This is a genomic window from Bauldia sp. (assembly GCA_037200845.1).
Taxonomy (GTDB): domain Bacteria; phylum Pseudomonadota; class Alphaproteobacteria; order Rhizobiales; family Kaistiaceae; genus DASZQY01.
Genome location: JBBCGQ010000001.1, coordinates 679,030 through 1,140,402, shown reverse-complemented (window position 1 = coordinate 1,140,402; position 461,373 = coordinate 679,030). Strand labels below are relative to the sequence as shown.

Sequence of the window (461,373 nt, the reverse complement as noted above, 5' to 3'; positions counted from 1 at the left end):
TCCAGGTCGTCTCGGGCGAAGTCGTGCTGGTCACCGATGCGGGCGAGGAAATCCTCCGGGCCGGCGACTGGGCGGGCTTCAAGGCCGGCGATCCGGACGGGCACTCGTTCCAGAACCGCTCGCAGGCGGACGTGGTGCTGCTCGAGATCGGCACGCGGACGGAGGATGACGAGACGTTCTACTCCGACATCGACATGCGGACGTATGCCGACAGGGATGGGTATCACCATAAGGACGGCACGCCGTATGGGGTGCAGCCGCGGCGGACGTAGGCCATTCTGTTTGACAGAATATATGCGGCGGAATAGGCTTCAGGCGGAATGATCCGCAGCTTCGCCGATCGCGACACCGAGATGCTGTTCCGCGACGAGTGGGTGCGGCGGTTTTCGGGTATCGAGCGGCTCGCGCGACGCAAGCTGCTGGTGCTCGATGCCGCTCGCACTGTCGCGGAATTACAGTCGCCGCCGGGGGCCTTGAAGGGAAACCGCAAAGGCCAGCAGAGCATCCGGATCAACAACCAATGGCGCATCTGCTTTCGCTGGCGCAAGGGCGACGCCTGGGACGTAGAGATCGTCGACTATCACTAGGTGGAAGGCAGATGGCAAAGAAACTCGATCCAATTCCCCCTGGCGAAATCCTCCTGGAAGAATTCCTCAAGCCGCTGGCGGTCAGCCAGAACCGGCTGGCGCGCGACATCGACATTCCGGTCAGCCGGGTTGCCGAGATAGTCAAAGGCAGGCGTGCGATCACGGCCGATACGGCGTTGCGCCTTGGGGAATATTTCGGGACAAGTGCGGAGTTCTGGCTGAACCTGCAGGCGGGCTACGACCTGCGGCGCATCCGAGCGGCGGGGTGGGGCGAAATTCGCCGACGCATTCGCGCGCGCGAGGCTGCCTGACACGTGCAGACCGGATGACCCACGCCCCTTCCCTTTATGCCGCGACCGCCGACGCTGCGCTTGCGTTCCCCGCGCTGACTGAATCGACCCGGGCCGATGTCGTCATCGTCGGCGGCGGATACACCGGGCTGTCGGCGGCGCTGCATCTGGCCGAAGCGGGCGTCGATGTCGCGCTGCTGGAGGCGGAGCGCGTCGGCTGGGGGGCGTCGGGGCGGAACGGCGGGCAGTTGCACACCGGCCAGCGGCGCGACCAGGACTGGCTGGAGGAGCAGGTCGGGCTCGACGAGGCGATGCGGCTCTGGCGCCTCGCCGAGGAGGCGAAGGCGCTGGTCCATGCGCTGATCGCGAAGCACGGCATCGATGCGGAGTGGCGGCCGGGGCTGATCGAGACGACGCACAAGGCGCGGCTGCTCGACGGTGAGCGCGCCTATATCGACAAGTTGCGCTCGCGCTACGGCTACGAGCCGGCGACCTGGCTCGATCGTGCGGCGCTCGCCGAGGCGATCGGGACCGACGTTTATTTCGGCGGGCGGCGGGACATGGGCGCCGGGCATCTCCATCCGCTGAAGTTTGCGCAGGGGCTGGCGCGGGCGGCGGCGAAGGCGGGGGCGCGGATTTTCGAGGGGGCGCGGGTGACCGCTGTTCGGGGTACGAGCGTTGAGGTTGCCGGCCCCTCACCCCCCGCCTCTAGCTCCCTTCGCTCGGCAAGAGGCGCGGCCCTCTCCCCTTCGGGGCGAGGGGACGATAATGGGCGGCGCGTCGTGGTCAACGCAGACACCGTTATCCTCGCCGGCAATGGCTACCTCGACGGCATCGACGAGGAGGTCGAGTCGCGCGTGATGCCGATCGACAATTACATCCTCGCGACCGCGCCGATCGGCGCGGGGATGAGCGGCGGCATCCTGCACGGCGGCGAGGCCGTCTCGGATACGCGGTTCGTCGTCTACTACTTCCGGCCGACGATGGACGGGCGGCTGGTGTTCGGCGGCGGCGAGACGTATGCGCGCCATGCGCGCGGCGACGTCGCGGCGCTGGTCGGCAAGCATCTTCGCGTCGTCTACCCGCAGCTTGGCGACGTCAAGGTCGAGTACGCGTGGGGCGGGACGCTGGCGATCACGCTGCACCGGCTGCCGTACATCCGGAAAGTGCGGAACGGCGTCTATGCGGCGGCGGGATACTCAGGACAGGGCGTGGCGCTGGCGCCGTTCGCCGGCAAGGTGATCGCCGACGCGATCCTGAACGCGCCGGGCAAACTCGACCAGTTCGCTGCGCTGGCGACGCCGCGGTTCCCCGGCGGCAAGATCATGCGCAAGCCCGCGCTGGTCGCCGCGATGCTGTGGTACGCGCTGCGCGACCGGATCTAGGAATGGCGGACGAACCCGAGATTGCCCTGAGCGGCGGGCGCATGACATCGGGTGTCGTCCGCGTCGGCGAGACGGTGCGCCGGCCGCAGACGCCGAATTCGGATTTTGTGCGGCGCCTGCTGCGGCACCTGGCGGCGAACGGTTTCGACGGCGCTCCGGCCTACCTCGGGAGCGACGAGCGTGGTCGCGACGTGTTGAGTTTTATCGACGGCGAGGTGCCCGGCGATCTCGGATTTCATGACGATGAGACGCTGCGCCGCGCGGCAATGCTGATCCGTCGCTTTCACGATCTCGGCCGCGGGCTGGTGGATGCCACCGATGCCGAGATCGTCTGCCACAACGATCTTTCGCCGTGCAACTTCGTCTTCCGAGGCGGTGCGCCCGTTGCGATCATTGATTTCGATGCGGCCGCGCCGGGGACACGCGTCCACGATCTTGGCTATGCGGCGTGGCTCTGGCTGGACATCGGTTCGCCGGAGATTTCCGCGCCGGAGCAGCGGCGGCGGCTGGCGGTGTTTCTAGACTCGTATGGAACGCGCGAACCCGATGCCGTGCTCACCGCGATACTCGAGCGTCAGCAGATGCTGGCCGCCGAGGGCCGCCGAACCGGCAACGCCGGCCTGGCGCAATGGGCCGCCGGTTGCCGCCGCTGGACGTGCGCGAACTTCGACGTCTTGCGGGTTTCGTAGCTCTCCCCCAGCGACAGCCTTGTCAGCATATCCGAAACCGGATATACGCGGCCGTATTAGCCAGATTCCGAGGAAATCAGCCATGTCCGAAGCCGCTCCGCCGTCCGCCATCGGTGCCGGGCTCACGCGCCGCGGGCGCACGATCGCGCTCTGGGTCGTGCTGCTCGCCTTCTTCATGGACCTGCTCGACACGACGATCGTCAACGTCGCCATCCCCTCGATCCAGACCGGGCTCGGCGCCAGCTACTCGTCGATCCAGTGGATCATTGCCGGCTACGCGCTGACCTTCGCGCTGTTCCTGATCACCGGCGGCCGGCTGGGCGACATCTTCGGCTATCGGCGGCTGTTCCTGGTCGGCATCGCCGGGTTCATCGTCGCCTCGCTGTGGTCGGGGCTGGCGCCTTCGACCGGCGCGCTGATCGAAGCACGGCTCTTACAGGGATTCTTCGCGGCGATGATGGTCCCGCAGATCCTGTCGCTCATCCAGATCATGTACACCAACAGCGAGGAGCGCGCGGGCGTCTCCGCCTTCTACGGTGCGCTTGCCGGCGTCGCCACCGTCGGCGGGCCGATCATCGGCGCGCTGCTCATCGCCGGCAACGTCTTCGGCTTCGGCTGGCGCACCATCTTCCTGGTCAACCTGCCCGTCGGCATCTTCGCGATCATCCTCGGCTGGCTCTACCTGCCTGACGCAAAATCGCCGCATCCGCTGAAGCTCGATCTCGCCGGCGTGGCGCTGGTGGTGCTGGCGATGCTGCTGCTCATGTATCCGCTGATCCAGGGGCGCGAGCTCGACTGGCCGGTGTGGACGTTCGTCTCGATGGCGGCGTCGGTGCCGGTGTTCGTGCTGTTCGCCTGGAGCCAGGTGTGGAAGCAGAAGCGTGACGGCTCGCCGCTGGTCGTGCCGGAATTCTTCACGCGGCGCTCGTTCGTCGCCGGCGTGGCGCTGTCGGGCTCGTTCTTCGCCATCGTCACCGGATACTTCCTGATCTTCACGCTCTTCCTGCAGATCGGGCTCGGCTACTCGGCGCTCAAAGCCGGCCTGACCGGCATCCCGTTCTCGCTGGGCGTCAGCGTGGCGGCCGGCATATCCGGGCCGGTCCTGGTGCCGCGCTTCGGGCGCAACATCATCACCGCCGGGCCGCTGACGATGGCGATCGGCTTCGTACTGTTCATCTGGACGATCAACCATTTCGGCGGCGCGGTGACGCCGTACGAGTTGATCCCGGCCCAGTTGATCTCGGGCCTCGGCATGGGCTTCGTCGTCGCCTCGGTCTATCCGTTCATCCTCGCCGAGGTGCCGATCAAGGACGCGGGCTCGGCGTCGGGCGTGATCAACGCGATCGGCCAGATCGGCGGCGCCATCGGCGTCGCGGTGATCGGCGTCATCTTCTTCGGGCTGATCGCCAGCCAGTCGACGACCAGCGTCGACTCGGTGCGGGCGGAGCTTACCGCCGACCTGACGGCGGCCGGCGTGCCGGCGTTCGCGCAGCCGACAATCGTGACGTCGTTCGAGACGTGCTTCCACGACCGCGCCAGCGCCAAGGATTTCGGCGACGTGCCGCAGAGCTGCAAAGATGCGCAAGCGGCGCAGGCGTCGTTCTCGGCATCCGCGCCAGCGATGGCTGAGGCGGCGGGCGCCGCGGTCGGCAAGCATGCGCTGGAGGCCAACCAGCGCAACTTCACGGCATCGATCACCGGCGCGCTGATGTGGGAGATCGGGGCACTGATCTTCGTGTTCTTCCTCTCGTTCCTGCTGCCGCGGCGGCCGCGTTCGGAGAAGGAACTGGCCGAGGCGGGAGTAGCGGTCGCATGAGCGAGCGGCCGGTTTCCAATCCGCTGGCGCTCGCCGTGCTCGCCTGCCTCGCCGAGCGGCCGATGCATCCGTACGAGATGGCGTCGACCATGCGCGAGCGGCGCAAGGACGAGGCGATCAAGCTGAACTACGGCTCGCTCTACTCGGTGATCGAGGCGCTGTGCCGCAACGGCTTCATCGTCGCCAAGGAGACGATCAAGGACGGCAAGCGGCCGGAGCGCACGGTGTTCGAGCTGACCGAGGCGGGGCGGCACGAGCTGATGGACTGGCTGAGCGAACTGCTGTCGGAGCCGGCGAAGGAATACACGCGCTTCGAGGCGGGGCTGTCGCTGATGCCGGTGCTGCCCCCGGAGGAGGCGCTGGCGCTGCTCAAGCTGCGCGTCGGTCTGCTTGAGGTGGAACTCGCCAAGGCGCGCTCGGTCGACACGTATGCGCGCGGCAAGCAGGTGGCGCGGCTGCACATGATCGAGCGGGAGTTCGAGGTTGCGCTGCGCGAGGCGGAGCTCGGGTTTGTCGAGCGGCTGATTGTCGATCTCGAGGGCGGGAAGCTCGAGGGGATCGAGGAATGGCGCGGGTGGCACGCCGAGGCGTAGTGCTTCCGCATCCCCTCCACTGTCATCCTTCGGCGCGGCGTAGCCGCGACCGGAGGACCGATCTCCCGCTCACGATGCTTCGACCTCGCTGAGGCTGGTCCTCCGGTCGGCGCTTCGCGCCGCCGAAGGATGACAGTTGGAGGAGATGAGGCGTCGCCTCCTCTCCGCTCTTCCCCGCGAAAGCGGGGATTCAGGTCGAATAACCAGCGCCGGCGCTAGGCTGATCCCTAGGTTCCGCTTTCGCGGGGATGAGCGGAGGGTGTAGGGACCGCCGCCCTCGACTTCAATCGATCGATTGACACATTCAATCGTTCGATTGTATTACGGTGCGAATGAAAACGATCCGGAAGGCAAAGGCGCCGGCAAAGGCGCGCGGAAAGCCCGTCCCGATGCCTAAGGCGCGCGGCGAGCGGGCCGGCGATACCCGCGCCAAGCTGATCGACGCCGGGCTCGATGCCTTCGGGCTGGTCGGGTTCGAAGGCGCCTCGACGCGCGAGATCGCCAAGGCGGCCGGCGCGAACCTCGCGGCCATCGTCTATCACTTCGGCGGCAAGGAGGGGCTGCATCTCGCGGTCGCCGAGCACATCGCCGAGCAGATCGGCAAGCGCGTCGCGCCGGTACTCGTGATGATCGCCGCGCCCGAGGCGACCGCCTCGCCCAGGGCGGCGCGGGCGGCGCTGCACGCGGTGGTCGAGACGCTCGCCGACGTGATGCTGGGCACCGCCGACGCGGCGCGCTGGGCGCGCTTCATCGTGCGCGAGCAGATGCAGCCGACGGCGGCGTTCGACGTGATCTACCGGTTTCTCGGCAACGCGGTGAACAATGCCGGGCGGCTGATCGGCGCGATCCTCGGCAAGCCGGCGGACGACGAGACGCTGCGCATCCGCGTCTTCACGATCTTCGGCCAGGTGCTGGTGTTCCGCGTCGCGCAGACTCTGGTGTTGCGCAAGATGGGGTGGAAGGCGATCGGCGACGGCGAGCGCGCGCTGATCAAGCGGATCATCCTCCAACAGATCGACGACATCCTCGACGCGGAGCAACGGTCATGACCATGCGCGTTCTCGCGGCAGTTCTCTCCCTCGCCTTCCTCGCCGGCTGCACGGGCAGCGATGCGCCGCTGCAGGGATATGTCGACGGCACGTACGTCTACGTCTCGGCCGAGGCCGGCGGGCGCGTGGTGGAGCGCGCGGCAACCGCGGGGACGCGCGTCAAGGCGGGCAATGTGCTGTTCGCGCTCGACGATGCCGACCAGAAGCAGCAGGTCGCAGGCGCCGATGCGCGGCTGGCGCAGGCGCAGGCGCAGCTTGCCAACCTGCAGACCGGGCAGCGGCCGGAGGAAGTCGCAGTGCTGGCCTCCAATCTTTCGGCGGCGCGGACGACGCTGACGCAGACGGACGACGACTACACGCGGCAGCTCACGCTCCTGCAAAGGGGCGTGGTGGCGCAATCGGTGGTCGATAACGCAAAGGCCAAGCGGGACTCGGCGCAGGCGCAGGCCGATGCCGCGGAGCGGCAGTTGCTGGTGGCCAAGCTCCCTGCCCGGCCGGAGGAAATCGACGCGGCGCAGAAGAATGTCGCGGCGATGCAGGCGGACCTGGCGCAAGCGAGGACGGCGCTTGACCGGCGGCAGATCAAGGCGCCGGCGGACGGGCTGATCGAGGAGACGTTCTACGAGCCGGGCGAGCTGGTGGCGGCCGGGCAGGCAGTGGTGTCGCTCTTGCCGGACGCGAACCGCAAGGTGCGCTTCTTCGTGCCGGAGCGGATGCTCGCCGCCGTCGCGCCGGGCAAGACGGTGACCGTCGGCTGCGACGGCTGCGCGGCGGGCATGACGGCGGAGGTGACATTCGTCGCGACAGAGGCGGAGTTCACGCCGCCGATCATCTATTCCAAGGAAAGCCGCGACAAGCTGGTCTTCCGCGTAGATGCGAAGCCGGTCGGCGACGCGGCGATGCTCAAGGTCGGCCAGCCGCTCGACATCCGGCTCGCGCCATGACCGGCGACATCATCATTGACATCGAAGGGCTGACGAAAAGATTCAGCGGCCGCACCGTCGTCGATCATGTCGATCTAGAGGTGAAGCGGGGCGAGATCGTCGGCTTCCTCGGGCCCAACGGGTCGGGCAAGACGACGACCATCCGCATGATCTGCGGGCTGCTCAAACCGGACGAAGGCAAGGGCACCTGCCTCGGCTACGATATCCCGACGCAATCCGACCGGATCAAGCTCGAGGTCGGCTACATGACGCAGCGGTTCTCGCTCTACGAGGACCTGACGATCGCGGAGAATCTCGATTTCGTTGCGCGGCTCTACGCGCTGAAGCCGCGGGCGAAGTATGTCGCCGATACGCTGGCGCGGCTGGGGCTGACCGACCGCCGGGATCAGTTCGCCGGCACCTTGTCGGGCGGATGGAAGCAGCGGCTGGCGCTCGCCGCCGCGGTGATGCACCAGCCGAAGCTGCTGCTGCTCGACGAGCCGACGGCCGGCGTCGATCCTAAGGCGCGACGCGACTTCTGGGATGAGATCCACCAGCTCGCCGCCGAAGGCCTGACCGTGCTGGTGTCTACGCACTACATGGACGAGGCGGAGCGCTGCCATCGCATCGTCTACATCGCCTACGGCAAGGTGGTGGCGCGCGGAACCGTGCCCGAGGTGATCGCGCAATCGGGCCTGAGCACCGTCATCGTGCGCGGCGGCGACGGGGCGGCGATCGCGCGGACGCTGCGCGGCGCGCCCGGCGTCGAGCAGATCGCGTCGTTCGGCACCGAGCTGCATGTCGTCGGCGAGGACCCTGCCCTGCTCCGCAAATCCGTCGATGCGGCGATTGCGGGAACGGGCGCGACGGCCGCGGCCGACGCCACCATCCTCGAGGACGTGTTCATCCGCCTGATGGGCGAGAGCACGGACAACTTCGCCGGAGACCCACGCCCGTGACCTTCGGTCTTTCCTGGTCGCGCATCTGGGCCGTGATGGTCAAGGAATTCATCCAGATGCGGCGCGACCGGCTGACGTTCGCGATGATCGTCGGCGTGCCGATCGTGCAGCTCGTGCTGTTCGGCTACGCCATCAATACCGACCCGAAGAAGATGCCGACGGCGGCGATCGTCGCCGACCACGGGCCGGTCGAGCGCGCGCTGATCGCGGCTATGCAGACGTCGAATTATTTCGACGTGCTGGAGGGCGCGCCGACGGAGGCCGAGGCGCGCGCGATGCTGGCGCGCGGCGATATCGCCTACATCGTGACGATCCCCGACGACTTCGAACGCAAGCTGGTGCGCGGCGAGCGGCCGCAATTGCTGGTCGAGGCGGACGCCACCGATCCGGCGGCCACGGCGGGCGGATTGTCGGCGCTGCAGATGATCGTGACCGACGCGCTGGCGGAGACTGCGACCGGGCCGCTGCACAATCTCAAGCCGGGAGAGCTGCCGGTCGATGTCGTCGTGCACCGGCTCTACAATCCGGAGGGCATCACGGCCTACAACATCGTGCCGGGGCTGCTCGGCGTAATCCTGACGCTGACGACGATCCTGATGACGGCGCTCGCCATCACGCGCGAGGTCGAGCGCGGGACGATCGAGAATCTCATGGCGATGCCGGCGAAGCCGGTGGAGATCATGATCGGCAAGATCGTGCCCTACATCGGCTTCGGCTTCGTGCAGATCGCGGTGATCCTGGTGGCGGCGAAGCTGCTGTTCCAGGTGCCGATGGAGGGGCCGATGACGGTGCTGCTCGCCGTGACGCTCCTGTTCATCGGCGCCAACGTGACGCTCGGCTACACCTTCTCGACCATCGCGCGAAACCAGATGCAGGCGATGCAGATGACGGTGTTCTTCTTCCTGCCGTCGATCCTGCTGTCCGGCTTCATGTTTCCGTTCCGCGGCATGCCGATATGGGCGCAGTGGATCGGAGAGGTCATCCCGCTCACGCATTACCTGCGCGTCGTGCGCGGCGTGATGCTCAAGGGCGGCGGGTTCGCCGAAGTCGCGCCGCAGGTGTGGCCGCTGGCGCTGTTCTGGCTGGCGGTCGCGACGCTGGCGCTGGTCAGGTATCGGCGGACGCTGGACTAAGGCTTCTTCCTCCCCCTTGCGGGGAGGGAGGGAGGACAAACAACGACGGCTGAGCGGAGGGGCTACGCTTCTTCCTTTGTCAGGGGAGCCGAGGCCGGCATCCAGTTTTTTGTCTGCGCTGCAGGCGCGGGATGACGGTCGAGCGGAAGCACGATCTCCGCCCGCAATCCGCCCTCGGCGCGGTTGGTCAACGTCACCTCGCCGCCGTGGGCGCGGGCTACCGTGCGGGCAATGGTGAGGCCGAGGCCGGTGCCGCCGGTTTCGCGGTTGCGCGACGATTCCAGACGGCGGAACGGGCGGAAGACCGTCTCGGTGTCGGCGGTGGCGATGCCGGGGCCGTCGTCGTCGACCACGATGTGGACGGCGTGCTTCGCCACGGCCAACGAGACGCGCGCCGCGTGGCCGTATTTCACGGCGTTGTCGATGATGTTGGTGACCGCGCGGCGGAGCGCCACCGGCTCGGCCTGGTAGGCGACGCGCGCGGGCGTGTCGGCGGCGAGGGCCAGCGTTGCGCCTGGCATGTCGTCGCAGAGCGAGCGCAGCATCGAGACGAGGTCGATGACGGCGCGCGGCTCGGGCTGGGCGTTGTTCGACGCGAAGGTCAGCACGGAGCGCGTCATCGTCTCGATCTCGTCGAGGTCGGCGAGCATGCGGGCGCGCTGCTCGGGATCGTCGATGAAGTCGGCGCGGAGGCGCAGCCGCGTCGTCGGCGTGCGCAGGTCGTGCGAGATGGCGGCGACCAGTTGCTCGCGGTCGGCGAAGGATCGCTGCAGCCGCTCCTGCATGATGTTGAAGGCGTGGGCGGCAGCGCGGACTTCGCGCGGGCCCTTCTCCGGCAAAGCGGAGGCGTTGAGGTCGCGGCCGAGGCGTTCGCTGGCGGCGGCGAGCACGGCATAGGGGGCGGTGAGCCCGCGCAGCGCCCAGATCGACGCGGCGAGCACCAGCGCGATGACCAGCGCGGTGAGCGCGACGGTGTTGAGCGACCACCAGTTCGGCGACGGCGCGACCGGAATCCCGAAGTTGACCCAGGTGCCGTCCTTCAACTGGACCGAGACGATGTAGCTGTCGTCGAGCGTGTAGTCCTCGCCGAACTCGGTCAGGAAGCGCTCCACCGGACCGGCGTCGCCGTTAACCTCCGGACTGGCCGCGTCGTCACCGGCGTCGGGGAAGTTGCGCTCGACGCGAACGTCAGTGACGCCGCTGTCGGCGAGGCGCTCCTGCATGATGTCTTCGAGCTCGGCGAGCTCCTCGTTGCCGCCGGCGGAGTCGCGCGCCACCGGCGTGCGGCCGATGCCGACGGACAGGGTGTCGGAGGAAAGCGCGGCGACCAGCGCGGCGCGGCCGTCGGTCGGCTCGGCGGCGATGGCGCGGCTCATCGAGGAGACGCGCTCGGAGAGATGGAAGAAGCCGGTCATGCGCGTGTTGACGGCGCGGTTCTGCAGGATGGTCGTCAGCGTCGCAACCTCGGCAATGGCGAGGCCGGCGATGAGAATGAGAAGCGCCCAGGCGGCGAGGCTGTCGGGCAGCAGGCGCCTCATGCGACCTGCACCTCGGGCGTGAACATGTAGCCGTCGCCGCGCACGGTGATGATCATCTCCGGCGCGCGCGGGTCGCTCTCGATCTTGCGGCGGATGCGGCTCACCTGCACGTCGATGCTGCGGTCGAACGGCGTCGCGTCGCGGCCGCGGGCGAGATCGAGAAGCTGGTTGCGGGTGAGCACGCGCTGCGGGCGCTCGGCGAAGGCGATCAGGAGCTCGTATTCGCCGGTGGTGAGGTCGACGATGACGCCGTCGGGCGCCTCCAGCCGGCGGCGGCCGAGATCGAGCTGCCAGCCGGCGAAGCTCAGCCGCTTGGCGGCAGGCTGCAATGGACCTGCGGCGGCCGGCGCGTGGACGCGGCGCAGGATGGCGCGAATGCGGGCGAGCAGTTCGCGCGGATTGAACGGCTTGGCGAGGTAGTCGTCGGCGCCCATCTCGAGCCCGACGATGCGGTCGGTCTCGTCACCCATCGCGGTCAGCATCAGGATCGGCACCGGCGAGCGCGCGCGGAGATCGCGGCAGATGTCGAGGCCGCTCTTGCCGGGCAGCATGACGTCGAGGATGACGAGATCGACGCGGGTGACCGCCAGGATCGCATCCATGGCGTTGGCGTCGCGGGCGGTCTCGACCTTGTAGTCGTGCTTCTGCAGCAGACGCGCGATGAGATCGCGAATCTCGCGATCGTCATCGACGATCAACAGATGCGGCCGGTCGTTCACGCGATGTTCGTCCGTCGGAGGCCCCTCCCCAGCGCGGCCAATCTAGGACGACGGGCCGGCGGCGAGGATTACAGATTGTTGCAAAAAGGCGTCCCGGAAACAGGCGGTTTCATGGCCGGCACCGCCAGACACGCGCGGGTTACAGGCCGGTGATGGGTTGGCGCGGTCCAGCCACCGGCGCCGCCGGCGGCTTTCGGCTCGCTTTTACCAAACCGGAGAATTCCATGACCCTTCGCACCATCGTCGGCGCCACCGCCCTCACCCTCGTCCTGTCGACGGCCGCGTTCGCCGCCCAGCCCGTCATGCATCCCATGATGAAGCACAAGATCGTCGCGGCGACCGACTGCTCGATCCTCGCGCATCAGTTCAGCAAGGCGCCGAAGCACAAGTCGATGTGGCTGGCGAAGGCGGAGAAACTCGATGTGCGCGGCGCGAAGCTGTGCTCGACCGGCTCGCCTGTCCGCGGCGCGTTCGATCTGCGCGCGGCGCTGCATCTGATCGGCGTCGCGCCGAAGGTTTAGTGGACGGCGAACAAATCAATCCGCCACCCGAAATCGCTGCGTGATTTCGGCCTCCCCGCAAGGGGGAGGCAAAGAAGAAAGAAGCAAGAAGCCCGGCCGCGAGGCCGGGCTTCTCGTTTCAGACGGAAAGACCGGGAGGATCAGGCCGTCTTGCAGGTCTTCGCCTTCACCAGCGAGGCGAGGTCGGCCTTGGCCGAGGCCAGGCTCTTGTAGCCCTTGGCGTTCGGCTCGATCACGTCGGGCGCGGTCAGCGTCGGGGCGGCGGTCACCGCGTCGGACACCTTGCAGACGCCGCCGACCAGCTCGACGTAGTAAAGCTTCGCCGGCTTCGGAGCGGGCTTCGGCGCCGTGGTCGTGGCGGCAAAGGCCGGCATGGCGAAGGCAGCGGCGAGCGCGGTGGCAAGGAGGATATTGCGAACCATTGGAATTTCTCCGTGTGGTGACTTGGATTTTCTGTCGGCCGCGCGTCATCGTTCGCGGCTGAGGGAAATCACCACGCGGCTGTAAGCCGAATGTTTCGGGAAGCGGCCCTCACTGTAACAGTGTGTTGCTAGTGGAGCGGCACCGGCACGACGTTCGCCGCGCTGGCGGTGAGGCCGAGTTTCTCGCGGCGCGCCCAGCGCGTCGTCATCAGCACGGCGACGACGGCGAGGCCGGTGGCGAGGCCGATCCAGATGCCCCTGCCCGCGAGCGGCGTCCAGAAACCCAGCACGACGCCGAGCGGCAGGCCGATGCACCAGTAGCCCAGCGCGGCATAGAGCATCGGCACGCGCGTATCGCCCAAGCCGCGCAGCATGCCGGAGGCTGCCGCCTGACCCGAATCGGCAAGCTGGAAGATGCCGGCGAAGACCAGGAACGAGACGGCGAGATCGATCACGGTCTGGTTCCCGGGCACGTCGAGCTTGAGGAAGACGCCGACGAGTTCGCGGCCGAAGACCAGCATGATCGCCGCAGTGCAGCAGGCGTAGCCGATGGCGAGCACGAACGCCGCCCAGCCGGCGCGCGCCATGCCTGCCCGGTTGGCGCCGCCGAAGGCGAGGCCGACGCGGACCGTGGCGGCGTTGCCGAGGCCGAGCGGCACCATGAAGGCGACCGAGGCGATCTGGATCGCGATCGAATGCGCGGCGAGCGACTCGGCGCTGATGAGGCCCATGAGGAATACGGCGGCGTTGAAGATGGTGACCTCGAAGCCGAGCGTCAGCGCGATCGGGATGCCGATCTTCCAGATCTCGCGGAAGCGCATCCAGTCCGCGCGCCAGAAGCGGCCGAACAGGCGGTAGCGGCGGAACTTGCGGTCGAGCATGACGATCGCGGCGAGCCCCAGGAACATCAGGATGTTGGTCACTGTCGTGGCGATGCCAGCGCCGGGGAGCCCGAGTCTCGGGAAGCCGAGGTTGCCAAAGAGCAGCAGCCAGACGAGGAACGCGTTGACGCCGACCGCGGCGCCGCTGATCCACAGCGCGGCCAGCGGGCGCTGCAGCGCCGAGACAAAATTGCGCAGGCCGAGGTAAGCGAGGAATGGGAGGATCGACCACATGAAGGTGTGGAGGTAGCTCGCCGCGTTGGCGGCAAGCGCCGGCTGCTGGCCGAGGCGAAGGAATATCCACTCGGCGTGCCAGAGGAGCAGCCACGCGGGAATCGCGTACGTGATCGCCGCCCAGATGCCCTGGCGGAAAGTGCGGCGCACGTCGCGGACGGCGTGGCTGCGGCGGCCGAGCTCGATCGCGATCAGCGGCGACGTCGCCGTGACCAGACCGATGCCGAAGATGAGAAACGCGAAGTTAAGGTTGGCGCCGAGCGCGCCGGCGGCCAGCGTCTCCGGTCCGAGCCAGCCCATCATGATGACGTCGGTGGTGGCGAGCGCGATCTGCGACAGGTTGGTGAGGATCAGCGGCCAGGCGAGCGCGATCGTGGCGCGAAGCTCGGTGCTCCACGCCCCCTGCGAGGCCGGCCCTTCCGCAACCATCGATGTCATGACGGCGGCCTTCTAGACCGGCACGCCGCTTCGCGCCACCCCGGGCCGGAACTATTCGGCGCCGTGTGTGATCGGGGACACCACGGATCCTCTCGCCCGTCCCCGCGAAAGCAGGGACGAGCGGAGGCGCCGGGACTAACCTCGCTGACAGGCGCGCGAGTTGCCGCCCTGGCGCGTCCAGAAGACCTGCTCGCCGAGGCCGACGAGTTGCGATAACCCGGCGATCCAGCGCGTGCCGCTTTGCGACGGCGCGCTGAACAGGACCACGGGCGGGGCACCGGGCTCGTAGACGACGGCGGTGTCCTGCTGGAAGGCGACGTTGATGGTCGAGCCGTCGTCGCAGAGGAAGCTCGATGCCGAGGCGACCGGACCGGCGATGGGCGGACCCGGCACCGGCGGCGGCAGGTCGGTCAGCCCCGGAGGCGGCGGCGACGGACTGCAGGCGGCGAGGAACTGCTTCGCCTGCACGGCGCTGCCCGACAGCGACAGGGCGTAAGCCGGGCTGGAGCCGATCCGGATCTGCAGCGCCTTCTCCTTGATCATCGCGGGCCACAGCGGGTCGGCGACGTTGAGGCGAAGAACCGGATGGGAGACGCCGTCGAGTTCGCTGACCGCGCTGCCGGTCGCGGCGTAGGTGCGCGCGAAGGCGCCGGCGGTGAAGGTGACCGGCACGGTACCGCCGGGACCCAGTTCATCCGCGGTGCGCGTCAGCGTCAGCGTGATCTGGCGCGAGCGCAGCGCGCAGACGGCGGTGAACTCGCTCGCCTCGGTGTTGGGGATGGCGTAGGCGAAGCTGGCGTTGGTGCCGGTCGCCGAGAACAGCCACTGCATGTTGGTGACGTATTCCGGCGCGGCGGCGACAGGCGGCGGGGCCGGGAGCTGCGCCCGCGGCAGCGGAGCGGTCGCCCGCGGCAGCGGCTGGATGACGGCGCGCGGGCGGAAGTTCGCCGGCGGCACCGGCGGGACGACGCCGCCGACCAGGGGGATGACCACGAGATAATTGGCGGCGCAGATATCGACCGGGCGGGCGATGCGGCGGCCATCGGACAGCGCGAGGCCAAGGTCGCGGCTGCAGTCGAACCCGGACGGGCCGCCGAGCACGTTGATCTGCACGTACGGATCCTGCCGGGCGACGATCGGCACCTCCTCGCCGCGCAGGAAGACGTTGGCGATCGTGATGCCCGGATCGTCCGTCGCGATCGCGACGGCCTGGCGCGTGCTGGCCGGCAGGTTGACCTGCGCCGGCGGCGGATTGCTCACGACCGGCGGCGTCGGGGTCGCGGCGCCGCCGCCGCTGACGGCCAGCGTCAGGTCCCAGTTGTTGGCGCAAAGATCGACCTGGCGGTCGATGGTCTGGCCGTTGGAGGCGACGAAGCGGATGCGGCTGGCGCACGGCACCGCGCCCTGCGGATTGTCGATGCGGAAGAAGGTGGCGCCGGCGTTGGTGCCGGCGACCGGCAGATCGGCGCCGTTTCGCGTCGCCTCGACGACGGTGACGCCTGGCAGGGTGGTGCGCACCGTGAACAGGCGCGTCTCAGCATGGGCGGCCCATGGGGCGGCCGAAGCCCAAACCGCCAGCGCCAGCGAGGCCCACAATACGCGCCACATCGACTTCACCCTCCGCGAGATGCTGCGCCGTCTTGCCAGCAACAGAGTGAACGCCACCTGAATGACGGAAATCAGGCGGCAGGCAGGGTGGTCGGCCCGGAGTTTGCAACGATTTTGTCACCTTGGCGGGAGCATGATCCCCCTGCCAAAAGACGCCGCGCCGGTGTAAACACCCGGCGCCGCAACTCCCGTGGCCGCCCTGGAGCGACTTTATCTCATGACCAGCCGGATTATTGCCGTCGAGCCGTTCGATATCATCGTCTTCGGCGGTTCTGGCGACCTCGCCTACCGGAAGCTCCTGCCCGCCCTCTATCACCGCCATCGCGACGGGCAGATCCCGACCGTGGCGCGGATCGTCGGCGTTTCGCGGCGCGCGATGAGCGATGCGGAATATCGCGACGCGACCAAGAAGGCGCTGGAGCAGTTCGTCAGCGCCGGCGATCGCGACGACCCGGCGGTGCTCGAGACGTTTCTGCACCGGCTGCACTTTGCGCCGGTCGATGCCCTGGCGGAAGCCGGGTGGGACGAGCTCAAGGCGCTGCTCAAGCCGGGCGAGGATCGCATCCGGGCCTTCTACCTGGCGGTCGCGCCGGAGCTGTTCGGGCCGATCTCGGAGAAGCTCGGCGCGCATGGCCTGGTGACGCCCAAGACACGCGTCATCATCGAGAAGCCCATCGGGCACGACCTCGCCTCGGCCAAGGAAGTGAACGACGCGGTCGGCAAGGTGTTCAGCGAAAGCCAGATCTACCGCATCGATCATTACCTCGGCAAAGAGACGGTGCAGAACCTGATGGCGCTGCGCTTCGCCAACGCGCTGTTCGAGCCGTTGTGGAACGCGGCGCACATCGACCACGTGCAGATCACGGTCGCCGAGTCGATCGGCGTCGAGGGGCGCGGCGGCTACTACGACCATTCCGGCGCGCTGCGCGACATGATGCAGAACCACCTGATGCAGCTTCTGTGTCTGGTCGCGATGGAAGCGCCGACGCACATGGACGCGGACGGCGTGCGCGACGAGAAGCTGAAGGTGTTGCGCGCGCTGAAGCCGATCGACGAGGCGACCATCAACCAGTCAATCGTGCGCGGGCAGTATCGCGCCGCCGGCAACATGGCGGCCTATACGACCGAGGTCGAGAATCCGAACTCGACGACCGAATCGTTCATCGCGCTCAAGGCCGAGATCAGCAACTGGCGCTGGGCGGGCGTGCCGTTCTACGTGCGCACCGGCAAGCGGCTGCCGATCCGGCAGTCGGAGATCGTCATTACCTTCCGCGCCATCCCGCATTCGATCTTCGATGCGGGCGCCGGCGGCATCGAGGCCAATCGCCTGGTCCTGCGCATCCAGCCCGACGAAGGCGTGAAGCTGTGGATCATGATCAAGGATCCGGGCCCGGGGGGGATGCGGCTCCGCTACGTTCCCCTCGACATCAGCTTCGCCGAAGCTTTCGGCGCGCGCTCGCCGGACGCGTACGAGCGGCTGATCCTCGACGTCATCCGCGGCAACCAGACGCTGTTCATGCGGCGCGACGAGGTGGAAGCCGCGTGGGCGTGGATCGACCCGATCGCCAACGCCTGGACAAGTCGCGCGAGGCGCCGAAGCCTTATCCGGCCGGCACCTGGGGACCGACCGCGTCGATCGCGCTGATCGAGCGCGATGGGCGGACCTGGCACGACGATACGGATTAGGCCGCGTTTGGGTTTGAGGCAGGCCGGCAGTCGCCTCCCCGCTTTCCCCGCGAAAGCGGGGATTCAGGTAGCGCGGCGAAGCTCGCCATCGGTGCACGTACGCGGCACCTGGCCCCCGCTTTCGCGGGGGGAAGCGGAGTTTGGAGTTGCTGCTCTCGAAGCGGGCGGATGAAGCCGTGAGCACGGTGCGCTTTAAGTTTGAGCGCCGACCGCGTCGCAAAGATGTCGCGTTGCCGGTAGAAATGGTCGAGTTCTATTCCAGTTTAAGACTCGGAAACGCGGCGCCCCTCCCGGCGTCGCAAGGAGAAGAATCATGAGCATCAACGCGCGCATCGGCGAGGTGACGGAGCGGCTGGCGCGGCGCAGCCAGGCAACGCGCGGCGCCTACCTCGAACGCATCCAGTCGGCGGCGGAGCATCGCGTGCGGCGTGGGCACCTCTCCTGCTCCAACCTGGCGCACGGCTTTGCCGGGTGCGGGCCGAGCGACAAGGCGGTGCTGCGGGCGGCGAACGCGCCCAACCTCGGCGTCATCACGGCCTACAACGACATGCTGTCGGCGCATCAGCCGTACGAACGCTTCCCCGAGATCATCCGTGAGGCGCGCGCAAGGCCGGCGGCACGGCGCAGGTCGCGGGCGGCGTGCCGGCGATGTGCGACGGCGTCACGCAGGGGCAGACCGGCATGGAGCTGTCGCTGTTCTCGCGCGACACGATCGCGATGGCGGCCGGCGTCGGCCTGTCGCACGACATGTTCGACTCGGCCGTCTATCTCGGCATCTGCGACAAGATCGTGCCCGGCCTGATGATCGCGGCGCTGACCTTCGGCCACATCCCGGCGGTGTTCATCCCGGCCGGACCGATGCCCTCCGGCCTGTCCAACCCGGAACGCTCCAAGGCGCGGCAGCTTTACGCCGAGAAGAAGATCACCCGCGAGCAGCTCCTCGACGTCGAGGCGAAGTCGTACCACGCGCCAGGCACGTGCACCTTCTACGGCACGGCCAACAGCAACCAGATGCTGATGGAGATCATGGGCCTGCACCTGCCCGGCGCCTCGTTCGTCAATCCGAACACGCCGCTCCGCGATGCGCTGACCAGGGCGGCGACCAAGCGGGCGCTGGCGATCACCGCGCTCGGCAACGAGTACACGCCGGTCGGCCAGGTGGTCGACGAGCGCACCATCGTCAACGGCGTCGTCGGGCTGAACGCGACCGGCGGATCGACCAACCACACCCTCCACCTCGTCGCGATCGCGCGCGCCGCCGGCATCAACCTGACGTGGGACGATTTCCACGACATCTCCGAGGCCGTGCCGCTGCTCGCACGCGTCTATCCGAACGGAACGGAGGACGTGAACGCGTTCCACCAGGCGGGCGGCATGCAGTTCCTGATGCGCGAACTGATCGGCGCCGGTCTGCTGCATGACGACGTGAAGACTGTGTGGGGCACGGGGGCTGCGCGGTTACCTGACCGAGCCGACGATGGGCGCCGGCGACGAGATCGTCTGGGTCGAAAGCGCGAAGAAGAGCAAGAACGAGAAGGTGCTGGCGCCGGTGAAGAAGGCGTTCCTGCCCGAGGGCGGCATCCGCCTGCTCTCCGGCAACATGGGCCCGCGCGGTCATCAAGATTTCGGCGGTCGCGACCGAACATCAGGTGGTCGAGGCGCCGGCCATGGTGTTCGATTCGCAGGAGGCGCTCCGCGAAGCCTTCCGCGCCGGGCGGCTCAACAAGGATTTCGTCGCGGTCATCCGCTTCCAGGGGCCGCGCGCCAACGGCATGCCGGAGCTGCACAAGCTGACGCCGACGCTGGGCGTGCTGCAGGACAAGGGCTTCAAGGTGGCGCTGGTCACCGACGGCCGCATGTCGGGCGCCTCCGGCAAGGTGCCGGCGGCGATCCACGTCACGCCGGAGGCGGCCGAAGGCGGCATGCTGGCGCGGCTGCGCGACGGCGACGTCGTGCGCGTCGATGCGCAGAAAGGCATCCTCGAGGTGCTCGCCAACCCTGCCGACCTCGCGGCGCGGGCGCCGACCGCGCCCAACCTCGCCGGCAACCAGTTCGGCATGGGGCGGGAGCTGTTCGCGATGTTCCGGGCGAATGCGAAGCCGGCGGAGCTGGGCGCCGGGGTGCTGTAGCGGCGCCTCCCACTCCGCGCGGAGGAGGCACACCCCTCCCCAAAACCGCGTTGCGGTTTTGGCCCTCCCACAAGGGGAGGGCTCAAGCGGAGTTTGGGGGGAGCTAGCTAGTCCAACAAGGATGAACCCTCCCCTTGTGGGAGGGTCAAAACGCCGAAGGCGTTTTGGGGAGGGGTGTCTGTCCTCCTCTACCGGGACGGCGCACTCCTACGCTGTCATCCTTCGGCGGCACGAAGCGTCGACCGGAGGACCAGTTTCAAGACGCTCTGATGCGCTTGCTGCGCGTGGTCCCCCGGTCAAGCCGGGGGATGACAGCTAGGGGATGAGGCGCCGGAACAAAGCGTAGTGGAGACTACGTCCGCTTCCTGATCCAAGGGCGCGTGCCGGCGGGAACCTCGCCGTCGCCGGACCAGGCCGGCTGGAGGTAGTGCGGCACCTCGGGCCAGAGGTGCTCGTCGAACGCCTTGATGACGTGCGGATCGGCGGTGAGATACGCGTCGATGCCGACACGGGCCATGTAGGGCACCTGGTCGATGATGTAGTTGCCGGCCGCGCGGATCTCCCCCTTGTAGCCGTCGCGCTCGCGCAGCAGCCGGGCGATCGAGAAGGCGCGGCCGTCGGCATATTTCGGGATCGTCACCACCACAACCGGGAAGCGCGGCAGATCGGGGACGATGTCGCTCCAGTCGTTACCGGGGTCGATCTGCAGGCCGATCGGCGCATTGCGCGTCTGCAGCGTGTCGCGGTTCTCGCGCCAGCGCTTCAGCGTCAGGATCGCGGGCACGTCGGCGGGCACGGGCTGATCGTCGGGGACGATCTGCCAAGGGTCGTCGACGAAGGCGCCGGATTTCCAGAGGGGCATTACCGTGCTCGCATTCCCATCATTGTCGTCCCCGCGCAGGCGGGGACCCAGTAAACGCCGCCCGTTCCGTGTGTACTGGGTCCCCGCCTTCGCGGGGACGACACGTGAGTATTTCATCGGGGAGCATGCGGCAAGCGACAGGCAGCGTGAAAATCAGATGCCGCTGCCGTCGATTTCGAGGTCGGTGTGGATGCCGCACTCGATCTTGCCGAGGCCGCGCCAGCGGCCGGCGCGCGGGTCCTCGCCCGGGGCGACCTTGGTCGTGCACGGGACGCAGCCGATCGACAGGAAGCCCTTGGCGACCAGCGGGTGCTCTGGGAGCGCGTGCTTCGCCGTGTACGCCTTGAGGTCGTCGCTCGACCAGTTGACCAGCGGGTTGACCTTGATGCGGTCGCCGTCGGCCTCGAAGACCGGCAGCTCGGCGCGGACGCGGTTCTGGAACCGCTTGCGACCGGTGAACCAGGCGTCAAAACCGGAGAGCGCGCGGTTGAGCGGCTCTGTCTTGCGATAGTGGCAGCAGAGATCGGGGTTGGTCATCCACAGCGCGCCGTGCGGATCGCCGGCGGCGAGGCGATCGGGATCCGGGATGATGGTCCGCACGTCGGTGAGGCCGAGATGGTCGGCGAGCGAATGGCGGTAGGCGATCGTCTCGGCGAACAGCTTGCCGGTGTCGAGGAAAACGACCGGCAGGCTGCGATCCACTTCGGCCACGAGGCTGAGCAGCACGGCCGACTCGGCACCGAAGCTCGAGACCAGCGCGATGCGGCCGGGGAACAGCTCGTGCGCGGCGAAGTCGATGATGCCCTCGGCGCCGCGGCTGCCGTGAAGCGCGTTCAGCGTGCCGACGTCGGGCGGCGCGAAGGCCTCCGGCTCGGCGACGCGAGCGAGTGCGTCAAGCGGCGCCATACAGCGCCTCCTTGAACGGCGCGATGCCGACGCGGCGGACGGCAGCGAGGAAATTCTCGTCGCGGCTCTCGCGCACCTTCAGGTACGTATCGACGACGGTCTCGACCGCGTCGATGACCTCGTCGGAGGAGAAGCCGGGGCCGACGATCTCGCCGACCGAGGCGGTCTCGTCGCCGGAGCCGCCGAGCGTGATCTGGTAGAACTCCTCGCCCTTCTTCTCGACGCCCAAGATGCCGATGTGGCCGACGTGGTGGTGGCCGCAGGCATTGATGCACCCGGAAATCTTGATCTTGAGGTCGCCGACTTCCTGCTGGCGGGCCTGATCGGCGAAGCGCTCGGAGATGCGCTGGGCGATCGGGATCGAGCGGGCGTTGGCCAGCGCGCAATAATCGAGGCCCGGGCAGGCGATGATGTCGGTGACCAGGCCGGCGTTGGCGGTCGCGAGATTGGCGGCGGCGAGCGCCTCGTGCAGCGCCGGCAGATCGTCGAGCGCGACGTGCGGCAGGATCAGGTTCTGCTCGTGGCTGACGCGGATTTCGCCCTGGCTGTAGCGCTCGGCGAGATCGGCGAGCAGGTCCATCTGGTCGGCGGTGGCGTCGCCCGGCGTGCCGCCGATCGGCTTCAGCGAGACGGTGACCAGCGCGTGGCCGGAGATGCGGTGCTTCGCCGTGTTCTGGTCGACCCAGGTGGCGAGCGCCGAGTTCGTCACGCGGGCGCGCTCGAGGACGATGCTCGTCGCCGGGCGCGGCGTCAGGCCGGCGGGCAGCGCGAAGTAGGACTCGATGCGGTGGACCTCGTCGTCGGGCAGCGCGAGAGCGCCGTGGCGAATGCGCTGCCATTCCTCCTCGACCATGCGCTTGATCTCGGCGGCGCCGGTCTCGTGGACGAGGATCTTGATGCGCGCCTTGTACTTGTTGTCGCGGCGGCCAAAGAGATTGTAAACGCGGAGCGCCGCTTCCGTGTAGGACAGCAAATCCTCGACCGGCAGGAAGTCGTTGATCAGGTGGCCGATCATCGGCGTGCGGCCAAGTCCGCCGCCGATGTAGTAGGCGAAGCCCAGCTCGCCCTTGTCGTTGCGCTTCGCGTGCAGGCCGATGTCGTGGACCTGGATCGCGGCGCGGTCGCGCTCCGAGCCGGTGACCGCGATCTTGAACTTGCGCGGCAGGAACAGGAACTCCGGGTGGAGCGACGACCACTGGCGGAGAATCTCCGCGTACGGGCGCGGGTCGACGACCTCGTCGGCGGCGGCGCCGGCGAAGTGATCGGCGGTGACGTTGCGGATGCAGTTGCCCGACGTCTGGATGGCGTGCATCTCGACGTTCGCCAGATGCTCGAGGATGTCGGGGATGTCCTTCAGCGCCGGCCAGTGGAACTGGAGATTCTGGCGCGTGGTGAAGTGGCCGTAGCCGCGGTCGTACTTGCGCGCGATGAAGGCCAGCATGCGCATCTGCTGCGGGTTCAGCGTGCCATATGGAATGGCGATGCGCAGCATGTAGGCGTGGAGCTGCAGGTAGACGCCGTTCTGCAGGCGGAGCGGCTTGAACTGGTCTTCGCTGATCTCGCCGGACAGGCGCCGCTCGACCTGGCCGCGGAACTGCGCGACGCGCTCGTGGACGAAGGCGGTGTCGAATTCGTCGTATCTATACATTTGCCGCCACTCCGAGGGCGCGCGCCCCCTCCACCATGCTTCGCATGGTCCCCCCTCCCCCGCCTTGCGGGGGAGAATCCGGATGAACCGGCGCAGCACGGTGCTCCCCCGTTTATGGCGGAGCTGTCGGCGTAGCCGACTGAGGGGGCAGCGGTCATTGCCGCGCTCCGCTGATCTTGGCGACCTCGGCCTCGCCATAGACGATGGTCGGGCCGCGGTCGGCGCGGATCTTTTCGCGCAACCGCGTCGGGACCGGGATGCCGGCCTTCACCTCAACGTCGATGGGGTATGGCTCGACGACGATGCGGGCGTCGTGCTGGGCCTTGGCGTAGGCGTTCGCGGAATCCAGATCGGGACCGTCCTCGACGACGCGGGCGAGCGCGATGTCGTGGGTCCAGCCGCCGTCGTGATCGAGGAACACGACCAGGCCGTCGCGGAGATCGTTCGCGGTGATGACTTTTGCCGGACCTTCTTTGGCGGCTTTGAACATTATTTCGTCCCGGTCGCGCCTTCGGCGCTCCTCGCCTCTTGGGTCATGCGGCCACCAGCTCGGCGAGTGGCGCGGGCGCCTCGGCGATGTTGCCTTGCGCGACGACGTCGCCGACGAGGATCAGCACGGGGCCGGTGAGTTCCGGCCGCTCGGCGATTTGCGCCAGCTCGGAGAGGATGCCGGCATAGGCGCGGCGATCCTTGCGGGATGCGTTTTCGATCACGGCGACCGGGGTCGATGGCTTCATGCCGGCTTCGATCAGGCGCGCGGCAACCGAGGCGGCAACCGTGCGGCCCATGTAGACGGCGACGGTGGCGCCGCCGAGCGCGAGGCCGGCCCAGTCGGGCAGTGTGTTGCCGTCGGCGTCGTGGCCGGTGGCGAAGACCAGCGAGGAAGACGAATCGCGCAGCGTCAGCGGGATCTCGGCTTCGGCGGCGGCGGCGAAGGCGGCGGTGATGCCGGGGACGATGTCGAACGAGATGCCGGCGGCGCGGAGCGCGGCCATCTCCTCCCCTGCCCGGCCGTAGATCAGCGGGTCGCCCGACTTGAGGCGGACGACGCGGTGGCCGGCGCGGGCCTCGTTGACGATCAGCGCGTTGATCTCTCCCTGAGTCACCGCGTGGGCGCCCTTGGCCTTGCCGACGTAGATGCGGCGGGCGTCGCGGCGGCCTTGCGCCACCACGGCGTCGGGCACGAGGCGGTCGTAGACGATGACGTCGGCTTCCTGCAGGGCGCGCTGGGCGCGGAGCGTCAGGAGATCCTCGGCGCCGGGGCCGGCGCCGACCAGCGAGACATGGCCGGAACGAACCGGGTCAATCTCCAGCGATCGCAGCGCCTCCTGCTCGGCGGCATCGACGTCACCGGCGAATACCTTCTCGGCAACGGCGCCGGAGAAGAAGCGCGCCCAGAAACGGCGGCGGTCGGAGGCCGTGCCCAGCGTGCGCGACACGCGCTCGCGCAGCCGATCGGCGAGGCCGGCGAGATCGCCGAAGGCGGGCGACAGCATCGTCTCGATCTTCGCGCGGACATGGCGGGTCAGGACCGGGGCGACGCCCTCGCTGCCGATGGCGACGGCGAGCGGGGCGCGGTTGACCAGCGCCGGCGCGTAGAAATCGCACATCTCGGGGCGGTCGACGACGTTGATCGGCACGCCGGCCTCGCGGGCGAGAGTCGCGATCTCGCGGTCGCCTTCCTCGCTGCCGGTGGCGGCGAAGACGAGCGCGGCTCCGGAGATATCGGCGCGGGTCGGATGGGCGCCGCGCCAGTCGCCGAGGGCGGCGATCAGGTCGGCGCCGGTTTCCTTGTCGAGCGAGGGGGCGAAGACGACGATCTCGGCCTTGGTCTCGGCGAGCAGGCGGATCTTGGCCGCGGCCTCGGGGCCACCGCCGACGACCACGACGCGGCGGCCGGCGACCTTGTGGAAGGCGGGGAAGACGGACAGCTTGCGCGAGGCGTCGGACATCGATCGTGCTTTCCGGTCGCAGGCTCGGACGGTTGGACCGGACGGGGTCGGCGGCGTTGATTCGGAGGGAAAGGCGGCGGTGCCTTTCTTGCGGCAAACATTTAAGAAGTCGTCGACTTCGAAGCTATAGCGGCCGTTTCATTCTGGTTCGATGACGAGGAAAAAGATTTCGGCGAATGCCCACGAAATGAAATAGACGCCGGAACCGGTCCGCGGAAAATCACGGCAAAGTTGGTAGGGATTTGCGTTTTGGAGTCACGCGACTCCCGTCATCGCGGAGAAATTTGCCGCGGGTGGCATGGGGTCGGCCACATCACTCGCTGTCATCCTTCGGCGAGGCCGAAGGCCTCGACCGGAGGACCAGCGGCAACGCGCTAACTCTGGATTGTCAGCGTGCGTTGATTCTGGTCCTCCGGTCGGCGCTTCGCGCCGCCGAAGGATGACAGTGAGAGGATGAACGAGGCGGGTGGGGGACGCCCTATCCCTTCCGGGGGAACGCGACGCCCTTGTCGTCGAACACATGCAGCGTCGAGATCGGGGCGGTGAGCGAGACTTCGTCGCCGCGCTTGACCATGGCGTTGCCGGGCAGCTTGGCCAGCACCGGCTCGTCCGGGTTGCCGCAATCGACATAGAGCAGCGTCAGCTCGCCGAGGTGCTCGACGATCTCGACGCGGCCCTTGAAGATCGCGTCAGTGCCCTGGGTCAGGGTCAGGTCCTCGGGACGAACGCCGAAGGTGCCCTTCTGGCCGGCGGCGCTCGCCGGGATCGCCTCGGCGACACGGACGGCGTTGTGGCCGACGGGCCGCACGCGGGCGTTGGCGCCGCCTTCCTCGATGATGCACGGCACGGTGTTCATCGCCGGCGAGCCGATGAAGCGGGCGACGAAAAGATTCGCCGGGCGCTCGTAGAGCTCCATCGGCGAGCCGACCTGCTCGATGCGGCCGGCGCTCAGCACGACGATCCGGTCGGCGAGCGTCATCGCCTCGACCTGATCGTGGGTGACATAGATCATGGTCGTCTTGGCCATGCGCTCGTGCAGCTTGTTGATCTCGATGCGCGTGGCGACACGCAGCGCAGCGTCGAGGTTGGACAGCGGCTCGTCGAACAGGAAGACTTTCGGGTTGCGCACGATGGCGCGTCCGATGGCGACGCGCTGGCGCTGGCCGCCGGACAACTGCTTGGGCAGGCGGTCGAGGTAGGGCGTGAGCTGCAGGGTGTCGGCGGCGGCGCCGACCTTCTTCTTGATCTCGTCCTTCGACAGCTTCTGCAGCTTGAGGGCGTAGGCCATGTTGTCGAAGACGCTCATGTGCGGGTAGAGCGCGTAGGACTGGAACACCATGGCGATGCCGCGGCGCGAGGGGGCGCGGAGATTGACCACCTCGCCGTCGATCGACAGCGTGCCGTCGCTGATCGTCTCCAGCCCGGCGATGCAGCGCAGCAGCGTCGACTTCCCGCAGCCCGACGGACCGACGAAGACCATGAACTCGCCCGACTTGATGTCGAGGTTAATGTTCTTGAGGATCTCTACGTTGCCGTAGCGCTTGTGGAGACCGTTGATCTGGACCGTTGACACGCCCCCTCCTCCCTACTTGACCGAGCCGGCCAAGAGGCCGCGAACGAAATACCGCTGGAGCGCGAAGAACACGGTCAGCGGAACGATGATCGAGACGAAGGCGCCGGCGGTGAGCAGCTCCCAGTGGTCGCCACGCGTGCCGAGCAGGTTGACCAGGCGGCCGGTCAGGACGACGCGGTCGTTCTGGGCGCCGAGGAAGACCAGCGCGACGAGCAGATCGTTCCAGATCCACAGGAACTGGAAGATCGCGAACGAGGCGAGCGCCGGGAAGCTCAGCGGCAGCACCATGGTCGTGAAAGTCTTGAAGTGCGAGGCGCCGTCGATGCGCGCCGACTCCATGATCTCGCGCGGCAGGCCGGCCATGTAGTTGCGCAGCAGATAGATCGCGAGCGGCAGGCCGAAGGCGGTGTGCGCCAGCCAGACGCCGACATACCCTTTGGCCTCACCTCCAAAGAGGTGGGCGATCTGGTTGTAGAGCGTGAGCAGCGGGATCAGCGACATCTGCAGCGGCACGACGAGCAGGCCGACGACGAGTGCCACGACGAAGCCGCGGCCGGGGAAGCGCATCCACGCCAGCGCGTAGGCGGCGAAGGCGGCGATCATGATCGGGATGACCGTCGATGGAATCGCGACGGTGAGCGAATTGATGAACGACTGGCCGATGCCCTCCGCCGCCAGCACGTCGCGATAATTTTCGAGCGTGAAGCGCGGCGGACTGCCGACGCCGAAATAAACGCGCGGCTGGCCGCTGTAGGACAACGGCGCCGGCGAGGACAGCGTGTACTCGCCGCTGGATTGGACCGTCAGGCTGCCGCCGTTGAAGTTGTCGATCGTGCTGCCGGCGGCGTGGGCGCGCACATCGGCGTTGGTTGCGCCGAAGCCTTCGATCGAGAGGCCGCGCGCGTCGGCGCCGAACAGGTTGCCCTTGACGACGTAGTTGCCGCCTTCCTGGGTCTGGGCGCTCGCCGGACCGACGCGGGCGGCGTTGAGGCGGATTGAGGGCGTCAGCGCCGTCCACCAGCCGGAGATGGCGAGCTGGTCGCGGTCGCGGATCGAGGAGACGAGCAGGCCGACGGTCGGGAACGTCCACAGCGCGACCAGGAAAAGCAGGGCGAGATGCGCCGCGATGCGGCCGAGCTTGATCCGCGGCTGGCGGGCCGGTGCCGCCTGCTGGCCGGCGACGGGGAGATCGGTCGCGATCGAGCTCATCAGGCGGTCCCCAGTTCGGAACGGACGCGGCGGATGTTCCACACCATGACCGGGAGCACGGCGAGCATGATGATGACGGCGATGGTAGAGCCGCGGCCGAAGTCGCCCGAGATGAACATCCAGCGGTACATGAGGTTGGCGAGCACCTGCGTCTGGAACTCGCCGTTGGTCATGGCGTAGACGATGTCGAACACCTTCAGCACCGTGATGGTGATGGTCGTCCACACGACGATGATCGTGCCCCAGATCTGGGGGATCATGATGTCGAAGAACATGCGGAACTCGTTGGCGCCGTCGATGCGCGCCGCCTCCAGCGTCTCCTCGGGAATGCCGCGTAGCGCCGCCGACAGGATGACCATGGCGAAGCCGGTCTGGATCCAGATCAGGATGATCATCAGGAGCAGCGAGTTGAGGTAGGGCACCGTGATCCACGCCTGCGGCGGGAAGCCGAGGCCGGTGACGACGGCGTTGAGGACGCCGATCTGCTCGATGCCCGGGCCCTTATAGGTGTAGATGAATTTCCAGATGATCGAGGCGCCGACGAAGGAGATGGCCATCGGCGCGAAGATCAGCGACTTGGCGATGTTGCCCCACCACAGGCGATCGGCGAGCGTCGCGATGATCAGGCCCATGGCGGTGGAGAAGGCCGGCACGATCAGCAGCCAGCCGGCGTTGTTCAGCGCCGAGCGCCAGAAGGTCTCGTCGGTGAGCGCCCAGACGTAGTTGCTGACGCCGACGAACTTGGTGCCGTACTTGTCGAAGAACGACAGGCGCAGCGTCTCGAACACCGGGTAGATCAGGTAGACCGTGAGGAAGAGCAGCGCCGGGCCGATGAACAGCCACGGGCGGATCTGCGAGCGCAGCGTGTCGCGGCGGGTGAGCGCGTCGTCGGACATGCCGGGGCGCGGCGTCAGCAGCTTGTCGAGCACCCAGTTGGTGCCCCAGAAGTAAGCGAAGCACACCGCCAGTGCGACCACCACCGCGATGACGGCGGCGAGTATCTGCTGGAACATCCGCTCCCACCCCTAAGCGCGATCCCCGTCGTTGAATTCGCAGGTTCCGGCTCGCGCCCTTGCCGGGAAGATGGGATCCGGCGCGAACGCCGGATCCCTGAGTCGTCAGCCTAAGCCGGCTTAGAGCTTATCCCAAGCCGATTGGATCTGGTCGGCGACGTCCTTCGAGGACTTGCCGTTCACGAAATCCGTCATGCCGGTCCAGAACGCGCCGGCGCCGATCGGGCCGGGCATGAGGTCGGAACCGTCAAAGCGGAACGTCGTGGCGTTCAGCAAGATTTCGCCCTGCTTGCGCAGCGCGTCGCTCGAGTAGGCCGCGGTGTTGACCGACTTCAGCGCGCTCAGGAACGAGCTGTTGGTCTGGGCCATCCAGATCTCGTTGGCGATCGGCGTCTTCAGGAAGTCGATGAAGGCGCGAGCGGCCGGCGAGTCCTTGGTGATGGTGGCGATGTTGCCGGCGCCGAGAACCGGGTTACCGAGTTCCGGATGCGAGGCGTACGGCGGCATGTAGAAGAAGTCGTAGTCCTGGCCGGAAACCGAACCTTCCGGGAAGAACGAGGCGATGAACGACGCCTGGCGGTGCAGGTAGCACTGCGGCGGCACCGTGAAGAGGCCCTTCGGGCTGTCGCCGAACGCGGTGGTGGCAACGGCCTTCGTGCCGCCGGCGACCTTCTTGTCGTCCTTGACGATCGACCCGAAGATGTCGAGCGCCGCGATGACGCGCGGATCGTTGAATTTGACCGTGTTCTTGACCCAGCCGTCGTAGACATCCGGCGGCTGCGTGCGCAGCATGATGTCTTCGATCCAGTCGGTGGCGGTCCAGCCGGTGGCACCGCCCGACTCGATGCCGATGCACCACGGTGTGCCGCCGTCGGCGACGATCTTGTCGGTCAAGGCGAGGAGTTCTTCCATGGTCTTGGGGACCGTGTAGCCCTTCTCCTTGAAGTTATCCGGCGAGTACCAGACGAGCGACTTGAACTCCTGCTTGTACGGGAAGCCGTACTGGTGCACGGCGCCGTCCTTGCCCTCGAACTGGCCGAGCGCGGCCCACGAGGCGCCGGCGGCGTAGTTGTCGCCGAGCCACTTGGTCGTGTCGGCGCCGAGGTCGGTCAGGTAGCCCTGCTTGGCGAAGTCGGCGAGCAGGCCGGGCTGCGGCAGTATGGTGATGTCAGACGGGCTGCCGGCCTGCAGATCGATGCGGGCCTGCTCTTCGTAGTTCTTGGACGAATTGTCCTGGGCGTCGATGCCGGTGGCATCCTTGAAGTAAGAAAGCACCGCCTCCCACTGCGACTTGTCGCCTTCGCTTGACCAGGCGTCCCAGATGGTCAGCTTCTGGCCGGCGAGGCCCGGATGGGCCGCCTTGAAATCTTCCAGCGACTTCCACGAAAACCTGGCGTCCTGACCGACCGGGAACAGGTCGGCGGCTGCGTAAGCGGAGCCGGCATACATGCCGGCGACCGCCGCCGTCGCCAGAAGCAAGTGACGAAGTTTCATGCGAAAACCTCCCTTAGGGGCGTTTGACGAAATCGCGGGAGGATCCGATGCAGCGGCCCTCTCCGGCGTCTTGACGCGCCGGTTCGGAACCCTGTGCCGTTAGTGTTTCCTCCCACAAAGCGCCCGGCGTACGGCATCTTCCAAAGCGCTTTGGGCATATCCTTTGCTGAAGGAGGTCGAGAGTCAATATGCGCGGCGCGTGTTTGCGCCGGGATCGCACGCGGCCTTGCGAAACGGCATTGAAAGCGCTTTGAATAGCGGCAAAGCAACAATTCGTTGGGTGGAATGAAGCTCAAGGACCTCGCCGATACGCTCGGGCTGTCGCAGACGACAGTGAGCCGTGCGCTGAACGGTTATCCCGAGGTGAACGAAAAAACGCGCTGGCGTGTGGTCGAGGCAGCGCGGCGGTTGCACTATCGCCCCAACGCCTCGGCACGGCGGCTGGCCACCGGCCGGGTCGGCGCCATCGGCGCGGTACTGCACACCCACCGCAGCCAGCTCATCGATCCGCACTACGTCGAGTTTCTCGCCGGCGTCGGCGAGCGGCTGGCGGAAGACGAGATCGACATCGTGCTCAGCCCGACGAAAGTCGAAGGCGAGGAGACGCCGAGCTATCGCCGCATCGCCACCGGCAAGCGCGTCGATGCGCTGATCCTTTCCTCGCCGCCGATCGAGGACGAGCGCGTCAAGCTGCTCACCGGCCTCGGCCTGCCGTTCATCCTGCACGGGCGCACGATCAACCAGCCGCCGCACGCCTGGCTCGACATCGACAACGAAAGCGCGTTCCGGCAGGCGACGAAATATCTGCTCGACCTCGGCCATACGCGGATCGCGCTGATCAACGGCTTCAAGACCTACACCTACGCGGCCGACCGCGAGCGCGGCTACCGCACCGAGCTCAGGGCGCGCGGCATCAAGCTCGACGAGCGGCTCGCCGCCGAGGCCGTAATGACCGACGACAACGGCTATCGCCTGATGGAGCGATTCCTGACCGAGCGGCCGCGGCCGACGGCGGTGCTGGTCTCCTCGATGATGATGGCGCTGGGCGCCTTCCGCGCTGTACGCGCCGCCGGCCTTGAGCTCGGGCGCGACGTCTCGATGATCGCGCACGACGACGTGTTCCCCTTCCTCAATGCCGATCGCATGTATCCGCCGATGTCGACGACGCGCTCGTCGATCCGGGCCGCTGGCACGCGCTCGGCGGAGCTGGTGCTCGAGCTGCTCAACGGGCGCGCCTGCGAGACGATCCACGAACTGTGGCCCGTCGATCTGATCATCCGCGGCTCCACCGGACCGGTGCCGGCTTGACCTGACCGTGCCGTCCGCCCGACAAGGCGGCATGGCCGATCTCTCTTCCGCAAAACTTATCGCCGTCGACTGGGGCACGACGCGGCTGCGCGCGCGGCTCGTCGATGCTGCCGGCGCGGTCCTGGCCGAAGCGGCGAGCGACGACGGCATCGGCGCGCTGAACGGCAGCGGGCACGAAGCGGCGTTCGAGGCGCTGGTCGCGGCTTGGCCCGCGGTGCCGGCGATCATGGCCGGCATGGTCGGCAGCCGGCAGGGGTGGCGCGAGGCGGCGTACGTCCCCTGCCCGGCCGACGCGGCGGCAATTGCCGCGGCGATGACGCGATTTGAAACTCAGCGCCGGCGGCCGGTTGCCATCGTGCCGGGCCTGCGCGCCGGCGAGCGCGACGTGATGCGCGGCGAGGAAACGCAGATTGTCGGGCTGATCGACGCCGAAACCGCGTTCGCCGGCAGCGTCGTGCTGCCGGGCACGCATTCCAAATGGGCGAAGGTCGAGCGCGGGACGATCGCCGATTTTGCGTCGTTCATTTCCGGCGAGCTGTTTGCGCTGCTGGCGCGGCAGTCGTTCCTGCGGCACTCGGTGGCCGACCCTAATGATACGGGCGATGTCTCGGCGTCCGCCGATTTTCGCGCAGGCGCAGAGCGGGCGCGCGATGTGCCGTTTGCGGCGACGCTGTTTTCGGTGCGCGTGCGGTATCTGCTCGCCGATGCCAAGCCGGCGGACAATCTTGCCTATCTCTCCGGGCTGGTGATCGGCGGCGAGATTGCCGCCGCGGTTTCGCTCGGTCTCGCACGGTCGCCGGTGCGGATCGTCGCGGCGCCGGCACTGGCGCGGGCATATCGCGCGGCGCTCGCGGTGTTCGGCATCGAGGCGGAGGTGCGCGACGGCGATGCGACGGCGCTGGCCGGGTTGATGCGGCTGGCGCGGGCGGCGGGGATGCTCTGACGGCGCATCCTTGCGGTGTCGTCCCCACGCAGGCGGGGATCCCGGTATTCACTGAACGGGCGGCGTTTACTCCGTCCCCGCCTGCGCGGGGAGTGCGCGGATGGTGACGCGGCAACGGCTACGGCGGCGCGCCGTTGATCTCGATGATGTTGCGATCGGGATCGGTCAGGTAGACCTGCGGGAAGCCGGCGCGGCCGCTCCGGTTTATCACCATGCGCTGCAGGTCGTCCTCGGCGGTGTCCTCGCGGAAGCCTTCCGCCGTCAGGTGCGCGACGAATCCCTCGAAGTCGTCGGTGCGGAAGGCGAAGTGCATGTCGTCGCGGTCGATGCCGCGGCGGCGGAAATTGCCCGGCGGATAGACGATGACGTGCACTTGCAGGTGGCCGCAGGCGAACCACGCGCCGGCGGTCTGGAAATCCGGCCGCGCGATCCGCTTCAGGCCGAAGACGCGTTCGTAAAACGAGACGGACCGTTCGAGGTTCGTCGAAAGCAGCGAAACGTGATGGAGCGCAACCAGCGGCACTATCGTCCCCTCCCCCTTTGTTGGGCGCGGACGATAGCGCGGAGAAAGATGCCTGTCGCGGGGGCGCCGGTCGGTACACCCCGAGCGCCGGCGTTTACCGGTTCCCGCCGGGTTTCACCCCTCGGGCCGGCCGTAGGCCAGACCCGGGCGGCGGCGCTATGACGGCGAGGCTAGACCGTCAGATGCCGGCGGACGCGCTCGGTGTCTTCAAGGTCGGCGCGGGTGCCGGCGAGCACGATCTCGCCGCGGTCCATCACCGCAAAATTGTCGGCGAGCTGCTTGACGAAATCGAAGTACTGCTCGACCAGCAGGATCGCCATGCCGCCCTTCTGGCGCAGCCACTCGATGGCGCGGCCGATGTCCTTGATGATCGAGGGCTGGATGCCTTCGGTCGGCTCGTCGAGCACCAGCAGCTTCGGCCGCGTGACCAGTGCGCGGGCGATGGCCAGCTGTTGCTGCTGGCCGCCGGAGAGATCGCCGCCGCGGCGGCGGAGCATGTCGTGCAGCACCGGGAAAAGATCGAAGACGTCGGAGGGGATCGACTTGTCGGCGCGCTTCAGTGGCGCGTAGCCGGTCTCGAGATTCTCCTTCACCGTCAGCAGCGGGAAGATATCGCGGCCCTGCGGCACGTAGGCGATGCCGAGGCGGGCGCGCTGGTGCGGCGCCATGGTGCCGAGCGGCTTGCCGTCGAAGCTGATGATGCCCTTGGCGATCGGCTGCTCGCCGACGACGGCGCGCAGGAAGCTGGTCTTGCCGACGCCGTTGCGGCCCATCAGGGCGGTGACCTTGCCGACCTCGGCGGAGATCGAGACGTGACGCAGCGCCTGCGCGGCGCCGTAGTAGAGGTCGACGTTTTCGGCGACTAGCATCTTCAGCGCCCCAGATAGACTTCGATGACGCGCGGATCGGCGGAGACGTGGTCGATCGTGCCCTCGGAGAGGACGCTGCCCTCGTGCAGCACGGTGACCTTGACGCCCAGCGCGCGAACGAAGGCCATGTCGTGCTCGACGACGACGACCGATTTTTCCTTGGCGATTTCCTTGAGCAGCTCGGCCGTCGCCTCGGTCTCGGCATCGGTCATGCCGGCGGCGGGCTCGTCGACCAGCAGCAGCTTGGGTTCCTGCGCCAGCAGCATACCGATCTCCAGCCACTGCTTCTGGCCGTGGCTGAGGTTCTTCGCCTGGACGTAGCGCTTGTCGGTGAGGCGGATGATGCCGAGTAGTTCGTCGATGCGGGCCTTGGCGGCCGGCGAGAGCGTCGAGAACAGCGCCTGGAACGGGCTGCGGCCGCCGGCGAGCGCCAGCTCGAGATTATCCTCGACGGTGTGGCTTTCGAAGACCGTCGGCTTCTGGAATTTGCGGCCGATGCCGAGCGTCGCGATCGCCGCCTCGTCGAGGCGGGTGAGGTCGACGGTGCCGTCGAAGTAGACGTCGCCGGTGTCGGCGCGCGTCTTGCCGGTGATGACGTCCATCATCGTCGTCTTGCCGGCGCCGTTCGGGCCGATGATGGCGCGCATCTCGCCCTTCTCGATGACCATCGAGAGATCGTTGAGCGCCTTGAAGCCGTCGAAGGAAACGCTGACGCCGTCGAGGTAGAGCAGCGAGTTTTTCGCTTTGTCGGGCATCGCCGCTACTCCGCCGCCTGGGGATTAACGGTCTCTTCCCGGGCGGCGACGCTGAGGCCGGGCGAATTGGGCGTCGGCTCCTCGGCAGCCGACGGTGGTGCGCGGCGCCTGGCGGTGAAGAACCCGCCAAGCGTGCCGACAATGCCCTTTGGCAAGAACAGCGTGACGGCGATGAACAGTCCGCCGAGTGCAAACAGCCAATATTGGGCAAGGGCGCCAGTAGTGAAGTAACTTTTGGCGTAGTTGACGAGCACCGCGCCGACGATCGGTCCGATCAGGGTCAGGCGCCCGCCCACCGCCGCCCAGATCACGACCTCGATGGAATTCGCCGGCTCGAATTCGGATGGGTTGATGATGCCGACCTGCGGGACATAGAGCGCGCCGGCGACGCCCGCGATGCACGCCGACAGAGTCCACACCACGAGCTTGTAGTTCTCGACACGGTACCCGATGAACCGCGTGCGGCTCTCGGCGTCGCGGACGGCGACAAGCACCTTGCCGAACTTCGAGGCGGTCAGCGCGCGGGCGAGCAGGAAGGCGGCGGCGAGCGCCAGCGTCGTCGTGAAGAAGAGGACGCCGCGGGTCGAGTCTGCCTGCACGTTGAAGCCGATGATGTCCTTGAAATCGGTGAGGCCGTTGTTGCCGCCGAACCCCATGTCGTTACGGAAGAACGCCAGCATGAGCGCGTAGGTCATCGCCTGGGTGATGATCGACAGATAAACGCCGGTGACGCGGCTGCGGAAGGCGAACCAGCCGAAGGCAAAGGCGAGCAGGCCGGGGACCAGGACGACCATGATGGCGGCGAACCAGAAGTGGTCGAAGCCGTGCCAGTACCAGGGCAGCGCCTTCCAGTTCAGGAACACCATGAAGTCGGGCAGGACAGGATCGGCGTAGACGCCGCGCGTGCCGATCTGGCGCATCAGGTACATGCCCATGGCGTAGCCGCCGAGGGCAAAGAAGGCGCCGTGGCCGAGCGACAGGATGCCGGCGAAGCCCCAGATGAGGCCCACCGACAATGCGAGAAGGGCGAAGGCGACGTATTTGCCGAGCAGCGGCACCAGGTAGCTCGGAATGTGCAGCGCGAAGGAGGGCGACGTATAGAGATTCAGCACCGGCACGATCACGCCGACGGCGAGTATGATCGCCACCACGACGAGCGTGTTGGCGTCGAGCCCGCGGCCGAAGAAACGCCCGATCATGCTTCCACCGCCCGGCCCTTGAGGGCGAAGAGGCCGCGCGGACGGCGCTGGATGAACAGGATGATGAAGACGAGAATGGCGATCTTGCCGAGCACGGCGCCCGCGACCGGCTCGAGAAACTTGTTGGCGATGCCCAGCGACAGCGCGCCGACAAGCGTGCCCCACAAGTTGCCGACGCCGCCGAAGACCACGACCATGAAACTATCGATGATGTAGCCCTGCCCGAGGTTGGGGCTGACGTTGTCGATCTGCGACAGTGCCACGCCGGCGATGCCGGCAATGCCGGAGCCGAGGCCGAACGTAAGCGCGTCGACCCACGGCGTGCGGATGCCCATGGCGCTCGCCATCGGGCGGTTCTGGGTGACGGCGCGCATCTGCAGGCCGAAGGAGGTGAAGCGCAGGACGACCTGCAGCAGCGCAAACACGCCGATGGCGAATACGATGATCCACATGCGGTTGAAGGTGATCGTCAGGCCGCCGAGGTCAAACGCGCCCGACATCCATGACGGGCTGCCGACCTGGCGGTTGTTGGCGCCGAAGATCGTGCGCACCGCCTGCTGAAGGATGAGCGACACGCCCCAGGTGGCGAGCAGCGTCTCGAGCGGCCGGCCGTAGAGGAAGCGGATGACACCGCGCTCGATGACGATGCCGACCAGGCCGGACACCAGGAAGGCAAGCGGCAGCGCGATGGCCAGCGACCAGTCGAACAGCCACGGCGCCTGATTGCGGATCAGATCCTGGACGACGAAGGTCGTGTAGGCGCCGAGCATGACCATCTCGCCGTGCGCCATGTTGATGACGCCCATCACGCCGAAGGTGATGGCAAGGCCGATGGCGGCGAGCAGCAGGACGGAGCCGAGCGACAGGCCGTACCAGAGGTTCTGGATCGTGGTCCAGACGGCGAGCTCGCCCTTGATGACGGAGATGGCGCTGTCTGCGGCGGCATGAACCGCCGGCGAGGCGCTCGCGGGCAGCGACGTCAGCAGCGCGAGAGCGTCGCCGTCGGCGCGATCGCGGATGACGGCGATGGCGTCGATGATGTCGGCCTCGCTGGCGCCCGGCTGGCTGAGGATGACCGCGGCGCGCGCCTGGGTGAGCGTGCGCTTGATGGCGGGATTCGTTTCCTTGGCGAGCGCCGTCTCGAGCGCCGGCAGCGCGGTCGCATCGTGCGACTTGAACACCGCCTGCGCGGCGCGCAGGCGGGCGGCAGGATCGGCCGCAAGCAGGGTCAGCGTGCCGATCGCTGCGTCAACGGCGCCGCGAATCTTGTTGTTGAGGCGAACCGGCTTCAGGCCGGCCGGCTCCGTCGCGACAGGCGCGCCGGTAGCGGCGTCGACCAGGCTGCCGGCGTCGGTCTTGATGTAGACGTGCTTGTCGGCGGGGTCGAAGAGAAGCTTGCCGCTCTTCATCGCCTGGATGACGGCGGAAGCCTGGGGATCGCCGCTGGCGGCGACCGCACTCAGGGCGGCTTCGGTCTTCGGGAAAGAATCTTCGGCAAAGGGCGCCAGCGCATCGGCGAAGGTCGCCGCGTGGGCACCGACGGTAAGGGTGGCGATAAGCAGGAACGCGAAGACCAGGGCCTGCGTCAGGTCACGAAAGGCGCGCATCATCACTCCGGTCCGCGAAAAGCGGGAGACGGCAACGTGCCGCCTCCCCTGTCTTCGATCAGCTACGCGCTAACTCGCGCCGCCACACGTCTTGGTGACGGTGTTGTAGTTGCCGCACTTGAGCGTGACCCAGTCGGCGTCGAGGTCCTTGGAGCCCGGCAGGTAGTCGGACCAGGCGTCGCCCGGCACGAGACCGTCGGACTTCCACACGACGTTGAACTGGCCGTCCTCGCGGATTTCGCCGATGTAGACGGGCTTGGTGATGTGGTGGTTCGGCAGCACCTTGGCAGTGCCTCCGGTCAGGTTCGGAACCTCGATGCCGGGGAGCGCGGCAATGACCGCGTCGGCGTCGGTGGTGCCGGCCTTCTCGACCGCCTTAACCCAGGCGTTGAAGCCGATGTAGTGGGCTTCCATCGGGTCGTTGGTGGTGCGCTTGTCGTTGCCGATGAACTTGTGCCAGCCATCGATGAACGCCTTGTTCTCGGGCGTATCGATCGACTCGAAGTAGTTCCAGGCAGCGAGATGGCCGACGAGCGGCTTGGCGTCGAGGCCGGCGAGCTCTTCCTCACCGACCGAGAACGCCACGACCGGGATGTCGGTCGCCTTCACGCCGGCGTTGCCGAGTTCCTTGTAGAAGGGAACGTTGGCGTCGCCGTTGATGGTCGACACGACGGCGGTCTTCTTGCCGGCCGAGCCGAACTCCTTGATGGCGGCGACTTCAGTCTGCCAATCGGAGAAGCCGAACGGCGTGTAGTTGATCTTGATGTCTTCCGGCGCGACGCCCTTGGCCAGGAGGTAGGCCTCGAGAATCTTGTTGGTGGTGCGCGGGTAGACGTAGTCGGTGCCTTCCAGCACCCAGCGCTTCACCGCGCCGCCTTCGTCGCTCATCAGGTAGTCGACGGCGGGAATGGCCTGCTGGTTCGGAGCGGCACCGGTGTAGAACACGTTGCGCTCGGACTCTTCGCCCTCGTACTGCACGGGATAGAAGAGGATCGAGTTCAGTTCCTTGAAGACCGGCAGGACGGACTTGCGGGACGACGACGTCCAGCAGCCGAACACCGCGACGACCTTGTCCTGGCTGATCAGCTCGCGCGCCTTTTCGGCGAAGAGCGGCCAGTCGGAGGCCGGGTCGACGACCACGCCCTCGAGTTTCTTGCCGAGCAGACCGCCCTTCTTGTTCTGCTCATCGATCAGGAAGAGCATCGTGTCCTTGAGGGTGGTCTCGGAGATCGCCATCGTGCCAGACAGCGAATGCAGAATGCCGACCTTGATCGTGTCGTCGGCGGCATATGCCGGAAGTGCCAGCGGGGCCGAAAGTACGGCCGCCACTGCGGCCGCACCGGCGACCTTGAGCAGTGTACGCATTGTATTCCCCCTGTTGAAACTGGACGTCATTGGGAGGACGCCGCGCCAGGGTTTCGCAAACGGTGTGCCAGATATGCGAAGACGGAATCCAGATTCCGCGCGGCCTCTTCGCGCTGCGATGCTGCTTCTTTCGGCAGCGCAGCAGAGCGCGATGCTCACGGATTGATCGCGCCCAGGGAATGAGCAGTGGCAGCCTGTATTAGCGGCGGCGGCCCGCAGGCGTGTGATCGGTGTCTCACACCGGTTGCGTGTCACCTTTACCGTGCAGCGGCCCTTTCATAATGTCAGCCACCGCCCATCGGCAGGGCGGCAGCCACGCAGAGGTCCCATGCGCGTCCTTCACGCCCTTCACCGGCATCTCCTGACTGTCGTTCTTCTCGCGGTGGCTGCGGTCGCCGCCGGCAACGCCACCGCCGCGGAGCGACGCGTGATCGTCACCAACGATGCCGACTACTCCGGCTTCGATACAAAGACGGTGAAGAATGTCGACTTGCCGGCCTGCCAGGCGGCCTGCCTCTCGGACAACACCTGCCGCGCCTTCACCTTCAACACCAAGGCGGGCTGGTGCTTCCTGAAGTCGGACTTCGGCGAACTCGCCGCCTCCTCCAGCGCCATTGCCGGCCGCGTCGTCGAGGTGGCCGACCTGACGCCCAGCATCGAGAAGCAGCGGCTCGGCGAACTCACCTTCCTCGAGCAGAGCATGATCGACGAGGCGCGCACCCAGGTCGGCGACCTCAAGACGCGCTACTCGGTGAGCGGCGACAGCTACGCCGACCAGCGCAAGGCGGGCGGCGTCGCGTTCCGCACGCAATCGTATGACGCCGCGGCGGCCGCCTTCGGCGAGGCGCTGGCGCTGGCGCCGGAAGATCCGGGCGCATGGCTCGACTATGCGGTCGCCTCGCTTGCCCGCAACCCGGACAGCTATTCCGACAAGGACCGCGCCAACATCGATGCATCCGCCGCGGCCACCAACGCGTACCTCCGCGCCGAGACCAAATCCGACCGCGCCGAGGCGCTGGGCCTGCTCGGCGACGCACTCGCCAAGCGCGAAATCTGGCTGCCCTCGATCCGCGCCTATCGCGCCAGCCTGGCGATCAACAAGGTCCAGCGGGTGCAGGACTCCTACGACAAGGTGGTCGCCGAGCACGGCTTCCGCGTCGTCGACAACACGGTCGAGGCGGACAGCGCCAGCCCGCAGATCTGCGTAAAGTTTTCCGATTCGCTGCCGGTCGACCGGCCCGATCTCGCCAATTTCGTCACCGTCGACGGCGGCGAGGGCCTCGCCGTCGAGCCGCAGGACCAGCAGATCTGCATCAACGGCGTGAAGCATGGTGGCCGCTACACGGTGCGGCTGCGCGGCGAGCTGCCGGCGAAGGACGGCGAGACGCTCGGCCATCCGGTCGAGCTGTCGGTCTACGTGCGCGACCGCGCGCCGTGGGTCGGCTTTGCCGGCAATGCCTACGTGCTGCCGGCGGGCCCGGGCGCCTCGATCCCGCTCACCTCGGTCAACACCGACAAGGCCAAGGCCACGATCTACCGCATCCCGGACCGCGGGCTGGTGGACGTCGTGCGCGGCGGCAATTTCCTGTCGCAGCTCAGCCAGTACAGCGCCGAGGACATCGCCAACAGCAGCGGCGAGCAGGTCTGGGAAGGCACCGTCGACATCAAGTCGGAGCTGAACCAGAACCAGGTCACCGGCATCCCGATCTCGGACGCCGTGCCGGCCATGCGGCCGGGGGTCTACGTCATCACCGCGGCGCCGGCGACCGGCAACGGCGACGACTACGGCCCGGTGGCGACGCAGTGGTTCATCGTTTCCGATCTCGGGCTGACGGCGCTCTCGGGCGACGACGGCATCCACGTCGTCGTGCGCTCGCTGTCGAACGCGCAGGCGGTTGCCGGCGTCGGCCTGCAGCTTCTGGCGGTGAACAACGAGATTCTGGGCACCGCGCAGACCGATGGCGACGGCTCGGCCGTCTTCGAGCCGGGGCTCGCCCGCGGCACCGGCGGCAACGCCCCGCAACTGGTGCTCGCCGGCACGCCGACAGGCACGGACTTCGCCTTCCTCGATCTCACCCGCGCCGCCTTCGATCTCACCGACCGCGGCGTCGACGGGCGCCCTGCCCCGCAGAAGCTCGATGCGTTCCTGACGCCCGAGCGCGGCATCTATCGCCCCGGCGAGACGATCCACCTGACCGGGCTGGTGCGCGACACGCACGCCAAGGCGGTCGACGATCTGGCGATGACGCTGATCGTCGAGCGGCCGGACGGCGTCGAGTACAAGCGCGACACCCTCAGCGACGCCGGCCTCGGCGGCTACAGCGACGACATCGTGCTGCAGGACAACACGATGCGCGGCTCGTGGCAGATCAGCCTCTATGCCGACCCGAAGGATTCGCCGATCGCCGAGACGACGGTGCTGGTCGAGGATTTCGAGCCGGAAAGGCTGGCGCTGACCGTCGACACCGACGCCAAGGTCTATGACCGCACCGGGGCGACCTCGATCAACCTCGAGGCGCGCTACCTCTACGGCGCCGCCGCGCCCGACCTCACCGTCGAGGGCGAGGCCGTACTGATGCCGACCGACACGATCGACGCCTTCCCCGGCTACAAGTTCGGCCTGGCGGAGGAAAGCATCGACCCGACCCGCGACACGCTGGACATCGACGCGACCACCGACGAGGACGGCAAGGCGACGTTCGACGTGACGCTGCCGACGCTGCCCTCCTCGACGCGGCCGTTCAGCGCCAACCTCATCCTGCGCGTCGCCGACACCAACGGCCGCGCGGTGGAGCGCACCCTCGCCCGCCCGGTTTCCGCGGCGGGTCCGATGATCGGCATCAAGACGGCCTTCGACGGCGACGTCGAGGAAGGCGCCTCCGCCGGGTTCGACACGATCCTGGTCGGCCCCGACGGCAACCGCATCGGCAAGGCCGGCGCCACGTGGAAGCTCGAGCGCATCGAGTCGGACTACCAGTGGTACCGCACCAACGGCACGTGGAACTACGAGCTGATCACGACCGCCTCCAAGGTCGATGGCGGCACCGTCGACTTCAAGGCGGACGGGCCGGCGCGCATCAATTCGTCGGTGAAATGGGGCGACTACCGCCTGACCGTCAGCGACGGCGACAGCACCGCGTCGAGCGTCGAGTTCTACGCCGGCTGGTACCGCGCCGTGGCGTCGTCCGACACCCCGGACACGCTGCAGGTAGCGCTCGACAAGCCGGCTTACCAGATCGGTGATACGGCGAAGCTTCGCCTCGACCCGCGCTTCGCGGGCACGGCGCTCATCCAGGTGATGGACGACCGGCTGATCGCGATGAAGACGGTGGACGTGCCGGAGGGCGGCACCACGGTCGATCTGCAGATCACCGAGGATTGGGGCCCGGGCGCCTACGTCACCGCGACGCTCTACCGTCCGATGGACGTGGAGGCGAAGCGCATGCCGGCGCGCGCCGTCGGCCTGACGTGGGCGAAGGTCTCGCCCGGAGACCGGCTACTCAACGTGTCGCTCGACGTGCCGGACGAATTGCGTCCGCGCGGGCCGATGACGATCCCGTTCACGATCACCAACCTCAAGCCGGGCGAGAATGCGTTCGTCACCATCGCCGCGGTCGACGTCGGCATCCTCAACCTCACCAACTTCAAGACGCCGGCGCCGGACGACTGGTACTTCGGCCAGCGCAAGCTCGGCATGGAGATCCGCGACCTCTACGGGCTGCTGATCGACCGCATGCAGGGCGTGCCGGGCGCGGTGCGCTCGGGCGGCGACAGCGAGGCGGTGCGGCTGAAATCGCCGCCGCCGACGCAGAAGCTCCTGGCGTTCTACTCCGGCATCCTCGCCGTCGACGATCAGGGTAAGGCGTCGGTGACCTTCGACGTGCCCGACTTCAACGGCAGCGTCCGCATCATGGCGATGGCGTGGTCGGCGGGCGGCGTCGGCCATGTTGCCAAGGACGTGCTGGTGCGCGACCCGGTCGTGGTGACCGCGAGCGTGCCGCGCTTCCTGGCCGTCGGCGACTCCTCACGTCTGCTGGTCGAGCTCAACAATCTTTCGGGACCGGCCGGCGACTACACGCTGGCGGTCGCGACCGGCGAAGGCATCGGCTTCAAGGACGAGGACGCCACGCGCAACGTGACGCTCGCCGAGAAGCAGCGCGTCGCCTTCAACATTCCGATAAGCGGCGACAGGGCCGGCGACTTCGACATCAACGTGACGCTGACCGCGCCCAACGGCGAGACCTTCCCGGCGAACCTGATGCTCGGAATCCGTCCGCCGGGAACGCCGGTGACGCGGCGTAACGTCGTCTCGGTGGCGGGCGGCGGTTCGCTCACCATCGACGGCGAGCTGCTCACCGATTTCGTGCCGGGCACGACGTCGGTGGCGGTGTCGCTCGGCGGCGCCGGGCCGCTCGACGTGTCGGGCATCCTCGATGCGCTCGACCGCTACCCGTACGGCTGTGTCGAGCAACTCACGTCGCGCGCGATGCCGCTCGTCTATCTCGACGACGTCGCGGCTTCCATCGGGCTTGCGGCCGACGCGGACGTGCGGGCGCGGGTGCAGAAGGCGATCCAGGGCGTGCTCGCCGACCAGGCGGCGTCCGGCAGCTTCGGCCTCTGGGGGCCGGAGGGCGCCGGCAACGACCTGTGGCTCGATGCGTACGTCACCGACTTCCTGACGCGCGCCTCGGAGAAGGGCTACCAGGTGCCCGACCTCGCCAAGACGCTGGCGCTCGACAACCTCGCCAACCGCATCGCCTATGCCAACGACTTCGAGTCGGGCGGCGAGGACATCGCCTATTCGCTCTACGTGCTCGCCCGCACGGGCCGGGCGGCGATCGGCGACCTGCGCTACTACACGGACTCGAAGCTGACCGCGTTCTCCACCCCGCTCGCCAAGGCCCAGATCGGCGCGGCGATGGCGCTCTATGGCGACCGGCAACGGGCCGGGCGCGCCTTCAACGCGGCGATGGCCGACGTCTACAAGCAGGAGGCGAAGCCCTTCTGGCGGCGCGACTACGGCACCATCCTGCGCGACCAGGCGGCAGTGCTGACGCTTGCGGCGGAGACCAACGAGGACAGCGTCGATATCCGCACCCTCGCTTCGCGCATCGCCGCGAACGAGATGAAGAAGACCTACACGAGCACGCAGGAGAATTCGTGGATGCTGCTCGCCGCGGCGGCCCTCATCAAGGATTCGGCGAAGACCGATTTCTCGATCGACGGGCAGCGCATCGCGGCGCCGCTTTTCCGCCGCTTCTCCGGCGACCGCGTCGAGCAGACGCCGGTCGAGATCGAAAATCTCGGCGCCGACAAGCTCGACGCGATCGTGGCGGCGACCGGCGTGCCGACGACGCCGGATCCCGCCGGCGGCAACGGCTTCAAGATCGAGCGGACGTACTACACGCCCGACGGCGAGGAAGCCGACATCGCCACGGTGAAGCAGAACGACCGCTTCGTGGTCGAGATCAACGTGACCTCCGACCACGACTACGGCGGCCACCTGATGATCACCGACCCGATCCCGGCCGGGTTCGAGATCGAGAATCCCGACATCTCGACGGGCGGCTCGGTGCAATCCTACGACTGGCTGTCGACCTCGACGGCGACCCATACCGAAGCACGCACCGACCGCTTCATCGCCGCGGTCGACCGCGATGACGGCTCGTCGACCGACATCACGGTCGCCTACTCGGTGCGCGCCGTCTCGCCGGGCGTCTTCGCCCAGCCGGCGGCGACGGTCGAGGACATGTACCGGCCGGAACTCTTCGCCCGCACAGGCACCGGCACGGTCGAGGTGGTCGGGCCGACGCGGTAGCTGGATGAGTGACGGTCCGCGGCCGGCAGTGATCCTCCCCCGCGGCGCGGGGGAGGTGGCGCGTAGCGACGGAGGGGGCGGCCCCCTCCACCGGCTTCGCCGGTCCCCCTCCCCCGCTTTGCGGGGGAGGATCAAGTTCGCGGTCGCCAGCGCGGCATTCCTTCTTGCGGCGGTCGGCGTCGTCGGGTTCGCCGCCTGGCAGACGGTCGGCGAAATCGAAGCGTCGCTGCCGGATTTTCCTGCGGCTTCCGCCGTGCCGACCTCGACCATCGTCGTCGACCGCGACGGCAAGCTTCTGCGGCCGTTCACCATCGTCGACGGGCGGTGGCGGCTGCCGGTGAAGCGGGCGGAGGTCGACAAGCGCTATCTCGACATGCTGGTCGCCTACGAGGACCGGCGCTTCTCGACCCATGACGGCGTCGATGCCTGGGCGCTGGTGCGGGCCGCCGGGCAGTTCGTGCTCGCCGGCGGGCACATCGTCTCGGGCGGCTCGACGCTGACCATGCAGGTGGCGCGGCTGATCGACGACAGCGGCACGCGCAGTGTCACCGGCAAGCTCAGACAGATAGCGATCGCGCGGAAGCTCGAGACGCAATTCTCCAAGGGCGAGATCCTCGACCTCTACCTGACGCTGGCGCCTTACGGCGGCAACATCGAGGGCATCCGCGCGGCCAGCCTCGCCTATTTCGGCAAGGAGCCGGGGCGGCTGACGACGGCCGAGGCGGCGCTGCTGGTCGCCCTGCCCCAGTCGCCCGAGGCGCGGCGGCCGGACCGGGATGCCGCGGCGGCGCAAGCGGCGCGCGACCGCGTGCTCGACCGGCTGGCGTCGGCCGGCGCCATCGACGCCGACACGGCCGATGCGGCCAAGACCGAGCGCGTGCCGGATGCGCGGCGGCCGTTCCCGATGCTGGCGCCGCATCTGGCGCAACAGGCGGTGGAGGCGCGGCCCGGACAGGCGGTCGACAAGCTGACCATCTCGCGCGACCTGCAGGCGTCGCTGCAGTCGCTGGCGTCCGACCGCATCAAGGCGATGGGGCCGAAGCTGTCGGTCGCCATCGTGGTTGCCGACGTCATGTCGGGCGCGATCCTCGCTTCCGTCGGCTCTGGCGGGCTGTTCGATGAGCAGCGCGACGGGCATGTCGACATGACGCGGGCGGTGCGCTCGCCGGGCTCGACGCTGAAGCCGCTGATCTACGGTCTCGCCTTCGAGGCGGGGCTGGCACATCCGGAATCCCTGATTGAGGACCGGCCGACCGGCTTCGGCGGCTACGCGCCCGAAAACTTCGACGGCTTCCACCGCGGCACCGTGACGGTGCGCGAGGCGCTGGAGCAGTCGCTCAATGTGCCGGCGGTGATCGCGCTGAACGCGGTGGGGCCGGCGCGGCTGATCGCGCGGCTGAAGCGGGCGACGGTCAACGCCGTGATGCCGGACGCCTCGGCGCCGGGCCTCGCGGTCGGCCTCGGCGGGCTAGGCGTGACGCTCCGCGACCTGGTCGCGCTCTACGCCGCGATCGCGCGCGGCGGCACGGCGGTGACGCTGCGCGACGGCATCTCCGACGCGGCGCCGATCGAGTCAGGGGCGCCGGTGCTGTCGCCGGCTGCGGCCTGGTACGTCACCGATATCCTCAAGGACGTGCCGCCGCCGATCAACGGATCGCCGGGGCGCGTCGCCTACAAGACCGGCACGTCGTACGGCTACCGCGACGCGTGGGCGATCGGCTTCGACGGCGCGCACGTCATCGGCGTGTGGATCGGGCGGCCGGACGGCACGCCGGTGGTCGGCCTGTCGGGCATCGTCTCGGCGGCGCCGATCCTGTTCGAGGCATTCGACCGGCTGGGCCCGAAGCGGGCGCCGCTCCCCGGCCGGCCGCCGGATACCATCGTCGCCGACACGACCTCGGCGCTGCCGGCGCCGCTCCGCCATTTCCGCATGCCGGGCGAGCCGACGATGATCGATCGCGACCTGCCCGAGATTTCGTATCCGCTCGACGGCGTGATGGTCGATCTCGGCATCAAGGAAGGCGACCCGACGCCGCTGGTGATCAAGGTGCGCAACGGGGCGCCGCCGTTCACCTTCTTCGTCAACGGCGCGCCGATCGCGCGGGTGCCGTTCGGCCGCGAGGAATCGTGGCAGCCGGACGGGCCGGGGTTCGTGACACTTTCCGTCGTCGACAAGGACGGGAAATCGGATCGGGTTACGGTGTTCGTCGAGTAGGCGAGACCGTTACCCCTCCCCAAAACGCCTTCGGCGTTTTGACCCTCCCGCAAGGGGAGGGTTCGTCGTGTTGAAACATCTCGCCCCAACAAACTCCGCTTGAGCCCTCCCCTTGCGGGAGGGCCAAAACCGCACTTGCGGTTTTGGGGAGGGGTCCGGCGCTCTGCGTCGTCCTGCGGCCTACCCCGCTGTCGACCAGGGCCCGTGAAAGCCCTTGGCAGTGGAGTCGGTGCGCTCGAAGCCGTGGGCGCCGAAGAAGTCGCGCTGGCCCTGGATCAGGTTCGCCGTCGTGCGGCCGGTGCGCGACAGGTCGAAATAGGCGAGCGCCGACGACAGCGCCGGGACCGGAATGCCGCGGAGCGCGGCGGTGGACACCACGCGGCGGAGGGCGCCTTCGCTACGCTTCAGGTTCGAGGTGAACGGCTCGATCATCATCAGGTTGGCGACGCTGCCGGCCGAGGTGTAGGCCTTGGCGATGTCGTCGAGGAAGACGGAGCGAATGATGCAGCCGGCGCGCCAGATCTTGGCGATGGTGGCGAGCGGCAGGCTCCAGCTCCACGCTTCCGAGGCGCGGGTCATGACGGCGAAACCCTGCGCGTAGGCGGCGATCTTGCCGGCGAGCAGCGCCTGCTCGAGCGCGGTCAACGCCGCCTTGCGGTCGCCCAGCGCGTCGCCGATCTTCATCGGCGCGGCGCCGAAGATTTTTTCGGCGGCGAGGCGGCCGGTGCGATCGGCGGAGAGGCCGCGCGCCGAGACGGCGGCCTCGATCACCGTCGCCGGAACGCCGAGATCCTGCGCTTCCATCGCCGACCAGCGGCCGGTGCCCTTCTGGCCGGCGGTGTCGAGGATGACCTCGACCAGCGGGCCGCCGGACTTCGCGTCCTTGGCGGCGAGCACCTTGGCGGTGATCTCGATGAGGTACGACTTCAGCGCACCCTCGTTCCACTTGTTGAAGACGTCGGCCATCTCGTCCGGCTTCATGCCGAGGCCGTCGCGCATCACGCCGTAGACTTCGGCGATCATCTGCATGTCGGCGTATTCGATGCCGTTGTGGATGGTCTTGACGAAGTGGCCGGCGCCTTCCGGGCCGACCAGCGCGGCGCACGGCTCGCCCTCGAACTTGGCCGAGATGTCGAGCAGGATTTTCTCGATGCGGCCCCAGGCCTTCGGCGTGCCGCCGGCCATGATCGAGGGACCGTGGCGCGCGCCCTCCTCGCCGCCGGACACGCCGACGCCGAGGAAGTCGAAGCCCTTGGCCATGTATTCGCCGACGCGGCGGCGGGTGTCGCGGAAGTTGGCATTGCCGGCGTCGATGATCATGTCGCCGGTGGCGAGTTCGGCGGCGAGCTCGCCCGCGACCTCGTCGACCGGCGCGCCGGCCTGCACGAGAATGATGACGGGGCGCGGCGGCGTGATCGCGGCGGCGAGTTCCTTCATCGTATAGCAGGCGGTGAGGCGCGGGCGGAGGTTGCCGGCTTCGGCGATATAGGCGTCGGTCTTGGCGGCGGTGCGGTTATAGACCGCGACGTTGTGGCCCTTCTCGGCCATGTTGAGCGCGAGGTTCGCGCCCATGACGCCAAGCCCCACCAACCCGATATCGGCCATCCCACTTCCTCCAGGCATTTCCTTGTGCGGCGGGGCGTTGACGGCGCCCTCGCCTTTCAAAACGCGGCAGACACTAGGGAAGATGCGCCCGACAAACAATTGGATTCGGGGACGCCCGTCAGGTCCGCTTCGCGCGGGCTACCGCCTTCTCCAAGGTCGCATTTATGCGAGTCTGCCAGCCCGGCCCTTTCGAGCGGAAGTGGGCCAATACATCCTGCGACAGACGAAGGCTCACCGCTTCCTTCGGGTGTTCAGACTTCGGCCGGCCGCGGCGCACGAGTTTATCGCCTTCATACACATCGGCCTTGCGGAAATGCTCCTCGGTAAGCGGCGGCGCATCATCCGGATCAACCCAGCTCCGCGCGCCAGAGCGCTTCCTCTTCAGCATGACAGTGCCTCATCGAAATGATGTGCCGCGCAGCAGCGCTCGGCGTCCAAACCACGACCACCATCCGGCCGTTCAAAAACCGGCCGAGATATTGCGCACCTCGCCATGGTCCTTCCGGTCATCGACGGCGACCGTATGGCGGCCAGCGAGGACTTCCGCGACATCGGCGAAATCAATACCGCGCTCGCGCAGCGTCCTATCGCGCCTGGCCGGATCGAAGTAATCTTCACGACCTTTTATGTATATACAATTATTCTTTTCACGTCAAGATTTATCGTAGTGCGCCCGCGCCGGGCTACAGGCCGAGTTCCTCCTCGCCGCGGTCGAGGATCAGCGGGATGACCAGATCTTCCTCGTCGTCGAGGTGGCGGGCGAGCAGGTTCATCAGCCAGTCGCCAGTCGCCGCGTACGCGTCGGCGCCGCGGCGCATGGCATCCTTGTCTCCCGCCTCGATCTGCATGAAGGCGTTGGCGGCGTCGGCCATGCGGTCCATGGCGGCGTGGATCACGCCGTGGTCCTTCTCCAGCGTGTCGAAGCCGGCCATCAGCCGCGGCTCGGCGGCGTTGAAGATCGGGAACATCTGGTAGTCCTCGATCTGGTGGTGGCCGGTGAGATGATTGAGGAAGGTTTCCAGGCGCGGCGCGTACCGCGAGCGAAACTTGTCCGGCGTCACCAGCCCCTCGCGGAAATCGTCGGTCGAACCGCGGAGCGCAGCGCCGGCGCGGCGGAAGCTGGCGTGGATGTCGAGCCAGAAGCGCGCCATGCCCTGGATGTTGATGTGATCGGGCCAGGTCTCGCGCGGATAGCGTTCAAGTATGAACCGCAGTTCCTGCGGCCAGCCGGTGCGGGTGGTGAGGGCAAGCGGATTTTCGTCGGCCATCGTGGGCTTTCATCTAGGGCGGCAGCGGCATGTGGGCTAGTTTGGCGCCCGCCTGCAACAAGAGGACAACACGCCCCATGAAGGGACTTGCCGGGATCGGCCACGTCGCGCTCTCCGTTAAGGAAATCGACCGTTCGCTCGCCTTCTACGTCGGCAAGCTCGGCTTCGAGGAGATGTTCCGACTGTATCATCCCGACGACGCCAGGCGCCTGTGGATCGTGTACCTGCGGATCACCGATACGCAGTTCGTCGAGCTCTTCCCGGGCGCTGCCGGCGACGGCGTGCCGGAGCGCTGGACCGTCGGCTACGATCACCTGTGCCTGGAATGCAGCGACATCGACGCGGCGATCGCGGACCTTGCCGCCCACGGCGTGCCGCTGACGCAGGCGCGCAAGGTCGGCGCGGACGACAATGTGCAAGCGTGGATCGCGGATCCCGACGGGCACCGGATCGAGCTGATGCAGCTTGGGCCGAACTCGATGCAGGTGGCGGCGATCAAGCGGCTGGCGGCGGCGCGGCGGTAGGCGGCGGCTGCCCCCTCACCTTCTTTCTCCAGGCTCGCTCCGCTCGCCAAGACAAAGGGCCCTCTCCCCTTGGAGAGAGGGGACGCCCGCAGCAAGCCATGTCCCCTCTCCCCAAGGGGGAGAGGGCTTCGCCTCTTGAGAGCGAAGCGAGCTAGAGGCGAAGGGTGAGGGTATTCATGCGACCGGCGTCAGCGTGCGGCGGACGGCATCGTGCCAGCCGGCGAGGCGCCGCCCCCGTTCCGCTGGTTTCATGCGCGGCAGGAAGCGGCGCTCGCGTTTCCATTTCTTCATCATCGCGGCCGGCGGCGGGCAGAGGCCGATGCTGAGGCCGGCCAGATACGCCGCCCCCAGCGCCGTCGTCTCCAGCACGGCCGGGCGGTCAACCGGCGCGTCGAGGATGTCGGCGAGAAACTGCATCGTCCAGTCGGAGGCGACCATGCCGCCGTCGACGCGGATGACCGGCTCGGCGGCCTCGCCGCTCCAGTCGCCGTGCATGGCGTCGAGCATGTCGCGCGTCTGGTAGCAGACGGCTTCCAGCGCGGCGCGGGCGATCTCGGCTGCGGTGGTGGCGCGGGTGATGCCGTAGAGCGCGCCGCGGGCGTCGGCGTCCCAGTGCGGCGCGCCGAGGCCGACGAAGGCGGGAACGAGATAGACCGACTGGGTCGGGTCGGCGGCCTTGGCCAGCGCCGCGGTGTCGGAGGCGCGGCGGATGATCTTGATGCCGTCGCGCAGCCACTGCACCGCGGCGCCGGCGATGAAGATGGAGCCCTCCAGTGCGTAGGTCCGCTTGCCGTCCAATTGATACGCGATCGTGGTCAGCAGCCGGTTGGTCGAGGGCACCGCCCGCGCGCCGGTGTTGAGCAGCGCGAAGCAGCCGGTGCCGTAGGTCGATTTCAGCATGCCGGGCGCGAAGCACCCCTGCCCCACCGTCGCCGCCTGCTGGTCGCCGGCGACGCCGGCGATGGGGATAGCCGCACCGAGGATCGCCTTGTCGGTGACGCCGTAGTCGGCGGCGCAATCCTTGACCTCGGGCAGCAGCGCGCGTGGCACGTTGAACAGCGCGAGCAGGCGATCGTCCCACGTGGCGTCGTGGATATTGAACAGCGCGGTGCGCGAGGCATTCGTCGCGTCGGTGGCGTGGACCTTGCCGCCGGTCAGCCGCCAGATCAGAAACGTGTCGATGGTGCCGAAGGCGAGCTCGCCGCGCTCGGCGCGCTTGCGGGCACCCTTCACGTGGCTGAGCAGCCAGTTGACCTTGGTCGCCGAGAAATACGGGTCGAGCAGCAGGCCGGTTAGCGCCGTCACCCCGGCCTCGTGGCCGGCGTCGCGGAGCGCGGCGCATTGCGGCGCGGTGCGGCGGTCCTGCCAGACGATCGCGCGATGGATCGGCTTGCCGGTCTTGCGATCCCAGATCACCACCGTCTCGCGCTGGTTGGTGATGCCGATGGCGGCGATGGCGGCGGGCTTGACGCCGGCCTTGCGGATCGCGACGCGGCAGGTCGCGACGACCGAGCGCCAGATCTCCTCCGGGTCGTGCTCGACCCAACCGGCCTGCGGAAAGTGCTGCGCGAATTCCTTCTGCGCGACGCCTTTGACGCTCAGCGCCTTGTCGAAGACGATGGCGCGCGACGACGTAGTGCCCTGGTCGATGGCGAGAATGTGCGGCGTCATGCGGCGCGCGGTTTCTCGACGTGGGCGGCGAGCGTCGCCGCCTGGTCGGGGCTGAGGCGGAGGCCGAGCTTGGTCCGCCGCCAGAGGATGTCGTCGGCGGTGGTCGCCCATTCGTTGGCGATGAGGTAGGCAACCTCGCGCTCCGTAAGCCCTGCGCCAAAATCGCGGCCGAGGTCGGCGGTGCTTTTGACGCCGTCGAGCAGCGCGTCGATGCGCGTGCCGTAGGCGCGGCAGAGGCGCGACACGAGTTGCGGATCGAGTATGTCGTAGCGCCTGGCCATGTCGGCGGACCACGCGTCGAAGGCGCCGGCGATCTCGCCGCCCGGTAGCGGCTTCGACGCCGTCCAGTCGCCGCGCATGTCGGGGAAGAAGCGCGCGAACTTGCCCATCGCCTGCTCGGAGAGGCGGCGGTACGTCGTGAGCTTGCCGCCGAAGACGTTGAGCAGCGGCGCGCCGGCGGTGTCGAGCTCCAGCGTGTAGTCGCGCGACGCCTTCTGCGCGGCGCCATTGCCATGATCGTCGAGCGGGCGAACGCCGGCGTAGGTCCAGCGGATCGTCGCCGGATCGATCGGCGTCTGCAGGTATTCGCCGACGGCGGCGAGCAGGTAGTCGCGCTCGGCGTCGCTGATCGACGCCGACGCCGGATCGCCGGTGTAGTCCTCGTCGGTGGTGCCGATCAGCGTGTAGTCCTGCTGGTAGGGAATGGCGAAGCAGACGCGGCCGTCGGCGTTCTGGAACAGATAGGCGCGGTCGTGGTCGAAGATGCGGTCGACCACGATGTGGCTGCCTTTGACCAGGCGGATCCTGGTCGGCGACTGCGTATGCGTGACGCCGTCGATGACGTCCGACACCCACGGGCCGCCGGCGTTGACGAGGGCACGCGCGGTCACCGTTTCGTAGTGGGCGGGATCGCGAGCGTCGTGCAGCGTCAGCCGCCAGAGGTCGCCGTCGCGCTTCGCCGTCAGGCAGCGGGTGCGGGTGCGGATTTCGGCGCCGCGGTCGGCGGCGTCGCGGGCGTTGAGCACGACGAGGCGGGCGTCATCGACGGCGCAGTCGGAGTACTCGAAGGCGCGGCGGTACGTCGGCTTCAGATTTTTTCCCGCCACGTCGGTGCGCAGGTCGATGGTGCGCGTGGCGGGCAGCGTGCGGCCGGGGGCGAGGTTGTCGTAGAGCAGCAGCCCGAGGCGGATGATCGGCCAGGGACGCAGGCCGCCGTGATGCGGCAGGACGAACCGCATCGGGCGGATGAGGTGCGGCGCGATTTTCAGCAGCCGCTCGCGCTCCACGAGCGATTCGTGCACCAGCCGGAAATCGTAGAACTCGAGGTAGCGCAGGCCGCCGTGAATCAGCTTGGTTGAGGCCGACGACGTCCCCGACGCCAGGTCGCGCTCCTCGCACAGGAACACCGACAGGCCGCGGCCGGCCGCATCGCGGGCGATGCCGCAGCCATTGACGCCACCGCCGATGATGGCGAGATCGAAAATCTGGCCCGGCATGCCCTTCCCCGTTCAGGCACCAGCGATAGCCCAATCGGGCGCGCGGCGGAAGATTGGCCGCCCGGCCCCCGCGCTGGCAATATGCCACGGCGATTGGTAGCGATTCTGGGGGAGACGTTACGCATGGCCATCGACACCAACCCGTTCGTCGTCCTGTCCTACGTCAGCGGGCCGGCGCTGCTGACCAACGCCACCTCGCTGCTCCTGCTTTCCACGACCAACCGGTTCGCGCGCGCCATCGACCGGTCGCGCCACCTGACCGACCTCATCGCCAAGCCGCCGCCCGGCCGCGACCTCAGCGTCGAACAGTACGAGGTGCCGATCGTCGGGCGGCGGATCAAGCTGATCGCCCAGTCGATCGCGGCCTTCTACCTCGCCGCGGCGATGTTCGCGCTGGCCACTGTCATGTCGATCCTCGGCGCCGTGCTCGCCGAATATCTCGGCGGGGCGACGCTGGAGGTGATCGTCGGGTTCGCGGTGTTCCTCGGCGGCATCGGCTTCGCCGCCTTCGTCATCGGCGCGTTCGCGCTGGTGATCGAGACACGGCTGGTGATGGGGGCGCTGGCGTTCGAATCGGAGGCGGCGCTCGCGGCGCTGAAAAGGAACAGGCAGGGATAGGGCAATGGTGCCCGGGGCCGGAATCGAACCAGCGACACGCGGATTTTCAATCCGCTGCTCTACCAACTGAGCTACCCGGGCCCGCCGGCCGATCCGGCCGGAAAACGTCGCGGGGTTATATTGAATGGGCTCCGGGGTGTCTAGCCGATCAGGCCGTCCATCCAGGCGACCAGGGTATCGGCCAGTTCGGCCATGACTTCGGGCTCCTTGCGGCCCGTCTTGGCCGGCACGCGGAACGAGTGGTTGCCGGCCTCGATCAGGTGGAGCGTGGCGGTCTTGCCGAGCTTCTTCACCACCGGCTTCAGCAGGTCGAGTTGGGCGAATTCGTCGTTCGTCCCCTGCAGGAACAGCATCGGCACGGTGACGTCGGCGAGGTGATCGGCACGGGTCGTCGCCGGTGCGCCGGGCGGGTGGAGCGGGAAGCCGAGGAAGGCGAGACCGAGGACGCCCATGGCGCTGTGGCCCTCCGCACCGGAGGTCATGCGGCCGCCGAAGGACTTGCCGCCGGCGAAGACCGGCAGCTTCCGCTTCCTTGCCTCCGCGACGGCCGCGCGGACCGTCGCCTCGGCGACCCTGGGAGAATCGGGGCGGCGGCTGCCCACCTCCATGTACGGAAACTGGTAGCGCAACGTGGCGATGCCGCGGTCGGCAAGCAGCGCCGCAAATTTGGCGAGGAACGGATGCGTCATGCCCGCGCCGGCGCCATGGGCAAGGACGTATATGGCGCGGGCGGCTTTGGGCGCGATCAGCAGGCCGGAGACCTTGGGCTCGTCGTCGATTTCGATGGTGACCGGCGTGGCGTCAGGTTTCGCCATCGTCGTTCTCGCTATCGGTTTCGGGCACCGGGTCGGCGGAGGGGATGGCGTAGCTGCCGGTCAGCCATTTGCTGAGGTCGAGGTCGGCGCAGCGCTTGGAGTCGAAAGGATGGAAGGCGCGCACGCTGGGCTTGCCGCAGATCGGGCATTTGCGCGGGCGATAGAGCGGGATGACCTTCGCCCCCGATTTATCCTTGGCGCGCGGCACGGGCCTAACCCGGACTCAGCCAGTTGAAGTGGACCGGGTAGCCGTCGCCGGTGAGCAGCGCCATCGTCTCGTAGAGCGGCAGGCCAACGATGTTGGAGTACGAGCCGCTGAGTTTCACCACGAAGCCGCCGGCGTAGCCCTGGATGGCGTAGCCGCCGGCCTTGCCGCGCCATTCGCCCGAGGCGAGGTACGATTCGATGTCCTCACGCGACAGGCGCTTGAAGCGGACGCGCGTCTCGACGAGACGGCGGCGGATGTGGCCCTTGGCGTTGGCGAAGGCGAGGCCGGTGTAGACGCGGTGCGAGCGGCCGGAGAGCTGGCGCAGGCACGCGGCGGCCTCCTCGATCAGCTCGGCCTTGGGCATGATGCGGCGGCCGACGGCGACCACCGTGTCGGCGGCGAGGAACAATGCATTGGCGAGGTCGGGATCGTCCTTCGCCAGATCCATCGCGGCGGCGAGCTTCTCCTGCGCCAGGCGGCGGGCAAGATTGCGCGGCACCTCGTTGCGGTTGGGCGTCTCGTCGATGGCGGCCGGCATGATGCGGTCGGGCTCGACGCCAAGCTGGTTAAGCAGCGCGAGGCGGCGCGGCGAGCCCGAAGCGAGTACGAACTTGAGGCGTCCGGCCATCTTTGAGTTTCTTCGCTACCTCAGGCCGGCGAGAACCGGCGGCCTCGCTACTTGAAGCGGTAGGTGACGCGACCCTTGGTCAGGTCGTAAGGCGTCATCTCGACCAGCACCTTGTCGCCGGCGAGCACCCGGATACGGTTCTTGCGCATGCGGCCGGCGGTGTGGGCGATGATCTCGTGGCCGTTTTCCAGCTTTACCCGGAAGGTCGCGTTGGGGAGAAGTTCGGATACGACTCCCGGCAGTTCAATGATTTCTTCCTTAGCCATTCTGGTCCTTGATTGGATCGCAGGGCGCCCCCGGCGAAAACGCGCGGGAACCTAGCGGATTATGCCCGGAAAGGGAACCGCGCCTCAGGAGCGGTTGAGGCGAATGGAAACCGAGCGGGCGTGAGCGTCCAGCCCCTCGGCCTCGGCCAGCGTTATTGCCGCCGGGGCGAGCGCGCGAAGCTGGTCGGGGCCGAGCTTCAGCAGCGTCGTCCGCTTGAGGAAATCGAGCACGCCGAGGCCCGACGAGAATCGCGCCGAACGGGCGGTCGGCAGGACGTGGTTGGGGCCGCCGACGTAGTCGCCGATGACCTCCGGGGTGTACTTGCCGAGGAAGACAGCACCGGCGTTGCGGACGCGGGGCAGCAGCATCTCGGGGTCGGCGACGGCGAGTTCCAGATGCTCGGGCGCGATGCGGTTTGCCAGTTCCATGGCGCCGCTCAGCGACTTCACCACGATGATGGCGCCGACATCGCGCCAGCTCAGGCTGGCGGTTTCGCCGCGCGGCAGCGTCTTCAACTGATGCTCGACGGCAGCGGCAACGCCATCGGCGAGTGCCGCCGAATCGGTGACGAGGATCGCCTGGCAGGCGGCGTCGTGCTCGGCCTGCGCCAGCAGGTCGGACGCGATCCAGTCCGGGTCGTTGTCGGCATCGGCGACGACACAGACTTCGGACGGGCCAGCGATAAGGTCGATGCCGACCGTGCCGAACACCTGGCGCTTGGCGGCGGCGACGTAGGCGTTGCCCGGGCCCATGATCTTGGCGACCGGCGCGATGCTCGCCGTGCCGTAAGCGAGCGCGGCGATCGCCTGGGCGCCGCCGACGCGGTAGATCTCGTCGACGCCGGCGAGCGAGGCGGCGTACAGCACCAGCGGATTGATCTTGCCGCCGGGCGTCGGCGTAACCATGACGATGCGCTCGACACCGGCAACGCGCGCCGGCACCGCATTCATCAGCACCGAACTCGGGTACGCCGCCGTGCCGCCGGGGACGTAGAGGCCGACGGCCTCGATCGCGGTCCAGCGCGTGCCGAGCTCGACGCCGATCGCGTCGGTGTAGCGGTCGTCGGCCGGCATCTGGCGCTGGTGGAACGAGGTGATGCGGTCGTGCGCCAGCTTCAGCGCATCGCGCTGCGCCGGCGTGACGCTTGCCGCGGCGGACTGGATATCGACGTCGCTGACGCGGATCTGGTCGGGCTCCAGCGCGAGGCGGTCGAATTTTTCCGTATGCTCGATCAGCGCGTCGTCGCCGCGCGTGCGCACGTCGGCGACGATCGTGCGCACGGTCTGGGCGACGTCTTCCGCAACCTCGCGCTTCATCGCCAGCAGCGCGGCGAAGCGCGTCTCGAAATCGGGATCGGACTGGTTGAGGCGGATAGCCAAGCGTGGTCCCCGGGTTGCCGGGCCCCCTATACCTCAGAAGCCGGCGTTCGTCTCGTGGTTCGGCTTGGCATGCGTCGCCCAAGCGGCGCCGAGATCGGCAAGGCGTGCCTCGATGACCTCGACGGACAGGCGGACAGCCCCGCCGCCGGCGAATATCAGCTCCACGATGCCGGCGGGATTGTCCGTGAAGGCGAAGCTGACGGCGAGCAGTTCCAGTACGGCGTCCGGCCGGTCGCGGTCGATGCCGGCGGTCTGCACCTTCAGCACGCGGTCGAAGGTCAGCGCGGCGCGGCGCCGCTCGTAGTCCGGCCGCTTGCCGTCGATGGCCTTCTCCCAGATGAAGCGATTCATCGCGACGGCGAAGCGGTGCTCGGCCGGCAGGTAGACCATGTCGCCGACCTTCAGTACCGAATCCTGCACATAGGCGGACATGACGGCGAGGTCTTCCTCGTCGATTGCCGCGACACGCAACTGGTCGGGATCGGCCATGGCTGTTTCGCTCCGGTTGTTGCCGCCAGAGGTAGTGTGGGCGGCGAGCGGGCGCAACCCTCTAGCGGGCGGCCATCAGGTCGACGCCGGCCTCCGCCAGGCGGACGCCGCGGGCGACGGCCTCCTCGCTCTCGCCGTCCTCGATCTGCCAGCAAATGGACAGTACCGTCTGGCCGACGAACCAGCCCAGCACGCGCTCGCGCTCGACGGCGAGCCGCTCGGCGAAGATCGCGACGCGGCGCGCCATGAAAACCGAGTCGAGCTGGAAGGGATAGAACTCGGCCGGATTGCGGATCGACGCCGCGGTCTCGTGGGCGCTCTCGCCGACCACGCCTTTCGGATCGACGACCAGCCAGCCCTCTGCGTTGTCGGCGAGGATATTGCCGTGGTGGAGGTCGCCATGGAGCAGAAACTGCTTCCCCTGCGAGCCGGCCAACTCGCGGAAGATGGCCTCGCCGCGCTCGAGCAGCCGCCGCGGCAAGCGACGATGGAGCGGCCGCGCGCGCTGGCGGGCAAAACCGTCCGCCCAGTCGAGCAGGGTCGGCCAGCCGGCCGGCGGCTTGCGGCCGTGGTGCAGCTTGAGCATCGTGTCGGCGAGGATGTGCGTCGCCTGTTCGTCGCGGCCGTCGGCGACCAGCTCGCTGAGCGGCGTGCCCGGCGTGGCGCGCCGGAGCAGGACCGCGCCGCGATCTTCGCGGATGACGCGGGCGGCGCCGCGGCCGGCGAAGTGGCGCAGCCAGCGGGGCGCGGTCGCCTCGTCGCTGGCGTCGGTGAGGATTTTCAGGACGGCGGGCTCGCGGCCGTGGCGCACGTAGTAGATGTGCGAAGTGCGCGAGGCGATCTCGTCGGCGCCCTCGCGCGTCAGTTGCCAGCGCTCGAGGTAGCCGGCGAGCGCGTCCACCTAGGCGGAGAGTCTTTCGATGGCGGCACCGCAGGCGCCGAGCTTCTCCTCGATGCGCTCGAAGCCGCGGTCGAGGTGATAGACGCGGTTGACGATGGTCTCCCCTTCCGCGGCGAGACCGGCGATGACCAGCGACACCGAGGCGCGGAGGTCGGTCGCCATCACCGGCGCGCCGGTCAGCTTGCCGACGCCGTGGACCGTGGCGACCTGGCCGTCGAGATGGATGTCGGCGCCGAGGCGGGCGAGTTCCTGCACGTGCATGAAGCGATTCTCGAAGATGGTCTCGCGGATGTGCGAGGTGCCCTCAGCGCGCGACACCAACGCCATCAGTTGCGCCTGCAGATCGGTGGCGAAGCCGGGGAACGGCTCGGTGGTCACGTCAACCGGGGCGAGGCCATGGCCGTTGCGGCTGATGCGCAGGCCATGGTTGGTGGCGGTGATCTCGGCGCCGACCTGGCGCAGGATCTCGATCGGCGTCTCCAGCGTGGCGGTGGTGGCGCCCTCGAGGAAGACATCGCCGCCGGTCGCGGCGACCGCCATGGCGTAGGTGCCGGCCTCGATGCGATCGGGCATCACGGCGTGGCGCGCGGCCGACAGCGCGGGCACGCCCTCGATGTGGATGGTCGCCGTGCCGGCGCCGGAAATTTTCGCGCCCATCTTGGTCAGGCAGGCGGCGAGATCGACGATCTCGGGCTCGCGCGCAGCGTTCTCGATGACGCTTTCGCCCTTGGCGAGCGAGGCGGCCATCATGGCGACGTGGGTGGCGCCAACGGTGACCTTGGGGAACACGACGCGGGCACCGCGGAGGCCGTTCTTCGCCTTGGCGTAGACGTAGCCGGCTTCGATCTCGATCTCGGCGCCGAGCGTGCGCATCGCGTCGATGAAGAAGTCCACGGGCCGCGTGCCGATGGCGCAGCCGCCGGGCAGCGACACCTTGGCCTCGCCCATGCGGGCGACGAGCGGACCGATGACCCAGAACGAGGCGCGCATGCGCGAGACGAGATCGTAGGGCGCGGTCGTGTCGACGATGTCGCCGGCGCGCAGCTCGATCGATTCGCCGGCCAGCCCGTTCTGGCCGCGCTGCTTGCCGAGCACCATGCAATCGACGCCGTGGTTGCCGAGAATGCGCTTCAGCAGCGCGACGTCGGCGAGGCGCGGAACGTTGTCGAGGGTGAGCGTATCGCGCGTCAGCAGCGATGCGATCATCAGCGGCAGGGCGGCGTTCTTGGCGCCGGAAATCGGGATCGTGCCGTTCAGACGATTGCCGCCGACGATGCGGATACGATCCATGATTGTCGCCCCTGCCCTCAAGGCCGGCCGCCGGGACGGCGGTCACCCACTGACGGGCGGTCTAACGCAGGATTGGGGCAACCTCAAGGATCGGGCGTGGCGGGATCATGGGCTGCCGGGTTTCGGCCTGGGCGCAGGCTGGGCGGCGGCCTTGCGCTTGCGCAGGTTCACCCGCAGCGCCGCGGCAAGGCGGGCCTCGCGGGCGGCCTTTGCCGCGGCTTTAGGGTCGGGGGTCTTCGGCACGCTCGGCTCGTCCTATCGCTGCGCCGCCAGCCGAACGTCATCGCCGGTCAATGGCGGAGGACTTTCCCGCCGCATAAGCGCCGCGGTGTATTCTGCGATGGGATAGGCCCGTGCCAGTCGCCGGAGAGCCTCCGCGGCCGCCGCGCCCTCCTTCTTGGCAGCGGCGAAGTGCCATAGTCTATCGGTATGCTGGTTGTCCCACGTGTTCCGCCCGTGCCGGACGTATAGGTAGAGATCCGGCAGGTCGAGGAGGACCACCTTCTGCCGGCCGAGCAACTGCTGCACCGCAATCTTGTCCTCGCCCCGCGGCAACGCCGGATAGCGAAATGCGGGGTCTCGCGCCATGATCAGGGTGTTCTCGTTCGCGCGCTGCAGTATGGCGACCCGGCTGGGTTCGACCGTCCACATGGTCTCGCTTATCAGCATGCAGGCGGCCGCCTTCGTCGCTGCAATCGCCGCCACGGAAATTTCGATGCGCGCGGGGTGGTGCAGGTCGTCGTCGTCCCACACGCAGACGAGGTCGCCGCGCGCCAGATCGATGGAGCGATTGCGGACGGCGCCCAAGGGCTCGGCGAGGCCGGGCATTGCCAAAACCCGGATCGTCGGATCATTCAACGTCGCCACCCAGGACGCGAGGCGATCGTCGGTGTTCTGGTCGAGGACCACTAGTTCGCGGTTCGGCCAGGTCTGGCGGCGGTAACATTCGACCGCAAGACGCGCCTGGTCGAACCGGTTCTTGGTCGGCATCAGACACGAGACCAGCGGAAGCGTGGTGCTGTGCTGCGACCGGCCGATCGCCAGGTTCACCGTCACCGGAGTCGTCGCGAGCGCGCCGTCCGGGTTTCGTCCGTGGCTGACCAGCGCGCGCGCGGAAACTACGACGTCGCCGCCGTCATAGGCGAGAAGAGAGTGAGCGGGCGCAGCGGTGGGGGCCGGAGCGCGCGCATTCAGTGCGGCGATATATTCGGAGAGGGGATAAGCGCGCGCCAATTGCGCCAATGTCGATTGTGTGGCCTCGCCCTCGCTCCGGTCCGTCGCGTTTTGCCATCGCCCGTCGAAATACCGTTCGCTGCACGTATTCTTGCCGTGCACGACGTAGAGGTAGAGTTCCGGCAGATCGAGCAGCACGGTCCGGTGCCGGGCCATCACCCTTTCGACGGCGGGGCGGTCCTCACCCACCGAAAGCGACGGATAGTTCAGCCCGGTCTCGCGCTTGGCGAGGAAGGTGTTGGCACAATAGCGCGGCTCGAGCAGCCCGATGCGTCGTGCTTCCGGCATCCAGATGGTCTCGCGGACGAGCACGCAGGCGTCGGCGCCGGCAGCGATCATCGCTAGGATCGCGATCTCGAGGCGCGCCGGATGCTGCAGATCATCGTCGTCCCAGACGCAGATGAGCTCGCCCGAGGAAAGCGCGATCGACCGGTTGCGGATGGTACCCAGCGGCTCTTGCAGCCCGGGCATGGAATGGACGTGGATCGTCGGGTCGTTCAGGCCCGCCACCCAGGAGGCGAGATTGCCGTCGAGGTTCTGGTCGATGACGATCAGTTCCCTATTCGGCCATGTCTGACGGCGGTAGGCCCCGATCGCGAGCTTGGCCTGCTCCAGCCGCCCCTTGGTCGGCATCAAGCACGAGACCTTGGGTATGCGAGCGGGGCGCTTGCCCGCCCCAATCGCCAGCCGCAGCTTGGCCCGCTGCAAATTGAGCGTGCCGGCGGCGTTGACCTCCCGCGGTGATGTAACCGGACCCGGCGATCTCCGTGTCGCCATCGCCGGCATAGTCCAGAAGGGCTTGGTTGAATGCCGGGATCATCGGTCTTTTCCGCGGAGTGGGCCCGATTCTATACGACGGGGCGCGGTCGCGAAACCGGGCGGCAGCGTCCGTGCACCGTGATCGGCGGAGGGTGACGCGCCTGAGCCGGAGCCCCGCGGCCGCGCGCCAGCCTGCGGCGAGGCCATCAGCGGCGGCTCCCAAGGGAGGCAGGCTTGTCGGCCACGCCACCACGGCGCCCCGCACGTGAGAGGTGCGCCGCCTCGAGCGCCGCAATGGTCGCGTGCGCGATTTCCGCGCTGCGCCAGCGCGCCATTTGCGTAGCTAGCCACTCGGGCTCGTGGTCGCCGCGGACCGCCGTGTAGAGGCTGTTCGCCAATTCGGTGCGTCCGTTCCGAACGCTGCTTACAAGAAGGCTGAAGAACGCCCGCGCAACGCGCGATGCTCCCGGAAGGGCGGTGATCATCGCGGCGATTGTGTCGTCGTCTTCGTAGCGAAGCAGGTTGTACATACCATGGAACCCGAATGTCGAACGGGCCGGCCCCTCGCTTTCGTGGGAAAAACGCTGGGCAAGCGCCGGCGGCGCGAACCGGACGTCGAAGTCCGTTTCGAGAGCGGGGCGCAGCAAGCCTGAGATGACCACGTCCTCGTTCTGATCGGGAACCAGCGGCAGCTCAAGAAGCGCCTGCAAAAGCCTTCGGCTTCGCCATGAAAACCCGCCGTTGCCTACGATGGGCGAGCCGGGCGGCCGGGGTAGCAGAGCGCCAATATAATCGTATCTGCGGAAGCGGTTGGTCCAAGCGGATCGATCGACGATGTAGCCATCCCACTGAACGACGAGGGCAAAGTCGGTGGCGATGTGGCCTGACATGCCGCGCAGGCAAAAGAGCGAGTAGTCGTGGATCGACGTAAAGTCCGGTATCGCGATATTGCGGAAGCGACCTTCAACGGGCGTATTCGAGAAGAGGATCGCGTCGCCGAAGTTGCATTGATCCATACATATCTCAAGGGCGCGCGCGGCCAATCCGGGCGTCCGCGTGTCCGCTGCACAGACGGTGACATCGAGCAAATCGAGGCGAGCCCCGCTATGCCAGCTTCGCGCCCGTCGTGGGCCAGTCAGCAGCTGGATCGGCATGGCCATAACGCTAGCGAGCCGCTTCGAGCGTGATGGACTTCAACGTCGCCGCGTATTCGGTGTTGCCGAGAGCGTCGGCCTGGCGCGCCAGATCCTCGGTGGTGATCCACCCGGCGGCGTGAGCGACTTCCTCCGGCGAACCGACGAGATAGCGCTGGCGGCGCTGCACTACGCGAATGAACTCGCCCGCGTCCAGCAGTGAAGCGTGGGTACCGGCGTCGAACCACGCGAAGCCGCGGCCAAGCCTGACCACATGCAATGCCGCATCGGCCAGGTAGCTTTTGTGGAGGTCGGTGATCTCGTACTCGCCGCGCGCCGACGGCTTCAGCGCTCGGGCGCGGTCGGGCGCGCTGCCGTCGTAGAAGTAAAGGCCGATGACGGCCCACGGGGACCGTGGTGCGAGCGGCTTCTCCTCGATCGCAAGCGGACGCCCGGCGCCGTCGAGATCGACAACGCCATAACGCGAGGGATCGTCAACGTGATACGCGAAGACAGTGGCGCCGTCGGTGCTATTGGCTCCCTGCAAAAGCTGCGACAGGCCGTTGCCGTAGATGAGGTTGTCGCCAAGTGCCAGGCAGGAAGGTTCGCCGCCGAGAAACGGAGCAGCGATGACGAGCGCCTGCGCGAGGCCTTCGGGCTTCGGCTGCACGGCGTAGGCGATGCTGATGCCCCAACGAGCGCCATCGCCGAGCAGGCGATGAAAATGCGGCGCGTCATCGGGCGTCGCGATGACCAGCACGTCGCGGATTCCGGCGAGCATCAACGCGGTCAGCGGATAATAGATCAGGGGCTTGTCGTAGACCGGCAGCAGTTGCTTGGAGACGACAAGCGTAAGCGGGTGCAGGCGCGTACCGGCGCCGCCCGCCAAGATGATGCCCTTGCGCGTCACCGTTCGGCAGCCGCGACACGGCGGTCCGGCTCGAGGCGCGGGCGAAGCCGCTCCCACCACGCGCGATTGGCGATGTACCAGTCGACGGTCTTGGCGAGGCCGGCCGCAAAGCTCTCGCGAGGTTCCCAGCCGAGATCGCGGCGCAGCTTGGCGGCATCGACGCTGTAGCGGAAATCGTGTCCAGGGCGATCCGCGACGAAGGCGATCAGCCTGTCGCGCCGCCCGATCGAGGAGTCCGGCGCCCTGCGATCGACGAGACCGCAGATCGCCTTGACGACATCGAGATTTGTTGTGCCGCCGGTACCACCAACGAGATACGTCTCGCCGACTTCACCCTGCTCCGCAATCGCGGTCAGCGCGCGGACGTGATCCTCGACGTAGAGCCAGTCGCGCACCTGCCTGCCGTCGCCGTAAACCGGCAACGGCCGCCCCTCAAGCGCGTTCAGGATACTGAGCGGGATCAGCTTCTCAGGGTGCTGGTACGGGCCGAACGTGTTGCTGCTGTTACTGACGACCACTGGCAGTCCGTGGGTGCGGTGCCAAGCGCGGACCAGATGATCGGACGCCGCCTTGGACGCGGAATAGGGCGAATTCGGCTGGTAAGGCGACGCTTCGTTGAAGCTGCCGTCAGTCCCAAGGGCTCCGAAGACTTCATCGGTCGAAACATGGTGGAAGCGGAACTCCGACCGCCGCGCCGGTGACAGCTTGCGCCAATAGGCGAGCGCGACCTCCAGCAAATGGAACGTGCCGACGATGTTGGTGGAAATGAATTTGCCCGCGTCACCGATGGAGCGATCGACATGGGTTTCGGCGGCGAGGTGGATGACCACGTCGGGCTCGACGGCGGCGAAGACCTGCTGCATGCGTGCGGCGTTGCCGATGTCGTCGTGGAAGAAACGGAAGCGCGAACTGACTGCCGCCTGCTCCAGCGACGAGCGGCTGCCGGCGTAGGTCAATATGTCGATCACCGCGACTTCGTGCGGGGTCTCCGCGATGAGGTGACGGACAAGCGCCGAGCCGATGAAGCCCGCGCCGCCGGTGACGAGGAAGCGCCGGGGCTTCACGCAGCAACCCCGAAGGTCGCCGCATCCGCGAACTTCGGCAGAGCGCGATCCTTGTCGGCGAGGATTGCCGCCTCCAGCGATACCGGCCAGGGAATGGCCAGTGCGGGATCGGCGAAGTGGACGCCGGCTTCAGCGCGCGGCGCGTAGAAGTCATCGCATCGGTAGGCGACCTCGGTGGCATCTTCGAGCGTGCAGTAGCCGTGGGCAAAACCCTTTGGCACGAACAACTGGTCGCCGGACTCGGCCGTCAGCGTAGCGCTTACCCATTTGCCGAAAGTCGGCGAACTGCGGCGCAGGTCAACCGCGACGTCGAAGATGGCGCCCCTCAAAACCCGGATAAGCTTGGCCTGGGCGTGTGGCTCTGTCTGGTAGTGCAGGCCGCGAATGGTCCCGCGGCGGTGCGAAAGGGCCTGATTATCCTGGACGAAGACCGGCAGGCCGAATTCCCGGAACGCGTTCAATTCGTAAACCACGACAAAGTGGCCTCTCGCGTCGGCGATCGGCCGTGTTGAGATGACAACCACGTCCGGAATCGTGAGCGGCATCACTGTGAACTGCATGGCCTGCAACGCTCACTCAATTACGGCGGAAGGAAATCCCGAATAGGCGCACGTCCTGGCGTCGCCGGGCGATCGGCACTTTACACGAACGCATGACAGAAGAGCTTTGCGAGTAACTGGTGCTGCCGGACAGGATTGAACTGTCGACCTCTCCCTTACCAAGGGAGTGCTCTACCACTGAGCTACGGCAGCCTTGCTTCGACCAAGCGGGCGTTACCTGCCACAGGGGCCGGCCCGGTTCAAGAAGATCAGGCGGCGCTGCGGTGGTTGCGGTGTACCTGCTGCTCGATCCAGCCGTAGGTTTTCTCCAGCCCGACGACGAGGGGCTGGCTCGGGCGCCAGCCCAGCTTCTCGTTGATCAGGCGATTGTCCGAGTTGCGCCCGCGCACGCCCTGCGGGCCGGGAACGTGGCGCTTGGCGAGGCGCTTGCCGGCGATGTCGGAGACCATGTCGACGAGCTGGTTGATCGACACCATCTCGTCCGAGCCGACGTTTACCGGCCCCTCGAAATCGGAGCGCGTCAGCCGCACGGTGCCTTCGAGGCATTCGTCGATATAAAGGAACGAGCGCGTCTGGTGGCCGTCGCCCCAGATCTCGATCTCGCCGCCGTTCTTGGCCATCGCCACCTTGCGGCAGATCGCGGCGGGCACCTTCTCCTTGCCGCCGGACCACGTGCCCTCGGGACCGAAGACGTTATGGTAGCGGGCGACGCGGTTGGCCATGCCGTGGTTGCGGTTGTAGGCGAGGAACAGGCGCTCGGAGAACAGCTTCTCCCAGCCGTATTCGCTGTCAGGGGCAGCAGGATAGACGTGCGCCTCCGAGCAATCCGGGTTGTCCGGGTCTTCCTGATTGTAGGCCGGGTAGATGCAGGCGGAGGAGGAATAGAAAATGCGCTTGATGTTGCGCTTCTGCGAGCGGTCCGCGACGTTGAGGTTGATGGTCGCCGAATTGTGCATGATGTCGGCGTCATGATCGCCGGTGAACAGGTAGCCGGCGCCGCCCATGTCGGCGGCGAGCTGGAAGACCTCGGTGAACGGGCGGTCGATGACGCGGTCGACGACCGACTGGTCGCGGAGGTCGCCGATGACGAAGTCGTCGGCCTCGGTTTCCGTGAATTCGGGAAACTTGAGGTCAACGCCGCGGACCCAGAAGCCCTCGCGTTTCAGACGCTTGACGAGATGGCTGCCGATGAACCCACCGGCGCCGCAGACGAGCGCTGACTTTGCCAAGATTCCGCCTCCTCGGGGACTCTGACGAATCCACCCTGCGAAGGCTCAGGTTAATGCCGTCGGCGCCACGACGCCATGCGATTGACGGGCCGGCAAGGGAAAGAACGGGGATATCCGCCGGGGCGATGCGCCGCACCGCTTAGCCATTATGCCAGGGCGCCTTTGCCGAGGGCTGGGGCTCGGTGCTAGAGCACTTTCAGGGCAGGAGGTGCCATGCGTATCGCAATGATCGGATCGGGCTATGTCGGGCTGGTCTCCGGCGCCTGTTTCGCCGATTTCGGCCACGAGGTCGTGTGCATCGACAAGGACAGCGCCAAGATCGAGGCACTGAAGGGCGGCGCCGTGCCGATCTTCGAGCCGGGGCTCGCCGACCTCGTCGGCGCGAACCGGAAGGCCCGGCGCCTGTCGTTCACTACCGACATGGGGCCGGCGGTGGCAGAGGCCGACGTCGTCTTCATCGCGGTCGGCACGCCGTCGCGGCGCGGCGACGGGCACGCCGACCTCGGCTACGTCTACGCGGCGGCGACCGAACTCGCCGGGTCGCTGCGCGGCTTCACGGTGGTCGCCACCAAATCGACGGTGCCGGTCGGGACCGGCGACGAGATCGAGCGGATCATCCGCGAGGCAAATCCCCACGCCGACATCGCGGTCGTCTCCAATCCCGAGTTCCTGCGCGAGGGCGCCGCGATCGAGGACTTCAAACGGCCGGACCGCATCGTCATCGGGCTCGACGACGAGCGGGCGCGCGACGTGATGACGGAAGTCTACCGCCCGCTCTACCTCAACCAGGCCCCTCTCCTGTTCACCACGCGGCGGACGGCGGAACTGGCGAAGTACGCGGCCAACGCGTTCCTGGCGATGAAGATCACCTTCATCAACGAGATCGCCGACCTCTGCGAGGCGGTCAACGCCGACGTGCAGGGCGTGGCGCACGCGATCGGCCTCGACAAGCGCATCGGCGCGAAGTTCCTGCACGCGGGTCCGGGCTACGGCGGCTCGTGCTTTCCGAAGGACACGGTGGCGCTGGTCAAGACCGGACACGACGCCGGCGCGCCGCTCCGGCTGGTCGAGACGACGGTCGCGATCAACGACCAGCGCAAACGCGGCATGGCGCGCAAGGTGATCGCGGCGTGCGGCGGCAGCGTGCGCGGTAAGACGATCGGGCTGCTCGGCCTCACCTTCAAGCCGAACACCGACGACATGCGCGACGCCTCGTCGCTGGCGATCATCCAGGCGTTGCAGGACGCCGGCGCCAACGTGCAGGCGTACGACCCGGAAGGGATGCCGGCGGCGCGGACGATGACGGCCGGGGTCGGGTTCGGCGATGATCCCTATGCCGTGGCGTCAGGCGCCGCGGCGGTCGTGCTGGTCACCGAGTGGAACGCGTTCCGCGCCCTCGATTTCGAGCGGCTGAAGACAGTCATGGCCGAGCCGGTGCTGGTCGATCTCCGCAATGTTTACGACCCGCGCGACGTGATGCGGCACGGCTTCCGCTATGTCGGGGTCGGCCGGCCGGCCGACGCCGGCCTCGGGGCCATCGCTGCGGCAGCGGAGTAACGCTCCTGCTTAATATTTCGCGGCGTTGCAAAAACGGGTCGCCAAAGCTGCTAAAGCTGCGATAGGATTAAGATAATTGATGCGGCACCGTGGAGACCTGCGCCCATGACGGCGTGGAAGATGTTTTGCGTTGGCGCCGCTGTAGTTCTGGCTGGGTGGGCGGGAAGCGCACTCGCCGCAACGCCCAGCGGCACGGTTCTCGGCGTCATCCAGTCGGCCAGCGCGGTCGGCGCGGAAGGCAGCGCGGTCCTCAATATCCAGTCGCCCATCTATGCCGGCGACCGGATCGAGACCGGGCCCGTAGGCGAAGCCCAGATCGAATTCCGCGACAAGACCAAGCTGGTCGTCGGGCCGAATTCCTCGATGGTCGTCGATGCCTTCGTCTTCAACGACAGCAACACCGCCCGCGCGATCACGCTCGACGCGACCAAGGGCGTGTTCCGCTTCTTCACCGGCATCAGCCGCAAGGACGCCTACCAGATCAACACGCCGACCGCGACGATCGGTGTCCGCGGCACCCAGTTCGATATCTCGATCGAGGGCCAGGGCACGACGCGCGTCGCGAATTTCGAAGGCATGACGCGCATCTGCCCGCGCGGCAGCGCCAACCGCGCGGACTGCACGGAATCCAAGGATCCGTGCACGTTGTCGGTCATCCGGCCGACCGATCGCGTGGTGACCTACGACAACAAGGACCTCGAGTTCCGCAACCGTCAGCTCAAGTATTACTTCAACTATGTCCGCGACCAGTCGAGCCTGCGCCGCGACTTTCAGGTCGACCTGACACAGTGCAAGCTGGCGGACGTGATCGTCCCGCTCGAGCAGCGTGTGGCCCCGCCGGGCACCATCGGCACGCCGCCGATTATCACCCCGCCGTCGCCGCCCGGCCTGCCGACGCCCTTGACGCCGTCGCTCCCGGGGTCGCCGACGCCGCCGAACAACAACACCACTTTCCCGGTGCAGGGCGACACCCGGCCGCTCATTCGCCCCTAGCGGGACGGAGCGGCCGCAGCCGCCTGCGTTGCCTGACTGCAACAGTGTTGTGCGAATCTTGCGCTGCGAAAACTATAGGCAGCGGGCCGAAATACTCCGAAAGCCATTGTTTCTGCGGTCTTTCGGCCCGTTTACCAGCGTAACCAGCGCCTTAACCAAATTGCTCCAACTAGACCGATCCCCCGGGGAACGCTACGAATTCAGCTACCACGCGTAGCGGATCTCGTGAGGCCCGAGGTTCGTTGAATGTGGAGTTGGCGCCGCCCGCGGCACGGTGTCGGAGCTCGATGTTTTCGAGCGAGCCGGGTGTTGTGCCATGCGTGCCTCGCAGAAAAGCGAATTTTCGGGTCGTCGTGCTGCCTCGCGGCTGGCGTTGGCGCTGATAATCGGAGCGTTCGCGTCGCTCTATAGCGGCGCGGCTTTCGCTTTGAATTGCCCGCCCGCCCCTGACAACTTCCTGCTGGGCACCGGCGGCACCAACAACGGCGAATCCGCCGCGATGGGCAGCGACGCCCTCAACTGCAAGGACAACACGTTCGGCGCCGGCGCCGGTATCGGTAACGGCGACACGGGGAATGGAGTCGCAGGGGCCACCATCCTCGGCAACTCCGCGACGGGCAACGGAGCTGCCTCCGGCAACGGGACGATCACCGGCGGCGGCACGGGCAACGCGACCGCGACGATCGACCATAACGACTTCCACGGCGACAATTCCGGCAAGAACAACGGCTCGACGTCGGGCAACGGTCCCGGCCAGCGGGCGACGGCGAACATTTTCTACAACGCGGTCTACGGCGAAGGCTCGGCGAGCGGCAACGGCGTCGGCGCCAACAGCAAGACCGGAAACGCGACGGTCAGCTACAACCAGATCAGCGGCAAAAACTCCGGCAGCAACAACGGCCTCGTCAGCAACGGCAACGGCAACGCCACCGTCACCTACAACGTGATCACCGGCGACGATTCCGGCAGCAACAACTCCAATACGTCGGGAACGACAATCGTCACGGGCAACTTCGTGTTCGGCGACTCGTCGGCGCGCGAGAACACCGGCGATGTCACCGACAACGTGATTTACGGCGACAAATCCGGCCGCGAAAACGTCGGCAATCTCACCGGCAACACGGTCTATGGCCATGACTCGGCGAAGCACAATGCCGGGACGGTGACCAACAACGTCATCTACGGCAACAACACCGGCGACGACAACGGCAACAACTTCAGCAGCAATTTCTTCTACGGCGACAATTCGGGCACCCACAACGCGGCTGACTTCACCAACAACTACGTCTGGGGCGACTTCTCGGGCACCGACAACAAGGGCCTCTACACCGGCAACAGCGTCAGCGGCGATCACTCGGGCAACAACAACGCCGCGAACTTCAAGGACAACGTCATAACCGGCGACAACTCCGGCGACGACAACAAGGGCGTCTACACCGGCAATAGCGTCATCGGCGACAAGTCCGGCAACAACAATGCCTCGGGCTTCGTCGACAACTCGATCTGGGGCGACAATTCCGGCAAGGACAACCTCGGCAGCTTCAGCGGCAACAACATCGCGGGCGACAATTCCGGCAAGAGCAACAAGGACGGCTTCGCCAACAATGCCATCTTCGGCGACGAGTCGGGCAACAACAATGCCGAGGGCTTTGCCAAAAATTCGATCTGGGGCAGCAACTCGGGCACCGACAACAAAGGCACCTACACCGGCAACACCATCACCGGCGACCATTCGGGCAACAACAACGCGCCGAACTTCAAGGACAACATCATCACCGGCGACAATTCCGGCAAAGACAACAAGGGCACCTACACCGGCAACAACGTGACCGGCGATAACTCCGGCAACAACAATGCCGCGGGCTTCGTCGATAACTCGATCTGGGGCGACAATTCCGGCAAGGACAACGACGGCGGCTACAGCGGCAACAACGTCGCGGGCGACAATTCCGGCAACAACAACGCCGACGGCTTCGTCGACAACGAGATCTTCGGCGACAACTCCGGCAAGGACAATGCCGCGGGCTTCGCCAAGAACTCGGTCTACGGCGAGCGGTCCGGCAACAACAACCTCGGCACCTTCGTCGACAACACGATCGTCGGCGACGACTCGGGCTACCAGAACGCCGGCGGGTTCAGCGACAACAGCATCGTAGGCGACGGCTCGGGCCGGCTTAACGGCGCGAACTTCTCCGACAACCGGATATTCGGCGAGGACTCCGGCAACAGCAACGTGGCCGGGTTCTCGAACAACACGGTCACCGGCAAGAGCTCGGGCAACAACAACCTCGGCACCTTCACCAACAACACGATCGTCGGCGATAACTCGGGCTACCAGAACGGCAGCGGGTTCGACAACAACACGGTCGTCGGCGACGGCTCCGGCAGGACCAACGGCAAGAATTTCGCCAAGAACCGGATATTCGGCGACGACTCGGGTGTCAGCAACGCGGACGGCTTCTCGAACAACACCATCACCGGCAAAAGCTCAGGCACCTACAACCTCGGCACCTTCACCAACAACACGATCGTCGGCGACGACTCGGGCTACCAAAACGGCAGCGGGTTCGACAGCAACACGATCGTCGGCGATTTTTCGGGCAGGACGAACGGCAAGAACTTCGCCAACAACAGCATATTCGGCGACGACTCGGGCAAGGGCAACGCGGACGGCTTCTCCAAGAATACGGTCACCGGCAAGAACTCGGGCAACGAGAACCTCGGCACCTTTACCGGCAATACGATCGTCGGTGACAACTCGGGCTATCACAACGCTACGGGCTTCGCGGACAATGCGATCTTCGGCGACACCTCCGGCCGCAACAACGGCATGAACTTCGCCACCAACTTTATCGTCGGCAACGGCTCGGGCAACGACGCGGGCAGCAATGTCCAGTTCAACCACGTTTTCGGCGACGGTTCCGGCGTCGGCTACCTGACCGGCGCGACGAACAACAACGTGGTCGGCAACGGTTCCGGCAACGCGGTCAACGGCGATCGCAACCTGGCGCTGGGCAACAATGTCGGCAACACCGTCACCGGCACGAACAACCAGGCGAGCGGCGACACCAGCGGCATCGGCGTGACCGGCTCCGACAACCAGGCGTCCGGCTATCTCGCCGGCAGCGATGTCTACGGCAAGAACAACCAGGCCTCCGGCCAGGACGTCGGCAACCATCTCGGCAACGCGGCTCTGGGAGATCCGGCGGGCCTCGCGCAGGACAACCAGGCTAGCGGTTTCCGTTCCGGCAACTACGTCCTCGGCAGGAACAACCAGGCGAGCGGCACCGACGCCGGCGATCACGTCACCGGCGACCACAATCAGGCGTCCGGCCTGGAGGTCGGCAACGCGGTGACTGGCGCCAACAACCTGGCGAGCGGCGCGCGATGCGGCGACACCGTCACGGGCGACAGCAACCAGGCGAGCGGCGTCGATTGCGGAAACGAAGTTACCGGCAGCAACAACATCGCCTCCGGCAACACCGTCGGCTACAAGGTCAAGGGCAACGGCAACCAGGCGAGTGGCGTTGACTCCGGCGGGCGAGTGACCGGCGACTACAACCAGGCGAGCGGATACCACAGCGGCAACGACATCTTCGGGATCGGCGTCGACAGCCACGGCAACCCGGTGACCGGCGGCGTCAACAACATCGCGACGGGCTTCAACACCGGCAACACCGTCTACGGCAGCAGCAACGTGGCGATGGGCGAGAATTCCGGAAATCGGGTCTACGGCATCAACAACCTCGCGTTCGGCACGGGAGCCGGCAACGACGTCGGCAGCCTGGCCACGCCGGTATTCGACACGATCGCGATCGGTACCGGCGCCAACGCCGGCAGCACCTACGGCATCGCCATCGGTCATGGCGCGACGGCGGACGGAATCGGCAGCGTCGCCATCGGCACCGATTCGTCGGGTATCGGAGCGCACGCCACGACCTTCGATCAGGTCGTCATCGGCACGGTGAAGCAGACCTACACAACGCCGGGCATCACCTCCGACCTCAGCCGCAGCCGCCAGAGCGGGCCGATCGAGCTCGTCACGTCGGACGCCAACGGCAACCTCGCGACCGACAACGGCTTCCTGACCAAGACGCTCGACGAGCACGCCTCGGGCATCGCGCTCGCGATGGCGACGCAGAACCCCGACCTGGCCGGCCCGGAACTCTTCGGCATCAGCGGCAACTTCGGCACCTTCAGCGGCGCCTATGCCTTCGCCGTCTCGGCGATGGGCGTCATCGGGCATGACGTATTGCAGCCGGGCGACCGGATCGCGGTCTCGGGCGGCGCCGGGCTCGGCTTCGCCAACGGGATCGGCGAAAACCAGTTCGGGGCGCATTTGGGACTGCAGTGGACGCGCTAGCGGCGCGCCAAAACCGGACAAGGGCGACCAATGCTGCGGTTGGTCCATGAGGCCGAACCAGACGAGGAAGACGAGGCGCCGCCGCCCCGCCGGCGGGCGCAGCACGAGGACGAGCGCGCGCGCCAGGAACGCGGCGCGGGATATTTCCACTGGCGGCGGCCGTCGGTGTTGCTGAGGGTGGCGCGCTCGCTGTGGCTCGGCGCCGGGTTCGCCGTCGTCGGCTCCATCGCCTACCTCGCGGGCGCTGCCGCGGTCCTCGATCCGCTATTTCGTTCGGAGCCGGTGGCGGCAGTAGCGACGCCGTCGCCTGCCCCTGCCCCGGCAGCGAAACCCAGGGCGCAGGTGGCGGAGACGGCGCCCGCCGCCACGCAGCCGCATGCGCCGATCCCGAACGTGCAGGGGCTGGTGCTGCTCATCCGCAACGCGATCGTGGCGCTGCACCAAGCCAACGTCACCGGCGACTACGCCGTGCTGCGCGCACTGGCGGCGCCGGAGTTCCAGGCGCGCAACGATGCGGCGGCGCTCAGCCAGGCCTTTACGGGCCTGCGCGCCGCCAACATCGATCTTGCCGCAGTCGCGGCCATCAACCCGCGCCTCTACACCGACCCGGTGATCGACGCGGACGGCTTCCTGCGGCTCTCCGGGTTCGTGCCGCTCGCCGAAGCCAAGGTCGATTTCGAGTTCGCGTTCGAGACGGTCAACGGGCGCTGGCGCCTGTTCGGCCTCGGCGTCCACCCGCCGCGCGACGGCTCGGCGGCACCGGCCGCGAAGCCGGCGACGGCGACGGCGCTGCCCGACAACCCGTCGCTGCTGGCGCTGATCCGCGGGGCGGTGCTGGGGCTCAACCAGGCGAACATCTCGGGCGACTACTCGGTGCTGCGCGATCTCTCGGCGATCGGCTTCCAGCAGGCGAACAGCCCGGCGAAGCTCAGCGACGCGTTCGCCAACATCCGGGCGCGCGGCCTCGACCTCGCGCCGGTCGCGGTGATCGACCCGCGCCTCTTCCGCCCGGCGGCGATCGACGCCAACGGCTACCTGCGGCTCGCCGGCTACTTTCCGAGCCAGCCGGAGACCGTGAACTTCGATCTCGCCTTCCGGTTCGAGGACGGGCAGTGGCGGATATTCGCGATCGGCGTCGACACGGCGCCGGCAGACCAGCCGGCGACGGCCCTGGCGCAGTAGCGTTCCGCATTTCGAGATTGAATTTCGGTCGGGCACACCCCTCCCCAAAACCGCTAAATGCGGTTTTGGCCCTCCCGCAAGGGAGGGCTTAAGCGGAGTTCGTTGGAACGCGATGTTCTAGCAGGGATGAACCCTCCCCTTGTGGGAGGGTCAAAACGCCGAAGGCGTTTTGGGGAGGGGTGCGGCACATCCCCTTCCGGCGCGGGTGCGAGCCACATAAGCTGCGGCACATGAGGCTGCTCGTCACCGGCACCGCCGGGTTCATCGGATTTCATCTCGCGCGACGGCTGATCGGCGACGGGCATGTCGTCATCGGCTTTGACGGCATGACGCCCTACTACGACGTGCGGCTGAAGGAGGCGCGGCACGCGATCCTTGCCGCCGCCAACGGCTTCACCGGCGTCACGGGAATGCTCGAGGACAAGGCGGCGCTCTCGCGGGCCGCCGATCTCGCCACGCCCGACGTCATCGTCCACCTCGCGGCGCAGGCGGGGGTGCGCTACGCGATGGAAAATCCGGACGCCTACGTCAGTGCCAATCTCGCCGGCTCGTGGAACGTGATCGACCTGGCGCGGACATTGGGCGTCAAGCATCTGCTGATCGCCTCGACCAGCTCGGTCTACGGCGCCAACGCCAAGGTGCCGTTCGGCGAGAGCGACCGGGCGGACGAGCCGCTGTCGCTCTATGCCGCCACCAAGAAGGGGATGGAGGCGATGGCACACAGCCAGTCGCACCTGCATCGCCTGCCGACGACGGCGCTGCGCTTCTTCACGGTCTACGGGCCGTGGGGGCGGCCGGACATGGCGCTATTCAAGTTCGTCGACGCCGTACTCGCCGGGCGGCCGATCGAGATATACGGCAACGGCGATATGACCCGCGACTTCACCTACGTCGACGACCTCGTCGAGGCGATCGTGCGGCTGATCCCGATCGCGCCCGACGAAGCCAACCGGGTCGCCGGGGATTCGCTGTCGCCGCAGGCGCCGTTCCGGGCGGTTAACATCGGCGGCGGGCGGCCAGTGGGCGTGCTCGATCTCGTGGCGGCGGTCGAGGCGGCGGTCGGCCGGCCGGCGATCCGCACCATGCTGCCGATGCAGCCGGGCGACGTGCCGCACACGCACGCGAGCTCGGCGCTGCTCAAGCTGCTGACGGGATACGAGACGGCGACACCGCTGGACGCCGGCGTGCGCGCGTTCGTCGATTGGTACCGTGGCTATCGCGTCGCGAGGTAGCCGGCGTAGCTCAAGGCGAGGCCCTGCTCGAGGCTTGTCTTCGCTTCCCAGCCGAAGCTTCGGGCGAGGCCCACGTCCATCAGCTTGCGCTTCATGCCGACCGGCTTGGTCAGGTCGTGGGTGAAGCTACCGGTGTAGCCGATCACCTTGGCGGCGACCTCGTAGTAGTCGTTGACGGCGTGGTCGATGCCGGGGCCGACGTTCATCACCGGCGGCAGGTCGTCGAAGCGGGCGATGGCGGCGAGGATCGCGTCGGCGAGATCGCCGGCGTAAAGGAATTCGCGCCGCGCGGTGCCATCGCCCCAGATCGACACCGACGTCGCGCCGCTCGCCTTCGCCTCGTGCAGCTTGTGAATCACGGCGGCGGCGAGGTGCGAGCGCTTCGGGTCGAAGCTGTCGTAGCGACCGTAGAGATTGCACGGCACCAGCGTCTTGTACCGGTAGAGCGGATCCTCGGTGCCGATGTAGGCGGCGAGGCGCTGCACCGCGCTCTTGGCGATGGCGTAGCCCTCGTTCGTCGGCTCGAGCGGACCGGACAGGATGTCGCCCTCGACGAGCGGGCGCGGCGAATCTTTCGGGTACATGCAGGAGGAGCCGAGATTGATCAGGCGGGTGACGCCGGCTTCCTTCGCCGCCATCACTACGTTGCGGCCCATCTCCCAATTGTCGGTGAGGAAGGCGACCGGCTCGCGCATGTTGGCTTCGATGCCGCCGACGCGGCCGGCGGTGTGGACCACGATCGAGGGCGCGTATTTGCGGACCGCCGCGAGCACCGCCCTGCCGTCGAGGAGATCGACTTCGCGATGCGCCGGGGCGACGATCTCGACGTTCCGCTCGGCGGCGAGGTCGCGGAGATTATGGCCGACCATGCCGGTGCCGCCGAACAGGAGGATCGGGCCGGCCATAGCTAGCGGCCGTTCTCGAGGTCGGGGCGGTAGATCTTGAGGCCGTGGCCGAGCGCGGCGTGCTCGCGCTTGGCCAGCATCAGATCGGCGGCGGCCATCTCGCCGACGAGATCGGCAAACGACGTGCGCGGCGCCCATTTCAGCTTCTCGCGCGCCTTGCGGGCGTCGCCGACCAGCGACTCGACTTCGGCCGGGCGGAAGTAAGCCGGGTTGACGCGGACGGCGACCTGACCGGGTTTCAAGTTCGCGGCCGCGCCTTCGGCACTAACGACCGTGGCGATCTCGTCGACGCCCTGCCCCGACCAGGCGAGCATGATGCCCAGCGCCTTCGCCGCGATGGTGACGAACTCGCGCACCGTGCGCTGCTCGCCGGTCGCGACGACAAAGTCGTCCGGCTGAGGCTGCTGGAGGATCAACCACATCGCCTCGACATAGTCACGGGCATGGCCCCAGTCGCGTTTGGCGTTGAGATTGCCGAGCACAAGCGCGTCGTCCATGCCGAGCGTCAGGCGCGCCAGGCCACGCGTCACCTTGCGGGTGACGAAGGTCTCGCCGCGGATCGGGCTCTCGTGGTTGAACAGGATGCCGTTGCAGGCGAAGAGGCCGTAGGCCTCGCGGTAGTTGACCGTGATCCAGTGGGCGTAAAGCTTGGCGACGCCGTAGGGCGAGCGCGGGTGGAACGGGGTCTGCTCGTTCTGTGGCGTATTGCCGAGGCCGCCGTAGAGTTCCGAGGTCGAGGCCTGGTAGAAGCGGGTCTTGTCCTCGCGCTTCAGGATGCGGATGGCTTCCAGTAGGCGCATGGTGCCGAGGGCATCGGCGTTGGCGGTGTACTCGGGCTCCTCGAACGACACCGCGACGTGGCTCTGGGCGGCGAGGTTGTAGATTTCGCTGGGCTCGGTCTCGGCGATGACGCGGACCAGGCTCGAGGCGTCGGTCATGTCGCCGTGGTGGAGGGTGAATGGCAGGCGGCCCTCATGGCCGGCGTCGAACAGATGATCGACGCGGTCGGTGTTGAACAGCGACGTCCGCCGCTTGATGCCATGGACGGCGTAGCCCTTCTTGAGCAGGAATTCGGCGAGATACGCCCCGTCCTGGCCCGTGATGCCGGTGATGAGCGCGACGCGCGGTTGTTCCGATGCCATGGCCGGGAAATGGGGCCATGAGGGCGACGAGGTCAAGTCAGGCGGAGCCGAGCCGGCTAGTTCAATCCGGCCTTCATCTGCGTGGCGAACCAGGCGATGGTCTTGCGGTAGACCTCGGCCTTGTTCCAGCCGGTGAGGACGCCGAAGTTGGCGGTGCCCTCGTCCCACGGCTTGCCGGCCTGCCAGCCGTAGCCCTTGAGGTAGTTGGCGGTCGAGGCGAGCGCGTCGGGCCAGGAGTGGATCAGGTCGCGGTGACCGTCGCCATCGCCGTCGACCGCGAACTTGACGTAGGACGACGGCAGGAACTGGGTCTGGCCGAGCTCGCCGGCCCAGCCGCCCTTCATCGACTGCGCGGTGAGGTCGCCGTGCTGGATGATCTTCAGGGCGCTGACCAGTTCGTTCTTGAAGAAGTCGGAGCGGCGGCAATCGTGGGCGAGCGTCGCCAGCGAGCGGATGGTGGCGACGTTGCCGCTGCCGGCGCCGAAGCCGGTCTCCAGACCCCATATGGCGACAAGGACCGGGCCGGGCACGCCGAACTTCTGTTCCAGGCGCTTGAAGAAGCCCTCGTTGGCGCGAAGCTTCTGGATGCCCGACTCGATCTTGCCGGGCGGGACACGCTTGGCGCGGTAGGTCTCGAAGCTCTGCTTGAAGTAGTGCTGGTTGCGGTCGAGCTTGATGATCGCGGGATCCGGCTTCAGCCCGTCGAGCGCGCCCAGTGCGGAACGGGACACGCCGGCGGCCTCCGCCTCGACCTTGAAGTCGGCGACCCACGTGTCGAAGTCGGTGTCGCAGGCGGCGGCGAGCGCCGGGGCGGCGGGTGCTGCCCAGATCGCAAGGCCGGCGAGGATTATGACAGTCAAACGCATGCCGGACGTTCTCCCACGCCTCGGTCATTTGACCGAGGCCGCAACCCATTCTCAACGCTTGGCTGGCAGCCTCACAAGGCCCGCGTGACCCGCGTCACAGGGAATTGACGGACCGCAAGGAGCGGCAACCCGGCGCGCGGCAATGTGTCGGTAGACTCGGGTTGGACCTCACCGTACTTTCGCGCCGTTCTAAGGAATAGACGAATCTCCATGGATTACCGGTCGATCTTCGCCGAGGCGATTGCCGCGCTCCACGCCGAGCGCCGGTATCGGGTTTTCGCCGATCTCGAGCGGGTCGCCGGGCGGTTTCCCAAGGCGATCTGGCATTCGGACGCCGGCGACCGGGAGATCACGGTGTGGTGCTCCAACGACTATCTCGGCATGGGGCAGAACGACGCCGTGATCGCGGCGATGACGGAGGCCGCCCGCACGATGGGCGCCGGGGCCGGCGGGACACGCAACATCTCGGGCACCAACCATCCGCTGGTGATGCTGGAAGACGAATTGGCCGATCTGCACGGCAAGGAAGCCGCGCTGGTCTTCACCTCGGGCTTCGTCTCGAACGAGGCGACGATCTCGACGGTCGCCAAGCTGCTGCCCGACTGCATTATCTTCTCCGACGAACTGAACCACGCCTCGATGATCGAGGGCGTGCGGCGCTCGGGCGCGCAGAAGGTGATCTTCCGTCACAACGACATGGCGCACCTCGAGGAGCTGTTGAGAGCGGCCTCGCCGTCGCGCGCCAAGCTGATCGTGTTCGAGTCGGTCTACTCGATGGACGGCGACATCGCGCCGATCGGAGAGATCGCCGACCTCGCCGAAAAGTACGGCGCGATGACGTATCTCGACGAGGTGCACGCGGTCGGCATGTACGGCCCGCGCGGCGGCGGCATCGCCGAGCGCGACGGCGTCATGCACCGCATCGACATCATCGAGGGGACGCTCGCCAAGGCTTTCGGCGCGCTCGGCGGATACATCGCCGCCTCGCGCGCCATCGTCGATACCGTGCGCTCGTATGCGCCGGGCTTCATCTTCACCACCGCGCTCCCCCCAGGGATCGCGGCCGCGGCGCTGACCTCGATCCGCCATCTCAAGGCGTCGTCGGCGGAGCGCGATGCGCAACAGCGCAACGCCGCGGCGACGAAGCAGGCGCTGACCGAAGCCGGGCTGCCGGTGATGGCGAGCGAGACGCACATCGTGCCGCTGTTCGTCGGCGACGCCGAGCTGTGCAAGAAGGCGAGCGATCTGCTGCTCGCCGAGCACGCGATCTACATCCAGCCGATCAACTATCCGACGGTGCCGCGCGGGCAGGAGCGCCTCAGGATCACGCCGACGCCGTTCCACGACGCGGCGCTGATCGCGACACTCGCCGCGGCGCTTGCCGATGTGTGGGACGAGATCGGCCTGCCGCGCTTTGCCGACGACGGCGAGCCGGAGGGCCAGCGGGTCGCGGCCCGCGGTAACGCCCGCGCCGGCTTCTTCCCGCCCGCCGGCGGCTAGGTCGGCATTCGCCGCGCCACGAACGGCGCAACCACCGCAATGCCGACGAAGCGCGCCAACTGGTGCGCCGCCACGAACGCCGAATCCATGTGGAGGGCGAGCGCCAGCGCCGTCATGGTGTCGAGGCCGCCGGGGGCGAAGGCGACGAGGATCTGGACCAGCGGCACATCGACCACCGCGGCAACGGCGAAGGCGCACAGCGCGGCGATCGCGGTGGCAACGAGGAAGGCGCCGATCGAGGCGGCGGCGATGCGGCGCAGGAACGCGAGGTCGGTGCCGACGAAACGGCCGCCGATCATGGCGCCGAGGGTGATGTAGGCGACGACGGTGAGCGCCGGCGGCAGCGTGCCGGAGACGATGCCGGCGGCGTGGGCGACGCCGCTGACGAGCAGCGCGCCGGTGAGGTAGGCGGCGGGAACGCGGAGCGCGGCGAAGACGAGCGCGCCTGCCGTGGAGGCGGCGAGCAGCAGCACCAGCGGGATCGGCGCCATCAGCGGCGGCGGTGTCGGCGGCACGATCGGCTCCAGCGAGGAGACCAGCGCGGGAATCGCCACGACCAGCAGGAACAGGCGGATACTCTGGCCGACGACGACGCGGCGGAGATCCGCGCCGGAGGCGGCGGCGAGCGCCACGACGTAGGACAGCGCGCCGGGGAGCGAAGCGTAGAACGCGGTGCTGCGATCCCAGCCGGCGACGCGCACGAGATAGACCTGCACGGCGACGACCATGGCGAGGACGCTGATCAGCAGGCTGGCGAGGCTCAGCGGCCAGGCGCCGATGCGCGACACGATCTCGGGCGTGATGCCGGCGCCGAGCAGCGCGCCCAGCACGATGAAGACGGCGTCGGCGACACGCGGCGGGACGTGCACCGGCAGGCGGCCGATGGCGCAGACGGTGACGGCGATCATCGAGCCGGACAGCCACCCGGCGGACAGGCCGACGAGGTTGGCGAGGAAGCCGCCGGCGAACGCGATGGCCAGCGTGCGCAGGATAAGAAAGACGGTGTCGCGCGGGATCATGGTGCGGCGCTCCGCGCGTGGCACCCGCTAACCGAGGGCGCGGGCGAGCGCCAGCAGCTTGCCCACCGTGTTCCAGTTGCGTGCCGTCGCGGGCACGCCGAGGGCGCGTTCCAGCGCCGCGTTGGTGACCTTCGACGTGCCCTGCCCGGTGGCATAGTGGATGTAGAGGTCGCGGCCGCGGAGATGGAGCCGTTCCTTGTTGACCTTGACCGCCGCCAGACGTTCGGCGGCGCCTTCCGTCGGATCGTCGGCGGCGAAGGCGACGATGAGATGACTGGGGTCGCTCTTTTCTTCCGGCTTGAACGGGTTGTGCTGCATGGTCGCGGCGATCTCGTCGGCGGTGCGCACCACGATCGCCGGGCGGAACTTGTGGCTCTTCTCGATGGCATCGGCGAGCTTCTTGGCCACGGCCTTGTCGGCGCCGGTGGCGCGGAAGGCGACGTTGCCGCTCTGGAGCAGCGTCGTGACGTCGCGGAAGCCGGCCTTCTCGCAGATGGATTTCAAATCCGCCATGCGGATGATGCCGGTGCCTCCGACGTTGACGGCGCGGAGCAGCGCGACGTAGCCGTTCATCGCTTGCCGATCCAGGCGACCAGGCGCTCGGTCGCGGTGCGGACCTGGCCGGCGTCGCGCGCGAAGCAGAGGCGGAAGTAGCCCTTGCCGGCGGCGCCGAAGGCGGAGCCCGGCGCGACGCCGACGTTCGCCTCATCGACCAGGCGGAAGGCGACCTTGCGGTCGTCCGGTTCGCCGTCGATGGCGGCGAACAGATAAAAGGCGCCCGGCGGATCGGCGAAGCGGACGCGGCCGGTGGAGCGGAGGCCATCGACGACGATGTCCCGGCCGGCGCGGGCGCGCTCGACCTGACGGTCGACGAAGCCGTCGCCGTCGTTCATCGCGACGATCGCGGCGCGCTGCAGGAAGGCGGCAACGCCGGAGGACGAGTACTGGACGAGATCCTCGATGGTGTCGCCGAGCGCCTTCGGCGCGGACAGCCAGCCGACGCGCCAGCCGGTCATCGCCCAGTTCTTGGAGAAGGTGTTGACGTAGAAGATGCGGTCGTCGTCATCGGCGATGTCGTAGAACGAAGGCGATCGGCGGCCGGCGTAGAAGAAGCGGTGGTAGACTTCGTCGGCGATGATCCAGATGCCGCGCTGGCGCGCAAATTCGAGGATGGCGCGGAGCTCGTCCAGTGTCGCGGTCCAGCCGGTCGGGTTCGACGGCGAGTTGACCACGATGGCTTTCGTGCGCGGCGTGGCGGCGGCGAACAGGCGGTCGAGATCGAGCGTCCAGCCGGCGTTGCCGAGGCTCATCGGCACCTCGACGGCGCGGGCGCCGCTGATGCCGATGGCGCCGTCGAAATTCGGCCAGCCGGGCGTCGGCACCAGCACCTCGTCACCGACGCCGGCGGCCATGCGGGTGGCGATCTGGATGGCGTGCATGCCGCCGATGGTGACGAAGAAACGCTCCGGGTCGAACGGGCGCCCATAAATGCGGCCGTGGTAGTGGGCGATGGCGGCGCGCAAGTCCGGCAGGCCGCGCTGGTAGGTGTAGAAGGTTTCGCCGGCGGCCAGCGATTTTGCCGCGGCATCGGCGATGAAGGCGGGCGTCGGCAGATCGCCCTCGCCCACCCACAGCGCGATCAGGCCCTCGCGCGTGCGGCCGTAGTTGAAGACTTCGACGATGCCGCTATGCGGCGCGTCGCGGGCTTCCGGGCGGAGGGCGGCGAGGAGATCGTTCGAGGGCATACGCTAACACTCGCGAGGCAAAACAAACTCCGCTCATCCCCGCGAAAGCGGGGACCCAGGTCGGGCGCACATAAGCACACCGGCAAGGCCAGCCCAACTCGCGCGGTATTGCAATTAGGTCCTGGGTCCCTGCTTTCGCTGAGACGAGCGGAGGAAGGGGCGGCGTACGGCCCGCTACGCGCGCTTGGCGAGCAGGTCGCGGATCTGGGTGAGCAGTTCCTCTTCCTTGGTCGGCGGCGGCGGGACGGCCGGGGCCGGCTGCGGCTGGCGCTTCATGCGGTTCATCGCCTTCACCACCATGAACAGCACCCAGGCGACGATGATAAAGTTGATCGCCAGCGTGATGAAGTGGCCGTAGGCGAGCGTGGCGCCGTTCTTCTGCGCCTCGGCGAGCGTCGCGGCCGGCGCGCCGGCGAGCTGGATGTACATGTTGGAGAAGTCGATGCCGCCCGTGATCAGGCCGACGATCGGCAGGATGATGTCCGCCACGATCGACTGCACGAGGCCGCCGAAGGCCGCGCCGATGATCACGCCGATGGCGAGATCGACCACGTTGCCCTTCAGCGCGAATTCGCGGAATTCCTTGAGCATGGTTTCCTCCAGTTGCATCCCCGCCCCCAGGGACCACTCCCGGTCCTAGCGCCCGGTTGACCCGGTGGCAAACCGACCGCATGGTTCGCCACGGTTTCCGCGGGAATCGCCAAGCGGCTGCCTCCTTCGCCGACGAAGAAAAGGCGGGCGGCGCCGGCGATTCGCGGGCGGCATAAGGGACGGACAGGGTGCGCGATTCCAGCGAGGCGGCGTGGTGGCGGCTGACGTGGCGGCTGGCGGCGGCCGTGACCGGCGGCGGCGCCGTGCTGGCGATCGTCGCGACGTCGCTTGAGGCGGATGCCGCCGGTCCGCAATTTTTCGGCCTGCCCCTCGCGGAATTCTTCGGGCTGATCGTCGTGCCGCTGATCCTGATGGCGGCGGCGTTCGTCTTCGCCGGCCGGCAGCGGGCGCTCGACCGGCGCTTCGACGTGGCGGAGGACTAGGCGCGCGTGGCGTCCCGCTCGTCCTACGGCCGGCCGGCGGCGCTTTTCGCCGCGGCGTTCGTGCTGCTGCTGGTGGTGCTGACGCTGCTCGATCATTTCGGGCTGCCGGCGGGCGTGCTGTCGACGACGCTGGCCGCCGCGGTGCTGATCGCGGTCGCCGCGCTCGGCGTCAACGGCAGCACGATGCAGGCATCGGAATTCTATCTCGCCGGCCGCGCGCTGACGCCCGGGCAGAACGGCATGGCGACCGCGGCCGCCGCGGTCTCGGCCTTCGTGTTCCTCGGATTTGGCGGCGCGTTCTATGCCAGCGGCGCCGACGCCGCGGCGCTGGTCATCGGCCTGGCGCTCGGCCTGCTCATCCTCACGATCGGGATCGCACCGTATTTCCGCAAGTCTTCCGCGTTCGGGGTTGCGGATTTTCTGGGACTCCGTTTCGGCGGGCGCGCAGTGCGCGCGGTTGCCGCCGCGGTCGTTGTGCCGGCGCTGTTCATCGGGCTGGTCTCAGCGCTTGCCGCGGCGGCGTTTCTGGCGGCGCTGATGCTGGGCGTCGGCGACGGCACGGCGCTCACGTTTGTCGTCGCGGTCGTGCTGGTGGCGACCGCGCTCGGCGGCCTGCGCGCCGTGACGCGGACGGCGATGGTGGAATACGTGGTGCTGGCTATCGGCATCGTCGCGCCAGTGGCGGTGGTCTCCCTGCGGGAATATTCGCTGCCGATCCCGCCGCTCGCCTTCGGCAATGCCGTCAGGGAGGCGGCGCTGCTGGTGACCGCCAGCGGGCACGACCTCGCGGCGGCGTTCGCCGGCGGCTTCGCGCCCTTAGGCGACAACGTGTTTGCCGAGATGGTGGTGCTGGCGACCGGCGTCGCCGCCCTGCCCCACCTGCTGATGCGGAGCGCGGCGGTGCGCGGGCCGGACCGGGCGCGGCGGTCGGGAGCGTGGGCGCTCGCGGGCGTGCTGCTGGTGGCGCTGATGGCGCCGGCGTACGCGGCGTTCTCGCGGCTGGTGATCCTGCGCGAGCTGGTCGATGGGCCGATCGAGACGTTGCCGGACTGGGTGTTCACGTTCGGCAATCTCGGGCTGGTGCGGCTTTGCGGCGTCGCGGCGACCACGGTCGACGTCGTGCTCGGCGCCTGCGCGGCGCGGCCGGGATTCACCGGCAACCTCAACGCCGGCGATCTGGCGCTGAGCACCGACGCGGTGGTGCTCGCGGGGCCGGCGATATTCGGACTGCCATATGTCGCCTCGGCGCTGGTCGGGGTCGGGGCGCTGGCGGCGAGCCTCGCGGCGGCGAAGGCGATGGCGTTCGCGCTTGCCTCCACCATCGGGCACGACCTCTACGCCGGCGCGCTCGACGCGCATGCCTCCGCCGGGCGGCAGTTGATCGTGACGCGGCTATCGGCGGCGGTCGGCGTCGGGCTCGCGGCGTGGTGCGCGGCGGGCGCCGGGAGCGCCGCCTTCGGCATCGCGCCGATCGCCATCGCGCTCTCCGCCGGTGGACTTTTCCCGGCACTGATCCTCGCCATCTGGTGGCGCCGGGCGAATGTCGCCGGCGCCATCGCCGGCATCGCGGCGGGCGGGCTGCTCACCGCGACGCTGATTGCCGAGCATCGCTTCCCCGGCTTCCTGCCGTTCGGCCGCCTCGGGTTCGACGATCTCACCGCCGGCGTCATCGGCATGCCGTTCGGATTTCTCGCGGCGGTTGCCGCCACTCTCGCCACCGATCCGCCATCGGAGGAGCGCCTGGTGTTCATCGACGCCATGCGCCGCCCGGGCGGCACCCCCTTCGTGCAGGAAACCGAAAGCCTATGAGCGACGCGCGCCGCACTCTCTTCCCCGCCATCGAGCCTTACGCCGAGCACCGGCTCAAGGTCTCCGACCTGCACGAGATATACGTCGCCGAGTACGGCAACCCGCGCGGCAAGCCGGCGGTGATGATCCACGGCGGGCCGGGCGCCGGCACCAACCCGACGATGCCGCGCTTTCACGATCCCGACGTCTACCGCATCATCCTTTTCGACCAGCGCGGCTGCGGGCGCTCGACGCCCTATGCGGAACTGCGCGAGAACACGACGTGGGACCTGGTCGCCGACATGGAGCGGATACGCGCGCATCTCGGCATCGACCGCTGGCAACTGCTCGGCGGCTCATGGGGATCGACGCTCGGCCTCGCCTATGCCGAGACGCATCCTCAGCGCGTCAGCGAATTGATCCTCCGCGGTATCTTCACCGTGCAGCGGAGCGAGCTGCTCTGGTTCTATCAGGAGGGCGCATCGCACCTGCAGCCGGAGGCCTTCGAGGTCTATCGCAACGTCATCCCGGAGTCCGAGCGCGGCGACCTTATCGCGGCGTTCCACAAACGGGTGACGAGCGACAATCCGAAGGTGCAGCTCGAAGCGGCGCAGGCGTGGAGCATCTGGGAGGGGACGGCGATCTCGCTGTTGCCCGACCCCGGGCGCGTCGCCGCCTTCGGCGATCCGCAGTACGCGATCGCGTTCGCGCGGATCGAGTGCCACTATTTCCAGAACCGCGGCTTCTTCGAGCGCGACGACCAGTTGCTGCATGACGCGACGCGGCTGAAGGGCATCCCGGGCACGATCGTGCATGGGCGCTACGATCTCTGCACGCCGATCTCGACGGCGTGGGACCTGCACAAGCGGTGGCCGGAGGCGGACTATCGGCCTGTCGCCGACGCCGGGCATGCGATGAGCGAGCCGGGCATCATCGATGAACTGGTCAGTGCGACGGAGAAATATAAAGGGCACTCCGCCCGAGACTAAGCGTCGCGTCCGTGCTTCAGCGTGCGGACGAGATCCAGGAAGCGGCCGAGGGCCTCGTGGACGAAGTTTGGTTTCGGTGGCTCGGTCGCCGCGACGGGAGTCGATGTCACCGGCGGCGTCTTGAGGCTCGCGCTCAGCGCGGCGACCTTCGCGGTCAGCGCCGCGACTTCCGTCGCCAGCGCGTCGAGGCGCGATGACTCGACCGGCAGCGTTTCGCAGCGCCAGATGCCCTTGGTCGGGCGGCAGTGGGAAACCGCGCCGGTGGCCGTGTCGAGGCGGACGACGCCGTCGCGGCTGGCGCTGAGGGCAAAACGGCCCTCGGCCTGAGCAGCAGCGGCGACGAAAACCAGGGCGGCGGCCAACGCGATACGCATGGCCGCAAGACTAGCAGCGGTGGAGCATTCCGCCAATTGCTTGCCGGGCGGGAGGGTCGCCGATAGGTTCGCCCGCGATGGCGACGATCTACAAGATTTGCCCGGCGGCGCTGTGGCGCGAGGCGGTCGCGGCGGACGTCTTCCGCGGCTCGCCGGTCGACCTCGCCGACGGCTTCATCCATTTTTCCACCGCTGCCCAGGTCGCGGAGACGGCGGCGAAGCATTTCGCCGGGCAGGACGATCTGATACTCGCGGCCTTCGACGACGGCGACATCGGCGACGTGCGCTACGAGCCGTCGCGCGGCGGGCAGTTGTTCCCGCATCTTTACGCGCCGCTCGATCCGAAACAGGCGCTGTGGGTGCGGCCGGTGACGATGCGGGCGGACGGCACGCATGTCCTGCCGATCACGCGCCATGATCTATGACCTGATCCGGCCGCTGCTGTTCGCGCTCGATGCCGAGGCGTCGCATCGCGCGGCGATCGCGGCGCTCGCGGCGGGAGTCTATCCCCGCGCGCCGGCGGCCGATGCGCGACTCAAGCGGACGGTGATGGGGATCGAGTTTCCCAATCCGGTCGGGCTGGCGGCGGGGTTCGACAAGCATGGCGAGGTGCCGGATGCGGCGCTGGGACTCGGCTTCGGCTTCGTCGAGGTCGGCAGCGTCACGCCGCGGCCGCAGCCGGGCAACCCGAGGCCGCGCGTGTTTCGCGTCGAGCACGATCGCGCGGTGATCAACCGGCTCGGCTTCAACAGCGAGGGGCATGACGCGGTCTACGCCCGGCTGGCGGCGCGCGAGCGGCGCGGGATTGTTGGCGTCAATCTCGGGACGAACAAGGACAGCACGGATCGCGTCGCGGACTATGTCGCGGGGGTGCGGCGGTTCGCCGACGTCGCCGGTTATCTCGCGATCAACATTTCGTCGCCGAACACGCCGGGCCTGCGCGACCTGCAGGAGAAGGATGCGCTGGCGCGGCTGCTCGACGGGGTTGCCGCGGCGCGGGCGGGATTGGCGAGGCGCGTGCCGATCGTGGTGAAGATCGCGCCGGACCTCGACGACGAGGCGCTCGGAACCATCGCGGAGACGGTGATCGTCGCAGGCATGGACGGGATGATCGTTTCCAACACGACGCTGTCGCGCCTCGGCGTCGGCGACCCGAAACTTGCCGCCGAGTCCGGCGGGCTGTCGGGGCGGCCGCTGTTTGCGCCGTCGAACAAGATGCTGACGCGGCTGCGCGGCATGGTTGGTGACCGGCTGGTGCTGATCGGCACCGGCGGCATCGATTCCACGACGGCGGCGCGGCAGAAGATCGCGGCCGGAGCCGATCTCGTGCAGCTATACACGGGCATGGTCTATGAAGGGCCGACGCTGCCGGCGCGGATCGTCGCCGGGCTTGCGGCGGCTATTCCCTGACGTAGGACGGATGCGCGGCGCTGATTTCGTCGATGTGGGAAAGCGTGCCCGACAGATGAACGCGGAGACTTTCCTGCGCGGCGGCCGGATCGGAGGCGGCGATGCCTTTCACGATCGCGGCGTGGCTCGCCAGGATCTGCTCGATCTTGCCGGGCGACGGCAGGTCGAGCCGGCGGAGGCGGTCGATATGGCCGCTGCGGTCGCGGATAAGCGTCCACAGGTCGGGGACGGCGGCGCTCTCGTAGAGCACGCGGTGGAAGGCGCGGTCGCTCGCTTCGAAGGCGACGAGGTCGGCGCCGTCGTACTGCGCGCGCTGGTCGGCGACGATGGCGTTGAGGCGCTGGACGAACGGCTTGTCGGCGGCGAGCGCGAGCTGGCGCACGATTTCGATCTCGAGCGAGCGGCGCATGAAGTGAGTCTGGATCGCCTGGCGGAGATCGATCGGCGACACGCGCGTCGTCGACTGCGGGAAGATGTCGACCAGCCCCTCGCCCGACAGGCGCATCAGCGCGTCGCGGATCGGCGTCTGGCTGAGGCCGAAGCGCTTGACCAGATCGGTGCGCGACAGCGTCGTGCCGGGCGCGTAGTCGAGCGTGATGATGCGGTCGCGCAACCACTCGTAGACCTGCGGCGCGGCGCGGCGCGAATTGTCGAGCGCGATTTCCCTCAGCGGGACAGTGGCGTCCATGTCTCTCTTTCGCAGAGACTCACAAGGGCCGGCAAGGCGGCACGGTGTCGTCCCGGCTTGAAAGCACAGCGGAAGGATACGGTCCGTTGCACCTGAAACACAAATGTATTAGTGTTTTACACCGAAGCGAAGGCCGGGACAAACGCGGCCGAGGGAGGACGTTGGTGGGATCGCGGGGCCGCGGCGCGGCCTTCTTTTTCATGGGCAGGCGGGCATGAGCGGCGCGCGCAAGACCGCGGCGGAGCTCAGGAGCGCGCGCTGGTTTGCGCCCGACGACCTGCGTTCCTTCGGCCATCGCTCGCGCCTGATGCAGATGGGCTACGACCCGGAAGACTGGGTCGGCAGGCCCGTCATCGGCATCATCAACACGTGGTCCGATCTCCAGCCCTGCCACGCGCATTTCAAGGACCGCGTCGCCGACGTGAAGCGCGGCGTGCTGCAGGCGGGCGGCTTCCCGGTCGAGATGCCGGCGCTGTCGCTGTCGGAAAGCTTCCAGAAGCCGACGACGATGCTCTACCGCAACATGCTCGCCATGGATGCGGAGGAATTGCTGCGCGGGCACCCGATCGACGGCGCGGTGCTGATGGGCGGCTGCGACAAGACCACCCCTGCCCTCCTGATGGGCGCGACCAGCGCCGGCTTCCCGGCGATTTTCCTGCCGGCCGGCCCGATGCTGCGCGGCAACTGGAAGGGCAAGACGCTCGGCTCCGGTTCCGACGCCTGGAAATATTGGGACGAGCGGCGCGCCGGCAACATCTCCGACACCGACTGGTTCGAGATGGAAGCCGGCATCGCGCGGAGCGCCGGCCACTGCATGACGCTCGGCACCGCCAGCACGATGACCGGCATGGCCGAGGCGCTCGGCATGACGCTGCCGGGCGCGTCGTCGATTCCCGCGGTCGATGCCTCGCACATCCGCATGGCGACGGAATGCGGACGGCGGGTCGTCGAGATGGTGTGGGAAGATCTCACGCCGGCGAAGATCCAGACGCGCGAGGCGTTCGAGAATGCGCTGGTCGTCGCCATGGCGATGGGCTGCTCAACCAACGCGATCATTCATCTCATCGCGCAGGCGCGGCGAGCGGGGGTCACGCTCTCGCTCGACGATTTCGAGCGTGTCAGCCGCAAGGTTCCGGTCGTTGCCAACATCCGGCCGAGCGGCGACAAGTACCTGATGGAGGATTTTTACTTCGCCGGTGGACTGCGCGCGCTGATGAAGGAGATCTCCGGTTTCCTGCATCTCGATACGCTCACGGTCAACGGCAGGACGCTCGGCGAGAACATCGCCGACGCGGAGGTGACCAACACCGACGTCATCCGTCCGCTATCCAACCCGGTCTATGCCGAGGGCTCGCTGGCCGTGCTCAAAGGCAACCTCGCGCCGGACGGCTGCGTGATGAAGCCTAGCGCCGCCAACCCGAAGTTCCTGAAGCACACCGGGCCGGCGCTGGTGTTCGACGATTACGGCGCGATGAAGAAGGCGACAGACGACGAGAATCTCGACGTCACCGAGGACACCGTGCTGGTGCTGCGCAACGCCGGGCCGCAGGGCGGGCCGGGCATGCCGGAATGGGGGATGCTGCCGATCCCCAAGAAACTGGTGAAGCAAGGCATCCGCGACATGGTGCGCATCTCGGACGCGCGCATGAGCGGCACCAGCTACGGCGCGTGCGTGCTGCATGTCGCGCCGGAGTCCTACGTCGGCGGCCCGCTGGCGCTGGTGAGGAACGGCGACCGCATCTCGATCGACGTTGCGGCGCGCTCGATCAGCCTCGATGTGCCCGAGGCGGAGCTCGCTGAGCGCCGCGCGGCGCTGGCCAAGCCCCCTGCCCGCTACGAGCGCGGCTACGGCTGGATGTTCACGCGGCATATCCGGCAGGCGAACCAAGGCTGCGACTTCGACTTCCTCGAAACCAGCTTCGGCGCGCCCGTCGGCGAGCCGGCGATCTATTGAGGGCCGGCGATGGCGCTGAAACCCGAAACGCTGGCCAAGCTCAAGACGGTGAGCACGGCGACGCTCACCACAGCGTTGCTCAAGCGCGGGCTGCGCAACCAGTTCATCCAGGACGTTCACCGCATCAATCCCAATGCCGGGCGGATGGCCGGCGAGGCGTTCACGCTCCGCTACATTCCGGCGCGCGAGGACCTCAACCAGCTTGCGGTGTTCCGCGATCCCGAGCATCCGCAGCGCAAGGCCGTCGAGACGTGCCCGCCCGGCGCGGTGTTCGTGATCGATTCGCGGAAGGACGCGCGCGCGGCATCGGCCGGATCGATCCTCGCGGCTCGCCTGATGGTGCGCGGCGCCGCCGGCATCGTCACCGATGGCGGATTGCGCGATTCTCCCGCCATCGAGCGGATGGCATTTCCCGCGTATCACCATCGCGCCTCCGCACCGACGAACCTGACGCTGCATCATGCCATCGACATCAACGTGCCGATCGGCTGCGGCGACGTCGCGGTATTTCCCGGCGATGCCGTGGTCGGCGACAACGAGGGCGTCGTCATCGTGCCGGCGCACCTTGCCGACGAGGTCGCCGACGAGGCGGTCGAGATGACCGTGTTCGAGGATTTCGTGACCGAGGAAGTGATGAAAGGTCGGTCGATCATCGGGCTCTACCCGGCGACGCACGACCAGACGCTCAAGGATTTCGCCACCTGGAGGAAAGCCAACGGGCGGTGAGGTGACGGTTCGTGCGCCGCTGGAGGGCGGCGCGCGATTTCAGGGAGGGCGGATTTTCCGCCAACCGGTGCCGGAACGGCGCCGGCCGTATAACGGGAGGAACGACACATGGATGGACACATTTCACGCCGGAGTCTGCTCGGCGGCGTGGCCTCGGCGGCGACGCTCGCCGCACTCGGCCGGCCGGCATTCGCCGCACTGACACTGCCGACCTCGCCGGTGACGCTCAACTTCGTCGACGTCGCCGGTAACCTCGCGCTGACGCAGAAGGCGATCGAGGCGTATCGCGACAAGAACCCGAAGCTGCTCTCGGCGGTGAACTTCTCGAAGGCGCCGGCGCCGGAACTGCCCGGCAAGATCAAGGCACAGCAGGACGCCAACCACCTCGACATCGACGGCGTGCTGACCGGCATCGACGTGCTCTCGGCCGGCGTCGATCAGGGGCTGTGGATCCCGACGGTGACCGACTACGCCGCCGACCTGCCGAAGCTCGACGACATCTACCTGCCGGGCGCGGTGAAGATGCAGGCGCTGGCGCAGAACCAGGGCATCTGCGTCACCTTCTGCCAGGCCGGGCCGCTGCTCGAATACATGCCGGACGCGGTGGCGACGCCGCCGACGACGCCGCAGGAACTGCTCGACTGGGCGAAGGCCAACCCGAACCGCTTCATCTACGCTCGCCCTGCCAACTCGGGTCCGGGCCGCGTGTTCATGATGGGCCTGCCCTACCTGCTCGGCGACAGCGACCCGAAGGACCCCGAGAAGGGCTGGGACAAGACCTGGGCCTACCTCAAGGAACTCGGCCAGTACGTCGAGTACTATCCGAGCGGCACCGGCGCGGTGTTCAAGGAAGTCGGCGAAGGCTCGCGCGACATGACGCCGACGCAGATGGGCTGGGACATCAACCCGCGCGTCCTCGGCACCGTGCCGAAGGAAGCGAAGACGCAGGCGCTGAAGGGATTCCACTGGATCCTCGACGCGCATTACCTGTGCGTGCCGAAGGGCATTGCGCCGGAGAAGGCGGCGGTCCTGATCGACCTCGCCAAGTACCTGCTGACCCCGGAAGCGCAGGCGACGACCTACGATCTCGGCTACTTCTATCCGGGCCCGGCGGTGAAGGACGTGCCGCTGTCGCTCGCGCCGAAGGAAAGCCAGGATGCGATCAACGAGTTCGGCCGTCCGGAATACGAGGCGCTGATCAACGACAACCCGCAGGAGACGCCGCTGCTGCCGACGCAGCTTGTCTATGCCTTCGGTCGCTGGGACAAGGAAGTCGGCGGCGACAAGGTCAAGAAGTAGCAGCAACGATGCTCACTGCGTCACACGACTTCAAGGTACTGAAACTTGACGGAGTGAGCCGGAACTTCGGCGTGCTCAACGCGCTGAAGGACGTTACGCTCGAGGTCAAGCGGGGCGAGTTCATCGCCCTGCTTGGCCCCTCGGGCTGCGGCAAGTCGACGGCGCTGAACTGCATCGCCGGCCTGCTGGCGCTGACCGGCGGCAGCATCTCGCTCGACGGGGTGCGCATCGACCAGCTCAAGCCGGAGTCGCGCGGCTTCGGCATGGTGTTCCAGAACTACGCGCTCTTCCCGCACATGACGGTGCGGAAAAACATCGGCTTCGGCCTCGCCATGCAGGGCCGGCCGCGGACGGAGATCGAGAAGAAAGTCGATGAGGCGCTGGCGCTGGTGCGCCTGCAGGACCAGGGCGCCAAGCTGCCCGGCGCGCTTTCCGGCGGCCAGCAGCAGCGCGTCGCCATCGCGCGCGCGATCATCATCGAGCCGCCGCTGGTGCTGATGGACGAGCCGCTGTCCAACCTCGATGCCAAGCTCAGGCTCGAAATGCGCGCCGAGATCCGGCGTATCCACAATCTCGTCGGCTCGACCACGATCTACGTCACGCACGACCAGGACGAGGCGCTGTCGCTCGCCGATCGCGTCGTGGTGATGCGCGCCGGTTCGATCCGGCAGGTCGGCACGCCGACCGAGCTCTACGAGGCGCCGGCACATCTCGACGTCGCGGAATTCATGGGCTTCCGCAACCGTCTGTCGGGCAAGCTCGTATCGCGCGACGGCGACCAGGCGACCATCGACGTCGGCGGCGCCAGGGTCAGCGGCATGGTGCGCGAGGCGATCGCGCCCGGTGGCACCGCCGCAATGGCGATCCGGCCCGATGATCTTATCGCCGGCGAAGCGCGGGCCGACGCCATCGCCGCCAAGGTCGAGACCATCGAATATCGCGGGCGGGAATTTGTCGGCACCGCGCGGGCGGGCGACCTCGAACTGGTGTTCCGGTCGGAGCGCCGCGTCGAGCCCGGCACGACCGTGCAGCTCAGCGCCGATCCCGGCCGCGTGCTGGTCTATCCGGCGGACGCATGAACACCACGATCAGCCTTCGCCAGCGGCTGGCGGCGCGCGGCATCGACGGCATCACGCTGCTGCTGGCGCCGGCGGTGGCGTTCGTGCTGGCGCTGTTCGTCTATCCATTCTTCTACGGGCTGATGCTTTCGTTCGCGCCGAAGACGGGAGGCTGGCTCGCCAATTACGCGACGTTTTTCTCCGACTCGTACCTCTACGACACGATCTGGACGACGCTGTGGGTGTCGGTGCCCGTGACGCTGTTCAATCTCGTCATCGCCGTGCCGATCGCGTTCCGCGTGCGGCTGATGAGCAATCCGCGGCTGCTGACCGGCATCCTCGTGCTGCCGATCACGCTGGGCACCGTGCTGGTCGCCGAGGGCCTGCTCAACTATCTCGGGCCGCAGGGCTGGTTCAACCGGACGCTGCTGCTGTTCCACATCATCGATAAGCCGGTGCGGCTGGTGCACAACTACTGGGGCGTGTTCGCCTCGCTGCTGATCACCGGCTTCCCGTTTACGTTCCTGCTGACGCTGTCGTATGTCACCGGCATCGATCCGGCGCTGGAGCAGGCGGCTGCGACGCTCGGCGCGCGGGCCTCGCAGCGCTTCCGCACGATCTTCCTGCCGCTCTTGGCTCCGGGGCTGGCGATCACGTTCTGCCTGTCGTTCGTGCAGGCCTTCTCGGTGTTCCCCTCGGCGGTCGTGCTCGGCGATCCGGCGGGATCGACGCGCGTCATCTCGATCGCGGCGTACCAGGCGGCGTTCGAGCAGTACGACTACCCGATGGCCTCGACCATCGCGATGATCATGGGCTTCACGCAGCTCGCCATCGTCGTGCTGGTGCTGGCGGCGCGCGGCTTCTTCTATCGCGGCGCGACCTCGGGCGGGAAGGGTTGACGCCATGATCCGCGACACGACGATCGGCGCGAAGCTCTGGGCGACGGCGGTGTGGGTCATCGTCGGTTTCTTCCTGCTCAATCTTTTCGCGATGGTCGCGACGGTGATCGTCTCGTCGTTCTCGACACGCTGGCTGCGGAGCTGGCTGCCGTCGGGCCTGACGACCAACTGGTACGCCTCGGCGTGGGCGGAGTTCCAGCTCAACCAGATCCTCGTCGTCACCTTCCAGGTCGCGTTCACCGTCGTGCTGATCTCGGCAATTCTCGGCGTCACCGCCGCCTACGCGCTGGCGCGGCGCGACTTCCCCGGCAAGCCGATCGTGATGCTGCTGTTCCTGCTGCCGCTGATGGTGCCGCCGATCACCTACGGCATTCCGCTGGCGACCGTGCTCTACCAGTCGGGACTCGGCGGGACGTTCTGGGGCGTGGTGCTCGCCAATCTCGTGCCGACGGTGCCGTTCGTCATCCTGATCATGATCCCGTTCATCGAGCAGATCGACCCCAAGATCGAGGCGGCGGCGCGCGTGTTCGGCGCCAATACGTGGAAGCTGTTCTTCTACGTGCTGCTGCCGCTGCTCATGCCCGGCATCCTCGCCTCGCTGCTGATCGTGCTGGTTCGGACGCTGGCGATGTTCGAGCTGACGTTCTTCGTCTCCGGGCCGAGCAGCCAGACGCTGGTCGTCGCGCTCTACTACGCGGTGTTCGCGGCCGGCGTGCGGGCGATCCAGTCGATCGACGCGATGGCCGTCATCTACATGGTGACGACGCTGATCTGGCTGCTGATCGCGCTCCGCTTCATTAACCCGACACAGCTCGTGACGCGGGTGAAGCGCGGCTAGGCCGGCTTCGGCGGCGTCATGTCCTCGGCGGCCGCGAACGCGCCGCCCTGATGCAGGTCGACCACCGGGTTGCCGGTGAGGCCATCGCCCTTCGCCATGATCTCGGCCGCGTAGTCCTCGGACCGATCCTGCGGCTTGTAGCCCAGGCGCTGCGCCGCGGAGGCGTCCCACCACCCGCGGGCGTTGTCGGACATGCCATAGACGATCTCGTAGTGCAGGTTCGGCGTGTCGAGGCCGATGGCGATGAGCTGCACGAAATCGCGCGGCGAGAGCCACACGGCAAGATCGCGCGGGTTCGCCGGCTTGTCGGCGATGTGGCCGATGCGGATGACCAGGCACTCGGCGCCGTACTTGTCGGCGTAGAGGCTGGCGAGGCCCTCGCCGAAGGCTTTGCTGACGCCGTAGCGCGAGTCGGGCCGGACGGTGGCCGTGACCGGGATCGTCTGGTCGCGCGGATAAAAGCCCATGACGTGGTTGCTCGAGGCGAATACGACGCGGCGCACGCCTTCCAGCCGCGCGGCCTCGAACAGATTGCGGGCGCCAACGATGTTGGCGGCGAGGATGGTTTGGAAATCGGACTCCAGCGAGAAGCCGCCGAGGTGGACGATGCCGTCGGTGCCGCGGACGGCCGCGCGCAGCGCGTCGAGGTCGCCGAGGTCGGCGGGCATGTGCTGCTCGGCCGGGTCGTGCGCTATCGGCACGCGATCCGAGACGCGCAGCGCATAGCGCGCGGCGAGCAGCGGACGAATCGTCCGCCCTACCCCGCCGCCGGCGCCCGTCAGGAGTATCCGCTTCATCCGGCCAGCATAGCCGATGAAGCGATGCGGGCTAGGCCGGGCGTTCGCCGATGATGGTGGCGCGGTGCATGACGCGGCGCTCGGGCAGGTAGTCGATGGTGGCGTAGTGCTGCGTCACGCGATTGTCCCACAGGGCGAGGTCGTTCTCGCGCCAGTGGTGGCGGATCTGGAACTCGGGCCGGGTGACGTGCTCGAAGAGATAGGCGAGCACGGCGTCGCTCTCGCCCTTGCCGAGCTCGTTGATGCGCGTGGTGAAGCCGGAGTTGACGAACAGCGCCTTCTTGCCGTTCGCCGGATGGGTGCGCACTACCGGGTGAACGACCGGCGGGTTCTTGGCGCGCGCCTCCTCCCACTTCTTCAGCGCCTCGCCGGTGGCGAAGCGATCGCGCGGGAAGGACTTTTCGAATTCGTGCACCGCGGTGAGGCCGTCGAGCAGCTTCTTGAACGGCGCCGACAGGGCGTCGTAGGCGGCGATGGTCGACAGCCACAGGGTGTCGCCGCCTGCCGGCGGGATCTTCTTGGCGTAGAGCGCGGCGCCCAGCGGCGGCGTCTCTATGAAGGTGACGTCGGTGTGCCAGTTGTCGTTGTCCGGCGCGTTCCTCACGCTGGTGTCCAGAATCAGAATCTCCGGAGTCTCGGGCACATTCGGATAGATCGGGTGGATATGCAGCGGCCCGAAATGCGCGGCGAACGTGCGGTGCGCGGCGGGCGTCAGGTGCTGGTCGGAGAAGAACAGCACGAGGCGGTCGTGGAGGGTTTCCTTCAGCGCCGCCACCGTCTCCTCCGACAGCGGATCGGCAAGGTCGAGGCCGGCGATCTTCGCGCCGATGGCGGGGGTCAGCGGCGTCACCTCGAAGGGCGTATTGCGCAGCGTCATGATCTTTCCTCCTAGAGCTTGCCCTTCCATGGCGTGAGCTTCCGCTCGAGCACGCGCATGGCGAATTCCATCGCGAAGGCGATCACCGCGATGGTGACGATGCCGACGATGACGACGTCGGTGACCAGGAAATTGGACGCGGTCTGGATCATGAAGCCGAGGCCGCGCGTCGCGGCGACCAGCTCCGCCGCGACCAGCGTCGACCAGCCGACGCTGAGGCCGATGCGGGCGCCGACAAGAATCTCGGGCAGCGCGTTGGGCAGGATGACGTCGCGGAGCACCTGCAGGCGATTGGCACCGACGCTGCGCGCCGCGTTGACGCGCTCCACGGGCACGCTGCGGACGCCGCTGGCAGTGGACAGCGCGATCGCCGGCAGGATCGCGAGGAAGATGAGCAGAATCTTGGGCCCCTCGCCGATGCCGAACCAGATGACGACCAGCGGCAGGTACGCGAGCGGCGGGATCGGCCGGTAGGCCTCGATGATCGGATCGAACAGGCCGCGGAGCAGCGGCGACAGGCCCATGCCGATGCCGACCGGGACGCCGACGACGATGGCGAAGGCGAGCGCGGAGAGGACGCGGACGAGACTCGCGGCCGTGTGCTGCAGCAGCGTCGCGTCGGCGAAGCCGCCGGTCAGCGTGGTGACAAAGCGGTGCGCGACGGCGAGCGGCGACGGCAGGAACAGCGCCGGCACGACCTCCAGCGCCGAGGCGAGCGACCAGGCGGCGAGCCAGAACACCGCCGAGCCGAGGAAAAACAGGAGCGCGCGCGGCGGCGCCTTGCGTTTCGCCGTACGGGGCGCCGGGGTCAACGAACTGTGGTCGCGGGCGCCGATGACGAGGACCTCGATCATGCGACCTGCTCGGGCTGCAGCTCGGCGGCGCGGCGGTGCATGAGGGCGCGGAGCTCGGCCTTGACGGCGGTGAAGGCCGGCTCGGCGCGGATGGCGGCGCCGTCTTCGCCGGCGGCGACGCGGGCGGAGAAATCGAGATCGAAGCGGCCGACGATGCGGCCCGGACGCTCGGACAGCACGACGAGATGCGTCGCCAGGAACACCGCCTCCTCGATGTCGTGTGTGATGAGCAGCGCGGTCTTGGCGGAGCCGGCCCAGAGATCGAGCAGCACGCGCTGCATGTCCTCGCGCGTGATCGCATCGAGCGCGCCGAGCGGCTCGTCGAGCAGCAGCACGGCCGGATCGGCGGCGAGCGCGCGGGCGAGGCCAACGCGCTGCTGCATGCCGCCGGACAACGTCCACACCGGATGATCGGCGAATTCGGCGAGGCCGACGCGGAGCAGCAGCGGGATGACCAGTTGGCGGCGGCGCTTGCGGTCGATGCCCTTCACCTTCAGCGGGAAGGCGACGTTGTCGGCGACGTCGAGCCAGGGGAGCAGCGCGTGGCGCTGGAAGACGACGGCGCGCTCGGCGGAGGGCGCGGCGATCGGGCGACCGCGGAAATTTGCCTCGCCGCCCGTCGGACGGATGAAGCCGGCGAAGACGTTGAGCAGCGTGGTCTTGCCGGAGCCGGAGGGACCGAGCACGGCGACAAAGGCGCCCGGCTCGACGCGCAGGTCGATGCCGCGGAGCGCCGGCAGCGCGCCGTTCGCCGCGTCGTACTCGACGCTCAGCGCACGGGCTTCCAGTTCGGCGACGTCGGCCATCCATGCACCTCGCAACAAAACGAGAAGGGGCCCGGTCCGGAAGGGGAGGAAAACCGGACCGAGCCCTTATCGGCGCGCCGCGCTAGTTGGTGGCGGCGGCCTGCTTGACGTAGGCCGGGTTCACGTACGGGCCGTAGTCGGCCAGCACGTCCGGGATCTTGCCCTGCTCCTTGAGGAACTCGGAGGTCGCGACGACCGCCTTGACCGTGTCGCCACCGAGAAGCTGCGGCGAGGCCTGGTCGGCGAGCGTCGGGAAGACGTAGCCGGCGAGCACGACCGGAACGTCCTCAGGCTTGGCGCCCGTGAGGTTCGCGACCTTGTCGATGTTCGACTTGTCGGCGAGCCAGGCGGTCTGGTCCTTGAGGAAGCCGGCGTAGGCGGCGCCGGTCACCTGCGCGAAGGCGGTGACGATCGCCGGGTTCTTGTCGGCGAAGTCCTTGCGGACGATCCAGGCGTCAAAGGTCGGCGCGCCCCAGGTGGCGACGTCCTTCGAGGAAGCCAGCACCTTGCCGGTCGCCTTGATGGCGCCCAGCGCCGGGTCCCAGACGTAGGCGGCATCGATGTCGCCACGCAACCAGGCGGCGGCGATTTCCGGCGGACGCGAATTGACGATCTTCACCTTCGACGGATCGATGTTCCAATGCTCCAGCGCCGCGAGCAGGCTGTAGTGCGTGGTCGAGACGAAGGGCACCGCCACGGTCTTGCCGATCAGGTCTTCCGGCTTCTCGATGCCGGAGCCGTTGCGCACGACCAATTCCTCGGCGTCGCCGATCTGGTCGGCGATGAAGAACGTCTCGATCGGCAGCTTGTTCGAGGCGGCGACCGCCAGCGGGCTGGAGCCGACGAAGCCGATGTCGATCGAGCCGCCGGCAATGGCGGCGATGACGTCGGCGCCGGAGTCGAACTTCTTCCATTCGGCGGCGCGGCCGAAGGCCTTCTCATAGAGGCCGTCGGCCTGGGCGACCTTGGCCGGGTCGATCGTCGTCTGGTAAGCGATGCGGATGGCGTCCTCGGCGTGGCCGGCGACGGCACCGCCGAGCAAGGTTGCGGCGCCGAGTGCGGCCGCGAGCAATGTCTTCTTCATCGTCGTCTCCACGGTTGATTAGTCGGATCAGCGATCCGTGACGCCAGCAAAGCGGGAGACGGAGGTAAACTCTACTAATGTTATAGTCTTTTATCGCGCGGGCGGAGAAAGCTCTTCTCCGGATCGGCGCGGCGCTAGAACGCGGAGCGGACGCGGATGCTCTGACGCCACAACAGCGTCAGGCCGCGGGTCAGCAGAAAGACCAGCAGCGCGATCCACCAGCCGACGATGCCCAGCCATAGCGCAAGCGTCGCGCCAATGACGAGGTAGATGACCACCGCAAACAGCATCGCGTTGCGCATATCGACCGACCAGGTGGCGCCAATGAAGACGCCGTCCATCTGATAGGCGAGCGTGCCGAAGAGCGGAAAGAGCGCGGCCCAGATGAGGACGCCGCGGGCGGCGGCGCGGACCGGCTCGCTGGTGGTCATGAGATCGATGACATGGCCGCCGGCCAGCAGCAGGACCAGCGTCAGCGTCGCCCCGACGACGTAGCCCCACAGAATCGCGAGGCGCACGGCACGATCGAAGGCCGGCCGATGGCGCGCTCCGATCGCCCGGCCTGTCAGTTGCTCCGCGGCCGCCGCGAGGCCGTCCAGGGAATAGGCGGCGAGGATGATGAGATTCATCAGGAGTTCGTTGGCGGCGAGGATCACGTCGCCGGCAGCGGCGCTGCGGGCCGTGAACACTGCGAAGGCGAAAAGCAGCGCAAACGACCGGATGAGGATGTCGCGGTTCAGCGCAATCAGGCGGACGAAGGCGGCGCGGCTCAGTATCGCGGCGCGATCGGGAAGCGCGGTGCGATCGACAAGGCGGTAGACCACGATGAAACCGACGAGCGCTGCCGACGTTTCCGCCGTGAAGCCGGCCCAGGCGGCGCCGGCAACGCCAAGACCGTAGAAATGGACCAGCAGAACGGCGAGCGCGATGTTGACGCCGTTCAGCACGAGCTGGAGGAACAGGCCGTAGCCGGCGCGGCCGAGGCCGATCAGCCAGCCGAGGATGACGTAGTTGGCGAGCATCATCGGCGCGCAGAGCACGCGGATGTCCCAGTAGGTGCGGGTGGCGGCCTGCACGGCGTCGCTGCCGCCGATCAGATGCTGCGCCAGTGCCAGGATCGGCGCGTGCAGGACAAGAATCACGATGCCGATGACCAGCGCCAGCAGCAGCGCGCGGGCAAGCGTTGCCGTCATCTCGCGCTTGTCGCCGGCGCCCAGCGCCTGCGCGACCAGCCCGGTGGTGCCGGCGCGCAGGAAGTTGAACGAGAGGAAGACGATGTCGAAGATCAGGCCGCCGATCGAGACGCCGCCAACCAGCGCCGGATCGCCAAGCTGGCCGATAACGCCGAGGCTGATGACGCCGACCAGCGGCGTCGTCAGATAGGCGAGCGTCATCGGCGCGGCGATGGCGAAGACGCCGCGGTGCGTGACCTCGAAGGCATTGGCAGGCTCGGCCACCGGACCGCCCTCCCCGGCGGGCCGCCGTTATAGGGCGGTTGGGGGTGGCACTCCATCCATCTTGACTTGCGGGCCGACCATCCGTTCAAGTGGCGGCCGATGCGGGTGTAGTTCAATGGTAGAACGGCAGCTTCCCAAGCTGCATACGAGGGTTCGATTCCCTTCACCCGCTCCACTATTTTGGGGGCAGGCATTACCGGACGCCGGAAGCGGGGGCAGGCATGATCCGGACGCTCAGCGACGATACGCTCATCGTCTTCCTCTCGGACTGCCATATCGGCGGCGACGAGGGGCGCTCGATCTTCGAGACGCCGGGCGAGCTGGTGCGGCTGATCGACGAGATCGACGCCGAGGCGCGGCCGGTCGAGCTGGTGCTCGCCGGCGACTTCTTCGACTTCCTCCGGATCAAGACCGCGCCGGCCGGCTTCAACCGCGCGTCGGCGACGATCGCGCGACCGGAGCTTGGTGCGCTGTTCGCGCGGCTCCGACAATTCGCAGCGAGCGAGCAGCGGCGCGTCATCTACCTGCCCGGCAACCACGACGCCGAGATGTGGTGGAACGACGCAATCCGCGGGACGCTGCAAAATGACGGGTTGATGCATGAATTCGCGCTGTCGTACGCGGCGGCGTTCGCTTCCGATCCGGGGCGCGTCATCTATTGCGAGCACGGCAACGAGTTCGACCCGGCAAACAAGATCACCGACTACAGCGACCGGCTCGACACGCCGCTCGGCGAGCACATCGTCACCGACATCATCCCGCGGCTGCCGCGCGGTCGGGCGGCGGCGGCGCTGCAGCTCAGCGACATCGACCGCGTGTTTCCGCTCTCGATCCTGCCCGAGTGGGTGGCCGGGCGGCTGTTCTATGCGCTGGTGCGGCAGGCGGTGCGCTGGCTGCTCCTGCCGCTCGCCATCGCCTACGTCGCGTTCGAGATGGTCGCGTTCCTGATCGGGACGGACCGGCGCTCGATCAACACGCTGTTCGTCGATGTGACCTACGACGTGCTGCTGCTGCTGGTCGCGTTCAGCTTCTTCTTCCTGCTGGCGCGGCGGATGACCAACCGGGCGCTCAGGACACCGCAAGTGCATCGCGACGAGCAGGGCGAGGCGAACGACGCGACGATCGCGATCGTGCGCGAATTCCTCGAGGCCGGGAAGCGGCCGCCGCTGGCGCCCGATCTCGACAAGGCGGTGGCGGTGTTCGTCTCCGGCCACACGCATGCGCCGTCGATGACGCATTTCAACGCGGGCGGCGGGGCGCGCGGCGTCATCGTCAATTCCGGGTGCTGGCTGCGGCAGCTTCAGGCGCTGCGCACCTATTTCCGCCTGCCGACGGTGTTCATCTCGCGGTTCGTGCTGACGCATGTGCGCGTCTATCGCGAGGGCGGCGCGACGCGCGTCGAGCTGTGGGAGCAGCCGCATCCGTCGAGGCAGGAGCTGCGGATTCCGGAGCGGCTGGCGGTGCTCGGCCGCCTGCCGCGCGAACCGGCGGCCGATGCGCCGCCGAGGGTGCGGGCCTCCGCCTCGGTCTAGAGCTTCGCGCTGCGGAGGCGAAGCGCGTTGCCGATGACCGAGACCGACGAGAGGCTCATCGCCAGCGCCGCGATCATCGGCGACAGCAGCCAGCCGAACACCGGATAGAGCACGCCGGCGGCGAGCGGGACGCCCAGCACGTTGTAGCCGAAAGCGAAGAACAGGTTCTGGCGGATGTTCTTCATCGTCGCCAGCGCCAGGCGGCGGGCGCGGACGAGACCCTGCAGGTCGCCGCCCATCAGCGTCATGCCGCCGCTTTCGATGGCGACGTCGGAGCCGGCGCCCATGGCGATGCCGACGTCGGCGGCGGCGAGCGCCGGCGCGTCGTTGACGCCGTCGCCCGCCATCGCGACGCGGCGACCCCGGGCGCGGAGGTCGGCGACGATCTTCGCCTTGTCGGCGGGCAGCACCTCGGCGTGGAGCTCGGCGATGTTGAGGCGGCCGGCGACGGCCTCGGCGGTGGCGCGGTTGTCGCCGGTCGCCATGACGACGGTGAGGCCGAGCTTCGCCAGCTCGGCGATCGCGGCCGGGGCGGAGGCGCGGACCGGATCGGCGACGGCGAGGAAGCCGGCGGGGTTGCGGTCGATGGCGATGAACATGACGGTCTCACCGTTCTTGCGGCGGGCCGCAACGGCCGCATCCAGCGCGGCGAAGGAGACGCCTTCGTCGGCCATCAGCGCAGCGTTGCCAAGCACGACGGCGCGCCCGGCGACGGTGCCGCGGACGCCTTTGCCGGGCACCGACGCGAAGCCATGCGCCTGTGGCAGCGTCAGTTTCTTTGACGCGGCGGCGCGGACGATCGCGGCCGACAGCGGATGCTCGCTCCCCTGCTCCACTGCCGCGGCGGCCATCAGCAGATCGTCCGCCGTGAAGCGCGCCAGCGGCTCGACGGCGGTGACCTCGGGGCGACCCTCGGTCAGCGTGCCGGTCTTGTCGATGACGATGGTGTCGACCTTTTCCATCCGCTCCAGCGCCTCGGCCGTGCGGATCAGCACGCCGGCCTCGGCGCCGCGGCCGGTGGCAACCATGATCGAGATGGGCGTGGCGAGACCCAGCGCACAGGGGCACGCGATGATGAGGACGGAGAGCGCGGCGACGAGGCCGTAGGCGACCGACGGCTCCGGGCCGGCGACGAACCAGACCACGAAGGCGACGGCGGCGATGGCGATGACCGCCGGCACGAACAGGCCGGAGACGCGGTCCGCGAGGCCCTGGATGGGCGCGCGCGTGCGCTGGGCTTCGGCGACCATGGCGACGATGCGCGACAGGGTCGTGGCGGCGCCGGTGCGCTCGACGCGGAGATCGAAGCTGCCGGTGCCGTTGACGGTGCCGCCGGTCGCCTTGTCGCCGACCTGCTTCTCGACCGGCAGGGATTCGCCGGTGAGCAGGGACTCGTCGACCGCGCTGGCGCCGGCGACGACGACGCCGTCGATGGGCACGAGGTCGCCGGGACGGACGCGCAGCGTGTCGCCGATGGCAACGGTCTCCAGCGCAACCTCGCTGGCGCTGCCGTCGGGGGCGACGCGATACGCAGTCTTCGGCGTGCGCTTCATCAGCGCGCGGATGGCGCCGCTGGTGTGGGCGCGGGCGCGGAGTTCCAGTATCTGGCCGAGAAGGACCAGTGCCGTGATGACCGCCGCCGACTCGAAGTATAGAGGCACGAGGCCGTGGTGATCCCGCATCGCAGGCGGGAAGATGCCGGGCGCGAAGACGGCGACGACGCTGTAGAGGAACGCCGCGCCGGTGCCCAGCGCGATGAGCGTGAACATGTTGAGGTGACCGGTGATCAGCGAGCGCCAGCCGCGCTCGAAGAACGGCCAGCCGCACCACAGCACCGCCGGCAGCGCGAGCACGAGCTGGAGGTACTGCTGATTTTGCGGCGACAGGAACGGCAGGATGTCGACGCCGAAAAGATGGTTCGCCATGTCGACGGCGAGAAAAAAGATCGCGAGCGGCACGGCGACAACGAAACGCGTCGTCATCGCACGGAGCTCATGGTTCGGGCCTTCGTCGGCGGCGGGCAGCATCGGCTCCAGCGCCATGCCGCAGATCGGGCAATTGCCTGGCGCGTCGCGCACGATCTCGGGGTGCATCGGGCAGGTGTAAAGCGTGCCGGACGCCGCCGGCTTCGCTACGGCGGCAGGCGCGTGGTCGTGGTGGTGATGGTCGTGGCCGTGATGGTCGTGCGCATGGGTGGCGGGTGCCGCCCGCTTCGCCAGGTAGCGCTCGGGATCGGCGGCGAATTTCTCGCGGCAGCCGTTCGAGCAGAAATGATACGTGACGCCCTCGTAGTCGTACGTCGGCTTGCCGGCGCCAAGCTGCACGGCCATGCCGCAGACCGGATCGATGGCGGTGCCGGCAGCGGCGGGAGCATTTTCGCGATGTTCGTGGGCGGTCATTTTTTCACTCGACAAGCGGCGGGCGTGGCCCGTACATATGTATACCCTACGGGGGTATCGTATAGGTAGTCAACATGCAGAAAGATACCAAGGCGGCGGTGCTCAAGCGGCTGAAGCGCGTCGCCGGGCAGGTCGGCGGCGTCGCGGCGATGGTCGAGAACGACCGCTATTGCATCGACGTGGTGACGCAGATCTCCGCTGTCCGCGCGGCGCTCCGGCGCATCGAGGAGGAGGTGCTGGAGGATCACGTCGGCCACTGCGTCGAGGCGGCGATCCGCAGCGGCAACCGCGGCGATCAGCGCAGGAAGGTCGCCGAGCTGATGGAGGTCTTCGCCCGCGCCGGCCGCTAGTGCGGTGTCTTCGCCCAGTAGTGCGGGCGGACGACCAGATCGAAGATCGCGCGGTAGCTGGCGAACGACATCAGCAGCCAGTAGAGCGGCAGCAGTAGCAGCCCCCTCGCCTCCCGGCCGCGACCGCGCAGCCGCAGCGCGCGGTCGGACAGCACCGCCATCGCGAGATACCCGGCGACAAGGTTGAACAGGTTGGCGCCGACTAGCATGGCGGTGACCGCGCCGCGGTCGCCCCACAAGTTCATGGGGTTGGTGAGCGCGACGAGGATGGTCATCAGGTGCAGCGGGTAGACCAGCGATGAGACGATCAGGCCCGTGCCGATCAGCGTGAAGCCGAGCGCGCCGCGCGGCCCGAGCTCGCGCCACAGCCGCACGGGATCGCGCGTATGCACCAGCCACGTCTGCATCCAGCCCTTGAACCAGCGGGTGCGCTGGCGCACCCAGGGCCACAGCCGCGTCGGCGCGTTCTCCAGCGTCGCCATGTCCAGCGTCGCGCAGCGATAGCCGAAGCGCGCCAGGCGCAGGCCGAGGTCGGCGTCCTCGGTGACGTTGTACGGGTCCCAGCCGCCGACCGATTCCAGCGCGGCGCGACGGAAATGATTGGATGTGCCGCCGAGCGGCAGCGGCATGTGGAGCGACGCCAGCGCGGGGAGCAGGCCGTCGAACAGCGCGGCGTATTCGATGGAGAAAAGCAGCGGCAGCCAGCCGCGATCGCCGTTGTCGATGACGAGGCCGGCCTGCAGGCTGGCGAGGTCCGGGCCGGCGTCGGCGAAGGCGGCGTACGCCTCGCGGAGCTGGCGCGGGTGCGGCCGGTCCTCGGCATCGTAGACCGACACGAACTCGCCGCGTGCCAGCGGCAGCGCGTAGTCTAGCGCCTTCGGCTTGGTCTGCGGCCCGCCCTTCGGCACAACCACGATCTCGAGGTGCGCGCGCGGCGCCAGACTACGGGCAGCGGCGACGGTGGCGACGTCGGACTCCTCGAGGATCAGTTTGATGTCGAGGCGGTCGTGAGGCCAGTCGATGGCGTCGAGCGCGGCGACGAGGCCCGGGACCATCTGCGCCTCGCCATGGAGCGGCACCAGCACCGAATAGACGGGCAGCGCATCGTCCTGCGGTAACTCGGGTCGCGCGTCGTCGATCGGCGCGCGACGGCGTATGCGGCCGGCGGCGATGAAGCGCAGTGCGGAGACGCCGAAGAAGAAGACGGCGCCGAGCAGGTTCGCCGTGGCGAGTATGGCGAACGGGGCGAAGACAGCGCAGGTGAGCACCGCGATGAAGACGGCGAGGCCGCCGATGAGCTGCGGCCGGGTCGTGACGTTGCGGGCGGAGAGATGCGGGTGGGCATCGGCCAGCGCGCCGATGGCGTTCCGCATCAGCGCCGGCATGGCCGCCTCGATCAGCGCCGCGCGGATCGCGCTCGGCGTTGCGACACAGAGGCGCCCGCGCATCGCGGGGAAGCGGCCGAGCCAGTGCAGCGTGTCGGCGATCGCGCTCTCGTCCGGCGCGATGTAGGTGTGGCCGGACGCGGCGCGGGCGATCCGCGCTTCGGCGATCGCGTCCAGGTCGGAGATAGCGTCGCCGCCAAGCTCAACGGTGGCGACGAACGGCAGGCCGAGGCCGCGGGCGCGCGCGGCGTAGACGGCGACCTCGCCGCCGGCCGCCGCTTCGGCGCCAATTTCGATACTCTCGAGCCGCTCGACTGCGAACAAACGCGCCCCGCCCGGGTGATACGCACCGGAATTCCGCTATAGTCCCCGGCGAATTGTCCCTGCGGCGGGCGTACAATCAACCGTTGAATTAGCCTGAGGCCATGATTTTTCTGGGAATCTCGCGCGCCGCTGCGTTGCTTCTTTGCGGGGCCCTATTTCTGGTTGTAGGACCGCTTCCGGCGCAACATGCCTTTGCGCAGCAGAGCGCGGCGACCGGCGTCGTCATCCCCGATTTCTGGGACCCGCGCCGGCGCATCGAGCGACCGCCGCCCGGCGCCGTGCCGGCGATCCGCTTCATCACAACGGACGATTTTCCGCCGTTCAATTTTCTCGACGCCGAGGGCCACCTCACCGGCTTCAATGTCGATCTCGCGCGCGCCATCTGCGCCGAGCTCGCCATCCAATGCACGATCCAGGCGCGGCAGTGGAACGAGCTCGCGCCGCGCCTCGCCGACAAGACGGCGGACGCGGCGATCGCCGGCGTCGGGATCACGGCCGAAGCGCGCGCGACGCTCGATTTTTCCGACGTGTATCTGCGCACGCCCGGCCGCTTCGTCGTGCGCAAGGATACGGCGCCCTTCGCGCTGACGCCGCAAGGTCTCGCCGGCAAGACGCTGGCCGTCGTCGAGAAGACGGCACACGAGGCATACCTCGCGGCGATGTTCCCGGAGGTGGCGCGGCGCCCCTACCCGACCGCGGACGCGGCGCGCGAGGCGGTGAAGCGTGGCGAGGCCGACGCGCATTTCGGCGACGGGATGCAACTATCGTTCTGGCTGCAGAGCCAGGCGGCGGAGGGTTGCTGCGCCTTCGCCGGCGGCCCTTATCTCGAGACGCGCTTCTTCGGCCAGGGCTATGCCATCGCGATGGCGAAGGGATCGACCGACCTCAAGAGCGCGATCAACGCGGCGCTGCAGTCGATCTACGAGAAGGGAACGTACGCGGAGCTGTATCTCCGGTATTTTCCGGTGGGATTCTTTTAGCGGCAATCGGCAGTAGGCAGTAGGCAGTCGGCAATCGGCAGTAGGCAATCGATCGTTGTTATCCGACTGCCTATTGCCGACTGCCGACTGCCTCACTTCACCCGATACCGCACGCGGGCGCTGCGCTCGACCGCGGCGGAGACCAGCGGATCGATGTCGAGGCCGTCGCGCAGCATCTCGAGGAACACCAGTTCCTCCTGGTCGACGTGCAGGTCGGCGGCGGCGACTTCGACGGCGCAGGCGTACAGCGTCTCGTAGAGGCGCGGCGGCAGGGCCGCCCGGATGATGCCGATCATGTTGTCGAGGCCGTCGTCGTCGCGGAGCAGCACGCCGCAGTCGGAGGCGATCTGGACCAGCGAGTCCGGCTCGAAATCGGCAAAGATCGGCATGGTCCGGATGATGTCGCCGATTTTCAGCAATTCGCGGTCGGTCATGGTGCGGTCGGCCGCCGAAAGCGTGACCATGGCGTAGATCAGCGCTTCGTGGTGGGAGATCGGCTTCGCCATCTGGTTCATTGCCTTCTGCCTCATGACCCTCGAATTTAGGGGGAACGTATGGTCTGCCGCCCCGCACCGCAAGTTGACGCCAGGGCGCGGGGTTCCTAGGTTCCCGCGCACTTCCCGCCCTTAAGGATTTCCACCGTGACCGCAGCCGTGCCGCCGCTCGACCTGTCGCCTGCCCTCGTCGAGGCTGCGGGCCGGTCGAAAGCGTGGCCGTTCGAGGAGGCGCAGAAGATCGTCGAGCGCATCAAGCGGCGCGGCGGCAGCAGCGGCGTGATCTTCGAGACCGGCTACGGACCGTCCGGCCTGCCGCACATCGGCACCTTCGGCGAAGTGGCCCGCACGACGATGGTCCGGACCGCCTTCCGCCTGCTTACCGAGGACCGCGTGCCGACGCGGCTCATCTGCTTCTCGGACGACATGGACGGCCTCCGCAAAGTGCCGACCAACATCCCGAACCAGGAGGCGATGCGGCCCTATCTCAACCAGCCGCTGACCAAGGTGCCGGACCCGTTCGGCGAATATGAATCGTTCGGCAGCGGCAACAATGCGCGCCTGCGGAAGTTTCTCGACCGCTTCGGCTTCGCCTACGAATTCATGAGCGCGACGGAGACGTACAAGTCCGGGCGCTTCGATGCGACGCTGCTCAAGATGCTGGCGGCCTACGACGACGTCATGGCGATCATGCTGCCGTCGCTCCGCGAAGAGCGGCAGCAGTCGTACTCGCCGTTCCTGCCGCTCTCGCCCGCGACCGGCGCGGTGCTGCAGGTGCCGATCCTCGACCGCAACGTCACGGCCGGCACGATCACGTTCCGCGATCCGACCGACGGCGACACGCTGACCGAAGTTCCGGTCACCGGCGGACGCGTCAAGTGCCAGTGGAAGGCGGACTGGGCGATGCGCTGGGTGGCGCTCGGCATCGACTACGAGATGGCGGGCAAGGACCTGATCGATTCGGTGAAGCTGTCGTCGCAGATCGCGCGGGCGCTCGGCGCCGAGCCGCCGGAGGGCTTCAACTACGAACTGTTCCTCGACGAGAACGGCCAGAAAATTTCGAAGTCGAAGGGCAACGGCCTGACGATCGACGAATGGCTGACCTACGCCTCGCCGGAGAGCCTGGCGCTCTACATGTACAACCGGCCGCGCTCGGCGAAGAAGCTCTACTTCGACGTCATCCCGAAGGCGGTCGACGAATATTTCACGTTCCTCGACGCGTACCCGGCGCAGGACGCGGACAAGCGGCTCGGCAATCCGGTGTGGCACATCCATTCCGGCAACCCGCCGACGATCGAGATGCCGATCACCTTCGGCATGCTGCTCAATCTCGCCAGCGCCTCGAACACGCACGACAAGAACGTGCTGTGGGGATTCATCCTGCGGCACGTGAAGGGCGTGACGCCGGCGACGCACCCGAAGCTCGACGAACTCGTCGGCTATGCGGTGCGCTACTACAACGACTTCGTGCTGCCGAAGAAGGTGTTCCGCGCGCCGGACACGACCGAGCGCGAGGCGCTCGCCGCGCTCGACAAGCGGCTGGCCTTGCTGCCCGCCGGCATCGACTCCGAGACCATCCAGACCGCGATCCTCGACGTCGCGCGCGCCATCCCGCGTTATCAGGACCACGAGAAGAAGAGTCCGAGCGGCGGGCCGGGCGTTTCGGGGGCGTGGTTCGAGACGCTCTACCAGACGCTGCTCGGGCAGGAGCGCGGGCCGCGGTTCGGGTCGTTCGTCGCGATCTATGGCGTGGTGGAGACGCGGGCGCTGATTGCGCGGGCGTTGGCGGGGGAGTTGGTTGCTTAGCTGCGACGGATGCACCGTTAGCGCTCGCTGAAGCACACCGCTCCCCAAAACCGCGATGCGGTTTTGCCCCTCCCACAAGGGGAGGGCTCAAGCGGAGCTTGTTGGAGCGCGGTGTTTCAACAAGGGTGAACCCTCCCCTTGTGGGAGGGTCAAAACGCCGAAGGCGTTTTGGGGAGGTCTCTTCCCCACCGCCTCAATCACCCCGCCGGACAAAACTCAGGCTTCGGCGTATCGCGCCACAAGCCGATGCCGGCGCAGTGCGCTTGCGCCGATGCTGCGCGGTACTCCGCCGTGGCAAGGTCGCTCGGCTTCGCCCAGCCCTGCTGGAGCAACCACAGCGCTAGGTCGGTTTTCACGATGCGGCACGGCGCCGTGACATCCGCGGCGCCCTCGATGTAGGGGAGCAGGCACTCGACCGCGCGGCCGTGCAGGAAGCGGCGGAACGAGAACAGCGCGACGCGGCCGCAGGGCCATGGGGTGCCGTCGGCGAGCGTACAGGTGGCTTCGGCGGCGGGCGGCGCGACGCCGGCAATGTGGATGACCAGCGTGTCGATGACGAAGGTCGCGGCGTCGGTGGTCGCCGGCAGGAAGTAGCGGCGCCAGCGCGGCGGATCGGGCGGACGCGGCGGCACGGCTTCGCGGATCAGCGGGCCATCGACCGTGGGACCCGGCGTCATGCCCGGCGGCGTCACGTTGCGTATCGCCGGAGCGACGACGTCTTCGGCCGCGGCGGGCGAGACAAGCAGCGCCAGCGCCAGGAGGGCGCGGGCGAGCCCAGTCACTGGCTTGCCCAGATGATCCGGCCCATCCACTCGATGTCGCCCAGCGCGAGGGTACGGTTCCTGTGGGCGGGATTGAGCGAGGCGAGGTCGACCGACTTGGTCGTCTTCCGGCTCAGCACCTTGGCCATCACCTCGCCCTCGTTGGTCTTGACCACGACGCGGTCGCCCTTGCGGCACTGCGCGTCACGCTGGACGATGATCGTGTCGCCGTCGCGGTAGAGCGGCAGCATCGAATCGCCGGAGACCTCGAGCGCGAAGACGTTGTCGGCGCCGCTCGCCGGGAAGGCGATCTCGTCCCACCCCTGCCCGGCCGGAAAGCCGCCATCGTCGAAGAAGCCGCCGGCGCCGGCCTGCGCCAGACCCAGCAGCGGGACGAGATGGAGCGGCCGGCGATTGTCGCGCCGTTCGGCAAGACCCAGGAAGGCGCCGATCTCGGTGCCGGTGGCGGAGAGAATCTTGGAGATCGACTCGGTCGAGGGCCAGCGCGGGCGGCCGTCCGGCGAGGTGCGCTTGGACTTGTTGAAGCTGGTCGGGTCGAGCCCGGCGCGGCGCGCGAGCGCGGAGGCGCTGAGCTTGTTGCGCTCCGCCAGACGGTCGATCGCCGACCATATGCGCGCGTGGGACAGCACCCGATATCCCTCCGTGCCGGCCCTGCCGCGCCGGCCCCGTCCCGCATCGAGACAGGAATAAATACCCACCCGACTTATCCCCGTTCGGCAGGGGTGTAAAGGGCTGGCGGCGCCTAGCCCGGGGCCTTTCCACCGGCCTGACTTGTCCCCGCGCAGACACCGGCCGAATCACTCGCGTCACGTTCGGCCTTGCCCCGGCGGATCGGCACATCGGGCAGGCTGTGCCGGTGGGGCCGCACACGCCTTAAGACTATGGCTGTGACCGAAATGCCGGGAGCCGCGGTTTTCCGCCGGTTTCAGGCGATCCGGCCGGTCCCGGCATTAAGCCACATTACCAAAGCTTTCCCACCGGAAGGCCCGGTTAACTCCTTGTTTACCATGTTGGACCGACTCTGCCCGCTATGACCCCGCGCGCGGGCGCCGATTGCGGCGGCGTCCCCGTGGCGGGCGGCGAGGGGTGCTGGCGATGAAATCGGGCTTGCCGTGGAATCTGAGCGGCGTCGACAAGGAAACGCGTGAGGCAGTTATCGAGGCGGCGCGGCTCTCCGGGCTGACGGTCGGCGAGTGGCTGAACCAAGTGCTCGGCGAGAATTTCGCCGAACCGGAGCTCGGCGCCTCGGCCGAACCGGAAAGCGAGGACGCCAGCGACATCGCGGGGGCGATCGAGCGGCTGACCAAGCGCCTCGGCGGCATGGACGACGCCTCGCGCGCCGGCATCAACGCGCTGCCCGACCGGCTCGACGAGATCGAGCACCACATCTCGCGGCTCGCCAAGCAGGTCGGCACTGAACGCAAGCGCTCGATGCACGCCATCTCGACGATGGTGCGCGAGCTGGCCCGCGACGCCGACAATGCCGACGAGAATGCCCGCACGATGGTCGAGGGCCTGCGCGCCCGCGCCACGGCCGCCTCGCAGAAGGCGGCGAGCTCGCGCACCAGCGACATGATCGCCGACCTCAACCGGCAGATCGCCGAGATGCGCTCCCGCATGGCGCCGCCGCCGGCGCAGGCCGATTCTCGTCCGCTGAAGCTCGACGAGATCCGCGAGCGGCTCTATTCGCTCATCGAAAATCAGCAGCCGAAGGCAGCACCGCAGCCGGACGTCGGCGCGCAGGCCTCGGCGATCTTCGACATGCTCGGCAAGCTCGAGCGGCGCGTCGACGACGCCAAGGCGCGGCTCGATGCCGCGAGCGCCATGCCGCTCTCTCCGCCGCCGGCAACGGCCGAGCAGATCGAGCGGATCGAGCGGCGGCTGGCCGACATCGCCGAGCAGTTCGCGGCGGCCGAGACCGAACGCAAGAAGCCGAAGAAGGAAGCGGAGCTCGCCTCCGCCATCCGCGAGATTTCGACCCACCAGCGGGCGATCGACGATCGCGCCGAGACGCTTGCGATGCGGCGCGACCAGAAGGCGCTGTCGGCGGCGATGGCGGCGCTCCGCGCCGACCTCGGCGGCCTCAGCGAGCAGGTGTCGGCGATCAGCCGTGTCGGCTCCGAGCAGCACGGCGCCTTCTTCGAGATGGCCCAGCGTATCGACACGATGGCGCAGGAGCGGCCGCTCGACCGCAGTTTGATCGCGGCGATCCGCGGCGACCTCGAAACCATGCGCGGCATGGTCGAGGGTACGGCGCGGCAGGCGCAGTTCGGCGCCATCGAGGCGCGGCACGACGGCCTCGCCTCGCAACTCGACACCATCATGCGGACGCTGCCCGACCGCGAGAAGCTCGACGAGCTCGGCGACCAGCTCGCGGCGCTGCGCGAATCCATCCAGGCCGACGACAGCCCGCGCGCGGTGGCGCGGCTGGAGATGCGCGTCTCCGAGCTCGGCCGCTCGATCGAGGCGGCGCTCGCCACGCGGAACGCGCCGCGCGAGCCGGACCCGGCCGTGGAACGGCTGGAAAACCAGCTCCAGGACATCAACGCGCGGCTCGAGGGCCTGCGCGATACCGGCGCCCACACCGCCGCGATCCACACCGTCGAGCAACGTCTCGACGGGCGCCTCAACGAGATCGCCGATCGCCTCGGCGGGCTGATGAACACGACGCCGCAGGCGCTGGAATCGACCGAGCAGCGGCTCGCCGGCCGGCTCGAGGAACTGGCCGAGCGCATCGGCGGCTTCATGAGCACGACGCCGCTGGCGCTGGAGACCACCGAGCAGCGGATATCGGGCCAGATCGAGCAGCTCACCACACGCTTCGGCGGCATGGTGAGCGAAGCGACGAAGCCGGCGCAGGAGGCGATCGAGAACGTCTCGCGCAATCTCGAGACGCGGCTGGAAGACATCTACTTCCGCCTCGGCGGCATGGCCGATACGGCGCCGCAGCGCGCCGCGATCGAGCACGTGCACGAGCGGCTGTCGGCGATCACCGACCGCATCGATACGCTGAACGCTTCGCAGCGCGAGCCCTCGGCGGCGCTCGACGCGATCAAGTCGGAGATCAGCGCGCTCCGCAAGGAAGTTTCGGAGAAGGAACTGCCGGCGGCGCCGAGCACCGATCACCTCGAGCGGCAGATCCGCGAGCTTGCGGCGCAACTCGAATCGGTCAGCGCCTCGAAGGACGAAGGCGCGGCGCTGGCGGCGCTCGAATCGCAGGTCTCGCAGCTTGCCACCGACCTCCAGCTGACCAAGCCGCGCGTCGCGGCGCTCGGACCAATCGAGGCGCGGCTCGACCGGCTGCAGGGACTGCTCGCCGATACGGCGCAGGAGTCGCTCGCCGGCGCCCGCGCCGAAGCGCGGAAGGCCGTCGACGAGCTCTCCGCCATGGTGGTCAACAACGCGGTCGACGCCGACATCGTGCGCGGCCTGATGCGCGATCTCGACAGCCTGCGCTCGTTCACCGGCGGCAGCACGGAAGAGACGCGCTCGCGCCTGGAGTCGGTCAGCCAGACCGTGTCGCAGGTCGTCGATCGCCTGGCGCGGCTGGAGAGCGAGGCGATCACCGTCAGCGCCAAGGCGACCGGCACGCATGGCGCCGAGGCGCCGACGGCGAAAGCGGCAACGAGCCGCGCCGCCGAGCCGACCAACCAGGCATGGACCGTCGCGTTCCGCGGCGACCGCACCGAGACGACACCGCCCGGCGGCGCGCCGCCAGTGGTGAAGATGGAGAAGGTCGCCGAGAAGCCGGCGCCGACCGCGTTCGACAAGAAGGCCGCCGACCGGCGCGCCGACTTCATCGCCGCGGCCCGGCGCGCGGCGCAGGCGGTCGCCGACGAGGCCGCCGCGATCGAGACGGCACCGGCCGTGGAGCCGGCGACGCCCGCGGAGTCGACCGCCATCGCGACGGCCGAACGCAAGCCGGGCGCCTTCCAGCGCATCAGCCAGGCGATCCGCAGCCGCAAGCGGCCGATGCTGCTCGCCGCCGCCGCGATCGTGCTGGCGATCGGCGCGATGCAGCTCTACGCCAAGCTGACGCCGATGCGCTCCGAGCCGATCGTCGCCTCGGCGACGAAGGTCGTCGTGCCGCCGGCGGCGCCCGCGCTATCGCAGCCGCGCGACGTCATCGCGGAAGCGGCGGCGTCGAACGCGGTCGTGCCGCCCGCCGCGATGGTGGCGCCGCCCGATACGCCCGACAGCGCGATGGCGTTTGCGCAGCCCGACGGCTTCGCCAACCGCTTCCAGCCGGCAGCACCGACACAGCTGCCGGCCGATGCCTTCGACGGCGCCGCGGCCGATGCAGTTGCCGCACCGTCTGCCCCGCCGCTGCCGGCCGCCACCGACGGTCCGGTGGTGCTGGCCTCCACGCCGGCCGACGCCGGCGTCGGCGCCGCTGCGCCCGCGGAGGTCAACACCAGCGGCCTCGACGCCCACCTCGGTTCGCCCAAGCTGCTCAACGCGGCGGCGGACGGCGACCCGGCGGCGGCCTTCGAAATCGCGACGCGCTATGCCGACGGCTCGCTGGTCAAGAAGGACCTCGCCAAGGCGGCGGAGTGGTACACCAAGGCGGCGCAGGGCGGTGTTGCCGTAGCGCAGTACCGCCTCGGCAGCCTCTACGAGCGCGGCCAAGGCGTCGCCAAGGACCTGACCAGCGCGGTCAACTGGTATCAGCGCGCGGCGGACCAGGGCAACGTCAACGCCATGCACAACCTCGCAGTCCTGATGAGCGAGGGCGCCGACGCCCAGCCCGACCACGACAAGGCGCTGCAGTGGTTCCTCGCGGCCGGCAACTACGGCGTCCGCGACAGCCAGTACAATCTCGGCGTCATCTACGCGCGCGGCCTTGGCGTAACGCAGGACCTGCCGGAATCGTACAAGTGGTTCGCGATTGCCGCCACGCAGGGCGACAGCGACGCCTCGGCGCGGCGCGATGAAGTCGCCAAGGCCATGTCGGCGGACGATCTCGCCAAGGCACGGGCGGCGGTGGCGGCCTGGCACGTCAAGTCGCCGATTGCGGAAGCCAACGGCGTCAGCGCACCGGGCGGCGGCTGGGACGGGCCGGGCGACGCGATCAGCGCCTCGGACCGGCAGGCGCTGGTGTCGAAGATCCAGACGCTGCTCGCCGAAGCCGGCTACGACCCGGGCCCGGCGGATGGCGTCATCGGGCAGAAGACGGTCGCGGCGGTGAAGGCCTATCAGCAGAAGGCCGGCGTGCCGGTGACCGGACAGATCGACAACACGCTGATGGCCTCGCTGGCTCAGTAGGCGGCTCAAGGAGGAGAGACACCCCTCCCCCAAACCCGTTTCGCGGTTTGGCCCTCCCATACGGGGAGGACTCACTGCGCTGCACGACCGAACTCCACTTGAACCCTCCCCTTGTGGGAGGGTCAAAACGCCGGAGGCTTTTGGGGAGGGGTATGGCACCTCCTCAAGGCAGATCCAGCGCTGAAAAGACGACGAAGAAAGTCGTCTTCTTTTGACGGCAAATGTCACCGTCCTGTCGTTGACTTGACGAGACGACCAGCGCTTTATCCCGCGCAATTCGGCGCGCCGGTTCGCCGTTCGCGCGCCGCCCGCTGCTCTCCTACGCGCGCATCCGGCCTCGTGCTCATCTACCTGCCCATAGCCGAAATCTCGGTGAACATGTTCATCATCTTCGGCATGGGCGGAGCCGTCGGCTTCCTGTCCGGGCTGTTCGGCGTCGGCGGCGGATTCCTGCTGACGCCGCTCTTGATCTTCTCCGGCATCCCGCCGGTGGTCGCGGTCGCCACCGTGTCGACGCAGATCGTGGCGTCGTCGACCTCGGGCGCGCTCTCCTATTTCCGGCGCGGGCTGATCGACATAAAGCTGGCGCTGTTCCTGCTCGTCGCCGGCATCGGCGGCACGTTCATCGGCATCTTCATCTTCGACGCGCTGCGCCGGCTCGGGCAGCTCGATCTGGTCGTGTCGCTTGCCTACGTCATCTTCCTCGGCGCGGTCGGCGGGCTGATGCTGTGGGAGTCGGTGAACGCGATCCTCAACGCGCGCGCCGGACGGCCGACGCCGCTGCGCAAACCCGGGCAGCACAACTGGGTACACGGTCTGCCGTTCAAGGTGCGGTTCAAGAAGTCGCGCCTCTACGTCTCGATCATCCCGATCATCCTGCTCGGCGCCGGCATCGGCATCCTCGGCGTACTGCTCGGCGTCGGCGGCGGCTTCCTGATCGTGCCGGCGCTGATCTATCTGCTGCGCGTGCCGACCAACGTCGTGATCGGCACGTCGCTGCTGCAGATCGTCGGCACCATGGCGGTGGCGACGGTGCTGCAGGCGGTGTCCAGCCAATCGGTCGACATCGTGCTGGCGCTGCTGCTGATGGTCGGCGGCGTCATCGGGGCGCAGTTCGGGGCGCGCATCGGGCAGAACATCCGCGGCGACCAGTTGCGGGCGCTGCTGGCGCTGCTGGTCATCGCGGTGGCGCTGCGCTTCTTCGGCGGACTGGTGATCACGCCGGAGGAGCGCTACGCGCTGATGCCGCTGTTCGGGGCGGGCACCTGATGCGGCGCGCGTTGCTTGCCATCGTAGTGCTGGCATGTGCGGCGCCGGCGAAGGCCGAGCGGCTGACGGTCGCCGTATCGACGCCGGAGATCGCGATCAATTCGAACTTCACCGGCGCGCCGGTGACCGTGTTCGGCGTGATCGAGCCTGACGCGGCACGGCCTATCGCGGCTGACGCGCACTACAGCATCGCCATCGTCGTCCTCGGTCCGAGCGAAACGGTGGTGGCGCGGCGCAAGGATCGCGTTGTCGGCATCTGGCTGAACACGGCATCGCGAACCATCGGCGGGGCGCCGTCCTTCTACGCGCTGTCGGCGAGCGGAGCCCCGGATACGCTAGCCAACCCGGCCGTCCTGCAGCGGCTGCAGATCGGCATCGACAATGTCGGTTTCGTCTATGTCGGGCAGAGCGTAGCGACCGATCCCGAGACACTCGAGTTCCGCGATGCGTTCCAGCGGCTGAAACGCGATGGCGGCCTCTATACCGAGACAACCGATGTGAATTTCATCGGCAACGCGATCTTCCGCTCAACGACGTTCCTGCCCGCCAACATTCCGGTCGGGCGCTACACGGTGCTGGCCTATGTCTTCGCCGGCGGGGAACTGATTGCACGCGCCGAGGACAAGATCGACGTGACCAAGACCGGATTCGAGGGATCGATGGCGAGCTTCGCGCGCAGCCAGTCGCTGCTCTACGGCATCATCTGCGCGGGGCTGGCGCTGTTCGTCGGCTGGGCCGGCGGCGTGGTCTTCCGCCGCGACTAGAAATCGTCGCCGGAAGCGCGAAGCGCGCGCGGTCCCACCGGATAGACCTGATCGTCACCGAGCATGAACGCGCGGAAGCTGTCCGCAGCGAACAAGCCTTCGAAGGCGCGGTCGAGCACGTCGAGGCCGCCGGTGTAGGCGCCGAAAGCGGGCAGGATGAGGCGGTAGCCGTCGCCGGCGAAGCAGCGGCGGCGGACCGATTTGCCCCTGCCGTAGACGCGGGCCGAGGGATGCAGGTGGCCGGCGACCTCGCCGTGAGTGTGGCCGGCGGCGGGCTCGTGGCGGAACGTCAGCTTGCCGACGGCGAACTGGTCCATCGCCTCGCCGCCGACGTCATACGGGCGGCTCGGGTCGTGGTTGCCCGACAGCCAAATCCACTCGCGGCCGATCTGCAGGCCCTTGAGCATGACGCGGTGGCTGACGGTGAGGCGCGAGGCGGCCTCGTCGTCGTGGAAGGAGTCGCCCAGCGCCAGCACGAGCTGCGGCTGCAGCCGCGCGATCAGGCGGGCGAGATTGGTGAGCGTCTCGTGGGTGTCGTAGGGCGGGATCAACTGGCCACGGCGGGCGAAGGAGGAACCCTTCTCGAGATGCAGGTCGGCGACGATGAGCATGCGGGTGTCGGCCCACCACAGCGCGCCCTCGGGGAAGGCTTCCATGACGACGCCCATGACGCCTAACAGCGCCCCGGTTGAACTCGCCGGGCGCGCTTCACTGACGCGGTCCCAGAGGGCTTCAGCCATTCCCCATAGCCTCTTTGATCAGGTCTTCCGCGGCTTCGCGCAGCACATGCTCGTCGGCATCGCCACCCGCTACCGATTCGCGCCCAATTTGTAGCATGGCGGGCAGCGCAAGAGGAGAAATGCGATCCAGCGGCTTATGCACAATATGTCCGCGGATGCGGGCCAGCATTTCCCCGACGCGGGCGATTTCCAGGAGGCCGGTGGCGGCGTCCTGCCAGGTGGCGCGCATCAGGATGTGGCCGGGCTCATGCTTGCGGAGCACGTCGTAGATCAAGTCAGTCGAGATGGTGACCTGGCGGCCGGTCTTCTCCTTGCCGGGGTGGCGCTTCTCGATCAGGCCAGAGATGAGGGCGGTGTTCCGGAACATGCGCTTCAGCAGGTAGCTGTCGGCCATCCAGTCCTCGAGGTCGTCGCCGAGCATGTCCTCGTCGAACAGGTCGGCGAGCGTCGGGCGGCCGTCCTTGAAGGCGAGCGCGAGATCGCCGAGGCCCCAGATAGCGAGGGAATAATCGGTGGCGACGAAGGCGATCGGCCGGAGGCGCGCGCGTTCCAGGCGGCGCGTCAGCAGCATGCCGAGCGTCTGGTGCGCGAGGCGGCCCTCGAACGGGTAGCAGACCATGTAGTAGCGGGCGCCGCGCGGGAAGGTTTCGACCAGCAGCTCGCCGCGCCTGGGGATGACGGAGCGTTCCTTCTGAATGCGCAGCCAGTCGGCGACCTGATCCGGCAGCTTCTGCCAGCGGGTGTCGTCGGCGAGCAAGGAGCGCACGCCATCGGCGAGGAACGACGTGATCGGGAACTTGCCGCCGGCGTAGATCGGAATCTTCGGCGTATCGTCAGCGGTGCGGGTGGCGATCACCTCGTTCTCGTGGATGCCCTCGAAGCGGAGGATGAGGCCGCCAAACAGGAACGTATCGCCCTGCGACAGCGCCTCGATGAAGCCTTCCTCGATCTTGCCGAGCACGCGCCCTGCCCGGCCGGCAAAGCCGGCACCACGGTTGCGGGCGACGCGGACGTTGAGCAGCGGCGCCTCGATGATGGTGCCGACGTTCAGGCGATACTGCTGGGCGACGCGCGGGTGCGTGATGCGCCAAAGATCGTCCGGGCCTTTGCGGATCTTGGCGAAGCGCTCGTACGTCTTCAGCGCGTAGCCGCCGGTCGCCACGAACTCGACCGCCTGATCGAAGATCTCGCGGGTGAGGTCGCGGTAGGGATAGGCCGACACCACCTCGCGGTAGAGCGCGTCGGCGTGGAACGGCATCGAGCACGCCATGCCGAGGATGTGTTGGGCGAGGACATCGAGGGAGCCGGGCATCATGCGCGGCGTGTCCTGCGCGCCGAGATAGTTGGCCTCCAGCGCGACGCGGCACTCGAGCACCTCGAAGCGATTGGCGGGCACGAGGACCGCCTTCGACGGCTCATCGAGGCGGTGGTTGGCGCGGCCGATGCGCTGCGCCAGCCGCGAGGCGCCCTTCGGCGCGCCGACGTTGATGACCAGATCGACGTCGCCCCAGTCGATGCCTAGATCCAGCGTCGAGGTACAGACGACGGCGCGCAGCTTGCCGGCGACCATGGCGCTCTCGACCTTGCGGCGCTGGCCGGCATCCAGCGATCCGTGATGGAGCGCGATCGGCAGGTCGTCCTTGTTGATCCGCCACAGCGCCTGGAACAACAGCTCGGCCTGGCTGCGCACGTTGACGAACAGCAGCGCCATCTTGTGGCGCTTGATCTGCTCGTACATGTCGGCGACGGCGTAGAGCGACGAGTGGCCGGCCCACGGCACCTCGGTCTCGGATTCGAGGATGGTGATGTCGGGCTTGGCGCCGCCGGTTACAGTGACGAGATCGGAGAGATGGAGAGGAGCCGTCACGGCACGCCCTTTTTTCCCCTCTCCCCTTGTGGGAGAGGGCTTCGTCTCTTGGGGAGCGGCACGCGAGCCTAGAGACGAAGGGTGAGGGGGAGCGGTGCCTAACTGAAGCGCCGTCGCCCCCTCACCCTTCGCCCACAAGGGGAGAGGGGAAACCGCGGCGCCCTGCCCGACCAGCCACGCCCGCAACGCATCGGGGTCCGCCACGGTGGCCGACAGGCCGATCGTCTTGAGGTTGGGCGCCAGCGTGCGTAGCCGCGCGAGGTCGAGCGCGAGGAGGTCGCCGCGCTTCGACGTCACCAGCGCGTGCAGCTCGTCGAGGATGACCGTGTCGAGGTCGGCGAAGAAACGAGCCGCGTCCGGGGCCGAGAGAAGTAGCGCCGCCTGCTCGGGCGTCGTCAGCAGAATATCCGGCGGTTTCAGTTTCTGGCGCTGGCGCTTGGAGACCGATGTATCGCCGGTGCGGGTTTCCATCCGCACCTTGAGGCCGATCTCGGCGACCGGCTGCTCGAGGTTGCGGGCGATGTCGACCGCCAGCGCCTTCAGCGGCGAGATGTAGAGGGTGTGGATGCCGCGGCCCTCGACCCGGGCCGTCGGCGGGCGCTCATAGAGGTCGACCAGGCTGGGCAGGAAGCCGGCCAGGGTCTTGCCGGCGCCGGTCGGGGCGATCAGCAGGGTCGAGCGGCCGGCGCGCGTCTTGGCGAGCAGATCGACCTGATGCGGACGCGGGGTCCAGCCCTTCTTCAGGAACCAGGCGGCAAACGGCTCGGGCAGCAGCTTTTTCGGCTGCTTTATGACAGCGCGCGAAGTCATCTCCAGATCGGTATCCCTCCCCTGCTGACGGAACAAGGCAGGGCCGAATTCGTTGTCGCCTGCAGTCCAGTCCCGATCCATCGCAAGCGGAGATGCGACACATGTTTACGGCGAAGGACTACGACAAGGCCCTGCTCAACCCGGCGGCGATTTTCAAGCAGCCGAAGGAAATTCTGGAGTCCGACTCCATGACGGCGCCGCAGAAGCTCGAGGTGCTGAAGCGTTGGGAAACCGACGCACTGCTCCTTTCGGTGGCGACCGAAGAAAACATGGGCGGTGGCGAACCGTCGCGGATCGAGGAGGTGCGCCATGCCATCGACATGCTCACCCGGCTCGAAGACGTGAAGGAAGCGGCCAACTAGCCGAATTTCGCGTTGCGTCAGCGTATGGCCGTCGCCTCCGGGCGGCGGCCTTTTCTTTTGCCGTGGAGGGAGTACTAGGGCGGCGCTTCTCGCTCCCTGGTCGCCCGCCCTTGCAACCCCGCCATATCGCACTCGCGGTCCTGCTCTCCGTGTTCTGGGGGCTGAATTTCGTCGTCATCTCGGTGGCGCTCACCGACTTTCCGCCGATTTTCCTGGGTGTGGTCCGCTTTGCCATCACGGCGCTGCCGGCGCTCTTCCTGGCGCGGCCGAAGACGCCGATGCGCATTCTCGTCCCGATATCGCTGACGCTGTTCGCCGGGCAGTTCGCGCTGTTCTTCCCGTCGATGGTGCTCGGCATGCCGGCGGGAATCGCCTCGATCCTCATCCAGGTGCAGGCGTTCTTCACCATCGCCATCGCCGCGGCGGTGCTCCGCGAGGTTCCGACGCGGCAGCAGATGGCGGGCGCAGCGGTGGCGCTTGCCGGGCTCGGCGTCGTCGCCTCGACGGCCGGGACCAACGGCATCACCCTCATCGGGTTCACGCTGGCAGTGGCATCCGCCGTCTCGTGGGCAACCGGGAACGTGCTGCTGCGGCAGGCGAGGGTCAACGACATCTTCAACACAATCCCGTGGCTGTCGCTGATCGCGGTCGGGCCGCTGCTGCTTCTGTCGCTGGCGATCGAAGGGCCGGCGCGGATCGCGACCGCCGTGACGCACGCGACCTGGCTGACCGTCGGCGCCGCGGGCTACATCGCGATCGTCTCCACGATCTTCGGCTATTGGGCGTGGGGGCGGCTGCTGCAGCTCTATCCGGCGGCAACGGTGGCGCCGTTCTCGCTGCTGGTGCCGGTTTCCGGCACGATCTCGGCGGCGCTCATCCTGCACGAGGCCTTCGGCCCGGCGCGGCTGGCGGGCATGGCGCTGATCCTCGCCGGCCTTGCGGTGCTGGTCATCCGCCGGCGGCGGCCTAAATTGGGCTGATGCGACCCGAGGAACTGCTGCTGCCTACGCCCGAGGGGCTCTACTGCCCGCCCGGCAAGTTTCATATCGATCCGACGGTGCCGGTCGATCGCGCGCTGATCACGCACGGCCATTCCGACCATGCGCGCGCCGGCCACGGCGCGGTGCTTGCCACGGCCGAGACGCTGAAAATCATGGCGGCGCGCTATGGCGAGGATTTCGCCGGCACGACGGAGGCGGTGAAGCTCGGGCATACCATGACAATCGGCGGTGCGCGGGTGACGTTCCATCCGGCCGGGCATGTCCTGGGCTCGGCGCAGATCGCGGTCGAGGCCAAAGGTCTGCGCATCGTGGCGTCCGGCGACTACAAGCGGCGCCCCGACCCGACCTGCCTGCCGTTCGTGCCGGTGCCGTGCGACATCTTCATCACCGAGGCGACGTTCGGGTTGCCGGTGTTCCGTCACCCGCCGGCCGAGGCGGAGATCGCGAAGCTCATCGCATCCGTCGGGCAATTTCCGGAGCGGGCGCATCTCGTCGGCGCCTATTCCCTCGGCAAGGCGCAGCGCGTCATCCGCATGCTGCGCGACGCCGGCTACGACAAGACGATCTACCTGCACGGCTCGATGGAGAAGCTTTGCCGGCTCTACGAGGCTGAGGGGATCGCGCTCGGTCCCCTCGCCCACGCCACGGTCTCGACCGGCGCCAAGGGCGACTTCGCCGGCGCGATCGTGATCTGCCCGCCGTCGGAAATTGCCGAGCGCTGGGCGCGGCGGTTCCCCGATCCGGTGGCGTGCTTCGCGTCCGGCTGGATGCGCATACGCCAGCGCGCCAAGGTCGCCGGCGTCGAGCTGCCGCTCATCATCTCCGACCACGCCGACTGGGACGAGTTGACCGCGACCATCGCCGAGATCGCGCCATCGGAAGTGTGGGTGACGCACGGGCGCGAGGAGGCGCTCGTGCGCTGGTGTTCGCTCACAGGAATCCCCGCCAGGCCCCTGCACCTCGTCGGCTACGAGGACGAGGAGGAGTAGTCAGTCAGGAACGCGGCGGCGGGCGCACGCCCGTCTCGACCGGGATATCCTGATCGATCATCGCGTTCTCGATCGCCTTTTCCAGCGGGTCGGCCGGCTTCTCTTTCTTCGGGTCCGGCGTGACCGGCTTCTTGCGCAGATTGTTTTCGCTGGTTTGCATGGCCTTGCTCCGCATTCGGTTGCCGAACTCAACCCGGCGCGGGGCGTAAAAGTTCCAGCGGCGGGCGTTGCGAACAAAGCGTGAATGATATCTGCTGCCCCTTGGCTAAGGGATTGATTCGCCTTGGGGTCTGCCGCCTATCTCGACCGCCTGAACCCGGACCAGCGCCGCGCCGTCGAGCATGGCGCCGGGCCGCTGCTGGTCATAGCCGGCGCCGGGTCGGGCAAGACCAACACGCTGGCGCATCGGGTCGCCCATCTCATAGTGCAGGGCGCCGATCCGCGGCGCATCCTGCTGATGACGTTTTCGCGCCGCGCGGCGAGCGAGATGGCGCGGCGGGTCGAGCGGATCGCCGGCCAGGCACTCGGCATCGATGCGGCCGCGGCGGCGCTCGACTGGTCGGGCACGTTCCATGGCATCGGGGCGCGGCTGCTCCGCGAATACGCGCCGCACGTCGGGCTCGATGCGGCGTTCACGATCCACGACCGCGAAGATTCCGGCGACCTCATGAATCTCGCGCGGCACGAGCTCGGCTTCTCGCACATGGAGAAGCGGTTTCCGACCAAGGGCACGTGCCTCGCCATCTACTCGCGCGCCGTCAACGAGCAGGCGGAGCTCCGCGCCGTGCTGATGCGTGCGTTCCCGTGGTGCATCGCGTGGGTCGAGGAATTGACGACGCTGTTCAAGGCGTACGTCGAGGCGAAGCAGACGCAGAGCGTGCTCGATTACGACGACCTGCTGCTCTACTGGGCGGCGATGCTGGAAGAGCGCGTCATCGCCGAGGACATCGCGGCGCGCTTCGACCACGTGCTGGTCGACGAATACCAGGACACCAATCGCCTGCAGGCGTCGATCCTGATGGCGCTGAAGCCGGACGGGCGAGGCCTGGCAGTGGTCGGCGACGACGCGCAGTCGATCTATTCGTTCCGCGCCGCGACGGTGCGCAACATTCTCGATTTTCCGAAGGCGTTCGCGCCGGAAGCTCAAATCGTGACGCTGGCGCAGAACTATCGCTCGTCGGGCGCGATCCTTGCCGCGTCCAACGCCGTTATCGGGCTCGCCGAGGAACGCTACACCAAGGACCTGTGGACCGATCGCGGTGCCGGCGAGAAGCCGGCGATCGTAGTGGTCGCCGACGAAGGCGCGCAGGCGCGCTACGTCGCCGACCGCGTGCTGGCGGAGCGCGAGGCCGGCAGCGCGCTGAAGGCGCAGGCGGTGCTCTTCCGCGCCTCGCACCACAGCGGGCCGCTGGAGATCGAGCTGACGCGGCGGAACATTCCGTTCGTCAAATACGGCGGCCTGAAATTTCTCGATGCGGCGCACGTCAAGGACGTGCTGGCCGTCCTGCGCTTTGCCGAAAACCCGCGCGACCGGGTGGCGGCGTTCCGCGTGCTGCAGTTACTGCCGGGCGTCGGTCCTGCGACGGCGGGCGATTTTCTGAACCGGCTTGGCGACACGACTTCGCCGGCTGAGGTCTTCGCTGCCTACCAGCCGCCGGCGCGGGCGGCGGACGACTGGCCGGCGTTCGCCGCTCTCGCGGCGGGTCTGCGCGGCCGGCAGGCGGACTGGCCGACCGATCTCCAGCGCGTGCGCATCTGGTACGAGCCGCACCTGGAGCGGATGCACGAAGATGCCGTGATCCGGCGCAACGATCTCCTGCAGCTCGAGCAGATCGCCGCCGGCTATCCGTCGCGCGAGCGGTTCCTGACCGAGCTGACGCTCGATCCGCCGGATGCGACCGGCACGCAGGCGGCGCCGCCGCTGGTCGATGAGGATTACCTGATCCTGTCGACCATCCATTCGGCCAAGGGGCAGGAGTGGAAGTCGGTGTATGTGCTGAACACGGTCGATGGCTGCATTCCGTCCGACCTCGCCGCCGAGACGACGGCGGAGCTGGAGGAGGAGCGGCGGCTGCTTTACGTGGCGATGACGCGGGCGAAAGATTCGCTGTCGCTGATCGTGCCGCACCGGTTCTACGTGACGCAGCAATCGCGCGGCGGCGACCGGCACATGTACGCGCAGCGGACGCGCTTCATCCCGGAACAGATCCTCGACCGGTTCGAGCCGCGGCTGTGGCCGCCGGCGGTGCCCGGCGAGGCGGCGCGACGTACGCTGCCGCCGGTCGATCTCGGCGCGCGGATGCGCAAGCGCTGGGGCTAGGCGCGCTTTTCCGGCGGCCTTTCCAGCGCTTGGGCGACGAAATACGCGGCGATCGCCAGCACGACGTAGATCGGGATCATCACCTGCGCGGCATGAAGCCCGGCGTGATCTGCAAACGTGCCGAGCAAGGGCGGGCTGAGCAGGATTGCGAGACCCGGCGCGACGATGGCGCGCGCCGAAGCGCGGTCGCTGGCCTCGCCCGCCGTGTTCATGGCGAAGCCGAGGATAAGCGCGAACAGGTTGGCCGTGCCGAGGCCGATGACGAACAGCCCGGCGATCGCCACCGCCGGCCACTCGGCGCCACCCCAATACGCGGCAAATCCAACCAGCACCGTTACCATCGCGCCGAAGAACAGCGTGCGCGTCGAATAGATGCGGAACAACCGGACGCCGACGGTACGGCCGATGAGCATCGCCGCAAAGAAAGCGCCCGCGCCGGCGGCCGCGGCCGGCGTCGACAGGCCAACGACCTTGGCGAGGTAGCTCGGCGCCCAGAGCAGGCCGGCGAATTCCAGTGCGACGGCAAACGCCAGCATCGTGAAGTAGGCCCAGTAGGCTGCCGGCAGCTTGCCGGAGATGGCCTCGCGGGTGCGCCGGGCCGGCGGCACCGGCACATTGATGAAGCCGAGAACGATCGCCACGCCGACGGCGGTGCCGAGCAGCATCGAGACCCGCCAGTCCCAGCCCAGCCATGTCGCCGAGGCGACGACGAGCGGGCCGACGATGGCGAAGACGTAGCAGAGCGCGTTGGACTCGGCGTAGGCGATGTCGCGACGCGGGCCGTGCAGATCGAACAGGATCGCCGAGACCATCGCCGGGATGAAGGCACTGAACAGACCGATGACGAGGCAGGCGCCGACGCTTTGCCAAGCGGCGCCTGCGAGGCAAAGCAACAGCGCACCGAGCGCGGCGCCGAGGACGCCGACGGCGAGGACATTGGTGCGGCCAAGGCGCCGCACGATGCGCTCGCCACCGAAGCCGGCGACGAAGGCTCCGACCGCGATCGCCGAGGAATGCAGGCTGACTTCGCCGTAGGTCAACCCGAGGTCGGCCTTAAGGAAAGGCAGAATGTTACCCTGCGAGGTCACCAGATAGGTCTGGTAGGCGAGCGACAGGTACGCGTACCAGGTGACGCGATCGCGCGTCAGACCGACGTTGGCCGCGGCAACCTCCGAAATTGCGTTCATTCGCCATGGTCCGCGTGGGGAACGTCGGCACGCTATACGGGTTTCCCCAGGGCCGCGCCACGCCTAAGTATGGGCCTCGATGCAAGCTTTTGCCGCCCTCCTCGACCGGCTGGTGCTAACCCCGCAGCGGAACGCCAAGCTCCGCCTGATGGTCGATTATTTCCGCGTGACGCCCGACCCCGATCGCGGCTATGCGCTGGCCGCGCTGACCTCGGAACTCGACATCCCGAGCGTCAAGCCGGCGATGCTGCGTGCGCTGGTCGAGGGCCGCGTCGACGGCGTGCTGTTCGCCTACTCCTACGACTACGTCGGCGACCTTGCCGAGACGATCTCGCTGATCTGGCCGGCGCGGCACGGCGCCAACCGCGCGCCGGAACTCCGCGAGGTGGTCGAGCGGCTGCAGGCGGCGTCGCGGAGCGAGGGGCCGAAGCTGGTCGAGCAGTGGCTCGATGCGCTCGATGCCACGGCGCGCTGGGCGCTGATCAAGCTGGTCGTCGGCGGTCTGCGCATCGGCGTGTCGGCGCGGCTGGCGAAGCAGGCGCTCGCCGATCTCGGCGGCAAGCAGATCAACGAGATCGAGGAAGTCTGGCACGGCGTGGCGCCGCCGTATGTGGAACTCTTCGCGTGGCTTGAGGGAAAAGGCGCGCGGCCGGAGTCGACGGTGAAGGCGCCGTTCCGTCCGGTGATGCTGTCGCACGCCATCTCGGACGACGAGCTTCTCAGGATCACGCCCGATACTTACGCGGCGGAATGGAAGTGGGATGGCATCCGCGTGCAGGCCGTCAACGACGCCGGCACCAAGCGGCTCTACACGCGCACCGGCGACGACATCTCGCACACGTTCCCGGATCTCGTCGATGGGCTGGATGTGGAGGGCGCGATTGACGGCGAGCTGCTGATCGGCGCGTATGGCGACGCCGGATTTGCCCTCGGCTCCTTTGCCGACCTGCAGCAACGGCTGAACCGGAAGACGACCTCGGCGAAGCTGATGGAGTCGCACCCGGCGTTCCTGCGCGCCTACGACTGCCTGATCGACGGGACGGAAGACGTGCGTCCCCTCGCCTTCCGTGAGCGGCGGGCGCGGCTGGAGAAACTGGTGGGGCGGTCGCTGGCCAAGCGCATCGACCTGTCTCCGCTGCTCGCCTACGCCAACGGCGAGGAGCTCGCGGCGCTGCGCGGCGCGCCGCCCGACGCCGTCATCGAAGGCGTGATGCTGAAGCGATGGGACTCGGTCTACGAGCCCGGGCGGCCGAAGGGCCCGTGGTTCAAGTGGAAGCGCGATCCGCACATCGTCGATGCGGTCCTGATGTACGCGCAGCGCGGGCACGGCAAGCGCTCGTCGTATTATTCCGACTACACCTTCGGCGTCTGGCATCCGGGCGAAGGCGGCAGCGACGAACTGGTGCCGGTCGGCAAGGCGTATTTCGGATTCACCGACGAAGAGCTGGTCGAGATCGACAAGTTCGTGCGCAACAACACGATCAACCGCTTCGGGCCGGTGCGCGAGGTCGTGCACGAGGCGACGAAGGGACTGGTGCTCGAGGTCGCGTTCGAGGGGCTGGCGCGATCCGGCCGGCATAGGTCGGGCATCGCGATGCGCTTCCCGCGGATCGCGCGGCTGAGGTGGGACAAGCCGCCGTCGGAGGCGGACCGGCTGGAGACGCTGGTGAAGCTGATCCGGGAATAGTGCTTGGGCGTCTCCTCCCCTCAATGTCATCCCCCGGCTTGACCGGGGGACCTCTCCCCCACGCTCAGGGGATGAAAGTGGTCCTCCGGTCGGCGCTGCGCGCCGCCGAAAGATGACAAAAAGAAAAAGGCGCCGAGGTCAACCGCCAGTGAAGCCCACGACGCTCTCTGGGCTGGCAGGACTGAACGCCCGAAAATGCTTCGACAGCTTCAGGCCCTGCGCCTGATAGTTCGAGCCGAGGTCGTCGCCGTAGAGTTTCTTCGGCCGCTCGGTGAGCCGCTCGTATACGAGGCGGCCGACGACTTGCCCGTCCTCGAGGATGAACGGCACCTCGTGGCTGCGCACTTCCAGCACTGCCTTGCTCCCTGCCCCGCCGGCGGCGGAGTGGCCGAAGCCCGGATCGAAGAAGCCAGCGTAGTGGACGCGAAACTCGCCGACCAGCGGATCGAACGGCACCATCTCGGCGGCGTAGTCGGGCGGCACGTGCACGGCCTCGCGCGACACCAGGATGTAGAACTGATCGGGATCGAGGATCAGTTCGCGGCTCCTGTGGCGCGCGATCGGCTCCCAGAACTCGGCGGGGTCGTTCACGGCGCGCTTGTCGACGTCGATCACCGCCGTGTGGCGCTTGGCGCGGTAGCCGACGATGCCGTCGGTGCCGCTCAAGTCGATCGTGACGGTGATGCCGTTCGATATGGTCGGGCCGCCGGCGACCAGCGTCTCCTTCTGGTGCAGGATCAGCAGCGCGGCATCGTCGAGGCGGGCCTCGCCGCGGCGGAAGCGCATCTGCGACAGGCGCGAGCCAGCGCGTACCAGCACCGGGAAGGTGCGCGGGCTGACCTCGAGATAGAGCGGACCGCGGTATCCGGCCGGGATGGTGTCGAACTCGCGCGCCTGGTCGGTGATGACACGGGTGAAGACATCCAGGCGGCCGGTGGAGGATTTCGGATTGGCGGCGGCGGCGATCTCCGCCGGCAGCGCCAGCGCCTCCATCAGCGGCACGATGTAGACGCAGCCGACCTCCAGCACCGCGCCTTCGGCGAGGCTGAATTCGTGCAGCTTCACGGTCTCCAGGCGATCGGCAACGGTCCGCCTCGGCCCGGGCAGGAAGCTGGCGCGAACGCGATAGGCCTTTTCTCCCAGGCGGAGATCGAGGCTCGCGGGCTGGACCTGGTCGGCGTCGGGCTCGCGCGGCGCGCGGATCGCGCCGGTTGCGAAAAGTGCACGGATCGCCTCGCCCGGAAGGATGCCTGTCGCCTCAGCCATGGCGGCAGCGTTAAACCATGGGGCGATTGACGCCAAGTTCGGATGTGCCTATGACCACAGCCATTCCGTGGTCATTTGAGCCGGCCGGCTTGCAGCCACGTTAAAGAAATCGCTAAAGAGGCCGGAAGGGATGACACCCGACCCGGCCGAAGGCCGGGTTTTTTGTTGGGAACCATCCGATGGCCAAGACGCCGAAGAAAAAGACTCTCCGCCCCGCGACGCAACTCGTCCACGGCGGCATCCTGCGCTCGCAGTTCGGCGAGAATTCCGAGGCGCTGTTCCTGACGCAGGGCTACGTCTACGACAGCGCCGAGCAGGCAGCGGCGCGCTTCAAGGGCGACGAGCCCGGCTTCATCTATTCGCGCTACAACAACCCGACGCTGGCGATGTTCGAGGAGCGCATGCGGCTGCTCGAGGGCGCCGGTGCGGCACGCGCCACGGCGAGCGGCATGGCGGCGGTCACCGCGGTGTTCCTGTCGTCGCTGAAATCGGGCGACCACGTCGTCGCGGCGCGGGCGCTGTTCGGCTCGTGTCTCTACGTCGTGCAGGATCTCCTGCCGCGCTACGGCATCACGTCGACGCTGGTCGACGGCTCGGACCTCGCGGCGTGGAAGAAGGCGGCGAATAAGAACACGAAGCTGTTCTTCCTCGAAAGCCCGACCAATCCGACGCTGGAGGTCTACGACATCGCGGCGATCGCCGAGATCGCGCACAAGGCCGGCGCCAGGCTGGTCGTCGACAACGTGTTCGCGACGCCGATCCTGCAGCAGCCGCTGCAACTCGGCGCCGACATCGTCGTCTATTCGGCGACCAAGCACATCGACGGCGGCGGCCGGGTGCTCGGCGGCATCATTCTCGCGGATGAGGCGTTCATCGCCGACAACGTGCACACGTTCCTCAGGCAGACCGGGCCGTCGCTGTCGCCGTTCAACGCGTGGGTGCTGCTCAAGGGGCTGGAGACGCTGGCCGTGCGGGTCGAGCGGCAGACGGCGACCGCCGCGAAACTTGCCGACGTGCTCGCCGCGCATCCGAAGGTGACGCGTGTGCTCTACCCCGGCCGCAAGGATCACCCGCACTACGCGCTGGCCAAGCGCCAGATGAAGGGCGGCTCGACGTTGATCGCGTTCGAGGTCAAGGGCGGGCAGAAGGGCGCGTTCAAGGTCGCCAATGCGCTGCAGGTGACGCGCATCTCGAACAACCTGGGCGATGCCAAAAGCCTGATCACGCATCCATCCACGACAACGCACCAGCGGCTCAGCGAGGAGGTGCGCCTCGGCCTCGGCATCACGCAGGGAATGTTGCGGCTTTCCGTCGGTCTCGAGGATGCCGACGACCTCGCCGAGGATCTGACGCAGGCGCTCGACCGGCTGAAATGATTGACGGGATTCGCGCCCGCCCATAAACAAACGTCATGTATCGCGAGACCACGCGTGCCATCCAGGTGACCGTCGAGCCGAGCTTCGTCGAGGGGGAATCCTCGCCGGAGGAAGGCCACTATTTCTGGGCCTACAAGATCGAGATTCAGAACCTCGGTCCGGAGGTGGTGCGGTTGCGCTCGCGGCACTGGCGGATCACCGACGCCAACGGCAAGATCGAGGAAGTGCGCGGGCCGGGCGTCGTCGGCAAGCAGCCGGTGCTGAAGCCCGGCGAGACGTTCGCCTACACCAGCGGCTGTCCGCTCACGACGCCGTCGGGGATCATGGTCGGCACCTACCAGATGCAGGCGGAGAACGGCGAGCTGTTCTCGATCGCGATTCCGGCGTTCTCGCTCGACCTGCCCGACGCGCCGCGGACGATGAACTGACCGGCGCGCGATGTCGCCGGAACACGCGCGCTTCCTCGCCGAATTCGGCATCGGTCCCGACGACCTGATCGGCGAAGGCGGGGAATCCTTCGTCTATGCGCTGGGCGCGGACGCGGTGCTGCGCCTGCCGAAGCATCCGAATTTCGACGGCCAGAGCCGCGAGCGGCTGCAGGTGTTCCTGGAGCACATCGCCGGACGCATGCCGTTCGCGACGCCGGAGATTCTGGAGATAGGGCACGACGAGGCGTGGACCGTGGAGCGGCGACTGCCCGGCCGCTCGATGCTGGAGATTCTGCGCACCATCGACGACGACCGGCGCGACCGCGCGTTCCGCAACTATGTCGCGGCGATGGATGGCTTTAGCGCCATCCGGCTCGATGCGTTTCCCTACGGACACCTGCTCGCCAAGGCGCCGGTGACGGCCGACGACTGGCGGACGTTCCTGTGGGAGTCGCTGATCGGGTTCCGCACGAAGAACCGTGTCGCCATCGCGCATGAGGCCGGCGATCCGTATGCGCTGTTCGAGGTCGCCGCGGAGATGATCGCGGCGCTGCCGACATGGCCAAGCAAGGTGCTGGTGCACGGCGACTACTTCCCCGGCAACGTGCTGCTCGACGATAATCTCAACGTCTCGGCGGTGCTCGACTTCGGCGCCTACACGACATGCGGCGACCCGACGCTCGATCTGGCGGTGTCGTACCTGACGCTGGAACTGATCGAGGAATGCACGGCGGACGACGCGCGCTTCGTCCGCGACCTGATCGTGGAGCGGCACGGGGAGGAGATCATGCCGGCGCTGCGTTTCTATCGCGCGTATCTCGCCTTCTCGATGGCCGACCCGGCGAACACGGCGCCGCCCTACCCCAAGCTTTATGGGTGGGCGACGGCGATGTTGAAGTTGTTGGCGGCGGACAAGTTGCCGACGTAACCCGGCCGAGAGACATCCCCTCCCGCAAGGGGAGGGCTCAGGTGGAGTTTGTTGGAGCGTGGTGTTTCCGCGCGACGAACCCTGCCCTTGCGGGAGGGTCAAAACGCCGGAGGCGTTTTGGGGAGGGGTGTCTCTCAGCCAAACTCGGCCGGATCGAACCCATACTTCGTGCCGCAGAATTCGCACGTCACCGAGATGGCGCCGTCTTCGGTGCTCTCGCTGATCTCGTCGGCGCTGAAGGTCGCGAGCACGCCGCTGATCTTTTCGCGCGAGCAGGAACATTCGTCGCGCACCTGCATCGGCGTGAAGACCCGGACGCCGCGTTCGTTGAACAGGCGGTAGAGCAGGCTCTCGACCGGCACGGCAGGGTCGGTCAGCTCGTCGTCCTGGATGGTTTCGGCGAGCGAGCGCGCCTCGACCCAGGCGTCGTCTTCGTCGGAGCTATCCACGCCGCGTCCCTCGGGCGCGTCGCCGCCGGGCAGGTCGCGCTGGCGCATGCGCTCGGGCGCGTCGGGCAGGAATTGCACGATCAGCCCGCCGGCGCGCCAGGAGTGGCGCATGACGCCGCCCTCGCGCGACTGCAACTCAGCCACGGCGAGGCGGACGCGCGTCGGGATCTGCTCCGACTGGCGGAAATAGGTGTGCGCGACTTCCTCGAGGCTTTCGCCTTCCAGCGGCACGACGCCCTGGTAGCGGCTGTCGGACGGGCCCTGGTCGATGGTCATCGCCAGCGTGCCGTTGCCGAGCAGCGCGCCCGGCGTTACGGCGCCCGAGGCTTCAGCGGCGGCGACGTCTTCCTTGTTGAAACGGGCATACGCGCGGATGGCGCCCGAGGTGCGGTAGTCGACGACCAGCATATCGACCGGGCCGGAGGTCTCGGTCTGCAGCGTGAAGCGGCCGTCGATCTTGAGCGAGGAGCCGAGCAGGACGGCGAGCACGATCGCCTCGGCCAGCAGGCGCGACACCGGCGCGGGATAGTCATGGCGCGCGATGATGGCGTCGAGTTCGGGGCCCATCTGGATGGCGCGGCCGCGCACGTCCAATGCCTCGACCACGAACGGGCGGACGGCGTCGTCGCCGGCGGGGCTCAGCAGGTCGTCTGACTCAAACGCAACGCTCATGCCTTGCCCTCCAGCGCCCAGAGCAGGATCGCCTTCTGCGCGTGCAGGCGGTTTTCGGCCTCGTCGAAGACGACCGACTGCGGGCCGTCGATGACGTCGGCGGTGACTTCCTCGCCGCGGTGGGCGGGCAGGCAGTGCATGAAGATCGCGTCCGGCTTGGCGCGGCCCATCAGCCGCGCGTTCACCTGATAGGGCATCAGCATGTTGTGGCGGCGCTCGGCCTCGGCGTCGCCCATCGAGACGAACGTGTCGGTGACGACGCAATCGGCACCGGACGCCGCGGTTTCGGCGTTGGTGCCGAGCGCGATGTCGCCGCCGTTGTCCTTCGCCCACGCGATCAGCCGCGTGGCGGGCGCCAATTCCGGCGGCGTCGCGATGCGCAGCGGGAAGCCGAGCTTGGCGGCGGCGTGGACCCACGAGGTCAGCACATTATTGCCGTCGCCGACCCAAGCGATCGTCTTGCCCGCGATCGGGCCCTTGTGCTCCTCGAAGGTCATGACGTCGGCCATGATCTGGCAGGGATGCGACAGACGGGTCAGGCCGTTGATCACCGGCACAGTCGCGTTGTCGGCGAGCTCGCGCACCATGCCGTGGTCGAGGGCGCGGATCATGATGGCGTCGACGTAGCGCGACAGAACCTTGGCGGTGTCGGACGGAGTCTCGCCGCGGCCGATCTGCATCTCGCTACCCGACAGCACGATGGTCTCGCCGCCGAGGTCGCGCATGGCGACGTCGAAGGAGACGCGCGTGCGGGTCGATTGCTTGTCGAAGATCATCGCCAGCGTCTTGCCGGCGAACGGCTTCGGGGCGGCGGCCGTGCGGCGCGTCGCCTTCAGCTTCACCGCGTCGGCGAGAATGCCGCGGAGCGTCGCCGCGTCGAAGTCGGCGATGTCGAGGAAGTGGCGAGGCATCGCGTCACCTACCCCGCCTTCGCGACGGGCTGGGCACGCGCGACGGCTGTCAGCGCAGTCTCGAGGCGGGCGATCGCCTCGTCGATCTCGGCATTGGTGACGATCAGCGGCGGCAGCAGGCGGACGACGTTCTCGCCGGCGGGCGCGCCGAGGATGCCGGCATCGCGCATCGCGGCGACGACATCGGCGACCGGCGCGACACAGCGCAGGCCGGACAGCAGGCCCTCGCCGCGAACCTCGGCGACGACGCCGGGGTGGGAGTCGACGAGGCCGGCAAGCCGCTGCTTCATGTAGATGCCAACGTCGCGGACGTGCTCGAGGAAGGCTTCGTCGGCGACGACGTCGATCAGCGCCTTGCCGACCGCCATCGCCAGCGGGTTGCCGCCGAAGGTCGAGTTGTGCATGCCAGGCGTCATGCCCTTGGCGGCCTCGGCCGTCGCGAGGCAGGCGCCCAGCGGGAAGCCGCCGCCGATGCCCTTGGCCACCGTCATGACGTCCGGCTCGATGCCCGACCATTGGTACGCGAACAGTTTTCCCGTGCGGCCGACGCCCGACTGCACCTCGTCGTAGACCAGCAGCAGGCCGTGCTTCTCGCACAGCTCGCGGAGCTCGCGCAGGAACGCCGTCGGGACGAGGCGGACACCGCCTTCGCCCTGGATCGGCTCGATCATGATCGCGGCCGTTGCCGGCGTGATCGCGGCGGCGACGGCCTTGATGTCGCCGAACGGAACCTGGTCGAAGCCATCCGGCATCGGCGCCATGCCTTCGGAATACTTAGCGCTGCCCGTGGCGCTGAGCGCGGCCAGCGTGCGACCGTGGAAGGCGCCGGCGAAGGTAATGATCCGGTTCTTCTCGGGATGGCCGCTCACGAAATGATAGCGGCGCACGGTCTTGATGGCGCACTCGACCGCCTCGGCGCCGGAGTTGCCGAAGAAGACCTTGTCGGCGAACGTCAGCGCCACGAGCCTGGCGGCGAGCGCCTCCTGCTCGGGGATCTGGTAGAGATTGGAAACGTGCCAGAGCTTGCCGGCCTGGTCGGTCAGCGCCTTGACCAGCACCGGATGGGCGTGGCCCAGCGCGTTGACCGCGATGCCGGAGGAGAAATCCAGCAAACGGCGGCCGTCGGTGGTCTCCAGCCAGGCGCCCTCACCGCGCGCGAAGGCAACCGGGGCGCGCGCGAAGACGCCGTAAAGCGGAGAGTTTTCCGGGGCTTTGTCGGTTGCTTTGTCGGTTACTGGGGCCATGACGTGCGGTTCCAAAAGGCAAAAGTGCCGCCCGCTTGTCAGCCACGGGCAGCACCTCTATCGCGCGTATATCGGCGTCCGGCCCTTGCCTGTCAACGGTTCCGGGCGGTTTCAGCCGCCCTTGTCGCGCTCGGCGACGGCCTTGGCAGCGGCGCCGTCCGCGTTGCCGGAAAGCCGGAGGCCGAATGCCTCGACCAGCGTCTTACCAACGACCAGCAGTGCCAGCGTGGCGATGCTGCCGCCGGTGAGCATGGCCAGCCAGCCGCCGAAGATGATCGCGACCTGCATCACGACGATGCGGGTGTAGAGGCCGGTGAGCACGTCGCGGTCGGCCTCCGGGTCGGGTTCACCCAATATCAGTGGGCGGAGCGTGTACCAGCCGCGTACGACGAAAAGGATGCCCAAGGGGAGCCAGAGGCCGGTGCCCAGCACGATCTGCGACACGAACTCGGCCGGTCCGTGGATGCTCGCCGCCCAGACGCCGGCGAAGAGCGACCAGAGGAAGAGGAAGTGCACCGTCATGAAGATGCCGGCGTGGACCGTGAGGAAGAGCGCCGCGCCAATGCCGCTGACCGGCTGGGTCGCGCCGACCTTGGCGGTGGCCGCATCGCGTTCAGGCCGCGGCATGATGAGGACGCGGACCATCGTCCAGAAGCAGATGACCGCCGTCTCCAGCCAGTAGAGTATGAGCAGGACGAAGACGTCCCAGCCCCAGAAGACGACGCCGGCGAGCGGCACCAGGTTGGCGACGATCAGGATCAGCGTCGACAGCGGCATCCGGCTTCAGCCTCCCTCCCCCCGACACATTCCGCGCCGCAGCGGGAAGTTTCACCCGTCTTCTCCCATCACGAACAGTGACAGTGCAATACCGCGCGCGAGGGTCACAGCAAGGCTCTGAACGATATCAATGCGTTGCGACTCGGTCGTTGCCGGCGCTGCCTGAAGTGCAGGCAGCACTTGGGGAAAACGGACTCATTTGCCGAGGTGTGTCCCACCGACTCTTGTCAGTGAGTCAAACGCCAGTGTAGCTTCCGCCGCATAGTTTTGGTGCGGCGGAATCCCTTAAGCGTCCCTGTATAGCGCGTAGCGTCGTCCTGAGGAGCGGACGGCGAGCGAGGATGGATTCGGATTCTGGCCGCGTGGCAACAGGGATGCGGCCCACATGAGCTGGACTGACGAACGGGTCGAGTTGCTCAAGAAACTCTGGAGCGAAGGTCTGAGCGCAAGCCAGATCGCCGGGCAGCTTGGCGGGGTTACCCGCAATGCCGTGATCGGCAAGGTGCATCGCCTGTCGCTGTCGGGCCGCGCCAAGCCGGTGTCGAGCAGCCCGCGCCCGCGGAAGGTCCGCAGCGCCTCGCCGCATCGGCCCGCGGCGCGACACTACATCTCCGGCAACACGGCGCTGAAGACGCACGCCTCGCCGGCGCCGCGCCGCCTGCCCGCGCCGGTGCCGATCGAGGACATCGTCGTCCCGATCCCGCTCAACATTTCGCTGCTGCAGCTCACCGACACGGTGTGCAAGTGGCCGAACGGCGACCCGGGCAACGAGAATTTCGGCTTCTGCGGCCACCCGAACTGGAACTCGCTGCCGTACTGCGAGTACCACAGCCGCGTGGCGTACCAGCCGGCCGACCGGCGGCGCGATCGGCGGGATTCGTACGGGACGTAGGTCGCGCGGGCAGCGTTCGCGGAGGCACGCGCGAACGGCGTTGTGGAGCATGCGCGGACGGAGCTTGCTGAGGCACACCCCTCCCCAAAACCGCTTTGCGGTTTTGGCCCTCCCGCAAGGGGAGGGCTCAAGCGGAGTTTGGTCGAACTCGGTGTTCCAGCGAGGATGAACCCTCCCCTTGCGGGAGGGTCAAACCGCCGAAGGCGGTTTGGGGAGGGGTGTCTTTCCTCCTCACCGCCCTCGTCCCCGCGAGGGCGGGGCCCAGTACACGCAGATATCCAGATTGGTCGCCTTCCGTGCCTCGCACGCGGCAACGATGGCTACTGGATCCCCGCCTTCGCGGGGATGACAACAGTGCGCGGTTAGCCGCTTACGCCGACTGCGCTGCGGCAAAATTTTCGTCGAAGGAGTAGCCCGAGCCCCGCACGGTGCGGATGGGGTCGCGGCCGCGGCCGAGCGCGCGGCGCAGGCGGCCGACGTGCACGTCGACCGTGCGCTCGTCGACGAAGACGTCCCTGCCCCACACGGCATCAAGAAGCTGGGCGCGGGAGAACACGCGGCCGGGGCTCTGCATGAAAAATTCGAGCAGGCGGAACTCGGTCGGGCCGAGGTGCAGCTCGCGGCCGGAGCGGCGGATGCGGTGGGTGTCGCGGTCCAATTCGATGTCGCCGGCCTTGAGGACCGTCGCGACCAGCTCGGGGCGAGACCGGCGCAGGATGGCGCGGACGCGGGCCATCAGCTCGGGCAGCGAGAATGGCTTGACGACATAGTCGTCGGCGCCGGTGGCGAGGCCGCGCACGCGCTCGGTCTCCTCGCCGCGAGCGGTCAGCATGATGATCGGCAACGCCTTGGTCGCCTCGCGCTGGCGCAGACGCCGGCAAAGCTCGATGCCCGAGATGCCGGGCAGCATCCAGTCGAGCAGCAGGAGGTCGGGGACGCTTTCGCGCAGCCGCGTCTCGGCGTCGTCGCCGCGCTCGACGCTGTCGACGACGTACCCCTCGGCCTCGAGATTGTAGCGGAGCATCAAGGAGAGCGCCTCCTCGTCCTCCACGATCATCACCTTTGGGGTCATAGGCACTCCGCCTAGTTCGCCTTGTACGGCACGGAGGTCAACGACGAGGTGTCCTGCTTCGGCCGGGCCTCGGTCAGCGTCTGTCCGGTGATCAGGTAGTGCAGGTTCTCGGCGATGTTGGTGGCGTGGTCGCCGATACGCTCGATGTTCTTGGCGCAGAAGAGAAGGTGGGTGCAGAACGTGATGTTGCGCGGATCTTCCATCATGTAAGTGAGCAGCTCGCGGAAGAGCGAGGTGTACATCGCGTCGATCTCGTTATCGCGCTCCCACACGTTGCGGGCAGCGGCGAGATCGCGGCTGGCGAAGGCGTCGAGGATTTCCTTGAGCTGGGTGAGGCTCAGCTCGGCCATGTGCTCGACGCCGGCGACCAGGCGCTGCGAGCCGAAGTTCGACTCGATGGCGATGACGCGCTTGGCGGTGTTCTTGGCGAGGTCGCCGACGCGCTCGAGGTCGTTGGCGATGTGGATCGCGGCCATGATCTCGCGGAGGTCGCGGGCCATCGGCTGGCGCCGCGCGATCAGCGATACCGCGCCTTCCTCGATCTCGCGCTGCAGCCGGTCGATGCGCTCGTCCGAGGCGATGACGCGCTGCGCCTTGTCGATGTCGCGCAGGACGAGGGCGCTGACGGCATCGGCAACGTTCTGCTCGGCCAGGCCGCCCATCTCGGCGATCTTCTGCGCCAGGCCGTTAAGCTCGTCGTCGAAGGAAGTGACGATATGTTCCGACATCGCTCTGGTGCTTTCCTAGCGGCTCAGCCGAAGCGGCCGGTGATGTAGTCCTGGGTACGACGGTCGCTCGGGGCGGTGAAGATCTTGTCCGTCTCGTCGAACTCGACCAGCTCGCCGAGGTACATGAACGCGGTCTTGTCGGAAACGCGGGCCGCCTGCTGCATGTTGTGGGTGACGATGACGATCGTGTAGTCGGTCTTCAGTTCGTCGATCAGCTCCTCGATCTTGGAGGTCGAGATCGGGTCGAGCGCCGAGCACGGCTCGTCGAGCAGCACGACGTCGGGCTTCGCCGCGATGGTGCGGGCGATGCACAGGCGCTGCTGCTGGCCGCCGGAGAGCGAAAGGCCGTTGGCGCCGAGCTTGTCCTTGACCTCGGTCCACAGGGCCGCCTTGCTCAGCGCCGCCTCGACGCGATCCTGCAGCTCAGCGCGCGAGACGCGCTCGTAGAGCTGGATGCCGAAGGCGATGTTGTCGAAAATCGTCATCGGGAACGGCGTCGGCTTCTGGAACACCATGCCGACCTTGGCGCGGAGCAGGTTCAGGTCCTGGCCCGGATTGAGGATGTTCTGGCCGTCGAGCAGCACCTCGCCCTCGGCGCGCTGGCGCGGGTAGAGGTCGTACATGCGGTTGAGGACGCGAAGCAGCGTGGACTTGCCGCAGCCGGACGGGCCGATGAACGCCGTCACCTTGCGATCGTCCAAAGCCAGGCTGACACCCTTCAGGGCGAGCGAGTCGCCGTAGAAGAAACGCAGGTCCTTGATCGTGATCTTGGGCATGCCGGCGGCGGCCATCGCGGCGGGCGCGGTGCCGGTGGCGCTCGTGTAGGCGGCGTTGGTCATTTCGACGCTCCAATGTTCGACAGGAGGCGCGCCACGATGTTGAGCGTGAGCACGGCAAAGGTGACAATCAGTGCGCCGGTCCAGGCGAGCTGCTGCCAGTCGGGGTAGGCCGAGAGGGCGAACCGGTAAATGGTCACCGGCAGGTTGGCGATCGGCTCGTTCGGGTTAAGGCTCCAGAACTGGTTCGACAGCACGGTGAAGAGCAGCGGGGCCGTCTCGCCGGTGATGCGGGCGATGGCGAGCAGGACGCCGGTGACGATGCCGGACAGAGCCGAGCGGTAGGCGATCGAGACGATCATCTTCCAGCGCGGGGCGCCGAGCGCGGCGGTCGCCTCGCGCAGCGTGTTCGGGACAAGCGCCAGCATGTCCTCGGTGGTGCGCACGACGACCGGGATCACCAGCATGGCGAGCGCGATGCCGCCGGCCCAGCCCGAGAAGTGGCCGGTCGGCACGACGACGATCTGATAGACGAACAGGCCGACGACGATCGACGGCGCCGAGAGCAGGATGTCGTTGATGAAGCGGACGACCGAGGTGATCGGCGAGTAGCGGCCGTATTCGGCCATGAAGGTGCCGGCGAGGATGCCGATCGGCGTGCCGATGACGACGCCCATCGCCGTCAGGATCAGGCTGCCGACGATGGCGTTGGCGAGGCCGCCGACGCTGCCCGGCGGCGGCGTGCTGAGCGTGAACACGTTGAGCGAAAGGCCGCCGACGCCATTCCAGATCAGCGTCGCCAGGATGAGCACCAGCCAGATCGCCCCAAAGGCCGTCGCCGCGGCCGACAGGATCATCGCGACCTGACCGCCGATCCGGCGACGGTTGTAGATGGCCATCGATCTCATGTGCCGGACTTCTTCTCGAGGCGCATCAGCATGATGCGCGAGATCGCCAGCACGACGAAGGTGATGACGAACAGGATGAGGCCGAGGGTGATCAGCGACGAGGTGTAAAGCGTGCCGGTCGCTTCGTTGAACTCGTTGGCGATGGTCGCCGAGATGGTCGTGCCGGGCGCCAGGATCGAGGCGGAGATGCGGTGGGCGTTGCCGATGACGAAGGTGATCGCCATCGTCTCGCCGAGCGCGCGGCCGAGGCCGAGCATGACGCCGCCGATGATGCCGGTGCGCGTATACGGGATGACGACCTTGCGGATGACTTCCCAGGTCGTGCAGCCGAGGCCGAAGGCGGCCTCCTTGACGACCGGCGGGACGGTGAGGAACACGTCGCGCGTGATCGCGGTGATGAAGGGCAGCACCATGATCGCGAGGATCAGGCCGGCGGTGAACACGCCGATACCGTAGGGCGGGCCGCCGAAGACCATGTTGAGGCCGGGCACGTTGCCGAAGACGTCGATCAGGAAAGGCTGCAGCGTCTTCTGCAGGAACGGGGCGAACACGAACAGGCCCCAGATGCCGTAGATGATCGACGGGATGCCGGCGAGGAGTTCGATGGCGGTGCCGATCGGGCGGCGCAGCGCATGCGGGCAGAGCTCGGTGAGGAAGATCGCGATGCCGAGGCTCACGGGCACGCCGATCAGCATGGCGATGAACGCCGTGACGAGCGTGCCGTAGATCGGCGCGATGGCGCCGAACTTCTCGGTGACCGGGTTCCACGATTGGGTGGTGAGGAAATCGAAACCGAAGGTGCTGATCGCAGGGATCGAGCCGACCACCAGGGAAATGATCACACCGCTGAGGAGCAGGAGGACCGTGAGGGCCGCGACGAAGGTCGCGGCGCGGAAGATGCTGTCGCCGAGGGCGAACCGGCGCAGGGCAGAACCGCGGTCCTGCGCAGCCATGCTCATTTCGGTGGAGCCTCTCAATGCCGCCTCAGTCATTCCGCGCTCCGAAACTTCCTAGCCGATGCGGCACACATAAGGGAGAAGCTGAAACGCCCCCTCCACAAGGGAGGGGGCGCAAACAGTACAGTTTCAGGGATTACGAGCCGGCGTAGACCGGCTTGCCATCCTTGTCGAGGATGTCGGACTTCCACATCGCCTTGATGTCGTTGACGATTGCATCCGGGATCGGGATGAAGATCAGATCCTCGGCGAGCTTGTCGCCCTTGTCGTAGCCCCAAGCGAAGAACTTGAGAGCCTCGGCAGTGGCAGCGGCATCGTCCGGCTTCTTGTAGACGAGGATGAAGGTCGCGGCAGTCATCGGCCAGGTCTCGGCGCCCGGCTGGTTGGTGATGACCACGCCGTAGCCCGGCTGGCTCTTCCAGTCAGCGCCGGCAGCGGCAGCGGCGAAGGCAGCGGCGGTCGGAGCGACCGTCTTGCCGTCCTTGTTGACCATCTTGGTGTAGGTCAGCGTGTTGGCCGTGGCGTAGGCGTATTCGACGTAGCCGATCGAGCCCGCGGTCTGCGAGACGTTGGCGGCAATGCCGTCGTTGCCCTTGGCGCCGATGCCGACCGGCCACTCAACGGCCGAGTTCGCACCAACACCCGACTTCCAATCAGCACTGACGTCCGACAGGTAGGTCGTGAAGTTGAACGAGGTGCCCGACCCATCCGAGCGGTGGACGACGGCGATCGCCGTCGACGGGAGCTTGACGCCCGCGTTGAGCGCGACAATCGCCGGATCGTCCCACTTGGTGATCTTGCCCTGGAAGATGTCGGCGAGCGTCTTGCCGTCGAGTACGAGGTCGCCCGGCTTGATGCCTTCGAGGTTGACGATCGGCACGATGCCGCCGATCACGGTCGGGAACTGGGCGAGGCCGAACTTGTCGAGCTCCGCGCCGCTCAGCGGCGTGTCGGTGGCGCCGAAGGTCACGGTCTTGGCTTCGATCTGCTTGATGCCGGCGCCCGAGCCGACAGACTGGTAGTTCACGCTGTTGCCGGTCTCGGCCTTGTAGGCTTCAGCCCACTTCGAATAGACCGGGTTCGGGAAGGTCGCACCGGCGCCCGAGATATCGGCGGCGCTGGCGGCAGAAACGGAAAGCACGGCGGCAAAGCCGGCAGCAATGGCGAGGTTTGTAAATTTCACCTGGCCTCTCCCTGTTTTGGGGGTTTCGGAAACGTTGTCGCGCCGAACTGCGTGCGGAACTTCGCCCGCGGTCGTCGAACGACGCGGGGCGGACCCTAGGTTCGATGGATGATTGTCCTATGACGCTCGTGCGACAGTTCTAAGACACCCTAAGTGTCTCATCTATCTCACTAATTTTCGCGACATTAGAAAAGCGGGCGGACGTGGGCTGAGGGAACGTGACGGCGAACGTCGCCCCCTCCCCGAGCCGGCTGACGACGGTCAGACGAGCTAAGTGCCGGGCTAGAATATGCTTTACGATCGCGAGGCCGAGGCCGGTGCCGCGGTGGCGGCGGCTGTCCTCGACGTCGACGCGATAGAAGCGTTCGGTCAGCCGCGGGATGTGCTCGGACGGGATGCCGGGACCGAAATCGCGGATCGCGACCGACGGTCCGGCCGTGCCGGAACCCGGCGCAATCGTCACCTGCACGCGCTTGCCGGACTGGCCGTACTTGGCGGCGTTCTCGATCAGGTTTTCGAAGACCTGGGTGAGTTCGTCGCGGTCGCCGGTGACCTCGACCGGGTCCGGCGGCGCCTCGGTCTCGATGGTGACGCCGAGATCGCGGGCGAGCGGCTCGAGCGAGTCGACGACGTGGTTGACCACCGTGACGATGTCGATGCGGCCGGAGGGGCGGACGTGCGCCTTCATCTCGATGCGCGACAGCGACAGGAGATCGTTGACCAGGCGGCTCATGCGCTCGGCCTGCTCGCGCATGATGCCGAGGAAGCGCTCGCGCGCGGCCGGGTCGTCACGCGCCGGTCCCTGCAGCGTCTCGACAAAGCCGGCGAGGGAGGCGAGCGGGGTGCGCAGCTCGTGGCTGGCGTTGGCGACGAAATCGACGCGGACGCGATCGGCGTTCTTGCGCTCGCTCATGTCGTCAACGAGCAGCACGATCAGGTCGCCGGCGCCGAGCGGGGCGAACCACGCCGCGAACCAGCGCTCGGTCGGCACGCGCTCGGAGAACTCGACGCGCTCGGGCGCTCCGCCCTTGGCGACACGATCGAAGGCGGCGACGAGATCGGGCACGCGCAGGCGGAAGGTCAGCGCCTCGCCGACATTGATCGCGAACGCGGCGGCGGCGCGCTCGTTGGCGTAGCGGACGATGCCGCGGCGATCGAGGACGAAACACGGATCGGGCAGCGAGTCGGCGAAGAAGCGCACGCCGCCATCGAGCGACACGACGGGAACCGGCGGCGCCGCGATCGCCTTGATATCGTCTACCGGCGTGCGCGGCACGAAGGCGATGGCCGCGGCGACCACCGCGACGATGGCGACGCCGACAAGAGCGGAAACCGAGCCGGCGAGCGCCAGCAATGCCACGGCGGCGGCTGTGACCGCGATCACCCAACGCCCCTCGACCAGTCGCGCACCAAAGCGGGCGGCTGTAGTCTCGGGATAGGTGCCGGTAGTGGCCATTTCCTGCGGCTTCCCTCGCGGCGAAACGTCGCCGAACCGTGCCTCCGATTTGCCGCCGTGCCGTCGGAAACACTTAGCCAGGATATAGAATCGCCGAAGCTACGGCGGCAATGGGCGGAACCATGGTTAAGCGCGGCAAGGTGAAAAAGAAAAGACACAGCGGAAAAGGCGGCAAGGACGCCCTCGCCATCCCCGCCGTGATCCTGCCCGAGGAAGACGCCCCGACGATCAAGACCAAGGCCGGCTCGTTCGACCTGGAAGACCCGGTGCTGCCGGAATGGGTGGAGCGGCGGGCGCTCCAGTCGGGCGGCTATCCCTACGACGACGAGATGAAGGAGAAGCACTACGCGGCCGAGCTCGAGGTGCTCCAGGTCGAGCTCGCCAAGCTGCAGCTCTCGGTCAACGCCTCCGGCCAGCGGATCATCGCCGTGCTCGAGGGGCGCGATGCCGCCGGCAAGGGCGGCACGATCATGGCAATCCGCGAAAACATGAATCCGCGCCTGGTGCGCGACGTGGCCCTGCCCAAGCCGACCGAGGTCGAGCGCGGCCAGTGGTACTTCCAGCGCTACATCGCCGAGTTTCCGACCAAGGGCGAAATCGTCCTGTTCGATCGTTCCTGGTATAACCGCGCCGGGGTTGAGCCGATCATGGGGTTTTGCACAGATTCCGAGTGCCGGACCTTCTTGAACCAAGCGCCGATGCTCGAAAAGATGCTAGTCGATGACGGCGTGCTGCTGTTCAAGTTTTACCTGAACATCGGTCGCGAGATGCAGCTCAAGCGCTTCCACGACCGGCGGCACAATCCGCTCAAGATCTGGAAGCTGTCGCCGGTCGACTATGCGGCGCTGACGAAGTGGGACGCGTATACGAGGGCGTTGGGGGCGATGATCGAGGCGACACACCGGCCCGAGACTCCATGGACGATCGTCGCGGCGAACGACAAGAAGCGGGCGCACCTCGCGGTGATCCGCGCGATCCTCGGCGCGGTCGATTATCGCGGCAAAGACAAGTCGATCGTCGGTACGCCGGACAAGGCGATCCTCGGCGGCCCCAAGCTTCTCGACGCCTAGCCCCAAGAGCGCGATGACGGATTTCTACGCCCTCCTCAAGCAATCGATCCTCGACCGGGGAATCCGCTCGGCGGGCGATCGCGAGGAGGTCTACGCGCAGGCGCGGCGGGCGGTGATCAAGCAGCTCTGGGACTTCCGGCCGCCGCTTGCCGCCGACGAGATCGACATGCGGGTCGGCGCCTACGACAAGGCGGTGGAGCGCATCGAGGCGGACCTGCGTGTCACCTTCGCCAGTTCCGCGCCGCCGCCCAAACCATCGCGGGCCGTGGTGCCTGCCAAGCCGGCGCGCAAGGTGGCGCTGGAGGCGGTGCGCATGGCGACGTATGCGCCGAGCGCCCGCGGCCAGTCATCGGCGGCGCTCGCCGAATGGGCGCGCGAGCAGCCGGAATATGCCCCGGGCGTCCAGCGCGCCGCGGCCTACCAGCCGCCCCCGCCGATGGAGGAAGCGGCCAACGACGACTACTTCGAGGATGTCGCGTACGAGGAAGAGACGCGGCCCGCACCGGCGCGGCGGCGCGGCGAGGCGGACCGCTGGTCGGAGCCGCGGCGGACCGAGCCGCGGCGCATCACGCCGGCCTTCCCGCCGCTCAACGCCGCCAGCTACCTGTCGTGGCTGGGCACGCCCGAGCAGATCGTGCCGCGCCTGCTCGCCATCGCCATCGGCGCGCTGTTCATCCTGCTCGTCGGCGTCGGCGCCTTCATGCTCGGTGCCCACAGCCGGCAGGGCGTCACCGTCGATATCGGCGTGCGCCGCGAGGTGAGCGACGCCGCGACGGCAGCGCGCATCCCGCAGGACAACGTCAAGGTCGCGCAAAGCTACGCGGTGTTCGACGGGCGCGATCCGACCGTGTTCTCGACGACGCCGGATAATCCCGTGCGCTTCGACAACACCGACAAGTTCGCCCGCGTCTCGTCATCGACCAGCGCCGCCGGCGTCAAGGTGATGATCGGGCCGGGGCTGGCCGCGCGCCTCGCCGGCCACAACGTACGGGTCGTGATCGACGCGCGCTCGTCCACCGACTTCGGCGCCGCCAACATGCGCTTCGCCTACCAGAGCGGGCTCGCCATCAGCCACTGGCAGACGGCCAACCTCGGCGCCGACTACCAGTCGCTCGGCCTGCTGTGGCGCGTGCCGACGATGCGGACGGCCTCCACCGGCGACTTCCTGCTGATCGAGCCGGGCATCCCCGGCGACGGCACCGGCGCGGACATCCAGTCGATCCGGATCGACGTTCTGGCGTCGTAGGGATCGACGGGCGACGTTCCGGGGCTGCGGATAGCGGCGGGCGGGATCGCCGGCCCGATCTGATCGATGAAGGCGGGCCCCACCCACCACCGCTTCGCGGCGGTCCCCCCTCCCCGGAACGGGGAGGGATGGAGTATGCCGAACGGAACTCCGCTTGTCCCTCCCCTTTACGGGGAGGGGGGACCATGCCGAAGGCATGGTGGGTGGGGTACGCCGTATGCACGGAACTCGGCGCTGTCGCTCCCTTGGCGGTCGTGCACGCGGAGGCATACCCCTCCCCAAAACCGCGATGCGGTTTTGGCCCTCCCGCAAGGGGAGGGCTCAACAAGTGGAGTTTGTTGGAGCGTGTCGCTTCCACACGACGAACCCTCCCCTTGCGGGATGGTCCAGACGCCGAAGGCGTTTTGGAAGGGGTTTCCCGCCTCCGCCAGGAGCCTGCCTAGCGTCCGCCCAGATACGTCGCGCCGCCCAACCACGCCACGACGCGATCCGCCAGTTCCTCCGGCTCCGCCGCGGTCGTGTCCAGCCGCAGTTCCGCATTCAGCGGCGGCTCGTAGGGCGAGTCGATGCCGGTGAAGTTGCGGATCTCGCCGGCGCGCGCCTTCTTGTAGAGGCCCTTCGGATCGCGCGCCTCGGCGACCTCGATCGGCGCATCGACGAACACCTCGACAAACTCGCCCGGCTCGAGCAGTTCGCGCGCCATGTCGCGTTCGGAGCGGAAGGGCGAGATGAACGAGACGAGCACGATCAGCCCGGCGTCTACGAACAGCCTCGCGGCCTCGGCGACGCGGCGGATGTTCTCGACGCGATCGGCGTCGGTGAAGCCGAGATCGCGGTTCAAGCCGTGGCGGACGTTGTCGCCGTCAAGCAGATACGTGTGGCGGCCGAGAAGATGGAGCTTCTTCTCGACCAGGTTGGCGACGGTCGACTTGCCGGCGCCCGACAGGCCGGTGAACCACACCACGCACGGCTTCTGGCCGAGCGCGCCGGCGCGGACGTTCTTGTCGACGTCAAGCGCCTGCCAATGGATGTTGGTGGCGCGGCGCAGGCCGAAGCGGATCATGCCCGCCGCTACCGTGGCATTGCTGAAGCGATCGATGAGGATGAACGAGCCGGTGGCGCGGTTGTCGTCGTAGGGGTCGAAGGCGATCGGCTCGGCGAGCGAAAGGTTGCAGAGGCCGATGTCGTTGAGGTTCAGCGTCTTGGCCGCCAGCGGCTTGAAGGTGTCGTCGATGTCGACCTGATGCTTCAGCTCGCTGATCGCGGCGCCGACCGTGCGGCCGCCCGACTTCAACAGATACGAGCGGCCGGGGAGCAGCGCCTCCTCCGACATCCAGATGATGTGCGCGGCGATCTGGTCGGAGACGTCCGGCCGGCCCTGCGGCGGCGACAGGATATCGCCGCGGCTGACGTCGATCTCGCGGTCGAGGGTCAGCGTGATGGCATCGCCGGTGGTGGCGGACGGGCGGTCGCCGTCCATGGTGACGATGCGCGCGACGTTGGCGGTCTGGCCGGTGCGCGAGACGATGACAGCGTCGCCGGCGCGCACCGTGCCGGCGGCGATGGTGCCGGCGTAGCCGCGGAAATCGGCGTCGGGGCGATTGACCCACTGCACCGGCAGCCGGAAGGCGCTGAGGCCGGCGCCGCCTTCGACGTCGACGTTTTCAAGATACGGCAGCAGCGCCGGGCCCTTGTACCAGGGCGTGCGCTCGCTGCGTTCCATGACGTTGTCGCCGTGGCGGGCGGACATCGGGATGGCGGCGACGGAGCGGAAGCCGAGCGGCGCGGCGAAGGCGTTGAAGGCATCGCGGATTTCGGCGAAGCGGGTTTCGCTGAAATCGACGAGGTCGATCTTGTTCACCGCCAGCACGACGTGGCGGATGCCGAGCAGCGAGGCGATGTAGGCGTGGCGGCGGGTCTGCGTCAGGATGCCGGCGCGGGCGTCGACCAGCAGGATGGCGAGGTCGGAATTGGACGCGCCGGTCGCCATGTTGCGCGTGTACTGCACATGGCCCGGCGTATCGGCGACGATGAAGCGGCGGCGGTCCGTGGCGAAGTAGCGGTAGGCGACGTCGATGGTGATGCCCTGCTCGCGCTCGGCCTGCAGGCCATCGACCAGCAGCGCGAAATCGATGTTGGCGCCGTCGGTGCCGTACTTGTCGGAATCGTTCTTCAGCGTCGCGAGCTGGTCCTCGAACAGGCGCTTGGAGTCGTAGAGCAGCCGGCCGATCAGCGTCGACTTACCGTCGTCTACGCTGCCGCACGTGAGGAAGCGCAGCTCGCTCTTGCCCTCGTTGGCGGCGATGAAGGACGCAAAACCGTCGGGTTGCCCGGCGTTGTGGGCCATCAGAAGTAGCCCTCGCGCTTCTTCAGTTCCATCGAGCCGGCCTCGTCGTGGTCGATGAGGCGGCCCTGACGCTCCGAGGTTCGCGCGACAAACATCTCGGCCACGATCTCCGGCAGCGTCGCGGCATCGGACTCGACTGCGGCGGTGAGCGGGTAGCAGCCCAGCGTGCGGAAGCGGACGCGCTTCATCTCCGGCACTTCGCCGGGATTGAGCGGGATGCGATCGTCGTCGACCATGATCAACTGCCCGCCGCGGCGCACGACCGGACGCTCGGCCGCAAAGTAGAGCGGCACGATGTCGATCTTCTCGGCGAGGATGTATTGCCAGATGTCCAACTCGGTCCAGTTCGACAGCGGGAAGACGCGGATCGACTCGCCCGGCTTGACGCGCGTGTTGTAGAGCGACCACAGCTCGGGCCGCTGGTTCTTCGGGTCCCAGCCGTGGCTCGCCGAGCGGAACGAGAAGACGCGCTCCTTGGCGCGGCTCTTCTCCTCGTCGCGCCGCGCGCCGCCGAAGGCCGCGTCGAACTTGCCCTGATCCAACGCCTGCTTCAGCGCCTCGGTCTTCATGATCTGGGTGTAGAGCGACGATCCGTGCGTGAACGGATTGACGCCGCGGGCGACGCCGTCCTGGTTGGTATGGACGCGGAGATCGAGGTGATACTTCTTCGCCGTCTCGTTGCGGAAGCGGATCATCTCGCGGAACTTCCACGTCGTGTCGACGTGCAGCAACGGGAACGGCGGCGGCGCGGGATAGAACGCTTTCAGCGCCAGATGCAGCATGACCGACGAATCCTTGCCGATCGAATAGAGCATCACCGGCCGCTCGAAGGTCGCCACCACCTCGCGCATGATGAAGATGGCTTCCGCCTCGAGGCGGCGAAGGTGGGGCAGCGATTCAGCGGACATCGGGCCTGACTTTGGATTCTGGGCTTTGCCGGGATTTGCGCGGACCCTAGCCACAGGCGGCGCGGCGGCTCAAGCATGATGTGATGCATTTGCGGGCCGGAAGCCGCGGCTTTTGGCGCACGGGAGGCATTTGAGGGAAAGCCATGCCCTTCCTCGTCATTCCCGCGAAAGCCGGAATCCAGCTCATGCCGATGGAGCGCACGGTGACGGGTCGCGCTGGACCCCGGCTTTCGCCGGGTGACGGAGAGTGGAGGTGAAGGCGGAAGGAAGATTGACGAGGCGGCCGGCCCAGGAAGCAGGTCAGCCTTGCAGCGGATCGATCCCGCCAGTCGCGATGAACCACGGATTGCGGAACAGCTCGCCCTCGCGATTGCGGCCGTAGAACAGCGGCGTGCCATCGGTGGTGACGACGCGGCCGCCGGCGGCGCGCAGGATCGCTTCGCCGGCCGCGGTGTCCCACTGCATCGTGGTGCCCATGCGCGGGTAGAGGTCGGCTTTGCCCTCGGCGATAACGCAGAACTTCAGCGACGAGCCGCGGTTGATCAGTTCGCCGACGTCGAAGCGGCGGATGAAAGTGTCGGTCTCGGGCGTGCGATGCGAGCGGCTGGCGACCACGACGATCGGACCATCCGGCGCGGCACGCACGCGCATGGGCCGGCGCTCGCCGGCGACGCCGCCGGAAACTTCCGTGCGCCAGGCGCCGAGACCGACGGCGCCGGCGAACAGTTTTTTCGTCGCCGGGACGTAGATGACGCCGACCTCGGGCTTGCCGTTGCGGATCAAGCCGATGTTGACGGTGAAGTCGTTGCCGCCCTTCACGAACTCGCGCGTGCCGTCGAGCGGGTCGACCAGGAAGAAGGCGTCGCCGATCTCGGGGATGCGGCCTTCCGACACCGCCTCCTCCGCGACCACCGCGATGTCCGGCGCGATGCTCGCGAGGCGTGTCGTGATCTCGCGCTCGGCGGCGCGGTCGGCTTCGGTAACCGGCGAAGCATCGGCCTTGCGTTCGACGGAGAGGCCGCCGTCACGCACGGTGAGAATGATCCCGCCTGCGGCAATGGCGGCGGCGACGAGGGCGTCGATGAGGTCGGCGTCGTTGGGGAGGGTCATGACAAGCGCCCTCATAGCCCATGACGGGCAAAAAGAAAGCCCGCTCGGCCGAGCGGGCTTTCGAGGCGCGCCGCGTTCTGGCGGTCTTATGCCGCCATCAGCTTGGCCGGATCGGCGAATTCGAGGTGGAGCGCGTCGGCGACGGCCTTGTAGGTGATCTTGCCGGCGTGGACGTTGAGGCCGTCGCGGAGGTGCGGATCGGCGGCGATGGCGGCCAGGCCTTTCTCGGCGAGCGCGAGACCGAACGGGAGTGTCGCATTGTTGAGCGCGGCGCTGGAGGTGAGCGGCACGGCGCCCGGCATGTTGGCGACGCAGTAGTGGACGATGCCGTCGACGACGTAGGTCGGCTCGAGGTGGGTGGTGGCGTGCGAGGTTTCGAAGCAGCCGCCCTGGTCGATGGCGATGTCGACCAGCACCGCGCCCGGCTTCATGGTGGCGAGCATGGCGCGGCTGACGAGTTTCGGCGCGGCGGCACCGGGCACCAGCACCGCGCCGATAACGGCGTCGGCGCCGGCGACTTCCTCGGCGATCGCGTCGCGCGTCGAGTAGCGCGTGACGACGCGGCCCTCGAACATGTCGTCGAGGTCGCGGAGCCGCGGCAGCGACTTGTCGAGGATGGTGACGGTTGCGCCGATGCCGGCTGCAACGACGGCGGCATGCATGCCCGAGACGCCGCCGCCGATGATGACGACCTTGCCCGGCGCAACGCCCGGCACGCCGCCGAGCAGAATGCCGCGGCCGCCGGTCGCCTTCTGCAATGCGGTCGCAGCGGCCTGAATGGAAAGACGGCCGGCGACTTCGCTCATCGGCGCCAGCAGAGGCAAGCGCCCGGCGGCGTCGGTCACGGTCTCATAGGCGACGGCGGTGACGCCGGAGGCCATCAGCCCCCGCGCCTGCGCCTCGTCGGCGGCGAGGTGGAGGTAGGTGAAAAGAATCTGGCCGGCGCGGAGTTGCTTCCACTCCCCCGGCTGCGGCTCCTTGACCTTCACGATCATGCCGGCCTTGGCGAAGACTTCCGCCGCGTTGGCGGCGATGGTTGCGCCGGCGGCCTTGTAGGCGGCGTCGCCCGCGCCGATGCCAGCGCCCGCGCCAGTCTCGACCAGCACCTGATGGCCGTGGGCGACGTACTCGCCGACCGCGCCGGGCGTCATGCCCACGCGGAATTCGCTCGGTTTGATTTCCTTCGGAACGCCGACCAGCATGGGGTGCCTCCTCCCTGAGCGCGACTTTCCGAAGGATATCGCGAAATTCGCGGCGTTTCCGTGCATTCCTGTGTTGATATGACGCGGTTTGCGCAGCAATATATGCGGATGGCCCGTGGTAGCAGTGATTTCGTGCAACTGGATGACTTCGACCGCAAGATCGTTGCCGTGCTGGCCAGGCATGGGCGGCTTTCGGCGGTCGATCTCGCGCAGCAGGTCGGCCTGTCGCCCTCGGCGGTGACGCGGCGGCTGCAGGCGCTGGAGGCGTCGGGCACGATCCGCGGCTATCGCGCGATGATCGATCCGGTGGCGGTCGGGCTAGGCATCAACATCTTCGTCGAGATCACGCTGGAGCGGCAGAACGACGATACGCTGCGCGCCTTCGAAAAGGGGCTGGCGAAGTGCCCGAACGTGCTGTCGTGCCACCTGATGTCGGGCTCCAGCGACTACCTGATCCACATCGTGGCGCGCGACCTGCCGGACTTCGAGAGGCTGCACGCCAACGTGCTGGGGCACCTGCCCGGCGTGGCGCGGATCGAGTCGAAATTCGCGCTGCGCGAGGCGATCGACCGGCCGCTGGTGCCGATCGGATAGGACGCATCGCCGCGTTGCCCGGGAGTCGTCAGGGGCTCGCCGCGCCCCTATGCTCCCTGCCCTAGCTCGTCCAACAGGCTTCGCACGTGCCCAGCAGTTCGTATGACGTGATCATTGTCGGCGGGGCCGCGCATGGCGCCTCGCTGGCCTACCACTTGGCCGCCGCCAATTCCGGTGCCCGGGTCCTGCTCATCGAAAAGGACCCGACCTTCCAGCGCGCGGCGACCGCGCTCTCGGCGAGTTCCATCCGGCAGCAGTTTTCGACGGCGGCGAACATCGCGATCTCCCTGTTCGGCATCGAGTTCCTGCGCAACGTCGGCGACCTGCTGGAGGTGGACGGCGACCGGCCGGCGATCAGCCTGCGCGAAGGCGGCTACCTTTTCCTGGCGACGCCCGAGGGTGCCGGCGTGCTGGCTGAGAACCACGCGCTGCAGGTCTCGATGGGCGCCGATATCGTCCATCTCGATCCGGCGGGACTGACGGCGAAGTTTCCGTGGCTGTCGACGGACGGCCTCGCTGCCGGGTGCTGGGGGCGCACCGGCGAAGGATGGTTCGATGGCTACGGTTTGATGCAGGCGCTACGGCGCAAGGCTGTTTCCCTCGGCGTCGAGACGATGGTCGGCGAGGTCGCAGAGGTCATCATCGATGGCCAGCGGGCGACGGGCGTGCGGCTTGCCGATGGCACCGTGATCGCGGCGGGCACGGTGGCGATTGCTGCGGGCACGGGCACGCCGAAACTCGCGGCGCAACTTGGCGTGCGCCTGCCAGTGGAGGCGCGGAAGCGGTTCGTGTTCACCTTCGAGTGCCGCGATGCCCTGCCCGCCTTTCCGCTGCTGATCGATCCGACCGGCGTCTACGCGCGGCCGGAGGGCGACCGCTACATCTGCGGCGCCTCGCCGCCCGAGGAGAACGATCCCGAGGCGCAGGATTTCGACGTCGACCACGCTTTCTTCGAGGAGGCGATCTGGCCGGTGCTGGCGAACCGCGTGCCGGCGTTCGAGCGGATCAGGGTCGGGCGCGCCTGGGCCGGCCACTACGACCTCAACACCTTCGACGCAAACGCCATCGTCGGGCGGCTGCCGCCCTACGACAATGTCGTCATCGCGTCGGGTTTCTCCGGCCACGGCTTGCAGCAATCGCCGGCCGTCGGGCGCGGGCTGGCCGAGCTGATCCTGCACGGGCGCTGGCTGACGCTGGACCTGTCGCCGCTGGGCTACGAGCGGGTGGCCGCGGGGCGGCCGATCGTCGAACGGAACGTCGTCTGAGACGAAAACGGGCGCCGCGAGGGCGCCCGTTCCGTAGCGAATAGTGCGTCGGCTTACTTCAGGCCGGCGGCAGTCGTGATGTCGTGCGTGAAGGCGCCCGTGGCGGGAGCCTTGATGATGCCCTGCGCGAGCGCGGCATCGGCCGTGCGCTGGTAGGCCGCCTCGTCAAGAACGCCGCTGCCGACGAGCTTGGCGATTTCGCCGACCATGTACTTCTGGTGGTCGAGATCCTGGCCACCGGCATCGACGACGAGCTGCGCCGCCTCGTCCGGGTTGGCGGCGGCGTACTGGAAGCCCTTCATCGAAGCGCGCACGAAACGGGCGAGCTTGTCCTTGAACGCCGGGTCGGCAAGCTTGTCCTCGGTGGTGTAGAGGCCGTCCTCGAGCAGGCCGTTGCCCATCTGCGAGTAGTTGAAGATCACCAGCTTGTCCGCCGTGTAGCCGGCCTGGATCGCCTGATGGAACTCGTTGTAGGTCATCGAGGCAATGCAATCGGCCTGATGCTGCTTCAGCGGCTCGACGTCGTAGCCCATCTTCAGGATGGTGACGCCGTCCGGGCCGCCGTCGGTCTTGATGCCGAGCTTGTTCATCCACGCGAAGAACGGGATCTCGTTGCCGAAGAACCAGACGCCGATAGTCTTGCCCTTGAAGTCGGCTTCCGTCTTCACGGGGCCGTCCTTCGGGCAGATCATCAGCAGGCCGCCGCCGGCGAACGGCTGGGCGATGTTGACCAGCTTGGTGCCGGCCTCGCGCGCCGCAAGCGCGTCACCCATCCAGTCGATGATGACGTCGGCGCCGCCGCCGGCGATCACCTGGGACGGGTTGCTGTCCGGACCGCCGGGCAGCAGCGTCACGTCGAGATTCTCGTCCTTGTAGAAACCCTTGGCCTTGGCGACGATGTAACCATCGAACTGGGCCTGGACCACCCACTTGAGCTGTAGCGACAGGGCGTCCGCGGCAAAGGCCTGCGGCACGGCAAAAGTCGCCGCCGCCAGGGCCAGTGCACCAAGCAATGCTTTTCTCATGTTGTTCCCCTTAGTTTACGATTTGACGAAACGATGGATGCCAGAAGGTCGCCGCACGTTCCACGATAGCGACGATGCCATAAAATGCGGAGCCGGCTAAGGCCGCCACCGCAATTTCCGCCCAAACCGCGTCGAGGTGCATCCGCCCGACTTCGATGGAGATGCGGAAACCCATGCCGACGATCGGCGTGCCGAAGAATTCGGCGACAATGGCACCGATGAGGGCGAGAGTCGTGTTGATCTTGAGTGCGGTGAAGATAAAGGGCAGCGCTGCCGGCAGGCGCAGCTTGAACATCGACTGCCAGTAGCCGGCTGCATAGGTGCGCATCAGGTCGCGCTCCATGGCGTCGGAGGCCGAAAGGCCGGCGAGCGTGCTGACCAGCATGGGGAAGAACGTCATCACCGTGACCACCGCCGCCTTCGACGTCCAGTCGAAGCCGAACCACATGACCATGATCGGCGCGACGCCGATGATCGGCAGCGCCGACACCAGGTTGGCGACCGGCAGCATGCCACGGCGCAGGAACGGCACGCGATCGGCGGCGATGGCGGCGAGGAAGCCGAGGATGGAGCCGAAGGCGTAGCCGGCGAGCACCGCCTTCAGGAACGTCTGGCGGAAATCGGCGAAGAGCACCGGGTAGCTCGCGACGATCTTGGACCAGATGACGCTCGGCGCTGGCAGCAGGATGAGCGGCACGGCGAAGCCGACGACCAGCGTCTGCCACCAGAGCAGCACCCAGGCGCCGAACAGCGCCACCACGACGATATCGCGCAGCCGCTGCAGCGCCGGCGACAGGAGCGGCAACGCGGACAGCCGCGAGACAGCGAGGATGGCAACCAGCCAGCAACCGACGAGCGCCAGCCACGTCGACGGCGAGACATGGCCCGCCTCCGACGCGACGCGGGCAACGAGCAGGGGGACGGCGATTTGCGACGCGACGATGCCGGCCCAGAGCGCCCTGCGGTCGGCTCGCCACGCAGTCGCCAGCACGAGCGCGCCGCCGACCAGGCAGAGCGCGACGACAACAAGCGCCGCCCCGGCGGCAGCGGTGGCGAGCGCCACGCCGCCGACGAGGAGAAAGGCGCCGGCAATGAAGGGACCGTCGGCACGCGCGCCGGCAACGCGATCGCCGGCGAAGATCGCGGCGGCGCTCATCCCGGCCTCGCGCCCATGCGGCCGACGACCACGCGCTCGACAACGCCGACGATGGCGACCAGAAGCGCCGCCATGACGGAACCGACGACCAGCGCCGACCACAACTGGATCGACTGGCTGTAGTAGGTGCCGAGCAGCAACTGGGCGCCGAGGCCGGCGACCGCGCCGGTCGGCAGCTCGGCGACGATGGCGCCGACCACGCTCGCCGCGATCGCCACCTTCATGGCGGCGAACAGGAACGGGATCGACGCCGGGACGCGCAGCTTCCACAGCGTCTGCTGCAGGCTGGCATTGTAGGTGCGCATCAGGTCGAGATGGATCGACGACGGCGAACGCAGGCCCTTCACCATGCCGACGGTGACCGGGAAGAAGGACAGGTACGTCGAGATCATCGCCTTAGGGATCAGCCCTTTGACGCCGATCGCGGCGAGAACGACGATGACCATCGGCGCCAGCGCGAGCACCGGCACGGTCTGGGAGGAGATGATCCAGGGCATCAGGCCCTTTTCCAGGCTGCGAACGTTCACGATACCGATTGCAAGAACAATGCCGAGAACGGTGCCCGCGCCGAAGCCGACGAGGGCGGAACTCAGCGTCACCCAGCCGTGGAACAGGAGGCTCGCCGACGTCGTGGGATTGGCGAGAAACACCGACTGGAACGTCTGGATCAGCACCTGATGCGGTGCCGGCACCGACGGCTTCGCCTGCATGAGGGCTGCGACTGCAAGCTCGCCGAGGGAATGGCTGACGCCGTTGAGGTGGTCCATGTTCGCCTGGACCCAGCCGTTCTTCCAGATCGCCGCCGCGTACCAGAGGATGAGGACGGCGAGGACGATGACGAAGATCGCGAAGGCGCGACTGGCCAGCAGGCGGGAGATGGCGCTCGGCTCCGCCGGCGCGGCGATCGCTGCGGCGGTCATGGCGTACTCCGCTTCCCCTCTCCCTCAGGGAGAGGTGACCAACTGGCAACGCGCGTGGCTGTCTCAATCCTCATAGCTGTGCCCCGCCCTGAGGCCCGCCCGCACGCGATGCGCGATCTTCAGGAACTCGGGCGTCTCGCGGATGTCGAGCGTGCGCTGGCGCGGCAGGTCGGAGTCGATGATGTCGTAGACCTTTCCCGGGCGCGGCGTCATCACCACGATCTTGGTCGACAGGAAGACGGCCTCGGGGATCGAGTGCGTGACGAAGACGACGGTCTTGTCGGTCTTCGCCCAGAGCTGCAGCAGTTGTTCGTTGAGGTGATCGCGGACGATTTCATCCAGCGCGCCGAAGGGTTCGTCCATCAAGAGAAGGTCGGGCTCGACGGCGAGAGCGCGCGCGATCGAGACGCGCTGCTGCATGCCGCCGGACAACTGCCACGGATATTTCCGCTCGAAGCCCTCGAGGTTGACCATCGCCAGATTGGCGGCGACGCGGCGCTCGCGCTCGGCCCTGTCGAGGCCCATGATTTCCAGCGGCAGCGCGACGTTCCTGGCGATCGTGCGCCACGGATACAGGGCGGCGGCCTGGAAAACGTAGCCGTAGGCGCGGGCCTCGCGCGCCTGTTCCGGCGTCACGCCGTTGACGCGGATCGCGCCGCCGGTCGGCTTCTCGAGGTCCGCGATGACGCGGAGCAGTGTGGTCTTGCCGCAGCCGGACGGGCCGATGAGCGAAACGAACTCGCCGCGACCGATGTTCAGGTTGATGTCGGAGAGAGCGACGACCGGGCCGTCGTTGGTGGTGAAGGTGAGGTCGAGCTTGTCGATGGCGATGACGGCGTTTGCCGTCGTTGAAGCACGTGACGTGGGGTTGGCGCTGGCGTCCACGCTACTCCCCGAACAATTTGTCGGCGGCGGCGTCAGTCTGACCGTCGCAGGCGTGAACGTCCCAGGGATTGTTGTTGCTGTCGGCTATGCGCAACGCGCCGTCGTCTTCGCCGGCGAGTATGGCAAACGTCGCGGGCCATGTATCGCCCTCGCCCGAGCAGATGGCATTAACGAACAACGATCCGTCGCGGCCGGGCAGCGTCTGCACGAACTCGCAAACCGATTCGTGCTGATGCAGAGACTTGCGCGTGACGACCGTCCAATCGTCCGTCGCCGGGTATTCGCCCGCGGCAACTGCGGCGCAGCCCTCGTCGGTGCCGTAGACGCTGCCCGGCTGCAGCGCCTCGGCTGCGACTGCCACATCCGCGCCGGCGACGGCGAGCAGCGCGAGAAGTGTGAGGCGGCGCAACATCACACGCCTGCCGGAATGCCGGCGCGCTCGACCTTGCGCGGCGCCGTAATTTCCTTCCACGTCGACAGCGCGCGGTTGACCGGGTTCTTCGCCTCGCGCGCCACGAACTGGCCGTGGCCCTGGTGGGCGTCGACCTTGTCCTCGGCGATGGCGACCTCGCCGCGCGTCAGCACGTAGCGCGGCAGGCCCTTCACCTTGAAGCCTTCGAAGACGTTGTAATCGATGATCGACTGCTGCTTGCCGGCGGAGATCGTCTTCTCGCGGTTCGGATCCCAGACGATAAGATCGGCGTCGGCGCCTTCCAGGATCGCACCCTTCTTCGGATATAGATTCAGAATCTTGGCGATGTTGGTCGAGGTGACCGCGACGAATTCGTTGGGCGTCAGGCGGCCGGTGCCGACGCCGTAGGTCCAGAGCAGCGGCAGGCGATCCTCGAGGCCGCCCGTGCCGTTCGGGATCTTGGCGAAGTTGCCGAGGCCGGCACGCTTCTGCTTGGTGGTGAAGGCGCAGTGGTCGGTCGCCACGACCTGCAGCGAGCCGGCCTGCAACCCGGCCCACAGCGAATCCTGGTGCTGCTTGCTGCGGAAGGGCGGGCTCATCACGCGGCGCGCGGCGTAATCCCAGTCCTTGTTCATGTATTCGGATTCATCCAGCAGCAGATGCTGGATCAGCGGCTCGCCATAGACGCGCATGCCCTTCTGGCGGGCGCGGCGGATGGCTTCGTGCGCCTGCTCGCACGAGGTGTGCACGACGTAGAGCGGGACGCCGGCCATGTCGGCGATCATGATGGCGCGGTTGGTCGCCTCGCCCTCGACCTCGGCGGGGCGCGAATAGGCGTGCGCCTCGGGGCCGTTGTTGCCGGCGGCGAGCAGCTTGTCCGTCATCGCGGCGACGACGTCGCCGTTCTCCGCGTGGACCAGCGGCAGGGCGCCCAACTCGGCGCAGCGCTGGAACGAGGCGAACATCTCGTCGTCGTTGACCATCAGCGAGCCCTTGTAGGCCATGAAATGCTTGAACGACGTGATGCCGCGATCGACGACCGTCGCCATCTCCTCCCACACCTGCTTGTCCCACCAGGTGATCGCCATGTGGAACGAGTAGTCGCACGACGCCTTGGAGGTCTTGTTGCTCCACATCTTGAGCGCATCGAGCAGCGACTGGTTCGGCGACGGCAGGCAGAAATCGACGACCATGGTCGTGCCGCCGGACAGCGCCGCGCGCGTGCCGGATTCGAAATCGTCGGTCGAGTACGTGCCCATGAAGGGCATCTCGAGATGGGTGTGCGGATCGATGCCGCCCGGCATGACGTAGCAACCGGTGGCGTCGAGCGTCTTGTCGCCCTTCAGGTTCTTGCCGATCTGCTTGATGACGCCGCCGTCGATCAGGATGTCGGCGGGGTAGGTCAGGTCGGCAGTGACGATGGTGCCGTTCTTGATGACGGTGGTCATGCTGTGATGCTCCCAGTCGCGTCCCCTCTCCCCGCAGGGGAGAGGGTGGCTGGCGAGAATCGCCAGCCGGGTGAGGGGCTTTGGCCCGCGATAACCGCGCGCAGCAGACCATCAACCCCCGTCAGATCGGCGAGGACTTCGTCATTCCAGAAACGAAGAACGGAATATCCCTCGGCATTGATAAAAGCCGTTCGGGCGTTGTCATTCGTCGAATGCGCGTGCTGACTTCCGTCGATCTCGACGACGAGCATCTGATCGCGGCACGCAAAATCGGCGATGAACGGGCCAATCGGATATTGCCGCACGAACTTCAGCCCCTCGAAGTTCCGGTTTCGCACCAGGTTCCAGAAGCGCCGCTCGGCATCGGTCATCGCTTCGCGCAATTGGCGCGCCCGCGGGATGGCATTGGGTGGGCCGACTGCCCTCACCCGGCGCTTCGCGCCACCCTCTCCCCCGCGGGGAGAGGGGACGCCGCGCTCGAGGTCGGCGGTTCCGCTCACGGCACGATCTCCGCGGTTTCCACCACGGCATGGAACAAGACATCGGCGCCTGCCGCCGCCCATTCCTTCGAGATGTTTTCCGCCTCGTTGTGGCTGAGGCCATCGACGCAGGGGCACATGATCATCGTCGAGGGGGCGACGCGGTTGGTCCAGCAGGCGTCGTGGCCGGCGCCCGAGATGATGTTCATGTGGCTGTAGCCGAGCTTCTCGGCCGCCGAACGGACGCGCGATACCAGCGTCGGGTCGAAGGTCACCGGATCGAAATGGCCGACCGGCTCGACGGCGCATTTGACGCCGAGCGCCGCGCAGATCTTCGGCGCCTCGGCCTCGATTTTCGCGCGCATGCGGTCGAGCTTGGCCTGCTCGGGCGAGCGGATGTCGACGGTGAAGACGACCGTGCCCGGCAGGACGTTGCGCGAATTGGGCGAGAAGCGCATCTGGCCGACGCCGCCGACGGCGCCCGGCTGCTCGCTCATCGCGACGCCCTGAACCATCTCGAGGATGCGCGCCATGGCGAGGCCGGCGTTGACGCGCATGGCCATCGGCGTCGAGCCGGTGTGGGCTTCCTTGCCGGTCAGCGTGAACTCCAGCCACCACAGGCCCTGCCCGTGGGTGACGACGCCGATCTGCTTCTTCTCGGCTTCGAGGATCGGGCCCTGCTCGATGTGATATTCGAAGTAGGCGTGCATCTTGCGCGCGCCGACCTTCTCGTCACCGACCCAGCCGATGCGCTTCAGCTCGTCGCCGAAAGTCTTTCCCTCGGGGTCCTTGCGGCCGTAGGCGTAGTCGAGCGTATGGATGCCGGCGAAGACTCCCGACGCCAGCATCGCAGGCGCGAAGCGGGCGCCCTCCTCGTTGGTCCAGTTGACGACGACGATCGGGCGCCGCGTCCTGATGCCGAGGTCGTTGAGCGTGCGGATCAGTTCGAGCCCCGACAGCACGCCGAGTACGCCGTCGTAGCGGCCGCCGGTTGGCTGGGTGTCGAGATGGCTGCCGACATAGACCGGATCGAGGTTCGGCTCGGTGCCCTCGCGGCGGGCGAACATGGTGCCCATCTGGTCGAGGCCCATCTTGAGCCCCGCGTCCTCGCACCACTTCTTGAACAGCGACCGCCCCTTGGCGTCGTCGTCGGTGAGCGTCTGGCGATTGGAGCCGCCGGCGATCCCCGGACCGATCTCGGCCAGCGCGTGGATCGAGTCCCACAGACGGTCGGGATTGATGCGCAGGTTTTCGCCGGGAGCGGCCATATCAGCCTCGCTCCCCCGCCATCGCACCAATTGTCGTCCCCGCGCAGGCGGGGACCCAGTACGCGCCGCCGGTGCGATGGCCGCCCTGCCGGCGACTACTGGATTCCCGCCTTCGCGGGAATGACAACAAGAGGGACGCGGACCGCACTCGTAGTGAACTCCTCAATTCATCGTCGGGAACGTGAACACCGCGCCCGATTTGATGCCTTCCGGCCAGCGCGAGGTGACCGTTTTCAGGCGCGTATAGAAGTGGACGCCTTCCGGCCCGTAGATGGCGTGGTCGCCGAACGAACTCCGCTTCCAGCCGCCGAAGGAATGGTAGGCGACCGGCACCGGGATCGGGACGTTGATGCCGACCATGCCGACTTCGATCTTGTCGGCAAACGAGCGGGCGGCGTCGCCGTCGCGGGTGAAGATCGCGGTGCCGTTGCCGTATTCGTGGGCATTGATCAGCTTCACTGCCTGCTCGTAGCTCGTGGCGCGGAGCACGGAGAGGACGGGGCCGAAGATTTCTTCCTTATAGATGCGCATTTCGGGAGTCACGCGATCAAAAAGCGTGCCACCGACGAAGTAGCCGTTCTCGTAGCCCTGCAGCTTGAAGCCGCGGCCGTCGACGACCAGCTCGGCGCCTTCCTTCACGCCGGTGTCGATGTAGCCGAGCACCTTCGCCATGTGCTCCTTCGTAACCAGCGGGCCCATCTCCGCTTCCTTGTCGGTAGCCGGGCCAACCTTGAGAGCACGCACACGCGGAGCGAGCGTCTCGATCAGCTTGTTGGCGGTTTCCTCCCCGACCGGGACCGCAACCGAGATCGCCATGCAGCGCTCGCCGGCCGAGCCGTAGCCGGCGCCCATCAGCGCGTCGGCGGCCTTGTCGATGTCGGCGTCGGGCATGACGACCATGTGGTTCTTGGCGCCGCCCAGAGCCTGGACGCGCTTACCGTGGGCCGTGCCCGTCCGGTACACGTACTCGGCGATCGGCGTCGAGCCGACGAAGCTGACGGCCTTGATGTCGGGATGGGTCAGGATCGCGTCGACGACTTCCTTGTCGCCATGCACGATGTTGAGGACGCCGTCCGGGAAGCCGGCCTGCTTGAACAGGTCGAACACCACCATCGAGGCGCCGGGATCGCGCTCCGACGGCTTCAGGATGAAGGTGTTACCGCAGGCGATCGCGACCGGATACATCCACATCGGGACCATCGCCGGGAAGTTGAACGGCGTGATGCCGGCGCAGACGCCGAGCGGCTGGCGGTCGGAATGCGTGTCGATCGCAGGGCCGACGTGGCGGGAGAATTCGCCCTTCAGCAGATGCGGGATGCCGCAGCAGAAATCGACGACCTCGATGCCGCGCTGGACCTCGCCGACGGCGTCGGCGTGGGTCTTGCCGTGCTCGGCGGAGATCGCCTCGGCGATCTTGTCGGTGTTCGCGTCGAGCAGTTGCTTGAAGCGGAACATGAACTTGGCGCGCCGCATCGGTGGCATGTCCGCCCACGCGGGCAGCGCCAGCTTTGCCGCCGCGACGGCGGCATCGAGCTCGGCGGCGGTCGACAGTTTCAGGATCGCCGACTGCTCGCCGGTGGCGGGATTATAGACTGGCTGGCTGCGCTGGGAGGACGAATGCGACAGCGTGCCGCCGATGGCGTTGGCAATCGTTAGCAAAACAATACTCCGGTTAGGCGAGCGACTTGAGGATGCCGCGCAGCGTGTCGAAGATCACGTCGATCTCGGACTTCTGGATGATGAGTGGCGGCGACAGCGCGATGATGTCGCCGGTGGTGCGGATCAGCACGCCCTTCTCGAACGCCTGCAAGTACGTCGAGAACGCGCGCTGCGTCGGCTTGCCGGCTACCGGATCGAGCTCGATCGCGCCGATCAGGCCGAGGTTGCGGATGTCGATGACGTGCGGCAGGCCCTTCAGCGAATGCAGCGCCTCTTCCCAGTACGGCGCGAGTTCGGCGCCACGGGTGAGCAGCCCTTCCTCCTCGTAGGTGTCGAGGGTGCCGAGCGCTGCGGCGGAGGCCACCGCATTACCGGAATAGGTGTAGCCGTGGAACAGCTCGATCGTGTTGTCGGGCGCATCCATCAGCGCGTCGTAGATTTTCTTCTGCACGAACACGGCGCCCATCGGGACGACGCCGTTGGTGAGGCCCTTGGCGGTGACCACCATGTCGGGGACGACGCCGAAGTAGTCGACGGCGAACGGCGTGCCGAGGCGACCGAAGCCGGTGATGACCTCGTCGAAAATCAGCAGGATGCCGTGCTTGTCGCAGATGGCGCGCAGCTTCTCGAGGTAGCCCTTGGGCGGCACCAGTACGCCGGCGGAACCGGCGACCGGCTCGACGATGACGGCCGCGACGGTCGAGGCATCGTTGACGATGAGCGTGCGCTCGAGATCGTCGGCAAACTCGATGCCGTGCACCGGCTGGCCCTTGGTGAAGGCGTTGCGCGCCGGATCGTGCGTGTGGCGAATGTGCGCGACGCCCGGCAGGAGCTGGCCGAACTGCTTGCGGTTGGTGCCGATGCCGCCGACCGACATGCCGCCGAAGTTGACGCCGTGGTAGCCGCGCTCGCGGCCGATGAAGCGATTGCGCGTCCCCTGCCCGATGGCGCGCTGGTAGGCGAGCGCGATCTTCAGCGCCGTCTCGACCGACTCGGAACCGGAGTTGGTGAAGAAGACGTGGTCGATGCCGTCCGGCATGTAGGTGACGAGGCGCGATGCGAGCTCGAAGATTTTCGGGTGCGCCATCTGGAAGGCGGGCGCGTAGTCGAGCTCCTTCACCTGCCTGGCGATCGCCTCGACGATCTTCGGCCGGGCGTGGCCGGCGTTGCAGCACCAGAGGCCGGCGGTGCCATCGAGCACCTTTCGCCCATCCGCCGTGCGATAGTACATGCCGTCGGCCGCGACCATGATGCGCGGCGCGCTCTTGAACTGCCGGTTCGCCGTGAACGGCATCCAATAGGCTTCGAGATTGTTCGTCTTTACGCGCGGCTGCTCGTTCATCGCCTGCCTCCACTGCGCCGCATCATCCGGGAGCTAACACCCCACGCGCCCGATTGCAGGGGGAAGCCTTTTCCTCTAGGAGAAACAGCGAGATTTCCTGACCATTTGGTCAAGAGAACGTTAGACAGTTTCCATATTGGCCTCAAGGGGCTTCGCCCTCGATTGGCAGCGTAGCGGAGGCGCCGACGTGACGCAGGCAGGCCACGCGGAAGGCGCCCGCGCCGCCAAGACGCGCAAGCGCACGCGTATCCAGGCGGCCAACGAGGAACGCATCCTCGATGCGGCCCTCGACGTGTTTTCCACACACGGATTCCGCGGCGCGACGGTCGATCAGGTCGCCGAGCGGGCCGGCATGACCAAGCCGAACCTGCTCTATTACTTCCGCCGCAAGCGCGACATCTACCTCGCCGTCCTCAACCGGACGCACGAGATGTGGCTGCAGCCGCTCGAGGAACTGGTCGCGGACGGCGATCCGGCGACCGAGATTTCCGACTACATCGACCGCAAGCTGGAGATGGCGCGCGACAACCCGAAGGCGTCGCGGCTGTTCGCCATGGAGATCATCCAGGGCGCGCCGGTGCTGGGCGACGTGCTCGCCGGGCGGCTGAAGACGCTGGTCGACGACAAGGCCGCGATCATCCGCCGCTGGGTGGCCGAGGGGAAGCTCGCGCCGGTCGATCCGTATCACCTGATCTTCATGGTATGGGCGACGACGCAGCACTACGCCGATTTCGAGGTGCAGATTCGCTCGATCCTCGGCGCGCGTGCCGAGCGGCCGGCGCATTTCGCGCTCGCCAAGGCGACGCTGGAGCAGGTGTTCCTCAAGGGCGTCGGCAATAAATGAGCGGCGAGCGTGTGCGCATCCTCTCGTCCGAGGTGCTCGCCGACGACTGGGCGAAGCTGACCAAATACACGATCGAATTCACGCGCCGCGACGGCGGGCGCGAGACGCAGATCCGGCAGGTCTACGACCGCGGCGACGGCGCCGGCATCCTGCCGATCGACCCCGCGCGCGGGACGGTGCTGCTGGTCCGCCAGTTCCGCATGCCCGTCTGGATGAACAAGCCGCCGCACGACGGCGGCATGCTGATCGAGGTGTGCGCCGGGCTGCTCGACAGGAACGATCCGGAAACCGCGATCCGCAAGGAGGCCGAGGAGGAACTGGGCTTCCGCCTCAAGTCGGTGCGGCGCGTCTACGATGCGTTCATGTCGCCGGGCAGTGTCAGCGAGCGGCTGTCGCTGTTCGTCGCGGAATATTCGCCGGCCGACCGGATTTCTGCGGGCGGCGGCGAGCGGAGCGAAGGCGAGGACATCGAGGTGCTGGAGCTGCCGCTCGGCGAGGCGCTGGCGATGGTGGCACAAGGCGTCATCATCGACGCCAAGACGATCATGCTGCTGCAATATGCGGCCTTGGAGAAACTCGCCGGATGAACACCGCCACCGATCCGCACCGCGGCCAGCCGGTGCTCACCGCCGGCGCGCCGATCGCCGAGGCCAAGGGCGCGGTGATCATGCTGCACGGGCGCGGCGCCGATGCGGCCGATATCATCGGCCTGTCGCGTGTCATCGACCGGCCGGACCTCGCGTATCTCGCGCCGGACGCCGCCGGCCACGCGTGGTATCCGCGGCCGTTCATGACGCCGGTCGCCGGCAACGAACCGTGGCTGTCGTCGGCCAAGGGCGTCGTCGCGCATCTCGTTGCCGAGGTCGGGCTCGCCGGCATTCCGCTGGAGCGCACGGCGCTCGTCGGCTTCTCGCAGGGCGCGTGCCTGGCGCTTGAATTCGCGGCGCGCAATCCGCGCCGCTACGGCGCGGTAATCGCGCTGTCGGGTGGGCTGATCGGCGAGGCGATTCCCGTTTCGGCCTATGCCGGTTCGCTTGCCGGGACGCCGGTGTTCGTCGGATGCAGCGACACCGATCCGTTTATCCCGCTGGCGCGGGTGCAGGAGTCGGCTGCGGTCATGGCGCATCTCGGCGGGGAGGTTACGGAACGCATCTATCCGCACGCGGCGCACACGATCGTGCCGGATGAAGTCGAGAGCGTGCGGCGGATACTCGACGGGATGGTCGTGGGATAGGCGTGCCCCACCCACCACGCTTCGCGTGGTCCCCCTCCCTGTAAAGGGGAGGGACAAGTGGAGTTCCGCTCGCGCAGCAGAGTCCGCTTTACTCCCCTTGCGGGGAGGTCGAAATCGCGTCAGCGATTTCGGGTGGGGGCGCGGCGCCCGACCCGAACTAAATCGGCTTCAGCCCAGCCTCGATCTCCGCGCGGCGTCCCTCGAGGAACGGCGGCAGCGACAGTTTCTGGCCCAAGGTCGCCAGCGGCTCGTCGCTGGCGAAGCCCGGGCCGTCGGTGGCGATCTCGAACAGAATGCCGTTCGGCTCGCGGAAATAGAGGCTCTGGAAATAGAAGCGGTCGACCTTGCCGGAATTCGGCACGCCCAGCGAACGCAGGCGTTCGACCCAGGCGTTGTAGCCGGCCTCGTCGGGCGTGCGGAAGGCGACGTGATGGGCGCCGCCGCGGCCGGAACGGGCGCGCTCGGCGTTCGGCTCGACGGTGACGTGGAGTTCGGCCGCGGCACCGCCCTCGCCCATCTCGTAGACATGGACGCGCGGGCCGCTGCCATCGGCAGCGGCGCCGTATTCGCGCACCGCCGTCATGCCCATGACGCGGGTCAGGATCGAGTCGGTCGGCTTGAGGTCGGGGACGCTCAGCGTGATCGGGCCAAGGCCGCGGATCTGGTGCCTTGCCGGCACCGAACTCGCCGCCCACGGGTGGGCGTCGCCGGCGCCGCCGTCGTCGATCAGCGCGAGACGCTGGCCTTCCGGGTCCTCGAACTGGATGGTGGCGCGGCTGTCGCGGAGCTTCGTGCCGGTGTTGGCGATGCCGGCGTCGGTCAGCCGCTTCGCCCACCATTCGAGGCTCGCCTCGCCGCCGACGCGGAGCGCAGTGCGCACGATCGCGTTGGTGCCGCGACGCTCAGGCGCGGCCGGCCAGTCGAAGAAGGTGAGGTCGCTGCCGGGCGAGCCGAGGCCGTCGGCGTAGAACAGATGATAGGCGGTGACGTCGTCCTGGTTGACCGTCTTCTTGACGAGACGCAGCCCGAGCTGCCCGGTGTAGAATTCGACGTTGCCCTTGGCGTTCGCCGAGATCGCCGTCAGATGATGAATGCCGCCAAGTTGCATGCGCTTGCCCCTTCGAACCACAGCGGCGCGCATATAAGACGGCCGCTCAGCCGGTGCGACTGCTGCCGACGCAGGGCTGGGTTGCGGGACGATTGTCGCCGAAGGCGGGCGGCGGCGGTGTGACGCGCGTCACCCGGCGGCGGCGCTCATCTTCGCACCGAGGTTCGTGTAGACGACGTTGAGGCTGGTGCCGAGCGCCAAAGCGCCGGCGATGATCGCAATGCTGATCAACGTGCCGATCAGCGCGTACTCGATCGAGGTCGCGCCCGAGTCGCTGATGAGAAACCGTGCCACGAGCTGTCTCATGCGGCGTAGCCTAGGGACCACGAGTTTCGAGAAAGTGACGAAGCGTGGTTAGCCGGCGGCTAACGTCAACGCTTTCTTGGCCATCCGGCGCGGGCCGTCCGGAAACGGCGGCGGGCGCGGGGATGAACCCCGCGCCCGCCGATAGCGTCGTCCAGACTTAGCTGACCGAGATCTTGGTCGAGATGTTGCTGAACACCTGGTTGAGGCTGGTGCCGAGAAGGCCGGCACCGACAATCAGGGCAACGGCGATGAGCGTGGCGATGAGGCCGTACTCGATGGCGGTCGCACCCGACTCCTCACGGAGGAAGCGAGACATAAGTTTGGTCATGGTCGTAAGGTCCCTGCGGTTTGAAACGCAGGCGTACGATGGCGCACATTTCTTGACAGAACGTGAGGAAGATTAGTTACCGGGCGTCCGCCTTAACCATTCAAAACGCCGGCGGCATTCCTCTAAAATTTTCTATTCGGCCGGTTCGACGACTCGCGACGGGTTGTTCGGATGCTGCGTCCAGTTGCGATATCCAGTCGTCGGGCCGCCGCCGTGAGGATCCGCACCGACGGTGATCTGCTCCATCGTGATGCAATCTTCGACCGGGCAGACGTTCACGCAAAGGTTACAACCGACGCACTCGCTGTCGATCACTTCGAAGTGACGACGGCCATCCTTCATCGACGTGATCGCCTGATGCGAGGTGTCCTCGCAGACGACGTGGCAGCGGCCGCACTCGATGCACAGGTCCTGATCGATGCGCGCCTTGGTGACGTAGTTGAGATTGAGATACTTCCAGTCCGACACGTTCGGCACGGCGCGGCCGACGAGATCGCCGAGCTTCATCTGGCGCTCGTCGAGATAGCGCGACAGGCCGGAGGCCATTTCCTCAACGATGCGGAAACCATAGGTCATCGCGGCGGTGCAGATCTGCACGTTGCCGGCGCCGAGCGCCATGAACTCGGCGGCGTCGCGCCAGTTGGTAATTCCACCAATGCCGGAAATTGGCATGCCGCGGGTGTCGTCGTCGCGCGCGATCTCCGAAACCATCGACAGCGCGATCGGCTTCACCGCCGGGCCGCAGTAGCCGCCGTGGCTGCCCTTGCCGTCGATGGTCGGCTCCGGCGCGAAGTCGTCGAGGTTGACCGAGGTAATGGAGTTGATCGTGTTGATCAGCGATACGGCATCGGCGCCGCCGGCCCTGGCAGCGCGCGCCGGGCGGCGGATGTCGGTGATGTTGGGCGTCAGCTTGACGATCACCGGCATGCGCGTCGCTTCCTTGCACCAGCGCACGACCATCTCGATGTATTCCGGCACCTGGCCGACGGCCGAGCCCATGCCGCGCTCGCTCATGCCGTGCGGGCAGCCGAAGTTGAGCTCGACGCCATCGGCGCCGGTCTCCTCGACCATCGGCAGGATCGTCTTCCAGCTTTTTTCCTCGCACGGCACCATCAGCGAGACGACGACGGCGCGATCCGGCCAGGCGCGCTTCACTTCCTTGATCTCGCGGAGGTTCACCTCGAGCGGGCGGTCGGTGATCAGCTCGATGTTGTTGAGGCCGATCAGGCGGCGGTCGCCGGAGTGGATGGCGCCGTAGCGCGGGCCGGAGACGTTGACCACCGGCGGATCCTCGCCGAGCGTCTTCCACACGACGCCGCCCCACCCGGCCTTGAAGGCGCGGACGACGTTGTATTCCTTGTCGGTCGGCGGCGCCGAGGCCAGCCAGAACGGGTTCGGCGATTTGATGCCGACGAAATCGGAACGAAGGTCAGCCATGGTCAGCCTCCTCGGGCTGCGTGTGCCGAATGGGTGGGCGCCCCCTCCACCATGCTTCGCATGGTCCCCCTCCCCCGCTTCGCAGGGGAGGACCGTCGGCGCAACCGGCGGTGCTCCCCCGTTTACAGGGGAGCTGTCGGCGCAGCCGACTGAGGGGGCGCGGGTTCATGCGGTGAGTGCGCGATGGATGGATTCAGCCGCGACTTTGCCGTCCTGCACGGCGGCCACGGTCAGATCCTCGCCGCCGAAGACGCAATCGCCGCCCGCCCAGACTCCGTTGGCCGACGTGCGGCGCTCGGCATCGACCTTGATACGGCCGCCCTGCAGCTCGATCGGCTCGGCGTTGCCGTTCAGGCCGGCCGGCGTCAGCGTCTGGCCGATCGCCTTGAAGACGACGTCGGCGTCCAGCGTGAACGTCTCGCCGGTGCCGACCAGCCTGCCGTCACGCTCGGCGGTGTATTCGAACTCGGCGGCGACGACGTTGCCGCCGTTGGTCACCAGCCGCTTCGGCATGGCGTTGAACTTGATCCTGACGCCGTCGGTCTGCGCCAATTCGCGCTCGTAGCTGCTGGCGCCCATCTTCTCCGGTCCGCGGCGGTAGACGATGGTCACGTCCTCGGCGCCGAGGCGCTTAGATTGCGAGGCGATGTCGATGGCGGTCATGCCGCCGCCGACGACGACGACGCGCCGGCCGACGGGGAGCGTCGCGAGGTCGGTCGCCTGGCGGATCCCGGCGATGTAGTCGACCGCGTCCTCCACGCCGGAGGCGTTTTCGTCGGCGATGTTGAGGGCGTTGACGCCGCCAAGGCCGATCGCGAGGAACACGGCATCGTACGAACGACGCAGTTCGCCAAGCGCGATGTCGCGGCCGAGCGCGCGGTCGTTTTCCACCGTGATGCCGCCGATCGACAGGACGAAATCGACCTCGGCCTGGGCGAAGTTGTTCGGCGATTTATACGCGGCGATGCCGTACTCGTTGAGGCCGCCGGCCTTGGGCCTGGCGTCATAGATGACAACGTCGTGGCCGTGCATGGCGAGGCGGTGCGCGCACGACAGGCCGGCAGGGCCGGCGCCGACGACGGCGACGCGCTTGCCCGTGGGCGCCGCACGCTCGAATGGCTGGCGGCCGTCTTCCTTCATCATCACGTCGGTGGCGTAGCGCTGCAGCTCGCCGATGCGCACCGGCTTGCCCTCGGCAGCTTCGCGGACGCAGGCCTCCTCGCACAATGTCTCGGTCGGGCAGACGCGGGCGCACATGCCGCCGAGGATGTTTTCCTCGAGGATGGTCTCGGCCGCGCTCTTCGGGTTGCCGTAGCGGATCTCGCGGATGAACATCGCGATGTCGATGCCCGTCGGGCACGCATTCATGCACGGCGCGTCGTAACAGAAGTAGCAGCGATCGGCCTCGACGACGGCCTGATGGGCGTCGAGCGGCGGGTTGAGGTCGCTGAAATTCGCGGCGTAGTCTTCCGCCAGAAGCCGCCCGGAGGCGATGTCAGGTACGCGTTCCACGGCCATCGGCCATCACTCCGCGCCTCATCCGGCGCATGACGCCGGTCCCCAAGATTTGTCCATTTGGACAAATTCCAGAGTTGAGGTCAAGCGCAAGAAGTGGGCGCGGCGCATGGGAATTGGGCGGACAGCTCGTGCATATCGTGGCGGACGACGTCGAGGAGGAGAGACACCCCTCCCCAAAACCGCGTCGCGGTTTTGGCCCTCCCACAGGGGAGAGCTCAAGCGGAGTTTGTTGGAGCGTGGCGTTTCAACAAGCCGAACCCTCCCCTTGCGGGAGGGTCAAACGGCCGAAGGCCGTTTGGGGAGGGGCCGCGCTCTACGTTCCCTCGCCTTCCCGCCGCCAGAGTTCGCCGACCTCGTCTGCTACGTCCCCTCCACCGCCTCCCGCAGCATCTCCACCCGCAGCCATTCCTCCTCGGCCTTGCCGAGGTCGGCCTTGGCCATGGCGAGCGCCATGGTCGTCTTGGTGAAGGTCGTCGGATCCTTGCGGTAGAGGTCGGCCGCCGACAGCGCCGCCTCGAGGCGCTTGATCTCGGCGGCCAGCTTCTCCATGCGGCCGGGCAGCGTCTTCAGCGCGTGCTGCTCGGCGAAGCTCAGCTTCCGTTTCGGCCTCGGCGGCGCCGTCGGCGCCATCGCGATGCCCGCCGGTCCCGGCCTCGTCTTTTCCTTCGCCGGCGCTGCTGCCGCCGTCGGCGCGCGCTGCGCCAGCATGTCGGTGTAGCCGCCGGCGTATTCCTGCCAGGTGCCGTCGCCTTCCGCCGCGATCACCGAGGTCACGACGCGATCGAGGAAGTCGCGGTCGTGGCTGACCAGGATCAGCGTGCCGGGATAGGCGGCGAGCATCTCCTGCAGCAGATCGAGCGTCTCGAGGTCGAGGTCGTTGGTCGGCTCGTCGAGCACCATCAGGTTCGACGGCTTGGCCAACGCGCGCGCCAGCATCAGGCGGCCGCGCTCGCCGCCCGAGAGTGCCTTGACCGGCGTGCGCGCCTGCTCGGGGCGGAAAAGAAAATCCTTGAGGTAGCCGATGACGTGGCGCACCTCGCCGCCGATGACGACGGCGTCGCCGCGGCCATCGGTCAGCACGTTGGCGACGGTGGTTTCCGGATCGAGCGACTCGCGCTTCTGGTCGAGGGTCGCGATCTCGAGGTTGGTGCCGACGCGGATGATGCCGCTATCCGGCGCCAGCATGCCGGTGAGCAGATTGATCAGCGTCGTCTTGCCGGCGCCGTTCGGCCCGACGATGCCGAGGCGATCGCCGCGATCGATGCGGGTCGAGAAATCGCGCACGATGGCGCGGTCGCCGTAGCTCTTGGCGATGGCGGTCGCCTCGACGACGAGCTTGCCGGAAACCTTGGCATCCTGCACGTTCAGCGACACGTCGCCCTGCGGCCGGGTGGCGCGGAGCTGCTTGCGCTCGGCGCGCAGGCCATGCAGGTCGCCGAGGCGCTTCTGGTTGCGCTTGCGCCGCGCGCTGACGCCGTAGCGCAGCCAATGTTCCTCGTTGACGATCTTGCGGTCGAGCTTGTGGGCGGCGAGCTCCTCCTCGGCCAGCACCTCGTCGCGCCACGCCTCGAAATCGGCGAAGCCCTTGTCGAGCCGGCGCGTCTCGCCGCGGTCGAGCCATACGGTGGCGTTCGACAGATTTTCGAGGAAGCGGCGGTCGTGGCTGACCATCACGATGGCGGAGCGCATATCTTTCAGCGCCGTCTCCAGCCCCTCGATCGCCGCTAGGTCGAGATGGTTAGTCGGCTCGTCGAGCAGCAGGATGTCGGGCTCCGGCGCCAGCACGCGCGCCAGCGCAGCGCGGCGCGCCTCGCCGCCGGAGAGGCGCGACGGCTCCTCGTCGCCGGTGAGGCCCAGCGTCTCGAGCAGGTAGCGCGCGCGGTGCGCCGGGTCGTCGCCGGTCATGCCGGCCTCGACGAACGCCAGCGTCGTGGCGAAGCCGGTGAGGTCGGGCACCTGCGGCAGGTAGCGCAGCGTCGTGCCGGGCTGCAGGAAGCGCGTGCCGGTATCGGATTTCACCTCGCCGGCGGCGATCTTCATCAGCGTCGATTTGCCCGAGCCGTTGCGGCCGACGAGGCACAGGCGCTCGCGCTCGCTGACCGACAGTTCGGCCTGCGTCAGCAGCGGCGTGCCGCCGAAGGTGAGGGCGATGTTCTGGAGGAGAAGAAGCGGGGGCATGGTTACGCTCGCCGCCTGTGGAGGAGGCGCGCGAGGCCTCCCCTCCCCGCTTCCCCCGCGAAAGCGGGGGCCCAGGTATCAACAATAGACGCGAGATCCCGTATGCGGCACCTGGATCGCCGCTTTCGCGGGGAAAGCGGAGAGTGGGCTAAGGCCATCATCACGCCGCCGCAGTGTGGCGCTGGTAGTCCTTGACGTCGGAGAACGTCAGCTTGGGCGCGCGCTGGATCTCGTAGTTCAAGAGAAACGCCGACGGCGCCATGAACACCGGCGCGCCGTCGAGGTCCTCGGCCATGTCGCCGCGGTGGGCCGCGATGAAGGCGTCGCGGTCGGCGGGATCGTCGGCGGCGATCCAGCGGCCGACGGTGAAGCGCGGCTGCTCGAATTCGATCTCGAGGTCGTATTCCTGCGCCAAACGCGCCTTCAGCACGTCGAGCTGCAGGGCGCCGACGACGCCGACGATCTGCGGCGAGCCGTCGAGCGGCATGAACACCTGCACGACGCCCTCCTCCGCCATCTGGCGGAGCGCCTCGCGCAGTTTCTTGGCGCGCATGGCGTCGGCGACGCGGACGCGGCGCAAAATTTCCGGCGCGAAGCTCGGCACGCCGCGGAAGTTGAGCGTCTCGCCCTCGGTCAGCGTGTCGCCGATGCGGAGCGTGCCATGGTTGGGGATGCCAACGATGTCGCCGGCCCAGGCTTCGTCGGCAACGGTGCGCTCGCGAGCGAAGAAGAATTGCGGCGCGTTGAGGCTCATCGGCTTGCCGGTGCGCATCAGCTTCGCCTTCATGCCACGTGTCAGCTTGCCGGAGCAGACGCGGACGAAGGCGATGCGGTCGCGGTGGTTGGGATCCATGTTCGCCTGGATCTTGAAGACGAGGCCGGTCATTGCCGGTTCGTCCGGCGTCACGGTGCGCTCTTCGGCGACGCGCGGCAGCGGCGACGGCGCGATCGCCGCGAGGCGGTCGATCAGGTCGCGGACGCCGAAGTTGCGGAGCGCCGAGCCGAACAGCACCGGCGTCAGGTGGCCCTCGCGGAACGAGGTCTCGTCGTAGGGGCGGCAGGCAGCCTTGGCGAGCGCGATCTCCTCGGCGACGGTCTCGGCCTCCGCCTCGGGCAGGAATTTCGCGAAGGCGGCCGCATCGAGGTTCCCCGCAGACGCGGGCTCGGCGCCGAGATCGTCAAGGCGGCGGACGACGTTCTTCTCCAGGTCGAAAACGCCGGCGAAGCTGCGGCCGGAACCCAGCGGCCACGACAGCGGCGCGGTGTCGAGCGCCAGGCGCTTCTCGATCTCCTCGAGCAGTTCGAAGGGATGGCGGCCGTCGCGGTCGAGCTTGTTGATGAAGGTGATGATCGGGATGTCGCGGAGCCTGCAGACCTCGAACAGCTTCAGCGTGCGCGCCTCGATGCCCTTGGCGGCGTCGATGACCATGACGGCGGAATCGACCGCGGACAGCGTCCGGTAGGTGTCCTCGCTGAAGTCTTCGTGGCCGGGCGTGTCGAGCAGATTGAAGATCAGGCCGTCGTGCTCGAAGGTCATGACGGATGTGACGATCGAAATGCCGCGCTCGCGCTCCATCGCCATCCAGTCGGAACGCGTCTGGGCGCCGCTCTTCTTGGCTCGCACCTCGCCCGCCAACTGGATCGCGCCGCCGAAAAGCAGGAGCTTCTCGGTCAGCGTCGTTTTGCCGGCGTCGGGATGCGAAATGATCGCAAACGTGCGGCGGAGGGAGGATGGGGTCGGAGCGGACATCGGGCGTGGGTTCTAGCGCATGGGGAGCGGAGGGCAAGGTGCCCTCCCCCATGTGGCGCTAGGTGCGGCGCTTCGCCAGCGCGATCCGGAGCGCGGTGAAGCAGCGCGGGTCGATCGCGCTGCCGACTTCGGCCGCCATGATCTCCAGCGCGGTGTCTTCCGGCAGGGCGTCGCGGTAGGGCCGCTTGGCGGTCAGCGCGTCGAAGATGTCGGCGGTCGTCAGAATGCGCGTTTCCATCGCGATCTCGTCGCCGGCGAGGCCGTGCGGGTAGCCCTTGCCGTCGAGGCGCTCGTGATGGGCGCCGGCGACGCGGGCGAGTTCGGCGAAGGCGGCGATGCGCGACAGGATCGTCTCGGTCAGGGCGGCGTGCTGGCGCATGGCGTCGCGCTCCGCGGTGGTCAACCGGGCGGGCTTGTCGAGGATGGCGCTGGAGACGCCGAGCTTGCCGATATCGTGGAGCAGCGCGCCGCGCTTCAGCCAGCGGCGGCGTTCCTCCGGGAAGCCCAGCTCGGCGGCGATCATGTCGGCAAAGGCGGCGACCCGCGAGGAATGGCCGCTGGTATACGGGCTTTTCGAGTCGACGACCTCGGCGAAGGCTTCGGCAATATCGTCGAGGAAATCGTCATCCAGAGTCTTGGCCTGGCGGCCCGGCTCAAGCTCGAGGATGGTGCTTTCGAGGTGCGGCGAGGCCAGCCCCTCCCAGAAGCCGAGCTTGCCCTGCGCGCGCGTGAAGGCTGCGACCAGCGCCGGGTCGAACCACGAGCCGGCGCGGCGGGCGACTTCCTTGCGCGTCTCGATGCGGCCGTAGGCAGTGTTGAACACATCGACGACCTGCGCCAGCAGCGCGATGCGGGCATAGACCGGGATCGCCTCGCCCTTCTTGCCGGCGGGGTTGCCGCTGCCGTCCCAATGTTCGTCGAGGTCGTGGATGCCGCTCGCGACGCGTTCCGAGAAGCGCAGGCGGCGGGCGATGTCGGCCCCGCGCTCGCAGCGCGTCTTGATAATCTCGTTAGCGACGCGCGGGGTCTGCGGCACGACCGACAGGATCGTCTGCACGCGGTCGGCGAGGCTCGCGGCGCCGGCGGTGTGCGAGACGACGAAGCCGAGCAGCGCCGGCAGGCTGGTGCCGACGATCTTGACGTCGTGCTTGAACAGCAGATCGTCGGTCTTGTAGAGCGCGGAGATGCGGGCGGCGTTGGACGAGCAGCCGACGTCCTTGAGGAGCAGCGTGTAGTAGAGTTCCCACAACTCGGTCTCGGCGAGGCCGAGCTCGCGGCCGATCGCGGTGCCGATCCAGCAGCAGCGGACGCAGTGCCCTTCCGGCTGGCCCTCGGTCAGGTCCAGCGCATGGCTCAGCGCGCTCAGAAGCTCGGAGAGGCGGAGCGCCTCTTCGTCGGCCGCCGGCGTGGGCGAGATAATTTTAAGCGTGGTGGCAGGCGGCACGCGCGGTTTCCCGGATTGGTCGGACACGGAAGCGCGCGACTCGTGAATAATACGTAGCCGTCGCCCACTGGAATGGAGTCAGATACGGCGGAATCGGCGGCGCGGTTTCGGCCGCTCTCGCGGGCTGGTTTACGGACGGTAAACGCGCCTAGGCGTCTTTGCGGCCGTAGTCGTCCTGCAGGCGGACGATGTCGTCCTCGCCGAGATAGTCGCCGATCTGCACCTCGATCAGCGTCATCGGCTCCCTGCCCGGGTTGGCCATGCGGTGGATGTGGCCGAGCGGGATGTGCACCGACTCGTTCGGGTTCACGCGGATCGTCTTCAGGTTATCCATGTCGGGGCCGATGGTGATGTCGGCGATGCCCGAGACCACGGTCCAGTGCTCGGCGCGGTGGAAATGCTTCTGCAGCGACAGGCGGGCGCCGGATGTCACTACGATGCGTTTCACCTGATGGCGCGGACCCTGATCGAGGGACTGGTAGTTGCCCCATGGCCGGAAGTGGCGGACGAAGTCGCCGAAGTTCGCCTCGGGCTTGGCCTGCACGGCGGCGACCAGTTCCTTGACCTCGGCGGCGCGCGAGCGCGTCGTCACCAGGATCGAGCCGTCGGCCGCGACGACCACCAGATCGCCGACGCCGACGACGCCGACGGTGTCGGTCTCGCTCGAGACGTAGTTGTCCTTGGCATCGACGAACGTGACGTTGCCGACCGCGACGTTGCCGTCCTCGTCCTTCTGGCTCTCGTCCCAGACCGACGACCAGGTGCCGAGATCGTTCCAGTCGAAGTCGGCAGGCACGACCACGGCGAGCTTCGTCTTCTCCATGACGGCGTAGTCGATGGATTTTTTCGGCGCGGCCTCGAAGGCGGCCTTGTCGATCGTCGTGACGTTGCCGTCGACCTGGCCGGCGGCGACTGCCTTCCGCGCGGCGGCGCCTATCTCGGCGGCGTAGGCGTCGAGCTCCGACAGCGCGACCGAGGCGCGCATGAGGAAGATGCCGGAGTTCCAGAGGTAGCCGTCCTTGACCAGTTCGGCGGCGCGCTTGGCGTCGGGCTTCTCGACGAACTGCTCGACCGCCTTGGCGGTGCCTTGGCCGGTCGCGGCGCCCGGCTTGATGTAGCCGAAGGCGGTCGAGGCGCCGCGCGGCTTCACCCCGAAGACGACGATGCGGCCGGCTTCGGCGGCGGGCAGCGCGGCGTCGACGACGCTCGCGAAGGCGTCGCCATCGTCGATGAGATGATCGGCCGCGAGCACGAGTATCACGGCGTTCTTGTCCTTAGACACGGCAAAGGCGGCCGCCGCGCCGACCGCGGCGGCGGTGTCGCGCGCCATCGGCTCAAGCAGCAGGGCGGCGCTCACACCGGCCTTCTCCAACGCAGTCTCGACCAAATAACGATGGTCGGCGCTGGTGACGATCAGCGGCTCGGCGTAGCGGCCGCGGTCGGCGATGCGGGTGAGCGTCAGCGCAAACGTCGATTGACCGTCGACGAGCGGCAGGAAAGGCTTCGGCGCGTCGAGCCGGGAGGCAGGCCACAGGCGCGTTCCGGCGCCGCCGGACATGATGACAGGAACGATCACGCGACCCTCATTCGAAACGAGAAGGAGGCTAGGTAGCGAAAAACCACGACGATGGGAACGGGGCGCCGTTAGCGCCGCCGTTGCTAGACGTCGGCGCGGCGGGGCTGGGCCTGGGTGTGCTTCAGCCAGTCGAGCATCTCGGTGACGCTGGCGGTAGCGAGCGCAATGCTCGAATCCGCGGCGCCGTAATAGATGCGAACCTCGCCGTCCTGCTCGACCCAGCCGCACGGGAACACGACCTTGTCCACGTCGCCGAAGCGCTCGTAGTCCTGCTCCGGCTGGAAGATCCATTCGTCGCCGCGCGAGATGACCTGCGTCGGATTTTCCAGATCGAGCAGCGCCAGGCCGAGGCGATAGATGGCGCCGGAGGCGTTGATGCGCACGCCGTGATACATCAGCAGCCAGCCTTCCGGGGTCCACAGCGGCGGCGGCGACAGGCCGATCTTGTTGGCGTCCCACCAGCCACCGCGGCGCGCCCACAAGAGGATGTGGTGATCGCCCCAATGCTTCAGGTCGGGCGACCACGACAGCCAGATATGCGCGCCGGAGGCCGACGTCGTCGGCACCGGACGATGCAGCATCGCCCAGCGGCCCTTGAACTTGACCGGGAAGAGCGCCGCGTCCTTGTCGTCGGGCGGCATCACGGGGCCCAGACGCTGGAAGGTCTGGAAGTCGGTGGTGGTGGCCATCGAGACCAGCGGACCGCCGACGGAGAAGGCGGTGTAGCAGATGACGTATTTCTTCTGGTCCTCGATGTAGGTGATGCGCGGATCCTCGACGCCCCAGATCTCCTCCGGGTATTTCTCCGGCGAGGGCAGGAACGTCGGCTCCTTGTCGAAGCGCCAGTTGGAGACGCCGTCCTTGGAGCGGGCGACAGTCAAGTGCGAGTGACCGCGAAAATCTTCGACGCGGATCATTAGCAGCGTTTCGCCCTCGAACAGCGTGGCGCCGGGATTGAACACGGTGCTCGCGCGGTATGGCAGATCCTTTGCCGTGATGATCGGGTTCGCCTTGTGGCGGGTGAACAGTTCGCGGAAAGGAGCCTGGGTCAGCATCTGTTCAACCTCGAATGTGGGGGGCGCCGACGGCGCGCTCGGGAACGGGCGCGCTGTTCGAAGGCACGGGCGACGCGCGACGCGCCGTGGTGATGTCGCGTACGGCGACGGACGCTGTGCCGGTGGCGATGTGCATCGCGAGCAGCGAGTGCAGCCAGGCGAGCGTCGATTCCGCGCCCTGGTTGTGGTTCAGCCCCTCGGGCTGCAGGCCGTCGCGGCAGCCGCCGGTGGCGTGGTCGCAGACCGGCTGGCCGAGATCGTTGCGGCCGAGGAACCATTCGAAGGCGCGGCGGGCGACATCCAGCCACTGGTGGTCGCCGGTGGCGCGGAAAGCTTCCAGCGCGGCGTCCGTCATGTGCTGGACCTCGATCGGCTGCTGGTCGAAACGCGCCTGCACACCGTCGCGGCTGAACCAGCCGCGATTGCCGATCGGGACGAAATGCCCCTTGGGATCGGTCTGCAGCTCGCTCAGCCACTGCAGCGTACGCAGGCCGGTGTCGATCATTTCCTGCCGGCCGAGGCGATTGCCGGCGCCGATCAAGGCATGCGGCAGAAGGCCGTTGGCGTAGGTAAGCGTCTCCTCCGGCCACGGCCAGTCGGCTTTCGCGTTGAGCGTGAACGCCTCCAGTATCCGCTCCGCCAGAACGAGATGAGCCCGGCGGACTTCGGTCGCTCCGCTGAAGCGCCGGAGGTACGCCTCGACGCCCAGCAGCGAGTAAGCGACGGCGCGCGGCGACTCGAGCTCGATGGCCCGGGGCAGCGCGCGTTCGAACAGCGCCATGGCGGCCGCCGCCATGCTTTGTGACGGAGAATCGAGCACGGTCTGGCCCAGCGCCCAGAGGGCGCGGCCATGCGAATCCTCGCTGCCTTCCTCCTCCTTCCAGCGGCGGTCGTAGCCCATGAAATTCCGGAAGCGGCCGTTCTGCTCGTTGTAGGCCTGCTGCAGGAACGACAGGTAGCGGTGCGCGAGCACGCCGCGATCGTCGTCCCTATCGGCAAGCACATGCTGCGTCTGCAGCGTGACGATCAGCGCACGCGCATTGTCGTCGGTGCAGTAGCCGTGGTCGCGGTCGGGAATGTCGAAGCGTGCGTGTTGCAGGATGCCGGTGTCGTCGGTCAGCACGCGCAGATGGTCGAGCCGCGGATACGGCAGGTCGAGCGCCGTCGATTCCAGCGTCTTCATCCGGTAGACGCGCGGCCGCACGCCGCGCTCGCGGCGCACGTCGCGGAACAGGCGCAGGTATTGCTGTGCGACTTCGCTCCATATCATCGGGCGGGCGCGGAGATAGGCGCGCTTGCGCATGGCGTTGCGCTCGATGTCGTTGGACAGAAGCTCGGTGATCGCCGCGCCGGTCGCCTTCGCGTCCTTGAAGGGAACAAGGACGCCGTGGTTATCGGCGAGCATCTCCTCGGCGTACCAGTACGGCGTCGACACGATGGCCTTGCCGGCGCCCAGCGCATACGACAGCACGCCGGAGACGATCTGCTCGCGGCCGAGATAGGGCGTGACGACGACGTCGGCCGCCGACAGGAAGGCCAGCAGTGTCGGCGTGTCGATAAACTGATTGTAGAAGACGACGTTGTCGCCCACGCCGAGGTCGAGCGCCTTGCGCTGGAGCATCTGGCGATACGCTTCGCCCTCGCGCCGTTTCACCTCGGGGTGGGTGGCGCCGAGGATCGCGAAGATCGCCTCAGGGTGAACCTTGACGATGTCGGGCAGCGCCTCGATGACGTATTCGAGGCCCTTGCCTTCCGAGAGAAGGCCGAAGGTGAGGATCACCTTCTTGCCGACCAGATCGAACTGGTCCTTGTTGTAGGACGTGTCGAGGAACGGCATGTCGGGCACGCCGTGCGGGATCACCGCGACGCGCTCCTTGGGGATGCCGTAGACCGAGGTGAGCACCTGCTCGGCCATCTCGCTCATCACGACGACGCGGTCGGAGAATTCGCCGATCGCCCGGATGATGTCCTTCTGCTCGGAGTTCGGTTCTTTGAGCACGGTATGCAGCGTCGTCACCACCGGCATGCGGAGATTTTCGAGCGGTCGGAGGATGTAGCTGCCGGCCGAGCCGCCGTAGATGCCGAACTCGTGCTGCAGGCTGACGGCCTCGACCTGATTCATGTTCAGGAAATCGACGGCCTTGCGGTAGTCGGCGAGACTCTTCTGCGCGATCTCGAAATGCACCTCGGGCGGGTAATCATAATTTTCCGCACCGTCGTTGAGCGCGACCGACCACCATTCGGTCGATGCTGCTTCCTTCGACAGCGCGGTCAGCAGATCGTTGGAAAACGTGGCAATGCCACAGCGACGAGGAACGTACGTCCCGATAAAAGACACCTTCTTCGGTCCGCTACGACGTTTGGTCGGCTGATCTGCAGGCATGGGCCCTCCTTCAACGAGTGAGGAGAACGCCCGGCCGGCGGAAAGGTTCGGTGCAGTGCAAAAGAATCTCTGCGCTGCGTGTGGCAGAAATGTGCGCCGCTCGTTTTCCCCACGAAAGCGGAGATAGTCACGCCTTGATGCGCGAGCCCGCCGGATCGTAGAGCGGACCCACATGCAACGCGGCGGGCACACGAACGGTCGCAACTTCCAGTTCGTAGGTGCCGGAATTCAGATATTCGTCCGAGACGCCGGCGGGATTGCGCACGTAGCCCATGCCGATGTTCGCGCCGACCGTGTAGCCCCAGCCGCCGGAGGTCAGGTAGCCCACGCGCTCGCCGTTGCGGAAGATGGTCTCGCGGCCGACCAGCGCGATTTTGGGATCAGCGACCGTGAAGGTCATCAGCCGCTTCACCAGCGGCGCGGTCGCTGATTTCTCCACCGCCTCGCGGCCGAGAAATGGCTGCGCGGATTTCAGCTTCACCGCCCAGCCGAGGCCGGCCTGCAGCGGAGTGTCGTTCGGCGTGATGTCCTGCCCCCAGGCGCGGTAGCCCTTCTCCAGCCGCAGCGACTCGATGGCGCGGTAGCCGGCGGGCGCGATGCCGTGCGGCGCGCCGGCGGCGATCAGGGCGTCGAAGACGACGCCGGTGTCGGCGATCGGCATGTGTAGCTCCCAGCCGAGCTCGCCGACGTAGGTGACGCGGAGGGCACGGACCTTGCGGCCGGCGAGCGTCAGCTCGCGCACCGCGCCGAAGGGGAACGCGGCGTTCGATATGTCGGCATCAGTGACGGCGGCCAGCACATCGCGGGCGCGCGGACCGAACAGCGACAGCGTGCCGTACTGCTCGGTGACGTCGGTGAGCGTCGCGTCCAATCCCAGCGGCGTGTTCTGCCTGATCCAGGCGAAGTCATGCGTGCGGAAGCCGGTGCCGGTGACGATATAGAAGTGATCCTCCGCCAGGCGGGCGACTGTGAGGTCGCACTCGATGCCGCCGCGGGAGTTGAGCAACTGCGTATATGTCAGCCGGCCAGGCGCCTTGGCGACGTCGTTGGCGGCGATCCACGACAGAGCCTTCGCCGCGTCCCTGCCCCGCATCTCGAATTTCGCGAATGACGACTGGTCGAAGATCGCGACGCGTTCGCGGCACGCCTCGTGCTCGCGGCCGACGTGATCGAACCAGTTGCCGCGGCCGAAGGTGTAAACGTCGCGCGGCTCAACGCTCTCGGGCGCGAACCAGTTGGCGCGCTCCCAGCCGAGCTTCGAGCCGAACACCGCGCGGCGAGTCTTCAGCCGCTCGTAGAGCGGCGAGACGATGCGCGGGCGGCCGCTCTCGTATTCCTCCAGCGGGTACGCGACCGTGTAGTGCTTGCCGTAGGCCTCCAGCGTGCGCTCGCGGGTCCACGCCTTGTCCTTGTGCAGCTCGGAGAAGCGGCGGATGTCGACGACCCAGAGGTCCATCGGCTGCTCGCCGCGCGCCACCCAATCGGCGAGCACCCACCCTGCCCCGCCGCCGGACGCGATGCCGAAGGCGTTGAAGCCGGCGCCGACGAAGAAGTTGCGCACCTCGGGCGCCTCGCCGAGGATGAAGTTGCCGTCCGGCGTGAACGACTCCGGCCCGTTGATCATCTGCTTGATGCCGGCGGTCTCCAGCGCCGGGATGCGCTGCAGCGCAGCGCTCATGTGCTGCTCGAAATGGCCCCAGTCGTCTTCCAACAACTGGAACTCGAAGTCGTCGGGCGCATCGCCGGTGACCCACGCCACCGGGTCGGGCTCGTAGCCGCCGAAGACGAGGCCGCCGACTTCCTCCTTGAAGTAGGTCCGCAGATCCGGATCGCGGATGGTTGCCATGCCCGGCTCGATGCCGGCGATCTTCTCGGTGATCACGTACTGATGCTTGACCGGCTGGAGCGGCACGCTGACGCCGGCGAGCGCCGCTACCTGGCGCGACCAGAGGCCGGCGCAGACGACGACCTTCTCGCACGCAATGGTCCCCTCGCTGGTGCGGACGCCGACGACGCGGCCGTCGCGGACGTCGAAGCCGGTGCAGGCGACGCCCTCGTGGAATTTCGCGCCGTGGGTGCGCGCGCCTCGTGCCAGCGACTGGGCAATGTCGGAGGGCGAAGCCTGCCCGTCGCTCGGCATGAAGGTCGCGCCGACGAGATCGTGCGTCTCAAGCAGCGGCCAGAGTTTCCTCGCCTCCGCCGGCGACAGCAGATGCATGTCGAGGCCGAAGGAGCCGGCGGTCGTCGCCTGGCGACGGAATTCGGTCCAGCGGTCGGCGTTGGTGGCGAGCCGCAGGCAGCCGGTCTGGCGCCAGCCGGTGGCGAGCCCGGTCTCGGCCTCGAGCTTCTTGTAGAGCTCGACCGAGCAACGCAGCACCTGCGTGATCGATGCCGACGAGCGGAGCTGGCCGACGAGTCCGGCGGCGTGCCAGGTCGAGCCGCCGGTCAGCTTGCCGCGCTCGATCAGCACGACATCGGCCTTGTGGTCACGGGCGAGATGGTAGGCGGTGGAGCAGCCGATGATCCCGCCGCCGATGACGACGACGCCCGCCCGATCGGGAATCATGTGGTTGCGCCTCCCCTTCCGGGGCGGTTATGGCACGGAAAACCGCAGTCCGGAACGGCAAGCGGCAGTGGCAGTGCTGCAACAGTGCAACGCTAACGGGCATGATAAAACTGAGATATTCGGGCGCTAGCGTCATTGCGGTCGGCGATTCGGTGAACGCGTCGAAGCGGCGAAACGGACGCGGGGGGAGCACATGAGAGGGTTGGGATGGCTGGCCGCGGCGGGGTTCGCCGCGCTTTCGGCGTCGGCGATGTCAGCGTCGGCCGCGCCGGTCGACAACAATCAGCTCATCGCCTGCGAGCCCAGCCGGGCCGACGTCGCCTCGGTCGATGTCGAGGACCTGCGCTTCGGGCTGAAGGCGACTTACGTGTGGGCGAGCGCCACCATCCACGTCACCCTGCGCGACGGGCGCACGCGCGAATATGCGCTGAGCGGCCGCGCCGATCCCATCGAGAAGACGCCGCGGCCGAACAGGGCCAGGGCCGGCTTCGCCTATTCGGACTTCACCTGCATCGTGCAGTACCGCGCGATCATGTCGGTCAGAAATTGCGCCGCGGCGCGGAAGCAGCGGTCGTGCGAGGTGGGCGTCACCGTGTTCGGCGTGCCGGTGGTCTATTCGGTGTCAATGACGGCCGAGCGCAACAAGATCGTCGAAGCTTCGACGGTGCCCTAGGCGCGCTGGCGGGCCTTGCGCGCGGCGTTGGCGGCGACGAAGCGGCCGAGATAATCCTCGGTGTAGGCGGCGTAGTCGAAATCGAGCTGCGATGTGATCTCCGACACCATGCTCCACATCGTTTCGCGCAGCAGCGAGGCGCATTTCATCGCGTTGTAGCTGGTCCACAGACGCTGGTCGGGCGTGCGGCCAAAGTAGGCGACCAGCAGGCGCTCCTCCTGCTCGGGCGAGAATTCGGCGTTGGAGGCGAGGTTCGACAGATCGAACAGCGGCGAGTTCCAGCCGGCGTAGTCCCAGTCGATCACCCAGATGCGCTTGCCGTCGTCGATGAAGTTCGATGGCAGCAGGTCGTTGTGGCCGAAGACGAAGTCGACTGGGCCGACCTCGAGCTCGAGACCCTCGGCGATATCGACCAGTTCCGGCAGACGCGGCGCGTGGCGGCTCTTCCGCTCCGTGAGCGTGTGGGCGTAGTCGCGGATGACGTGGAACACCCAGAAGGCGAGCAGCGGGCCGCGCAGATGGTGCGGCATGTCGCGGTGGACGCGCTTAAGCATCGGCACGATGCGCGTCAGCCGCGCCGGGTCGCGGACGTCGGCGGCGGTGAGCGTCGTGCCGGCGATGTAGCGGATGACGAGGATGCCGGCCTCGATGTGCACGACCTCGGGCGAGACGCCGGAGTCGAACGCGGCCTTGGAGGCGGCGTGTTCGTTGAAACGCAGGATCTGGTGGACGGGAATGTCGTCGCCGACGCGCACGACGTAGCGCTCGCCGGCGTCCTCGACCGTGAAATTCATGTTGGTGATGCCGCCGGGCAGCCGCACCGGCGTGACCTTGCCCTTCCAGATCGGCAGGCGGGCGGCGCGCTCTATGGCGTGCTTCTCCCGCGTGGCCGCCGTCGCGTCCGTCATCGTCACCCTCGCCGCCCGACACTTATCCGGCGAATAGATACCATTGGCCGGGATTTGGCCAAGTGGCGCCTGTCACGCGGGCGGAACGTCGAAGCTCTGCTCCAGCGTCACCTGATCGAAGTCGGTGACCAGGATGTCGATCTTCGCCGTCCACTTTCCAGGTGCCGGCAGTATCAGATCGTCGATCCGCCACAGGGCGCCGTCGAGGTGCTTGGCCTCCCGGCGGATGGCCTCGATGCCGGCCGCCGGGTTGGTCAGCGTCAGGGTCACGGACTTCGCGTCGAGCAGACCGAAGTCGCCCGACTGGATCGCCAGCGATACCGCGACGGGACCGGGGCCGCCGGGCGTCAGGCTGACATCGGCCATCGCCTTCTCGCCGTGGATATGGAAATGGAGCGGCGTCGCCTGGACCTCGACCTCCGCCAGCGTGCGCGGCGGCGGGGTGAAGCGCCAGGTCGCGACGAGCCCGAGGATCAGGATCGCGAGGATGACCTCGGCGACGATGGCGCGGCGCAGGCCGCGGATATCGGCGCGCGGCGTCAGGCGGTAGCGGTTCCATGCCGCGATGGCGAGGAGCAGGACCACGAGCGCGATCTTGGCTGCGAGGATGCGGCCGTAGGTGGTCTCCCACAGCGCGGAGATGGCGCCCAACTGCGCGACGGCCAGCGCTATGCCCGACGCTACGAGCGTCAGAATCGGCAGGGGCGCGATGCGCGAGAAGCGGGCGAGCGCGCCGGTGCGGACGGTCGCGGCAAGCGGGATCAGCGCGCCCAGCCAGAACGCGATGCTGATGCCGTGGACGAAGACGGCGACACGGGCGAAGGGAGGCGCGTCGGCGGAATGCCCGCTGGCGGCGAGCGCGGCGCCGACGAGCGCGAGCGCGACCGCGGTGGACCATCGTTGCGGGGCTGCCGCCAGCAACAGCGCGACGACCGCGATCGCGATCGTGTAGGCGTAGCTGGTCGCCAGCGCCGCCGCCCACGGCCCGCGCGTCGCGAGCGCGGCGAACGGCGCGTCGACGACGTCGAGGCCCTGAAGTGCGAACGAAGCGGCGGCGGCGACGATGCCAACGCCGATGCTCAGGCGAACGAAGCGCGCCGGGCCGGCCGGCAGCGGGCCATCCGCGATCCACGCCGCGAAGAACGCGCCGCCGACGCCGGCGAACAGGCCGAGGTAGAGCAGCAGCCGCGCTGCCCAGATGGCGACGGCGCGGCCGGCCGGCGATGCGGGCGGCGACGCCATGGTCATGGTCGAGATGCCGCCGACGGAGAAGACGACCGAGCCGCCGACGGGGTGGCCGTCGGCGGAGATGACGCGCCAGCTCAGCGCATGCGTGCCCTTCGCCAACGCCGGCGCCGCCGCCGATACCGTCGCGTTGCGCGCGACGACGCCGGCAAGATCGGTGCCGCTGCCGTCGGGTTCGATCAGACGGAGCGCGATCGGCGAGACCGGCTCGTCGAAGGTGAGCACGAATGCCGATGGCGCCTCCGCCACCACGCTGCCGTCGGCGGGATTGGCCGTCAGCAGCGTGGCGTGCGCAAAGGCGTTGCCGGCGCCCGCGAGCGCCAGCAACGATGCGAGGGCAAGCGCACGGAGCATCGGCGGCGCCTAGTCGCCGTCGCCCGCGGCGGGCGTCAGCGTCACGCTGGGCGCCGGGCGCTCGCTCTCCTGCGCCTTCTTGCCGAGCGCCGGTATCTCGATCCAGCGTTCGGTGCCCGAGGCGCATTCCTGTACGACCGGGAAGTAGAGCGCGTCGCCGGGCTTCAGGTCGGCGGTGACATAGGTGCTGACGACGAACTCGTCGTAGAATTCGTCGGGAAGGTTGCCGCCGGTGAAATCGACCTCGGTGACGCCTTCGGTCAGCGTGTCGCCGTAAAGCTTGTAGGGCTTGGCGTAGGCGGCCTTGACGGTGGCCACCTTCCAGCCGGGCTTCGGCTGCGGCTTCACCGAGATGACGCCGTCCGGAATCTTGATGCGGATGGCGACGGTCGGCGATCCGCCGCAGCCATGGGGCACGCGGAACACGGCCTTGTAGCTGCCACCGACGGCGGCCTGCTGTTTTTCCAGCGTGATATGGGCGGAAGCGGCGAGCGGGAATGCGAGGACGGCGCCGAACGCCGCGGCGAAATGGAATCTGGGCATGGTGTGACTCCGGGCGCGGCACGCGATGCGGCCGCCGGGGTTGAAGCAATGGTGGAGGTTCGGTTCAGGCCGCCGGAGGCGGGCCGCGCGGCGCCGCCGATTCGACGACGCGGGTCGGCAGGACCGAGACGGTCGCCGCGGCCGGCGGCGCGATTGCGATCGCCACCGGCGCCGGCAGGGATGCATCGGACGGCGGCGCCGCGGCGCAGGCACCGAGGCCGCAAAGCGCGCACGGCGTATGCTCGGCCGGCGCGTGGTCCGGCGAAGCCGGAGACGACGCGTGCGCGTCGATCGTGCAAACGACGAGCAGCGGGCCGGCTTGCGCACCCGCAGGCGCCGCCATGGCGCCCATGCCGAGCGCGTGCAGGAGCACGAGATAGGCCGCCAGCACTGCCACGAAGCGGCGGAGGGTGTTGCCCGTCATGGGCCGGAGATTGCCACAACGGCGGGCGCGGCGGAACTGGCCGCGCCCGGAAGGCGGGCTACGCCGCTTCGGCTTCCTGGTTGACCACGGTCTCGGCGATCTCGGTCAGCGCCTCGTCGGTCGCTTCCTCCTCGTCGAGGGTCGCCTGCAGCAGCTCGACCGCATCGTCGAGACCTAGCTCCTGCGCCCAGGTGCGCAGCGTGCCGTAGCGCGAGATTTCGTAGTGCTCAACCGCCTGCGCCGCCGCGAGCAGCCCTGCATCGAGCGCCGGCGAGCCCTTGTATTCCTTCATGATCTCGGCGCCCTCTTCGGTGATGCCCATGATCGCGTCGCAGGTCTTGGCCTGGGGCTTCTTGTCGATCATGCCGAAGACTTCCTCGAGGCGCTCGACGTGGCCCGCCGTCTCGCCGCGATGCTTGGCGAACGCCGCCTTCAGGTCGGCGCTCTGCGCCGCCTTTTCCATCTTGGGCAGCGTCGACAGGATCTTCTTCTCGGCGAAGTAGATGTCCTTCAACGTGTCGTGGAAAAGAACGTCGAGGGTTTTCGGCATCTTGGCCATGGGGTGCTCCGGCGGCAGGGGAAGTCTCCCTCTGCAACACCGGCCCGCCCGACTCGTTCCGAGGCTTCGCCTACGGTGCAGTATGGGACAATACGGTGCTGAGCGCGCGAGCGAGCTTGTCGCGGGTGTAGGGCTTGTCGAGGACCACGGCCGTCCCCCTGGCCACCGCCGGCGCAGCGCCGTAGCCGGTGGCGAACACGATCGGCACGCCGCGCCCGATCAGCGCCTCGGCGACCGGGTCGATGCGCTCCTCGCGCACGTTGACGTCGAGGATCGCGGCATCGAGCTCGCGGATGGTGCGGGCGAGCAGCATGCCGCGCGCGATCGTCGAGGCGGTGCCGACGACGAGCGCGCCGAGTTCGGCCAGCATGTCCTCGACCATCGCCGAGACGAGGCCCTCGTCTTCCACCACCAGAATGCGCTTGCCTTCGATCAGGCTCAAAGCTCACCGGAAAGGCGCGGCAGGTGGGCTTCCATCGAGCAGATCAGGCCGTCCTCGCGGAAGTCCATCGCGATCTCCCCGTCGAGGTCCTGCTCGACGGTGCGCTCGACCAGACGAGAGCCGAAGCCGCGGCGCGTCGGCGCCGTGACCGGCGGGCCGCCGCGCTCGCGCCAGACGACGCGGAGGCCGTTCGGCTCGTCCATCCACGCCCACTCGAGCGAGACATGGCCGCCGTCGTTGGAGAGGGCACCGTATTTGGTGGCGTTGGTGGACAGCTCGTGCAGCGCCATGGCGATGGCGAGGGCCTCCTTCGGCTGCAGCGACACGTCCGGTCCCATCAGCGTGACGCGCTCGCGGTTGACGTCGCGCACCTGCAGCACGTCGCCGGCGACGCGCTCGAGCGAGGCGCCCTTCCAGTTCGCCTCGGTGAGCAGATTGTGCGCCGTCGCCAGCGCCACCAGCCGCCCTTCGAAGGCGGCGCGCGCGTCGGGCGAGGTATCGTTGCCGCGGAAGGTCTGGTGCGCGATGCTCTGCACCACGGCCAGCGTGTTCTTGACGCGATGGTTGAGCTCGGCGAGCAGCAGGTCGCGCTGCGACTCGGCCTGCTTGCGGTAGCTGATGTCGACGACGGAGGCGAGCGTCATCGGCCCGCCGCTCATCTCGATCGGGCTAAGGCCGACCTCGACCGGCACCTCGCTGCCGTCCTTGCGGATGGCGCGGGTCTCGGCGCCCTCGCCCAGCGGCTTCGGCTCGGCGCGGGCGTGGCCGTCGGGGATCAGCGTGGCGATATCGCGCGCGGCGAGTTCCTCGCGGGTGAAGCCGAACAGGCGCTCGGCCTGCGCGTTGGCGAGCACGATGCGGCCTTCGGCGTCGGTCATCATCATGCTCGATGGCGCGGCCTCGACGGCGAGGCGGAAGCGCTCCTCGCTGGCGCGCAGCCGGCTTTCGCCTTCCTCGCGTTCGGTGACATCGACGTTGACGCCGATCATGCCGAGGAATTCGCCCTTGGCCGAGAAGTGCGGCTTGGCGTTGGTCTCCAGTATGCGGTAGGCGCCGTCGGCGTTGCGGAAGCGGCCCTTCACCGTCACCTCGGTCTGATGCATGGTCGCCTCCACCATGCGTCCGGTGATGCGGGCCTCGTCCTCGGGATGCATCGTATCGCGCCAGTCGAAGGTCGCGATCTGGTCCTCGCCGACACCCCAGAAGGTGCGCAGCATCGTGTTGAGGCGGACGCAGCGGCCGACCGGATCGCTGATCCAGATCATCACCGGCGCGTGCTCCGACATCAGGCGGAAGCGTTCCTCGGAGGTGCGCAATTCTTCTTCGGCGAGCTGGCGCGCATTCTCGGCGCGGATGCGCTCGATGCTGAAGCCGACCTGCCGCGCGATGGCGATGGCGAGGTCGGTCTCGTGCGGCGCGAAGATGTGCGGCGTGCGGTAGTAGGTCATGAACTTGCCGATGACGACGCCCTGCGCGACCAGCGGAATGAAGGCGAGGCCGCGGATGCCTTCGCGCTTTATCGCGGCCTTGATCGGCGCCGGCTCGTCGGCGAGGTCGGCATCCTCGACGAAGATCGGCAGCGGATCGCGCTCGGCTGTCGTCCACGGCGAGTGGCCTTCGACGGCCTTCACGTATTCGTCGGACAGCCCCCGCCAGGCGACGAAGCGCATGACGCCGGCCTTGTCGAACAGGAGGATGGAGGCGCGGCCGGTGCCGAGCGTGGTGAGGATCGCATCGAGCGCGGCCTCGTAAACGTCGCTGGAGCTGCGGGCGCGGTAGAGGGCGTCGGTCAGGCGGTAGAGGGCGGCGAGCTCATCGACCTGGGCAACGAGGGTGGTCGGAGCGGAACCCGATCGCACGGAAGACATTTTTACAGCCGGTTCCCTTGGATCCACGCTTCACCCCGAGGAGCGCATCGTGCGAGCAGAGCTAGTTCCTCTTTGTCGCCAAAGCCTTAACCTCGCCAAGGGCAATCACTAACCCTCCCCCGACAGGCATAAACGTCGCCCGCCGCCGCTTTGTTCCATGGCGTACGGAGGCCTCGCGGGTGCTGTCTGGCGTCTCGCGCTCAGGTTGCGGGGGCGCGGCGGCGGGCGAAAATCATGTCGCGGGCAGCGATCACGGCGCCGAGCGTGATGAGGACGCAGGCGAGCGCCACCGACCAGGTGAAGACGCCGAAGCCGGCGGCGAGCAGGACGATAGTGGACAGCAGCGGCGCCGCATAGGAGAGCGCGCCGAGCACCATGATGTCGCCGTGCTTGACGCCGTAGTCCCAGGCGTAGAACGCGGCGCCGAGCGGCAGCGCGCCGAGCAGCGCGACCGCGATCCATTGCGTCGGCGTCGCGGGCCACACCGTCGGTTCCAGCGCGATGTGCAGCGCCAGCGTGACGACGGCGGTGACGAGGCAGAAGCCGGCGACGACGTCGGTCGGGACGCTGCCGAAGCGGCGCGACAGCACCGAGTAGCCGGACCAGATGAAGGCGCAGGCGAGCGCCATGAGGTGGCCGGGCTTGATGCCATCGGCGAGGCCGACGCTGCCGCCTTTGGTTATCGCCACGACCGCGCCGGCCAGTCCCAGCGCGACGCCGATGACGTGGTGCAGCTTCAGCTTCTCGCCGGGCAGGAACGCCGCGAAGACGACGATGAGCAGCGGCCAGAGGTAGGCGATGAGGCTCGCCTCGACCGGCGGCGCCGACTGGATCGCGAAGAAATAGAAGCAGTGGTAGAGGGCGAGCCCGCCGATGCCGAGCGCCCACACTCGCCACGGCTGGCGAAGCGAGGCGATGGCCGCGGGGCGGAAGATCCAGCTCACCGCGCCGACGAGGCCGCCGATAGTGAAGGCCATCGCCGCCAACTGGAAGGGCGGGATCGCGCCGGACGCCGTCGTCAGCAGCGCGAGGAACGACCACGTGAGGATCGCCGCGCAGCCGATGAGAGTGGATGTGGTCTTGCTCAACGCCGTTCCCGAGCTGCCCGTGCCGCCGGTCTCTTAGAGCGGCCCGAACGGCGTAGCGTCAATCTCGTCCATCGGATCGTTCCGCGATCAAGCCGGCCGCGCGTCGCGGGCGTCGGCGACGCCGAAGCGCTGGCGGTAGGCGCTCGGCCCCATTCCGGTGATCCGCTGGAAGATTTTCCGGAACGCGGCGGGATCGGAGTATCCCACCTCCCAGGCAATCTGCTCCACCGGCTGATTGGTCGCTTCGAGCGATTCGCGTGCCTTGGCGATGCGCACCTGCTGTGCGTATTCGGTTGGCCGCATGCCGGTTGCCTTGCTGAAGCGGCGCAGGAACGTGCGCTCCTCCAGCCCCGCGATCGCGGTCAGCTCCGCCAGCTCGTGCGCCTGCGCGCCGGTCGCGTGCAGATGATGCTGGGCCCGCAGGATCGCGGCGTCGCCATGATCGAACCGCGGTATGAACTGGCTGTACGGTCGCTGCTCCCTGCCCGGCGGTTCGATGAGCAGGAAGCGCGCGGTGGCGAGCATCGTGCTCGGCCCCATGAATTTTTCCACCAGCGTGAGGCCGAGATCGACCCACGCCAGGATTCCTCCCGCCGTCATGATGTCGCCGTCGTCGATCACCATGCGCTCGACCGCGACGTCGATCTCGGGGAAGCGATCGGCCAGTGCATTGGCGAAGGCCCAGTGCGTCGTGGCGCGGCGTCCGTTGACCAGCCCGGACGCGGCGAGCACGAATGCGCCGGCGCATACCGAGCAGAGCGTCGTACCCTCGGCATGCCGCTCGACGAGCCATGCCGCCGGCACGTGCATCGGGCGCATCTTGTCGGGCATGACAAGGCTCGGCGGCGCGATCGCATGCGTCAACCGGTGCTTCGTGCCCGGATGACTGTCCCAGATGCACTGGATGTCGCCGTCGTCGGCGCCGGCCTGCCAATGACTGACGCGGACCGCGGCACGCACGCCGTCCTTGTCTGACGGCGCCCATTCGCCGGCGATACGGAACAGGTCGGTGAGGCCGTGGACCGCAGCCAGTTGCGCGTCGGGGTAGATCAGCAAGCCGATTTCCGCGACGATTTTCCGATTTCTGGCCATTGTCGGTTCCGCCTCGATAATTGTCGATTCCGCCACCGGCATTCTGCAGCCCGCTGCAGCATCTTGTCCACATCGGGGGGCGGCAAGGGGTTGCCCCAAACGGAACAAGGACGACGGCAATGAGCACGATCACCACCCGCGACGGCACGAAGATTTTCTACAAGGATTGGGGCCCCAAGAACGCGCAGCCCATCGTCTTCCATCACGGCTGGCCGCTGAGCTCCGACGACTGGGACAACCAGATGCTGTTCTTCCTGGCGAAGGGCTATCGCGTGATCGCGCACGACCGCCGCGGACACGGGCGCTCGGACCAGACCGACACCGGCAACGAAATGAACACCTACGCCGCCGACGTCATCGAACTCGCCCGCGCCCTCGATCTCAAGAACGCCGTGCACATCGGCCACTCGACCGGCGGCGGCGAAGTCGCCCGCTATGTCGCGCGCGCCGAGGCGGGCCGGGTCGCGAAGGCGGTGCTCATCGGCGCGGTGCCGCCGATCATGCTGCAGACCGCGGCCAATCCGGAAGGCCTGCCCATGGCGGTGTTCGACAGCTTCCGCGCTGCGCTGGTCGCCAACCGCGCCCAGTTCTTCATCGACGTTCCGGCCGGCCCGTTCTACGGCTTCAACCGCAAGGGCGCGGACGTGAAGCAGGGGCTGGTCGACAACTGGTGGCGGCAGGGCATGACCGGCGGCGCGAAGGCGCAATACGACTGCATCGCCGCGTTCTCCGAGACTGACTTCACCGAAGACCTGAAGGCGATCACGGTTCCGGTCCTGGTGCTGCACAGCACCGACGACCAGATCGTGCCGATCGCGGACTCGGCGCACAAGGCGATCAAGCTGCTCCGCAACGGCACGCTGAAGACCTACGAGGGCCTCTCGCACGGGGTGTTCGCCACCCACCCGGACCTCGTCAACGCCGATCTCCTGGCCTTCATCAAGGGCTGATGCTCGGTGCCGATGCGCTCCCGCCGCCACGCCGGCGGCGGGGCGCCATCGTGTAGACAGCCCCGGCCGGGTGTGGTTCCGGCGCGCGTGCCGTAGTAAGGGCGGGACATGACGCGCCTCGCAGGCTTCGGCATGTACGATTTTCGGGCCACTCACGATGCCCTCGATGCCTTGTGGGACTGGGTTGCGCTCGACCTTGTCGCGCGCGGCATGGCCGATGTGCCGGCGCACCTGGCGCACGACCGGTCGCTTGAGGCGATCTGGCGCGAACCCGACCTGCTGCTCGCGCAGACGTGCGGCTATCCGCTGCGCAAACATCTCGGCGATGCGGTGCGCTACATCGCAACGCCGAGCTACGATGCGCCCGGCTGCGTTGGTCCGATGCATCGCAGCTTCATCGTCGTTGCGGCCGACGCGCCGTACGCTTCACTTGCCGAGTTGCGTGGCGCTCGGGCGGCGGTGAACGGCTACGACAGCAACAGCGGCATGAATCTTTTCCGCGCCGCGCTCGCTCCGATCGCCGGCGGGCGGCCGATGTTCGCCAGCGTCCGCGTCACCGATGCCCATGCCAACAGCCTCGCGGCGATCGCGGAAGGTTCGGCGGACGTCGCCGCCATCGACTGCGTCTCTTTCTGGTTCGTGATGCGCGAACGGCCCCTGCTGGCGGACCGCGTCCGGATACTGGCGGAGACGCCGGTCAGTCCCGGATTGCCGCTCATCACGCGGCGCGGGACCTCCGACCGGGAACTCGCGATGCTGCGCGATGCGCTTGCCGCGGCCGTCGCATCGCCGGCCACCGCCGACGCGCGGAAGATACTGCGGCTGACGGGGTTCACCGTCCTGCCCGACGAAGCCTATGACGTCGTGCTCGCTTATGAAGCCGGGGCGGCCGCGGCCGGCTACCCGGAGCTGGCGTAGGCGCTCACCACTGTTTGCGATCCGGATGCACCGGGTCGTCGTGGGAGCGAAGCAGGAAATTGCGCGCCACGTCGCTGTAGCCCTTGTAGACGAGGCCGCCGTTCCGCGCCGTGATCTCGCTCTGCTCGCGGGCGTAGACGTCGGGCAGATCGTACCAGGGAACGGTCGGCCTGGCGTGATGCAGCGCGTGCAGATTGTTGTTGAGGAACAGCAGGCCGAACGGCCACGACGCCTCCACGACAGCGGTGCGATGCGAAACCTGCGCCGCCCAGCGATGCTCGGCGAACGAGCGCAGCCGCATGAGCGCGGCGCCCGGATAGACGAAAGCGACCAGATAGAGCCACACCGGCATGCCGCAGACGGCGACCAGCCAGATCAGGATCGCGGCGATGCCGACCGCGTGCCGCGCCCAGATGCCGAGATGCCGGCGATCGCCGCCGACGACGGCGCGGAGCTCCGACCCGAGGAATCCGAAAATCATGATCGCCGGGCCGATCAGCAGCCGGCCGACCAGCGTCGTGTTGAGCTTCAGAACGAAGCGCCCGACCGGTCCGATCCGGTTCCACACCGAGGACGTGACGTAGGCCGACTCGGGATCCTCGATCGGATCGGTCAGCCGCTCGTCGTGATGGTGGCGCAGGTGGCTTGCGCGATAGACCTGATACGGCAGCCAGAGCGACAGCGGCGGCCAGCCGACAGCGTCGTTGATCGCCCGCGACCGGGTCGGGTGGCCGTGGATGGTCTCGTGCTGCAGCGACGATTGCCAGGCGGTGAGCCATCCGCCGACCAGCACCAGCAGCGGCCACGGAATGAACCGCCAGGCGAGCGTCACTGCGATCCAGCCGCCATAGATCGTCACGGCGAGCGCGACCGTCGGCGCTTCGACGCGCACGCGGCTGCGGCTGGCGGCTTTGACTTTGACGGCGGTGCTCATGGCACCCTCTTCCTGACGCCTCTGAGGATAGAATATCTCTCTAACTCTACCAAATTGATAGAGATTATCTTCTACGGCAGCCGGGGCGTAGGTACGTTCCCCTCCAAAGCGAAACCCATTCGCTGCATTTCGTTTCAGGAGAGATCATGACCCAGTTCCGGAAGACTTTGCTCGCCGCAGCGTTTGGCCTCGTCGCTCTGGCGGGCACGGCGCATGCCGCCGACGGCATCGTCGTCGCCTCCAAGATCGACACCGAGGGCGCGCTGCTCGGCAACATCATCGTCGACGTGCTTGAGCACGCGAAGCTGCCGGTCGTGAACAAGGTGAGCCTCGGCCCGACCAAGATCGTGCGCGAGGCGCTGACCTCGGGCGCCATCGACATCTATCCGGAGTACACCGGCAACGCCGGCTTCTTCTACAGCGTCGATTCCGACCCGGCGTGGAAGAACCCGGACGCCGCCTACGCCAAGGCGAAGGAACTCGACGCGGCGAACAAGATCGTCTGGCTTGCCCCGGCGCCGGCCAACAACACCTGGGCGATCTCGGTCCGCAAGGATCTCGCCGACGCCAACAAGCTCGTGACGCTGGAAGATTTCGGCAAGTGGGTCGCCGGCGGCGGCAAGGTGAAGCTCGCCGGCTCGGCCGAGTTCGTCGAAAGCCCGGCGGCGCTGCCCGGCTTCCAGGATGCCTACGGGTTCAAGCTTACCGCCGACCAGTTGCTGGTCCTCTCGGGCGGTGACACCTCGGCGACCGAGAAGGCCGCGGCCGAGCAGACTTCCGGCGTCAACGCCGCGATGGCCTACGGCACCGACGGCCAGCTCGCCGCGCTCGGCCTCGTCGTCCTCACCGACACCAAGGGCGTGCAGGCGGTGTACGAGCCGGCGCCAACGGTCCGCGCCGACATCCTCGCCAAGTATCCGCAGATCAAGGATCTGCTCGAGCCGGTGTTCAAGTCGCTGACGCTGGAGACGCTGCAGACGCTCAACGCCAAGATCGCGGTCGACGGCGAGGACGCGAAGAAGGTGGCGACCGACTACCTGACGGAGAAGGGTTTCCTCAACTAGCCGATCGCTGGTAGCGATAGCGCATGACGGATCGGCCGGTCGGCGCAAACAACGGCGGGCAGGAGGAGACGACCGGACGCAAGGTCATCCTCCTGCTGCTTCTCGCGGGCGCGGCCGGTGCGGCCGCGTTCGGCTTTCTCGGCTTCTCGCCGAACCGCATCCTCTCCGCCAAGCCCATCTATCTCTGGCAGGTGACGCCCGGCGTGACCTCGGCGGGCGTTGCGCTCGGCGCGGCGCTCGTCGTCGCCGCGTTGGCGATCAGCTCCAATCGCTGGCGGCAAGTTGCAGTCCTCACCGGCGCGACGCTGGTGTTTGCGTCCGCCGTTGCAGGCGCCGGTGCCGGAGCGACCGCCGCGCTCGCGACGGTCACCAGCACCGCAGCGCGCGTTTCTCTCGGCGGCGCCTTCTGGACCGTCGCGCTGGTCTCGGCGCTGGCGATGACGGAGGCGCTGCGTCGTCTCAATGTGCACCTCGGCCTTCGGTTGGCTTTCGCCGCCATAGTGGCGGTTGCCGTCAGCGCGCTGGCATTCGGCGGCTGGTTCGACAATCTCTCGCTCGCGCGTGAATGGGCCAACCGCCGCGAGGCGTACGGTGCCGCCTTCGGCGAGCACCTGACGCTGGTCGGCACCTCGCTCGGCTTCGCCCTTATCATCGGCGCGCCGATAGGCATCGCCGCCGCCGGCCGGCCGCGCCTGTCACGCCCCATCTTCACCGTCCTCAATCTCGTGCAAACGATCCCGTCGATCGCGCTGTTCGGCCTGCTGATCGGTCCGCTCACGGCGCTCGGCGACGCCCTGCCCTGGCTGCATGACATCGGCCTCAGCGGCATCGGTTTCGTTCCCGCCGTGATCGCGCTCACTCTCTACGGCCTGCTGCCGATCGCGCGCAGCACCGAGGCCGGAATCCTGAGCGTCCCCGATGCGGCCATCGAGACCGCGCGCGGCATGGGCATGACGAAGCTCCAGATCCTGGCGTGGGTGTCCGTGCCGCTCGCCCTGCCCGTGCTGCTCGCCGGCCTGCGGATCGTCACGGTGCAGCTCATCGGCCTCGCCGTGGTCGCCGCGCTGATCGGCGCCGGCGGCTTCGGCGCGTTCGTCTTCCTCGGCCTCGGTCAGACGGCGACCGACCTCGTGCTCCTCGGTGCGCTGTCGGCGATCGCGATCGCCATCGTCGCCGATGGGCTCCTGCGCCTGCTGACCCAGATTTCGTTGCGGGCGACCGCGCCGTGATCGCCTTCGAGCACGTCACCAAGACGTACGGCGGCCGCGCCGCGATGGCGGATGTTTCCATCGACATCGGCGCCGGCGAGTTCTGCGCGCTGCTCGGGCCTTCCGGCGCCGGCAAGTCGACGGCGCTTCGCCTGGTCAACCGGATGATCGATCCGGACTCCGGCGTCGTCCGCGTCGAGGGCGCCGACGTCGCCAATCTCGAGCCGGTCGCGCTCCGCCGGCGGCTCGGCTACGTCATCCAGTCGATCGGACTGTTTCCGCATTGGACCGTCGGCGAGAACGTCGCGACCGTGCCGCGGCTGCTGCACTGGCCGCGCGAGCGCATCGCCGAGCGTGTCGACGAGCTCCTCGTGCTGGTCGGTCTCGATCCGACAATTTTCCGCAATCGGCATCCGAGCCAGTTGTCCGGCGGGCAGCAGCAGCGCGTCGGCGTCGCCCGCGCGCTCGCCGGCGATCCGGACGTGCTGCTGATGGACGAGCCGTTCGGCGCGCTCGATATCGTCACCCGGCAGACGCTGCAGGACGAGATGGCGCGCATCCAGACCGCGACCGGCAAGACGGTGCTCATGGTCACGCACGATGTCGACGAGGCGATCCGCCTGGCCTCGCGCATCGTGATCATGGAAGGCGGCAAGGTCGTGCAGGACGCCGCGCCGAAGGAGATTCTCGCCTCTCCCGCGAATGCGTTTGTCGAGCGCCTCACCGGCGGCGAGGCGGCGAGCTTCCGCCTGCTCCGCATCCGCACGGTGGCGGAGGTTACGGTCCCCGATACATCGCCCGCCGACGACACGATCGAGGCGACCGCGCCGCTCGACGCCGCGCTGGCGCGGATGCTTTCGCGCGGACGCGACGTACTCGCCGTGGTCGATAGCGCCGGAAGGCGGCAGGGCAGCATCAGGCTCGGCGATGTCATCCGTCGCGCACACTGAAGCCGAGGCCGTTGCGCCGGCCGCGTGGCGGCGGAGGCTGGGCACGTTCGTGCCGCTGGTGGTGCTCGTGCTGCTCGCAGTCGGCATGCCGGCGCTGGCGCCGATTTTTCACTGGCTGTTCCCGGCCCTTGAGCGGCCGGTCTACACGCGCGCCAGCTTCGTGACGCTGACGCTCGACCACATCGCCATCGTCGTCGCGGCGAGTATGCCGGTGATCGTCCTCGGCGTCGCGGCGGGGATCGGCGTCACGCGCCAGTCCGGCCGCGAGTTCGCCGGCATCCTCGATACGATCACCGCCATCGGCCAGACCTTTCCGCCGGCGGCGGTGCTCGCCATTGCCGTTCCGCTCGTCGGCTACGGACCGGCGCCAACGCTGATCGCGCTGATCGCGTACGGCATCCTGCCCGTCGTCGACAACACGATTGCCGGCCTGCGCTCCGTGGCGCCCGCGGCGCTCGACGCGGCGGCCGGCATGGGCTTCACCGCGCGCGGGCGCCTGTGGCGGATCGAGCTGCCGCTGGCGGCGCCGGTCATCCTCGCCGGCATCCGCACGTCGGTGATGATCGCCATCGGCACCGCCACCATCGGCTCGACCGTCGGCGCACTGACGCTCGGCTCGCCGATCATCGAGGGCCTCACGGGGTCCAACACCGCCTACGTGCTGCAGGGCGCGCTGCTGGTGGGCGCGCTGGCGATTGCGACCGATCGGGCCTTCGCGGGCCTCGATGTCCGCATGCGCCGGCGTCTGGGGCTCGCGGCGGACGCCTAGAAAAGTCTCGGTTTCCGCGCAGGCTTGCTAATCACGACCGAGTTGCTAGTCTTTTTGCCGGTAAGCGGAGGCGTGTTTCCATGGAAGCAACGTCCCACGATATCGCGATCGTCGGCGCCGGCCTTAGCGGGTCGGCCCTCGCCATCCAGCTTGCGCGCCGGATGCCGAAGGACGCGCGCATCGTGCTCATCGGGCGGCCCGACGAAACCGGCCGCGGCCTCGCCTATCGCGACGGCAACCCCGATCTCCTTCTCAACGTGCCCGCCGAGAGGCTGAGCATCGATCCGGACGATCCCGGCGCCTTCGTGCGCTGGCTGGCGGAGAATTCGGCGCGCCATCCCCCCGGCAGCTTTGCCTGCCGTGCCGACTACGGGCGCTATGTCCACGGCGCGCTCATGGCCGCGATCGCCGCGGCGGCGGGCCGCGTCGAGTTGGTCGAAGGGACGGTGGCGGCGATAACCCCGGCGACGGACGCTTTCGACATCCGGCTGGCGAGCGGCGGGCGCTTCCGCGCGGCCCGTGTCGCGCTCTGCCTCGGCAACCCTCCGCCGCAATTCCGGATCGCCGACCGCGCCATCGAGCCGGCGGCGCACGGCCGCATGATCGCCGACCCGTGGAACGATCCGCGCATGCAGCGGATCGCGGCTGACGATCGCGTGCTCCTCGTCGGCGCCGGGCTGACCATGGTCGACCAGATTCTGACGCTGCGCCGCAACGGCCACGCGGCCGCGATCGTGGCCGTTTCCCGGCACGGGCGCCTGCCGGCCACGCACGCGGCTTCGGCGAGCGCGCCGGTGCGCCTCGAACTCGCCGAGGCGAAGGGGCGACTGCTCGCCGTGTTCCGCATGGTCGCCAAGGCGGCGCGCGCCGCCGAAGCTGCCGGCGAGGATTGGCGCGCGATCATCGACGGACTGCGGCCGGCGACGCAGGAGATCTGGCAGGCATTCACCATCGCCGAGCAGCGGCGGTTCCTGCGTCATGTCGAGTCGTACTGGGCCGTGGTCCGCCACCGCATGGCGCCGGCGATCGCGGACCGGGTGGCGGAGGTCCGGTCCGGCGGCACCGTCGAGGTTGCCGCCGGCCGGGTGGTCGCCGTGCGCGCCGCCGGCGAATTCGTCACCGCCGCGATCCGCGACCGGCGTACGCGCCTTGTCCGCATTCGCCCATTCGAGTGGATCGTGAACTGCACCGGCCCCGGCCGCTTCCCGTCGCTTGCCGCCAACCCGGCCGTCGCCGGCCTGGTCGCGGCCGGCCTCGCCCGCCCCGATCCGCTCGCCGTCGGACTCGACGTGGACGCGGACTGCCGTGTCGTCTCGCGCACCGGCCAGACCTCCACGCGCCTGTTCGCGGTAGGGCCGATCACGGCGGGCCGCTTCTGGGAGTCGACGGCCGTCGCCGAGATCAGGCAACAGGCATCAGCCCTTGCCGCGCGGCTGGCGGGCGGTGCCGATCATCGGGAGATCGCGGCAGCGCCCGTCGCGATTCGGCCGCCCGGCGCCGTCCGCCGGCCCAGTTCGCCGCGCTGAGCCTGGATACCGGCCGAAATTCCAATCCAGTGAACAGAGCCTCCGTTCGGAGCGGAGGAAAGCACCGGATGCGCGCATAACCGCATTGTCCCGTGGATTCCGGCGGCGTACAGGTCCGCCCAACGACGACGCGGACGACCGTGTCGGATCCAAAGCGAGACGGAGCGGACGCGAAATGAACCCCCAGATGCAGATGCCGATGATGAACATGCCGATGGGCGGCATGATGCCCCAGATGATGAACATGCCCCAGATGATGCCGATGATGGGCGGGATGATGCCGCAAGGCATGATGAACGGCATGATGCCGATGAACGGCATGATGAACATGATGGGCGGCATGATGCCGATGCCCATGATGATGTGCAAAATGACCTGCAAGATGACCGCCACCGGCATGGTCTGCGAGATGATGCCGATGGACGACATGTCGAAGGACATGTTCATGGAATACTGCAAGCGCATGATGGCGATGATGCAGGGCGGCATGCCGATGATGATGGCGTGCGGCGGCATGATGATGATGGGAGCGATGGCCTAGGCCACGCTTCTTCGATCGCCGCGAAACGAAAGGCCCCTCTCCGGGGCCTTTTTGTTTTTGGATCAGCCGCCGACCGATTCGACGTAGGTCATGACGAGATAGAGCACCGCCTCGCGGTCGCCGAGGTTGCGGTAGGTGTGCGGCACATCGGCCTCGAAGAGGATCGCGTCGCCCTCGCCGAGCTTGCTCGGCTCTTCCTTGCCCGGCCTGATCTCGACCGAGCCGCTGACCACGATGATGTTCTCCATCGTTCCCGGCGCGTGCGCCTCGGCACTTTCGAGATGCTTCGGCGCGAGGCGCAATTCGTAGAACTCGACCTTGCGCTCGCCGTCGAAGGGGAACAGCGCGCGCGAGGTGAACTTGCCGTCGCTGGAGCCTAGGATCTTCGCCTTGTCGCGGCGGAGCACGACCGTGCCGCGCGTCTCCTGGCTGTCGAGCAGCGTCGCGAACGGCAGGCCGAGCGCGGTCGCGATCTTCCACAACAGGCCGATGGTCGGTGTGCTCTTGCCGTTCTCGATCTGGCCGAGCATGGCGCGGCTGACGCCCGACGCCTTGGCGAGCCGCTCCAGCGAATGACCCTGGCGGGTGCGCAGGCGGCGGAGATTGCGGCCGAGGATCGACGGAAGATCGGTAGCGCCGTCGGATGCCGGGAGACTGTCGGAGGGACCGGCGTCGCCCACGAGCGCCGCCATCAATGCTGGGCGTAGTTGGCGTAGGGCTGGACGAAGACGACCGGGGCGAACCAGACCACGACCCAGGCGACCGGCATTGGCGCCGCATAGGCCTGCGCCGCCTGCAGCGAGCGGCGGCGGTTGCGGTAAGTGTCGAGGTCTACGACGTTGACGGACGCGGTCTGCATTGGACTCACCAGCTCCCCAGCCCTTGCGCCGATAGTAGGAGGCGGCGGCGCGGGCGACAGAACGGCGTTTCTAATTTTCGCCGGTCACGTAGCATTCGCATACCAATCGGTAGGGATTTCGGTCAGCCGGCCAGCGCCTGGTCGAGATCGGCGATCAGGTCGCCGGCGTCCTCGATGCCGGCCGAGATGCGGATCAGCGACGGCGAGATGCCGATCGCCGCGCGCTGCGCTTCCGGGATGCTGCCGTGGGTCATGGTGGCGGGATGCTCGATGAGGCTTTCGACGCCGCCGAGGCTTTCGGCGAGCGCGAATATCTGCACCCGCTCCAGCATCCGCTTGGTGCCGGCGAGGTCGCGGTCGAGCTCGACGGTGACCATGCCGCCGTAGCCGTGCATCTGGCGGCGCGCCAGCGCGTGCTGCGGGTGGCTGGCGAGGCCGGGATAGATGACGCGGCGGACGTCGTTCCGCCGCTCCAGCCACTCGGCGATCGCCTGTCCGTTCTGCGAATGCCGCTCCATACGCAGCGCCAGCGTCTTCAGCCCGCGCAGCGCCAAGAAAGAATCGAACGGGCCAGAGATGCCGCCGATCGCGTTCTGCAGAAAGCGCAGGCGATCCTCGAGGTCGCGGTTTGGCCCCACCACGGCCGTGCCGCCGACCATGTCGGAATGGCCGTTGAGATATTTCGTCGTGGAGTGGACGACGATGTCGATGCCGAGTTCCAGCGGCCGCTGGATGTAGGGGCTGGCGAAGGTGTTGTCGGCGACGGAGATCAGACCGCGGAGGCGCGCCAGCGCGGCGACGGCTTCGAGATCGACGACGCGGAGCAGTGGGTTGGTCGGCGTCTCGACCCACAGCATCCGCGTCTCGGGGCGGATCGCGGCTTCCACCGACGCGAGATCGGTGAAGTCGGCGAAGCTCACCGCCAGGCCGGCCGAGCGTTTGCGCACGCGCTCGAGCAGCCGGAACGTGCCGCCGTAGATGTCGTCGGTGGCGACGATGTGGGCGCCGGTGTCGAGCAGCTCGAAGACGGTGGCGATTGCCGCGAGGCCCGAGGCGAAAGCGAAGCCGGCGCTGCCGCTTTCGAGGTCGGCGATGCAGCGCTCGAAGGCGAAGCGCGTCGGGTTCTGGCTGCGCGCGTACTCGAAGCCCTTGTGCACGCCCGGGCTCTGCTGGGCGTAGGTCGAGGTGGCGTAGATCGGCACCATGACGGCGCCGGTGGTCGGGTCGTGGCTCTGGCCGCCGTGGATGGTGCGGGTATCGAAGGCCAGGCGATTCTTCGACGGCGGCTTGTCGCTCACGGGCCGAGCCGCAGGTGGTTGATGAGATCGATGCGCGTGACCAGGCCGACGAACTCGTCGCCATCGACGACGATCGCCACCTCGTTCTGCTCGAACAGCGGCAGCAGCGCATCGATCCTGGCGCTCGCCTGCACGGTGTGCAGCTTCGTCGTCATGGCGGAGCTGACCGGCGCGGCGAAGCGCTGCTTGCGCTCGCCCTCCGCACCCTCGACGGCGGTGAGAATGTCGCTCTCGTCGAGGATGCCGACCAGGCGCTTGCCGTCGAGCACGGGAAGCTGCGACACGTCGGTGGTGCGCATCCGGCTGTAGGCGGTGAGCAGCGTATCGTCCGGCCCGACGACGACGGCGCCGCCGTCGCGGTAGCTGCGCGTGACGAGGTCGCCGAGGTTGCCCTTGGGCTTGCGCTCGGCGATGCCCTGCTCGATCAGCCAGAAGTCGTTGTAGAACTTGGACAGGTACTTGTTGCCGCTGTCGCAGACCAGCGTCACGACGCGCTTCGGCTTCGTCTGTTCGCGGCAATAGCGCAGCGCCGCGGCAAGCAGCGTGCCCGACGACGAGCCGGCGAGGATGCCCTCGCGGGCGAGCAGCGCGCGGGCGGTCATCAGGCTCTCGCGATCGGGGATCGAGTAGGCCCGCTTGACCAGCGACAGGTCGGCGTTGGGCGGGACGAAATCCTCGCCGATGCCTTCCACTGCCCAGCTTCCCGCCTCGATCAGCACCCCGGTCTCGACGAACGGCGTCAGCACCGAGCCGACCGGATCGGCGAGCACGATCTCGGTCTTCGGCGAGACGCTCCTGAAGAAGCGTCCGAGGCCGGTCAGCGTGCCGCCGGAGCCGACGCCGACGACGACGGCATCGACGTTGTGGCCGAGCTGCTCCCAAATCTCCGGGCCGGTCGTACGCTCGTGCGCCAGCGGGTTGGCGGGATTGGAAAACTGGTTGACGTAGAAGGCGCCCGGCGTCTCCGACGCGATGCGTTGCGCCATGTCCTGATAATACTCGGGGTGGCCCTTGCCGACGTCGGAACGCGTCATGCGCACGTCGGCGCCGAGCGCGCGCAGATGCTGCACCTTCTCGCGCGACATCTTGTCGGGCACGACGAGGACGAGGCGATAGCCGCGCGGCAGGCCGACCTGCGCCAGGCCGAGGCCGGTGTTGCCGGCGGTCGCCTCGACGATGGTGCCGTCGCGGCGCAGGCGTCCGTCCTTCTCGGCCGCCTCGATCATCGACAGCGCGATGCGATCCTTGATCGAGCCGGACGGGTTCTGGCTCTCCAGCTTGACAAACAGCCGGCACGGATCGGCGTTGAATTTCTTCAGCTCGACCATCGGCGTGTGGCCGATGAGATCGACGAGGGTGGACACGGATTCGCGCGGCGCGTCCGTGCCGATGACGCGAGGGACAGCGGTCATGCGCCCGGTTCTATCAAGTCGAGGGCGGCGAGCAAGCGTGCCTGATATGTCACGAAGGCGACGACGCGCGTCAGCGCCGTCACGTCGGCAATGCTGAGGCCGGCGGCCTCCAGCGCGCGGATGTCGGCGCAGCGGATGGCGCGGGCATCGCCGGCGAAACGCTCGACGTAGCGCAGGATCTCGGCCAGACGCCGCGACGGCTCGCCATCTCCGGCAGCCGGCGGACGGTAGGTGTCGGCCAGCGTCTGGTTGCCGTTCAGCATCGCGACGCGGAGCGCGGCGGCGCGGCGCTCGCCGGGCGTCAGGCCACTCGCCTCGTCGCTCACGAAGACTTGCGCCAGCGAAGCAGGATCGTCGCGCCAGCCGGGGATCGGCGGCACGCGCAGCGGCGCGGTCGGCGGGGCGGGATAGGTCGCGGTGCGGGCTTCGCGGCTCATGTGCGAAGCAGAAGGCCGCAGGCGGTCTTTCTCAAGCGAGCTTATTCTACTGTTCCAGTAGGAATTGGAAAAAAGCACGGACGATCCGCCGCCCTGCGCCGCGTTGACGCTTTGCCGCGCGAACCTATAGTGCCGGCCACATTCCGCGGGACTTCCATGCTCACCAAGAAGGGGAAATACGGCCTTAAGGCCCTGCTCCACCTTGCGCGTCTGGCGCCGGGCGAGACCGCGCCCGGCGGCGACATCGCGGCCGCCAACAATCTCCCCAAGAAGTTCATGGACGCGATTCTCGTCGAGCTTCGCAACGACGGCATCGATTGGCGCGCCCGGAGAGATTCGAACTCCCGGCCCTCAGATTCGTAGTCTGATGCTCTATCCAGCTGAGCTACGGGCGCGTGGGGGTGTTGCTACTCCATGGGGCCGGCGGATGGCAAGCGGCTAGCCGGTGCGGCCCCCGGCCGTCGGGCGGTCGGGGATTATGACCTCGAAGGTGGCGCCGGCGCCGCCGGTGTCGAGCAGCGCGATCGAGCCGCCGTGGGCGCGGACAAGCTCCGCGGCAATGGCTAGGCCAAGGCCGGTGCCGCCGGGCCTTGCGGTGCCCTGGAAGGCGCGGAAGAGGTTGGCGCGCACTGCCGGCGGGATGCCCGGGCCCGTGTCGGCGACTCGGATGGCGACCGAGCCGTTGGTGCGGCTGGCGCTCACGGTCAGGCGGCGAACCACCGCCGGGCCGAAGTCGCCCTCCAGCGCCTGGGCGGCGTTGCGGCAAAGATTGACCAGGACGCGGAAGAGCTGGTCGGGGTCGGCGTCGATCTCGAGGCCGGCGGGGACGCGGTTTTCGAACTGGATCGTCGGGTGGCCGGTGAGGCCGGTGGAGTCGGCGACGTCGTCGACGAGGCGGTCCAGCGCCAGCAGGCGGCGCGCGGGCGCGGCCTCGCGCGCCTTGCCGTAGGCGAGCGTCGTCTGGGCATAGGAGATGGCGCGGTCGAGGGCGGCGATCAGCTTGGGGGCGAAGCGCTGGACGTTCTCGTCGGGCAGGCTGCCGAGGCGATCGGAGAACAGTTGCGCGGCGGCCAGCATGTTGCGGAGGTCGTGGTTGATCTTCGATACCGCCAGGCCGAGGTCGGCAAGGTGGCGCTGCTCGCGGAGCGTCCCCTGCAGCGCCTCCTGCATGGCGGCGAGGTGCTCCTCGGCAACGCCGATCTCGTCGCTGCGGCCACTTGGCGTGATCACCCGGCCGACGTCTTCCGGCGCGGTCGAGAAGGCGACCATGTTGTCGGTCAGCCGGCGCATCGGGCGGACGAACAGGCGGTTGATCGAGAAATAGAGCAGGCCGGCGGTGATGACCGAGATAAGCAGCGACAGCCAGATGATGTTGACGGAATAGCGCAGCATCGCATCGCGGAGCGGGCGGTCGCTGATGACGAGTTCCAGCGTCGCGCCGGAGCGCGCGCCGCCGACGACGCGGATGATGCGCGGCGTCGGCGAGAACAGCGTGGCGAACGCCTCGCCGATGTCGCTCGTAGGATTCATGACGCGGAGGTCGATCATCGAGTCGACGTCGGGCGGCATTTCGACCGTGGCGATGAGGCGGCTTACCGTGCCCGTGCGCACCGCGATGGCGATGGCGCCGACGGCCTTGAGGAGATCGTTCTGGATTTCGCGCGGCACGGCCTGGGCATCCGAATCGGCGAGCACGACGCTCGCGGCATCGGCCATGGTCAGGTGGTCGGCCAACCAGTTGATGCGGAAGTTCGCGATCGAGGGGACGTAGATCAGGACTTCGCTGACCGTGACGAACAGAACCGTCAGCACGAACAGGCGCGACGACAGGCCGAAGCCACGACGGGTCGAAGGGCGAATCGGTTTCGCCATCGGGGGAGCGGGGATGGCCTCGCCCTCGCCGTTGACGATGCGGTCGTTCATCAGAGGATCAGCCGAGCTTCCTGAAGAGCGTAATGATGCGCCGCCGCCATGCCGGCGTCAAACCGGCGCTACCGCGGGTAGCAGGCTTATGGTCGGCGGCAACGCGCCGGGCGAGCGCGGCGCGCGCCGGATAGGGCGGCACGTATGCGGCCACGGCGGCGAGGCCGAGGCGATTGGCGACGGCGAGCGCCCACGGCGCGATCAGCTCAGGCGCGTCGCGGCCGACTATTGCCGCGCCGAGGATGCGGCCGCCGCCGGTGGTGGTGATGACCTTCAGCATTCCCGCCGGCTCGCGCTCGATGTGCGCGCGGTCGCTCTCCGCGAACGGCACGCGGATGATGCGGACATCGCGATGGAGAAGACGCGCCGCCGGCTCGTCGAGGCCGACGGAGGCGAGGCCCGGGTCGGTGAAGGCGACGGCCGGAACGTTCGCCGTCTCATCGGTGAAGGGCACGCGATAGAGGATCGAGCGGACGACGGCGGCTGCCTGCAGCTCGGCGCGGGCGGCGAGCGGGGCGCCAGCGATGACGTCGCCGATGGCGTAGACGCGGCGGTTGGTCGTGCGCAGGCCCTTGTCGACGACGATGCCGGCCTTGTCCCACTGGATCTGGCCCGCCGCCAGGCCGAGGCCCTCGACATCGGGCCAGCGGCCGGCGGCGATGATAATGTGCGACCCATCGACGGCGATCTCGCCCTCGGCCGGGTCGGTCAGCAGCATGCGGACGCCGCCGCGACGGCGCGCGATCTCCGAAATTTTCACGCCGGTGCGCACGCGGATGCCTTCCGCGCGCAGGCGGTCGAGCAGGATCGTCGCCATCTCCGGATCGACGTCGGGGATGGCGGCGCCTTCGTCGACGACGGTCGTATCGATGCCGAGGCGGGAATAGGCCTGCGCGAATTCCAGCGCGTAGCGATCGGCGCCGAGGACGATGAGATGGGCGGGGCGGCGGGCGAGGTCGAAGCCGTCGGCGAGCGACATGGCGTCGACCGTCTCGAGGCCGGGGATCTGCGGGACCGCGGGAACCGAGCCGGTCGCGATGATGATGCGGCGCGCCCTGATGGCGGTGTTGTCGACGACGACCAGATCGGGATTGGCGAAGCGGGCGTTGCCGGCAATGACCTTGACGCCGAGCGCGGTCAGCCGCTCCGGCGTGACGTTGCGGGCGATGGCCGCGGTCGCCTCCTCGATGTGCTCGCGGACGCGGCCGAGGTCGACCTGCAGCGGCGCGCCGGTGACGCCGAAGGCCGGACCTGTGCGCAGAGTCTCGTGGATGGCGGCGGCGGCGAGCAGGGCTTTGGCGGGCACCGTGCCGGAGGCGAGGTTATGGCCGCCGGTGCGGTTTTTCTCGATGAGGATGACCGGCACGCCCTCGGCGGCAGCGGCGGTCGCCGCGGCTATTCCGCCGGGGCCGGCACCGATCACGCATATGTCGGGGGTGAGTTCATCCGCCATCCCCCTCCACTTAGCGCCTCGCGCCAAGCTTTTCGCGGCGAAATCCCGGCTTTCCCCTGCGGTTTACTGTCCGCGCCCCGCGTTGACTCGATTCCGGTCCGTCCTTATAAGCCGCACCAATTCAAGACCCGCGGAGAGACGAGATGAAGCGGACCTACCAACCGAGCAAACTCGTGCGCAAGCGGCGTCACGGGTTTCGCGCCAGAATGGAAACTACCGGCGGCCGCAAGGTCATCAATGGCCGGCGTGCGCGCGGCCGCAAGAAGCTGACGGCCTGACCGACCGAGCCGGGCACCTGTCCGGCCACCCACGAACACGATGGAAAGCCTCAAACGCCGCGCCGCCTTCGTAGCCGTCGCCGGCGGGCGGCGGGTAGCCAAAACCGGCTTCCTGCTCCAGGCACTGAAGGCGGGCGCCGAGCCGGGCGCCACACTTGTTGACCGGCCGCCGCGTTTCGGGTTCACAGTCACCAAGAAGATCGGGAACGCGGTCGTGCGTAATCGCATCCGCCGACGCTTGCGAGAGGCCATTCGGCGGGCCGAGATGCATGCCGAAAAGGCCACCGATTATGTGCTTGTCGCGCGGCGTGCCGCTTTGACCCTTCAATTCGAGCGGCTGGTCACCGATCTATTGAGCGGCTTCGAGGTATTGTCGCGTTCCGGCGGCACTCCGGCCAAGCCCGCGAACGGAACCGACTGATGCCCGATAACCGCAACCTCTTCCTCGCCATCGCACTCTCGATCGCCGTGCTGATCGGCTGGCAATTCTTCGTCGCCGGGCCGCAGATGGAGCAGGCCCGCAAGGCGGCCGAGCTTGCCGCCCAGCAGACGACGACCGACACGACCAATCCGGGCGCGGTGACGACGACGGCGGACGGGACGACCACTACCGCGGCGGGCACGCCGCCGGCCGCCGCGGCCAATGCCCCTGCCCTCACGCGCGAGGCAGCGCTGGCGCTGACGCCGCGCATTGCCATCGAGACGGGCACGGTCGTGGGCTCGATCAATCTCGTCGGCGGGCGCATCGACGACCTTCACCTCAGCGACTTCCACGAGACGGTAGACAAGACCAGCCCGACGATCGTGCTGCTGTCGCCGGCGCGCACGCCGATCGTCGCTCCCGATCCGGCGCATTCCATCTCGGCCAAGGGCCCCTACTACGCCGAGCTCGGCTGGGTCGCGGCGGCCGGCGGACCGGCGGTGCCGGGACCAGACGCGACGTGGACGGCGGAGAGCGGCGCCAAGCTGACGCCGACGACGCCGGTGAAGCTCACCTACGACAACGGCGCCGGGCTGGTGTTCGTCCGCACCATCGCGGTCGACGACGAGTACATGTTCACGATCAAAGACACCGTCACCAACAACAGTGCCGCGGCGGCGAGCCTCTCGCCCTACGGACGGGTAGCGCGGTTCGGGGAACTCGAGCGCGGCAACGCGCTGGAGACGCTCGGCCTCATCGCCGCGCTGAAGGATCAGCGCCTGGTCGAGCACGACTACAAATCGCTGGAGGGCGCGCCGGTCACCCTCGACAAGGCGACGCAAGGGTGGGTCGGCATCAACGACAAATACTGGGCGTCCGTTCTGGTCCCGGAGACCGGCAAGCCGTTCGTCGCGCAGATGGAGCACCTCCCGACCGCGGCCGGATACCAGGCCGACTACGTCGCCGATCCGGTGACGATCGCGCAGGGCGCGAGCGCGGAGACGAGCGCGCGGCTGTTCGCCGGCCCGAAGCAGCTTTCCATCCTCGATGCCTATCGCGACGGCATGGGCATCGAGCGCCTCGACCTGCTGGTCCATATGGGCAAGTTCTATTTCCTCGACCTGTGGTTCATCGCGCAGCCGCTGTTCTACGTCATCGACTGGCTCTACCACCTGATCGGCAACTTCGGCCTCGCCATCCTCGCCGTGACCGTGCTGGTCAAGGCGGTCTTCGTTCCGCTCGCCAACAAATCGTACAAGTCGATGAGCGCGATGAAGAAAGTGCAACCGCAGATGGCCGCCATCCGCGAGCAGTACAAGGACGACAAGGTCAAGCAGCAACAGGCTCTGATGGAGCTGTACAAGAAGGAGAAGATCAATCCGCTCGCCGGCTGCTGGCCGGTGGCGATCCAGATCCCGGTCTTCTTCTCGCTCTACAGCGTGCTCTCGAGCACCATCGAGATGCGGCACGCGCCGTTCTTCGGGTGGATCCAGGACCTGTCGGCGCCGGATCCGACGACACTGTTCAACCTGTTCGGGCTGCTGCCCTTCGATCCGGGCTCGGTGCCGATCATCGGCCACTTCCTGCTGATCGGGCTGTGGCCGCTGATCATGGGCGTGACGATGTTCGTCCAGATGCGGCTCAACCCGCCGCCGCCCGATCCGACCCAGGCGATGATCTTCACCTGGCTGCCGCTGATCTTCACGTTCATGCTGGCCTCGTTCCCGGCCGGGCTGGTCATCTACTGGGCGTGGAACAACACGCTGTCGGTGAGCCAGCAGTATTTCATCATGCGGCGGCAGGGCGCCGACGTGGACCTGTGGGGCAATATCCTGCAGTCGCTGGGCCTGAGGCCCGCCAAGCCGGCGACGGCCGTGGCGGTTCCGGCCGCAGCCAACGATGCGGCCGCACCGGCGCCGCAGAAGAACAAGAAGATCAAGGCCGACAAGGCGAAGACTTGAAGCCGGCGGCGCCCGCAGGCGATCCCGAGGCTGCGGCGAAACTCGAAGCCGGGCGGCTCCTGTTTGCCCGGCCGTGGAAGCACTTCTGGGGCTCTTCCGACGTCAGCAACCTGCCGCCCATGGCGGGCATCGAGGTGGCGTTCGCCGGCCGCTCCAACGTCGGCAAGTCGTCGCTGATCAATGCGCTGGTCGGGCAGAAGGCGCTGGCCCGCACGTCGAACACGCCGGGGCGGACGCGGGAGCTCAATTTCTTCACCGCCGAGGGCGCATCGCTCACCATCGTCGACATGCCGGGCTACGGCTACGCGCGGGCGCCGAAGGCGCAGGTGGCCGCGTGGACCAGCCTCGTCTTCTCGTTCCTGCGCGGGCGGCAGACGCTGCGCCGCGTCTACGTGCTGATCGATTCACGCCATGGCCTCAAGGACAATGACATCGAGGCGGTGAAGCTGATCGACAAGGCGGCGGTGTCGTACCAGATCGTGCTCACCAAGACGGACAAGCTGAAGGTCGGCGAGATCGAGGCCGTGACGGCCAGCGTCGCGGCGACCATCGCCAAGCACGCGGCGGCGCATCCTTCGATCATCGCCACATCGGCAGATGCCGGCATCGGCATCGACGCGCTGCGGGCGGAGATCGCCGCGCTCTCCTAGTGTTACGCCGGCGCTGAGGATCGTGCTGGCCGGCCGCGGCGGATGATGCGCGCCAGGGACTGCGCGGCGGCATCGACTTTCGTGAATGGCACCGCGACGGCGAGTGTCAGGACGATACCGACGAGGATCGCGGCGAGGCTTGCTGCCAGCGGCGGAGCGCCGGCGGCGCTCGCGGCCAGATAGACGACGCAGCTCGGGCCGAAGACGATCGGCCAATGCACGAGGTAGACCGGGAACGAGATGCGGCCGAGGCGGGCGAGCGGCGGCCAGGCGAGCAGGTTGCGCGCGTCCTGCCATGTGACCAGCGACAGGAAGATGAGCAGCGCGCCGAGGCGTTTCTGGAAATGCAGCGCGAGTTCGCAGTTCAGCATCAACGGAAAATCGATATTGCAAACCGGCTGGATGCCGGGGACGGCGAATTCCTCGCCGGCGACGCACAGCAGCACGCCGAGGGCGACGCCGACGATGCAGAGCCACGCCGGCATGCGGCTGGGTCTCTCGGCGAGCGCCGCGACGCCGGCGACGTGACCGACGACGAAGCAGAGATACGGCGTACGCAGAAAGACGACAGCGGCGACGATCACGGCCGGCAGCCAGAGGCGCGGCAACTGGGCGCGGATCGCAGCCAGCGCGAGGACCACGATCGAGCCGGCGAACTCGACGCCGATCGTCCACAGCGGTGCGACGTAGGCATTTTCGATGCTCGGCAACCAGGGACGGAAACCGAACGACGCGACAGTCCCCTCCTGATAGCCGACAAAGAACGCGTTGAAGTAGTCGCGGACGAACGCCAAGAGGCCCGGCTCCGGCAGCCAGTTGAGGGCGAGCCAGCGCGAGTCTAACGCGGCGCCCGCGGCGACGTGGGCATCCGGCAACAGCGCCATCACCGCGGCCGAGAGGATGCATGCGGCGAGCGCCGGAATTGCCAGCCTCGCCAGGCGGGCGACGAGAACACGAACGGGCTCAGCGGCGTCGCGAAGGAAAGGCGCGGTGAGGACGTAGCCGCTCAGCACGAAGAAAATATAGACGGCCGAGTAGCCGTCATAGAAATAGAACAGCGCCGAGCGATGGATGATAAGCCCGAGAGCCGGGCCTCCCGGGCGATCGAAGACGATCGCCGGCAGGAAGGCCGAGAACATGTGCAGCAGCAGCACCTGGAACGCGGCGAGCGCGCGCAGCGATTCCAGGGGCAGCAGGCGGCGGTCGCTCAGCATCGGTGCGGTCATCGGATAGGTCGCCAGGATATCGACCCACACCGTACCGTTAGCCGGCTGCTTTCTTGTTAACGCCCAAAACGCGAAACGCCTCGCCCACTGAAGGGCGAGGCGTCTCGTTACTCGGGTACGCTACGACTACTGAGCCGGAGCGGCAGGCGCCGGGGCCGGAGTGGTCGGCGCAGGAGCCGGGGCCGTGGTGTCAGCCGGCGGCGCGGCTTCCAGGGTGGCCGGAGGCGCGGCCGGAGCCGTCGGCTCGGTCGCCGGGGCCAGCGGCGCGGGGGCCGGAGCCGTTGCGTCCGGCAGCGGCGTCGTGATGGTGGTGTCGCCGGCGGTCGGCGCCGGGCTGCGGTTGACGAAGTAGAACAGGCCGATGACGACGACGGCGGCGATGACGATCGCCGTCACGATCAGGCCGGTGTTCGACGTCTCGCGGTCCACGACGGTTTCGCGGTTCACGTACGTCGGGGGCATGCGGTCGCTCTGTGACATGTTGAGGCTCCTTTATGTCTCGCGGGTACCCGCCTCCCCGCTAACCGCCTTCCGCCGGCAAAGTTCCGCATTTTTCTTCCGCCCTAAACCGGCTATAGAGCGCGCGAACCTTAGGGATTGGCTCAAATGGACAGTATCCGCGAGGCGGAAACGACCGATGCCGAACTGACGGCGCGCCTGATTTCGGCGGCGCTGCCGTATATGCTCGCGTACGACCAGAAAATCATCGTGGTGAAGTACGGCGGGCACGCCATGGGCGAGGCGGCGCTGGCCAAGGCATTCGCGCGCGACATCACGCTGCTCGAGACGGCCGGGGCGCGGCCGGTGGTAGTGCACGGCGGCGGGCCGCAGATCGGCGACATGCTCAACCGGCTGGGGATCAAGTCGGAGTTTCGCGGCGGCCTGCGCGTCACCGACAAGCCGACCATCGAGGTGGTCGAGATGGTGCTCGCCGGCTCGATCAACAAAGAGATCGTGATGGCGATCAACGCCGAGGGCGGCAAGGCGGTCGGCCTCTCAGGCAAGGACGGCAACATGGTGTTTGCCGAGAAGGTGACGCGCACCGAGAAGGACCCGACCTCGAACATCGAGAAGGTCGTCGACCTCGGATTCGTCGGCGAGCCGAAGCGCATCAGCCGCGCGGTGATCGACATGATCATCGGCGCCGGGCTAATCCCGGTGATCGCGCCGGTGGCGCCGGGCGACGACGGCGAGACCTACAACATCAACGCCGACACGTTTGCCGGTGCGCTCGCCGGGCGGCTTGGCGCGGCGCGCCTGCTGTTCCTGACGGACGTTCCGGGCGTGCTCGACCGCAGCGGCAAGCTGATCAAGGAACTCACCGTGAAGAAGGCGCGCGAGCTGATCGCCGACGGCACGATCTCGGGGGGCATGATCCCCAAGGTCGAGACGTGCATCGACGCGATCAAGCAGGGCGTCGAGGGCGTCGTCATCCTCAACGGCAAGGTGCCGCACGCGGTGCTGCTCGAGCTGTTCACCGACCTCGGCGCCGGCACGCTGATCACGCCGTGAGCGAGGGCACGGACCTCGGCCGCTTCGCGGCGGTCGACGCGTGGGTGTTCGATCTCGACAACACGCTCTACCCGCGCCACCTCGACCTGTTCAGCCAGGTCGACAAGCGCATCCGCGCATACGTCGCCCGGCTGCTCAACCTTTCGCCGAAGGCGGCGCAGAAGGTGCAGAAGGACTACTACCAGCGCTACGGCACGACGCTGCGCGGCCTGATGGAGGAGCACGGCATCAAGGCGGACGATTTCCTCGAGTACGTGCACGACATCGACCATTCGCCGATACCGGCGGACCCACGGCTCGGTTCCGCCATCGAGCGGCTGCCGGGGCGGAAGTTCATCTTCACCAACGGCTCGACAGCGCATGCCGAGAAGGTGGCGGAGCGGCTCGGAATCACGCGGCATTTCGAATCGATCTTCGACATCGTGCGCTCGGAACTGCTGCCGAAGCCGAACGCGGCGACCTACGACCGCTTCGTCGCGGCGACCGGGATCGCGCCCGGCAAGGCGGCGATGTTCGAGGACCTCGCACGCAATCTCGAGGTGCCCCACAGGCTCGGCATGGCGACGGTGCTGATCGCCCCGCGCGGCGTCAGGGAGGTGCTGACCGAGGACTGGGAGACCGAAGGGCGCGATGCCCCGCACGTCGACTTCGTCACCGACGATCTGGCGCATTTCCTGGAAGATGTGCTTGATGTGACCGGCAAAGCGTGAGGGCGCGAGCGTGGGAAACTATTCCGAACTGAAGCAGACCATCGAAGAGGCGTGGGAGCAGCGCGACAAGATCGATGTCACGACGGATGTCATCGTCCACGATGCGGTGAGCGACGCGCTCACGCTGCTTGACCGCGGCGACGTCCGCGTTGCCGAGAAAATCGACGGCGTGTGGACTACGCACCAGTGGCTGAAGAAGGCGGTGCTGCTCTCGTTCCGCCTGAACCCGATGGAGACGATCTCGGGAGGGCCCGGCGGCGCCAACTGGTGGGACAAGGTACCGTCGAAGTTTCACCGGTGGGGCGACGTGGAGTTCACGCGCGCCGGCTTCCGCGCGGTACCCGGCGCGATCGTGCGACGCTCGGCCTACATTGCGCCGGGCGCGATCCTGATGCCGTCGTTCGTCAACCTCGGCGCCTACGTCGATAGCGGCACGATGGTCGATACGTGGGTGACGGTCGGGAGCTGCGCGCAGATCGGCAAGAACGTGCACCTCTCCGGCGGCGTCGGCATCGGCGGCGTGCTCGAGCCGCTGCAGGCGACGCCGACCATCATCGAGGACAACTGCTTCATCGGCGCGCGCTCCGAGATCGTCGAGGGCGTCGTGGTCGGCGAAGGATCGGTGATCTCGATGGGCGTGTTCATCGGCCAGTCGACCAAGGTCGTCGACCGGGCGACCGGAGAGATCCACATCGGCAAGGTGCCGCCCTACTCCGTCGTCGTGTCGGGATCGCTGCCGGGCAAGCCGTTCCCCAACGGCCAGCCGGGACCGTCACTCTATTGTGCGGTTATCGTCAAGAAAGTGGACGAACAGACGCGGTCGAAGACCAGCGTCAACGAACTGCTCCGCGACTGACGGGTTGACGGCAGGGCGGCAAGCGTCTCGGATCGAGTCATGGCCGCCCCGGCAACCACAGACCAGCTCCTGCATTTTTTCTTCCGCAGCAACGGGAGAATTGGCCGGCAGGAATATGCGCTCGGCATAGGCGTGATCTATTCGCTGAACCTGTCGATCCTGTTCTACCTTCTGGTGCGGGAAACGATGTCGCCGGTCATGCTCATCCTGCTTGTCCTGCTGGATGTCATCATCCTGATCGGGTTGGCTGTGCTGATGGCGAAGCGGTGCCACGACCTCGGGCTGCCGGGATTGTACTTTCTGTTCATATTCGTGCCGTTCGTCGGGCTGTTCTGGCCGTTCGTGCTGGCCTTCCTGCCCGGCAATCCGGCAGCCAACGCCTACGGCATGCCGCCGGTAATCGAGCCCGAGTGAGCGGCGCCGATTGACGCTTCCCTGCCCGGCTCGCTAAACCCCGGGCGCCCTTCCCTTTCCGGCCACCCGCACCTCATATGACACCTTCCACCGAAGCCGCCGCCGCCCACCTTCGGGCGCTGATCGCCTGCCGCTCGGTGACTCCGAACGATGCCGGCGCGCAGGACTATCTCGCCGGCGTGCTGGGCAAGGCCGGGTTCCGCGTCGAGCGGCTGCCGTTCAGCGAGCCCGGAATGGCGGAGATCGCCAACCTCTACGCCAGCATCGGCTCGGGCTCGCCGCATCTGGTCTTCGCCGGGCACACCGACGTCGTGCCGCCCGGCGACGAGGGGCGCTGGACGCACCGGCCGTTTGCCGCCGAGGTCGCCGACAACATGATCTTCGGCCGCGGCGCGGTCGACATGAAGGGGGGCATCGCGGCGTTCCTCGCCGCCGCCATCGCGCGGGCGGAGAGCGGCATCGGCCAGGGCACGCTGTCGCTGCTCATCACCGGCGACGAGGAAGGCCCGGCGATCAACGGCACCGCGAAGCTGGTCGAATGGGCGAAGGCCAGGGGCATCCGCTTCGACGCGGCGCTGGTCGGCGAGCCGACCTCGCAGAAGCGGCTGGGAGACACGATCAAGATCGGCCGGCGGGGGAGTCTCTCGGGCACGCTGATGGTCGGCGGCGTTCAGGGGCATGTCGCCTACCCGCATCTCGCCGACAACCCGGTGCCGAAGCTGGCACGGATGGTGGCGCGGCTGGCCGAGGTGCGGCTCGACGACGGCAACACGGACTTCCAGCCGTCGAACCTGGAGATCACCGGCATCCAGACTGACAGCACCGCATTCAACGTCATTCCGGGCGCGGCTTGGGCGCGGTTCAACGTGCGCTACAACGACTACTGGTCGCCGACGTCGCTGAACGCGCTGCTCCGCCGCGTCATCTCGGAGGAAGGCGACGCCGAGATCCAGTTCGAGAAGGGCGCCAGCGACTGGTTCCTGACCAAGCCCGGCCCGCTGGTCGATACGCTCGCCGGCGCGATCCGGGATGTTGCCGGAGTCATGCCGGAGAATTCGACGGGCGGCGGCACTTCCGACGCGCGCTTCTTCAAGGACATCTGCCCGGTCGTGGAGTTCGGGCTCGTCGGGCAGACGATGCACCAGATCGACGAGCGCGTGCCGCTCGCCGATCTCGAGATGCTGACCGCGATCTATCGGCGCTTCATCGACCGCACATTGGGACTGGCCCGTTGATCGGGCGCGACGAAATCCAGCGATCGCTGAGCGGGGCGTGGAACCTATTCCTCGGCCGGCCCGATGCGCTGCGCGCCTTCGACACCAGCCTCGAGGGATTCTGGCGTTCGTTCCAGGCCATCCTGGTGGTGGCGCCGCTCTATTTCATCACGGCGCTGACCGACCGGATGGGCGCGGCCGGCGATCCGGCGACGGTGGTGAGCCCCGACAAATTCTGGGCGACCGAGTTTCTCTCGCTGGTGCTCGACTGGATCGCGCTGCCGGCGCTGCTCGCCGTCATCGGCGGGCTGGTCGGGATCAAGCAGCGGTATCCCGCCTACATCGTGGTGCGCAACTGGGCGACGCCGGTGATGCTGGCGCCGTTCGCGGCGGTGTCGCTGCTCGGTGTGCTGGGCATCAGCGAGGAGATCCTGCTCATCCCGTGGGTGGCGGCGACGGCGTTCTCGCTGCGCTTCAGCTACCTGATCGCGCGCCGGACGCTCGGGGTCGAGATCGACGTCGCCATCGCGTTCGTGGCGCTCGACGTTTTCGTCAGCCTCGCGGTGCTGAAATTTGTCGGCAGGCTGACCGGCGTCGATCCGTTCAGCTAGTAGTCGACGGCGACCAGATAGAGGCCGTCGGGCGGCGCTACCGGGCCGGAGCGGGCGCGGTCCTTCGCTGCCAGCGCCTCGCCCACGGTGGCGACCGGCCACTTGCCCTCGCCGACCTTCTTCAGCGCGCCGACCATCGAGCGGACCTGATTGTGCAGGAACGAGCGGGCGGTGGCGCGGACGAGGATCTCGCCGCCCTCGCGGGTGACGTCGAGTTTGTCGAGCGTCTTCACGGGCGACTTCGCCTGGCAGTCGGCGGAGCGGAAGGTGGTGAAGTCGTGGTTGCCGACCAATGCCTGCGCGGCTTCGTGCATCGCGCTCTCGGACAGCGGCTGGTTGACCCACCAGACGCGGCCGCGGTCGATGACCGGCGGGGCACGGCGGTCGGTGAGCCGGTAGAGGTAGTGGCGGCGGCGGGCGGAGAAGCGGGCGTCGAAATCCGGCGCGACGTTCTCGGCCGACAGGATCGCGACCGGATGCGGGCGGAGGTGCGCATTCAGCGCGTCGCGGATCGTGTCGGTGGCGCGCTCGGTGGCGAGATCGAAATGGGCGACCTGGCCCAGCGCGTGGACGCCGGAGTCGGTGCGGCCGGCGCCCTTCACGACCACGGTTTCGCCGGTGAAGGCGCGCAGCGCCTCCTCGATCGCGCCCTGCACGGTGGGGCCGTTGTCCTGCCGCTGCCAGCCGACGAAGGGGCCGCCGTCGTACTCGATGGTGACCTTGTAGCGCGGCATGTCAGGCGAGGACCGTGCCGGCCGCGACCGGCGAGCCGCGCAGGAAATCGGCGGCGGGCAACGGGCCCTTGCCGGCACGCTGGAGATTGAGCAGACGCACGGCGCCGTCGCCGCAGGCGATGGTGAGATTCGCGTCGAGCAGAGTGCCGGGCGCGTCGCTGCCGGAAGCAAGCGTCGAGCGGAGCGCCTTGACGCGGTCGGCGCCCAGCTCGAACCACGCACCGGGATCGGGGGAGAGGCCGCGGATGTGATTGTGGACCTCAAGGGCCGGGCGCGACCAGTCGATGCGGGTTTCGTTCTTGTCGATCTTTTTGGCGTAGGTGGCGCCCTCCTCCGCCTGCGGCGTGAAATTGAGGACGCCGCGCGACAACGCGGCGAGTGCGCGGACCATGAGGTCGGCACCGAGGCGGGCGAGATGATCGGACAGTTCGCCGGCGGTGGTGTCGGCGCCGATCGATACGCGCTCGCTCATGGCCACCGGGCCGGTGTCGAGGCCGGCTTCCATGCGCATCACCATGACTCCGGTCTCGGCGTCGCCGGCCATGATGGCGCGGGCGACCGGCGCGGCACCACGCCAGCGTGGCAGGAGCGAACCGTGGAGGTTGAGGCACCCGTTGGTCGGCGCATCGAGGAAGGCGCGCGGCAGGATCTGCCCGTACGCAACCACCACGCCGACATCGGGGGCCAGCGCGGCGAAGCGGGCGGCTTCTTCCGGCGGCTTCAGGCTTGGCGGCGACAATACGGGGATGGCGAAGCGTTCGGCGATCTCGTGGACCGGCGACTTGCGCTCCGCCATGCCGCGGCCGGCAGCACGCGGCGGCTGCGTGTAGACCGCAGCGACCTCATGGCCCTGGCCGACGATTTCGGTGAGAGTCGGCACGGCGAACGCCGGCGTGCCGAAGAAGACGATGCGCATAGGGCGGCGGCTTAGCTGGCCGCCGCCCGCGCGGCAATACCGGAGTGGCTGCTGCTAGCAGCGTTCCTTGTAGAACTTGCCGTGATACTTATAGGTGCACCACTGGCCCTGATGGTTGACCAGGATGGCGCCGGCGAGGCCGCCGATCGCGGCACCGACGACGGCACCACCAATCGAGTTGGTCGCCACGCCGCCAACGGCAGCACCGGCGACAGCGCCGCCGAAGATGGCCTGATCAGACGTACAGCCGGCCAAGCCGACCGAAGAAGCAAGCGCCGCAGCGATGAGGAGCTTCTGCATGGGTAATCTCCCGGAATTGCGCGGACAGCCGAAAGGCCGCCCGGAAGGAACGCCAAGCCAACGCCCTTTCCAAGGATATGTTCCGTGATGGCGAAAATGCGGCCGGCTAAAGCGCGGTCTTGGGCGCCAGCTTCGACTGCTTCGTAAACTTCTTGATCACCATGTCGCGCTTGAGCTTCGACAGACGGTCGATGAACAGCTTGCCGTCGAGATGGTCGATCTCGTGCTGCAGGCAGACCGCCAGCACGCCGTCGGCGTCGAGCTCCTGCTTGTTGCCGTCGCGGTCGATGTAGGAAACCTTCACCGCCGCAGGGCGCTCGACCTCGGCGTAGTACTCCGGGATCGACAGACACCCTTCCTCGACGATGGCGCGCTCGTCAGACGACCGGAGGATTTCCGGGTTGATCAGGAACAGCGGCTCGGGCGCGGCGGTCTCGTCCTCGCGCTGGGCGACGTCGATGGTGACGATGCGGCGGGGGACGTTGACCTGAATCGCCGCAAGCCCGATGCCGGGGGCGGCGTACATGGTCTCCAGCATGGAATCCATGAAGGCGCGGACCTCGTCGTCGACACGTTCGACGGGGGCGCTTTTCATCCGCAGCTTGCGGTCGGGAAGGGTGATGATATCGAGTTTGGACACGGGCTTCAGATATGAGGCCGGCCCCTCCGGGTCAACGGCGAAAACGGCGGATGAGCAAGACTCCGAAGCGGCCGAAGGCGAAGAAAATCCGGCGCAACCCGCTGGCACGGGAACTGGCGACCGGCAAATTCCGTCCGCGCGTCGTGCCCAAGATCGGCGCCTACAAGCGGCGGCCAAAGCATCTCCCGCCGGAGGACGAGACGATTTAGCCGTTCCTGTTTTGTACTTGGCAACGAATCCGGGTTAGGATAGCGGCCATGACCCAGACCCTGCTGATTCTGGCTTTCCTCGCCTTTGCCGCGCTGGCCGCCGGCTTTGCCTATGCCTGGTGGCAGGCATCGCAGCGGCTGCTGGCCATGTCCGACGGCGGCAAGGCGGCGATCGAGCAGCACGTCGCAGCGTTGATGAAGGCGCAGGGCGAGATCACCGGGCACGTTCAGGGGCTCTCCAGCCGGCTCGACGGCTTTGGCCAGCGCATCGGCCAGTCGATGACCGACACGACGAAAAGCACGCACGAGTCGCTGGCCAAGCTCGGCGAGCGGCTGGCGATCATCGACAAAGCGCAGCAGACGATCACGACGCTGTCCGGCCAGGTGGTCGAGTTGCAGCACGTGCTCACCAACAAGCAGACGCGCGGCGCCTTCGGCCAGGGGCGGATGGAAGCCATCGTCCGCGACGGGCTGCCGAGCAATGCCTATGCCTTCCAGCACACGCTGCCGAATGGCACACGGCCGGACTGCGTGATCTTTTTCCCGTCGGGGCCGAGCCTCGTGATCGACGCGAAGTTTCCGCTGGAGGCGTGGAACGGCATCCGCGCCGCGGCGACGCCGGAGATGACCAAGATCGCCGAGACGCAATTCCGCCGCGACACGACCAAGCACATCCAGGATATCGCCGACCGCTACTTCGTGCCGGGCGAGACGCAGGACACGGCGTTCATGTTCGTGCCGTCGGAGTCGATCTTCGCCGACATCCACGAGCGCTTCGAGGACGTGGTGCAGAAGGCGCACCGGGCGCGGGTCGTCATCGTGTCGCCGTCGCTCCTGATGCTGTCGATCCAGGTGGTGACCTCGCTTCTCCGCGACCAGCGCATGCGCGAGCAGGCGCACGTCATCCAGCAGGAGGTGGCGCTGCTGATGGAAGACGTGGGCAGGCTCGACGAGCGGGTCAAGAAGCTGCAGTTGCATTTCGGGCAGGCGAACAAGGACGTCGAGGATATTCTGATCTCGACGAAGAAGATCGCCGGGCGCGGCGAGCGGATCGAGCAGGTCGAGGTGAACGGCGCGGTCGTCGAGGCGCCGAAGGTTGCCGCGCGGCCGGCGGTGCGGCAGACGCCGCGGATGCCGGCGGGGCCGGAGTTGCCGCTTTAGTTTTGAGATTCGCGAGGAGGAGAGATGCCCCTCCCCAAAACCGCGTTGCGGTTTTGGCCCTCCCGCAAGGGGAGGGCTCGTCTAGAACCCGCGGCCGTTTTTCAGGAACTCGATTTCTTCCGGCGTCGAGTCGCGGCCCATCATCACGTTGCGATGAGGGAAGCGGCCGAACTCGCGGACGATGTCCCAGTGCTTGTAGGCGAACTCCATGCCGATGCGGATTTGCGTGCGCGCTTCCGGCGGCGTCGCGTTCAACGCCTCGGCCATGTAGAGCATGCCGCGGTCCTGCTCGGCGATATTCTCGGCGTGCATGAAGGGCAGCGTCACGAAATTCCGCTCGACCGGATAGAAGACGCCGACGCCGTTCGCCAGCAGCGCCTTGGCGGTGGCCAGCGCCTTCTGGTCGTAGTCGTAGGCGTGGTGGGTCGTGCGGTAGATGTTGCGCGGGAACTGGTCGAGCAGAACGATCAGGCCGACCTGCTCGATGCGCGACAGGGTGCCGAGGTCCCATTCCTTCGCCTTCGCCGGCTCAAGATATTTCTCGAATTTCTCCTTCACCTCGGCGTCGAACTCAGGCTTGGCGCTGAACCAGCGCTCCATCGTTTCCTTCGGCGGCGGCTCGTTCGGCGATTTCAGTTCGCCGAACCAGAAGCGGTGGATCTCGGCGAGTACGTTCCGGTCGATCATCAGAGGTGCCTCACTTCCGGGGGCATGCCGTCCCACTTGTCGTGCAGGCCGTCATAGTAGCGCACCGGCGCCGCCATCAGCTCGTCGATGTCGACGCCGTCGAGGCAGGCGATACTGACGTTGAAATAGATGCGGCCGGTCATGTTCGGCGTCTCGATGCGATCAAAGGCGTGGATGCCGCAGCGCCGGCAATAGGGATGATGCGCGACCTCGTTGCCGCCGTGGTAGTCGACGAGGTCGCTCTCGCTGGCGGTGATGCGGAAGGTGTCCAGCGTCGCTTCCACCGACCAGAGGCGCACCTTGGTGCAGTAGGTGCAGTTGCACTTGTCGGTGCCCTTGCTGATGTCGACGTCGGCCTCGAAGCGGACGGCGCGGCAGTGGCAGCTTCCGGTGTAGGTGCGGAGCATGTCCCCTCCCCTAGAACGGCGTGCGCTGGCGGATCGCCGCCGACAGCGTGCCCTCGTCGAGGTAATCGAGCTCGCCGCCGACCGGCACGCCGTGCGCCAGGCGCGAGACTTTCGTTGCCGTGCCCGCCAGGCGATCCATGATGTAGTGCGCGGTGGTCTGGCCCTCGACGGTGGCGTTGACGGCGAGGATGACCTCGCTGATGGCGCCGTCGGTGACGCGCCGGACGAGGCGATCGATGCCGATGTCGTCGGGACCGATGCCATCCAGCGGCGACAGCGCGCCGCCCAGCACGTGGTAACGGGCGTTGAGTGCGCCGGCGCGCTCCAGCGCCCACAGGTCGGCGACGTCTTCCACCACGACGAGGGTGTGCTGGTCGCGGCGCGGATCGGCGCAGATGGTGCAGGGATCGGAGGTATCGATGTTGCCGCAGGTCGAGCAGACGACGACGGTCTCCACCGCGACGTCCATCGCCTTGGCCAGCGGGACCAGCAGGTCGTCCTTCTTCTTGACGAGATGGAGCGCGGCGCGGCGGGCGGAACGGGGCCCCAGGCCCGGCAGCTTGGCGAGAAGCTGGATCAGGCGCTCGATCTCGGGGCCGGCGACGGAGCGGGGCATCAGGCGGCGGAGACGATGTCGGGCCGGAAACGCGAGACGACCGACAGGAGCTCGTCGGCGCTGACGTTGGAGGCGCGGTCCACGGGGACGCCGATCCATTTGCGCGATGGCGTGCCATCCGCGGCGCGCGCGGTGACCAGGCCGAGGAACACGCGCCCGCGTGTCATCGTGATGCCGTCAAGATCGGCCCAGGCGAAACGGCTTGGCGCGAAGCGGGCCCGCACTTCTATGCCTTCGGCGTCCAGTGTCGCGAACGCGCCGGGCAACAGCAGGGGGACGGTCAGCACGAGGCCGCCGGCGATGAGCAGCACGGCCAGGACCAACACCGGGACGCGCACCATCGGCGGCACCGACTCCAGCAGCATGAGCGGGCCCGGCCCCTGCCAATCGGCAGACCGCATATCCCAGGCCAGCCACAGCGATGCGATGACGAGCAGGATGCCAACGCCGATGAGCAGCCCGACGCGGAAGCGCGATGGACGGACGGCCAGCAGCGTGCCGGCGGCTTGCGGGGTGCGGGTCTCCGTCATGGCTAGAACGGCAGCTTCATGCCGGGCGGGAGCTGGAGGCCGCCGGTCAGGTCGCGCATCTTGTCGGCGAGCGCGGCTTCGGCCTTGGCGCGGGCGTCGTTGGTGGCAGCGACGATCAGGTCTTCGAGGATCTCGGCCTCCTCCGGCTTGATGAGCGACGGGTCGATGGCGATACGTTTCATCTCGCTCTTGCCGGTCATGGTGACCGTGACGAGGCCGCCGCCGGCGCTGCCGGTCACTTCCATGGCGGCGACTTCCTGCTGGAGCTGCTCCATCTTCGTCTGCAGCTCGCGGGCCTGCTTCATCATGCCCATCATGTCGCCGAGCGCCATCGGTCAGTTGTCCTCGTTCGTGATGTCGTCGGCGGGCGGCAAGGCGTCGTCGGAGATCGGCGCGCCTTCCGATGTCGGCATGCGGACGTCGACGATCTCGGCGCCGGGGAAGCGGGCCATGACGGCGGCCACCACCGGGTCGGCGCGGGCGTCGTCCACGAGCTGGTCGCGGGCGGTCTTGCGGGCCTCGGCGATGGTCGGGGCGTTGCCTTCGCGCACGACCGTGATGACCCAGCGGCTGCCGGTCCATTGGTCGAGCTTCTTGGTCAGCTCGCCGGCGAGGCCGGCGGAGGCGTGCTCGGTGACGGCGATGTCGATCTGGCCGGGCTCGAAGCGGACGGGGCGGACCGCGGTTTCCAGCGCATGCTTGAGTTTCAGTTCGCGGCGCTGGCCGGCGAGCGCGACAAGGTCGGCGAAAGTTTCGAGGCGCGGGACATCGGCGGGCGCGGCTTGCGGCGACGGCGCCGAGGCAGCGGCCGGGCGTGCGCCGCCGGACATCGCCATGCGGGAACCGCCGCCGGATGGCGCGGGTGGCGACGGGGCGCGCGGGCGCGCGGGCGTGCCGCCTTCGGCCAGCGACTTCAGCGCCTCGTCGGGCGTCGGAAGGTCGGCGGCGTGGGCGATGCGGACGACGACCATGTCGGCGGCGGCCAGCGGACGCGAGGCTTCCTTGGTTTCGTCGATGCCCTTGAGCAGCATCTGCCAGGCGCGGGCGAGGACGCGGAGCGAAATCTTGGCCGCGAAATCCTTGCCGCGGGTCTTCTCCTCCTCGGTCAGCGCCGCGTCGTCCTCGGCGGTCGGCGCGAGCTTGAGGCGGGTGACCATGTGGGTGAAGGCGGCGAGATCTTCCAGCACGACGGCGGGATCGGCACCGACGTCATGCAGTTCCTTCAGGCGGGCGAGCGCGGACGCGACGTCGCCCTTCATGATCTCCTCGAACAGGTCGATGACCATGGCGCGATCGGCGAGGCCGAGCATCTGGCGGACTTCTTCCGCGCTCACCTGGCCGGTGCCGTGGGCGATCGCCTGATCGAGCAGCGAGAGGGCGTCGCGCGCGGAGCCTTCGGCGGCGCGAGCGACCATGGTGAGCGCGCCGTCGTCGATGGCGATGTTTTCCTTGGCGGCGATGTCCTTCATCAGGCCGATGAGGCGGCCGGCTTCGATGCGGCGAAGATCGAAACGCTGGCAGCGCGAGAGGACCGTGACCGGGACCTTGCGCACCTCGGTGGTGGCGAAGATGAACTTCACATGCTCGGGCGGCTCTTCCAGCGTCTTGAGCAGGCCGTTGAAGGCGGCCTTCGACAGCATGTGCACTTCGTCGATGATGTAGACCTTGTAGCGGGCGATCGCCGGCTTGTAGCGCACCGCCTCGATGATCTCGCGGATGTCGTCGATGCCGGTATGCGAGGCGGCGTCCATCTCGATGACGTCGACATGGCGGCCTTCCATGATCGCCTGGTCGTGCTCGCCGACCTCGGTCATGTCGATGGTCGGGGCGTCGATCTTGCCGGGCACGGAATAATTCAGCGCGCGCGCGAGGATGCGAGCGGTGGTCGTCTTGCCAACACCGCGCACGCCGGTGAGCATGTAGGCCTGCGCGATGCGCCCGGTGCGGAATGCATTGGTGAGGGTGCGCACCATCGGCTCCTGGCCGATCAGATCGGCGAAGCTCTGCGGGCGGTATTTGCGGGCGAGCACGCGGTAGGGGCTCGCCTTCGCGGGCGTCGCCTCGTCCATATCGGTGCCGCGCTTGGCCATGTCCGGCGGGAAACTCGCATCCATCGGTGGGGCTAGTGGGAGGCTGGCACGCGACCCGTGCCGAAACTCGTTAGGGCTGCTTCCTTCCGGACCTGACCCGGTTGGCGAGCGGACCGTCCGCAGCCAACCTCCCGAGGGGACCATATCATGTCAGGAGGGCGCGGAAGCAAGGGCGGCGGCCACGACAAGCGCGGCTAATTGGGGGTAAGGTTGTGGCCGAGTCCCTGCCCACAATCCCCGAGATCGACGCGAATGCCCGGTTTCTTCGACGGCATGCCGGAGACGGAACCGAGTGCGCTGGTCGGCTTCGCGCGCAACCGGATCGAGCGGCGGAGCGAGCACCGGACGGCGGATGCCGTGCCGCTGGCGCTCCGCGACGGGTCGGCGCGGGTTTATCTCTGGCGCGGCGACAAGGTGCTCACGCGCGGCGACGATCCGCTTTTCTCCGCCGGCGAGGCGGATGGGCTGGGGGCCGAGCGCGGCGAGATGGTGCTGCTCGGGTGGAGCGGCGCGGGCCCGAGGCTGGCGGCGACGCTGCCGGAAACGGCGGCTATCGACGAGGGGCGGATCGCGCTCGTCGATCTCCGGACGCTGGCCTCTGCCGCCGCGGTTTCGCCGGAGCATCTCGGCGCCCTGGCGCAGGGGCGAAGCCTGATCAACTGGCACGCGCGCCATCGCTTCTGCTCCAACTGCGGTGCCGCGACCGCTATCGCCAATGGTGGGTATCGCCGCGACTGTCCGCAATGCAAGGCGCAGCATTTTCCGCGCACCGATCCGGTGGTGATCATGCTCGCCGTTCGCGGTGAGATGGCGCTGCTCGGGCGGCAGCCGCAGTTCGCGCCCGGCATGTACTCGGCGCTGGCCGGATTCCTGGAGCCGGGCGAGACGATCGAGGATGCGGTCAGGCGCGAGATACTGGAGGAATCCGGCATCGCCATCGGGCGCGTCAGCTACCACGCCAGCCAGCCGTGGCCGTTTCCGATGTCGCTGATGATCGGGTGCCATGCCGAGGCCCTGACCGACGCGATCCGCCGCGACGAGGCGGAACTGGAAGACTGCCGCTGGTTCTCGCGCAGCGAAGCGAAGCAGATGCTCGACGGAACGCACCCGGCCGGCTTCAAGGCGCCCTCGCCTGTCGCGATCGCGCACCGGCTGGTGGCGGCGTGGGTCGATGGCGCCTAGGCGGCGCGGGCGTTGATGATGTCGTGGATGCGGCGGGTGACGGCCTTTACCGGGTAGGGCTTGGGGACGAAGCGGCCGTAGTCGCGGATGCGGCCGAGGTGGCCGAGCTCCGGCAGGTGGTTGCCGGAGGTGAGCAGCACGTCGACCTGCGGCCAGCGGCGCTCGACTTCCTCGGCAAGCGCGATGCCGTCGATCGCGCCGCCCAGGTTGATGTCGCTGAAGACGACGCTGATGTCGCCGTTGCGCATCAGCAGGGCGATCGCCTGCTCGCCGTTGTAGGCCTGCAGGGTTTCGAAGCCGTCGTCGCGCAGGGCGTCGGCGATGTCCCCGTTCACCAGAGCCTCGTCCTCGACGACCAGTACTTTGTTCTGGTTGTGTACGGTTTCCATGGGTGGGCAACGGGCGGGAGCCGGGATAGTTCCGGTATTGCCGCGGTTCGATCCAATTGTACTTAAATCTTCGGTAAATCTCGCCGGTTTGGCCTTTTTTTGGCGCGCCGCGGCGCCGGACGGGAACCGGTGTTGGTAACGGTCATCCGAGAAGGCAGTAGCGGACGTGTCAGCGCGGGAGCGGCGGCGACCAAGGCGTTCCCCCACCCGCCTCGCTTCGCTCGGCACCCTCCCCGCAAGGGGGGAGGGAAAGTTTCGCTGCGGCATCCCTACCGCTGTCATCCTTCGGCGAGGCCGCAGGCCTCGACCGGAGGACCACTTTCCTTCTGCACCGATCGCGTTTGTTGAAACTGGTCCTCCGGTCGGCGCTTCGCGCCACCGAAGGATGACAGTGGTGGGGAGGCGCGAAGGCTTCCCCCACCCGCCTCGCATTCGCTCGGCACCCTCCCCGCAAGGGGGAGGGAGGCATAACAATTTCGATCTCGGAGAGGTTTGCCGAGCGCGCATGCGTTCTCCTTCTCGCGACGCATCCGCGCCCGAGCTTTGATCCTTCCTGCATTCCCCCCCGGGAAAAATCCGAGGGGTGGCGGGCGCCCGGCTGGTGCCGAGCGGGTAGTCCGCGTTTCATGGGCCCCTTCCGGGCGCCCGCCGCGGCGATTTTTGGCTTCCCCTTTCCGTGCTCGGGCCATCTGTGGGAAGGCGGGGTCCATTCTCTTGCAACCCCATCCACGAACTTCCCCCGCCGGCGAGAACGAGCGTGGCTGCTCCCGGACATTGGCGTCCAGGCCCGCTGAGGGCTCGCCTCGTTTTACCCCGGCGGCTGTCCCACGGTCCGATTACCCGGCCTCTCGGCCTTAACGGGGACCGGTCATAGTGCCGGCCGACGGAACGAGGCGCCTCCCGACGACGATGGTGCGACCCATCGCCGGCGGGCGCCGCATCCCCACTCCGCACACGACGCCTCGAGTTGCGCCCTCGGGTGAGCAGGGATGGCGGGAAGATAAGGGTGGGGTGGGTGGCGGGGATTAGTTTTTAGTTATGCGCGGGGCGCCCTTGCCTGATACTCGTCCACCGACCGTCAGACCGCTTTAAGGATTTCTTTTGAGCGCGCCAAAGACGCCGCATCCTCGAAGTAGAACCTAGTCGTTGTCACAGAAATAGATTTTACAAGACTACTCGCGTGATGAAGACCGCGGTTTTCGCCATCTTTTCTTACTATTATATTTTCTAAGAAATGTTCGTCCGCGGCATCGTATTGCTTATATGAGCGATCCGAAACGACGTCCGGATAAAACACAAGACCTTCTGCCTTCATCGCCTTGATAAGGCGGCCAATCATTTCATTACGATTTCCGCCTCCTTCTAGTGGCGGTATTTCTAGACATTTAAAAAGGTCACGTCGTAGCAATCTCTGAGCAAGAATACTGGAACTCCCGTATTCACCTTCTGCCAAGTGATGAATAAACGACGTAATCGAAGAATCATCAAGGGACGAGTATATCTCCAAAGTTCGCGCTTTTTCGTCCAAAAAGAAACGCGCCAAGTTAACGCCACGCTCAATCAATTTTGGTCCATATTCCTTCAGAGCTTGGCGAACAGCGGACATAACCTGAAACTGGACTGCCCTCGTCGTTTTATGGAAGTAAACATTGTGGTACATCTTTACGTAAGCAATAACAAATTCTTCAACGACACTTATACCCTTGGGCAATACGACAAATGCATATCTCTTTAAATCATCTACGGGATCTATAGTAACTTCATCTATAATAAGACTATCGAACAGCCATTCGAAATCAACGACTTGAGATTTGATACCAGTATAGTATCTATCCCTCGCAAGAAAATCAAGGCGGTCGCAGTCCATCTGACTCGATATTATAGAGTCATAAGGTGTATATCCCGCCTCCACCTCAAAGAATGACAGAGTTTCTCTGTTTACCCCGTATTCCTCAAGAATTTTATTTATCTCCTTGGACTTTATTATATCTTTTGTGTATTCTTCGTGATCTTTTTCTATTTTGTATTCTTCAGAAAGCTCCTCGAACACGTGAGAATAGGGACCGTGACCAACATCGTGAAGAAGAGAGGCAGCTAAAGTAGCTTTTCGCATTAAAGCGTGCTGATCGTTGAGTTCGAAAAGCTGGTTACGCTCGAAAGCACCCAACATCCGACGCGCCATTTGCATCGCACCCAAGGAATGCGAAAATCTGGTATGCGTCGCGCCTGGGTAGACGAACTCAGAGAAACCAAGTTGCCTAATACGCCGAAGCCGTTGCAAAGGCGCAGTCTGTAAAAGATCCCAGAGCAGGCGGTCTTCTGGATTCTTGGTCGAGAAGGGAATTAGATTATGGACAGGGTCTCTGATGCGCTGGTCGCGATCCATGAAATTTGGCTAGAGACAGCCCAATACCTTTCGTGCGGCCGATAGTACTATTGGCTTTGCTTTTGTCGGTTTCATTCGTTTAGTCTGCTCTTCCGCCAACTCTGAGGTTGAGCCTTGCGCAATAAAATATTGGATAGTTGCAGCTATTTCTAATTCTATAGTACTAAAATTGTTGAAGCACCTAAGGCGTTCAATAGAATTTTCGTCGAGCATGGGCGCATCTATTTCTTCGCTCAATGTATATACAGAAACAATCCTGCGCGCTGGCCCGACTTCTTCAGACCGCTCTTGGATTTGTCCTGTCGCTGCAAGTAGAGACGCGCCGCGTGCAATTTCGGTGCTATATGGACCAAAGTCTTTCAGAACAAAATCTGCTGGACAAGGAGTTCCCGACTCCTTGAGCAGGTAGCTGAGTTTTTGAAGACGTTTCTTGCCTCGGACCTGTCTATGAGGAAGAGACCCTAGGAGGGCAACCACGAATCCATCTGCGTCCATAGCGGTCAATTTACGCAAGCTCCAGTTGATTCGCGAGATGTGTTCGTATGGAACATATAGTGAACGATGTAAAGGTCACGTTAAAATCCGTGTACTGCTGAGCGTCGCCACGCCGCCGCCGCCGGGTACACCCCCAAAATCCGCATCTCGGCCGAAAAGAACGCCAGCTCCTCCAGCGCGAGTTTCAGGTTGCGGTCGTTGGGGTGGCCTTCTACGTCGGCGTAGAATTGCGTGGCGGTGAAGGCGCCGTCGAGCTGATAGCTCTCCAGCTTCGTCATGTTGACGCCGTTGGTGGCGAAGCCGCCCATCGCCTTGTAGAGCGCGGCCGGCACGTTCCTGACGCGGAAGACGAAGGTGGTGATGACCGGGCCGTTGTTCGGCTTCGCGCGCTCGTCCTTCTTCGACAGGATGATGAAGCGCGTCGTGTTGTAGGCTTCGTCCTCGACGCCGTCCTTCAGGACATCGAGGCCGTAGATCTCGGCGGCGATGGCCGGGGCGAGCGCGGCGCGCGTCTTGTCGTTCCACTCGGCGACCTCGCGCGCGGCGCCGGCCGTGTCGCCGGCGACGATCGCCTTCCAGCCGTGCTTGCGGATGATTTTGCGGCACTGGCCGAGGGCGTGGATGTGGCTGTGGACGCTGACGATGTCCTTCAGCGTGCCGCCCTTCGGCACCATCAGGCTGAAATGGATGGGCAGGAAGTGCTCGCCGACGATGTGCAGGCCACTGGTGGGCAGCAGGTGGTGGATATCGGCGACGCGGCCGGCCAGCGAATTCTCGATCGGGATCATGGCGAGATCGGCCTCGCCCTTCGTCACCGCGGCGAAGCAATCCTCGAACGTCGGCGCAGGGATCGCGATCGCCTTCGGATAGACCTCCTGAATGGCGAGGTGGGAGTTGGCGCCGGGCTCGCCCTGGAACACGATTTTCTTGGGCATGGGGATGCTCGTTTGGGGTTTGTGGCGCGCGATTTAGCAGGGTCCGGGTGGATTGGCGATGTTTGGTGGGTATCCCGCTGCCTGTCCCAGTCACAGTTGTCATCCCGGCGAAGGCCGGGATCCAGTACTCGCAGACGGGGGCGTTGTGTACTGGGTCCCTGCCTTCGCAGGGACGACAGCGAGAGGTACCTTCCGGCACAGCGCCTAAAGAGCTTTGGTATGCCCGTCGAACTCCAATGCTACGTTTACATTCTGGCCAGCGGAGTTGGAGGCACGCTTTATATCGGCGTGACCAACGATCTTGCGCGCCGGGTTCATGAGCACCGCACAAAAGCGGTGAAGGGATTCACCAGCCGCTACGGGGTGGGGCGGCTGGTCTACTTCGAGATATTTGGCGACGTGGAACAGGCGATCCTGCGCGAGAAGCTACTCAAGACGTGGAAGCGCGACTGGAAGATTCGGCTGATCGAGGAGAGGAATCCGGATTGGGCTGATCTCTATCCGGAGATTGCGCGGTTGTAGCCTGCCTTTGATGTCATGCCTGCGTAGGCAGGCATCCAGTACATGCCGATGGGGCGTTGTGTACTGGGTCCCTGCCTTCGCAGGGACGACAGCGGCGGGGGGGTCAGCGCTGCGCGAGTAACTCGCGGGCGCGTTCCAGATCTTCGGGCGTGTCGACGCCCAGCGGGACTTCGTCGACTATCGCTGCGTCGATGCGCATGCCGTTTTCCAGCGCGCGGAGTTGTTCGAGCTTTTCGCGTTGCTCCAGCGGGGTCGGCGGGAATTTGACGTAGCGGTCCAGCGAGGTGCGGCGCCAGGCGTAGAGGCCGATGTGGTGGTAGAGCGGGCCGTCGCCCCACGGCGCGGTGGCGCGCGTGAAATAGAGGACGCGGAGGATGTTGGCGTCTTCTTCCGTAAGGTTCGCCGGGCTGCCGATCACCTTCACGACGTTGGGGTTCGTGCGCTCCTCGTCGCGGGTGATGACGGCGCAGATCGTCGCCATGTCGACTTCGGGCTCGGCGAGCGGGGCGAGCGCGGCCTGGACTGCCGAGGGCGAGACGGTCGGGATGTCGCCTTGCAGGTTGACCACCAGGTCGGCGTCGGAGCGCAGGTTGGCCAGCGCCTCGTGGATGCGGAGCGTGCCGTTCATGTGATCGGGGCGGGTCATCACCGCCTCGCCGCCGGCGAGGTCGATGGCGGCGGCGATGGCGAGGTCGTCGGTGGCGACGACGACGCGGCCGACTTTTGCCTCCACCGCGCGGCGCCAGACGTGGACGATCATCGGCAGGCCGGCGATCTCGGCCAGCGGCTTGCCGGGCAGGCGGGTGGCGGCCATGCGGGCCGGGATGATGACGATCGCCGACATTTCCGGCCCCTCGTGGCCCCCATGAGGGTGGCAAAAAGTCCCAATTCCCGCCGCTTATACGGGTTGCTTTAGAATGAGCAAAGCCTGTAGTTTTCGCGCCACGCGCGCCGACAAAGCGACGATTCATCAGGCCTGGCGCCGGAGCCGAAACATCCATGGACTCGTTCGAATTCAACAAGATCGCCGGCGCGGTGCTTGGAACTGCGCTGGGCGTGATGGCGCTTTCGATCGTGTCGGAGGCCCTGTTCTCGGCCGGTGAGCCGACAAAGCCCGGGTTCGAGATCGCGGTTGCCGAGACGGTGCCGGCAGGCGGCGGGGCGGCGGCGCCGGCCGCGATAGTGCCGATCGCGGTCAGGCTGCAGACGGCGGACGCGGCGGCCGGACAGACTTCGGCGAAGAAGTGCGAGGCGTGCCACACGCTGCTCAAGGGCCAGCCGGCGAAGGTCGGCCCGAACCTTTACGGCATCGTCGACAACCACGCGGCGCACATGGAAGGCTTCAAGTATTCGCAGGCGATGCTCGACGAGCAGGCGAAGGGCCTGACCTGGACCTTCGAGAATCTCGATCATTTCATCACGGCGCCGAAGGCCTTCGTGCCGGGAACGGCGATGGGCTTTGCCGGCATCAAGAACGATACCGAGCGGGCGAACGTGATCGCCTATCTGCGCACGCTGTCGGATAATCCCGTGCCGCTGCCCTCGCCCGATGCGGCGGCCCCTGCCCCGGCGGATGCGGCGGCTCCCGCTGCGCCTGCGGCCGAAGCTCCGGCTCCGGCGGGGACGCAGCCGACGCCGCCGGCCTCGACCGAGGCGCCGGCCGTGCAGACGCCGCCGGCTGGCGGTGCGGTTACGCCGCCGGCTGCCACGACGCCGTAGGTACTTCCCCTCCGCGGTGATCCTTCGGCGGCGCGCAGCGCCGAGCGGAGGACCGGCTTCAGCGCCTATGATGTTGGTTGTGCTTGCCGAGAGTGGTCCTCCGCTCGAGGCCTGCGGCCTCGCCGAAGGATGACAGTGGTGGGTGAGCGGCGACACGGCTGGCCTTGCGGGCGGCTGCCTCGCGCGCTGTCATCGCTTTCCCCGAAGGCGGGGATCCAGGTGTGTCATCCGCGATGCTCAGCGATCCGAGGTACCTGGGCCCCCGCTTCCGCGGGGGAAGCGGAGATCGATGCGGCGTCGCGTCGGGTGACGCTCGCGCTGGACCCCGGCTTTCGCGGGCGGGGGTGACGAGCGGGTGGCGCCCTTAAATTTTCGTCACAATTCCCACAACGGCACGGGAATGGCTTAGTCCTAGGCGGTGGCCCGGGCCGTGGCCGCCCTTATTATGCCTTGGGGCGCCCGGACGCTGGCGTTGGTTTGTTAGGAGTGAGGCCGATGATGCGATTGGTGACGCTTCTCGTGGGGCTGGTGGTTGGCGGGGCGGCGCTGGCGCAGGATGCCGCGAAGCCGGTGACGCCGCCCGGCGACTGGATGACCGGCAACAGCATCCTCGAGCAGCCGCGCTATCCGGCGGATTTTCCCAACTTCAAATATGTGAACCCGAATGCGCCGAAGGGCGGCACGGTGCGGCTCTCCGGGTCGTCGCCGACGTTCGATACGCTGAACCCGATTCTGCCCAAGGGCGTGCCGGCGGACGGCGCCGGGCTGATCTACGAGACGCTGTTCACCCCGGCGATGGACGAATACGACATCGGCGGGGCGTACCAGCAGATCGCGGACGCGGTGCGCTTCCCGGCGGATTTCTCGTACGTCATCTATCGCATCAACCCTGCCGCCAAATGGCATGACGGGGAGCCGATCACCGCCGACGACGTGGTGTGGAGCTTCAACAAGCTGGTCGAGCTCAACGACAGCCAGCGCAACTATTACCGCCACGTGGTGAAGGCGGAGAAGACGGCGCCCGACCAGGTGACCTTCACCTTCGACGAGGCCGGCAACCGCGAACTGCCGCACATCGTCGGCGAAATGATCGTGCTGCCGCAGCATTGGTGGGAAGGCAAGGACGCCAACGGCAAGCAGCGCGACATCGGCGCCTCGACTCTGGAGCCGCCGCTGGGCTCGGGCCCGTACAAGGTCGGCGAGGTGATCCCCGGCCGCTCGATCAGCTATACGCGCGTGCCGGACTTCTGGGGCGAGGACCTCAACACGTACGTCGGGCAGAACAACTTCGACACGGTGCGCTACGAATATTTCCGCGACCTCAACGTCGAGTTCGAGGGCTTCAAGGCCGACCAGTTCGACTACTGGGCGGAGAACGAGGCGAAGCGCTGGAACACCGCGTACGACTTCCCGGCGCTTGTTGCTGGCAAGGTGAAAAAGGAGACGGTGAACCTCGACCAGGTGTCGGGCGTCATGGTCGGCTTCGTGCCGAACTTGCGCCGGCCGTTCTTCCAGGATGCGCGGGTGCGCAAGGCTTTGAACCTGGTGTTCAACTTCGAGGATCTCAACCGGACGATCTTCTACGGCCAGTACCAGCGCATCAATTCGTTCTTCTTCGGCCTGCCGGAGTTCACGGCGGCGACGGCGCTGCCGAGCGGACGCGAGCTCGAGCTGCTCAACTCGGTGAAGGACAAGGTGCCGCCGGAGGTGTTCACGACGCTCTACACCAACCCGGACAACAGCGACGGCGGCAAGGTGCGCGCCAACCTGCAGCAGGCGATCGCGCTGTTCAAGGAAGCCGGCTACGAGATCAAGGGCAACGCGATGGTCGGCAAGGACGGCAAGCCGGTCTCGATCGAGGTGATGCTCAACGGCCCGACGATCGAGCGCGTGGCGGTGCCCTACCAGCAGTGGCTCGCCAAGATCGGCATCACGCTGACGGTGCGCACGGTCGACACCAGCCAGTTCGTCGAGCGGATACGCACGCGCGACTTCGACATGGTCTACACCGGCTGGGGGCAGTCGAACTCGCCGGGCAACGAGCAGCTCGACTTCTGGGGCAGCGAGGCTGCCGACCGGCAGGATTCGCGCAACTATGCGGGGATCAAGGACCCGGCGGTGGACGCGATCATCAACGCGATCATCTACAACAAGGGACGCGACGACCAGATAGCGGCGGTGAGGGCGCTCGACCGCGTGCTGATGGCGAACCAGTACGTCATCCCGAGCTACACCTACCTGCCCGACCGCATCGCCTACTGGGACCGGTTCGGGCATCCCGACCCCTACCCGCGCTTCACCATCGGCTTCCCGACGGTGTGGTGGTGGGACGCCGACAAGGCGGCGAAGGTCGCGGCCGGCGGGAGCGGCGGCTGATGGGCGGCCTGCCTTTCCTCACGCGGCGCAGCGCGCTGAAGCTTGGCGCGGCGGCCGCGTTTTCTTCCGCGGTGCCGTGGGCGTGGGCGGCGGGTAAGAGCGGGCTGCACGGGCTCTCGATCTTCGGCGATCTCAAGTACGCGCCGGACTTCAAGCAGTTCGACTATCTCGACGCCAAGGCACCGAAGGGCGGGCGGATCAACTATCAGCCGCCGAACTGGCAGCTCAACCAGTCGGTCCAGACGTTCAACACGCTGAACGGATTCGTGCTCAAGGGCGATGCGCCGCCGCGGATCGAATACATTTTCGATACGCTGATGACGCGAGCGTACGACGAACCGGATGCGATCTACGGGCTGGTCGCCGCGGCCGTCGATGTTTCCGACGATCTGTCGACGTACACGTTCCATCTGCGGCCCGAGGCGAAGTTCCGCGACGGCTCGCCGTTGACGGCGGAGGACGTCGCCTTCTCGATCGACCTGATCAAGGAGAAGGGACACCCGAGCATCGCCGAGCCGCTGAAGCCGGTGGTGAAGGCGGAGGCAAGCGACGCGCATACGGTGGTGGTGACGCTGTCGGCGGAGCGGAACCGGCAGACCATCCTCGGGCTCGCCGGCGACGTGCCGATCTTGTCCAAGGCGTATTACACGGCGCACGCGTTCGACTCGTCGTCGCTCGACGTGCCGCTCGGCTCGGGCGCCTACACGGTCGGCAATCTGGCGGCCGGGCGCTACATCGAATACGCGCGCGCGCCGGACTATTGGGGCAAGGACCTGGCGGTCAACGTCGGCACGGCCAACTTCGACGTCATCCGCATCGATTTTTTCACGGAGCGGCAGGCGGCGTTCGAGGCATTCAAGAAAGGCGACATCACCTTCCGCGAGGAATTCACCTCGATCACCTGGGCGCAGGATTACAATTTCCCGGCGCTCACCGCCGGCAAGGTGAAGAAGACGACGGAGTTCGCCAGCGAGAAGAAGCCGGCGCTGCAGGGATTCTACATCAACACGCGCAAGGGCAAGTTCAAAGACGCGCGGACGCGCGAGGCGATCGGCCTCTGCTTCGACTTCGAATGGTCGAACCCGAACCTGTTTTTCAATTCGTATGCGCGGCTGGCCTCGCTGTTCGGGACGTCGGATTTCGCCGCGAGCGCGCCGCCGGATGCGGCCGAGGTCGCGATCCTCGAGCCGTTCCGCGCCGACCTGCCGCCGGAGGTTTTCGCGGCGCCGTACGTGCCGCCGAAGACGGACGGCTCGGGGCGCGACCGCGCGATCCTCAAGCAGGCGTCGGACCTGCTCGCCGCGGCCGGCTGGAAGCAGATGGGCACCGATATCGTCGACGAGGAAGGTGCGCCGTTCGAGATCGAGGTGCTGATCGATGCGTCGGTCTACGAGCGCATCCTGACGCCGTTCGCCAATAACCTGAAGGCGCTCGGCATCTCGGCGATCGTGCGGCAGGTCGACCCGGCGCAGTACACGGCGCGGGAGAATAATTTCGACTACGACATCGTGCTCGAGGCGTTCAGCTTCTCGCCGACGCCGCTCGACGGGCTCGACCAGTTCTATTCGTCGAAGGCGGCCGATCAGGGCGGCAGCCGCAACTACTCCGGCGTCCGCGAGCCGGCGATCGACGCGGCGCTGGCGAAGCTGCCGACGGTCGACAGCCGCGAGGACCTGTTGACCATCACGCACGTGATCGACCGCGTCGTGCGGGCGAAGCACTACTGGATACCGGCGTGGTATCTCGCCAACCATCGCCTCGCCTATTGGGACGTGTTCGGGCATCCGGCGGCGAAGCCGGACTATGCGTTCTATCCGGAGGCGTGGTGGTGGTTCGATAAGGACCGGGCGCAGGCGATCGGGTACACAGGGTAGGAATGAATCGCGGCACCGCATCGTGGTCTGACCCCCTCCCGCCCTCCCCCTTTCAGGGGGAGGAGTTTGAGCGGCGGGTAGAGAGGAGACGTCCCCCTCCAAACAAGCCGAGTCGGGTTTGCGCGGCCACCCCACCCACCACGCTTCGCCTTCGGCTACGCGTGGTCCCCCCTCCCCGGAACGGGCAGGGATCGGCGTTTGCCGGTGCGGCTGGGCCTACCTACCCCTCGCGGGGAGGTCGAAATCGCGTAGCGATTTCGGGTGGGGGGCCGGGTGCACGCGGATGGAGCGCGATCCCTCCCCAAAACCGCTTTGCGGTTTTGACCCTCCCGCAAGGGGAGGGTTCGGTTCCAATTATTGGCGAAGTCGGTGCAAGCGTCTGCGGGGAGGCGTGTGTCTCCTCCTCACCAGACGAGTTAGCGGCGCCAGACCGCCTCCCACCCTCCCCCTTTCAGGGGGAGGAGTTCCAGCAGCGAGTGGCCTGATGGGCGCGTATATCATCCGGCGCATCCTGCTGATCATTCCGACGCTGATCGGGATCATGGCGATTTCGTTTGTCGTCGTGCAGTTCGCGCCCGGCGGACCGGTCGAGCGCGTGATAGCGCAGTTGCAGGGGACCGACGTCGATGCGACGGCGCGCATCACCGGCGGCGGCGATTTCAACGGCGTCGAGGCGAACAGCGGCAAGGAAGACGTCAACACCTCGACCTATCGCGGGGCGCAGGGGCTCGATCCGGAGTTCATCAAGAAACTCGAGAAGCAGTTCGGCTTCGACAAGCCGCCGCTGGAGCGCTTCGGCTTCATGCTTTGGAACTACATCCGCTTCGATTTCGGCGAGAGCTACTATCGCGACATCAGCGTCATCAAGCTGATCGGCGAGAAGATGCCGGTGTCGATCTCGCTCGGCCTGTGGATGACGCTTCTGTCCTACGCCATCTCGATCCCGCTCGGCATCCGCAAGGCGGTGAAGGACGGATCGCGGTTCGACACGTGGACGTCGGCGGTGATCATCGTCGGGTATGCCATTCCCGGGTTCCTGTTCGCGATCCTGCTCATCATTCTCTTCGCCGGCGGGTCGTTCTGGGATTTCTTCCCGCTACGAGGATTGTGGTCGGACCAATACGTCAACATGCCGTTCTGGCAGTGGGTGACCAACCCGGCGGCGCTCGCCGATTATTTCTGGCACCTTGTCCTGCCTCTCACCGCGATGGCGCTGTCGGCATTCGCGACGACGACGCTGCTGACCAAGAATTCGTTCCTCGACGAGATCCGCAAGCAGTACGTGGTGACGGCGCGGGCGAAGGGGCTGACCGAGCGGCAGGTGCTCTACGGGCACGTGTTCCGCAACGCGATGCTGATCGTGATCTCCGGATTTCCGGGTGCGTTCATCGGCGCGTTCTTTGCCGGCGCGCTGCTCATCGAGACGATCTTCTCGCTCGACGGGCTGGGGTTGCTGGGCTTCGAGTCGGTGCTCAACCGGGACTATCCGGTGGTGTTCGCGACGCTCTACATCTTCTCGCTGGTCGGGCTGCTGGTGAACCTGATCTCGGACCTGACCTACACATGGATCGATCCGCGCATCGATTTCGAGACGCGCGAGGTCTGATGGACGCGAAGCTCGACGAGAACCTCAGGCGCGCCGGCTACGACACGATCGAGCCGCAGGCGGGCGAGGCGCAGCCGCCGCCGCGCCGCACGCGCTTCGCGCTGTCGCCGATCAACCAGCGGCGGCTCGCCAACTTCCGCAAGAACCGGCGCGGGACGTGGTCGCTGGTCATCTTTCTCGTCATCTTCGTGCTGTCGCTGTTCGCCGAGTTCATCGCCAACGACCGGCCGATCCTGGTCTCGTACAAGGGCGAGATCCTGGTGCCGGCGCTGGTCGACTATCCGGAATCGAAATTCGGCGGCTTCCTCGCCACGACCGATTTCCGCGACCCGTATATCCAGGACGAGATCCTGGCCAACGGCTGGGAAATCTGGCCGCCGATCCGCTACTCGTATCGCACGGTGAACAACGAGATCGCGACGCCGGCGCCGGCAGCGCCGTGGTGGATGATGACGCTGGAGCAGCGCTGCTCGCGCTATCCGCAGGGCGTAGCGGACCGCAACTGCACGATCGGCAACTGGGACTGGCTGGGCACCGACGACCAGGGGCGCGACGTGGTGGCGCGGCTGATCTACGGCTTCCGCATCTCGGTGCTGTTCGGGCTGGCGCTGGCGATTTTTTCCTCGGTGGTCGGCGTGCTCGCCGGCGCGGTGCAGGGATATTTCGGCGGGTGGGTCGACCTGGTGCTGCAGCGCTTCATCGAGATATGGTCGTCGATGCCGACGCTCTACATTCTGCTCATCGTCTCGTCGGTGATCGCGCCGAGCTTCTGGTCGCTGCTCATCATCCTGCTGGTGTTCTCGTGGACGTCGCTGGTCGGGCTGGTGCGCGCGGAGTTCCTGCGCGGGCGGAACTTCGAGTACATCAACGCGGCGCGGGCGCTCGGCGTCTCCAACCGGACGATCATGTTCCGCCACCTGCTGCCGAACGCGATGGTGGCGACGCTGACCTTCCTGCCGTTCATCCTCAACGGCTCGATCACGGCGCTGACGTCGCTCGATTTTCTGGGCTTCGGCTTGCCGGTCGGCTCGCCGTCGCTCGGCGAACTCCTGGCGCAGGGCAAGGACAACATCCACGCGCCGTGGCTCGGGCTCACGGGATTCTTCTCGATCTCGATCATGCTGTCGCTGCTGATCTTCGTCGGCGAGGCGGTGCGCGATGCGTTCGACCCGAGGAAGACATTCACATGAACAATGATCGTGGCCGGCGGAGGGTGACCCGCTCCTATCCTCCCCCTTTCAGGGGGAGGGGGTCGCTGCCAGCGTTTCACCTGACACGAGAACCGCCCTCGCGCCCCCTCCCCCTGAAAGGGGGAGGTCGGGAGGGGGTCCTTTCGCGGCTCTTGGGCCCCCGCCTTCGCGGGGGAAGCGGCGTTGGGTTGCTTGCGCTGGCGCTTTTGCTTGGCACGGCGGCCTCACACGCCGAGGAGCGGGAGACTGCCGGCGATCCGCGGGCCGGTGTGTGGGGGCTCGATCCGGATTCCAGCTCGGCCGTGCTGGCGCGCGATGGGTGGAAGTTTCTGGCGATGTCGACGCTGTCGTGGCCGGACGGCCGGCAGGCGGTGGTGACGATGTGGAACTCCAAGCTCGGCGATTTCGCGCGCTGCTTCGACTATTTCGACGCGAAGATGAACCAGACCGGGGGCAAGTGCGAACGGTCGGGGACCGGGCTCTAGCGTGGCGCCTCCCCTCCTCCAGGTGCGCAATCTCGGCGTCGCCTTCCGGCAGAACGGGGCCGTGACCACGGCCGTGGAAGGCGCGACGTTCGACATCGACAAGGGCGAAACGCTGGCGCTCGTCGGCGAATCCGGCTCGGGAAAGTCGGTGACGGCGCTGTCGATCATGCAGCTACTGCCGGGCTCGGCGTTTCATCCGGCGGGCGAGATTCTGTTCAAGGGCAAGGACCTGCTCAAGGCCAGCGACCGCGAAATCCGCGCCGTGCGCGGCAACGACATTTCCATCGTGTTCCAGGAGCCGATGACGTCGCTCAACCCGCTGCACACGATCGAGCGGCAGGTGGGCGAGGTGCTGAAGGTGCACCAGGGGATGGGCGAGCGGGCGGCGAAGGCGCGCGTGCTCGAGCTGCTCGACCAGGTCGGCATCCACGATGCGGCGAGCCGGCTCAACGCATTTCCGCACCAGCTTTCCGGCGGGCAGCGGCAGCGCGTGATGATCGCCATGGCGCTCGCCAACAAGCCCGACCTGTTCATTGCCGACGAGCCGACGACGGCGCTCGACGTGACGGTGCAGGCGCAGATTTTGAAGCTGCTCGCCGACCTGCAGAAGCAGACCGGGATGGCGCTGCTGTTCATCACGCACGACCTCGGCATCGTGCGGAAATTCGCCAAGCGCGTGTGCGTGATGACCGACGGGCACATCGTCGAGCAGGGCGCGACCGAGGCGATCTTTACCAACCCGCAGCACGCCTACACGCGGCATCTCTTGGCGGCGGAGCCGAAAGGCGATCCGCCGAAGCCGAATCTCGACGCGCCGACGGTGATGGAGGCGACCGACCTCAAGGTGTGGTTCCCGATCCGGCGCGGGCTTTTTCGCAAGACGGTGGGGTACATCAAGGCCGTGGACGGCGTCGATGTGACCGTGCGCGAGGGGCAGACGGTCGGCGTCGTCGGCGAATCCGGGTCGGGCAAGACGACGCTGGGGCTCGCGCTGATGCGGCTGATCTCGTCGCAGGGACGGATCGTGTTCCTCGGCAATTCCATCGCCGGGCGCGATTTCAACGCGATGCGGCCGCTGCGCTCCGAGATGCAGATCGTGTTCCAGGATCCGTACGGGTCGCTCAGCCCACGCATGTCGGTTCTCGACATCGTCGGCGAAGGATTGAAGGTGCACGAGCCGAAGCTCACCGCGGCGCAACGCGAGGCGAAGGTGGCGCAGGCGCTCACCGAAGTCGGCCTCGATGCGGCGACCAGTCACCGCTATCCGCACGAATTTTCGGGCGGGCAGCGGCAGCGCATTGCGGTGGCGCGGGCGATGGTGCTGGAGCCGAAATTCGTGATGCTCGACGAGCCGACCTCGGCGCTCGACATGAGCGTGCAGGCGCAGGTGGTCGATCTCCTGCGCGACCTGCAGCGCAAACGGAACCTCGCCTATCTCTTCATCAGCCACGACCTCAAGGTGGTGCGCGCGCTCGCCAACGACATCATCGTGATGCGCGCCGGCAAGGTGGTGGAAAGCGGGCACGCGGCCGACGTCTTCGACCATCCGCAGAGCGCCTACACAAAGGCGCTGATGGCGGCGGCGTTCGACATCGCGACCGCGCCGGAGGGAGTCGTCGCGGAGTAAGTGGGGGATCGCTTGGCTGGAGGGACGGAGCCGATACCGACATGCCATGCGCTGTGGATCGGCGGCAATCTAGGGCCGGTCGCGGCAGCGTGCCTCGCCTCGTTTGTCCGCCGCGGCCAGCCTGTGACGCTTCACTGCTATGACTCGCCGAAGGATGCGCCAAGCGGGGTGACGCTCGCCGACGCGGCTGCCGTGATTGCGACCAGCCGCGTCTTCCGCCACAAGGCGACCGGCAGCTACGCGATCTTTGCCGACTATTTTCGATACGAGCTGCTCCGCCGCGGCTTCGGGCTGTGGATCGACTGCGACGTCTATTGCGTCAAGCCGATCGGCCTCGGCGACGGCCATGTCTATGGCTGGCAAGCACCGGATTCGATCAACAATGCCGTGCTCGGGTTGCCGGCGAACTCGCCGGCGCTCACGCCGCTGATCGCGACCTTCACCACACAGTCGCCCATCATGCCGTGGTATCCGCTGCAGGCACAGCAAAACCTCGCGGCCGCGAAACGGGCCGGGGCCGTGTTCGGCGCGGCCGATCTGCCGTGGGGAGCGACGGGACCGTTGGCGCTTACCCATGTGCTCACGACAGCGGGGCTGGCGCGACACGCGCGGCCGCATCGCGTCTTCTACCCGATCCCCTTCGAAGAGGCCGACCGCCTGCTCAGCCCGGAGTATGACGCGGCCGCAGCGATCGCGCCCGATACGCTGGCGGTGCATCTGTGGAACGAAAAGATCCGGCGAGGGCTTGCCAGCCTGTCGCGCGGCTCTCCTATCCACCGGCTGATATCGCGCGGCGAACTCTACGACGAAGCGAAGATCGGTGGCGCCATGACCAGTGACAGTCAGGCCCGTGGCATCCTCATCGCCGCCACGGGCTGGAACCAGGAAGAATGGGCGGCGCCGATACGCGCGGCGGCGCCCGAGCGGCGTATCGTGCTGTGGCCTGAGGTCGGAGACGCGGCGGCGGTTGGCTATGCGCTGGTGTGGCGGCCGCCGGCCGATTTGTTTCGGCGCCTGCCGAATTTGCGGGCGATATTTTCGCTCGGCGCCGGCGTCGATCATCTCGTGTTCCGCGACGATCTGCCGGATGTGCCGATCGTGCGCGTCGTCGATCCGGACCTGACGCAGCGGATGACCGAGTGGGTAACGCTGCAGGTGCTGATGCACCACCGGCGGCAGCGGACGTATGACGCGCAGCAGCGGCGGCGGGAATGGCGCGAGCTGGCGCAGCCGGCGGCGGGCGACGTGCGCGTCGGCATCATGGGCATGGGCGTGCTCGGGCGCGACGCGGCTGCAATGCTGGCGCGGCTGGGATTCGATGTTGCGGGCTGGAGCCGGCGGCCGGTGGCGATCGATGGCGTCGCGTCGTTTCACGGGCCGGAGCAGCTTGGCGCGTTTCTGGCGCGGACGGATATTCTGGTGGTGCTGCTGCCGCTGACGGCGGAGACGCGCGGCATTCTCGACATGGGGCTGTTCCGGCAACTGGCGCGCGACGGGGTGCTTGGCGGTCCGGTGCTGATCAATGCCGGGCGCGGCGGGTTGCAGGTGGAGGGCGATATCGTCGCGGCGCTGGATGCCGGCGAGTTGGCTGGCGCGAGCCTCGATGTGTTCGAGACGGAGCCGCTGCCCGCGGGCAGTCCGCTGTGGGGGCGGGAGAACGTGATCGTGACGCCGCATTGCGCGGCAGCGAGTGCGGCGGCGGCGCTGGTGCCGGGGATCGTCAGGCAGATCGAGGCGTTCGAGCGGGGCGAGCGGCTGGTGAATGTGATCGATCGGGCGGCGGGGTATTAGGCGCGCCGGCAGCGTGGTGCCCTCACCCTTCGCCTCTAGTTCGCTTCGCTCTCAAGAGGCGAAGTCCCCTCTCCCCTGCGAGGAGAGAGGACGAGCGCCGGAGGCGAGGCAGGGCTTCGGCGCGCTAGACCAGGCGGCGAACCGATGTCGGCTGGCCGGCGCGGGCGACGACTTCGGCAAGCGGCTCGATGACCACGGCCATGGCGTGGCCGGTGGCGTGGAGCAGGTTCTCGCCGTCGATCAGGATGCCGACGTGGCCTTTCCAGAAGACGAGATCGCCCCGGCGGGAGGCGCCCTCGATCGCGGCGCCAAGCGCCTGCTCCTGCATATCGGTGTCGCGCGGGGCGCTGACGCCGGCGGCGGCGAGCGATAGCTGGACCAGCGCCGAGCAATCGAGGCCGAGGCTGGTGCGGCCACCCCAGAGATAGGCGACGTTGAGGAAGCGTTCGGCGGCGGCGACGAAGTCGTTGTCGGGCGGCGTATCGAGCGGCGCCACCTGGCCGGCGACCACGGCGCCTTTCCCGTCGGCCAGCAGGCGGTAGACCGTGCCGCGCGTCGTCACCTCGCCGTAGAGCGCGACGCGGCTGGCGAAGGAGAGCACGCCGGCGACGGGCAGCTTCATGTCGGGATCGGGATAGAGGAAGGCGCGGAGCGCGGTGACGCGGTGCGTCGGCTCGGGCGCGATGGGGCCGAGGGCGCCGGTCGGGACGTAGCCGACGTAGCCGTCGGTCTGGAGCTGGCCCCAGGACCAGCCTCCCGGGGTCTCGTCGAAGACGGTGAAGATTTCGCCGCGGAGCGCTTCGCTGGCGAGCGACGCATCGGCGGCGGGTGTCGACTTGATCGGGGCGGCGTCGGCGACGACGCGGCGCGGCATGCCTTCGACGAAACGGGATGCGGTCACCTGGCCCTTGAGGCGGGCGTCGGCGATGTCGGGGCGGTAGGCGTTGGTGCGCGGGTCGAGGGTCATGGCGCGGACTTTGGGCGGCGTGGACTTTTCACCCGCCGGCGTTGACCCCCTCCCGCCCTCCCCCTTTCAGGGGGAGGAGTTTGACTATCGGTGGGCGCATGACGAGGAGGGGCCTCAGCATCCGCGCTCTCGCCCCTCCCCCTGAAAGGGGGAGGCCGGGAGGGGGTCTGCTTCCGCGAGCGCCGATCGAGGATAGTGGAACGTATGACTTCCATCACGCCGTCGAGATTTTCCGTTACATCCGAATTCCAAAAGCGGAGAGTCACGATACCACGGCTGAGTAACACCGCGTCTCGGCGCGCATCACTCGGCCCGCCGTGTTGACCGTCGTCAACTTCAACCGCGATTTTCAAAGACGGACAATAGAAGTCGAGGATGTACGGCCCGATCGGATGCTGGCGACGAAAGCTGACACCTTCGACCTGACCGGATCGCAGCCGCGACCAGACGATGCGTTCGCAGTCGGTTTGCCCGACGCGGAGAGAATGCGCCCTGGCCGTCTTGGCGAGTGTGCGATCAAATCCGATCACGGCGGCAGGTCGCGGTGGCGGGCGAGGATGGCGTCGCCCAGGTGTTCGACGGCGAGGGAGCCTTCGACCGTGCGGTAGACCAGCACGTTGCGGCGATCGGCTTCGTCGCGGCGGCGGGTCACCAGGCCGAGGCGGCCCATGGTGTCGAGGGCGCGGGTGATGACGGGCTTGGTGACGCCGAGTTTTTCGGCGAGGCCGCGGACGGTGTGCGGCGGCGGATCGAGATAGACGGCGAGCAGCACGGCCATCTGGCGGAGCGTGAGATCGCGCGCGTCGGCGCGCACGAGGTCGAAGGTGACGTCGTGCCAGAGGCGCAGTGCCTGGCTCGGGCGAAGCTCGATCGGCATAAAGGGCTTTGCCGCGGGATCGTTTCGGGTCCGAACCTTTCTAGGCCGGCGCGGTCGCTCGTTGCAAGGCGTCGAGGTTGAGCCGGGTGAGGCCGGCGGCGACGTCGGCGAACGGCGTCTCCCGCAGATAGTGCGCAATCGGCGCCTGGCCCTGGAAGCCGCCAATGATATTGGGCGGACGCCCGGGCGGAGCCTTGGCGTCGGCGTTGTAGAAGCGGCCCAGGAAATTGGGCCACGGCGAGGTCGGGAAGAAACGCTCCATCTCGGCTCTTGCCTTGTGGTCGCTGCCGAAGAGCGGACCCATCCACGGTTTGCGCCTGGAGACGAAATGCGTCAGCACCGGCGGGGCAACCAGCGGCAACGGTGTGCCCTCAGCGACGCCGAACATGTTGAAGGCGGGCGACAGCTCGGCGAAGTCGCCGTTGAAATGATGATTGAGCGAGGATTGGTCGCGGTGGCGAAAGGCGGAGGTTCCGGACGCGATGACCTGCAGCATTTTTTCCGAGGCGTGCCTGGCGACGTAGCCGGCGGTGTCGATGAGCAGCACGCCGGCGTTGAAGTACTTGAAATGCCGGCTGCCGAAGACCGCCTGAATCTCGGCCCAGTCCGGCGAACAGGCGATGACGTAGTCGCGGACCGCCGCGAGCGCATGGCCACGCAGATCTAGATCGAAGAGAGCGAACGGAGTTTCGTTTTCGACATAGGTGTCGACGTCGAGGTAGAGGAGCCGGCTGTACCGGCTCGCCAATTGCGGCGGGACGAATATCCGGAAATATGTCGGCGGCAGGTTGACGCCGTCCGGCTGCACCATCGGCACAACCTCGAACGGGTACGCGCGCGAAGGAGCAAGACGGAGCTCGTCGGCGGCGTCGGTGAAGACGATTATGTCGGTGTCGTTGCGATTGTTGAGTTCAGCGAGGCGCCCGGCGGCAAACGCCGCAGCCGGGAACAGCTTCTCGTCAGTAACCAGGAAAACCGCGTTACGCCCCGGCACGCCAGACTCCACCAACACGGAGGGCGACCGTCGCACATACAGTCGCTACGTGTATTTATTACACGCAATGATTGTCGGCTCCAAGACGGCGGCGGGCCTACGGGCCGTGGCGCTCCTTCAGCAGCCCGTAGAGGGCGCGGATGGCCTGGGCTTCGCCGCCTTCGGGGCGGCCCGGCCTGGTTGCCGGGTTCCAGGCGAAGATGTCGGCATGGAGCCAGCGTGCGGGATCGGGGACGAAGCGCTGGAGGAAGAGCGCGGCGGTGATCGAGCCGGCGTAGGGCGACTGGCCGGCGTTGTTGATGTCGGCGATCTTCGACTCGATCAGGCTGTTGTAGTTCGACCAGAGCGGCATCCGCCACACCGGATCGGCGACCGCGGTGCCGTGGCGGGTGAGGTCGGCGGCGAGGTTGTCGTCGGCGGTGTAGATCGGGATGACGTCGGGGCCGAGCGCGGTGCGGGCGGCGCCGGTCAGCGTCGCGAGGTCGACGATCAGCGCCGGGTTCTCCTCGCCGGCGAGCGTCAGCGCATCGGCGAGGATGAGGCGGCCCTCGGCGTCGGTGTTGCCGATCTCGACGGTGAGGCCCTTGCGGCTGCGGAATACGTCGCCGGGGCGGAAGGCGTTGCCGGCGATGGCGTTCTCGACGGCGGGGATGAGGATGCGTAGGCGCACGGCGAGGCCGGCGCCCATGATCATGTGGGCGAGCGCCAGCGCGTTGGCGGCGCCGCCCATGTCCTTCTTCATCAGCAGCATGCCGGACGACGGCTTGATGTCGAGGCCGCCGGTGTCGAAGACGACGCCCTTGCCGACGATGGTGATCTTCGGGTCGCTCTCGTCGCCCCAGCGGATGTCGATCAGGCGCGGCGCGCGCTCGGGCGAGGCAGCGGCGCCGACGGCGTGGATGAGCGGGAAGTTGTCGGCGATGAGCGCATCGCCGACGATCTGGCGGAAGGTGGCGTTGTGGCGCTTAGCCAGACTTTCGGCGGCGGCGGCGAGCTCGGCGGGTCCAAGGTCGTTGGGGCCGGTGTTGATGAGATCGCGGGCGAGGTTGACGGCGTCGGCGATGCGGGCGATTTCCTCGCCATCGACGCCGGACGGGATGACCAGGCGGCAGGCAGCGCCGCGGTCTTCGCGGTAGCGCGTGAAGCGATAGGCGCCGAGGGCAAAGGCGAGCGTGGCGAGCGCCGGATCGGCGAAGCCGTCGCGCAGGCGATACGTGCCGGCGGGGAGCGACGCGGCGAGCTTGCCCGGCAGCAGCGACGGCGTGTCGTCGCCGCGGCCGAGGCCGAACAGGATGGAGGCGATGGCGCCCTCGCCTGCCCCCGTTTCGGGCACCAGCGCGATCTCGCCGGCGGCGGCGCTGAAGCCGGTGGCGCCGAACCAGGCGGCGGCCTTGCGGTCGAGTTTGGCGAGGTGGGCGGGCAGGCGGTCGGCGGCGACCGCATCGACCGCAATCGCGGGGGCGTCGGAATCAATCAGTCTGTCGGGCAATGGGGCCTCCGGGGTGAGGTCGCCAAGATGGCGGAAAACTGCGCCGATTCAAGGGAATTAACCATCCATTAGGGTTAACAGAATATTGCTCGATGCGACGGTTCCCCTACGGAGTGGCCCTCGCCTCATGACCCCGCTGCCCCTCGTTTTGCTCCGCCGCCGGCTGCTTGCCGGCGCGGTTCTGGTGCCGGTCGCGCTCGCGCTCGGCGGGTGCGCCAAATCGACCTCCGGGCCCGACCCGATGATGACCTCGTCGATCGCGCAGCCGGTGACCCCGGACGATTTCGACAAGGCGGCGGCCTACTGGGGCCAGCGCTACGAGGCGCGGCCGAAGGATCGCGACACGGCGCTCAACTATGCCGTGGCGCTGCAGCGTACCGGCGAGGCGGACCAGGCGGTGGTGATCCTCAGCAAGGCGGCGCTCGATTTTCCGGACGACCGCACGGTGCTGGCGGCGCTCGGCAAGGCGCAGGCGGCGAGCGGCGATCTCGACAGCGCGCTGACGACGATCCGCCGCGCCGAGGATGCGGCGCAGCCGGACTGGAAGCTGATGTCGGCGGAAGGCGCCATCCTCGACCAGATGAACCGGACCGACGATGCGCGCGCGCTTTACGCCAAGGCGCTGGCGCTGGCGCCGGGCGATCCGTCGGTGCTCTCCAACTACGGCATGTCGTATGTGCTGACCGGTGACCTGAAGCAGGCGGAGAAGCTGCTGCGCCAGGCGATCGCCTCGCCTGCCGCCGACAGCCGCGTGCGGCAGAACCTCGCGCTGGTGGTGGGGCTCGAGGGGCGCTTCGACGAGGCGCAGAAGATCGCGTCGGCGGAACTGTCGCCCGACCAGGCGGCGGCCAACGTCGCGTATCTCAAGCAGATGCTGGCGCAGCAGAATAGCTGGCAGGCGCTTAAGGGCGCGAAGCCGACTACGTAAGCGTCGCGGCCATACGCGATCGGGCGCTCGCACTCCCCTCGCCTGTCATCGTTCGGCGAGGCCGGCGGCCTCGACCGGAGGTCCGTGCGCCGCCCGCTCGACGGATGATGCTTGTTGATGCTGGTCCTCCGGTCGGCGCTTCGCGCCGCCGAAGGATGACAACCGAGAGCGATTGGAGACACCCCTCCCTAAAACCGCGTTGCGGTTTTGGCCCTCCCACAAGGGGAGGGCTCAAGCGGAGTTGGTTGGGCGCCCCTGCCCTTCCTCCGAGTCGAGTGGAGGGGAGACACCCCTCCCCAAAACCGCGTTGCGGTTTTGGCCCTCCCGCAAGGGGAGGGCTCAAGCGGAGCTTGGGTTGGGCGCCCTGCCCTCGTCGGCGTTAGCCGCCGCTGCGAGCGTGGATTACCTCGATCGCGGCCGGGCCCAAAATTACCGCGAGGAGCACCGGCAGGAAGAAGAGGATCATCGGGACGGTGAGCTTCGGCGGCAGCGCGGCGGCCTTCTTTTCGGCGGCGGTCATGCGCTGGTCGCGATTTTCCTGGCTCAGGACGCGGAGCGAGTGGCCAAGCGGGGTGCCGTAACGCTCGGCCTGGATCAGGCTGGTCATGACGCCCTTGACGGCGTCGAGGCCGGTGCGGGCGCCGAGGTTCTCGTAGGCCTGGCGGCGTTCCTGCAGGTAGGACAGCTCGGCGGTGGTCAGCGTCAGCTCCTCGGCGAGCGGCACCGACTGGATGCCGATTTCTTCCGACACCTTGCGGAAGGAAGCTTCCGCCGACATGCCCGACTCGACGCAGATGAGCAGCAGGTCGAGGGCGTCCGGCCAGGCGCGGCGGATCGAGGTCTGGCGCTTGGTGACGATGTTGGAGACGTAGAAATTGGGGGCGTAGAAGCCGATGCCGGCGATGACCAGCGAGATGAGGAAGACGATGGGCAGCGGCTGGTCGATGTGGATGATCGCCAGCATGTAGAACAGCGCCGCGCTGAAGAAGGCGAGCGGGATGGCGACGCGCGCGAAGAGGAACATGACCAGCGGCGCCTGGCCGCGGAGGCCGGCCATGCGCAGGCGGGCGACGGTGTTCTCGTCGGCGAGCGCGTTACGCAGGTTCAGCCGATCGACGATCTGGCGCATGAACGCCTTGGGCTCGGAGCGGAGCTTGGCGCGCTTGGCCTCGTTGGCGAGACGGGCGCGCTCGCGGGCGCGGATCTCTTCGCGCTCGAGCGCCACCGCCTTGATGCGGGCGGCGAGCTTGTCGCCCTCGAAGTAGGGCTGGGCGACCGAGTAGACCGTCGCGGCGACCGCGATGGCGGCGAAGGCGCCGACCAGGAACGTGGCGCTGGTGAGACTGTCGAAGATGATTTCGAACATGCCGGCGCTCGTCAGAAGTCGAAGTTGATCATCTTGCGCATGACGAGGACACCCATCGTCATCCACAGAATCGAGCAAACGAGAATGAGATGGCCCGCCTGCTCGGTGAACAGAAGCTTGATGTAGTTGGGGCTCGTCAGCCAGACGAGGAGCATGACCACCGCGGGCAGCGAGCCGATGATGTAGGCGGAGGCTTTCGCCTCCATCGCCATGGCGGAGATCTTGCCCTTCATCTGCTTGCGCTCGCGCAGCACGCGCGAAAGATTGCCGAGCGCCTCGGCAAGATTGCCGCCGGCGCGCTGCTGGATCGAGATGACGATGGCGAAGAAGTTCGCCTCGGGCGTCGGCACGCGATCGGGGAGACGGGCGACGGCGTCGGCGAGCGTCAGGCCGAGCGCCTGGGTCTCGGAGATCTGGCGGAACTCGCTCTTGACCGGCTCCGCGGCCTCGTTGGCGATGATCTTGATGCAATCGTTGAGCGGCAGGCCGGCCTTGACGCCGCGCACGATGACGTCGACGGCGTTGGCGAATTCATCGACGAATTTGCGGATGCGGCGCTTGCGGCGGAAATTCACGTACCAGCGCGGGGCGCCGAAGAAGCCGACGACGCCCAGCGCGATGGCGAGGTAGATCGGCGCGCCGAGGAAGAAGGAGGCGACCAGCATGAGGAGGCCGACGACGACGCTGACCGTCCAGAAGGTGCGCTTGGTCCAGGTGAGGCCGGCCTGCGTCATGCGGACGGCGAGCGGCGGCGCCTTCGACTGCTTGGCCTTGGCGCGCTGGGCGTCCTCGACTTCCTTCAGGGTGTCCTGAACCGACTTGCGGCGGCGGGTGGGGTCCTGCGTGCGGCCGGCGGGCGCCGTCTTGTTCTTGCCCTGGATGAATTCCAGGCGCTTCTCGGCGTTGTTCTCGCTCTGGATGCGGCCGTAGAGCAGCGCATAGGCGAGGCCGCCGGCGCTCAGCGAGACCAGGCCGATGATTGCGAGGACGGTGGTGAGCGGACCGAACATTTAGCGTCCCTGCTCGACCTTGAGCTCGTCCGCGTTGGCGGCGTCGAGCGCCTCGGCGAGGCGATTCTCTTCGTTGTAGTAGCGGGCGCGATCCCAGAACTTCGGCCGGCCGATGCCGGTCGAGCGATGGCGGCCGCGGATCTTGCCGTTCTGGTCTTCGCCGAGGATCTCGTAGACGAAGATGTCCTGGGTGGTGATGACGTCGCCTTCGGTGCCGACCACCTCGGTGACGTAGGTGATGCGACGCGAGCCGTCGCGCAGGCGCTCGGTCTGGACGATGACGTCGATCGAGTTGGCGATCATCTCGCGGATGGTCTTGGCGGGCAGCGCGAAGCCGCCCATCGTGATCATCGATTCCAGGCGCGACATGGCTTCGCGCGGGCTGTTGGCGTGGAGCGTGCCCATCGAGCCGTCGTGGCCGGTGTTCATGGCCTGGAGCAGATCGAACGCCTCCGGGCCGCGCACCTCGCCGACGATGATGCGCTCGGGCCGCATACGAAGGCAGTTCTTGACCAGATCGCGCATCGTGATCTCGCCCTCGCCTTCGATATTCGGCGGGCGGGTTTCGAGGCGGACGACGTGCGGCTGCTGGAGCTGGAGCTCGGCGGCGTCTTCCGCCGTGATGATGCGCTCGTCGCTATCGATGTAGCGCGTCAGGCAGTTGAGCAGCGTCGTCTTGCCGGAGCCGGTGCCGCCGGAGACGAGCACGTTGCAGCGCGAGCGGGCGATGATCTGCAGGATGGTGGCGCCCTCGGGCGTGACCGAGCCGTACTTGACGAGCTGGTCGAGGGTCAGCTTGTCCTTCTTGAACTTACGAATGGTGAGGGTCGGGCCATCGATGGCGAGCGGCGGGGCGATGACGTTGACGCGCGAGCCGTCGGGGAGGCGCGCGTCGCAGATCGGCGAGGCTTCATCGACGCGGCGGCCGACCTGGCTGACGATGCGCTGGCAGATGTTCATCAACTGGCTGTTGTCGCGGAAGCGGACGTTGGTCTCTTCCACCTTGCCGCCGACCTCGATGTAGGTCTTGAAGGCGCCGTTGACCATGATGTCGGAGATGTCGTCGCGGGCGAGCAGCGGCTCGAGCGGGCCGAGGCCGAGGACGTCGTTGCAGATGTCCTCGAGCAGGTCCTCCTGCTCGGCAATCGACATCACGATGTTCTTGAGCGCGATGATGTCGTTGACGATGTCGCGGATTTCCTCGCGCGCCGACTCGACGTCGAGGCGGGCGAGCTGCGACAGGTCGATGGTGTCGATGAGGGCCGAGAAGACCGTCGACTTCACGTCGTAGAAATTTTCCGAACGGCGCGCATTCGGGTCGTTGTTGATCGTGCGGCGCGCCGGCGCGGGATCGGCGGCGGTGCGCTTGGCGGGCGCGGCTGCGGCGGACGGCGGCGGCGCGGCGGCGGCGGTGCGCGACGCGGAGGCGGCGGCAGCGGAAACCACGGCAGGCACGGCGGGAGCCGCCGCGACCGGCGCGGCAGCAGCGGGCTTCGCCGCAGGCGGCGTTGCCGCCGGCCGGGCTTCCGGTTGTTCCGTCGACGGAGCCGGTGGCTTATCCCCGGTACCGCCTGTGCCGCGCTTGCCGAACATCAACGTTCCCCGCTATGCGCTTTTCTTCTTCGTCGATACGAACCGTTCGAGCAGCGGCGCGAGCGTGAAGTTGCTGCGCTTGGCGCGCTTGACCTCGGCGCGGCCGGTGACGGTGCGTGCCACCAGATCGAACGATTCCGCGATCGGGCTCTTGGCGTCGGTCTCGGCGATCATCTGGCCGTTGTTGGCGGCGGTGCCGAACAGGGCGGCATCGAACGGGATGACGGCGATCGGCTGCAGATTGAGCGCGGTGGCGAAGTCGTCGACCTTGATCTCGGGCCGCTTGGACAGGTTGGCCTTGTTGATGATCAGGCGCGGCGGATGATCGTTGCTGCGGCCGGCCCTGAGCAGGTCCACCATGTTCTTGGCGTTGCGCAGGTTGGCGAGATCCGGCTCGGCCGTGATGACGATCTCGTCGGCGGCAAGCAGGGTCTTCTTCACCCAGGCGTTCCAGGCGTGCGGGATGTCGAGGATGACGGTCGGCACGCCGGATTGGGCAACGTCGATGACGTGCTCGAAGGCGCTCTCGCCGAAGTCGTAGGTCTTGTCGAGGGTGGCCGGCGCGGCGAGCAGGCTCAGGTGATCCGAGCAGCGGGCGAGCAGGCGGTCGAGGAAGTTGTCGTCGAGGCGATCGGGCGCATTCACCGCCTCGGCGATGCCCTGCGCGGGATCCTGGTTGAAGTCGAGGCCGGCGGTGCCGAAGGCGAGATCGAGGTCGGCGACGACGACGTCGTTCTCGAAGGAGCGCGCGATCGACCAGGCGACGTTGTGGGCGACCATCGAGGAACCGACGCCGCCCTTGGCGCCGATGAAGGCGATGGAGCGGCCGAGCGGCTGGGTCGAGCGCTCGACGTAGAGATCGGCGACGGCCTTGATGACGCCCATCAGGCTGACCGGGGCGACGAGGTACTCGCTGATGCCGCGCTGGGCGAGGCTGCGGTAGAGCTCGACGTCGTTGACGTGGCCGATGACGATGACCTTGGTGCCGGCGTCGCAGACTTCGGAGAGCCGGTCGAGCTCGGTCTCCAGCCGCTCGCGCGGCAGGCGGCTCTCGACGATGATCAGGTTGGGCGTGGCGGCGCCCTGGTAGAACTCGGCCGCGGCGAGGATGCCGCCGGTCTGTACCTTGACGTGGGCGCGGGCCATGCGGCGATCGCGCGCCGCCGCCTCGATGGCCGCGATCAGATCCGGCGATTCGCAGAACGCCTGGATCGAGATGCGCGGGACCGGACGGACTTCGGCCATGGTGTCCGGCATGCGCTCCGGAGGACGGCCGGTGTCCTTGTAGGCGAGGTCAGTCATCAGTTGCCCCCGATCGAGGTCGTGGAGTTGGTGGGCTCGCTGGTGTCGCCCGTGAACTTCGTGCCGCTGCGGTACTTCTGCAGCACGTCGGCGCGGCGGGAGGCGTCGGCCGGCGTCAGGCCGCGCGGATAGAGAAGATCGAGCGGGCTTTCGACCATGGCGGCGAGGTTCTGCTGCGAGGCGCAGCCGAAGGCGCCGTAGTGGATATTGGTCTCGGTCTTGGTGATGTCGTCCGTCCACGGCGCGCACGGCGCGGTGGTCGCGGCGATGCGGTTGAAGGCGAGGCGCACGGGCGCGACGCGCTCGTCGGCGCCGGCCTTGTAGACGCGGTAGGAAATCGCGCGCGGCCGGACGCCGTTCTGGCGCAGGGCGTCCTCGACCTCGACGGCGAGGCCGGCGGCGGCGACCTGATTCGGCGAACCGGACGGGGCGACGACGGCGACGATGGCGGTGCTGGAGCGCAGGAAAGACTGCGCGAAGAAGGCGATGTTGGCGCGGGTCGCCGCGGTCAGGTGCTGGCTATCGACGCTCACCGGGATGTCGAGGGTCTCGACCTGCTCGCCGATGGTGATCGGATGCTCGACGCGGTAGTCGTCGCGGTTCATCGCGGCGGTCTGCGCGAACGGATCGACGCCGCCCGAGGAGGTGCAGGCCGCGAGCGTCAGCGCGAGGCTACCCATCGCGAGGGCCGCCGACAGGCGGGCGCGCTTGGAGCGGTCGCGGGCTCTGGACGAAACGGTAGTCATGGTCTGAGGCTCCGTTGCTGCCGTCGTGGTCATTCGTAGATGTAGCCAACGCGGCCCTGGTACTGCTTGTCTGGCGTATTGCCGGCGTTGCCGCCGTAGACACGGTTGAGGCGGCCGAGCAGCGTCGACTGGGCGTCGCTCGGGATCGCCAGACCCTGATCGGGCGTGGCGAGCTGCGAACGCGACACCGGCTTGACGAGATACGGCGTGGCGATGATGACCAGCTCGGTTTCCTTGCGCTGGAAGTCGCGGCTGCGGAACAGCGGACCGAGGATGGGCAGATTGCCGAGGCCGGGCACGGCGTTGATGGTCTGGGTCACGCTATCCTGCAGGAGGCCGCCGAGGACCATGGAGCCGCCCGAGGGCAACTCCAGCGTGGTCTCGGCGCGGCGGACGTTGAGCGCCGGCGTGCTGGTGCCCGGCACGAGATCCGACACCTCGGTCTTCATGTGCAGGCTGATGCGGCCGTCGGAGAGGACGAGCGGCGTCATCGACAGCGACACGCCGAAGTCCTTGAAGGCGGTCGTGATGGAGAAGCTGCTGCTGCTGTCGCTGGTGTTGGTCGCCTGCTGCTGGGCGTAGGGGAACTGGCCGCCGGCGAGGAACGAGGCCGATTCGCCGGAGATCGCGGTCAGCGTCGGCTCGGCGAGCACGCGGACGAGGCCGGTCTTCTGGAGGGCGCTGAGCTTGGCGGTCAGGCTGCCGCCACTGCCGATGCCGCCATTGCCGGTGATGGAGCTCGAGGCGCCGGTGCCGATCAGCGCCGACGCGGCGTTGAGCAGGAGCGGGCCGATGCTGATGTTGCTGGCGGTCCAATCGACGCCGAGCTGCTTGGCCAGCGTGCGGTTGACCTCGGCGACGGTGATCTTGAGCTGGACCTGATCCTCGCCCTGGATGTTGAGCAGGTTGACCACCTGCGACTGCACCTGGGCGCCGCCGGAGCTGGCGGAGTCGGAGCCTTGCGCCTGCGAACCGCCGTTGGCGAAGATGGTCGCCACGTCCTGGGCGCGGCGGCTGTCGCCGGCGTTCTTGACGCTGCCGGAGAGGACGATGTTGTCGGTGACGATCTCGACGTCGATGTCGGAGTCGGGGATCAGGCGGCGGAGCATGGCGGAGAGATTGGAGGCGTCGCGCTCGACCTCGAGGTCGAGGGAGACGATCTGGGTGCCGGCGCGGTCGAAGACGATGACGTTTGACTGGCCGACGGCGACGCCGGTGACGTAGATGCGGCGGGGCGTGCGGATGACCGCGTCGGCGATCACCGGGTTGGAGACCAGGATGTCGCGGGCGTCGCGCGGCAGGTCGATGACCACCGACTTGTTGAGGCCGACCTTGACCGAGCGCGAGACGCTGGCGTCGATGGTTTTCGCGGCGGGATCGGCGGCGACCGCCTGGGCCAGGCTGAAGGTATCGACGGCGGCGAGCGCCAGGCCGGCGAAGAGAAGTCGGCGGAGCGTCGGCTGCAGCATCTTGGCAATCCCTTGTTCAGCGTTCCGTTGGCAGAGCGTCACGGCGATCACCGGATGCCGCTGACGTCGCGAGCGACGCCGTTCCTGACGACGGTGACGGCGCCGTTGCGCTTGGTGCCGCCGATGAGATGGACAGCGTCGGCGGCGGCATCGGCCGGGCCGGCGCGGGAGTCGGCGACCGAGCGCAGCGCCAGCGTGAGATGATCGCTGATCTGCTGCGCGACGGTCAGAATCTGAACCTGCTGCGGCGTGAGCTCGAGGGTGGCGGTCTGGCCGATCACCGTCTGGCCGGCGGCGCCCTCGCCCGCCTTGCTGTTGTCGGCGGTGTTCTCGATGGTTTGGTCGATGGCGAGGACGCGGACGTTGTTGAGGATGGTCTCGGTGAGATACGGCGAGCCGCCGTTGTCGCCGGCGTCGGGATTGGCGCGCGTCATGATGACGTCGACGCGGTCGTTGGGCAGGATGAAGCCGCCGGCGCTGGTGTCAGCCGCGATGCGGGTGGCGACGGCGCGCATTCCCTCGGGCAGGATCGCCGACATGAAGCCGTGGTCGGAATGGATGAGCTTGGACTCGGTGATCGGCTCGCCCTGGTAGATCGAGGCGCGGGCGATGGCGCCGACCAGCGGCTGGATCTGCGTGGCGCCGTCGCCGTCCTTCTGGATGAAGCGATCCTTGTTGACGCCGGAGAGCGGCCAATCCTGCCACTGCACCGAATCGGCGGCGAGCTTGCCGCCGATCGGGACGTCCTTGGTGGCGACGAGCACCTGAACCTGCGGCGCCTGCGTGGTGGAGGTGGCGGTGGTCGCCACGACCTCAGGCGGCGGCGCCGGCTGCAAGACGCGTATCGCGATGACGGCGGCAATCAGACCGGCGCCCGCGGCGACGCCGAGAACCATGACCTGTGCTAATTTCATGACCGCATGACCCTCAGCCGAAGTCGTCCAACGTGGCGCCAGTCTCGCTTGGCAATCGTGTACTTATGGTTAATCAACCGTGAGAAATCGTGATTAACGCAACGCTACCGGTGGCAACGCCCGCGATGCGGCGCGTCAGAAATTAAAGACGGCGCGCCGCGCTAGTTCGCGCCAGCGGCCGCGAGCCACAGGGAGTGCGGATAGACGTAGAGACCGGCAGCAGCGAGCGCGATCCCGTACGGGACACCGGCGGTACGCTCATGAAGCCGCTGCACCCAGGGCTGGCGAACGATGAAGGCGGGCAACACCGCCTGACGGAAGGAAAGAATGGCGAGGGTCAGCCCGCCGCCGAAGAGCGCGGCGACCACGAGAAACTCGGGCGCATTCTCGGCGCCCAGCCACAGCGTGGTGACGGCGGCGAACTTGGCGTCGCCTCCCCCGATCCAGCCGAAGGCGAAACAGGCGAAGGCGACGGCGAGCACGATGCCGCCGGCGGCGAAGTGCCAGCCGAAGGTCGACAGATCCATGCCGGTGAGCGGCGCCAGCACGACGAAGGCGGCAAGCAGCGCCAGCGTCAGCTTGTTGGAGATGGTCATGGTGAGAAGATCGGACGCGGCGGCGAAGGCCATGCCCAGCGGGAAAACCAGAAAGGCAATGAAGTGCGCGACCCCAATCATCGCTTCAGCTCCGGCGCAATCGACAACGCGAATGTCCTGCAGATTGTTAGCGGGCGATGATTAAGAGGGTCTTGCGGCGATGCGTAGAATGTTAACTACCGCACGATTCCGGCGATGAAAAAAATCAAGGCAGCGCGGCCGTGACCGACCGCGCTGCCTTTGGGTTCGAAAAGACCGCGTCGCGAAAATTACGAGACGGAGATCTTGGTCGAGATGTTGCTGAACACCTTGTTCAGGCTGGTGCCGAGCAGGCCGGCGCCGGTGATGAGGGCAACGGCGATGAGCGTGGCAATGAGGCCGTACTCGATGGCGGTCGCGCCGGACTCGTCCTTGGCGAAACGGTTGAACAGAGACTTCATGATCGGAACTCCTACACAGGTTGAACCAAACTGGTTCGGGTACTCGAAGGATTTTTCTTCGCGGCCGTAACCGACGCAGAAACTACCTAGAAAGTCCTGAAGGTTAGTTAATGCCGGAGAGGCAGATTCGGCCCCACGATTACTAATCGTTAACTATAACAACTATCTAATTTTCAGAATTGCTTGAGGAGCAATGATAATTCTTCTTTCGAGGTCAAATTTACACTCTATTCAGACCTGCATTTTGAACTTTTGCTTTACTATACTGGAGAATTGCCGTTTCGCGCATCGCCGGATGGGCGATGGTGCTCGCGACGCCCGAGCCGGCGCGCCGCGGCCCCCTTAAACGTTCGTTCACCATATCGCGGCTAGGCTCGCTTCGACTCACGGGTCGTCTCCTTAGGTTCTGCCGGAGGTTCCTTCATGCCGCGCACGTCTCTTATCTCGCGCCTGACGCTCGCCGCGCTCGCGGCCACCGCCGGGCTGCCGGCCAAGGCCGATCCGATCTCCGTCGTCGTCGACCAGGCCAAGGTGATGCGCATCTCGCGGCCGGCCGACATCGTCATCATCGGCAACCCGGCGATCGCCGACGCGACCATCCAGGACAGCCAGACGCTGATCATCACCGGCCACTCCTTCGGCATGACCAACCTAATCGTGCTCGACGCGCAGGGCCAGTCGATCGCCGACGAGCAGATCACGGTGGCGCCGCAGAACGACCAGGTGGTGACCGTGTATCGCCGCGCCTCGCGGCAGACCTTCTCGTGCTCGCCGGACTGCTCGCCGATGCTGGCGGTCGGCGATAACGCCGCCGCCTTCGACGCGGTCAACTCGCAGATCCAGACGCAGTCGGCGCTGTCGTCCGGCGCGGCCAGCAAGTAGCCGCCCCGCTGGTTAAGCAAAGGTTGCCGGACACGGCCGTCTTTCGGCGCCGGCGGCAACCGTTCCTCAACGCTTATCCTGCAAAAGTGGCGGAGGGCCGTGGGATTCACGCGCCCGTCGCACCATACCGTCGCGCCATGGCATCCGTTATCGGCAGGCTCAGGAATCTCGGCACAGCCGCACGCGACAGCGCGGCGCGCGCCGTCGTCGGCCGATTCGTCCGCAGCGCGCGCGGCGCGACCGCGGTCGAATTCAGTCTCGTCGCGCTGCCGTTTTTCGCGCTGATGTTCGCGATCCTCGAGACGGCGCTGACGTTCTTCGCGCAGAACTACTTCGAGGACACGCTGGCGCGCGTCGCCCGCCAGGTGCGCACCGGGCAGGCGCAGAAGGTCGAGATGACCTCCGACCAGTTCAAGGCGGCGATGTGCGTGTATCTCGCGCCGATGTTCAACTGCCCGGGCGGCCTCAGCATCGACCTCAAGAAGTTTTCCTCGTTCGGCTCGATCGATCTCGGCATTCCGACCGTCGCCAGCGGGGCCGACAAAGGCAATCTCGACACGACGAACCTGGGCTTCCTGGGCAACACGAAGGGCGGCGACATCATCCTGGTGCGCGCCTACTACTCGTGGCCGGTGTTCGTGAACCGGCTCGGCAACAACCTCGCCACCATGCCGAACGGCACGCACCTGCTGGTCGCCACGGCGGCATTCCGCAACGAGCCCTTCCCATGGTAGGCGGCGGCATCATCATGCGGCTCAAGCGGCCGCTCTGGCTTTTCCGGCGCAACGCGCAGGGCGTCTCGGCGGTCGAGTTCGCGCTCATCCTGCCGGTGATGCTGACGCTCTATCTCGGCTGCAACGAACTCGGCAACGGCCTGACGATCGCGCGCAAGGTGACGCACATCACCAGCACGCTGAGCGATCTGGTGACGCAGTCGAAGGATGCGATCTCGGCCGGCGACATGACTAACATCATGAACGCGGCGTCGTCGATCATGACGCCGTATTCGGCGAGCTCGCTGAAGATCAGGATCAGCGAGTATCACATCGACGGCGCCACGCCGCCCAAGGTGCACGTCGTGTGGAGCTCGGCCAATGCCAACGACACGCCGCTGCCGATCGATCCGCATGAAACCGACACGACCAAGGCGGCGAAGCCGAACACGTACATCACCAACCTGCCGCAGACGCTGCTGACGCCGAACACGTACCTGATCACGGCCGAGGTGCACTACGACTACACGCCGACGATCGGCTACGTCCTGACCGGCCACTTCGACCTGCACGATCAGTTCTACCTGCGCCCGCGCCTCAGCAACGGCATCAGCGGGCCACCGCCGGCGTCGTAGGCGGCGCGGCGGGCAAAGGCGCGACCAGCGCCGCCAGCGGCGCGTAATCTTCCGCGGTCGCCGCGACAAATCCACCGCCGCCATAGGCCGAGCGATCGACCGCGTCGAGTATATCGGGCGCCTCTGCCCCCATCGCGGTCAGCGCATCGCGGAGCGCGGTCTTTTCCTCGGCGGGCATGTCGGTCCTCACCGCATGCGGGCCGAACGGGATCAGCGGCGATTGCCAGAGGATGCGCACCTGATCCATCGACAGCGCGCCGGCGGCGACCATGGTGGCCAGCGGGCCGAACGAGTAGCCGGTGGCGGCGTCTCCGGCGAGGCTCGACCAGGCGAGCGCCAGATCGGCGCGGCCGTCGAGCAGCGCGCGGATGGCGTCGACCGGACCGGGCGATTCGTAGAGGGCGGCGAAGTGCGACGCCGGATCGATGCCGGCGGCGGCGAAGGCCTTCAGCGGCACGAGCCGGCCGGCGACCGAATCGGAGGCGCCGAGCGCCAGGCGGGCGCCATCGGTATCCTCGAGTTTCTGCATCGGGCTATCGGCGCGGGCGAGCAGGATGGCGTGGAAGCCGCGCGAGCCATCCATCGCGGCGGGCAGCGCCAGCGGCTCGACGCATTGGCAGATCTCGGAAGCCGCGGCATAGGCGCTGGCGGAGAAGATCGCGTACTGCACGCGGCCGCTGGTCTCGGCCTCGATCAGGGTAGCCATCGACGTGGCGGGGACGAGTTCCACCGGCAGCGCGATCCTGTCGGCGAGATAGGCGCGGAACGGCTCGAGGCGCGCGATGTCGGCGCCGGGGGTTTCCGCGGTGAGGATGCCGACGCGCAGGACCTTCACGTCCTCGCGCCAGTCGGCGTTGGCGGCGGTGGCCGCGATAGTCATTGCCAGAATCATTGCTGGGAGGAGGCGCCGCGGCATGGGGATATTACGCATCGGCGTGGTTTGGGGTGCAAGGGCGGCGGCAAACTCCGCTTGAGCCCTCCCCTTGCGGGAGGGCCAAAACCGCACTTCGCGGTTTTGGGGAGGGGTGTGTCTCGGCGGGCTCTGATGTCTCAGCGGTGTGCGGAGGAGGCAGACCCCTCCCCAAAACGCCTTTGGCGTTTTGACCCTCCCGCAAGGGGAGGGTTCAACAAGTGGAGTGTCGGTCGTGCAGCCCGGCTGAGCCCTCCCCTTGTGGGAGAGCCAAAACCGCACAGCGGTTTTGGGGAGGGGTGTGCTTCGGCGGCGTTAATGTCTCAGCGATGTGCGGGGGAGGCACACCCCTCCCCAAAACGCCTTCGGCGTTTTGACCCTCCCGCAAGGGGAGGGTTCAACAAAGTGGAGTCCGGGTCTTGCAGCCGCCTTCCCCCTGGGAGGGCCAAACCGCGCGGTGGTTTTGGGGAGGGGTGTGCTTCGGCGGGCTCTGAGGTCTCAGCGGTGCGCGGAGGAGGCACACCCCTCCCCAAAACGCCGAAGGCGTTTTGACCCTCCCACAAGGGGAGGGTTCAACAAAGTGGAGTGCGGGTCGTGCAGCCCGGCTGAGCCCTCCCCTTGCGGGAGGGTTCGGCTTGTTGAAGCGCCTCGCTCCGACAAGCTGCGCTAGCGCGCGAAGGTGAAGGTGGTGATCTGGCGGTAGGTTTCGCCCGGGCGGAGGATCGAGGTCGGGAAGCCGGGGTGGTTGGGGGCGTCGGGGAAGAGTTGCGGCTCGAGGCAGACGCCGCCGTTGACCTTATAGCGGCGGCCGCCGAGGCCGGGGACCGGGATGTTCATCGACATGCCGTCGTAGAACTGGAGGCCCGGTTCGGTCGAGGCGACCGACAAGGTGACGCCGCTCTTCGGCGACGAGAGGCGCGCCTGCTCGCGCGGCGTGGCAGAGCGCTGGCGGCCGACGACGTAGTTCTTGTCGAACGCGATGCGATCGGTGCCGCGCATGCGCCGGATCGTATGCGGGGCGCGGAAATCGAAATTGGAACCGGCAACGGCGAGAACCTCGCCGGTCGGGATCAGATCGGCGTCGGTCGGCGTGTAGGAGTCGGCGAGGATCTGGATCGTGTGATCGAGGATGTCCGGCGAATCGTCGAGGTTGAAGTACGAATGCTGGGCGAGGTTGACCAGCGTCGGCGCGTCGGTGGTGGCCGTCGCCTCCATGCGGAGGACGTTGCCGGCCTCGACCGAGTAGCGCACCGTCGCCTCGACACGTCCGGGGTAGCCCTCCTCGCCGTCCGGGCTGACGATGCGGAGCGTCACGCTCGCCGCGTCGCTCGCGACCAGCGTCCAGTTGCGCATGCCGAAGCCGACGAAGCCGCCGTGCAGGTGCTGCTTGCCCTTCTCGTTCAGCGACACCTGGTACGGGCGGCCGTCGATGGCGAAGCGGCCCTTGGCGATGCGGTTGGCGGAGCGGCCGGCGACGGCGCCGACGTGGGGCGAATGGAGGACGTAATCCTCGGCACGGTCGAAGCCCAGCACGAGGGGATGGCCGACGCCGGCGAGGCGGATATCGCGAATGACGGCGCCGACGGTCAAAACACTGACCGTCAGGTCGGCCGCGGCGATGGTGACTTCGCGGACTTCAGTGCCGTCCGGCAGCCGCCCGAATAGGCGCGACTCCATGCGAAGCCCCCTCCACTGGAATCAGTGGAATTTCAGTCTACCGTTCACGCGCGCGTGAACGATAGTCCGCATAAATGGCTAGAAACGCCCGGAATCCGTGTGTTCGCTAGACTGTCTGGTTGTAGGCGCCGACGGAGGGATGGCCCTCGCGGAGCGCCTTATCGACGGTCGCGAACATAGCACGCATGCGCGCCTCCGACACCGGACTCTCGACCACGACCACCAGCTCGGGCTTGTTGGACGAGGCGCGGACGAGGCCCCAGGTGCCGTCGTCGGTGACGACGCGGACGCCGTTGACGGTGATCAGATCGACGATGGCGTGGCCGTCGATCTTGTCGCCGGCGGATTTCATTTTCTCGAACTTCGCCTTCACCTCGTCGGCGACGCCGTACTTCTCCTCGTCCGGGCAGGTCGCCGACATGGTCGGCGAGCCCCACGTCTTGGACAGCGCGCCGGTGAGATCGGCGAGCGACTTGCCGGGGTTGCGGTCCATCATGTCGAGGATGGCGATCGCCGAGAGCAGGCCGTCGTCGTAGCCGCGGCCGATCGGAGTGGCGAAGAAATAGTGGCCGGACTTCTCGAAGCCGGCGAGCGCGTGCAGCTCGTTGACGCGGCGCTTGATGTAGGAATGGCCGGTCTTCCAGTAGTCGGTCCTGGCGCCGTTCTGCTTCAGCACCGGATCGGTGGCGTAGAGGCCGGTCGACTTCACGTCGACGACGAAGGTGGAATTCGGGTGCACGGCGGAGAGGTCGCGCGCCAGCATGACGCCGACCTTGTCGGCGAAGATCTCGTCGCCGTTGTTGTCGATGGCGCCGCAGCGATCGCCGTCGCCGTCGAAGCCGAGACCGAGATCGGCGCCGCTCTCCTTCACCGCCTTGCTGATGGCATGGAGCATCTCCATGTCTTCCGGGTTGGGATTGTAGCGCGGGAAGTTGTAGTCGAGCTCGACATCGAGGGGGACTACGTTGGCGCCGAGTGCGGCCAGCACCGTGGGGGCGAAGGCGCCGGCGGTGCCGTTGCCGCAGGCGACGACGACCTTCATCTTGCGCTTCCAGCGCGGCCTGTCGCCGAACGAGGCCATGTAGCGGGCGGCGAAATTGTCGATGAACTCGTAGGTGCCGCCGTCCTTCTGGTTGAACGTCGCGGAGAGCACGATGTCCTTCAGGCGCGTCATCTCGTCGGGGCCGAAGGTGAGCGGGCGCTCGGCGCCCATCTTGACGCCGGTCCAGCCGTTCTCGTTGTGCGAGGCGGTGACCATGGCGACGGCCGGCACGCCCAGCTCGAACTGGGCGAAATAGGCCATCGGCGTGACGGCGAGGCCGATGTCGCGGACGCGGCAGCCGGAGGCGACCAGGCCGGCGACGAGCGCCAGCTTTATCGACTGGGAATAGGCGCGGTAGTCGTGGCCGACGACGATGTCGCGGTGGACGCCCATTTCGCCGAGCAGCGTGCCCAGCCCCATGCCGATGGCGGTGGCACCCATCAGGTTGAGCTCCGGCGCCTTCGGCGAGCCGGGCACGCCGAACCACCAGCGCGCGTCGTATTCGCGGAAGCCGGTCGGCTTGACCAGCGGCGTCGTCTCGTAGGCGAAGGTGTTGGGGGTGAGTGCGGCGACGGGCTTCGGCAGCATGCGGTGCGCGGTCCTTGGTTCAACGCCGGCGGGCGCGCCACTCAAACCGGAGGGGCGCGTCGTGGCAAGAAATATTGGGCGAAACTATTGAACGAGGACGAGCTGCCCGTCGCCGGCCTCGAATTTCGTCAGTCGACTGAGGAAACTCATACCGAGCAGATTCAGTTCCAGCGCATCGCCTTTTACGACGACGGCCGCGACATCCTGGACGGCGACGTTGCCGACGCTGAGCACGCCGAGCGACACGGGCGCCGCGGGAATGATGCCGTTCGCCGTCTGGACGCGGGCGATGTAGTCGCCGGGGCGCGGCTCGATGCCGAGGTCGCGGGCGGCCTTCTCCGACAGCACCACCTTGGTGGCGCCGGTGTCGACCACCATCGCCAGCGTGCGGCCGTCGATGGCCGCCTCGGTGGCGAAGTGGCCCTTGTCGTCGGCGCCGATGGTGACGGTGCGCGGCTCTTCCGGGCCGTTGGCGACGAGATCGGCTTCCGCGGTCAGCGACGAGACGACGCCCGGCAGGACATAGGGGAGCGCGACGGCCGCAAACACGATTGCGGCGGAGATGGCGAGGAAACGCTGCTGCATGGGGTGTTTTCTGCCGCAAGGGTGCCTAACGGCGTGCTCCCGGAGGGCGGCGTTCTGGCGGGTTGGTTAGCGGGAGGTTGAGATGCCAGCGTGCGGATGAGAGATGCGTGCGCCGGAGGGGATGAGAGACACCCCCTCCCCGCCTTTGGCGGTCGCGGCGTTAGTGCGTGGCTGCTCGGTTTGATGCGGAGGAGAGACACCCCTCCCCAAACCGCCTTTGGCGGTTTGACCCTCCCGCAAGGGGAGGGTTCATCCTTGCCGGAACATCGTGCTTCTGCAAACTCCGGCTACACCCAGCCGCCGTCGAAGACGAAGTTCTGGTTGGTGGCGGCGGAGGATTCGTCGGAGGCGAAGAAGAGGACAGCGCGCGCGATCTCGGCCGGGTCGAGCGTGCGCTGGAGGGACTGGTCCTTCATCAGTTGTTCCAGCGCGTCGGGCGTCACCCACAATTCCTTCTGGCGCTTGGTCATGATCCAGCCGGGCGAGATCGCGTTGATGCGGATGTTCTGGCGGCCGAGATCGCGCGCGAGGCCGCGGACCAGGCCGTAGGAGGCGATCTTGGAGGCGACGTAGACCGGCATGTTCTGGCTGCCGACCATCCACGAGCCGGAGCTCATGTTGACGATCGCGCCGCCGCCGGCCTTCTGCATGTCGGGCACCACCTGCTGAATTGCAAACAACTGATGCTTGAGGTTCACGGCGATGCGGTTGTCGAAATATTCGGGCGTGACATCGGCGAGCGCGTGACGCTCGTCGTGGGCGGCGTTGTTGACCAGGATGGTGACGGGGCCGAGCGCCTTGCGCACGTTCGCGATCGCGACTTTCAGCGCGGCGATGTCAGTGAGGTCGCAGTGCTCGAAGTGGACCGTCCGGTGCTTCTTCTTCAGGCGCGCGGCCAAGGCCTGCGACGGCTTATCGGCAATGTCGAGGAAGCCGACCTTCGACCCCTGCGCGGCGAAATGCTCCACGACGGATTCGCCGATGCCGGAGCCGCCGCCGGTGACCAGCACCGTGCGGCCCTTCAGGCTTGGGTAGATGGCGCCGAATTTCGGTTTCATCGGTAGTTCCCCGTCTATTTTCTTGTTCTTACGGCGGGGTGCCGAGGTTGGGAAGGCACCCCTCCCCAAAACCGCCGGCGCGGTTTTGACCCTCCCGCAAGGGGAGGGTTCGACCCGTTGCGGCGGCGGCGCTCCTACTTCGTGCCGTAGAGGCGGTCGCCGGCGTCGCCGAGGCCGGGGACGATGTAGCCGTGGTCGTTGAGGCGCTGGTCGATGGCGGCGGTGTAGATCGGCACGTCTGGGTGCGCCTTCTGCAGGCGGGCGATGCCCTCCGGCGCGGCGAGCAGGCAGACGAAGCGGATGTCCTTGGCGCCGCGCTGCTTGAGCTTCTCGATGGCGGCCGATGCGGAGTTGGCGGTGGCCAGCATCGGGTCGACGACGATGACCAGGCGATCGGCGAGATCCTCGGGCGCCTTGAAGTAATACTCGACCGGCTCGAGCGTCTGCGGGTTGCGGTAGATGCCGATGTGGGCGACGCGGGCCGAAGGCACGAGGTCGAGCATGCCTTCCAGCAGGCCGTTGCCGGCGCGCAGGATCGAGGCATACACCGGCTTCTTGCCCTGCAGGATCGGCGCGTCCATCGCGGCGACCGGCGTCTCGATGCGCTTGGTGGTCAGCGGCAGGTCGCGCGTCACCTCGTAGGTGAGGAGGAGCGCGATCTCGCGCAGCAACTGGCGGAACTGCACCGTCGGCGTGCCCTTGTCGCGCATCAACGTGAGCTTGTGCTGAACGAGGGGGTGGTTGACGACGGTGACGCCCTGCATGGACACTCTCCTGCTTCGCGGCAATCGGCAGTCGGAGACGCCCGATTGCCTGCTGCCGATTGCCGGCTGCCTGTCCGAGAAACCCTAGCCGCCCTGCCGGCGCGGCGCCAATGGCGCACGTCACAGGCGTGGCGGTTGTCCCCGGGGAAGGCCATGCCTAGGGTGCGGCCATGGCGCGCGCGATCATCATGGTCATGGATTCCTTCGGCATCGGCGGGGCGGAGGATGCAGCCGCCTTCGGCGACGCGGGCTCCGATACGCTGGGCCATATCGCGGCGGCGTGCGCTGTCGGCGCCGGCGACAAGGCGGGGCTGCGGAGCGGGAAACTCAGCATGCCCAATCTGACGGGGCTGGGCTTAGGTCGCGCGGCGGAGGCCTCGACGGGCACGCTGCCGCCGGGGCTGGAGGCTCCGCCCTCGCCCGACGCGATCTGGGGCTATGCGCGCGAAACGTCGACCGGGAAGGATACGCCCTCCGGCCACTGGGAGATGGCGGGCGTGCCGGTGTCGTTTGCCTGGACGTATTTTCCGGACACGGTGCCGGCATTTCCGAAGGCGCTGACCGATGCATTGATCAGCGAGGCGAAGCTGCCGGGGATACTCGGCAACAGGCATGCGTCGGGGATGCCGATCATCCACGAACTCGGCCCGGAGTCGATCCGGACGGGGAAGCCGATCTGCTACACGAGCGCGGATTCGGTTTTCCAGATCGCGGCGCACGAAACGCATTTCGGGCTGGAGCGCCTGTACGAGGTCTGCGAGGTGGCGCGGCGGCTGTGCGACCCGCTCAATATCGGACGGGTGATCGCGCGGCCGTTCGTCGGCGAGACGATCGAGAGGTTCAAGCGGACCGCGAACCGGCGCGACTATGCGGTGCCGCCGCCGGAGCCGACGATCCTCGACCGGCTGGAGGCGGCGGGGCGGAAGGTTTTCTCGGTCGGCAAGATCGGCGACATCTTCGCGCATCGCGGGACCGGCACGATCCTCAAGGCGCCGAACGACATGGCGCTGTTCGACCGGGCGCTTGAGGCACTGGGCCAGGCGGGCGACGGGGATTTCGTCTTCGCGAATTTTGTCGATTTCGACACGCTGTATGGGCATGCGCGGAACGTGCCCGGGTATGCGGCGGCGCTCGAGATGTTCGACCGGCGCGTGCCGGAGATGCTCTCCGCGTTACGCGACGGCGATCTGGTGATCTTTACCGCGGATCACGGCAACGATCCGACGTGGCGCGGGACCGACCACACGCGGGAGCATGTTGCGATCTGCGCGACATTACGCGGGCGGCCGGGCAAGGCGATCGGCGGGCGCGCGACGCTTGCGGATATCGGCGAGAGCGTCGCGGCGCACCTTGGGATCGCGCCGGGCAGGCACGGCCGCAGCTTCCTCTAGCGTCGCTCTGGCCGCCGCGGTCGTGGCTTCGCGGCCACGCAGCATTGCGGCGAATTCGCTTGGCGGGCAGCCTACCCTGTGGCTGAACGCGGTGCTGAAGGCGCTCGCCGATTTATAGCCGACGGTCGCGGCTATCTCGTCCAACGTGCCGCGGCCGTGCAGCAGCGCGTCCTTGGCGAGCGCCATGCGCCAGCGCAGCAGATACTCCACCGGCGCGGCGCCGACAGCTTCGGAGAAACGGCGCGCGAAGACAGAGCGCGACATGCCGGCGTCGCGCGCCAGCTCGGCGAGCGTCCATCCACGGCCGACGTCGGCGTGGATGCTGGCCAACGCCTTGGCCAGTTGCGGATCGGCGAGGCCGCCGAGCACGCCGGTATTGGGTGACCACGCGGTGGCTTCGCCGCGCAGCGTCTCGATGAGCAGCACTTCGATAAGGCGCGAAAGAATCGCTTCGCGGCCGGGACTGGCGCCGTCGGCTTCCTGCTTGAGCAGGGAGAGAAGCGCGCGGAGGCGGGCGTTCGCGTCGCGCTCGGCACGCACCATCACGACGCGAGGCAGCAGCTCCAGCAGGAGATCCGCGTTCGCCGGATTGCACAGGATGAGGCCGCCGAGCTTGCGCGTCGTCGGAAGCCGCTCCGGGTCGCCCAAGCGCAGTTCACCGTCAACCTTGTGGGCACGCTTGTACGCCTCGGTCGTCAGCACGATCTCGGCGCCGGGCTCACTGACGAAGGTGTCGCTCGCCGGCCGCAGCGACAGCATGTAATCGCCCTCGATCAGCTCGGTCGGGGCGCCCTCGTCGGGCACATACCAGCAGCGGCCTTCAGTCACGAGGTAGAACACCGGTCCCGGCTGCGGCGGCATGCGCAAGCCCCAGCGTCCGGCCGCCGCCATCTCACCGAGCAGCACGGTCTCCGGCCTAAGCAGCCGCACGATCTCGCTCAAAGCATCCATTGGTACGATCCGTAACGTAAGGGGGACTTTACGTTATGGAACGGATCGCTGCCGTCGTCTATCTCCGCCTCATCGCAAATGGAGACGAAGCAGATGGCCAAGACCGTTCTCATTACCGGGTGCTCATCCGGCATCGGCCAATCGACCGCCCGCCACTTTGCCGGCGAGGGCTGGAACGTCGTGGCGACGATGCGCAATCCCGCGTCCGACGCGGCGCGCGATTATCCGGATCACGTGCTGGTCGAGCCGCTCGACGTCACCGACCCGACGAGCGCCGCAGCCGCGGTCGAGGCTGGCGTCCGGCGTTTCGGGGACCTCGACGCCATCGTCAACAACGCCGGTGTCAGCATCGTCTCGATTTTCGAGGCGACGGCGGCCGAGGCGATCCAGCGGGTTTTTTCCACCAACGTATTCGGCCCGATGAACGTCATCCGGGCGGCGCTGCCGCACCTGCGGGCGCGCAACGGCGCCATCGTCAACATCAGTTCCGGCGTGGGCTTTGTTGCGGTCCCGCTGCTGTCCTTCTACGTGGCCTCGAAATGGGCGCTGGAAGGTTTCTCCGAGTCGCTGGCCTACGAACTCGAGTCGCAGCACGTGCGGGTCAAGCTCGTTGAACCTGGCGCGGTGCGCACCACCAACTTTTCTGCGAGCACCGGCGCCGCGATGCAAACGACGGCGGTCCCGCCGGGCTACCGGAGCTATTTCGACCACGCGCTCGGAGCGATGATGAACTACCCGTTTGCGGCGACCGAGGAGCAATCGGTGGTCGAGACGATCTATCGCGCGGCGATCGACACCTCGCAGCGCCTTCGTTATCCGGTCGGACCGGACCTCGCGGAATACGCGCGGCTGCGGTGGTCGACGTCGGAAGACGAATACCGCGCCGAGATGAGCCGGCTGGTCGGGCAGACGGCATGGCGCGAAATGCGGAAATAGCGAGGCAAAGCACGGGCCGCCGAAGCTGAACGCCGGCCAACGGCGGCTTCAGCTTCGGCTCAGGGCAGCGGCGGTAAACCGGGATCATCGATCAACCGGGGGACACGCCCATGACAACGCTTTTCGCCCTGCTTGCCGCGCTGCAGCTCTTCATCTTCGGGCCGGAGACGGTGCCGCCGCAGATTGTCGACGCGGTCAACGATGTCGGGGTTACCGCGATGGTCTCCATCGCCGACCAGCGCATGTATGTCGTCGTGATCGACAAGATGGGGCTGAAGAAGACGTATGCCTGGCGGGTTTCGACCGGCAAGGACGGGTTCGAGACGCCGACCGGCGACTTCCGGCCGACGCGCACGGCGGCCGAGTATTATTCCAAGACTTACGACGACGCGCCGATGCCCTATGCCGTGTTCTTCACCGGCGGGTATGCGGTGCATGCGACCGAGGCGGTCGGGCGGCTGGGGTCGCCGGCGTCGCATGGCTGCGTGCGGCTGACGCTGGAGAATGCGCAGACGTTCTTCTCGCTAGTCGAGGCGTTTGGCGCGCGGAATACGACGATTGCGGTGAAGGCGTAGCGCGCAACAAACTCTGTTGTCATGCCCGCGCAGGCGGGCATCCAGTAGCCACAGACAGATCGGCGTGTACTGGGTCCCCGCCTTCGCGGGGACGACAGTTAGAGACTCGGCCTCACGTTCTGAATCAAGTTGAGGTCGCGGCGGAAATGCGAGTCGGTGGAATCGGTTAGGGGCCGATCCTCTCGTAGACGGTGCGCGACTCTGGAGCGCTGCCGCCGAGGCGGTAGGCGGCGCGGAGGGAGGCTTCGGCGCGGTCGGCGGAGGTTGCGTCTTTTGCGTGGACTTTGGCCAGCGGCGTCCTCGGATCGAGTTTTGCGCCGAGGCCGGCGAGCGACGTGAAGCCGACGGTGTGGTCGATGGCGTCGGCGGCGCGCATGCGGCCGCCGCCGAGCTCCACGACCGCGATGCCGATGGCGCGGGTGTCGATGGCGCTGACGGCGCCGGTGCCCGTCGCGAAGACGTCGCGGCTGACGGGGGCGGGGCGGAGATGTTTCGCCGGGTTTTCCATGATGTCGGCGGGGCCGCCTAGGGCTGCCGACATGCGCCCGAAGATTTCGGCGGCGCGGCCGGAGGTGAAGGCCTTTTCGATGCGGGTGCGGCCGTCGCCTTCGTCATTCGCGATGCCGCCCAGCGCCAGCAGCTCGCCGCCGAGCGCTACCGTCACGTCCCACAGGCGGCGGTCGACGTGGGCGCCGGTGAGGAAATCGATGGCGTTCCGCACCTCGACGGCGTTACCGGCGGCGGTGGCAAGGGGCTCGTTCATGTCGGTGATCAGCGCGCTGGTCTTCAGGCCGGCGCCGTTCGCGACCTCGACCAGACTTTTGGCGAGGCCGCGGGAGTCTTCGATCTTCTGCATGAAGGCGCCCGTGCCGGTCTTCACGTCGAGGACGAGGCCGCCCAGGCCCGCGGCGAGTTTCTTCGACAGGATCGAGGCGGTGATGAGCGGGATCGACTCTACCGTCGCGGTGACGTCGCGGATGGCGTAGACGCGCTTGTCGGCCGGCGCCAAGTCGGCGGTCTGGCCGATGATGGCGCATCCTACCTGCTGCACGACCTTGCGGAAGAGCGCGTTGTCGGGCTGCGTCGTGTAGCCGGGGATCGCGTCGAGCTTATCGAGCGTGCCGCCGGTGTGGCCGAGGCCGCGGCCGGAGATCATCGGCACGTAGGCGCCGCACGCGGCGAGCGCGGGCGCCAGCATCAGCGAGACGTTGTCGCCGACGCCGCCGGTCGAGTGCTTGTCGAGCACCGGGCCCGGGAGGCCCGACCAGTCGAGCACGGTGCCGGAGTCGCGCATCGCCTCGGTCAGCGCGACGGCCTCCTCGCGCGTCATGCCCTTGAAGAAGGTCGCCATGGTGAAGGCGGCGACCTGGCCTTCCGTCACCGCGCCCGAAGTCAGGCCCTCGACCATGAAGGCGATCTCGGCCTTGGTGAGCGGCTGGCCGTCGCGTTTCTTGCGGATGATTTCCTGGGGGAGCATTTTTGCTTTCCCTGTCGCGCCTTCGGCGCTCCTCGCCGCTTGTTGGTTGTCACCCGCGAAGGCGGGAATCCAGTAAACGCCGCGCCGTCAATCTGTACTGGGTCTCCGCCTTCGCGGGGACGACAGTCTGGGGAGGTCAGCTCCACACCCTGTCGCGCAGATACCGCTTGATGATGCGCGCCAGCTTTCCGGCACCCAGCGGGGCCAGTTCCTTCGTTTCCTCGTGGGTGATTTCGGCGCCGGTCATGCCGGCGGCGAAGTTTACGATTGCGGAGGCGGCGGCGCACTGGAGGCCGAAGAAGCGGCCGAGGATGATTTCGGGGACCGTCGACATGCCGACGGCATGGGCGCCGGCGAGGCGGGCCATGCGGATTTCGGCCGGCGTTTCGAACGAGGGACCGGAGAACCACATGTAGACGCCGGTGTTCATGTAGATGCCCTCGCGCTCGGCGGCGGCGAGGATCGAGGCGCGGAGGTCGGGATCGTAGGCGGAGGTGAGGCCGACGAAACGCTCGTCGCCGGGCTGGCCGATCAACGGATTGGCGCCGGCGAAATTGATATGGTCGGTGATCAGCATCACCTCGCCGGGACCGACCTCGGTGCGCAGCGACCCGGCGGCGTTGGTGCAGATCAGCGTGTCGGTGCCGAGCGCGGCGAGCGTGGCGACGGGCCCGCGCATCGCCGCGGCGTTGCCGTGCTCGAAATAATGCTCGCGCCCGGAGAAGGCGATGACGGCGGCGCCCTCGAGCCAGCCGGCAACGACCTCGCTGCGGTGCGCGGAGACGCCGGAGACGGGGAAACCTTCCAGCTCGCGGTAGGGAATACGGACCGAGTCCTGGATCTCGTCGCCGAGGCCGCCGAGGCCGGAGCCCAGCACGATGCCGACGGAGTACGGCAGATCGGCGCGGGCGCGGATCGCGGCGGCGGCCTTCTCGCCCTCGCCCTTCACTTGGTGTCCTCCATCTCGAAGGCCGACGGGAGCAGTTGCTCGATGCGGAAGGTCTGCCCCTCGCCGCCCGGATCGATGACGTGCACCGGCGTGCCTATCGCCGCGAACTCGGCGATGCGCTGCCGGCAGCCGCCGCACGGCGTCGTCAGGCGGCCCTCGATACGATCGGCGACGACGGTGATCTCGGCGATGCGGCGGCCGGGACCGGGCGGGTTGGCGGCGACCATCGCGGCGATGGCGGAGGTTTCGCCGCACCAGCCTTCCGGATAGGACGCGTTCTCGACGTTGGCGCCGACGTGCGTCGTGCCGGCGGCGGTGAGGATCGCGGCGCCGACGTGGAACCTGGAGTACGGGGCGTGGGCGCGGTCGCGCACCGCCTTCGCCTGGTCGAACAGCGCGCGATTCATCCTGCCTCCCCTGCCCCGGCCGCGCTTTCTGGCGCACGGCCTTGCGGGCATCTTCGGGCGCGCCGGCCACGGGTGCAACCGGCCTCGTCCGTGTGCACGATATTTTCCAACTGGTGAAAGAATCCACATGAAAATGACGGCGGTTCATGCAAATCTGGAACGATCGGGGCTTGCAGACAGGCGTTTGCAAGCCGCCCGGAAGGCCGCGGAAAGCGGCCCCGGAGCGATTGTTTCGGTTGCCAACGGGAGTGGGCGGCCACGAGGGTGGCGACGCCTGTTTCAATGCGGAGACCTGCCAAGAATTGCCTCAGGGCCGGCCAAGCCAGGCCGCCGGGGGTCCGTAAATCCTGAACATTCGGAGGGTAAGTTGAAATCACGCGTAATGACGAACACGATCGCCGCGGCCTTTGCCGTAGCGGTTCTCGGCGCGACGGCGCCTGCATTTGCCTACAAGGTCTGCCAGGTCACCGACACCGGCGGCGTCGACGACAAGGGCTTCAACCAGACGGCCTGGAAGGGCGTGCAGGACGCGCAGACGTCGGTCCCCGGCGTGGAAGGCAAGCTGCTCGAGTCGAAGGCCGAGACGGATTACGTCCCGAACATCAACTCGTTCGTCAGCGAGAAGTGCGACATGATCATCACTGTCGGCTTCCTGCTCGGCGACGCCACCAAGGCGGCGGCCGAAGCCAACACCGGCATCAAGTTCTCGATCGTCGACTTCGCCTACGACCCGACCATCCCGAACGTGCTCGGCCAAGTCTACAACACCGACGAAGCGGCGTTCCTCGCGGGCTACCTCGCGGCGGGCGTTTCGAAGTCGGGCGTCGTCGGCACCTTCGGCGGCCTCAACATTCCGCCGGTTACCATCTTCATGGATGGCGTGGCGCGCGGCGTCGACTACTACAACAAGCAGAAGGGCAAGACGGTGAAGGTGCTTGGCTGGGATCCGGTCAAGAAGGAAGGCCTGTTCACCAACAACTTCGACTCGCTCGACGACGGCAAGACCTTCGCCAAGAACCTGAACGACGAAGGCGCGGACATCGTCGTGCCGGTCGCCGGCCCGGTCGGGCAGGGGTCGGCGGCGCTCGCCACCGAACTCGGCGTCGACAAGCTGAAGATCATCGGCGTGGACGTCGACCAGTACAACACCGATCCGGAGCACAAGGGCGTGTTCCTGACCTCGATCCTGAAGAACATGGACGCGACCACCGTCGCGGCGATCAAGCAGGCGGTCGATGGCTCGTTCAAGGGCGGCGTCATCGTCGGCACGCTCGCCAACGGCGGCGTCGGGCTGGCTCCGTTCCACGATCTCGACTCGGCGGTCCCCGCCGACCTCAAGGCCGAGCTCGACAAGATCGCCGCCGGCATCAAGGACGGCTCGATCTCCGTGAAGGGCTAGTCAGCCCGCACGGACTACCGCAATATGGCCCGCCGCGTCCCACAAGGACGCGGCGGACTTGCATAAAGACAAAGGCTCGAGGGCGCGCGAGCCTGAAAAAGAAGATCGGCGGCGGGACGGGTCGACCTTGGAAATCGAGCTCAAGGGCATCACCAAGCGCTTCGGCAGCGTCGTCGCCAACTCCGACGTGAACCTGAAAATCCGGCCGGGCGAAATCCTCGGCCTGCTCGGCGAAAACGGCGCCGGCAAATCCACGCTGATGAACGTGCTCTCCGGCCTCTACCGGCCGGACGAAGGCGAGATCCTGATCGACGGCAAGCCGACGCGCTTCCGCGACGCCAAGGACGCCATCCACGCCGGCATCGGCATGGTGCACCAGCACTTCATGCTGGTGCCTGTCTTCACGGTGGCGGAGAACGTCGTGCTGGGCGTCGAGCCGACCGGCAAACTCGACTATCTCGATCTTGCCAAGGCGCGGCAGCAGGTGTCGGCGATCAGCGCCGAGCATGGGCTGGAGGTCGATCCCGACGCGATCATCGAGGAGATCCCGGTCGGCCTGCAGCAGCGCGTCGAGATCATCAAGGTGCTGTTCCGCTCGGCCGACGTCATCATCTTCGACGAGCCGACGGCGGTGCTGACACCGCAGGAAGTTATCGAATTTTTCGGCATCATCCGGTCGCTGCGCGACGCCGGCAAGGCGCTGGTTTTCATCACGCACAAGCTGCGCGAGGTGCTCGCCGTCGCGGATCGCATCTCGGTCCTGCGCGGCGGCAAGGTGGTCGGCGAAGGCGATCCCAAGACGGCGACCGATGCCGATCTCGCCGAGATGATGGTCGGGCGCTCGGTGCGCTTCTCGGTCGACCAGCGGGCCACCAGCGTCGGGGCGACGCTGCTCGAGGTGAAAGGCATCCGCGCGCTCAACGAGCGCGACGAAGTGGCGGTCGACGGCGTCGATTTTGTCGTGCGCGCCGGCGAGGTGGTCGGCGTCGCGGGGGTGCAGGGCAACGGGCAGACCGAGCTGGTCGAGGTAATCACGGGGCTGCGCTCGATGCTCGCCGGCAGCGTCTCGTTTCTCGGGCAGGACATCACGCGTGCCTCGACGCGAGAGCGGCATAGGCGCGGCATCGCGCATGTGCCGGAGGACCGGCAGCGCTCGGGCATGATCGCCGACTTCACGGTGGCGGAGAATGCGGTGCTCGATTCCTACTACGAGCGGCGCTTCTCGCGCGGCATCACGATGCGCTGGCCGGAGGTCTACAAGGAGAGCGCGCGCATCGTCGCCGATTTCGACGTGCGCACGCCCTCCATCTTCGCGCTCGCCGACCATCTGTCCGGCGGCAACCAGCAGAAGCTGGTGGTCGGGCGCGAGCTGTCGCGCGACATCAAGCTGATGATCGCGGCGCAGCCGACGCGCGGCGTCGACGTGGGATCGATCGAATACATCCACGACCGGCTGATCGCGGCGCGCGACCAGGGCGTCGGCGTGCTGATCGTTTCGACGGAGCTCGACGAGATCCTGTCGCTGTCGGACCGCATCCTGGTGATGTTCCGCGGGCGCATCGTCGCCGAATTCACGCACGACAAAGCGGACGTGAAGGAGATCGGCCTCGCCATGGCCGGCGCCACCGCCGACGGGGTCACGGCATGAGCACCAGCGACAAGCCGGCCTCGCCGATCGCGACCGAAGTATTGCGGCGCGTCGTGGTCACGCGTTTCGACGTCGAGCAGATCGTGCTGGTGCCGATCCTCGCGGTCATCATCGCGCTGGTGCTGGGCGGCATCATCATGCTCGCCACCGGCGTCAGCCTCTCCTCGATCGGCGTGGCGTTCGGGGCGCTGTTCACCGGCTCGGTCGGGTCGATCTCGGCGATCAGCGAGACGCTGACGGCGGCGGCGCCGCTGACGCTTGCCGGCCTCGGCCTGGCGCTCGGCTTCCGCGCCGGGCTGTTCAACATCGGCGCCGAGGGGCAACTGATCCTCGGCGGCATGGCGGCGGTGGCCGTCGGCTTCGCCTTCACCAACCTGCCCATGTTCATCCACCTGCCGCTGGCGCTCGCCGCCGGGATGATCGTCGGGGCGCTGTGGGCGGCGATCGCCGGCTGGCTGAAGGCGGCGACCGGGGCGCACGAAGTCATCACCACGATCATGCTGAACTTCATCGCGATGCGGCTGGCCGACTACATGCTGCGCAACCCGCCGATCCAGAAACCGGGTCGCTCCGACCCGATCTCGCAGTCGGTGCTGCCTTCGGCGCAACTGCCGAAGCTGCTCACCTGGCTCGACCCGACGCTGCGCGTTCACCTCGGCATCATCATCACGGTGATCGCGGTCGCCTTCGTCTACTGGCTGCTGTTCAAGACGACGACGGGCTTCGAGTTCCGTTCGTCGGGCTCCAATCCGGAGGCGTCGCGCTACGCCGGCATGCGCTCCAGCCTGATCATCGTGCTGGTGATGGCGTGCTCGGGCGCGCTCGCCGGGCTTGCCGGCGCCAACCAGGTGCTCGGCGTGCTCGGCCGCGCCTCGCCCGGCTTCTCCGGCGGCGCCGGGTTCGATGCGATCGCGGTGGCGCTGCTCGGGCGATCGCATCCGGTCGGCGTGCTGCTCGCCGGGCTGCTGTTCGGCGCGCTCGAGGCGGGAGGGCGACAGATGCAGGTCTCGGCCGGCGTGCGCATCGACCTCATCTCGATCATCCAGGCGCTGATCATCATCTTCGTCGCGGCGCCGATGCTGGTGCGCGCGATCTTCCCGTTCGCCTTCGCCAAGCGCGTGCCGGGGGAAGGCTAGGATGACGCTCCGCGACACCAGCAACGCGCCGTCGAGTCTCGACCAGGCGAAGCGGCGGCAGACGCTGATCACCGGGTGGCTGCTGCTGGCGCTCGCGGTATTCGTCGCCGGCATCTTCGGCATCGGGCTTTCCGGCGAGGCCGACTTCCGGCTGGCGCTGCCCGGCGACATGTTCGCGGTGCCCGACCTCGTCGTGCCGGCGGCGCCATACGTGTTCGTGGTGGCGGCGTTGCTGGCGTTCTTCGGCGCGCGGCAGTTCGCGCGCGGCGCGGCGCGGACGTCGGCGATCTTCCTCGGCATCGGTCTGTTCCTCGTCGTCACGGCATTCCTCGTCTGGGCGACGGCAGGGAAATCGTTCTCGCTGACCGGCATGCTGGAATCGACGATCGTGCGGGCGGTGCCGATAGCGCTCGGCGGGCTGGTCGGCGTGCTGTCGGAGCGCGTCGCGGTGGTTAACATCGGCATCGAAGGGATGCTGCTTTCCGGGGCATTCACCGGCGCCGTCGCGGGCTCGCTGCTCGGCGGTTGGGGCGGGCTGGTTGCCGCGATCATCGTCGGCGGGCTGATGGGCCTGATGCTCAGCGCGCTGGTCATCACCTACCGGGTCGACCAGATCATCGCCGGCGTCGCCATAAATCTTTTCGTGCTGGGGCTTACGTCATACGTGTCGAGCCAGGTGCTGACGCAATATCGCTGGCTCAACAATGCGCCGGTGTTCCGCGGTATCGAGATTCCGTTCCTCTCCGACCTGCCGGTGGTCGGGCGCGTGCTGTTCCAGCAGAACATCTTCGTCTACGGCGCGGCGATCATGATCGCGATCGCGACGTACTATCTGTTCCACACGCGCATGGGGCTGCGCGCCCGCGCCGTCGGCGAGCATCCGGAGGCGGCCGATACGCTGGGCATCAACGTCTATCGGCTGCGCTACATCAACGTCACCATCGGCGGCATGGTGGCGGGCTTTGGCGGGGCGTGGTTCACGCTCGGCTCGGTCGGGCGCTTCGACGACAACATGACCGGCGGGCGCGGCTTCATCGGGCTCGCCGCGATGATCTTCGGGCGCTGGCATCCGGTCGGCGCGCTGTTGGCGGCGCTGGTGTTCGGCTTCGCGGATTCGCTGCAGCAGAAGCTCGCCATCCTGCAGGTGCCGATCCCGTCGGAGTTCCTCGCCATGGCGCCGTATATCGCGACGATCGTGCTGGTTGCCGGCATTGTCGGCCGGGCGCGCGCGCCGGCGGCGGACGGCAAGCCGTACATCAAGGATTAGGATGCGCCGCGAGGGAGCGATCGCGCTCGTCGCGCACGACCAGATGAAGGCCGTGATGGTCGAGTTCGCGCGCGACCATCGGGCGACGCTCGCCGAATTCGCGCTCTATGCCACCGGCACGACGGGCACGCGCGTGCTGGAGGCCTGCCCCGAACTCGACGTCACGCGCCTGAAAAGCGGGCCGGTCGGCGGCGACCAGCAGATCGGCGCGCTGATCGCGGACGGCAAGATCTCGGCGCTGATCTTCTTTATCGACGCGCTGTCGCCGATGCCGCATGACGTCGATGTCAAGGCGCTGACCCGTCTTGCAGTGCACTACGATATTCCGATGGCGCTCAACCGGCGGACAGCGGACATTCTGCTGGCGCGGCCTGAGGCGCTTTTGTTTCCCGGAGCGACGCGGTGAACGGATACCTCGACCACCTCCCCTTCCCGATCCTGATCGGCGACATCGGCGGGACCAACGCGCGCTTCGCGGTGATCGAGGATGCCGAGGCGCCGGTGCGGCGCCTGCCCAACGTGCACACCGCCGACTTCCCCACCATCGACGATGCCATCGCCGACGCCGTCGTCGGCAAGGCGGGCGCAGAGCCGAAGGCGGCGGTGCTGGCGCTGGCCGGGCCGATCACCGGCGATAGCGTGCCGCTCACCAACTGCGACTGGGTGGTGACGCCGAAGACTCTGATCTCGCGTTTCGGGATGGCCGAGGTCGTACTGCTCAACGATTTCGAGGCGCAGTCGCTGGGGCTGCCGGAGCTCGGGCCGGACGACATCGATCCGGTCGGCGGCGGCACGATCGGCGAAGGCGCGCGCGTGGTGATCGGACCGGGCACCGGGCTTGGCGCCGGGGCGCTGGTCTTGAGCCGCGGCGTGTGGATTCCGATCCCCGGCGAAGGCGGGCACGTGGGCCTCGGGCCGGTGACGGCGCGCGACCTCGATGTGTGGCCGCACATCGAACGGCATGGGCCGCGGGTGTCGGCGGAGACGGTGCTCTGCGGCGCGGGGATGGTGCGGCTCTACAAGGCGATCTGCGCCAGCGACGGCGTCGCGCCGCGCTACGACACGCCGGCGGAGATCACCGCCAACGGACTTTCCGGCGACGACGGGCAGGCGAAGGAGACGCTGGCGATTTTCGCCGAGCACCTCGGCCGCGTCGCCGGCGACACGGCGCTGGTGTTCATGGCGCGCGGCGGCGTCTACCTCGCCGGCGGTATCACGGCGCGCATAGCGCCGGTGCTGAAGGCGGGCGGATTTCGCGCCGCGTTCGTCGACAAGTGGCCGCACGGGAAGCTGATGGAGGGGATGTCCACGGCGATCATCACGAAGGAAGACGCGGCGCTGGCGGGGATCGCGGCGTTTGCGCGGACGCCGACGATGTTTGGGGTGGAGGTTGGTGGAAGGCGGTGGCGGGGGTAGTCGGGGCGGTAGGGAAAACGCGGCGACGTCGGATGGACGCCGTAGCTCTGCGGCGATTGTCACGGGCAGCGCTTGCTGAGGCACACCCCTCCCCAAAACCGCGTTGCGGTTTTGGCCCTCCCGCAAGGGGAGGGCTCGACTCGTTGAGCGACCTGGACTCCGCTTGAACCCTCCCCTTGCGGGAGGGTCAAATCGCCGTAGGCGATTTGGGGAGGGGTGCAGTGGCTGCCTCCCAGATCGCCATGTAGACGCCGTCGAGATTCGACATCACATCAGAATTTGAGAAGCGCAGTACGCGATGGCCCTGTGTTTCCAGCCACGTCGTTCGTGCCGCATCGGCAACGACAACGGCGTCGTGGCCGTGGTGATCGCCGTCGATCTCGACGATCAGATGCCGCTCCGGGCAGAAGAAATCGACAATGTAGTTGCCGAGTGTCGCTTGGCGGCGGAAGCGGAGGCCGTCGAGCTGGCGGCGATTCAGCCGTAGCCAGAGCCGCACTTCGGCCGGCGTCATTTCGCGGCGCATGGCGCGGGCGTTGCGCTTATTCGGCGCGGGCACGGATCGGTGCGGCACCGCTACCCCTCCCCAAAACCGCTTTGCGGTTTTGGCCCTCCCGCAAGGGGAGGGCTCGGCTTGTTGCGGCGGCGGCGTTCAGCTCACGTCGCGTGGTCGGCTTCTTCGTTGGCGGGTTCGGCGTTGAGCTGGCTGTAGTTCTCGGCGCCGATGTCGGCGTAGAGCTTGAGCTGGGTCTCGAGGAAGTTGATGTGGCCCTCCTCGTCGGCGAGCAGCACCTCGAACAGCTTCATCGAGACGAAATCGGCGGCGCCGTCGCAGACTTCGCGCGCTTCCGAATAGAGGGCGCGGGCTTCGTATTCGCCTTCCAGGTCCGACTCCAGGATCTCCTTCACGCTCTGTCCGATCTTCAGCGGATTGAGCTGCTGCATGTTGGGGAAGCCGTCGAGGAAGATGATGCGGTCGACGAGCTTGTCGGCGTGCTGCATCTCCTCGATCGATTCGGCGCGTTCCTTCTTGGCGAGCTTGGCAAGGCCCCAATCTTCGAGCAGCCGGTAGTGCAGCCAGTACTGGTTGACCGCCGTCAGCTCGTGGCGGAGCGCCTGGTTCAGGTAGTCGATGACCTTGGGATCGCCCTTCATTGCCGCTTCTCCGCTTATTCTTGGAATAATTCTAAGTTAGTGGATGCTGTTGGCGGGGTCAAACGTCGATGACGATGAGGATCTCCTGCTCGCGCTCATCCTCGGCGGCTTCCGCGACGCTCGCCAGCAGCTCCGGGCAGGTGAAGGTCAGGCCGCCGTCGGCGATGACCTTGCGGATGGTGGCGAAGCAGGTGCCGCAATTGGGGCGGGCGCCCAGGGCCTTGAACAGGCGGCCGGGGGTGATCGGGCGGAAGGCATCCTCGGCGGCCAGCATCTGGGCGGCGGCGAGGATGCGCGAGTGGGTGAGGACGTTGCAGGAGCAGACGATCATTGCGTGGGATGAGATGGCACTCGGGCGCGTTGGAGGCAACCCCACCCAGCGCGCTTCGCCTTTGGCTATAGGCGCGGTCGCCGTGCCCGGAACGGGAAGTATGAGCGGAGTGCAATCGTGGGGTCATGGAGGGTGAGAGGTCCCACTGCGAGGTCGAACGGAGGAGAGACACCCCTCCCCGAAACCGCTTTGCGGTTTCGGCCCTCCCGCAAGGGGAGGGCTCAAGCGGAGTTTTTTGGGGCTCGATGTTTCAACAAGGGTGAACCCTCCCCTTGCGGGAGGGTCAAAACGCCGAAGGCGTTTTGGGGAGGAGTGTCTATCCCGCTCTCGAGAGGGCGCGCTTGGCCATGACCTTCACGAGGTTGGCGCGGTAGGCGGGGGTGGCGTGGATATCGCCCAGCATTGTCGTCTCGTCGATCGTGACGGCGTCGATGGCGGCGGGCGACCAGTTTTCCGTCAGTGCCTTTTCGATTGCGGTGGCGCGGTAGGCGCCGTTGTTGCCGGCGCCAGTGATGGCTACTCGGACCGTGCGGTCCTTCGCCATCGCGACGAAAGCGGCGGCGATGGCGTAGCGCGAGGCGGGGTTGCGGAATTTTTCGTAGGCGGCTTTGGCCGGAGGGCGGAAGGCGACCTTGACGATGATCTCGCCGTCCTGCAGCGCGGTGGTGAACAGGCCGCGCAGGAAATCGGCGGCGGAAATCGCGCGGCGGTCGGTGTGGATCGTCGCGTCCAGCGCCAGCACCGCGGCGGCGTAGTCGGCGGCCGGGTCGTTGTTGGCGAGCGAGCCGCCGATGGTTCCGAGGTGGCGGACGGCCGGGTCGCCGATGAGCGCCGCCAGCGCGGCAAGCGCCGGGATGGCTTGGCGCACGACGTCGGAGGCCGCGACCTCGGCATGGGTCGTGGCGGCGCCGACGGTGAGGGTGTCGCCGGCGACGGCGATGCCGCGCAGCTCCGGCAGGCGGGCGATGTCGATGAGGTCGGTCGGGGCGGCGACGCGCTGCTTCATCACCGGCAGCAATGTCTGGCCGCCGGCGATGTATCTGGCGTCAGGCGTGAACAGGGCGCGGGCCTCCGCCAGCGTCGCTGGGCGATGGTAGCGCGTCTCGTACATGTCAGCGCATCGCGGCGGCGCCGGCGGCGATCGCCTTGACGATGTTCTGGTAGCCCGTGCAGCGGCAGATGTTGCCTTCGAGCTCGTGGCGGACGGTCGCGTCGTCGAGGTCGTTGCCCAGGCGGCGGACCATGTCGACGGCGCTGATGATCATGCCCGGCGTGCAGAAGCCGCACTGCAGGCCGTGGTGCTCGTGGAAGGCTTGCTGCATGGGGTGAAGCTGGGCACCGGTCGCGAGGCCCTCGATGGTGACGACGCGCGTGCCCTCGGCGCGGCGGGCCAGCACGGTGCACGACTTGACAGCGACGCCGTCCATCAGCACGAGGCAGGCGCCGCATTGCGACGTGTCGCAGCCGATGTGCGTGCCGGTGAGGCCGAGTTTTTTCGCGGAGTAGCTCAACCAGCAGCGTTCGGTCCTCGACCTCGGCCGAGGCCGCCTTGCCGTTTACGGTGAGGGCTACTGCCGTCACCAGGTCGCCACCAATACGACGATGACACCGGCGAGGATGATCAGCATTCCCCACATCATCGGCCCGCCGAGGAAGCCGCGGACGGCGGCCTTCTCGACTTCCTCCTCGCCTTCCTTGGCGACTTCGGCAACGGCGTGGGCGGCGTCCTCGACCGCATGCTCGACGGCGTGCTCGGCGCGCAGCAGCGGACCTTCGGTGACGCGCTCAGCGAAATTGGCGAAGAACTGGTCGGCCATCTGCTTGGCCGTGGCGTCGATCAGGCGGGCACCGATCTGGGCAAGCTTGCCGCCGACCTGGCCGCGCGCGGTGTAGCGCAGGATGGTCTGGTCGCCGTCCTCGATAAGCTTGACGTCGGCGCCGCCGTTGGCAAAGCCGGCGACGCCGCCCTTGCCCTCGCCGGTGATCGTGTAGGACAGCGGCGCGTTGACGTTGGACAGCGTCACCTTGCCGTTGAAGGTGGCGCGTACCATGCCGACCTTGGTGTCGACGGTCGCGGTCATCTCCGTGTCGCTGACCTTGGTCAGCGCCGTGCAGCCGGGGATGGTGTCCTTGAGGACGGCGGGATCGTTGAGCGCCGCCCAGACCTGCGTCCGCGGCGCGTCGATCTTCACCTCGCCCGACATTTCCATTTTGATGTTTCCGAGAAGGATGGCCTCAGCCAATGGTCGCATGGGGGGCGCGGGCGCGGCAAGGGTTGGTGCGATCCTCCCCCGTGCAACGGGGGAGCTGTCGGCGCAGCCGACGGAGGGGGGGCCGCCCCCTCCACCGCCTTCGGCGGTCCCCCTCCCCCGCTTTGCGGGGGAGGATCAACGGCTGGCGCTCCATTGCACCGGCGAGATAAAAGGAAGGGTGACAGCCACCGAATCCATCGCACGCCGGACGCTCCAGCGGAAAACCCCCGTGATCCTCGAGACACGCGGGTGGAGCGACTACGCGCTGATCGATTCGGGCAACGGCGAGAAGCTGGAGCGATACGGCCGGTTTCGCATCGTGCGGCCCGAGGCGCAGGCCCTGTGGACGCCGCGCCGGCCGGCCGCCGAGTGGGAGGCGGCGGACGCCAAGTTCGTCGGCATCGGCGACGAGGAGAAGGAAGGCGGCGATACCGGCGGGCGCTGGCGCTACAAGAAGCCGCTCGGCGAGACGTGGCCGATCCAATACGACGGCGTGCCTTTTCTCGGGCGTTTCACCTCGTTCCGCCATGTCGGGGTGTTCCCGGAGCAGGCGACGCACTGGGACTGGATGCGCGACCTGATCGCCGGTGCGGCGCGGCCGGTGAAGGTGCTCAACCTGTTCGCCTATACCGGCGTCGCTTCGCTCATCGCGGCGAAGGCCGGCGCCGAGGTTACGCACATCGATGCGTCGAAGAAGGCGATCGGCTGGGCGCGGGAGAACCAGGCGCTCGGGCATCTGGAGGCCTTGAAGATCCGCTGGATCTGCGAGGACGCGACGAAATTCGTCGAGCGCGAGACGCGGCGCGGTTCGCGCTACGACGGCATCATTCTCGACCCGCCGAAATTCGGGCGCGGGCCGAACGGCGAGGTGTGGGATATTTTCACGTCGCTGCGGCCGCTGCTGGCGGCGTGCGTCGGGCTGTTGTCGGAGCGGGCGCTGTTCCTGATCCTCACGGCGTACTCGATCCGGGCTTCGTTCTATTCGATCGATGAGCTGGCGGCGGAGTCGCTCGCCGGGCGCGGCGGGCTGCTCGAGTCGGGCGAGCTGGTGCTGCAGGAGGAAGGCGGCGGGCGGAAGCTTTCGACGTCGCTGTTTTCGCGGTGGTCGGCGTGAGCACGCGACGCGGTTCCCCACCCACCATGCTCCGCATGGTCCCCCCTCCCCGTTCCGGGGAGGGATTGGAGTTTGCCACGGCGAGCTCCGCTTATCCCTCCCCGTTCCGGGGAGGGGGGACCGCGCGTAGCGCGGTGGGTGGGGTACTGCGGCATGCGTGGATCGAGCGCGGCCCCTCCCCAAAACCGCTTCGCGGTTTTGACCCTCCCGCAAGGGGAGGGTTGGGACCGAGGGTGGGTTGCCATGATGCGTGACGGACCGCCCTCGCCTGGCATGGTCAAGTCGATCACGTCGCTGGCCAACCCGATCGTCAAGGACATCCGCGCGCTGGCGCTGCCCAAGAATCGCAAGGCGAGCGGGCTGTTCGTGGCCGAGGGATTGAAGCTTGTCGCCGACGCCGTCGAAGCCGGGTGGACGGTCAAGACTTTGATGTATGCGGCGAACGCCGGCGCGCAGCCGCTGGTGGCGCGGCTGGCATCGTCGACGCATGCCAAGGGCGGTGCGGTGCTGTCGGTGAGCGAGGCGGTGCTGGCGAAGATTTCGCGCCGCGATAATCCGCAGACCGTGATCGGCGTGTTCGAGCAGAAGCTGATGCCGGCGGCGGCAATCCGGCCGAAGGCGGGCGATGTGTGGGTGGCGCTCGAAGCGGTGCGCGATCCCGGCAATCTCGGGACGATCATCCGGACGGCGGATGCCGTCGGCGCGGCGGGCGTCATCCTGGTCGGCGATACGGTCGATCCGTTTTCGGTCGAGGCGGTGCGGGCGACCATGGGCTCGGTGTTCGCGGTGCCGCTGGCGCGGGCGACGAAGGCGGAGTTCGCGAAGCTGGCGGCGGCGTGGTCGGGGACCGTGGTCGGGACGCATCTCGCGGCGACGGCGGACTATCGCGCCGTCGAGTACCGGACGCCGGTGCTGCTCGTGATGGGCGGCGAGCAGGCGGGGCTGACGGCGGAGACCTCGGCGGCGCTGAAGACACTGGTCAAGATTCCGATGGCCGGCAAGGCGGACTCGCTCAATCTCGCGGTGGCGACCGCGGTGATGCTGTTCGAGATACGGCGCGGGGCGCTGAAGCTCGATGGCTGATTGGCGCCGCGGGCGGCCGGCGGGTCCCCTCTCCTTCCTCGGCGTCGCGATCATCGTGGTGACGGTGGTGCTCGACCAGATCGCCAAGCTGATCGCGGTGGCCGAGTTGCCGATGGGCTCGGCGATCGACCTGCTGCCGATCCTGACGCTCTACCGCGTCGAGAACACCGGCATCGCGTTTTCGTTTCTGTCGGGCTCGGGCATGCCGCTGATCGTCATGACGCTGGTCATCATCGTCGTCGTCGGCGGCTTCTGGGTGCGCTCGACCGACGGCGGCAGACTCGCTGCCGCGGGCTTCGCGCTGATTGTCGGCGGGGCGTTCGGCAACCTTATCGACCGCGTGCGGCTCGGCTCGGTGGTCGACTTCCTGCTGCTCCATTTCGGCGAGCGGACGCTGTTCGTCTTCAACGTCGCCGACGTCGCGCTGACGCTCGGGCCGGCGCTGCTCATTGTCACTTTTCTCTTCCCGGCAAGGGAGTAGCGGCGCGGCTGTGGCGTGCTAGCCTCGCCCCGGGCTGAGAGAGTCGGGGGGAATGCAGCAGCACGCACCGGTCAGTTTCGTCACCGTCAGCATCGAAGGCGATTTCTGGCGCGAGCGGCTGGAAACGGTGCTGACGCGTACGATTCCGTACCAGCACGCGGCGATGGAAGCGGCCGGGATGTTCGAGCAGCTCGCCGTCGCCAAGCCGCCGCCCGATATCCGCCTTCCGGCCGACGAGCACGGCTTCACGCCGCAGGTGCTGTGGGACGCCGAGATCGGCAAGTGGCTGGAGGCGGCGAGCTATGCGCTGGCCTTCCGCCGCCAGCCGACGATGGAAGGCCAGATCGAGACCATCGCCGGGCTCTATGCCAAGGCGCAGTTGGAGGACGGCTACCTCGACACGTGGTTCATCGCGCGCGCGCCGGAGAAGCGCTGGACGAACCTTCGCGACGACCACGAGCTGCACGTCGCCGGCCATCTGATCGAGGCGGCGGTGGCGCATTTCCAGGCGACCGGCGAGCAGACGCTGATCGAGCCGATCCTGAAGCTCGCGGCGCACATCGGCGCGACCTTCGGGCCGGGCGAGGAGCAGAAGCATGGCTATGACGGGCATCAGGGGATCGAGCTGGCGCTGATCCGGCTGCACGGCGTCACCAAGGACGAGAAGCATCTCGACTTCGCGTCGTATTTCATCGACGCGCGCGGGCAGTTGCCGAATTATTTCGCGATCGAGGCGCTGGCGCGCGGCGACGAAGACAAGCCGTTCGCGCGCGGCAGCTACAGCTTCAACCAGTCGCACCGGCCGGTGCGCAACGAAGACACCGCCGTCGGCCACGTAACGCGCGCCTTCACCATGTACGCGGCGATGGCGTGCCTTGCCGGCGAGCGGCGCGACGGATCGCTGCAGCGCGCGGTCGAGGCGCTGTGGGCCGACGTCACCGGCAACCAGATGTATGTCACCGGCGGCGTCGGGCAGAACGCCGACGGCACCTTCGGCCCGGCGCGCGTGCTCCCCAACGAGACGGCGCGGGCGGAGACTTCCGCCGCGGTGGCGCTGGTCCACTGGGCGAAGCGGATGCTGACGCTGGAGCTCGACGGCAAGTACGCCGACGTGCTGGAGCTGGCGCTCTACAACGGGGCCCTCGCCGGATTGTCGCGCGACGGCGAGCATTATTTCGACACCAATCCGCTGGCCGCCGACGCCACGCGGCAGCGCTGGGCGTGGAGCAGCGATCCCGGCGCGGCGACCAACATCGCGCGGCTCGTCGCCTCGGTCGGCGGGCTGTTCTACTCGGTCGCCGAGGACGGCATCGCGATCCACCTCTACGGCGGCGCTTCGGCGACGGTCTCAGTCGGCGGACGGGCGGTTTCGATCAAGGAGATCAGCGACTATCCGTGGTCGGGCAAGATCAACATCACGATCGACCCGGTGGAGGCCGGCGAATTCACGCTGCGCCTGCGCATCCCGGCCTATGCGCGCGACGCCAGGGCGCGGATCAACGGCGCCGGCATCGACCTTTCCGGCAATCTGGTGCGCGGCTACCTCGAAATCCGCCGCACCTGGAACCCGGGCGACACGGTCGACCTCGACCTGCCGATGGCGGCGGAGCGGATCTACGCCCACCCGGCGGTGGCGGCCGACAGCGGCCGCGTCGCGCTGCGGCGCGGGCCGCTCGTCTATTGCTTCGAGGCGGTCGATAATCCGGCGCCGCTCTCGGTGCTCCGCGTGCCGCGGCAGGCGGCGCTGGCGACGCGCGAGCGGCCCGATCTTTTCGGCGGCATCGTCACCATCGTCGTCGAAGGCGCGGTCAGCGACGCCGGCGCGTGGGGCGGTGAGCTCTATCGTTCCGACCGCCCGGCGGGGAAGCCCACGACGTGGACGGCGGTGCCTTACTATCTCAACACGAACCGCGAGCCTGGCGACATGCGCGTGTGGGTCGCCGAGGATTGATCGGACCGTTGCCAGCCGATATGCAATGATAAAACCTGGGCCGATGGCCTGCGACCGTGAGGGACCCTTGCCATGGCCAACGTCGAGCTCCGCGGAGTGAACAAGCGCTACGGCAACGTCGAGGCGATCCAGCACCTCGACCTGACCGTCGGCGAAGGCGAGTTCTGCGCGCTGCTCGGGCCGTCGGGCTGCGGCAAGTCCACGCTGCTCCGCATGATCGCCGGGCTGGAAGTCGTTACCGAAGGCTCGATCCTGATCGACGGCGTCGACGTCACCAACATGCCGCCGGCCAAGCGGCGCATCGCGATGGTGTTCCAGTCGTACGCGCTCTACCCGCACATGACGGTGCGGCAGAACATCGGCTTCTCGCTGCGCGTCGCCAAGACGCCGAAGGACGTGATGGCCAAGCGCGTCAACGAGGTGGCGCGGATGCTGCAGCTCGAGGCGCTGCTCGACCGGCGGCCGGCGCAACTTTCCGGCGGCCAGCGCCAGCGCGTCGCCATCGGCCGTGCGCTGGTGCGCGAGCCGCAGGTGTTCCTGTTCGACGAGCCGCTGTCGAACCTCGACGCGATGCTGCGCGTGCAGATGCGCGTCGAGATCGCCAAGCTGCACCAGGACCTCAAGACGACGATGATCTACGTCACCCACGACCAGGTCGAGGCGATGACGCTCGCCGACAAGATCGTGGTGCTCGACCACGGCATCATCTCGCAGGTCGGCACGCCGATGGACCTCTACAACAAGCCGGCGAACAAGTTCGTCGCCTCGTTCATCGGCTCGCCGACGATGAATTTCGTCAACGCCGAAGCGAAATCGGCGGCGGGCAAGGATGCGGTGGTCAACCTGCCGGGCGGGCACGAGATAAAGCTGACGACGCAGGGCGGGCTGGCGAAGCCGGGCAGCGTCGAGGTCGGCATCCGGCCGGAGCACGTGCGGCTCAGCGGGCCGAACGATCCGCAGGCGGCGCTCGGCGGCACGGTGCAACTGCTCGAGCGGCTGGGCAACGCGACGATCATGTACGTCAGCACCGACGCCGGGCAGATCGTGGTGCAGGACGACGGCGACACGGCGACCAAGACCGGCGACAACGTCTCGGTGATCTTCGATCCGTCGCGGGTGCACCTCTTCTCGCAGAACGCGACGGTCTAGCTCGGCTCACCCGGCTCTCGCCGGCGGCGGCCGAGTTGAAGGCTGACCTGGGCGTGTCCGGCGCCGGCCGGGAGTCCGACCGGGCTGCGGCCGATGCCTGCGCCCTCGCGCTGACCCGCAACTGACCGCGACGCCCGAGATTGATCGCGCCCGCCGAGGCCGGTAAGGATTGGGAAACAGCCACCGGCGAGACGGGGGAAACTGGCAATGCGCAACGACTGGCACGGCGTTTACGCCGCGATCACGACCAAGCTCGATCCGCGGCAGGAGGTCGATCTTGCCGCGGTGAAGGCGGACGCCTCCTTCCAGATCGAGGCCGGCGTTGATGGCGTCGTGGTGTGCGGCTCGCTCGGCGAGGCATCGACGCTCGATGCCGACGAGAAGATCGCCATCGCCAAGGCGGTGAAGGAAGAATCGGCGGGGCGCGCGCCGGTCGTGCTCACGGTGGCGGAAGATTCGACGCGCGCGGCGGTGAACATCGTGGAGCGGGCCGCGGCGCTCGGCATCGACGGCCTGATGGTGCTGCCGGCGATGCGCTATCCGGCGGCGCCGCGCGAGACCATCGCGCATTTCCGCGCCGTCGCCGACGCCAGCGACCTCGACATCATGATCTACAACAACCCGATCGCCTACGGCATCGACATCACGCCTGAGATGCTGGGCGAGATGTCGGACGAGCCGAAATTCGTGGCGGTGAAGGAATCGTCCGGCGACGTGCGGCGCATCACCGACATCCACAACCTGATCGGCGACCGCTACCAGATCTTCACCGGCGTCGACGACCTGGCGCTGGAGAGCATCATGCTCGGCGCCGTCGGCTGGGTGGCGGGCCTGGTCTGCGCCTTCCCGCGCGAGACGGTGGCGATCCACGATCTGGTCAAGGCCGGGCGCATCGCCGAGGCGCGCGAGATCTATCGCTGGTTCATGCCGCTCTTGCACCTCGACGTGTCGCACCGCTTCGTCCAGAACATCAAACTGGCCGAGCACGTGGTGCGCGGCACGGCGACCACGGTGCGGGCGCCGCGGCTGGAACTGGAAGGTGCGGAGAAGGCGCGGGTCGAGGCGCTGGTGACGGCGGCGGTGCAGACACGGCCGGACCTCGGGCGCTACGGCCTTTAACACAGGCCAGCCATGACCTCTGCGCGGCCGGACGCGATCCAAATCAACGCGATCGGGCCGTCAGCGTACCTATATGAGGGGCGAGAGGCGAACACAGGAGCCTACGCCCATGCTTACGCTGGATCCCAAGGACCCGCTGCACAAGCAGCAGATAAAGGCGTCGATCGTCGATGCCATCGCCAAGGATTTCGTCGCCATCGAGCGCGGCGAGATCGTTGAGGCGGTCGATGGCGAATACGAGCGGCTGCTCGCCAAGGCGGCGATTTTCGGCCATGTCCCCTCGCTCGCCAACGGCGCCGCGCGGCGTCTCCTGCACAGCCACCATCCGCACCAGGACGTCACGGTCCACTAGGGCCGGCCGCGGTTCCTAACAATTCGGAATCTTTCCGGGCCGGCTTCAGGACCGGAACGGCGCATTTCGCGATCCTCCAAATCACGGTCCGCTGATGGACCGGGCCAAACGGAGGATCACCCCCATGACTACCCGCACCAAGCTCTCGCTCGCCGCCGCCGCTGTCGCCGTCGTCGGCGTTGCCGCCGCTCCCGCCCTCGCGACCGCGATGGCCGATCAGTTCGCTTCCGCCAAGATTTTCGTGATGGCGCCGTCCTCGGCCAATGGGCTTGGCACGATCTGGTTCGACGTGACGGACACCAAGGCTCCCGGCGTCTCGTTCGGCGGCCCGCGCTAACCGGCAAGCACGGGAGCGGGTTCCCCTGCCCGCTCCCGCCGCTCTATGGCGGCAGCCCGACCTTCAGGTAGCCGTCGACATAGTGTTTGCGGTCGGCCTCGCTGGTGAAGGGCTGCGCCTTCGCCCACTGGCTGATGGTGAAGTGCGGATTGGCGGCCATGAACGCCGCCGCCTCGGCCCGCGCCTCATCCATCCGGCCGAGCTCCGCGAGGCTCGCGGCGAGAATGCGTTGCGCGGCCGTGCGGCGCACCGGTTCGTTGCGCAGCGTCTGCACCGCATCCTCGTAGCGGCGCGCGCCGTATTCGGCCCAGCCGCGCGACCAGTAGTAGGCGCTGCCCGGAAACGGATTGAGGCGGAGCGCGCGGTCCAGGCACGCGATGGCCTCGAGGGCATCGCCCTCATGGACCTTCAGCTCGCCGAGCATCGTCCAGGCGTCGGCATTGTTGGGATTGTCGCGCAGCGTCGTCGCGAACTCGGCAATGCCGCCGGCGAGATCGCCGCCGTAGGCCAGGACATAGCCGAGCACCCAGCGGGCATCGGTACCGTCGGGATCGAGCGCAATGGCGCGCTCGGCATCCTTGCGGGCGAGCACGGCCTGCGCCTTCATGTCCTCGCCCCAGAAGGCCCAACCCCAGACATGGCTGAGCGCCAGCCAGGCATACGGCTCCGCGAATTCCGGATCGAGCTCGATAGCGCGCTGGAGCAGCAGGCGGCCGGTGCGATTGCCCTCCGGCGTCTGTGTGACCAGTTGGCGGCCGCGAACGGTGAGGTCGTAAGCCTCGAGATTCGTCGCGCGGCGGCTGGCGACGGGATCGCCGCCGCCGGGCAGCACGTCGGCGAGCGCATTGACGATGCGGCCGACGATCTCGTCCTGCAGGGCGAAGACATCGGCGAGGTCGCGATCGAAGCGATCGACCCACATGTGGCGGTTGTCGGCGGTGTCGATCAACTGCGCGCTGATGCGGACGCGGGTGGCAGCGCGGCGGACGCTGCCCTCGACGATGTAGCGGACGCCGAGTTCCTCGGCGGCGGTGCGCAGGTTCACCGGCTTGCCCTTGTAGGTGAACGACGAATTGCGCGCGATGACCAGCAGGCCCGGCACGCGCGACAGGTCGCTGATCAGATCCTCGGCGAGGCCGTCGGCGAAGAATTCCTGCTCGGGGTCGCTGCTCATGTTGGTGAACGGCAGCACGGCGATGGCGGGCTTCTCTTCCGCCGCCTCCGCTTCCGCCGCGGGGGCGTGCACCAGGCGGTAGCCGACGCGGGGCACGGTGGCGATCCAGTCCTCGTTGCTGGACGAGGCGCCGAGCGCCTTGCGCAGCGCAGCGATCTGGACGGTGAGGTTGCTCTCCTCGACGTTGGCGCCCGGCCAGGCGGCGTCCATCAGCGCGGCCTTGCTCACCGGCGTGCCGTTCGCGGCCAGCAGCGCACGGAGCAGCGCGATGGCGCGGCTGCTCAGCGAAACGGGCGAGCCGCTCCGCGACAGGGTGCCGTGTTCGTCGAGCACGAACGAGCCGAAGGCGAAGCGCGGAGCAGGCATGGAAGCGTGATACCCCGTCTTTCTTACAGGACGGAGAAGCCTTTCACGAAGGGATCGCGGTCGTCGAGGAAGATGGTGTTGTGGCCGGTGATCCAGGCCTGGCCGGCGATCGACGGGACGACGGCGTCGTAGCCGCCGACCTTGGTAGCGGACTCGACGCGGCCGTAGAACAGACTGCCGATGATCGATTCGTGGACGAAGTCGTCGCCGACTTTGAGGTCGCCGCGCGCCGCCAATTGCGCGATGCGGGCGGAGGTGCCGGTGCCGCAGGGCGAACGGTCGATGGCCTTTTCGCCGTAGAAGACGGCGTTGCGGGCGTCCGCCCGCGGGTCCCTCGCCTTGCCCGCCCACAGCACGTGGCGGAGGCCGGTGATGGTCGGGTTCTCCGGGTGGACGAATTTGTATTTCTCGTTGATCAGGCGGCGGACAACCGGCGACAGCTTCTGGATGTCGAAGGCGGTGAAGTCGTCGAGGCCGCGATACGACTCCTGCGGCTCGATGATGGCGTAGAAGTTGCCGCCGTAAGCGACGTCGAATTTGATCGTGCCGAAATCAGGCACGTCGACGGTGAGATCGGTCATGTAGAGGAACGACGGCACGTTCTTTATGCGCACGTCGACGACGTTGCCGTGGTTGTCGCGCGTGTATTCGGCATCGACGATGCCGGCGGGAACCTCGAGGCGGAGCTTGCCCTCGACCCTCGGCTTCACCAGCCCCTCCTCCAGCATCACCGTGACGGTGCCGATAGTGCCGTGGCCGCACATCGGCAGGCAGCCGCTGGTCTCGATGAAGATGAGGGCGGCGTCGCTGTCCTCGCGGATCGGCTCGTAGAGAATAGAGCCGGACATGACGTCGTGGCCGCGCGGCTCGAACATCAGGCCGGTGCGGATGTAATCGTAGTCGCGGACGAAATGCTGGCGCTTCTCGCTCATGTCGGCGCCCCTGAGCGGCGGGCCGCCGCCGGCGACGACGCGGACCGGATTGCCCGCCGTGTGGGCGTCGATGCAGAAAAATGTCTGGCGGCTCATTGGAAGCGCTCGATGCCGAAGGGTTCGAGATTCTTTTCACGCCGGCCGGTGGTGAGCAAGCCGGCGACGTGACGCGCCGTGGCGGCCGACAGGGTCAGGCCGAGGTGGCCGTGGCCGAAGGCGAAGACGACGCGCGGATCCTTCGGATAGGGGCCGATGACCGCCATCGAGTCGGGCGTGGCAGGGCGGGCGCCCATCCATTCGCGGCCGCCCTCCTCCGGCAGGTCGGGGAAATAGCGCCGGGCCTTCTTCCGCATGGCGGCGGCGCGGGCGAAATTGGGCGGCGCATCGACGGCGGCGAGCTCGACGGCGCCGCCGACGCGCAGGCCATCGTTCAGCGGCGAGACGACGAAGCCGTGGCTGGACAGGAACACCGGCACCGTGATGCTGAAGCCGGGATCGGGGTAGGTCGTGTTGTAGCCGCGCTCGGCCTCGAGCAGGACGCGCAAGCCCAGCTTGCGGACGAGATCGCGCGACCAGACGCCGCCAGAGAGAAGGACGCGATCGAATTTGGCCGCGCCGTCTTTCGTGACGACGGCGACGCCGTCGCCTTCCGGGCGGATGTCGGTGACCGTGCCGGTCAGAAATTTGCCGCGGGCGCGGACGGCATCGCGGAGGCCGAGCAGCACCTCGAGCGGGCTGGTCACCGACCACTGGTCGGGCGTGAAGACGACGCGCTCGAAGCCGCCGCCGAGGGCGGGCACCATCGCTTTCGCGTCCTCGATCGACATCTCCTCGTACTCGGCGCCGTGGCGGCCGCGGTCCTGCCACTCGGCCTGCGCGGAGCGGTACGCGGCCTCGGTGTCGTAGAGGTAGATGGCGCCGTTGCGGCGCATGTACATCGGCAGGTTGGCGCGGCGGGCGAGCTCCTGATGGTCGATCAGCGCGGTCTTCATGATGAAGGCGAGCGCCTCGGTGGCGCGCTCGACCTGAGCCGGGCGCGCGGACCAGACGAAACGCGCCAGGAACGGCGTCAGCGACGGGAGATCGCGGGCGCGCAGCGTCAACGGCCCCAGCGGATCGAGCAGCCAGCCGGGCACGGACGCCAGAATGGCGGGCCGGGCGAGCGGCGAGATTTCCGGCAGGTTGAGCAGGCCGGCATTGCCGGTGGAAGCCGGGCGGCCTTCGGGGTCGCGCTCGAAGACGGTGACATCGACGCCGTCGGCGAGCAGCCAGGCTGCCGCGGCCGAGCCGACGATGCCGCCACCGACGATCCCGACTCTCACAGCGCGATCCTTGTAACTTCGGCGGCGATCGCCTTGCCCAGCGCGGCGTGGGCGTCGGGGTCGAGATGGAAGCCGTCGACCTTGCTCGACCTGATGACGCTGCCGGCGTCGAAGAAGCGGAGGCCGGCGGTGGCGGCGACCTTGCGGAACTCGGCGGCGAGATGCGGCGACTTCTCGACGGCGCCGGCGAACATCTCGGCGTGGGCCTCGGTGAGCGGCAGGAAGGGCGGCGGCGACACGACCAGAATCTCGGCCGGCTTGCCGGCGCGGCCGAACTGCGGCTGCTTCGCCAGCTCGACCAGCTTCGCCATGCCGGCGGCGACCTCCCACGGCGACTTGTTGAAGCGCGCTTTGAGGTCGTTGGTGCCGAGCATGATGACGATGACGTCGAGCGGCTTGTGGCTCAGCAGGCAGGGCAGCAGGTAGGCTAGGCCGTTCTTCTCGGCGCCCTCGACCGGATCGTCGCTGACGGTGGTGCGGCCGCCGAGCCCCTCCTCCGTCACCAGCCAGGCGGGACCAAGCGCGGCGCGCACAATGCCTGGCCAGCGCTCGGCCGGACCGTAGCGGCCGTCGGGGCGGGTAACGGTGGCGGAGCCCCAGGTGTTGGAGTCGCCGTAGCAGAGGAGGCTTGGCATGGAAGCTGGTCTCGCCCGATCGTGTGCCGCTGCATCCTAGCGGGCGGAACGGGGCGAGCCTAGATCGCGGCCTTTACGGGCGCAGCGAAGCCGCAACCGCCATCGGCGCGGACCACCAGCATGGCGCCGGCACGATAAAGGCGGGCGACGAAGCCGGCGTCGTCGGCAATCGCGATGACGGTGTCGCCGCGGACCTGGAGGATGGCGCCGTTGGCGCCGGCCACTGCCGCCAGCGCCGGGGCAAGGCCGCCGCGGGCCACGACCGCGACCGGGACGCCGGCCGAGGTGACCAGCGTCAGGCCCATCGCCGAGGCCAGCGTTGCGCCGAGCACAAGGGGGACGCCGATGAGGATCAGGCGGATGGCGCGGAGCATTTGATTCGGTCTCCTCCGCGCACAGTAGGGCGGATTGGTTTTTGATTCATGTTGCGATGCACTGGCGCGGCCGTGGGCATGGCTGTGGCCAGTGCCTGTCGGCGGCGTTTGTTGAGGCACACCCCTCCCCAAAACCGCTTCGCGGTTTTGGCCCTCCCGCAAGAGGAGGGCTCAACAAGCGGAGGTCAAAACGCCGAAGGCGTTTTGGGGAGGGGTGTCTGTCCTCCTCCGAAGTTTCGCGCTCTCGCGGCGCCGTGCTTAGGATGCCGCCGCAGCGAGGGAGGGCGACTTGGAACAGACGTGGCGGTGGTTCGGGCCGAAGGATCCGATTGCGCTGAAGCATGTTGCCGAGGCGGGGGCGACGGGGATCGTCACGGCGTTGCATCAGATCCCCGGCGGGACGGCGTGGACCGTTGACGCTGTCGCCGAGCGGCAGGCGATGATCGCGGCGGCGGGACTGACGTGGTCGGTGGTGGAAAGCATTCCGGTCACCAACGCGATCAAGGCGCGGACGGCGAACTGGCGGAGCGACGTCGAGGCGTGGAAGGCGTCGCTCCGGGCGCTCGGCGCGGCCGGGATCGGGACCGTCTGCTACAACTTCATGCCGATCGTCGACTGGACGCGGACCGAACTGGCCTACCCGCTGAAGTCGGGACTGGCGCTGCGATTCGATGTCGTCGACTTCGTTGCCTACGACGCATTCGTGCTCGGGCGGCAGGGTGCGGACAGCGACTATGACGCCGACGTCGTGCGGCAGGCGGAGGCGCGGTTCGCGGCGATGGGCGAGGCGCGGAAAGCGGAGCTGGAGAAGATCATCCTCGCCGGCCTGCCCGGCTCGGACTTCGGCTACGACCGCGCGGCGTTTCTTGCGCTGCTCCGGGACTATGCCGGGATGACGCCGGCGGATCTCCGCGCCAGCCTTGCGGATTTTCACCGCGAGGTGGTGCCGGTGGCGGAGGAGATGGGGATTCGCCTCGCCATCCATCCCGACGATCCACCGATGCCGCTGTTCGGGTTGCCGCGGGTGGTGTCGACCGAGGACGATGCGGCGGCGCTGCTCGGTGCGGTCGACAGCATCGCCAACGGGCTGACGTTCTGCGTCGGGTCGTATGGATCGCGCGGCGACAACGATCTGGTGCGCATGGTGACGCGGTTCGCGCCGCGCATTCATTTTCTCCACATGCGCAACGTGACGCGGCAGGCGGCGGGGTCGTTCTATGAGGACGAGCATCTCGAGGGCGACGCCGACATGGTTGCGATCGTCGCGGCCGTGCTGGATGAGGAGGCGCGGCGCGGGGCGGCGATTCCCTTCCGGCCGGACCACGGGCATCTGCTTGCGGCTGATCCGGTGAAGAATGCCAATCCGGGGTATTCGTATCTCGGGCGGCTCAAGGGGATTGCGGAGATACGCGGGGTGGAGCGGGCGGTGCGCGCTTTGAGGGCGTGACCACCCTCACCCTGCGCCTCTAGTTCGCTTCGCTCTCAAGAGGCGCAGCCCTCTCCCCCTTGGGGAGAGGGGACAACTGACGGCGAGCACATTTCCTCTACCTGCGGAGCGGCATGCAAACTGCCGGCGAAGCATCGTCCCCTCTCCGCAACGGGTAGAGGTCTTCGGCTCTTGCGAGCGCAGCGAGTTAGAGGCGAGGGGTGAGGGTCTCTCGCCCCTATCCGGCGCCCTTGCGCGGGATCAGCGGCGCGCCCAGGCCGTCGTCGAAATTTTCGGGGATACCGTCGGCGTCCATGCCCATCAGCGAGGTGCGCGGGCGCTGGTTGGTGGTGGTTGCCTCGCGCCAGCGGTCGACGACCGCATGGATGAAATCGGCGTCGACCTCGCCGCTTGCGTCGAGTTGCACCTGGTTGCCGGACTGGCTGCGCGGGCGGCGATCAGCGGGCACGTCCTTGAAGCGAAAGCGGGTGGGCAGCGGCACGCCTTCGCCGAAGGCGATGCCCTCGCGATTTCCCAGCGACGGGAGGAAGGCGACGAGGCTTGAGCCGGCGTCGGGCACGGCCGAACGTATGATCGCCTGGTCGCGGTCGTTGGAAAGGCGCATCGCGAAGACCGTCGAGCATTGGGACAGGATGGTCGCGTCGAGATCGGCCGGGCGCTGCGTGATGCAGCCGAGGAAGACGCCGTACTTGCGGCCTTCCTTGGCGATGCGCGACAGCGCCTTCAAGGTCGGGCCGAAGCCCTGCTTCTTGTCGGCCGGGGCGTAACGGTGGGCCTCTTCGCAGGCAACGAGCAGCGGCGCGGCGCCGTCGCTCCACACGCCGAACTCGAAGGCCATGCGGCACATCACCGACACGACCGAATCCAGCACCTCGGCCGGGAAGCCGGCCAACTGGATGACGGTGATCGGCTTGCCATTGAGCGGCAGGCGGAACAGGTCGCCGAGGACCTGCACCATCAGGTCCTCGATGAAAAGATTGTTGAACATGAAGTTGTAGCGCGAGTCGTGGCCGAGCGTTTCGATGCGCGCGATGAGGCGGTGATACTTGGTCCAGATCGAGCGGTTCTCGAGCTTGCCCATGCGCTCGTCGATCAGCTTGACCAGATCGGAGATGCGGTACGGCACCGGCGTGTCGGCGGTGTAGCCGGCGCCCTGGCGGCGAAGCAGCAGGCGGTCGCCCTTGGAGCCGGCGGCGAACTGCGCCTTGGCGAGCGGGATGAGCTCCTGGAGGATTTCCATTTCCTCCTCGACGCCCGGACGGCCGCGGAAGAAGACGTCGACGATCTCCTCGAAGTTGAACAGCCAGAACGGCAGCATCAGGTTCTTCGGGCTGACCACATGGGCGAGGTCGCCGAAGCACTGGCCGTATTCGTTGTGCGGGTCGATCAGGAAGATGCGGAGGTTCGCCTTCTTCGCCAGAATCTCCTGCAGGATGAGCGCGACCGAGGTCGACTTGCCGACGCCGGTTGTGCCGACGACGGCGAAGTGCTTGCGCAGCAGCTCGTCGAAATTGATGTAGGCGGGAACGGTCGGGTCGAGGCGCAGGCGGCCGACCTCGATGGTCTCGCCGCCGCTGACGTGATGGATGGTGGCGACGTCGCCGGAGGCAAGGCGCTGGATCATGTTGCCGATGGTCGGATAGGTCGACACGCCGCGCTGGAAAGAAGCCTGCTCGGTGCCGTAATTCTTGATCTCGCCCATGAAGTCGATGTCGGTGACGAGGCTGCCCGATTCGTGGTCGTCGGCGGCCGGCGGCGACACCGACATGCGGACGACCGCGCCGATGATCAGCGACGTATCGGCAGCAATGCCGATGAGGCGGCCGATGGTGACGGCGGAATCGGCATCGGCGGTGTTGGCCTTGAACAGGCGGGCGACGGCGCCCGAGCCGCTGATACCGGTGATGCGGCCAAGCGGGGGCGGCGCGGCGACCGCTACTGCGGACGACTTCGGAGAAACGGCATCCATGCGATGCTTACTTCCTTGGTTACACACACACGTTTTCGGCCCGTCCCATGGCTGTCATCCTGCACTGCAAACAGTAAACAGCCGGTCATCATGACGCCCTCGTTTCCTAGGCAATTTCCCGGGTAGTCTCGGTAGAATCGCCCGTACCGGAGTCGCCGCACGCCATGGCCATCGTCACCCTCTCGCTGAACCCGGCGATCGACGTTTCGAGCGAGACGGACCGCGTGCTGCCGACCCACAAGATCCGCACGTCGAACGAGGAATATGAGCCGGGTGGCGGCGGGGTTAATGTCGCGCGGGTGGTGGTCGAACTGGGCGGTCAGGCGACCGTGATCTGCCCGGCGGGCGGCTTTCCGGGCCGGATGCTGGACGAGCTTCTGGGCGCCATTCCGATCCCGCGCAGGATCGTGCCGATCGCGGGCGATACACGCATTTCGTTTACCGTGTTCGAACGGAAAACCGGCAACGAGTTCCGCTTTACCCCGAACGGGCCAAAGCTTTCCGAGGCGGAGATCGCAGCCTGCCTCGACGCCATCCGCGCCGCCGACTTCGACTATTTCGTCGCGTCGGGCAGCGTGCCGATGGGGGCGCCGACCGACATCCTGGCGCAGGTCGGCGACATCGTGGCAAAGAAGGGCGCGCGGTTCGTGCTCGATTCCTCCGGCGCGGGGCTGAGCGTCACGCTGGAGAGGAGCCACGCGTATCTCGTGAAGCCGAGCATGACGGAGCTCGAGGCGCTGGTCGGGCGGCGGCTCGACAACGCCACCGCCGAAGAAGCGGCGAAGGATCTGGTCAGGCGCGGGCGGGCGGAGATCGTCGCGGTCACCATGGGCGCGGCGGGGGCGCTGGTCGTGACCGAGGATCAGGTGCTGCGCGTCGAGGCGCCGAAGGTCGAGACGCGCTCGGCGGTCGGCGCCGGCGACGCATTCGTCGGCGCGATGACGCTGGCGCTGTCGCGCGGCGAGACGCTGGACGATGCATTGATCCTCGGCACGGCGGCGGGCGCGGCGACGGCGCTGACGCCGCAGTCGAAGGTGTGCGCGCTGGGCGACGTGCAGCGGCTGCACGAAGAAATGCGGCGCACGCGCGTGAGTGCCATCGCATGAGCGCCGAACGCGAGGTGATGGAATTCGACGTCGTCATCGTCGGCGCGGGGCCGGCGGGGCTGGGCGCGGCGATACGGCTGAAGCAGCGCCTGCCCGACTGCACCGTCGCGATCGTGGAAAAGGGATCGGAGGTGGGAGCGCACATCCTGTCGGGCGCCGTGATCGATCCGATCGGGCTCGACACGCTGCTGCCCGGGTGGCGGCGGGAGGGCGGCCATCCGCTGACCGTGCCGGTGAAGCGCGACCGGTTCCTGTGGCTTGGCGAAGCGGGCGCGATCCGCATTCCGAATTTCGTCATGCCGCCGCTGATGTCGAACCACGGCAACTTCATCGCCTCGCTCGGCAACGTCTGCCGGTGGCTGGCGAAGAAGGCGGAGGAACTCGGCGTCGAGATCTTCCCCGGCTTCGCGGCGAGCGAGGTGCTCTACGACAAGCACGGCGCGGTGATCGGCATCGCCACCGGCGACATGGGCGTGGCGCGCGACGGATCGCACAAGGCGACCTACCAGCGGGGCATTGCGCTGCATGCGCGCTACACGCTGATCGCGGAGGGCGCACGCGGATCGCTGACCAAGCGGCTGACGCGGCGCTTCGGGCTCGACCTCGGACGCGAGCCGCAGAAGTACGGCATCGGGATCAAGGAGCTGTGGCAGGTCGATCCGTCGCGCCACCGGCAGGGAACGGTGCAGCACACCTTCGGCTGGCCGCTCGACAACCGCACCGGCGGCGGCTCGTTTCTCTATCACCTCGACGACAACCAGGTGGCGGTCGGGTTCGTTGTGCATCTCAACTACAAGAACCCGCACCTGTCGCCGTTCGAGGAGTTCCAGAAGTTCAAGTCGCATCCGGCGATCGCGCCGCTCTTCGCCGGCGGCAAGCGGCTGGCGTGCGGCGCGCGGGCGATCAGCGAGGGCGGCTTCCAGTCGGTGCCGAAGCTGACGTTCCCGGGCGGGGCGCTGATCGGCTGCGCGGCGGGCTTCGTCAACGTGCCGCGCATCAAGGGCAGCCACAACGCGATCCTCTCGGGCATCCAGGCGGCCGACCACGTCGCGGTGGCTCTCGCCGACGACCGCTCGCATGACGAAATCTCGGGCTACGACGAGAACTGGCGCACCAGCGCGATCGGCCGCGACCTTGCGCCGGTGCGCAACGTCAAGCCGCTGTGGTCGAAGCACGGGACGATCCGCGGCATCGCGCTCGGTGGGCTCGACATGTGGACCAATACTTTCGGCTTCTCGCTGTTCGGCACGCTGCCGCACGGCGGCGAGGACCATGCGGCGACCGAGGCCGGCGTCGCCGCGCCCCCTGCCCCATACACCAAGGCCGACGGCGTAGTGCGCTTCGACCGGCTGTCGTCGGTGTTCCTGTCGAACACGCTGCACGAGGAGGACCAGCCGGTGCACCTCAAGGTGCGCGACATGGAGTTGCAGAAGGAATCGGAGCTCCGCGTCTACGACGGGCCCTCGGCGCTCTATTGCCCCGCCGCCGTCTACGAGTGGGTCGAGGGCGCGGACGGGCCGAAGTACGTGATCAACGCGGCGAACTGCGTCCACTGCAAGACGTGCGACATCAAGGATCCCAACCAGAACATCGACTGGGTGCCGCCGGAGGGCGGCGGGGGACCGAACTATCCGAATATGTGAGGCACTGCGGCCTCGGCCGTCTTCCTAGGCAGGCGGTTGCCAGAGTTCGACCGGGTTGCCATCGGGATCGGCAATGCGGGCGAAACGGCCGGTGTCGGGCGTGTCCCATTCGGCACGCGTCTCTACCGCGATACCGGCTGCCTTGAGGCGTGCAACGACCGCGTCGATGTCGTCGACGCGGAGGTTGATCATCCATTGCTTGGCCGCGGGGAAATAGTCGGTCTTCTCGTTGAAGGGCGCAAAGACCGTGGGGCCGGCGTCCTGATTCCACGGAAAGGTGATGTCGAAGTGGGTCAGATACCAGGCCGCCAGCGCTTCGGGTGCGCGGGCTCGGAAGAAGATACCGCCGATGCCGGTGACGCGCGCCATTTCAAGCTGCCGGGCTGACCGGCGCGTGGTCCGTGCCCCTCGCCTTGCGGATCAGGCGGCGCAAGAAGACCGCCGTTGACGGCAGGATCAGCAGATCGCCGGCGAGTGCGGCGATAAGGGTGAACGATCCGAGCCAGCCGAAAAGACGCAGCGACGGCAGGTCGGAGAAGATCGTCACGCCGAGGCCGAAGGCGAGCACCAGCGACGTGAGGATGAGTGCCGGGCCGACAAGCGCGGTGGCGCGGCGGACGCCGGTTTCCGGGTCTTCGCCGGGGCGGTACTCGAGGCGCAGGCGGTTCAGGTAGTGGATGGTGGCGCTGAGGCCCAGGCCGAAGGCGACCGTCAGCGCGACGATCGAGGCGAACTGCAGGCCTTGGCCGAAATACCAGAGCACGCCGCCGGCGATGACGATCGGGAAGATGCCGGGGAGGACCGCGACCGCGGCGACGAACACCGAGCGGAAGGCGAGGCCGAGCAGCACCGCGACGAAGGCCATCTCGATGGTGAGGCCCTTCGACAACTCGCCGATCATGGTGGCGCTGTTGCGCGCGGCGATCGCCGAGAGGCCGGTGACCGATAGCGTATAGCCGGGATGGGCGTCGTGGATCTTCTGCAGCGCCGCGTCGAGCTCGGTGATCACCGGGAGCAGCGCGCTGGCGTCCTTGTCGGGGATGCGGCCGGAGACGACGACCGAATCGCCCTCGGCGGAGACGAAGCGGCGGACGAGATCGATCGGCAGGTAGCTGACGTATTCCTTCAAGGTCTCGACGTCATGCTTGCCGGCCTGTTCGGCGAGCCAGCGGCGCAGGCTTTCGAGCGACCAGACGTTGCCGACGCCGGCCTGCTTCTCGACGACGGCGTGGGCCTCGGCGATCACGGCGAGCGTCTCGTCATCGTAAAGCTGCGCGCCGGCGGGGAAGCGGATCAGCACGTCGATCGGGTTGGCGCCGGCGAGCTTCTCATCCAGCGACTGCGAGGCGGCGACGGCCTGCTGCTTGTCGGGCACCTGATCGGCGAGGCGATAGCGCGGGTCGAGGCTGGAATAGAGGAAGGCGAGGCCAAGCACCGCGACGATCGAGATGATGCTGTAGGGCACGGGATGGCGGGCCATCCTGCCGGCGATCCAGTAGCAGAACGAGCGCAGCGCGTTGACGCCGACGTCGCTGGCCGCGACCTTGCTGGCGAAGCTCGCCTCGTTGCGCACGAGCAGGACGCCGAGCAACGGCACCAGCAGGATGACGCACAGGAAGGCGACGCCGGCGGAGATGGCGCCGGCCATGCCGAAGATGCGGATGAGGCTCGAATTCGAAAAAAGCATGAGCGCGACGAAGGAGAGCGCGGCGGCGAGCGAGGTCAGCACCACGGCCGGCCCGACAACGAGGAGCGCGCCGCGCATCGCCTCGTATTTCGGCTGGCCGGCAAGCAGGCGGTCGCGGTAGGCGAACGTCAACTGCATCGAGTCGGAGAAGCCCATCACCATGATCAGCGGCGTCATGATGTTGAGGAACATGTTGAGGCGGAAATCGAGCCAGCCGAGCGCGCCCAGCGCCCACAGCATGGCGAGCAGCGGTGGCGCCGCGGCGATGAGCATGAACGAGACGCGGCGGAAGAAGATGACCGCGATGACGCAGCCGGCGATGAAGCCGAGCAGGTTGTAGACGACGCGATCCTTTTCGACCGCGTTGCGGATCTCGAGCTGCATGACCGGGACGCCGGCTAGGCGGCCGCGGACGGCGGTGCCGGCGAGGTCGTCGTCGACGGTCTTGCGGATTTCGCCGACGACGTCGCCGAGCGCCTTGCCATCGACAACGGTTGGGTCGAGTGCCAGCACGATCAGCGCCAGCGAGCCATCCTCGGAGAGCAGCTTGCCGCGGATGATGTCGTTGTTGAGGGCGCGATCGGTGAGCGCCTTGTAGGCGGCGGGATCGGCGGGCAGGTCTTCCGGGAAAAGCGGCTCGGGGACGCCGCCGGCATCGGGCGGCTGGCGCGCCGAGAAGAGCGAGATGATGCTCTTGGTGCCGTCGATGAGCTGCAGATCGGTGGTCATTTCGCGAAGCGCGGAGAGCGCGTCGCGATCGAGGATGTCGCCCTCGACCACGACCAGCACGTCGAACTCGGCGGAGGGGAAGCGGCGCGTCACCTCCTCGTACTGCTTGAACTCGGCGGAGTCGGAGCGGAACAACTGGCTGAGCGAATCGTCGACCTTGATGCGCGCAAGGCCGAAGACGGCGGCAACGGAGATGAGGATCGCAACGACGGCGGCGACGATCGGGCTCTTCAGCGACAGCAGGCCGATCTTCTCGACACCCAGCGCAATGCCGACGCCCGAGTGCTCATCATCCGAACCGGATGCCATTGCCCCAACCCCCCAAGCGAATCGCCGCGGCTGACTTTGGCGAACTCGCGCGCGACGTTCAAATGAACGTCGTGGTGCGCTGCGGCGTGGCGACCGCCCGGTAAGGAGGCAGCGGCCCCCTCACCCTTCGCCTCTAGTTCGCTTCGCTCTCAAGAGGCGGAGCCCTCTCCCACAAGGCGAGAGGGGACACATGGACAGCGCAGCATGTTCCCTCTCCCCTGGTGGGAGAGGGCTCTTTCTCTTAGCGAGCGCAGCGAGACTAGAGAAAGAGGGTGACGGGGCGCTATCGGCTACCGCTTCACCGACACCGAAACCTGGCGGATGTCCTGGTTCTCGGCGGCGATGCTTACCGTCTGCTCGTCGCCCTTGGTGTCGACGAGAACCGTGGCCTCGAAGCCGGGGCCGTGCAGGTTGCCGGTGATCTTGCCGGCCGACGTTACGTCGCCTGAGATCGAGCCGGAGATCTGGAGGGTGAGTTCCTCCCAGTGGCCGTTCAGCTTGCCGTCGGCGTTGCGATAGAAGGCGTTGATCTGGAACTTGTAGCTGTCGCTGGCGCAGCGGAGCGTCTGGAGGATGGTGTCCGACGCGTTCTGGTCGTAGCGCACGCGGCAGGTCAGGCGCTCCTTGGTGCCGCTGGCGTAGGTGACCGTGCCCTTGCCGTTCCACTGACCGACGAGCTGGGAGAAGGGATTGTCGGCGCGCGCCGGCGCGGCCGCGAGGCCGAGGGACATGGCAACGACGACGGCGCTGACGCCGCCCGAAACTATACGATGAATGGTCATGGTGATCCGCTGAACAGTCCGCACGCCCCGGGAATATTGGGAAGACAATTCAGGCGAATTTAATGCGTACGGGGCGCGGACGCCATTGGCCGGCGTCTTTGTTCGGCCGGTGGGACATGGCTGCAACACTGCCGGAATGGCAGTCTCAAATCGGCGGGATTTGGCCGTTTCCTAGGCGGGAAACGGTGTGTCGGACACATGGGCGAACATCTCGCGGTCCGGCGGAGTGAAGGCCATCACACCGGTCATCTGCACCGTGGCCTCCAGGCGGATGTCGGCGGACGAGGCGCCGAGCTTGATCCGGACCTCGCCCGGCTCGACGACGCGGCGGAGATCCTCGCCGGTGAAGGACATGAGGTCGGCGTGCAGATCGAAGGTGACGCGGCGGGATTCGCCGGGCTTCAGCGACACACGGCGGAAGCCTTTCAGCTCGATGATCGGGCGCACGATGCTCGCCACCGGATCGCTGACGTAAAGCTGCACGATCTCATCGCCGGCGACCTTGCCGGTGTTGGTGACGGTGCAGGAGACCGACAGGCGGGAGCCGACCGGCCAGTCGCGCTTGTCGAGCTTGAGGTCGGCGTAGGCGAAGGTCGTGTAGCTGGCGCCGAAGCCGAAGGGATAGACCGCGTTGTAGTACTCGGCGCGCGGCAGGCCGGCGGAGAGGATCTTGCGGTTGTAGAACATCGGCTGCGAGCCGGCGGTCGCCGGGAAGGTGACGGTGAGCTTGCCGCTCGGGTTGACCTTGCCGGACAGCACGCGAGCGATGGCGCCTGCGCCTTCCTCGCCGGGGAAGCCGGCGAAGATCACGGCGTTGGCGCGGTTGGCGATGTCGGTCAGGTCGTACGGGCGGCCGGCGAGCAGCACGACGACGGTCGGCGTTCCGGTCGCGAGGATCGCCTCGACGAGATCGGCCTGGACGCCGGGGAGGCGCAGGTCGTCGACGTCGCAGCCCTCGCCGACGGTGCCGGTCGCCCACAGGCCGGCGCGGTCGCCGACCGCGACGATGGCGATGTCGCTCTCTCTCGCCAGCGCGACGGCGGCGGGGATGCCGGCCGTGGAGAGATCGAGCAGCGGCTTCGAAGGATCGGCCATCGGCTCGCCGTTCTCGAAATAGACGGTGCGCTGATTGGTGTCGGGCAGGACGTTGCAGCCTTGCGCGTAGGCGATGTTGGCGGCGCCGAACTCGGCTTCCATCTCCGCCTTCAGCGTCTTGGCGACGACGGGGACGGTGCGGCCGGCACCGCCCCAACGCTGCGTGACCGGGAAATGATAGTTGCCGAACAGGGCGAGCTGGTCATCGGCGCCGGGGCCGATCAGCGCGATCTTCTTCCGCCCCGCAAGCGGCAGGATGGCGTCATTCTTGAGCAGCACGATGGAATGTTCGGCGGCCTCGCGATTGACGTCGCGGTCGCCCTGCAGGACGTATTGCGTCCGCTCCTCGACGTAGGGCTGCTCGAACAGTCCCAGCGCAAATTTCTGGGCGAGGATGCGCTCGCACGACAGGTCGATCTCGGCTTGGGTGATCTTGCCGCGCCTCAAGGCTTCCGGGAGGCCCTCGGTGTAGCAATCCGACCACGGCAGCTCGACGTCCATGCCGGCGTGGAGGGCGCGGCCGGCGGCATCGGCCGTGTCGGCGACGATGCGGTGGCGCGTCTCGAGGAAGCGGACGGCGAAATAATCGGAGACGACGGTGCCTTCGAAGCCCCACCGGTCGCGCAGCACCTCGGTCAGGAGGAAGCGCGAGGCGGTGCCCGGCACGCCGTCGATGTCGTGGTAGCAGGACATGATCGACTGGGCGTTGGCCTTCTTCACCGCCATCTCGAAGGGGGTGAGGAAAATATCGGTCAGCTCGCGGACGCCGACGTGGACCGGCGCGTGGTTGCGGCCGCCTTCGCCGTAGCTGTGGCCGGCGAAATGCTTTGGCGTCGAGACGACGCCGTCGGCGAGCGACTCGCCCTGCAGGCCGCGCACGGTGCTGGTGACCATGGCGCCGACCAGATACGGGTCCTCGCCGATGGTTTCCTCGACGCGGCCCCAGCGCGCGTCGCGCACCACGTCGCAGACGGGGCCGAGCGACTGATGCGTGCCGACGCTGCGCATCAGGCGGCGGATGGTGTCGGCGATGCGGAAGGCGAGATCGGGGTCCCACGTCTGGCCGAGATTGAGCGCGGCGGGAAACTGCGTGCCCTCCAGCGCCATCAGGCCGGCAAGCGACTCCTCGTGCGCGATGGCGGGGATGCCGAGGCGGGTCTCCTCGACCAGAAATTTTTGCGTGGCGTTCAGCGCGCGGACGCCGTCCTTGAAGGTGACCTGGCTGGTGCCGTAGGGGCGCGTGAAGTGGCCGATGCCGTCCTTCAGGGCGGTCTTGAGGTCACTGCCTTGCGGGAATGACGGATCGAGGATGAAGTCGCCGGCCTTGTGATCGTAGGCCAGCCAGACGGAGCGGAGCTGCGCGACCTTTTCGGTCTGCGTCATGCGCGCCAGCAATTCGCGGGCGCGGCCGAGGTGATCGGCGTTCTTTCCGTGACTGGCCATGCGGCGCCCCTCCCCAGCGGCGTGAAAAAGCCGCGGAGGCTAGCCTTGCGGTTGCGGTGCTGGCAAGGCGCGGTGCGGCAGGCTCAACGCATTGGGAGGAGAGACACCCCTCCCCAAAACCGCTTTGCGGTTTTGGCCTTCCCGCAAGGGGGGGCTCAAGTGGAGTTTGTTGGAGCGTGATGTTTCAACAAGGATGAACCCTCCCCTTGTGGGAGGGTCAAAACGCCGAAGGCGTTTTGGGGAGGGGTGTCTCTCCCCCACGCGCCTTCGCGGGGATGACATCACCGTATGCTGGGGTAACTCCACACGCGGCATTCCTTATGCATGGTGCTAAGCTGCAACCGAGTATCCGTCAGGTCCCCGCCATGAACGCACCCACCACGAACATCGAGCCGCTGCCCCGCAAGGTCGATGCGGAGACGCTGAAGGCTGAAATCATCGACAAGCTCGCCTATTCGGTCGGCAAGGATCCGATCGTGGCCAAGTCGCACGACTGGCTGGCGGCGGCGATCCTGGTGGTGCGCGACCGGGCGATCGACCGGTGGATGGAATCGACGCGGGCGGCGTACACGACCGGCGCGAAGCGCGTCTATTATTTCAGCCTCGAGTTCCTGATCGGCCGCTTGCTCCGCGACGCGATGTCGAACCTCGACCTGATGGAGCCGATGGAGCAGGCGCTGGTCGGGCTGGGCGTCGACCTCGACGAGATCGAGACGCTGGAGCCGGATGCGGCGCTCGGCAACGGCGGCCTCGGGCGGCTCGCCGCCTGCTTCATGGAGTCGATGGCGACGCTGGCCATACCCGCCTACGGCTACGGCATCCGCTACGTCCACGGCCTTTTCCGGCAGGAGATCCGGGACGGCAACCAGATCGAGATGCCCGAAGACTGGCTCAGCCACGGCAACCTGTGGGAATTCGAGCGGCGCGAGGCGGCGTACGAAATCAACTTCGGCGGCATGGTGACGGCCGAGCCCGGCAAGGACGGCGCGCCGGCGCGGCAGACGTGGAAGGCGCAGGAGAAGGTGATGGCGGTGGCGTACGACACGCCGATCGTAGGCTGGCGCGGGCACCGGGTGAATACGCTCCGCCTGTGGAGCGCGCAGGCGATCGACCCGATCCGGCTCGATGCCTTCAACCGCGGCGACCATGTCGGCGCGCTTGCCGACCGCACACGGGCGGAGACGATAACGCGCGTGCTCTACCCGGCCGACTCGACGCCGGCGGGACAGGAATTGCGGCTGCGCCAGGAATATTTCTTCGTGTCGGCCTCGATGCAGGACCTGACACGGCGGCATGTCCAGCAGTTCGGCACCTTCGCCAACCTGTCGGAGAAGGTCGCGATCCAGATGAACGATACGCACCCGGCGGTAGCGGTGGCCGAGCTGATGCGTATCCTCGTCGATCTCAACGGCCTCGAATGGGACGCGGCGTTCAAACTCACCCGCGAGACGCTTTCCTATACCAACCACACGCTGCTGCCGGAGGCGCTGGAGTCGTGGCCGGTGTCGCTGTTCGAGCGGATGCTGCCGCGGCACATGCAGATCATCTACGAGATCAACGCGCAGCTTCTCGAGGAAGCGAACGAGAAGTTCCACGAGGACGCCGACCTCTCCGGGCTGTCGCTGATCGACGAGCACAACGGGCGGCGGGTGCGCATGGGGCAGCTCGCCTTCGTCGGCTCGCACTCGGTCAACGGCGTCTCGGCGCTGCACACCGAATTGATGAAGAAGACGGTGTTCCGCGATCTCAACCGGCTGTTCCCCGGCCGCATCAACAACAAGACCAACGGCGTGACGCCGCGGCGCTGGCTGATGCAGGCGAATGCGGGCCTCACGCATCTCGTGCGCGAGACGATCGGCGACGGCTTCCTCGACAAGCTCGACCTGATCGCCGACCTTAACAAATTCGCCGACGACAGCGCCTTCCAGGAAAAATTCGCGGAGGTGAAGCGCGGCAATAAAGTGCGGCTGGCGAGCGCGATCCGCGAGACCATGGGCATCAGCGTAGATCCCGGCGCGCTGTTCGACGTGCAGGTCAAGCGCATCCACGAATACAAGCGCCAGCTTCTCAACATCCTCGAGGCGATCGCGCTCTACGACCAGATCCGCGCGCACCCGGAGAAGAACTGGACGCCGCGGGTGAAAATCTTCGGCGGCAAGGCGGCGCCGAGCTACTGGCAGGCGAAGCTGATCATCCACCTGATCAACGACGTGGCGCGGATCGTGAACAGCGACCCGGCGGTGCACGGGCTGCTCAAGATCGTGTTCATGCCGAACTACAACGTCAGCCTGGCCGAGGTGATCATCCCGGCGGCCGACCTCTCCGAGCAGATTTCTACCGCCGGGCTGGAGGCTTCCGGCACCGGCAACATGAAGTTCATGATGAACGGGGCGCTGACCATCGGCACGCTCGACGGCGCCAACGTCGAGATTCTGGAGCATGTCGGGGCGGACAACATCGTCATCTTCGGCCTGACGGCGGAGGAGGTGGACGAGCGCCGGCGCACGGGCCACAACCCGCGCTCGATCATCGGCGCCAACCCGCAGCTTGCCGAGGCGCTCGACACCATCGGCGCCGGCGTGTTCTCGCCGGAGGAGCCGGGGCGCTACAAGGGGCTGGTCGATAACCTGATGACGACCGACTGGTTCCTGGTTACGGCCGACTACGCCGCCTATGTCGCGGCGCAGCGCTCGATCGACGCGATGTGGCAGGACAAGCGCGCCTGGTACGGCAAGACCATCCGCAACACCGCCAACTCGGCGTGGTTCTCCGCCGATCGCACGATCAGCGAATATGCTCGCGACATCTGGGGCGTCCCTGTAGCATAGGGGCGATGAAGGGAGCTCAGCGTAGGGAGGCTTGGCGTCTCGATGCAGCCGCGATAGCGGCGATCGTTTCCGGGACGCATGCCGATCCTTTTGCCGTGCTCGGGCCCCATAAAACCGGCGACGAGTGGGTGGTGCGGGCGTTCGTGCCCGGCGCCGATACGCTCGCGGTGGCCGATCTCGGCGGCGCGGTGCTCGGCACGCTGGAACGGCGCGATCCGGCCGGATTCTTCGAGGGCACGGCGAAACTTGCCGGCCAGCAGCCGGTGCGGCTCAACGCTGCCAATGGCGGCGGGACGTGGTCGCTGATCGACCCGTATTCGTTCGGGCCGATCCTCGGGCCGATGGACGATTATTACTCGGCCGAGGGGACGCATCTCCGGCTGTTCGACAAGCTCGGCGCGCATGTGCTGGAGCATGAAGGCGCGACCGGCGTTAACTTCGCAGTATGGGCGCCGAGTGCGCGGCGCGTCTCGGTCGTCGGCGACTTCAACCAGTGGGACGGGCGGCGGCACATCATGCGCCGGCGGACCTCCGGCGTGTGGGAGATTTTCCTGCCCGATATCGGCCCGGGCACGGTCTATAAATTCGAGATCGTCGGCGTCGACGGGAAGCTGCTGGCGCTCAAGGCCGATCCATTCGCCTTTGCCTCGGAGATGCGGCCGAAGACGGCGTCGGTGGTCGCCGACCCCCGCCCCTATCCGTGGGACGACGCCATCCACATGCGGGCGCGGCAGATCGATCATCGTCGCGCGCCGGTGTCGATCTACGAGGTGCACCTCGGCTCGTGGCGGCGGAACGGGGAAGCCTTCCTGTCGTATGACGAGATCGCCGACCAGTTGATCCCGTACGTCGCCGACCTCGGCTTCACGCATATCGAATTTTTGCCGATCACCGAGCATCCGTTCGATGCGTCGTGGGGCTACCAGCCGACCGGGCTGTTTGCGGCGACGGCGCGCTTCGGATCGCCGGACGGATTTGCGCGGCTGGTCGATCGGGCGCATCGGGCGGGCATCGGCGTGATCCTCGACTGGGTGCCGGCGCATTTTCCGACCGACCCGCACGGGCTGTCGCGTTTCGACGGCACCGCGCTTTACGAGCACGAGGATCCGCGGCGCGGGTTTCACCCGGACTGGAACACCGCGATCTACAATTTCGGGCGGAAGGAAGTGGCGGAGTTCCTGGTCAACTCGGCGCTGTTCTGGCTGGAAAGATTTCACGTCGACGGGCTGCGCGTCGATGCGGTCGCCTCGATGCTCTACCTCGATTATTCGCGGAAGAAGGGCGAGTGGCTGCCCAACAAGGAGGGCGGCAACGAGAATCTCGAGGCGGTCGCGTTCCTGCGCCGCACCAACGCCGCCACCTACGGCCAGCATCCCGGCACGATGACGATCGCGGAGGAATCCACCGCCTGGCCGGGCGTGTCGCAGCCGACGTATGCCGGCGGGCTCGGCTTCGGCTTCAAGTGGAACATGGGATTCATGCACGACACGCTGCGCTATCTGTCGCGCGAGGCGGTGCACCGGAAGTTTCATCACAACGATCTGACGTTCGGCCTGCTCTACGCGTTCTCGGAAAATTTCGTGCTGCCGCTGTCGCACGACGAAGTCGTGCACGGCAAAGGCACGCTGCTCAGGAAGATGGCCGGGGACGACTGGCAGAAATTCGCGACGCTCAGGGCCTACTACGCCTTCATGTGGGGGTATCCCGGCAAGAAGCTCCTGTTCATGGGGCAGGAATTCGCGCCGTGGGAGGAATGGAACGAGGCGAAGGGGCTGGATTGGCACCTGCTCGACAGCGCACCGCACCGGGGCGTGCGCGACCTCTTGCGCGACGTCAACCGCGCCTATCGCGACCTGCCGGCGCTCCACGCGCGCGATTGCGAGGGGCACGGTTTCGAGTGGCTGGTGGTCGATGACTCGGCCAACTCCGTCTTCGCGTGGCTCAGGCTTTCCGGCGGCAACGAGCCGCCGGTCGCGGTTATTTCCAACTTCACGCCGGTGGTGCGCGAGCGCTACGTTCTGCCCTTGCCGCGGGCGGGGCGCTGGCGCGAGGTGATCAACACCGACGCCGCCGTCTATGGCGGCAGCGGCAGGGGGAACCTCGGCGCGATCACGGCCAACAACAATCCGTCGCACGGAAAACCGGCGAGCGCGGAAATCACGTTGCCGCCGCTGGCAACGCTGATGTTCGTACTGGAGGGCTAGGGGAGGACTGGGAGATGGTCGATTCGGAACCGGGCAAGCACGCGCCGCTGGCGCGCGATGCGATGGCCTACGTGCTGGCGGGCGGACGCGGCTCGCGCCTGATGGAGCTGACCGACAAGCGCGCCAAGCCGGCGGTGTTCTTCGGCGGCAAGACGCGCATCATCGACTTCGCGCTGTCGAACGCGCTGAACTCCGGCATCCGCCGCATCGGCGTCGCGACGCAGTACAAGGCGCACAGCCTGATCCGCCATCTCGGCCGCGGCTGGAATTTTCTGCGGCCGGAGCGCAACGAGAGTTTCGACGTGCTGCCCGCCTCGCAGCGCCTGTCGGAGTCGGCGTGGTACTCGGGCACGGCCGACGCGATCTATCAAAACATCGACATCATCGGCAGCTATCGTCCGTCGTACATCGTGGTGCTTGCCGGCGACCACATCTACAAGATGGACTACGAACTGATGCTGCAGCAGCACGTCGATGCCAGGGCCGACGTGACCATCGGCTGCCTCGAGGTGCCGCGCATGGAGGCGGTGGGCTTCGGCGTGATGCACGTCGACGACAAGGATGGGATCGTCTCGTTTCTGGAGAAGCCGAAGGACCCGCCGGGCATTCCCGGCAACCCGGAACTCGCGCTCGCCTCGATGGGCATCTACGTCTTCGAGACCAAGCTGCTGTTCGAGCTGCTGCGCCAGGACGCGGAAGATCCGAACTCCAGCCATGACTTCGGCAAGGACATCATCCCCAAGATCGTGACGACCGGCAAAGCCGTGGCGCATCGCTTCACGCAGTCGTGCGTGCGCTCCAGGAACGAGACGCAGGCCTACTGGCGCGACGTCGGCACGGTCGATGCGTACTGGCAGGCGAACATCGATCTCACCGACGTGGTCCCTGCCCTCGACCTTTACGACCGCAACTGGCCGATCTGGACGTATGCCGAGCTGACCGCGCCGGCAAAATTCGTGCACGACGTCGACGGGCGGCGCGGCTCGGCGGTGTCGTCGCTGATCGCGGGCGACTGCATCGTGTCGGGCGCCTCGGTGCACCGCTCGCTGCTGTCGACGGGCGTGCGCGCCAATTCGTATTCGACGATCGATGAGGCGGTGGTGCTGCCGTATGTGCAGATCGGGCGCTCGGCGCGGCTGACTAAGGTCGTGATCGACCGCGGCGTGCGGATTCCGGAAGGCATGGTGGTCGGCGAGGATCCGGTTGCCGACGCCAAGCGCTTCCGGCGCACGGAAACCGGCGTCTGCCTGATTACGCAGAAGATGATCAACGGGCTCGCCGAGGCGGAATGACGTCGGTACTCGCGGTCGCCTCGGAGGTCTTCCCGCTGGTCAAGACGGGCGGGCTTGCCGATGTCGTCGGCGCGCTGCCGGCGGCGGTGCGCTCGCACGGCGTGACGATGCGCGTAATGATGCCGGGCTATCCGGCGGCGCTTGCGGCGCTCAAGGCCGGCGAGCCGGTGTGGCAGCAGAAGAATCTGCACGGCGGACCGGCGCGGCTCATCGCCGGCAAGGCCGCGGGGATGGATCTTCTCGTGCTCGACGCGCCGCATCTTTTCGGCCGGCCGGGCAATCCGTACCTCGGGCCGGACGGGGCCGACTGGCCCGACAACTGGCGGCGGTTTGCGGCGCTGTCGTATGTCGCGGCGGAGGTCGGGCGTGGCGCGCTGCCGGCGTTCGTGCCGGACGTGGTCCACGTGCACGACTGGCAGGCGGCGCTGGCGGCGGTCTATCTCAGGACCGGAGCGCAGCCGGCGCCGAAGACGGTACTGACCATCCACAACCTCGCCTTCCAGGGGAATTTTCCGGCGGCGATTTTCGCCGAGCTCGGGCTGCCGCAATCGGCGTTCGCCATCGACGGCGTCGAGTATTACGGCGGCGTCGGATACCTCAAGGGCGGCCTGCAGTTCGCCGATGCAATCACGACCGTGTCGCCGACCTACGCCGACGAAATCTGCACGCCGGCCGGCGGCATGGGGCTCGACGGGCTGCTGCGGCAGCGGCGCGGCGTGCTCTCCGGCATCGTCAACGGCATCGACGTCGAGATCTGGAACCCGGCGGCGGATGCGACGCTGGCCGCGCCCTATGACGCCAAGACGATCAACGCGCGCGCGGCCAACAAGCGGGCGCTGGAGGAGCGCTTCGGGCTGACGCCCGGCAACGGCATGATCCTCTCCGTCGTGTCGCGGCTGGCGTGGCAGAAGGGCATGGACATTCTTGGCGCCTGTATCGACGGTCTGGTGTCCGCCGGTGCGCGGCTGGCGGTGCTGGGCTCCGGCGAGGCGGCGCTGGAGGGTCTGTTCCGCGCGGCATCTTCACGGCATCGCGGCGCGGTCGGCATCGTCACCGGCTACGACGAGAATCTCGCGCACCTGATGCAGGGCGGCGCCGACGCGATCCTGATCCCGTCGCGCTTCGAGCCGTGCGGGCTGACGCAGTTCCACGGCCTGCGCTACGGCAACGTGCCGGTGGTGGCGCGCGTCGGCGGCCTCGCCGACACGATCATCGATGCGAACGACGCGGCACTGGCGGCGGGCGTTGCGACCGGCATCCAGTTCGCGCCGGTCGAGGTCGCCGCGCTCAGCCGCGCGATCGGCCGCGCCGGCGCGCTCTACGGCGACCGCAAGACGTGGCGGACGCTGCAGAAGCGCGGCATGAAGGCCGACGTGTCGTGGGCGAAAAGTGCGGCGCGCTATGCTAGCCTCTACGCGGGCCTGACGAGGGCGGTATGATCCTCACGATCGAGACGAAACCCATCGACGGGCAGAAACCTGGCACGTCGGGGCTGCGCAAGAAGGTCGGCGTCTTCCAGGCGCCGCACTACCTCGCGAATTTCGTCCAGTCGATCTTCGATTCGCTCGACGGATACGCCGGCAAGACGCTGGTGATCGGCGGCGACGGCCGCTATTTCAACCGCGAAGCGGTCCAGATCTGCATCAAGATGGCGGCGGCTGCCGGCTTCGGCCGCGTCATGGTCGGCAAGGGCGGGCTGATGTCGACGCCGGCGACCTCGAACCTCATCCGCAAGTACGCGACCTTCGGCGGCATCATTCTCTCGGCCAGCCACAACCCGGGCGGACCGGACGGCGACTTCGGCATCAAGTACAACACCGGCAACGGCGGGCCGGCGCCGGAGAAAATCACTGACGCGATCTTCGCGCAGACGAAAACGATCAGCCGCTACCGCATCTCGGACGCGGCCGACGTCGACCTCGACAAGATCGGCACGACCACCGTCGAGGCGATGACGGTATCGGTCATCGATCCGGTCGCCGACTACCAGACGCTGATGGCGGACCTGTTCGACTTCGCGGCGCTGAAGGCGCTGTTCGCCTCGGGCTTCCGGATGCAGTTCGACGCGATGCACGCGATCACCGGGCCCTATGCGCACGCCATCCTCGAAGGCGCGCTCGGCGCTCCGGCAGGCACCGTCGTCAACGGCGTGCCGCTGCCGGATTTCGGCGGGCATCATCCGGACCCCAATCTCGTCCATGCCAAGGCGCTGTACGATCTGATGATGTCGGGCGATGCGCCGGATTTCGGCGCCGCGTCGGACGGCGACGGCGACCGCAACCTGATCATCGGGCGCGGGCAGTTCGTGACGCCGTCGGATTCGCTGGCGGTGCTCGCCGCCAACGCGCAGCTTGCGCCGGCCTATGCCGGCGGGCTCGCCGGCGTGGCGCGCTCAATGCCGACCAGCGCGGCGGCCGACCGGGTCGCGGCGAAGCTCGGCATCCGGCATTTCGAAACGCCGACGGGGTGGAAATTTTTCGGCAACCTGCTCGATGCGGGGCTGGCGACGCTGTGCGGCGAGGAGAGCGCCGGCACCGGGTCCAACCACGTGCGCGAGAAGGACGGATTGTGGGCCGTGTTGCTGTGGCTGTCGATCGTGGCCAAGCGGAAGCAGAGCGTGCGCGAGATCATGCGCGCGCACTGGCGCGAATTCGGCCGCAACTATTACACGCGCCATGATTACGAGGACGTCGATGCCGAGCGCGCCAACGGCGTCATGGCGCATCTCAAGGCGCAGTTGCCGACGCTCGACGGACGCGTGCTCGACGGGCTGCACGTCGATGCGGCCGACGATTTTAAATACGACGATCCGGTCGATGGATCGAAGACCACCGGCCAGGGCATCCGCGTCATCTTCACCGGCGGCTCGCGGATCGTCTATCGCCTGTCGGGCACCGGCACGGTCGGCGCGACGCTGCGCATCTATATCGAGCATTACGAGGCCGATCCGGCGCGGCACGACATCGACACGCAGAAGGCGCTGGCGCCGCTGATCGCGATCGCCGGCGAACTCGCCGAGATCAGGACGCGGACCAGGCGCGAGGCGCCTTCGGTCATCACGTGACGGCATGACGGCGCGGCTCACCATCGCGTCCGGCTCGCCGGAGCCGCTCGGCGTGACGGTGTGGGACGACGGCATCAACATCGCCGTCGTCTCGCGCAACGCCGACGCGATCTGGTTCTGCCTGTTCGACGACCGCGACCGGGAAATCGCGCGGCTTCCCCTGCCCTCGCGCACCGGCGACGTATGGAGCGGCTTTGTCGCGGGCGTGAAGCCCGGCGCACGCTATGGCCTGCGCGCCGACGGCCCCTATGGACCCGAGACGGCGCACCGGTTCGATCCGGCGAAGCTGCTGCTCGACCCTCATGCGGTGGCGATCGACCGGCCGTTCGCCCTGCACCAGGCGCTGTCGGCGCCGCGCTCCACCGAGATCGACACGGCGGAGCTGATGCCGAAGGCGATCGTCGCCGCGAGCGCCGCGCCGGAGATCGCGCCACGGAAGCCGGGCTTCATTTACGAGATCGGCGTCCGGGCGTTCACCAAGCTGCATCCCGGCGTGCCGGAGAAGCTGCGCGGCACCGTCGCGGCTCTTGCCGAGCCGAAGGTGATCGATCATCTCGTGAAACTCGGCGTCGATACCGTCGAGCTGATGCCGATCGCGGCGTGGATCGACGAGCGCCATCTGCCGCCGCTCGGGCTGACCAACGCGTGGGGCTACAACCCGGTCGGCTTCATGGCCGGCGATCCGCGCCTGATGCCGGGCGGCGCCGACGAGATCCGCCGCGCGGCGACGGCGCTGCGCGCGGCGGGCATCGGCGTCATCCTCGACGTGGTGTTCAACCACACCGGCGAGAGCGACGTGCAGGGGCCGACGCTGTCGCTGCGCGGCCTCGACAACGCGCTCTACTATCGCCACCACGACGACGGCACGCTGGCGAACGACGCGGGCACGGGCAACACGCTCGCCGCCGAGCGGCCGGAGGTCGTGCGGCTGATGGTGGACGCCATGCGTCACTGGGCCGGCACCGGCGTCGCCGGCTTCCGGCTCGATCTCGCCTCGGTGCTTGGCCGGCGCGACGGCGGCTTCACGCGCGATGCGCCGCTGTTTTCCGCCGTCGAAGCGGACCCGGTGCTGTCGCAGCTCACGATGATCGCCGAGCCGTGGGACGTCGGGCTCGGCGGCTACCAGCTCGGGAATTTTCCGGCGCGGTGGAGCGAGTGGAACGATCGCTTCCGCGACGACGTGCGCCGCTTCTGGCGCGGCGATGCGGGCGCGTTGGGGACGCTGGCGACGCGGCTTGCCGGATCGGCAGACGTATTCGGCGCACGCCGGCCTTCGGCCAGCGTCAATTTCATCGCGGCACACGACGGCTTCGCGCTGGCCGATCTTGTCGCCTACGCGGAGAAGCATAACGTCGCCAACGGCGAGAACAACCGCGACGGGGGCAACGCGGATTTCTCGTGGAACAACGGTGTCGAGGGCGTGACCGCGCAGACCGCGATCATCGCGGCGCGGGGGCGCGACGTGCGCGCGCTGCTGGCGACGCTGTTCGTCTCGCGCGGGCTGCCGATGCTGACGGCCGGCGACGAATTCGGGCGGACGCAGGGCGGCAACAACAACGCCTACGCGCAGGACAACGCGACGACATGGCTCGACTGGGCCGGCGCGGACATGGATCTGGCAGCATTCGCGGCGCGGCTGGTGGCACTGCGCAAGGCGCATCCGTCGCTGGCGGCCGACGCGTTCCTCAGCGGTCAGGGCGAGCCGCTGCCGGACGCGATGTGGCTCGCGGGCGACGGCGGCGCGATGACGCCGGAGAAGTGGAACGATGGACGGCGCTCGGTCGGGCTGGCGCTGTTTGCCGGCGGCGACCGGACCGCGATATGGATCAACGGCGGCGACGCGGCGCCGGGCTGGTTGCCGGACGCGCGGGTGGGGCGGCAGTGGCAACTCGCGCTCGATACGTCCGAGCCGAAGGCGAGCGCGCGGACGGCGGAGATGCGGTTCACGTTGCCGGAGCGGTCGGTGCTCGTGTTTGCCGAGACTTAGGGCCGCGGTGTTGCGGCAGATCAAGCGACGCGCGGCCGCGAGGCAGTAGACAGCGGCGATGCTCGGTCGCGCCGCGATGTACCTCCGCAACTGCTTCTGGCTGATCGTGCCGGTGCTGGCGTTCGATCTGCTGTTCACCGGGCGGCTGCCGGCGCAGTTCCAGATGGAGAATTTCTGGCGCGACATTCCGGCGTTCGTCGGCGTGCCGGAGAATATATTCCGCACCGTCGTGCTGGTGCTGCCCGTGCTGATGCCGCTCGATGTCGTCTCGGCGCGGCAGCGCGCCGGGCTGGCGCTCTACCTCGCCGGCATCGCGGTCTATCTCGCGGCATGGGTGGCGCTGATCGCTTGCCCGGACAGCGGCTGGAGCCTGAGCGCGGCAGGGCAGCTTGCGCCGGCCTATACGCCGGCGCTGTGGCTTGGCGGGATCGGGCTGGTCGGCGGGCGGCTGTTCGTTGCGAGGATTCCCTATCGGTACTGGATGTATCTGGCGCTTTCGGCGGTGTTCCTCGTCTTTCATGTGACGCATACGGCGATTGTGTTCGCCCGCGGCTAGCTTCCCTCGGTCACCGGGCTATGGCCGAAGTGACGAGGGAGTGCGGGTAGATGGCGCGCAATTTGCTCGGGGTTGTCGGAACGGAGAATCTCGCGTGACCGAATCCCTGCCCGTCATCGACCTGTCGGCCAAGCCCGCCGATCTTGCCGCCGCGATCGGCGCGGCGGCGAGAGGGGTCGGGTTCTTCTATGTCACCGGGCATGGCGTCAGCGCGGGGCTGATCGCGGAGGTGTTTGCCGGGTCGCGACAGTTTTTTGCGCTGCCGGCGGCGACCAAGGACGAGGTCTCGATCCGCACCTCGCCGCACAATCGCGGCTATGTCGGCATGAAGGGCGAGAGTCTCGATCCGACCAAGGCGCCCGACCTGAAGGAGGCCTACAACGTAGGGCTGGAGCTGCCGGCGGACGATCCGCGCGTCGTGCGCGGCGAGCCGTTCCGCGGCGTCAACCTGTGGCCCGCCCTGCCCGGCTGGCGCGGGACGATGCTGTCGTATTTCGATGCGGTGTGGGGCGTAGGGCGGCGCCTGCACGAGGGCATCGCGCGCGACCTGAAGCTCAAGCCGGATTATTTCGAGGACAAGCTCGACCAGCCGATGGCGACGCTGCGGCTGCTGCACTATCCACCGCAGCCGGCAGGTGCCGCTGCCGGTCAGATCGGCGCCGGCGAGCACACTGACTATGGCGACATCACGCTGCTGCTGACCGACGAAGTCGGCGGGCTCGAGGTGAAGCGGCGCGACGGCGGATGGATTGCGGCGCCGTACATGCCCGGCGCGTTCATCTGCAACATCGGCGATTGCCTGATGCGGTGGACCAACGACGTCTATGTCTCGACGCCGCACCGCGTGGTCAATCGCGGCGGCCGCGAGCGCTATTCGGTGGCCTTTTTCCTCGATCCCAACCCGGATGCCGTCGTTGCCTGCCTGCCGACCTGCGTTTCGGCCGAGCGGCCGGCGCGCTACCAGCCGGTGACCGGCGCGGACTACCTGCGCGGGCGGCTGGACGCCACCTATGGTAAGATGGGCTGATGGCAAAGCTCACCAAGGCCAAGCTGATCCACCAGGCGATCGCCGACGACATCGTGCACGGCCGCCTGGCGCCGGGCGCGGCGCTCGACGAGACGGTGATCGCGGCGACGTTCGGCGTGTCGCGGACGCCGATCCGCGAGGCGATCCGGCAACTGGAAGCCATCGGCCTGGTCGAGGCGCGGGCGCCGAAGGGCGCGGTGGTGGCGGCGCTGTCGGAGCGGCAGCTCGACGAGATGTTCGCCGTGATGGCCGAGATCGAGGCGCTGTGCGCGCGGTGGTCGGCAGTCGCCATGACGGCGAACGAGCGGCGCAATCTGCTGCTGCTGCAGGCTGAGAGCGAGCGGCTGGTTTCGGCCGGCAGCCGCGAGGACTACGTCGCCTTCAACAATCGCTTCCACGAGGCGATCTACGGCGGGGCGCATAACGCTTTCCTCGCCGAGCTTGCCGTGACGGTGCGCAAGCGCTGCGCGCCCTTCCGCCGCGCACAGTTCGAGACGCTGGGGCGGCTGGCGAAATCGCACGCCGAGCATGGGGCGGTGGTCACCGCGATCCAGCGCGGCGATGCCGAGGGCGCGGCCCGGGCGATGCGGGCGCACATCGCCGTGGTGCGCGATGCCGTCGATGCGGTGGCCGGCGGCGTGATCCGCCGGACCGAGCCGACGGGCGCCGAGCCTGTCCTGCCTGGCGGCACCGCCCAATAGTTCGGCACATTTTACATCGTTGCATACAATACCGCCAGTTGGCGAAAGCGTTGCCGGCCATGGCTTTGGCTTGAGTCCGCCGTCCCGTGGGCCGTTTGCGCAGCGCTGAAATCGCGCCTGCCGCTTTGTGAATCAACGCCTTACCGACCGAGCCTCCGACATCGCTCGCTGCAGCGCAGCGCGATTGGCACGGCGGTTGCGAGAGACACGAGAAGAAGGAGTCGGGTATCCGCCTCCCCGCGTCGTTTCTCTCAGGGGGTTTTCAAAGATGTCTCAGTTCATTGTCTCCCGCCGCAAGCTTCTGCAAGGCGGCGCTGCGCTCGGCGCGATGGGCATCGCCGGGTCGCTTCCGTTCCGCTCGGCGCTCGCCGCCGAGGGCCTCACCATCGGCATCGTCTACGTCGGCCCGCGCGACGACTTCGGCTGGAACCAGGCGCATGCCGTCGCCGCCGAGGCGCTGAAGTCGATCCCCGGCGTCAAGGTCGTCGAGGAAGAAAACGTGCCGGAGACCGACGCCGTCTCCAAGACCATGGAGTCGATGATCCAGCTCGACGGCGCCGGCCTGATCTTCGCGACGTCGTTCGGCTACTACTCGCCGTTCATGGTGGACCTCGCCAAGAAATATCCGGACGTGCAGTTCCGTCATGCCGCGCCGCTGTGGAACAAGGACAAGGACCCGATCAACGCCGGCAGCTACTTCGGCTACCTCGACCAGGGCCACTACATCAACGGCGTCGCCGGCGGCCTGTCGACCAAGTCGAACAAGATCGGCTTCGTCGCCGCCAAGCCGATCTCGTCGGTGCTCTCCAATATCAACTCGCTGGTGCTCGGCGCCAAGAAGACCAACCCGAACGTCACCGTGCAGGTGATCTTCACCGGCGACTGGTCGCTGCCGGTGCGCGAGGCGGAAGCCACCAACGCCCTGGTCGATGCCGGTTGCGACATCATCACCTGCCACGTCGACAGCCCGAAGGTCGTCATCCAGACGGCCGAGAGCCGCGGCGTGAAGACGCTCGGCCACAACGCTTCGCAGGCGCCGCTCGCGCCGAAGGGCTTCATCACCGGCGCCGAGTACAAGTGGATCACGATCTACGAGCAGTACGCCAAGACACTGGCCGGCGGCGGCACGCTGCCCAACTTCGTGACCGGCGGCTACGATCTCGACTTCGTGCAGAACACGCCGTACGGCGCCGGCGCGACACCGGAAGCGATCGCCGCGGCGGACGCTGCCAAGGCCGATCTCAAGGCGAAGAAGGCCTATTACGTCGGCCCGCTCAAGGACAACACCGGCAAGGAAGTCATCGCCGCCGGCACCGAGCACCCGCCGTACGATCCGTGGATCGACCAGATCAACTTCCTGGCGGAAGGCGTGGTCGGCTCGATCACCTGAGACGAATTCGCGGCGGCCGGGCAACAGCGCGGCCGCCGCTTCTGTTTCTCGCGGATTTACGGTGTTCCACTAGCCGAGGCTCGGATCAAACGTGGCAGTGTCCACCGACACCAAGGTAGCAATGGCGCCGTCGGCCGATGTCGGCGGCGACTGGACGCGGCGGCTCGGGCGCTCGCTTGAGGCGGTGGTCATCCCGGTGATCGCGATCCTCATTGCAGCGGCGCTGTTCTCCATCTTCCTGTTCATCCTCGGCAAGTCACCGCTGCAGTTTTTCGCGCTTCTCTGGCAGGGCGGATTCGGCACGGCGTTCTCGTGGCAGAACACGCTGGTACGCGCGGCGCCGCTGATCTTCACGGCGCTCTGCGTCGCGGTCCCGGCGCGGCTCGGCATGGTCATCATCGGCGGGGAAGGCGCGCTGGTGCTCGGCGGCTTCGTCGCGGCGGCGGTCGCGATCCCGTTCATCGGATGGGGGACGTCATCTTTCATCGTGATGCCGGCGATGTTCCTTTCGGCGGCGCTCGCGGGCGCGATCTGGATCGGCTTCGTCGGCGTGCTGCGCTACTACCGCGGCGTCAACGAAACCATCGCGTCGCTGTTGCTCTACTACATCGCCGTGGCGATCATGAATTTCTTCGTCGAGGGCGCGCTGCGCGACCCGGCGAACCCGAACAAGCCGTCGACCAAGGCGATCGGCGAGGCCAACATGGTCGGCGACATCCCGGGCCTCGGCGTGCACTGGGGCCTCGCGTTCGGCATCGTGCTCGCCGTTGCCCTGTGGGTGCTCATGAACAGAACCAAATTCGGATTTGCCGCGCGCATCACCGGCGGCAACGTGCGCGCGGCGCGGGCACAGGGCCTGCCGGTCGGGCGGCTGATCGTCACGTCGTGCGCGATCGCCGGCGCCTCGGCCGGCCTCGCCGGCTATTTCGAGGTCGCGGCCATCCAGGGCAAGGCCAACGCCTCGATCGCGGCAGGCTACGGCTTCACCGGCATCCTGGTCGCCTTCCTCGCCAAGCAGAATCCGCTGGCGATCGTTCCGGTCTCGATCTTCCTCGGCGGCATCGCCGCTGCCGGCGGCCTGATCCAGCGCCGCATGGGCATGCCTGACGCCACCGTCGCGGTGCTGCAGGGCCTGATGTTCGTGGTGCTGCTGGTTTCCGACACGCTGCAGGGCCGGCTTGGCCTCACCGGCAAGGCAGGGGGACGATGAGCGACAACAGCCTGTCCATCGTTCTGCTGGCGATGTTCGCCGGCGCCATCCGCGTGTCGACGCCGTTCCTGTTCGTCAGCCTCGGCGAATGCCTGACGGAGAAATCCGGGCGCATCAACCTCGGGCTGGAAGGCACGCTCGTCTTCGGGGCGATGACCGGCTACGCCATCTCCTACATGAGCGGGTCGCCGTGGCTGGGCGTGCTCGCCGCCGGCGTCGCCGGATCGGCGTTCGGCGCGATCCACGGCTATATCTGCAAGCTGCCGAAGGTGAACGACATCGCCATCGGCATCGCGATGATGCTGTTCGGCACGGGCCTGGCATTCTTCCTCGGCAAGTCGTTCATCCAGCCGCACGCGCCGCAGTTGCCGTCGCTGACGCTCGGCGCCTGGTCGGACAACCCCGCCGTCCGCTCGGCGCTGCAGATCAACCCGCTGTTCTTCGTCGGCGTGGCGCTGGCGTTCCTGCTGTGGTGGGCGTTTCGCAACACGAAGTGGGGCCTGATCGTGCGCATGACCGGCGACTCCGCGCCGGCGGCGCTGGCGATGGGCTACTCGGTCAACCTCGTGCGCTTCGTTGCGACGACCATCGGCGGCTTCTCGGCGGGTGTCGGCGGCGCGTTCCTGTCGCTCTATTATCCCGGCGCCTGGAACGAGGGCCTGTCGTCGGGCCAGGGCCTGATGGCGGTGGCGCTGGTCATCTTCGCGCGCTGGAACCCGCTTGCCTGCTGCGGCGCGGCGCTGCTTTTCGGCGCGGCCGGCGCCATCGGGCCGGCACTGCAGTCGGTCGGCATCACGCAGGGGTACTACTTCTTCAACGCGGCACCTTACGTGCTGACGCTGCTCATCATGATCGCGTCGTCCTCGCCCAAGCGCTCGCTGAAAGGCGCGCCGGCGGAACTGTCGATCACCAAGTGAGGCGCGCGTGACAGCCAGCAGCGCCACCCTGCCGACACTGGACGAACGGGTCGCCGCGGCGATGGTGCCGGGCGGGCGCACCATCGCGGCAGACCCCTACCCGTGGCCGTTCGACGGCGACCTCCGCGTCGGCAACACGGCGCTGATCGTGATCGACATGCAGGTCGATTTCTGCGCGCCCGGCGGCTACGTCGACTCGATGGGCTACGACATCTCGCTGACGCGCCGGCCGATCGAGCCGATCCAGCGCGTGCTCTCCGCGATGCGCGCCAAGGGCTACAAGATTATCCACACGCGCGAGGGCCACAAGCCGGACCTCTCCGACCTGCCCGCCAACAAGCGCTGGCGCTCGCAGCGCATCGGCGCGGGCATCGGCGATCAGGGGCCGTGCGGCCGCATCCTCGTGCGCGGCGAGCCGGGCTGGGAGATCATCCCGGAGCTCAAGCCGCTGCCCGGCGAAAACATCATCGACAAGCCGGGCAAGGGCTCGTTCGTCGCCACCGACCTCGAGCTGGTGCTGAAGAATGCCGGCATCCGCAACATCATCCTGACCGGCGTGACCACCGACGTCTGTGTGCACACGACGATGCGCGACGCCAACGATCTCGGCTACGAGTGCCTGCTGCTGGAGGATTGCTGCGCGGCGACCGACGTCGGCAACCACCTTGCCGCGATCAAGATGATCAAGATGCAGGGCGGCGTGTTCGGCGCCGTGTCGGCGTCACAACAATTGATCGAGGCGTTGCCATGACGGGGGTCCCCACCCACCATGCCTTCGGCATGGTCCCCCCTCCCCGTGCCGGGGAGGGATTGGAGTACGCGGCGTCCCCTCCGGAATCCCTCCCCGGCACGGGGAGGGGGGACCGCCCGAAGGGCGGTGGGTGGGGTGCGCCGGAGATCGAAACATGAGCGCTGCATACGACGCTGCCCACGTGACGCGCCGCGCGATCGGTCTCGAAACCGTCGGCATGACCAAGGTTTTCGCCTCGCTCACGGCGCTCGACGACGTCTCGATCAAGGTCAATTCGGGCACGCTGCACGCGCTGCTCGGCGAGAACGGCGCCGGCAAGTCGACGCTGGTCAAGTGCATCATGGGCTTCTACCAGCCGACGCGCGGCACCGTGCTGGTCGACGGCAAGGAAGCCGAGATCCGCAATCCGCGCGACGCGCATGCGCACGGCATCGGCATGGTCTACCAGCACTTCACGCTGGTGCCGTCGCTGACCGCGGCGGAGAATCTCGTGATCAGCCGCGCCGATCCGCCGGCGATCATCGACTGGCGGAAGGAGAAGCGCGACCTCGGCGAGTTCCTCGAGCGTATGCCGTTCAAGGTGCCGCTCGACGTTCCGGTGTCGGGGCTGGCGGCGGGCGAGAAGCAGAAGCTCGAAATTCTCAAGCAGCTTTATCTCGACCAGCATTTCCTCATCCTCGACGAGCCGACGTCGGTGCTGACGCCCGGCGAGGCGGACGAGGTGCTGGGACTCCTGCGCGGCATGACGCAGGCGGGCGACCTGACGATCCTGATGATCAGCCACAAGTTCCGCGAGGTGAAGGCATTCGCCGACGATTTCAGCGTGCTCCGCCACGGCAAGTACACCGGCGGCGGCAAGGTCGCCGACACGACCGTCGATGAGATGAGCCGCATGATGATCGGCGAGACCAAGATCCGCGAACGCGCGGCGCGCAAAGTCATGCCGACGCCGCAGCCGCTGACGCTGGAGCTCGCCGCGATCTTTGCCAACGACGACCAGGGCCTGCCGGCGGTCGAGGAAGTGAACCTCAAGGTGCACGAGGGCGAGATCGTCGGCATCGCCGGCGTCTCGGGCAATGGGCAATCCCAGCTGATCGAGGTGCTGTCCGGGCAGCGCGAACCGACCAGCGGCCGCATCTTTGTGGACGGGCAGCCGTTCGAGCCGATCCGCGATCACATGGACAAATTCAAGGTGTTCTCGCTGCAGGAGGAGCCGCTCCGGAACGCTGCGGTGCCTCGCATGACGGTGGCGGAGAACATCTCGTTCCGCACGTTCGACAAGCCGCCGATCACGACGCTCGGCTGGTGGCTGTCGCCCGGGCCGATGCGGCAGCGGGCGCGCGAACTGATCACGGCCTATCGCGTCAAGACGCCGTCGACGGAAGAATTCATGGAGAATCTTTCGGGCGGCAACGTGCAGCGCGCGGTGCTGGCGCGCGAGCTGTCGTCGCCGGTGGAGGTGCTGGTGGTCGCCAACCCCTGCTTCGGACTCGATTTCGCGTCGGTCGCCGAGATCCGGTCGCAGATCATGGAGCAGCGCAACCGTGGCGCCGCAGTGCTGCTGGTCTCCGAGGACCTCGACGAGATTCTGGAGCTTGCCGACCGCATCGCGGTGATGTCGGGCGGGCGCATCGACTATATCGTGCCGGCGGCGGATGCCGACCGCACGTCCATCGGCCGCGCGATGGCGGGGCATTGATGCGGCGCGCGACCCCCTCCACCGCGCTTCGCGCGGTCCCCCTCCCCCGTAAACGGGGGAGGATCACGGCTGGTTCGGTCCTCCCCCGTTTACGGGGGAGGTGGCGGCGCGCAGCGCCGACGGAGGGGGCCGCCCCCTCCACCATGCTCCGCATGGTCCCCCTCCCCCGTTTCACGGGGGAGGACCGCGGCAACTACGGTCACGGCAGGGCCGAGAGAGCGACGTCATGATTTCGGTCGCGGCGAAGCCGTTCGCGTATTCCTTTCCGCCGGATGGCGTGGCGCTGATCGTCATCGACATGCAGCGCGATTTCGTCGAGCCGGGCGGCTTCGGCGCGACGCTCGGCAACGACGTGATGCGGCTGCAGGCGATCGTGCCGACCGTCGGGCGTCTCATCCGCCTGTTCCGCAAGGCGGGCTGGCCGGTGATCCATACGCGCGAGGGGCACAAGGCCGATCTTTCCGACTGCCCGCCGGCCAAGCGGCTGCGCGGCAACCCGACGCTGCGCATCGGCGACAAGGGTCCGATGGGGCGTATCCTGATCCACGGCGAGCCGGGACACGGCATCGTTGCCGAATTGGCGCCGCTGCCCAGCGAACTGGTTATCGACAAGCCGGGCAAAGGATCGTTTTATGCGACTCCGCTCGGCGACACGTTGAAGGCGCGCAAGATTACGCACCTGGTCGTCGCCGGGGTGACGACGGAGGTGTGCGTGCAGACGACGATGCGCGAGGCGAACGATCGCGGGTACGAGTGCCTGCTGATCGAGGATGCGACGGAGTCCTACTTCCCCGAATTCAAGGCGGCGACGCTGGCGATGATCACCGCGCAGGGCGGCATCGTCGGCAGCACTGCGCCGCTGTCGGCGCTGGAGGCGGCGGTCGCCGGGGCCGTAGCCGCGTGACCCAACAATTCGACCCGGAAGCGCACGCCGACCTGATGGCGCGGGCGCTGGACCTGACCATTCCGCCGCAGTGGAAGCCGACGGTGGTCGCCAACCTCAAGGCGACGGCCGCCGCGGCCGAGCTGCTGCTGGCGTATCCGCTGGAAGATCACGTCGAACCCGCGCCGGTGTTTATCCCGTGACCGACGCGTTGCTCCTGCAGCCCGCCCATGTCATCGCGGCGGCGGTGAAGGCACGGCGCGTCTCGGCGCGCGAGGTGACGCTCGCGGCCATCGCCCACATCGAGGCGAAGAACGCGCGCCTGCACGCCTTCACCGACATGACCTTCGCCCGCGCCTTGGCCGAAGCCGACGCCGTCGACACTGCGGTCGACGAGGACGACGCGCCGACGCTCGCCGGCGTACCCTACGGCGTCAAGAATCTGTTCGACGTCGCCGACGTGACGACGCGAGCCGGCTCGAAGATCAACCGCGACAACCGGGCGGCGACCGACGACGCGACGCTCATCCTGCGCATGGCGGCGCGCGGCGCGGTGCTGCTCGGCGCGCTCAACATGGGCGAATACGCCTACGACTTCACCGGCGAGAATGCGCACGACGGCAACTCGCTCAACCCGCACGACCCGACGCGGATGTCGGGCGGATCGTCGGGCGGCTCGGGCACCGCGGTCGCCGCGGGCATGGTCGCGGCCTCTCTCGGCTCCGACACCAACGGCTCGATCCGCGTACCTGCCTCGTTCTGCGGCCTGTTCGGGCTGAAGCCGACCTTCGGCCGCCTGTCGCGCGCCGGCACGTTCCCGTTCTGCGCCAGCCTCGATCATCTGGGTCCCATCGCACGCTCGGTGACCGACCTCGCGCTCATCCTCGACGCGCTGCAGGGCGACGATGAGAACGACCCGGCGCAGGTGTCGCGGCCGGCGATCGCGGCAATGAAGGATGTCGATAAGGGCATCACCGGCATCCGCATCGCGGTCGCCGACGATTATTTCCGCAAGTCGGGCATGCCCGAGGCCTACGCCGCGGTCGATCACGTCGCGGCGGCGCTGAGCGTCAGCCGCACGGTCACGATCCCCGAGGCGGCACGGGCGCGGGCGGCGGCGTACATCATCACGACGGCGGAGTCCTCGACGCTGCATCTCACGCGCCTCAGGACGCGCGCGGCCGATTTCGATCCCGACACGCGCGACCGCCTGCTCTCCGGCGCGATGGTGCCGGCAGCGTGGGTGATCCAGGCGCAGCGCTTCCGCTCGTGGTTCCGCGCCGCGATGCGCGACGTGTTCCGCGACGTTGACGTCGTCCTCGCGCCGGCGACGCCGTTCCACGCGCTGCCCTCGGGCACCAAGACCGTGACGCTCGACGGCGTGACGCTGCCGGCGCGGCCGAACATCGGCCTCTACGCGCAGCCGATCAGTTTCATCGGACTGCCGGTGGTGGCGGTGCCGGTGTGGCTGCCGGGCGCCAAGCTGCCGATCGGCGTGCAGGTGATCGCGCCGGCGTGGCGCGAGGACCTGGCGCTGCGGGTGGCGCGTTATCTCGAACGGGAGGGCGCGGTCGCCGCGCCGGTGGCGGCATGAGCGAACACGCGCGCTGGGAAGGCCGTAACGAAGACAAGGACGCGCTGCGCAACGATGTGTGGTCACGGCTGGAGACCAACGCGGTCAACGTCGGTCCGGTATGGAGCCGCATCCCGAATTTCGCCGGCGCCGATCTCGCGGCCTGGCATCTCGCGCGCGTGCCGGCGTGGAAGGCGGCGCGCGTGGTCAAGTGCAACCCCGACCCGCCGCAGATACCGGTGCGGCTCCGCGCCCTCTACGACGGCAAGATCGTCTACGCGCCGGTGCCGGAACTGACGCGCGGATTTCCGTTCGTGCGACTCGATCCGGCCGAGCTCAAGGCGAAGGGCGTCGAATTCGAAACCGCCGCCGCGGCGCAGGGATTTCTGGCACACGGCCAGCCGGTCGAGTTCGAGGAGATGGAGACGCTGGACTTCGTCGTCGTCGGCTGCGTGGCGGTGACGCGCGCCGGCGGGCGGACCGGCAAGGGCGGCGGCTTCGCCGACCTGGAACTCGGCATCTTCCGCGAGCTCGGCAAGGTCGGGCCGACGACGCCGATCGCGACCACCGTGCATTCGAGCCAGGTGGTCGACGACCGCCGGCTGCCGATGATGCCGCACGACTCGGCGCTGAACTACATCGCGACCGAGACCGAGCTGATCACCACGCGCACGCCCTACCCGCAGCCTTCCGGCGTCGATTGGGAGCGCGTGCAGGCGGACCAGTACGAGAACATTCCGTTCCTCAAGTCGCTGCGCCAGCGCCTGGCGCGATGAGCCTCGACATCAACATCCCGACGGTGAAGGCCGAGGTCGAGGCGGCGTTCGCGGCCTATGAGCAGGCGCTGGTCGGCAACGACGTCGCGGCGCTCGACCGGTTCTTCCTCGATCATCCCTCGACCATCCGCTACGGCATGGCGGAGAATCTCTACGGGCCGGAGGAGATCGCGGCGTTCCGCAAGGCGCGCTCCGCGGTTGGCCTGGCGCGGACGCTGGAGCGCACGGTCATCACGACGTATGGGCGCGAGTTCGCGGTGGCGGCGACGCTGTTCCGCCGGGCGAATGCGCCGGGCAAGATCGGGCGCCAGATGCAGACGTGGGTGAAGACTGCCGCGGGTTGGCGGGTCGCCGCGGCGCATGTTTCGACTATCGACGAGACGTAGCGGCCGTGGACCTAGGTTCGTGAGGAGGGAGACACCCCTCCCCAAAACGCCTTCGGCGTTTTGACCCTCCCGCAAGGGGAGGGTTCAAAAAGCGGAGTTTGTTGAAGCGCGGTGCTGCAACAAGGATGAGCCCTCCCCTTGCGGGAGGGCCAAAACCGCTTCGCGGTTTTGGGGAGGGGTGTCTCTCCTCCTCCCTCCTCAGCGCTAGAGGCTCGCGACATAATTGCGCCAGCCGCCGAAGCCGGTGATGTCGCGCGCGCCTTCGGTCGCGACCGCTTCGCAGAGGAAGCCTTTCGCCGTCGTGCCGTCGGCAAGGCGGACCGTGCCGATGCCGAGCGGCAATGGGATGCCGGCGACGAACTCGCCGAAGCCGGCGGTGGGCAGCGACCACACCTCGGTCTCAATCGCGGCGCCGCTGCCGGCGACGCGCACGAGTCCGGGGCGCTGCGGCGGGCCGCCGGGCAAGGCGTAGAGGCGGTAGACCGGCTCGGTGGTCACGGCCTTGACGAAGGTCGCGCCGCGCGCCGTCAACTCGTGGTTCAGCGCCATGCCCGAGAGATGCGCGCCGATGACGACGACCGGGATCTGCTCGGCCGACTGCACGCGCGGCAGCGGCGCCTTGGGCAGCGGGCGGCCGGTGGCGCCGACGGGCACGCCGGCGGCGGCGTGGATCTCGGCGGCGAGCGCCGCAAGCAGGCCGTCGCGGCCGGCGGGCGCGATCAGAGTGACGCCGGCGGGGCGGCGGTCGCTGCGGAATGGGCCGGGCACAGCGATCGCGCAAAGGTCGAGCAGATTGACGAAGTTGGTATAGGTGCCGAGGCGGCGGTTCGGCACCAGCGGATCGGCGGCAACCTCATCGACGGTGCAGACGTCGGGCATCGACGGCACGACCAGGACGTCGATGTCGTTCCACACGGCGGATGTCTTGCGCGCGAGATCGGCGAGGCGGTACTGGTCGGCGAAGGCATCGGCGGCGGAGAGGCGGCGCGCGCTTTCGATGATCGTGCGCGTCACCGGGAACAGCGCCCCGGGCTGCTTCTCGATGAATTCGCGGATCGCGGCGTAGCGCTCGGCGACCCACGAGCCTTCGTAGAGGCGGACCGCCGCGGCGTAGAACGGCGCGAGATCGACCGGCTTCGGCTTGCCGCCGAAATTCGGGAACGCGGCGAGCGCGGCGGCGAAGGCGTCCCTCGCGGTATCGCTGCCGAAGACGATGCTGGCGTCGTCCGGCACGCCGAGGCGGACGACCGGCGGGCGCGTCGCGGCGCCGAGCGGAATGCGCCGGGCGTAGCCGTCCTCGGCGTCGTAGACGGCGGCGATGTTGGCGATGCGCCAGGCGTCGTCGACCGTGGTGGCGAAGACCGACACGCAATCGAGCGTGCGGCAGGCGGGCACGACGCCGCGCGTCGATAGCGCGCCGCGGCTGGGCTTGAGGCCGACGATATTGTTCAGCGCCGCGGGGATGCGGCCCGAGCCGGCCGTGTCGGTGCCGAGCGCGAACGAGACGATGCCGCGCGCCACCGCGACGGCGGAACCGGACGACGAGCCGCCCGGCACGATGCTCGGGTCGATGGCATTCCGCGGCACAGGGTACGGCGTGCGGACGCCGACGAGGCCGGCGGCGAACTGGTCGAGGTTGGTCTTGCCGATGAGGATGGCGCCGGCGGCGAGCAGGCGGTCGACGACCGGTGCGCTGGCCGTTGGCGTGTAGGCGAACTCGCGGCAGCCGGCGGTAGTCGGGATGCCGGCAACGTCGATGTTGTCCTTCACGGCGAAGGGCACGCCCCACAGCGGGTAGCGGGCGGGGTCGAATTTCGGCAGCGCGCTCGCCGCGGCGCGGGCGGCGCTTTCGTCCACCAGCGCGATGAAGATGCCGGGGTCGGCAGCGGCGGCGAGACGGCGGTAGACCGTGTCGATGGCCATGGCCGGGTCCGCACCCGCCGCATAGGCCGCGTGCAACCGGCCGATGTCCAGTTCGAAGTCCGCCATGCCAACTGTTCCTCGACCGTCGAAACCTGCGGCCGGCGATGCAATTCACCGGCCAACCGGGCTCGCGAAACTAGCCGAAGGGGAAGCGCGCCACTATCCGAAATCGGTCGATTTCTTCACGGAAAAGAACGAGCTGGTCGATAGCCACTGAAGGCGGGCAGCGGGCGGCGAACTCGGCCTTGAGGGAAGCGACCACGGGCGGGATCAGGGCCTCCGGCAGGCGGCTCGACAGCGTCATGTGGAAACGGAACTCGTCGTGGACGTAGGGGTAGCCGTAGCGATCGAGGTAGCCGCGCTGGCGCGGCGTGAGCGGCGCGCGCAGGCGCTTCGCCATCTCGGCCTCGTCGAGTGGCGCGCGGAAGCTGTCGAAGCCGGCCACGACGGCGTTCTCCACCGCCGTCAACGCCGGCGGAACAAACGTCGGCATGACGGCGGTGAAGCCATCGAGCGGCGTCAGGTGCAGCGGCAGATCGAAAGGCGCAACCGCCGCGGCGAATTTCGCCGCGGCATCCGACAGCGCCGTTTCGCTCAGACCGTCGGCGAGGCGGAACGGCGCCTTCAGCGTGGCGTGGAAGCCGTAGCGGCGCGGCTCCGCGGTGAGCCGGCGCCATTCACCAGGCGCCACACCCGCCGGCACGAACTGCGCCATCTCGTGCCCGGTCGCGGCGTCGTAGCCGAGGACGGCGGAGCCGAAGCGCCAGAGGTCGCTGGCGGCGGCCGGCGCGAAATACAGCGCGTAACGCATCAGGTGGTGAGCGGGCGGGCGGCGGCGCCGGGGCGCGGCGGCTCCGCCACCGACGCGGCGATCTCGCTGCGGATGCGCTCGAGGCACAGCACGAACTTGCGGCCGCCCTCCTCGCGCGTGCTGTCGTTGGAGACGACGCGATCGGCGGAGATCGCCTTGCTGACGCGCGATTCGCGGTCGAGGCGGCGCGCCGCCTCCTCCTCGCTCTCGCGGCCGCGGGCGGCGAGCCGCGCGGCGATGACGGCGTTCGGCGCGGTGACCAGCAGCGTGACGACGCGCGGGAATCTCCGGCGCGCGTCGGAGAGCGCGCCGCGCGAGAGGTTGCACACCGCGATGACGCCGCCCTCGACGGCGCCCAGCACGGCGAGCGGCACGCCGTAGGAGAGGCCGTGCGCACGCCACGAGAGGGCGAAGTCGCCATTCGCCTCGCGGCGGGTGAATTCGGCCTCGGTCGTCGTATCGTGATCCTCGAAGGGACCGGCGGGGCGCGTGACGACGCGGCGGACGAACAGATAGCGCGCGTCGCCGAGAAGCGTGTCGCGCGCGTGCGAGATCAACGTGTCCTTGCCGGCACCGCTCGGCCCGACCACCGCTACCAGCGCGCCACGGATCATGACACGGGGCGCCCTTCCCGCCAGACGCGGCGCACGATCGGCGCTTCGCTCACGCGCGAGACGCGGACGAGATCGGCGCGGAAACCCGGCGCGATCGTGCCGCGGTCGGTGAGGCCGGTGGCCTCGGCCGGCGCACGCGTAACGGTGGCGATGGCGGCCGGGAGGTCGATGTTGGAGGCGCGCTTCGGCAACTCGAACGCCGCCATCATCAGGCTCGCCGGCACGTAGTCGGACGACAGGATGTCGAGCGCGCCGGCCTTGGCGAGGTCCTCCGCCGCGACGTTGCCGGAATGAGAACCGCCGCGCACGACGTTCGGCCCGCCCATCATCACGCGGATGCCGGCGTCGCGCGAGGCGAGCGCGGCCTCGACCGTGGTCGGGAACTCGGCGATGGCGACGTTTTCGGCGACGGCTTCGGCGACATGCGCGGCGGTGGCATCGTCGTGGCTCGCGAGCACGGCGCCCTTCTCACGCGCGATCTCGACCAGGCGGCGGCGATGGGCGGCGGCGTTCTTCTCGTGCAACTCAAGCCGCCGGCGCACGAACTCGTCGACCTCGACGTCGGACAGCGGCGTGCGGCGCATGTAGAAGCGGCGCCATGTCTCGATGTTGCGGAACTGGCGCTGGCCGGGGGTGTGGTCCATCAGCGACATCATGTTGATCGGGTATTGCGCGGCGTAGCCCTCGGCCTGCTCGATGACGTCGAGCGAGGCGATCTCGCAACGCAGGTGCGTGCGGTGCTCGGCGCGGAGGAAGCCGGTGCCGCGCGCGGTCTCGATGGCAGCGGCGAGCTCGGTCAGGTCCTTGCCGACGGAGGTCGCGTCCGCATCGGAGCCGACGCGGAGCGAGTCGAACACGGTGGTGATGCCGGCGGCCGCGATCTGGGCGTCGTAGGCCATCACGGCGGCCAGCGCATTCCAGCGTACGTGCGGCCGCGGGGCGTAATGGCTTTCCAGATGATCGGTGTGGAGCTCCACGAGGCCGGGGATCAGCGTGTCGCCGGCGAAATCGATGCCGGCTTCCGGCGCCTTGCCTTCGCCGATCTCCGCGATGCGGCCGTCTTCGACCGCGACCCAGCCGCGGTCGATGACGCGATCGGCGAGGACGACGACGGCATTGGTGGCGATAAAACTGGCGGGCTCGGTCATCACACGGACTCTGGCACAGGCGCGGATTCGGCAAAGAAACGGACATCGACGATGCGGTCGGCGACGCGCTCGCGCACGTCCTCGTCGTGGAATACGCCGACGACAGCCGCGCCGGTGCGCTTTTTCTCGTTGATCAGATCGACGACGACGGCGCGATTCTCGCGGTCCAGCGACGCGGTCGGCTCGTCGAGCAGCAGGATCGGGTGACCGGCGGCGAGGCCGCGGGCGATGTTGATGCGCTGCTGCTCGCCGCCGGAGAAGGTCGCGGGCGGAAGCTGCCACAGCCGCTCCGGCACGTTGAGTATGGCGAGGAGGCGCGCGGCGCGCGCCTCGGCATCATCGCGCGTGGCGCCGCCGTCTATCGCCGCATCGCGGACGATGTCGAAGGCGCCGACGCGCGGGATGACGCGCAGAAACTGGCTGACGTAGCCCATGACGCGGCGGCGGAGCGCGATGATGCGGCGCGGCTCGGCGGTGGCGACGTCCACCGTGGTTGCGCCGTCGCGGACGCGGATTGCGCCGGCATCGACGCGGTAGTTGCCGTAGATCATCTTGAGCATCGACGATTTGCCGGCGCCGGAGGGGCCGCCGAGCACGACGCATTCGCCGGGGTTGACGTCGAAGCTGACATCGCGGACGACGCCGATCGAGCGGCCATCGCGGAGATGCAGCGTGAACGACTTCGAGACGTGTTCAAGCGCGACGGCGGCGGTCATGCGGCAAGCACCGAGGAAACGAGCAACTGCGTATAGGCCTCGTGCGGATCGTCGAGCACCTGATCGGTGAGCCCGGTCTCGATGATGCGGCCCTGATGCATGACGACGATGCGATGCGACAGGAGGCGCGCGACAGCGAGATCGTGCGTCACCACGATCGCGGCGAGGCCGAGGTTGGCGACGAGCCCGCGGATCAGGTCGAGCAGGCGCGCCTGCACCGACACGTCGAGGCCGGAGGTCGGCTCGTCCATGAAGACGAGGCGCGGATGGGTGACGAGATTGCGCGCGATCTGCAGGCGCTGCCGCATGCCGCCGGAGAATGCGTCCGGCATCTCGTCGATGCGCTCGGGATCGATCTCGACGCGCGCCAGCCAGTCGGTCGCCGCGGCGCGGATGTTGCCGTAGTGGCGGGCGCCGACGGCCATCAGCCGCTCGCCGACGTTGCCGCCGGCCGAGACGCCCATGCGCAGGCCGTCGCGCGCATCCTGGCGCACGAACCCCCAGTCGGTGCGAAAGAGGAAGCGGCGCGATGCTTCGCTGAGCGTGAACAGGTCGCGCGTCTCGCCGTCGCGCATGCGGTAATGCACGGCACCGGCGGTCGGCGCCACCTCGGTCGCCAGCAGGCCCAGCAGCGTCGACTTGCCGGAGCCGGATTCGCCAACCACGGCAAGGACTTCGCCCTCGTACAGGTCGAACGAAACGTCCTGGCAGCCGATGCGGCGGCCGTAATGTTTCGTCAATCCGCGGGCGGAGAGCAGCGGCGCGTCGTCGCTCATGCCGCGCCTCCCGCGATTGCCTTCGGGGCCGCGGCAAGCAGCGCGCCGCGGTGGCCGTCGGCGCGGCGGCCTTCGCAGTAGTCGGTGTCGGAGCAGACGAACATGCGGCCGCCCTTGTCATCCAGCACGACCTCGTCGAGGTAGACGCCTTCGGCGGCGCAGAGGCCGCAGGGCTGGCTGAACGTCTGCACGCGGAAAGGATGATCCTCGAAATCGAGGCTGCGCACTTTCGTGTGCGGCGGCACCGCATAGATGCGCTTCTCGCGGCCGGCGCCGAACAACTGCAGCGCCTCGCAGTCGTCCATCTTGGGATTGTCGAACTTCGGCGTCGGCGACGGGTCCATGACGTAGCGGCCGGCGACCTCGACCGGATAGGCGTAGGTCGTGGCGATGTGGCCGTGGCGCGAGATGTCCTCGTACAGCTTCACGTGCATCAGGCCGTAGTCGGCGAGCGCGTGCAGCTTGCGCGTCTCGGTCTCGCGCGGCTCGAGGAAGCGCAGCGGCTCCGGGATCGGCACCTGGAACACGATGATCTGGTCCGGCCCCAGCTTCGCTTCCGGGATACGATGGCGCGTCTGGATGATGGTTGCGTCGGCGGTCGCCGTGGTCGTCGCGACGCCGGCGGTCTTGGCGAAGAATTTGCGGATCGAGACGGCGTTGGTGGTGTCGTCGCTGCCCTGGTCGATGACCTTCAGCACATCGTCGGGGCCGATGATCGACGCTGTCACCTGGACGCCGCCGGTGCCCCAGCCGTAGGGCATCGGCATCTCGCGGCTGGCGAACGGCACCTGGTAGCCGGGGATGGCGATCGCCTTGAGGATGGCGCGGCGGATCATCCGCTTGGTCTGCTCGTCGAGGTAGGCGAAGTTGTAGCCGTTGGCCTGGGTGGCGGGCGCGTTCATTCGGCGGCCTCCGCCAGCTCGGTGCGCCCGGCATGCTCGGCGCGCATGGCGCGCACGAGGCCGAGCTCGGCCTGGAAATCGACGTAGTGCGGCAACTTCAGGTGCTCGACGAAGCCGGTGGCGGCGACGTTGTCGCAATGGGACAGCACGAATTCCTCGTCCTGCGCCGGGTTGCCGATCTCCTCGCCGAGCTCGCGGGCGCGCAAGCTGCGGTCGACCAGCGCGACCGACATCGCCTTGCGCTCGCTCTGGCCGAAGACGAGGCCGTAGCCGCGGGTGAACTGCGGCGGCACTTCGGCCGAGCCGTGGAACTGCGTCACCATCTGGCATTCGGTGACCGCGATCGTGCCGAGCGGCACGGCGAAGCCCAGCTCCTCCGGCACGAACTCAACCTCGATGGTGCCGAAGCGGATTTCGCCGACGAAGGGATGCGTACGGCCGAAACCGCGCTGCGTCGAGTAGCCGAGCGCCAGCAGGAAGCCTTCGTCGCCGCGCGCCAGCGCCTGCAGCCGGAGATCGCGCTCGGCGGGAAAATCGAGCGGCTCGCGCGTCAGGTCGTTGACCGGCGCGTCGGGCTCGCCGGCGGGTTCGCGCTCGATCAGACCTTCGTCGCCCAGCAGATCGGTGACGCGCGGCATCGGCGCACCGGGCTCGGCCGGCGTCTCGCGCGGCGCCGGCGGCTCGGCGCCGGCGGCGAGCATGAAGTCGATCAGGCGGTGGGTGTAGTCGAAGGTCGGCCCGAGCACCTGTCCGCCGGGCAGATCCTTGAAGGTGGCGGAGACGCGGCGGCTGATCGCCATCTCGGCCGTATCCATGGGCTCGGAGGCGCCGAAGCGCGGCAGCGTCGTGCGGAAGGCGCGGACGAGGAAGATCGCCTCGATGAGATCGCCGCGCGCCTGTTTGATGGCGAGCGCAGCGAGCTCCGGATCGTAGAGCGAGCCCTCGGCCATGACGCGATCGACGGCGAGCGCCAACTGCGTGCCGATCTGCTCCGGCGTGAGGTCGGCGACCCCGGCCGGGCCGCGGCGCGCGTGCGCCAGCAACACATGCGCGTTGTCGATCGCCTGCTCGCCGCCCTTGACCGCGACATACATGACTCAGGCCCCCCGCACGGTGGTGGTGCGCGGCAGCGCGGAGACGAAACCCGGTGCGACGAAGACGCAATCGACGCCGCGCGGGAACAGCGCGTGATTTTCTGCGCGCTCGGCGGCGAAATTTGCCGGCAGGCGCGAGAGCGCGAGGCGCGCGGCGCCCTTGATGCCGGGGCCTTCCAGCGTGAGCGGCCCGTTGGCGGCGATGGCGGCGACCGAGATCACCAGCGTCGTCGAGCGGTCGGGATACTCGTCGGTGCCTTGAGCGAACTCCGCCATCGCCGGCATCGTGCGCGGATCGCTGATCAGCGCGAAGCCGGCGGCGGTCGGGTCGGTCACCTGGCGGGCGCCGGTGTGGAACTTGAGGAACTCCGTCACTTCGGCGGAGGCGGCGAGCGGTCCGTCGAGCCAGAGCGCGGCCTCATGATCGGCGAGCGCCAGCGCGACGGCAGCAAGCTCCGCCGTCAGCGGCTTCGGCGGCGACAGCGTCAGCGCCAGCGGCTGCAGCGAGCCCGGGCGGGCGAGCGCCATCATCACGGCGTGGAACACCGACTGCGATTCGCGGACGGAATCGGCGAAGCCGGAATGGGGCGGCGCTGCGGTCATCAATCCTCCCCGCGCACCATGGTGAAGAAGTCGACGCGCGTGGCGGCGACGCGGCGCGCCTGCAGGGCGGCGTCGGCGGCGATGCGGGCACGGATCGGCTGCAGCGCGGCCTCGACCGAATCGCGCTCGGCGCCCTGCCACAGCGCATCGAGCAGCGCGGCGGAGCGGGCGCGGTCCTTGTCGCGGCCGAGCTGGTAGGCGAAGCCGGTGCGGCCATCGTCGAGGCGGACGGCGGCGCGCGTCACGCTCGCCTCGCCGACGTTGAAGGCGCGGCCGTCGCCGCCCATGCGGCCGCGCAGCATGACCAGACCCGATTCGCCGGGGCGCAGGTCGGTCGCCGAGGGCAATTTGCGCATGCCGGCGAGCGCCGCGTCGAGCTCCTTGCGGGTCGCGCCGGCGCAGATTGCCATCACCTGGCGGCGGGCGGCGTGATCGGCAGCGGGCATCATAGGGCGAATCCGTTTTGTTGTTGTCTATTCGTATAGACAACTATATCATCGAAATCCAGCGACAATTGAATGACAGAAGCAGAATCCTCCACTCTCAAGGCGACAGCGGCGTGACAGACATCTTGCGGGGCGATGGCGTGGCGGCGTGGCGGCAGATTGCCGACCGGCTCTCCGCCGACATCGCGCACGGACGCTTCCAGCCCGGCGAGCAGTTGCCGGTGGAGGCGACGCTCGCCGCCGACTTCGCCGTCAACCGGCACACGGTGCGCCGGGCGCTGGCGGCGCTCGCCGCCGGCGGCCTGGTGCGCGCGACGCAGGGACGCGGCACCTTCGTCGAGGCGAAGCCCCTGCCCTACCCGATCGGCACGCGGACGCGCTTCTCCGAACTCGTGCAGCGCGCCGGGCGCGAGGCGGGCGGCAAGCTGATCACGTCGGGCAAAGTCAGCGCCGATGCCGAGACAGCGACGGCGCTCGACCTCGCCAAGGGGACGGCAGTGCTGCGGCTGGAGACGGTGCGTTCCGCCGACGGCACGCCGATCTCGATGGGCACGGCCTATTTTCCGCTGCCGCGTTTCGCCAAGCTCGCCGCGGCGCATCGCAAGACCGGCTCCACGACCAAGGCGCTGAAGCTGTGTGGGGTGGCCGACTACACGCGGGCGGAGACGCGCGTCTCGGCGCGGCCGCCGAGGGCGGAGGAGGCGCGGCTGCTCGATCTCGCGGCCGGCCGGCCCGTGCTGACGGTGACCTCGATCAACGTCGATCCGGCGGGCGTGCCGATCCAGTTCACGCACGCGGTGTTCGTGGCGGACCGGACGGAACTGCTGATCGAGTCTTAGGCCAGGCAGAGCCCCCGACCCGCCATCGCTTCATCGCGCGGCGAGGCGGGTAGGGTCGCTCGTCGATAACGCGTTACATCTCGATCCGCTGGCGGCCGATGATCGACATGCGCAGCCGGGTGGAGACGAAGTCGATGATCGACACCACCACCAGGATCATCAGGATGGTGAAGAGCAGCTCCTGCAGCTCGAGCACGCGGATCGCCTCGGAAAGATAGACGCCGATGCCGCCGGCGCCGACGATGCCGATGATGGTCGCCGAGCGCGTGTTCGATTCGAAGAAGTAGAGGATCTGGCTGGCGATCACCGGCAGCACCTGCGGCAGCAGGCCGAAGCGCACCTGGTGCAGGCGGGAGCCGCCCGATGCGGCGACGCCTTCGGCGGCCTTGCGGTCGGTCGCCTCGATCGCCTCGGAAAACAGCTTGCCGAACGAGCCGAAATCCGACGTCGCGACCGCGAGCACGCCGGCGAAAGGACCGAGGCCGACGACGCTGATCCACATCAGCGCCCAGATGAGGACGTCGATCGAGCGGATGACGTCGAAGACGCGGCGCACGCCAAAATGGACGAAGATGTTGGGGATGACGTTCTTGGCGGCGAGCAGCGCGAAGGGAAACGCGAGGACCGCGGCGGTGAGCGTGCCGAGGAACGCGATCGCCAGCGTCTCGCCCATCGCCTCGAACAGCGGCCACAGGCGCGGGCCGGGATCGGGCGGGAACATCGGGACGATCAGCGTGCCAAGACGGCCGAGGCCGCGCCAGAACCGCTCGGGCGACACGTCGAGCGTGACGAAGGCGTAGCCGGCGAGCGCGACGAGCAGCAGCGGGATGACGATCCGCGGAAGGCGGCGCGCCCAGCCGATGCTGAACTGCTCGGGATAGCGGGCGCGCAGGTCGCTCATGCCGGCGAGCGCTTCCTGGCGAAGCTGGGTGGCGCTCATTGCAGCTTCTCCACCGAGACCAGGCGATGGCGCAGCCGCTCGGTCAGCATGTCGATCGCGATGACGGTGATGGCGATCATCACCAGGATGGCGCTGACGTCGCTGTAGTAGAAGCTGCGGATGGCGACCAGGAACTCCTGGCCGATGCCGCCGGCGCCGACGAAGCCCATGACACCGGCGCCGCGCACGTTGATCTCGAAGCGTAGCAGCGCGTAGCTGGCGAAGCCGGGCAGCACCTGCGGCAGCGCGGCGAAGCGCACGATCTCAAGCCAGTTGCCGCCGGTGGCGCGGATGCCGTCGACCGGCTTCATGTCGATGTTCTCGATCACCTCGGCGAACAGCTTGCCGAGGGCGCCCATGGTGTGGATGGCAAGCGCCAGCACACCGGCCATCGGGCCGAGGCCGAACGCGATGACGAAGATCAGCGCGAAGACGATGTCGGGAACGGTGCGGCAGAATTCGAGGAAGCGGCGCGCCACGAAGCGGGCGGCGCTATGCTGCGTCAAGTTGGCGGAGGCGATGAAGCAGAGACAGAAGGCGCCGAGAAACCCGAGCAGCGTGCCGAGATAGGCGATGAGCAGCGTCTGCAGGAGCAGCACCGTCCACTTGCGGAAATCCCAGTACCAGTCGCGGATGTCGCCGAAGAAATTCTCGATGGTGATGTGCGGGGTGATGCGGAGGATGTAGTTGCCGAAGTTGCCGATCTTGGCGAAGAACGTCGCCGGGCGAATGTCGGCGGCGTTGGCCGAGAGGAACAGCAGGACGATGGTGATGAGTATGATGCCGACGGTGCGCAGCCGGCGTGCGCGCGCGCCGGCGAGGTAGGCCGATACCAGCGGCTTGAGCTGCCGCTCCGGCAGAGTTGATATGGCAGTAGCCAACGGAACGCCCCCGGAAGCGGAGAACGGGGCGGGAGATGTCTCCCGCCCCGAACCCAGATCGATTTACGAGCCCGACTTGTGCTGGGCGTCGTTGAACTTCACCATGCCGACGATGGCATCGTAGTCGGACGCCTGGGTGGCGACGAACTCGATGTCATGGCCGTCGGACAGGTTGTCGAACGCGACCTTGTCCTTCTTCGGCATCTCGAGGAACGCGGTCTTGATCGCGTCCTTCAGGTCCTGCGGCAGCGAGGAGAGAACGGCGAACGGGCCCTCGAAGAGCAGCGGCGACTTAAAGATGATGCGGAAGTCCTGGTAGGTCAGCTCCTTGCCGCTGGCGTCCTTCAGCAGGTGCTTGGTGACCATGCGGGTGACGTTGGAGTCGGTGTCCGAGTTCCACGAGTTCGCGGCGGCATCGACGGTGCCCTGCGCGAGCGCGAGAGCGGCGTTGTCGTGGCTGCCGGCGAAGATGGTCTGGCCGAAGAAGGTGTCAACGTCGACACCGGCTTCATGCAGGAAGAAGCGCGGCGCCTGGTTGCCCGAGGTCGAATTCGGATCGACGAGGGCGAGCTTCTTGCCCTTCAGGTCTTCGATCTTCTGGTAGGGGCTGTCCTTGGCGACGTAGATGACCGAGTAGTAGCCCGTGAGGCCGGTCTCGTGACGCTGCACGATCACCGGCTCGGTAGCGACGCCGGTGATGACGGCGCGGGCGTAGGAGGCCGGGCCGTAGAAGGCGATCTGCGCGTTACCGGCGCGCTGGGCCTCGATCACGGCGGCGTAGTCGTTGGCGACCTGCACCTTGACCGGCACGCCGAGTTCCTTGCCGAGGTAGTCGGCAAGCGGGGTGTAGCGATCGAGGGTCGTCGATGCGTTCTCGTTCGGGATGACGGCGAAGGTCAGTTCCGGATACTGCGTCTTCCAATCAGCGGCGACGGCGGCCTGGAGGCCACCGGCGAGTGCGACGGCCGCGAAAGCAGCGGCGCCCAGCACGGTGCGGCGGTTAAACATTGACGTCTCCTAAGTTTCAGCGGCGCCCCAATAGCGCCAGGGGGAATAGCCCGGGGAAGCGGGCTTACAACGCCATGGCGACTGCGGCGCCATTGGCGATTTCGGGAGCGGGTTCAGGCGGTGTGTCGAGCACCTCGCCGGCCTCAAGGCCGTAGAGGTCGCGCGCCACATCCTCGGTGAGAGCGGAAGGCAGCCCGTCGAACACGACGCGGCCGGCCGACATGCCGACCAGGCGGTCGCAATACTGACGGGCGATATCGAGGGCGTGCAGATTGCACAGCACGGTGATGCCGTAGTGCTTGTTGATGCGCAGCAGCGCGTCCATGACGACGCGCGTGTTGCGCGGATCGAGCGAGGCGATCGGCTCGTCGGCGAGGATGATGTCCGGCTCCTGGACCAGGGCGCGGGCGATGGCGACGCGCTGCTGCTGGCCGCCGGACAGGCTGTCGGCGCGCTGCGCGGCGATGCCGGCGATGTCGAACTGGTCGAGGGCGGAAAGGGCGATGGCGCGGTCTTCCTCGCGCCAGGCGCGGAGCAGCGCGCGGGCGGTGCCGACCGTGTTGAGGCGGCCCATCAGGACGTTGGTCATGACGTCGAGCCGGCCGACGAGATTGAACTGCTGGAAGATCATGGCGCACCGGGCGCGCCAGCGGCGCAGGTCCTTGCCGCGCAGTCTGGCGACGTCGATGCCGTCGTAGTGGATGCCGCCCTCGCTCGGATCGAGCAGGCGGTTGATCATGCGCAACAGCGTCGACTTGCCCGCGCCGGAACGGCCGATGACGCCGACGAAGCTGCCCGGCTCAATCTTGAGATTGACGTTCGACACTGCAATCTTGTTGTCGAACCGCCGGGTGACGGCGTCGAGTACGAGCATGCCTATGGCGTCCCCTGTTGACGGGGGGATGCTCCGTCATCTGTGCAAAATCTGTGTGACGCGGCGATCCACAGGGCGCGGCGCGCCGATGCATCTATTTTCACTCGGCAAAATCAGTTTGCCGGCTTCGTCATGCGGGTGTCGCATGACATTGCCATTCCCTCGCGCGGCCGGACGTTGAGGGGACCATGCACGTGAAGAAGCGGCTGGGTGAGGCGCCGGTGATCCACGACACCGCGCGCGTGCTGCGCTCGACGCTCGGGCGCTACACGGAAGTTGGCGAGCGCACGCATGTCGCCGAGACGACGCTCGGCGACTACTCGTACGTGGTGAACGATTCCGACATCATCTATTCGATCATCGGCAAATTCTGCTCGATCGCCGCGCACACGCGCATCAATCCCGGCAACCATCCCTACTGGCGCGCCTCGCAAGCGCATTTCGTCTACCGCGCATCGGAATATTTCGACGATGAAGCTGACGAGGAATCGTTCTTCGACTGGCGGCGCGCCGATGCGGTGAAGCTCGGGCACGATGTCTGGGTCGGACACGGCGCCGTGATCCTGCCCGGTGTCAGCATCGGTACCGGTGCGATCGTCGCGGCGGGCGCGGTGGTGACCAAGGATGTCGGCGCCTACGAGATCGTCGGCGGCGTGCCGGCGAAGGTCATCCGGCGACGTTTTCCGGAGCCGACCGCCGAGGCGCTGATGGCGCTCGCGTGGTGGGACTGGGACCACGCGCGGCTGCAGGCGGCGCTGCCCGATTTCCGCGCGCTCACCGTCGAGGCGTTCGTCGCCAAGTACGGCTGAAACAGAAATGGCCGGGCGGTGAGCCCAGCCATTTCCGTCAGACGAAGCGGCGGCGAAACTAGCCCGCCGGATGGCTCTTCTTGTACCAGTCGGCGTAGCTCTTGCACCAGAACGACGTGTCGGCGTCGTAGTTCGCCGTGTTGGTGTTGATGATGTCGCAGCGGCTGTTGAGTTCGAGCTTCTGCGCATCGGTGAGCGCCGCGAGGTCGGCGTCGGCCGGCTGCTTGGTCTTGTCGATGACGATGTCGCCGAAGGGCTTGTCCTTGGTGACGTCGTTGACGGTCAGCGTGGTCGAGCTGTTGGCCGCGACACTGGCATTGGCGTCGGCTGCCGGGGTGGTGACGGTGCCGTTGACGGTCGCGCCGGTGGTGGCGGTCGTGCTCGCCGCGAAAGCCGGCAGCGCGAGCGAGCCGACCAGGGCGAGAGCGGAAATCGAAAGTACGAGTTGCTTCTTCATGGGATTCTCTCCAACGGGTTCTTGCCCCCCGTTGCCGTTTGCCTCCGTCGTCCCGCGGCGGCACCGAAGCAACCGGACGCGCCATCTAAAGTTCCTCGCAAAGTTGATGGGTTCGCGCTGAAAAATTGATGCCTCGCGACGGAACTTTGCGACCGTCATTCTGCGGTACGCTTTCGTGCAAATTTTGCGCGGCGGCTGGCAACCGCTCCCGTGCTGGCGGCGGCCCGCACCAGCCGCCGGCCGCCTGACCTGCCCATTCGGCAGGCACCGAGCGGCTCGCGCCCCTGCACATGACCATCGCCCGCCTCATATGCAACGATGGCACGATCCTTGGTTGATCCAGGCTGGAGCCGACTGCGGGAGGGGGCAAAATGGACAAGGCTGTCGAGCATCGCGGGCCGATCGAGCAATATCTCGCCGGCCTCTACGGCCGCGTCGCGGACAACGCCGGCGGCGAGGTCGCGACCTACATCCCCGAGCTCGCCAAGGCCGACCCGGGCCTGTTCGGCCTCGCGATCGCGACCGTCGACGGGCAGATCTACAGCGCCGGCGACGAGGAGGAACTGTTCACGATCCAGTCGATCTCGAAGGCCTTCGTCTACGCCTACGCGCTCGCCGAATACGGCCGCGAGGCGGTGCTGAAGCATGTCGGCGTCGAACCGACCGGCGAGGCGTTCAACTCGATCGTGCTCGACAACGAGCACAACCGTCCGTTCAACCCGATGGTCAACGCCGGCGCGATGGCGGCGGCCGAGCTGATCAAGGGCGACACGATGGAGGCGCGCATCGCCACCATGCTCGACATCCTGTCGCGCTTTGCCGGACGCAGCCTGGTCATCGACGAGGACGTCTTCCGCTCCGAGCAGGCAACCGGCCACCGCAACCGCGCCATCGCCTACATGATGCTCAACTCGGGCATGATCCACACTTCACCGGAAGCGATCCTCGACATCTACTTCCGCCAGTGCGCGGTGCGCGTCACGGCGCGCGACCTCGCCGTCATGGCGGCGACGCTCGCCAACGACGGCGTCAACCCGCTCACCGGCAAGGTCGCGGTGCCGCGCGAATTCATCAAGGACGTGCTGACGGTGATGAACTCGTGCGGCATGTACAACTATGCCGGCCAGTGGTCGTACGAGGTCGGCATGGCGGCGAAGAGCGGCGTCGCCGGCGGCATCATCGCCGTCATCCCCGGCCAGATCGGCATCGGCGTTTTCTCACCGAAGCTCGACCCGCACGGCCACAGCGTGCGCGGCGTCGCCATCTGCAAGGAAATCTCCGAGACTTTCGGCCTCCACATCTTCCGCAACCACACCAACAGCGGCGCGGTCATCCGGCGCGAGCTGCACGGGGACGTCATCCGCTCCAAGCGGCTTCGCACGCCGGAGGAGCGGCAGATGCTCGACGCCTGCGAGCGGCGCATCGTGCTGGTCGAGGTGCAGGGCGCGCTGTTCTTCGGCTCGACCGAGCGGCTGCTGCGCCGGCTCGACATGCTGGCGGAAACCTCCGACTACCTGATCCTCGATCTCCGCCGCGTGCACGACGCCGACCAGGCGGCCGGGCGGCTGCTGATGGAGGCGTTCCAGTGGCTGGCGAAGCGCGGCAGCCATCTCTACTTCACGCACCTCACCGACACCGGTCGGCTCGCCGATCTGCACACGCTGGTCGCCACGCACGCGACCAGCGCGGCGATCTTCGCGCATCGCGACGAGGCGCTGGAGCATTGCGAGAATCAGTTGATCGCAAGCCTCGCCGCCGACCGCGACCGCACGAAATTCGCGCTCGGCGCCCTCGACGTGTTCAAGGGACTGGAGCCCGCCGATCTCAAGATCCTGGAGAGCCTCGTGCATCCGCTTGTATTCGAAGCCGGCGAGGCAATCGTGAAGGAAGGCGACGCGGCGCATCTCTTCTTCATCATCGCGCGCGGCACGGCGACGGTGCAGCTTCACGTCGGCGAAGGCGACAATGCGCGCGTCGTCCGCGTCGCGGCGCTCGGTCCGGGGCTGTCGTTCGGCGAGATGGCGCTCATCGACGGCGGCCACCGCTCGGCCGACGTCGTCGCCGAAGAACGCGTCGTCTGCTACGGCTTCTCGGTCAACGCGCTGCGCGATCTCGGCCTGACACACCCGCGCCTCTACGGCACGATCCTCGGCAACATGATGCGCGAATTTTCGGAGCGGCTGCGGCGCGCCAACGATGAAATTCGCGCGCTGGAGCAGTAAGCAGCACTACCGGCGGCCTTGCGTTACCTTGTCGCCGACGAGGCCGCCAAGATCGACGACCTCGGATACCGGGCGGGCGATGATCGGGACATATGTCGCGAGCGCCGGATCGGTCGCCGCTGCGTCAAGCATTAAGCGAAGATCGTGCAGGCCGTGCAGCAGCGCCTGCTCGGCGCCAGGCGCGGCTTCAGCCTGCCTGCGGGTAGCGGGCTACCACATCGCGCCACGGTCTGGCTGCAAAACGGCCGATCGGGTCAGACGACGCCGAGTTTATCGGCCAGCGCGGCGCCCAGCCGGGCCACGAAATCCGGCGGCAGCGTGCGGCCGTTCGCGGCCCGCTTCGGCGCCGCCCAGATCGCGTCCGGATAGTGCGTGTCGTCGCGGAATCGCGGGATGACGTGCCAGTGCAGGTGCGGCACCTGCGTGCCCATTGCGGCGAGGTTGATCTTGTCGGGCTGGAGCAGATCGCGGAGCGCCCGCTCCACGACAGCGACGACGTCCATGACGTGGGCGCGATCGGCGTCGCCGAGGTCGGTCATCTCCTTGACGTGGTCGTTCCACACCACGCGGCAGAAACCGGCGAACGCAGTGTCCTCGATGAGCACGACGCGGCAGCGCCGGTCCATCCACAGCGCCCGACCGCCCGGAGCGTCGCAGTAGGGGCACCCGGCAACGCGCATCTGTCGTCTTCCTTCTCCACCGGCGAGGCGGCGATAGTTGCGGATCGCGCGGCGGCAGACAAGGAAGGCGTCTCAGCTCCGCGCGAGAAGCGCCGCGACAAACTCACGGACAGGCATGCCGCGCCTGGCACCCTCGGCGCGAGCCAGCTCGTTGACGTGGGAGAAGACGCCGTCGTTGTAGATGCTGCGCGCGTCGCCGATGCGGGCGCTCATCGCGGCAGCGGCACCGGCCGGGATGCCCTTCTCGTCGAGGTTGGGCAGGCGGCTGACGCCGGCATTGTCCATGCCGACGCCGCCGTCGGAGAAGAACACGGCGCGGAGCGGGATCGCGATGACGTTGTCGGGGCGGCCGCGGAACAGCGCGGCATGCGAGCCGGTGATCGCGATGGCGCCGGCGTCGTCCGGCGCCAGCATCGGCGCGGCGTCGAGCGCGATGACCTTCGGCTTGCCCGGCGTTTCGATCAGCGTGTAACGCTTGCCGCCGGCGATCGGCGACAGCTCGCCGCTGGCGATCGGCGCCTCGCGCATTTTCTCGGCGGCGGCGCGGACGGTGTCGCCGCGCTTGCAGCCAAGACCGATGGCGTAGCGGTTGACGAAGCTGATGACGCCGTGCTCGAGCATGTGTTCGCCGTCGGCGATGTGGCACGAGTTCACGTCGGCGGTGGCGGCCGCCAATCCGATCTGTTCGAGATACTCGATGCCGTGGATGCCGGCCTTGTCCTTGCCGACGCCGGCGTCGTTCAGCACGACACCGCGCAGGCCCCACTTGCCGGCATGGAAGGCGTTGTAGTCGCCGCCGTAGGAGCCGGAAATTATCACCTGGCCGCGGTGCGTCTCGTTGACGTACGAGCTCGCCGGGACGCAGAAGATCTGGCCGACGTCGGCCATCACTTGACCTTCCGCTTGGGCGGCTCGGTAAGCAGCGTCGCGGTGCGCTGGTAGTGGGCGTTGAGCAGCGTCACCGCCTTCTCGACGTCGCGATCGAGCGCAGCGTCGGCGAGCTCCTGATGCTCGCGCGGGACGTCGCGCTTCGGGTAAGCGCGGGCAATCGACAGGGCACGGTAGCGGACGGCGCGGTCGTAGAACTGGTCGCAGAGGTCGGTGACGATGCGGTTGGCGCAGCCCGAGATGAGCGCCATGTGGAAGCGCTTGTGCAGGCGCTCCCATTCCGGGTTGCTCTGGAATTCCTTGCCGGTGCCGATCGAGCGCGGCGCGCGGGTCAGCTCGTAGATCGCGATGACCACCGCGTGCTGCCACTCGGGCCGGGCGTGCTCCATCGACTCGCGCAGCGCCTGAGACTCTATCCAGCAGCGGGCCTGCACCAGCTCGTCGAGGTCGTCGTTGTTGGCCCGCGCGACGCGGAAGCCGCGCTTCTCGACGCGGGTGACGAGGCCGTCGGCGGTGAGCTGCGACAGGGCCTCGCGGAGCGGGCTGGCGCCGGTGCCGTATCGCAGTCTAAGTGCATGAATTTTAAGCTTTTCTTCCGGCTTCAGCTCGCCCTGCAGGATGTCGCCGCGGATCTTCCGATACGCGAGCTGGGCAAGGCTCGTGGTCGCGGCGGGCTCGGCATTCGACATGCCGCCAATCTATCCAGCCCTCTTCACATTGTCGAGAAACAAGACCGTTTCCATAAATCATCGATAAAAATGTTGGCGGACGGATTTTATCGGTATAAGACGATCGCCGGGAGGAATGCCGTAGCATCATGCGTATCGTCTCGTTCCGGACTGCCGGAAGCGGCGCGGCCTTCGGGGTTCGCACGCCGGCCGGCGTCGTCGAGCTTTCCGGCTCCCTCACCGATCTTCTGCAATCGAGCCCGGCGCAGATTTCCGCCCGCGCGGATGCGCGCGTGCGTGAGGGGCAACGGCCCATTCCGTTCGAGTCGCTCGACCTGCTGCCGGTCGTTCCGCGCCCGGGAAAATTCATCTGCCTCGGACTGAACTACGTCGACCACGCCAAGGAAGGCGGGCATCACGACCTGCCGGCGTATCCCACTCTATTCATGCGCGGGCCGACGTCGCTGCAGGCGGCCGGCAAGCCGATCCCGCGGCCGGCGATCTCGGAGACGCTGGACTACGAGGCGGAACTGGCCGTCGTCATCGGCAAGGGCGGCAAGAATATCGCTGAGGACAAGGCGCTCGACCACGTCGGCGGCTATGCCCTCTTCAACGACGCGACCATCCGCGAGTACCAGCGCATCACGGCGCAGTGGACGCCGGGCAAGAATTTCGACCGCACCGGCGCGTTCGGTCCGGAGCTGGTGACGCCGGACGAGCTGCCGAAGGGCGCGATGGGGCTGCGCATCCAGTCGCGCCTCAACGGCAAGGTCACGCAGGACGGCAACACCAGCGACATGATGTTCGGCGTGGCGAAGACGATATCGCTGCTCTCCGAGATCATGACGTGGGAGCCGGGCGACGTGATCGCGATGGGCACGCCGGCCGGCGTCGGCCATGCGCGGAAGCCGCCGCTGTGGATGCGCGACGGCGACACCTGCGAGATCGAGATCGAGGGGATCGGTGTCCTCTCCAATCCGATCCGCGATGCGGAACCGGCGCGCGTTCTGGGGAAGGCTTCCTAGATGCCCGCCGCCGCCGCCCAGATCCGCCCCGAGACGCAGGCGCCGATTCTTTTGGCGACCGGGCTCAACAAGCATTTCGGCGGCACGCAGGCGCTCCGCGCGGTCGACTTCACGGTGCTGCGCGGCGAGGTGCACGCGCTGCTCGGCGCGAACGGCGCCGGCAAATCGACGCTGATCAAGATTCTCTCCGGCCTCTATTCCGCCGACTCCGGCGACATTCGGCTGAACGGCGAGACGCTGAGGCCGGGCGATCCGCGCATCGCCTTCGTGCATCAGGATCTCGGCCTGATCGAGTCGATGAGCGTCGGCGAGAACATGGCGATGGGCTACGGCTACCCGCGCCATTGGGGCCGGCTGATCGACTGGAAGAAAGTCGATGCGGAAGCCGAGAAGGCGCTCGATTTCCTCGGCTCGCCGCTGCCGCTCGACCGGCCGATCTCGGACCTGTCGCGGGCGGAAAAATCCATCGTCGCGATCGCGCGCGCCCTCTCGCGCAAGGCGGAGCTGCTGGTGCTCGACGAGCCGACGGCGTCGCTGCCCGAAGCGGACGTCGGGCGGCTGTTCCGCATCATCGCGCGGCTCAAGGCCAACGACGTCAGCGTCATCTACGTCAGCCACCGGCTCGACGAAGTCTTCCGCATCGGCGATGCGGTGACGGTGCTGCGCGACGGGCGCACCATCGCGGTGCACCGGCCGCTCGATATTTCGCCGGAGCAACTGGTCAAGGAGATCGTCGGCGGCACGCCGGTGACCCGCACGCGGGCGCGCGCCGCGGCGGCCGGAGCCCCTGCCCTCATGGTGAAAGATTTCCGCGTCGGCCTGTTCGGGCCGGTGTCGTTCGAGGTCGGCGCCGGCGAGATCGTCGGGCTTGCCGGACTGCGCGGCCAGGGCCACGAGGCGACCGGCCGCGGCATCGCCGGAATATTGCCGCGCACCAGCGGCACGCTGACCGTCGGCGGCCGGACGCGCGATTTCCGCAAGCCGGCCGACGCCATCGCGGCCGGCATCGGGTTCGCCACCGGCAAGCGCGCCGAAGAGGCGCTGGCGCCGACGATGACGATAAAAGAGAATCTCTACCTCAACCCGCTGAACTTCGGCGCGACCAGCTTCGGCTTCCGCAGCCGCGCTGCCGAGCGCGAGTCCTGCGGCGAGATTCTGCGCCGCTTCGACGTGCGTCCGCCGGAGCCGGAGCGCGACATCAACACGCTGTCGGGCGGCAACCAGCAGAAGGTCGTGCTCGCGCGCTGGGCGGGGCAGAACTACAAGGTGCTGGTGCTGGAGGACCCGACGATCGGCGTCGATGTCGGCGCCAAGGCGCAGATCTACAAGATGCTGACCGACGACGCCGCCGCCAACGGCACGGCGATCGTGGTCGTCTCTTCCGACATGGAAGAGATGGTGCAGATCTGCGACCGCGTGCTGGCCTTCAGCCGCGGGCGCATCGTTGCGGAGCTCAGCCGCGGCGAGATCAGCGTCGAGTCGCTGACGCGCGCGGTCGGCGGCATCGCGGAAGCACCGCGGAGGAGCGCATGACCGCCACGCCGGAACTGGAAGTGAAGACGGGCGACGTGCCGCCGCCGGAGCCGCCCAGGCAACGCACGCTCGGCGGCATCGCGCTGCACATCCTGTCGATCCACGGCCTGCTGGTGTTCGGCATCGCGCTGGTGCTGGTGTTCGCGCTGCTGCTGCCCTCAACCTTCACCGGCGGCTCGAACATTCGCGCCATCCTCGGCAACAACACCACCGTCGCCATGCTGGCGATGGCCGAGATGGTGGTCATCGCCACCGGCAACTACGACCTCTCCATCGCGTACGGCATCGGCCTCATGCACATCGTGGCGATGGGCCTGCTCACCGACGCCAATGTGCCGTGGCCGCTGGTCGTGCTGCTGACCGTCGCCGCCGGCGGCGTCATCGGCTGGATCAACGGCGCGCTGGTCGAATACGCCAAGATCGACTCGTTCATCGCGACGCTCGGCGTCGGCACGATCCTCTACGGCATCGGCAGCTGGTACACGAACGGCACGCAGCTCGTCGGCAACGTGCCGCAGGCGTTCGCCGACCTCAACGACGCCAAATTATTCACGCTGCCGCTGCCGACGTACATGGTCGCGGCGGTGGCGATCATCGCGTGGATCTGCCTCGAGCACATACCGATAGGACGAAGGCTCTACGCCATCGGCTCCAACCGACGAGCGGCGGAACTGACCGGCGTGCCGGCGCGGCGCCTCGTCATGGGATCGTTCGTGGCGTCGGGCCTCATCGTTGGCCTTGCCGGCGTGCTGCTCGCGGCGCGGCTGCAGGTGGCGCAGAGCTCGGTCGGGCCGGAGTTCCTGCTGCCGGCGTTCGTCGGCGCGCTGCTCGGCGCCACCACCATCCGCCCCGGCCGTGTCAACGCGTGGGGCACGATCGTCGCGGTGCTGGTGCTCGCGGTCGGCATCGCCGGCCTGCAGCAGCTCGGCAACTCGTTCTTCACCGAGCCGATATTCCAGGGCGCGGCGCTGATCATTTCCGTCGGGCTTGCGGGCTTCGCGGCGCGGCGACGGAAACGCTGAACTTAGAGGGAATGAGGCGGGGTCCGCCTCGAAGTGCCAGGGAAATGAACGAAGAAAGTAATGGGAGGAAGTAACATGACAGGACTACGCAAACATCTGTTGAGCGGGCTCGGCGCGGTGGTTGCCGCGGGCGTGCTCGTCTCGGCGGCGCATGCCGACGCGGTGCTCGACCGCATGAAGGCGGACATCGCCCGCTCGGTCGGCCCGCAGACGACGTGGGACGGCCCGACGACCGGACCGAAGGCGGCCAAGGACAAGTCGATCGTCTACGTCTCGCTCACCCAGAATTCGAGCGGCAACGCCGACTCGGCCAAGGGCGCGGAAGAGGCGGCCAAGGTGCTGGGCTGGAAGTTCACGCTGTTCGACGGCAAGGGCACGGCCACCGGCGGCGCCGACGCGCTCAACCAGGCGATCGCGCTCAAGCCGGACGCGATCATCCTCGGCTCGGTCTCGATCGAGAACAACAAGGCGCTGATCAAGCAGGCCAACGACGCCGGCATCGTCGTCATCGGCTGGCACGCCACCGACAAGCCGGGCCCGGTTGCGGACCCGAAGGTGTTCACCAACGTCGGAACCGACCCGTACGACATCGCTTATACCGCCGGCGAATACGCCGTCGTCGATTCGAACGGCACGGCGCAGGCGGAAGTGATCAGCGACCGGCAGTACCCGATCGTCGTCACCAAGTCGGACGGCATCGAGAAGGCGATCGCCGAGTGCACCGGCTGCAAGTTGCTGTCGGAGGATAACGCGCCGTTCGGCGAAGTGCCGCAGCGCACGCCTGGCCTGATCAACTCGCTGCTCCAGCGTTTCGGCTCGAACCTCGGCTACATCCTCACCTTCAACGAGGTGTACTTCGACTTCGCCGTGCCGACGCTCAAGGCGGCGGGCATCGACCCGTCGGCCCCGCCGCATCTCGTCGCCGCCGGCGACGGCTCGGAGTCGGCCTACCAGCGCATCCGCAACGGCCAGTACCAGGTCGCGACGGTGCCGGAGCCGGCCTACATGCACGGCTGGCAGCTCGTCGACGAACTGAACCGCGCGTTCAACGGCGAAGGCCCGTCGGGCTTCGTCACCAAGGTGCATCTGGTGACCAAGGCCAACGTCGACGCCGATGGCGGCGACAAGAACCGCTTCGATCCGTCCAACAACTATCGCGATCACTACAAGGCGATCTGGGGCGTGCAATAGTAACCTGAGCGAGACGGGCGGCCGGTTTCACGATGGCCGGCCGCCCTCTTTCCCAGGGAGTGAGTTTCGATGAGCGAGCAGGTCGTCTTCCGGGCTGGCGAGGGCCCGTTTCACCAGATCAGGCCGGACCTCGAAGGCGTGCTGATGGGCGGCGACAAGGTGACGCTGGTGCGCTGGGAATTTCCGGTCGGCCGGCCGGCGACGCCGGTGCACTCGCATCCCGACCACGAACAATTCTGCGTCATGCTTTCCGGAACGGTGCGCACCAGGCTCGGCGACGAGGTGGTGACGCTTTCGGCCGGCGACGTGATGCGCATCCACAAGAACGTGCCGCATGGCGCGACGGTGGCGGTCGGCGACCAGCCGGCGGTGATGCTCGACGTGTATTCGCCGCGGCGCGAGGAATATGTCGCGGCGGGCGCCAAGCCGGCGGTGCGGTAGTTTTCGGAGTTTCAGGATGGCGACGAACGTGAAGCCGGAAAGCGCGAAGAACATCAAGTTCGTCGGCTACTCGGACCAGGGCGGCCGGCCGGACGGCGTCCAGGTCATGGTCAACAAGGGCTACGCGTTCGTCTCGCAAGCCTTCAGCGGCGGCTGGAGTCTGATCGACGTGCGCAATCCGCGCGAGCCGAAGGCGGCGGGATTTTTCCCCTGCCATCCAGCCTCGTGGGCGCTGCACCTGCAGGCATTCGGCGACCTGCTGCTGGTGGTCGAGGAGTTCAACTTCTACTCCGTCTTCAACAGCGAGAAGTCGTACTACGGCAAGTCGGCCGACGACATCACCAGCTCCGACTACGGCAAGCGCGGCGAGGATTATTCCGCCGGGCTTCGCGTCTACGACATCTCCAACCCGGCCGAGCCGCGCGCCATCGGCTTCATGGAGGTCGAGGGGCTCGGGCTGCATCGCGTGTGGTGGGTCGGCGACCGCTACGCCTACGCCTCGGCGTTTCTCGACGGATACACCGACCACATCCTCATCGTCATCGACATGAAGGATCCGACCAGGCCGGTGGAAGCCGGGCGCTGGTGGATGCCCGGCATGTGGAAGGCGGGCGGCGAAAAGCCGACGTGGAAAGGACGCACGGCGCTGCACCACGCGCTGGTTTCGGGCGACACGGCGTACAGCTCATGGCGCGATGGCGGCGTCGTGCTGCTCGACATCAAGAACCGCGCCAAGCCGGAGATGATTTCGCACACCAACTGGAGCCCGCCGTTCGCGGGCGGGACGCACAGCGCCCTGCCCCTGGTCGATCGCGGCCTGCTGGTCGTCGCCGACGAGGCGGTGCAGGACATCGACGTCGAGCCGATGAAGCACACGTGGATCCTCGACATTCGCGAGCCCAAGAATCCGGTGACCATTGCCACCGTGCCGATCCCATCGGATCAGGACTACGTCGCCAAGGGCGGGCATTTCGGGCCGCACAATCTCTGGGAAAACCGGCCCGACGCCTATCAGAGTTCCGAGATCATTTTCGCGACCTACCAGAACGCCGGCGTGCGGGTGTTCGACATTCGCAACCAGTTCCGGCCGGAGGAGATCGCGTATTTCGTGCCGCCGCCGCCGGCCCGCTCGATGGACCCACGGCCGGGAACGTCGAAGGCGATCCTGCACACGTGCGACGTCTACGTGCAGCCGAACGGGCTGATGTACATCACCGACTTCAACGCCGGGCTCTACATTCTGGAATGGGACGGCGGGGCGTGAACGCCGACCTGCAGCAGACGTTGCGCGAGGGCGTGCTCGCGTTTCCGGCGACGCCGTTCACCGCCGACCTTGCGCTGGATGTCGCGACGCTGGAGCGGCATGTCGCCGATCTTGCCGCGGCGAGGCCGGTGGCGCTGGTGCCTGCCGGCGGCGCCGGGGAATTATTCTCGCTGTCGGTGGTCGAGCATGCGGCCGTTGTGCAGGCGACGGTGCGGAACGCCGGCAACGTGCCGGTGATCGCCGGCGTCGGATACAACGCGGCCATCGCGATCGAGCAGGCGCGCGCGGCGGAGAAAGCCGGCGCCGCGGCGGTGCTGCTGCTGCCGCCGTATCTCATCACGCCGGATCAGGCGGGGCTGGCGGCTTATGTCGAGGCGGTGTGCAAGGCGGTCGGCATCGGCGTCATCGTCTACAGCCGCGACAACGGAATCTTCGCCGTCGAAACGGTGCTGCGGCTGGCGGAAAAATGCCCGAAGCTGATCGGGCTCAAGGATGGCACCGGCGATTTCGAGACGCTGTTCGCGCTGAAGCGCGATGCCGGCGAGCGGCTGGTGCTGATCAACGGCGTGCCGACGGCCGAGATCCTGGCGCGGCAGTGCTTCGCCATCGGCATCCGGGCGTATTCCTCGGCGGTGTTCGCGTTTCTACCGGAGCTGGCGCTCCGCTTCTTCCGCGCGGTGCGCGACGGCGACGATGCGGCGGCGGACAATCTGATGAATCGATTCTATCTTCCGCTGGTGAAGCTCCGCGCCCGTCGGCGTGGTTACGCCGTGTCGATCATCAAGGCGGGGCTGCGCGCCGTCGGCAAATCGGCGGGGCCGGTGCGGCCGCCGCTGGTCGATCTCACCGGCGGCGAAGAAGAGGAACTGCGTCGGCTGATCGCATCGGTGGCGCACGAAACCAGGGAGGTGCCGGCATGAAACCCGTCGTCGCAATCATGGCGCAAGGCGGCATGGGCGCCGCGACCGCGCTCCGCCTGACGCAGCGCGGGGTCGAGGTGCTGACCGTGACCGCGGGGCGCAGCGCCGCGAGCATCGAGCGCGCCACCAAGGCCGGCATGAAATCCGTCAGCGAGGATGCCTTCGTCCAGGCCGATTTTATTCTCTCGATCGTGCCGCCGGGCGAGGCGATACCGCTCGCCAAGCGGCTGGCGCCCTTCCTGATGCGGTCGGCGAAGAAGCCGATCTACATCGACCTCAACGCGATCAGCCCCGACACGGCGATGATGGTCGAGATGGTGGTGGCGCCGTCGAAGTGCGGCTTCCTCGATGGCGGGATCATCGGCGGGCCGCCGCGCGAGGCGGATGGCTACAGCCCGGTCTACTACGTCTCCGGGCCGGACGCGGCGCGGGCGAAGGTGCTGGAGGAATACGGCCTCAGGATCGGCGTGCTCGACCTGCCGGTCGGCGCCGCGTCGGCGCTGAAGATGTCGTACGCGGGCATCACCAAGGGCATGATCGCCATGGGCTCGTCGATGATCCTTGCCGCGCACCGCGCCGGCATCGCCGACGCGCTCTACGCGGAACTCGCGGCGAGCCAGGCGAACGTGCTCGCCGCATTCTCCAGGAGCATCCCCGACATGTTCGGCAAGGCGTACCGCTGGGTCGCCGAGATGGAGGAGATCGCAAACTTCGCCGGCAAGGACCGGGCGGAGCACGAGATCTACGATGCGCTCGCGAAGCTCTACGATCGGCTGGGGAAGGATTTTGCGGGCGGCAAAGATGAGGTCGCGGCGCTGAAGGCGTTTTTTTCCGCCGGCGCCGGGCAAGGGCTAGGACACACAATTGTCGTCCCCGCGCAGGCGGGGACCCAGTACACACGGGACCGGCGGCGTTTGCTGGGTGCCCGCCTGCGCGGGCATGACAGCGGGTGGTGGCTGCGCTGTCGGGTCTCTCCGCCCTCGTCATTCGGGAGCGGGGTGTGCGGCGGTGCGTAACCGCTGCTAGGCTCCCGCATCTCTTCCGTTCCAAGGGCAAGAAAAGATGACACAGGAAGATGTGCGCTGGGGGATTCTCGGGCCGGGCACGATTGCCCGGGCGTTTGCGGCAGCGCTGCCCCAGTCCAAGGGCGCGAGGCTGGTTGCCATCGCTTCGCGCGATGCGAAGAAGCCGGGGCTGGCGGAGGCGTTTCCGGGCGTGCGCATCCATCATGGATATCAGGCGCTGCTCGACGATCCCGAGGTGGAGGCGATCTACATCGCGACCCCGCATCCCGGCCACGCCGAGTGGGCGATAAAGGCGGCCGAGGCTGGCAAGGGCGTGCTCTGCGAGAAGCCGATCGCGGTCTCCGCCCATGAGGCCGAGGCGATGATCCATGCGGCGCGGAAGGCCGGGACGTTTCTCGGCGAAGCGTTCATGTACCGGCTGCATCCGCAGACGGCGAAGATCGTCGAACTCGTGACGAGCGGCGCGGTCGGCGAGGTGCGCACGATCAAGACCAGTTTCGGCTTCCGCATGGGGAACCCGGACCCGGCGCACCGGCTGCTCGCGAACGACACGGCCGGCGGCGGCATCATGGATATCTGCTGCTATCCGGTCTCGATGGCGCGGCTGATCGCCGGCGCGGCGACGGGGAAGCCGTTTGCCGATCCGGTGAAGGTGCACGGCGTCGGCCATCTCGGCGCCACCGGCGTCGACGAGTGGGCGTCGGCTGTGCTGCAGTTTCCCGGCGACATCCTCGCCGAGGTTTCGGGCGCGGTGGCGCTGGCGCACGACAACGTCGTCCGCGTCTTCGGCACCGAGGGATGGTTCGAGGTGCAGTCGCCGTGGTTCGCGACCGGTCGGCAGGGCGGCACGGCCGACATCGTCATCCATCGGCCGGACGGCAAGAGCGAGACGATCATCGTCAACGAGCCGCGCTGGCTCTACACCTTCGAGATCGAGGCGGCGGGCCGGGCGGTGCGCACCGGCCGGCAGGAGTTCGATCCGCCGGGCATGACGTGGGGCGATACGCTCGGCAACATGCGCGTGCTCGACAAGTGGCGCGCCGACGTCGGGCTGCAGTTCGGCATCGAGAAGGCCGAGCGGCGGACAACGACGATCGCCGGGCGGGCGCTGAAGAAGCCGGCGAAGCCGATGGCGCGCATGAAATTTCCGGGCATCGACAAGGCGACCTCGGTGCTGGCGCTCGGCGCCGTCGGGCTGGAGACGCCGGCGCACGCGGCGATCCTGCTCGACGCGTTCTACGAGCGCGGCGGCACCGTCGTCGACACGGCGTGGAATTATTGGGCGGGGCGCGCCGACCGCGTGGTCGGCGGCTGGATGGAGACGCGCGGCGTGCGCGAGGACATGGTGGTGCTCGCCAAGGGCCTGCACACGCCGCTCAACTATCCCGACGTGGTGGCGCGGCAGTTGGCCGAGTCGCTCGAGCGGCTCAGGACCGGCTACACCGATCTCTACGTCATGCATCGAGACAACCCCGATGTGCCGGTCGGCGAGTTCGTCGATGCGATCGACCGCGAGGTGAAGGCCGGGCGCATCCGCGTGTGGGGCGGGTCGAACTGGACCCGCGAGCGCATGGACGCGGCCATCGACTACGCGAAGAAGACCGGCAAGACACCGCCCGGGACGATCTCGAACAATTTCTCGCTGGCCGAGATGGTCGAGGCGCCGTGGGCGGGATGCATCGCGTCGTCCGACGATGCGTGGAAGGCGTGGCTGAGGCAACGCAGGCTGCCGCTGCTGGCGTGGTCGAGCCAGGCGCAAGGCTTCTTCACCGAGCGCGCCGGGCGCGACAGGCGTGGCGAGCCGGAGCTGGTGCGCTGCTGGTACAGCGAGAAGAATTTCGCTCGGCGCGACCGGGCGGCGGAATTGGCCAGGCGCCTCGGCAAGAAGCCGATCCACGTGGCGCTCGCCTATTGCCTGGCGCAGGATTTTCCGGTGCTGCCGCTGATCGGGCCGCTGACCTTGCAGGAACTGGAGGATTCGCTGGAGGCGCTGGATATCGCTTTGTCGCCGGCGGATGTCGCGTGGCTGGAGGGTTAGGCCGGCTTCGCTTCGAACGGAAAAACGCTCCGCGCCCTCCCTCTAGTCAGGGGGACGACGACGCGGCGGGCGCCGCGACTCAATCTGCGATGCGGATGGGGACGGACACGAGCTCGCGGCGCACCGACTTCTGGCCGTAGGGAACGAAGCGGACAAACACGAGGCTGGCTGAGGCGCCGACCGTGCCGAAATTCCGGTCGGGACTCGTCTCATCGATGATCGACGGATAGCCGGCGTAGCCTTCGCGCGGCGCGGCGTCCGCCTGCAGGTCGGTGGCGAGAAGCAGACTCGGCTCCGACCAGCGGATGAGGTCGGGCGAGGTCGCGTAGTAGAAGCCGTGCTCTTCGCCCGACGTGCCTGTCCGGTACTGGAAGACGGCGATGAAGGTCCGATCCTTCTCGTTCAGCACCAGGCCGCGAATCACGGGCTGCGTCTTCGGGCCGATGGCGGCGCAGTCGGCGGTTGCGATCTGCCACGCGTTGCTGGCGAACGCCGTCGCGGGGACGAAGCCGGTGCCCGACCAGACTTGCCAGCGCAGCGGGTCGCCGCCTTCCGCGCGCGCGAGGCAGTTGTGCGATTTGCCATCCTCGCCCCGCCGCCAGAGGATCGTGTAGAGCGCGCCCTGCCACGCGACGATGTTGGTGGCGGTGATGAAGCCGGCGGGATCGGCCACCCCGGAGTCATAGGGTGCCGGCGGGGGAAACGCGATCTGCTGTGGCGGCGCGCCGAGGTAGCCGAAGGTGGCACCGCCATCAGTGGAGCTCAGCGCGGCGATGCCGTTGTACCAGCAGTCGGTGCGCGCCGGGCCGGCGGAGCAGAGCATGCCGTGGCGATACGGGATGAAGCTGGCGCTGGCGAAGGCGAAGACGTCGCGGCCGTTGTCGGTGTGGAACGCCTGCAGCCAGGTGCGGTCGTCGAGTTGCGCGGGAACCGCACTGCCCGCGGCGGCGAAACGGACGGTGCAATCGCGCGTCAGGTGTTCGAGATCGGGGCCGACCAGTGCGCGGTTGATATAGTTGGGCGCGAACAGCACCATCTCGCCGGCGGCATTGCGGAAGGCGCGCGCGGGAGCGTCGGGCAGATCGTGCGCATCGCAGCCGTCGCGCACGGAATCGAACAGCACGCGCTCCGGTCCCGCGACGGCGAGCTCCAGCGCGCGAGACGTAACGCTGGCGGCGACCAGGAAGGCCGCCGCCAGCGCAAGCCGGGTCAACAACGAGGGGGCGCGCGGTCGACGGCGGCTATTCTGCGGCAACCAGCGCCTCCGCCCTGCCATCGTTGAGGCGATGCGGCATGCCGTTCTCCTCGAGGAAGGCGACGAGATCGCGGAAGCGGGCGGCATAGGTCCGCTCGAATTTCGCGAAGTCGGCCTTCTCCCATTCCTTGCGGAACGAGAACTTGTCCATCAGGCGCGACTCGACGAACGGGATGCCGAGCGTCTCGACGAACTCCCGCGTGCGGCTGTCGTAGGTGACGTAGAGGGCCGGATGCTGTTGGCGAGCGCCATCAGGTTACCGTGCAGACGGAACCCGGTGACGGCGCTCATCTTGCGCATCTCGTTCTCGAAGTCGGTCACCGTCTCGAAGACGGCGAGCGAAGAACGATAGAGGGCGAGCAGCGGATCGTCGGGGCCGAACACCCAGTCCTGATCGGTGAGCGCCTGGACGGCGTTGGTCATGACAGCGGCGCGGTCGTCCAGCTCGCCCTTGCCGGCGTAGTAGATCGCCTTCTCCTCCAGCTCGCCGGCACAGAAGATGGTCGTGTGATACTGCTCCGACAGCGTGCGGATGAGATAGCGCTGCAAGGTCTGGCGGCCGTGCGTATTGCGGCGAAGCGTGAAGCCGAGCCGGTCGATCGAGGCCGGATCGACCTGGCGGAGATGGATCTCCGGCTGGCCGGCGCGGAACATCGTCGGGCAACCGAAGATGCGCGTATTCTTTATCCCGATCGTGGCCAGCGCCTTTTGCGACAGCTCGCCGCGAACGCCCAGCGATACGGAGCGATCCGAGATCAGTTGCAGGAAACGCCGCGTCGATTCGTTGACGAATTCCGTGGCGCTGTCCGGCGCCTGCAGACCGATGCCGAAGGCGATAATCGGCACCGTGGTCTTCTCGAGGAGCGCGGTAACACCGTCCCACTTGCCGTTGGTGTTGATGTAGTTCGAGCCGCGCAGGAACAGGTAGTCGAGCTGGTTGATCTGCTCGATGTGCGCGTCGCGGTCCTTCTCGGTCTCCGAAACATAGATCGGCACCAGCTCCGAGAAATCGAGAATCTTCAGCGACGAATCGTAGACGAAGCCGTCGCCGATGTTCATGAACTGGCGGATCGACTTCTCCGGCTCGCCGTGCGCATAGGTGACGACCTCGTCGTGGTTGACCACCTTGCCGGCAGGGCTGATCACGCCGATGCGCGCCGGCCGGTCGGGGGCGCGGCGGGGAACGAACTTCAGCTTGGCAGGCCGGGCGGGAATCGTGGCCACCTTGGCCTTCGCCGGCTCGCGGCGACGGTTGGCTTTCTTCACGCTACGCACTCCTCTGATTACAGGTTTGGTCGGCCTTCCCGCGCTTCTCTCGGTCACGCGATCTTCCGCAACGGCTCGCTCGGGCGGGCCATCACGTCGACCATCTTGTTGTCGATGCCGTTCTCGTTCAGGAACGCGTGCATCTCGCGATAGGTCTGGAAACGGGCGCGGTTGAACCTGTCGAACAGCGCCTGATCCCAATAATCGTCGAGGACGAAGTCCTTGCCCGAGAAGACGTCGAAGCTCGGGATCTGGAAGGTCTCGGCGAACTCGGCGGTGCGGCTGTCGTAGGTGAAGTAGACGGACGGAACGCCGTTCGCCAACGCCATCAGGTTGCCGTGCAGGCGATAGCCGAGCACGAGGTCCTGGCGGCGGACGAGATCCTCGTAGTCCTTGACCACGTCGGAATAGAACAGGCGCTCGCGGTAAAGCCGCTCGACCTCGTCGTCGAGATAATGCGCGGCGACCGGAGGGTTGCCCTTCAGCGCCGCCCACGCCTCGGCCTTCTGCTCGTCGGTGCCCATCACCAGCTTCTTTTCCTCGATCTCGCCCTGCGCCATCAGCGTGGTGTTGAAGCGCGCCGACATGTCCTTGATCAGCGTGCGGTGGACGCTGAGATAGCGGTCGATGTCCTGGGCGTAATCGGACGAGACCTCGCGGCGCAGCGTCACGCCGACGTTCCTCACGTCCTCGAGCTTCGGCAGCGTGATCTGAAGATACGGGTCGTTGCCGCGGAAGGCGGTCGGGCAGCCGACAATGCGCACGTTGCGCACGCCGATGTCCCACAGCACCTGCGCCGAATAGGCGCCGCGGACGCCGAGCGACGTCGTCGAGTCGGCCATGATGCGGAACGCCGTCTGCGATTCCTTCGACAGCGTCAGCTTGCCCTTGACCGGCGCCTGCGCGCCGATGCCGAAGGCGATGACCGGCAGCTTGAGGCGGCGCAGCACCGCGACGCTCTGCCGCCAGTTCATGGTCTCGTTGATGTAGTTCGAGCCGCGCATGAAGACGTAGTCGTATTCTTCGCGCATGCGGTCGATGTCGGCCATGTTGGGCTCGGCGATCGGCAGCACGGCGAGCTTGTCGAAGTTCAGCAGCTTCAGCGACGAGTCGTAGACGAAGGCGTCGCCGATGTTGTGGTAGCCGTTGATGTTCCGCTGGACCTCCTGGTAGCTGTACCAACGCACGCAGTCGTGGTCGTACACCTCGCCTGAGGGAATCATCACTAGAGCGCGGGCCATGCGACCCTCCTTTCGCGTGAGCCAAGGTCGATCGTGGCGGCGTCGTCGTAGTGGCCGCGCGCGGCGGGGCGCGAGCGCGTTCGCAAAACGTCGCGGTAGAGATCGAGATGCGCCTCGGCGCATTCGACGTGATTCATCGGGCGGCGGATGCCGCCGCGCAGCCGCTCCCACAGCCCGGGCTCGGTCAGCGCCTGGATCAGGCGGTCGGCGAGATCCTCGGCGCTCCTGGCGCGGAAGTGCATGCCGTCGATGCCGTCGGTGATCTTCTCGGCCATGCCGCCGAGGTTCGAGGCGATCACCGGGCGGCCGTGGAAGAACGCCTCCTGGATCACGACCGGCGAATTTTCCCACCACGTCGAGGGCACGACGACCCAGTCGCACGACTGCATCAGGCGCGGCATGTCGTCGTTGCGGTAGGCGCCGTAGAGCTGGGCGCGGCCGGCGGCGGCAAGCTCGAGTTTCGCGATGCGCTCGCGATATTCGGGCGGGGCGCGCTCGATGTGGCCGCCGAAAATCATGGCGCGGGCATCGCTGCCCCAGATTTCGGCGGGCACGCGCGCGACGGCGTCGAGCAGCACGTCGGCGCCCTTGAACTCGATCATCTGGCCGAAGAAGGCGAAGCGCGACCGGCGCGGCTCAGGGCCGCTCAACGCGCGCGCCGGCGCCGGCGCGGCGATGTCGAGGCCGTTCTCGATGACCGAGATGCGCTCGGCCGGCAGGCCCCAGGCGACATAGCGATCGGCGAGGAAATGGCTCGGCGAGACGAAATGATCGCAGAGCTCCAGCATGCCGCGGATGAATTTTTCCCGGCGCAGGAATTTCGCCGGCGCGATGTCGGGGAAGCACTGGCTGCAGTCGATCGGCGTCGAGCGCGTGCAGAGCGCGCCGCCCTTCTTCACCATCTGGCCGTGGTGGTGGCAGAGCGCGAGATACTCGTGGAACGTCATCAGCAGCGCGGCATCGGGCGCCGCCTCGCGGACGGCGTAGAGCGACTCGAGGCCGAGGCCGATGACGTGGTGGAAATGGATGACGTGCGGGCGTGTCGCCTCGACGTAGCGCACGAGATCGCGGCCGATGTCGTCGGTATCGGCGCTCGACAGCATGAAGTGATCGTAGCGGTCGGTGTGGAACAGGATCTCGTTGTCGGCGAGGCCGTGGCTCATCAATGCCGAGTCGGCGTGGCGCGGGAACGGCGTGCCGACACGCGCCAGGAAAGCGGAGCTGACGCCGGCGACGGCGTTCAGGCCCTTGTGCAGGTTGTGTGAGGCGACCTCGGCGCCGCCCAGCGAAATCTTCGGGTGGCCGTGCGAGACGACGAGGATGCGCAGCGGTTCCACCGTGGCTATCTCCGCATGTTGGCGAGGGCGAGCGCCCAGCGATGATCGAAGGCCCACTGATCGACGCGGCGGGCGAGCGCGGGCTCGGACGCAAGCGTGCGTTCCTCGGCCGCGACGACCTCGGCCTGCGGCTGCCACAGCGCTGGCGTGCCGGCGAGGCGTATGCGGAGCGCCATGTCGAGATTGCGCGCCGCCGGCCCGAGGTAGCCGCGGGCGAAGCCGCCCGCCGCTTCGAAGCCGGCGCGTGAGACGACGCAGCACTCCAGCGTGCCGGCGGAGACTTCCTCCAGCTCGGCGCCGGCCAGCACCGCGCGCGGGAAGCCGCGGTGCGCGAAGCGAAGCTCGCGCCTGCCGTCGCGCTCGGAAAAATGCGTGCCCGCCCAGCGGACCGAATTGTCGTCGAACAGGACGGTCGGGCAGACGAGGTGGCGGCTGCCGTTCTGGCGGTAAGTCTCGATCAGGCGCTGCAGCCAGCCCGGCGACGCGGGCAGCATGTTGGCGGCGAGCAGGACCAGGGTCCCGGCCCGCGTGGCGGCGGCGCCGGCCTCCAGCCCGTCGAGCATGTCGTCGCCGGACGCGGTCGGAACCAGGCGGAGTGCGAGGCGGTAGAACGACGCCAGGCGGCGGACCTCGCCGGCGACCGCGAACAATGTCTCGCCCGGCGCCGCGAAAACGATGGGCAGGCGGCGCGCGAACGGATCGATGGCGAGCAGCGGCAGAAGGGCGAGCGCGTCGCCGGCACGATCGTCGGCGCCGATGACAATGGCGATGGAGGCCGGATCGTCGAAGGCGCCGGGCACGCCGACGTCGGCCGCTTCACCCGCCGGCGGCGCGTCGCGGCCGGCGGCCCGCAGCATGGGGCCGAGCTGCCGATCGACGATCGCGTCGGCGGCAGCCGAGCGCACGTCGATCGAATTGAGCAGCTTGCCGATGACCTCGCGTGGCGGCGCCTCGGCGAACGTCAGCGGGAAGAACGACGGCGGATTGCCGTCGCCGAGATCGAGCTCGAGGTGGGCCGAACCTGCGTTGGCCTCGGCGACCGGCGCGAAGGCAAGGAAGCCGGATTGCCTGCCGGCGCCGGCGAGATCGCGGAACAGTGGATCGCTGGCATAGGCGCCGGCAACATCGGCGCGCGGCAACCGCGTCCAGTCGCTGCTGATGACGACGGTCTCGGGGCCGGCGTGGAGGCGGACGGCGCTGACGCGCTTTTTCGGGTCGAGCAGCCACCCGGCGACCAGAATGCCGGCGCCGGGCACCGCGACGGCCACGTCGATGCCGAGGCGCACCGGCTCCTGAAGCTGCGATACCGTCTCGCGGCCGTCGAAGCGGTGCGCGGTGCGGCGCAGGCGGATCAGCACGTCTTCCGGCGCGGTGGCGCGCGGCAGCAAACTGCGCAGGTGGCCGGGGATTTCGCGGGCGGCGATGAGCTTGCGCTGGTTATAGACATCGACGGCGCGCCAGCCTTCGTCGCCGCGATAGAAGATCTGCGTCAGCAGCGAGGGATCGCCGAGCGGCGCCGGCGCGATGATGCCGGCGAAGCCGCGGCCGCGACCGCCGAGGTCGTCGCGCTCGTAGCTGGCCGACACGAACTCGGCGATGGCCGGCGGCTCGCCGGCGGTGACGATGCGCGTGCGGCCGGCGGGGAGATCGGAAGCCCAGCCCTGCAGGAAGATTTCGTCGCCTTCCGAGACGCCGCAGACTTCGATGAAGCCGGTGCGGCGCGCGGCGAGGCGGATCAAAGTTGCGGCGGCCCGGACGCGCGAGGGCGACGGCGATTCGCCGAGCAGGCCCTCGACTAGTCCATCGACAACCGCGCCGAAGGCGGAGCCGGACTCGGCGGCGATGACGCGAAAGATTGCGTCGAGGCTCGCGGGCCGCTGCAATGCCAGCGCGATCTTGCGGCCGCGCACCACGAGCGAGACCGAGCGCAGGGCGCTACGTTCGCGCGCCGGCAACGGGAAGACCGCGGCAAACGCGGACGGATGCCCGGCCGACGGTTGCGCAAGCGGCCAGCTTACCGCTGCGGCCTGCCACTTGAGTCGCGCGTCGTCGTTGGGGAAGACATCGACGGTCGCGGGTACGCCATCGCCCAGCGCCGCCATGATTACGGCGCCGTCCTCGGTCATCGCCCAGAGCCCGGTGTCGGGCGAGAGACGCGGAATGTCGGGCAGCTCGGCCACGTCAGAGCCTCATCGCCGCGGTGACGGCGACGCCGATCACCAGGCCGACGGCGGCGGCGAGCCACATGAGGTGGCCCTTCACCGGATGGACGTGCTGCTTGGCAAGCGCCTCCAGCCGGTTGTGGAAGGTGTGGGTCACGCCGTCGAAGCGGACGAGCAAAACTTCGAGCTCGGAAATACGGTCGGCCATCGACTGCTGCCGATCGCCAAGACCCTTGACCGAGTCGACGAGGCCGCCATCGGCGGTCGCGACCTCGGCGAGACGCTGCGCGGCGGCGTTCAGCTCGCCGAGCGATCCGGACTGGCGGGCCTGGATGCGGCGCTGCGCCACGATCGCCGCCTCGAGGCGGTCGAGGATGGGGCCAAAGGATGCGGCGATGGCCGACTCGGCCGTCGGTTCGGACGACACCGGCACGTCGAGTTCGAGGTCGGGCCCACCGCTCGGATGCATGGCGACGACGCGGAGCACGCGCGAGACCGGGCGCTGCAACTCGATGTCGAAGGCGTGAGCGCCGTCGCCGACGCCGTTCCGCCTGAGGTCGATGCGCGGCTTGTCGGCAACGGCCACGGCGAGCTGCTCGTCGCCGTCGAAGATGCGGACGCTGATGCGTTCGCGCGGCGCGGCCGGATACCAGGCCCAACCGTAGACGCGCGTGCCGTCGATGGCATCGATACGGCCGCGCAGCGGCGCGACCTGCGGCAGCGGCGGCGGGGTGGGAACGGAGAGACTGTTGGCGGCGGCGGTCATGGCTGGGCTCCCTAGGCCGCCACCAGCGCGCCGACGCGCACGCGCCGGTGGCCGAAGGCCGCCATGTGGCGCGCCGCGATTTCGTCGGTCGTCGGCGGCCGCGTCGATGCTGCCGCCAGCCGCCGCCACAGGGCGGGATCCTCGGCGCAGCGGCGCATGACGCGGGCGAGATCGCGCGCATCGCCGGGGCGGACGTGGAGGCCGTCGCGCTCGTCGTCGACCAGCTCGGCCATGCCGCCGATGCCCGACGCGATCACCGGGCGGCCGTGGAAGCGGGCCTCGCCGATGGTGAGCGGCGCATTCTCCCACCACACCGACGGCACGACGACCCAATCGACTTCCGCCATCAGCGACGGCACGTCGGCGCGGCCGTACTGGCCGAGGCGGCTGACGCTGTCGCCGGCCCGCGCGAATTTCGATTCGAGATCGGCGGTGAAGGCGTCGCTCTGGAACAGCGCGGCGCCGTGGACGCGCAGCTCGAACTCGACGCCGGATTCGGCGAGCTCGCGGCAGGCGTCGAGGAGGACATTGACGCCCTTCCACGGATTGAGATTGCCGAAATAACCGAAGACGTTGCGCGTCACGTACGGCGGACCGCGATGCGGCACCGGATCCTCCGCCGGGTGGCCGTTCTCGATCACCTCGATGCGCTCGGCCGGGATGCCCCAGTCGATGTAGCGATCCTTGAGGAACTGGCTGGGGCTGATGAAGGTGTCGACCGCGACGAGGTGCGATTTGAGGTTCAGCTCGCGCAGCCGGAACGTCGCCGCCGATATCTCCGTGAAGCAGGCGTGGCAGCGATCCGGCGACGCATCGAGGCAGCGCGCGTGGTCCTTGGTGCGGACCATCAGGCCCTCGTTGGCGCAGATCGGGTAGTAGTCGTGCAGCATGAAGACGATGCGCGCGTTGGGCAGCACGCGGCGGACGAGCGCCGGAAACTCCGCGCCGACGAGCAGCAGATGATGGATCTCGACGACGTCGGGACGGAACTGCTCGAGCAGGTTGATCAGATCGGGCACGACGCCGTGCAGGTCGATCTGGCTGATGGCGAAACGGTCGAAGTGGCCGGCCCACAGGATGATCTCGTCGGCGGCGTCGCCGACGGCCTGAAAGCTGGTGCCGGGGCGCGGCTCGCGGTGGATCTGGTTGGTCGCGGCGAGGAACAGCGCGTCCCAGCCGGCGCGCTTGTAGGCCTGGAACAGATCGTGCGCGACGATCTCGGTCCCGCCGGGATGAAACGCCGGGTGATTGTGTGCGACGACGAGAATGCGCGGGTTGGTCATTTCGCCTGCTTGTGGCCGATGATGAAGATGTCCTGGAAATGCGCCGACGGACGTCCGCGCCAGCGGCCGAGCGACTTCCGCCGCACCTCGAGACCGGCGGCGTCCACGACCTCCTCGATGAGACCGTCGTCGAAGGCGACGGCGCCCAGCGGATTGACCTTGTCGACGTGCCACTCCGGCCCGCCCTCGACGCGCTTGAAGTCGAGACGCGGGTCGCGCGTGCGCGACGGCGCGTCGGAATTCAGCGTCATCACGAACGCGGTCAGCATGACGGTGCCGCCCGGCGCCAGGACGCGCGCGGTCTCGACGGCGTAGCGGCGGAGTTCCGCCGCCGGCAGGTGCGTCGCGACCGAGATCAGCGCGACGAAATCGAAGGCGGCAGCGGCGAAAGGCAGCGTCACCTCGGCGCCGGCGACGGTGCCCGTCGGGTTGTAGATGGCGTGCCGGATGTCGAGGTGCTGGAAGCGGAAGTTAGGATAGGCCGGCGTCACGATGCCGTCGCACCAGTCGATGCCGGCCTTGACCGGATCGACGCCGTCGTAGGTGCCGCGCTCGGGATCGAGGTACTGGGTCATGGGCACCGCGAGCCGGCCGATGCCGCAGCCGATGTCGAGCACGTGCGCATCGGGACGCAGGCCGCCGAGCTCCACCGCGTGGCCGAGAAACTCGGCGCCGATGGCGCGATAGTCGCCGTCGCCTACGAACAGGCGATCCTGCGGCGGGAACGGCATGAAGCGATTGCGCCGGACGGCGTCGATGAGCCAGCGGATCGGCGGCGGGGATTCTTCCGGCGTCGTTACGACTTGCAGCGCGGCGCTCATGCGGCACTCCTCAATGGCGCGCCGCCGGCCGCCGCCATCAGTCGGCGCATGTCGTCCGCCCAGCGGGAGGCATGCAGCCAACTGTTGTAGCGATCGGCCGAGCCGCGCATGTAATCCTCGTTCTGGCGGATGGACTGGCGCTCGAGGTGGTAGAGCTCGGCGCTCGCGACGTAGGCGATCTCGTAGCCGGCGCGCCGCACCTTCAGGCACAGGTCGCTGTCCTCATAGTCGCCGATGACGTAGTCCTCCGTGAAGCCGCCGACCGACTCAAAGACATCGCGACGGACGAACAGGCAGGCGCCGGTCACCGCCGGCACGAGGCGATCCACCGTCGCCGGCGCATAGGCGCGCGGCAGGCCCTTGTAGAAATGATTGTTGATCCAGCGGCCGAACTGATTCAGCGAGAAGTACATGCCGGCGTGCTGGATCGAGTTGTCCTCGTACAGCAGCTTCGGGCCGCAGATGCCGATCCTCGGCGACAGGCGCGCGGCGAGCAGATCGAGCCAGCCGGACGAGGCCGGGATGACGTCGGAGTTGAGCATCGCCAGCGTTGGGGCGCGCGCGACGCGGGCGCCGGCGTTGCAGGCGGCGGCGTAGCCGCCGTTCCGCGCCATCACGACCAGCGCCATCGGCAGCGCGTAGACCAGATGCAGCCCCTGCATCAGGTGGAGCACATCGGCCGCCTGCTCCGGCGAGTCGAGGACATAGATAAGCTCGGCGCCGGCGAAAGACGGATCGGCGGCGAAGGCCGCTATCTGCGCGCGAAGGAACGACAGGTTGCGATAGAGCGGGACGACGACGCTGACCGCCGGCCGCTCGACCGGCGCGCCGATCTGCTCGATGCGCGGTTCGGGGAGCGAGGTGCGGATCGTCTTCTGCAGCTCACCCAGGATCGGCGCCAGGTATTTGGCGAGCAGCGCTTCGCTGAGGTGCTGCTGCGGCAGGGCGCGGAGCAGCAGCGCGCGGCGCGGGACCGGATCCGCGGCCTGCGGACGCGGCACGATGCGGTGGCGCGTGCCCGACGTCAGCTTCAAGGAGAGGCGCGGCTGCAGGATCGGCGTTGCCGACCTGTAGGTCGCCGCGAGACCGACGAAGCCGGTCGGCGGAACGGGGTTGGCGGCGGTCGGCGCAAGCTGGAACCGGTGCCAGTCGATCGCGTGGCGCGTGCCGGATTCGTCCTCGGCCTCCAGCGCCTCGACAAAGTTGCCGGGATCGCGCATCCAGCCGGCCACTAGCAGCCCGGAGGATTCGGCCAGCGCCAGTTCGACGGCGAAGGACGGCGAGCCGTTGCGGCCGGCGAGCTGGCGCGGCCGGAGCGGCGTCTTCATCTGGAACTCGAGCGACGCGGCGCGGCCGGACGGCGATGTCTCGGCGAGCGCGCGGGCGATGAATTCGCGCAAGCGGTCGCTGGCGGTCGTCACCTCGGACTGCCACCACTGCGGCAACGCGCGGACGGTGGCAGCACGGCGCGGTCGGCGGACGGCGATGCCGCCCTCGCCGACCACGATCAGCCGATCGGCGGCGGCGAGATCCGCCGGCGCGATGAGGCGCAGCAGGCGCTTGCCCTGCCGGGCATCGGCGAGATGCCAGGACTGCGGCAGATGATCGATGCCCTTCGCCGATACGGCGTAGACGGCGCGGACGTCGCCCAACGCGGCCGGAAGAAGGGTGCGGTGCAGGCCGCGGCCGTCGCCGATGTCGGCCTCGATGCCGATCGTCGCCGGGGTCGGCGACAGCGTATCGGTGAGGCGGCGTATGGCACGCAGGAATGCCGGATCGCGGCGAAGATGAAAGACGCTCGACCAGACGCCGAACAGCGCCGAGACAAGCGAGATTCTGGCGGCGGGCTCGAGGCCGGCGGCGAGCGCAGCGAGGTCGGCGGCGCGATAGCGCGTGCCGGGTTGGAGGTCGATCAGCCGGCCGGCGGCAAGCACGCCGGTAAAGGCGCGGAGCACCAGCGGCCGCTCCGATGCCGGCGGACGAAACGCCCAAAGTACTCTGGTGCCACCATTTGCGAGCGGCAGGCGCAGCGTCGTCAGCGGCGCCGGAGCGGCGCCGGATAGAGTTTCGAGGCGAGCGGCGGAATGCAGCCGCACGCCCATGTCGCACGCGACCACCAGAACGCCGCCGCCGAGAGCGCGAACTTCCACAACGCCATCGGCCGGTGTCTCTACGGTCGCGGTACTCATGAACCTGCCCCCAGGTGAGAGAAAGGACGGGTGGCGCCCGAAAGCGCCACCCGGAATGGCTAGTGGACGTTGAAGTAGAGGCTCGGGTCGGCGTGCACGTCGTCGGCGTTGACGTTGTGCAGGGTGATCGTGTCGCCGTTGCCGAGGTCGACGACGGTGTCGCCGCCAACCTGGGTCGCCCGCGCCGCGACATCGTCGGCACTCGTGATGCTCGTGCCGTTGATGTTCTTGGCGATCTGCATGATGTCGTCGCCGGCCGTGAAGTCGACGATGACATCCTGGCCGCCGCCGCCGGTGAAGACGAACGTGTCGTCACCCGCGCCGCCGGTGAGCGTGTCGGCATGGGCGCCGCCATCCAGCGTGTCGTTGCCCGACCCGCCGTTGAGGACGTCGTGGCCGGTGCCGCCGAGGAGCGTGTCGTCGCCGGTGCCGCCATCGAGGTTGTCGTTGCCGGTGCCGCCAACGAGCGTGTCGTCGCCGGAGCCGCCGGTGATGGTGTCGTTGCCCGTGCCGCCGTCGAGGTAGTCGTTGCCGCTACCGCCGTCGATGGTGTCGGAATGGTCGCCGCCGAAGATCTGGTCGTCGCCATTGCCGCCGGACAGGATGTCCTGGCCGGTGCCGCCGGTGATGACGTCGTCGCCGTCGCCGCCGGTAATGGTGTCGTTGCCGGTGCCGCCGGTGAGCGTATCGTCGCCGGTGCCGCCGTCGATGGTGTCATCGCCGGTGCCGCCGTCGATGGTGTCGGCGCCGGAACCGCCGGACAGCGTATCGTTGTGGTCGCCGCCGAAGATGAGGTCGTCGCCACCGCCGCCGTCGATCACGTCCTGGCCGGTGGCGCCGATGAGCGTGTCATCGCCGTCGCCGCCCGCGATCGTGTCGTTGCCGGTGCTGCCTTCGACATAGTCGGCGCCGCTGCCGGCGTCGATCACGTCTTCGCCGCTGCCGGCATAGATCTGATCGTCGCCTGAGCCGCCGAAGATGTGATCGTTGTGCTCGTCGCCGAACAGAACGTCGTCGCCGGAACCGCCGTAGATCTGGTCTTCGCCGGTGCCGCCGTGGACGGTATCGTCGCCGCTGCCGCCGTTGATCGTGTCGTTGCCGGCGTTGCCGTTGAGGATGTCGTCACCGGAGCCGCCGTTAATGACGTCGGCCTTGCTGGTTCCGTTCAGGGTGTCGTCGTAGGCACTGCCTTCTAGAGTCGCCATCGCCCAGTCTCCGTTGTGTGAGGCCTTCGGCTTGCTGCCCGGGCCACAACCGCCGTTGGATCCCCCTGCGATTGCTATTACGGACAGTATAGCGATGGTGCGATGCGCGAAACTACCAATTGCCCTTGGAGATCGTCTATCTAACTCCGGAGTTAAGCCGCGCTAAACAGTTATAAGCCGAGTTATTATTTGATGTTGTCAGTATACTGGCAAACCGGTTCGAGATTAGAACTTGTTAGCCCGCAACCGCGAAGCGACCGCCCTACTCCTCGCGGAAAGCCCGGTAGAAGGTCGCGGTGATCGGGCTCAGGATGTAGTCGATCGCCTTGCGCGGAGCGCGCTTGACCACGAGGTCGGCCGGCATGCCGGGGTGCAGGCGCATCTCCGGATGAGCGGCAAGCGCGGCGGCGTCGATCTCGGCGCGCACCGTGTAGTAGATGAGGCCGCGGTCGCGATCCTCGGTCTGGTCGGCGGCGACGTACAGCAGCTTGCCGTCAAGCACGGGATAGGTACGCGGGTCGTAGGCGGTCAGCCGCACCTCGGTCGGCTCGCCGACCTTGACCGAGTCGATGTCGAGCGGGCTGAGACGGGCCTCGACGATGAGCGGCTCGTCGCCGGGCTCGATGTCGAGCAGCGCCTGCCCTGCCGAAATCGCACTGCCCTGCGTGCGCACCTGGACGTTGAGCACGGTGCCGTCCTCGGGTGCGCGCACGGTTAACCGATCCAGCGTGTCGGCCGCGACCTTCATAAGTTGCGTCGCGGCGTTGAGCTTGAGCTGCGTGTCCTGGATGTCGTTGGCGACGTCGCCCTGCCATGTCATGCGCAGCGACAGCAGCGCCAGCTCGGCAGCGGCTTTCTCCTGGATGGAGCGGGCGTGTTGCGCGGTGAACTGGCCGACGTTGCCGCTCACCTGACTCAATTGCCCCTGCAGGTCGGTGGCCTGCCGCTTGGGCACGACGCCCTTGTCGACGAGGTCCTGGATGTTATCGAGCTGCTCCTTGAGTATCGCCTCCTGCTGGGTGGCGGCGGTGAGCTGGGCGTCATAGGCGTCCGCCTCGGTCTGGAACTGGTCGATCTGCTTCTGCTGGACGGCGAGGTTGCCCTGATAGATGTCGCGTCGATTTTCGAAGACGTGGGTCTCGTCGCTCATCACCGACTGCGCCATGTCGCTCTGGTCCGCGAGCAGCTCAGCGGGGAAGGTGATCGTGGCGGCGCTGGCCTGCTCGGCGCGCAGGCGCGCGAGGCGCGCGAGCAGGCCGATGCGGGTGCCGCTGGCGGACGCGAGATCGGAGCGCGCGCGGGTGTCGTCGAGCTTCAACAGCGGCTGGCCGGCCTTGACCTTGTCGCCCTCGGCGACCAGCAGCTCGGAGAGGATGCCGTCCTCGAGGTGGCTCACCGTCTTTTTCTTGGAATCCGCGATGACCGAACCCGAGGCGACCGAGGCGCTATCGAGATTGGCGGTGAAGGCCCAGACGAGGAAGCCGCCGAAGCCGATGAGAATCGCGGCGATGCCGGCGATGGCCGGGCGGCGCAGCGACGTCATCGGCTCGAAGGCCTCGACCTCCATCGGCGCCTCCCAGACGACGGCCTCGGCGCGATGCGGGACCATTGCCGTCGCGGCGACGACGCGCGCCGCGGCCGTCCGCCGCCACTCGACGAAATCGATCATGATTCGGCTCCTGCGGCAGTGCGCTTGACGACGACGTCGGATGAAGCGCGGCGGATCGGCTGGACGGCGTTGGCAGTCGGCGTGCGCTCGCCGAACTGGGCGATGCGCCCGTCCTGGAGGACCAGCAGCTTGTCGACGCAATCCATGATCGACTGGCGGTGGGCGATGACGATGACGATGGCGCCGTTGCGCTTGGCCGCCGTAATGGCGGCAATCAGCGCCTGTTCGCCCTCGGCATCGAGGTTGGAGTTGGGCTCGTCGAGCACCAGCAGCAGCGGCTCGCCGAACAATGCGCGGGCAAGCGCGATGCGCTGGCGCTGACCGCCGGACAGCGTCAGCCGCCCGTCGCCGATCGGCGTGTCGTAGCCCAGCGGCAGGCGCCCGATGGTCTCGTGCACGCCGGCGGCGCGGGCGGCCTCGATGACCTGCCGCGGGTCGGCGTCGCGCATGCGCGCGATGTTTTCGCGCACCGTTCCCTCGAGCACGGAAACCGACTGCGGCAGGTAGCCGGCAATGTCGCCGAACGAACTGCGCTGCCAGAGGTAGACGTTGTGCCCGTTGAAATAGACGCCGCCCGCCGTCGGCCTGGTGACCCCGACCAGCAGTCGCGCCAGCGTCGACTTGCCGGCGGCCGAGGGGCCGGCGATGCCCAGCACGGTGCCGGGCGACAGGCTGAACGAGATGCCGCGCAGGATCGGCACGTCCATGCCGGGAACGGCGTAGACGAGGCGATCGACGACGAGGTCGCCGGGAATCTTGGGGATCGGGAAACTCTCGCGCACCGAGCCGCGCACCTCGACGACGTCGCGGATGCGCTTCCACGCGGCGCGCGCGAGGATCCACTGGCGCCAGTCGGCCGCGAGGCTGTCGAAAGGCATCAGCAGGCGGCTCATGATCATCGTGCCGCCGATCATCGAGCCCGCCGAGGCGAGGTTGTTGATCGCCAGCCACGCGCCGATCGCCAGCACCACGATCTGCATGGAGTAGCGCACGGCGCGCGTCAGTGCGTGCATGCCGCGGCTGCGGCGATTGCCGGTATTGGTGAGATCGATGGAATGGAAATGAAGCTGGCGCCAGCGCGCGGCGAGCGCGGGCAGCATGCCCATCGCCTCGATGACCTCGGCGTGACGCATGGTGCCGCCGATGCTGGTGATGCTCTCGATGGTCGCCTCGTTCGCCTCCTTCAGCGTCGGCCGGCAGAGGACGTCGGAAAGGATGTTGAGGCTGACCAGAACTACCACCGCGATCAGCCCGGCCAGCCCGAACAGCGGGTGGAGCGCGAACATCACGGCAAGGAAGATCGGCGCCCACAGCGCTTCGAACGGGGCGGAGAAGGCGGTGCCCGTGATGAAGCTGCGCAGGTCGGAGAGATCGCGCAGGACTTCGGTGGCGCGGGTCGAGCCTTTCTCCAGCGCGGTCTGCATCGCGGACTCGATCGCCGGCAGGTTGAGCCGGCTGAGCAACTGCCCGGCGAGCGCCTGGAAGGCGAGCGAGCGGATGAACTCGAGCAGCCCGTAAAGGATGAGGGCGCCCAGCGCGAGGATGACCAGCATCTTCAGCGTATCGACGCTGCGGCTCAGGATCACGCGGTCGTGCACCTGCAGCATGAACAGCGGCACGGTGAGCTGCAGCGTGTTGATGAAGGCGCTGAGAATGCCGGCGAGGACGAAGCCGTGCATGAGCACGCGCCGGCACTCGCGGATGAGCGCGATGCCGTCCGTCGTCTTTTTCGGTGAGGGTTTTGCCGCACTTCGCGCGGCGAAAGTGCGGGGTTGGTCGCTGCTGTTCAGGTCGACGGCACTGGTCATAACGCCCCCGGTCGATGCAGATTTCTACAATGTATCGTGAGGGCTAAAGGTTTTGTTCGGCGTTGCAACAAGTGTTCGCGAACTGGCTGAACAAACAAGTATATAGTGGTCGAGCTAAAAGTTTCGTAAGTATTTCGATTTTTGAAGCAACTACGAAACTCAACGGGGAGCGGCGATGACTATTCAGGCTGATAAACTTGTACTCGAAAGAGATATTTCTTATCCTCAAGAATTATCAACTCCGAAACCGGGATCGCCCCCCAGCGTCCGCCACCTCGACCTCGCCCGCGAGGTCGAGCGCGTGCACCGGCGCTACCTCGATCTTCTGCGCGCCGAGCTGATGCGGCTCGGCATCGACGACGTCAGTCCGGCGCAGGTACTGATGCTGTTCACCATCGGCGACGATCAGCTTTCGGTGCGCGACCTTTTGGAGCGCGGCAATTATCTCGGCTCCAACGCCTCGTACAATCTCAAGCGCCTGCTCGAGGCTGCCTACATCGAGCGCGAGGCATCGTCGCGCGACCGGCGGTCGGCGCACATACGCCTGGCGCCGCGCGGGCACGAACTCTGCGCCAAGATTCGCGAGATCGACCAGAGCTACCAGCAACTGATGGTGCGCGACGCCGAGCAATTGCGCGACTTCGAGACGACGGTGAAGACGCTCCGCCGCATCGAGATGATGATCCTGACCACGGTGAAATACGGCGACGGACTGAAGGGCTGGGGCAGCGAGTGAAGATCGTCTTCGTCCATCGCCGCGGCGCCGGACAGTTCCGCCATCTCGCCGCGCATCTCGCCGAGCGCGGCGCGGACGTGACGGTCGTCTGCGAGAAGCCCGACGAGCCGGTGCGCGGCGTCCGCTTCGTGAAGCACGCTGCCATCACGGAACGCGTGCCCGGCCATCTATCGGTCGCCGATGAGTATGCCCAGCACGCCAACCGCGTCGCCGAGACTCTGGAGCGGATGCGGCGCGCCGAGGGCGCACCGGATCTCGTCGTCGGCCATATCGGCTGGGGCGGCATGCTTTTCGTCAAGGACGTGCTCAACACCACGCCGGCGCTGGGCTACTGCGAGTATTATTTCCAGCCGAAGGGCGGCGATATCGGCTTCGATCCGCGCGAGCCGGTGACCATCGCCGAGCTCGGCCGCGCGCGCCTGCGCAACATGGTGCAGCGGGCGAGCCTCGACGCGATCGACGCGGGGCTCAGCCCGACCGCGTGGCAGCGCAGCCGCTACCCGGCGCCGCTGCGGCCGCGCATCGCGGTCTGCCACGAGGGCGTCGATGTCGATCTCTGCCGGCCGGATACTGCGGCGCGGTTCCGCCTGCCCGACGGTCGCGTGCTTTCGCCGGGCGATCCGGTGGTGACGTATGTCGCGCGGAGCCTGGAGCCCTATCGCGGCTTCCCGCAATTCATGCAGGCGGCGGCGCTGATCGCGAAGCAGCGGAAGGACGCGGTGTTCGTGGTCGCTGGCGACGATGGCGTCAGCTACGGCCGGCCGCACCCGAGCGGGCGAAGCTGGCGCGCGGTGATGATGGAGGAGACCGGGCTCGATCCCGCCCGCATCTTCTTTCTCGGCGCCATCGATCATGCCGCGCTGGTCCGCCTGTTTCAGGTCTCGGCGGCGCACGTCTACCTCACGGTGCCGTTCGTGCTGTCGTGGTCGCTGCTCGAAGCGATGGCGTGCGGTTGCAACATCGTCGCTTCCAGTACCGCGCCGGTGACGGAGGCGATCCACGACGGGCGGAACGGGACGCTCGCGGATTTCTGGGACGCCGATGCCATCGCCGCGCCGGTCGTCGAGGCGCTGGCGCAACCTGAGTCCACCCGCGCACGCCGTCGCGCGGCGCGGGCGACGATCGAGCAGCGTTACCGGCGGAGCGATTGCCTCGCGCGGCAGGTCGATATCCTCGGGCGGGTCGCCACGGGCGAGATGAGCGCCGGTGCGGGAGGCCAGTCCTGACATGGCCGACGCGGCGAAGCGGTTTCTGGTCACCGGTGGCGCCGGTTTCATCGGCTCGGCGCTGGTGCGGCATCTCATCGAGGATACGCCGCACCACGTCGCGGTGGTCGACAAGCTGACCTACGCCGGCAACCTCGCGTCGCTCGTGCCGGTGGCTGTCAGCCCGCGCTATCGCTTCTGGCGCGCCGATATCGGCGACGGACGCGCGATGCGCGAAATCATCGGGATGGTTCAGCCCGATGCGATCATGCACCTCGCGGCGGAGAGTCACGTCGACCGTTCGATCGACGGGGCCGCAGCGTTCGTTGCCACCAACGTCGTCGGGACGTTCGAGCTGCTGCAGGCGGCGCTGGACTATTGGCGGACGCTGCCAGCGGGGCGCGGCGCGGCCTTCCGCTTCCATCATGTTTCGACGGACGAAGTTTTCGGCGCGCTCGGTCCGACCGGCGCATTCGCGGAGTCCTCGGCCTACAAGCCGAGCTCGCCCTACTCCGCATCCAAGGCGGCGTCGGATCATCTCGTGCGCGCGTGGCACCGGACGTACACGCTGCCCGTTGTCATCAGCAACTGCAGCAACAATTTCGGCCCGCGGCAGTTTCCCGAGAAGCTGGTGCCGCTGATGATCCTTAATGCGTTGGCGGGCCGGCCACTGCCGCTTTACGGCGACGGGCGGCAGGTGCGCGACTGGCTTTATGTCGATGATCATGTCGCGGCGCTGATGCTGGTGGCGGAGCGCGGGCGGGTCGGCGAGACGTACCTCGTCGGCGGCGAAAGCCGCTTCACCAACCGCGATATCGTCGCGATGATCTGTTCGCTGCTCGACCACCGGCGGCCGGACGCGGCGATCGGGCCGCGCAGCCGGCTTATCCGGTTCGTCGCGGACCGGCCGGGCCACGATGCGCGTTACGCCGTCGACTCTACGAAGATTCGCCGCGAGCTGGGATGGGCGCCGCGCGCGACGCTGCGTATGGGGCTGGAAAAGACCATTGACTGGTATCTCGACAACGAAGCCTGGTGGCGGCCGCTACTGGCCGGCGAAGCATCGCGCGCGCCGGCGCAGGCCAAGGCGTCATGAGCCGCAAGGGCATCATCCTGGCGGGCGGCGCCGGCACGCGGCTCTATCCGGCGACGCTATCCGTCAGCAAGCAGCTCCTCCCGGTCTACGACAAGCCGATGATCTACTATCCGCTGGCGACCCTGATGCAGGGCGACATCCGCAATATCCTGATCATCTCGACGCCGGACGATACGCCGCGCTTCCACAGCCTGCTTGGCAACGGCGCAAAGTGGGGACTGTCGATCAGCTACGCCGTCCAGCCGCATCCCGGCGGGCTGGCGCAGGCCTTCACGATCGGCGCGGATTTCATCGGCGACGATGCCAGCGTGCTGATCCTCGGCGACAATATCTTCTACGGCGACTCGATCGCGCAGTTGCTATGCCGCGCCGATGCACGGCGGAGCGGCGCGACGATCTTCGCCTATCACGTGCGCGATCCGCAGCGCTACGGCATTGCGGAGTTCGACGGCAGCGGCGCGGTCATCGGCATCGAGGAGAAGCCGGCGCGGCCGAAATCCAGCTATGCGGTCACCGGCCTCTACTACTATGACAGCAGCGTCGTGGAGCGCGTGCGGCAGTTGCGGCCGTCGGCGCGCGGCGAGCTGGAGATCACCGACCTCAACCGGCTCTATCTCGACGAAGGCGCGATGACGGTGGAGATCATGGGCCGCGGCTTCGCCTGGCTCGACACCGGCACGCACGACTCGCTGCTCGAGGCGAGCGAATTCATCGCGGCGCTGGAGCGGCGGCAGGGGCTCAAGGTTGCGTGCCCTGAGGAGATCGCGTGGCGCAAGGGCTGGATCGACGAGCGCCAGTTGATCGCGCTGGCGAAGCCCCTCGCCAGCAGCGGGTATGGCGAGTACCTGCGAAATCTCACCGGCGAGCGCGGATTCCGCGCCGACGCGAAAGTCGCCTAGTCGCCGTTCGTAGACGTAAAGACGTGGGCGACGCCGACTGCCGAGATTTGCACGCGGTCGCCGACGTTCGGCAGGTCGGCGCCGGCACTCTTCACCATGATCAGCGGCAGGTCCGCGCGGTCCATCGCGACATGGACGCGGCAGAGCGCGCCGCCGAATTCGACGTGGGTCACCTGCCCTGCCGCCCGCCCGGACTCGTTGGTCCGCGCCAGGCGCAGTTGCTCGGGGCGGAGGATGATCTCGCCGCTGCCGCTCCGCATCGGTGCGTCGGTCGCAACGCGGCCCAGCGCACATTCGGCCCAGCCGTCGCGCAATATTGCGGGCAGGATGATCGCATCGCCGAGGAAGCGCGCGGTGTGCGGATCGCGCGGGCGCATGTAGAGGTCGCGCGGGTCGCCTACCTGCTTCAGGCGTCCGGCATCGAAGACGGCGACCCGGTCGGCGAAGGACAGCGCCTCGGCCTGGTCGTGAGTCACCAGCAACGCGGTGATGCCGGTGGCGGCGAGCACGCCGGCGACGGCATTCCGCATCGCCTCGCGCAGATCCATGTCGAGGGCGGAGAACGGCTCGTCGAACAGCATCAGCTTCGGCTTCCGCGCCAGCGCGCGGGCGAGCGCGACGCGCTGCTGCTGGCCGCCCGACAATTCGTGCGGGCGGCGGGTGACCATCGCCGCGTCGAGCTCGACCATGTCGATCAGCTCGGCGATGCGCGCCTCGCGGCCGGGCATGCGGCGTTCCAGCCCGAAGCCGATGTTGTCGGCGACGCTCAGGTGCGGGAACAGCGCTCCGTCCTGCGGGACGAAGCCGATACCGCGCTTGTGGGCGGGGACGGAGGCCGGCGCATCGGCGAGCGTCTCGCCGTCGAGGACGATGCTGCCGGTGTCAGGCACGTCGAAGCCGGCGATGAGGCGGAGGAGCGTCGTCTTGCCGGAGCCGGAGGGACCGAAGATGGCGGTGCGGCTGGCGCGCTCGACGTCGAGGTCGATGCCGTCGAGGGCAACGACGGCGCCGAAGCGCTTCGTCAAACGCGAGATGCGGAGGAACGTCATCGGCCGGCCGTGCGCCGCGAGCGGGCATAGAGCAGCAGCGTCAGCGGCAGCGAGAAGACGACCATCATCGCGGCGTAGGGCGCGGCGCCGGCGTAGTCGAGCTCGCTGGTGAGCGCCCAGAACTGCGTCGACAGCGTCGTGGTGCCGTTCGGCGACAGCATCAGCGTGGCGGTCAGCTCGGTCGTGATGCCGAGGCCGGCGAGCGCCATCGCGGCGGCGATGCCGGGCGCGGCGAGGCGGAACGTGATCTGCCGGATCGCCTGGAACGGCGTGCGGCCGAGCGCCATCGCGGCGCGCTCGAGATCGACCGGCACCTGTGCGACGCTGGCGCGCAGACTGACCAGCGCGCGCGGCAGGAACAGCAGCGCGTAGGCGAGCAGCAGCGTCGCGATAGTCTGATAGAGCGGCAGCAGAACGCGGACGGTGATGGTGACCAGCGCCAGCGCCACGACGACGCCGGGCAAGGCGCCGAGGTAGTAGTGGCAGGCTTCCAGTATCCGCTGCAGGCGGCCCGGCGCGCGCACCGACAGCCAGGCGAGCGGCATCGCGGCGATGGTGGTGACGACGGCGCCGCCGACGGCGAGCACGATGGTCTGGCCAAGTGCCGGGCCGATCTCTCCGAGATTCCAGATGCCGGCGCCGCCATCGACGAGCCAGCGCACCAGCGTGACCAGCGGCACGCCGAGCGACAGCGCGGCGAGGCCGGCGTTGAGCAGCAGGCATGGCACCATCCACGGGCCGAGGCGGCGGCGGACGGGGAGACGTGCGGCGCCGGAGCCGACGCGGGCGTAGCGCTCGTCGCCGCGCACGAACCATTCGAGCTCAAGCAGCAGGAAGCAGCAGACGATGAGCACGACGGCCAGCATGTTGGCGGCCGGCCCGTTGTAGACGGCCTGGAACTGATCGACGATCGCGGTGGTGAACGTATCGAAGCGGATCATCGCGAAGAGGCCGAACTCGCCGAGCAGATGCAGGCCGATGAGCAGCGCGCCGCCGCAGATGGCGAGACGCAACTGGGGCAGCACGGCGCGGAAGAAGACGCGCCACGGCCCGTTGTCGAGCGAGGCGGCGACGTCCTCCATCGCCGGATCGAGGCGGCGAAGCTGCGCGGCGACCGGCAGGTAGAGGAAAGGGAAGTAGGCCAGCACCGAGATGAGGATGCCGGCGCCTAACCCGTGGAAGCTCGGCGCAATGCTGATCCACGCGTAGCTGTGCACGAACGCGGGCACGGCGAGCGGGGCGACCGCCAGCCAGGCCCAGATGCGGGCGCCGGGCAGGTCGCTGCGCTCGGTGAGCCAGGCGAGCGTCACCGCGATCGCGATGGCTAGCGGGATGGCGCCGGCCTCGAGCAGCACCGTGTTGACCAGCAACTCGCCGACGCGGGGGCGGAAGATCATCGCCGAGGCGGCCTGCCAGCCGGTCTCGACCGTCACCCACGCGATGAATGCGAGCGGCAGCAGCGCCACCAGCGAGACGGCGGCGGCGGCGATGCCGATGACCGAGACATGCGAAAGCCGCCGGCGGCGCGCCAGCGGCGATACGCCCGAAGCCGCGCCGGAGACCGGGGCGGATGGCGGCGAGACCTGAACCAGAGCCGTGGCTGTCTCACTGGCAAAAAAGCGGCCGGGAGGCCGCGGTGACCGGCGGATCGCATCAGGCGACCCGCCGGCCCCGTGTACTATTGAGGCGCGGGCCTTACAGCAACCCCGCCGCGGTCATCAGCTTGGTGACGGCGGCGCTGTCGAGGCTCGCGGGATCGATCTTGGGCGCCTGCAACTTGGCGATCGGCTCGAGCTTGGCGTTCGATTCGGCGCCGATGCCGATGGCGTACTCGTAGGAGTCGCCGTCGCGCAGCACCGTCTGGCCGCCCTTGCCGGCGATCCACTTGACGAAGGCCTGCGCCTCCTTCGGGTGCTTGCTGGAGGCGAGCACGCCGGCGCCGGAGACGCTGACGAAGGCGCCCGGATCCTCGTTGCGGAAATAGTAGAGCGAGACGTTGTTGCTGTTCTCGCCGGTCTTCGCCTGATCGCCAAAGTAGTAGTAGTGGTAGATGACGGCGCCCGGGACCTCGTTGGCGTTGACGCCCTTCATGGCGGCGCTGTTGCCGCGATAGGCGACCGAATTTGCCTTCATGGCATTCAGCCAATCGAAGGTGACGTCCGGCCCCTTGAGCTTGAGCAGCGCGCCGACGATCGCCTGGAAATCGGCGCCCGACGGCGAAGCGGCCCAGCGGCCCTTCCAGCTCGGATCGGCGAGGTCGAGCAGCGACTTCGGAAGCTGGTCGGCGGGCAGCGTGTTCTTGTTGTAGGCAAAGACCGTGGTGCGGGCCGCGACGCCGGTCCAATGACCGTTGCCCGGCTTGTAGCCGTCCGGGATGAGCGCCAGCGTGTCGGGATCGATCGGGGCGAACAGGCCGGCGTTGTCGACGACGACCATCGCCGGCGAATTCTCGGTGACGAACACGTCGGCCGGGGAGTTCGCTCCCTCCTGCACGAGCTGGTTCGCCATGTCGGTGTCGCCGCCCTGGCGGATGGTGACGTTGATGCCGGTTTCCGCCGTGAAGGCGTCCGCCCAGGCCTTGGTCAGGTTGGCGTGCTGGGCGTTGTAGACCGTGATGGTCTCGGCGGCAGAAGCGGCGACGGGGGCCGCCAGCAGCATGGCGCCAAATGCCAGGGAATGGAAAACGGGCGTCAAAGAATGTCTCATGGATAACCTCGATAACCTCTGTCCGATGTCCGCTACGCCAGTCGAAGCGTGGGCGCTCGGTATCTTTTCTTGAATGCCATAAGTCAAACGCTATGTTCTTTGTTTAGAGTAATCCGAATTCTCTTATTTTATCAGTTCTAAACTGGATATATTCTAGGGTATACTGGAAGGGGCAGAGATCGTCTCGCCGGTTGCAGAACAACCGCGATGCGCGCCGGTCCGAAGCCCAATGCCACACAGGCAAATTCGCGGGTGCCACGAGCTTTGCAGCATTGCGTTCGGCGGTGTTTGGAAAGGCTCCGCAGTGCGTTTCGCAGCGCGGCCCGGCAGGCCCAGCCGCCCTCACGTTTTCGTGCGCACTTTGCCGCGCCTTCAGCGGTCGCGTTCGAGCAGCCGGTATCCGATGCCCGGCTCGTTGACGATGATGCTCGGCGCGCCGGGGGCGGCGTCGATCTTCTGGCGAAGCTGCGCCACGAAGACGCGCAGGTATTGCGTGTCCTCGGTGTGGGCAGGGCCCCACACGGCCGTCAGCAACTGGCGGTGCGTGACAACGCGGCCGGCGTTGCGGACCAGCATGGTGAGCAGGTCGTATTCCTTCGGCGTCAGCTTCAGCGGCTGACCGTTGCGGCTGACCATGCGGCGGACGGTATCGACAAGAAGGCCGCCGCTTTCGAAGGCGCCGGATTCGCCGGCGTCGGCAATCGCGTGGCGGAGCGCGGCGCGCAGGCGCGCCATCAGTTCGCCGATGTCGAAAGGCTTCTCGACGTAGTCGTCGGCGCCGAGATCGAGCGCGGCGATCTTCTCCGACTCGCGGTCGCGCACCGACAGCACGATGATCGGCACCTTGGAGAAGGCGCGGGCACGGGCGATGACCTCCTTGCCGTCCATGTCGGGCAGGCCGAGATCGAGCAGCACGATGTCCGGCGCCTCGTTGGCGATGGCGCGCAGCGCCTCGGCGGCGGTGGCGGCGCTGACGACGGCGTAGCCGCTGGCCTCCAGCGCCGGTTTCAGGAACCGCTGGATCTGCGGCTCGTCGTCGACCACGAGGACACGCGTCGCGCTCACGCGGCGTGGCTCCCCTGCTCTGCCGGCAGCGTCTCGGCGGAAAGCCGGAGCGTGACGCGCGTGCCGTGACCGGCCTCGACCGGGCTTTCGATCGCGACGGCGCCGCCCATCGCCTCGACGAGGCCGCGGACGATGGCGAGGCCGAGGCCGGTACCGGCGGCCTGCGCATCGCCGCGGCGGGCGCGATAAAATTTGTCGAAGACGTGCGGGAGATCGATGGCGGCGATGCCGGGCCCGCGGTCGGTGACGGTCACCGTCGGACGGCCGTCGGCCAGCGCCACGGCGATGTCGATGCCTGGTTCGCCGGCGGCGTATTTCGCGGCGTTGTCGAGGATGTTGACCAGCGCCTGCTCGAACAGCACCGGGTCGGCGTGGGCGAGCGGCATGCCGGACGGCACGTGGATCGCGAAGCGGTGGCCGGCGTGGATGCGCTCGGCGCGGCGGACCGCGGCGCGCGCGGCCTCGCCGAGATCGATCCAGTCGTGCCGCACGTCGAGCACGCCGGCCTCGAGGCGCGTCATCTCCAGAAGATTGGCGACGAAGCGATCGAGTCGCTCGGTCTCCTCCTGTATCGACGCGAGCAGATCGGCGCGGGCCACGTCGGTGAGCTTCGGGCCGAGGGAGCGCAGGCTGGTGACCGCGCCGAGGATCGCGGCCAGCGGCGTGCGGAGATCGTGCGAGATCGAAGACAGCAACGCCGAGCGGAGCTTTTCTCCCTCCGCAAGCGCGCGTGTCGCGGCGATTTCCTCGACGAGATGGGCGCGCTCGATGGCGACGCCCGCCTGATCGAACAGCGAGGCGAGCGTCCGCTCCTCGTCCGAGGTGAGCGGCGCGGCGAGATCGCGCGGCGCGAAGGCGACGACGCCGACGATGCCGCCGGCGCCACGCAGCGGACGGAACTGCATCTCGGCCGCGGGCAGCGTGTTGGTCGACCAGCCGGCCGGCTCGCGATGCTGGAAGGCCCAGCGCGCGGCGGCGCGGTCGGTCGGCGACAGCGTGTCGTCCGGCGGATAGGCGGCGCGCACCGTCACCTCGCCGCCGACGGGGAGCAGGATCAGCGCGCGGCTACCGGCGACGGCGACGACCTGCGCCGCGGTCGCCCACGCGACGTCGTCGGTCTTGGCGGTGCCCGAAAGCTTGCGCGAGAAGTCATAGAGGGCCTCGGTCGCCTTGGCGCGCCGGCGCACGCTCTCCGACTGGTCGCGCAGGCGGCCGGCGAGCACGCCGGTGAACACCGCGACGAACAGGAAGACGAGCAGCGCGAACACCTCGTAGGGCGCGGCGACGCGGAAGGTGTAGAGCGGCTCGACGAACAGGAAATTGAACGCGGCGAACGACAGGAATGCCGCGGCGATCGCGGCGGTCAGCCCGTAGGTCAGCGCCGAGACCATCACCGCCGCGATGAACACCAGCGACAGATTGGGGAGGTCGGCGGCGAAGGTAAGCGCCTTGCCGATCAGCACCGCCATCGCGACGGAGCCCGCGGCAACGGCGATGCTTGCGGCGATGCGGGCGACAGGCGGAAACGCAACGCTGCGCGCCGGCGCCGGTTGCGGTTCGCCGCTGCCAGTCACGATGTGGACGCCGATGTCGCTGGCGCGCGCCACGATCTCATCGGTAAGCGAGCGGCCGAACAGACGACCGACCAAGCCGCGGTGCGAGCGGCCGATGACGATCTGGGTCGCATTCTCGCGGCGCGCCAGCCGCAGGATCTCGGTCGGCAGATCACGCGCCGACAGGCGGCGCGTCTCGGCGCCCAGCCGCTCGGCGAGCGCCACGGTATGATCGAGGCGGCGAAGCGTGTCGGGGCCGAGCGGCGCGCTGCCCGAGCGATCGAGATGGACCGCGATCCAGCTCGCGTTGAGGCCGCTCGCCAGGCGGCTCGCCGTCCGCACCACGACCTCGGACAGCGGGTCCGAACCGATGCAGACGAGGATGCGCTCGGCAGCCGGCGGCTGGTCCTCGACGCCGTGCTCCTTACGGTAGGCGACGACCTGATCGTCGACGCGGTCGGCGGTGCGCCGCAGCGCCAGCTCGCGCAGCGCCGTGAGGTTGCCGAGCCTGAAGAAATTGTCGGCGGCCTGCCGCGCATTGTCGGGCAGGTAGACCTTGCCGTCGCGGAGGCGCTGGATCAGCTCGTCAGGCGTGATGTCGACCACCACCATCTCGTCCGCACGATCGAGCAGCGTGTCGGGCACGGTCTCGCGGACGGCGACGCCGGTGATGCGCGCGACCAGATCGGACAGCGACTCGAGGTGCTGGATGTTGACCGTGGTCCACACGTCGATGCCGGCGGCGAGCAGCTCCTCGACGTCGAGGTAGCGCTTGGGGTGGCGGCTCGCCGGCGCGTTGGTGTGCGCGAGTTCGTCGACGAGGATCAGTTGTGGCCGGCGGGCGAGCGCGGCGTCGATGTCGAATTCGGCCACGGTCTGGCCGCGGTAGGCGATCTCCTTGCGCGGCAGGATTTCGAGGCCGGCGAGCAGCGCGGCGGTTTCGGAGCGGCCGTGCGTTTCGATCAGGCCGACGACGACGTCCAGCCCCTCCTGCCCGAGGCGGCGGGCCGAGGAGAGCATCGCGTAGGTCTTGCCGACGCCGGGCGCGGCGCCGAGGAATACCTTCAGCTTGCCGCGCCGCTCGCGGTCGGCAGCGGCAAGCAACGCATCCGGCGACGGGCGGCCCTCGGCAGTTTCGGTTTCGGCCATGCGCATTTCTCTCAGCGCGAAGGTACTCCATCCAGCGCCAGGTTGAGCAGCAGAACGTTGACGCGTGGTTCACCGAGTATGCCGAGCGTCGGGCCAGTAGTGTTGCGGTCGACCAGCGCCCGCACATTCGCATCGGGCAGGTTCCGGGCGGCAGCGACGCGCTTCACCTGCAGCAGGGCGTAGGCGGGCGAGATGTCGGGATCGAGGCCGGAGGCCGACGTTGTGACCGCGTCGGCGGGGATCGGGCCAGTGACGCCGGTGGAGCGGAGCGCCGCGATGTCGGTGGTGACGCGGTCGACCAGCTTCTTCGACGTCGGGCCAAGGTTGGAGCCCGACGACGCGCCGCCATCGTAGCCGGCGCCGGCCGCGGACGGCCGCGGGTGGAAGTAGCGGTCGGCGGCAAACGGCTGGCCGACCAGGCTCGAGCCGATGACGACGCCGTTTTTCTCGATCAGGCTGCCCGAGGCTTGGCCCGGAAAGATAACCGAGGCGACGCCGGTGATCGCCAGCGGATAGGCGATCCCGGTGAGCAGCGTGAACAGCAGCAGTAGGACGAAAGCCGGGCGGATGTGTTCGGACATGGCGGTGCTCCTCACGCCAGCCCGAGGGCGGTGACGGCGAGATCGATGATCTTGATACCGATGAACGGCGCGACGATGCCGCCGAGCCCGTAGATCAGCAGGTTGCGGCGCAGAAGCGCTGCCGCTCCCGTTGCGCGGTAGGCGACACCGCGCAGCGCCAGCGGGATGAGCGCGATGATGATCAGCGCGTTGAAGATGACCGCCGACAGGATCGCGCTTTGTGGTGTGGCGAGGTGCATGACGTTGAGCGCGCCGAGCTGCGGATAGGTGACGACAAACAGCGCCGGGATGATCGCGAAATACTTGGCGACGTCGTTGGCGATGGAGAACGTCGTCAGCGAGCCGCGCGTCATCAGCAGTTGCTTGCCGATCTCGACCACCTCGATCAGCTTGGTCGGATCGGAATCGAGGTCGACCATGTTGCCGGCCTCGCGCGCGGCCTGGGTGCCGGTCTGCATCGCGACGCCGACGTCGGCCTGGGCGAGCGCCGGCGCGTCGTTGGTGCCGTCGCCGCACATCGCGATCAGGCGGCCGCCCTCCTGCTCCTTGCGGATGTAGGTCAGCTTGTCCTGCGGCGTCGCCTCGGCGATGAAGTCGTCGACGCCGGCTTCCGACGCGATGGCGGCCGCGGTCGCCGGATTGTCGCCGGTCACCATCACCGTCTTGATGCCCATCGAGCGGAGCGCGGCGAAGCGCGACTTGATGTCGGGCTTCACCACGTCCTTGAGGTGGATGACGCCGAGGAGCGCGCCGTCCTCGGACACCGCCAGCGGAGTGCCGCCGGTGCGTGCGATCTCGTCGACCGCGGCGCGGAAGGCGGCGGGCGTCAGGTGCAGCTTGGTGCCGAGATGGTTGAGTACGGCGTCAACGGCGCCCTTGCGGACGCTGCGTCCCGGCAGCTCGACGCCGGAGATGCGGGTATGGGCGGAGAATTCGATGGCCTTCATCCTCGCCGGGTCGATCTCGGGCTCGGTGAAAGCGAAATTCTTGGCGTAGGCAACGATGGAGCGGCCTTCTGGCGTCTCGTCGGCGAGGCTCGCCAGCCAGGCCGCTTCCGCCAGCGTCTTGTTCTGGACGCCGGGTGCGGCGAGGAACGCGGTCGCCATGCGGTTGCCGAAGGTGATGGTGCCGGTCTTGTCGAGCAGCAGCGTGTCGACGTCGCCGGCGGCCTCCACCGCGCGGCCGGAGGTGGCGACGACGTTGAAGCGGATGAGGCGGTCCATGCCGGCGATGCCGATGGCCGACAGCAGGCCGCCGATGGTCGTCGGGATCAGCGTCACCAGCAGCGCGACCAGCACCGTGACCGACAGCACGGTGCCGGAGTAGCCGGCGAGGCCCCACAGCGTGACGACCGTGATCAGGAAGATCAGCGTCAGGCCCGACAACAGGATCGACAGCGCCAGCTCGTTCGGCGTTTTCTGCCGCGCCGCGCCTTCGACCAGCGCGATCATGCGATCGAGGAAGGTCGAGCCGGCGGCCTTGGTGATCCTTACCTTGATCCAGTCGGACAGCACGGTCGTGCCGCCGGTGACGGCGGAGCGGTCGCCGCCGGACTCGCGGATCACCGGCGCGGACTCGCCGGTGATGGCGGACTCGTTGACCGAGGCGATGCCCTGCACGACCTCGCCGTCGCCGGGGATGATTTCATTGGCCGCGACGAGCACGATGTCGCCGACCTCCAGCTCCGCGGCCAGCACCTTCTCGTAGACGCCCTCGGGACCATCGAGGCCCGGCAGTCGCTTGGCGACGACGTCGGAGCGCATACGTCGCAGCGCGGCGGCCTGCGCCTTCCCCCTGCCCTCGGCCACCGCTTCGGCGAAATTCGCGAACAGCACGGTAAACCAGAGCCAGGCAGCGATCTGGCCGGAGAAGACGGCGTCGCCGCCGGTGGCGAGGTGGCGGACCCACAACACCGTGACCAGCGCGGCGACGACTTCGGTGACGAAGATCACCGGGTTCCGTGCCAGGTCGCGCGGGTCGAGCTTGCGGAACGCGTCGAGCGCGGCGCGGCCGAGGATGGCGGGATCGAGAAGCGCGGTGGCGCTGGCTTTGGCGGGCATAATGGTTGCCTCCGATCAGAAGGTCTGGCCGGCGAGCATCAGGAAATGCTCGACGATGGGGCCCAGCGCGAGCGCCGGAAAATATTGCAGCCCGCCGAGGATGAGGATGACGCCGATGAGCAGTCCGACGAACAGCGGGCCGTGCGTCGGAAAGGTGCCGGCGGAGGGCGCGCCCTTGGTCTTGGCGGCGAGCGACCCGGCGATGCCCATGACCGGCACGATGATGGCGAAGCGGCCGAGGAACATCGCGATGCCGAGCGTCGTGTTGTACCAGGGCGTGTTGGCATTCAGCCCGGCGAAGGCGGAGCCGTTGTTTCCGACTGCGGACGAGTAGGCGTAGAGGATTTCGCTCAAGCCGTGCGGGCCGGCATTGTTGAGGCTCGACAGGCCGACGGGGATCATCGCGGCGACCGCGGCGAAGCCCAGCAGCGCGGCCGGCAATAGAAGGATGGCGAGGACGGCGAGCTTCATCTCGCGCGCCTCGATCTTCTTGCCAAGATATTCCGGCGTGCGGCCGACCATGAGGCCGGCGACGAACACGGCGATGACCGCGAAGACAACGATGCCGTAGAGGCCGGAGCCGACGCCGCCGGGCAGGATCTCGCCAAGCTTGATGAGGAACAGCGGCATCAAGCCGCCAAGCGGCGTGAACGAGTCATGCATCGCGTTGACCGAGCCGTTCGAGGCGCCGGTCGTCAGCGTCGACCACAACGACGAATTCGCGATGCCGAAGCGGACCTCCTTGCCCTCCATGTTGCCACCGGCGGGGTCGAGGCCGAGCGCGGCGAGGATCGGGTTGCCGGCGCCCTCGGCCCAATAGGCGACGACGGTGGCGGCGACGAGCAGCAGGCCCATGACGGCGAGCAGCGCCCAGCCCTGGCGCGTATCTTTCACCATCTTGCCGAAGGTGAGGGTGAGCGCCGCCGAGATGGCGACGATCGTCCACATCTCGAGCAGGTTGGTCAGCGGCGTCGGGTTCTCGAAGGGATGCGCGGAGTTGGCGTTGAAGAAGCCGCCGCCGTTGGTGCCCAGCATCTTGATCGCCTCCTGCGAGGCGACCGGGCCGAGCGCGATGTTCTGCTGCGCGCCTTCCAGGGTCGTCGCCTGGACCGAGGCGAGCAGCGTCTGCGGCTCGCCGAGGAAGGCGAAAACCAGCGCGAAGACGATGGAGAGGGGCAGCAGGATGTAGAGGGTCGAGCGCACCATATCGACCCAGAAGTTGCCTATCTCGCTGGCGCCGGAGCGCGCGAAGGCGCGGGTCAGCGCGATGGCGAGCGCGATGCCGGTCGCGGCCGACAGGAAATTCTGCACAGCGAGCCCGGCCATCTGCGTGAAATGGCTCATCGTCGTTTCGCCGCCGTATGACTGCCAGTTGGTGTTGGTGACGAAGCTGATCGCGGTGTTGAACGCGAGTCCCGGCTCGACGCCGCCGAAGCCCTGCGGGTTGAGCGGCAGCAGGCCCTGCAGGCGCATGATCAGGTAGACCAGTACGAAGCCGGCGGCGTTGAAGGCGAGCATCGCGAGCGTGTAGCCGCGCCAGCCCTGCTCCTTCGTCTCGTCGACGCCGGCGAGGCGGTAGAAGCCGCGCTCGACCGGCACCAGCACCGGCGAGAGGAACGTGCGCCCGCCGTCGAAGACCTGCGCCATGAAGCCGCCGAGCGGCTTCACCGCTACCAGCACCAGCAGATAGAGCAGAACGATCTGCAGCCAGCCGAGCGCGGTCATGGTCAGAACCGCTCCGGCCGGACGAGGGTCACGACGAGATAAGCGGCAAGCGCGACCGCGACGATGGCGCCGAGGGTGACTTCGAACATGGCGCCGCCCTCACAGCCGATCGACGAGGAGGACGTAGCCGCCCGCGATGGCGAACAGCGCGAGGCCGAGGGCGATGAAAAGAATGTCGAGCATGACGTGACGCTCCGCCGGTTAGGACGGGCGGAATGTCGTGCCGGGATGCGTCAGGGCGCCATACGGAAGGTGGGGTCGCGGAATAAGGAAAGTGTAAGGACGGCCGAGGAGAGAAGCGTCAGACGATGCCTCCCGACGAGCCGCCGACCGCGGGCCGCTCCTTCCCGACCCTGGCGCGATATTTCGAGGCGCGGTAGGCGGCGACCGGATCGATGGCGCCGCCGGTGTCGGCGCGCGCCTTGGCCAGAATCGGCGCGACGTCGGTGGTGAACGCCTGCTTCAGCGCCTGCGTCGCCATCAGCGCGTCGTTCCGGTCCTGTAACTCGGCGAGCGCGGCACGGTCGACGAGCAGGGCCTGCGCGTAGGCGCGGCGGATCTCGCCGGCGCTGACGATCAGGCTTTCGATCGGGTCGGTGACGTTGTGCGACTGGTCGATCATGTACGCCGGCCGGAAGCCTTTCGCCTTGCGCTCGGCGGCATCGACCAGTTCGTTGAAGACGAGGAACAACTGGTACGGGTTGATCGACCCGGCATCGAGATCGTCGTCGCCGTATTTCGAATCGTTGAAGTGGAAGCCGGCGAGCTTCTTGAACTGGATCAGCCGCGCGACGATCATCTCGATGTTGACCGTCGGCGCATGGTGGCCGAGGTCGACAAGGCAGAATGCCTTCGGGCCCAACTCGCTCGCGGCGAGGTAGCTGGTGCCCCAGTCTTGGATGACGGTCGAGTAGAACGCCGGCTCGTAGAGCTTGTGCTCGATGAAGACGCGCCAGTCGGCCGGCAGCCTGGCGTATACCTGCTTCATCGCGTCGAGGTAGCGCTCGAAGGATTTGGTGAAATTCGACTGCCCCGGAAAATTCGAGCCGTCGCCGATCCACACCGTCAGCGCCTTGGAGCCGAGTTTCTCGCCGATCTCGATGCACTCGACGTTGTGCGCCACCGCCTGCTCGCGCACCGCGGCGTCGGCGTGCGACAGGCTGCCGAACTTGTAGCTGCGCTTCTGGCCGGGCGCGTCGGAGAAGGTGTTGGAGTTCATCGCGTCGAACGCGAGCCCCAGCTTCTCGCCCTTCTCGCGCAGGCCCTTCCAGTCCTTCACCTTGTCCCACGGGATGTGCAGCGACACCGTCGGCGTCGCGCGGCCAAGCTGGTTGATCACGGCGCAATCGTCGATCTTGTCGAAGATGTTGCGCGGCTCGCCCGGACCGGGAAAGCGCGCGAAGCGCGTGCCGCCGGTGCCGACGCCCCATGACGGGATGGCGACCGCGAACGCGGCGACGGTCTTGGTGATGCGATCGATGTCGATCTTGCGGCGCGCGAGCTGCTCGCCCAGCGCGGCGTAGTCCGCGGTCAGCGCCTTCTCGCGCTTGCGGTTGTCCTCGGCGATCAGGTTCTGGTCGATCGGGCCGGTCGCCATCGCATTCCCCCCAAGGCAGAAAAAGCTAGCGCGTGAAGCTCTGCGCGTTGCCGGCGTCGACGTTGATCATGTTGCCGGTCGACTTCGCGCTCATGTCCGAAGCCAGGAAGAAAATCGCCTCGGCGACGTCCTCGGGCAGCACGTTGCGCTTCAACAGGCTGCGCTGGCGGTAGTGCTCCTCGAGGTCGTCCGGCTTCATCTTGTACGCCGCGGCGCGCTGCTCGCGCCACTCGCCGGTCCAGATCTTGGAGCCGCGCAGCACCGCGTCCGGGTTGACGACGTTGACGCGGATGCCGTCCGCCGCGCCTTCCAGCGCCAAGCCGCGGGCAAGATGGATCTCCGCCGCCTTGGCCGTCGAGTACGCGGCGGCGTTGGGCGAAGCGGCGAGGCCGTTCTTGGAGGCGACGAAGACGATGGCGCCGCCGAGCTTCTGGCGCTTGAGCAGGCGGAAGGCTTCGCGCGACACGAGGAAATATCCCTTCACCAGGATATCCATGTTGCGGTTCCACATATCGAGGCCGGTGTCCTCGATCGGCGCCGACGACGAGATGCCGGCGTTCGACACGACGATGTCGATGCCGCCGTACTCGACGACAGAATCGACGAAGGCGCGGATGACGGCGTCCTCGCCGGTGACGTCCATATGCACGCCGCGAATGTTGTCCTTGCCGCTCGCCTTGGCGAAGCCGGCCTGCGTCTCTTCCAGCATCGCCTTGTCGACGTCGGCGATGACGACGCATGCGCCCTCGCTGAGCAGCCGCGCCGCGGCCGCGCGGCCGATGCCCGACGCGCCGCCGGTGATGAAGGCGATGCGGCCGGACAGCGACTTCGGCTTCGGCATGCGCTGCAGCTTCGCTTCCTCGAGCAGCCAGTACTCGATGTCGAAGGCTTCCTGCTCGGGCAGGCCGACGTAGGTGTCGACCGACGAGGCGCCGCGCATGACGTTGATGGCGTTGCGGTAGAACTCGCCGGCGATGCGCGCCGTCGCCTTGTCGTTGGCGAACGTGATCATGCCGACGCCGGGCACGAGATACACGACCGCGTTCGGGTCGCGCATCGCGGGACTGTCGGCGTGCTTGCAGCGTTCGTAATAGGCGGCGTAGTCGGCGCGATACGCGCTGACCGCGGCTTCCAGTCCGGCGATGGTCTTGTCGATGTCGCCGGCATAGTCGATCACCAGCGGACGGATCTTGGTGCGCAGGAAATGGTCCGGGCACGAGGTGCCAAGCGCCGCCAACTCCTTGAGCTGCTTGGAGTTTACGAATTCCAGCGCGGCCGGCGCGTCGTCGAAATTGCCGACCTTGTACTGCGGCTTGCCGATCAGGCCGCGGATCGCCGGCATCAGCTTCGCCGCCGCGGCGCGGCGCTTCTCCGGCGTCTCGGCAGTCACCGCGGCGCCGCCGAATGCGGGCTTCGCGCCCGCCTTGCCGGCGAGCCAGGTGATCGCCTTGTTGATAGTCGCGATGGTCGTCTCGTAGCAGGTGCGCGGATCGTTATCCCAGGTGAAGAGGCCGTGGCTTTCGAGCACGACACCGATCGCCTTCGGATTCTCGCGCGCGAATTTTTCGAGCATCAGGCCGAGTTCGAATCCCGGACGGCGCCACGGCAGCCAGCCGATCGAGTCGCCGTACACTTCCTTGGTCAGCGCGCGCGAGTTGGTCGTCGCCGCGATCGCGATCACCGCGTCGGGATGCATGTGGTCGACGTGCTTGTAGGGCAGGAAGCCGTGCAGCGGCGTGTCGATCGATGCGGCGCGCGGATTGAGATTGAAGGTGCAGTGCGGCAGGAGGCCGACCATCTCGTCCTCGTGCGCCGGCCCGCGGTAGAGCTTCTTCAGCCCCTCCAGCTTGCCCTGATAGAGCGTCGAAAATCCGTCGAGCTTCATCGAGCCGAGATCGCCGCCCGATCCCTTTACCCACAGCACCTCGACCGGCTGGCCCGAAAGCGGATCGCGCTCCATCAGCTTCGCCGACGTATTGCCGCCGCCGAAATTGGTGATGCGGAGATCGGAGCCGAGCAGGTTGGAGCGATAGAGCAGAAGCTCCGGCGGCGTCAGAGTCGATGCGTGGCGCTCGTCCCAGCGGCTCGAAAGAAGCGGACTGTCGACTGGTGCGGTCATGATGCCGAAAGGTTGTAGCGGAGGCGGCGGCCGGGCGCCCGGCGGCTTCTGCGGGCATTGATCCCGCAAAGCACCGCTGCTTGTCAATCAAAAGCGATCGCGTCTGAGCGTATATGCGACGCAATATGAAGTATTGCGATGCAATATAATCGGAAATGATTGTTTTTGATTGACTCAACCAAGGATACTTGGTGATCTCGGCATCGGGAGAATTCATGCACGAGATCGAACGCCAGCGGATCATCCTCGGCGAAGTGGCCGAGCGGCCGGTCGTCACGGTGACGCAACTCGTCGAGCTGACGGGCGCGTCCGAGGCGACCATCCGCCGCGACATCGGCGCGCTGCATGTCGCCGGCCGCCTGCGCCGCGTGCGCGGCGGCGCCGAGGCGCTGCACCCGCCGCAGACGGTCGGCCTCGCCGGTCGCCCCTTCTCGGTCAACGAAGGCGTCAACGTCGAGAAGAAGCGCGCCATCGCCGCCGCGGCCGTGGCGCTCTGCGAGGACGGCGAGTCGATCATCATCAACGGCGGCACGACGACGTTCCAGATGGTGCATCATCTCGCGCGCCGGCGGATGCAGATCCTCACCAACTCGTTCCCGATTGCCGAGCACCTGCTGCACAATTCTAAGAACACGATCACGCTGCCCGGCGGCTCGATCTACCGCGAGCAGAACATCGTGCTGTCGCCGTTCGAGAACGACGTGACGCGCAACTTCTATGCGCGCCGCATGTTCATGAGCGCGCAGGGCGTCAGCCCGATCGGCGTCATGGAAGCCGACCCGCTGCTCATCCAGGCCGAGCAGAAGCTGATCAACCAGGCCGAGGAGCTCGTGCTGCTGCTCGACTCGTCGAAGTTCGCCGGCCGCTCCAGTTTGATCCTCTGCCCGCTCGAACGCGTCCACACCATCATCACCGACGACGGCGTCTCGCCGCGCGATGCCAAGATGGTCGAGCAATCCGGAATCCGTCTCATCGTCGCCGCCGAAGAAGCGGCCGCCGGGGAGGCGTCGACATCGGCTGCGTGAGGCACGCCGAACCACACGACAGGTACTCGCGTAACCCAATGGGAGGAATGAAGAAAATGAAGTTTCTGAAGTCTCTGGCGATCGGCAGCGCTCTGGCGCTCGCCTTCGCCGTAAGCCCGGCCTCGGCCGCCAACGTCAAGATCGCGCTGCTCGTCAAGAATCTCGGCAACGGCTTCTTCGACGCCGCTGCCAAGGGCGCCAACGAAGCCGCCAAGGAACTCGGCAACGTCGACATCATCTACACCGGTCCGGCGAAGCCCACTCCGGAAGGCCAGATCGACATCATCAACCAGCTCGTGGCGCAGGGCGTCAACGCGATCGCGGTTTCGGCGAACGACGCCGACGCGCTCGTGCCGGCCCTGAAGAAGGCGATGGAACGCGGCGTCACCGTCATCTCCTTCGACTCCGGCGTCTCCAAGGACGGCCGCCAGATGAACCTGCTCGCCTCGGCGACGCAGCTCATCGGCGACCAGAACCTCAAGATGGCGTCCGACCTGCTCAACGGCCAGAAGGGCGACGTCGCCATTCTCTCCGCCTCGTCGACCGCCACCAACCAGAACGCCTGGATCGAAGTGATGAAGAAGGACGCCGGGATGTTCCCGAACGTCAATCTCGTCGACACCGTCTACGGCGACGACAACGACGACAAGAGCCTCGCGGAAGCGAAGGGCCTGATCCAGAAGTATCCGAACCTCAAGGTCATCATCGCCCCGACCACCGTCGGCATCCGCCAGGCGTCGGTCGTGGTCGAAGACCAGAAGCTGGTCGGCAAGGTGTTCGTCACCGGCCTCGGCCTGCCGTCGGAAATGATCACCCACGTCAAGTCGGGCGCCTCGCCGTCCTTCGCGCTGTGGAACCCGATCGACCTCGGCTATGCCGCGACGACGATCGCCTACAACCTCGCCACCAAGAAGGAAACGGCGACGGCCGGCGGCGAGCTGTCGATGGGCAAGCTCGGCAAGGTGAAGCTGGACGACGACCTGTCGGGCCCGATGGCCCCGCCGTTCGTGTTCAACGCGTCGAACATCGACGAGTTCTCGAAGGTCTACTAGGCCTCCTCCCAGGGCCTCCGGGGGAGGCGGTCTCGGCCGCCTCCCTTTTTCTTTCCGACGACGTATCATTGTCGTTCCGGGTCCCGTGGCGGATGTCCCACGGCGTGGCTGGCGAACGACTTCGGAGCCTCCGTTGACCTCTGCTGTTCCCGCTCTCGAAGCCGTCGGCATCTCCAAATCCTTTCCCGGCGTGAAAGCGCTGGAGGGCGTTGAGCTGCGGCTCTATCCGGGCACCGTCACGGCGCTGATCGGCGAGAACGGCGCCGGCAAGTCGACGCTGGTCAAGATTCTGACCGGCGTCTACACGCCGGACGCGGGCACCATTGCCCTCGACGGCAGGCCGATCCTCATCCCCGACGCCGAAAGCGCGTTCCGCCAGGGCATCACCGCGACGCACCAGGAGACGGTGCTGTTCGACGAGCTGACGGTGACCGAAAACATCTTCCTCGGCCATCCGATCGCCGGCCGCTTCGGCCTGCTCGACTGGAAGGCGATGCGCACGCGCACGCGCGAGATTCTCGCGGAGCTAGAGGTCGAGCTCGATCCCGACATGCGGCTCCGCGATCTCGCGATCGCGCGCAAGCACCTCGTCGCCATCGCCCGCGCGCTGTCGATCGACGCGCGCATCGTCATCATGGACGAGCCGACCGCCTCGCTGTCGCACAAGGAAGTCGAGGAGCTCTACGCCATCGTCGGCAAGCTGAAGCGCGAAGGAAAGGCGATCCTTTTCATCAGCCACAAGTTCGAGGAAATCTTCCGCATCGCCGACGAATACGCCGTCTTCCGCGACGGCCGCTCGGTCGGCTCCGGCGTCGTCTCCGAAGCCACGCCCTCGCGCCTCATCTCGCTGATGGTCGGCCGCACGGTCGATCATGTCTTCCCGAAGGTGACGGTGCCTCTCGGCGAGACGGTGTTCTCGGTCGCCGGCCTGTCGCACCCGACCGAGTTTGCGGACATCAGCTTCGATCTCCGCCGCGGCGAGATCCTCGGCTTCTACGGCCTCGTCGGCTCCGGCCGCAGCGAGATCATGCAGGCCCTGTTCGGCGTGACGCGCCCCTCGGCCGGCCGGATATCGCTGGGCGGCAAGGAAATCAGCATCCGCAAGCCCGCCGATGCGGTCGATGCCGGCATCGTCTACGTGCCGGAGGAGCGCCAGCGGCAGGGCGCCATCCTCGCGCTGCCGGTGTTCGAGAACATCACCCTGCCCTCGCTCCACCGCGTCACCAAGCGCGGCTTCCTCGATCTCGCGCGCGAGTTCGATCTCGCCCGCAAATATTCCGCGCGCCTCGATCTCCGCGCCTCGAGCCTCAGCCAGGAGGTCGGTACGCTGTCGGGCGGCAACCAGCAGAAGGTCGTGATCGGCAAGTGGCTGGCGACCGAGCCGCGCGTCATCATTCTCGACGAGCCGACCAAGGGCATCGACGTCGGCTCCAAGGCCGCCGTGCACGCCTTCATGGGCGAGTTGGTGGCGCAGGGCCTTGCCGTCATCATGGTTTCTTCCGAGCTGCCGGAAATCCTCGGCATGTCGGACCGCGTCATCGTCATGCGCGAGGGCCGCGTCGCCGGCGTGTTCGACCGCGCCGGGCTGACGGCGGAGACGCTGGTCGCCGCGGCGACCGGCAACGTCGCGGCAGAGGCTGCCTGATGCGCCCCAACCGCGATATCCTGTTCGGCGCCGTCGTCTTCGTTCTCATCGCGGTGGTCGGTTTCATCCGGCCGAGCTTCGTCTGGCCGCAGAATCTCGCCGGCCTGTTCAACGACACGTCGGTTCTGATCATGCTGGCGCTGGCGCAGATGACCGTGATCCTCACCAAGTGCATCGACCTGTCGGTCGCCGCCAACATCGCGCTCACCGGCGTGCTGGTCGCGCTGGTCAACGCGGCTTTCCCCGGCGTCCCCGTCCCGCTGATCATGCTGCTCGCCGCTGGCATCGGGCTCGTGCTCGGCGCCTTCAACGGCGCCATGGTCTGGCTGGTCGGCATCCCGTCGATCGTCGTCACGCTCGGCACGCTGTCGATCTATCGCGGCCTCGCCTTCGTCGCCTCGGGCGGCACGTCGATCGTCGGCCACCAGATGAGCCCGGAGTTCCTCGCATTGCCGCGTGCCGAATTCCTCGGTCTGCCGATGATGTCGTGGTTCGCCATCGTCGTCATCGCGATCTTCGCGGTCGCTATCCGCGGGACGCGCACCGGCCGTGCCTTCTACGCCGCCGGCGGCAACCCGACCGCGGCGGTCTACACCGGCATCGACGTCGGGCGCACGCAGTTCATCGCGTTCTGCGTCTCGGGTACGGTCGCCGGCTTCTGCGGCTACCTGTGGGCGACGCGCTTCTCGATCGCCAACGTCGACATGGCGAACGGCTTCGAGCTCGACGTGATCGCGTCGTGCGTCATCGGCGGCGTCTCGATTTCCGGCGGCATCGGCACCGTTGCCGGCGCGGTGCTCGGCGCCATCTTCTTCGGCGTCGTGCGCAACGCGCTGCCGGTCGTCTACATCTCGCCGTTCTGGCAGCTCGCCGTCTCGGGCGCCGCAATCCTTGCCGCGGTCATCGTCAACTCCGGCCGCGAGAAGCGCGCCGGCCGCCTCATCCTGAAAGAGGCGGCGTCGGCATGAGCGACAGCGCGCCCGCCATTCGCAACATCCCGGATCGCATCGCCACCGGCGGCTGGTGGAGGCGCTGGGAGGTCATCCTGTTCGCGGTGGCAGTAGCGATCTTCGCCTACAATTCGCTCGCCTCGCCGTACTTCCTCAACGCCTTCAACCTCTCCGACGCGACCTTCAATTTCACCGAGAAGGCGCCGATCGCCTTCGCCATGGCGTTCCTGATCATCGCGGGCGAGATCGACCTGTCGGTCGCCTCGATCATCGCGATTTCCTCCACGGCAATGGGCGCTGCCGCCACCGCGGGCGCCGGGCCGGCGGTGCTGGTCGTCATCGGCCTTGCCGTCGGCGTCATCGCCGGCGCGTTCAACGGCTTCATCGTCACCTGGTTCCGAATCCCGTCGATCGTCGTCACCATCGGCACGATGAGCCTGTTCCGCGGCATCTCGTACGTCGTGCTCGGCGATCAGGTGTACCGGAAATATCCGGCGGGCTTTGACTTTTTCGGCCAGGGCTACGTCTACTGGGTGTTCTCGTTCGAGTTCGTGCTGTTCCTGGTTCTGGCGGCGATCTTCGCCGTGGTGCTCCACCTCACCACCTTCGGCCGCCGGGTCTACGCCATCGGCAACAATCCCGTCGCCGCACAATTCTCCGGCGTGCGCGTCAACCGAATCCGATTCTTCCTGTTCATGCTCACCGGCCTGATGAGCGGCGTCGCTTCGGTGCTGCTCACCTCGCGGATCGCCTCAACACGGCCCACCATCGCCACCGGCTTCGAGCTCGAGGTGGTCACCATGGTCGTGCTCGGCGGCGTCAATATCCTCGGCGGCTCGGGCACCATCGTCGGCGTCGTCATCGCCGCGTTCGTCATGGGGCTGCTGACGTTCGGCTTCGGGCTGTTCAACGTGCCCGGCATCGTCCAGTCGATCTTCATCGGCGGCCTGCTTATCGGCGTCATCGCGCTGCCCATCGTCGCGGGCAAGATTTCGCGGCGCTGGAGGGCGGCGTGATGCAGAAGTATGCCTTCCGCATGCAGCTCAACCCCGGCATGGAGGCCGAGTACAAGCGCCGCCACGACGCGATCTGGCCGGAGCTGTCCGCGCTGCTGAAGGATGCCGGCGTGTCGGACTACTCGATCCATCTCGATCGCGAGAGCAACGCGCTGTTCGCGGTGCTGTGGCGCACCGACGACCACACGATGGACGACCTGCCCAGCCATCCGGTCATGCAGCGCTGGTGGGCGCACATGGCCGACATCATGGCGGTGAAGCCGGACAACGAGCCGATCGCCGTGCCGCTCGTCACCGTCTTTCACATGGAGTGAGGGCGTGGCGACCGCCGTCATCGACATCGGCAAGTCCAACGCCAAGCTGGCGCTGGTCGCCGACAACGGCGCGACGCTGCGCATCCTCACCACCGCCAACGCCGTCCTCCACGATGGCCCGTATCCGCACTACGACGTCGACGGCCTGTGGCGCTGGATACTCGCCGGGCTGCGCGACTTCACCGCCCTGGCGGACGTCGCGACCGTCTCGATCACGACGCACGGCGCCTGCTTCGCACTGCTCGCCGGCGACGCACTGGCGCTGCCGGTGCTCGATTACGAACACGACGGGCCGGAGAGTCTGCGCGCGGACTACACCAGGGCGCGCGGCGAATTTTCCGAGACGCTGTCGCCGGACCTGCCCAACGGGCTGAACGCGGGCCGCCAGATTTACTGGCAGAGCCGCACGTTCCCGACCGAGTTCGCCAAGGTCGATGCGATCCTGCCCTACCCGCAATACTGGGCGTGGCGATTGACCGGCGCCAAGGCTGCGGAGGTGACGTCGCTCGGCTGCCACACCGACCTGTGGAATCCGGGCGCCCGCGCGTATTCGCGGCTGGCAGAGCGCGAGGGCTGGAGCGAACTGTTCCCGCCGCTCGCCAACGCGTGGGATGTCGTCGGCACGATCCTGCCCGCGGTCGCTACGGCGACCGGGCTCGCGCTAGCCACGCGCGTCGTCGCCGGCATCCACGATTCCAACGCCAGTTTATGGCCGCATCTTCTCGCGCGGCCGCAGCCGTTTGCCGTCCTCTCCACCGGCACGTGGATGGTGGTGTTCGCGCCGGGCGGCAGCCTCGCCGGCCTCGACCCCGAGCGCGACTGCCTCGCCAACGTCGATCCGCTCGGCCGCGCCGTGCCGTCGGCGCGGTTCATGGCGGGGCGCGAGTTCGAGATCGTCGCCGGGCACGACGGCAAGGCCGCCTCCCCGTCGTCCGACGACGTCGCCCGGGTCGTGCGCGACGGCATCATGGCGCTGCCTACCTTCGTGCCGGGCACCGGACCGTTTCCGGATGGCGACGGCCGCTGGTCGCACGACGCCGCGCATCTGTCGCCCGGCGAGCGCGCCGCGGTCGCCAGCCTCTACGCCGCGCTGATGGCCGAGACCTGCCTGGCGCTTGCCGGCGCGGAGGGCCCGGTGATTGTCGAGGGGCCGTTCGCGCGCAACACGCTCTTCCTCGCGGCACTGGCGCAGCGAACCGGCCGCCCGGCGATCGGCCACGAAGATTCGACCGGCACGATCCACGGCGCCGCGATCCTCGCGGAAGGCGCGCGGCCGGCGCACGCGCCGATCAAGGACCCGCCGGCGACGCCTGCGCTGGCGATTGACCTCGATGCCTACGCGCGCCTGTGGGGCTCGCAGCTCCGTTAGATGGAATCACGATCCGCGCGCACGCCGATGCGCCGGAATGACGCCGATCTCGCGCCGTGGCTCGCGGATCAGACGCCGACGTAGCGGGCGAGGATGTCCGGTGAAGCCTTGAGGTCGGCGCTGGTGCCGTCGACGGCGACGTGGCCGTTGTTGAGGATATAGGCGCGGGACGCGATCGACAGCGCAGCGGCGAGGTTCTGCTCGACGATGATGATGATGGTCCGGCCTTCCGCCGCCAGCCGCTCGCAGACGGCGAGCAGGTCGCGGACGATGATCGCGCCAGCCCCTCGGACTGAGCCCGGCTATATCGGCGGCGACATCGCGTTGGCGAGGCGGACCAGATCCACCTGTCGGCTGCAGCCGGTCTTGTTGAACAGGCTGAGCACGTGGCTCTTGACCGTGCTGCCGGCGACGCCGAGCGTGTTGCTCATTTCGCGCTGTGTCTGGCCGGCGACGATCAGCTCGAAAATCCGCGCCTCGGCGGGCGTCAGATCGTAGAGCAGGGCAAGGGCATCCTTCGGCAGCGGCGCCGCGCCCAGCGCCGGGGCGACGAAGACCGCGGCCACCGCGCGCTGCGCCAGCCCGCGCCGCATCGCGCCGCGATTGAGCGGCAGCACGTGCAGGACGCGCGCGCTGCCGTCCGACCGGCGCGCCGGAATGCCGATGCCGCCCTGCCCGATGGAAACATCGTTGCTTGCCGCCTGCGCCACGGCGCGGCGGAGGGCGGCGTTCGACGCGTTCTGCCCCACCGAGAGAGTGCCCCTGGTCGATTGCACAGGGTCGCGTTCGGTAAGCATGCGCCCGGCGACGGCGTTGGCGTGCACGATCGCGAGGTTCGCATCGACGAGGAACACGCCGAAGGTCGAGGCGTCGAGCACCGAGGCGAAGGTCGCCGCCTCGATCGCCTTCATATCGAACAGGTTGCTGATCGCGAGGGCGCGGCCGATGTGCGGCGCCAGCGTGCGCAAGCCGTCCACGATCCAGGCCTCGGTGAGAAAGCCGGCGGACCGGTGCCGGTTCATGCCGAGGTTGGCGATCATGGATCCGTCGTTCGCCAGGTTGATCGCGACCGCGTCGAGGTACCCCTGGGGCTCCCCCCATTCGCGGAGGTAGCGGTTATCCAGCACCGATGCGCGAACGATGGCCTGGGAGTGGACTATCGGCTCGTCGAGCGGAAATTGCTTGATCCGTTCCAGCCCGCCCCAGAGCTGGGTGATCTCAGGAGCCATCGTCATGGCCATCGCCACCATCTCGGGAGCGATGCCCGTATAGGCAAGGCACGCGACCTCCAAACCGGGCAGCCGCACGACCGCCAGAATGGCGCTGGCGAAGCCGAAATCCGTGCAGATCTCGGCCAAAACCGATGGCCACATTCCCGGATCGAGAATGCAGTCATAAATGTTGCCGATGAGTTCGGAGAGGCTCTTGACGGGGCCCGGGGCGTCCATCTTCTCGCTACTCGCTCAAGGCCTCCCCCGGAACCTTATCAACTGGCGTTTGCATATCCAATGCCAGCCGCACGAGGCGGCGGCCGGCAGGCGGGAGCCCATGACCCGCCTTCCACCAAACGGTGGATGACAGACTTCCCCATGCCGTTTCTTTACTGGCGGCTAACCATCCGGCCTGACGCGGTCGGCGATGGGCAACCGGCAGGTGTGTTTGGTGTCCTTGTCAGCCAGGTTAGCGGCAGCGTTGCTTGCCGGCGCGCTCGCCACCCCGGTGGCAATCGCCCACGCGGCGCCGCAATGCGGAGCCGGCAAGACGGCGAACGCATCGGTAGGCGGCGCCTACTGCGCGGCGCATCCGGGCAGCGGCTTTTGCGCGAGCTGCGTGATCGATATCGCCAACTACAGCTCGTCGTCGGACAATTCGCCGCCACCGCCGCCGCCGTGCGACCCGCAGCAGCCCGGCGCGGCCTGCGCACCGGGCTCGTCCGGGCAGCCTTCCTCCGGAGGAGCGGCCAGTAGCAGCGGCGGCGCAAGCAGCAGCGGCGACAACGGCGCAAGCAGTGGCACTAATCCGACTGCGAGCAGCAGCGGGCAGAACGGCGCCAGCAGCAGTGGCGCCAGCAGCAGCGGCGGTGTGGCGAGCAGCGCCGGCCAGGCTTCCTCGAGCGGCGGCGCATCAAGCAGCGGGGCAGGCAACGGCGACGACAACGGCGCCAGCAGCAGTGGCGGAGCCAGCAGCAGCGGCGACAACGGCGCAAGCAGCAGTGGCGGAGCCAGCAGCAGCGGCGACAACGGCGCAAGCAGTGGCACTAATCCGACTGCGAGCAGCAGCGGGCAGAACGGCGCCAGCAGCAGTGGCGCGAGCAGCAGCGGCGGTGTGGCGAGCAGCGCCGGCCAGGCTTCCTCGAGCGGCGGCGCATCAAGCAGCGGGGCAGGCAACGGCGACGACAACGGCGCCAGCAGCAGTGGCGGAGCCAGCAGCAGCGGCGACAACGGCGCAAGCAGTGGCACTAATCCGACTGCGAGCAGCAGCGGGCAGAACGGCGCCAGCAGCAGTGGCGCGAGCAGCAGCGGCGGTGTGGCGAGCAGCGCCGGTCAGGCCTCCTCCAGCGGCGGCGCATCAAGCAGCGGGGCAGGCAACGGCGACGACAACGGCGCCAGCAGCGGCAGCAATCCGACCGCCAGCAGCAGCGGCGCGAGCAGCAGCGGCGGCGGGGCGAGCAGCGCCGGCCAGGCTTCCTCCAGTGGCGGCGCATCAAGCAGCGGGGCAGGCAGCGGCGACGACGACGGCGCCGGCAGCGGCGGTGGGGCGAGCAGCGCCGGTCAGGCTTCCTCGAGCGGCGGCGCCTCGGGCCAGACGTCTTCGAGCAGCGGCAGCGAGTCCAGTAGCGGCAGCAATCCGGCCACCAGCAGCAGTGGCGCGAGCAGCAGCGGCGGTGTGGCGAGCAGCGCCGGCCAGGCTTCCTCGAGCGGCGGCGCATCCGGCCAGACGTCTTCGAGCAGCGGCAGCGAGTCCAGCAGCGGCAGCAATCCCGACGCCAGCGGCGGCACCACCAGCAGCAGCGGCGCGAGCAGCAGCGGCGGTGGGGCGAGTAGCGCCGGTCAGGCATCCTCGAGCGGCGGTGCCTCGGGCCAGACGTCTTCGAGCAGCGGCAGCGAGTCCAGCAGCGGCAGCAATCCCGACACCAGCGGCGGCACCACCAGCAGCAGCGGCGCGAGTAGCAGCGGCGGTGCCTCGGGGCAGACGTCTTCGAGCAGCGGCAGCGAGTCCAGTAGCGGCAGCAATCCCGACACCAGCGGCGGCACCACCAGCAGCAGCGGCGCGAGCAGCAGCGGCGGCGCCTCGGGCCAGACGTCTTCGAGCAGCGGCAGCAACGGTCAGAGCAGCGGCTCCAGCGGCCAGACCAGCAGCAGCAGCGGTGCCGGTGCGAGTTCGTCCGGGGCCGCGAGCGGCGGAGACGACCAAGGCAGCAGTGGCGGCGAGCCAACCGACAACCCCGGCTCCAGCGGCAGCAACGGCCAGAGCAGCGGTTCCAGCGGCCAGACCAGCAGCAGCAGCGGCGCCGGTGCGAGTTCCTCCGGGGCCGCGAGCGGCGGGGACGACCAAGGCAGCAGCGGCGGCGAGCCAACCGACAACCCCGGCTCCAGCGGCACCAACGGCCAGAGCAGTGGCTCCAGCGGCCAGACCAGCAGCAGCAGCGGTGCCGGTGCGAGTTCGTCCGGGGCCGCGAGCGGCGGGGACGACCAAGGCAGCAGCGGCGGCGAGCCAACCGACAACCCGGGCTCAAGCGGCAGCAGCGGCAGCAACGGTCAGAGCAGCGGCTCCAGCGGCCAGACCAGCAGCAGCAGCGGCGCGGGTTCCTCCGGGGCCGCGAGCGGCGGGGACGATCAAGGCAGCAGCGGCGGCGAGCCAACCGACAACCCGGGCTCGAGCGGCAGCAGCGGCACCAACGGCCAGAGCAGCGGCTCCAGCGGCCAGACCAGCAGCAGCAGCGGTGCGAGTTCCTCCGGGGCCGCGAGCGGCGGGGACGACCAAGGCAGCAGCGGCGGCGAGCCAACCGACAACCCGGGCTCGAGCGGCAGCAGCGGCAGCAGCGGCCAGAGCAGCGGCTCCAGCGGCCAGACCAGCAGCAGCAGCAGCGGCGCGGGTGACGGCGGCTTCACGGCCAACGCCCGCACGTCGTCGTCCAGCGGTGCCTCGGGCGGATCGAGCAGCAGCGGGACAGGTTCGCGCGGCGGATCGGGCCAGAAATCCGACGGTGGCAACAGCACGCACAGCTTCGGGAATTCGAGTTCGGGCGGCGGCCGGCCGGCATCGAGCGGGAGCAGCGGATCTTCGCCGGGTTCAAGCGGCGGACCTTCAGGGCCCGGTTCGAGCGGCGGATTCTCCTCGCCGCCAAGCCACCACGGCTTTCGCCCATGACGATTGACGTGCGCGGAAGCCTCGGCGCGGCACGGCGGCAAGCGGCCCGGATCGAGGTCGTGCAAGCCGCCGATGGTTACGTGGCGCCGGAATTGGCGCCGGCGAATGCCACGCGGCCGGTGTCGGCGACCCGGATGGCGACCGCGCTGACGGGCTTTGCCGCCTCGGCGATCGCCATCGTCGCGCTGAAGCGGCCGGGCCTGCCGCTCCACGAGAAGACGCTGCTCGTCGTCTTCATCACGGCGGCGGCGATGATCCTCGTCGATCTCGCCCTATTCCGTACCTCGGCGAACCCGTCGGCCGGCATGGCGCTGCGTCCCGCCAATGCGTGGAACGTCGAGCGCATCGTCTCCAAGCTGATCGGCTTCTGGGCGACGCTCGGCGCGGTCGCCGCGGCCTATCTGGTCTTTCCGGAATACCACGGCAACTTCTATGCCGAGGCTTCGGCGGCGGTCCGGCTCATGCTGCCGTGGCTGGCGCTGATCTCGCCCGTCTACGTCGCCTATGTCGATCGCCGGCAGATGGAGCCCGACGACATCTACGCCGAACTGGGACGGTTCCTGACGTTGCGCGGACCGCTGCCGCAGCGCGATCTGCTCGGACAGCATGTCCGCGGCTGGCTGGTCAAGGGATTCTTCCTGCCGCTGATGTTCGTCTATCTGGCCGGCGCGCTCCACGATATCTGGGCCGTCGACGTCGCGAAGCTCTCGACCAGCTTCAGCGCCTTTTTCGAAGCGTCCTACAGCGGGTTCTTCCTGTTCGATCTGCTGTTCGCGGTCGTCGGCTACACCTTCACGTTCCGCCTGCTCGACACGCACATCCGCTCCGCCGAGCCGACGGCCGTCGGCTGGGTCGTCTGCCTCGTCTGCTACCAGCCGTTCTGGAGCATCGTCGGCCAGAACTACCTGCGCTACGAGCAGGACAACTTCTACTGGGGCGGGCTGACGTCAGGGCACGAGGCGATCTACCTCGTCTGGGGAAGCCTGATCCTCATCGCGGCGGCCATCTACGCGTGGGCCACCGTCTCCTTCGGGCTGCGCTTCTCCAACCTCACGCATCGCGGCATCATCACCAGCGGTCCCTACCGGTGGACCAAGCATCCGGCGTACGTCTTCAAATGCATTTCCTTCTGGCTGGTCTCGATACCCTTCCTGTCGAACGAGGGGCTGGGCGCGGCACTGTCGCAGTCCGTGCTGCTGATCCTCGCCAACGCGATCTACGTCGCGCGCGCCTACACCGAGGAAAAGCACCTCAGCCGCGACCCGGTCTATCGCGAGTACCAGCAGTTCATCCGGCAGCACGGCGCCGTCGCCCGCTTCATCAAACTGATGACGCCGCAGCGGCAGTGACCGCGACGAAAACGGGATCGCGGCGTCGCGCTCAGAGCGCGTAGGTCATGGCCTCGCGCGCTTCGCTCTCCATCTGGCGGAGCATCCGGTGGACGCTGCGCTTGCGGGAGTGGAAGTCGGCGACATCGGCAGGCGTTGGCGCGGTGGCTATGCCGTCGCTCGACATCGCCGCCATCGCTGCCTCGAACGTGGCGTAGCGGCGGGCGGCCAGAGCGCCCAGCATCGCGGCGCCGAGCAGCACCGGCTCCGCCGTCTCGGGAAGCACGACGACCTGGCCGGTCGCGTCGGCGAGAATCTGGCGCACCAGCCGGCTGTGGCTGGCGCCGCCGCTGGCGACGATGCGGTGCGAGGCGATGCCGTTGGCGCCGAGCGCATCGACGACCTCGGCGAGGCCGTAGGCGATGCCGCAGAGGCCCGCCACGAAATGGATCTCGAGGTCTTCGACGGTATCGTCCATCGACAGGCCGACGATGGCGGCGCGCGTATCGGGATCGGCGTAGGGCGAACGATTGCCGAGAAAATCGGGAAGGACGTGCCGCTCGCCGGCGAGCCGCGCCGCGTCGGACAGCCGGTTCATGCGGCGCACGATGCGGGCTTCCAGATAATCGAGCGGCTCGCGGCCGGCCGCCTTGGCTTCGGCGGCGACGCGCGGATAGGCGACGTGGGAGCGGACGAGGTGATCGAGCGCGGCGCCGGCGGTCGACTGGCCGCCTTCGTTCAGCCACAGGCCGGGGACGACGGCCGAGTAGTACGGCCCCCAGACGCCCGGAACGAAAGTCGGCGCCGCGGTGCTCGCCATGATGCAGGACGAGGTGCCCATGATGTAGCCGAGGCGCTGCGTCGGGTCGCCCGGTGCGCCGTCGGTGGCGCGTCCACCAAGCGTGCCGAGCGCGCCGGCGTGAGCATCGATCAGCCCGGCGGCGACCGGTGTTCCCGGATCGAGGCCGAGATCGCGCGCCGCGGCGGCGGTGAGGCCCGATGCCAACGGTGTCCCGGGAGGCACGATCGTCTGGCCGATGCGGCGGTGCGAATCTTCGCTGAGCTCATTGAGGCCGATCGCGGCGAGGAACGTATCGCTCCAGCGGCTCTCGTGGGCGAGATACGTCCACTTGCAGGTGACGGTGCAGCTCGACCGCGCCAGGCTTCCGGTCGCGCGCCACGAGAGATAGTCGGCGAGGTCGAGGAAATGCCCTGCCCCGGCGAAAGTCTTCGGCCGGTGCCGCTTCAGCCAGAGCAGCTTCGGCATCTCCATCTCGGGCGAGATGGTGCCGCCGACATAGCGCAGCACGTCGTCGTTCGTTTCGTCGATGGCGCGCGCCTCGGCGACGGCGCGATGGTCCATCCAGACGACGACGTTGCGGCGCGGATCGTCCGACGGGCTGACCGACAGCGGCGCGCCCGCGGCGTCAAGAACGACCAGCGAGCAGGTGGCGTCGAAGCCGATGCCGCCGACGTCGCTTGCCTTGACCGCGGCCTCGGCGAGCGCGGCGCGCAGCGCGCCGGCGCATGCCTCCCAGATATCGTCCGACGATTGCTCGACGATGTCGCCGGCTTCGCGCCAGATCTCGATCGCCCGCTTGGCGGAGCCCAGCAGCACGCCCTGCGCATTGAACAGCCCGGCGCGGGCGCTGCCCGTACCGACGTCAATTCCGGCGAAAATTTCTGCCATGCCTCACCAGGACGGCGGGCCGGACCGGCGCTACCAGACCGTATATCCGCCGTCGACGACGACCACGCTCCCCGTCATCAGACTGGCAGCGTCGCCGGCCAAGAACAAGACGACCGACGCGATCTCCGAGACCTCGCCCATGCGGGCCATTGGGGTCGAGTCGATCCAGCGGTCGTACATCTTGGGGTTCTGCTTGGCGAAGGCGTTGAGCGGCGTGTTGATGTAGGTCGGCGCGACGGCGTTGACGCGCACGCCGCGGTTCGCCCATTCGCCGGCGAGCGACTTGGTCAGGTGATGCACGCCGGCCTTGGAGGCGTTGTAGAAGGCCTGCTCCTGCGGGCGGTTGACGATGAAGCCCGACATCGAGCCCATGTTGACGATCGAACCCGACTTCGCCGCCAGCATGTGGCGGCCGAAGGCGCGGCAGCACCAGAAGACGCCGTTGAGATTGACGTCGATGACGTTCAGCCAATGCTCGTCGGTGACGGTCTCGGCCGGCGTTTCGCTGCGCGCGATGCCGGCGTTGTTGACCAGGATGTCGATCTTGCCGAGGCGGCGGACGATGTCGTCGGCGACCTCGTTCACCTGCTGCGGCTGGGTGACGTCCATCTTGACGACGTCGACGTCGTAGCCCTTGGCCTTGAGGCTGGCGCGGCCTTCCTCGGCGATCGCCGCGTCGTGATCGGCGATCACGACCCTGGCGCCGGCCTCGGCCAGCGCCTCGACGCACGCCAGGCCGATGGCGCGGCCGCCGCCGGTGACCAGCGCCGTGCGCCCGCCCAACTTGAACATCTCGAGATACATCGTCACCACTCCTGTCGAACCCGAATATCGGCGAAAGTAACTGCTACGTGTGTATTGCCTGGCCGGCCTTGTCGAAACGGTGAATGCGGTCGGGCTTCGGCGTCAGCCAGACCTGCTCGCCGGCGGCGAGGCCGAACTCGCCGGGCGTGCGCACGGTAACGCGGCCGATGTCCTTGGTGTCGATATAGAAGAAGGTGTCGGAGCCGAGGTGCTCGGCGATGTGCACCGTGCCCGCCCACTGGCCCTTGTCGCGCGACACCGCGACGTCCTCCGGCCGCACACCGATGGTCGCCGCCGCCTCGCCGGTGCCGGCCGGCGGCTTGATCAGGTTCATGCGCGGCGAGCCGATGAAACCGGCGACGAAAAGATTGGCCGGGTGATTGTAAAGCTCGAGCGGCGTGCCGACCTGCTCGATGCGGCCCGCGTTCAGCACCACGATCTTGTCGGCCATGGTCATCGCCTCGACCTGGTCGTGGGTGACGTAGATCATCGTCGTCTCCAGCGACTGGTGAAGCTGGGTGATCTCCAGCCGCATCTGGCCGCGCAGCGCCGCGTCGAGATTGGACAGCGGCTCGTCGAACAGGAACGCCTTGGGTTCCCGCACGATGGCGCGGCCGATGGCAACGCGCTGGCGCTGGCCGCCGGAAAGCTGGCCGGGCCGGCGGTCGAGGTAGCTGGTGAGGTTGAGCGTCGCCGCCGCTTTCTCCACCTTCTGCGCGATCACATGCTTCGGCTCGCCGGCCATCTTCAGGCCGAAGGCGATGTTGTTGCGCACGCTCATGTGCGGATAGAGGGCGTACGACTGAAACACCATCGACAGGCCGCGCTTGGCCGGCGGCGCGTCGGCAACGTCGACGCCGTCGATCTCGATGGCGCCGCTGGTGACGTCCTCCAGCCCGGCGATCAGGCGGAGCAGCGTGGACTTGCCGCAGCCGGACGGGCCGACGAAGACGACGAATTCGCCGTCCTCGACCTCGAGATTGACCGAGGGGATGACCTCGATCTCGCCGAAGGCCTTGCGGACGTTGCGCAGAACAATGCGGCCCATCAGGCAGCCCTCCTGTTGCGTGTCGCGGTCATTTCACGGCGCCGAAGGTAAGCCCGCGGACGAGTTGCTTCTGGCTGAACCAGCCGAGCAGCAGGATCGGCGCGATGGCGAGCGTCGAGGCGGCGGAAAGCTTCGCCCAGAACAGCCCCTCGGGGCTGGAGTAGGACGCGATGAACGCGGTCAGCGGCGCCGCGTTGGCCGCCGTAAGGTTCAGCGTCCAGAACGCCTCGTTCCAGGCGAGGATGACGTTGAGCAGCATGGTCGAGGCAATGCCGGGCACCGCCATCGGCAGGAGGACGTAGACGATCTCCTTCCACAGCGTGGCGCCGTCCATGCGGCTCGCTTCGAGGATGTCGACCGGGATTTCCTTGAAGTAGGTGTAGAGCATCCACACCACGATCGGCAGGTTGATCAGCATGAGGATGACGGTCAGCCCGAAGAGATTGTCGAGCAGGCCGAGGTTCTTGAAGATCAGGTAGATCGGCACCAGCACGCCGACCGCCGGCATCATCTTGGTCGAGAGCATCCACATCAGGATGTCCTTGGTGCGCTTCGACGGCGAGAAGGCCATCGACCAGGCCGCCGGCACGGCGATAATCAATGCCAGGACGGTCGAGCCGCCGGCAATGACCACCGAATTGAAGAAGTGCTTGAAGTAGTCCGAGCGCGACTGGACCTCGAAGAAATTTTCCAGCGTCCAGTGCGGCGGGAAGAACGCCGGCGGAAAAAGGATGGCGTCGCCCTCGGTCTTGAAGGCGGTGAGGAAGGTCCACAGGATCGGGAAGAAAATCAGGAACGCCACCAGCCAGGCGAGGATGGTGAAGGTCCATTTTCTTTGCGGGGTGACGGCGCGGGCCATCTAGCGCGGCTCCTTTGCCGGAGTAGTGACGGGCCGTGGACGCGGCGCGTGCCTTGCGGTTCCCCACCCACCACGCTTCGCGTGGTCACCCCTCCCCGTTCCGGGGAGGGATAAGTGGAGTTCCGGTCGCGCGGCATACTCCAATCCCTCCCCAGCATGGGGAGGGGGGACCGCGCGTAGCCGAAGGCGAAGCGTGGTGGGCGGGGCCGCGGTGTGTGAAGTGTCGCTCATCTCACGCGTCCAAATTCTTGCCGACGATGCGGACGAGGAAGAAGGCGACGATGTTGGCGAGGATGACCGCTACGACGCCGCCGGCCGAGGCGCCGCCGACGTCGTAGTCGAGCAGCGCCTGATGGTAGACGAGGTAGGCGATGTTGGTGGAGGCGTAGCCGGGGCCGCCGTTGGTGGTGACCAGAATCTCGGCAAACACCGAGAGCAGGAAGATCGTCTCGATCAGGATGACGACGGTGATGGCGCGCGCGAGGTGCGGCAGCACGATGTGGACGAACAGGTTGACGAAGTTGGCGCCGTCCATGCCGGCCGCCTCCTTCTGCTCTTCGTCGAGCGACTGCAGCGCGGTCAGCAGAATGAGCGTCGCGAACGGCAGCCACTGCCAGGCGACGATGATGATGACCGAGAACAGCGGATAGTTTTCCAGCCACGGCACCGGCGCGAAGCCGAAGCGCGTCGCGATCCAGGCGAAGATGCCGTAGTTCGGATTGAGCATCATGTTCTTCCACACCAGCGCCGAGACCGTCGGCATGATGAAGAAGGGCGAGATGACGAGGATGCGGACGATCCCCTGCCCGTAGATCGCCTGGTCGAGCAGCAGAGCGAGCAGGATGCCGCCGACGACCGTGATCACCAGCACCGAGAGGGTGAGGATCAGGGTGTTGGCGAAGGCCTGATAGAACGAAGGATCGGTGAGGAAGTAGACGTAGTTGGAGAAGCCGGCGAAGCCGCTGTTGGCCGGGTTCAGCAGATTGTAGGTCTGGAACGAATACCAGAGCGTCAGGACGAGCGGCACGATCATCCAGACGAAGAGGATCACGACCGACGGCACCAGCATGGCGCGGGCGAGCCCGCGGGTATTCTTGGTCGCCATTTTCTTGTTCCTCCGACCACCTCCCGAGAGGCAGAGGTTCATTTTCGCCGTGACCGGCGCGCGGGCTTCCCTTCGGCGGCCACCGGAGCGGAACTGTCCGGGGCGGCGGCTTGCCGCTCCGGACAGCGCAGTCGAGGCTCCGGGAGGAAGCCTACTTGATGTAGCCGCCCTTGGTCATGGTGCGGGTGGCGGCGTCCTGGGCCTGCTTCAGCGCATCGTCGACGCTGGTCTGCCCGGCGAGCGCGGCCGAGAAGATCTGGCCGACCGTATCGCCGAGACCCTGGAACTCGGGGATCGCGACGAACTGCACGCCGGTGTAGGGCACTGGCTTCACGGTCGGCTTGGTCGGGTCGGCCGCGTTGATCGAGGCCAGCGTCATCGCCGCAAACGGCGCCGACTTGGTGTACTCGGCGTTGTTGTAGAGCGATGTGCGCGTACCCGGAGGCACGTTAGCCCAGCCTTCCTTGCTGGCGACGAGGTCGAGGTAGTGCGGGCCGGTCGCCCACGAGATGAACTTCTCGGCGGCGTCGACCTTCTGCGAGCCGGCGGGAATGGCGAGCGACCACGCCCACAGCCAGTTGCCGCGCTTGCCGAGGCCGTTGTCGGGGGCGAGCGCGAAGCCGACCTTGTCGGCTACCGTCGAGGCCTTCGGGTCGGTGACGAACGAGCCGGCGACCGTGGCGTCGATCCACATGCCGCACTTGCCCTGCTGGAACAGCGTCAGGTTTTCGTTGAAGCCGTTCGACGAGGCGCCGGCGGGACCGTCGGCCTTCATCAGGTCGACGTAGAACTGCAGCGTGTTCTTCCATTCCGGCTGGTCGAACTGCGGCTTCCAGTTCTCATCGAACCAGCGGGCGCCGAAGGAGTTCGACGTCGCCGTCAGGAACGCCATGTTCTCGCCCCAGCCGGCCTTGCCGCGCAGGCACACGCCGTTGATGCCGTTGGCGCGGTCGGTCATCTTGTCGGCCGCCTGGCGGATGAAGTCCCAGGTCGGCGCGTCGGGCATCTTCAGCCCGGCCTTGTCCATCAGGTCCTTACGATACATGACGTAGCTCGACTCGCCGTAGAACGGCGCGGCGTAGAGCTTGCCGTCCTGCGACAGGCCGCCACGGATGGCGGGCAGCAGATCGTCGATGTTGTAATCCGCGCCGAGGTTGTCGAGCGCGACCAGCCAGCCCTGCTTCGCCCAGATCGGCACTTCGTACGTGCCGATGGTCAGCACGTCGTACTGGCCGCCCTTGGTGGCGATGTCGGTCGTCACCTTCTGGCGCAGCGCGTTTTCCTCGAGCGTCACCCACTGCAAGGTGATGTCCGGATTGGCCTTGGTGAAATCGTCGGTGAGCTTCTGCATCCGGATCATGTCGCCGTTGTTGACCGTGGCGATGGTCAACTGCGTGGCCGCGTTGGCCTGACCGAGTGCAAACAGGGATGCCGCGCCCAGAAGGGCGCCCAGAATACGCTTCATGAATTCCTCCCAAGTTTGCCGTGAGCATTTGCTCCGGCATTAATCATAAGTTCACACGCATGCGTCATTCTGTCAACGGCCGATGCACGGTATCGACGCATCTTTTGCGCCCGCGGCACCCTTTTCAGGCGGCCGGCGCTTGCTCTCTCCAGCAGACGTATTTGGCTAGCGGCCCGCCAGAAGCGCGGTCGCGGTCGCCTCGTCGGTGATGAGGCCCGAGACGATGCGGCCGGTGAGCGCGGCGCGGATCGCCTTTATCTTCGCCGGGCCAAGCGCCACGCCGACCACCAGCCGGCCATCGGCCGGGCGCAGCGGCACCGAGGTCAGGCGCGCGTTGGTGTCGGTCTTCAGCGGACGCCCGTCGCTGCCGAACGACCAGCCGACGACTTCGCCCGCCGCACCGGCGCGCATGATCTCGAACAGTTCCTCGCGCGAGATGAAGCCGTCGATGAACTGCTGCGCATCGGCGTCCATCTGGCCGATGCCGACGATGGTGAGGTCGGCGCGCGCCGCCAGCGAGTGGACGCGGCGCACCGGCTCGATCGACAGCAGCAGGTCCTTCTCCGCTTCGCTTGCCGCGACCAGCGGCAGCGGGATCGGGTAGTGGCGCGCCTGCGTCAGGTCGGCGAGCCGCGTCAGCGTATCGAAGAAGCTCGCCGAGCCGTCGGGAGCGATGTTGCCGACCAGCGACACCAATTGATGGTGCGGGCAATTCATCGGGCGGATCTGATCGACCGCGGCGCGTAGCGTTCGTCCGGTGCCGAGCGCGATGATCATCGGCGTCGTGGCGGCGAGCTGCCGCTCGAGGAAGCCGGCGGCGCTGCTGGCGACGCCGGCGACGTTGTTGGCGTTGCTCGGATCGGTCGGCACGACATCGCAATGCTGGAGCTTGAACTTCTCGCCGAGGCGGCGTGCGAGCTCCATGCAGGCGGCGATCGGATGGTCCAAACGGAAGGTTATCAGCCGTTCCGACAAAGCCAGCGACACCAGCCGCTGGGCGGTCGGGCGCGAGACGTTGAGCTCGCGCGCGATCTCGTCCTGCGTGATGCCGGCGATGTAGTAGAGCCAGCCGGCGCGCGCGGCGTCGTCGAGGCGGGACTTCTCGGCCTTGTCGACTTTCTGGTCCATCGCTCGATCCGCTATGCCGGCAACAGGTCGCGCATCGAGTCGAACACGCGGTCGGCGCCGGCGTCGGCCAGCAGCCGCGCGCCGTCGCGCTCGGCGTGATGGCTGCCGCCGACGAAACCCCACACCGTCATGCCCGCGGCCTTGCCGGCGAGCACTCCGTTGACGCTGTCCTCGATGACCAGAGTCGTCGCCGCGTCGGCGCCCATGCGCTCAGCCGCGAGAAGAAAAAGATCGGGCGCCGGCTTGCCGTTGGCAACCATCGCCGCCGTGTAGATCCGATCGCCGAAATATCGGTCCAGTTCGGTCACTCCCAAAGTCATCTGAACGCGCGCCGGGTCACTCGACGAGGCGAGGCAGTAAGGCGTATCGACGGACTCCAGCACGGAACGCACATGCGGTATCAGGCGCAGGGACCGTTCGTAGGCAGCCGACAGATCTTCATACAGCGCGGCACCGAACGAGACGGGAAGCGGCGCGCCGGTGACAGCCAGGAAATATTCCTCCACGGCACTGGAGCTGCGCCCGAGAAAACGGTCGAACACTTCGTCCAGGCCGATCTTCACGCCGTACCGGGCGAGGGTATCGACCAGGCACCGGCAACTCACGACCTCACTATCGACGAGGACGCCGTCGCAATCGAAGATTACCAGACTGAAGCCGTTCATCCATCGCCCGCCCGGGAATTCACGCTTACGCAAAGCCACTTCACGAGATTGAGCAAAAGTTGCTGCTGCTTTCAAATGCTCTTATCACGGCTAACCGGCCGGGTGAAGGAACGTGGCCTGCCGGCTATCCGCCTACCGCGCGGAAAGCAGCCTGACCATCGCCGGCGTCACGCTCCGGCAAATACGCGAGCGATGCCGGCGGCGGCGGCACCGACATCTACGTCGGCGCCGAGCGAGGCCAGCACGCTGCCCAGCGCGACGACATTGGCGAGCACAGCCTCGAAGCGGGCGCGCGGTCCGGTGTGGCCGAGGCGGAGCAGCCGGTCGGTGCCCTGCCCTATCGCCGCACTGATGTCGACGCCGAACGGCACCAGCGTCCGGAGCACCGCCGCGCGATCGACTCCGGCCGGAATCTCGGCGGCGGTCACAAGATTGGAAGCGGCGCGCTCCCCGACCCAGGCCGGCAAGCCCAGCGCCGCCAATCCGGCGCGGCTGGCGGCGGCGGCGACGGCGTGGCGCGCGACGACGGCGGCGATGCCTTCCGCCTCGATGCGGTCGAGCGCCGCCTCGAGCGCGTAGAACTCGACGGCCGACGGCATGCCGGGCAGCGCGCGCCGGCCGGTGGCCAGCCAGTTGGCCCTGAGGTCGGCGAGGGAGAGCGTCGACAACGTCGGGCCGCCGGGCGCCGCGATCTGCTGCCACGCGCGGGGGCTGACGGACAGCGCGGAGACGCCCGAGGGCCCGCCCAGCGATTTCTGCGGCCCGACCACGACGATATCGGCACCGAGCGCATCGACATCGAGGGGATGACCGGCGAACGACGCGACGGCATCGACGACGAGCAGCGCGCCGGCCTCGCGGGCGAGCGCGGCGATCTCCTCCAGCGGATTGAGGATGCCGCTGGCGGATTCGGCGTGGACCACCGCGATTAGGCCGATGTCCTTGCCGGCGAGCGCGGCAGCCACCGCGGCCGTCTCGATCGGCTTCCCGGGCGTCGCCGCCAGTTGGGTCACCGCCGCGCCGCCGCGGCCGAGCCAGGTGCCGAACCAGACGCCGTAGGGGCTGGTGACGATGTTGAGGGCGCGGAGACCGGGACGGGCGAGGCCGAGCGCCGCCGCCTCGAGTGCGACGATGGCCTCCGCCTGGACGAGCAGGACGTCGTTCTTCGTGCTCAGCAGCCGCGCCAGCCGGTCGGCCAGCCTGGCGTAGCCGTCCGCCGGATAGTTCGGCGCGTCGAGCAGCGGGTTCCAGTTGGTCACGTTCAGCCCGGCCGCGATGGCGATGCGCCAGCGCCGCGCCGGCGCACGACGCGATAGAGCAGCCCGGCGATGGCGAGGAGGACGATGGTGAATCCGAATACGATCGTGGCCGCGGCGTAGACCGCCGGCGACGGGCCGTACTGCAGGCTGCCGTAGAGATAGACCGGCAAGGTGTTCACCGTGGGCGTGGTCAGGAACGCCGAGACGACGAGATTGTCGAAGGAGAAGACATAGGCCATGAGCGCGCCGGCGGCGACGGCCGGCGCGAGGTGCGGCAATACGACAAAGCGGAGCGTCTGCAGGCGGCTGCCGCCGAGATCGGCTGAAGCCTCCTCGAGCCGCCGGTCGAGCGTCAGCACGCCGGCGCGCACGATGAGCGCGGTCACCGAGATGGCGAGCGGCGTGATGCCGGCGACCAGCGTCCACAGGCTGAGGCGGATGCCGGTCACGGCGTAGAACAGCAGCAGCGACACGCCGGTCACCGTCTCGGGCACGATGAGCAGGAAGTACGTCAGCCCCGAGAGCGCGCCGCGCACCCGCGCGTTCGGGTGGCGGACCAGGGCGAAGCCCAGCGCGGTGCCGATGACGACCGAGATGAGCGCTGCCCAGAACGAGACGACGACGCTGGTCTGAACAGTGCGGCGGAGCGACTGGTTGTTCCAGGCGTTGGCGTACCACTCGGTCGTCCAGCCGGTGAACAGCGCCGTCTGCTTGCCGAGCGTGCCGAGGTTGAACGAATAGACGATCGACACGGCGATCGGCGCGAACAGGAACACGACGACCAGCGCGTACCAGACGCCCAGCGCCGCGGCGCCGGCGTTCGGCATCCTCCCGGCGGAAACGCGAACCGTGCTCATGCCGAGACCTCGGCGAAGCTGCGCGTCAGCCGCGCCAGCGCGCCGACGATGACGGCGACCGCGATCAGCACGAGCACCGCCATCGCCGAGCCCAGCGCATAGTTCTCCGACTGGATGTATTGCGAGGCGATGGCGCGGCCGATGAGCACCCCCTTGTCGCCGCCGAGCAGCGTCGGCACCACGAGTTCGCCCAGCATCGGCACGGCGGTGAGCAGCACGGCGGTGGCGATGCCGGGCCGCGCCAGCGGCAGCACGAGATGGACGAGGGTGCGCCAGCGCGAAGCGCCGAGGTCGCGGCTCGCCTCGATCAGCGCCGGCGGAATGCGCGCCAGCACGACGTAAAGCGGCACGATGGCGATCGGCAGGTAGGCATAGACGATGCCGATGAAGACCGCGGTCTGCGTGTCGAGTAGATCGAGCGGGCCGGAATAAATGTGCGTGAAGTTGAGGATGCCTTCCAGCGGGCCGCGCCGCTGCAGCAGGATCTGCCACGACATGACGCGGATCAGGAAGCTGGTGAAATACGGGATGAGCACGACGACCAGCAGGACGCCGCGCCAGCGGCCGGCGTGGCGGGCGATGAAGTACGCCGCCGGGAAGGCGACCAGGATGCACAGCGCGGAGCCGGTGACGGCGAACTGGATCGTGCGCAGGAACGAGGTCAGGTAGAAGCCGGACAGCGCCTGCCTGTAGTTGTCGAACGTGAAGCCCAGCGCGATGCCGCCGAAGGTCGAGTGGCCGAACGAGAAGACGACGGTGAAGGCGAGCGGCGTGATGAAAAAAACAAACAGCCACAGCGCCGGTATCCCGGCGAAGAGATTGTCGCCGAGGCGGGCCTGCGCCGCGCGGCCGATAAAAGCGCGGCCGGCGATCCTCGGATCGCCGGCCGGATCGTTGATGAGAACTGCGGACAATGGTGCTCCGCTTTAGCCGCCCGCCGCGGCCTGGACCTGATTCTGGACGTCCTGATAGGCGGCGATGGTATCCGGGTTGACGATGAACGTCGTCAGCTTGCTGAAGTCGAGACCGGCTCCGCCGAAGATCAGGTCGGCGTTCTTGACGTCGGCCGGCAGCTTGCCCTGCAGCCCGGCGATCGCGGCCGGGTAGCCGATGTACTGCGTCTCCTTCACCTGGATGTCGGGCGACAGGAAGAAGTTGAGGAAGTCGTAGGCCTGATCGAGATTCGGGGCGCCGGCAGCGATGGCGTAGCTGTCGACCCAGATCTCGCTCCACGGGCCGGGCACGACCCACTTGAGCTTCGGGTTCTGCGCGATGGCGCCGCGCGCCGCCGACTGGTTGGCTTGCGCCAAGACGATGGCGCCGCTCGCCAGCGCCGCCGGATCGAAGCTCGAGAAGGTCTTAACGTGCTTGGCGAAGCCCTTGAGGAAATCGGCGGTGCCCTTGATGTCGTCGACGGTCGCCGTGTTCCAGTCCTTGCCGGCCAGCCACAGCGCCGGGCCGACGGTCTCCGACGCCGACTTGGTCAGGCGGATCTTGCCCGAGACGTTCGGCTTGGCGCCGGCGTCGAAGAAATCCTGCCAGGTCTTGATCTCGCCGCCGACGGCATCCGGATCGTAGACGACGCCGAGCACGCCCCAATCCTTCGGGATCGAGTACTTGTTGCCGGGGTCGTCGTTGCGGTTGAGCAGCGAGGGATCGAGCGCGCTGAAGTCGATCTTGGAATGATCGAGCGGCTGCAGCAGGTTCTTGTCGGCGAGCTGCTTGATCCAGCCCGAGCTCGGAATGACGATGTCGAAGCCGGAGCCGGCCGGGCTGCTCAGCTTGGCGAACATGTCTTCGTTCGAGTTGTAGGTCGCGATGTTGGGCGTGACGCCGCTCTTCGCAGCGTAGGCGGCGAGGTCGTCGGCCGAGAAGTAGTCCGGCCAGCTATAGATGTTGAGCGCGCCGGTGGTGGCGGCGTTGGCGCGGCGGATGCCGGGGAAGGCCGTCGCGAACGCGGCGGTCGCGGACACGCCGCCGAGCAGGCCGAGAATGGTACGCCGGCTCAGGCGCGAGCCGGTAAGCGGGGAATGGTCAGTCATGTTGGTTGTCCTTACACGGGGGGAGGAAGTTCAGACGAGGTCCTCGTCGCGATAGGCGCGCGCCGCAGCCGCGTCGAAGGTGACGAAGACCCGGTCTCCGGGCTTGGGAGTCGCGGAGGGGGAAATTTCGGATGCACGAGGGGCGATGGATTCGAAGGTGATGCCGCCGGGCGTCACGGCGCGCAGGCGCAGCGACGGGCCGATCGCGACGCTGTCGACAAGCTCGGCGGCGATGCGGTTGGCGGCATCGGCCTCGGCGAACAGCGGGCGCGGCTCGAATACCGTCCGCTCCGGCCTGACGACCACGATGACGCGGTCGCCGGCGGCGAGGCCGTCGGCGACATGGCCGGCGGAGATGCGGCCAATGTCGCTATCGACGGCAGCCGGCGTCGCCGCCCGTTCCAGCCGGCCGCGGATGGTGTTCGCATTGCCGACGAATAGCGCGACCCATGCATTGGCAGGGCGATCGTAGATTTCGGCCGGCGTGCCGATCTGCTCGAAGCGGCCGGCGCGCATGACGACCAGCCGGTCGGCCATGCCGAACGCTTCCTCCTGGTCGTGCGTCACGTAGATGAACGTCGTGCGGAGCTCGGCCTGGATGCGGCGGAGTTCGCGCTGCAGTTCGTCGCGCAGCTTGCGGTCGAGCGCGCCGAGCGGCTCGTCGAGCAGCAGCACGGCCGGATTGTTGGCGAGCGCCCGCGCCAGCGCGACGCGCTGCTGCATGCCACCGGATAGTTCGTTCGGCTTGCGCTCGGCCGCGTCGGACAGGCGCACCAGATCGAGCAGTTGGCGCGCGCGCGCATAACGCTCCGTCCGCGCCACGCCGTGCATGCGCGGCCCGTAGGCGACGTTGTCGAGCACCGACAGGTGCGGGAAAAGCGCGTAGCTCTGGAAGACGGTGTTGACGTTGCGGCGCTCGGCCGGAAGCGAGGTCACATCCTCGCCGCCGATCGATATCGCGCCGGCGTCCGGCGCCTCGAAGCCGCCGATGAGACGCATGATGGTCGTCTTGCCGCTGCCGCTCGGCCCGAGGATCGCGAGGAACTCGCCGTCGGCGACGTCCAGCGAAACATCCGAAACGACAACGCGGCCGGCGTAGCTCTTGGTGATGCCGCGCAACGCCACCGCGTTCGGCCGGGAGGAGGAAGGAGATGATTCGCTGCGTGCAGACATAGCCATGCCACCGTCGTCGCCGGTCCGCTGGCCAAGTTCGATCACGCTCAAGGTGCTTTTGAACACGGGCGAAGCATAGGAGCGCTGACCGTCGGATCGAGGCAGCGTTTTCTTCCGATATTGAAAATAGAGCAAATCGGTTGCCGCTGCGCGCGGCGCGGCAGACGATATTGAGTGGCCGGATCAATCGGCCCCGGCGGGGTGCCGTTGCCGCCGGCGGGCAGGCGCGCCGTCAGGTAGCGGCAATCGGCGCGCGGAATGCCGCAGTGCCGGCCGCCGGCAATTGCCGGCTCAGGATGCGGCCCGCATCGCCGGGTTTGCCCCACCCTGCGCCACGACGGCCGCCTTGAGCAGCCGCGTGAACTGGTGCGCGGTGACCGGTGGGCTGAAATAGTAGCCCTGCGCCTCGTTGCAGTGGTGCGCGCGCAGGAAGTTCAGTTCCTCCAGCGACTCGACGCCTTCCGCGATGACGCGCAGCTTCAGGCTCTGCGCCATGGCGATCACCGCCGTCACGATCGCGGTGTCCTCGCCGGCGGTGCTGATCTGGCGGATGAAGGACTGGTCGATCTTCAGCGCATCGACCGGGAATTTGCGCAGGTAGCTGAGGCTGGAGTAGCCCGTGCCGAAATCGTCGAGCGCGATCTGCACGCCGCGAGCACGGACGTGGCGCAGGATCGACGCAGCCGAGTCCGCCCGCTTCATCAGCACGCTTTCCGTCAGCTCCAGCTCGAGGCAATGCGGATCGAGGCCGGTCTCGTCGAGGATCGTGAACAGGTTGCGCAGGAACTCGTCGTCGCGGAATTCCATCGCCGAGACGTTGACCGCCACCTTGGTCGGCGGCAGCCCTGCCGAATTCCACGACTGCGCCTGCCGGCAGGCCTCGCGCATGACCCACGCGCCGATCGGCAGGATCAGCCCGCATTCCTCGGCGATCGGGATGAACTGCGCCGGCGGCATGGTGCCGCGCGTCGGGTGGATCCAGCGGATCAGCGCCTCGCCGCCCGAGACCGCGCCGGTCGCGAGGTCGATCTTCGGCTGGTAGAGCAGCGTGAACTCCTGCCGCTCGAGCGCGCGCCGCAGCCCCTCCTCGATCGACTGGCGCTCGACGGCGCGGATGTTCATCGCCGGCTTGAAGAACTGGTAGCCCTGCTTGCCCTTGTCCTTGGCCTGGTACATCGCGGTGTCGGCGTTCTTGATCAGCGTCTCGGCGTCGTGCCCGTCGTCGGGGTAGACGCTGACCCCGACGCTGGCGGTGACGTGCAGGTCGTGGACGCCGATCCGGTGCGCCTCGGCGACCGCCGCCAGCATGCGGCGCGCGGTGATCGCCGCGTCTTCCAGTTGCTGCACCTCGGAAAGCAGCACGACGAACTCGTCGCCGCCCTGGCGGCTCACGGTATCGGAGCCGCGCACGCACTCGACCAGCCGCTTGGCGACCGACTGCAGCAGCTTGTCGCCGATCGGGTGGCCGAGCGAATCGTTGATGTGCTTGAAGCCGTCGAGGTCGAGAAACAGCACCGCCACCTTGTTGCGGTGGCGCGCGGCGAAGGCGATCGACTGCCCGACGCGGTCGTTGAGCAGCATCCGGTTGGGCAGCCCGGTAAGGAAATCGTGCTGCGCCGAATGCGCCATCTGCTGGGCCATGGCGCGCGCCGCGCTGACGTCGCGGAAGACGATGACGGCGCCGGTTGCCCGGCCGGCGCGGTCGTGGATGGGGGCCACCGAATCCTCGATCGGCAACTCCGACCCGTTGCGGCGGACTAGAATGCTGTTCTCGGGCAGGTGGACGACCTCGTCCTTGCGCACCGCCCGCGCCATCGGGTTGCCGATCGGCTCGTGCGTCGCGGCGTCGAGGATGACGACCACGTCGCGCATCGGCCGCCCGTTGGCGTCCTGCCACGCCCAGCCGGTGATGCGCTCGGCGACGATGTTGAGAAACGTGATGTTGCCGGCGATGTCGGTGCAGATGACGCCATCGCCGATGCTGTTGAGGGTGACCTGCGCCCGCTCCTTCTCCTCGAACAGCGCGTCTTCCATGATCTTGCGCTCGATGGCGTAGCGCAGCGCGCGCAGCAGACCGCGGGCGTCGATCTGGCCCTTGACCAGATAGTCCTGCGCCCCCTGCTGCAGCGCCTGCAGCGCCAGCGTCTCGTCGTCCATGCCGGTGAGCACCACCAGCGCAACATGCGGCGCAGCAGCGTGCGCGCGCTTGACGGCGTCCAGCCCCTGCGCGTCGGGCAGCCCGAGGTCGAGCAGGATGATGTCGACCGCGTTTCCGTGGAGGTGCGTTTCGAGGTCGCCCATCGTCTCGACGTGCGTCATCTCGGTGGCATGCGATCCGTGCTCGGCGAACATTTCGCGCATCAGCATGGCGTCGCCGGGATTGTCCTCGACCAGCAGGACGACCTTGAGGGATGTGTCGCTCATTGATTTATCTTCGGCTGCGGCGGCAGCTTGGCGACGTTGAGCCAGAAGTCGTTGATGCCCTGCACCAGCTTCTCGAAGGCGTCGAGCTGGACCGGCTTCGCCAGGTAGGAGTTCGCCTGCAACTGGTAGCTCCGGGCGATATCGGCCTCCGCGTCGGACGTGGTGAGAATGACGGTCGGGATCAGCTTCAGGCCGTCGTCGCTCTTGATCTGCGCCAGCAGCTCGCTGCCGTCCATGCGCGGCAGGTTCAGGTCGAGCAGGATCAGGTCCGGCCGCGGGGCATGCGCGTTGGCGCCCTCGTGCCGGAGATAGGCCATCGCCTCGACCCCGTCGCCGGCGACCACGATGTCGACCAGAGGATTGGCCTCGGCGAAGACCTCGCACGTCAGGCGGACGTCGCCCGGGCTGTCCTCGACCAGCAGCACCGTCTTGCGGCCGGCTGCTTCTGCGATGTCCCTCAACGTTTCCCCCTTGCGCCGTCGAGTGTGAAGCGGAACGTCGCGCCGTCACCGTCACGCGACTCGACCGAGATCGTGCCGCCGTGTCGCTCGACGATCTTCTTGCAGATGGCGAGCCCGATGCCGGTGCCGGCGAATTCGTTGCGCCGGTGCAGGCGCTGGAACATGCCGAAGATCCGGTCGAAGTAGCGCGGATCGATGCCGATGCCGTTGTCGCGCACCGAGAACACCCAGCGGCCCTCGGTGTTGCGCTGCGCCGATATCTGCACGCGCGCGACGCTGCCCGGCCGCTGATACTTGATCGCGTTGCCGACGAGATTCTGGAAAAGCTGGATCAACTGGCGCTCGTCGGCGCTGACCAGCGGCAGGGGGCCGTTGGTGACCAGCGCGTGGCTTTCGGCGATGACGCCGCGCAGATTGAGCAGCGCCTGGTCGAGCGCGTAGGCGCTGGGCGTGTCGATCAGCTCGTTGCCGCGCGTGCCGACGCGCGAATAGGTGAGCAGGTCGCGGATCAGCCGCTGCATGCGGTCGGCGCCGTCGACCGCGAAGGCGATGTACTCGTCGGCGCTGGCGTCGAGCTTGCCCTTGTACTTCTTGCTGAGCAGCGCCGTGTAGCTCGCCACCATGCGCAGCGGCTCCTGCAAATCGTGGGAGGCGATGTACGCGAACTGACCGAGTTCCTCATTCGAGCGGTTGAGTTCCTCGACCTTGCGCAGGAGCTGCAACTCCGCCGCCTTGCGCACGCTGATGTCGCGGATCGCGGCCGTCACCAGGATGCCCTCGCTGCTTTCCAGCGGGCTTAGCATCAGCTCGATCGGAAATTCGCTGCCGTCCTTGCGCCGCGCCGTGAGCTCGATGCCGGTGCCGATCTGCTGCGCCAGCGCCTCCTCGGCCGAGCGCAGGCCGTCGGCGACCAGCCGCTCGGCAAAGCCGGCGGGGATGAGGTTGGTGACTTGCTGCCCGAGCAGTTCGTCGCGGCGGTAGCCGAACCGCTTCTCGGCCTGCAGATTGAGCAGCACGATCTCGCCGCCCTGGTTGACCACCACCATGGCGTCCGGCGCCGCCTCGAGCAGGCCGCGATAGCGGCTTTCCATCTGCGCCAGATGCTTCTCGGCCGCCTTGCGCACGCTGATGTCGCGGATCGCCGAGGTGATCAGCACGCCTTCGGCGCTGTCCAGCGGACTGAGCATGAGCTCGATCGGGAATTCGCTGCCGTCCTTGCGCCGCGCGATCAGTTCGATGCCGGGGCCGATCTGCTGCGCCAGCGCGTCCTCGGCCGAGCGCAGGCCGTCGGCCAGCAGCCGCTCGGCAAAACCCATGGGGATGATGGCGGTGACCTTCTGCCCGAGCAGCTCGTCACGCCGGTAGCCGAACTGCTTCTCGGCCTGCAGGTTGAGCAGCACGATCTCTCCGTCGTGGCTGACCACGACCATGGCGTCGGGCGCCGCTTCGAGCAGCCCGCGATAGCGGCCTTCCATCTGTGCCAGATGCCGCTCGGCGGCGTCAGGCACAGGCTGGGTGCGCGCGGAATGAGACCCAACCAAAGTCATGGCACCGCGGCTCCTCGGTCGTCCGCGTTGCCTTGCCTCTCAAGGAATGGGCCGCGCGCGCGATGCCCCGGCCGGCGAACCGGCCGGGGTCTTCGCCGGGCACCAAGGGAGGGGCAGAGGGCGCCCGGCATACGCCCGAGGTAGACGGCCAGCCGATTCGCGTCTGACCAATATTGAACACTCTAGGCGTGCAAGCGGCGGACGTGGTGAAGCCGCGGTAAACGTCACAAAGCGGCCAACGGCAGCGCTTATTCGTGGACGATGACGTTGAGCAGCGAGGTGTGCACCTTCACTTCGCCGTTGTATTCGATCAGTCCCAGCCGGCGGAACTTGTTCATGAAATAATTGATGCGCGAGCGCGTCGTGCCGACGCGCGCCGCCAGCATCTCCTGGCTGATCTTCGGCACGATCAGCTTCAGCTCGCCGTCGTTGTTGAAATTGGCGAGCAGCAGCAGCAAACGCGCCAGCCGCTTTTCGCTCGAGTTGAATAGCTGGTCGACGAGGTCGGCCTCGACCTGGATGTTGCGCGACACCAGGAAGGCCATGAAGCTCTGGGCGAATTCCGGCGTGTCGTGCAACAGGCGCACCATCGTCGCCTTCTCGATGCGCGCGATGCTGGCGGCCGTGGTTGCCAACGCCGTCGCCATGCGCATCGGCTGGCCGGCGAGGCAGCCTTCGCCGAAAAAATCGCCGGGAGCAAAAAGCGCGATGACGCCTTCCTTGCCCTGATCGGAAACAACGGTGAGCTGAATTCGGCCGGAGCGCACGTAGAAGACGGCGTCGGCGGTGTCGCCCTGGCGAAAGATGACGTCGCCCTTCTTGGACTTCAGGTCAGAGCGCACGCCCTCGGTGGCCGCGAGCACCGCCTGCGGATCCAGAACTGCCGGCAGCTTTGCCTTGGCTTTCGGGCGCTTGCCGGACGGTTTTGTCGCGTTCGGACGTTTCTTGTCTTTCATTCTCCTGAAATGTCTCGGGTTGCCGAAAGGCCCTGGTTCGGAGCAAAGGCGCAAACATCGAACCATCGCGCAGCGCGCAGCATCGGGTTTCGCCGCAGGCGAAACTCGCAAGCTTATTCACTATCCGGAAAGATGGCCGGGTTCTGTTCAGTATTGCACGTATTGGCCTTGCCCCACAGAACACTTTCCATCAGGCGGCCAAGACAAGGTGTCGGGGTTCGGGACAAAAGTCCGAATTCACGAACGATTTGATTACCACGAAGCCCGATCGCGCCCGCCGTTGTGCAGTATTGCACAGATGCAATCCCTCCCCGTCGCCAAGCTTGCACGGTGATTCGGAGTCGCGCGGGCGGCTAGTTGCCCCAACGCTCCGACCAGATGCGGTCATCACATAACGCTGCGTTCAACTGCGTTGGCTTGAGGTTCCGGTCGCATCGCCGGAGCGGGGGTACGACCATGAGGCGTCTTCGCGCAGCTTTCGCCGCGGCAGCAGCGGTTCCCGTCATCATCATCGCCGCCATGACCAGCGCCGGCGCGGTCGATCTCAACACCTACGCCATCATCGCGGCGAGCACGACGACGAACGTCGGCGCCAGCACCATCAACGGCAACATCGCGGTTGCTCCCGGCCTCGCCACCACCGGCTACGAGTCAGCCACCGTGCACGGGGTCACGTATCTCGGCGACACGGCGCAGGGCCAGCAGGCGCAAGCGGATCTGCTTACCCAATACACTTCTCTCAACATCCGCCCGGCGGACCGGACCCTCGACGCCGAGCTCGGCGGCACGACGCTGGTCAGCGGCGTCTACAACCTCACTTCTTCGGCCTCCATCACCGGCATTCTCACCCTCGACGGCGGCAACGATCCCAATTCGCTGTTCATCTTCAAGATCGGCAGCAGTCTGACCACCGCGACCTCCTCGCAGGTCGTTCTGGCAAACGGTGCCAACGGCGACAACGTGTATTTCCTCGTCGGCAGCTCGGCGACGCTGGGCTCAAGCTCGGTCTTTAACGGCAAGCTCATCGCGTATGCGTCGATCACGATCGGCACTACGGCGACAATCGAGTGCGGCGCGGCGTGGGCACGGACCGGCCAGGTCAGCCTCGCCGGCGCGGCCACCATCACCGCCGTCGACTACACCGACGACGACAACGCGACGTGCGGTATCGTCACCGCCGCCGCGGGCGACAGCATCGACGACGACGCGCCCCCCGCCGCCGGCGAAGTCGCCGGCGCGCTGGACGGCACGGGCGCCCCGCTGCCGCCGGCGTTCCAGGATCTCATCGACAACCTGACGCCGGAACAGCTCGCCGCCGCGCTGGAGCAGCTCGCCGGCCAGGCGGGCACCGGCGCTGCCGCGGCCGGCAGCCAGTCGATGGACTCGTTCCTCTCCAATCTTTTCGATTCGACTTTCGCGGACGACAGCGGCGGACCCGGAAGCGCTGGACCCGGCAACACCGGGCCCAGCCCCGCCACCGTGAAGGCGCTGGGCTACGTCTCCGAGGACCAGGTCGCCACCGGCCCCGCCGCGGCGCTCGCGCCCTATGCGCCGGTGCGCCAGCCGGCGGGCTGGGGCGTGTGGGCTTCGGCTTACGGCGGCCACAGCAACACCAACAGCGACGCGACAGCCGGAACGCACGGCCTCACCACCGACAACTACGGCTTTGCCGCCGGCTTCGGCCGCGATGTTTCGGCAAGGAGCAAGGTCGGCTTCGCCTTCGGCGGCGGCAGCACGCGCTTCGGTCTCGCCGACGGCTTCGGCGGCGGCAGCAGCAGCTTCGCCCAGGCCGCCATGTATGGGCGCACCGACGTCGGCGCGGCCTACGTCGCGACCGCGCTCGCCTACGCCTATCACTCCGTCGCCACCTCGCGGCACGTCATCCTCGGCGCGCCGGTGCCCGCCAACGACACCTACACCGCGTCCTATGCCGCCCATGATGTCGCCGCCCAGATCGAGGCCGGCTACCACGTCGGCATGGTCACGCCGTACGCCGCCGTGCGCGTCGGCGCATTCTTCACGCCGGCCTACGCGGAGAGCGGCGTCGGCGCCTTCGGTCTCGCCTACGCGGCCCGCACCGCGATGTCGGTGCGCAGCGAACTCGGTGCGCGCATCGCACGCACCTTCCTGCTCCGCGACCGCGCCACGTCGTTCACCCTCAACGCGCGCGCCGCGTGGGCGCACGACTACATCGCCAACTCCGCCGTCTCGACCGGCTTCCAGGAGATCCCGGACGCGACCTTCGACGTGAACGGCGCCCAGCCGGCGCGCGACTGGCTGCTGCTGTCGGCCGGCGCCGAGGTCGGCTTCCGCAACGGCTTCGCCGTCGGCGGCACCTTCGACAGCGCGTTCGCGGAGAACTCGCAAAACTGGACCGGCAAAGGGCGCATCAGCTACCGCTGGTAAGGCGCCTCGCCGGTCCGGACAATCTTAGGCAACTTTCGGCCAGATCCGACATTCGCGGTGCGTAAACTGGCGCATGAAAATTTCCGCGCTCGCCCTCACCGGCACGATCCTTCTCGCCGCGCTCCACCCTGCGGCGGCGGCCGGCACCAACGTCGCCTTCGGCGGCGAGGCCACCTCCGGCACGATCGTGATCATGACCACCGAGCGCCGCCTCTATCTCGTGCTGGGTGACGGACGGGCGCTGCGCTACGTCGTCGGCGTCGGCCGCGCCGGCCGCCAGTGGCAGGGCAATTCGACCATCGACGGAAAATATCTCCGCCCCAACTGGGCCCCGCCCGACGCTGTCCGCGACGCCCAGCCCGAACTCCCCGCCATGATCCCAAGCGGCGCGCCCGGCAACCCGATGGGCGCCGCGGCGATGACCCTGTCGGGCGGCGAATACGCCATCCACGGCACCAACAGCCCGAACTCGATCGGCGGCTTCGTCTCCTACGGCTGCATCCGCATGTTCAACGCCGACATCACCGACCTCTACGCCCGCGTCAACATCGGCACGCCCGTCGTGGTGCTGCGCTAGCGCGCGGGCGCGAAGTCAGCGCACCTTCATACCGGAACGACGTCGACCGACTGGCTGGTGCGTTGCCGGCCGGACGTTCGCAGGACGCCGGCAATCGGCGCGACGTCCTGGTAGTCGCGACCGATGGCGACGGCGATATGGTCTTCGCTGGAGAAGACGCCGTTGGTCGGGTCGTAGCCGATCCAGCCGGTGTCCTTGCCGCACCAGGCGCGGACCCAGGCATGCATGGCGTCGGCGCCGGCGAGCCGCTCCTTGCCGGGCGGCGGCGTGGTGCGCAGAAATCCGCTGACGTAGCCCGCCGGAACGCCGACGCCGCGCAGGCCGGCGATCATGACGTGGGTGAAGTCCTGGCAGACGCCGCCGCGGAGCGCGAACGCCTCCTGCGGCGTCGTCTCGACCTCGGTCGATTCGCTGTCGTAGTCGAATTCGCGGTGAATGCGTTCGCCGAAACGGCGGACGATGTCGCGCGCCGTTGCCGCGCCGGCGAAACTTTCGCGGGCGTACGCGGTGATTTCCTCATCGAGCCCGACACGCGGGCTCGTCGTCGTGAAATGATGCGGAGACTGCGGCGCCAGCGACAGCACGCCGTTCAGCTCGCGGCGCAGCGTCGGCAGGTCCGGCGACACGTCGAGCATCGGCCCCGCCGCTTCGACCAGCACGCGCGCGGTCATGCCGACCTTGAGCGCGTCGTGCGGCGCGCGGTAGACCACGGACGCCACGGCGTTGCCAAAAAAGTCGAAGCGATCCGAGCGTTCCGTCGGCGCCGGCTCGAAGATCGTCGAGGAGACCACGACACGCTGCACCCCGGCAACGGCCATCGGCATCACGCGCACCAGATGATGCCCGGTCGCGACCGGCGGGGCGTACTCGTATTCCAGTTCGAGGTGGACGTCGTATTTCATGGCGGCGGCCTAGCGGAAATACGTGGCGTCGATAAGGTCGGAGAGCCCGGCGATGGCCTCGACCATGCCCGACAGGAAATCCGGCAGGACGTCCTTCGGTTCCGCGATCGCGAGCTGGGTATAGAGGCGCAGCGTCTCGCGCGCCGCCGGGTTCGACGTGCCGCGTGCGTCGCGGCCGGGGATGAGGGCGACCTGCGTCTTCAATTCGGCCAACTGGAACAGGATCGAGCGCGGGTTGGCCTCGTCGAGCGCGAGGAGCTCGATCGTCGCCAGCCGTCCCGAGTTCACCTTGTAGCGGCTGCGCCGGGTCATCACGCTGTCGCCGACCTCGACCAGCAGGTCGAGCATCTCGGCGCTCGCGTCGGGCGCGGCGAACGATGCCGTCAGCCGGCACATCTCCAGCGATCGCTCCAGGTGGCGCCCGATTTCCAGAAAGCGCCAGCCGGCGGCCTGATACATGTTTTCGTGCGCCAGCCCGGCAAAGCCGGCAACCTTGCGCAGCAGCACCGTCATCGCCGCCGCCGCGTCGTCGCCGGCGCTTACCTGCCCGGCAAAGCGATGCGCCGTCTTGGAAAGGTCGGCCAGCGCCAGCCAGCCGTCGACGGAGAAACGATCGCGGATACGACCGGCGCTGTTGAAGGCGGCATCGATGCTCCACAGCAGGGCGGCCGGTATCGGCTGGCTCTCATCGACGCCGACCTCGTGCAGCGCGACGCCGATGTCGGGCAGCACCGGATTTGCCGGGTTTTCCGCCAGACGCCCGTGATAGGCGCGCAGGATGCGCGTAATGCCCTCGGCCCGCTCGATGTAGCGTCCGATCCAGAAGAGGTTGTCGGCGGCCCGGCTCGGCAGCGCCGTCACCAGCTTGGCATCGCGCACGTCGTCGTCGGCCGGCAGCAGCGTCACCTGCTCGACCGGCACGCCGTCGCCCACGATCCAGACGTCGGCGGCGCGGCCGCCGGCCTGCATCCCTATGGCCGAGGTGTCGGACGTGGCGCCGACGCGGGCAAAGCCGCCCGGCATGATTTTCCAGCCGGAGCCCGTGCGCATCGCAAAGGCGCGCAAGGTCACCGGCCGCGGCTCCAGACGACCGTCGACGTAGAACGGCATCGTGGAAAGCGTGACCGATTCCTGGGCGGCGTATTGCCCGCCCACGGCGCTGAGCTGCGCCAGCAGGCGCTCCCTGCCCGCCGCATCGAGCTCGGCCGGCAGCACCGAGGTCCGGTTGTCGTCGAACGGCGGCGCGGTCGCGTACGCCGGGCCGAGGATCATCCGGTCCAGCCGCTTCACGACAAAATCGCGCGCCGCCTCCTGCCCGCACCACCACGTCGCGGTATGGGGCAACGCCAGCGGCGCGCCCGTCAGGCGGGCGCAGATGCCCGGCAGGAAGGCGAGCAGCGCCCGCGTTTCCAGAATGCCGGAGCCGATGGCGTTGACGATGGCGGCCGCGTTGCGGCGCACCGCGTCGGCGAGCCCCGGCGTGCCGATCCGCGATTCCGGATTGAGCTCCAGCGGGTCGAGAAAAGCCGCGTCGAGGCGCCGCCACAGCACGCTGATGGGACGCGGCCCGCCGACGGTGCGAACCATGACGCGGCCATCGACGATGGTGAGGTCGGCGCCCTCGAGCAGCGTCAGGCCGAGGTAGCGGGCGATGTAGGCGTGCTCGAAATAGGTTTCGTTGCGCTGCCCGGGCGTGAGCAGCGCGACGCCGCCGCCGTTGGCCCGGTCGGCCAGTTCGAAAAGGGCGTTGCGCAGGTCGCGGAAGAAGCCGGCCAGCCGGTGCACGTTCATCGTCACGGGCAGGTCCGGCAAGGCGCGGCCGGTGGCGACGCGATTCTCCAGCGCAAAGCCGGCGCCGGACGGCGCCTGCGTGCGGTCGCCCAGCACCCACCAGCGATCGTCGGGCCCGCGGCCGAGATCGAAGGCGAGAAAATGCAGGTAGTGATCGTGCGGCGGGTAGCCGACCATCGGGCGCAGATATTCCGGGCTGGCGGCGACGAGTTGCGGCGGCAGCAGCCCTTCGCTGACCAGCGTGTTTTTTCCGTAGATGTCGGCGATGACCTCCTCGAGCAGGTCGGCGCGCTGGGCGAGCCCTGCCGCGATCGTGTTCCATTCGGCCTCGGCGATGACGAGCGGCACATGGGCGAGCGGCCACTCGCGCGTGTCCGATCCGCTGTCGCCGTAGGCGCGGTAATAAACGCCGGCGTCGCGCAGATGACGATCCGCCCGCGCGAAGCGCGCATCGATCTCGGCGGCCGGCAGCCTGTCGAGCTGATCCATCAGGGGGCGCCAGGCGGGGCGGATGAGCCCGTCGGCGCCTATCATCTCGTCGCTCGTGCCGGCCAGCGGGCGATAGCCTTCCGTCAGGCGGCTGGAGATCGCCTCGGGTTTGGGTACGGTCGCAGCGGGTTTCATGAAGCTAGATTCCGGCCGGACGCCTGAGGTCGAGGGTGAGCGGAAATTCTCCGGTGCGCTCCGGCGCAGCCGCAGGATATTCGCCGGCAGTATGGCCGCCCGGCTCGAAGCGCGCGAGCCGGCGTGCTTCGGCTTCGTTGGCGTTGACCGGAAACGTCTCGTAGTTGCGTCCACCCGGATGGGCGACATGGTATCGGCAGCCGCCCAGCGCCCGGCCGGTCCAGGTGTCGTAGAGATCGAAGACGAGCGGCGCGTCGACCGGCAGCATCGGGTGCAGGCCCGAGCGTGGCTGCCAGGCCTTGTAGCGGACGCCGGCGACGGCGGTTCCGCTTTCTCCCGTGCGGGTCATCGGCACGGTGCGCCCGTTGCACACGATGCGGTGGCGTTCCGGCTGCAGTCCCTCGGTCTTGATCTGCAGGCGCTCCACGGAAGAGTCGACGTAGCGCACCGTGCCGCCGATCGCCCCCTGCTCGCCCAGCACGTGCCAGGGTTCGAGCGCCTGGCGCAGCTCCAGCTTGACGCCCTCGTACTCGACCTCGCCGCAGAACGGGAAGCGGAATTCCTTCTGCGCCTCGAACCATTCCGGCCGGACCGGAAAGCCCGACTGCTTGAGATCGGCGAGCACGTCGAGAAAATCCTGCCAGACGTACCACGGCAGCATGAAGCGGTCGTGCAGCGCCGTGCCCCAGCGGACGAGGCGTCCGTCGAGCGGCGCCTTCCACAGCCGCGCGATGATGGCGCGGATCAGCAACTGCTGCGCCAGGCTCATGCGCGGGTCAGGCGGCATCTCGAAGCCGCGGAACTCGACAAGGCCGAGGCGGCCGGAAGCAAGGTCCGGCGAGAACAGCTTGTCGATGCAGATCTCGGAGCGGTGCGTATTGCCGGTGACGTCGGTCAGCAGATCGCGGAAAAGGCGATCGACCAGCCACGGCAGGGGCGCGGTCCCCTGCCCCGGCATCGGCACCTGCGCCAGCGCGATCTCCAGCTCGTAAAGCGAATCGTGCCGCGCTTCGTCGATGCGCGGCGCCTGGCTGGTCGGCCCGATGAAGAGGCCGGAGAACAGGTAGGAAAGCGCCGGGTGGCGCTGCCAGTAGAGGATCAGGCTCTTGAGAAGATCGGGCCGCCGCAGGAACGGACTGTCCTGTGGCGTCGCGCCGCCGACGACCACATGGTTGCCGCCGCCGGTGCCGGCGTGGCGGCCGTCGATCATGAATTTGTCGGCGCCGAGCCGCGATTGGCGCGCCTCCTCGTAGACGGCGGAGGTGATGTCGACGGCCTCGCGCCACGAACTCGCCGGATGGATGTTCACCTCGATGACGCCGGGGTCGGGCGCAACGCGGATGACGTTGATGCGGGGATCCGGCGGCGGGGCGTAGCCTTCGATCTGGACCGGCAGGCCGGTCCGCTCCGCCGCCGCCGCCACCGCGTTGATCAGATCGAGGTAGTCCTCGATGGTCTCCACCGGCGGCATAAACACGCAGAGCTTGCCGCCGCGCACCTCGACGGCGATTGCCGTCCTCACCGCGCTGGTGCTCATGTCGAGCTCCTGCTCGACGCGATCCTGGCGCGCGCCGTCGGCGCCGACCGTGACTACGGGCTGCTCGCGGCTGTCGGCCGGGGCCACGATCTGTTCCGCGGGCGCAGCGCGGAACGACGGCTGGCTCGGGTCCGGCAGTTGGCCGCGCGGCGCGGCGGGGTCGCGTGGCATGATGTAGGGATAGGCGGCCGGCGGCACGTAGGGCAGTGAGCCTAGCGGCAGGCGGTAGCCGACGGGCGAGTCGCCCGGCACCAGAAACAGCCGGCCGCGCCGCGTCTTCCATTTCTCCGTCCGCCAGCGGCCGTCGCTGGCGCGCGCCTGCCAGCGCTGAACCGGCAGCACAAAGCCGGTCGGTTCGGTCAGGCCGCGTTCGAAGACGCGGGCGATGCGCGTCCTCTCTTCGGGATCTTCCAGTTTCGAGTTGGAAGGATCGACGTTATCGGGAAGCTTTCCTTCCTTCAGTATCCATTCGCCCGGGTCTTCATAGGCCGGCGCCACCGCCTCGCTCGATACGCCAAGCTCGTCCGACACCGCCTTCAGCAGCGTCTCCGCCTCGGCCGCTCCGGCACTGCCGCGGCCCTTTTCGGGCGCGATCAGGTTTGCGTCCGGCCACAGCGGCTTGCCGTCACGGCGCCAGTAGAGCGAGAACGTCCACCGCGGCAGGGTCTCGCCGGGATACCACTTGCCCTGGCCGTAGTGGATCATCCCGTTCGGCGCGAAGCGTTCGCGCAGGCGCCGGATCAGGGTATCCGCCCTCTCGCGCTTGGTCGGCCCGACGGCCGATGTGTTCCACTCGGGCGCTTCGTAGTCGTCGATGGAGACGAACGTCGGCTCGCCGCCCATGGTGAGGCGGACGTCCTCGGCGTTGAGCGCCTCGTCGATCTTGTTGCCGAGGGCATCGAGCGCCGCCCACGACTCATCGGAAAACGGCTTGGAAATGCGAGCATGCTCGGCAACGCGCGTGACGCGCATGTCGAAGCCAAAGTCGACGTTGGCGAAGCTCGCCACGCCGGAGATCGGGGCGGCGTTGCGATAATGCGGCGTGGCCGCAAGCGGGATGTGGCTTTCGCCGGTCAGCAGCCCCGAGGTCGGATCGAGACCGATCCAGCCCGCACCCGGGATGAAGACCTCGCACCAGGCGTGGAGGTCGGTGAAGTCCTTGTCGGTGCCGCGCGGCCCGTCCAGCGCGACGAGGTCCGGCTTCAACTGGATCAGGTAACCGGAAACGAACCGGGCCGCGAAACCCAGATTGCGCAGCACCTGCACCAGAAGCCAGCTCGTGTCGCGGCAGGAGCCGGTGGCGAAGGCCAGCGTTTCGTCCGGCGTCTGCACGCCGGGCTCGTGCCGGATGAGGTAGCCGACGTCGTGCTGCAGGCGAGCGTTCAGCGCGACGAGCAGGTCGACGGTATTGATCCCGCCGCGCGGAATGCTTGCCATGAATGCTGCCAGCCGCTCGCCGACCGGCTCGGCCTTCATGTAGATGGAGAGATCGTCGCGGATGTCCTGGTCATAGGCGAACGGCCATTTCTCCGCCGAGGGTTCGACGAAGAAATCGAACGGGTTGAAGACCGTCATGTCGACATGGAGATCGACCTCGATCTTCAGCTCGCGCACCGGCTCGGGGAAAACGTAGCGCGCGAGATAGTTGCCGTAGGCGTCCTGCTGATAGTTGACGAAATGCCCGGCGGGACTGACGCGCAGCGAATGGCTGAGGATTTTGTTGCGCGCGTTCGGCGCCGGCTTGAGGCGGACGATCTGGGGCCCAAGGGTTACCGGCCGGTCGTAGCGGTAGTGCGTCAGGTGATAGAGCGCTGCTTGGATCGCCATTGGGCAGTTGTCTTCGTCCTGTGGCTGGCCGACGCAAAGGCTACCGAGCCCGTGTCACGGCTATTGGCCGCTCGCGCGGCCTCCCACAGGTTAGCACGTGCCATGCCAAGCGGCGGGGGCTGTCCGCGCCGTCGTTCACGCCATGGTTGGCGGAGCCGTGGGCCGGGACTTTAGGGTCTGGCAACTCTGAGATCCGGTTCCGGCGGAGGGAGCAGTCAGCCGCGAACCCATCTCTGCGGTCTTAACGTGTGTCGGGCGCCAGAATTCCCTACAGCAGCAACAGGGAATGTCGAAAAAGGAAGCAGAGATTCCGAAAGCCAAATTCAGCGATGTTGGTACTTAGCATCCGATCGAATCGGCCTTCACGTCCGTCAATCGGCGCCGCCGAACACGAACGTGGGTCCGCTCATATTGCCCGGCGCACTTTGCGACTCGCGCTCGATCGTTAATCGTCATCCGCCCGAAGCAGATCAATTCCCGCCGCGCCTGCGCGTTGAAGCCTTTTTGCGATCTTTCGCGCCACGGTGGCGAAGGAACTCGCGGACGTCGCCGATCGAATCTCGCAGCAGCTCGCTCATCCGCTTTTGCGCCGCTTCCGGCTTGCCGTCGCGGATAGCTTCATAGACCGCCCAGTGCTGCTGCAGGCGGTCGTCCCGCATCCGCGCGGCGCCTTCCCAAGAGAGCTTGAAGGTGCCGACGAGGGCGGCGTCGATGAGGCTGCCGAGAGCGCTGATGAAGCGATTCCCCGTTGCATCGAGGATCAGCGAGTGGAACTGCAGGTCGGCGGCGACGAGATCGCCGTCGCCATCCTTGAAACGCTCCATATCGGCATATGCGGCAGCGATGCGGTTGATGATCGCGCGTGGACGCGCCGCGGCGACGAGCGCTGCGGCGGCGGGCTCGACCATGCGGCGCAGCGTGTAGAGTTCATCGATGAAGTCCTCGGTCGGCACGGTCTGGACGTGCCAGGCCAGCACTTCCGGATCGAGCATGTTCCAGTCCGCCTTGGGCCGCACCCGCGTGCCGACCCTGGGGCGAGCGACGATCAGCGCCTTGGCTGTGAGCAGGCTGTAGGCCTCGCGCAGCACCGTACGCGAGACGGCGAAGCGCGCGGAGAGTTCGGCCTCGTTTGGCAGCAGCGCACCGGGAAGATACGTGCCACCGACGATCTCGCGCCCGATCGTGCTGGCGACATGGGAATGCATGTTGCGGACGAAGGAAATCGTCTCGCCGCCGGGTGCCTTGCGAGGGCGTTGCGGAGCGGCGGCCGCGGAACGGCGCGCCATCTAGGTCGCCCGCCGAAAGCCGAAGGAACTGACCAGAGATTTCTGCATGACGATAAAAAGGAAGAGCAGGACACCCCCGCTGATCATGATCCACGCACTGTTGAGCGAGCCGTTGAAATTGATAAGCGTCGAGATCAATCCAAGAATCATGCCGCCGAAGAGGGTGCCGGCGACGAGGCCGACGCCGCCCGTCAGCAAAGTGCCGCCGAGCACGACCGCCGCAATAGCGCTCAGTTCATTGCCCTGCCCGGCCAGCGGATAGCCGGACGAGGTGTAGAGCGCATAGATGACGCCTGCCAGCGCGCTGTAGAAGCCGCCGAGGGCGTAGACTGACACGATCGTCTTGCGCACCGGCACGCCCATCAACAACGCGGAAGCGGAGTCGCCGCCGAGCGCGTAGACGTAGGTTCCGAAGCGGGTGAAGTGGGCGATCACGATGCCCGCCGCCAGAACGACCAGCATGACTATCGCCGAACTGGCCAGGAAGCCGCCGGTCGGGAAAGGGATGTTGGCGCCCGCGAAAGCCATGACGAACGGATGGCGAATGGGCACCGAGTCGAGGTTGACCATGAAGCAGGCACCGCGCAACAGAAACAGGCCGGCGAGCGTGATGATGAACGGCTGGGCCTTGCAGAAATCGATGGTGAAGCCTTGCGCCGCGCCGAACAAGGCGCCGAAGGCGAGCATCAGCGCAGCCGAGGCGAGCGGATGCCAGCCGACGGCGTCGAGGTTTGCCATGCACACGCCAACGAAGCCGATCATCGAACCGATCGACAGGTCGATGCCGCCGGAGAGGATGACGAAAGTCGTGCCGATAGCGGCGATGATGATGAAGGCGTTATCGGCGAGGATATGGCCGATGACCAACGTCGAGAAGAAGTGCTTGTAGAGCAGGCCGCCGGTGATGAAGAGGGCAGCGAAGACGACAATGGTCGCCAATAGCGGCAGGTAGCGCTCGCGCGTCATTTCCGCCTCCGGAAGATGTCCGTGACGGCATGCCGAGCGTTGTCGGACTGGAGCAGCAGCACGGCCAGCACGACGACGGCCTTGACGACGAGGTTATATTCGGGCGGCAGACCACTGGTGAGGATCGTCGTGGTTAGCGCCTGGATCACCAGCGCGCCGATTACAGTCAGGCCGAGATAGATGCGCCCGCCGGCAAGCGAGCCGCCGCCGATGACGACGGCGAGGATGGCGTCGAGCTCGACAAACAGGCCCTGGCTGACCGGATCGGAGGTGTGCGTGTCGGCCACGATGATGACGCCCGCGGCGGCGGCGAGCAGGCCGGATAGCAGGTAGGCCGCGTATTTCACGAGGCGAGAGCTGATGCCGGCGAGATCGGCGGCAGCGGAATTGCCGCCGACTGATTCGACAAACAGGCCGAGCGCCGTCTTGCGGATCAGCAGCCATAGTGCGGTGAATACGACCGCAAAGACGACGAGCCGCGTCGGCACCAGGCCGATGCGGCCGACGGACAGCCCCTGCAGGAACGGGCTTTCGAAGCTCGGATTAGTGCCGCCGTAGAGCAGGTTGATCATGAGGCCGATGCCGCGGCCCGATGTCATCAGGATCAGCGTCGCGATGATCGGCTGGATGTTGAGGATCGCGACTAGGAAGCCGTTCCACAGCCCGCAAAGCAGGCCGGTCGCAAGGGCGATGAGCAACACGACGACGTGCGGATCGCCGGCCTGGATGCGCCAGGCCATCATGGCGCCGCAGATGGCGATGATGGCGCCGACCGACAGGTCGATACCCTTGGTGCCGATGACGATCGCCATGCCGAGCGCCACCAGCGCCGTCGGCGTCGCGCGGTAGAGGATATCGATGACATTGCCGAACAGGCGGCCCTCGACGATGCGCACGTTGAAGAAGCCGGGCGAGACGATGCCGTTGACGGCGAGGATGAGGAGCAGCGCGAGGACCGGCCACAGCGCGCGCTGGCCGGCGAGCCAGCGCAGCCGCGTCACCAACGAGCGCGGCTGGACGATCGCGGTCGATGTCGGTTGCGTGCTCATGCGCCGGCGATCATCTCGATGACGTTCTCGCGCGTGATGTCGTCGCCGACGATCTCGCCAACCTTCTTGCGGTCGCGCAAGACGGCTATGCGGTCGCTTACCGCGACGATCTCGTCGAGCTCGGACGACGCGACGAGCAGCGCCAGCCCCTCGGCACACAGCTTGCGGATCAGCGTGACGACGTCTGCGTGAGCGCCGACGTCGATGCCGCGCGTCGGCTCGTCGAGCACAAGAATGCGCGGACGCGATACCAGCGCGCGGGCGAGCACCACCTTCTGTTGATTGCCGCCCGAGAGCTGGCCGACGGGCTTCTCGGCGTCAGGCGTCGCGATCGCCAACGCCTTGATCATCTCCTGCGCCAGACGTTCCTGCTCGTCGCGGGACAACTGACGCAGCCAGCCGCGCTTGGTCTGCAGCGCCAGCATGATGTTCTCGCGCACGCTCAATTCGAGGAACAGGCCCTCGGCCTTGCGGTCTTCCGGGCAAAACGCGATGCCGCGGCGGATCGACTGACGCGGCGAGTGGAAGGTGACCGTCACGCCTTCCACCTCGAGGCGACCGGCGTCCGGTCGGGTCACGCCGAATATGAGCTTCGCCGTCTCGGTGCGGCCGGAGCCAAGCAGGCCCGCCAGGCCGACGACTTCGCCGGCATGGAGCGTCAGGTCGAAAGGCTCGATGGAGCGCCGGCGGCCCAGGCCGGCGGCGGCGAGGACGGGCGCGCCGCCGGGGGCGACCTTGCCGCTCGCGCGGCGCTGCTCGATGCGTTCCAGTTCGCGGCCGAGCATGAGCGAGATCAGCTTCAGACGCGGCATCTCGGCCGTCGGCGCCGTACCGACCAGACGGCCGTTACGCAGCACGGAGATGCGATCGGCGATCTCATAGACCTGGTCGATGAAGTGGCTGATGAAGACGATGGCGATGCCCTGCGCCTTGAGGTCGCGGATGATCGCGAACAGCATCTTGGTCTCGTGCGCATCGAGGCTGGCGGTCGGCTCGTCGAGCACGAGCACGCGCGTGTCATCTTCCAGCGCGCGGGCGATGGCGATGAGCTGCTGAATGGCGACGGAGTACGAGCCAAGCGGCTTGTCGACGTTGATGTCGAGGGTTAGCCGCGCCAGGCGCTGGCGTGTGCGCGCCTTCGCGGCGCGCCATGAGATGAGCCCGAGCCGGCGCGGTTCACGCCCGAGCGTCACGTTCTTGGTCACGGACATGGTCGGCACGAGATTCACTTCCTGATAGACCGTCGAGATGCCCAGCGCGCGCGCAGCGCCCGGGCTGCCGACTGTGACGGTCTTGCCGTCGAGAACGATGTCGCCGAGGTCGGCCATCACCGCGCCGGTCATGATCTTGATGAGCGTCGATTTCCCGGCGCCGTTCTCGCCGAGCAGTGCGTGGACCTCGCCCGGGTAGAGCGCGAAGTCGACGTTATCCAGCGCGCGAACCCCGGCGAACGCCTTCGAGATTGCGGTCAGCTTTATGCGCGGTGTGGATGTTTCCGTCACGCTACGTGGTTCCCGCGAAGGGTTGGTCCCAGGGTGGCGAGCTTAGTTGGCGCCACGGCAACGCGGTAGAAGGAGCGACGCCCACCGGTGGATTGGTGGGCGCCGCCCGCAGTCGCGCCGAGGGAGGGTGCGACGTGTACTAGCCGCCCGGAGTGGCCGCAGTGTGCAGATCGGACGGGATGACAATCCATTTCGGCAGATCCGACGGGCTCTTCAGGTAGTCGGTTACGACCGGGTAGATGTACTTGCCGATGGCCGAACGGAGCTCGACCGATGCGTTCGCATCGCCGGCGGCCAGCGCGTCCTTCATTGCCGGCACGTAGTCGACCGACACCATCAGGAAGTCCTTGCCGGGCTTCAGGCCGGCTTCCTTCATGGCCTGAATCGCACCGAGCTGCATGTTGTCGTTGTGAGCGAACACGCCGCAGATGCCCTTCAGGTTATCGGTCGACTTGATGAAGGCTTCCATCACCTTCTTGCCGCCTTCCGTGGTGAAGTCGCCACTCTGCGACTTGACGATCTTCATGCCGGGGAACTGCGAGATGACCGCCTGGAAGCCCTTGTTGCGCTCGATCGCCGGGGCGGCGCCGGTCGTGCCCTGGAGCTCGACGACATCGCACTGGCCCTTGCTCGCCTGCGCCAGCCAGGCACCCGCGATCTTGCCCTCGAGGTTGAAGTCGGCGGAGATGCGGGTGACGTAGAGCGACTTGTCGGTGGTGTCGACGTCGCGGTCGGCGAGGAACACCGGAATCTTGGCGTCCTTGGCTTCCTTGAGCACCTGATCCCAGCCGGTGATCACGACCGGCGCGATGATGATCGCGTCGACCTGCTGCGCGATGAAGGCGCGCACCGCCTTCAACTGCTCTTCCTGCTTGCCCTGGGCGTCGGCGTACTTGAGGTCGATGCCTTCCTTGGTGGCCTCTTGCTGCATGTCCTTGGACCACGCCGGGCGCCAGTCGCCCTCGTCGCCGACCTGCGAGAAGCCGATCGTAACTGCGAACGCCGACGAGCCGGCAAGCATCATCGATGCGGCGGCGATCGCGCCGCCGAACCATTTCATGTTTTGCATTTATTCCTCCCGTTGAAACCTCAGAGCCGTTCGGGCTCCTCGCCCGCCGACAACAAATTCGGAAAGCTCCCACTTTCCGAAATGCAGCGAACGGTATAAATCATACAATCATATTTATTCGCCGCAAGGCGGATTTCGATACAGCGGCGGGGATGCGTCGATGTCCGCGCCAAGTCAGAAAATGCGATAAGATTGACAAATGGCGGTCAATCATCTGATGTTTGCCGCCAATTGAGACGCCGCACCGTCGGCGCAGTGCCCTGGGAGGGGAATTCGGGTGGTTTGGGAGTCAACCGAGGTGGGCGCGCTTCGCCCCGCCGGCGCGGCCGAAGCGCTCGGGCGGCGGATCGTGACTGGCGACCTGACGCCAGGCACCACGCTTCCCAATCTCGAACGTCTTGCCGAACAGTTCTCGATGTCGCGCCTGTCCATGCGCGAGGCGATCAAGCTGCTTGCCGGGAAGGGACTGGTGTCGTCGGCGCCGAGGCGCGGCACCGTAGTGCGCCCGCGTCAGGAGTGGAGCCGGCTCGATCCCGACGTGCTTCTCTGGCAGATCGGCGCGGTGCCGAACGCGGCATTCGTGCGCAACCTCTTCGAACTGCGCCGCATGATCGAGCCGGAGGCGGCGATGCTGGCTGCGGCACGCGCCGGTGGGGCGGCCCTCGCCGACATCGAAGCGGCCTTTGCCCAGATGGAGGCGGCCGAAGCGAGGGCGCCCGAGTCGATCAAGGGCGATGTTGCTTTCCATCTGTCGATCTTGCGCGCCACCGGCAACGAGTTCATCGCGGCGCTGGCGCCGGCGATTGAGACGTCGCTCATGCTGACGTTTACGGTACAGCGAGACGCCTGGCCGGATCCGGATAATTTCCTGCCTTCGCATCGCCTCATCCTCGACGCGATCACGCGTGGCGACGGTAGCGCCGCCCGCGAGGCCGTGCAGAAGCTGCTCGTGCGCGCGGAGGCCGACGCCATGGACGGGTTGCGGCTACTCGGCGCCGTCGAGGATGCGGCGCAAAACGAAGTGCCCAGCAAAAAACGGAGCGAGGGGCAAGGCACTCGGCCGCGAGGCTGAAGAGAATTCATAAACGGCCGGCGATAGTCGCCGAGCCGACAATAGGGAGGAATGCCAGTGAGATTTTCAAAGCTTCTATTGACCGCGTTCACGCTCGGCACGATCGCCATGGGCGGTCAGTCGTTCGCCGCGGACAAGGGCCTGGTCGGCGTGCTGATGCCGAACAAGACCTCGTTGCGCTGGATCAACGACGGCGATGCCGTCAAGTCCCAGCTTGAGGCGCTGGGCTACACCGTCGATCTGCAGTACGCGCAGGACGACATTGCGAACCAGCTTTCGCAGCTCGAGAACGAGATCACCAAGGGTCCGAAGGCCCTGATCATCGCCTCGATCGACGGCACGACGATGACCGACGCGTTGCAGAGAGCGCACGATGCCGGCACCCTCGTGATTGCCTATGACCGCCTGATCAGGAACTCGCCGAACGTCGACTACTACACCTCGTTCGACAACTTCAGCGTCGGCGTGCTCCAGGCCAATTCGCTTCTCAAGGGCCTCGGCTATCCGGACAAGAAGGGTCCATTCAACATCGAAGTGTTCGGCGGTTCGCCGGACGACAACAACGCGTTCTTCTTCTACGACGGCGCCATGTCGGTGCTGCAGCCGCTGATCGACAACAAGACCCTCGTGGTCAAGTCCGGCCAGCTTGGCATGGACAAGGTCGGTACGCTGCGCTGGCTGGCGGCTACCGCCCAGGCCCGCATGGATAACCTGCTGTCCGCCAACTACTCGGACGGCAGCCGCGTCGACGGCGTTCTGTCGCCCTACGACGGCCTGAGCCGCGGCATCACCGCCTCGCTCCGCGCCGTGGGTTACGGCACCGCTGACCTGCCGTGGCCGATCGTGACCGGCCAGGATGCCGAAACGCCTTCGGTGAAGCTGATCATCTCAGGCGAGCAGTATTCGACTGTGTTCAAGGATACGCGTGACCTCGCCAAGGCCACCGTCGGTCTGGTCGACACCGTCGTGTCGGGCGGCACGCCGGCGACCCTCGACACCAAGACCTACAACAACGGCGTGAAGGTCGTCCCGTCGGTCCTGTTGACGCCCTACGAGGTCGACAAGTCGAACTACCAGAAGCTCGTGGTCGACTCGGGATACATCAAGGCCGAAGACCTGAAGTAGACTTCAATCGAACGTTTGGGGTCCCGCTCGCGCGGGACCCCTTTCGCATTGGCGCATGGCCAAGGTAACTATCCGGGCGGCAAGCTCGGTGGGAACGGAGTTGAGCAATGGCCTCGACCATTCTCGAGATGCGCAACATCACCAAGACGTTCCCTGGCGTGACCGCGCTTTCGGGCGTCAATCTCAGCGTCGAGGATGGCGAGATCCACGCCATCGTGGGCGAGAACGGCGCCGGCAAGTCGACCCTGATGAAGGTGCTCTCCGGTGTCTATCCGACCGGCGAGTACGAAGGCCAGATCATCTATCGCGGCCAGGAGTGCCACTTCAAACGCATCAACGACAGTGAGCATCTTGGGATCGTCATCATCCACCAGGAGCTCGCGCTGGTGCCGATGCTGTCGATTGCCGAAAACATCTTCCTCGGCAACGAACACGCCAGATACGGCGTCATCGACTGGAACGCCAACGAGACGCGCACCCGCGCACTGCTGAAGAAAGTCGGGCTGGCGGAAGACCCCGATACGCTGATCACCAACATCGGCGTCGGCAAGCAGCAGCTCGTCGAGATTGCGAAGGCCCTCAGCAAGGAAGTGAAGCTGCTGATCCTGGATGAGCCGACGGCGAGCCTCTCCGAGAAGGACAGCCGTGCCTTGCTCGACCTGCTGATCGAGTTCAAGCAGCACGGCATCACCTCGATCCTGATTTCGCACAAGCTGAGCGAAGTGAGCCGCGTCGCCGACCGCGTCACGATTCTGCGCGACGGTCAGACCATCGAGACGCTGAGCAAGGGGCAGGTCGACGAAGACCGGATCATCACCCTTATGGTAGGCCGCCCACTTACCGATCGCTTCCCGCCGCGCGATCCGAAGATCGGCGAGACGGTGCTGGAGGTGAAAAACTGGAGTGTCTACCACCCGCTCCACGCCGACCGGCAGGTGATCAAAGGTATCGACCTCAACGTCCGCAAGGGCGAGGTCGTCGGGATCGCCGGCCTGATGGGCGCCGGGCGCACAGAATTCGCGATGAGCCTCTTTGGCCGCTCGTACGGCCGCCGCATCACGGGGGAAGTCTTTCTCAACGGGCAGAAGATCGATACCTCGTCGGTTGGCCGGAGCGTCGCGCAGGGGATCGCCTACGTCACCGAGGACCGGAAGACCTACGGTCTCAACCTGATCGATCACATCAAGAACAACATCACCATCGCCAACCTCGGAGCGGTCTCGCGCCATAGCGTCATCGACGATCTCCGCGAGATCGACGTCGCCAACGAATATCGCAGCAAGACCAACATCCGGTCGTCCAGTGTCTATCAGAAGACGGGAAACCTCTCGGGCGGCAATCAGCAGAAAGTGGTGCTGAGCAAATGGCTCTTCGCCAACCCCGAGGTGCTGATCCTCGACGAGCCGACGCGCGGCATCGACGTCGGCGCCAAGTACGAAATCTATACCATCATTGCGAGGCTCGCGTCCGAGGGGAAAGCGATCCTGGTCATTTCCTCGGAAATGCCGGAGCTGCTCGGCATTTGCGATAGAATCTACGTGATGAACGAGGGCCGCATCGTCGGCGAGATGGCCGCCGCGGGCGCCAGCCAGGAAAAGATCATGCGCGCGATCGTTCGCGGAGAAGGGAAAGCATCATGAGCACGGAGACTGCCCCGGGCCTGCCGACGGGCGTGGCGGACGATGCAGCGGCGGGCCGGCGCGTAGATGCCTCCGCGCTCCTCAACTATCTCCGCGACTACGGCCTCGTGCTCGCCCTGATCGCGATCATGGTGTTCTTCCAGCTCACCACGTCCGGGACGCTGTTCAAGCCCGTCAACCTCAGCAACCTCATACAGCAGAACAGCTTCATCATTGTGATGGCGCTTGGGATGCTGCTGGTCATCGTGTCGGGTCACATCGATCTCAGCGTCGGTTCGGTCGCGGGGTTCATAGGCGCGCTGGTGGCGACGATGATGGTGATCTGGCCGCTGGGAGTCTTCAGCAATCCGCTCGTGGCCTCGATCATCTGTCTCGTCGTGGGCGGGACGATAGGCGCGGCGCAGGGCTACTGGATCGCCTACCACCGAATACCGAGTTTCATCGTGACTCTGGCGGGCATGCTCATCTTCCGTGGCCTGTGCCAGGCATTGCTGGGCGGCGGCGCCTCGGTCGGTCCCCTGCCGGTCGACTTCAAGGCGCTGAGTTCGGGATTCGTGCCGGAGGTCGTCGGCACCCTCACGCTCGTGCCGGCCGCGCTGAACGCGAACGGCAAGGTGATCATCGGCAGCGGCGTCGTGCTGAACATGACCACGATCATCATCGGCGTCATCGGCGTTCTGGCCTACGCGTACTTCGGGCTAGCCGCGCGCCGCACGCGCCAGCGCCACGGGCACGAGTCGGAACCCTTCTCCCTGTTCCTCGGCAAAACGGTGGTTGTCAGCGCGATCGTGCTGTTCCTTGTCTTCCAGTTCGCGAGCTACAAGGGGCTGCCTGTCGTGCTCGTCGTGATGGGGGTGCTGATCGGCCTATTCGCCTTCGTCACGCGCCAGACCACGATCGGGCGCCGGGTCTATGCAATGGGCGGCAATGCCAAGGCGGCGCAGCTATCCGGCATCAAGACGGATCGGCTGACGCTCATCGTCTTCATCAACATGGGCGTGCTGTCAGCTCTTGGCGGCCTGATCATTGCGGCGCGCCTCGGGCAGGCGGTACCTGCCGCGGGCCTTGGCAGCGAACTCGACGTCATCGCGGCGGTCTTCATCGGCGGCGCATCGGCGATGGGCGGCATCGGCGGGGTTGCGGGGACCGTGGTCGGCGGCTTCATCATGGGCGTGATGAACAACGGCATGTCGATCCTGGGCGTCAACGTCGACTACCAGCAGGTCGTCAAGGGCCTCGTGCTCCTCGGCGCCGTGGTGTTCGACGTTTACAACAAGAACAAGGGCTGATGCCCGCGGCGGCGGGCGGGCCCGGCAATTGCATGAAAAGATGCCGATGACCTTCACGCCCGCGAAATGGCCGCGCCGGTTGCGGTCGCAGGAATGGTTTGGCGGCAACGGCCGCGACCAGATCTATCACCGCGGCTGGATGAAGAATCAGGGCTTTCCGCACGACCTTTTCGACGGCCGTCCGGTGATCGGCATCCTGAACACGTGGTCGGAGCTGACGCCGTGCAACGCGCACCTGCGCGGGATCGCCGAGCGGGTGAAACACGGAGTGTACGAAGCCGGCGGCTTCCCCGTGGAGGTGCCTGTGTTTTCGGCGGCGGAAAGCTCTTTCCGTCCGACCGCCATGATGTTTCGCAACCTCGCGGCGCTCGCGGTGGAAGAGGCGATGCGTGGTCAGCCGATGGACGGCGCCGTTCTGCTCGTCGGTTGCGACAAGACCACGCCGAGCCTGGTGATGGGTGCCGCGTCCACCGATCTGCCGTCGATCGTGGTCACCGGCGGGCCGATGCTGAACGGATACTTCCACGGCGAGCGCATGGGGTCGGGCACGCACCTGTGGAAATTCTCGGAAGCGGTCAAGGCCGGAGAAATGTCGCAGGAAGAGTTTCTGGAGGCCGAGTCCGGCATGTCCCGCTCGGCCGGTTCCTGCAACACGATGGGCACCGCCTCGACGATGGCGGCGATGGCGGAAGCACTCGGCCTGGCCCTTTCGGGCAATGCCGCCATTCCGGCTGTCGATAGTCGGCGGCGGGTGATGGCGCAGCTTTCGGGCCGGCGCATCGTGCAGATGGTCAAGGACGACCTGAAGCCGTCGGATATCCTGACGAAGCAAGCCTTCGAAAACGCCATCCGCGCCAACGGCGCGATCGGTGGCTCGACGAATGCCGTCATTCATCTGCTGGCGATTGCCGGACGTGTCGGCATCGACCTGTCGCTCGACGATTGGGACCGCTGCGGCCGCGACGTGCCGACGATCGTGAATCTGATGCCGTCCGGCAAATACCTGATGGAGGAATTCTTCTACGCGGGCGGCCTGCCCGTGGTGTTGAAGCGGCTGGGAGAAGCTGGGTTGCTGCACAAGGACGCCATCACCGCCTCCGGCCAAACCATCTGGGACGAAGTGAAGGATGTGGTGAACCACGACGAAAACGTGATCGTGCCGGCCGACAAGGCACTTGCCAGGCACGGCGGCATCGCCGTCCTCAAGGGCAATCTCGCGCCGAACGGCGCCGTCATCAAACCCTCGGCCGCGTCGCCGCACCTGATGAAGCATCGCGGACGCGCGGTCGTCTTCGAAGGCATCGACGACTACAAGGCGAAGATCGGCGCCGATGAGCTCGACGTCGACGAGAACTGCATCCTGGTGCTGAAGAACTGCGGGCCGAAGGGTTACCCGGGCATGGCGGAGGTCGGCAACATGGGGCTGCCGGCGAAGGTGCTGAAGAAGGGCATCACCGACATGGTGCGTATCTCCGACGCCCGCATGTCGGGGACGGCGTACGGGACCGTTGTGTTGCACACGTCTCCCGAAGCGGCAGCGGGAGGTCCGCTGGCGGTGGTGCGCGACGGCGACATGATCCAAGTGGACGTCGAGGCGCGACGCCTCCACATCGAGATTTCGGACGAGGAGCTGGCGGCCCGGCTGGCGATGTGGAAACCGCCCATGGAGCGGCCAGCTTCCGGCTACGCCTGGCTGCACCAGGCACACGTCCAGGGAGCCGACACCGGCGCCGATCTCGACTTCCTCAGGGGCTGCCGCGGCGCCGACGTCGGCAGAGAATCGCATTGATGCCGACGAAGGTCGCGCTCGTCGGTATCGGCAAGATCGCCCGGGACCAGCACGTGCCGGTGATCGCGGCGTCGCAGGATTGGGAGCTGGCGGCGACGGTCTCGCGTCACGGCAGGGTCGACGGCGTGGAAAGCTTTGGCGATCTTGGGGCGATGCTGGTGGCTCGTCCCGACATAGAGGTGGTGTCGCTATGCACGCCGCCCGTCCCGCGCTTCGCCGCCGCTGCCGCGGCAATTCGCGCGGGCCGTCACGTCATGCTCGAGAAGCCGCCGGGCGCGACGCTGGCCGAATGCTTCGAGCTCAAGGCGATGGCGGAGGCGGCAGGCGTCTCGATCTTCGCCACCTGGCATTCCCGCGAAGCAGCGTACGTGGCGCCGGCGAAAGCCTGGCTGGCTAACAGGCGTCTCCGCCGGCTGAAAGTGACCTGGAAGGAAGACGTCCGCAGGTGGCATCCCGGCCAGAGCTGGATATGGCAAGCGGGCGGCCTGGGCGTATTCGACCCCGGCATCAACGCGCTCTCCATCGTCACCGAGATCCTGCCGGAGGCGCTGCACCTGTCGTCGGCAACGCTGTTCGTGCCGGAGAATTGCGAAACGCCGATCGCTGCCAACCTGGCATTCGCCCATCCGCACGGCGCTGAGGTCACGGCCGAGTTCGATTTTCGCCAGCAGGGCGAACAGATCTGGACGATAGAGGTGGAGACCGACGCGGGCGCGATGGTGCTCGCGGATGGCGGCGCCAGATTGGCCATCGACGGAGTGGCGCAGGAAGCGGCCTCCGGGTCTTCGCATGCGCTTAGCGGGGAATATCCGCGTCTCTACGCGCGCATGGCCGCGCTGGTGCGAAACCGCGCGATCGACATGGACGTCGCGCCGCTTGCCCACGTTGCCGATGCTTTCTTGATCGGCCGGCGCGTCAACGTCGAAGCTTTTGTCGAGTAGGCGGAAAGCACCATGACAGACGTTCTCTCCGGCATCCTCCCCGTCGCCCCGACGCCATTCCATCCGGACGGGCGCCTGGATGAAGACGGCATGCGCCGCGTTATCGACTGCATGATCGACCAAGGCGTCGATGCCATTTGCATTCTGGCGAACTACTCTGAGCAGTTCGCCCTTTCCGACGAAGAGCGCGCGTCGCTGATGCGGCTCTGCCTGGAGCACGCCGCGGGCCGCGTGCCGATCATCGTTACGATCAGTCATTTCTCTACCGGCATCGTCGTGCAGCGCGCCAGGGACGCGGCGGCGACGGGCGCCGCCATGGTGATGATGATGCCGCCCTACCACGGCGCCGGCCTCTTCCCGCAGCCGCAAGGGATCTTCGAGCATTTCGCCGCGGTGAACGCGGCGATTCGCATTCCCATCATGGTGCAGGATGCGCCGCTTTCCGGCGTTCCGTTGCCGGTCGATCAGTTGGCGCGGCTCGCGCGCGAACTGGAGAACGTGTCCTATTTCAAGATCGAGGTGCCGTTTGCTGCCGACAAGCTGGCAGCGCTGATCCAGGCGGCAGGCGATCACATCAGCGGACCGTTCGACGGCGAGGAGGCGGTGACGCTGCTTGCCGATCTCGATGCCGGAGCGACCGGAACGATGACGTCCGCGATGTTTCCCGAGCAGATCCGGCCGATCGTTAAGGCGCATCGCGCCGGCGACCTGGACGCCGCACTCGCGCAATGGACGCGCTGCCTGCCGCTCATCAATCACGAAAACCGCCAATGCGGCCTGCGTGCCGCCAAGACGATCTTCGCCGAGGGTGGCGTGATCCGCAGCGACTACGTTCGCCATCCGCTGAAACCGCTTACGGATCGCACGCGCACGCGCCTTCTACAGCTTGCCCGCGATGCCGACGTCCTGGCGCTTCGCTGGGGCAAGTGAACCGAACAAGGTGACGTCCGTATACGCCATCCGCGGTTCCCGGAACGCTACCAGCGCCAGCGAGCGGGCCCTGCCCTGCGGCGTAGAGCGACGCCGGGCGTAGGTTAAACATCGTCCCGTCACTTCATCGACGCCGAGGATGCGCGCCGCTTCCGCCAAGCGGCGGACCACACTCCGCAGCCGGGTTGGGGCATCGGTAACGCGCAGGCGCTGGGCCGCGACCGTCGCCGGCCGGGGCGCGTTTTGGACAGGTGAACAGCGGAAACGTGCAGGAGAGAAGGGCTTGCCAGAGCTACATTCGAACCCCCTCGGCGTACCTGTCCTTCAAGGCCGGGTTGGAGAGTCATGGAGCCCTTCGTCTATCAGGCACAATCGCAACGGGTCGTGTTCGGCTCGGGGACGATTGCGGCCGTCTGCGAGGAGGTGAACCGCCTCGGCTGCTCGCGCGTGCTCCTCCTCTCGACGCCGCAACAGGAGGGGAGCGCGGCCACCGTCGCTCGCGGTCTCGGCAAGCTTAGGGTCGGCACGTTTGCCAAAGCGGCGATGCACACGCCGACCGAAGTCACCGAGGAGGCATTGCGGCTCGTCACGCAACTCGAGGCCGACGGCATCGTGTCGCTGG

Annotated in this window: 413 protein-coding genes, 4 tRNA genes, 1 other RNA gene, 4 pseudogenes and 1 riboswitch (2 of these 423 cut by a window edge); of the genes and pseudogenes, 170 read left to right on the top strand and 252 right to left on the bottom strand. The window is 67.6% G+C overall.

The annotated features are described in order from the left end of the window. From WDM94_05460 to WDM94_05410, 11 genes are all read left to right on the top strand, one after another. Positions 1-272 carry the 3' portion of a cupin domain-containing protein gene (locus WDM94_05460; GenBank protein ID MEJ0012073.1) on the top strand. 205 nt of this gene lie to the left of the window's left edge, so the window shows 272 of its 477 coding nt (coding positions 206-477); its start codon lies beyond the left edge, outside the window; it ends in the stop codon at positions 270-272. A 48-nt stretch (positions 273-320) separates the two neighbouring features. Then, the gene (locus tag WDM94_05455; protein ID MEJ0012072.1) at positions 321-587 is read left to right on the top strand and encodes a type II toxin-antitoxin system RelE/ParE family toxin; all 267 of its coding nucleotides are present in this window, start codon (positions 321-323) and stop codon (positions 585-587) included. 11 nt (positions 588-598) lie between these two features. Continuing rightward, positions 599-898, top strand: coding sequence for a HigA family addiction module antitoxin (locus tag WDM94_05450; protein ID MEJ0012071.1), 300 nt, complete (start codon positions 599-601; stop codon positions 896-898). 14 nt (positions 899-912) lie between these two features. Then, complete coding sequence (locus tag WDM94_05445; GenBank protein ID MEJ0012070.1) at positions 913-2,262, top strand: FAD-binding oxidoreductase; 1,350 nt, start codon at positions 913-915, stop codon at positions 2,260-2,262. A 2-nt stretch (positions 2,263-2,264) separates the two neighbouring features. Next, positions 2,265-2,951: a phosphotransferase gene (locus WDM94_05440; GenBank protein MEJ0012069.1), complete on the top strand. Its 687-nt coding sequence runs from the start codon at positions 2,265-2,267 to the stop codon at positions 2,949-2,951. Positions 2,952-3,033: 82 nt separating this feature from the next. Then, a complete protein-coding gene (locus tag WDM94_05435; protein MEJ0012068.1) occupies positions 3,034-4,767 on the top strand; it encodes an MFS transporter in 1,734 nt (577 codons plus the stop codon). Then, a complete protein-coding gene (locus WDM94_05430; GenBank protein ID MEJ0012067.1) occupies positions 4,764-5,360 on the top strand; it encodes a PadR family transcriptional regulator in 597 nt (198 codons plus the stop codon). Before WDM94_05435 ends, WDM94_05430 begins: the two co-directional genes overlap by 4 nt. Before the next feature lie 389 nt (positions 5,361-5,749). After that, entirely contained in the window at positions 5,750-6,409 is a 660-nt protein-coding gene (locus tag WDM94_05425) for a CerR family C-terminal domain-containing protein (GenBank protein ID MEJ0012066.1), read from the top strand. Continuing rightward, entirely contained in the window at positions 6,406-7,353 is a 948-nt protein-coding gene (locus WDM94_05420; protein ID MEJ0012065.1) for an HlyD family efflux transporter periplasmic adaptor subunit, read from the top strand. The genes WDM94_05425 and WDM94_05420 overlap by 4 nt, the downstream gene beginning before the upstream one ends. Then, positions 7,350-8,291 carry an ABC transporter ATP-binding protein gene (locus WDM94_05415; GenBank protein MEJ0012064.1) on the top strand — a complete coding sequence of 314 codons (942 nt, stop codon included), beginning with the start codon at positions 7,350-7,352 and terminating at the stop codon, positions 8,289-8,291. Before WDM94_05420 ends, WDM94_05415 begins: the two co-directional genes overlap by 4 nt. Before the next feature lie 35 nt (positions 8,292-8,326). Continuing rightward, complete coding sequence (locus WDM94_05410; GenBank protein MEJ0012063.1) at positions 8,327-9,424, top strand: ABC transporter permease; 1,098 nt, start codon at positions 8,327-8,329, stop codon at positions 9,422-9,424. Positions 9,425-9,486: 62 nt separating this feature from the next. Here the strand turns inward: WDM94_05410 and WDM94_05405 are convergent, their stop codons facing one another. Beyond that, positions 9,487-10,962 carry an ATP-binding protein gene (locus WDM94_05405; GenBank protein MEJ0012062.1) on the bottom strand — a complete coding sequence of 492 codons (1,476 nt, stop codon included), beginning with the start codon at positions 10,960-10,962 and terminating at the stop codon, positions 9,487-9,489. Continuing rightward, positions 10,959-11,681 carry a response regulator gene (locus WDM94_05400; GenBank protein ID MEJ0012061.1) on the bottom strand — a complete coding sequence of 241 codons (723 nt, stop codon included), beginning with the start codon at positions 11,679-11,681 and terminating at the stop codon, positions 10,959-10,961. The genes WDM94_05405 and WDM94_05400 overlap by 4 nt, the downstream gene beginning before the upstream one ends. Positions 11,682-11,905: 224 nt before the next feature. On the opposite strand from WDM94_05400, the gene WDM94_05395 reads away from it, so the two are divergent. Next, entirely contained in the window at positions 11,906-12,202 is a 297-nt protein-coding gene (locus tag WDM94_05395) for a hypothetical protein (protein ID MEJ0012060.1), read from the top strand. 140 nt (positions 12,203-12,342) lie between these two features. Here the strand turns inward: WDM94_05395 and WDM94_05390 are convergent, their stop codons facing one another. The 3 genes from WDM94_05390 to WDM94_05380 form a co-directional block, all read right to left on the bottom strand. Then, positions 12,343-12,624, bottom strand: a complete 282-nt coding sequence (locus WDM94_05390) for a hypothetical protein (GenBank protein ID MEJ0012059.1) — start codon at positions 12,622-12,624, stop codon at positions 12,343-12,345. A gap of 128 nt (positions 12,625-12,752) precedes the next feature. Beyond that, positions 12,753-14,177 carry an MATE family efflux transporter gene (locus WDM94_05385; protein MEJ0012058.1) on the bottom strand — a complete coding sequence of 475 codons (1,425 nt, stop codon included), beginning with the start codon at positions 14,175-14,177 and terminating at the stop codon, positions 12,753-12,755. 135 nt (positions 14,178-14,312) lie between these two features. After that, positions 14,313-15,785, bottom strand: coding sequence for an MliC family protein (locus tag WDM94_05380; GenBank protein MEJ0012057.1), 1,473 nt, complete (start codon positions 15,783-15,785; stop codon positions 14,313-14,315). A 217-nt stretch (positions 15,786-16,002) separates the two neighbouring features. Here WDM94_05380 and zwf point away from each other — a divergent pair. Beyond that, a pseudogene (gene zwf, locus WDM94_05375) lies at positions 16,003-17,471 on the top strand (glucose-6-phosphate dehydrogenase). A gap of 313 nt (positions 17,472-17,784) precedes the next feature. Continuing rightward, positions 17,785-19,600, top strand: a pseudogene (gene edd / locus WDM94_05370) (phosphogluconate dehydratase). A gap of 352 nt (positions 19,601-19,952) precedes the next feature. Here the strand turns inward: edd and WDM94_05365 are convergent. The 9 genes from WDM94_05365 to WDM94_05325 form a co-directional block, all read right to left on the bottom strand. Continuing rightward, a complete protein-coding gene (locus tag WDM94_05365; protein MEJ0012056.1) occupies positions 19,953-20,462 on the bottom strand; it encodes a DUF934 domain-containing protein in 510 nt (169 codons plus the stop codon). Positions 20,463-20,615: 153 nt separating this feature from the next. Further along, positions 20,616-21,368, bottom strand: a complete 753-nt coding sequence (locus WDM94_05360) for a phosphoadenylyl-sulfate reductase (GenBank protein MEJ0012055.1) — start codon at positions 21,366-21,368, stop codon at positions 20,616-20,618. Further along, positions 21,355-23,016, bottom strand: coding sequence for a nitrite/sulfite reductase (locus WDM94_05355; protein MEJ0012054.1), 1,662 nt, complete (start codon positions 23,014-23,016; stop codon positions 21,355-21,357). Before WDM94_05355 ends, WDM94_05360 begins: the two co-directional genes overlap by 14 nt. A 154-nt stretch (positions 23,017-23,170) precedes the next feature. Then, a complete protein-coding gene (locus WDM94_05350) occupies positions 23,171-23,506 on the bottom strand; it encodes a DUF2849 domain-containing protein (protein MEJ0012053.1) in 336 nt (111 codons plus the stop codon). Positions 23,507-23,549: 43 nt separating this feature from the next. Then, on the bottom strand, positions 23,550-24,968 hold the full coding sequence (cysG, locus tag WDM94_05345; protein ID MEJ0012052.1) for a siroheme synthase CysG: 1,419 nt from the start codon (positions 24,966-24,968) through the stop codon (positions 23,550-23,552). Between the two features lie 478 nt (positions 24,969-25,446). Continuing rightward, a complete protein-coding gene (ugpC, locus tag WDM94_05340; protein ID MEJ0012051.1) occupies positions 25,447-26,541 on the bottom strand; it encodes a sn-glycerol-3-phosphate ABC transporter ATP-binding protein UgpC in 1,095 nt (364 codons plus the stop codon). Positions 26,542-26,553: 12 nt separating this feature from the next. Further along, positions 26,554-27,750 carry a carbohydrate ABC transporter permease gene (locus tag WDM94_05335; protein ID MEJ0012050.1) on the bottom strand — a complete coding sequence of 399 codons (1,197 nt, stop codon included), beginning with the start codon at positions 27,748-27,750 and terminating at the stop codon, positions 26,554-26,556. After that, positions 27,750-28,763, bottom strand: a complete 1,014-nt coding sequence (locus tag WDM94_05330; protein ID MEJ0012049.1) for a sugar ABC transporter permease — start codon at positions 28,761-28,763, stop codon at positions 27,750-27,752. Before WDM94_05330 ends, WDM94_05335 begins: the two co-directional genes overlap by 1 nt. 120 nt (positions 28,764-28,883) lie before the next feature. Next, on the bottom strand, positions 28,884-30,257 hold the full coding sequence (locus WDM94_05325) for an ABC transporter substrate-binding protein (protein MEJ0012048.1): 1,374 nt from the start codon (positions 30,255-30,257) through the stop codon (positions 28,884-28,886). 285 nt (positions 30,258-30,542) lie between these two features. Between WDM94_05325 and WDM94_05320 the strand changes: the two genes are divergently transcribed. Beyond that, complete coding sequence (locus WDM94_05320) at positions 30,543-31,565, top strand: substrate-binding domain-containing protein (protein MEJ0012047.1); 1,023 nt, start codon at positions 30,543-30,545, stop codon at positions 31,563-31,565. A gap of 31 nt (positions 31,566-31,596) precedes the next feature. Beyond that, positions 31,597-32,508 (top strand): 2-dehydro-3-deoxygalactonokinase, encoded by a 912-nt coding sequence (locus WDM94_05315; GenBank protein MEJ0012046.1) that lies wholly within the window; start codon positions 31,597-31,599, stop codon positions 32,506-32,508. Positions 32,509-32,626: 118 nt separating this feature from the next. On the opposite strand, the gene WDM94_05310 is transcribed toward WDM94_05315, so the two are convergent. From WDM94_05310 to urtA, 6 genes are all read right to left on the bottom strand, one after another. Beyond that, positions 32,627-33,031, bottom strand: coding sequence for a VOC family protein (locus WDM94_05310; protein ID MEJ0012045.1), 405 nt, complete (start codon positions 33,029-33,031; stop codon positions 32,627-32,629). A gap of 170 nt (positions 33,032-33,201) precedes the next feature. Continuing rightward, complete coding sequence (gene urtE / locus WDM94_05305; protein ID MEJ0012044.1) at positions 33,202-33,900, bottom strand: urea ABC transporter ATP-binding subunit UrtE; 699 nt, start codon at positions 33,898-33,900, stop codon at positions 33,202-33,204. A 2-nt stretch (positions 33,901-33,902) separates the two neighbouring features. Next, complete coding sequence (gene urtD, locus WDM94_05300) at positions 33,903-34,655, bottom strand: urea ABC transporter ATP-binding protein UrtD (GenBank protein MEJ0012043.1); 753 nt, start codon at positions 34,653-34,655, stop codon at positions 33,903-33,905. A 5-nt stretch (positions 34,656-34,660) separates the two neighbouring features. Next, entirely contained in the window at positions 34,661-35,854 is a 1,194-nt protein-coding gene (gene urtC, locus WDM94_05295) for an urea ABC transporter permease subunit UrtC (GenBank protein ID MEJ0012042.1), read from the bottom strand. Beyond that, on the bottom strand, positions 35,851-37,464 hold the full coding sequence (gene urtB, locus WDM94_05290; GenBank protein ID MEJ0012041.1) for an urea ABC transporter permease subunit UrtB: 1,614 nt from the start codon (positions 37,462-37,464) through the stop codon (positions 35,851-35,853). The genes urtC and urtB overlap by 4 nt, the downstream gene beginning before the upstream one ends. A 66-nt stretch (positions 37,465-37,530) precedes the next feature. Further along, complete coding sequence (urtA, locus tag WDM94_05285) at positions 37,531-38,826, bottom strand: urea ABC transporter substrate-binding protein (GenBank protein ID MEJ0012040.1); 1,296 nt, start codon at positions 38,824-38,826, stop codon at positions 37,531-37,533. Between the two features lie 328 nt (positions 38,827-39,154). Here urtA and WDM94_05280 point away from each other — a divergent pair, with 328 nt between their 5' ends. Then, the gene (locus WDM94_05280; GenBank protein MEJ0012039.1) at positions 39,155-44,644 is read left to right on the top strand and encodes an alpha-2-macroglobulin family protein; all 5,490 of its coding nucleotides are present in this window, start codon (positions 39,155-39,157) and stop codon (positions 44,642-44,644) included. 118 nt (positions 44,645-44,762) lie between these two features. Further along, on the top strand, positions 44,763-46,859 hold the full coding sequence (gene pbpC, locus WDM94_05275) for a penicillin-binding protein 1C (protein MEJ0012038.1): 2,097 nt from the start codon (positions 44,763-44,765) through the stop codon (positions 46,857-46,859). 180 nt (positions 46,860-47,039) lie between these two features. On the opposite strand, the gene gndA is transcribed toward pbpC, so the two are convergent. The 3 genes from gndA to WDM94_05260 form a co-directional block, all read right to left on the bottom strand. Then, the gene (gene gndA, locus WDM94_05270; GenBank protein MEJ0012037.1) at positions 47,040-48,464 is read right to left on the bottom strand and encodes an NADP-dependent phosphogluconate dehydrogenase; all 1,425 of its coding nucleotides are present in this window, start codon (positions 48,462-48,464) and stop codon (positions 47,040-47,042) included. 118 nt (positions 48,465-48,582) lie between these two features. Continuing rightward, complete coding sequence (locus WDM94_05265) at positions 48,583-48,852, bottom strand: BrnA antitoxin family protein (GenBank protein ID MEJ0012036.1); 270 nt, start codon at positions 48,850-48,852, stop codon at positions 48,583-48,585. A 295-nt stretch (positions 48,853-49,147) separates the two neighbouring features. Next, a complete protein-coding gene (locus WDM94_05260) occupies positions 49,148-49,732 on the bottom strand; it encodes a hemerythrin domain-containing protein (protein ID MEJ0012035.1) in 585 nt (194 codons plus the stop codon). Positions 49,733-49,809: 77 nt separating this feature from the next. Here WDM94_05260 and WDM94_05255 point away from each other — a divergent pair, with 77 nt between their 5' ends. Next, positions 49,810-50,256, top strand: a complete 447-nt coding sequence (locus tag WDM94_05255) for a VOC family protein (GenBank protein MEJ0012034.1) — start codon at positions 49,810-49,812, stop codon at positions 50,254-50,256. Between the two features lie 174 nt (positions 50,257-50,430). Here the strand turns inward: WDM94_05255 and glpK are convergent, their stop codons facing one another. After that, positions 50,431-51,927 carry a glycerol kinase GlpK gene (gene glpK / locus WDM94_05250; GenBank protein MEJ0012033.1) on the bottom strand — a complete coding sequence of 499 codons (1,497 nt, stop codon included), beginning with the start codon at positions 51,925-51,927 and terminating at the stop codon, positions 50,431-50,433. Beyond that, positions 51,924-53,423, bottom strand: coding sequence for a glycerol-3-phosphate dehydrogenase (glpD, locus tag WDM94_05245; protein ID MEJ0012032.1), 1,500 nt, complete (start codon positions 53,421-53,423; stop codon positions 51,924-51,926). Before glpD ends, glpK begins: the two co-directional genes overlap by 4 nt. Positions 53,424-53,546: 123 nt before the next feature. Between glpD and WDM94_05240 the strand changes: the two genes are divergently transcribed. Then, the gene (locus tag WDM94_05240; protein ID MEJ0012031.1) at positions 53,547-54,041 is read left to right on the top strand and encodes a DUF2721 domain-containing protein; all 495 of its coding nucleotides are present in this window, start codon (positions 53,547-53,549) and stop codon (positions 54,039-54,041) included. 5 nt (positions 54,042-54,046) lie between these two features. Here WDM94_05240 and WDM94_05235 read toward each other — a convergent pair. From WDM94_05235 to WDM94_05160, 16 genes are all read right to left on the bottom strand, one after another. After that, a tRNA-Phe gene (locus WDM94_05235) sits at positions 54,047-54,122 on the bottom strand. Between the two features lie 59 nt (positions 54,123-54,181). Further along, positions 54,182-54,856, bottom strand: coding sequence for an alpha/beta family hydrolase (locus WDM94_05230; GenBank protein ID MEJ0012030.1), 675 nt, complete (start codon positions 54,854-54,856; stop codon positions 54,182-54,184). Continuing rightward, positions 54,843-55,064, bottom strand: coding sequence for a DNA gyrase inhibitor YacG (gene yacG, locus WDM94_05225; GenBank protein MEJ0012029.1), 222 nt, complete (start codon positions 55,062-55,064; stop codon positions 54,843-54,845). The genes WDM94_05230 and yacG overlap by 14 nt, the downstream gene beginning before the upstream one ends. A 4-nt stretch (positions 55,065-55,068) precedes the next feature. After that, positions 55,069-55,692, bottom strand: coding sequence for a Maf-like protein (locus WDM94_05220; GenBank protein MEJ0012028.1), 624 nt, complete (start codon positions 55,690-55,692; stop codon positions 55,069-55,071). A 47-nt stretch (positions 55,693-55,739) separates the two neighbouring features. Next, positions 55,740-55,958: a translation initiation factor IF-1 gene (infA, locus tag WDM94_05215; GenBank protein ID MEJ0012027.1), complete on the bottom strand. Its 219-nt coding sequence runs from the start codon at positions 55,956-55,958 to the stop codon at positions 55,740-55,742. An 84-nt stretch (positions 55,959-56,042) separates the two neighbouring features. Continuing rightward, positions 56,043-57,338: a histidinol dehydrogenase gene (hisD, locus tag WDM94_05210; protein MEJ0012026.1), complete on the bottom strand. Its 1,296-nt coding sequence runs from the start codon at positions 57,336-57,338 to the stop codon at positions 56,043-56,045. A 33-nt stretch (positions 57,339-57,371) separates the two neighbouring features. Further along, on the bottom strand, positions 57,372-57,827 hold the full coding sequence (locus WDM94_05205; protein ID MEJ0012025.1) for a DUF2948 family protein: 456 nt from the start codon (positions 57,825-57,827) through the stop codon (positions 57,372-57,374). Between the two features lie 61 nt (positions 57,828-57,888). Further along, a complete protein-coding gene (locus tag WDM94_05200) occupies positions 57,889-58,728 on the bottom strand; it encodes an aminoglycoside phosphotransferase family protein (GenBank protein ID MEJ0012024.1) in 840 nt (279 codons plus the stop codon). Further along, positions 58,729-60,018, bottom strand: a complete 1,290-nt coding sequence (gene murA / locus WDM94_05195) for a UDP-N-acetylglucosamine 1-carboxyvinyltransferase (GenBank protein ID MEJ0012023.1) — start codon at positions 60,016-60,018, stop codon at positions 58,729-58,731. Between the two features lie 255 nt (positions 60,019-60,273). Next, a complete protein-coding gene (locus WDM94_05190; GenBank protein ID MEJ0012022.1) occupies positions 60,274-61,884 on the bottom strand; it encodes a glycosyltransferase family 2 protein in 1,611 nt (536 codons plus the stop codon). A 332-nt stretch (positions 61,885-62,216) separates the two neighbouring features. Continuing rightward, entirely contained in the window at positions 62,217-63,164 is a 948-nt protein-coding gene (locus WDM94_05185; protein MEJ0012021.1) for a DUF5672 family protein, read from the bottom strand. 10 nt (positions 63,165-63,174) lie between these two features. Continuing rightward, positions 63,175-64,053, bottom strand: coding sequence for a glucose-1-phosphate thymidylyltransferase RfbA (rfbA, locus tag WDM94_05180; protein ID MEJ0012020.1), 879 nt, complete (start codon positions 64,051-64,053; stop codon positions 63,175-63,177). Next, on the bottom strand, positions 64,050-65,117 hold the full coding sequence (gene rfbB / locus WDM94_05175; GenBank protein ID MEJ0012019.1) for a dTDP-glucose 4,6-dehydratase: 1,068 nt from the start codon (positions 65,115-65,117) through the stop codon (positions 64,050-64,052). Before rfbB (WDM94_05175) ends, rfbA (WDM94_05180) begins: the two co-directional genes overlap by 4 nt. Further along, on the bottom strand, positions 65,114-65,677 hold the full coding sequence (rfbC, locus tag WDM94_05170) for a dTDP-4-dehydrorhamnose 3,5-epimerase (GenBank protein ID MEJ0012018.1): 564 nt from the start codon (positions 65,675-65,677) through the stop codon (positions 65,114-65,116). Before rfbC ends, rfbB (WDM94_05175) begins: the two co-directional genes overlap by 4 nt. A 117-nt stretch (positions 65,678-65,794) precedes the next feature. Further along, positions 65,795-65,869, bottom strand: a tRNA-Thr gene (locus WDM94_05165). A gap of 56 nt (positions 65,870-65,925) precedes the next feature. Then, positions 65,926-66,906: an NAD-dependent epimerase/dehydratase family protein gene (locus WDM94_05160; GenBank protein ID MEJ0012017.1), complete on the bottom strand. Its 981-nt coding sequence runs from the start codon at positions 66,904-66,906 to the stop codon at positions 65,926-65,928. Positions 66,907-67,119: 213 nt separating this feature from the next. On the opposite strand from WDM94_05160, the gene WDM94_05155 reads away from it, so the two are divergent. From WDM94_05155 to WDM94_05135, 5 genes are all read left to right on the top strand, one after another. After that, a complete protein-coding gene (locus tag WDM94_05155; protein ID MEJ0012016.1) occupies positions 67,120-68,463 on the top strand; it encodes a UDP-glucose/GDP-mannose dehydrogenase family protein in 1,344 nt (447 codons plus the stop codon). A 105-nt stretch (positions 68,464-68,568) separates the two neighbouring features. After that, on the top strand, positions 68,569-69,456 hold the full coding sequence (locus WDM94_05150) for a FecR domain-containing protein (protein MEJ0012015.1): 888 nt from the start codon (positions 68,569-68,571) through the stop codon (positions 69,454-69,456). Between the two features lie 316 nt (positions 69,457-69,772). Beyond that, positions 69,773-73,819 (top strand): hypothetical protein, encoded by a 4,047-nt coding sequence (locus WDM94_05145; GenBank protein ID MEJ0012014.1) that lies wholly within the window; start codon positions 69,773-69,775, stop codon positions 73,817-73,819. Between the two features lie 30 nt (positions 73,820-73,849). Continuing rightward, entirely contained in the window at positions 73,850-75,001 is a 1,152-nt protein-coding gene (locus tag WDM94_05140; GenBank protein MEJ0012013.1) for a hypothetical protein, read from the top strand. A gap of 230 nt (positions 75,002-75,231) precedes the next feature. After that, complete coding sequence (locus WDM94_05135; GenBank protein MEJ0012012.1) at positions 75,232-76,233, top strand: NAD-dependent epimerase/dehydratase family protein; 1,002 nt, start codon at positions 75,232-75,234, stop codon at positions 76,231-76,233. Here WDM94_05135 and WDM94_05130 read toward each other — a convergent pair. Genes WDM94_05130 through WDM94_05120 form a run of 3 tightly spaced genes read right to left on the bottom strand, consistent with a single transcriptional unit; the run spans position 76,215 to position 79,146 of the window. Continuing rightward, on the bottom strand, positions 76,215-77,138 hold the full coding sequence (locus WDM94_05130; GenBank protein ID MEJ0012011.1) for an NAD-dependent epimerase/dehydratase family protein: 924 nt from the start codon (positions 77,136-77,138) through the stop codon (positions 76,215-76,217). The two genes, WDM94_05135 and WDM94_05130, sit on opposite strands and share 19 nt — an antisense overlap. Before the next feature lie 2 nt (positions 77,139-77,140). Then, positions 77,141-78,280, bottom strand: coding sequence for a GDP-mannose 4,6-dehydratase (gmd, locus tag WDM94_05125; GenBank protein ID MEJ0012010.1), 1,140 nt, complete (start codon positions 78,278-78,280; stop codon positions 77,141-77,143). 56 nt (positions 78,281-78,336) lie between these two features. After that, the gene (locus WDM94_05120) at positions 78,337-79,146 is read right to left on the bottom strand and encodes a lytic murein transglycosylase (GenBank protein ID MEJ0012009.1); all 810 of its coding nucleotides are present in this window, start codon (positions 79,144-79,146) and stop codon (positions 78,337-78,339) included. A gap of 210 nt (positions 79,147-79,356) precedes the next feature. On the opposite strand from WDM94_05120, the gene hemA reads away from it, so the two are divergent. Then, positions 79,357-80,646 carry a 5-aminolevulinate synthase gene (gene hemA / locus WDM94_05115; protein MEJ0012008.1) on the top strand — a complete coding sequence of 430 codons (1,290 nt, stop codon included), beginning with the start codon at positions 79,357-79,359 and terminating at the stop codon, positions 80,644-80,646. Here hemA and WDM94_05110 read toward each other — a convergent pair. The 4 genes from WDM94_05110 to mscL form a co-directional block, all read right to left on the bottom strand. Then, on the bottom strand, positions 80,643-81,665 hold the full coding sequence (locus WDM94_05110; protein MEJ0012007.1) for an AbrB family transcriptional regulator: 1,023 nt from the start codon (positions 81,663-81,665) through the stop codon (positions 80,643-80,645). The genes hemA and WDM94_05110 overlap by 4 nt on opposite strands. A 27-nt stretch (positions 81,666-81,692) precedes the next feature. Next, positions 81,693-82,238, bottom strand: coding sequence for a DUF1697 domain-containing protein (locus tag WDM94_05105; protein MEJ0012006.1), 546 nt, complete (start codon positions 82,236-82,238; stop codon positions 81,693-81,695). Beyond that, a complete protein-coding gene (locus tag WDM94_05100; GenBank protein MEJ0012005.1) occupies positions 82,235-83,410 on the bottom strand; it encodes a pyridoxal phosphate-dependent aminotransferase in 1,176 nt (391 codons plus the stop codon). Before WDM94_05100 ends, WDM94_05105 begins: the two co-directional genes overlap by 4 nt. 174 nt (positions 83,411-83,584) lie before the next feature. Further along, the gene (gene mscL / locus WDM94_05095; protein ID MEJ0012004.1) at positions 83,585-84,001 is read right to left on the bottom strand and encodes a large conductance mechanosensitive channel protein MscL; all 417 of its coding nucleotides are present in this window, start codon (positions 83,999-84,001) and stop codon (positions 83,585-83,587) included. Between the two features lie 188 nt (positions 84,002-84,189). Here mscL and WDM94_05090 point away from each other — a divergent pair, with 188 nt between their 5' ends. The 3 genes from WDM94_05090 to pip are packed head-to-tail and all read left to right on the top strand — an operon-like array spanning position 84,190 to position 87,221. Next, complete coding sequence (locus tag WDM94_05090) at positions 84,190-84,444, top strand: DUF4212 domain-containing protein (GenBank protein ID MEJ0012003.1); 255 nt, start codon at positions 84,190-84,192, stop codon at positions 84,442-84,444. 6 nt (positions 84,445-84,450) lie between these two features. Continuing rightward, positions 84,451-86,253 carry a hypothetical protein gene (locus WDM94_05085; protein ID MEJ0012002.1) on the top strand — a complete coding sequence of 601 codons (1,803 nt, stop codon included), beginning with the start codon at positions 84,451-84,453 and terminating at the stop codon, positions 86,251-86,253. Then, complete coding sequence (pip, locus tag WDM94_05080) at positions 86,250-87,221, top strand: prolyl aminopeptidase (protein ID MEJ0012001.1); 972 nt, start codon at positions 86,250-86,252, stop codon at positions 87,219-87,221. The genes WDM94_05085 and pip overlap by 4 nt, the downstream gene beginning before the upstream one ends. On the opposite strand, the gene WDM94_05075 is transcribed toward pip, so the two are convergent. Further along, entirely contained in the window at positions 87,218-87,595 is a 378-nt protein-coding gene (locus WDM94_05075; protein MEJ0012000.1) for a hypothetical protein, read from the bottom strand. The genes pip and WDM94_05075 overlap by 4 nt on opposite strands. Before the next feature lie 77 nt (positions 87,596-87,672). Here WDM94_05075 and WDM94_05070 point away from each other — a divergent pair, with 77 nt between their 5' ends. Both WDM94_05070 and WDM94_05065 read left to right on the top strand, forming a co-directional pair. After that, positions 87,673-88,020 (top strand): DUF952 domain-containing protein, encoded by a 348-nt coding sequence (locus WDM94_05070; GenBank protein MEJ0011999.1) that lies wholly within the window; start codon positions 87,673-87,675, stop codon positions 88,018-88,020. After that, positions 88,010-89,005 carry a quinone-dependent dihydroorotate dehydrogenase gene (locus WDM94_05065; GenBank protein MEJ0011998.1) on the top strand — a complete coding sequence of 332 codons (996 nt, stop codon included), beginning with the start codon at positions 88,010-88,012 and terminating at the stop codon, positions 89,003-89,005. Before WDM94_05070 ends, WDM94_05065 begins: the two co-directional genes overlap by 11 nt. On the opposite strand, the gene WDM94_05060 is transcribed toward WDM94_05065, so the two are convergent. Beyond that, on the bottom strand, positions 88,995-89,693 hold the full coding sequence (locus tag WDM94_05060) for a GntR family transcriptional regulator (GenBank protein ID MEJ0011997.1): 699 nt from the start codon (positions 89,691-89,693) through the stop codon (positions 88,995-88,997). The genes WDM94_05065 and WDM94_05060 overlap by 11 nt on opposite strands. Positions 89,694-89,907: 214 nt before the next feature. On the opposite strand from WDM94_05060, the gene araD (WDM94_05055) reads away from it, so the two are divergent. From araD (WDM94_05055) to WDM94_05030, 6 genes are all read left to right on the top strand, one after another. Further along, positions 89,908-91,647: an L-arabinonate dehydratase gene (araD, locus tag WDM94_05055; protein ID MEJ0011996.1), complete on the top strand. Its 1,740-nt coding sequence runs from the start codon at positions 89,908-89,910 to the stop codon at positions 91,645-91,647. A 9-nt stretch (positions 91,648-91,656) separates the two neighbouring features. Further along, complete coding sequence (locus WDM94_05050) at positions 91,657-92,373, top strand: ribonuclease activity regulator RraA (protein MEJ0011995.1); 717 nt, start codon at positions 91,657-91,659, stop codon at positions 92,371-92,373. A gap of 108 nt (positions 92,374-92,481) precedes the next feature. Next, positions 92,482-93,672, top strand: a complete 1,191-nt coding sequence (locus tag WDM94_05045; GenBank protein MEJ0011994.1) for an extracellular solute-binding protein — start codon at positions 92,482-92,484, stop codon at positions 93,670-93,672. Positions 93,673-93,680: 8 nt separating this feature from the next. Further along, positions 93,681-94,751 (top strand): ABC transporter ATP-binding protein, encoded by a 1,071-nt coding sequence (locus WDM94_05040; protein ID MEJ0011993.1) that lies wholly within the window; start codon positions 93,681-93,683, stop codon positions 94,749-94,751. Continuing rightward, positions 94,748-95,629 carry a sugar ABC transporter permease gene (locus tag WDM94_05035; protein ID MEJ0011992.1) on the top strand — a complete coding sequence of 294 codons (882 nt, stop codon included), beginning with the start codon at positions 94,748-94,750 and terminating at the stop codon, positions 95,627-95,629. The genes WDM94_05040 and WDM94_05035 overlap by 4 nt, the downstream gene beginning before the upstream one ends. Before the next feature lie 4 nt (positions 95,630-95,633). After that, positions 95,634-96,467, top strand: a complete 834-nt coding sequence (locus tag WDM94_05030) for an ABC transporter permease (GenBank protein ID MEJ0011991.1) — start codon at positions 95,634-95,636, stop codon at positions 96,465-96,467. Here WDM94_05030 and WDM94_05025 read toward each other — a convergent pair. The 6 genes from WDM94_05025 to WDM94_05000 form a co-directional block, all read right to left on the bottom strand. Then, positions 96,464-97,264 carry an NAD(P)-dependent oxidoreductase gene (locus WDM94_05025; GenBank protein ID MEJ0011990.1) on the bottom strand — a complete coding sequence of 267 codons (801 nt, stop codon included), beginning with the start codon at positions 97,262-97,264 and terminating at the stop codon, positions 96,464-96,466. The genes WDM94_05030 and WDM94_05025 overlap by 4 nt on opposite strands. 31 nt (positions 97,265-97,295) lie before the next feature. Further along, entirely contained in the window at positions 97,296-98,141 is an 846-nt protein-coding gene (gene tauD, locus WDM94_05020) for a taurine dioxygenase (protein ID MEJ0011989.1), read from the bottom strand. Positions 98,142-98,152: 11 nt separating this feature from the next. Beyond that, positions 98,153-98,995, bottom strand: a complete 843-nt coding sequence (locus WDM94_05015; GenBank protein ID MEJ0011988.1) for an ABC transporter permease subunit — start codon at positions 98,993-98,995, stop codon at positions 98,153-98,155. Beyond that, positions 98,992-99,801, bottom strand: coding sequence for an ABC transporter ATP-binding protein (locus WDM94_05010; protein ID MEJ0011987.1), 810 nt, complete (start codon positions 99,799-99,801; stop codon positions 98,992-98,994). The genes WDM94_05015 and WDM94_05010 overlap by 4 nt, the downstream gene beginning before the upstream one ends. 82 nt (positions 99,802-99,883) lie before the next feature. Beyond that, positions 99,884-100,885: a taurine ABC transporter substrate-binding protein gene (gene tauA, locus WDM94_05005; protein MEJ0011986.1), complete on the bottom strand. Its 1,002-nt coding sequence runs from the start codon at positions 100,883-100,885 to the stop codon at positions 99,884-99,886. A 134-nt stretch (positions 100,886-101,019) separates the two neighbouring features. After that, on the bottom strand, positions 101,020-102,342 hold the full coding sequence (locus WDM94_05000) for an MATE family efflux transporter (GenBank protein ID MEJ0011985.1): 1,323 nt from the start codon (positions 102,340-102,342) through the stop codon (positions 101,020-101,022). A gap of 101 nt (positions 102,343-102,443) precedes the next feature. Between WDM94_05000 and WDM94_04995 the strand changes: the two genes are divergently transcribed. Together WDM94_04995 and WDM94_04990 are read left to right on the top strand one after the other, a co-directional pair. Continuing rightward, positions 102,444-102,517 (top strand) — tRNA-Gly (locus WDM94_04995). A 46-nt stretch (positions 102,518-102,563) separates the two neighbouring features. Next, positions 102,564-103,874, top strand: coding sequence for a metallophosphoesterase (locus WDM94_04990; GenBank protein MEJ0011984.1), 1,311 nt, complete (start codon positions 102,564-102,566; stop codon positions 103,872-103,874). On the opposite strand, the gene WDM94_04985 is transcribed toward WDM94_04990, so the two are convergent. Continuing rightward, positions 103,871-106,273, bottom strand: a complete 2,403-nt coding sequence (locus WDM94_04985; protein ID MEJ0011983.1) for a heavy metal translocating P-type ATPase — start codon at positions 106,271-106,273, stop codon at positions 103,871-103,873. The two genes, WDM94_04990 and WDM94_04985, sit on opposite strands and share 4 nt — an antisense overlap. 74 nt (positions 106,274-106,347) lie before the next feature. Here WDM94_04985 and WDM94_04980 point away from each other — a divergent pair, with 74 nt between their 5' ends. After that, complete coding sequence (locus WDM94_04980) at positions 106,348-106,623, top strand: metal-sensitive transcriptional regulator (GenBank protein MEJ0011982.1); 276 nt, start codon at positions 106,348-106,350, stop codon at positions 106,621-106,623. Here the strand turns inward: WDM94_04980 and WDM94_04975 are convergent. Beyond that, positions 106,620-108,332 carry a glycosyltransferase family 2 protein gene (locus tag WDM94_04975; GenBank protein MEJ0011981.1) on the bottom strand — a complete coding sequence of 571 codons (1,713 nt, stop codon included), beginning with the start codon at positions 108,330-108,332 and terminating at the stop codon, positions 106,620-106,622. The two genes, WDM94_04980 and WDM94_04975, sit on opposite strands and share 4 nt — an antisense overlap. Positions 108,333-108,433: 101 nt before the next feature. Between WDM94_04975 and WDM94_04970 the strand changes: the two genes are divergently transcribed. Continuing rightward, positions 108,434-109,312 (top strand): transporter substrate-binding domain-containing protein, encoded by an 879-nt coding sequence (locus WDM94_04970; GenBank protein ID MEJ0011980.1) that lies wholly within the window; start codon positions 108,434-108,436, stop codon positions 109,310-109,312. A gap of 92 nt (positions 109,313-109,404) precedes the next feature. Here WDM94_04970 and WDM94_04965 read toward each other — a convergent pair whose 3' ends face one another. Then, positions 109,405-109,842 carry a tellurite resistance TerB family protein gene (locus WDM94_04965; protein MEJ0011979.1) on the bottom strand — a complete coding sequence of 146 codons (438 nt, stop codon included), beginning with the start codon at positions 109,840-109,842 and terminating at the stop codon, positions 109,405-109,407. 111 nt (positions 109,843-109,953) lie between these two features. Here WDM94_04965 and WDM94_04960 point away from each other — a divergent pair, with 111 nt between their 5' ends. After that, positions 109,954-111,612: a lysine--tRNA ligase gene (locus WDM94_04960; protein ID MEJ0011978.1), complete on the top strand. Its 1,659-nt coding sequence runs from the start codon at positions 109,954-109,956 to the stop codon at positions 111,610-111,612. 197 nt (positions 111,613-111,809) lie between these two features. Here WDM94_04960 and WDM94_04955 read toward each other — a convergent pair whose 3' ends face one another. Next, positions 111,810-112,394 (bottom strand): thermonuclease family protein, encoded by a 585-nt coding sequence (locus tag WDM94_04955; GenBank protein MEJ0011977.1) that lies wholly within the window; start codon positions 112,392-112,394, stop codon positions 111,810-111,812. Then, on the bottom strand, positions 112,391-113,023 hold the full coding sequence (locus WDM94_04950) for a helix-turn-helix transcriptional regulator (GenBank protein ID MEJ0011976.1): 633 nt from the start codon (positions 113,021-113,023) through the stop codon (positions 112,391-112,393). The genes WDM94_04955 and WDM94_04950 overlap by 4 nt, the downstream gene beginning before the upstream one ends. 466 nt (positions 113,024-113,489) lie before the next feature. Between WDM94_04950 and WDM94_04945 the strand changes: the two genes are divergently transcribed. The 3 genes from WDM94_04945 to WDM94_04935 all read left to right on the top strand — a co-directional run bounded on the left by WDM94_04945 (position 113,490) and on the right by WDM94_04935 (position 119,692). Continuing rightward, positions 113,490-117,659, top strand: a complete 4,170-nt coding sequence (locus WDM94_04945) for a peptidoglycan-binding protein (protein ID MEJ0011975.1) — start codon at positions 113,490-113,492, stop codon at positions 117,657-117,659. Positions 117,660-117,998: 339 nt separating this feature from the next. Beyond that, positions 117,999-118,928 carry a sulfite exporter TauE/SafE family protein gene (locus WDM94_04940; GenBank protein ID MEJ0011974.1) on the top strand — a complete coding sequence of 310 codons (930 nt, stop codon included), beginning with the start codon at positions 117,999-118,001 and terminating at the stop codon, positions 118,926-118,928. Next, the gene (locus WDM94_04935) at positions 118,928-119,692 is read left to right on the top strand and encodes a TIGR02186 family protein (protein ID MEJ0011973.1); all 765 of its coding nucleotides are present in this window, start codon (positions 118,928-118,930) and stop codon (positions 119,690-119,692) included. Before WDM94_04940 ends, WDM94_04935 begins: the two co-directional genes overlap by 1 nt. On the opposite strand, the gene pdeM is transcribed toward WDM94_04935, so the two are convergent. Beyond that, the gene (gene pdeM, locus WDM94_04930) at positions 119,689-120,360 is read right to left on the bottom strand and encodes a ligase-associated DNA damage response endonuclease PdeM (protein ID MEJ0011972.1); all 672 of its coding nucleotides are present in this window, start codon (positions 120,358-120,360) and stop codon (positions 119,689-119,691) included. The two genes, WDM94_04935 and pdeM, sit on opposite strands and share 4 nt — an antisense overlap. A gap of 64 nt (positions 120,361-120,424) precedes the next feature. Next, on the bottom strand, positions 120,425-123,109 hold the full coding sequence (locus WDM94_04925) for a ligase-associated DNA damage response DEXH box helicase (GenBank protein MEJ0011971.1): 2,685 nt from the start codon (positions 123,107-123,109) through the stop codon (positions 120,425-120,427). Between the two features lie 101 nt (positions 123,110-123,210). Between WDM94_04925 and WDM94_04920 the strand changes: the two genes are divergently transcribed. The 3 genes from WDM94_04920 (at position 123,211) to WDM94_04910 (ending at position 125,461) form a co-directional block, all read left to right on the top strand. Next, complete coding sequence (locus WDM94_04920) at positions 123,211-123,471, top strand: hypothetical protein (GenBank protein ID MEJ0011970.1); 261 nt, start codon at positions 123,211-123,213, stop codon at positions 123,469-123,471. Between the two features lie 110 nt (positions 123,472-123,581). After that, entirely contained in the window at positions 123,582-124,451 is an 870-nt protein-coding gene (locus tag WDM94_04915; protein MEJ0011969.1) for an EamA family transporter, read from the top strand. Beyond that, positions 124,451-125,461, top strand: coding sequence for a ligase-associated DNA damage response exonuclease (locus WDM94_04910; GenBank protein ID MEJ0011968.1), 1,011 nt, complete (start codon positions 124,451-124,453; stop codon positions 125,459-125,461). The genes WDM94_04915 and WDM94_04910 overlap by 1 nt, the downstream gene beginning before the upstream one ends. Positions 125,462-125,465: 4 nt before the next feature. Here WDM94_04910 and WDM94_04905 read toward each other — a convergent pair whose 3' ends face one another. Further along, positions 125,466-125,621, bottom strand: a complete 156-nt coding sequence (locus tag WDM94_04905; GenBank protein ID MEJ0011967.1) for a hypothetical protein — start codon at positions 125,619-125,621, stop codon at positions 125,466-125,468. A gap of 123 nt (positions 125,622-125,744) precedes the next feature. Between WDM94_04905 and WDM94_04900 the strand changes: the two genes are divergently transcribed. Then, positions 125,745-127,781 carry an ATP-dependent helicase gene (locus WDM94_04900; protein MEJ0011966.1) on the top strand — a complete coding sequence of 679 codons (2,037 nt, stop codon included), beginning with the start codon at positions 125,745-125,747 and terminating at the stop codon, positions 127,779-127,781. Here WDM94_04900 and WDM94_04895 read toward each other — a convergent pair. Next, positions 127,778-128,968 (bottom strand): MFS transporter, encoded by a 1,191-nt coding sequence (locus WDM94_04895; protein ID MEJ0011965.1) that lies wholly within the window; start codon positions 128,966-128,968, stop codon positions 127,778-127,780. The two genes, WDM94_04900 and WDM94_04895, sit on opposite strands and share 4 nt — an antisense overlap. Positions 128,969-129,047: 79 nt before the next feature. Between WDM94_04895 and WDM94_04890 the strand changes: the two genes are divergently transcribed. Beyond that, positions 129,048-130,655 carry a cisplatin damage response ATP-dependent DNA ligase gene (locus tag WDM94_04890; protein MEJ0011964.1) on the top strand — a complete coding sequence of 536 codons (1,608 nt, stop codon included), beginning with the start codon at positions 129,048-129,050 and terminating at the stop codon, positions 130,653-130,655. 138 nt (positions 130,656-130,793) lie between these two features. On the opposite strand, the gene WDM94_04885 is transcribed toward WDM94_04890, so the two are convergent. Continuing rightward, positions 130,794-131,921, bottom strand: coding sequence for a 2'-deoxycytidine 5'-triphosphate deaminase (locus WDM94_04885; GenBank protein ID MEJ0011963.1), 1,128 nt, complete (start codon positions 131,919-131,921; stop codon positions 130,794-130,796). A gap of 57 nt (positions 131,922-131,978) precedes the next feature. Then, positions 131,979-132,058: riboswitch (SAM riboswitch) on the top strand. Between the two features lie 42 nt (positions 132,059-132,100). Between WDM94_04885 and WDM94_04880 the strand changes: the two genes are divergently transcribed. Genes WDM94_04880 through WDM94_04870 form a run of 3 tightly spaced genes read left to right on the top strand, consistent with a single transcriptional unit; the run spans position 132,101 to position 134,653 of the window. Then, the gene (locus tag WDM94_04880) at positions 132,101-133,297 is read left to right on the top strand and encodes an O-succinylhomoserine sulfhydrylase (protein MEJ0011962.1); all 1,197 of its coding nucleotides are present in this window, start codon (positions 132,101-132,103) and stop codon (positions 133,295-133,297) included. Between the two features lie 35 nt (positions 133,298-133,332). Next, positions 133,333-133,725 (top strand): Co2+/Mg2+ efflux protein ApaG, encoded by a 393-nt coding sequence (gene apaG / locus WDM94_04875; protein ID MEJ0011961.1) that lies wholly within the window; start codon positions 133,333-133,335, stop codon positions 133,723-133,725. Between the two features lie 10 nt (positions 133,726-133,735). After that, positions 133,736-134,653: an aminoglycoside phosphotransferase family protein gene (locus WDM94_04870; protein ID MEJ0011960.1), complete on the top strand. Its 918-nt coding sequence runs from the start codon at positions 133,736-133,738 to the stop codon at positions 134,651-134,653. 134 nt (positions 134,654-134,787) lie between these two features. Here the strand turns inward: WDM94_04870 and WDM94_04865 are convergent, their stop codons facing one another. The 4 genes from WDM94_04865 to WDM94_04850 form a co-directional block, all read right to left on the bottom strand. Further along, positions 134,788-135,774, bottom strand: a complete 987-nt coding sequence (locus WDM94_04865) for an Hsp33 family molecular chaperone (GenBank protein MEJ0011959.1) — start codon at positions 135,772-135,774, stop codon at positions 134,788-134,790. Continuing rightward, the gene (gene argF / locus WDM94_04860; GenBank protein ID MEJ0011958.1) at positions 135,771-136,685 is read right to left on the bottom strand and encodes an ornithine carbamoyltransferase; all 915 of its coding nucleotides are present in this window, start codon (positions 136,683-136,685) and stop codon (positions 135,771-135,773) included. The genes WDM94_04865 and argF overlap by 4 nt, the downstream gene beginning before the upstream one ends. A gap of 8 nt (positions 136,686-136,693) precedes the next feature. Then, entirely contained in the window at positions 136,694-137,929 is a 1,236-nt protein-coding gene (locus WDM94_04855) for an aspartate aminotransferase family protein (GenBank protein ID MEJ0011957.1), read from the bottom strand. A gap of 111 nt (positions 137,930-138,040) precedes the next feature. Beyond that, a complete protein-coding gene (locus WDM94_04850) occupies positions 138,041-138,706 on the bottom strand; it encodes a DUF6498-containing protein (protein ID MEJ0011956.1) in 666 nt (221 codons plus the stop codon). 385 nt (positions 138,707-139,091) lie between these two features. Between WDM94_04850 and WDM94_04845 the strand changes: the two genes are divergently transcribed. Beyond that, positions 139,092-139,598 carry a GcrA family cell cycle regulator gene (locus WDM94_04845; protein MEJ0011955.1) on the top strand — a complete coding sequence of 169 codons (507 nt, stop codon included), beginning with the start codon at positions 139,092-139,094 and terminating at the stop codon, positions 139,596-139,598. Positions 139,599-139,968: 370 nt separating this feature from the next. On the opposite strand, the gene phoB is transcribed toward WDM94_04845, so the two are convergent. The 7 genes from phoB to WDM94_04810 form a co-directional block, all read right to left on the bottom strand. Beyond that, entirely contained in the window at positions 139,969-140,670 is a 702-nt protein-coding gene (gene phoB, locus WDM94_04840; protein MEJ0011954.1) for a phosphate regulon transcriptional regulator PhoB, read from the bottom strand. Between the two features lie 11 nt (positions 140,671-140,681). Next, on the bottom strand, positions 140,682-141,398 hold the full coding sequence (phoU, locus tag WDM94_04835) for a phosphate signaling complex protein PhoU (protein ID MEJ0011953.1): 717 nt from the start codon (positions 141,396-141,398) through the stop codon (positions 140,682-140,684). A gap of 23 nt (positions 141,399-141,421) precedes the next feature. Beyond that, on the bottom strand, positions 141,422-142,189 hold the full coding sequence (pstB, locus tag WDM94_04830; GenBank protein ID MEJ0011952.1) for a phosphate ABC transporter ATP-binding protein PstB: 768 nt from the start codon (positions 142,187-142,189) through the stop codon (positions 141,422-141,424). Between the two features lie 44 nt (positions 142,190-142,233). Beyond that, positions 142,234-143,073: a phosphate ABC transporter permease PstA gene (pstA, locus tag WDM94_04825; GenBank protein MEJ0011951.1), complete on the bottom strand. Its 840-nt coding sequence runs from the start codon at positions 143,071-143,073 to the stop codon at positions 142,234-142,236. Between the two features lie 5 nt (positions 143,074-143,078). Beyond that, positions 143,079-144,035, bottom strand: coding sequence for a phosphate ABC transporter permease subunit PstC (gene pstC / locus WDM94_04820; GenBank protein MEJ0011950.1), 957 nt, complete (start codon positions 144,033-144,035; stop codon positions 143,079-143,081). Between the two features lie 139 nt (positions 144,036-144,174). Continuing rightward, positions 144,175-145,221, bottom strand: coding sequence for a phosphate ABC transporter substrate-binding protein PstS (gene pstS, locus WDM94_04815; GenBank protein MEJ0011949.1), 1,047 nt, complete (start codon positions 145,219-145,221; stop codon positions 144,175-144,177). 139 nt (positions 145,222-145,360) lie between these two features. After that, the gene (locus tag WDM94_04810) at positions 145,361-146,677 is read right to left on the bottom strand and encodes an ATP-binding protein (protein MEJ0011948.1); all 1,317 of its coding nucleotides are present in this window, start codon (positions 146,675-146,677) and stop codon (positions 145,361-145,363) included. A gap of 122 nt (positions 146,678-146,799) precedes the next feature. Between WDM94_04810 and ppk2 the strand changes: the two genes are divergently transcribed. After that, complete coding sequence (gene ppk2, locus WDM94_04805) at positions 146,800-147,747, top strand: polyphosphate kinase 2 (protein ID MEJ0011947.1); 948 nt, start codon at positions 146,800-146,802, stop codon at positions 147,745-147,747. A 13-nt stretch (positions 147,748-147,760) separates the two neighbouring features. Beyond that, positions 147,761-148,993 (top strand): hypothetical protein, encoded by a 1,233-nt coding sequence (locus WDM94_04800; GenBank protein ID MEJ0011946.1) that lies wholly within the window; start codon positions 147,761-147,763, stop codon positions 148,991-148,993. A gap of 439 nt (positions 148,994-149,432) precedes the next feature. On the opposite strand, the gene cysN is transcribed toward WDM94_04800, so the two are convergent. The 4 genes from cysN to ald all read right to left on the bottom strand — a co-directional run bounded on the left by cysN (position 149,433) and on the right by ald (position 154,560). Continuing rightward, a complete protein-coding gene (gene cysN / locus WDM94_04795; GenBank protein MEJ0011945.1) occupies positions 149,433-151,340 on the bottom strand; it encodes a sulfate adenylyltransferase subunit CysN in 1,908 nt (635 codons plus the stop codon). Beyond that, a complete protein-coding gene (gene cysD / locus WDM94_04790) occupies positions 151,340-152,248 on the bottom strand; it encodes a sulfate adenylyltransferase subunit CysD (protein ID MEJ0011944.1) in 909 nt (302 codons plus the stop codon). Before cysD ends, cysN begins: the two co-directional genes overlap by 1 nt. Positions 152,249-152,548: 300 nt before the next feature. Further along, the gene (gene cysQ, locus WDM94_04785; GenBank protein MEJ0011943.1) at positions 152,549-153,358 is read right to left on the bottom strand and encodes a 3'(2'),5'-bisphosphate nucleotidase CysQ; all 810 of its coding nucleotides are present in this window, start codon (positions 153,356-153,358) and stop codon (positions 152,549-152,551) included. A gap of 86 nt (positions 153,359-153,444) precedes the next feature. Beyond that, positions 153,445-154,560 (bottom strand): alanine dehydrogenase, encoded by a 1,116-nt coding sequence (gene ald, locus WDM94_04780; GenBank protein MEJ0011942.1) that lies wholly within the window; start codon positions 154,558-154,560, stop codon positions 153,445-153,447. Between the two features lie 108 nt (positions 154,561-154,668). Here ald and WDM94_04775 point away from each other — a divergent pair, with 108 nt between their 5' ends. Both WDM94_04775 and WDM94_04770 read left to right on the top strand, forming a co-directional pair. Next, complete coding sequence (locus WDM94_04775; protein MEJ0011941.1) at positions 154,669-155,154, top strand: Lrp/AsnC family transcriptional regulator; 486 nt, start codon at positions 154,669-154,671, stop codon at positions 155,152-155,154. A gap of 86 nt (positions 155,155-155,240) precedes the next feature. After that, positions 155,241-156,419: an FAD-binding oxidoreductase gene (locus WDM94_04770; GenBank protein ID MEJ0011940.1), complete on the top strand. Its 1,179-nt coding sequence runs from the start codon at positions 155,241-155,243 to the stop codon at positions 156,417-156,419. Positions 156,420-156,472: 53 nt separating this feature from the next. On the opposite strand, the gene WDM94_04765 is transcribed toward WDM94_04770, so the two are convergent. The 10 genes from WDM94_04765 to WDM94_04720 form a co-directional block, all read right to left on the bottom strand. Further along, the gene (locus WDM94_04765; GenBank protein MEJ0011939.1) at positions 156,473-157,444 is read right to left on the bottom strand and encodes an ABC transporter substrate-binding protein; all 972 of its coding nucleotides are present in this window, start codon (positions 157,442-157,444) and stop codon (positions 156,473-156,475) included. A 10-nt stretch (positions 157,445-157,454) separates the two neighbouring features. Then, positions 157,455-158,600: an ABC transporter permease gene (locus tag WDM94_04760; protein ID MEJ0011938.1), complete on the bottom strand. Its 1,146-nt coding sequence runs from the start codon at positions 158,598-158,600 to the stop codon at positions 157,455-157,457. Further along, on the bottom strand, positions 158,597-159,520 hold the full coding sequence (locus WDM94_04755) for an ABC transporter permease subunit (GenBank protein MEJ0011937.1): 924 nt from the start codon (positions 159,518-159,520) through the stop codon (positions 158,597-158,599). The genes WDM94_04760 and WDM94_04755 overlap by 4 nt, the downstream gene beginning before the upstream one ends. 63 nt (positions 159,521-159,583) lie before the next feature. Further along, on the bottom strand, positions 159,584-160,405 hold the full coding sequence (locus WDM94_04750; protein MEJ0011936.1) for an ABC transporter ATP-binding protein: 822 nt from the start codon (positions 160,403-160,405) through the stop codon (positions 159,584-159,586). Between the two features lies 1 nt (position 160,406). Continuing rightward, on the bottom strand, positions 160,407-160,817 hold the full coding sequence (locus WDM94_04745; protein MEJ0011935.1) for a hypothetical protein: 411 nt from the start codon (positions 160,815-160,817) through the stop codon (positions 160,407-160,409). Further along, a complete protein-coding gene (gene hydA / locus WDM94_04740) occupies positions 160,817-162,265 on the bottom strand; it encodes a dihydropyrimidinase (GenBank protein MEJ0011934.1) in 1,449 nt (482 codons plus the stop codon). The genes WDM94_04745 and hydA overlap by 1 nt, the downstream gene beginning before the upstream one ends. Continuing rightward, positions 162,262-162,765, bottom strand: a complete 504-nt coding sequence (locus WDM94_04735) for an endonuclease domain-containing protein (protein ID MEJ0011933.1) — start codon at positions 162,763-162,765, stop codon at positions 162,262-162,264. Before WDM94_04735 ends, hydA begins: the two co-directional genes overlap by 4 nt. Then, a complete protein-coding gene (locus WDM94_04730) occupies positions 162,762-164,012 on the bottom strand; it encodes a Zn-dependent hydrolase (GenBank protein MEJ0011932.1) in 1,251 nt (416 codons plus the stop codon). Before WDM94_04730 ends, WDM94_04735 begins: the two co-directional genes overlap by 4 nt. Positions 164,013-164,174: 162 nt before the next feature. Further along, positions 164,175-165,671 (bottom strand): CoA-acylating methylmalonate-semialdehyde dehydrogenase, encoded by a 1,497-nt coding sequence (locus WDM94_04725; protein MEJ0011931.1) that lies wholly within the window; start codon positions 165,669-165,671, stop codon positions 164,175-164,177. 13 nt (positions 165,672-165,684) lie between these two features. Next, positions 165,685-167,013, bottom strand: coding sequence for an aspartate aminotransferase family protein (locus WDM94_04720; GenBank protein ID MEJ0011930.1), 1,329 nt, complete (start codon positions 167,011-167,013; stop codon positions 165,685-165,687). Between the two features lie 187 nt (positions 167,014-167,200). On the opposite strand from WDM94_04720, the gene rutR reads away from it, so the two are divergent. Genes rutR through WDM94_04705 form a run of 3 tightly spaced genes read left to right on the top strand, consistent with a single transcriptional unit; the run spans position 167,201 to position 169,091 of the window. Next, positions 167,201-167,857, top strand: a complete 657-nt coding sequence (rutR, locus tag WDM94_04715) for an HTH-type transcriptional regulator RutR (protein ID MEJ0011929.1) — start codon at positions 167,201-167,203, stop codon at positions 167,855-167,857. Continuing rightward, positions 167,854-168,444, top strand: a complete 591-nt coding sequence (locus tag WDM94_04710) for an NUDIX domain-containing protein (GenBank protein ID MEJ0011928.1) — start codon at positions 167,854-167,856, stop codon at positions 168,442-168,444. Before rutR ends, WDM94_04710 begins: the two co-directional genes overlap by 4 nt. Beyond that, a complete protein-coding gene (locus WDM94_04705; protein MEJ0011927.1) occupies positions 168,441-169,091 on the top strand; it encodes an alpha/beta fold hydrolase in 651 nt (216 codons plus the stop codon). Before WDM94_04710 ends, WDM94_04705 begins: the two co-directional genes overlap by 4 nt. Before the next feature lie 157 nt (positions 169,092-169,248). On the opposite strand, the gene WDM94_04700 is transcribed toward WDM94_04705, so the two are convergent. From WDM94_04700 to WDM94_04645, 12 genes are all read right to left on the bottom strand, one after another. Further along, positions 169,249-170,199: a ring-cleaving dioxygenase gene (locus WDM94_04700; GenBank protein MEJ0011926.1), complete on the bottom strand. Its 951-nt coding sequence runs from the start codon at positions 170,197-170,199 to the stop codon at positions 169,249-169,251. Between the two features lie 129 nt (positions 170,200-170,328). Further along, complete coding sequence (locus WDM94_04695; GenBank protein MEJ0011925.1) at positions 170,329-170,505, bottom strand: Flp family type IVb pilin; 177 nt, start codon at positions 170,503-170,505, stop codon at positions 170,329-170,331. 157 nt (positions 170,506-170,662) lie between these two features. After that, positions 170,663-170,833, bottom strand: coding sequence for a Flp family type IVb pilin (locus WDM94_04690; GenBank protein ID MEJ0011924.1), 171 nt, complete (start codon positions 170,831-170,833; stop codon positions 170,663-170,665). A 132-nt stretch (positions 170,834-170,965) separates the two neighbouring features. Then, positions 170,966-172,270, bottom strand: coding sequence for an NAD-dependent dihydropyrimidine dehydrogenase subunit PreA (gene preA, locus WDM94_04685; GenBank protein ID MEJ0011923.1), 1,305 nt, complete (start codon positions 172,268-172,270; stop codon positions 170,966-170,968). Between the two features lie 165 nt (positions 172,271-172,435). Further along, the gene (locus tag WDM94_04680; GenBank protein MEJ0011922.1) at positions 172,436-173,788 is read right to left on the bottom strand and encodes an NAD(P)-dependent oxidoreductase; all 1,353 of its coding nucleotides are present in this window, start codon (positions 173,786-173,788) and stop codon (positions 172,436-172,438) included. A 360-nt stretch (positions 173,789-174,148) separates the two neighbouring features. Next, positions 174,149-175,966, bottom strand: coding sequence for an ATP-binding cassette domain-containing protein (locus tag WDM94_04675; protein MEJ0011921.1), 1,818 nt, complete (start codon positions 175,964-175,966; stop codon positions 174,149-174,151). A 160-nt stretch (positions 175,967-176,126) separates the two neighbouring features. Beyond that, the gene (locus tag WDM94_04670; GenBank protein MEJ0011920.1) at positions 176,127-177,716 is read right to left on the bottom strand and encodes a peptide chain release factor 3; all 1,590 of its coding nucleotides are present in this window, start codon (positions 177,714-177,716) and stop codon (positions 176,127-176,129) included. 58 nt (positions 177,717-177,774) lie between these two features. Continuing rightward, positions 177,775-179,160: an HD-GYP domain-containing protein gene (locus tag WDM94_04665; protein MEJ0011919.1), complete on the bottom strand. Its 1,386-nt coding sequence runs from the start codon at positions 179,158-179,160 to the stop codon at positions 177,775-177,777. A 148-nt stretch (positions 179,161-179,308) separates the two neighbouring features. After that, on the bottom strand, positions 179,309-180,736 hold the full coding sequence (locus WDM94_04660; GenBank protein ID MEJ0011918.1) for a mannose-1-phosphate guanylyltransferase/mannose-6-phosphate isomerase: 1,428 nt from the start codon (positions 180,734-180,736) through the stop codon (positions 179,309-179,311). Between the two features lie 83 nt (positions 180,737-180,819). After that, positions 180,820-181,791: a hypothetical protein gene (locus tag WDM94_04655; GenBank protein MEJ0011917.1), complete on the bottom strand. Its 972-nt coding sequence runs from the start codon at positions 181,789-181,791 to the stop codon at positions 180,820-180,822. Between the two features lie 4 nt (positions 181,792-181,795). After that, positions 181,796-184,174, bottom strand: coding sequence for a glycosyltransferase (locus WDM94_04650; protein ID MEJ0011916.1), 2,379 nt, complete (start codon positions 184,172-184,174; stop codon positions 181,796-181,798). A gap of 127 nt (positions 184,175-184,301) precedes the next feature. Then, entirely contained in the window at positions 184,302-186,740 is a 2,439-nt protein-coding gene (locus WDM94_04645; GenBank protein MEJ0011915.1) for an FAD-dependent oxidoreductase, read from the bottom strand. Positions 186,741-186,933: 193 nt separating this feature from the next. Between WDM94_04645 and WDM94_04640 the strand changes: the two genes are divergently transcribed. Further along, positions 186,934-187,413 (top strand): hypothetical protein, encoded by a 480-nt coding sequence (locus WDM94_04640; GenBank protein ID MEJ0011914.1) that lies wholly within the window; start codon positions 186,934-186,936, stop codon positions 187,411-187,413. Here WDM94_04640 and WDM94_04635 read toward each other — a convergent pair. From WDM94_04635 to WDM94_04595, 9 genes are all read right to left on the bottom strand, one after another. Then, positions 187,410-188,321, bottom strand: a complete 912-nt coding sequence (locus WDM94_04635) for a phosphotransferase (GenBank protein MEJ0011913.1) — start codon at positions 188,319-188,321, stop codon at positions 187,410-187,412. The genes WDM94_04640 and WDM94_04635 overlap by 4 nt on opposite strands. Positions 188,322-188,393: 72 nt before the next feature. Beyond that, a complete protein-coding gene (locus tag WDM94_04630; protein ID MEJ0011912.1) occupies positions 188,394-189,920 on the bottom strand; it encodes a copper resistance protein CopC in 1,527 nt (508 codons plus the stop codon). Positions 189,921-189,929: 9 nt separating this feature from the next. Continuing rightward, positions 189,930-190,463, bottom strand: a complete 534-nt coding sequence (locus tag WDM94_04625; protein ID MEJ0011911.1) for a YcnI family protein — start codon at positions 190,461-190,463, stop codon at positions 189,930-189,932. A gap of 64 nt (positions 190,464-190,527) precedes the next feature. Then, positions 190,528-190,887 (bottom strand): hypothetical protein, encoded by a 360-nt coding sequence (locus WDM94_04620; protein MEJ0011910.1) that lies wholly within the window; start codon positions 190,885-190,887, stop codon positions 190,528-190,530. Positions 190,888-190,945: 58 nt separating this feature from the next. After that, on the bottom strand, positions 190,946-191,446 hold the full coding sequence (locus tag WDM94_04615) for a DUF892 family protein (GenBank protein MEJ0011909.1): 501 nt from the start codon (positions 191,444-191,446) through the stop codon (positions 190,946-190,948). Between the two features lie 70 nt (positions 191,447-191,516). Then, on the bottom strand, positions 191,517-191,888 hold the full coding sequence (locus WDM94_04610; protein ID MEJ0011908.1) for a response regulator: 372 nt from the start codon (positions 191,886-191,888) through the stop codon (positions 191,517-191,519). Further along, a complete protein-coding gene (locus WDM94_04605) occupies positions 191,885-193,747 on the bottom strand; it encodes a PAS domain S-box protein (protein ID MEJ0011907.1) in 1,863 nt (620 codons plus the stop codon). The genes WDM94_04610 and WDM94_04605 overlap by 4 nt, the downstream gene beginning before the upstream one ends. A 209-nt stretch (positions 193,748-193,956) precedes the next feature. Then, on the bottom strand, positions 193,957-194,844 hold the full coding sequence (locus WDM94_04600; GenBank protein ID MEJ0011906.1) for an EamA family transporter: 888 nt from the start codon (positions 194,842-194,844) through the stop codon (positions 193,957-193,959). A gap of 87 nt (positions 194,845-194,931) precedes the next feature. After that, positions 194,932-195,936, bottom strand: a complete 1,005-nt coding sequence (locus WDM94_04595; GenBank protein MEJ0011905.1) for a GlxA family transcriptional regulator — start codon at positions 195,934-195,936, stop codon at positions 194,932-194,934. A gap of 119 nt (positions 195,937-196,055) precedes the next feature. Between WDM94_04595 and WDM94_04590 the strand changes: the two genes are divergently transcribed. Beyond that, positions 196,056-196,886, top strand: a complete 831-nt coding sequence (locus tag WDM94_04590) for an alpha/beta hydrolase (protein ID MEJ0011904.1) — start codon at positions 196,056-196,058, stop codon at positions 196,884-196,886. 108 nt (positions 196,887-196,994) lie between these two features. Then, on the top strand, positions 196,995-197,804 hold the full coding sequence (locus WDM94_04585) for a PhnD/SsuA/transferrin family substrate-binding protein (GenBank protein MEJ0011903.1): 810 nt from the start codon (positions 196,995-196,997) through the stop codon (positions 197,802-197,804). Between the two features lie 4 nt (positions 197,805-197,808). Here the strand turns inward: WDM94_04585 and WDM94_04580 are convergent, their stop codons facing one another. Beyond that, positions 197,809-198,738: a fatty acid desaturase gene (locus WDM94_04580; protein ID MEJ0011902.1), complete on the bottom strand. Its 930-nt coding sequence runs from the start codon at positions 198,736-198,738 to the stop codon at positions 197,809-197,811. A gap of 146 nt (positions 198,739-198,884) precedes the next feature. Between WDM94_04580 and WDM94_04575 the strand changes: the two genes are divergently transcribed. The 6 genes from WDM94_04575 (at position 198,885) to WDM94_04550 (ending at position 204,796) form a co-directional block, all read left to right on the top strand. Then, positions 198,885-199,802, top strand: coding sequence for an ABC transporter substrate-binding protein (locus WDM94_04575; GenBank protein ID MEJ0011901.1), 918 nt, complete (start codon positions 198,885-198,887; stop codon positions 199,800-199,802). A gap of 23 nt (positions 199,803-199,825) precedes the next feature. Continuing rightward, positions 199,826-201,031, top strand: coding sequence for an ABC transporter permease (locus WDM94_04570; protein ID MEJ0011900.1), 1,206 nt, complete (start codon positions 199,826-199,828; stop codon positions 201,029-201,031). After that, complete coding sequence (locus tag WDM94_04565) at positions 201,028-201,960, top strand: ABC transporter ATP-binding protein (GenBank protein MEJ0011899.1); 933 nt, start codon at positions 201,028-201,030, stop codon at positions 201,958-201,960. The genes WDM94_04570 and WDM94_04565 overlap by 4 nt, the downstream gene beginning before the upstream one ends. Beyond that, the gene (locus tag WDM94_04560) at positions 201,938-202,729 is read left to right on the top strand and encodes an ABC transporter permease (GenBank protein ID MEJ0011898.1); all 792 of its coding nucleotides are present in this window, start codon (positions 201,938-201,940) and stop codon (positions 202,727-202,729) included. The genes WDM94_04565 and WDM94_04560 overlap by 23 nt, the downstream gene beginning before the upstream one ends. Before the next feature lie 80 nt (positions 202,730-202,809). Beyond that, the gene (locus WDM94_04555) at positions 202,810-204,255 is read left to right on the top strand and encodes an FAD/NAD(P)-binding protein (GenBank protein MEJ0011897.1); all 1,446 of its coding nucleotides are present in this window, start codon (positions 202,810-202,812) and stop codon (positions 204,253-204,255) included. 175 nt (positions 204,256-204,430) lie between these two features. After that, entirely contained in the window at positions 204,431-204,796 is a 366-nt protein-coding gene (locus WDM94_04550) for a hypothetical protein (protein ID MEJ0011896.1), read from the top strand. Positions 204,797-204,858: 62 nt separating this feature from the next. On the opposite strand, the gene WDM94_04545 is transcribed toward WDM94_04550, so the two are convergent. The 5 genes from WDM94_04545 to WDM94_04525 form a co-directional block, all read right to left on the bottom strand. Next, a complete protein-coding gene (locus WDM94_04545) occupies positions 204,859-205,488 on the bottom strand; it encodes an XRE family transcriptional regulator (GenBank protein ID MEJ0011895.1) in 630 nt (209 codons plus the stop codon). Then, positions 205,488-205,655 (bottom strand): hypothetical protein, encoded by a 168-nt coding sequence (locus WDM94_04540; protein ID MEJ0011894.1) that lies wholly within the window; start codon positions 205,653-205,655, stop codon positions 205,488-205,490. The genes WDM94_04545 and WDM94_04540 overlap by 1 nt, the downstream gene beginning before the upstream one ends. Positions 205,656-205,777: 122 nt before the next feature. After that, entirely contained in the window at positions 205,778-206,953 is a 1,176-nt protein-coding gene (locus WDM94_04535) for a PLP-dependent aspartate aminotransferase family protein (protein MEJ0011893.1), read from the bottom strand. Beyond that, positions 206,950-208,365 (bottom strand): cystathionine beta-synthase, encoded by a 1,416-nt coding sequence (locus WDM94_04530; protein ID MEJ0011892.1) that lies wholly within the window; start codon positions 208,363-208,365, stop codon positions 206,950-206,952. The genes WDM94_04535 and WDM94_04530 overlap by 4 nt, the downstream gene beginning before the upstream one ends. Then, positions 208,362-208,802 (bottom strand): hypothetical protein, encoded by a 441-nt coding sequence (locus tag WDM94_04525; GenBank protein ID MEJ0011891.1) that lies wholly within the window; start codon positions 208,800-208,802, stop codon positions 208,362-208,364. Before WDM94_04525 ends, WDM94_04530 begins: the two co-directional genes overlap by 4 nt. Positions 208,803-208,958: 156 nt before the next feature. Between WDM94_04525 and WDM94_04520 the strand changes: the two are divergent. Further along, a pseudogene (locus WDM94_04520) lies at positions 208,959-209,117 on the top strand (Rrf2 family transcriptional regulator). Between the two features lie 3 nt (positions 209,118-209,120). Here WDM94_04520 and WDM94_04515 read toward each other — a convergent pair. The 3 genes from WDM94_04515 to WDM94_04505 all read right to left on the bottom strand — a co-directional run bounded on the left by WDM94_04515 (position 209,121) and on the right by WDM94_04505 (position 212,178). Beyond that, positions 209,121-209,197: transfer RNA gene (locus WDM94_04515), tRNA-Arg, on the bottom strand. 43 nt (positions 209,198-209,240) lie between these two features. Further along, positions 209,241-210,725: a HAMP domain-containing sensor histidine kinase gene (locus WDM94_04510; protein MEJ0011890.1), complete on the bottom strand. Its 1,485-nt coding sequence runs from the start codon at positions 210,723-210,725 to the stop codon at positions 209,241-209,243. 7 nt (positions 210,726-210,732) lie between these two features. Then, the gene (locus tag WDM94_04505; GenBank protein ID MEJ0011889.1) at positions 210,733-212,178 is read right to left on the bottom strand and encodes an FAD-dependent oxidoreductase; all 1,446 of its coding nucleotides are present in this window, start codon (positions 212,176-212,178) and stop codon (positions 210,733-210,735) included. A 143-nt stretch (positions 212,179-212,321) separates the two neighbouring features. On the opposite strand from WDM94_04505, the gene rpmH reads away from it, so the two are divergent. From rpmH to yihA, 4 genes are read left to right on the top strand one after another with little or no spacing between them, the layout of a single operon-like run. Continuing rightward, entirely contained in the window at positions 212,322-212,456 is a 135-nt protein-coding gene (gene rpmH / locus WDM94_04500) for a 50S ribosomal protein L34 (protein ID MEJ0011888.1), read from the top strand. Positions 212,457-212,496: 40 nt separating this feature from the next. Further along, positions 212,497-212,877 carry a ribonuclease P protein component gene (gene rnpA, locus WDM94_04495; GenBank protein ID MEJ0011887.1) on the top strand — a complete coding sequence of 127 codons (381 nt, stop codon included), beginning with the start codon at positions 212,497-212,499 and terminating at the stop codon, positions 212,875-212,877. Then, positions 212,877-214,838, top strand: coding sequence for a membrane protein insertase YidC (gene yidC, locus WDM94_04490; GenBank protein ID MEJ0011886.1), 1,962 nt, complete (start codon positions 212,877-212,879; stop codon positions 214,836-214,838). The genes rnpA and yidC overlap by 1 nt, the downstream gene beginning before the upstream one ends. Continuing rightward, entirely contained in the window at positions 214,835-215,488 is a 654-nt protein-coding gene (gene yihA / locus WDM94_04485) for a ribosome biogenesis GTP-binding protein YihA/YsxC (GenBank protein ID MEJ0011885.1), read from the top strand. Before yidC ends, yihA begins: the two co-directional genes overlap by 4 nt. A 2-nt stretch (positions 215,489-215,490) precedes the next feature. On the opposite strand, the gene WDM94_04480 is transcribed toward yihA, so the two are convergent. Next, positions 215,491-216,744: an acyltransferase gene (locus tag WDM94_04480; GenBank protein ID MEJ0011884.1), complete on the bottom strand. Its 1,254-nt coding sequence runs from the start codon at positions 216,742-216,744 to the stop codon at positions 215,491-215,493. Positions 216,745-216,840: 96 nt separating this feature from the next. Then, positions 216,841-217,194 carry a hypothetical protein gene (locus WDM94_04475; protein ID MEJ0011883.1) on the bottom strand — a complete coding sequence of 118 codons (354 nt, stop codon included), beginning with the start codon at positions 217,192-217,194 and terminating at the stop codon, positions 216,841-216,843. A gap of 126 nt (positions 217,195-217,320) precedes the next feature. Here WDM94_04475 and argB point away from each other — a divergent pair, with 126 nt between their 5' ends. From argB to WDM94_04445, 6 genes are all read left to right on the top strand, one after another. Continuing rightward, positions 217,321-218,226, top strand: a complete 906-nt coding sequence (gene argB / locus WDM94_04470) for an acetylglutamate kinase (protein MEJ0011882.1) — start codon at positions 217,321-217,323, stop codon at positions 218,224-218,226. Continuing rightward, positions 218,223-218,936 (top strand): pyrimidine 5'-nucleotidase, encoded by a 714-nt coding sequence (locus tag WDM94_04465; protein MEJ0011881.1) that lies wholly within the window; start codon positions 218,223-218,225, stop codon positions 218,934-218,936. The genes argB and WDM94_04465 overlap by 4 nt, the downstream gene beginning before the upstream one ends. A 10-nt stretch (positions 218,937-218,946) precedes the next feature. Then, complete coding sequence (dapD, locus tag WDM94_04460) at positions 218,947-219,792, top strand: 2,3,4,5-tetrahydropyridine-2,6-dicarboxylate N-succinyltransferase (GenBank protein MEJ0011880.1); 846 nt, start codon at positions 218,947-218,949, stop codon at positions 219,790-219,792. Positions 219,793-219,831: 39 nt separating this feature from the next. Further along, a complete protein-coding gene (locus tag WDM94_04455; protein MEJ0011879.1) occupies positions 219,832-220,206 on the top strand; it encodes a DUF805 domain-containing protein in 375 nt (124 codons plus the stop codon). Between the two features lie 77 nt (positions 220,207-220,283). Next, entirely contained in the window at positions 220,284-221,441 is a 1,158-nt protein-coding gene (dapE, locus tag WDM94_04450) for a succinyl-diaminopimelate desuccinylase (protein ID MEJ0011878.1), read from the top strand. Continuing rightward, positions 221,438-222,031, top strand: a complete 594-nt coding sequence (locus WDM94_04445; protein MEJ0011877.1) for a hypothetical protein — start codon at positions 221,438-221,440, stop codon at positions 222,029-222,031. Before dapE ends, WDM94_04445 begins: the two co-directional genes overlap by 4 nt. Here the strand turns inward: WDM94_04445 and truA are convergent. The 4 genes from truA to def all read right to left on the bottom strand — a co-directional run bounded on the left by truA (position 222,028) and on the right by def (position 224,621). Further along, the gene (gene truA, locus WDM94_04440) at positions 222,028-222,765 is read right to left on the bottom strand and encodes a tRNA pseudouridine(38-40) synthase TruA (protein ID MEJ0011876.1); all 738 of its coding nucleotides are present in this window, start codon (positions 222,763-222,765) and stop codon (positions 222,028-222,030) included. The genes WDM94_04445 and truA overlap by 4 nt on opposite strands. Position 222,766: 1 nt before the next feature. Further along, complete coding sequence (fmt, locus tag WDM94_04435; GenBank protein ID MEJ0011875.1) at positions 222,767-223,681, bottom strand: methionyl-tRNA formyltransferase; 915 nt, start codon at positions 223,679-223,681, stop codon at positions 222,767-222,769. A 54-nt stretch (positions 223,682-223,735) separates the two neighbouring features. Then, complete coding sequence (locus WDM94_04430; GenBank protein MEJ0011874.1) at positions 223,736-223,981, bottom strand: hypothetical protein; 246 nt, start codon at positions 223,979-223,981, stop codon at positions 223,736-223,738. Between the two features lie 106 nt (positions 223,982-224,087). Beyond that, positions 224,088-224,621, bottom strand: a complete 534-nt coding sequence (def, locus tag WDM94_04425) for a peptide deformylase (GenBank protein ID MEJ0011873.1) — start codon at positions 224,619-224,621, stop codon at positions 224,088-224,090. 50 nt (positions 224,622-224,671) lie between these two features. Here def and WDM94_04420 point away from each other — a divergent pair, with 50 nt between their 5' ends. Next, on the top strand, positions 224,672-224,830 hold the full coding sequence (locus tag WDM94_04420; GenBank protein MEJ0011872.1) for a hypothetical protein: 159 nt from the start codon (positions 224,672-224,674) through the stop codon (positions 224,828-224,830). Positions 224,831-224,878: 48 nt separating this feature from the next. Then, entirely contained in the window at positions 224,879-225,991 is a 1,113-nt protein-coding gene (rmuC, locus tag WDM94_04415; GenBank protein MEJ0011871.1) for a DNA recombination protein RmuC, read from the top strand. A gap of 81 nt (positions 225,992-226,072) precedes the next feature. Here the strand turns inward: rmuC and WDM94_04410 are convergent, their stop codons facing one another. The 7 genes from WDM94_04410 to ffs all read right to left on the bottom strand — a co-directional run bounded on the left by WDM94_04410 (position 226,073) and on the right by ffs (position 230,454). Further along, entirely contained in the window at positions 226,073-226,678 is a 606-nt protein-coding gene (locus WDM94_04410) for a DUF924 family protein (GenBank protein ID MEJ0011870.1), read from the bottom strand. Next, the gene (locus WDM94_04405; protein MEJ0011869.1) at positions 226,678-227,085 is read right to left on the bottom strand and encodes a GFA family protein; all 408 of its coding nucleotides are present in this window, start codon (positions 227,083-227,085) and stop codon (positions 226,678-226,680) included. Before WDM94_04405 ends, WDM94_04410 begins: the two co-directional genes overlap by 1 nt. A 10-nt stretch (positions 227,086-227,095) precedes the next feature. After that, positions 227,096-227,701, bottom strand: a complete 606-nt coding sequence (gene recR / locus WDM94_04400; GenBank protein MEJ0011868.1) for a recombination mediator RecR — start codon at positions 227,699-227,701, stop codon at positions 227,096-227,098. Further along, on the bottom strand, positions 227,701-228,231 hold the full coding sequence (locus tag WDM94_04395; protein ID MEJ0011867.1) for a hypothetical protein: 531 nt from the start codon (positions 228,229-228,231) through the stop codon (positions 227,701-227,703). The genes recR and WDM94_04395 overlap by 1 nt, the downstream gene beginning before the upstream one ends. 2 nt (positions 228,232-228,233) lie before the next feature. Continuing rightward, complete coding sequence (locus WDM94_04390; GenBank protein ID MEJ0011866.1) at positions 228,234-228,563, bottom strand: YbaB/EbfC family nucleoid-associated protein; 330 nt, start codon at positions 228,561-228,563, stop codon at positions 228,234-228,236. A gap of 3 nt (positions 228,564-228,566) precedes the next feature. After that, complete coding sequence (locus WDM94_04385) at positions 228,567-230,321, bottom strand: DNA polymerase III subunit gamma/tau (GenBank protein ID MEJ0011865.1); 1,755 nt, start codon at positions 230,319-230,321, stop codon at positions 228,567-228,569. 34 nt (positions 230,322-230,355) lie between these two features. Continuing rightward, positions 230,356-230,454: signal recognition particle sRNA small type (gene ffs / locus WDM94_04380), an RNA gene on the bottom strand. A 119-nt stretch (positions 230,455-230,573) separates the two neighbouring features. Between ffs and nudC the strand changes: the two genes are divergently transcribed. Further along, on the top strand, positions 230,574-231,503 hold the full coding sequence (gene nudC / locus WDM94_04375) for an NAD(+) diphosphatase (GenBank protein ID MEJ0011864.1): 930 nt from the start codon (positions 230,574-230,576) through the stop codon (positions 231,501-231,503). Here nudC and WDM94_04370 read toward each other — a convergent pair. The 4 genes from WDM94_04370 to WDM94_04355 form a co-directional block, all read right to left on the bottom strand. Continuing rightward, the gene (locus WDM94_04370; GenBank protein ID MEJ0011863.1) at positions 231,500-231,892 is read right to left on the bottom strand and encodes a response regulator; all 393 of its coding nucleotides are present in this window, start codon (positions 231,890-231,892) and stop codon (positions 231,500-231,502) included. The two genes, nudC and WDM94_04370, sit on opposite strands and share 4 nt — an antisense overlap. A gap of 1,078 nt (positions 231,893-232,970) precedes the next feature. Beyond that, a complete protein-coding gene (locus tag WDM94_04365; GenBank protein ID MEJ0011862.1) occupies positions 232,971-234,278 on the bottom strand; it encodes an HD domain-containing protein in 1,308 nt (435 codons plus the stop codon). 9 nt (positions 234,279-234,287) lie between these two features. Beyond that, positions 234,288-234,791 (bottom strand): hypothetical protein, encoded by a 504-nt coding sequence (locus tag WDM94_04360; protein MEJ0011861.1) that lies wholly within the window; start codon positions 234,789-234,791, stop codon positions 234,288-234,290. 62 nt (positions 234,792-234,853) lie between these two features. Beyond that, complete coding sequence (locus tag WDM94_04355) at positions 234,854-235,708, bottom strand: prephenate dehydratase (GenBank protein MEJ0011860.1); 855 nt, start codon at positions 235,706-235,708, stop codon at positions 234,854-234,856. 219 nt (positions 235,709-235,927) lie between these two features. Here WDM94_04355 and WDM94_04350 point away from each other — a divergent pair, with 219 nt between their 5' ends. Next, positions 235,928-236,230, top strand: a complete 303-nt coding sequence (locus WDM94_04350; GenBank protein MEJ0011859.1) for a GIY-YIG nuclease family protein — start codon at positions 235,928-235,930, stop codon at positions 236,228-236,230. Positions 236,231-236,333: 103 nt separating this feature from the next. Here WDM94_04350 and WDM94_04345 read toward each other — a convergent pair whose 3' ends face one another. Then, complete coding sequence (locus WDM94_04345) at positions 236,334-237,074, bottom strand: 3-deoxy-manno-octulosonate cytidylyltransferase (protein ID MEJ0011858.1); 741 nt, start codon at positions 237,072-237,074, stop codon at positions 236,334-236,336. A gap of 155 nt (positions 237,075-237,229) precedes the next feature. Here WDM94_04345 and WDM94_04340 point away from each other — a divergent pair, with 155 nt between their 5' ends. From WDM94_04340 to WDM94_04305, 8 genes are all read left to right on the top strand, one after another. Continuing rightward, positions 237,230-237,949 carry a cytochrome c family protein gene (locus WDM94_04340; GenBank protein ID MEJ0011857.1) on the top strand — a complete coding sequence of 240 codons (720 nt, stop codon included), beginning with the start codon at positions 237,230-237,232 and terminating at the stop codon, positions 237,947-237,949. Positions 237,950-238,444: 495 nt separating this feature from the next. Further along, positions 238,445-240,325, top strand: a complete 1,881-nt coding sequence (locus WDM94_04335; protein ID MEJ0011856.1) for an extracellular solute-binding protein — start codon at positions 238,445-238,447, stop codon at positions 240,323-240,325. Beyond that, positions 240,325-242,199, top strand: a complete 1,875-nt coding sequence (locus WDM94_04330) for an extracellular solute-binding protein (protein ID MEJ0011855.1) — start codon at positions 240,325-240,327, stop codon at positions 242,197-242,199. The genes WDM94_04335 and WDM94_04330 overlap by 1 nt, the downstream gene beginning before the upstream one ends. A 484-nt stretch (positions 242,200-242,683) precedes the next feature. Then, positions 242,684-243,805, top strand: coding sequence for a microcin C ABC transporter permease YejB (locus tag WDM94_04325; GenBank protein MEJ0011854.1), 1,122 nt, complete (start codon positions 242,684-242,686; stop codon positions 243,803-243,805). After that, positions 243,805-244,995, top strand: coding sequence for an ABC transporter permease (locus WDM94_04320; GenBank protein ID MEJ0011853.1), 1,191 nt, complete (start codon positions 243,805-243,807; stop codon positions 244,993-244,995). Before WDM94_04325 ends, WDM94_04320 begins: the two co-directional genes overlap by 1 nt. A gap of 188 nt (positions 244,996-245,183) precedes the next feature. Next, positions 245,184-245,480: a hypothetical protein gene (locus WDM94_04315; GenBank protein MEJ0011852.1), complete on the top strand. Its 297-nt coding sequence runs from the start codon at positions 245,184-245,186 to the stop codon at positions 245,478-245,480. Between the two features lies 1 nt (position 245,481). After that, positions 245,482-247,107, top strand: a complete 1,626-nt coding sequence (locus WDM94_04310) for an ABC transporter ATP-binding protein (GenBank protein MEJ0011851.1) — start codon at positions 245,482-245,484, stop codon at positions 247,105-247,107. A gap of 12 nt (positions 247,108-247,119) precedes the next feature. Next, entirely contained in the window at positions 247,120-248,898 is a 1,779-nt protein-coding gene (locus WDM94_04305) for an NAD(P)-dependent oxidoreductase (GenBank protein MEJ0011850.1), read from the top strand. A 124-nt stretch (positions 248,899-249,022) separates the two neighbouring features. Here WDM94_04305 and WDM94_04300 read toward each other — a convergent pair whose 3' ends face one another. The 4 genes from WDM94_04300 to WDM94_04285 all read right to left on the bottom strand — a co-directional run bounded on the left by WDM94_04300 (position 249,023) and on the right by WDM94_04285 (position 253,225). Beyond that, positions 249,023-249,865 carry an NlpC/P60 family protein gene (locus tag WDM94_04300; GenBank protein ID MEJ0011849.1) on the bottom strand — a complete coding sequence of 281 codons (843 nt, stop codon included), beginning with the start codon at positions 249,863-249,865 and terminating at the stop codon, positions 249,023-249,025. Between the two features lie 526 nt (positions 249,866-250,391). Further along, positions 250,392-250,742, bottom strand: a complete 351-nt coding sequence (locus tag WDM94_04295; GenBank protein MEJ0011848.1) for a MarR family transcriptional regulator — start codon at positions 250,740-250,742, stop codon at positions 250,392-250,394. A 40-nt stretch (positions 250,743-250,782) separates the two neighbouring features. Continuing rightward, on the bottom strand, positions 250,783-251,736 hold the full coding sequence (locus WDM94_04290; GenBank protein MEJ0011847.1) for a glycosyltransferase: 954 nt from the start codon (positions 251,734-251,736) through the stop codon (positions 250,783-250,785). A 97-nt stretch (positions 251,737-251,833) separates the two neighbouring features. Continuing rightward, positions 251,834-253,225: a leucyl aminopeptidase family protein gene (locus tag WDM94_04285; GenBank protein ID MEJ0011846.1), complete on the bottom strand. Its 1,392-nt coding sequence runs from the start codon at positions 253,223-253,225 to the stop codon at positions 251,834-251,836. A 127-nt stretch (positions 253,226-253,352) separates the two neighbouring features. On the opposite strand from WDM94_04285, the gene WDM94_04280 reads away from it, so the two are divergent. Further along, positions 253,353-254,153, top strand: a complete 801-nt coding sequence (locus WDM94_04280; protein MEJ0011845.1) for a tetratricopeptide repeat protein — start codon at positions 253,353-253,355, stop codon at positions 254,151-254,153. A 379-nt stretch (positions 254,154-254,532) separates the two neighbouring features. Here WDM94_04280 and WDM94_04275 read toward each other — a convergent pair whose 3' ends face one another. The 9 genes from WDM94_04275 to WDM94_04235 form a co-directional block, all read right to left on the bottom strand. After that, on the bottom strand, positions 254,533-255,519 hold the full coding sequence (locus tag WDM94_04275) for a type II secretion system F family protein (protein ID MEJ0011844.1): 987 nt from the start codon (positions 255,517-255,519) through the stop codon (positions 254,533-254,535). A gap of 11 nt (positions 255,520-255,530) precedes the next feature. After that, the gene (locus tag WDM94_04270) at positions 255,531-256,529 is read right to left on the bottom strand and encodes a type II secretion system F family protein (GenBank protein ID MEJ0011843.1); all 999 of its coding nucleotides are present in this window, start codon (positions 256,527-256,529) and stop codon (positions 255,531-255,533) included. Beyond that, positions 256,530-258,122: a CpaF family protein gene (locus tag WDM94_04265; protein ID MEJ0011842.1), complete on the bottom strand. Its 1,593-nt coding sequence runs from the start codon at positions 258,120-258,122 to the stop codon at positions 256,530-256,532. A gap of 12 nt (positions 258,123-258,134) precedes the next feature. Continuing rightward, the gene (locus WDM94_04260; GenBank protein MEJ0011841.1) at positions 258,135-259,424 is read right to left on the bottom strand and encodes a CpaE family protein; all 1,290 of its coding nucleotides are present in this window, start codon (positions 259,422-259,424) and stop codon (positions 258,135-258,137) included. Beyond that, a complete protein-coding gene (locus WDM94_04255; protein ID MEJ0011840.1) occupies positions 259,424-260,170 on the bottom strand; it encodes a CpaD family pilus assembly protein in 747 nt (248 codons plus the stop codon). The genes WDM94_04260 and WDM94_04255 overlap by 1 nt, the downstream gene beginning before the upstream one ends. Positions 260,171-260,199: 29 nt before the next feature. Beyond that, positions 260,200-261,639, bottom strand: a complete 1,440-nt coding sequence (locus WDM94_04250; protein ID MEJ0011839.1) for a type II and III secretion system protein family protein — start codon at positions 261,637-261,639, stop codon at positions 260,200-260,202. A gap of 47 nt (positions 261,640-261,686) precedes the next feature. Beyond that, positions 261,687-262,553: a Flp pilus assembly protein CpaB gene (gene cpaB, locus WDM94_04245; GenBank protein MEJ0011838.1), complete on the bottom strand. Its 867-nt coding sequence runs from the start codon at positions 262,551-262,553 to the stop codon at positions 261,687-261,689. Positions 262,554-262,714: 161 nt separating this feature from the next. Continuing rightward, positions 262,715-263,230: a prepilin peptidase gene (locus WDM94_04240; GenBank protein MEJ0011837.1), complete on the bottom strand. Its 516-nt coding sequence runs from the start codon at positions 263,228-263,230 to the stop codon at positions 262,715-262,717. 188 nt (positions 263,231-263,418) lie between these two features. After that, positions 263,419-263,589 (bottom strand): Flp family type IVb pilin, encoded by a 171-nt coding sequence (locus WDM94_04235; protein ID MEJ0011836.1) that lies wholly within the window; start codon positions 263,587-263,589, stop codon positions 263,419-263,421. A 423-nt stretch (positions 263,590-264,012) separates the two neighbouring features. Here WDM94_04235 and WDM94_04230 point away from each other — a divergent pair, with 423 nt between their 5' ends. The 3 genes from WDM94_04230 to WDM94_04220 all read left to right on the top strand — a co-directional run bounded on the left by WDM94_04230 (position 264,013) and on the right by WDM94_04220 (position 265,819). Further along, the gene (locus WDM94_04230) at positions 264,013-264,471 is read left to right on the top strand and encodes a pilus assembly protein N-terminal domain-containing protein (protein ID MEJ0011835.1); all 459 of its coding nucleotides are present in this window, start codon (positions 264,013-264,015) and stop codon (positions 264,469-264,471) included. 137 nt (positions 264,472-264,608) lie between these two features. Continuing rightward, positions 264,609-265,205, top strand: coding sequence for a TadE/TadG family type IV pilus assembly protein (locus tag WDM94_04225; protein MEJ0011834.1), 597 nt, complete (start codon positions 264,609-264,611; stop codon positions 265,203-265,205). Then, positions 265,199-265,819 carry a TadE/TadG family type IV pilus assembly protein gene (locus WDM94_04220; protein ID MEJ0011833.1) on the top strand — a complete coding sequence of 207 codons (621 nt, stop codon included), beginning with the start codon at positions 265,199-265,201 and terminating at the stop codon, positions 265,817-265,819. The genes WDM94_04225 and WDM94_04220 overlap by 7 nt, the downstream gene beginning before the upstream one ends. Here WDM94_04220 and phnD (WDM94_04215) read toward each other — a convergent pair. The 6 genes from phnD (WDM94_04215) to upp all read right to left on the bottom strand — a co-directional run bounded on the left by phnD (WDM94_04215) (position 265,794) and on the right by upp (position 272,443). Next, positions 265,794-266,711 (bottom strand): phosphate/phosphite/phosphonate ABC transporter substrate-binding protein, encoded by a 918-nt coding sequence (phnD, locus tag WDM94_04215; GenBank protein ID MEJ0011832.1) that lies wholly within the window; start codon positions 266,709-266,711, stop codon positions 265,794-265,796. The genes WDM94_04220 and phnD (WDM94_04215) overlap by 26 nt on opposite strands. A gap of 684 nt (positions 266,712-267,395) precedes the next feature. Then, entirely contained in the window at positions 267,396-268,406 is a 1,011-nt protein-coding gene (locus WDM94_04210; protein ID MEJ0011831.1) for an aldose epimerase family protein, read from the bottom strand. Positions 268,407-268,512: 106 nt separating this feature from the next. Then, positions 268,513-270,036, bottom strand: coding sequence for a phosphomannomutase/phosphoglucomutase (locus WDM94_04205; protein ID MEJ0011830.1), 1,524 nt, complete (start codon positions 270,034-270,036; stop codon positions 268,513-268,515). Positions 270,037-270,120: 84 nt separating this feature from the next. Further along, the gene (locus WDM94_04200) at positions 270,121-270,621 is read right to left on the bottom strand and encodes a TIGR02281 family clan AA aspartic protease (GenBank protein ID MEJ0011829.1); all 501 of its coding nucleotides are present in this window, start codon (positions 270,619-270,621) and stop codon (positions 270,121-270,123) included. A gap of 287 nt (positions 270,622-270,908) precedes the next feature. Then, entirely contained in the window at positions 270,909-271,679 is a 771-nt protein-coding gene (locus WDM94_04195; protein ID MEJ0011828.1) for an SDR family oxidoreductase, read from the bottom strand. Positions 271,680-271,813: 134 nt separating this feature from the next. After that, positions 271,814-272,443 carry a uracil phosphoribosyltransferase gene (gene upp, locus WDM94_04190; GenBank protein ID MEJ0011827.1) on the bottom strand — a complete coding sequence of 210 codons (630 nt, stop codon included), beginning with the start codon at positions 272,441-272,443 and terminating at the stop codon, positions 271,814-271,816. Positions 272,444-272,613: 170 nt separating this feature from the next. Between upp and WDM94_04185 the strand changes: the two genes are divergently transcribed. Continuing rightward, a complete protein-coding gene (locus tag WDM94_04185; protein ID MEJ0011826.1) occupies positions 272,614-273,834 on the top strand; it encodes a phosphopentomutase in 1,221 nt (406 codons plus the stop codon). On the opposite strand, the gene WDM94_04180 is transcribed toward WDM94_04185, so the two are convergent. Continuing rightward, positions 273,718-274,785: an AraC family transcriptional regulator gene (locus tag WDM94_04180; protein ID MEJ0011825.1), complete on the bottom strand. Its 1,068-nt coding sequence runs from the start codon at positions 274,783-274,785 to the stop codon at positions 273,718-273,720. The two genes, WDM94_04185 and WDM94_04180, sit on opposite strands and share 117 nt — an antisense overlap. A gap of 93 nt (positions 274,786-274,878) precedes the next feature. Between WDM94_04180 and WDM94_04175 the strand changes: the two genes are divergently transcribed. Next, positions 274,879-275,721 (top strand): SDR family oxidoreductase, encoded by an 843-nt coding sequence (locus WDM94_04175; GenBank protein MEJ0011824.1) that lies wholly within the window; start codon positions 274,879-274,881, stop codon positions 275,719-275,721. Positions 275,722-275,831: 110 nt separating this feature from the next. After that, complete coding sequence (locus WDM94_04170) at positions 275,832-276,296, top strand: L,D-transpeptidase (protein MEJ0011823.1); 465 nt, start codon at positions 275,832-275,834, stop codon at positions 276,294-276,296. A gap of 166 nt (positions 276,297-276,462) precedes the next feature. Here the strand turns inward: WDM94_04170 and deoA are convergent, their stop codons facing one another. The 3 genes from deoA to cdd form a co-directional block, all read right to left on the bottom strand. Further along, positions 276,463-277,773, bottom strand: a complete 1,311-nt coding sequence (gene deoA, locus WDM94_04165; protein ID MEJ0011822.1) for a thymidine phosphorylase — start codon at positions 277,771-277,773, stop codon at positions 276,463-276,465. Between the two features lie 136 nt (positions 277,774-277,909). Next, positions 277,910-278,722, bottom strand: a complete 813-nt coding sequence (locus tag WDM94_04160) for a purine-nucleoside phosphorylase (protein MEJ0011821.1) — start codon at positions 278,720-278,722, stop codon at positions 277,910-277,912. Beyond that, positions 278,719-279,129: a cytidine deaminase gene (cdd, locus tag WDM94_04155; GenBank protein MEJ0011820.1), complete on the bottom strand. Its 411-nt coding sequence runs from the start codon at positions 279,127-279,129 to the stop codon at positions 278,719-278,721. Before cdd ends, WDM94_04160 begins: the two co-directional genes overlap by 4 nt. 382 nt (positions 279,130-279,511) lie before the next feature. Between cdd and WDM94_04150 the strand changes: the two genes are divergently transcribed. From WDM94_04150 to WDM94_04125, 6 genes are all read left to right on the top strand, one after another. Further along, the gene (locus WDM94_04150) at positions 279,512-280,528 is read left to right on the top strand and encodes a BMP family ABC transporter substrate-binding protein (protein MEJ0011819.1); all 1,017 of its coding nucleotides are present in this window, start codon (positions 279,512-279,514) and stop codon (positions 280,526-280,528) included. Positions 280,529-280,655: 127 nt separating this feature from the next. After that, a complete protein-coding gene (locus WDM94_04145) occupies positions 280,656-282,176 on the top strand; it encodes an ABC transporter ATP-binding protein (GenBank protein ID MEJ0011818.1) in 1,521 nt (506 codons plus the stop codon). Further along, positions 282,173-283,312, top strand: a complete 1,140-nt coding sequence (locus WDM94_04140) for an ABC transporter permease (protein MEJ0011817.1) — start codon at positions 282,173-282,175, stop codon at positions 283,310-283,312. Before WDM94_04145 ends, WDM94_04140 begins: the two co-directional genes overlap by 4 nt. Position 283,313: 1 nt before the next feature. Further along, positions 283,314-284,579, top strand: coding sequence for an ABC transporter permease (locus tag WDM94_04135; GenBank protein ID MEJ0011816.1), 1,266 nt, complete (start codon positions 283,314-283,316; stop codon positions 284,577-284,579). A 1-nt stretch (position 284,580) separates the two neighbouring features. Next, positions 284,581-284,985 carry a methylglyoxal synthase gene (locus WDM94_04130; protein ID MEJ0011815.1) on the top strand — a complete coding sequence of 135 codons (405 nt, stop codon included), beginning with the start codon at positions 284,581-284,583 and terminating at the stop codon, positions 284,983-284,985. Further along, a complete protein-coding gene (locus WDM94_04125; protein MEJ0011814.1) occupies positions 284,982-285,995 on the top strand; it encodes a glucokinase in 1,014 nt (337 codons plus the stop codon). The genes WDM94_04130 and WDM94_04125 overlap by 4 nt, the downstream gene beginning before the upstream one ends. 187 nt (positions 285,996-286,182) lie before the next feature. On the opposite strand, the gene WDM94_04120 is transcribed toward WDM94_04125, so the two are convergent. From WDM94_04120 to WDM94_04095, 6 genes and pseudogenes are all read right to left on the bottom strand, one after another. Beyond that, a complete protein-coding gene (locus WDM94_04120; GenBank protein MEJ0011813.1) occupies positions 286,183-286,554 on the bottom strand; it encodes an endonuclease domain-containing protein in 372 nt (123 codons plus the stop codon). 98 nt (positions 286,555-286,652) lie between these two features. Then, complete coding sequence (gene bfr / locus WDM94_04115; protein ID MEJ0011812.1) at positions 286,653-287,150, bottom strand: bacterioferritin; 498 nt, start codon at positions 287,148-287,150, stop codon at positions 286,653-286,655. Positions 287,151-287,208: 58 nt separating this feature from the next. After that, complete coding sequence (locus tag WDM94_04110; protein ID MEJ0011811.1) at positions 287,209-287,481, bottom strand: hypothetical protein; 273 nt, start codon at positions 287,479-287,481, stop codon at positions 287,209-287,211. A gap of 316 nt (positions 287,482-287,797) precedes the next feature. Beyond that, the gene (locus WDM94_04105) at positions 287,798-288,592 is read right to left on the bottom strand and encodes an FAD binding domain-containing protein (protein MEJ0011810.1); all 795 of its coding nucleotides are present in this window, start codon (positions 288,590-288,592) and stop codon (positions 287,798-287,800) included. 1 nt (position 288,593) lies between these two features. After that, a pseudogene (locus WDM94_04100) lies at positions 288,594-289,062 on the bottom strand ((2Fe-2S)-binding protein). Continuing rightward, a complete protein-coding gene (locus WDM94_04095) occupies positions 289,059-289,691 on the bottom strand; it encodes a carbon monoxide dehydrogenase subunit G (protein ID MEJ0011809.1) in 633 nt (210 codons plus the stop codon). Before WDM94_04095 ends, WDM94_04100 begins: the two are co-directional and overlap by 4 nt. Before the next feature lie 208 nt (positions 289,692-289,899). Between WDM94_04095 and WDM94_04090 the strand changes: the two genes are divergently transcribed. From WDM94_04090 to WDM94_04055, 8 genes are all read left to right on the top strand, one after another. Next, entirely contained in the window at positions 289,900-290,847 is a 948-nt protein-coding gene (locus WDM94_04090) for a class I SAM-dependent methyltransferase (GenBank protein ID MEJ0011808.1), read from the top strand. Between the two features lie 243 nt (positions 290,848-291,090). Continuing rightward, a complete protein-coding gene (locus WDM94_04085) occupies positions 291,091-291,930 on the top strand; it encodes an RNA methyltransferase (GenBank protein ID MEJ0011807.1) in 840 nt (279 codons plus the stop codon). Further along, a complete protein-coding gene (lspA, locus tag WDM94_04080) occupies positions 291,923-292,411 on the top strand; it encodes a signal peptidase II (protein ID MEJ0011806.1) in 489 nt (162 codons plus the stop codon). Before WDM94_04085 ends, lspA begins: the two co-directional genes overlap by 8 nt. A gap of 52 nt (positions 292,412-292,463) precedes the next feature. Continuing rightward, the gene (locus WDM94_04075; GenBank protein ID MEJ0011805.1) at positions 292,464-294,362 is read left to right on the top strand and encodes a beta-L-arabinofuranosidase domain-containing protein; all 1,899 of its coding nucleotides are present in this window, start codon (positions 292,464-292,466) and stop codon (positions 294,360-294,362) included. Positions 294,363-294,434: 72 nt separating this feature from the next. Continuing rightward, entirely contained in the window at positions 294,435-295,511 is a 1,077-nt protein-coding gene (locus WDM94_04070) for an ABC transporter ATP-binding protein (protein MEJ0011804.1), read from the top strand. A gap of 207 nt (positions 295,512-295,718) precedes the next feature. Next, positions 295,719-296,630 (top strand): dihydrodipicolinate synthase family protein, encoded by a 912-nt coding sequence (locus tag WDM94_04065; protein ID MEJ0011803.1) that lies wholly within the window; start codon positions 295,719-295,721, stop codon positions 296,628-296,630. A 109-nt stretch (positions 296,631-296,739) separates the two neighbouring features. Next, entirely contained in the window at positions 296,740-296,982 is a 243-nt protein-coding gene (locus tag WDM94_04060) for a hypothetical protein (GenBank protein ID MEJ0011802.1), read from the top strand. A 124-nt stretch (positions 296,983-297,106) separates the two neighbouring features. Next, positions 297,107-297,319 carry a hypothetical protein gene (locus WDM94_04055; GenBank protein ID MEJ0011801.1) on the top strand — a complete coding sequence of 71 codons (213 nt, stop codon included), beginning with the start codon at positions 297,107-297,109 and terminating at the stop codon, positions 297,317-297,319. 43 nt (positions 297,320-297,362) lie between these two features. Here WDM94_04055 and WDM94_04050 read toward each other — a convergent pair whose 3' ends face one another. Genes WDM94_04050 through WDM94_04030 form a run of 5 tightly spaced genes read right to left on the bottom strand, consistent with a single transcriptional unit; the run spans position 297,363 to position 302,122 of the window. Next, the gene (locus tag WDM94_04050; protein ID MEJ0011800.1) at positions 297,363-298,859 is read right to left on the bottom strand and encodes a winged helix-turn-helix domain-containing protein; all 1,497 of its coding nucleotides are present in this window, start codon (positions 298,857-298,859) and stop codon (positions 297,363-297,365) included. Positions 298,860-298,882: 23 nt separating this feature from the next. Continuing rightward, on the bottom strand, positions 298,883-299,887 hold the full coding sequence (locus WDM94_04045; protein MEJ0011799.1) for a 4-hydroxyproline epimerase: 1,005 nt from the start codon (positions 299,885-299,887) through the stop codon (positions 298,883-298,885). Then, positions 299,884-301,113, bottom strand: coding sequence for an FAD-binding oxidoreductase (locus WDM94_04040; protein MEJ0011798.1), 1,230 nt, complete (start codon positions 301,111-301,113; stop codon positions 299,884-299,886). Before WDM94_04040 ends, WDM94_04045 begins: the two co-directional genes overlap by 4 nt. Continuing rightward, complete coding sequence (locus WDM94_04035) at positions 301,110-301,748, bottom strand: SGNH/GDSL hydrolase family protein (GenBank protein MEJ0011797.1); 639 nt, start codon at positions 301,746-301,748, stop codon at positions 301,110-301,112. The genes WDM94_04040 and WDM94_04035 overlap by 4 nt, the downstream gene beginning before the upstream one ends. A gap of 59 nt (positions 301,749-301,807) precedes the next feature. Beyond that, a complete protein-coding gene (locus tag WDM94_04030; GenBank protein MEJ0011796.1) occupies positions 301,808-302,122 on the bottom strand; it encodes a hypothetical protein in 315 nt (104 codons plus the stop codon). A gap of 289 nt (positions 302,123-302,411) precedes the next feature. On the opposite strand from WDM94_04030, the gene uxuA reads away from it, so the two are divergent. Next, the gene (gene uxuA / locus WDM94_04025) at positions 302,412-303,569 is read left to right on the top strand and encodes a mannonate dehydratase (protein ID MEJ0011795.1); all 1,158 of its coding nucleotides are present in this window, start codon (positions 302,412-302,414) and stop codon (positions 303,567-303,569) included. A gap of 217 nt (positions 303,570-303,786) precedes the next feature. On the opposite strand, the gene WDM94_04020 is transcribed toward uxuA, so the two are convergent. Then, positions 303,787-305,538 (bottom strand): DUF87 domain-containing protein, encoded by a 1,752-nt coding sequence (locus WDM94_04020; GenBank protein ID MEJ0011794.1) that lies wholly within the window; start codon positions 305,536-305,538, stop codon positions 303,787-303,789. Between the two features lie 164 nt (positions 305,539-305,702). Between WDM94_04020 and WDM94_04015 the strand changes: the two genes are divergently transcribed. Both WDM94_04015 and WDM94_04010 read left to right on the top strand, forming a co-directional pair. Next, positions 305,703-306,644: a 1-phosphofructokinase family hexose kinase gene (locus WDM94_04015; protein ID MEJ0011793.1), complete on the top strand. Its 942-nt coding sequence runs from the start codon at positions 305,703-305,705 to the stop codon at positions 306,642-306,644. Further along, a complete protein-coding gene (locus tag WDM94_04010; GenBank protein ID MEJ0011792.1) occupies positions 306,641-308,287 on the top strand; it encodes an electron transfer flavoprotein-ubiquinone oxidoreductase in 1,647 nt (548 codons plus the stop codon). The genes WDM94_04015 and WDM94_04010 overlap by 4 nt, the downstream gene beginning before the upstream one ends. A gap of 24 nt (positions 308,288-308,311) precedes the next feature. On the opposite strand, the gene WDM94_04005 is transcribed toward WDM94_04010, so the two are convergent. From WDM94_04005 to WDM94_03990, 4 genes are all read right to left on the bottom strand, one after another. Next, positions 308,312-308,656: a VOC family protein gene (locus WDM94_04005; GenBank protein MEJ0011791.1), complete on the bottom strand. Its 345-nt coding sequence runs from the start codon at positions 308,654-308,656 to the stop codon at positions 308,312-308,314. Between the two features lies 1 nt (position 308,657). Further along, on the bottom strand, positions 308,658-311,012 hold the full coding sequence (locus WDM94_04000; GenBank protein ID MEJ0011790.1) for an MMPL family transporter: 2,355 nt from the start codon (positions 311,010-311,012) through the stop codon (positions 308,658-308,660). Between the two features lie 290 nt (positions 311,013-311,302). After that, entirely contained in the window at positions 311,303-311,794 is a 492-nt protein-coding gene (locus WDM94_03995) for a hypothetical protein (GenBank protein MEJ0011789.1), read from the bottom strand. A 171-nt stretch (positions 311,795-311,965) separates the two neighbouring features. After that, positions 311,966-314,332, bottom strand: coding sequence for a glycoside hydrolase family 3 N-terminal domain-containing protein (locus WDM94_03990; GenBank protein ID MEJ0011788.1), 2,367 nt, complete (start codon positions 314,330-314,332; stop codon positions 311,966-311,968). A 365-nt stretch (positions 314,333-314,697) separates the two neighbouring features. On the opposite strand from WDM94_03990, the gene WDM94_03985 reads away from it, so the two are divergent. From WDM94_03985 to hpxZ, 19 genes are all read left to right on the top strand, one after another. Beyond that, positions 314,698-317,160, top strand: coding sequence for a glycogen/starch/alpha-glucan phosphorylase (locus WDM94_03985; GenBank protein ID MEJ0011787.1), 2,463 nt, complete (start codon positions 314,698-314,700; stop codon positions 317,158-317,160). 5 nt (positions 317,161-317,165) lie between these two features. Continuing rightward, the gene (glgB, locus tag WDM94_03980; GenBank protein MEJ0011786.1) at positions 317,166-319,364 is read left to right on the top strand and encodes a 1,4-alpha-glucan branching protein GlgB; all 2,199 of its coding nucleotides are present in this window, start codon (positions 317,166-317,168) and stop codon (positions 319,362-319,364) included. A 14-nt stretch (positions 319,365-319,378) separates the two neighbouring features. Then, the gene (glgC, locus tag WDM94_03975) at positions 319,379-320,656 is read left to right on the top strand and encodes a glucose-1-phosphate adenylyltransferase (GenBank protein ID MEJ0011785.1); all 1,278 of its coding nucleotides are present in this window, start codon (positions 319,379-319,381) and stop codon (positions 320,654-320,656) included. Continuing rightward, on the top strand, positions 320,653-322,095 hold the full coding sequence (gene glgA / locus WDM94_03970; GenBank protein MEJ0011784.1) for a glycogen synthase GlgA: 1,443 nt from the start codon (positions 320,653-320,655) through the stop codon (positions 322,093-322,095). The genes glgC and glgA overlap by 4 nt, the downstream gene beginning before the upstream one ends. Then, positions 322,092-323,720: an alpha-D-glucose phosphate-specific phosphoglucomutase gene (locus tag WDM94_03965; GenBank protein MEJ0011783.1), complete on the top strand. Its 1,629-nt coding sequence runs from the start codon at positions 322,092-322,094 to the stop codon at positions 323,718-323,720. Before glgA ends, WDM94_03965 begins: the two co-directional genes overlap by 4 nt. Before the next feature lie 4 nt (positions 323,721-323,724). Beyond that, complete coding sequence (glgX, locus tag WDM94_03960; protein MEJ0011782.1) at positions 323,725-325,707, top strand: glycogen debranching protein GlgX; 1,983 nt, start codon at positions 323,725-323,727, stop codon at positions 325,705-325,707. 58 nt (positions 325,708-325,765) lie between these two features. Beyond that, the gene (locus WDM94_03955; GenBank protein ID MEJ0011781.1) at positions 325,766-326,263 is read left to right on the top strand and encodes a hypothetical protein; all 498 of its coding nucleotides are present in this window, start codon (positions 325,766-325,768) and stop codon (positions 326,261-326,263) included. A gap of 94 nt (positions 326,264-326,357) precedes the next feature. Beyond that, a complete protein-coding gene (locus tag WDM94_03950; protein ID MEJ0011780.1) occupies positions 326,358-327,290 on the top strand; it encodes a 2-oxoglutarate and iron-dependent oxygenase domain-containing protein in 933 nt (310 codons plus the stop codon). Further along, positions 327,290-327,991, top strand: coding sequence for a GntR family transcriptional regulator (locus WDM94_03945; GenBank protein ID MEJ0011779.1), 702 nt, complete (start codon positions 327,290-327,292; stop codon positions 327,989-327,991). The genes WDM94_03950 and WDM94_03945 overlap by 1 nt, the downstream gene beginning before the upstream one ends. Positions 327,992-328,259: 268 nt before the next feature. Continuing rightward, positions 328,260-329,381, top strand: coding sequence for a BMP family ABC transporter substrate-binding protein (locus tag WDM94_03940; protein MEJ0011778.1), 1,122 nt, complete (start codon positions 328,260-328,262; stop codon positions 329,379-329,381). A 121-nt stretch (positions 329,382-329,502) separates the two neighbouring features. Then, positions 329,503-330,591, top strand: a complete 1,089-nt coding sequence (locus WDM94_03935; GenBank protein ID MEJ0011777.1) for an ABC transporter permease — start codon at positions 329,503-329,505, stop codon at positions 330,589-330,591. Beyond that, positions 330,588-331,508, top strand: a complete 921-nt coding sequence (locus tag WDM94_03930; GenBank protein MEJ0011776.1) for an ABC transporter permease — start codon at positions 330,588-330,590, stop codon at positions 331,506-331,508. The genes WDM94_03935 and WDM94_03930 overlap by 4 nt, the downstream gene beginning before the upstream one ends. Positions 331,509-331,569: 61 nt before the next feature. Continuing rightward, the gene (locus tag WDM94_03925; GenBank protein MEJ0011775.1) at positions 331,570-332,259 is read left to right on the top strand and encodes an isochorismatase family cysteine hydrolase; all 690 of its coding nucleotides are present in this window, start codon (positions 331,570-331,572) and stop codon (positions 332,257-332,259) included. Between the two features lie 154 nt (positions 332,260-332,413). Beyond that, positions 332,414-333,958, top strand: a complete 1,545-nt coding sequence (locus WDM94_03920; GenBank protein MEJ0011774.1) for an ABC transporter ATP-binding protein — start codon at positions 332,414-332,416, stop codon at positions 333,956-333,958. 226 nt (positions 333,959-334,184) lie between these two features. After that, on the top strand, positions 334,185-334,862 hold the full coding sequence (locus WDM94_03915) for an isochorismatase family cysteine hydrolase (GenBank protein MEJ0011773.1): 678 nt from the start codon (positions 334,185-334,187) through the stop codon (positions 334,860-334,862). Further along, complete coding sequence (locus tag WDM94_03910; protein ID MEJ0011772.1) at positions 334,859-335,044, top strand: AtzG-like protein; 186 nt, start codon at positions 334,859-334,861, stop codon at positions 335,042-335,044. The genes WDM94_03915 and WDM94_03910 overlap by 4 nt, the downstream gene beginning before the upstream one ends. Beyond that, positions 335,041-336,435 carry an AtzE family amidohydrolase gene (locus WDM94_03905; GenBank protein ID MEJ0011771.1) on the top strand — a complete coding sequence of 465 codons (1,395 nt, stop codon included), beginning with the start codon at positions 335,041-335,043 and terminating at the stop codon, positions 336,433-336,435. Before WDM94_03910 ends, WDM94_03905 begins: the two co-directional genes overlap by 4 nt. Then, positions 336,432-337,190, top strand: coding sequence for a 5-formyltetrahydrofolate cyclo-ligase (locus tag WDM94_03900; GenBank protein MEJ0011770.1), 759 nt, complete (start codon positions 336,432-336,434; stop codon positions 337,188-337,190). The genes WDM94_03905 and WDM94_03900 overlap by 4 nt, the downstream gene beginning before the upstream one ends. Continuing rightward, positions 337,187-337,576, top strand: a complete 390-nt coding sequence (gene hpxZ, locus WDM94_03895; GenBank protein ID MEJ0011769.1) for an oxalurate catabolism protein HpxZ — start codon at positions 337,187-337,189, stop codon at positions 337,574-337,576. The genes WDM94_03900 and hpxZ overlap by 4 nt, the downstream gene beginning before the upstream one ends. Before the next feature lie 204 nt (positions 337,577-337,780). On the opposite strand, the gene atzF is transcribed toward hpxZ, so the two are convergent. From atzF to phnG, 10 genes are all read right to left on the bottom strand, one after another. Continuing rightward, positions 337,781-339,565, bottom strand: coding sequence for an allophanate hydrolase (gene atzF / locus WDM94_03890; protein ID MEJ0011768.1), 1,785 nt, complete (start codon positions 339,563-339,565; stop codon positions 337,781-337,783). A 70-nt stretch (positions 339,566-339,635) separates the two neighbouring features. Continuing rightward, positions 339,636-340,310, bottom strand: a complete 675-nt coding sequence (locus tag WDM94_03885; GenBank protein MEJ0011767.1) for a DUF1045 domain-containing protein — start codon at positions 340,308-340,310, stop codon at positions 339,636-339,638. Then, positions 340,310-340,924, bottom strand: coding sequence for a phosphonate metabolism protein/1,5-bisphosphokinase (PRPP-forming) PhnN (phnN, locus tag WDM94_03880; GenBank protein ID MEJ0011766.1), 615 nt, complete (start codon positions 340,922-340,924; stop codon positions 340,310-340,312). The genes WDM94_03885 and phnN overlap by 1 nt, the downstream gene beginning before the upstream one ends. Beyond that, positions 340,921-342,072: an alpha-D-ribose 1-methylphosphonate 5-triphosphate diphosphatase gene (locus WDM94_03875; GenBank protein ID MEJ0011765.1), complete on the bottom strand. Its 1,152-nt coding sequence runs from the start codon at positions 342,070-342,072 to the stop codon at positions 340,921-340,923. The genes phnN and WDM94_03875 overlap by 4 nt, the downstream gene beginning before the upstream one ends. Further along, entirely contained in the window at positions 342,072-342,788 is a 717-nt protein-coding gene (phnL, locus tag WDM94_03870) for a phosphonate C-P lyase system protein PhnL (protein ID MEJ0011764.1), read from the bottom strand. The genes WDM94_03875 and phnL overlap by 1 nt, the downstream gene beginning before the upstream one ends. Then, complete coding sequence (phnK, locus tag WDM94_03865) at positions 342,785-343,564, bottom strand: phosphonate C-P lyase system protein PhnK (GenBank protein MEJ0011763.1); 780 nt, start codon at positions 343,562-343,564, stop codon at positions 342,785-342,787. The genes phnL and phnK overlap by 4 nt, the downstream gene beginning before the upstream one ends. Continuing rightward, complete coding sequence (locus tag WDM94_03860) at positions 343,561-344,466, bottom strand: alpha-D-ribose 1-methylphosphonate 5-phosphate C-P-lyase PhnJ (GenBank protein ID MEJ0011762.1); 906 nt, start codon at positions 344,464-344,466, stop codon at positions 343,561-343,563. The genes phnK and WDM94_03860 overlap by 4 nt, the downstream gene beginning before the upstream one ends. Then, positions 344,463-345,560, bottom strand: coding sequence for a carbon-phosphorus lyase complex subunit PhnI (locus WDM94_03855; GenBank protein ID MEJ0011761.1), 1,098 nt, complete (start codon positions 345,558-345,560; stop codon positions 344,463-344,465). Before WDM94_03855 ends, WDM94_03860 begins: the two co-directional genes overlap by 4 nt. A gap of 3 nt (positions 345,561-345,563) precedes the next feature. Beyond that, a complete protein-coding gene (gene phnH, locus WDM94_03850) occupies positions 345,564-346,163 on the bottom strand; it encodes a phosphonate C-P lyase system protein PhnH (GenBank protein MEJ0011760.1) in 600 nt (199 codons plus the stop codon). Next, complete coding sequence (phnG, locus tag WDM94_03845) at positions 346,163-346,612, bottom strand: phosphonate C-P lyase system protein PhnG (protein ID MEJ0011759.1); 450 nt, start codon at positions 346,610-346,612, stop codon at positions 346,163-346,165. The genes phnH and phnG overlap by 1 nt, the downstream gene beginning before the upstream one ends. 110 nt (positions 346,613-346,722) lie before the next feature. On the opposite strand from phnG, the gene phnF reads away from it, so the two are divergent. Beyond that, positions 346,723-347,448: a phosphonate metabolism transcriptional regulator PhnF gene (gene phnF, locus WDM94_03840; protein ID MEJ0011758.1), complete on the top strand. Its 726-nt coding sequence runs from the start codon at positions 346,723-346,725 to the stop codon at positions 347,446-347,448. Positions 347,449-347,521: 73 nt separating this feature from the next. Here the strand turns inward: phnF and phnE (WDM94_03835) are convergent, their stop codons facing one another. The 4 genes from phnE (WDM94_03835) to phnC form a co-directional block, all read right to left on the bottom strand. Next, entirely contained in the window at positions 347,522-348,388 is an 867-nt protein-coding gene (phnE, locus tag WDM94_03835; protein MEJ0011757.1) for a phosphonate ABC transporter, permease protein PhnE, read from the bottom strand. Beyond that, a complete protein-coding gene (phnE, locus tag WDM94_03830; GenBank protein MEJ0011756.1) occupies positions 348,385-349,269 on the bottom strand; it encodes a phosphonate ABC transporter, permease protein PhnE in 885 nt (294 codons plus the stop codon). Before phnE (WDM94_03830) ends, phnE (WDM94_03835) begins: the two co-directional genes overlap by 4 nt. 63 nt (positions 349,270-349,332) lie before the next feature. Further along, positions 349,333-350,277, bottom strand: coding sequence for a phosphonate ABC transporter substrate-binding protein (phnD, locus tag WDM94_03825; GenBank protein ID MEJ0011755.1), 945 nt, complete (start codon positions 350,275-350,277; stop codon positions 349,333-349,335). A gap of 64 nt (positions 350,278-350,341) precedes the next feature. Then, a complete protein-coding gene (phnC, locus tag WDM94_03820) occupies positions 350,342-351,151 on the bottom strand; it encodes a phosphonate ABC transporter ATP-binding protein (protein ID MEJ0011754.1) in 810 nt (269 codons plus the stop codon). Positions 351,152-351,339: 188 nt separating this feature from the next. Between phnC and WDM94_03815 the strand changes: the two genes are divergently transcribed. Beyond that, the gene (locus WDM94_03815) at positions 351,340-351,960 is read left to right on the top strand and encodes a DapH/DapD/GlmU-related protein (protein MEJ0011753.1); all 621 of its coding nucleotides are present in this window, start codon (positions 351,340-351,342) and stop codon (positions 351,958-351,960) included. A 58-nt stretch (positions 351,961-352,018) separates the two neighbouring features. Here the strand turns inward: WDM94_03815 and WDM94_03810 are convergent, their stop codons facing one another. After that, positions 352,019-352,417 carry a hypothetical protein gene (locus WDM94_03810; GenBank protein MEJ0011752.1) on the bottom strand — a complete coding sequence of 133 codons (399 nt, stop codon included), beginning with the start codon at positions 352,415-352,417 and terminating at the stop codon, positions 352,019-352,021. A gap of 371 nt (positions 352,418-352,788) precedes the next feature. On the opposite strand from WDM94_03810, the gene glsA reads away from it, so the two are divergent. Continuing rightward, complete coding sequence (glsA, locus tag WDM94_03805) at positions 352,789-354,639, top strand: glutaminase A (GenBank protein MEJ0011751.1); 1,851 nt, start codon at positions 352,789-352,791, stop codon at positions 354,637-354,639. A gap of 6 nt (positions 354,640-354,645) precedes the next feature. On the opposite strand, the gene WDM94_03800 is transcribed toward glsA, so the two are convergent. The 4 genes from WDM94_03800 to WDM94_03785 all read right to left on the bottom strand — a co-directional run bounded on the left by WDM94_03800 (position 354,646) and on the right by WDM94_03785 (position 356,896). Next, positions 354,646-354,771, bottom strand: a complete 126-nt coding sequence (locus WDM94_03800) for a hypothetical protein (GenBank protein MEJ0011750.1) — start codon at positions 354,769-354,771, stop codon at positions 354,646-354,648. A gap of 122 nt (positions 354,772-354,893) precedes the next feature. Continuing rightward, a complete protein-coding gene (locus tag WDM94_03795) occupies positions 354,894-355,319 on the bottom strand; it encodes an HIT family protein (protein ID MEJ0011749.1) in 426 nt (141 codons plus the stop codon). A 72-nt stretch (positions 355,320-355,391) separates the two neighbouring features. Beyond that, a complete protein-coding gene (locus tag WDM94_03790; GenBank protein MEJ0011748.1) occupies positions 355,392-356,207 on the bottom strand; it encodes a hypothetical protein in 816 nt (271 codons plus the stop codon). After that, entirely contained in the window at positions 356,207-356,896 is a 690-nt protein-coding gene (locus WDM94_03785; protein MEJ0011747.1) for a GntR family transcriptional regulator, read from the bottom strand. The genes WDM94_03790 and WDM94_03785 overlap by 1 nt, the downstream gene beginning before the upstream one ends. A 128-nt stretch (positions 356,897-357,024) precedes the next feature. Between WDM94_03785 and WDM94_03780 the strand changes: the two genes are divergently transcribed. The 9 genes from WDM94_03780 (at position 357,025) to WDM94_03740 (ending at position 367,334) form a co-directional block, all read left to right on the top strand. Then, positions 357,025-357,900, top strand: a complete 876-nt coding sequence (locus WDM94_03780) for a fumarylacetoacetate hydrolase family protein (GenBank protein ID MEJ0011746.1) — start codon at positions 357,025-357,027, stop codon at positions 357,898-357,900. Next, the gene (locus tag WDM94_03775; protein MEJ0011745.1) at positions 357,901-359,433 is read left to right on the top strand and encodes a sugar ABC transporter ATP-binding protein; all 1,533 of its coding nucleotides are present in this window, start codon (positions 357,901-357,903) and stop codon (positions 359,431-359,433) included. It abuts the gene before it with no gap. Next, entirely contained in the window at positions 359,430-360,455 is a 1,026-nt protein-coding gene (locus WDM94_03770) for an ABC transporter permease (GenBank protein ID MEJ0011744.1), read from the top strand. Before WDM94_03775 ends, WDM94_03770 begins: the two co-directional genes overlap by 4 nt. Before the next feature lie 99 nt (positions 360,456-360,554). After that, complete coding sequence (locus WDM94_03765; GenBank protein ID MEJ0011743.1) at positions 360,555-361,646, top strand: substrate-binding domain-containing protein; 1,092 nt, start codon at positions 360,555-360,557, stop codon at positions 361,644-361,646. 69 nt (positions 361,647-361,715) lie between these two features. Next, complete coding sequence (locus WDM94_03760; GenBank protein ID MEJ0011742.1) at positions 361,716-362,087, top strand: cupin domain-containing protein; 372 nt, start codon at positions 361,716-361,718, stop codon at positions 362,085-362,087. A 16-nt stretch (positions 362,088-362,103) separates the two neighbouring features. Beyond that, on the top strand, positions 362,104-363,351 hold the full coding sequence (locus WDM94_03755) for a hypothetical protein (protein ID MEJ0011741.1): 1,248 nt from the start codon (positions 362,104-362,106) through the stop codon (positions 363,349-363,351). Further along, entirely contained in the window at positions 363,348-364,271 is a 924-nt protein-coding gene (locus tag WDM94_03750) for a 5-dehydro-4-deoxyglucarate dehydratase (GenBank protein ID MEJ0011740.1), read from the top strand. Before WDM94_03755 ends, WDM94_03750 begins: the two co-directional genes overlap by 4 nt. After that, positions 364,268-365,287 carry a DUF1932 domain-containing protein gene (locus WDM94_03745; GenBank protein ID MEJ0011739.1) on the top strand — a complete coding sequence of 340 codons (1,020 nt, stop codon included), beginning with the start codon at positions 364,268-364,270 and terminating at the stop codon, positions 365,285-365,287. Before WDM94_03750 ends, WDM94_03745 begins: the two co-directional genes overlap by 4 nt. 46 nt (positions 365,288-365,333) lie before the next feature. Beyond that, the gene (locus WDM94_03740) at positions 365,334-367,334 is read left to right on the top strand and encodes an aldo/keto reductase (protein ID MEJ0011738.1); all 2,001 of its coding nucleotides are present in this window, start codon (positions 365,334-365,336) and stop codon (positions 367,332-367,334) included. Positions 367,335-367,413: 79 nt separating this feature from the next. Here WDM94_03740 and WDM94_03735 read toward each other — a convergent pair whose 3' ends face one another. The 13 genes from WDM94_03735 to WDM94_03675 all read right to left on the bottom strand — a co-directional run bounded on the left by WDM94_03735 (position 367,414) and on the right by WDM94_03675 (position 384,336). Beyond that, positions 367,414-368,550, bottom strand: a complete 1,137-nt coding sequence (locus tag WDM94_03735) for a hypothetical protein (protein MEJ0011737.1) — start codon at positions 368,548-368,550, stop codon at positions 367,414-367,416. 25 nt (positions 368,551-368,575) lie between these two features. Continuing rightward, positions 368,576-368,740 carry a hypothetical protein gene (locus WDM94_03730; protein ID MEJ0011736.1) on the bottom strand — a complete coding sequence of 55 codons (165 nt, stop codon included), beginning with the start codon at positions 368,738-368,740 and terminating at the stop codon, positions 368,576-368,578. Beyond that, positions 368,740-369,855: a polysaccharide pyruvyl transferase family protein gene (locus WDM94_03725; GenBank protein MEJ0011735.1), complete on the bottom strand. Its 1,116-nt coding sequence runs from the start codon at positions 369,853-369,855 to the stop codon at positions 368,740-368,742. The genes WDM94_03730 and WDM94_03725 overlap by 1 nt, the downstream gene beginning before the upstream one ends. Positions 369,856-369,908: 53 nt before the next feature. Next, a complete protein-coding gene (locus WDM94_03720; protein ID MEJ0011734.1) occupies positions 369,909-371,096 on the bottom strand; it encodes a polysaccharide pyruvyl transferase family protein in 1,188 nt (395 codons plus the stop codon). Further along, complete coding sequence (locus WDM94_03715) at positions 371,081-372,433, bottom strand: glycosyltransferase family 4 protein (protein ID MEJ0011733.1); 1,353 nt, start codon at positions 372,431-372,433, stop codon at positions 371,081-371,083. Before WDM94_03715 ends, WDM94_03720 begins: the two co-directional genes overlap by 16 nt. 5 nt (positions 372,434-372,438) lie before the next feature. Next, positions 372,439-374,613 carry a hypothetical protein gene (locus tag WDM94_03710; GenBank protein MEJ0011732.1) on the bottom strand — a complete coding sequence of 725 codons (2,175 nt, stop codon included), beginning with the start codon at positions 374,611-374,613 and terminating at the stop codon, positions 372,439-372,441. A gap of 1 nt (position 374,614) precedes the next feature. Beyond that, the gene (locus tag WDM94_03705) at positions 374,615-375,361 is read right to left on the bottom strand and encodes a hypothetical protein (GenBank protein ID MEJ0011731.1); all 747 of its coding nucleotides are present in this window, start codon (positions 375,359-375,361) and stop codon (positions 374,615-374,617) included. A gap of 11 nt (positions 375,362-375,372) precedes the next feature. After that, the gene (locus WDM94_03700) at positions 375,373-376,644 is read right to left on the bottom strand and encodes a glycosyltransferase family 4 protein (GenBank protein ID MEJ0011730.1); all 1,272 of its coding nucleotides are present in this window, start codon (positions 376,642-376,644) and stop codon (positions 375,373-375,375) included. Continuing rightward, positions 376,641-377,465 (bottom strand): class I SAM-dependent methyltransferase, encoded by an 825-nt coding sequence (locus tag WDM94_03695; GenBank protein ID MEJ0011729.1) that lies wholly within the window; start codon positions 377,463-377,465, stop codon positions 376,641-376,643. The genes WDM94_03700 and WDM94_03695 overlap by 4 nt, the downstream gene beginning before the upstream one ends. Further along, a complete protein-coding gene (locus WDM94_03690) occupies positions 377,462-379,654 on the bottom strand; it encodes a glycosyltransferase (protein MEJ0011728.1) in 2,193 nt (730 codons plus the stop codon). The genes WDM94_03695 and WDM94_03690 overlap by 4 nt, the downstream gene beginning before the upstream one ends. Before the next feature lie 59 nt (positions 379,655-379,713). Next, complete coding sequence (locus WDM94_03685) at positions 379,714-380,859, bottom strand: calcium-binding protein (protein MEJ0011727.1); 1,146 nt, start codon at positions 380,857-380,859, stop codon at positions 379,714-379,716. A 262-nt stretch (positions 380,860-381,121) separates the two neighbouring features. Further along, entirely contained in the window at positions 381,122-382,528 is a 1,407-nt protein-coding gene (locus WDM94_03680; GenBank protein ID MEJ0011726.1) for an HlyD family type I secretion periplasmic adaptor subunit, read from the bottom strand. Continuing rightward, a complete protein-coding gene (locus WDM94_03675; GenBank protein ID MEJ0011725.1) occupies positions 382,525-384,336 on the bottom strand; it encodes a type I secretion system permease/ATPase in 1,812 nt (603 codons plus the stop codon). Before WDM94_03675 ends, WDM94_03680 begins: the two co-directional genes overlap by 4 nt. Before the next feature lie 175 nt (positions 384,337-384,511). On the opposite strand from WDM94_03675, the gene WDM94_03670 reads away from it, so the two are divergent. The 4 genes from WDM94_03670 to rfbA (WDM94_03655) are packed head-to-tail and all read left to right on the top strand — an operon-like array spanning position 384,512 to position 388,272. Further along, positions 384,512-385,072, top strand: a complete 561-nt coding sequence (locus tag WDM94_03670; protein ID MEJ0011724.1) for a MarR family transcriptional regulator — start codon at positions 384,512-384,514, stop codon at positions 385,070-385,072. Continuing rightward, positions 385,069-386,298 (top strand): glycosyltransferase, encoded by a 1,230-nt coding sequence (locus WDM94_03665; GenBank protein ID MEJ0011723.1) that lies wholly within the window; start codon positions 385,069-385,071, stop codon positions 386,296-386,298. The genes WDM94_03670 and WDM94_03665 overlap by 4 nt, the downstream gene beginning before the upstream one ends. Before the next feature lies 1 nt (position 386,299). Then, entirely contained in the window at positions 386,300-387,373 is a 1,074-nt protein-coding gene (gene rfbB, locus WDM94_03660; GenBank protein ID MEJ0011722.1) for a dTDP-glucose 4,6-dehydratase, read from the top strand. Then, positions 387,370-388,272 (top strand): glucose-1-phosphate thymidylyltransferase RfbA, encoded by a 903-nt coding sequence (gene rfbA, locus WDM94_03655; GenBank protein ID MEJ0011721.1) that lies wholly within the window; start codon positions 387,370-387,372, stop codon positions 388,270-388,272. Before rfbB (WDM94_03660) ends, rfbA (WDM94_03655) begins: the two co-directional genes overlap by 4 nt. On the opposite strand, the gene WDM94_03650 is transcribed toward rfbA (WDM94_03655), so the two are convergent. From WDM94_03650 to WDM94_03600, 11 genes are all read right to left on the bottom strand, one after another. Next, positions 388,269-389,321 (bottom strand): ABC transporter ATP-binding protein, encoded by a 1,053-nt coding sequence (locus WDM94_03650; GenBank protein MEJ0011720.1) that lies wholly within the window; start codon positions 389,319-389,321, stop codon positions 388,269-388,271. The two genes, rfbA (WDM94_03655) and WDM94_03650, sit on opposite strands and share 4 nt — an antisense overlap. After that, a complete protein-coding gene (locus tag WDM94_03645) occupies positions 389,318-390,853 on the bottom strand; it encodes an iron ABC transporter permease (protein MEJ0011719.1) in 1,536 nt (511 codons plus the stop codon). The genes WDM94_03650 and WDM94_03645 overlap by 4 nt, the downstream gene beginning before the upstream one ends. Before the next feature lie 163 nt (positions 390,854-391,016). After that, positions 391,017-392,027, bottom strand: a complete 1,011-nt coding sequence (locus tag WDM94_03640; protein MEJ0011718.1) for an iron ABC transporter substrate-binding protein — start codon at positions 392,025-392,027, stop codon at positions 391,017-391,019. 372 nt (positions 392,028-392,399) lie between these two features. Then, complete coding sequence (locus tag WDM94_03635) at positions 392,400-393,092, bottom strand: response regulator (GenBank protein ID MEJ0011717.1); 693 nt, start codon at positions 393,090-393,092, stop codon at positions 392,400-392,402. Continuing rightward, positions 393,089-395,794 (bottom strand): sensor histidine kinase KdpD, encoded by a 2,706-nt coding sequence (locus WDM94_03630; protein ID MEJ0011716.1) that lies wholly within the window; start codon positions 395,792-395,794, stop codon positions 393,089-393,091. The genes WDM94_03635 and WDM94_03630 overlap by 4 nt, the downstream gene beginning before the upstream one ends. 11 nt (positions 395,795-395,805) lie before the next feature. After that, entirely contained in the window at positions 395,806-396,375 is a 570-nt protein-coding gene (gene kdpC / locus WDM94_03625) for a potassium-transporting ATPase subunit KdpC (protein ID MEJ0011715.1), read from the bottom strand. An 11-nt stretch (positions 396,376-396,386) separates the two neighbouring features. Continuing rightward, entirely contained in the window at positions 396,387-398,435 is a 2,049-nt protein-coding gene (gene kdpB, locus WDM94_03620) for a potassium-transporting ATPase subunit KdpB (protein ID MEJ0011714.1), read from the bottom strand. Positions 398,436-398,450: 15 nt separating this feature from the next. Next, positions 398,451-400,160, bottom strand: coding sequence for a potassium-transporting ATPase subunit KdpA (gene kdpA / locus WDM94_03615; GenBank protein ID MEJ0011713.1), 1,710 nt, complete (start codon positions 400,158-400,160; stop codon positions 398,451-398,453). A 2-nt stretch (positions 400,161-400,162) separates the two neighbouring features. Then, positions 400,163-400,249 carry a K(+)-transporting ATPase subunit F gene (gene kdpF / locus WDM94_03610; GenBank protein ID MEJ0011712.1) on the bottom strand — a complete coding sequence of 29 codons (87 nt, stop codon included), beginning with the start codon at positions 400,247-400,249 and terminating at the stop codon, positions 400,163-400,165. 212 nt (positions 400,250-400,461) lie between these two features. Next, positions 400,462-401,757, bottom strand: coding sequence for an L-rhamnose catabolism isomerase (gene rhaI / locus WDM94_03605; GenBank protein ID MEJ0011711.1), 1,296 nt, complete (start codon positions 401,755-401,757; stop codon positions 400,462-400,464). 25 nt (positions 401,758-401,782) lie between these two features. After that, entirely contained in the window at positions 401,783-403,876 is a 2,094-nt protein-coding gene (locus WDM94_03600; GenBank protein MEJ0011710.1) for a bifunctional rhamnulose-1-phosphate aldolase/short-chain dehydrogenase, read from the bottom strand. 215 nt (positions 403,877-404,091) lie between these two features. On the opposite strand from WDM94_03600, the gene WDM94_03595 reads away from it, so the two are divergent. From WDM94_03595 to WDM94_03565, 7 genes are all read left to right on the top strand, one after another. After that, a complete protein-coding gene (locus WDM94_03595) occupies positions 404,092-404,901 on the top strand; it encodes a DeoR/GlpR family DNA-binding transcription regulator (protein ID MEJ0011709.1) in 810 nt (269 codons plus the stop codon). Positions 404,902-404,957: 56 nt separating this feature from the next. Next, positions 404,958-405,953 carry a rhamnose ABC transporter substrate-binding protein gene (gene rhaS, locus WDM94_03590; GenBank protein MEJ0011708.1) on the top strand — a complete coding sequence of 332 codons (996 nt, stop codon included), beginning with the start codon at positions 404,958-404,960 and terminating at the stop codon, positions 405,951-405,953. A gap of 133 nt (positions 405,954-406,086) precedes the next feature. Next, the gene (locus WDM94_03585; GenBank protein MEJ0011707.1) at positions 406,087-407,598 is read left to right on the top strand and encodes a sugar ABC transporter ATP-binding protein; all 1,512 of its coding nucleotides are present in this window, start codon (positions 406,087-406,089) and stop codon (positions 407,596-407,598) included. Beyond that, positions 407,598-408,566, top strand: coding sequence for an ABC transporter permease (locus tag WDM94_03580; protein ID MEJ0011706.1), 969 nt, complete (start codon positions 407,598-407,600; stop codon positions 408,564-408,566). The genes WDM94_03585 and WDM94_03580 overlap by 1 nt, the downstream gene beginning before the upstream one ends. After that, positions 408,563-409,564, top strand: coding sequence for an ABC transporter permease (locus WDM94_03575; GenBank protein ID MEJ0011705.1), 1,002 nt, complete (start codon positions 408,563-408,565; stop codon positions 409,562-409,564). Before WDM94_03580 ends, WDM94_03575 begins: the two co-directional genes overlap by 4 nt. Continuing rightward, on the top strand, positions 409,564-409,878 hold the full coding sequence (gene rhaM, locus WDM94_03570; protein ID MEJ0011704.1) for an L-rhamnose mutarotase: 315 nt from the start codon (positions 409,564-409,566) through the stop codon (positions 409,876-409,878). Before WDM94_03575 ends, rhaM begins: the two co-directional genes overlap by 1 nt. Positions 409,879-409,882: 4 nt before the next feature. After that, a complete protein-coding gene (locus tag WDM94_03565) occupies positions 409,883-411,247 on the top strand; it encodes an FGGY family carbohydrate kinase (protein MEJ0011703.1) in 1,365 nt (454 codons plus the stop codon). Between the two features lie 302 nt (positions 411,248-411,549). Here WDM94_03565 and WDM94_03560 read toward each other — a convergent pair whose 3' ends face one another. The 6 genes from WDM94_03560 to WDM94_03535 form a co-directional block, all read right to left on the bottom strand. Further along, positions 411,550-412,695 (bottom strand): helix-turn-helix transcriptional regulator, encoded by a 1,146-nt coding sequence (locus WDM94_03560; GenBank protein MEJ0011702.1) that lies wholly within the window; start codon positions 412,693-412,695, stop codon positions 411,550-411,552. A gap of 399 nt (positions 412,696-413,094) precedes the next feature. Next, positions 413,095-413,706, bottom strand: coding sequence for a hypothetical protein (locus tag WDM94_03555; protein MEJ0011701.1), 612 nt, complete (start codon positions 413,704-413,706; stop codon positions 413,095-413,097). Positions 413,707-414,018: 312 nt separating this feature from the next. Further along, entirely contained in the window at positions 414,019-414,249 is a 231-nt protein-coding gene (locus WDM94_03550) for a hypothetical protein (GenBank protein ID MEJ0011700.1), read from the bottom strand. A 48-nt stretch (positions 414,250-414,297) separates the two neighbouring features. Beyond that, complete coding sequence (locus WDM94_03545; protein ID MEJ0011699.1) at positions 414,298-414,570, bottom strand: hypothetical protein; 273 nt, start codon at positions 414,568-414,570, stop codon at positions 414,298-414,300. A gap of 3 nt (positions 414,571-414,573) precedes the next feature. Next, on the bottom strand, positions 414,574-415,002 hold the full coding sequence (locus tag WDM94_03540) for a hypothetical protein (protein MEJ0011698.1): 429 nt from the start codon (positions 415,000-415,002) through the stop codon (positions 414,574-414,576). Between the two features lie 81 nt (positions 415,003-415,083). After that, on the bottom strand, positions 415,084-415,683 hold the full coding sequence (locus WDM94_03535; GenBank protein ID MEJ0011697.1) for a hypothetical protein: 600 nt from the start codon (positions 415,681-415,683) through the stop codon (positions 415,084-415,086). Here WDM94_03535 and WDM94_03530 point away from each other — a divergent pair. Beyond that, positions 415,678-416,967, top strand: a complete 1,290-nt coding sequence (locus WDM94_03530) for an isoprenylcysteine carboxylmethyltransferase family protein (GenBank protein ID MEJ0011696.1) — start codon at positions 415,678-415,680, stop codon at positions 416,965-416,967. The two genes, WDM94_03535 and WDM94_03530, sit on opposite strands and share 6 nt — an antisense overlap. Positions 416,968-416,998: 31 nt before the next feature. On the opposite strand, the gene WDM94_03525 is transcribed toward WDM94_03530, so the two are convergent. From WDM94_03525 to WDM94_03445, 17 genes are all read right to left on the bottom strand, one after another. Continuing rightward, positions 416,999-418,636 (bottom strand): FGGY-family carbohydrate kinase, encoded by a 1,638-nt coding sequence (locus tag WDM94_03525; GenBank protein MEJ0011695.1) that lies wholly within the window; start codon positions 418,634-418,636, stop codon positions 416,999-417,001. 30 nt (positions 418,637-418,666) lie between these two features. Beyond that, positions 418,667-419,440, bottom strand: a complete 774-nt coding sequence (locus WDM94_03520; protein ID MEJ0011694.1) for an SDR family oxidoreductase — start codon at positions 419,438-419,440, stop codon at positions 418,667-418,669. 43 nt (positions 419,441-419,483) lie between these two features. Continuing rightward, positions 419,484-420,488: an ABC transporter ATP-binding protein gene (locus tag WDM94_03515; GenBank protein MEJ0011693.1), complete on the bottom strand. Its 1,005-nt coding sequence runs from the start codon at positions 420,486-420,488 to the stop codon at positions 419,484-419,486. Between the two features lie 28 nt (positions 420,489-420,516). After that, positions 420,517-421,347, bottom strand: coding sequence for a carbohydrate ABC transporter permease (locus tag WDM94_03510; GenBank protein MEJ0011692.1), 831 nt, complete (start codon positions 421,345-421,347; stop codon positions 420,517-420,519). Between the two features lie 232 nt (positions 421,348-421,579). Then, complete coding sequence (locus WDM94_03505; protein ID MEJ0011691.1) at positions 421,580-422,452, bottom strand: sugar ABC transporter permease; 873 nt, start codon at positions 422,450-422,452, stop codon at positions 421,580-421,582. 151 nt (positions 422,453-422,603) lie between these two features. Next, a complete protein-coding gene (locus tag WDM94_03500; protein MEJ0011690.1) occupies positions 422,604-423,917 on the bottom strand; it encodes a sugar ABC transporter substrate-binding protein in 1,314 nt (437 codons plus the stop codon). A gap of 165 nt (positions 423,918-424,082) precedes the next feature. Further along, on the bottom strand, positions 424,083-425,045 hold the full coding sequence (locus tag WDM94_03495; GenBank protein ID MEJ0011689.1) for a sugar-binding transcriptional regulator: 963 nt from the start codon (positions 425,043-425,045) through the stop codon (positions 424,083-424,085). An 11-nt stretch (positions 425,046-425,056) separates the two neighbouring features. Further along, on the bottom strand, positions 425,057-425,785 hold the full coding sequence (locus WDM94_03490; protein ID MEJ0011688.1) for an HAD family hydrolase: 729 nt from the start codon (positions 425,783-425,785) through the stop codon (positions 425,057-425,059). 92 nt (positions 425,786-425,877) lie between these two features. Then, entirely contained in the window at positions 425,878-426,975 is a 1,098-nt protein-coding gene (locus WDM94_03485) for an aminotransferase class V-fold PLP-dependent enzyme (GenBank protein ID MEJ0011687.1), read from the bottom strand. Further along, positions 426,972-427,826 carry an ABC transporter permease gene (locus WDM94_03480; GenBank protein ID MEJ0011686.1) on the bottom strand — a complete coding sequence of 285 codons (855 nt, stop codon included), beginning with the start codon at positions 427,824-427,826 and terminating at the stop codon, positions 426,972-426,974. The genes WDM94_03485 and WDM94_03480 overlap by 4 nt, the downstream gene beginning before the upstream one ends. Then, positions 427,823-428,740, bottom strand: coding sequence for an ABC transporter permease (locus WDM94_03475; protein MEJ0011685.1), 918 nt, complete (start codon positions 428,738-428,740; stop codon positions 427,823-427,825). The genes WDM94_03480 and WDM94_03475 overlap by 4 nt, the downstream gene beginning before the upstream one ends. A 12-nt stretch (positions 428,741-428,752) precedes the next feature. Next, a complete protein-coding gene (locus WDM94_03470; GenBank protein MEJ0011684.1) occupies positions 428,753-429,868 on the bottom strand; it encodes a spermidine/putrescine ABC transporter substrate-binding protein in 1,116 nt (371 codons plus the stop codon). A 30-nt stretch (positions 429,869-429,898) separates the two neighbouring features. After that, positions 429,899-431,047, bottom strand: a complete 1,149-nt coding sequence (locus WDM94_03465) for an ABC transporter ATP-binding protein (protein MEJ0011683.1) — start codon at positions 431,045-431,047, stop codon at positions 429,899-429,901. 285 nt (positions 431,048-431,332) lie between these two features. Then, on the bottom strand, positions 431,333-433,465 hold the full coding sequence (locus tag WDM94_03460) for an EAL domain-containing protein (protein ID MEJ0011682.1): 2,133 nt from the start codon (positions 433,463-433,465) through the stop codon (positions 431,333-431,335). Then, positions 433,462-433,926 (bottom strand): response regulator, encoded by a 465-nt coding sequence (locus WDM94_03455; protein ID MEJ0011681.1) that lies wholly within the window; start codon positions 433,924-433,926, stop codon positions 433,462-433,464. Before WDM94_03455 ends, WDM94_03460 begins: the two co-directional genes overlap by 4 nt. Beyond that, entirely contained in the window at positions 433,923-435,434 is a 1,512-nt protein-coding gene (locus WDM94_03450; protein ID MEJ0011680.1) for a PAS domain S-box protein, read from the bottom strand. Before WDM94_03450 ends, WDM94_03455 begins: the two co-directional genes overlap by 4 nt. 287 nt (positions 435,435-435,721) lie before the next feature. Further along, entirely contained in the window at positions 435,722-436,429 is a 708-nt protein-coding gene (locus WDM94_03445) for a Crp/Fnr family transcriptional regulator (protein MEJ0011679.1), read from the bottom strand. A 456-nt stretch (positions 436,430-436,885) separates the two neighbouring features. Here WDM94_03445 and WDM94_03440 point away from each other — a divergent pair, with 456 nt between their 5' ends. Together WDM94_03440 and WDM94_03435 are read left to right on the top strand one after the other, a co-directional pair. Continuing rightward, on the top strand, positions 436,886-438,835 hold the full coding sequence (locus WDM94_03440; protein MEJ0011678.1) for an ice-binding family protein: 1,950 nt from the start codon (positions 436,886-436,888) through the stop codon (positions 438,833-438,835). 73 nt (positions 438,836-438,908) lie between these two features. Continuing rightward, the gene (locus tag WDM94_03435; GenBank protein ID MEJ0011677.1) at positions 438,909-439,412 is read left to right on the top strand and encodes a L,D-transpeptidase; all 504 of its coding nucleotides are present in this window, start codon (positions 438,909-438,911) and stop codon (positions 439,410-439,412) included. Positions 439,413-439,438: 26 nt separating this feature from the next. Here the strand turns inward: WDM94_03435 and WDM94_03430 are convergent, their stop codons facing one another. The 8 genes from WDM94_03430 to WDM94_03395 all read right to left on the bottom strand — a co-directional run bounded on the left by WDM94_03430 (position 439,439) and on the right by WDM94_03395 (position 451,956). Further along, on the bottom strand, positions 439,439-440,314 hold the full coding sequence (locus WDM94_03430) for a transglutaminase family protein (GenBank protein ID MEJ0011676.1): 876 nt from the start codon (positions 440,312-440,314) through the stop codon (positions 439,439-439,441). A 9-nt stretch (positions 440,315-440,323) separates the two neighbouring features. Continuing rightward, positions 440,324-442,729, bottom strand: a complete 2,406-nt coding sequence (locus WDM94_03425; protein ID MEJ0011675.1) for a circularly permuted type 2 ATP-grasp protein — start codon at positions 442,727-442,729, stop codon at positions 440,324-440,326. A gap of 4 nt (positions 442,730-442,733) precedes the next feature. Further along, positions 442,734-446,093 (bottom strand): transglutaminase family protein, encoded by a 3,360-nt coding sequence (locus WDM94_03420; protein ID MEJ0011674.1) that lies wholly within the window; start codon positions 446,091-446,093, stop codon positions 442,734-442,736. Between the two features lie 470 nt (positions 446,094-446,563). Then, the gene (locus WDM94_03415) at positions 446,564-447,379 is read right to left on the bottom strand and encodes a FadR/GntR family transcriptional regulator (GenBank protein ID MEJ0011673.1); all 816 of its coding nucleotides are present in this window, start codon (positions 447,377-447,379) and stop codon (positions 446,564-446,566) included. After that, positions 447,380-448,345, bottom strand: a complete 966-nt coding sequence (gene yjfF / locus WDM94_03410) for a galactofuranose ABC transporter, permease protein YjfF (protein ID MEJ0011672.1) — start codon at positions 448,343-448,345, stop codon at positions 447,380-447,382. Beyond that, positions 448,342-449,394, bottom strand: coding sequence for an ABC transporter permease (locus tag WDM94_03405; protein ID MEJ0011671.1), 1,053 nt, complete (start codon positions 449,392-449,394; stop codon positions 448,342-448,344). The genes yjfF and WDM94_03405 overlap by 4 nt, the downstream gene beginning before the upstream one ends. Continuing rightward, positions 449,391-450,896 (bottom strand): sugar ABC transporter ATP-binding protein, encoded by a 1,506-nt coding sequence (locus WDM94_03400; protein ID MEJ0011670.1) that lies wholly within the window; start codon positions 450,894-450,896, stop codon positions 449,391-449,393. Before WDM94_03400 ends, WDM94_03405 begins: the two co-directional genes overlap by 4 nt. A 139-nt stretch (positions 450,897-451,035) precedes the next feature. Further along, complete coding sequence (locus WDM94_03395) at positions 451,036-451,956, bottom strand: ABC transporter substrate-binding protein (protein ID MEJ0011669.1); 921 nt, start codon at positions 451,954-451,956, stop codon at positions 451,036-451,038. 307 nt (positions 451,957-452,263) lie between these two features. Between WDM94_03395 and WDM94_03390 the strand changes: the two genes are divergently transcribed. The 8 genes from WDM94_03390 to WDM94_03355 all read left to right on the top strand — a co-directional run. Beyond that, positions 452,264-453,037: a FadR/GntR family transcriptional regulator gene (locus WDM94_03390; GenBank protein ID MEJ0011668.1), complete on the top strand. Its 774-nt coding sequence runs from the start codon at positions 452,264-452,266 to the stop codon at positions 453,035-453,037. A 108-nt stretch (positions 453,038-453,145) separates the two neighbouring features. After that, positions 453,146-454,162 (top strand): multiple monosaccharide ABC transporter substrate-binding protein, encoded by a 1,017-nt coding sequence (chvE, locus tag WDM94_03385; protein MEJ0011667.1) that lies wholly within the window; start codon positions 453,146-453,148, stop codon positions 454,160-454,162. Between the two features lie 107 nt (positions 454,163-454,269). Then, positions 454,270-455,802 (top strand): multiple monosaccharide ABC transporter ATP-binding protein, encoded by a 1,533-nt coding sequence (mmsA, locus tag WDM94_03380; protein ID MEJ0011666.1) that lies wholly within the window; start codon positions 454,270-454,272, stop codon positions 455,800-455,802. After that, on the top strand, positions 455,799-457,091 hold the full coding sequence (mmsB, locus tag WDM94_03375; GenBank protein MEJ0011665.1) for a multiple monosaccharide ABC transporter permease: 1,293 nt from the start codon (positions 455,799-455,801) through the stop codon (positions 457,089-457,091). The genes mmsA and mmsB overlap by 4 nt, the downstream gene beginning before the upstream one ends. Positions 457,092-457,137: 46 nt before the next feature. Beyond that, positions 457,138-458,880: an L-arabinonate dehydratase gene (gene araD / locus WDM94_03370; protein MEJ0011664.1), complete on the top strand. Its 1,743-nt coding sequence runs from the start codon at positions 457,138-457,140 to the stop codon at positions 458,878-458,880. After that, on the top strand, positions 458,877-459,821 hold the full coding sequence (locus tag WDM94_03365; GenBank protein ID MEJ0011663.1) for a Gfo/Idh/MocA family oxidoreductase: 945 nt from the start codon (positions 458,877-458,879) through the stop codon (positions 459,819-459,821). Before araD (WDM94_03370) ends, WDM94_03365 begins: the two co-directional genes overlap by 4 nt. Before the next feature lie 12 nt (positions 459,822-459,833). Then, positions 459,834-460,751: a dihydrodipicolinate synthase family protein gene (locus tag WDM94_03360; protein MEJ0011662.1), complete on the top strand. Its 918-nt coding sequence runs from the start codon at positions 459,834-459,836 to the stop codon at positions 460,749-460,751. 345 nt (positions 460,752-461,096) lie between these two features. After that, positions 461,097-461,373 carry the start of a maleylacetate reductase gene (locus WDM94_03355; protein ID MEJ0011661.1) on the top strand. The gene runs 785 nt beyond the window's last position, so only the first 277 of its 1,062 coding nucleotides appear in the window; it begins with the start codon at positions 461,097-461,099; its stop codon lies off the right edge, out of view.

Excerpts from the sequence above, each read along its gene's own strand:
- WDM94_05455 (MEJ0012072.1), top strand. The coding sequence starts at position 321 with ATGATCCGCAGCTTCGCCGATCGCGACACCGAGATGCTGTTCCGCGAC.
- WDM94_05450 (MEJ0012071.1), top strand. The coding sequence starts at position 599 with ATGGCAAAGAAACTCGATCCAATTCCCCCTGGCGAAATCCTCCTGGAA.
- WDM94_05445 (MEJ0012070.1), top strand. The coding sequence starts at position 913 with ATGACCCACGCCCCTTCCCTTTATGCCGCGACCGCCGACGCTGCGCTT.
- WDM94_05440 (MEJ0012069.1), top strand. The coding sequence starts at position 2,265 with ATGGCGGACGAACCCGAGATTGCCCTGAGCGGCGGGCGCATGACATCG.
- WDM94_05435 (MEJ0012068.1), top strand. The coding sequence starts at position 3,034 with ATGTCCGAAGCCGCTCCGCCGTCCGCCATCGGTGCCGGGCTCACGCGC.
- WDM94_05430 (MEJ0012067.1), top strand. The coding sequence starts at position 4,764 with ATGAGCGAGCGGCCGGTTTCCAATCCGCTGGCGCTCGCCGTGCTCGCC.
- WDM94_05425 (MEJ0012066.1), top strand. The coding sequence starts at position 5,750 with ATGCCTAAGGCGCGCGGCGAGCGGGCCGGCGATACCCGCGCCAAGCTG.
- WDM94_05420 (MEJ0012065.1), top strand. The coding sequence starts at position 6,406 with ATGACCATGCGCGTTCTCGCGGCAGTTCTCTCCCTCGCCTTCCTCGCC.
- WDM94_05415 (MEJ0012064.1), top strand. The coding sequence starts at position 7,350 with ATGACCGGCGACATCATCATTGACATCGAAGGGCTGACGAAAAGATTC.
- WDM94_05410 (MEJ0012063.1), top strand. The coding sequence starts at position 8,327 with ATGGTCAAGGAATTCATCCAGATGCGGCGCGACCGGCTGACGTTCGCG.
- WDM94_05405 (MEJ0012062.1), bottom strand. The coding sequence starts at position 10,962 with ATGAGGCGCCTGCTGCCCGACAGCCTCGCCGCCTGGGCGCTTCTCATT.
- WDM94_05395 (MEJ0012060.1), top strand. The coding sequence starts at position 11,906 with ATGACCCTTCGCACCATCGTCGGCGCCACCGCCCTCACCCTCGTCCTG.
- WDM94_05390 (MEJ0012059.1), bottom strand. The coding sequence starts at position 12,624 with ATGGTTCGCAATATCCTCCTTGCCACCGCGCTCGCCGCTGCCTTCGCC.
- WDM94_05385 (MEJ0012058.1), bottom strand. The coding sequence starts at position 14,177 with ATGACATCGATGGTTGCGGAAGGGCCGGCCTCGCAGGGGGCGTGGAGC.
- WDM94_05380 (MEJ0012057.1), bottom strand. The coding sequence starts at position 15,785 with ATGTGGCGCGTATTGTGGGCCTCGCTGGCGCTGGCGGTTTGGGCTTCG.
- WDM94_05365 (MEJ0012056.1), bottom strand. The coding sequence starts at position 20,462 with ATGCCCCTCTGGAAATCCGGCGCCTTCGTCGACGACCCTTGGCAGATC.
- WDM94_05360 (MEJ0012055.1), bottom strand. The coding sequence starts at position 21,368 with ATGGCGCCGCTTGACGCACTCGCTCGCGTCGCCGAGCCGGAGGCCTTC.
- WDM94_05355 (MEJ0012054.1), bottom strand. The coding sequence starts at position 23,016 with ATGTATAGATACGACGAATTCGACACCGCCTTCGTCCACGAGCGCGTC.
- WDM94_05350 (MEJ0012053.1), bottom strand. The coding sequence starts at position 23,506 with ATGTTCAAAGCCGCCAAAGAAGGTCCGGCAAAAGTCATCACCGCGAAC.
- cysG (MEJ0012052.1), bottom strand. The coding sequence starts at position 24,968 with ATGTCCGACGCCTCGCGCAAGCTGTCCGTCTTCCCCGCCTTCCACAAG.
- WDM94_05335 (MEJ0012050.1), bottom strand. The coding sequence starts at position 27,750 with ATGAGCTCGATCGCGACCGATCTCCCCGTCGCCGGCCAGCAGGCGGCA.
- WDM94_05330 (MEJ0012049.1), bottom strand. The coding sequence starts at position 28,763 with ATGTTCCAGCAGATACTCGCCGCCGTCATCGCGGTGGTGGTCGCACTG.
- WDM94_05325 (MEJ0012048.1), bottom strand. The coding sequence starts at position 30,257 with ATGAAACTTCGTCACTTGCTTCTGGCGACGGCGGCGGTCGCCGGCATG.
- WDM94_05320 (MEJ0012047.1), top strand. The coding sequence starts at position 30,543 with ATGAAGCTCAAGGACCTCGCCGATACGCTCGGGCTGTCGCAGACGACA.
- WDM94_05315 (MEJ0012046.1), top strand. The coding sequence starts at position 31,597 with ATGGCCGATCTCTCTTCCGCAAAACTTATCGCCGTCGACTGGGGCACG.
- urtE (MEJ0012044.1), bottom strand. The coding sequence starts at position 33,900 with ATGCTAGTCGCCGAAAACGTCGACCTCTACTACGGCGCCGCGCAGGCG.
- urtD (MEJ0012043.1), bottom strand. The coding sequence starts at position 34,655 with ATGCCCGACAAAGCGAAAAACTCGCTGCTCTACCTCGACGGCGTCAGC.
- urtC (MEJ0012042.1), bottom strand. The coding sequence starts at position 35,854 with ATGATCGGGCGTTTCTTCGGCCGCGGGCTCGACGCCAACACGCTCGTC.
- urtB (MEJ0012041.1), bottom strand. The coding sequence starts at position 37,464 with ATGATGCGCGCCTTTCGTGACCTGACGCAGGCCCTGGTCTTCGCGTTC.
- urtA (MEJ0012040.1), bottom strand. The coding sequence starts at position 38,826 with ATGCGTACACTGCTCAAGGTCGCCGGTGCGGCCGCAGTGGCGGCCGTA.
- WDM94_05280 (MEJ0012039.1), top strand. The coding sequence starts at position 39,155 with ATGCGCGTCCTTCACGCCCTTCACCGGCATCTCCTGACTGTCGTTCTT.
- gndA (MEJ0012037.1), bottom strand. The coding sequence starts at position 48,464 with ATGGCCGATATCGGGTTGGTGGGGCTTGGCGTCATGGGCGCGAACCTC.
- WDM94_05265 (MEJ0012036.1), bottom strand. The coding sequence starts at position 48,852 with ATGCTGAAGAGGAAGCGCTCTGGCGCGCGGAGCTGGGTTGATCCGGAT.
- WDM94_05260 (MEJ0012035.1), bottom strand. The coding sequence starts at position 49,732 with ATGGCCGACGAAAATCCGCTTGCCCTCACCACCCGCACCGGCTGGCCG.
- WDM94_05255 (MEJ0012034.1), top strand. The coding sequence starts at position 49,810 with ATGAAGGGACTTGCCGGGATCGGCCACGTCGCGCTCTCCGTTAAGGAA.
- glpK (MEJ0012033.1), bottom strand. The coding sequence starts at position 51,927 with ATGACGCCGCACATTCTCGCCATCGACCAGGGCACTACGTCGTCGCGC.
- glpD (MEJ0012032.1), bottom strand. The coding sequence starts at position 53,423 with ATGCCGGGCCAGATTTTCGATCTCGCCATCATCGGCGGTGGCGTCAAT.
- WDM94_05240 (MEJ0012031.1), top strand. The coding sequence starts at position 53,547 with ATGGCCATCGACACCAACCCGTTCGTCGTCCTGTCCTACGTCAGCGGG.
- WDM94_05230 (MEJ0012030.1), bottom strand. The coding sequence starts at position 54,856 with ATGGCGAAACCTGACGCCACGCCGGTCACCATCGAAATCGACGACGAG.
- WDM94_05220 (MEJ0012028.1), bottom strand. The coding sequence starts at position 55,692 with ATGGCCGGACGCCTCAAGTTCGTACTCGCTTCGGGCTCGCCGCGCCGC.
- infA (MEJ0012027.1), bottom strand. The coding sequence starts at position 55,958 with ATGGCTAAGGAAGAAATCATTGAACTGCCGGGAGTCGTATCCGAACTT.
- WDM94_05205 (MEJ0012025.1), bottom strand. The coding sequence starts at position 57,827 with ATGGCCGATCCCGACCAGTTGCGTGTCGCGGCAATCGACGAGGAAGAC.
- murA (MEJ0012023.1), bottom strand. The coding sequence starts at position 60,018 with ATGGATCGTATCCGCATCGTCGGCGGCAATCGTCTGAACGGCACGATC.
- WDM94_05190 (MEJ0012022.1), bottom strand. The coding sequence starts at position 61,884 with ATGCCGACCAAGGGGCGGCTGGAGCAGGCCAAGCTCGCGATCGGGGCC.
- WDM94_05185 (MEJ0012021.1), bottom strand. The coding sequence starts at position 63,164 with ATGCCGATCCAGCTGCTGACTGGCCCACGACGGGCGCGAAGCTGGCAT.
- rfbC (MEJ0012018.1), bottom strand. The coding sequence starts at position 65,677 with ATGCAGTTCACAGTGATGCCGCTCACGATTCCGGACGTGGTTGTCATC.
- WDM94_05155 (MEJ0012016.1), top strand. The coding sequence starts at position 67,120 with ATGCGTATCGCAATGATCGGATCGGGCTATGTCGGGCTGGTCTCCGGC.
- WDM94_05150 (MEJ0012015.1), top strand. The coding sequence starts at position 68,569 with ATGACGGCGTGGAAGATGTTTTGCGTTGGCGCCGCTGTAGTTCTGGCT.
- WDM94_05145 (MEJ0012014.1), top strand. The coding sequence starts at position 69,773 with ATGCGTGCCTCGCAGAAAAGCGAATTTTCGGGTCGTCGTGCTGCCTCG.
- WDM94_05140 (MEJ0012013.1), top strand. The coding sequence starts at position 73,850 with ATGCTGCGGTTGGTCCATGAGGCCGAACCAGACGAGGAAGACGAGGCG.
- WDM94_05135 (MEJ0012012.1), top strand. The coding sequence starts at position 75,232 with ATGAGGCTGCTCGTCACCGGCACCGCCGGGTTCATCGGATTTCATCTC.
- WDM94_05130 (MEJ0012011.1), bottom strand. The coding sequence starts at position 77,138 with ATGGCCGGCCCGATCCTCCTGTTCGGCGGCACCGGCATGGTCGGCCAT.
- gmd (MEJ0012010.1), bottom strand. The coding sequence starts at position 78,280 with ATGGCATCGGAACAACCGCGCGTCGCGCTCATCACCGGCATCACGGGC.
- WDM94_05120 (MEJ0012009.1), bottom strand. The coding sequence starts at position 79,146 with ATGCGTTTGACTGTCATAATCCTCGCCGGCCTTGCGATCTGGGCAGCA.
- hemA (MEJ0012008.1), top strand. The coding sequence starts at position 79,357 with ATGGATTACCGGTCGATCTTCGCCGAGGCGATTGCCGCGCTCCACGCC.
- WDM94_05110 (MEJ0012007.1), bottom strand. The coding sequence starts at position 81,665 with ATGATCCCGCGCGACACCGTCTTTCTTATCCTGCGCACGCTGGCCATC.
- WDM94_05105 (MEJ0012006.1), bottom strand. The coding sequence starts at position 82,238 with ATGAACGGCTACGTCGCGCTGCTCCGCGCCGTCAACGTCGGAGGCACC.
- WDM94_05100 (MEJ0012005.1), bottom strand. The coding sequence starts at position 83,410 with ATGCCCTCGAACGATCTCCTCGCCGCCCTCCGCCCGGAAGCCCGCGAC.
- mscL (MEJ0012004.1), bottom strand. The coding sequence starts at position 84,001 with ATGCTCAAGGAATTCCGCGAATTCGCGCTGAAGGGCAACGTGGTCGAT.
- pip (MEJ0012001.1), top strand. The coding sequence starts at position 86,250 with ATGAGCGACGCGCGCCGCACTCTCTTCCCCGCCATCGAGCCTTACGCC.
- WDM94_05075 (MEJ0012000.1), bottom strand. The coding sequence starts at position 87,595 with ATGCGTATCGCGTTGGCCGCCGCCCTGGTTTTCGTCGCCGCTGCTGCT.
- WDM94_05070 (MEJ0011999.1), top strand. The coding sequence starts at position 87,673 with ATGGCGACGATCTACAAGATTTGCCCGGCGGCGCTGTGGCGCGAGGCG.
- WDM94_05065 (MEJ0011998.1), top strand. The coding sequence starts at position 88,010 with ATGATCTATGACCTGATCCGGCCGCTGCTGTTCGCGCTCGATGCCGAG.
- WDM94_05060 (MEJ0011997.1), bottom strand. The coding sequence starts at position 89,693 with ATGGACGCCACTGTCCCGCTGAGGGAAATCGCGCTCGACAATTCGCGC.
- araD (MEJ0011996.1), top strand. The coding sequence starts at position 89,908 with ATGAGCGGCGCGCGCAAGACCGCGGCGGAGCTCAGGAGCGCGCGCTGG.
- WDM94_05050 (MEJ0011995.1), top strand. The coding sequence starts at position 91,657 with ATGGCGCTGAAACCCGAAACGCTGGCCAAGCTCAAGACGGTGAGCACG.
- WDM94_05045 (MEJ0011994.1), top strand. The coding sequence starts at position 92,482 with ATGGATGGACACATTTCACGCCGGAGTCTGCTCGGCGGCGTGGCCTCG.
- WDM94_05040 (MEJ0011993.1), top strand. The coding sequence starts at position 93,681 with ATGCTCACTGCGTCACACGACTTCAAGGTACTGAAACTTGACGGAGTG.
- WDM94_05035 (MEJ0011992.1), top strand. The coding sequence starts at position 94,748 with ATGAACACCACGATCAGCCTTCGCCAGCGGCTGGCGGCGCGCGGCATC.
- WDM94_05030 (MEJ0011991.1), top strand. The coding sequence starts at position 95,634 with ATGATCCGCGACACGACGATCGGCGCGAAGCTCTGGGCGACGGCGGTG.
- WDM94_05025 (MEJ0011990.1), bottom strand. The coding sequence starts at position 97,264 with ATGAAGCGGATACTCCTGACGGGCGCCGGCGGCGGGGTAGGGCGGACG.
- tauD (MEJ0011989.1), bottom strand. The coding sequence starts at position 98,141 with ATGACGCTGCGCAATACGCCCTTCGAGGTGACGCCGCTGACCCCCGCC.
- WDM94_05015 (MEJ0011988.1), bottom strand. The coding sequence starts at position 98,995 with ATGATCGAGGTCCTCGTCATCGGCGCCCGCGACCACAGTTCGTTGACC.
- WDM94_05010 (MEJ0011987.1), bottom strand. The coding sequence starts at position 99,801 with ATGGCCGACGTCGCCGAACTGGAAGCCCGTGCGCTGAGCGTCGAGTAC.
- tauA (MEJ0011986.1), bottom strand. The coding sequence starts at position 100,885 with ATGAAGAAGACATTGCTCGCGGCCGCACTCGGCGCCGCAACCTTGCTC.
- WDM94_04990 (MEJ0011984.1), top strand. The coding sequence starts at position 102,564 with ATGATCCGGACGCTCAGCGACGATACGCTCATCGTCTTCCTCTCGGAC.
- WDM94_04985 (MEJ0011983.1), bottom strand. The coding sequence starts at position 106,273 with ATGACCGCCCACGAACATCGCGAAAATGCTCCCGCCGCTGCCGGCACC.
- WDM94_04980 (MEJ0011982.1), top strand. The coding sequence starts at position 106,348 with ATGCAGAAAGATACCAAGGCGGCGGTGCTCAAGCGGCTGAAGCGCGTC.
- WDM94_04970 (MEJ0011980.1), top strand. The coding sequence starts at position 108,434 with ATGATTTTTCTGGGAATCTCGCGCGCCGCTGCGTTGCTTCTTTGCGGG.
- WDM94_04965 (MEJ0011979.1), bottom strand. The coding sequence starts at position 109,842 with ATGAGGCAGAAGGCAATGAACCAGATGGCGAAGCCGATCTCCCACCAC.
- WDM94_04945 (MEJ0011975.1), top strand. The coding sequence starts at position 113,490 with ATGAAATCGGGCTTGCCGTGGAATCTGAGCGGCGTCGACAAGGAAACG.
- WDM94_04935 (MEJ0011973.1), top strand. The coding sequence starts at position 118,928 with ATGCGGCGCGCGTTGCTTGCCATCGTAGTGCTGGCATGTGCGGCGCCG.
- pdeM (MEJ0011972.1), bottom strand. The coding sequence starts at position 120,360 with ATGGGCGTCGTCATGGAAGCCTTCCCCGAGGGCGCGCTGTGGTGGGCC.
- WDM94_04925 (MEJ0011971.1), bottom strand. The coding sequence starts at position 123,109 with ATGACTTCGCGCGCTGTCATAAAGCAGCCGAAAAAGCTGCTGCCCGAG.
- WDM94_04920 (MEJ0011970.1), top strand. The coding sequence starts at position 123,211 with ATGTTTACGGCGAAGGACTACGACAAGGCCCTGCTCAACCCGGCGGCG.
- WDM94_04910 (MEJ0011968.1), top strand. The coding sequence starts at position 124,451 with ATGCGACCCGAGGAACTGCTGCTGCCTACGCCCGAGGGGCTCTACTGC.
- WDM94_04905 (MEJ0011967.1), bottom strand. The coding sequence starts at position 125,621 with ATGCAAACCAGCGAAAACAATCTGCGCAAGAAGCCGGTCACGCCGGAC.
- WDM94_04895 (MEJ0011965.1), bottom strand. The coding sequence starts at position 128,968 with ATGAACGCAATTTCGGAGGTTGCCGCGGCCAACGTCGGTCTGACGCGC.
- WDM94_04890 (MEJ0011964.1), top strand. The coding sequence starts at position 129,048 with ATGCAAGCTTTTGCCGCCCTCCTCGACCGGCTGGTGCTAACCCCGCAG.
- WDM94_04885 (MEJ0011963.1), bottom strand. The coding sequence starts at position 131,921 with ATGGCTGAGGCGACAGGCATCCTTCCGGGCGAGGCGATCCGTGCACTT.
- WDM94_04880 (MEJ0011962.1), top strand. The coding sequence starts at position 132,101 with ATGGCCAAGACGCCGAAGAAAAAGACTCTCCGCCCCGCGACGCAACTC.
- apaG (MEJ0011961.1), top strand. The coding sequence starts at position 133,333 with ATGTATCGCGAGACCACGCGTGCCATCCAGGTGACCGTCGAGCCGAGC.
- WDM94_04870 (MEJ0011960.1), top strand. The coding sequence starts at position 133,736 with ATGTCGCCGGAACACGCGCGCTTCCTCGCCGAATTCGGCATCGGTCCC.
- WDM94_04865 (MEJ0011959.1), bottom strand. The coding sequence starts at position 135,774 with ATGAGCGTTGCGTTTGAGTCAGACGACCTGCTGAGCCCCGCCGGCGAC.
- argF (MEJ0011958.1), bottom strand. The coding sequence starts at position 136,685 with ATGCCTCGCCACTTCCTCGACATCGCCGACTTCGACGCGGCGACGCTC.
- WDM94_04855 (MEJ0011957.1), bottom strand. The coding sequence starts at position 137,929 with ATGGCCCCAGTAACCGACAAAGCAACCGACAAAGCCCCGGAAAACTCT.
- WDM94_04850 (MEJ0011956.1), bottom strand. The coding sequence starts at position 138,706 with ATGCCGCTGTCGACGCTGATCCTGATCGTCGCCAACCTGGTGCCGCTC.
- WDM94_04845 (MEJ0011955.1), top strand. The coding sequence starts at position 139,092 with ATGAGCTGGACTGACGAACGGGTCGAGTTGCTCAAGAAACTCTGGAGC.
- phoB (MEJ0011954.1), bottom strand. The coding sequence starts at position 140,670 with ATGACCCCAAAGGTGATGATCGTGGAGGACGAGGAGGCGCTCTCCTTG.
- phoU (MEJ0011953.1), bottom strand. The coding sequence starts at position 141,398 with ATGTCGGAACATATCGTCACTTCCTTCGACGACGAGCTTAACGGCCTG.
- pstB (MEJ0011952.1), bottom strand. The coding sequence starts at position 142,189 with ATGGCCGCCGCCGGCATGCCCAAGATCACGATCAAGGACCTGCGTTTC.
- pstA (MEJ0011951.1), bottom strand. The coding sequence starts at position 143,073 with ATGGCCATCTACAACCGTCGCCGGATCGGCGGTCAGGTCGCGATGATC.
- pstC (MEJ0011950.1), bottom strand. The coding sequence starts at position 144,035 with ATGGCTGCGCAGGACCGCGGTTCTGCCCTGCGCCGGTTCGCCCTCGGC.
- WDM94_04810 (MEJ0011948.1), bottom strand. The coding sequence starts at position 146,677 with ATGGCCACTACCGGCACCTATCCCGAGACTACAGCCGCCCGCTTTGGT.
- ppk2 (MEJ0011947.1), top strand. The coding sequence starts at position 146,800 with ATGGTTAAGCGCGGCAAGGTGAAAAAGAAAAGACACAGCGGAAAAGGC.
- WDM94_04800 (MEJ0011946.1), top strand. The coding sequence starts at position 147,761 with ATGACGGATTTCTACGCCCTCCTCAAGCAATCGATCCTCGACCGGGGA.
- cysN (MEJ0011945.1), bottom strand. The coding sequence starts at position 151,340 with ATGGCCCACAACGCCGGGCAACCCGACGGTTTTGCGTCCTTCATCGCC.
- cysD (MEJ0011944.1), bottom strand. The coding sequence starts at position 152,248 with ATGTCCGCTGAATCGCTGCCCCACCTTCGCCGCCTCGAGGCGGAAGCC.
- cysQ (MEJ0011943.1), bottom strand. The coding sequence starts at position 153,358 with ATGACCCTCCCCAACGACGCCGACCTCATCGACGCCCTCGTCGCCGCC.
- ald (MEJ0011942.1), bottom strand. The coding sequence starts at position 154,560 with ATGCTGGTCGGCGTTCCGAAGGAAATCAAACCGAGCGAATTCCGCGTG.
- WDM94_04775 (MEJ0011941.1), top strand. The coding sequence starts at position 154,669 with ATGGCCCGTGGTAGCAGTGATTTCGTGCAACTGGATGACTTCGACCGC.
- WDM94_04765 (MEJ0011939.1), bottom strand. The coding sequence starts at position 157,444 with ATGAGAAAAGCATTGCTTGGTGCACTGGCCCTGGCGGCGGCGACTTTT.
- WDM94_04760 (MEJ0011938.1), bottom strand. The coding sequence starts at position 158,600 with ATGAGCGCCGCCGCGATCTTCGCCGGCGATCGCGTTGCCGGCGCGCGT.
- WDM94_04755 (MEJ0011937.1), bottom strand. The coding sequence starts at position 159,520 with ATGACCGCCGCAGCGATCGCCGCGCCGGCGGAGCCGAGCGCCATCTCC.
- WDM94_04745 (MEJ0011935.1), bottom strand. The coding sequence starts at position 160,817 with ATGTTGCGCCGCCTCACACTTCTCGCGCTGCTCGCCGTCGCCGGCGCG.
- hydA (MEJ0011934.1), bottom strand. The coding sequence starts at position 162,265 with ATGACCACCGTCATCAAGAACGGCACCATCGTCACTGCCGACCTGACC.
- WDM94_04730 (MEJ0011932.1), bottom strand. The coding sequence starts at position 164,012 with ATGGCCGCTCCCGGCGAAAACCTGCGCATCAATCCCGACCGTCTGTGG.
- WDM94_04720 (MEJ0011930.1), bottom strand. The coding sequence starts at position 167,013 with ATGAACGAGCAGCCGCGCGTAAAGACGAACAATCTCGAAGCCTATTGG.
- WDM94_04710 (MEJ0011928.1), top strand. The coding sequence starts at position 167,854 with ATGAGCGGCGAGCGTGTGCGCATCCTCTCGTCCGAGGTGCTCGCCGAC.
- WDM94_04705 (MEJ0011927.1), top strand. The coding sequence starts at position 168,441 with ATGAACACCGCCACCGATCCGCACCGCGGCCAGCCGGTGCTCACCGCC.
- WDM94_04700 (MEJ0011926.1), bottom strand. The coding sequence starts at position 170,199 with ATGCAACTTGGCGGCATTCATCATCTGACGGCGATCTCGGCGAACGCC.
- WDM94_04695 (MEJ0011925.1), bottom strand. The coding sequence starts at position 170,505 with ATGAGACAGCTCGTGGCACGGTTTCTCATCAGCGACTCGGGCGCGACC.
- WDM94_04690 (MEJ0011924.1), bottom strand. The coding sequence starts at position 170,833 with ATGACCAAACTTATGTCTCGCTTCCTCCGTGAGGAGTCGGGTGCGACC.
- preA (MEJ0011923.1), bottom strand. The coding sequence starts at position 172,270 with ATGGCTGACCTTCGTTCCGATTTCGTCGGCATCAAATCGCCGAACCCG.
- WDM94_04680 (MEJ0011922.1), bottom strand. The coding sequence starts at position 173,788 with ATGGCCGTGGAACGCGTACCTGACATCGCCTCCGGGCGGCTTCTGGCG.
- WDM94_04675 (MEJ0011921.1), bottom strand. The coding sequence starts at position 175,966 with ATGCCCCCGCTTCTTCTCCTCCAGAACATCGCCCTCACCTTCGGCGGC.
- WDM94_04670 (MEJ0011920.1), bottom strand. The coding sequence starts at position 177,716 with ATGTCCGCTCCGACCCCATCCTCCCTCCGCCGCACGTTTGCGATCATT.
- WDM94_04655 (MEJ0011917.1), bottom strand. The coding sequence starts at position 181,791 with ATGCTGACCCAGGCTCCTTTCCGCGAACTGTTCACCCGCCACAAGGCG.
- WDM94_04650 (MEJ0011916.1), bottom strand. The coding sequence starts at position 184,174 with ATGCCTGCAGATCAGCCGACCAAACGTCGTAGCGGACCGAAGAAGGTG.
- WDM94_04645 (MEJ0011915.1), bottom strand. The coding sequence starts at position 186,740 with ATGATTCCCGATCGGGCGGGCGTCGTCGTCATCGGCGGCGGGATCATC.
- WDM94_04640 (MEJ0011914.1), top strand. The coding sequence starts at position 186,934 with ATGAGAGGGTTGGGATGGCTGGCCGCGGCGGGGTTCGCCGCGCTTTCG.
- WDM94_04635 (MEJ0011913.1), bottom strand. The coding sequence starts at position 188,321 with ATGACGGACGCGACGGCGGCCACGCGGGAGAAGCACGCCATAGAGCGC.
- WDM94_04630 (MEJ0011912.1), bottom strand. The coding sequence starts at position 189,920 with ATGCTCCGTGCGCTTGCCCTCGCATCGTTGCTGGCGCTCGCGGGCGCC.
- WDM94_04625 (MEJ0011911.1), bottom strand. The coding sequence starts at position 190,463 with ATGCCCAGATTCCATTTCGCCGCGGCGTTCGGCGCCGTCCTCGCATTC.
- WDM94_04620 (MEJ0011910.1), bottom strand. The coding sequence starts at position 190,887 with ATGACGGGCAACACCCTCCGCCGCTTCGTGGCAGTGCTGGCGGCCTAT.
- WDM94_04615 (MEJ0011909.1), bottom strand. The coding sequence starts at position 191,446 with ATGGCCAAGATGCCGAAAACCCTCGACGTTCTTTTCCACGACACGTTG.
- WDM94_04595 (MEJ0011905.1), bottom strand. The coding sequence starts at position 195,936 with ATGGCCAGAAATCGGAAAATCGTCGCGGAAATCGGCTTGCTGATCTAC.
- WDM94_04590 (MEJ0011904.1), top strand. The coding sequence starts at position 196,056 with ATGAGCACGATCACCACCCGCGACGGCACGAAGATTTTCTACAAGGAT.
- WDM94_04585 (MEJ0011903.1), top strand. The coding sequence starts at position 196,995 with ATGACGCGCCTCGCAGGCTTCGGCATGTACGATTTTCGGGCCACTCAC.
- WDM94_04580 (MEJ0011902.1), bottom strand. The coding sequence starts at position 198,738 with ATGAGCACCGCCGTCAAAGTCAAAGCCGCCAGCCGCAGCCGCGTGCGC.
- WDM94_04575 (MEJ0011901.1), top strand. The coding sequence starts at position 198,885 with ATGACCCAGTTCCGGAAGACTTTGCTCGCCGCAGCGTTTGGCCTCGTC.
- WDM94_04570 (MEJ0011900.1), top strand. The coding sequence starts at position 199,826 with ATGACGGATCGGCCGGTCGGCGCAAACAACGGCGGGCAGGAGGAGACG.
- WDM94_04560 (MEJ0011898.1), top strand. The coding sequence starts at position 201,938 with ATGTCATCCGTCGCGCACACTGAAGCCGAGGCCGTTGCGCCGGCCGCG.
- WDM94_04555 (MEJ0011897.1), top strand. The coding sequence starts at position 202,810 with ATGGAAGCAACGTCCCACGATATCGCGATCGTCGGCGCCGGCCTTAGC.
- WDM94_04550 (MEJ0011896.1), top strand. The coding sequence starts at position 204,431 with ATGAACCCCCAGATGCAGATGCCGATGATGAACATGCCGATGGGCGGC.
- WDM94_04545 (MEJ0011895.1), bottom strand. The coding sequence starts at position 205,488 with ATGGCGGCGCTCGTGGGCGACGCCGGTCCCTCCGACAGTCTCCCGGCA.
- WDM94_04540 (MEJ0011894.1), bottom strand. The coding sequence starts at position 205,655 with ATGCAGACCGCGTCCGTCAACGTCGTAGACCTCGACACTTACCGCAAC.
- WDM94_04530 (MEJ0011892.1), bottom strand. The coding sequence starts at position 208,365 with ATGACCGCTGTCCCTCGCGTCATCGGCACGGACGCGCCGCGCGAATCC.
- WDM94_04525 (MEJ0011891.1), bottom strand. The coding sequence starts at position 208,802 with ATGAGCCGCGAAGCCCGCACCGCGACCTATCCCGCCCCGCCGACCGCG.
- WDM94_04510 (MEJ0011890.1), bottom strand. The coding sequence starts at position 210,725 with ATGAACGACCGCATCGTCAACGGCGAGGGCGAGGCCATCCCCGCTCCC.
- WDM94_04505 (MEJ0011889.1), bottom strand. The coding sequence starts at position 212,178 with ATGGCGGATGAACTCACCCCCGACATATGCGTGATCGGTGCCGGCCCC.
- rpmH (MEJ0011888.1), top strand. The coding sequence starts at position 212,322 with ATGAAGCGGACCTACCAACCGAGCAAACTCGTGCGCAAGCGGCGTCAC.
- rnpA (MEJ0011887.1), top strand. The coding sequence starts at position 212,497 with ATGGAAAGCCTCAAACGCCGCGCCGCCTTCGTAGCCGTCGCCGGCGGG.
- yidC (MEJ0011886.1), top strand. The coding sequence starts at position 212,877 with ATGCCCGATAACCGCAACCTCTTCCTCGCCATCGCACTCTCGATCGCC.
- WDM94_04475 (MEJ0011883.1), bottom strand. The coding sequence starts at position 217,194 with ATGTCACAGAGCGACCGCATGCCCCCGACGTACGTGAACCGCGAAACC.
- argB (MEJ0011882.1), top strand. The coding sequence starts at position 217,321 with ATGGACAGTATCCGCGAGGCGGAAACGACCGATGCCGAACTGACGGCG.
- WDM94_04455 (MEJ0011879.1), top strand. The coding sequence starts at position 219,832 with ATGGCCGCCCCGGCAACCACAGACCAGCTCCTGCATTTTTTCTTCCGC.
- dapE (MEJ0011878.1), top strand. The coding sequence starts at position 220,284 with ATGACACCTTCCACCGAAGCCGCCGCCGCCCACCTTCGGGCGCTGATC.
- truA (MEJ0011876.1), bottom strand. The coding sequence starts at position 222,765 with ATGCCGCGCTACAAGGTCACCATCGAGTACGACGGCGGCCCCTTCGTC.
- fmt (MEJ0011875.1), bottom strand. The coding sequence starts at position 223,681 with ATGCGCATCGTCTTCTTCGGCACGCCGGCGTTCGCCGTGCCGACTCTC.
- WDM94_04430 (MEJ0011874.1), bottom strand. The coding sequence starts at position 223,981 with ATGCAGAAGCTCCTCATCGCTGCGGCGCTTGCTTCTTCGGTCGGCTTG.
- WDM94_04420 (MEJ0011872.1), top strand. The coding sequence starts at position 224,672 with ATGAGCAAGACTCCGAAGCGGCCGAAGGCGAAGAAAATCCGGCGCAAC.
- rmuC (MEJ0011871.1), top strand. The coding sequence starts at position 224,879 with ATGACCCAGACCCTGCTGATTCTGGCTTTCCTCGCCTTTGCCGCGCTG.
- WDM94_04410 (MEJ0011870.1), bottom strand. The coding sequence starts at position 226,678 with ATGATCGACCGGAACGTACTCGCCGAGATCCACCGCTTCTGGTTCGGC.
- WDM94_04405 (MEJ0011869.1), bottom strand. The coding sequence starts at position 227,085 with ATGCTCCGCACCTACACCGGAAGCTGCCACTGCCGCGCCGTCCGCTTC.
- recR (MEJ0011868.1), bottom strand. The coding sequence starts at position 227,701 with ATGCCCCGCTCCGTCGCCGGCCCCGAGATCGAGCGCCTGATCCAGCTT.
- WDM94_04395 (MEJ0011867.1), bottom strand. The coding sequence starts at position 228,231 with ATGACGGAGACCCGCACCCCGCAAGCCGCCGGCACGCTGCTGGCCGTC.
- WDM94_04390 (MEJ0011866.1), bottom strand. The coding sequence starts at position 228,563 with ATGGCGCTCGGCGACATGATGGGCATGATGAAGCAGGCCCGCGAGCTG.
- WDM94_04385 (MEJ0011865.1), bottom strand. The coding sequence starts at position 230,321 with ATGGCCAAGCGCGGCACCGATATGGACGAGGCGACGCCCGCGAAGGCG.
- nudC (MEJ0011864.1), top strand. The coding sequence starts at position 230,574 with ATGCCCGGTTTCTTCGACGGCATGCCGGAGACGGAACCGAGTGCGCTG.
- WDM94_04370 (MEJ0011863.1), bottom strand. The coding sequence starts at position 231,892 with ATGGAAACCGTACACAACCAGAACAAAGTACTGGTCGTCGAGGACGAG.
- WDM94_04365 (MEJ0011862.1), bottom strand. The coding sequence starts at position 234,278 with ATGGATCGCGACCAGCGCATCAGAGACCCTGTCCATAATCTAATTCCC.
- WDM94_04355 (MEJ0011860.1), bottom strand. The coding sequence starts at position 235,708 with ATGCCCAAGAAAATCGTGTTCCAGGGCGAGCCCGGCGCCAACTCCCAC.
- WDM94_04350 (MEJ0011859.1), top strand. The coding sequence starts at position 235,928 with ATGCCCGTCGAACTCCAATGCTACGTTTACATTCTGGCCAGCGGAGTT.
- WDM94_04345 (MEJ0011858.1), bottom strand. The coding sequence starts at position 237,074 with ATGTCGGCGATCGTCATCATCCCGGCCCGCATGGCCGCCACCCGCCTG.
- WDM94_04340 (MEJ0011857.1), top strand. The coding sequence starts at position 237,230 with ATGGACTCGTTCGAATTCAACAAGATCGCCGGCGCGGTGCTTGGAACT.
- WDM94_04335 (MEJ0011856.1), top strand. The coding sequence starts at position 238,445 with ATGATGCGATTGGTGACGCTTCTCGTGGGGCTGGTGGTTGGCGGGGCG.
- WDM94_04330 (MEJ0011855.1), top strand. The coding sequence starts at position 240,325 with ATGGGCGGCCTGCCTTTCCTCACGCGGCGCAGCGCGCTGAAGCTTGGC.
- WDM94_04325 (MEJ0011854.1), top strand. The coding sequence starts at position 242,684 with ATGGGCGCGTATATCATCCGGCGCATCCTGCTGATCATTCCGACGCTG.
- WDM94_04320 (MEJ0011853.1), top strand. The coding sequence starts at position 243,805 with ATGGACGCGAAGCTCGACGAGAACCTCAGGCGCGCCGGCTACGACACG.
- WDM94_04300 (MEJ0011849.1), bottom strand. The coding sequence starts at position 249,865 with ATGACCCTCGACCCGCGCACCAACGCCTACCGCCCCGACATCGCCGAC.
- WDM94_04295 (MEJ0011848.1), bottom strand. The coding sequence starts at position 250,742 with ATGCCGATCGAGCTTCGCCCGAGCCAGGCACTGCGCCTCTGGCACGAC.
- WDM94_04280 (MEJ0011845.1), top strand. The coding sequence starts at position 253,353 with ATGACCCCGCTGCCCCTCGTTTTGCTCCGCCGCCGGCTGCTTGCCGGC.
- WDM94_04275 (MEJ0011844.1), bottom strand. The coding sequence starts at position 255,519 with ATGTTCGAAATCATCTTCGACAGTCTCACCAGCGCCACGTTCCTGGTC.
- WDM94_04270 (MEJ0011843.1), bottom strand. The coding sequence starts at position 256,529 with ATGTTCGGTCCGCTCACCACCGTCCTCGCAATCATCGGCCTGGTCTCG.
- WDM94_04265 (MEJ0011842.1), bottom strand. The coding sequence starts at position 258,122 with ATGTTCGGCAAGCGCGGCACAGGCGGTACCGGGGATAAGCCACCGGCT.
- WDM94_04260 (MEJ0011841.1), bottom strand. The coding sequence starts at position 259,424 with ATGACTGACCTCGCCTACAAGGACACCGGCCGTCCTCCGGAGCGCATG.
- WDM94_04255 (MEJ0011840.1), bottom strand. The coding sequence starts at position 260,170 with ATGACTACCGTTTCGTCCAGAGCCCGCGACCGCTCCAAGCGCGCCCGC.
- WDM94_04250 (MEJ0011839.1), bottom strand. The coding sequence starts at position 261,639 with ATGCTGCAGCCGACGCTCCGCCGACTTCTCTTCGCCGGCCTGGCGCTC.
- cpaB (MEJ0011838.1), bottom strand. The coding sequence starts at position 262,553 with ATGAAATTAGCACAGGTCATGGTTCTCGGCGTCGCCGCGGGCGCCGGT.
- WDM94_04240 (MEJ0011837.1), bottom strand. The coding sequence starts at position 263,230 with ATGATTGGGGTCGCGCACTTCATTGCCTTTCTGGTTTTCCCGCTGGGC.
- WDM94_04235 (MEJ0011836.1), bottom strand. The coding sequence starts at position 263,589 with ATGAAGTCTCTGTTCAACCGTTTCGCCAAGGACGAGTCCGGCGCGACC.
- WDM94_04230 (MEJ0011835.1), top strand. The coding sequence starts at position 264,013 with ATGCCGCGCACGTCTCTTATCTCGCGCCTGACGCTCGCCGCGCTCGCG.
- WDM94_04225 (MEJ0011834.1), top strand. The coding sequence starts at position 264,609 with ATGGCATCCGTTATCGGCAGGCTCAGGAATCTCGGCACAGCCGCACGC.
- WDM94_04220 (MEJ0011833.1), top strand. The coding sequence starts at position 265,199 with ATGGTAGGCGGCGGCATCATCATGCGGCTCAAGCGGCCGCTCTGGCTT.
- phnD (MEJ0011832.1), bottom strand. The coding sequence starts at position 266,711 with ATGATTCTGGCAATGACTATCGCGGCCACCGCCGCCAACGCCGACTGG.
- WDM94_04210 (MEJ0011831.1), bottom strand. The coding sequence starts at position 268,406 with ATGGAGTCGCGCCTATTCGGGCGGCTGCCGGACGGCACTGAAGTCCGC.
- WDM94_04205 (MEJ0011830.1), bottom strand. The coding sequence starts at position 270,036 with ATGCTGCCGAAGCCCGTCGCCGCACTCACCCCCAACACCTTCGCCTAC.
- WDM94_04200 (MEJ0011829.1), bottom strand. The coding sequence starts at position 270,621 with ATGCAGCAGCGTTTCCTCGCCATCTCCGCCGCAATCGTGTTTGCGGCC.
- WDM94_04195 (MEJ0011828.1), bottom strand. The coding sequence starts at position 271,679 with ATGAAACCGAAATTCGGCGCCATCTACCCAAGCCTGAAGGGCCGCACG.
- upp (MEJ0011827.1), bottom strand. The coding sequence starts at position 272,443 with ATGCAGGGCGTCACCGTCGTCAACCACCCCCTCGTTCAGCACAAGCTC.
- WDM94_04185 (MEJ0011826.1), top strand. The coding sequence starts at position 272,614 with ATGGCGCGCGCGATCATCATGGTCATGGATTCCTTCGGCATCGGCGGG.
- WDM94_04180 (MEJ0011825.1), bottom strand. The coding sequence starts at position 274,785 with ATGGATGCTTTGAGCGAGATCGTGCGGCTGCTTAGGCCGGAGACCGTG.
- WDM94_04175 (MEJ0011824.1), top strand. The coding sequence starts at position 274,879 with ATGGCCAAGACCGTTCTCATTACCGGGTGCTCATCCGGCATCGGCCAA.
- WDM94_04170 (MEJ0011823.1), top strand. The coding sequence starts at position 275,832 with ATGACAACGCTTTTCGCCCTGCTTGCCGCGCTGCAGCTCTTCATCTTC.
- deoA (MEJ0011822.1), bottom strand. The coding sequence starts at position 277,773 with ATGCTCCCCCAGGAAATCATCCGCAAGAAACGCGACGGCCAGCCGCTC.
- cdd (MEJ0011820.1), bottom strand. The coding sequence starts at position 279,129 with ATGAATCGCGCGCTGTTCGACCAGGCGAAGGCGGTGCGCGACCGCGCC.
- WDM94_04150 (MEJ0011819.1), top strand. The coding sequence starts at position 279,512 with ATGACGAACACGATCGCCGCGGCCTTTGCCGTAGCGGTTCTCGGCGCG.
- WDM94_04140 (MEJ0011817.1), top strand. The coding sequence starts at position 282,173 with ATGAGCACCAGCGACAAGCCGGCCTCGCCGATCGCGACCGAAGTATTG.
- WDM94_04135 (MEJ0011816.1), top strand. The coding sequence starts at position 283,314 with ATGACGCTCCGCGACACCAGCAACGCGCCGTCGAGTCTCGACCAGGCG.
- WDM94_04130 (MEJ0011815.1), top strand. The coding sequence starts at position 284,581 with ATGCGCCGCGAGGGAGCGATCGCGCTCGTCGCGCACGACCAGATGAAG.
- bfr (MEJ0011812.1), bottom strand. The coding sequence starts at position 287,150 with ATGAAGGGCGATCCCAAGGTCATCGACTACCTGAACCAGGCGCTCCGC.
- WDM94_04110 (MEJ0011811.1), bottom strand. The coding sequence starts at position 287,481 with ATGATCGTCTGCTCCTGCAACGTCCTCACCCACTCGCGCATCCTCGCC.
- WDM94_04105 (MEJ0011810.1), bottom strand. The coding sequence starts at position 288,592 with ATGTACGAGACGCGCTACCATCGCCCAGCGACGCTGGCGGAGGCCCGC.
- WDM94_04095 (MEJ0011809.1), bottom strand. The coding sequence starts at position 289,691 with ATGGAAATGTCGGGCGAGGTGAAGATCGACGCGCCGCGGACGCAGGTC.
- WDM94_04085 (MEJ0011807.1), top strand. The coding sequence starts at position 291,091 with ATGATGCGTGACGGACCGCCCTCGCCTGGCATGGTCAAGTCGATCACG.
- lspA (MEJ0011806.1), top strand. The coding sequence starts at position 291,923 with ATGGCTGATTGGCGCCGCGGGCGGCCGGCGGGTCCCCTCTCCTTCCTC.
- WDM94_04075 (MEJ0011805.1), top strand. The coding sequence starts at position 292,464 with ATGCAGCAGCACGCACCGGTCAGTTTCGTCACCGTCAGCATCGAAGGC.
- WDM94_04070 (MEJ0011804.1), top strand. The coding sequence starts at position 294,435 with ATGGCCAACGTCGAGCTCCGCGGAGTGAACAAGCGCTACGGCAACGTC.
- WDM94_04065 (MEJ0011803.1), top strand. The coding sequence starts at position 295,719 with ATGCGCAACGACTGGCACGGCGTTTACGCCGCGATCACGACCAAGCTC.
- WDM94_04060 (MEJ0011802.1), top strand. The coding sequence starts at position 296,740 with ATGCTTACGCTGGATCCCAAGGACCCGCTGCACAAGCAGCAGATAAAG.
- WDM94_04055 (MEJ0011801.1), top strand. The coding sequence starts at position 297,107 with ATGACTACCCGCACCAAGCTCTCGCTCGCCGCCGCCGCTGTCGCCGTC.
- WDM94_04050 (MEJ0011800.1), bottom strand. The coding sequence starts at position 298,859 with ATGCCTGCTCCGCGCTTCGCCTTCGGCTCGTTCGTGCTCGACGAACAC.
- WDM94_04045 (MEJ0011799.1), bottom strand. The coding sequence starts at position 299,887 with ATGAGCCGCCAGACATTTTTCTGCATCGACGCCCACACGGCGGGCAAT.
- WDM94_04035 (MEJ0011797.1), bottom strand. The coding sequence starts at position 301,748 with ATGCCAAGCCTCCTCTGCTACGGCGACTCCAACACCTGGGGCTCCGCC.
- WDM94_04030 (MEJ0011796.1), bottom strand. The coding sequence starts at position 302,122 with ATGCTCCGCGCCATCCGCCTGATCCTCATCGGCGTCCCCCTTGTGCTC.
- WDM94_04020 (MEJ0011794.1), bottom strand. The coding sequence starts at position 305,538 with ATGGATGCCGTTTCTCCGAAGTCGTCCGCAGTAGCGGTCGCCGCGCCG.
- WDM94_04015 (MEJ0011793.1), top strand. The coding sequence starts at position 305,703 with ATGGCCATCGTCACCCTCTCGCTGAACCCGGCGATCGACGTTTCGAGC.
- WDM94_04010 (MEJ0011792.1), top strand. The coding sequence starts at position 306,641 with ATGAGCGCCGAACGCGAGGTGATGGAATTCGACGTCGTCATCGTCGGC.
- WDM94_04005 (MEJ0011791.1), bottom strand. The coding sequence starts at position 308,656 with ATGGCGCGCGTCACCGGCATCGGCGGTATCTTCTTCCGAGCCCGCGCA.
- WDM94_04000 (MEJ0011790.1), bottom strand. The coding sequence starts at position 311,012 with ATGGCATCCGGTTCGGATGATGAGCACTCGGGCGTCGGCATTGCGCTG.
- WDM94_03995 (MEJ0011789.1), bottom strand. The coding sequence starts at position 311,794 with ATGACCATTCATCGTATAGTTTCGGGCGGCGTCAGCGCCGTCGTCGTT.
- WDM94_03990 (MEJ0011788.1), bottom strand. The coding sequence starts at position 314,332 with ATGGCCAGTCACGGAAAGAACGCCGATCACCTCGGCCGCGCCCGCGAA.
- WDM94_03985 (MEJ0011787.1), top strand. The coding sequence starts at position 314,698 with ATGAACGCACCCACCACGAACATCGAGCCGCTGCCCCGCAAGGTCGAT.
- glgB (MEJ0011786.1), top strand. The coding sequence starts at position 317,166 with ATGAAGGGAGCTCAGCGTAGGGAGGCTTGGCGTCTCGATGCAGCCGCG.
- glgC (MEJ0011785.1), top strand. The coding sequence starts at position 319,379 with ATGGTCGATTCGGAACCGGGCAAGCACGCGCCGCTGGCGCGCGATGCG.
- glgA (MEJ0011784.1), top strand. The coding sequence starts at position 320,653 with ATGACGTCGGTACTCGCGGTCGCCTCGGAGGTCTTCCCGCTGGTCAAG.
- WDM94_03965 (MEJ0011783.1), top strand. The coding sequence starts at position 322,092 with ATGATCCTCACGATCGAGACGAAACCCATCGACGGGCAGAAACCTGGC.
- glgX (MEJ0011782.1), top strand. The coding sequence starts at position 323,725 with ATGACGGCGCGGCTCACCATCGCGTCCGGCTCGCCGGAGCCGCTCGGC.
- WDM94_03955 (MEJ0011781.1), top strand. The coding sequence starts at position 325,766 with ATGCTCGGTCGCGCCGCGATGTACCTCCGCAACTGCTTCTGGCTGATC.
- WDM94_03945 (MEJ0011779.1), top strand. The coding sequence starts at position 327,290 with ATGGCAAAGCTCACCAAGGCCAAGCTGATCCACCAGGCGATCGCCGAC.
- WDM94_03940 (MEJ0011778.1), top strand. The coding sequence starts at position 328,260 with ATGTCTCAGTTCATTGTCTCCCGCCGCAAGCTTCTGCAAGGCGGCGCT.
- WDM94_03935 (MEJ0011777.1), top strand. The coding sequence starts at position 329,503 with ATGGCGCCGTCGGCCGATGTCGGCGGCGACTGGACGCGGCGGCTCGGG.
- WDM94_03930 (MEJ0011776.1), top strand. The coding sequence starts at position 330,588 with ATGAGCGACAACAGCCTGTCCATCGTTCTGCTGGCGATGTTCGCCGGC.
- WDM94_03925 (MEJ0011775.1), top strand. The coding sequence starts at position 331,570 with ATGGTGCCGGGCGGGCGCACCATCGCGGCAGACCCCTACCCGTGGCCG.
- WDM94_03920 (MEJ0011774.1), top strand. The coding sequence starts at position 332,414 with ATGAGCGCTGCATACGACGCTGCCCACGTGACGCGCCGCGCGATCGGT.
- WDM94_03915 (MEJ0011773.1), top strand. The coding sequence starts at position 334,185 with ATGATTTCGGTCGCGGCGAAGCCGTTCGCGTATTCCTTTCCGCCGGAT.
- WDM94_03900 (MEJ0011770.1), top strand. The coding sequence starts at position 336,432 with ATGAGCGAACACGCGCGCTGGGAAGGCCGTAACGAAGACAAGGACGCG.
- hpxZ (MEJ0011769.1), top strand. The coding sequence starts at position 337,187 with ATGAGCCTCGACATCAACATCCCGACGGTGAAGGCCGAGGTCGAGGCG.
- atzF (MEJ0011768.1), bottom strand. The coding sequence starts at position 339,565 with ATGGCGGACTTCGAACTGGACATCGGCCGGTTGCACGCGGCCTATGCG.
- WDM94_03885 (MEJ0011767.1), bottom strand. The coding sequence starts at position 340,310 with ATGCGTTACGCGCTGTATTTCGCGCCGGCCGCCGCCAGCGACCTCTGG.
- phnN (MEJ0011766.1), bottom strand. The coding sequence starts at position 340,924 with ATGATCCGTGGCGCGCTGGTAGCGGTGGTCGGGCCGAGCGGTGCCGGC.
- WDM94_03875 (MEJ0011765.1), bottom strand. The coding sequence starts at position 342,072 with ATGACCGAGCCCGCCAGTTTTATCGCCACCAATGCCGTCGTCGTCCTC.
- phnL (MEJ0011764.1), bottom strand. The coding sequence starts at position 342,788 with ATGACCGCCGCCGTCGCGCTTGAACACGTCTCGAAGTCGTTCACGCTG.
- phnK (MEJ0011763.1), bottom strand. The coding sequence starts at position 343,564 with ATGAGCGACGACGCGCCGCTGCTCTCCGCCCGCGGATTGACGAAACAT.
- WDM94_03860 (MEJ0011762.1), bottom strand. The coding sequence starts at position 344,466 with ATGAACGCGCCCGCCACCCAGGCCAACGGCTACAACTTCGCCTACCTC.
- WDM94_03855 (MEJ0011761.1), bottom strand. The coding sequence starts at position 345,560 with ATGTATGTCGCGGTCAAGGGCGGCGAGCAGGCGATCGACAACGCGCAT.
- phnH (MEJ0011760.1), bottom strand. The coding sequence starts at position 346,163 with ATGACCGCAGCGCCGCCCCATTCCGGCTTCGCCGATTCCGTCCGCGAA.
- phnG (MEJ0011759.1), bottom strand. The coding sequence starts at position 346,612 with ATGATGCCCGCTGCCGATCACGCCGCCCGCCGCCAGGTGATGGCAATC.
- phnE (MEJ0011757.1), bottom strand. The coding sequence starts at position 348,388 with ATGAGCGCCACCCAGCTTCGCCAGGAAGCGCTCGCCGGCATGAGCGAC.
- phnD (MEJ0011755.1), bottom strand. The coding sequence starts at position 350,277 with ATGTTTAACCGCCGCACCGTGCTGGGCGCCGCTGCTTTCGCGGCCGTC.
- phnC (MEJ0011754.1), bottom strand. The coding sequence starts at position 351,151 with ATGCTCGTACTCGACGCCGTCACCCGGCGGTTCGACAACAAGATTGCA.
- WDM94_03815 (MEJ0011753.1), top strand. The coding sequence starts at position 351,340 with ATGCACGTGAAGAAGCGGCTGGGTGAGGCGCCGGTGATCCACGACACC.
- WDM94_03810 (MEJ0011752.1), bottom strand. The coding sequence starts at position 352,417 with ATGAAGAAGCAACTCGTACTTTCGATTTCCGCTCTCGCCCTGGTCGGC.
- glsA (MEJ0011751.1), top strand. The coding sequence starts at position 352,789 with ATGGACAAGGCTGTCGAGCATCGCGGGCCGATCGAGCAATATCTCGCC.
- WDM94_03800 (MEJ0011750.1), bottom strand. The coding sequence starts at position 354,771 with ATGCTTGACGCAGCGGCGACCGATCCGGCGCTCGCGACATATGTCCCG.
- WDM94_03795 (MEJ0011749.1), bottom strand. The coding sequence starts at position 355,319 with ATGCGCGTTGCCGGGTGCCCCTACTGCGACGCTCCGGGCGGTCGGGCG.
- WDM94_03790 (MEJ0011748.1), bottom strand. The coding sequence starts at position 356,207 with ATGGCCGACGTCGGCCAGATCTTCTGCGTCCCGGCGAGCTCGTACGTC.
- WDM94_03785 (MEJ0011747.1), bottom strand. The coding sequence starts at position 356,896 with ATGTCGAATGCCGAGCCCGCCGCGACCACGAGCCTTGCCCAGCTCGCG.
- WDM94_03780 (MEJ0011746.1), top strand. The coding sequence starts at position 357,025 with ATGCGTATCGTCTCGTTCCGGACTGCCGGAAGCGGCGCGGCCTTCGGG.
- WDM94_03775 (MEJ0011745.1), top strand. The coding sequence starts at position 357,901 with ATGCCCGCCGCCGCCGCCCAGATCCGCCCCGAGACGCAGGCGCCGATT.
- WDM94_03770 (MEJ0011744.1), top strand. The coding sequence starts at position 359,430 with ATGACCGCCACGCCGGAACTGGAAGTGAAGACGGGCGACGTGCCGCCG.
- WDM94_03760 (MEJ0011742.1), top strand. The coding sequence starts at position 361,716 with ATGAGCGAGCAGGTCGTCTTCCGGGCTGGCGAGGGCCCGTTTCACCAG.
- WDM94_03755 (MEJ0011741.1), top strand. The coding sequence starts at position 362,104 with ATGGCGACGAACGTGAAGCCGGAAAGCGCGAAGAACATCAAGTTCGTC.
- WDM94_03745 (MEJ0011739.1), top strand. The coding sequence starts at position 364,268 with ATGAAACCCGTCGTCGCAATCATGGCGCAAGGCGGCATGGGCGCCGCG.
- WDM94_03740 (MEJ0011738.1), top strand. The coding sequence starts at position 365,334 with ATGACACAGGAAGATGTGCGCTGGGGGATTCTCGGGCCGGGCACGATT.
- WDM94_03730 (MEJ0011736.1), bottom strand. The coding sequence starts at position 368,740 with ATGGACAAGTTCTCGTTCCGCAAGGAATGGGAGAAGGCCGACTTCGCG.
- WDM94_03720 (MEJ0011734.1), bottom strand. The coding sequence starts at position 371,096 with ATGGCCCGCGCTCTAGTGATGATTCCCTCAGGCGAGGTGTACGACCAC.
- WDM94_03705 (MEJ0011731.1), bottom strand. The coding sequence starts at position 375,361 with ATGACCGCCGCCGCCAACAGTCTCTCCGTTCCCACCCCGCCGCCGCTG.
- WDM94_03700 (MEJ0011730.1), bottom strand. The coding sequence starts at position 376,644 with ATGACCAACCCGCGCATTCTCGTCGTCGCACACAATCACCCGGCGTTT.
- WDM94_03695 (MEJ0011729.1), bottom strand. The coding sequence starts at position 377,465 with ATGAGCGCCGCGCTGCAAGTCGTAACGACGCCGGAAGAATCCCCGCCG.
- WDM94_03690 (MEJ0011728.1), bottom strand. The coding sequence starts at position 379,654 with ATGAGTACCGCGACCGTAGAGACACCGGCCGATGGCGTTGTGGAAGTT.
- WDM94_03685 (MEJ0011727.1), bottom strand. The coding sequence starts at position 380,859 with ATGGCGACTCTAGAAGGCAGTGCCTACGACGACACCCTGAACGGAACC.
- WDM94_03680 (MEJ0011726.1), bottom strand. The coding sequence starts at position 382,528 with ATGATCGATTTCGTCGAGTGGCGGCGGACGGCCGCGGCGCGCGTCGTC.
- WDM94_03675 (MEJ0011725.1), bottom strand. The coding sequence starts at position 384,336 with ATGACCAGTGCCGTCGACCTGAACAGCAGCGACCAACCCCGCACTTTC.
- WDM94_03670 (MEJ0011724.1), top strand. The coding sequence starts at position 384,512 with ATGACTATTCAGGCTGATAAACTTGTACTCGAAAGAGATATTTCTTAT.
- rfbB (MEJ0011722.1), top strand. The coding sequence starts at position 386,300 with ATGGCCGACGCGGCGAAGCGGTTTCTGGTCACCGGTGGCGCCGGTTTC.
- rfbA (MEJ0011721.1), top strand. The coding sequence starts at position 387,370 with ATGAGCCGCAAGGGCATCATCCTGGCGGGCGGCGCCGGCACGCGGCTC.
- WDM94_03650 (MEJ0011720.1), bottom strand. The coding sequence starts at position 389,321 with ATGACGTTCCTCCGCATCTCGCGTTTGACGAAGCGCTTCGGCGCCGTC.
- WDM94_03640 (MEJ0011718.1), bottom strand. The coding sequence starts at position 392,027 with ATGAGACATTCTTTGACGCCCGTTTTCCATTCCCTGGCATTTGGCGCC.
- WDM94_03630 (MEJ0011716.1), bottom strand. The coding sequence starts at position 395,794 with ATGGCCGAAACCGAAACTGCCGAGGGCCGCCCGTCGCCGGATGCGTTG.
- kdpC (MEJ0011715.1), bottom strand. The coding sequence starts at position 396,375 with ATGTCCGAACACATCCGCCCGGCTTTCGTCCTACTGCTGCTGTTCACG.
- kdpB (MEJ0011714.1), bottom strand. The coding sequence starts at position 398,435 with ATGCCCGCCAAAGCCAGCGCCACCGCGCTTCTCGATCCCGCCATCCTC.
- kdpA (MEJ0011713.1), bottom strand. The coding sequence starts at position 400,160 with ATGACCGCGCTCGGCTGGCTGCAGATCGTTCTGCTCTATCTGCTGGTG.
- kdpF (MEJ0011712.1), bottom strand. The coding sequence starts at position 400,249 with ATGTTCGAAGTCACCCTCGGCGCCATCGTCGCGGTCGCGCTTGCCGCT.
- rhaI (MEJ0011711.1), bottom strand. The coding sequence starts at position 401,757 with ATGGCGACCGGCCCGATCGACCAGAACCTGATCGCCGAGGACAACCGC.
- WDM94_03600 (MEJ0011710.1), bottom strand. The coding sequence starts at position 403,876 with ATGACCGCACCAGTCGACAGTCCGCTTCTTTCGAGCCGCTGGGACGAG.
- WDM94_03595 (MEJ0011709.1), top strand. The coding sequence starts at position 404,092 with ATGCACGAGATCGAACGCCAGCGGATCATCCTCGGCGAAGTGGCCGAG.
- rhaS (MEJ0011708.1), top strand. The coding sequence starts at position 404,958 with ATGAAGTTTCTGAAGTCTCTGGCGATCGGCAGCGCTCTGGCGCTCGCC.
- WDM94_03580 (MEJ0011706.1), top strand. The coding sequence starts at position 407,598 with ATGCGCCCCAACCGCGATATCCTGTTCGGCGCCGTCGTCTTCGTTCTC.
- WDM94_03575 (MEJ0011705.1), top strand. The coding sequence starts at position 408,563 with ATGAGCGACAGCGCGCCCGCCATTCGCAACATCCCGGATCGCATCGCC.
- rhaM (MEJ0011704.1), top strand. The coding sequence starts at position 409,564 with ATGCAGAAGTATGCCTTCCGCATGCAGCTCAACCCCGGCATGGAGGCC.
- WDM94_03560 (MEJ0011702.1), bottom strand. The coding sequence starts at position 412,695 with ATGGACGCCCCGGGCCCCGTCAAGAGCCTCTCCGAACTCATCGGCAAC.
- WDM94_03525 (MEJ0011695.1), bottom strand. The coding sequence starts at position 418,636 with ATGGCAGAAATTTTCGCCGGAATTGACGTCGGTACGGGCAGCGCCCGC.
- WDM94_03520 (MEJ0011694.1), bottom strand. The coding sequence starts at position 419,440 with ATGTATCTCGAGATGTTCAAGTTGGGCGGGCGCACGGCGCTGGTCACC.
- WDM94_03515 (MEJ0011693.1), bottom strand. The coding sequence starts at position 420,488 with ATGGGCCGCATTGTTCTGCGCAACGTCCGCAAGGCCTTCGGCGAGATC.
- WDM94_03510 (MEJ0011692.1), bottom strand. The coding sequence starts at position 421,347 with ATGGCCCGCGCCGTCACCCCGCAAAGAAAATGGACCTTCACCATCCTC.
- WDM94_03505 (MEJ0011691.1), bottom strand. The coding sequence starts at position 422,452 with ATGGCGACCAAGAATACCCGCGGGCTCGCCCGCGCCATGCTGGTGCCG.
- WDM94_03500 (MEJ0011690.1), bottom strand. The coding sequence starts at position 423,917 with ATGAAGCGTATTCTGGGCGCCCTTCTGGGCGCGGCATCCCTGTTTGCA.
- WDM94_03495 (MEJ0011689.1), bottom strand. The coding sequence starts at position 425,045 with ATGGACCAGAAAGTCGACAAGGCCGAGAAGTCCCGCCTCGACGACGCC.
- WDM94_03480 (MEJ0011686.1), bottom strand. The coding sequence starts at position 427,826 with ATGAGCACGGTTCGCGTTTCCGCCGGGAGGATGCCGAACGCCGGCGCC.
- WDM94_03470 (MEJ0011684.1), bottom strand. The coding sequence starts at position 429,868 with ATGACTGACCATTCCCCGCTTACCGGCTCGCGCCTGAGCCGGCGTACC.
- WDM94_03465 (MEJ0011683.1), bottom strand. The coding sequence starts at position 431,047 with ATGGCTATGTCTGCACGCAGCGAATCATCTCCTTCCTCCTCCCGGCCG.
- WDM94_03460 (MEJ0011682.1), bottom strand. The coding sequence starts at position 433,465 with ATGAGCGACACATCCCTCAAGGTCGTCCTGCTGGTCGAGGACAATCCC.
- WDM94_03445 (MEJ0011679.1), bottom strand. The coding sequence starts at position 436,429 with ATGAAAGACAAGAAACGTCCGAACGCGACAAAACCGTCCGGCAAGCGC.
- WDM94_03440 (MEJ0011678.1), top strand. The coding sequence starts at position 436,886 with ATGAGGCGTCTTCGCGCAGCTTTCGCCGCGGCAGCAGCGGTTCCCGTC.
- WDM94_03435 (MEJ0011677.1), top strand. The coding sequence starts at position 438,909 with ATGAAAATTTCCGCGCTCGCCCTCACCGGCACGATCCTTCTCGCCGCG.
- WDM94_03430 (MEJ0011676.1), bottom strand. The coding sequence starts at position 440,314 with ATGAAATACGACGTCCACCTCGAACTGGAATACGAGTACGCCCCGCCG.
- WDM94_03425 (MEJ0011675.1), bottom strand. The coding sequence starts at position 442,729 with ATGAAACCCGCTGCGACCGTACCCAAACCCGAGGCGATCTCCAGCCGC.
- WDM94_03420 (MEJ0011674.1), bottom strand. The coding sequence starts at position 446,093 with ATGGCGATCCAAGCAGCGCTCTATCACCTGACGCACTACCGCTACGAC.
- WDM94_03415 (MEJ0011673.1), bottom strand. The coding sequence starts at position 447,379 with ATGGCGCGCCGTTCCGCGGCCGCCGCTCCGCAACGCCCTCGCAAGGCA.
- yjfF (MEJ0011672.1), bottom strand. The coding sequence starts at position 448,345 with ATGACGCGCGAGCGCTACCTGCCGCTATTGGCGACCATTGTCGTCTTC.
- WDM94_03405 (MEJ0011671.1), bottom strand. The coding sequence starts at position 449,394 with ATGAGCACGCAACCGACATCGACCGCGATCGTCCAGCCGCGCTCGTTG.
- WDM94_03395 (MEJ0011669.1), bottom strand. The coding sequence starts at position 451,956 with ATGAAATGGTTCGGCGGCGCGATCGCCGCCGCATCGATGATGCTTGCC.
- chvE (MEJ0011667.1), top strand. The coding sequence starts at position 453,146 with ATGGGCGGTCAGTCGTTCGCCGCGGACAAGGGCCTGGTCGGCGTGCTG.
- mmsA (MEJ0011666.1), top strand. The coding sequence starts at position 454,270 with ATGGCCTCGACCATTCTCGAGATGCGCAACATCACCAAGACGTTCCCT.
- mmsB (MEJ0011665.1), top strand. The coding sequence starts at position 455,799 with ATGAGCACGGAGACTGCCCCGGGCCTGCCGACGGGCGTGGCGGACGAT.
- araD (MEJ0011664.1), top strand. The coding sequence starts at position 457,138 with ATGACCTTCACGCCCGCGAAATGGCCGCGCCGGTTGCGGTCGCAGGAA.
- WDM94_03360 (MEJ0011662.1), top strand. The coding sequence starts at position 459,834 with ATGACAGACGTTCTCTCCGGCATCCTCCCCGTCGCCCCGACGCCATTC.